Origin of the sequence: Polynucleobacter sp. MWH-S4W17, from assembly GCF_018687535.1 — a bacterium.
In the GTDB taxonomy this organism is placed as follows: Bacteria; Pseudomonadota; Gammaproteobacteria; order Burkholderiales; family Burkholderiaceae; genus Polynucleobacter.
On the sequence record NZ_CP061295.1, the window covers coordinates 1488729 to 1950101 of the forward strand.

Annotated in this window: 476 protein-coding genes, 2 tRNA genes, 2 other RNA genes, 1 pseudogene and 1 riboswitch (2 of these 482 running past the window's edge); of the genes and pseudogenes, 190 read left to right on the plus strand and 291 right to left on the minus strand. The window is 45.9% G+C overall.

Features of this window, described 5'->3' with window-relative positions:
- Together C2755_RS07370 and C2755_RS07375 are read right to left on the minus strand one after the other, a co-directional pair.
- Positions 1–694 carry the 5' end (the start) of a cryptochrome/photolyase family protein gene (locus C2755_RS07370; protein ID WP_215320504.1) on the minus strand. Its footprint begins 878 nt before the window's first position, so 694 of the gene's 1572 nt are visible here — the first part of the coding sequence; its start codon is at positions 692–694; its stop codon lies off the left edge, out of view.
- Entirely contained in the window at positions 691–960 is a 270-nt protein-coding gene (locus C2755_RS07375) for a TIGR03643 family protein (protein ID WP_215320506.1), read from the minus strand. Before C2755_RS07375 ends, C2755_RS07370 begins: the two co-directional genes overlap by 4 nt.
- A gap of 41 nt (positions 961–1001) precedes the next feature.
- On the opposite strand from C2755_RS07375, the gene C2755_RS07380 reads away from it, so the two are divergent.
- On the plus strand, positions 1002–1352 hold the full coding sequence (locus tag C2755_RS07380; RefSeq protein WP_215320508.1) for an HNH endonuclease: 351 nt from the start codon (positions 1002–1004) through the stop codon (positions 1350–1352).
- Between the two features lie 178 nt (positions 1353–1530).
- Positions 1531–1749 (plus strand): hypothetical protein, encoded by a 219-nt coding sequence (locus tag C2755_RS07385; protein ID WP_072583635.1) that lies wholly within the window; start codon positions 1531–1533, stop codon positions 1747–1749.
- Between the two features lie 9 nt (positions 1750–1758).
- Here the strand turns inward: C2755_RS07385 and C2755_RS07390 are convergent, their stop codons facing one another.
- From C2755_RS07390 to C2755_RS07400, 3 genes are all read right to left on the minus strand, one after another.
- Positions 1759–2136, minus strand: coding sequence for a hypothetical protein (locus C2755_RS07390; protein ID WP_215320510.1), 378 nt, complete (start codon positions 2134–2136; stop codon positions 1759–1761).
- Positions 2136–2363 carry a hypothetical protein gene (locus C2755_RS07395; protein ID WP_215320511.1) on the minus strand — a complete coding sequence of 76 codons (228 nt, stop codon included), beginning with the start codon at positions 2361–2363 and terminating at the stop codon, positions 2136–2138. The genes C2755_RS07390 and C2755_RS07395 overlap by 1 nt, the downstream gene beginning before the upstream one ends.
- A gap of 81 nt (positions 2364–2444) precedes the next feature.
- The gene (locus C2755_RS07400; RefSeq protein WP_215320513.1) at positions 2445–3674 is read right to left on the minus strand and encodes a dicarboxylate/amino acid:cation symporter; all 1230 of its coding nucleotides are present in this window, start codon (positions 3672–3674) and stop codon (positions 2445–2447) included.
- Positions 3675–3803: 129 nt separating this feature from the next.
- On the opposite strand from C2755_RS07400, the gene C2755_RS07405 reads away from it, so the two are divergent.
- Entirely contained in the window at positions 3804–4469 is a 666-nt protein-coding gene (locus tag C2755_RS07405) for an alpha/beta hydrolase (RefSeq protein WP_215320515.1), read from the plus strand.
- Positions 4470–4628: 159 nt separating this feature from the next.
- Here C2755_RS07405 and C2755_RS07410 read toward each other — a convergent pair whose 3' ends face one another.
- From C2755_RS07410 to pmbA, 4 genes are all read right to left on the minus strand, one after another.
- Positions 4629–5246 carry a sulfite exporter TauE/SafE family protein gene (locus C2755_RS07410; protein ID WP_215320517.1) on the minus strand — a complete coding sequence of 206 codons (618 nt, stop codon included), beginning with the start codon at positions 5244–5246 and terminating at the stop codon, positions 4629–4631.
- Between the two features lie 9 nt (positions 5247–5255).
- Positions 5256–6533 carry an NRAMP family divalent metal transporter gene (locus tag C2755_RS07415; protein WP_215320519.1) on the minus strand — a complete coding sequence of 426 codons (1278 nt, stop codon included), beginning with the start codon at positions 6531–6533 and terminating at the stop codon, positions 5256–5258.
- 58 nt (positions 6534–6591) lie between these two features.
- Positions 6592–7674: a TRAP transporter substrate-binding protein gene (locus tag C2755_RS07420; protein WP_215320521.1), complete on the minus strand. Its 1083-nt coding sequence runs from the start codon at positions 7672–7674 to the stop codon at positions 6592–6594.
- A gap of 75 nt (positions 7675–7749) precedes the next feature.
- Positions 7750–9096 carry a metalloprotease PmbA gene (gene pmbA, locus C2755_RS07425; protein WP_215320522.1) on the minus strand — a complete coding sequence of 449 codons (1347 nt, stop codon included), beginning with the start codon at positions 9094–9096 and terminating at the stop codon, positions 7750–7752.
- A gap of 26 nt (positions 9097–9122) precedes the next feature.
- Here pmbA and mog point away from each other — a divergent pair, with 26 nt between their 5' ends.
- Positions 9123–9749 (plus strand): molybdopterin adenylyltransferase, encoded by a 627-nt coding sequence (gene mog, locus C2755_RS07430; protein WP_215320524.1) that lies wholly within the window; start codon positions 9123–9125, stop codon positions 9747–9749.
- Between the two features lie 71 nt (positions 9750–9820).
- Here mog and orn read toward each other — a convergent pair whose 3' ends face one another.
- Positions 9821–10417 carry an oligoribonuclease gene (gene orn, locus C2755_RS07435; protein WP_215320526.1) on the minus strand — a complete coding sequence of 199 codons (597 nt, stop codon included), beginning with the start codon at positions 10415–10417 and terminating at the stop codon, positions 9821–9823.
- Positions 10418–10432: 15 nt separating this feature from the next.
- Between orn and C2755_RS07440 the strand changes: the two genes are divergently transcribed.
- Complete coding sequence (locus C2755_RS07440) at positions 10433–11686, plus strand: M48 family metallopeptidase (protein ID WP_215320528.1); 1254 nt, start codon at positions 10433–10435, stop codon at positions 11684–11686.
- A 2-nt stretch (positions 11687–11688) separates the two neighbouring features.
- Entirely contained in the window at positions 11689–12702 is a 1014-nt protein-coding gene (gene rsgA / locus C2755_RS07445) for a ribosome small subunit-dependent GTPase A (RefSeq protein WP_215320530.1), read from the plus strand.
- On the opposite strand, the gene C2755_RS07450 is transcribed toward rsgA, so the two are convergent.
- The 6 genes from C2755_RS07450 to rpsP all read right to left on the minus strand — a co-directional run bounded on the left by C2755_RS07450 (position 12647) and on the right by rpsP (position 16623).
- The gene (locus tag C2755_RS07450) at positions 12647–13606 is read right to left on the minus strand and encodes a CobD/CbiB family protein (RefSeq protein WP_215320532.1); all 960 of its coding nucleotides are present in this window, start codon (positions 13604–13606) and stop codon (positions 12647–12649) included. The genes rsgA and C2755_RS07450 overlap by 56 nt on opposite strands.
- On the minus strand, positions 13603–14340 hold the full coding sequence (locus C2755_RS07455) for a CoA pyrophosphatase (RefSeq protein ID WP_215320534.1): 738 nt from the start codon (positions 14338–14340) through the stop codon (positions 13603–13605). Before C2755_RS07455 ends, C2755_RS07450 begins: the two co-directional genes overlap by 4 nt.
- Positions 14341–14404: 64 nt before the next feature.
- Positions 14405–14797, minus strand: a complete 393-nt coding sequence (gene rplS, locus C2755_RS07460) for a 50S ribosomal protein L19 (RefSeq protein ID WP_072583649.1) — start codon at positions 14795–14797, stop codon at positions 14405–14407.
- A 137-nt stretch (positions 14798–14934) separates the two neighbouring features.
- On the minus strand, positions 14935–15681 hold the full coding sequence (gene trmD / locus C2755_RS07465; RefSeq protein WP_215320536.1) for a tRNA (guanosine(37)-N1)-methyltransferase TrmD: 747 nt from the start codon (positions 15679–15681) through the stop codon (positions 14935–14937).
- A gap of 35 nt (positions 15682–15716) precedes the next feature.
- The gene (rimM, locus tag C2755_RS07470) at positions 15717–16283 is read right to left on the minus strand and encodes a ribosome maturation factor RimM (protein WP_215320537.1); all 567 of its coding nucleotides are present in this window, start codon (positions 16281–16283) and stop codon (positions 15717–15719) included.
- 94 nt (positions 16284–16377) lie between these two features.
- Positions 16378–16623, minus strand: coding sequence for a 30S ribosomal protein S16 (rpsP, locus tag C2755_RS07475; RefSeq protein ID WP_011902362.1), 246 nt, complete (start codon positions 16621–16623; stop codon positions 16378–16380).
- A 281-nt stretch (positions 16624–16904) separates the two neighbouring features.
- On the opposite strand from rpsP, the gene C2755_RS07480 reads away from it, so the two are divergent.
- Together C2755_RS07480 and C2755_RS07485 are read left to right on the plus strand one after the other, a co-directional pair.
- The gene (locus C2755_RS07480; protein WP_215320539.1) at positions 16905–17378 is read left to right on the plus strand and encodes an META domain-containing protein; all 474 of its coding nucleotides are present in this window, start codon (positions 16905–16907) and stop codon (positions 17376–17378) included.
- Positions 17379–17416: 38 nt separating this feature from the next.
- A complete protein-coding gene (locus tag C2755_RS07485; protein WP_215320541.1) occupies positions 17417–17863 on the plus strand; it encodes a hypothetical protein in 447 nt (148 codons plus the stop codon).
- A 68-nt stretch (positions 17864–17931) separates the two neighbouring features.
- On the opposite strand, the gene C2755_RS07490 is transcribed toward C2755_RS07485, so the two are convergent.
- From C2755_RS07490 to C2755_RS07510, 5 genes are all read right to left on the minus strand, one after another.
- A complete protein-coding gene (locus C2755_RS07490) occupies positions 17932–19719 on the minus strand; it encodes an acyl-CoA dehydrogenase (protein WP_215320543.1) in 1788 nt (595 codons plus the stop codon).
- 44 nt (positions 19720–19763) lie between these two features.
- Positions 19764–20699 (minus strand): electron transfer flavoprotein subunit alpha/FixB family protein, encoded by a 936-nt coding sequence (locus tag C2755_RS07495; protein WP_215320545.1) that lies wholly within the window; start codon positions 20697–20699, stop codon positions 19764–19766.
- A complete protein-coding gene (locus C2755_RS07500) occupies positions 20700–21449 on the minus strand; it encodes an electron transfer flavoprotein subunit beta/FixA family protein (protein WP_215320547.1) in 750 nt (249 codons plus the stop codon). It abuts the gene before it with no gap.
- A gap of 84 nt (positions 21450–21533) precedes the next feature.
- Positions 21534–23186 (minus strand): acyl-CoA synthetase, encoded by a 1653-nt coding sequence (locus C2755_RS07505; RefSeq protein ID WP_215320549.1) that lies wholly within the window; start codon positions 23184–23186, stop codon positions 21534–21536.
- 36 nt (positions 23187–23222) lie between these two features.
- Complete coding sequence (locus C2755_RS07510) at positions 23223–24143, minus strand: histone deacetylase family protein (protein WP_215320551.1); 921 nt, start codon at positions 24141–24143, stop codon at positions 23223–23225.
- Positions 24144–24226: 83 nt separating this feature from the next.
- Here C2755_RS07510 and C2755_RS07515 point away from each other — a divergent pair, with 83 nt between their 5' ends.
- Positions 24227–25477 carry a lytic transglycosylase domain-containing protein gene (locus tag C2755_RS07515; RefSeq protein ID WP_215320553.1) on the plus strand — a complete coding sequence of 417 codons (1251 nt, stop codon included), beginning with the start codon at positions 24227–24229 and terminating at the stop codon, positions 25475–25477.
- Here C2755_RS07515 and cysM read toward each other — a convergent pair.
- From cysM to gyrA, 15 genes and pseudogenes are all read right to left on the minus strand, one after another.
- A complete protein-coding gene (cysM, locus tag C2755_RS07520; RefSeq protein ID WP_215320555.1) occupies positions 25474–26385 on the minus strand; it encodes a cysteine synthase CysM in 912 nt (303 codons plus the stop codon). The two genes, C2755_RS07515 and cysM, sit on opposite strands and share 4 nt — an antisense overlap.
- 41 nt (positions 26386–26426) lie before the next feature.
- Entirely contained in the window at positions 26427–26855 is a 429-nt protein-coding gene (locus tag C2755_RS07525) for a helix-hairpin-helix domain-containing protein (RefSeq protein WP_251368451.1), read from the minus strand.
- 89 nt (positions 26856–26944) lie between these two features.
- The gene (gene rfaD / locus C2755_RS07530) at positions 26945–27964 is read right to left on the minus strand and encodes an ADP-glyceromanno-heptose 6-epimerase (RefSeq protein ID WP_215320557.1); all 1020 of its coding nucleotides are present in this window, start codon (positions 27962–27964) and stop codon (positions 26945–26947) included.
- The gene (gene rfaE1 / locus C2755_RS07535) at positions 27961–28890 is read right to left on the minus strand and encodes a D-glycero-beta-D-manno-heptose-7-phosphate kinase (protein WP_215320559.1); all 930 of its coding nucleotides are present in this window, start codon (positions 28888–28890) and stop codon (positions 27961–27963) included. Before rfaE1 ends, rfaD begins: the two co-directional genes overlap by 4 nt.
- A gap of 11 nt (positions 28891–28901) precedes the next feature.
- Complete coding sequence (locus C2755_RS07540) at positions 28902–30266, minus strand: UDP-glucose/GDP-mannose dehydrogenase family protein (RefSeq protein ID WP_215320561.1); 1365 nt, start codon at positions 30264–30266, stop codon at positions 28902–28904.
- Positions 30267–30281: 15 nt separating this feature from the next.
- Entirely contained in the window at positions 30282–31493 is a 1212-nt protein-coding gene (gene lapB / locus C2755_RS07545) for a lipopolysaccharide assembly protein LapB (protein WP_215320563.1), read from the minus strand.
- Positions 31494–31559: 66 nt separating this feature from the next.
- Positions 31560–31898: pseudogene (locus tag C2755_RS07550) on the minus strand (integration host factor subunit beta); the annotation flags it as partial.
- 52 nt (positions 31899–31950) lie between these two features.
- Entirely contained in the window at positions 31951–33624 is a 1674-nt protein-coding gene (rpsA, locus tag C2755_RS07555) for a 30S ribosomal protein S1 (protein ID WP_068324328.1), read from the minus strand.
- A 135-nt stretch (positions 33625–33759) separates the two neighbouring features.
- Positions 33760–34422, minus strand: coding sequence for a (d)CMP kinase (gene cmk, locus C2755_RS07560; protein WP_215320565.1), 663 nt, complete (start codon positions 34420–34422; stop codon positions 33760–33762).
- Between the two features lie 14 nt (positions 34423–34436).
- Complete coding sequence (gene aroA / locus C2755_RS07565; protein ID WP_215320566.1) at positions 34437–35765, minus strand: 3-phosphoshikimate 1-carboxyvinyltransferase; 1329 nt, start codon at positions 35763–35765, stop codon at positions 34437–34439.
- Complete coding sequence (locus C2755_RS07570) at positions 35765–36646, minus strand: prephenate dehydrogenase/arogenate dehydrogenase family protein (RefSeq protein ID WP_215320568.1); 882 nt, start codon at positions 36644–36646, stop codon at positions 35765–35767. Before C2755_RS07570 ends, aroA begins: the two co-directional genes overlap by 1 nt.
- On the minus strand, positions 36646–37764 hold the full coding sequence (gene hisC, locus C2755_RS07575) for a histidinol-phosphate transaminase (RefSeq protein ID WP_215320570.1): 1119 nt from the start codon (positions 37762–37764) through the stop codon (positions 36646–36648). The genes C2755_RS07570 and hisC overlap by 1 nt, the downstream gene beginning before the upstream one ends.
- Before the next feature lie 55 nt (positions 37765–37819).
- A complete protein-coding gene (gene pheA / locus C2755_RS07580) occupies positions 37820–38899 on the minus strand; it encodes a prephenate dehydratase (protein WP_215320572.1) in 1080 nt (359 codons plus the stop codon).
- Complete coding sequence (gene serC, locus C2755_RS07585; protein WP_215320574.1) at positions 38899–39996, minus strand: 3-phosphoserine/phosphohydroxythreonine transaminase; 1098 nt, start codon at positions 39994–39996, stop codon at positions 38899–38901. The genes pheA and serC overlap by 1 nt, the downstream gene beginning before the upstream one ends.
- Before the next feature lie 25 nt (positions 39997–40021).
- Complete coding sequence (gyrA, locus tag C2755_RS07590; protein WP_215320576.1) at positions 40022–42736, minus strand: DNA gyrase subunit A; 2715 nt, start codon at positions 42734–42736, stop codon at positions 40022–40024.
- A 159-nt stretch (positions 42737–42895) separates the two neighbouring features.
- On the opposite strand from gyrA, the gene ompA reads away from it, so the two are divergent.
- The 4 genes from ompA to ssrA all read left to right on the plus strand — a co-directional run bounded on the left by ompA (position 42896) and on the right by ssrA (position 45356).
- Positions 42896–43462 carry an outer membrane protein OmpA gene (ompA, locus tag C2755_RS07595; RefSeq protein WP_215320577.1) on the plus strand — a complete coding sequence of 189 codons (567 nt, stop codon included), beginning with the start codon at positions 42896–42898 and terminating at the stop codon, positions 43460–43462.
- 96 nt (positions 43463–43558) lie between these two features.
- The gene (gene ubiG, locus C2755_RS07600) at positions 43559–44248 is read left to right on the plus strand and encodes a bifunctional 2-polyprenyl-6-hydroxyphenol methylase/3-demethylubiquinol 3-O-methyltransferase UbiG (RefSeq protein ID WP_215320579.1); all 690 of its coding nucleotides are present in this window, start codon (positions 43559–43561) and stop codon (positions 44246–44248) included.
- Between the two features lie 8 nt (positions 44249–44256).
- On the plus strand, positions 44257–44937 hold the full coding sequence (locus C2755_RS07605) for an HAD family hydrolase (protein WP_215320581.1): 681 nt from the start codon (positions 44257–44259) through the stop codon (positions 44935–44937).
- 60 nt (positions 44938–44997) lie between these two features.
- Positions 44998–45356: a transfer-messenger RNA gene (ssrA, locus tag C2755_RS07610) on the plus strand.
- 71 nt (positions 45357–45427) lie between these two features.
- Here the strand turns inward: ssrA and C2755_RS07615 are convergent.
- The 7 genes from C2755_RS07615 to C2755_RS07645 all read right to left on the minus strand — a co-directional run bounded on the left by C2755_RS07615 (position 45428) and on the right by C2755_RS07645 (position 52168).
- Positions 45428–47506, minus strand: coding sequence for a TonB-dependent receptor domain-containing protein (locus C2755_RS07615; RefSeq protein ID WP_215320583.1), 2079 nt, complete (start codon positions 47504–47506; stop codon positions 45428–45430).
- An 84-nt stretch (positions 47507–47590) separates the two neighbouring features.
- A complete protein-coding gene (gene hemP / locus C2755_RS10460) occupies positions 47591–47770 on the minus strand; it encodes a hemin uptake protein HemP (protein WP_215320585.1) in 180 nt (59 codons plus the stop codon).
- 3 nt (positions 47771–47773) lie between these two features.
- Positions 47774–48184: an energy transducer TonB gene (locus C2755_RS07625; RefSeq protein WP_215320587.1), complete on the minus strand. Its 411-nt coding sequence runs from the start codon at positions 48182–48184 to the stop codon at positions 47774–47776.
- Positions 48185–48498: 314 nt separating this feature from the next.
- Positions 48499–49671, minus strand: a complete 1173-nt coding sequence (locus C2755_RS07630) for a class I SAM-dependent methyltransferase (protein ID WP_215320589.1) — start codon at positions 49669–49671, stop codon at positions 48499–48501.
- Positions 49672–50526 carry a pirin family protein gene (locus C2755_RS07635; RefSeq protein ID WP_215320591.1) on the minus strand — a complete coding sequence of 285 codons (855 nt, stop codon included), beginning with the start codon at positions 50524–50526 and terminating at the stop codon, positions 49672–49674.
- A 41-nt stretch (positions 50527–50567) separates the two neighbouring features.
- Positions 50568–51119 (minus strand): carboxymuconolactone decarboxylase family protein, encoded by a 552-nt coding sequence (locus C2755_RS07640; protein WP_215320593.1) that lies wholly within the window; start codon positions 51117–51119, stop codon positions 50568–50570.
- A gap of 35 nt (positions 51120–51154) precedes the next feature.
- Positions 51155–52168 carry a tripartite tricarboxylate transporter substrate binding protein gene (locus C2755_RS07645; protein WP_215320595.1) on the minus strand — a complete coding sequence of 338 codons (1014 nt, stop codon included), beginning with the start codon at positions 52166–52168 and terminating at the stop codon, positions 51155–51157.
- 89 nt (positions 52169–52257) lie between these two features.
- Here C2755_RS07645 and C2755_RS07650 point away from each other — a divergent pair, with 89 nt between their 5' ends.
- From C2755_RS07650 to C2755_RS07680, 7 genes are all read left to right on the plus strand, one after another.
- Positions 52258–53034 carry a sulfurtransferase gene (locus tag C2755_RS07650; protein ID WP_215320597.1) on the plus strand — a complete coding sequence of 259 codons (777 nt, stop codon included), beginning with the start codon at positions 52258–52260 and terminating at the stop codon, positions 53032–53034.
- Positions 53035–53110: 76 nt separating this feature from the next.
- Positions 53111–54115, plus strand: a complete 1005-nt coding sequence (locus C2755_RS07655) for a tripartite tricarboxylate transporter substrate binding protein (protein WP_251368452.1) — start codon at positions 53111–53113, stop codon at positions 54113–54115.
- A gap of 55 nt (positions 54116–54170) precedes the next feature.
- Entirely contained in the window at positions 54171–55544 is a 1374-nt protein-coding gene (locus C2755_RS07660) for an MmgE/PrpD family protein (protein WP_215320599.1), read from the plus strand.
- Between the two features lie 23 nt (positions 55545–55567).
- Complete coding sequence (locus C2755_RS07665; RefSeq protein ID WP_215320601.1) at positions 55568–56545, plus strand: D-2-hydroxyacid dehydrogenase family protein; 978 nt, start codon at positions 55568–55570, stop codon at positions 56543–56545.
- Positions 56546–56568: 23 nt separating this feature from the next.
- A complete protein-coding gene (locus tag C2755_RS07670; protein ID WP_215320603.1) occupies positions 56569–57108 on the plus strand; it encodes a chromate transporter in 540 nt (179 codons plus the stop codon).
- Entirely contained in the window at positions 57105–57626 is a 522-nt protein-coding gene (locus C2755_RS07675; RefSeq protein ID WP_215320605.1) for a chromate transporter, read from the plus strand. Before C2755_RS07670 ends, C2755_RS07675 begins: the two co-directional genes overlap by 4 nt.
- 21 nt (positions 57627–57647) lie before the next feature.
- A complete protein-coding gene (locus tag C2755_RS07680; RefSeq protein ID WP_215320607.1) occupies positions 57648–58625 on the plus strand; it encodes a tripartite tricarboxylate transporter substrate binding protein in 978 nt (325 codons plus the stop codon).
- A 44-nt stretch (positions 58626–58669) separates the two neighbouring features.
- Here the strand turns inward: C2755_RS07680 and crcB are convergent, their stop codons facing one another.
- From crcB to C2755_RS07700, 4 genes are read right to left on the minus strand one after another with little or no spacing between them, the layout of a single operon-like run.
- Positions 58670–59047 (minus strand): fluoride efflux transporter CrcB, encoded by a 378-nt coding sequence (crcB, locus tag C2755_RS07685; RefSeq protein ID WP_215320609.1) that lies wholly within the window; start codon positions 59045–59047, stop codon positions 58670–58672.
- A 12-nt stretch (positions 59048–59059) separates the two neighbouring features.
- A complete protein-coding gene (gene ygiD, locus C2755_RS07690) occupies positions 59060–59839 on the minus strand; it encodes a 4,5-DOPA dioxygenase extradiol (RefSeq protein ID WP_215320611.1) in 780 nt (259 codons plus the stop codon).
- A 9-nt stretch (positions 59840–59848) separates the two neighbouring features.
- A complete protein-coding gene (locus C2755_RS07695) occupies positions 59849–59986 on the minus strand; it encodes a hypothetical protein (protein WP_169709848.1) in 138 nt (45 codons plus the stop codon).
- A 44-nt stretch (positions 59987–60030) separates the two neighbouring features.
- A complete protein-coding gene (locus tag C2755_RS07700; RefSeq protein WP_158009059.1) occupies positions 60031–60198 on the minus strand; it encodes a hypothetical protein in 168 nt (55 codons plus the stop codon).
- 28 nt (positions 60199–60226) lie between these two features.
- Between C2755_RS07700 and C2755_RS07705 the strand changes: the two genes are divergently transcribed.
- A complete protein-coding gene (locus tag C2755_RS07705) occupies positions 60227–60889 on the plus strand; it encodes a site-2 protease family protein (RefSeq protein ID WP_215320613.1) in 663 nt (220 codons plus the stop codon).
- Between the two features lie 68 nt (positions 60890–60957).
- On the plus strand, positions 60958–61410 hold the full coding sequence (locus C2755_RS07710; RefSeq protein WP_215320615.1) for a cytochrome c: 453 nt from the start codon (positions 60958–60960) through the stop codon (positions 61408–61410).
- 16 nt (positions 61411–61426) lie between these two features.
- Here the strand turns inward: C2755_RS07710 and C2755_RS07715 are convergent, their stop codons facing one another.
- Entirely contained in the window at positions 61427–62107 is a 681-nt protein-coding gene (locus C2755_RS07715) for a cytochrome b/b6 domain-containing protein (RefSeq protein ID WP_215320617.1), read from the minus strand.
- 43 nt (positions 62108–62150) lie between these two features.
- Between C2755_RS07715 and C2755_RS07720 the strand changes: the two genes are divergently transcribed.
- The gene (locus C2755_RS07720; RefSeq protein ID WP_215320619.1) at positions 62151–63356 is read left to right on the plus strand and encodes an MFS transporter; all 1206 of its coding nucleotides are present in this window, start codon (positions 62151–62153) and stop codon (positions 63354–63356) included.
- Positions 63357–63378: 22 nt separating this feature from the next.
- On the opposite strand, the gene C2755_RS07725 is transcribed toward C2755_RS07720, so the two are convergent.
- Entirely contained in the window at positions 63379–64320 is a 942-nt protein-coding gene (locus C2755_RS07725; RefSeq protein WP_215320621.1) for a 3-hydroxyacyl-CoA dehydrogenase family protein, read from the minus strand.
- Positions 64321–64405: 85 nt separating this feature from the next.
- On the opposite strand from C2755_RS07725, the gene C2755_RS07730 reads away from it, so the two are divergent.
- From C2755_RS07730 to C2755_RS07745, 4 genes are all read left to right on the plus strand, one after another.
- Complete coding sequence (locus tag C2755_RS07730) at positions 64406–65335, plus strand: 2-hydroxyacid dehydrogenase (RefSeq protein ID WP_215320624.1); 930 nt, start codon at positions 64406–64408, stop codon at positions 65333–65335.
- 12 nt (positions 65336–65347) lie between these two features.
- On the plus strand, positions 65348–66274 hold the full coding sequence (locus tag C2755_RS07735) for a dihydrodipicolinate synthase family protein (RefSeq protein WP_215320625.1): 927 nt from the start codon (positions 65348–65350) through the stop codon (positions 66272–66274).
- A gap of 34 nt (positions 66275–66308) precedes the next feature.
- Positions 66309–67259 carry a TAXI family TRAP transporter solute-binding subunit gene (locus C2755_RS07740; RefSeq protein WP_215320627.1) on the plus strand — a complete coding sequence of 317 codons (951 nt, stop codon included), beginning with the start codon at positions 66309–66311 and terminating at the stop codon, positions 67257–67259.
- Positions 67260–67358: 99 nt separating this feature from the next.
- Complete coding sequence (locus C2755_RS07745) at positions 67359–69371, plus strand: TRAP transporter fused permease subunit (protein WP_215320629.1); 2013 nt, start codon at positions 67359–67361, stop codon at positions 69369–69371.
- Between the two features lie 86 nt (positions 69372–69457).
- On the opposite strand, the gene C2755_RS07750 is transcribed toward C2755_RS07745, so the two are convergent.
- Entirely contained in the window at positions 69458–70591 is a 1134-nt protein-coding gene (locus C2755_RS07750) for a mandelate racemase/muconate lactonizing enzyme family protein (protein ID WP_215320631.1), read from the minus strand.
- A 161-nt stretch (positions 70592–70752) separates the two neighbouring features.
- Between C2755_RS07750 and C2755_RS07755 the strand changes: the two genes are divergently transcribed.
- Together C2755_RS07755 and C2755_RS07760 are read left to right on the plus strand one after the other, a co-directional pair.
- The gene (locus tag C2755_RS07755; RefSeq protein WP_215320633.1) at positions 70753–70950 is read left to right on the plus strand and encodes a hypothetical protein; all 198 of its coding nucleotides are present in this window, start codon (positions 70753–70755) and stop codon (positions 70948–70950) included.
- A 65-nt stretch (positions 70951–71015) separates the two neighbouring features.
- Entirely contained in the window at positions 71016–72467 is a 1452-nt protein-coding gene (locus tag C2755_RS07760) for a M23 family metallopeptidase (RefSeq protein ID WP_251368453.1), read from the plus strand.
- Between the two features lie 69 nt (positions 72468–72536).
- Here C2755_RS07760 and C2755_RS07765 read toward each other — a convergent pair whose 3' ends face one another.
- Positions 72537–72977 carry a universal stress protein gene (locus C2755_RS07765; RefSeq protein WP_215320635.1) on the minus strand — a complete coding sequence of 147 codons (441 nt, stop codon included), beginning with the start codon at positions 72975–72977 and terminating at the stop codon, positions 72537–72539.
- An 86-nt stretch (positions 72978–73063) separates the two neighbouring features.
- On the opposite strand from C2755_RS07765, the gene C2755_RS07770 reads away from it, so the two are divergent.
- Positions 73064–73465, plus strand: coding sequence for a DUF2177 family protein (locus tag C2755_RS07770; RefSeq protein WP_215320637.1), 402 nt, complete (start codon positions 73064–73066; stop codon positions 73463–73465).
- Positions 73466–73485: 20 nt separating this feature from the next.
- Complete coding sequence (locus C2755_RS07775; protein ID WP_215320639.1) at positions 73486–75111, plus strand: SulP family inorganic anion transporter; 1626 nt, start codon at positions 73486–73488, stop codon at positions 75109–75111.
- Between the two features lie 7 nt (positions 75112–75118).
- Here the strand turns inward: C2755_RS07775 and C2755_RS07780 are convergent, their stop codons facing one another.
- Complete coding sequence (locus tag C2755_RS07780) at positions 75119–75838, minus strand: sulfite exporter TauE/SafE family protein (protein WP_215320641.1); 720 nt, start codon at positions 75836–75838, stop codon at positions 75119–75121.
- A 76-nt stretch (positions 75839–75914) separates the two neighbouring features.
- Here C2755_RS07780 and fnr point away from each other — a divergent pair, with 76 nt between their 5' ends.
- Positions 75915–76685 (plus strand): fumarate/nitrate reduction transcriptional regulator Fnr, encoded by a 771-nt coding sequence (gene fnr, locus C2755_RS07785; RefSeq protein ID WP_215320643.1) that lies wholly within the window; start codon positions 75915–75917, stop codon positions 76683–76685.
- On the opposite strand, the gene C2755_RS07790 is transcribed toward fnr, so the two are convergent.
- The 10 genes from C2755_RS07790 to C2755_RS07835 all read right to left on the minus strand — a co-directional run bounded on the left by C2755_RS07790 (position 76682) and on the right by C2755_RS07835 (position 85911).
- Positions 76682–76942 (minus strand): hypothetical protein, encoded by a 261-nt coding sequence (locus tag C2755_RS07790; RefSeq protein WP_215320646.1) that lies wholly within the window; start codon positions 76940–76942, stop codon positions 76682–76684. The two genes, fnr and C2755_RS07790, sit on opposite strands and share 4 nt — an antisense overlap.
- A complete protein-coding gene (locus tag C2755_RS07795; protein WP_215320648.1) occupies positions 76939–77142 on the minus strand; it encodes a FixH family protein in 204 nt (67 codons plus the stop codon). The genes C2755_RS07790 and C2755_RS07795 overlap by 4 nt, the downstream gene beginning before the upstream one ends.
- A 26-nt stretch (positions 77143–77168) precedes the next feature.
- Positions 77169–78626 (minus strand): cytochrome c oxidase accessory protein CcoG, encoded by a 1458-nt coding sequence (gene ccoG, locus C2755_RS07800; protein ID WP_251368454.1) that lies wholly within the window; start codon positions 78624–78626, stop codon positions 77169–77171.
- Between the two features lie 12 nt (positions 78627–78638).
- Entirely contained in the window at positions 78639–79565 is a 927-nt protein-coding gene (gene ccoP / locus C2755_RS07805) for a cytochrome-c oxidase, cbb3-type subunit III (RefSeq protein WP_215320650.1), read from the minus strand.
- Entirely contained in the window at positions 79562–79729 is a 168-nt protein-coding gene (locus C2755_RS07810) for a cbb3-type cytochrome c oxidase subunit 3 (RefSeq protein ID WP_216860878.1), read from the minus strand. The genes ccoP and C2755_RS07810 overlap by 4 nt, the downstream gene beginning before the upstream one ends.
- Before the next feature lie 35 nt (positions 79730–79764).
- Positions 79765–80415, minus strand: coding sequence for a cytochrome-c oxidase, cbb3-type subunit II (gene ccoO / locus C2755_RS07815; RefSeq protein ID WP_215320652.1), 651 nt, complete (start codon positions 80413–80415; stop codon positions 79765–79767).
- Between the two features lie 12 nt (positions 80416–80427).
- Positions 80428–81867 (minus strand): cytochrome-c oxidase, cbb3-type subunit I, encoded by a 1440-nt coding sequence (ccoN, locus tag C2755_RS07820; protein ID WP_215320654.1) that lies wholly within the window; start codon positions 81865–81867, stop codon positions 80428–80430.
- A gap of 190 nt (positions 81868–82057) precedes the next feature.
- Positions 82058–82213 (minus strand): cbb3-type cytochrome oxidase assembly protein CcoS, encoded by a 156-nt coding sequence (gene ccoS / locus C2755_RS07825; protein WP_215320656.1) that lies wholly within the window; start codon positions 82211–82213, stop codon positions 82058–82060.
- 9 nt (positions 82214–82222) lie between these two features.
- Positions 82223–84679, minus strand: a complete 2457-nt coding sequence (locus C2755_RS07830; RefSeq protein WP_251368455.1) for a heavy metal translocating P-type ATPase — start codon at positions 84677–84679, stop codon at positions 82223–82225.
- The gene (locus tag C2755_RS07835) at positions 84676–85911 is read right to left on the minus strand and encodes an MFS transporter (RefSeq protein ID WP_215320658.1); all 1236 of its coding nucleotides are present in this window, start codon (positions 85909–85911) and stop codon (positions 84676–84678) included. Before C2755_RS07835 ends, C2755_RS07830 begins: the two co-directional genes overlap by 4 nt.
- Before the next feature lie 85 nt (positions 85912–85996).
- Here C2755_RS07835 and C2755_RS07840 point away from each other — a divergent pair, with 85 nt between their 5' ends.
- A complete protein-coding gene (locus tag C2755_RS07840) occupies positions 85997–86980 on the plus strand; it encodes a tripartite tricarboxylate transporter substrate binding protein (protein WP_215320660.1) in 984 nt (327 codons plus the stop codon).
- Positions 86981–86991: 11 nt separating this feature from the next.
- Here the strand turns inward: C2755_RS07840 and C2755_RS07845 are convergent, their stop codons facing one another.
- Both C2755_RS07845 and C2755_RS07850 read right to left on the minus strand, forming a co-directional pair.
- A complete protein-coding gene (locus C2755_RS07845; protein WP_215320662.1) occupies positions 86992–87747 on the minus strand; it encodes a 2OG-Fe dioxygenase family protein in 756 nt (251 codons plus the stop codon).
- A 27-nt stretch (positions 87748–87774) separates the two neighbouring features.
- Complete coding sequence (locus C2755_RS07850) at positions 87775–89076, minus strand: TAXI family TRAP transporter solute-binding subunit (RefSeq protein WP_215320664.1); 1302 nt, start codon at positions 89074–89076, stop codon at positions 87775–87777.
- 114 nt (positions 89077–89190) lie between these two features.
- Here C2755_RS07850 and C2755_RS07855 point away from each other — a divergent pair, with 114 nt between their 5' ends.
- A complete protein-coding gene (locus C2755_RS07855; RefSeq protein WP_370623808.1) occupies positions 89191–89952 on the plus strand; it encodes an SDR family oxidoreductase in 762 nt (253 codons plus the stop codon).
- Positions 89953–89956: 4 nt separating this feature from the next.
- Here the strand turns inward: C2755_RS07855 and ccmI are convergent, their stop codons facing one another.
- The 22 genes from ccmI to C2755_RS07965 form a co-directional block, all read right to left on the minus strand.
- Positions 89957–91147 (minus strand): c-type cytochrome biogenesis protein CcmI, encoded by a 1191-nt coding sequence (ccmI, locus tag C2755_RS07860; RefSeq protein ID WP_215320669.1) that lies wholly within the window; start codon positions 91145–91147, stop codon positions 89957–89959.
- Between the two features lie 5 nt (positions 91148–91152).
- Positions 91153–91623, minus strand: coding sequence for a cytochrome c-type biogenesis protein (locus tag C2755_RS07865; RefSeq protein ID WP_215320671.1), 471 nt, complete (start codon positions 91621–91623; stop codon positions 91153–91155).
- Positions 91620–92150, minus strand: a complete 531-nt coding sequence (locus C2755_RS07870) for a DsbE family thiol:disulfide interchange protein (protein WP_215320673.1) — start codon at positions 92148–92150, stop codon at positions 91620–91622. The genes C2755_RS07865 and C2755_RS07870 overlap by 4 nt, the downstream gene beginning before the upstream one ends.
- The gene (locus C2755_RS07875) at positions 92147–94066 is read right to left on the minus strand and encodes a heme lyase CcmF/NrfE family subunit (protein WP_215320675.1); all 1920 of its coding nucleotides are present in this window, start codon (positions 94064–94066) and stop codon (positions 92147–92149) included. The genes C2755_RS07870 and C2755_RS07875 overlap by 4 nt, the downstream gene beginning before the upstream one ends.
- On the minus strand, positions 94063–94497 hold the full coding sequence (ccmE, locus tag C2755_RS07880; protein WP_215320677.1) for a cytochrome c maturation protein CcmE: 435 nt from the start codon (positions 94495–94497) through the stop codon (positions 94063–94065). Before ccmE ends, C2755_RS07875 begins: the two co-directional genes overlap by 4 nt.
- Complete coding sequence (ccmD, locus tag C2755_RS07885; RefSeq protein WP_215320680.1) at positions 94494–94682, minus strand: heme exporter protein CcmD; 189 nt, start codon at positions 94680–94682, stop codon at positions 94494–94496. The genes ccmE and ccmD overlap by 4 nt, the downstream gene beginning before the upstream one ends.
- Entirely contained in the window at positions 94682–95452 is a 771-nt protein-coding gene (ccmC, locus tag C2755_RS07890) for a heme ABC transporter permease CcmC (protein WP_215320682.1), read from the minus strand. The genes ccmD and ccmC overlap by 1 nt, the downstream gene beginning before the upstream one ends.
- Positions 95449–96114, minus strand: a complete 666-nt coding sequence (gene ccmB / locus C2755_RS07895; RefSeq protein ID WP_215320684.1) for a heme exporter protein CcmB — start codon at positions 96112–96114, stop codon at positions 95449–95451. Before ccmB ends, ccmC begins: the two co-directional genes overlap by 4 nt.
- Positions 96111–96758: a cytochrome c biogenesis heme-transporting ATPase CcmA gene (gene ccmA / locus C2755_RS07900; RefSeq protein WP_251368456.1), complete on the minus strand. Its 648-nt coding sequence runs from the start codon at positions 96756–96758 to the stop codon at positions 96111–96113. The genes ccmB and ccmA overlap by 4 nt, the downstream gene beginning before the upstream one ends.
- A 192-nt stretch (positions 96759–96950) precedes the next feature.
- A complete protein-coding gene (locus C2755_RS07905; RefSeq protein WP_215320686.1) occupies positions 96951–97523 on the minus strand; it encodes a YceI family protein in 573 nt (190 codons plus the stop codon).
- A gap of 70 nt (positions 97524–97593) precedes the next feature.
- Positions 97594–98181 carry a YceI family protein gene (locus tag C2755_RS07910; RefSeq protein ID WP_215320687.1) on the minus strand — a complete coding sequence of 196 codons (588 nt, stop codon included), beginning with the start codon at positions 98179–98181 and terminating at the stop codon, positions 97594–97596.
- Positions 98171–98719 carry a cytochrome b gene (locus C2755_RS07915; RefSeq protein WP_215320689.1) on the minus strand — a complete coding sequence of 183 codons (549 nt, stop codon included), beginning with the start codon at positions 98717–98719 and terminating at the stop codon, positions 98171–98173. The genes C2755_RS07910 and C2755_RS07915 overlap by 11 nt, the downstream gene beginning before the upstream one ends.
- A complete protein-coding gene (locus C2755_RS07920) occupies positions 98719–99273 on the minus strand; it encodes a flavodoxin family protein (protein WP_215320691.1) in 555 nt (184 codons plus the stop codon). The genes C2755_RS07915 and C2755_RS07920 overlap by 1 nt, the downstream gene beginning before the upstream one ends.
- 28 nt (positions 99274–99301) lie before the next feature.
- On the minus strand, positions 99302–99715 hold the full coding sequence (locus tag C2755_RS07925; RefSeq protein ID WP_215320693.1) for a MarR family winged helix-turn-helix transcriptional regulator: 414 nt from the start codon (positions 99713–99715) through the stop codon (positions 99302–99304).
- Between the two features lie 118 nt (positions 99716–99833).
- On the minus strand, positions 99834–100688 hold the full coding sequence (locus C2755_RS07930) for a metal-dependent hydrolase (protein WP_215320695.1): 855 nt from the start codon (positions 100686–100688) through the stop codon (positions 99834–99836).
- Between the two features lie 91 nt (positions 100689–100779).
- Positions 100780–101190 (minus strand): carboxypeptidase regulatory-like domain-containing protein, encoded by a 411-nt coding sequence (locus C2755_RS07935; protein WP_215320697.1) that lies wholly within the window; start codon positions 101188–101190, stop codon positions 100780–100782.
- A gap of 77 nt (positions 101191–101267) precedes the next feature.
- On the minus strand, positions 101268–102248 hold the full coding sequence (locus C2755_RS07940) for a quinone oxidoreductase (RefSeq protein WP_215320699.1): 981 nt from the start codon (positions 102246–102248) through the stop codon (positions 101268–101270).
- A gap of 34 nt (positions 102249–102282) precedes the next feature.
- A complete protein-coding gene (locus C2755_RS07945; RefSeq protein WP_215320700.1) occupies positions 102283–102726 on the minus strand; it encodes a DUF2452 domain-containing protein in 444 nt (147 codons plus the stop codon).
- A gap of 39 nt (positions 102727–102765) precedes the next feature.
- Entirely contained in the window at positions 102766–103299 is a 534-nt protein-coding gene (locus C2755_RS07950) for a superoxide dismutase family protein (RefSeq protein WP_251368457.1), read from the minus strand.
- Between the two features lie 70 nt (positions 103300–103369).
- Complete coding sequence (locus tag C2755_RS07955) at positions 103370–103918, minus strand: DUF3833 domain-containing protein (RefSeq protein ID WP_215320702.1); 549 nt, start codon at positions 103916–103918, stop codon at positions 103370–103372.
- A gap of 3 nt (positions 103919–103921) precedes the next feature.
- Positions 103922–104470, minus strand: a complete 549-nt coding sequence (locus C2755_RS07960) for a chalcone isomerase family protein (protein WP_215320704.1) — start codon at positions 104468–104470, stop codon at positions 103922–103924.
- Positions 104467–104877: a thiol-disulfide oxidoreductase DCC family protein gene (locus C2755_RS07965; protein ID WP_215320706.1), complete on the minus strand. Its 411-nt coding sequence runs from the start codon at positions 104875–104877 to the stop codon at positions 104467–104469. The genes C2755_RS07960 and C2755_RS07965 overlap by 4 nt, the downstream gene beginning before the upstream one ends.
- A gap of 61 nt (positions 104878–104938) precedes the next feature.
- Here C2755_RS07965 and C2755_RS07970 point away from each other — a divergent pair, with 61 nt between their 5' ends.
- Together C2755_RS07970 and C2755_RS07975 are read left to right on the plus strand one after the other, a co-directional pair.
- Complete coding sequence (locus tag C2755_RS07970; RefSeq protein WP_215322345.1) at positions 104939–105313, plus strand: DUF2237 family protein; 375 nt, start codon at positions 104939–104941, stop codon at positions 105311–105313.
- A gap of 4 nt (positions 105314–105317) precedes the next feature.
- Positions 105318–106217 carry a histone deacetylase gene (locus tag C2755_RS07975; RefSeq protein ID WP_215320708.1) on the plus strand — a complete coding sequence of 300 codons (900 nt, stop codon included), beginning with the start codon at positions 105318–105320 and terminating at the stop codon, positions 106215–106217.
- A gap of 4 nt (positions 106218–106221) precedes the next feature.
- On the opposite strand, the gene C2755_RS07980 is transcribed toward C2755_RS07975, so the two are convergent.
- From C2755_RS07980 to C2755_RS08020, 9 genes are all read right to left on the minus strand, one after another.
- The gene (locus tag C2755_RS07980; RefSeq protein ID WP_216863873.1) at positions 106222–106773 is read right to left on the minus strand and encodes a phasin family protein; all 552 of its coding nucleotides are present in this window, start codon (positions 106771–106773) and stop codon (positions 106222–106224) included.
- Positions 106774–106935: 162 nt separating this feature from the next.
- Complete coding sequence (locus C2755_RS07985; protein ID WP_215320711.1) at positions 106936–107586, minus strand: hypothetical protein; 651 nt, start codon at positions 107584–107586, stop codon at positions 106936–106938.
- Between the two features lie 47 nt (positions 107587–107633).
- Positions 107634–109427 (minus strand): amidohydrolase, encoded by a 1794-nt coding sequence (locus tag C2755_RS07990; RefSeq protein ID WP_215320713.1) that lies wholly within the window; start codon positions 109425–109427, stop codon positions 107634–107636.
- A gap of 128 nt (positions 109428–109555) precedes the next feature.
- A complete protein-coding gene (locus tag C2755_RS07995; RefSeq protein WP_143143941.1) occupies positions 109556–110665 on the minus strand; it encodes a linear amide C-N hydrolase in 1110 nt (369 codons plus the stop codon).
- A gap of 43 nt (positions 110666–110708) precedes the next feature.
- On the minus strand, positions 110709–111590 hold the full coding sequence (locus C2755_RS08000; RefSeq protein ID WP_215320715.1) for a hypothetical protein: 882 nt from the start codon (positions 111588–111590) through the stop codon (positions 110709–110711).
- 24 nt (positions 111591–111614) lie between these two features.
- Complete coding sequence (locus tag C2755_RS08005; RefSeq protein WP_215320717.1) at positions 111615–112433, minus strand: hypothetical protein; 819 nt, start codon at positions 112431–112433, stop codon at positions 111615–111617.
- Between the two features lie 97 nt (positions 112434–112530).
- The gene (locus C2755_RS08010) at positions 112531–113334 is read right to left on the minus strand and encodes a hypothetical protein (RefSeq protein ID WP_215320719.1); all 804 of its coding nucleotides are present in this window, start codon (positions 113332–113334) and stop codon (positions 112531–112533) included.
- A gap of 59 nt (positions 113335–113393) precedes the next feature.
- Positions 113394–113789, minus strand: a complete 396-nt coding sequence (locus C2755_RS08015; RefSeq protein WP_072584057.1) for a hypothetical protein — start codon at positions 113787–113789, stop codon at positions 113394–113396.
- A 25-nt stretch (positions 113790–113814) separates the two neighbouring features.
- Positions 113815–114354 (minus strand): OmpA family protein, encoded by a 540-nt coding sequence (locus tag C2755_RS08020; protein WP_072584056.1) that lies wholly within the window; start codon positions 114352–114354, stop codon positions 113815–113817.
- 284 nt (positions 114355–114638) lie between these two features.
- On the opposite strand from C2755_RS08020, the gene ahpC reads away from it, so the two are divergent.
- Together ahpC and ahpF are read left to right on the plus strand one after the other, a co-directional pair.
- Positions 114639–115202 (plus strand): alkyl hydroperoxide reductase subunit C, encoded by a 564-nt coding sequence (gene ahpC / locus C2755_RS08025; RefSeq protein ID WP_072584055.1) that lies wholly within the window; start codon positions 114639–114641, stop codon positions 115200–115202.
- Between the two features lie 100 nt (positions 115203–115302).
- The gene (gene ahpF, locus C2755_RS08030; RefSeq protein WP_215320721.1) at positions 115303–116880 is read left to right on the plus strand and encodes an alkyl hydroperoxide reductase subunit F; all 1578 of its coding nucleotides are present in this window, start codon (positions 115303–115305) and stop codon (positions 116878–116880) included.
- Positions 116881–116950: 70 nt separating this feature from the next.
- Here the strand turns inward: ahpF and C2755_RS08035 are convergent, their stop codons facing one another.
- A complete protein-coding gene (locus C2755_RS08035; RefSeq protein WP_215320723.1) occupies positions 116951–117307 on the minus strand; it encodes a DUF1622 domain-containing protein in 357 nt (118 codons plus the stop codon).
- A 108-nt stretch (positions 117308–117415) separates the two neighbouring features.
- Between C2755_RS08035 and C2755_RS08040 the strand changes: the two genes are divergently transcribed.
- The gene (locus C2755_RS08040; protein WP_215320725.1) at positions 117416–118051 is read left to right on the plus strand and encodes an NAD(P)H-dependent oxidoreductase; all 636 of its coding nucleotides are present in this window, start codon (positions 117416–117418) and stop codon (positions 118049–118051) included.
- Positions 118052–118125: 74 nt separating this feature from the next.
- Here C2755_RS08040 and C2755_RS08045 read toward each other — a convergent pair whose 3' ends face one another.
- From C2755_RS08045 to C2755_RS08070, 6 genes are all read right to left on the minus strand, one after another.
- Positions 118126–118698: a phasin family protein gene (locus C2755_RS08045; protein WP_215320727.1), complete on the minus strand. Its 573-nt coding sequence runs from the start codon at positions 118696–118698 to the stop codon at positions 118126–118128.
- 232 nt (positions 118699–118930) lie between these two features.
- A complete protein-coding gene (locus tag C2755_RS08050) occupies positions 118931–119626 on the minus strand; it encodes a nitroreductase (protein WP_215320729.1) in 696 nt (231 codons plus the stop codon).
- A gap of 15 nt (positions 119627–119641) precedes the next feature.
- Complete coding sequence (locus C2755_RS08055) at positions 119642–121843, minus strand: OsmC domain/YcaO domain-containing protein (protein ID WP_215320731.1); 2202 nt, start codon at positions 121841–121843, stop codon at positions 119642–119644.
- A gap of 80 nt (positions 121844–121923) precedes the next feature.
- Positions 121924–123177 carry a DASH family cryptochrome gene (locus C2755_RS08060; protein ID WP_215320733.1) on the minus strand — a complete coding sequence of 418 codons (1254 nt, stop codon included), beginning with the start codon at positions 123175–123177 and terminating at the stop codon, positions 121924–121926.
- Complete coding sequence (locus tag C2755_RS08065; protein WP_215320735.1) at positions 123174–124577, minus strand: exonuclease domain-containing protein; 1404 nt, start codon at positions 124575–124577, stop codon at positions 123174–123176. The genes C2755_RS08060 and C2755_RS08065 overlap by 4 nt, the downstream gene beginning before the upstream one ends.
- A gap of 20 nt (positions 124578–124597) precedes the next feature.
- On the minus strand, positions 124598–125185 hold the full coding sequence (locus tag C2755_RS08070) for an Rrf2 family transcriptional regulator (RefSeq protein ID WP_215320737.1): 588 nt from the start codon (positions 125183–125185) through the stop codon (positions 124598–124600).
- Positions 125186–125274: 89 nt separating this feature from the next.
- Between C2755_RS08070 and C2755_RS08075 the strand changes: the two genes are divergently transcribed.
- Complete coding sequence (locus tag C2755_RS08075; protein ID WP_215320738.1) at positions 125275–125766, plus strand: DUF4149 domain-containing protein; 492 nt, start codon at positions 125275–125277, stop codon at positions 125764–125766.
- Here the strand turns inward: C2755_RS08075 and C2755_RS08080 are convergent.
- A complete protein-coding gene (locus C2755_RS08080; RefSeq protein ID WP_215320740.1) occupies positions 125758–126186 on the minus strand; it encodes a DUF2244 domain-containing protein in 429 nt (142 codons plus the stop codon). The two genes, C2755_RS08075 and C2755_RS08080, sit on opposite strands and share 9 nt — an antisense overlap.
- A 33-nt stretch (positions 126187–126219) precedes the next feature.
- The gene (locus tag C2755_RS08085; RefSeq protein ID WP_215320741.1) at positions 126220–126369 is read right to left on the minus strand and encodes a hypothetical protein; all 150 of its coding nucleotides are present in this window, start codon (positions 126367–126369) and stop codon (positions 126220–126222) included.
- Between the two features lie 133 nt (positions 126370–126502).
- On the opposite strand from C2755_RS08085, the gene C2755_RS08090 reads away from it, so the two are divergent.
- From C2755_RS08090 to C2755_RS08100, 3 genes are read left to right on the plus strand one after another with little or no spacing between them, the layout of a single operon-like run.
- Positions 126503–127144 (plus strand): LON peptidase substrate-binding domain-containing protein, encoded by a 642-nt coding sequence (locus C2755_RS08090; protein ID WP_215320743.1) that lies wholly within the window; start codon positions 126503–126505, stop codon positions 127142–127144.
- 4 nt (positions 127145–127148) lie between these two features.
- A complete protein-coding gene (locus C2755_RS08095; protein WP_215320744.1) occupies positions 127149–128009 on the plus strand; it encodes an oxygenase MpaB family protein in 861 nt (286 codons plus the stop codon).
- Between the two features lie 18 nt (positions 128010–128027).
- Positions 128028–128405 carry a DUF4149 domain-containing protein gene (locus C2755_RS08100; RefSeq protein WP_215320746.1) on the plus strand — a complete coding sequence of 126 codons (378 nt, stop codon included), beginning with the start codon at positions 128028–128030 and terminating at the stop codon, positions 128403–128405.
- Positions 128406–128417: 12 nt separating this feature from the next.
- On the opposite strand, the gene C2755_RS08105 is transcribed toward C2755_RS08100, so the two are convergent.
- Positions 128418–128597 carry a hypothetical protein gene (locus C2755_RS08105; protein ID WP_215320747.1) on the minus strand — a complete coding sequence of 60 codons (180 nt, stop codon included), beginning with the start codon at positions 128595–128597 and terminating at the stop codon, positions 128418–128420.
- 80 nt (positions 128598–128677) lie between these two features.
- Here C2755_RS08105 and C2755_RS08110 point away from each other — a divergent pair, with 80 nt between their 5' ends.
- From C2755_RS08110 to C2755_RS08120, 3 genes are read left to right on the plus strand one after another with little or no spacing between them, the layout of a single operon-like run.
- The gene (locus C2755_RS08110; RefSeq protein ID WP_215320749.1) at positions 128678–129307 is read left to right on the plus strand and encodes an alpha-ketoglutarate-dependent dioxygenase AlkB; all 630 of its coding nucleotides are present in this window, start codon (positions 128678–128680) and stop codon (positions 129305–129307) included.
- Complete coding sequence (locus tag C2755_RS08115; protein WP_215320750.1) at positions 129297–130307, plus strand: NAD(P)/FAD-dependent oxidoreductase; 1011 nt, start codon at positions 129297–129299, stop codon at positions 130305–130307. The genes C2755_RS08110 and C2755_RS08115 overlap by 11 nt, the downstream gene beginning before the upstream one ends.
- A 10-nt stretch (positions 130308–130317) precedes the next feature.
- Entirely contained in the window at positions 130318–130704 is a 387-nt protein-coding gene (locus C2755_RS08120; protein ID WP_215320752.1) for a dihydroneopterin aldolase, read from the plus strand.
- 36 nt (positions 130705–130740) lie between these two features.
- Here C2755_RS08120 and C2755_RS08125 read toward each other — a convergent pair whose 3' ends face one another.
- Positions 130741–131436 carry a cupin domain-containing protein gene (locus tag C2755_RS08125; protein WP_215320753.1) on the minus strand — a complete coding sequence of 232 codons (696 nt, stop codon included), beginning with the start codon at positions 131434–131436 and terminating at the stop codon, positions 130741–130743.
- A gap of 141 nt (positions 131437–131577) precedes the next feature.
- Here C2755_RS08125 and C2755_RS08130 point away from each other — a divergent pair, with 141 nt between their 5' ends.
- The 3 genes from C2755_RS08130 (at position 131578) to senB (ending at position 134096) form a co-directional block, all read left to right on the plus strand.
- A complete protein-coding gene (locus C2755_RS08130) occupies positions 131578–132273 on the plus strand; it encodes an SDR family NAD(P)-dependent oxidoreductase (protein ID WP_215320755.1) in 696 nt (231 codons plus the stop codon).
- Positions 132274–132304: 31 nt separating this feature from the next.
- Complete coding sequence (locus tag C2755_RS08135; RefSeq protein WP_215320756.1) at positions 132305–132976, plus strand: DsbA family oxidoreductase; 672 nt, start codon at positions 132305–132307, stop codon at positions 132974–132976.
- Positions 132977–133139: 163 nt separating this feature from the next.
- Positions 133140–134096, plus strand: a complete 957-nt coding sequence (senB, locus tag C2755_RS08140) for a selenoneine biosynthesis selenosugar synthase SenB (RefSeq protein WP_215320758.1) — start codon at positions 133140–133142, stop codon at positions 134094–134096.
- Positions 134097–134107: 11 nt separating this feature from the next.
- Here the strand turns inward: senB and egtD are convergent, their stop codons facing one another.
- Genes egtD through C2755_RS08175 form a run of 7 tightly spaced genes read right to left on the minus strand, consistent with a single transcriptional unit; the run spans position 134108 to position 140633 of the window.
- Entirely contained in the window at positions 134108–135040 is a 933-nt protein-coding gene (gene egtD / locus C2755_RS08145; protein ID WP_251368458.1) for an L-histidine N(alpha)-methyltransferase, read from the minus strand.
- Between the two features lie 29 nt (positions 135041–135069).
- Positions 135070–135864: a phosphonate ABC transporter, permease protein PhnE gene (phnE, locus tag C2755_RS08150; RefSeq protein ID WP_215320760.1), complete on the minus strand. Its 795-nt coding sequence runs from the start codon at positions 135862–135864 to the stop codon at positions 135070–135072.
- The gene (locus C2755_RS08155) at positions 135861–136688 is read right to left on the minus strand and encodes an ABC transporter permease (protein WP_215320762.1); all 828 of its coding nucleotides are present in this window, start codon (positions 136686–136688) and stop codon (positions 135861–135863) included. Before C2755_RS08155 ends, phnE begins: the two co-directional genes overlap by 4 nt.
- 2 nt (positions 136689–136690) lie before the next feature.
- A complete protein-coding gene (locus tag C2755_RS08160) occupies positions 136691–137476 on the minus strand; it encodes a phosphonate ABC transporter ATP-binding protein (RefSeq protein WP_251368459.1) in 786 nt (261 codons plus the stop codon).
- The gene (locus tag C2755_RS08165) at positions 137473–138345 is read right to left on the minus strand and encodes a putative selenate ABC transporter substrate-binding protein (RefSeq protein ID WP_215320764.1); all 873 of its coding nucleotides are present in this window, start codon (positions 138343–138345) and stop codon (positions 137473–137475) included. Before C2755_RS08165 ends, C2755_RS08160 begins: the two co-directional genes overlap by 4 nt.
- A 39-nt stretch (positions 138346–138384) precedes the next feature.
- Positions 138385–139425 carry a selenide, water dikinase SelD gene (selD, locus tag C2755_RS08170; protein ID WP_215320766.1) on the minus strand — a complete coding sequence of 347 codons (1041 nt, stop codon included), beginning with the start codon at positions 139423–139425 and terminating at the stop codon, positions 138385–138387.
- A 59-nt stretch (positions 139426–139484) separates the two neighbouring features.
- Positions 139485–140633 carry an SUMF1/EgtB/PvdO family nonheme iron enzyme gene (locus C2755_RS08175; protein ID WP_215320768.1) on the minus strand — a complete coding sequence of 383 codons (1149 nt, stop codon included), beginning with the start codon at positions 140631–140633 and terminating at the stop codon, positions 139485–139487.
- Between the two features lie 445 nt (positions 140634–141078).
- Between C2755_RS08175 and C2755_RS08180 the strand changes: the two genes are divergently transcribed.
- Complete coding sequence (locus tag C2755_RS08180) at positions 141079–141645, plus strand: YceI family protein (protein WP_215320770.1); 567 nt, start codon at positions 141079–141081, stop codon at positions 141643–141645.
- A gap of 187 nt (positions 141646–141832) precedes the next feature.
- Here the strand turns inward: C2755_RS08180 and C2755_RS08185 are convergent, their stop codons facing one another.
- The 5 genes from C2755_RS08185 to C2755_RS08205 form a co-directional block, all read right to left on the minus strand.
- Positions 141833–142435, minus strand: a complete 603-nt coding sequence (locus C2755_RS08185; protein WP_215320772.1) for a nitroreductase family protein — start codon at positions 142433–142435, stop codon at positions 141833–141835.
- A 210-nt stretch (positions 142436–142645) separates the two neighbouring features.
- Complete coding sequence (locus C2755_RS08190; RefSeq protein WP_215320774.1) at positions 142646–143686, minus strand: STAS-like domain-containing protein; 1041 nt, start codon at positions 143684–143686, stop codon at positions 142646–142648.
- Between the two features lie 230 nt (positions 143687–143916).
- Positions 143917–144222 carry a hypothetical protein gene (locus tag C2755_RS08195; protein ID WP_215320776.1) on the minus strand — a complete coding sequence of 102 codons (306 nt, stop codon included), beginning with the start codon at positions 144220–144222 and terminating at the stop codon, positions 143917–143919.
- Entirely contained in the window at positions 144209–144781 is a 573-nt protein-coding gene (locus C2755_RS08200; RefSeq protein ID WP_215271791.1) for an RNA polymerase sigma factor, read from the minus strand. Before C2755_RS08200 ends, C2755_RS08195 begins: the two co-directional genes overlap by 14 nt.
- An 8-nt stretch (positions 144782–144789) precedes the next feature.
- Complete coding sequence (locus C2755_RS08205) at positions 144790–145230, minus strand: DUF3106 domain-containing protein (RefSeq protein ID WP_215320778.1); 441 nt, start codon at positions 145228–145230, stop codon at positions 144790–144792.
- 144 nt (positions 145231–145374) lie between these two features.
- Between C2755_RS08205 and C2755_RS08210 the strand changes: the two genes are divergently transcribed.
- Positions 145375–146040: a Spy/CpxP family protein refolding chaperone gene (locus C2755_RS08210; RefSeq protein WP_215271794.1), complete on the plus strand. Its 666-nt coding sequence runs from the start codon at positions 145375–145377 to the stop codon at positions 146038–146040.
- Positions 146041–146343 (plus strand): hypothetical protein, encoded by a 303-nt coding sequence (locus C2755_RS08215; RefSeq protein ID WP_215320781.1) that lies wholly within the window; start codon positions 146041–146043, stop codon positions 146341–146343.
- 470 nt (positions 146344–146813) lie between these two features.
- Here C2755_RS08215 and C2755_RS08220 read toward each other — a convergent pair whose 3' ends face one another.
- From C2755_RS08220 to C2755_RS08230, 3 genes are all read right to left on the minus strand, one after another.
- The gene (locus C2755_RS08220) at positions 146814–148073 is read right to left on the minus strand and encodes a D-amino acid dehydrogenase (RefSeq protein ID WP_215320783.1); all 1260 of its coding nucleotides are present in this window, start codon (positions 148071–148073) and stop codon (positions 146814–146816) included.
- Between the two features lie 149 nt (positions 148074–148222).
- A riboswitch (glycine riboswitch) is annotated at positions 148223–148311 on the minus strand.
- Positions 148312–148340: 29 nt separating this feature from the next.
- The gene (locus C2755_RS08225; protein ID WP_215320786.1) at positions 148341–149510 is read right to left on the minus strand and encodes a M20 aminoacylase family protein; all 1170 of its coding nucleotides are present in this window, start codon (positions 149508–149510) and stop codon (positions 148341–148343) included.
- Between the two features lie 12 nt (positions 149511–149522).
- Entirely contained in the window at positions 149523–150509 is a 987-nt protein-coding gene (locus tag C2755_RS08230) for a tripartite tricarboxylate transporter substrate binding protein (RefSeq protein ID WP_215320788.1), read from the minus strand.
- Positions 150510–150621: 112 nt separating this feature from the next.
- On the opposite strand from C2755_RS08230, the gene C2755_RS08235 reads away from it, so the two are divergent.
- Positions 150622–151533 carry a LysR family transcriptional regulator gene (locus C2755_RS08235; protein WP_215320790.1) on the plus strand — a complete coding sequence of 304 codons (912 nt, stop codon included), beginning with the start codon at positions 150622–150624 and terminating at the stop codon, positions 151531–151533.
- Between the two features lie 51 nt (positions 151534–151584).
- On the opposite strand, the gene C2755_RS08240 is transcribed toward C2755_RS08235, so the two are convergent.
- The 15 genes from C2755_RS08240 to C2755_RS08310 all read right to left on the minus strand — a co-directional run bounded on the left by C2755_RS08240 (position 151585) and on the right by C2755_RS08310 (position 165988).
- A complete protein-coding gene (locus tag C2755_RS08240) occupies positions 151585–152826 on the minus strand; it encodes a porin (protein ID WP_215320792.1) in 1242 nt (413 codons plus the stop codon).
- A gap of 180 nt (positions 152827–153006) precedes the next feature.
- Positions 153007–153993: a tripartite tricarboxylate transporter substrate binding protein gene (locus C2755_RS08245; protein ID WP_215322349.1), complete on the minus strand. Its 987-nt coding sequence runs from the start codon at positions 153991–153993 to the stop codon at positions 153007–153009.
- Complete coding sequence (locus C2755_RS08250) at positions 153983–155293, minus strand: aromatic acid/H+ symport family MFS transporter (RefSeq protein WP_215320794.1); 1311 nt, start codon at positions 155291–155293, stop codon at positions 153983–153985. Before C2755_RS08250 ends, C2755_RS08245 begins: the two co-directional genes overlap by 11 nt.
- Positions 155294–155295: 2 nt before the next feature.
- The gene (pcaD, locus tag C2755_RS08255) at positions 155296–156099 is read right to left on the minus strand and encodes a 3-oxoadipate enol-lactonase (RefSeq protein ID WP_215320796.1); all 804 of its coding nucleotides are present in this window, start codon (positions 156097–156099) and stop codon (positions 155296–155298) included.
- Between the two features lie 8 nt (positions 156100–156107).
- The gene (gene pcaF, locus C2755_RS08260) at positions 156108–157316 is read right to left on the minus strand and encodes a 3-oxoadipyl-CoA thiolase (protein WP_215320798.1); all 1209 of its coding nucleotides are present in this window, start codon (positions 157314–157316) and stop codon (positions 156108–156110) included.
- Positions 157316–157963 carry a 3-oxoacid CoA-transferase subunit B gene (locus C2755_RS08265; protein WP_215320799.1) on the minus strand — a complete coding sequence of 216 codons (648 nt, stop codon included), beginning with the start codon at positions 157961–157963 and terminating at the stop codon, positions 157316–157318. The genes pcaF and C2755_RS08265 overlap by 1 nt, the downstream gene beginning before the upstream one ends.
- A 2-nt stretch (positions 157964–157965) precedes the next feature.
- Positions 157966–158634, minus strand: a complete 669-nt coding sequence (locus tag C2755_RS08270) for a 3-oxoacid CoA-transferase subunit A (protein ID WP_215320801.1) — start codon at positions 158632–158634, stop codon at positions 157966–157968.
- Positions 158627–159826, minus strand: coding sequence for a benzoate/H(+) symporter BenE family transporter (locus C2755_RS08275; RefSeq protein ID WP_215320803.1), 1200 nt, complete (start codon positions 159824–159826; stop codon positions 158627–158629). Before C2755_RS08275 ends, C2755_RS08270 begins: the two co-directional genes overlap by 8 nt.
- Complete coding sequence (locus C2755_RS08280) at positions 159826–160611, minus strand: 1,6-dihydroxycyclohexa-2,4-diene-1-carboxylate dehydrogenase (RefSeq protein WP_215322350.1); 786 nt, start codon at positions 160609–160611, stop codon at positions 159826–159828. Before C2755_RS08280 ends, C2755_RS08275 begins: the two co-directional genes overlap by 1 nt.
- Positions 160611–161633, minus strand: a complete 1023-nt coding sequence (gene benC, locus C2755_RS08285; protein ID WP_215320805.1) for a benzoate 1,2-dioxygenase electron transfer component BenC — start codon at positions 161631–161633, stop codon at positions 160611–160613. Before benC ends, C2755_RS08280 begins: the two co-directional genes overlap by 1 nt.
- A 17-nt stretch (positions 161634–161650) precedes the next feature.
- Positions 161651–162142 carry a benzoate 1,2-dioxygenase small subunit gene (benB, locus tag C2755_RS08290; protein WP_215320807.1) on the minus strand — a complete coding sequence of 164 codons (492 nt, stop codon included), beginning with the start codon at positions 162140–162142 and terminating at the stop codon, positions 161651–161653.
- On the minus strand, positions 162139–163509 hold the full coding sequence (benA, locus tag C2755_RS08295; RefSeq protein WP_215320809.1) for a benzoate 1,2-dioxygenase large subunit: 1371 nt from the start codon (positions 163507–163509) through the stop codon (positions 162139–162141). The genes benB and benA overlap by 4 nt, the downstream gene beginning before the upstream one ends.
- Before the next feature lie 43 nt (positions 163510–163552).
- Complete coding sequence (gene catA, locus C2755_RS08300; protein ID WP_072582873.1) at positions 163553–164473, minus strand: catechol 1,2-dioxygenase; 921 nt, start codon at positions 164471–164473, stop codon at positions 163553–163555.
- A gap of 66 nt (positions 164474–164539) precedes the next feature.
- Positions 164540–164830, minus strand: coding sequence for a muconolactone Delta-isomerase (catC, locus tag C2755_RS08305; protein ID WP_215320811.1), 291 nt, complete (start codon positions 164828–164830; stop codon positions 164540–164542).
- 12 nt (positions 164831–164842) lie between these two features.
- The gene (locus C2755_RS08310; protein ID WP_215320813.1) at positions 164843–165988 is read right to left on the minus strand and encodes a muconate/chloromuconate family cycloisomerase; all 1146 of its coding nucleotides are present in this window, start codon (positions 165986–165988) and stop codon (positions 164843–164845) included.
- A gap of 100 nt (positions 165989–166088) precedes the next feature.
- Between C2755_RS08310 and C2755_RS08315 the strand changes: the two genes are divergently transcribed.
- The 3 genes from C2755_RS08315 to C2755_RS08325 all read left to right on the plus strand — a co-directional run bounded on the left by C2755_RS08315 (position 166089) and on the right by C2755_RS08325 (position 168322).
- Positions 166089–167003: a LysR family transcriptional regulator gene (locus C2755_RS08315; RefSeq protein ID WP_215320815.1), complete on the plus strand. Its 915-nt coding sequence runs from the start codon at positions 166089–166091 to the stop codon at positions 167001–167003.
- A 694-nt stretch (positions 167004–167697) separates the two neighbouring features.
- Positions 167698–167928 carry an AbrB/MazE/SpoVT family DNA-binding domain-containing protein gene (locus tag C2755_RS08320; protein WP_072582921.1) on the plus strand — a complete coding sequence of 77 codons (231 nt, stop codon included), beginning with the start codon at positions 167698–167700 and terminating at the stop codon, positions 167926–167928.
- A complete protein-coding gene (locus tag C2755_RS08325) occupies positions 167918–168322 on the plus strand; it encodes a PIN domain-containing protein (RefSeq protein WP_072582870.1) in 405 nt (134 codons plus the stop codon). The genes C2755_RS08320 and C2755_RS08325 overlap by 11 nt, the downstream gene beginning before the upstream one ends.
- A 29-nt stretch (positions 168323–168351) precedes the next feature.
- On the opposite strand, the gene rpoD is transcribed toward C2755_RS08325, so the two are convergent.
- The 4 genes from rpoD to rpsU all read right to left on the minus strand — a co-directional run bounded on the left by rpoD (position 168352) and on the right by rpsU (position 173967).
- Complete coding sequence (rpoD, locus tag C2755_RS08330) at positions 168352–170919, minus strand: RNA polymerase sigma factor RpoD (protein WP_215320817.1); 2568 nt, start codon at positions 170917–170919, stop codon at positions 168352–168354.
- Between the two features lie 234 nt (positions 170920–171153).
- A complete protein-coding gene (dnaG, locus tag C2755_RS08335) occupies positions 171154–173130 on the minus strand; it encodes a DNA primase (protein ID WP_215320819.1) in 1977 nt (658 codons plus the stop codon).
- Between the two features lie 49 nt (positions 173131–173179).
- Entirely contained in the window at positions 173180–173626 is a 447-nt protein-coding gene (locus tag C2755_RS08340) for a GatB/YqeY domain-containing protein (RefSeq protein WP_215320821.1), read from the minus strand.
- Positions 173627–173754: 128 nt separating this feature from the next.
- Entirely contained in the window at positions 173755–173967 is a 213-nt protein-coding gene (gene rpsU, locus C2755_RS08345; RefSeq protein WP_011903537.1) for a 30S ribosomal protein S21, read from the minus strand.
- A 77-nt stretch (positions 173968–174044) separates the two neighbouring features.
- Between rpsU and tsaD the strand changes: the two genes are divergently transcribed.
- A complete protein-coding gene (gene tsaD / locus C2755_RS08350) occupies positions 174045–175118 on the plus strand; it encodes a tRNA (adenosine(37)-N6)-threonylcarbamoyltransferase complex transferase subunit TsaD (RefSeq protein ID WP_215320823.1) in 1074 nt (357 codons plus the stop codon).
- 12 nt (positions 175119–175130) lie between these two features.
- On the opposite strand, the gene folE2 is transcribed toward tsaD, so the two are convergent.
- From folE2 to xseB, 4 genes are all read right to left on the minus strand, one after another.
- A complete protein-coding gene (gene folE2 / locus C2755_RS08355) occupies positions 175131–175958 on the minus strand; it encodes a GTP cyclohydrolase FolE2 (RefSeq protein ID WP_215320825.1) in 828 nt (275 codons plus the stop codon).
- Between the two features lie 25 nt (positions 175959–175983).
- Positions 175984–177885: a 1-deoxy-D-xylulose-5-phosphate synthase gene (gene dxs / locus C2755_RS08360; RefSeq protein WP_215320827.1), complete on the minus strand. Its 1902-nt coding sequence runs from the start codon at positions 177883–177885 to the stop codon at positions 175984–175986.
- Between the two features lie 62 nt (positions 177886–177947).
- A complete protein-coding gene (locus C2755_RS08365) occupies positions 177948–178844 on the minus strand; it encodes a polyprenyl synthetase family protein (RefSeq protein ID WP_215320830.1) in 897 nt (298 codons plus the stop codon).
- The gene (gene xseB / locus C2755_RS08370; protein ID WP_215320832.1) at positions 178845–179078 is read right to left on the minus strand and encodes an exodeoxyribonuclease VII small subunit; all 234 of its coding nucleotides are present in this window, start codon (positions 179076–179078) and stop codon (positions 178845–178847) included.
- 162 nt (positions 179079–179240) lie between these two features.
- Between xseB and C2755_RS08375 the strand changes: the two genes are divergently transcribed.
- A complete protein-coding gene (locus C2755_RS08375) occupies positions 179241–180347 on the plus strand; it encodes an SRPBCC family protein (RefSeq protein ID WP_215320834.1) in 1107 nt (368 codons plus the stop codon).
- 70 nt (positions 180348–180417) lie between these two features.
- Positions 180418–181248, plus strand: a complete 831-nt coding sequence (locus C2755_RS08380) for a sulfurtransferase (RefSeq protein WP_215320836.1) — start codon at positions 180418–180420, stop codon at positions 181246–181248.
- Positions 181249–181254: 6 nt separating this feature from the next.
- Here the strand turns inward: C2755_RS08380 and C2755_RS08385 are convergent, their stop codons facing one another.
- Genes C2755_RS08385 through polA form a run of 3 tightly spaced genes read right to left on the minus strand, consistent with a single transcriptional unit; the run spans position 181255 to position 185771 of the window.
- Complete coding sequence (locus C2755_RS08385) at positions 181255–182037, minus strand: ZIP family metal transporter (protein ID WP_370624667.1); 783 nt, start codon at positions 182035–182037, stop codon at positions 181255–181257.
- Positions 182034–182909, minus strand: coding sequence for a dienelactone hydrolase family protein (locus tag C2755_RS08390; RefSeq protein ID WP_215320839.1), 876 nt, complete (start codon positions 182907–182909; stop codon positions 182034–182036). Before C2755_RS08390 ends, C2755_RS08385 begins: the two co-directional genes overlap by 4 nt.
- A gap of 36 nt (positions 182910–182945) precedes the next feature.
- Positions 182946–185771, minus strand: a complete 2826-nt coding sequence (polA, locus tag C2755_RS08395; RefSeq protein ID WP_215320840.1) for a DNA polymerase I — start codon at positions 185769–185771, stop codon at positions 182946–182948.
- Between the two features lie 137 nt (positions 185772–185908).
- Between polA and C2755_RS08400 the strand changes: the two genes are divergently transcribed.
- The 3 genes from C2755_RS08400 to C2755_RS08410 are packed head-to-tail and all read left to right on the plus strand — an operon-like array spanning position 185909 to position 188032.
- Positions 185909–186259: a hypothetical protein gene (locus C2755_RS08400; protein ID WP_251368460.1), complete on the plus strand. Its 351-nt coding sequence runs from the start codon at positions 185909–185911 to the stop codon at positions 186257–186259.
- Positions 186260–186281: 22 nt separating this feature from the next.
- Positions 186282–187256 (plus strand): homoserine kinase, encoded by a 975-nt coding sequence (locus C2755_RS08405; protein ID WP_215320843.1) that lies wholly within the window; start codon positions 186282–186284, stop codon positions 187254–187256.
- Positions 187253–188032, plus strand: a complete 780-nt coding sequence (locus tag C2755_RS08410; protein WP_215320845.1) for a BPSS1780 family membrane protein — start codon at positions 187253–187255, stop codon at positions 188030–188032. The genes C2755_RS08405 and C2755_RS08410 overlap by 4 nt, the downstream gene beginning before the upstream one ends.
- Before the next feature lie 8 nt (positions 188033–188040).
- Here the strand turns inward: C2755_RS08410 and C2755_RS08415 are convergent, their stop codons facing one another.
- On the minus strand, positions 188041–190407 hold the full coding sequence (locus C2755_RS08415; protein WP_215320847.1) for a UvrD-helicase domain-containing protein: 2367 nt from the start codon (positions 190405–190407) through the stop codon (positions 188041–188043).
- Between the two features lie 24 nt (positions 190408–190431).
- Here C2755_RS08415 and C2755_RS08420 point away from each other — a divergent pair, with 24 nt between their 5' ends.
- Both C2755_RS08420 and galU read left to right on the plus strand, forming a co-directional pair.
- Complete coding sequence (locus C2755_RS08420; RefSeq protein WP_215320849.1) at positions 190432–193323, plus strand: valine--tRNA ligase; 2892 nt, start codon at positions 190432–190434, stop codon at positions 193321–193323.
- 22 nt (positions 193324–193345) lie between these two features.
- Positions 193346–194236, plus strand: coding sequence for a UTP--glucose-1-phosphate uridylyltransferase GalU (gene galU / locus C2755_RS08425; protein WP_215320851.1), 891 nt, complete (start codon positions 193346–193348; stop codon positions 194234–194236).
- A gap of 90 nt (positions 194237–194326) precedes the next feature.
- Here the strand turns inward: galU and C2755_RS08430 are convergent, their stop codons facing one another.
- On the minus strand, positions 194327–194572 hold the full coding sequence (locus C2755_RS08430; protein WP_216860890.1) for a sulfurtransferase TusA family protein: 246 nt from the start codon (positions 194570–194572) through the stop codon (positions 194327–194329).
- Complete coding sequence (gene alaS, locus C2755_RS08435) at positions 194569–197193, minus strand: alanine--tRNA ligase (protein WP_215320853.1); 2625 nt, start codon at positions 197191–197193, stop codon at positions 194569–194571. The genes C2755_RS08430 and alaS overlap by 4 nt, the downstream gene beginning before the upstream one ends.
- 121 nt (positions 197194–197314) lie before the next feature.
- Between alaS and C2755_RS08440 the strand changes: the two genes are divergently transcribed.
- The 3 genes from C2755_RS08440 (at position 197315) to C2755_RS08450 (ending at position 201151) form a co-directional block, all read left to right on the plus strand.
- The gene (locus C2755_RS08440; RefSeq protein ID WP_215320855.1) at positions 197315–197773 is read left to right on the plus strand and encodes a tripartite tricarboxylate transporter TctB family protein; all 459 of its coding nucleotides are present in this window, start codon (positions 197315–197317) and stop codon (positions 197771–197773) included.
- Between the two features lie 18 nt (positions 197774–197791).
- The gene (locus C2755_RS08445; RefSeq protein ID WP_215320857.1) at positions 197792–199294 is read left to right on the plus strand and encodes a tripartite tricarboxylate transporter permease; all 1503 of its coding nucleotides are present in this window, start codon (positions 197792–197794) and stop codon (positions 199292–199294) included.
- A gap of 84 nt (positions 199295–199378) precedes the next feature.
- The gene (locus C2755_RS08450) at positions 199379–201151 is read left to right on the plus strand and encodes a glutamine--tRNA ligase/YqeY domain fusion protein (protein ID WP_215320859.1); all 1773 of its coding nucleotides are present in this window, start codon (positions 199379–199381) and stop codon (positions 201149–201151) included.
- On the opposite strand, the gene C2755_RS08455 is transcribed toward C2755_RS08450, so the two are convergent.
- Entirely contained in the window at positions 201132–202019 is an 888-nt protein-coding gene (locus C2755_RS08455; RefSeq protein ID WP_215322351.1) for an SDR family oxidoreductase, read from the minus strand. The genes C2755_RS08450 and C2755_RS08455 overlap by 20 nt on opposite strands.
- A 36-nt stretch (positions 202020–202055) precedes the next feature.
- On the opposite strand from C2755_RS08455, the gene C2755_RS08460 reads away from it, so the two are divergent.
- Positions 202056–203096 carry a CDP-6-deoxy-delta-3,4-glucoseen reductase gene (locus C2755_RS08460; protein WP_215320860.1) on the plus strand — a complete coding sequence of 347 codons (1041 nt, stop codon included), beginning with the start codon at positions 202056–202058 and terminating at the stop codon, positions 203094–203096.
- A gap of 77 nt (positions 203097–203173) precedes the next feature.
- Complete coding sequence (locus C2755_RS08465) at positions 203174–204367, plus strand: acetylornithine transaminase (protein WP_215320862.1); 1194 nt, start codon at positions 203174–203176, stop codon at positions 204365–204367.
- 3 nt (positions 204368–204370) lie between these two features.
- Here the strand turns inward: C2755_RS08465 and ispH are convergent, their stop codons facing one another.
- Together ispH and C2755_RS08475 are read right to left on the minus strand one after the other, a co-directional pair.
- A complete protein-coding gene (gene ispH / locus C2755_RS08470; protein WP_215320864.1) occupies positions 204371–205312 on the minus strand; it encodes a 4-hydroxy-3-methylbut-2-enyl diphosphate reductase in 942 nt (313 codons plus the stop codon).
- A gap of 3 nt (positions 205313–205315) precedes the next feature.
- A complete protein-coding gene (locus C2755_RS08475; RefSeq protein ID WP_215320866.1) occupies positions 205316–205762 on the minus strand; it encodes a peptidylprolyl isomerase in 447 nt (148 codons plus the stop codon).
- Positions 205763–205765: 3 nt separating this feature from the next.
- Here C2755_RS08475 and radC point away from each other — a divergent pair, with 3 nt between their 5' ends.
- The 3 genes from radC to rpmG all read left to right on the plus strand — a co-directional run bounded on the left by radC (position 205766) and on the right by rpmG (position 207045).
- A complete protein-coding gene (gene radC, locus C2755_RS08480; protein WP_215320869.1) occupies positions 205766–206488 on the plus strand; it encodes a DNA repair protein RadC in 723 nt (240 codons plus the stop codon).
- Positions 206489–206632: 144 nt separating this feature from the next.
- Positions 206633–206866, plus strand: coding sequence for a 50S ribosomal protein L28 (gene rpmB, locus C2755_RS08485; protein WP_011903570.1), 234 nt, complete (start codon positions 206633–206635; stop codon positions 206864–206866).
- Between the two features lie 11 nt (positions 206867–206877).
- Positions 206878–207045 carry a 50S ribosomal protein L33 gene (gene rpmG / locus C2755_RS08490; RefSeq protein ID WP_015421876.1) on the plus strand — a complete coding sequence of 56 codons (168 nt, stop codon included), beginning with the start codon at positions 206878–206880 and terminating at the stop codon, positions 207043–207045.
- Between the two features lie 89 nt (positions 207046–207134).
- Here rpmG and C2755_RS08495 read toward each other — a convergent pair whose 3' ends face one another.
- The 3 genes from C2755_RS08495 to purN are packed head-to-tail and all read right to left on the minus strand — an operon-like array spanning position 207135 to position 210542.
- On the minus strand, positions 207135–208328 hold the full coding sequence (locus C2755_RS08495) for an acyl-CoA desaturase (RefSeq protein ID WP_215320871.1): 1194 nt from the start codon (positions 208326–208328) through the stop codon (positions 207135–207137).
- Between the two features lie 28 nt (positions 208329–208356).
- Positions 208357–209916, minus strand: a complete 1560-nt coding sequence (locus C2755_RS08500; protein WP_215320873.1) for an RsmB/NOP family class I SAM-dependent RNA methyltransferase — start codon at positions 209914–209916, stop codon at positions 208357–208359.
- Positions 209913–210542 carry a phosphoribosylglycinamide formyltransferase gene (purN, locus tag C2755_RS08505; protein ID WP_215320875.1) on the minus strand — a complete coding sequence of 210 codons (630 nt, stop codon included), beginning with the start codon at positions 210540–210542 and terminating at the stop codon, positions 209913–209915. The genes C2755_RS08500 and purN overlap by 4 nt, the downstream gene beginning before the upstream one ends.
- A 39-nt stretch (positions 210543–210581) precedes the next feature.
- Here purN and C2755_RS08510 point away from each other — a divergent pair, with 39 nt between their 5' ends.
- From C2755_RS08510 to dut, 5 genes are read left to right on the plus strand one after another with little or no spacing between them, the layout of a single operon-like run.
- On the plus strand, positions 210582–211532 hold the full coding sequence (locus C2755_RS08510; protein ID WP_215320877.1) for a bifunctional riboflavin kinase/FAD synthetase: 951 nt from the start codon (positions 210582–210584) through the stop codon (positions 211530–211532).
- Entirely contained in the window at positions 211507–214386 is a 2880-nt protein-coding gene (gene ileS, locus C2755_RS08515; protein WP_371816850.1) for an isoleucine--tRNA ligase, read from the plus strand. The genes C2755_RS08510 and ileS overlap by 26 nt, the downstream gene beginning before the upstream one ends.
- 11 nt (positions 214387–214397) lie before the next feature.
- Positions 214398–214889 carry a signal peptidase II gene (gene lspA, locus C2755_RS08520; protein WP_215320881.1) on the plus strand — a complete coding sequence of 164 codons (492 nt, stop codon included), beginning with the start codon at positions 214398–214400 and terminating at the stop codon, positions 214887–214889.
- A gap of 9 nt (positions 214890–214898) precedes the next feature.
- Positions 214899–216110, plus strand: coding sequence for a bifunctional phosphopantothenoylcysteine decarboxylase/phosphopantothenate--cysteine ligase CoaBC (coaBC, locus tag C2755_RS08525; protein WP_215320883.1), 1212 nt, complete (start codon positions 214899–214901; stop codon positions 216108–216110).
- A 20-nt stretch (positions 216111–216130) separates the two neighbouring features.
- Entirely contained in the window at positions 216131–216580 is a 450-nt protein-coding gene (gene dut, locus C2755_RS08530) for a dUTP diphosphatase (RefSeq protein ID WP_215320885.1), read from the plus strand.
- A gap of 10 nt (positions 216581–216590) precedes the next feature.
- Here dut and C2755_RS08535 read toward each other — a convergent pair whose 3' ends face one another.
- The 4 genes from C2755_RS08535 to clpS form a co-directional block, all read right to left on the minus strand.
- The gene (locus C2755_RS08535; RefSeq protein ID WP_251368461.1) at positions 216591–217970 is read right to left on the minus strand and encodes an APC family permease; all 1380 of its coding nucleotides are present in this window, start codon (positions 217968–217970) and stop codon (positions 216591–216593) included.
- 137 nt (positions 217971–218107) lie between these two features.
- The gene (locus tag C2755_RS08540; RefSeq protein WP_072582836.1) at positions 218108–218341 is read right to left on the minus strand and encodes a hypothetical protein; all 234 of its coding nucleotides are present in this window, start codon (positions 218339–218341) and stop codon (positions 218108–218110) included.
- Between the two features lie 42 nt (positions 218342–218383).
- Entirely contained in the window at positions 218384–220690 is a 2307-nt protein-coding gene (clpA, locus tag C2755_RS08545) for an ATP-dependent Clp protease ATP-binding subunit ClpA (RefSeq protein ID WP_215320888.1), read from the minus strand.
- On the minus strand, positions 220687–221043 hold the full coding sequence (gene clpS / locus C2755_RS08550; protein WP_072582834.1) for an ATP-dependent Clp protease adapter ClpS: 357 nt from the start codon (positions 221041–221043) through the stop codon (positions 220687–220689). The genes clpA and clpS overlap by 4 nt, the downstream gene beginning before the upstream one ends.
- Positions 221044–221319: 276 nt before the next feature.
- Here clpS and C2755_RS08555 point away from each other — a divergent pair, with 276 nt between their 5' ends.
- Together C2755_RS08555 and C2755_RS08560 are read left to right on the plus strand one after the other, a co-directional pair.
- On the plus strand, positions 221320–221523 hold the full coding sequence (locus C2755_RS08555; protein ID WP_011903586.1) for a cold-shock protein: 204 nt from the start codon (positions 221320–221322) through the stop codon (positions 221521–221523).
- A gap of 84 nt (positions 221524–221607) precedes the next feature.
- Positions 221608–222072, plus strand: coding sequence for a DUF192 domain-containing protein (locus C2755_RS08560; RefSeq protein ID WP_215320890.1), 465 nt, complete (start codon positions 221608–221610; stop codon positions 222070–222072).
- Positions 222073–222154: 82 nt separating this feature from the next.
- Here C2755_RS08560 and C2755_RS08565 read toward each other — a convergent pair whose 3' ends face one another.
- The 4 genes from C2755_RS08565 to C2755_RS08580 form a co-directional block, all read right to left on the minus strand.
- On the minus strand, positions 222155–222460 hold the full coding sequence (locus tag C2755_RS08565; protein ID WP_215320892.1) for a pyrimidine/purine nucleoside phosphorylase: 306 nt from the start codon (positions 222458–222460) through the stop codon (positions 222155–222157).
- Between the two features lie 53 nt (positions 222461–222513).
- Positions 222514–223746, minus strand: coding sequence for an argininosuccinate synthase (locus C2755_RS08570; protein WP_215320894.1), 1233 nt, complete (start codon positions 223744–223746; stop codon positions 222514–222516).
- Between the two features lie 79 nt (positions 223747–223825).
- Positions 223826–224773 carry an ornithine carbamoyltransferase gene (argF, locus tag C2755_RS08575; RefSeq protein ID WP_215322353.1) on the minus strand — a complete coding sequence of 316 codons (948 nt, stop codon included), beginning with the start codon at positions 224771–224773 and terminating at the stop codon, positions 223826–223828.
- Positions 224774–224814: 41 nt separating this feature from the next.
- A complete protein-coding gene (locus C2755_RS08580; protein ID WP_215322380.1) occupies positions 224815–224952 on the minus strand; it encodes a hypothetical protein in 138 nt (45 codons plus the stop codon).
- Here C2755_RS08580 and C2755_RS08585 point away from each other — a divergent pair.
- Entirely contained in the window at positions 224926–225240 is a 315-nt protein-coding gene (locus C2755_RS08585) for a DUF3579 domain-containing protein (protein ID WP_215320896.1), read from the plus strand. The two genes, C2755_RS08580 and C2755_RS08585, sit on opposite strands and share 27 nt — an antisense overlap.
- Positions 225241–225313: 73 nt before the next feature.
- On the opposite strand, the gene rpsT is transcribed toward C2755_RS08585, so the two are convergent.
- On the minus strand, positions 225314–225580 hold the full coding sequence (gene rpsT, locus C2755_RS08590; protein WP_071466054.1) for a 30S ribosomal protein S20: 267 nt from the start codon (positions 225578–225580) through the stop codon (positions 225314–225316).
- A gap of 151 nt (positions 225581–225731) precedes the next feature.
- On the opposite strand from rpsT, the gene murJ reads away from it, so the two are divergent.
- Together murJ and C2755_RS08600 are read left to right on the plus strand one after the other, a co-directional pair.
- Positions 225732–227285, plus strand: coding sequence for a murein biosynthesis integral membrane protein MurJ (gene murJ / locus C2755_RS08595; protein WP_215320897.1), 1554 nt, complete (start codon positions 225732–225734; stop codon positions 227283–227285).
- 5 nt (positions 227286–227290) lie between these two features.
- The gene (locus tag C2755_RS08600) at positions 227291–228133 is read left to right on the plus strand and encodes a SirB1 family protein (protein WP_215320899.1); all 843 of its coding nucleotides are present in this window, start codon (positions 227291–227293) and stop codon (positions 228131–228133) included.
- A 45-nt stretch (positions 228134–228178) separates the two neighbouring features.
- Here the strand turns inward: C2755_RS08600 and C2755_RS08605 are convergent, their stop codons facing one another.
- A complete protein-coding gene (locus C2755_RS08605; protein WP_215320901.1) occupies positions 228179–228823 on the minus strand; it encodes a VTT domain-containing protein in 645 nt (214 codons plus the stop codon).
- 58 nt (positions 228824–228881) lie between these two features.
- On the opposite strand from C2755_RS08605, the gene miaA reads away from it, so the two are divergent.
- Positions 228882–229889: a tRNA (adenosine(37)-N6)-dimethylallyltransferase MiaA gene (gene miaA / locus C2755_RS08610; RefSeq protein WP_215320902.1), complete on the plus strand. Its 1008-nt coding sequence runs from the start codon at positions 228882–228884 to the stop codon at positions 229887–229889.
- A gap of 11 nt (positions 229890–229900) precedes the next feature.
- On the opposite strand, the gene purM is transcribed toward miaA, so the two are convergent.
- Positions 229901–230953: a phosphoribosylformylglycinamidine cyclo-ligase gene (gene purM, locus C2755_RS08615; RefSeq protein ID WP_215320904.1), complete on the minus strand. Its 1053-nt coding sequence runs from the start codon at positions 230951–230953 to the stop codon at positions 229901–229903.
- Positions 230954–231025: 72 nt separating this feature from the next.
- On the opposite strand from purM, the gene C2755_RS08620 reads away from it, so the two are divergent.
- The 6 genes from C2755_RS08620 to panB are packed head-to-tail and all read left to right on the plus strand — an operon-like array spanning position 231026 to position 236291.
- Positions 231026–232015, plus strand: a complete 990-nt coding sequence (locus tag C2755_RS08620; RefSeq protein ID WP_215320906.1) for an AI-2E family transporter — start codon at positions 231026–231028, stop codon at positions 232013–232015.
- Positions 232016–232026: 11 nt separating this feature from the next.
- Entirely contained in the window at positions 232027–232782 is a 756-nt protein-coding gene (hda, locus tag C2755_RS08625) for a DnaA regulatory inactivator Hda (RefSeq protein WP_215320908.1), read from the plus strand.
- 18 nt (positions 232783–232800) lie between these two features.
- Positions 232801–233481 (plus strand): HAD family phosphatase, encoded by a 681-nt coding sequence (locus C2755_RS08630; protein WP_215320910.1) that lies wholly within the window; start codon positions 232801–232803, stop codon positions 233479–233481.
- Positions 233478–234878 (plus strand): polynucleotide adenylyltransferase PcnB, encoded by a 1401-nt coding sequence (gene pcnB, locus C2755_RS08635; RefSeq protein ID WP_215320912.1) that lies wholly within the window; start codon positions 233478–233480, stop codon positions 234876–234878. The genes C2755_RS08630 and pcnB overlap by 4 nt, the downstream gene beginning before the upstream one ends.
- A 52-nt stretch (positions 234879–234930) precedes the next feature.
- The gene (gene folK, locus C2755_RS08640; RefSeq protein WP_215320914.1) at positions 234931–235458 is read left to right on the plus strand and encodes a 2-amino-4-hydroxy-6-hydroxymethyldihydropteridine diphosphokinase; all 528 of its coding nucleotides are present in this window, start codon (positions 234931–234933) and stop codon (positions 235456–235458) included.
- A gap of 17 nt (positions 235459–235475) precedes the next feature.
- Positions 235476–236291 carry a 3-methyl-2-oxobutanoate hydroxymethyltransferase gene (gene panB, locus C2755_RS08645; RefSeq protein ID WP_215320916.1) on the plus strand — a complete coding sequence of 272 codons (816 nt, stop codon included), beginning with the start codon at positions 235476–235478 and terminating at the stop codon, positions 236289–236291.
- 26 nt (positions 236292–236317) lie between these two features.
- Here panB and dnaJ read toward each other — a convergent pair whose 3' ends face one another.
- The 5 genes from dnaJ to hrcA form a co-directional block, all read right to left on the minus strand.
- Positions 236318–237454 (minus strand): molecular chaperone DnaJ, encoded by a 1137-nt coding sequence (dnaJ, locus tag C2755_RS08650; RefSeq protein ID WP_215320918.1) that lies wholly within the window; start codon positions 237452–237454, stop codon positions 236318–236320.
- A 100-nt stretch (positions 237455–237554) separates the two neighbouring features.
- Positions 237555–239492, minus strand: a complete 1938-nt coding sequence (gene dnaK / locus C2755_RS08655; protein WP_215320920.1) for a molecular chaperone DnaK — start codon at positions 239490–239492, stop codon at positions 237555–237557.
- A 165-nt stretch (positions 239493–239657) separates the two neighbouring features.
- Positions 239658–240206, minus strand: coding sequence for a nucleotide exchange factor GrpE (gene grpE, locus C2755_RS08660; protein WP_215320922.1), 549 nt, complete (start codon positions 240204–240206; stop codon positions 239658–239660).
- Positions 240207–240272: 66 nt separating this feature from the next.
- Positions 240273–241367 carry a ferrochelatase gene (gene hemH / locus C2755_RS08665; RefSeq protein WP_215320924.1) on the minus strand — a complete coding sequence of 365 codons (1095 nt, stop codon included), beginning with the start codon at positions 241365–241367 and terminating at the stop codon, positions 240273–240275.
- A 51-nt stretch (positions 241368–241418) separates the two neighbouring features.
- Positions 241419–242429 carry a heat-inducible transcriptional repressor HrcA gene (gene hrcA, locus C2755_RS08670; RefSeq protein WP_215320926.1) on the minus strand — a complete coding sequence of 337 codons (1011 nt, stop codon included), beginning with the start codon at positions 242427–242429 and terminating at the stop codon, positions 241419–241421.
- A gap of 37 nt (positions 242430–242466) precedes the next feature.
- Here hrcA and C2755_RS08675 point away from each other — a divergent pair, with 37 nt between their 5' ends.
- Both C2755_RS08675 and recN read left to right on the plus strand, forming a co-directional pair.
- Positions 242467–243372 carry an NAD kinase gene (locus C2755_RS08675; protein WP_215320928.1) on the plus strand — a complete coding sequence of 302 codons (906 nt, stop codon included), beginning with the start codon at positions 242467–242469 and terminating at the stop codon, positions 243370–243372.
- 26 nt (positions 243373–243398) lie between these two features.
- The gene (gene recN, locus C2755_RS08680; protein WP_215320929.1) at positions 243399–245069 is read left to right on the plus strand and encodes a DNA repair protein RecN; all 1671 of its coding nucleotides are present in this window, start codon (positions 243399–243401) and stop codon (positions 245067–245069) included.
- A gap of 13 nt (positions 245070–245082) precedes the next feature.
- On the opposite strand, the gene glnE is transcribed toward recN, so the two are convergent.
- Positions 245083–247896 (minus strand): bifunctional [glutamate--ammonia ligase]-adenylyl-L-tyrosine phosphorylase/[glutamate--ammonia-ligase] adenylyltransferase, encoded by a 2814-nt coding sequence (gene glnE / locus C2755_RS08685; RefSeq protein ID WP_215320931.1) that lies wholly within the window; start codon positions 247894–247896, stop codon positions 245083–245085.
- A gap of 77 nt (positions 247897–247973) precedes the next feature.
- Here glnE and C2755_RS08690 point away from each other — a divergent pair, with 77 nt between their 5' ends.
- From C2755_RS08690 to C2755_RS08705, 4 genes are read left to right on the plus strand one after another with little or no spacing between them, the layout of a single operon-like run.
- Positions 247974–252125, plus strand: coding sequence for a YhdP family protein (locus C2755_RS08690; protein ID WP_216863868.1), 4152 nt, complete (start codon positions 247974–247976; stop codon positions 252123–252125).
- Positions 252126–252131: 6 nt separating this feature from the next.
- Positions 252132–252965 carry a carbon-nitrogen hydrolase family protein gene (locus C2755_RS08695; RefSeq protein WP_215320933.1) on the plus strand — a complete coding sequence of 278 codons (834 nt, stop codon included), beginning with the start codon at positions 252132–252134 and terminating at the stop codon, positions 252963–252965.
- A 20-nt stretch (positions 252966–252985) separates the two neighbouring features.
- Entirely contained in the window at positions 252986–254476 is a 1491-nt protein-coding gene (gene tldD, locus C2755_RS08700) for a metalloprotease TldD (RefSeq protein WP_251368462.1), read from the plus strand.
- Between the two features lie 30 nt (positions 254477–254506).
- Entirely contained in the window at positions 254507–255631 is a 1125-nt protein-coding gene (locus tag C2755_RS08705; protein WP_215320935.1) for a 3-deoxy-7-phosphoheptulonate synthase, read from the plus strand.
- Positions 255632–255673: 42 nt separating this feature from the next.
- On the opposite strand, the gene C2755_RS08710 is transcribed toward C2755_RS08705, so the two are convergent.
- Entirely contained in the window at positions 255674–256243 is a 570-nt protein-coding gene (locus C2755_RS08710; protein WP_215320937.1) for a cob(I)yrinic acid a,c-diamide adenosyltransferase, read from the minus strand.
- Positions 256244–256285: 42 nt separating this feature from the next.
- Between C2755_RS08710 and C2755_RS08715 the strand changes: the two genes are divergently transcribed.
- The 5 genes from C2755_RS08715 to proC are packed head-to-tail and all read left to right on the plus strand — an operon-like array spanning position 256286 to position 261795.
- Complete coding sequence (locus tag C2755_RS08715; protein ID WP_215322356.1) at positions 256286–257776, plus strand: FAD-linked oxidase C-terminal domain-containing protein; 1491 nt, start codon at positions 256286–256288, stop codon at positions 257774–257776.
- Entirely contained in the window at positions 257776–258921 is a 1146-nt protein-coding gene (gene glcE / locus C2755_RS08720; protein WP_215320939.1) for a glycolate oxidase subunit GlcE, read from the plus strand. Before C2755_RS08715 ends, glcE begins: the two co-directional genes overlap by 1 nt.
- Before the next feature lie 8 nt (positions 258922–258929).
- Positions 258930–260207, plus strand: coding sequence for a glycolate oxidase subunit GlcF (glcF, locus tag C2755_RS08725; RefSeq protein ID WP_215320941.1), 1278 nt, complete (start codon positions 258930–258932; stop codon positions 260205–260207).
- Positions 260204–260929, plus strand: coding sequence for a YggS family pyridoxal phosphate-dependent enzyme (locus tag C2755_RS08730; protein WP_215320943.1), 726 nt, complete (start codon positions 260204–260206; stop codon positions 260927–260929). Before glcF ends, C2755_RS08730 begins: the two co-directional genes overlap by 4 nt.
- Positions 260926–261795 carry a pyrroline-5-carboxylate reductase gene (gene proC / locus C2755_RS08735; protein ID WP_215320945.1) on the plus strand — a complete coding sequence of 290 codons (870 nt, stop codon included), beginning with the start codon at positions 260926–260928 and terminating at the stop codon, positions 261793–261795. Before C2755_RS08730 ends, proC begins: the two co-directional genes overlap by 4 nt.
- Here the strand turns inward: proC and ubiA are convergent.
- The gene (gene ubiA, locus C2755_RS08740) at positions 261792–262655 is read right to left on the minus strand and encodes a 4-hydroxybenzoate octaprenyltransferase (protein WP_215320947.1); all 864 of its coding nucleotides are present in this window, start codon (positions 262653–262655) and stop codon (positions 261792–261794) included. The genes proC and ubiA overlap by 4 nt on opposite strands.
- 10 nt (positions 262656–262665) lie before the next feature.
- Entirely contained in the window at positions 262666–264753 is a 2088-nt protein-coding gene (gene recG, locus C2755_RS08745; protein WP_215320949.1) for an ATP-dependent DNA helicase RecG, read from the minus strand.
- Positions 264754–264783: 30 nt separating this feature from the next.
- Here recG and queA point away from each other — a divergent pair, with 30 nt between their 5' ends.
- The 5 genes from queA (at position 264784) to secF (ending at position 270308) form a co-directional block, all read left to right on the plus strand.
- On the plus strand, positions 264784–265830 hold the full coding sequence (gene queA / locus C2755_RS08750; RefSeq protein ID WP_215320951.1) for a tRNA preQ1(34) S-adenosylmethionine ribosyltransferase-isomerase QueA: 1047 nt from the start codon (positions 264784–264786) through the stop codon (positions 265828–265830).
- The gene (gene tgt / locus C2755_RS08755; RefSeq protein WP_215320953.1) at positions 265827–266984 is read left to right on the plus strand and encodes a tRNA guanosine(34) transglycosylase Tgt; all 1158 of its coding nucleotides are present in this window, start codon (positions 265827–265829) and stop codon (positions 266982–266984) included. The genes queA and tgt overlap by 4 nt, the downstream gene beginning before the upstream one ends.
- Before the next feature lie 134 nt (positions 266985–267118).
- The gene (yajC, locus tag C2755_RS08760; protein WP_215320955.1) at positions 267119–267445 is read left to right on the plus strand and encodes a preprotein translocase subunit YajC; all 327 of its coding nucleotides are present in this window, start codon (positions 267119–267121) and stop codon (positions 267443–267445) included.
- 25 nt (positions 267446–267470) lie between these two features.
- Positions 267471–269330, plus strand: coding sequence for a protein translocase subunit SecD (secD, locus tag C2755_RS08765; RefSeq protein WP_215320957.1), 1860 nt, complete (start codon positions 267471–267473; stop codon positions 269328–269330).
- A 3-nt stretch (positions 269331–269333) separates the two neighbouring features.
- Positions 269334–270308, plus strand: a complete 975-nt coding sequence (gene secF, locus C2755_RS08770; RefSeq protein WP_072582798.1) for a protein translocase subunit SecF — start codon at positions 269334–269336, stop codon at positions 270306–270308.
- A gap of 15 nt (positions 270309–270323) precedes the next feature.
- Here secF and C2755_RS08775 read toward each other — a convergent pair whose 3' ends face one another.
- Positions 270324–271679: a 3-deoxy-D-manno-octulosonic acid transferase gene (locus tag C2755_RS08775; RefSeq protein ID WP_215320959.1), complete on the minus strand. Its 1356-nt coding sequence runs from the start codon at positions 271677–271679 to the stop codon at positions 270324–270326.
- Complete coding sequence (gene purB, locus C2755_RS08780) at positions 271676–273055, minus strand: adenylosuccinate lyase (protein ID WP_215320961.1); 1380 nt, start codon at positions 273053–273055, stop codon at positions 271676–271678. The genes C2755_RS08775 and purB overlap by 4 nt, the downstream gene beginning before the upstream one ends.
- A gap of 95 nt (positions 273056–273150) precedes the next feature.
- Between purB and C2755_RS08785 the strand changes: the two genes are divergently transcribed.
- Positions 273151–273765 (plus strand): glutathione S-transferase, encoded by a 615-nt coding sequence (locus C2755_RS08785; RefSeq protein WP_215320963.1) that lies wholly within the window; start codon positions 273151–273153, stop codon positions 273763–273765.
- Positions 273766–273840: 75 nt separating this feature from the next.
- Here the strand turns inward: C2755_RS08785 and mnmA are convergent, their stop codons facing one another.
- Positions 273841–274953: a tRNA 2-thiouridine(34) synthase MnmA gene (gene mnmA / locus C2755_RS08790; RefSeq protein WP_215320965.1), complete on the minus strand. Its 1113-nt coding sequence runs from the start codon at positions 274951–274953 to the stop codon at positions 273841–273843.
- 177 nt (positions 274954–275130) lie between these two features.
- Here mnmA and C2755_RS08795 point away from each other — a divergent pair, with 177 nt between their 5' ends.
- The 4 genes from C2755_RS08795 to C2755_RS08810 all read left to right on the plus strand — a co-directional run bounded on the left by C2755_RS08795 (position 275131) and on the right by C2755_RS08810 (position 278920).
- A complete protein-coding gene (locus tag C2755_RS08795; protein WP_215320967.1) occupies positions 275131–276261 on the plus strand; it encodes a Re/Si-specific NAD(P)(+) transhydrogenase subunit alpha in 1131 nt (376 codons plus the stop codon).
- Positions 276262–276286: 25 nt separating this feature from the next.
- Positions 276287–276625 carry a proton-translocating transhydrogenase family protein gene (locus C2755_RS08800; protein ID WP_011903634.1) on the plus strand — a complete coding sequence of 113 codons (339 nt, stop codon included), beginning with the start codon at positions 276287–276289 and terminating at the stop codon, positions 276623–276625.
- A gap of 33 nt (positions 276626–276658) precedes the next feature.
- On the plus strand, positions 276659–278026 hold the full coding sequence (locus C2755_RS08805; protein WP_215320968.1) for an NAD(P)(+) transhydrogenase (Re/Si-specific) subunit beta: 1368 nt from the start codon (positions 276659–276661) through the stop codon (positions 278024–278026).
- Between the two features lie 102 nt (positions 278027–278128).
- A complete protein-coding gene (locus tag C2755_RS08810) occupies positions 278129–278920 on the plus strand; it encodes a hypothetical protein (protein WP_215320970.1) in 792 nt (263 codons plus the stop codon).
- A 10-nt stretch (positions 278921–278930) separates the two neighbouring features.
- Here C2755_RS08810 and C2755_RS08815 read toward each other — a convergent pair whose 3' ends face one another.
- From C2755_RS08815 to C2755_RS08825, 3 genes are all read right to left on the minus strand, one after another.
- Positions 278931–279665 (minus strand): hypothetical protein, encoded by a 735-nt coding sequence (locus C2755_RS08815; RefSeq protein ID WP_215320972.1) that lies wholly within the window; start codon positions 279663–279665, stop codon positions 278931–278933.
- 121 nt (positions 279666–279786) lie between these two features.
- Positions 279787–281436, minus strand: coding sequence for a chaperonin GroEL (gene groL / locus C2755_RS08820; protein ID WP_215320974.1), 1650 nt, complete (start codon positions 281434–281436; stop codon positions 279787–279789).
- A gap of 28 nt (positions 281437–281464) precedes the next feature.
- Positions 281465–281755, minus strand: a complete 291-nt coding sequence (locus C2755_RS08825; protein ID WP_072582790.1) for a co-chaperone GroES — start codon at positions 281753–281755, stop codon at positions 281465–281467.
- A gap of 316 nt (positions 281756–282071) precedes the next feature.
- Here C2755_RS08825 and C2755_RS08830 point away from each other — a divergent pair, with 316 nt between their 5' ends.
- The 4 genes from C2755_RS08830 to dacB are packed head-to-tail and all read left to right on the plus strand — an operon-like array spanning position 282072 to position 287531.
- Complete coding sequence (locus C2755_RS08830; RefSeq protein ID WP_215320976.1) at positions 282072–282914, plus strand: diguanylate phosphodiesterase; 843 nt, start codon at positions 282072–282074, stop codon at positions 282912–282914.
- Positions 282914–283537: a response regulator transcription factor gene (locus tag C2755_RS08835; RefSeq protein ID WP_072582788.1), complete on the plus strand. Its 624-nt coding sequence runs from the start codon at positions 282914–282916 to the stop codon at positions 283535–283537. Before C2755_RS08830 ends, C2755_RS08835 begins: the two co-directional genes overlap by 1 nt.
- A 6-nt stretch (positions 283538–283543) precedes the next feature.
- Complete coding sequence (locus C2755_RS08840; RefSeq protein WP_215320977.1) at positions 283544–285970, plus strand: ATP-binding protein; 2427 nt, start codon at positions 283544–283546, stop codon at positions 285968–285970.
- A gap of 31 nt (positions 285971–286001) precedes the next feature.
- On the plus strand, positions 286002–287531 hold the full coding sequence (dacB, locus tag C2755_RS08845; RefSeq protein WP_215320979.1) for a D-alanyl-D-alanine carboxypeptidase/D-alanyl-D-alanine-endopeptidase: 1530 nt from the start codon (positions 286002–286004) through the stop codon (positions 287529–287531).
- Here the strand turns inward: dacB and C2755_RS08850 are convergent.
- From C2755_RS08850 to C2755_RS08880, 7 genes are all read right to left on the minus strand, one after another.
- Positions 287477–288583, minus strand: a complete 1107-nt coding sequence (locus tag C2755_RS08850; protein ID WP_215320981.1) for an L-threonylcarbamoyladenylate synthase — start codon at positions 288581–288583, stop codon at positions 287477–287479. The genes dacB and C2755_RS08850 overlap by 55 nt on opposite strands.
- 2 nt (positions 288584–288585) lie before the next feature.
- Positions 288586–289770: a 5-(carboxyamino)imidazole ribonucleotide synthase gene (locus C2755_RS08855; protein ID WP_215320983.1), complete on the minus strand. Its 1185-nt coding sequence runs from the start codon at positions 289768–289770 to the stop codon at positions 288586–288588.
- Positions 289771–289774: 4 nt separating this feature from the next.
- Positions 289775–290269, minus strand: coding sequence for a 5-(carboxyamino)imidazole ribonucleotide mutase (gene purE, locus C2755_RS08860; protein WP_215320985.1), 495 nt, complete (start codon positions 290267–290269; stop codon positions 289775–289777).
- Between the two features lie 49 nt (positions 290270–290318).
- A complete protein-coding gene (locus tag C2755_RS08865; RefSeq protein WP_215320987.1) occupies positions 290319–291218 on the minus strand; it encodes a phosphoribosylaminoimidazolesuccinocarboxamide synthase in 900 nt (299 codons plus the stop codon).
- Between the two features lie 7 nt (positions 291219–291225).
- Positions 291226–292290 (minus strand): class II fructose-bisphosphate aldolase, encoded by a 1065-nt coding sequence (fba, locus tag C2755_RS08870; RefSeq protein WP_215320989.1) that lies wholly within the window; start codon positions 292288–292290, stop codon positions 291226–291228.
- 66 nt (positions 292291–292356) lie between these two features.
- Complete coding sequence (pyk, locus tag C2755_RS08875; RefSeq protein WP_215320990.1) at positions 292357–293793, minus strand: pyruvate kinase; 1437 nt, start codon at positions 293791–293793, stop codon at positions 292357–292359.
- 2 nt (positions 293794–293795) lie between these two features.
- On the minus strand, positions 293796–295007 hold the full coding sequence (locus C2755_RS08880; protein ID WP_215320992.1) for a phosphoglycerate kinase: 1212 nt from the start codon (positions 295005–295007) through the stop codon (positions 293796–293798).
- A gap of 209 nt (positions 295008–295216) precedes the next feature.
- On the opposite strand from C2755_RS08880, the gene C2755_RS08885 reads away from it, so the two are divergent.
- From C2755_RS08885 to C2755_RS08905, 5 genes are read left to right on the plus strand one after another with little or no spacing between them, the layout of a single operon-like run.
- Complete coding sequence (locus C2755_RS08885; protein ID WP_215320994.1) at positions 295217–296140, plus strand: branched-chain amino acid transaminase; 924 nt, start codon at positions 295217–295219, stop codon at positions 296138–296140.
- Between the two features lie 23 nt (positions 296141–296163).
- Positions 296164–296352, plus strand: a complete 189-nt coding sequence (locus tag C2755_RS08890) for a zinc-finger domain-containing protein (RefSeq protein WP_072582777.1) — start codon at positions 296164–296166, stop codon at positions 296350–296352.
- A 46-nt stretch (positions 296353–296398) separates the two neighbouring features.
- Positions 296399–297439 (plus strand): lipopolysaccharide heptosyltransferase II, encoded by a 1041-nt coding sequence (gene waaF, locus C2755_RS08895; protein WP_215320996.1) that lies wholly within the window; start codon positions 296399–296401, stop codon positions 297437–297439.
- Between the two features lie 17 nt (positions 297440–297456).
- The gene (locus C2755_RS08900; RefSeq protein WP_215320998.1) at positions 297457–297891 is read left to right on the plus strand and encodes a nuclear transport factor 2 family protein; all 435 of its coding nucleotides are present in this window, start codon (positions 297457–297459) and stop codon (positions 297889–297891) included.
- 5 nt (positions 297892–297896) lie between these two features.
- On the plus strand, positions 297897–298523 hold the full coding sequence (locus C2755_RS08905; protein ID WP_215321000.1) for a DUF2946 family protein: 627 nt from the start codon (positions 297897–297899) through the stop codon (positions 298521–298523).
- Here C2755_RS08905 and C2755_RS08910 read toward each other — a convergent pair.
- Positions 298520–300211 carry a M48 family metalloprotease gene (locus C2755_RS08910; protein WP_251368463.1) on the minus strand — a complete coding sequence of 564 codons (1692 nt, stop codon included), beginning with the start codon at positions 300209–300211 and terminating at the stop codon, positions 298520–298522. The genes C2755_RS08905 and C2755_RS08910 overlap by 4 nt on opposite strands.
- A gap of 32 nt (positions 300212–300243) precedes the next feature.
- On the opposite strand from C2755_RS08910, the gene moaC reads away from it, so the two are divergent.
- Complete coding sequence (moaC, locus tag C2755_RS08915; RefSeq protein WP_215321003.1) at positions 300244–300720, plus strand: cyclic pyranopterin monophosphate synthase MoaC; 477 nt, start codon at positions 300244–300246, stop codon at positions 300718–300720.
- Between the two features lie 55 nt (positions 300721–300775).
- On the opposite strand, the gene C2755_RS08920 is transcribed toward moaC, so the two are convergent.
- The 9 genes from C2755_RS08920 to C2755_RS08960 form a co-directional block, all read right to left on the minus strand.
- A complete protein-coding gene (locus C2755_RS08920; protein WP_215321005.1) occupies positions 300776–301288 on the minus strand; it encodes a pilin in 513 nt (170 codons plus the stop codon).
- 127 nt (positions 301289–301415) lie between these two features.
- Complete coding sequence (locus tag C2755_RS08925; protein WP_215321007.1) at positions 301416–302117, minus strand: TerC family protein; 702 nt, start codon at positions 302115–302117, stop codon at positions 301416–301418.
- An 89-nt stretch (positions 302118–302206) separates the two neighbouring features.
- Positions 302207–303100 (minus strand): succinate--CoA ligase subunit alpha, encoded by an 894-nt coding sequence (gene sucD / locus C2755_RS08930; RefSeq protein WP_072582760.1) that lies wholly within the window; start codon positions 303098–303100, stop codon positions 302207–302209.
- A 15-nt stretch (positions 303101–303115) separates the two neighbouring features.
- Positions 303116–304285 carry an ADP-forming succinate--CoA ligase subunit beta gene (sucC, locus tag C2755_RS08935; protein ID WP_011903667.1) on the minus strand — a complete coding sequence of 390 codons (1170 nt, stop codon included), beginning with the start codon at positions 304283–304285 and terminating at the stop codon, positions 303116–303118.
- 188 nt (positions 304286–304473) lie between these two features.
- On the minus strand, positions 304474–304995 hold the full coding sequence (gene recX / locus C2755_RS08940; RefSeq protein ID WP_215321009.1) for a recombination regulator RecX: 522 nt from the start codon (positions 304993–304995) through the stop codon (positions 304474–304476).
- Between the two features lie 4 nt (positions 304996–304999).
- A complete protein-coding gene (gene recA / locus C2755_RS08945; protein WP_370623815.1) occupies positions 305000–306085 on the minus strand; it encodes a recombinase RecA in 1086 nt (361 codons plus the stop codon).
- A gap of 114 nt (positions 306086–306199) precedes the next feature.
- Positions 306200–306742, minus strand: a complete 543-nt coding sequence (locus tag C2755_RS08950; RefSeq protein WP_215321011.1) for a DUF2878 domain-containing protein — start codon at positions 306740–306742, stop codon at positions 306200–306202.
- Between the two features lie 54 nt (positions 306743–306796).
- Positions 306797–306873: transfer RNA gene (locus C2755_RS08955), tRNA-Met, on the minus strand.
- Positions 306874–306951: 78 nt separating this feature from the next.
- Positions 306952–307383 carry a hypothetical protein gene (locus tag C2755_RS08960; protein ID WP_215321012.1) on the minus strand — a complete coding sequence of 144 codons (432 nt, stop codon included), beginning with the start codon at positions 307381–307383 and terminating at the stop codon, positions 306952–306954.
- Between the two features lie 60 nt (positions 307384–307443).
- On the opposite strand from C2755_RS08960, the gene C2755_RS08965 reads away from it, so the two are divergent.
- Positions 307444–307764 (plus strand): DUF6150 family protein, encoded by a 321-nt coding sequence (locus tag C2755_RS08965; protein ID WP_215321013.1) that lies wholly within the window; start codon positions 307444–307446, stop codon positions 307762–307764.
- Between the two features lie 29 nt (positions 307765–307793).
- A complete protein-coding gene (locus C2755_RS08970; RefSeq protein WP_215321014.1) occupies positions 307794–308405 on the plus strand; it encodes an MOSC domain-containing protein in 612 nt (203 codons plus the stop codon).
- Between the two features lie 53 nt (positions 308406–308458).
- Here C2755_RS08970 and C2755_RS08975 read toward each other — a convergent pair whose 3' ends face one another.
- Positions 308459–310129 (minus strand): MFS transporter, encoded by a 1671-nt coding sequence (locus C2755_RS08975; RefSeq protein ID WP_215321015.1) that lies wholly within the window; start codon positions 310127–310129, stop codon positions 308459–308461.
- 176 nt (positions 310130–310305) lie between these two features.
- Positions 310306–310935: a trimeric intracellular cation channel family protein gene (locus tag C2755_RS08980; protein ID WP_215321016.1), complete on the minus strand. Its 630-nt coding sequence runs from the start codon at positions 310933–310935 to the stop codon at positions 310306–310308.
- 90 nt (positions 310936–311025) lie between these two features.
- On the opposite strand from C2755_RS08980, the gene maiA reads away from it, so the two are divergent.
- Entirely contained in the window at positions 311026–311706 is a 681-nt protein-coding gene (gene maiA, locus C2755_RS08985) for a maleylacetoacetate isomerase (RefSeq protein WP_215321017.1), read from the plus strand.
- On the opposite strand, the gene C2755_RS08990 is transcribed toward maiA, so the two are convergent.
- Entirely contained in the window at positions 311677–312606 is a 930-nt protein-coding gene (locus C2755_RS08990) for an AEC family transporter (RefSeq protein ID WP_215321018.1), read from the minus strand. The two genes, maiA and C2755_RS08990, sit on opposite strands and share 30 nt — an antisense overlap.
- Before the next feature lie 27 nt (positions 312607–312633).
- A complete protein-coding gene (locus tag C2755_RS08995) occupies positions 312634–313158 on the minus strand; it encodes a gamma carbonic anhydrase family protein (RefSeq protein ID WP_215321019.1) in 525 nt (174 codons plus the stop codon).
- A 136-nt stretch (positions 313159–313294) separates the two neighbouring features.
- Here C2755_RS08995 and C2755_RS09000 point away from each other — a divergent pair, with 136 nt between their 5' ends.
- Both C2755_RS09000 and C2755_RS09005 read left to right on the plus strand, forming a co-directional pair.
- Positions 313295–313657, plus strand: coding sequence for a Rap1a/Tai family immunity protein (locus C2755_RS09000; protein ID WP_215321020.1), 363 nt, complete (start codon positions 313295–313297; stop codon positions 313655–313657).
- A 47-nt stretch (positions 313658–313704) separates the two neighbouring features.
- Entirely contained in the window at positions 313705–313992 is a 288-nt protein-coding gene (locus C2755_RS09005) for a glycine zipper domain-containing protein (protein ID WP_216190564.1), read from the plus strand.
- A gap of 68 nt (positions 313993–314060) precedes the next feature.
- Here the strand turns inward: C2755_RS09005 and C2755_RS09010 are convergent, their stop codons facing one another.
- Together C2755_RS09010 and C2755_RS09015 are read right to left on the minus strand one after the other, a co-directional pair.
- Positions 314061–314450, minus strand: coding sequence for an OsmC family protein (locus C2755_RS09010; protein WP_215321021.1), 390 nt, complete (start codon positions 314448–314450; stop codon positions 314061–314063).
- A 47-nt stretch (positions 314451–314497) separates the two neighbouring features.
- The gene (locus C2755_RS09015) at positions 314498–314908 is read right to left on the minus strand and encodes a rhodanese-like domain-containing protein (RefSeq protein WP_215321022.1); all 411 of its coding nucleotides are present in this window, start codon (positions 314906–314908) and stop codon (positions 314498–314500) included.
- Positions 314909–314966: 58 nt separating this feature from the next.
- Between C2755_RS09015 and C2755_RS09020 the strand changes: the two genes are divergently transcribed.
- From C2755_RS09020 to C2755_RS09060, 9 genes are all read left to right on the plus strand, one after another.
- The gene (locus C2755_RS09020) at positions 314967–316229 is read left to right on the plus strand and encodes a putative Na+/H+ antiporter (protein WP_215321023.1); all 1263 of its coding nucleotides are present in this window, start codon (positions 314967–314969) and stop codon (positions 316227–316229) included.
- A 66-nt stretch (positions 316230–316295) separates the two neighbouring features.
- A complete protein-coding gene (miaB, locus tag C2755_RS09025; RefSeq protein ID WP_215321024.1) occupies positions 316296–317645 on the plus strand; it encodes a tRNA (N6-isopentenyl adenosine(37)-C2)-methylthiotransferase MiaB in 1350 nt (449 codons plus the stop codon).
- Positions 317632–318105: an rRNA maturation RNase YbeY gene (gene ybeY / locus C2755_RS09030; RefSeq protein ID WP_215321025.1), complete on the plus strand. Its 474-nt coding sequence runs from the start codon at positions 317632–317634 to the stop codon at positions 318103–318105. Before miaB ends, ybeY begins: the two co-directional genes overlap by 14 nt.
- Positions 318106–318135: 30 nt before the next feature.
- A complete protein-coding gene (locus C2755_RS09035; RefSeq protein ID WP_215321026.1) occupies positions 318136–318975 on the plus strand; it encodes an HlyC/CorC family transporter in 840 nt (279 codons plus the stop codon).
- 8 nt (positions 318976–318983) lie between these two features.
- Positions 318984–320513, plus strand: coding sequence for an apolipoprotein N-acyltransferase (gene lnt / locus C2755_RS09040; protein WP_251368464.1), 1530 nt, complete (start codon positions 318984–318986; stop codon positions 320511–320513).
- 59 nt (positions 320514–320572) lie between these two features.
- The gene (glyQ, locus tag C2755_RS09045) at positions 320573–321463 is read left to right on the plus strand and encodes a glycine--tRNA ligase subunit alpha (RefSeq protein ID WP_068319536.1); all 891 of its coding nucleotides are present in this window, start codon (positions 320573–320575) and stop codon (positions 321461–321463) included.
- Between the two features lie 27 nt (positions 321464–321490).
- A complete protein-coding gene (glyS, locus tag C2755_RS09050) occupies positions 321491–323629 on the plus strand; it encodes a glycine--tRNA ligase subunit beta (RefSeq protein WP_215321027.1) in 2139 nt (712 codons plus the stop codon).
- Complete coding sequence (gmhB, locus tag C2755_RS09055) at positions 323626–324198, plus strand: D-glycero-beta-D-manno-heptose 1,7-bisphosphate 7-phosphatase (protein ID WP_215321028.1); 573 nt, start codon at positions 323626–323628, stop codon at positions 324196–324198. The genes glyS and gmhB overlap by 4 nt, the downstream gene beginning before the upstream one ends.
- A gap of 7 nt (positions 324199–324205) precedes the next feature.
- Entirely contained in the window at positions 324206–324940 is a 735-nt protein-coding gene (locus tag C2755_RS09060) for a 1-acyl-sn-glycerol-3-phosphate acyltransferase (RefSeq protein ID WP_215321029.1), read from the plus strand.
- A 48-nt stretch (positions 324941–324988) separates the two neighbouring features.
- Here the strand turns inward: C2755_RS09060 and rsmA are convergent, their stop codons facing one another.
- Genes rsmA through C2755_RS09080 form a run of 4 tightly spaced genes read right to left on the minus strand, consistent with a single transcriptional unit; the run spans position 324989 to position 330739 of the window.
- Entirely contained in the window at positions 324989–325765 is a 777-nt protein-coding gene (gene rsmA / locus C2755_RS09065) for a 16S rRNA (adenine(1518)-N(6)/adenine(1519)-N(6))-dimethyltransferase RsmA (RefSeq protein WP_215321030.1), read from the minus strand.
- A 3-nt stretch (positions 325766–325768) separates the two neighbouring features.
- Entirely contained in the window at positions 325769–326776 is a 1008-nt protein-coding gene (pdxA, locus tag C2755_RS09070; RefSeq protein WP_215321031.1) for a 4-hydroxythreonine-4-phosphate dehydrogenase PdxA, read from the minus strand.
- Positions 326751–328196, minus strand: coding sequence for a peptidylprolyl isomerase (locus C2755_RS09075; protein WP_251368465.1), 1446 nt, complete (start codon positions 328194–328196; stop codon positions 326751–326753). Before C2755_RS09075 ends, pdxA begins: the two co-directional genes overlap by 26 nt.
- 8 nt (positions 328197–328204) lie before the next feature.
- Positions 328205–330739 carry an LPS-assembly protein LptD gene (locus tag C2755_RS09080; protein WP_215321033.1) on the minus strand — a complete coding sequence of 845 codons (2535 nt, stop codon included), beginning with the start codon at positions 330737–330739 and terminating at the stop codon, positions 328205–328207.
- Positions 330740–330772: 33 nt separating this feature from the next.
- Between C2755_RS09080 and C2755_RS09085 the strand changes: the two genes are divergently transcribed.
- From C2755_RS09085 to ruvB, 10 genes are all read left to right on the plus strand, one after another.
- Positions 330773–331774: an aminoglycoside phosphotransferase family protein gene (locus tag C2755_RS09085; RefSeq protein WP_215321034.1), complete on the plus strand. Its 1002-nt coding sequence runs from the start codon at positions 330773–330775 to the stop codon at positions 331772–331774.
- A 10-nt stretch (positions 331775–331784) separates the two neighbouring features.
- Positions 331785–332501 carry an N-acetylmuramate alpha-1-phosphate uridylyltransferase MurU gene (gene murU, locus C2755_RS09090; RefSeq protein WP_215321035.1) on the plus strand — a complete coding sequence of 239 codons (717 nt, stop codon included), beginning with the start codon at positions 331785–331787 and terminating at the stop codon, positions 332499–332501.
- A complete protein-coding gene (locus C2755_RS09095) occupies positions 332494–333861 on the plus strand; it encodes an aminopeptidase P N-terminal domain-containing protein (RefSeq protein WP_251368466.1) in 1368 nt (455 codons plus the stop codon). Before murU ends, C2755_RS09095 begins: the two co-directional genes overlap by 8 nt.
- Before the next feature lie 16 nt (positions 333862–333877).
- Positions 333878–335035 carry an FAD-dependent monooxygenase gene (locus C2755_RS09100; protein WP_215321037.1) on the plus strand — a complete coding sequence of 386 codons (1158 nt, stop codon included), beginning with the start codon at positions 333878–333880 and terminating at the stop codon, positions 335033–335035.
- A gap of 128 nt (positions 335036–335163) precedes the next feature.
- Positions 335164–336180 (plus strand): tRNA dihydrouridine synthase DusB, encoded by a 1017-nt coding sequence (dusB, locus tag C2755_RS09105; protein WP_215321038.1) that lies wholly within the window; start codon positions 335164–335166, stop codon positions 336178–336180.
- A 53-nt stretch (positions 336181–336233) separates the two neighbouring features.
- On the plus strand, positions 336234–336473 hold the full coding sequence (locus C2755_RS09110; RefSeq protein ID WP_072582732.1) for a helix-turn-helix domain-containing protein: 240 nt from the start codon (positions 336234–336236) through the stop codon (positions 336471–336473).
- Between the two features lie 52 nt (positions 336474–336525).
- Positions 336526–338106, plus strand: coding sequence for a bifunctional phosphoribosylaminoimidazolecarboxamide formyltransferase/IMP cyclohydrolase (purH, locus tag C2755_RS09115; RefSeq protein WP_215321039.1), 1581 nt, complete (start codon positions 336526–336528; stop codon positions 338104–338106).
- A 25-nt stretch (positions 338107–338131) separates the two neighbouring features.
- Entirely contained in the window at positions 338132–338650 is a 519-nt protein-coding gene (ruvC, locus tag C2755_RS09120; protein ID WP_215321040.1) for a crossover junction endodeoxyribonuclease RuvC, read from the plus strand.
- A 29-nt stretch (positions 338651–338679) separates the two neighbouring features.
- Positions 338680–339261 (plus strand): Holliday junction branch migration protein RuvA, encoded by a 582-nt coding sequence (gene ruvA, locus C2755_RS09125; protein WP_215321041.1) that lies wholly within the window; start codon positions 338680–338682, stop codon positions 339259–339261.
- 26 nt (positions 339262–339287) lie between these two features.
- A complete protein-coding gene (ruvB, locus tag C2755_RS09130; RefSeq protein WP_215321042.1) occupies positions 339288–340358 on the plus strand; it encodes a Holliday junction branch migration DNA helicase RuvB in 1071 nt (356 codons plus the stop codon).
- A gap of 24 nt (positions 340359–340382) precedes the next feature.
- Here ruvB and C2755_RS09135 read toward each other — a convergent pair whose 3' ends face one another.
- The gene (locus C2755_RS09135) at positions 340383–342746 is read right to left on the minus strand and encodes an autotransporter domain-containing protein (RefSeq protein WP_215321043.1); all 2364 of its coding nucleotides are present in this window, start codon (positions 342744–342746) and stop codon (positions 340383–340385) included.
- Positions 342746–342997 carry a hypothetical protein gene (locus tag C2755_RS09140; RefSeq protein ID WP_215321044.1) on the minus strand — a complete coding sequence of 84 codons (252 nt, stop codon included), beginning with the start codon at positions 342995–342997 and terminating at the stop codon, positions 342746–342748. The genes C2755_RS09135 and C2755_RS09140 overlap by 1 nt, the downstream gene beginning before the upstream one ends.
- Before the next feature lie 197 nt (positions 342998–343194).
- Here C2755_RS09140 and C2755_RS09145 point away from each other — a divergent pair, with 197 nt between their 5' ends.
- The gene (locus C2755_RS09145) at positions 343195–343488 is read left to right on the plus strand and encodes a hypothetical protein (protein ID WP_215321045.1); all 294 of its coding nucleotides are present in this window, start codon (positions 343195–343197) and stop codon (positions 343486–343488) included.
- Here the strand turns inward: C2755_RS09145 and tyrS are convergent.
- A complete protein-coding gene (gene tyrS, locus C2755_RS09150) occupies positions 343485–344717 on the minus strand; it encodes a tyrosine--tRNA ligase (protein WP_215321046.1) in 1233 nt (410 codons plus the stop codon). The genes C2755_RS09145 and tyrS overlap by 4 nt on opposite strands.
- Positions 344718–344793: 76 nt before the next feature.
- Here tyrS and C2755_RS09155 point away from each other — a divergent pair, with 76 nt between their 5' ends.
- Positions 344794–345921, plus strand: a complete 1128-nt coding sequence (locus tag C2755_RS09155; RefSeq protein WP_215321047.1) for an anhydro-N-acetylmuramic acid kinase — start codon at positions 344794–344796, stop codon at positions 345919–345921.
- A gap of 27 nt (positions 345922–345948) precedes the next feature.
- Here C2755_RS09155 and erpA read toward each other — a convergent pair whose 3' ends face one another.
- The 4 genes from erpA to rplM all read right to left on the minus strand — a co-directional run bounded on the left by erpA (position 345949) and on the right by rplM (position 348410).
- Positions 345949–346323 carry an iron-sulfur cluster insertion protein ErpA gene (erpA, locus tag C2755_RS09160; protein ID WP_088526457.1) on the minus strand — a complete coding sequence of 125 codons (375 nt, stop codon included), beginning with the start codon at positions 346321–346323 and terminating at the stop codon, positions 345949–345951.
- A gap of 68 nt (positions 346324–346391) precedes the next feature.
- Complete coding sequence (gene argC / locus C2755_RS09165; protein WP_215322359.1) at positions 346392–347450, minus strand: N-acetyl-gamma-glutamyl-phosphate reductase; 1059 nt, start codon at positions 347448–347450, stop codon at positions 346392–346394.
- Between the two features lie 120 nt (positions 347451–347570).
- The gene (gene rpsI, locus C2755_RS09170; protein WP_072582726.1) at positions 347571–347972 is read right to left on the minus strand and encodes a 30S ribosomal protein S9; all 402 of its coding nucleotides are present in this window, start codon (positions 347970–347972) and stop codon (positions 347571–347573) included.
- Between the two features lie 9 nt (positions 347973–347981).
- Positions 347982–348410, minus strand: a complete 429-nt coding sequence (rplM, locus tag C2755_RS09175; RefSeq protein WP_072582725.1) for a 50S ribosomal protein L13 — start codon at positions 348408–348410, stop codon at positions 347982–347984.
- A 409-nt stretch (positions 348411–348819) separates the two neighbouring features.
- Here rplM and C2755_RS09180 point away from each other — a divergent pair, with 409 nt between their 5' ends.
- Entirely contained in the window at positions 348820–349242 is a 423-nt protein-coding gene (locus C2755_RS09180; protein ID WP_215321048.1) for an OsmC family protein, read from the plus strand.
- Here C2755_RS09180 and rnpB read toward each other — a convergent pair.
- From rnpB to C2755_RS09245, 13 genes are all read right to left on the minus strand, one after another.
- Positions 349243–349549: RNase P RNA component class A (rnpB, locus tag C2755_RS09185), an RNA gene on the minus strand.
- 59 nt (positions 349550–349608) lie between these two features.
- Positions 349609–350667, minus strand: coding sequence for a dihydroorotase (gene pyrC, locus C2755_RS09190; protein ID WP_251368467.1), 1059 nt, complete (start codon positions 350665–350667; stop codon positions 349609–349611).
- Entirely contained in the window at positions 350660–352021 is a 1362-nt protein-coding gene (locus C2755_RS09195) for a glycerate kinase (RefSeq protein WP_215321049.1), read from the minus strand. Before C2755_RS09195 ends, pyrC begins: the two co-directional genes overlap by 8 nt.
- 9 nt (positions 352022–352030) lie before the next feature.
- Positions 352031–353854, minus strand: coding sequence for an ABC transporter ATP-binding protein/permease (locus C2755_RS09200; RefSeq protein ID WP_215321050.1), 1824 nt, complete (start codon positions 353852–353854; stop codon positions 352031–352033).
- A 37-nt stretch (positions 353855–353891) separates the two neighbouring features.
- Positions 353892–354335 carry a dihydroneopterin triphosphate diphosphatase gene (nudB, locus tag C2755_RS09205; RefSeq protein WP_215321051.1) on the minus strand — a complete coding sequence of 148 codons (444 nt, stop codon included), beginning with the start codon at positions 354333–354335 and terminating at the stop codon, positions 353892–353894.
- 22 nt (positions 354336–354357) lie between these two features.
- Complete coding sequence (gene aspS / locus C2755_RS09210; RefSeq protein ID WP_215321052.1) at positions 354358–356157, minus strand: aspartate--tRNA ligase; 1800 nt, start codon at positions 356155–356157, stop codon at positions 354358–354360.
- A 16-nt stretch (positions 356158–356173) separates the two neighbouring features.
- Positions 356174–356827 carry a DUF502 domain-containing protein gene (locus C2755_RS09215; RefSeq protein ID WP_215321053.1) on the minus strand — a complete coding sequence of 218 codons (654 nt, stop codon included), beginning with the start codon at positions 356825–356827 and terminating at the stop codon, positions 356174–356176.
- 52 nt (positions 356828–356879) lie between these two features.
- Positions 356880–358466 (minus strand): ubiquinone biosynthesis regulatory protein kinase UbiB, encoded by a 1587-nt coding sequence (gene ubiB, locus C2755_RS09220; RefSeq protein WP_215321054.1) that lies wholly within the window; start codon positions 358464–358466, stop codon positions 356880–356882.
- A 3-nt stretch (positions 358467–358469) separates the two neighbouring features.
- The gene (locus tag C2755_RS09225; RefSeq protein WP_215321055.1) at positions 358470–359090 is read right to left on the minus strand and encodes an SCP2 domain-containing protein; all 621 of its coding nucleotides are present in this window, start codon (positions 359088–359090) and stop codon (positions 358470–358472) included.
- Positions 359091–359143: 53 nt separating this feature from the next.
- Entirely contained in the window at positions 359144–360052 is a 909-nt protein-coding gene (locus tag C2755_RS09230) for a Tim44 domain-containing protein (RefSeq protein ID WP_215321056.1), read from the minus strand.
- 70 nt (positions 360053–360122) lie between these two features.
- Positions 360123–360866: a bifunctional demethylmenaquinone methyltransferase/2-methoxy-6-polyprenyl-1,4-benzoquinol methylase UbiE gene (gene ubiE, locus C2755_RS09235; RefSeq protein WP_072582714.1), complete on the minus strand. Its 744-nt coding sequence runs from the start codon at positions 360864–360866 to the stop codon at positions 360123–360125.
- Positions 360866–361264: a gamma-butyrobetaine hydroxylase-like domain-containing protein gene (locus C2755_RS09240; protein ID WP_215321057.1), complete on the minus strand. Its 399-nt coding sequence runs from the start codon at positions 361262–361264 to the stop codon at positions 360866–360868. Before C2755_RS09240 ends, ubiE begins: the two co-directional genes overlap by 1 nt.
- Complete coding sequence (locus C2755_RS09245) at positions 361264–365103, minus strand: FAD/FMN-binding oxidoreductase (protein WP_215321058.1); 3840 nt, start codon at positions 365101–365103, stop codon at positions 361264–361266. Before C2755_RS09245 ends, C2755_RS09240 begins: the two co-directional genes overlap by 1 nt.
- 134 nt (positions 365104–365237) lie before the next feature.
- On the opposite strand from C2755_RS09245, the gene ilvA reads away from it, so the two are divergent.
- Genes ilvA through queF form a run of 3 tightly spaced genes read left to right on the plus strand, consistent with a single transcriptional unit; the run spans position 365238 to position 368520 of the window.
- Positions 365238–366758: a threonine ammonia-lyase, biosynthetic gene (ilvA, locus tag C2755_RS09250; RefSeq protein ID WP_215321059.1), complete on the plus strand. Its 1521-nt coding sequence runs from the start codon at positions 365238–365240 to the stop codon at positions 366756–366758.
- A gap of 12 nt (positions 366759–366770) precedes the next feature.
- The gene (locus C2755_RS09255) at positions 366771–367679 is read left to right on the plus strand and encodes a 5'-nucleotidase (protein ID WP_072582710.1); all 909 of its coding nucleotides are present in this window, start codon (positions 366771–366773) and stop codon (positions 367677–367679) included.
- 13 nt (positions 367680–367692) lie between these two features.
- Positions 367693–368520 carry an NADPH-dependent 7-cyano-7-deazaguanine reductase QueF gene (gene queF / locus C2755_RS09260; RefSeq protein ID WP_215321060.1) on the plus strand — a complete coding sequence of 276 codons (828 nt, stop codon included), beginning with the start codon at positions 367693–367695 and terminating at the stop codon, positions 368518–368520.
- Between the two features lie 8 nt (positions 368521–368528).
- Here queF and C2755_RS09265 read toward each other — a convergent pair whose 3' ends face one another.
- The 3 genes from C2755_RS09265 to C2755_RS09275 all read right to left on the minus strand — a co-directional run bounded on the left by C2755_RS09265 (position 368529) and on the right by C2755_RS09275 (position 371624).
- Positions 368529–369764 (minus strand): hypothetical protein, encoded by a 1236-nt coding sequence (locus C2755_RS09265; protein ID WP_215321061.1) that lies wholly within the window; start codon positions 369762–369764, stop codon positions 368529–368531.
- Positions 369765–369902: 138 nt separating this feature from the next.
- Positions 369903–370358 (minus strand): single-stranded DNA-binding protein, encoded by a 456-nt coding sequence (ssb, locus tag C2755_RS09270; protein WP_215321062.1) that lies wholly within the window; start codon positions 370356–370358, stop codon positions 369903–369905.
- A gap of 81 nt (positions 370359–370439) precedes the next feature.
- Entirely contained in the window at positions 370440–371624 is a 1185-nt protein-coding gene (locus tag C2755_RS09275; protein ID WP_215321063.1) for an MFS transporter, read from the minus strand.
- Between the two features lie 37 nt (positions 371625–371661).
- On the opposite strand from C2755_RS09275, the gene uvrA reads away from it, so the two are divergent.
- Positions 371662–374562, plus strand: a complete 2901-nt coding sequence (uvrA, locus tag C2755_RS09280) for an excinuclease ABC subunit UvrA (protein WP_215321064.1) — start codon at positions 371662–371664, stop codon at positions 374560–374562.
- A 34-nt stretch (positions 374563–374596) separates the two neighbouring features.
- On the opposite strand, the gene C2755_RS09285 is transcribed toward uvrA, so the two are convergent.
- Complete coding sequence (locus C2755_RS09285; RefSeq protein ID WP_215321065.1) at positions 374597–376579, minus strand: monovalent cation:proton antiporter family protein; 1983 nt, start codon at positions 376577–376579, stop codon at positions 374597–374599.
- A gap of 11 nt (positions 376580–376590) precedes the next feature.
- On the opposite strand from C2755_RS09285, the gene C2755_RS09290 reads away from it, so the two are divergent.
- The 9 genes from C2755_RS09290 to rapZ all read left to right on the plus strand — a co-directional run bounded on the left by C2755_RS09290 (position 376591) and on the right by rapZ (position 383046).
- Positions 376591–377583 carry an SIS domain-containing protein gene (locus tag C2755_RS09290; protein ID WP_215321066.1) on the plus strand — a complete coding sequence of 331 codons (993 nt, stop codon included), beginning with the start codon at positions 376591–376593 and terminating at the stop codon, positions 377581–377583.
- Between the two features lie 28 nt (positions 377584–377611).
- Entirely contained in the window at positions 377612–378184 is a 573-nt protein-coding gene (locus tag C2755_RS09295) for an HAD family hydrolase (protein ID WP_215321067.1), read from the plus strand.
- Positions 378185–378187: 3 nt separating this feature from the next.
- Positions 378188–378829 (plus strand): LPS export ABC transporter periplasmic protein LptC, encoded by a 642-nt coding sequence (gene lptC / locus C2755_RS09300; protein WP_215321068.1) that lies wholly within the window; start codon positions 378188–378190, stop codon positions 378827–378829.
- A gap of 10 nt (positions 378830–378839) precedes the next feature.
- Positions 378840–379394 carry a lipopolysaccharide transport periplasmic protein LptA gene (gene lptA, locus C2755_RS09305; RefSeq protein ID WP_251368468.1) on the plus strand — a complete coding sequence of 185 codons (555 nt, stop codon included), beginning with the start codon at positions 378840–378842 and terminating at the stop codon, positions 379392–379394.
- Positions 379391–380158: an LPS export ABC transporter ATP-binding protein gene (gene lptB, locus C2755_RS09310; protein WP_072582701.1), complete on the plus strand. Its 768-nt coding sequence runs from the start codon at positions 379391–379393 to the stop codon at positions 380156–380158. The genes lptA and lptB overlap by 4 nt, the downstream gene beginning before the upstream one ends.
- A 192-nt stretch (positions 380159–380350) precedes the next feature.
- The gene (gene hpf / locus C2755_RS09315) at positions 380351–380674 is read left to right on the plus strand and encodes a ribosome hibernation-promoting factor, HPF/YfiA family (protein WP_012358449.1); all 324 of its coding nucleotides are present in this window, start codon (positions 380351–380353) and stop codon (positions 380672–380674) included.
- Positions 380675–380707: 33 nt separating this feature from the next.
- The gene (locus tag C2755_RS09320; RefSeq protein ID WP_215321070.1) at positions 380708–381169 is read left to right on the plus strand and encodes a PTS sugar transporter subunit IIA; all 462 of its coding nucleotides are present in this window, start codon (positions 380708–380710) and stop codon (positions 381167–381169) included.
- A complete protein-coding gene (gene hprK, locus C2755_RS09325; protein WP_215321071.1) occupies positions 381166–382152 on the plus strand; it encodes an HPr(Ser) kinase/phosphatase in 987 nt (328 codons plus the stop codon). The genes C2755_RS09320 and hprK overlap by 4 nt, the downstream gene beginning before the upstream one ends.
- A 3-nt stretch (positions 382153–382155) precedes the next feature.
- Positions 382156–383046 (plus strand): RNase adapter RapZ, encoded by an 891-nt coding sequence (gene rapZ, locus C2755_RS09330; RefSeq protein WP_215321072.1) that lies wholly within the window; start codon positions 382156–382158, stop codon positions 383044–383046.
- On the opposite strand, the gene mutY is transcribed toward rapZ, so the two are convergent.
- Together mutY and mutM are read right to left on the minus strand one after the other, a co-directional pair.
- A complete protein-coding gene (gene mutY, locus C2755_RS09335; protein WP_215321073.1) occupies positions 382991–384136 on the minus strand; it encodes an A/G-specific adenine glycosylase in 1146 nt (381 codons plus the stop codon). The genes rapZ and mutY overlap by 56 nt on opposite strands.
- Positions 384121–384957, minus strand: a complete 837-nt coding sequence (gene mutM, locus C2755_RS09340) for a bifunctional DNA-formamidopyrimidine glycosylase/DNA-(apurinic or apyrimidinic site) lyase (RefSeq protein WP_215321074.1) — start codon at positions 384955–384957, stop codon at positions 384121–384123. The genes mutY and mutM overlap by 16 nt, the downstream gene beginning before the upstream one ends.
- Before the next feature lie 35 nt (positions 384958–384992).
- On the opposite strand from mutM, the gene C2755_RS09345 reads away from it, so the two are divergent.
- The 6 genes from C2755_RS09345 to pth all read left to right on the plus strand — a co-directional run bounded on the left by C2755_RS09345 (position 384993) and on the right by pth (position 389955).
- A complete protein-coding gene (locus C2755_RS09345; protein WP_215321075.1) occupies positions 384993–386480 on the plus strand; it encodes an outer membrane lipoprotein LolB in 1488 nt (495 codons plus the stop codon).
- Between the two features lie 11 nt (positions 386481–386491).
- The gene (gene ispE / locus C2755_RS09350; RefSeq protein WP_215321076.1) at positions 386492–387370 is read left to right on the plus strand and encodes a 4-(cytidine 5'-diphospho)-2-C-methyl-D-erythritol kinase; all 879 of its coding nucleotides are present in this window, start codon (positions 386492–386494) and stop codon (positions 387368–387370) included.
- A gap of 5 nt (positions 387371–387375) precedes the next feature.
- Positions 387376–387452: transfer RNA gene (locus C2755_RS09355), tRNA-Gln, on the plus strand.
- A 54-nt stretch (positions 387453–387506) separates the two neighbouring features.
- Positions 387507–388472, plus strand: coding sequence for a ribose-phosphate pyrophosphokinase (locus tag C2755_RS09360; RefSeq protein ID WP_215321077.1), 966 nt, complete (start codon positions 387507–387509; stop codon positions 388470–388472).
- A 136-nt stretch (positions 388473–388608) separates the two neighbouring features.
- Positions 388609–389253, plus strand: a complete 645-nt coding sequence (locus C2755_RS09365; protein WP_215321078.1) for a 50S ribosomal protein L25/general stress protein Ctc — start codon at positions 388609–388611, stop codon at positions 389251–389253.
- A 111-nt stretch (positions 389254–389364) separates the two neighbouring features.
- Positions 389365–389955 carry an aminoacyl-tRNA hydrolase gene (gene pth / locus C2755_RS09370; protein WP_215321079.1) on the plus strand — a complete coding sequence of 197 codons (591 nt, stop codon included), beginning with the start codon at positions 389365–389367 and terminating at the stop codon, positions 389953–389955.
- Positions 389956–389976: 21 nt separating this feature from the next.
- On the opposite strand, the gene C2755_RS09375 is transcribed toward pth, so the two are convergent.
- The 5 genes from C2755_RS09375 to C2755_RS09395 are packed head-to-tail and all read right to left on the minus strand — an operon-like array spanning position 389977 to position 394123.
- Positions 389977–390243, minus strand: coding sequence for a YfhL family 4Fe-4S dicluster ferredoxin (locus C2755_RS09375; protein WP_215321080.1), 267 nt, complete (start codon positions 390241–390243; stop codon positions 389977–389979).
- Between the two features lie 25 nt (positions 390244–390268).
- On the minus strand, positions 390269–390766 hold the full coding sequence (coaD, locus tag C2755_RS09380; RefSeq protein WP_072582688.1) for a pantetheine-phosphate adenylyltransferase: 498 nt from the start codon (positions 390764–390766) through the stop codon (positions 390269–390271).
- Positions 390767–390802: 36 nt separating this feature from the next.
- Positions 390803–391375, minus strand: coding sequence for a 16S rRNA (guanine(966)-N(2))-methyltransferase RsmD (gene rsmD / locus C2755_RS09385; protein ID WP_251368469.1), 573 nt, complete (start codon positions 391373–391375; stop codon positions 390803–390805).
- A gap of 46 nt (positions 391376–391421) precedes the next feature.
- The gene (locus C2755_RS09390) at positions 391422–392759 is read right to left on the minus strand and encodes a pitrilysin family protein (RefSeq protein WP_215321081.1); all 1338 of its coding nucleotides are present in this window, start codon (positions 392757–392759) and stop codon (positions 391422–391424) included.
- On the minus strand, positions 392759–394123 hold the full coding sequence (locus C2755_RS09395) for a pitrilysin family protein (protein ID WP_215321082.1): 1365 nt from the start codon (positions 394121–394123) through the stop codon (positions 392759–392761). Before C2755_RS09395 ends, C2755_RS09390 begins: the two co-directional genes overlap by 1 nt.
- A 63-nt stretch (positions 394124–394186) precedes the next feature.
- On the opposite strand from C2755_RS09395, the gene ftsY reads away from it, so the two are divergent.
- Positions 394187–395077, plus strand: coding sequence for a signal recognition particle-docking protein FtsY (gene ftsY / locus C2755_RS09400; protein WP_215321083.1), 891 nt, complete (start codon positions 394187–394189; stop codon positions 395075–395077).
- Between the two features lie 93 nt (positions 395078–395170).
- Entirely contained in the window at positions 395171–396094 is a 924-nt protein-coding gene (gene rpoH, locus C2755_RS09405) for an RNA polymerase sigma factor RpoH (protein WP_215321084.1), read from the plus strand.
- Positions 396095–396135: 41 nt separating this feature from the next.
- Here the strand turns inward: rpoH and C2755_RS09410 are convergent, their stop codons facing one another.
- From C2755_RS09410 to C2755_RS09430, 5 genes are read right to left on the minus strand one after another with little or no spacing between them, the layout of a single operon-like run.
- Entirely contained in the window at positions 396136–396720 is a 585-nt protein-coding gene (locus C2755_RS09410; protein ID WP_215321085.1) for an SCO family protein, read from the minus strand.
- Positions 396721–396727: 7 nt separating this feature from the next.
- Positions 396728–397621, minus strand: a complete 894-nt coding sequence (gene cyoE, locus C2755_RS09415; RefSeq protein ID WP_215321086.1) for a heme o synthase — start codon at positions 397619–397621, stop codon at positions 396728–396730.
- A 2-nt stretch (positions 397622–397623) separates the two neighbouring features.
- On the minus strand, positions 397624–398745 hold the full coding sequence (locus C2755_RS09420) for a heme A synthase (RefSeq protein WP_215321087.1): 1122 nt from the start codon (positions 398743–398745) through the stop codon (positions 397624–397626).
- A complete protein-coding gene (locus C2755_RS09425) occupies positions 398745–399401 on the minus strand; it encodes a hypothetical protein (RefSeq protein WP_215321088.1) in 657 nt (218 codons plus the stop codon). Before C2755_RS09425 ends, C2755_RS09420 begins: the two co-directional genes overlap by 1 nt.
- Complete coding sequence (locus tag C2755_RS09430) at positions 399398–400186, minus strand: SURF1 family protein (RefSeq protein WP_251368470.1); 789 nt, start codon at positions 400184–400186, stop codon at positions 399398–399400. The genes C2755_RS09425 and C2755_RS09430 overlap by 4 nt, the downstream gene beginning before the upstream one ends.
- Positions 400187–400200: 14 nt before the next feature.
- Here C2755_RS09430 and C2755_RS09435 point away from each other — a divergent pair, with 14 nt between their 5' ends.
- Entirely contained in the window at positions 400201–400413 is a 213-nt protein-coding gene (locus C2755_RS09435) for a twin transmembrane helix small protein (protein ID WP_072582679.1), read from the plus strand.
- A gap of 67 nt (positions 400414–400480) precedes the next feature.
- On the opposite strand, the gene C2755_RS09440 is transcribed toward C2755_RS09435, so the two are convergent.
- From C2755_RS09440 to C2755_RS09470, 7 genes are all read right to left on the minus strand, one after another.
- Positions 400481–401335, minus strand: a complete 855-nt coding sequence (locus C2755_RS09440; RefSeq protein WP_215321089.1) for a cytochrome c oxidase subunit 3 — start codon at positions 401333–401335, stop codon at positions 400481–400483.
- A gap of 29 nt (positions 401336–401364) precedes the next feature.
- A complete protein-coding gene (locus tag C2755_RS09445) occupies positions 401365–401538 on the minus strand; it encodes a DUF2970 domain-containing protein (RefSeq protein ID WP_083564235.1) in 174 nt (57 codons plus the stop codon).
- 17 nt (positions 401539–401555) lie between these two features.
- The gene (locus C2755_RS09450; protein ID WP_215322363.1) at positions 401556–402140 is read right to left on the minus strand and encodes a cytochrome c oxidase assembly protein; all 585 of its coding nucleotides are present in this window, start codon (positions 402138–402140) and stop codon (positions 401556–401558) included.
- Between the two features lie 13 nt (positions 402141–402153).
- Positions 402154–402369, minus strand: a complete 216-nt coding sequence (locus C2755_RS10465) for a cytochrome oxidase small assembly protein (RefSeq protein WP_370624631.1) — start codon at positions 402367–402369, stop codon at positions 402154–402156.
- Positions 402269–403888, minus strand: a complete 1620-nt coding sequence (gene ctaD / locus C2755_RS09460; RefSeq protein WP_215321091.1) for a cytochrome c oxidase subunit I — start codon at positions 403886–403888, stop codon at positions 402269–402271. Before ctaD ends, C2755_RS10465 begins: the two co-directional genes overlap by 101 nt.
- Before the next feature lie 40 nt (positions 403889–403928).
- Positions 403929–405086: a cytochrome c oxidase subunit II gene (gene coxB / locus C2755_RS09465; protein WP_215321092.1), complete on the minus strand. Its 1158-nt coding sequence runs from the start codon at positions 405084–405086 to the stop codon at positions 403929–403931.
- 179 nt (positions 405087–405265) lie between these two features.
- Entirely contained in the window at positions 405266–406063 is a 798-nt protein-coding gene (locus tag C2755_RS09470; protein ID WP_251368471.1) for a methyltransferase domain-containing protein, read from the minus strand.
- On the opposite strand from C2755_RS09470, the gene C2755_RS09475 reads away from it, so the two are divergent.
- Both C2755_RS09475 and trmL read left to right on the plus strand, forming a co-directional pair.
- On the plus strand, positions 406063–406830 hold the full coding sequence (locus C2755_RS09475) for a ComF family protein (protein ID WP_251368472.1): 768 nt from the start codon (positions 406063–406065) through the stop codon (positions 406828–406830). The two genes, C2755_RS09470 and C2755_RS09475, sit on opposite strands and share 1 nt — an antisense overlap.
- Before the next feature lie 10 nt (positions 406831–406840).
- Entirely contained in the window at positions 406841–407311 is a 471-nt protein-coding gene (gene trmL / locus C2755_RS09480; RefSeq protein ID WP_215321095.1) for a tRNA (uridine(34)/cytosine(34)/5-carboxymethylaminomethyluridine(34)-2'-O)-methyltransferase TrmL, read from the plus strand.
- 22 nt (positions 407312–407333) lie between these two features.
- On the opposite strand, the gene C2755_RS09485 is transcribed toward trmL, so the two are convergent.
- The 4 genes from C2755_RS09485 to C2755_RS09500 are packed head-to-tail and all read right to left on the minus strand — an operon-like array spanning position 407334 to position 409600.
- Positions 407334–408356, minus strand: a complete 1023-nt coding sequence (locus C2755_RS09485) for an NAD(P)H-dependent glycerol-3-phosphate dehydrogenase (RefSeq protein WP_215321096.1) — start codon at positions 408354–408356, stop codon at positions 407334–407336.
- A 24-nt stretch (positions 408357–408380) separates the two neighbouring features.
- Positions 408381–408893, minus strand: a complete 513-nt coding sequence (gene secB / locus C2755_RS09490) for a protein-export chaperone SecB (protein WP_215321097.1) — start codon at positions 408891–408893, stop codon at positions 408381–408383.
- A 28-nt stretch (positions 408894–408921) separates the two neighbouring features.
- Positions 408922–409176 carry a glutaredoxin 3 gene (gene grxC, locus C2755_RS09495; RefSeq protein ID WP_215321098.1) on the minus strand — a complete coding sequence of 85 codons (255 nt, stop codon included), beginning with the start codon at positions 409174–409176 and terminating at the stop codon, positions 408922–408924.
- A 10-nt stretch (positions 409177–409186) separates the two neighbouring features.
- Positions 409187–409600 carry a rhodanese-like domain-containing protein gene (locus C2755_RS09500; protein WP_215321099.1) on the minus strand — a complete coding sequence of 138 codons (414 nt, stop codon included), beginning with the start codon at positions 409598–409600 and terminating at the stop codon, positions 409187–409189.
- A gap of 22 nt (positions 409601–409622) precedes the next feature.
- On the opposite strand from C2755_RS09500, the gene gpmA reads away from it, so the two are divergent.
- From gpmA to C2755_RS09515, 3 genes are read left to right on the plus strand one after another with little or no spacing between them, the layout of a single operon-like run.
- On the plus strand, positions 409623–410312 hold the full coding sequence (gpmA, locus tag C2755_RS09505; protein ID WP_215321100.1) for a 2,3-diphosphoglycerate-dependent phosphoglycerate mutase: 690 nt from the start codon (positions 409623–409625) through the stop codon (positions 410310–410312).
- 12 nt (positions 410313–410324) lie between these two features.
- Positions 410325–411758 carry a S41 family peptidase gene (locus C2755_RS09510; RefSeq protein WP_215321101.1) on the plus strand — a complete coding sequence of 478 codons (1434 nt, stop codon included), beginning with the start codon at positions 410325–410327 and terminating at the stop codon, positions 411756–411758.
- A gap of 24 nt (positions 411759–411782) precedes the next feature.
- The gene (locus C2755_RS09515; RefSeq protein WP_215321102.1) at positions 411783–412535 is read left to right on the plus strand and encodes a HesA/MoeB/ThiF family protein; all 753 of its coding nucleotides are present in this window, start codon (positions 411783–411785) and stop codon (positions 412533–412535) included.
- A gap of 16 nt (positions 412536–412551) precedes the next feature.
- On the opposite strand, the gene ptsP is transcribed toward C2755_RS09515, so the two are convergent.
- The 8 genes from ptsP to C2755_RS09555 form a co-directional block, all read right to left on the minus strand.
- Positions 412552–414303: a phosphoenolpyruvate--protein phosphotransferase gene (gene ptsP, locus C2755_RS09520; protein ID WP_215321103.1), complete on the minus strand. Its 1752-nt coding sequence runs from the start codon at positions 414301–414303 to the stop codon at positions 412552–412554.
- Positions 414304–414308: 5 nt separating this feature from the next.
- Positions 414309–414578, minus strand: coding sequence for an HPr family phosphocarrier protein (locus C2755_RS09525; RefSeq protein ID WP_215321104.1), 270 nt, complete (start codon positions 414576–414578; stop codon positions 414309–414311).
- A 17-nt stretch (positions 414579–414595) separates the two neighbouring features.
- Positions 414596–415018, minus strand: coding sequence for a PTS sugar transporter subunit IIA (locus C2755_RS09530; RefSeq protein WP_215321105.1), 423 nt, complete (start codon positions 415016–415018; stop codon positions 414596–414598).
- Positions 415019–415020: 2 nt separating this feature from the next.
- Positions 415021–415962 (minus strand): glutathione synthase, encoded by a 942-nt coding sequence (gshB, locus tag C2755_RS09535; protein WP_215321106.1) that lies wholly within the window; start codon positions 415960–415962, stop codon positions 415021–415023.
- Between the two features lie 28 nt (positions 415963–415990).
- Entirely contained in the window at positions 415991–417289 is a 1299-nt protein-coding gene (gene gshA / locus C2755_RS09540) for a glutamate--cysteine ligase (RefSeq protein ID WP_215321107.1), read from the minus strand.
- A 104-nt stretch (positions 417290–417393) separates the two neighbouring features.
- The gene (locus C2755_RS09545; protein ID WP_215321108.1) at positions 417394–418878 is read right to left on the minus strand and encodes an ammonium transporter; all 1485 of its coding nucleotides are present in this window, start codon (positions 418876–418878) and stop codon (positions 417394–417396) included.
- Positions 418879–418891: 13 nt separating this feature from the next.
- Entirely contained in the window at positions 418892–419230 is a 339-nt protein-coding gene (locus C2755_RS09550; RefSeq protein ID WP_011903792.1) for a P-II family nitrogen regulator, read from the minus strand.
- 24 nt (positions 419231–419254) lie between these two features.
- Positions 419255–420076, minus strand: a complete 822-nt coding sequence (locus C2755_RS09555) for a TorF family putative porin (RefSeq protein ID WP_215321109.1) — start codon at positions 420074–420076, stop codon at positions 419255–419257.
- A 263-nt stretch (positions 420077–420339) separates the two neighbouring features.
- Between C2755_RS09555 and C2755_RS09560 the strand changes: the two genes are divergently transcribed.
- Positions 420340–420594: an accessory factor UbiK family protein gene (locus C2755_RS09560; protein ID WP_215321110.1), complete on the plus strand. Its 255-nt coding sequence runs from the start codon at positions 420340–420342 to the stop codon at positions 420592–420594.
- Between the two features lie 21 nt (positions 420595–420615).
- Here the strand turns inward: C2755_RS09560 and C2755_RS09565 are convergent, their stop codons facing one another.
- Genes C2755_RS09565 through C2755_RS09595 form a run of 7 tightly spaced genes read right to left on the minus strand, consistent with a single transcriptional unit; the run spans position 420616 to position 425297 of the window.
- Positions 420616–421200: a hypothetical protein gene (locus tag C2755_RS09565; protein ID WP_251368473.1), complete on the minus strand. Its 585-nt coding sequence runs from the start codon at positions 421198–421200 to the stop codon at positions 420616–420618.
- Entirely contained in the window at positions 421193–422203 is a 1011-nt protein-coding gene (gene lipA, locus C2755_RS09570; RefSeq protein WP_215321111.1) for a lipoyl synthase, read from the minus strand. The genes C2755_RS09565 and lipA overlap by 8 nt, the downstream gene beginning before the upstream one ends.
- Entirely contained in the window at positions 422200–422844 is a 645-nt protein-coding gene (gene lipB, locus C2755_RS09575; RefSeq protein ID WP_215321112.1) for a lipoyl(octanoyl) transferase LipB, read from the minus strand. Before lipB ends, lipA begins: the two co-directional genes overlap by 4 nt.
- Before the next feature lie 7 nt (positions 422845–422851).
- Positions 422852–423118, minus strand: a complete 267-nt coding sequence (locus C2755_RS09580) for a DUF493 family protein (RefSeq protein WP_072582654.1) — start codon at positions 423116–423118, stop codon at positions 422852–422854.
- Between the two features lie 19 nt (positions 423119–423137).
- On the minus strand, positions 423138–423851 hold the full coding sequence (locus C2755_RS09585) for an alpha/beta hydrolase (protein ID WP_215321113.1): 714 nt from the start codon (positions 423849–423851) through the stop codon (positions 423138–423140).
- A gap of 26 nt (positions 423852–423877) precedes the next feature.
- A complete protein-coding gene (locus C2755_RS09590) occupies positions 423878–424186 on the minus strand; it encodes a ferredoxin (RefSeq protein ID WP_215321114.1) in 309 nt (102 codons plus the stop codon).
- Between the two features lie 16 nt (positions 424187–424202).
- Positions 424203–425297 (minus strand): VanZ family protein, encoded by a 1095-nt coding sequence (locus tag C2755_RS09595; protein WP_215321115.1) that lies wholly within the window; start codon positions 425295–425297, stop codon positions 424203–424205.
- A gap of 37 nt (positions 425298–425334) precedes the next feature.
- Between C2755_RS09595 and C2755_RS09600 the strand changes: the two genes are divergently transcribed.
- Positions 425335–426120: a biotin--[acetyl-CoA-carboxylase] ligase gene (locus tag C2755_RS09600; RefSeq protein ID WP_215321116.1), complete on the plus strand. Its 786-nt coding sequence runs from the start codon at positions 425335–425337 to the stop codon at positions 426118–426120.
- Complete coding sequence (locus tag C2755_RS09605; RefSeq protein ID WP_215321117.1) at positions 426117–426926, plus strand: type III pantothenate kinase; 810 nt, start codon at positions 426117–426119, stop codon at positions 426924–426926. Before C2755_RS09600 ends, C2755_RS09605 begins: the two co-directional genes overlap by 4 nt.
- Here the strand turns inward: C2755_RS09605 and rfaE2 are convergent.
- Entirely contained in the window at positions 426923–427411 is a 489-nt protein-coding gene (gene rfaE2 / locus C2755_RS09610; RefSeq protein WP_215321118.1) for a D-glycero-beta-D-manno-heptose 1-phosphate adenylyltransferase, read from the minus strand. The genes C2755_RS09605 and rfaE2 overlap by 4 nt on opposite strands.
- A gap of 107 nt (positions 427412–427518) precedes the next feature.
- On the opposite strand from rfaE2, the gene C2755_RS09615 reads away from it, so the two are divergent.
- Genes C2755_RS09615 through C2755_RS09635 form a run of 5 tightly spaced genes read left to right on the plus strand, consistent with a single transcriptional unit; the run spans position 427519 to position 432300 of the window.
- Positions 427519–428073: a glutathione peroxidase gene (locus C2755_RS09615; RefSeq protein ID WP_371816851.1), complete on the plus strand. Its 555-nt coding sequence runs from the start codon at positions 427519–427521 to the stop codon at positions 428071–428073.
- Positions 428070–429446, plus strand: coding sequence for an NAD(P)/FAD-dependent oxidoreductase (locus C2755_RS09620; RefSeq protein WP_215321120.1), 1377 nt, complete (start codon positions 428070–428072; stop codon positions 429444–429446). The genes C2755_RS09615 and C2755_RS09620 overlap by 4 nt, the downstream gene beginning before the upstream one ends.
- 3 nt (positions 429447–429449) lie before the next feature.
- The gene (locus C2755_RS09625) at positions 429450–430235 is read left to right on the plus strand and encodes a DUF1365 domain-containing protein (RefSeq protein WP_215321121.1); all 786 of its coding nucleotides are present in this window, start codon (positions 429450–429452) and stop codon (positions 430233–430235) included.
- Complete coding sequence (locus C2755_RS09630) at positions 430232–431527, plus strand: cyclopropane-fatty-acyl-phospholipid synthase family protein (RefSeq protein WP_215321122.1); 1296 nt, start codon at positions 430232–430234, stop codon at positions 431525–431527. The genes C2755_RS09625 and C2755_RS09630 overlap by 4 nt, the downstream gene beginning before the upstream one ends.
- Complete coding sequence (locus C2755_RS09635; protein ID WP_215321123.1) at positions 431524–432300, plus strand: SDR family oxidoreductase; 777 nt, start codon at positions 431524–431526, stop codon at positions 432298–432300. The genes C2755_RS09630 and C2755_RS09635 overlap by 4 nt, the downstream gene beginning before the upstream one ends.
- 40 nt (positions 432301–432340) lie before the next feature.
- Here the strand turns inward: C2755_RS09635 and C2755_RS09640 are convergent, their stop codons facing one another.
- Genes C2755_RS09640 through argS form a run of 3 tightly spaced genes read right to left on the minus strand, consistent with a single transcriptional unit; the run spans position 432341 to position 435332 of the window.
- Positions 432341–432985 carry a thiol:disulfide interchange protein DsbA/DsbL gene (locus C2755_RS09640; RefSeq protein WP_215321124.1) on the minus strand — a complete coding sequence of 215 codons (645 nt, stop codon included), beginning with the start codon at positions 432983–432985 and terminating at the stop codon, positions 432341–432343.
- A complete protein-coding gene (locus C2755_RS09645) occupies positions 432982–433569 on the minus strand; it encodes an SPOR domain-containing protein (RefSeq protein ID WP_215321125.1) in 588 nt (195 codons plus the stop codon). Before C2755_RS09645 ends, C2755_RS09640 begins: the two co-directional genes overlap by 4 nt.
- A gap of 35 nt (positions 433570–433604) precedes the next feature.
- Entirely contained in the window at positions 433605–435332 is a 1728-nt protein-coding gene (gene argS / locus C2755_RS09650; RefSeq protein ID WP_215321126.1) for an arginine--tRNA ligase, read from the minus strand.
- Between the two features lie 35 nt (positions 435333–435367).
- On the opposite strand from argS, the gene C2755_RS09655 reads away from it, so the two are divergent.
- Positions 435368–435685 carry a DUF1840 domain-containing protein gene (locus C2755_RS09655; RefSeq protein WP_215321127.1) on the plus strand — a complete coding sequence of 106 codons (318 nt, stop codon included), beginning with the start codon at positions 435368–435370 and terminating at the stop codon, positions 435683–435685.
- Here C2755_RS09655 and metH read toward each other — a convergent pair.
- Together metH and C2755_RS09665 are read right to left on the minus strand one after the other, a co-directional pair.
- The gene (metH, locus tag C2755_RS09660; RefSeq protein ID WP_215321128.1) at positions 435682–438432 is read right to left on the minus strand and encodes a methionine synthase; all 2751 of its coding nucleotides are present in this window, start codon (positions 438430–438432) and stop codon (positions 435682–435684) included. The genes C2755_RS09655 and metH overlap by 4 nt on opposite strands.
- Positions 438429–439493: a homocysteine S-methyltransferase family protein gene (locus C2755_RS09665; protein ID WP_215321129.1), complete on the minus strand. Its 1065-nt coding sequence runs from the start codon at positions 439491–439493 to the stop codon at positions 438429–438431. Before C2755_RS09665 ends, metH begins: the two co-directional genes overlap by 4 nt.
- 74 nt (positions 439494–439567) lie before the next feature.
- Here C2755_RS09665 and C2755_RS09670 point away from each other — a divergent pair, with 74 nt between their 5' ends.
- Complete coding sequence (locus C2755_RS09670; RefSeq protein ID WP_215321130.1) at positions 439568–440026, plus strand: PhaM family polyhydroxyalkanoate granule multifunctional regulatory protein; 459 nt, start codon at positions 439568–439570, stop codon at positions 440024–440026.
- Here C2755_RS09670 and C2755_RS09675 read toward each other — a convergent pair.
- A complete protein-coding gene (locus tag C2755_RS09675) occupies positions 439938–441023 on the minus strand; it encodes an MBL fold metallo-hydrolase (RefSeq protein WP_215321131.1) in 1086 nt (361 codons plus the stop codon). The genes C2755_RS09670 and C2755_RS09675 overlap by 89 nt on opposite strands.
- 41 nt (positions 441024–441064) lie before the next feature.
- On the opposite strand from C2755_RS09675, the gene C2755_RS09680 reads away from it, so the two are divergent.
- The gene (locus C2755_RS09680; RefSeq protein WP_215321132.1) at positions 441065–441241 is read left to right on the plus strand and encodes a DUF1289 domain-containing protein; all 177 of its coding nucleotides are present in this window, start codon (positions 441065–441067) and stop codon (positions 441239–441241) included.
- 31 nt (positions 441242–441272) lie between these two features.
- Here C2755_RS09680 and C2755_RS09685 read toward each other — a convergent pair whose 3' ends face one another.
- Positions 441273–442256 (minus strand): MDR family oxidoreductase, encoded by a 984-nt coding sequence (locus tag C2755_RS09685; RefSeq protein ID WP_215321133.1) that lies wholly within the window; start codon positions 442254–442256, stop codon positions 441273–441275.
- 87 nt (positions 442257–442343) lie between these two features.
- Between C2755_RS09685 and C2755_RS09690 the strand changes: the two genes are divergently transcribed.
- Genes C2755_RS09690 through C2755_RS09700 form a run of 3 tightly spaced genes read left to right on the plus strand, consistent with a single transcriptional unit; the run spans position 442344 to position 443842 of the window.
- Entirely contained in the window at positions 442344–442640 is a 297-nt protein-coding gene (locus C2755_RS09690) for a hypothetical protein (protein ID WP_215321134.1), read from the plus strand.
- Between the two features lie 10 nt (positions 442641–442650).
- On the plus strand, positions 442651–443151 hold the full coding sequence (locus C2755_RS09695) for a flavin reductase family protein (RefSeq protein WP_215321135.1): 501 nt from the start codon (positions 442651–442653) through the stop codon (positions 443149–443151).
- A gap of 28 nt (positions 443152–443179) precedes the next feature.
- The gene (locus C2755_RS09700) at positions 443180–443842 is read left to right on the plus strand and encodes a glutathione S-transferase family protein (protein ID WP_215321136.1); all 663 of its coding nucleotides are present in this window, start codon (positions 443180–443182) and stop codon (positions 443840–443842) included.
- An 18-nt stretch (positions 443843–443860) separates the two neighbouring features.
- On the opposite strand, the gene C2755_RS09705 is transcribed toward C2755_RS09700, so the two are convergent.
- The 8 genes from C2755_RS09705 to C2755_RS09740 all read right to left on the minus strand — a co-directional run bounded on the left by C2755_RS09705 (position 443861) and on the right by C2755_RS09740 (position 455403).
- Positions 443861–446896 carry an efflux RND transporter permease subunit gene (locus C2755_RS09705; protein WP_215321137.1) on the minus strand — a complete coding sequence of 1012 codons (3036 nt, stop codon included), beginning with the start codon at positions 446894–446896 and terminating at the stop codon, positions 443861–443863.
- Between the two features lie 7 nt (positions 446897–446903).
- Entirely contained in the window at positions 446904–448043 is a 1140-nt protein-coding gene (locus C2755_RS09710; protein ID WP_215322365.1) for an efflux RND transporter periplasmic adaptor subunit, read from the minus strand.
- Between the two features lie 169 nt (positions 448044–448212).
- Entirely contained in the window at positions 448213–449715 is a 1503-nt protein-coding gene (locus C2755_RS09715; RefSeq protein ID WP_251368474.1) for an efflux transporter outer membrane subunit, read from the minus strand.
- 164 nt (positions 449716–449879) lie between these two features.
- Positions 449880–451712 carry a glutamine--fructose-6-phosphate transaminase (isomerizing) gene (glmS, locus tag C2755_RS09720; RefSeq protein ID WP_215321139.1) on the minus strand — a complete coding sequence of 611 codons (1833 nt, stop codon included), beginning with the start codon at positions 451710–451712 and terminating at the stop codon, positions 449880–449882.
- Positions 451712–453235 (minus strand): bifunctional UDP-N-acetylglucosamine diphosphorylase/glucosamine-1-phosphate N-acetyltransferase GlmU, encoded by a 1524-nt coding sequence (glmU, locus tag C2755_RS09725; protein WP_215321140.1) that lies wholly within the window; start codon positions 453233–453235, stop codon positions 451712–451714. The genes glmS and glmU overlap by 1 nt, the downstream gene beginning before the upstream one ends.
- On the minus strand, positions 453232–454140 hold the full coding sequence (gene ttcA, locus C2755_RS09730; protein WP_215321141.1) for a tRNA 2-thiocytidine(32) synthetase TtcA: 909 nt from the start codon (positions 454138–454140) through the stop codon (positions 453232–453234). The genes glmU and ttcA overlap by 4 nt, the downstream gene beginning before the upstream one ends.
- 23 nt (positions 454141–454163) lie before the next feature.
- A complete protein-coding gene (locus C2755_RS09735; RefSeq protein ID WP_215321142.1) occupies positions 454164–454559 on the minus strand; it encodes a dihydroneopterin aldolase in 396 nt (131 codons plus the stop codon).
- Between the two features lie 22 nt (positions 454560–454581).
- The gene (locus C2755_RS09740; protein ID WP_215321143.1) at positions 454582–455403 is read right to left on the minus strand and encodes an SDR family oxidoreductase; all 822 of its coding nucleotides are present in this window, start codon (positions 455401–455403) and stop codon (positions 454582–454584) included.
- A 25-nt stretch (positions 455404–455428) separates the two neighbouring features.
- Here C2755_RS09740 and C2755_RS09745 point away from each other — a divergent pair, with 25 nt between their 5' ends.
- Entirely contained in the window at positions 455429–456616 is a 1188-nt protein-coding gene (locus tag C2755_RS09745) for a class I SAM-dependent methyltransferase (protein ID WP_215321144.1), read from the plus strand.
- A gap of 9 nt (positions 456617–456625) precedes the next feature.
- Here the strand turns inward: C2755_RS09745 and C2755_RS09750 are convergent, their stop codons facing one another.
- From C2755_RS09750 to C2755_RS09760, 3 genes are read right to left on the minus strand one after another with little or no spacing between them, the layout of a single operon-like run.
- Entirely contained in the window at positions 456626–457756 is a 1131-nt protein-coding gene (locus C2755_RS09750) for a polynucleotide adenylyltransferase (protein ID WP_215321145.1), read from the minus strand.
- Positions 457756–458664: a complex I NDUFA9 subunit family protein gene (locus tag C2755_RS09755; protein ID WP_215321146.1), complete on the minus strand. Its 909-nt coding sequence runs from the start codon at positions 458662–458664 to the stop codon at positions 457756–457758. Before C2755_RS09755 ends, C2755_RS09750 begins: the two co-directional genes overlap by 1 nt.
- Positions 458665–458700: 36 nt before the next feature.
- A complete protein-coding gene (locus C2755_RS09760) occupies positions 458701–460659 on the minus strand; it encodes a transglycosylase SLT domain-containing protein (RefSeq protein WP_215321147.1) in 1959 nt (652 codons plus the stop codon).
- A 93-nt stretch (positions 460660–460752) separates the two neighbouring features.
- On the opposite strand from C2755_RS09760, the gene C2755_RS09765 reads away from it, so the two are divergent.
- Positions 460753–461370, plus strand: coding sequence for a 5-formyltetrahydrofolate cyclo-ligase (locus C2755_RS09765; RefSeq protein ID WP_251368475.1), 618 nt, complete (start codon positions 460753–460755; stop codon positions 461368–461370).
- Between the two features lies 1 nt (position 461371).
- Here C2755_RS09765 and metF read toward each other — a convergent pair whose 3' ends face one another.
- On the minus strand, positions 461372–461373 hold a 2-nt sliver of the coding sequence (gene metF / locus C2755_RS09770) for a methylenetetrahydrofolate reductase [NAD(P)H] (protein WP_215321149.1). 829 nt of this gene lie beyond the right edge of the window; a 2-nt sliver of its 831-nt coding sequence is all that appears in the window; its start codon lies beyond the right edge, outside the window; the stop codon is cut by the window's right edge — 2 of its three bases fall inside, at positions 461372–461373.

Below are 461373 nucleotides of genomic sequence, written 5' to 3' on the forward strand. Positions count from 1 at the left end.
GATCTGGGTAAGTCTTTGCAACGAATGCCAATACTTCTTTGGTAATCGCATCCACTTCAAACGCCGCAGGAGCATCGATGATGCCAGGCCCCTTTTTCGGATAGGGCTTGCGATTATCTTGATCGAAGTTCCACTGACCACCCTCGGGGTTACCATCAGCATCTATCAACACATGGTGCTTCTTACGCATTAGGCGGTAAAAGTACTCCAGCCTGAGTTCTTTTTTGCCTGCAGTCCACTCCACAAACTCTTGGCGCGAGCAATAGAAATGCTCATCCTCAAGCATCTCTAGCTCAATATTGAGCTCTTTTGCTAATGCCTCAATCGCCTGCTTGAGACGCCATTCACCAGGCTCAATACAAACTAAATGCTTTACCTTCTTTTGCAGAATATGCTCTTTGAGAACCTCGACAATAGGCAGATGCGAACCTTGAACGTAGGTCAGTGGATATTCCAGCTTTTTAAGCTCTACTGCAAAGTGGCGCATTGCCGAAAGAAATAAAGCAATTTTGGCTTTATGCGACCAAACATACTGAGCCTCATTAGCCGATTCAATCATGATGATTTCATCGGCTTGAGGATCAAAGCTTCGTAATGCGGCGCTCTGCAAATCAAGTTGATCCCCTAAAATCAGAACTAAGCGCTCAGACTCCGTGGTTTGCTGCTTGATTTTCTGCTTGATTTGCTGCTTCATTTATTTTTGTATTGAGTGGGGCAATAGGCTCGAGTCACATCTTCACTACGTAAAGCGCTATGTTTTGTTGCTCGTCCAGTTACCCGCTTGCGCCAAAGTTCAAAGGAGCTGCGTTTTAGCTCTTTGCGCATAATGGCAATCACCTGAGGCTCACCTAGACCAAAGGTCTTCTCAATCGCATCAAATGGCGTGCGATCCTCCCAAGCCATTTCAATGAGGCGAGATAAATCGGGTTCTGCGAGAGTCTTGGGGGCTAGTTTTGGCACCCTGCAAGTTTAAGACTTATTCAATAAACTAGCTTGAGACTATGATTGGAAAAATTCGTCAAAAACTGATTTCTCAAGAGGTCCCAGCAATACAAAAGCCGGCGGTAATCATTTGCCCTATCTGTGATCGGCCCATCCCAGATTCACAGAAAGATGCACACCATCTCATCCCCAAATCTAAGGGTGGAAAAACCACTGAATACCTTCACCGTATTTGCCATAAGCAAATACATGCCTTGTTTACCGAATCTGAGTTAGCCCAGCAATATCATCATGCCCAGATCCTAAGAGAACATCCGGAGATGAAGAAATTTATTCAATGGGTAAAAGGCAAGCCCAATTCTTTTTATGAAAAAACCCGCAAGAGCACGCGCTTGAAAGGCTCTAGTTAAGTATTTACCTTGCCCTATTTAAGTGCATTAAAGAGTCTAATAGACTTATTAGCGACTCAAGAACCTTTTCTTAAAAGGCTGTCGAAGAGATTTCAATAAAAACCCCTCTTTGGTGCATGAGTTTTTGAACTTGTGCAAACCTAAATATCGTTCTAATTATTAAAACCTAAGATACGTTATGCGTATAAAAATTACAAAAAGCCTGGTATTACCGGCCCAAATACTCGAGACCGAAAGCATTCCTGAGGCACTGTTTCCTGAGGGAGATTACCTTGCCAACCTCACCCCCGATGGGAAGATTGAGGTGATTAATACGCGGAAAATAAAAGCCCTTTTTTCCTTCTCGCAATTTAGAGAAAGAATCTCGCTAGGTGAATTTATTGTGATGGAGGCTTGAGATCGGATTTCAGCGAGATAAATCCAGGCTTACTACTACCGCCGTCATTGCAGAAACAGATTCAAAAGCTTTTGAATTAACACCGCTGGTATCAATATCCTCCCAGTTGAACTCCAAGGAGAAATGGGCAGACTCGACGATGAGCTCATAACTAGTCGATACCTTATTGCTCTCACCTCCCTTTAGCTCGTCACTTACAGGAACGCGTAAGGACTCGATGGTAGCAATTAATGTGCTCACTTCATTACCGGTTAACTCTCGGGTTCGCAGTACATCATCCGTACGCTTAATAGAAATCTTGGAGACCTCGTCAATCGTTACCTCGTATTGATTAAGCCCCAGATCTTCCCAAATTGTTAATTCCAGAGCAATTGGATATGTTTTCATCAATCTACCTCGTCAACATGGGGTTCGTCAAAATGCGTCTTGTGAGGCCTGAGCTTAACTGCCAGCTGAGTCCATTTACTTTGATGAATTCGGTAGTCGCAATGTTCAGCGTGATTCTCTAGTAAGCCAAAAATGATGGTAGTTGGAATTTTGCAATGAAGGCACCGATAGGCATGCTGATGTTCTTCAATCTTTTCTTGGGGATAGTCGATATAAAACGGTTTCATTACCAACCCCTCTATCTAGATCAGGCCAATAAGACGATATTACACCTGGGTATTAACAAAAGGGGAAACATTTAAGGAATGCTAGCCCTCGAGTTCACCCTCCCACTTGGAGATAACGGCCGTTGCCAGGCCATTCCCCAATACATTGGTTGCTGAACGCGCCATATCCAAGAAGTGATCTACCCCAAGGATCAATAGGACACCTGCTTCAGGCAAATTAAATTGGGACAGGGTTGCGGCAATGACCACCAAGGAGGCTCGCGGCACACCTGCTATCCCCTTTGAAGTAATCATTAACACTAGTAACATCAATAGCTGCTGGCTGAGCTCCATCTCAATGCCGTAGACCTGCGCAATAAAGATCGCAGCAAATGTGCAATACATCATTGAGCCATCTAAGTTAAATGAATACCCCACCGGCAAAACGAAGGAAGCAATTTTGTTTTTACAGCCAAAGCGCTCCACTCTTTCTAAAGTCATTGGATAGGCCGCCTCTGAACTCGCAGTGGTAAATGCAAGTAAGGCGGGTTCTCGCAACATCTTCACTAAAGTCCAAGTACGATTTTTTAATACCAAGGAGCTAATCAGAATGATGACGATCCATAAGGTGAAAATAGCAGCATAAAAACTCAGCATGAATTTTCCATAGGTCATTAATATGCTGACACCATTCTCAGCAATGACAGAGGAAACCGCCGAGAAGACTGCGATAGGGGCCATTTTCATAACTGCGGTCGTAATCTTTAACATGATGTGAGAGAGCATATCCAGATTACGAATGAACTCATCCGCTCGGGAACCCATGCCTGCTGCGCCAACCCCAAAGAAAACAGCAAAAACTACGATCTGTAAGATCTCGTTTTTAGCCATCGCATCAAAGATGCTGACCGGGAAAATATGTCTCACAAAATCTGGGAAATTTAAGCTAGCTTTATTTAGCCCCGTATTCGCTGCGATCTCTGGCAGGGTTAAGTCCACACCAATACCTGGCTTCAGAATATTGACCATGACCAAGCCAAGCAGTAAAGAAACTAGCGACATGGAAATAAACCAAGAGAAGGTTTTCAGACCCACTCTACCGATAGTTGAGGCATCACCCATTTTGGCTATACCAACAACCAAGGTGGCAAATACCAAGGGAGCAATGATCATCTTAATCAAACGCAAAAAGACATCTGTCAAGATTGAGATGTAAAGGACGTACTGATCGGGGAAAGAAGTTCCTGCGCCGTACAAGTTGACAAGATAGCCAACCAAGACACCTAAGACCATCGCCCCTAGAATAAAGTTGGTTAGCTTTTTAGAGTTCATGGATGACCTAATAAATGGGGGAACAGGGAGATTCTACCCATCTTTAGACCCCTCAGGGTATCAACTTAGAATGCAGAAACCTGTATCCGTCGATAATCATCAACTAAACATACTTTAGAGAAAATTAATATGCTCCCTTGTATTGAGTTGGAAACCAGCCCGAATCCTACAGCCGCCGTTATCTGGTTACACGGCCTTGGAGCAGACGGCAATGATTTTGTACCCATCATTCCCGAATTAAAGCTAGCTGCATGCCCTGGCATTCGCTTTGTATTTCCTAGCGCCCCAAGCATGCCCGTCACCGTTAATGGTGGCTACGTCATGCCAGCTTGGTATGACATCATTGGCAGGAATCTGACGGATCAGGAAGATGCCGCAGGCATTCAAAAATCGGCAGCGGCGATTGTTCGGCTAATAGAAAAAGAGGCTGAGCGCGGGATTGCCTATGACAAGATTGTTTTGGCTGGTTTTTCGCAAGGGTGTGCAATGGCCTTGCATATTGGCTTACGTTTTCCACACAGACTTGCCGGCATTATTGCCCTATCAGGCTACCTACCCTTAGCGATGACTGCCAATATTGAGAAGCATGCAGCCAATGCTAAGGCACTGGTCTTTATGGCACATGGCACTTATGATCCAGTGGTGACTCTTGATCGCGCCCAAGCATCGCATGCCTTACTAGAGAAAATGGGTTATCAAGTAGATTGGAATGAATACCCCATGGAACACTCCGTTAATCATGAAGAGCTCATGGATATCTCGCGCTTCTTACAAGAAGTATTAGCGGCTAAATAAGCCCGTCCGAAATTAACTTGACACTGGCAATCAGCAAAAAGAATCTCACTGATCGGTAATACCATTTCATTGAGATTCTTTTGGCTAGATAAAAGCCGAAGTAGACCCCTACCGGTACGCAAGGCAATAAGATGATTGAGGTTGCCAGCTGCCGGTAATTTAGCAGGTCCAAATAGGCATAGGGCCTAGCTTCCCAAAGTTAATAATTGTAAAAAAGACCCCCAGTGTCGAGGTGTAAACCATCGGCATGAGTTTCTCTCTGAGCATATACACCGTAATCGGTGGGCCGCCAATATGCGCAACAAAAGAAGTGAAGCCAGACGTTAGACCCATTAGACGCCCAAGCCAAGGGTAAGACTTTGTCTCTTTCAGATCCATTTTCGACATGGCGAGATTCTGAATCAGAAAGAGCAATGTAAAAATACCAATTGATAGAGTTAATACCTTAGGCGTGATAGTGGTGAAGAAAAACATTCCCAATAAAAGGCCCGCTATCGCTGGTGGAATAATGATCTTGAGAATACGCCAATTGGCATTACGAATAAATCGACCTAAGCCAACCAAATCAATCGCAATCAATAGCGGCAACAAGATTGCAAGAGCTTCGTTAATACTAGATTGACTGGCCATTAAGGGCAAAGAGAGAATGCCAAGCCCAGCTCCGAAGCCGCTTTTAGATATACCGACAATGATGACGCTAATTACCGCGCACACAAAAAATATCAAAGAATGTGCGTGAAAAGATTGCGTCAAAGATGTCAAGAGTAAATCAAGCATCCAGCGATCTTACCAAGCTATGAATAAGTAGACGGCAGCTACGGCCATAAAGCCTGTAGCTAGCCATCCGAGAATCCTCATGCTCAAAGAGGCGACATGAACCCCCATCACCGACTGTTTTGATGACAAAAACATAATAGCCACCATGAGTGGTACAGCGACAATCCCATTGATTACCGCACTCCAAAACAAGGCTTTCATCGGACTAATGGGTGAGTATTGAATCGCTAGGGCAACCAACAGGCTCAAGGCAATGATGGCGTAAAACTTGCTTGCTTGAGCAGCGCTATCTTCCAGGCTAGAGCGCCAGCCAAACACTTCTGACAAAGCATAGGCAGCCGAGCCAGCAAGAACCGGTACACCCATCAGCCCGACGCCCAAGATCCCCAGCGCAAAAAGCAGAAAGGTAAACTCGCCGGCAAGTGGTCTTAATGCCGATGCAGCCTCGGCCGCGGTATTGATGTCACGTACACCGGCAGCATAGAGGGTCACTGCCGTAGCGAGAATAATGCAGTACGCAGCCACATTGGAGTACAACATGCCGCTCCAAGTATCCCAACGAATTCTTCTGAGCTCCGCTGTCACCACCTCAGGATTTTTCTGTTCAAGCAGACTGGGCTGACCACGCAAGTTCATATCCTCCACTTCCTGAGAGGATTGCCAAAAAAATAAATAAGGACTAATGGTAGTGCCAAAGATCCCGACCACTACTGCAGCCGAATCCGCACTCCAGGTCAACTGAGGAAAGAAGGTACTCCAGATCACATCACCCCAAGAAATATGAACCGTAAAAAGCACGGCACCATACGCTAGCAGGGACAGGGATAACCACTTCAAAAAGAAAACATAGTGGCGATAAGGAATCAGTATTTGCAATGCTAGGGTCAACAATACAAAGATGCCGGTCATGATATGCCAATTAATGCCCGTAACCAATTGTGCAACCTCACCCATTGCAGCAATATCTGCAGCGATATTCAACACATTTGCAATCAACAGCAAAAAAACTAGAGTTACCAATACAGCCGGCGGAAAAGCCAATTTCATATTGGCAGATAAACCACGGCCAGTCACCCTGCCGATACGAGCGCATAAGACTTGAATGGTCGACATCAAAGGATATGCAAAGGGCATTGTCCAAAGCATATTTAGGCCAAATTGCGCACCCGCTTGAGAATAAGTGACGATCCCACTAGGATCATCATCCGCCACACCCGTAACCAATCCCGGACCTACCCGAGATAAAGGATGTTGCTTAATGCGGACCCAGATTTCAGAGAGATTCATATGGGTTGCAGTGAAAGGAGCATCCTTTGAGTGTAGCCTTTACCAGATAGTTTAAGTTTCAGAGTTTCTTGCTAAAACTATATTGAGCAAACGCTTGCTCAGCCACATTAAACCACTGCGCTTCCATGTTTCTAAATGCGCGGTAGTCCTCAAAAATCTTTTTGAATTGCGGATTCTTCGCAGACTCCTCGGCATAGGTTTCTTGGCTTGCTTTAAAACACGCATCCAGGATAGAAGTATTAAACTTGCGGAGTACAGCACCATTTTGCAAAAGACGTTGCAATGCAGGTGGATTCAACGCATCGTACTTTGCGCACATATCAGTATGCGCTTCGAAACAAGCCGCCTCCCATGCTGCCTGATAGGCAGGCGGTAAAGAATCCCACTGCTTTTTATTGACCAAGAAAGAAAGTCCAGCGGCACCCTCCCAGAAGGCGGGGTAGTAGTAATTCTTGGCTACCTTTGCTAGACCTAACTTTTCATCGTCATAGGGTCCAACAAATTCAGCAGCATCAATTGTGCCTTTTTCCAGAGCCGAATAAATCTCACCGGCCGGAAGCTGTTGTGGCACTACACCAAGCTTTGCAAGCACCTGCCCTGCAAATCCGGCGATACGGAATTTCAGGCCCTTGAGGTCTTCTGGTGATTTAATTTCTTTTCGAAACCATCCACCCATTTGCGTGCCAGTTTGGCCGCCCAAGAAATTCACAATGTTGTAACTGGCATAGAGTTCGCGCATTAATTTCATACCATTACCATGCAGCATCCAAGCAGATTGTTGGCGAGCAGTTAAACCAAATGGTGCAGCAGTATCGAAGATAAAAGCACTATTTTTACCAAGGTAGTAATAGCTCGCAGTGTGCCCGCACTCTACAGTGCCATTTTGTACAGCATCCAATACCTGAAGCGCTGGAACTACTTCACCAGCTGCAAATACCTTGACGTTAAATTTTCCGTCAGTAGCCTTACGCAAAGCGTTAGCGAATACCTCAGGAGTACCAAATAAAGTATCTAATGATTTAGGGAAGCTTGAAACCAGACGCCAATTTAGAGTTGGTAAACTTTGTGCAATCGACGGTGCAGCTAAGGCTGCAGCTCCGGCACCAATAGTGGCTTTCTTTAAAAATGAACGTCTTTGCATTTCCGTCACCCCTTTAAAAAATAATAAATTTTTTATATCAAGACTATTTTTTGAGTCTGTATTGATTGTCTTGCTTTATTTTCCACCAACGGTCATTGAGCCCAGCAAAATCGATCCCGTTTCTTTAGTGCCACGAATAAGAGTATCACTGCCAATTAGCTGGATATCCATCAGCATATCGCGTAGATTACCAGCGATGGTAACCTCTTCAACAGGGTATTGAATGACTCCATTCTCAACCCAGTAACCAAATGCGCCTCGTGAATAATCACCTGTCACGTAATTGACCCCCTGCCCCATTAATTCTGTAACCAATAAACCGGTGCCCATTTCTTTTAATAGTGCAGGTAAGCCGCCCTTAGGCGTTTTCTTACTTTGTAAAGTCAGGTGATGTGACCCACCAGCATTACCGGTGGTTTTCATGCCTAACTTGCGAGCAGAATAAGTCGATAAAAAATAACCTTCGAGTATTCCTTTGTTCACCACTGTTCTGGCAGAAGTTTTCACACCCTCCTCATCAAATGGTGCACTACCAGTCATTGACTTTAGATGCGGATCTTCAAACAAGCTGATATGTTTGGGCAATACTTGCTTACCCAAGCTATCGAGTAGAAAGCTGGAGCGGCGATAAAGAGCGCCGCCTGAAACAGCTTGCACTAGGCCGCCCAATAAACCCGCAGCGAGGGGCGCTTCAAAGATCACCGGGCAACGTCGAGTTGTTAGAGATCTGGCCTTGAGACGTGACAAGGCTCGCTGAGCTGCATACGTTCCGATTGCAGCAGGATCGGCCAATTCCTCGGGAATGCGAGAGCTGGAATACCAATCGTCACGTTGCATATGAGCCTTCTTGCCACCTTCGCTAGCGATTGGCGCACAAGAAATATAGTGACGAGAAAAAGGATAGCCACCCATAAATCCATGCGATGTTCCCATCATGAAATGCGCATGATGCGCGGATACCGATGCGCCATCACTATTCTGAATTTGTTTGCTCACTGAAAATGCAGCGCCCTCAGCACTACGTGCGATTTCTACTGCACCGGCTGCATCAATATTCCATGGATGAAACAAATCTAAATCCAGCGGATTTTTTTCTAAGAGATCCTTCTCAGCCGGGCCAGCACACAAATCTTCTGCAGTATGTTGTGCAATGTGATAGGCGGCATCTACCGTTGCCTTTAATGATGCTTTAGAGAAATCGCTAGTGCTGGCGTTACCGCGGTGATGACCCAAAAATACGGTGACCCCCACTTGCTTATCCAGACTTTGCTCGATCGTCTCAACCTCACCCTTACGAACGGTAACGGAGAGGCCTTGACCCTCTGAAACCTCCGCTACGGCATCTGAGGCACCCCTTCTTTTGGCCTCTTTAAGCATGAAATCGATGATTTCTTGAAACTGGTTGGATGTGTATGTAAACATACCCTAATAATAGCTAGAATAGAAACATGAAGCATACAGAAGCCCTGAAACGAAACAGCCCTAACGAGGTCAAAATTGGCCTCATTTCCATCTCAGATCGCGCCAGCAAAGGCGTCTATCAGGATGAAGGCATTCCTGCCCTACAAACCTGGCTTTTGAAGGCCATTAGTAATCCCTGTGTTTTTCATGAACGCCTCATTGCCGATGAGTCCGAAGCCATTACCGAGTCGATCGTTGAGCTTGTGGATGAACTAGGTTGCGACCTCGTTCTAACTACAGGGGGTACTGGCCCCTCCAGAAGAGATGTCACCCCTGAGGCCACCCGTGAAGCCGGCACTCGTGAGATGCCTGGTTTTGGCGAACAAATGCGTCAGATTAGCCTAAGTTTTGTGCCGACTGCGATTCTATCTAGACAGACGGCTGTCCTCAGAGAAATTGAGGGTCATGCCGCCCTGGTCATTAACCTGCCCGGACAACCTAAGGCAATTGCAGAGACGCTTGAAGGCCTGAAAGACGAGAACGGTAAATCGATTGTTCCCGGCATCTTTGCAGCAGTGCCTTACTGCATTGATTTAATTGGCGGCCCATATATCGAAACTGATGAAACCGTCATTAAAGTCTTCAGACCGAAGAGTGCTCTTAAGAAAACTTGATCTCAACTGCTTGGAGAAGATACACAAAAGGTCCGCAATGCAGACCTTTATCTTTTGATGCGCCCATAAGATTACTGAGGTAAGGGTACGATAAATTTCTCGCGGTAGTACTTCAGCTCTTCGATGGACTCTTCAATATCTGCCAAAGCAGTATGGGCCTGATTCTTGGTGAAGCCTTTCACCAACTCAGGATGCCAACGCTTGCAGAGCTCTTTCAAAGTAGATACATCAATATTTCGATAGTGAAAGTAAGCCTCTAACTTTGGCATATATTTCGCCATAAAGCGTCTATCTTGACCAATCGTATTACCGCACATTGGAGCAATACCAGCCTTAATATATTTTTTCAAGAAGGCAATGCATTCTGCCTCCGCCGTTGCCTCATCTAAAGTGGATGCCTTCACTTTATCGATCAAACCAGATCGCCCATGCGTACCTTTATTCCAGGCATCCATAGCATCTAAAACAGCATCTTCCTGATGCACTACCCAGACCGGTGCTGTGGCGATGGTATTGAGGTGGGCGTCCGTCACAATGATGGCAATTTCCAGAATCCGTTCGGTTTCCGGGTTTAGACCTGACATCTCCATATCTACCCAAATCAGGTGCTCATTCGCTGGCGCTGCCTTGGATGCTGGTGTGGCTGTAGTGTTAGTTTGCTCGCTCATATCTATAATGATCTCATGACATTCACAATTGTTTTTCTAATTGCCTTTATTGCTAGCTTTGGCTTACGCCATTGGCTCTCCCAACGTCAAATTCGCTATGTGGCGCAGCATCGTAATGCTGTCCCCGCAGATTTTGCCGAAAAAGTGACTTTAGCCGAACATCAAAAAGCAGCTGACTACACTATCGCTAAATTACGTCTTGGCATTTTAGAGAATGGAGTCAGCGCTATTATTTTAATTGGCTTCACCTTATTAGGTGGCCTACAAATTCTGAACATAGCATTACTGCAATTTTTGGGTGAAGGTATTACTCAACAAATTGCCCTGCTGGTTTCAGTCGTGATCATTTCTGGCGTGATTGACATGCCCTTCTCCTGGTACAAGCAGTTCCATTTAGAGGAACGCTTTGGGTTTAACCGTATGGGGAAAAAACTATTCTTCACGGATATGTTTAAAGGAATGGCAGTGGGCGGCGCGATTGGCATTCCACTACTGTGGGTCATTCTGACTTTAATGTCTAAGGCTGGTGAGTTATGGTGGCTTTGGGCGTGGGCAGTGTTGACAGCATTTAGCTTGCTCATGCAGTGGATCTTCCCAACTTTTATCGCACCACTCTTCAATAAGTTTCAAGCCTTAGAAGATGGTCCTTTAAAAACACAGATTGAAGCGCTACTAAAACGCTGTGACTTTGCGAGTCAAGGCCTGTTTGTGATGGATGGCAGTAAACGTAGCGCTCACGGCAATGCATTCTTTGCCGGTATGGGTAAAGCTAAGCGCATTGTATTTTTTGACACCTTGATTGAGAAACTTAATCCAGGCGAAGTCGAGGCGGTGCTCGCCCATGAACTTGGTCATTTCAAGTGTAAACATATTCGTAAACGCCTCCTGGTCTCATTCGCCCTCAGTTTTGCGATGTTTGCTCTATTGGGTTGGATCAGCACCAAGGTCTGGTTCTACACAGACTTAGGCGTAATGCCTAACCTCAATGGTTATAACGGTGGCCTCGCATTGGCACTCTTTATGCTGGTCTCACCTGTATTTAGTTTTTTCTTCACACCACTTTCTAGCCTAGCCTCTCGTAAGCATGAGTACGAGGCAGATGGGTTTGCCGCTGAGAAATCTTCCGCAAAAGATTTAATTGCGGCACTAGTGAAGCTATATCAAGATAATGCCTCGACCCTCACGCCCGATCCGATCTATACCGCTTTTTATAGCTCACATCCGCCTGCGCCCTTGCGCATTGCTAACTTACAGCGGTTTAGCTCATAACGATGGAGCAATTTCATGCGCTATTGATTGCCTCCTACGGAAGGCATTATTTAGCGCAGCGTTTAATTGCAGATGCTGCTGATCAAGAATCACCTGATGGTCCATTAATACAAGTCAGCACTCCAGCTAAGCAACATATTGGCGCTGTGGGTGACCGTATGTTGCTTGAGATGACTTCGGCCGATCAAGCCCGCATTATTCAAATTGAACCCCGAGAAAATCTTCTCTATCGCTCAGATGCGTTTAAGAGCAAGCTAATTGCCTCAAATGTGGATCAAATCTTGGTGGTACTTGCCACTCAGCCTGCCTTCTCACCCGATCTTTTGGGTAGAGCAGTGGTGGCTGCTGAAGCTAATCAAATTGGTCTACATATTTTGCTCAACAAGTGTGACCTTACAGATAATTTAGAACACGCACGTAAAATTATCGCGCCCTATGCTCGCATGGGATATCAAGTCAGCGAAGTCTCTGCCAAATTTGATCCAGCCTCAATCGATTCATTACAGTCTGCCCTGCAGGGCAAGGTCTCTGTCTTTGTAGGCCAATCAGGCATGGGCAAGTCCAGTCTATTAAATGCCTGGATACCGAATGCTGCCGCACTGACCCAAGAATATTCAGTTCGCTTAGATACCGGCAAACACACTACTACTGCATGCCGTTATTTTGAATTGCCTGAGGCTTGGGGCAGAGATGCGACAGGCAAGCTTGGCGCCCTCATTGATTCACCAGGCTTTCAGGAGTTTGGTTTGGCGCACATGTCTGTTAGTGAATTGCAGCATGCCTTTAGGGAATTTAAAGACTTGCTAGGTAAGTGCCGCTTTCATAACTGCGCGCATTTGACTGAGCCAGATTGTGCAGTAAGAGAAGCAGTAGATAGAAATGAAATAGCGCCAGAAAGACTGGCGCTATTTAGACAGCTGCACTCGGATTCAAAAACAGCTGATGTACAAATTCAGGGAATTAGCCAAGCCAAAGAGCGATGGTCAGCATTATCAACAAAGCCATCCAAGCGATAACGAGACGCCACACCAATCCGACTGCAGAGCGCATGGTTCGTTCAGTAGGCTCAAGACCTACTTCATAAATAACTGGTTCACCTGCTTCGGCCATGCGTAAGGCTTCATCACTATCAGGCTCACTCATTGGCTCACCAAGGCGGACGCCCAATGCACCACTACCTGCTGCCAAAATTACTGCAGACAAAGAGTCTGACCATTTTTGGGTGAGATAGCGCCAGCCATATACAGCACCCTCGAAGTTACCCACAATGGCAAAGCCCATTGCGGTAATGCGCGCAGGAACCCAATCCAAAACGTAGAAGAAATGACGAGCGGATTCGCTGAGATTAAGGTCGCCACGCTCTGACCAACGTTGAGAGGCAATATCAGCCAAGCGGTAAAGCACAACACCTGCTGGACCCATTGGCATCATGAACCAGAACAGTACGCCAAACACGTGATGGTGTGAACCAATAATGGCGCGCTCTAGCGCCAAAGAAATCACTTCTGTCTCTGAGAGATTGGAGGTATCCAATTCTGAGCCATACCATTCACCCAAAGCAGCACGAGCTGCAGGTAAATCATGCGCTTCAATTGCTTCATGCACTGCAGTAAAAGAATGGCTGAACTGACGGAAGCCAAAAAACAAATAAGCGATGACGATGTTCCAAAGAAAACCTAAGATTGGATAAGTCACCATGCAAGTGACATACACAATGAAGACTAAGAAAGTAGGTAGTATGAAGGCTACTAAGCAAGCCATGCGAGCACCGATAGGGCTTGCACCGTCTTCAGTCTTGCCACCGAACTCGGCGGCGACCCAGTCTAACCAGCGAGCACATACACGTGCAATCCAATGGCTTGAAGTCACTGGGCGGTATTGCTCAGCAATAAGGGCGAAGAGAATAGAAAAGAAAGTCATACTTTTAATAAATGATAAAGGTTACGCAACATCCCCGCAGTGGCACCCCAAATAAAGCGGTTCTCATAAGGCATTGAATAAAAACGTCGTCCACCCTGCTCACTTTGCCACAATCTGACCTGATGATTGGCGGGATCCAACAAAAAACTCAGCGGCACCTCAAATACATCAGCCACCTCAAACTCATCTAAGACATATTCTGCCTGAGCTTGGACCAATCCTACTACTGGGGTGACGCTATAGCCAGAAACCGTTAAATACTGTGGCAAATGACCAATAATCTCCACTCGCCCAGGATCCAACCCGATTTCTTCTTTGCTCTCACGCAAGGCGGTGTCATTAGGGCTTTGATCCTCAGGATCCATACGACCCCCTGGAAAACTAATTTGGCCTGCATGATCGCGCAAATGATTGGTTCTTTGCGTTAGCAATACGGATAGGCCATCTTCCTTTAACAGCAGAGGAATCAGCACTGCTGCTTTGGTCACTTTTCCTACGGCTTGCCGCTTAGCAATAATGTCAGCAGCAATCACATGACGGTTTTCATCGGTAATCTCTGGCTCCCATTGAGGGGGTGAGCTCAGCCTAGCCCTTAAACCAGCTGGCTCCAAAAATTCTGGTGCTACCTTTTTTTCAGCCGAGCACACTGCATGAATCGGAATTGCTTGCGCATCAAATCCTGGAGGTGCAGCAACGTTGATTGCATTATCTTCAGGTGTTGAGTTCTTGGGCATATTCATATTCTAAGGCAACAAAAAAGGCGACCGAGGCCGCCTTTTTAAATCAAGCCAGCATTAATTATGCGGCTGGAGTTGCTACTGCTACTTTACGTGCAGGAAGCTTCTCTTTAATACGTGCAGACTTACCTGAACGATCGCGCAAGTAGTACAACTTAGCACGACGTACATCACCGCGACGCTTCACTTCAATGCTAGCGATCAATGGTGAGTAAGTTTGGAATGTACGCTCTACACCTTCGCCAGATGAAATCTTACGAACGATAAAGCTGGAATTGAGTCCGCGATTGCGCTTTGCAATCACAACACCTTCAAACGCCTGTGTACGCTTACGCGCACCTTCAACAACGTTCACACCAACAACTACTGTATCGCCAGGAGCAAAGCTAGGCAAAACCTTGTTAGCACTTAAGCGAGCAATTTCTTCTTGCTCAATTTTTTCAATTAAATTCATTTTCAATCCTTAAACATCGTATTAGCGTTTAATCCCGAGATCTAAATCAACGGACCTAACAGAGGATGCAGTTAAAACAATTTCACTAAACCAAAAAACTAAACCACCTATTCACCACTGCACACTACTGAAAGTATTTACAGAGAGCGAAGAAATTGTTCATCTTCTCGGGTTAGCAACCCTTTGGCTCTGGCCGATTCAATTAAGTCCGGCCTTAACCTGAACGTCAGCTCTAAAGACTTCTGCCGACGCCAATCCGCTATTTTAGCGTGATGTCCGCCCAAAAGCACGTCCGGGACGGATAAATTTTCATATATTTCAGGGCGGGTGTAGTGCGGATAGTCCAAAAGACCGTTCATAAAGCTATCCTGAGTGGCAGATTCGCCATCCCCAAGCGCCCCTGGGATCAATCGAATGACCGCATCCATCATGGCCATAGCGGGGATTTCGCCCCCAGAAAGCACAAAATCACCGATAGAAAGCTGTAAATCAACGTTTCGGTCAACAAAACGTTGGTCAATAGCCTCATATCGACCACAAATAAAGCTCAAATTGCCGTAACCCAGGATATCTGCCGCGATCTTCTGAGAAAAACGCTCACCCTGGGGTGCCAATAAGCAAATTGGGCCTGATTTGATGTTTGCCGCCTGATGGGCTGCCGTAATTCCGGCGACCGTATCTTCTAAGGGCTTGGCCATCATCACCATGCCAGGTCCGCCGCCATAAGCACGGTCGTCTACGGTTTTACGAGGATCAGAGCAAAAGTTACGAGGATTCCAAAGATGAACGCTGGCCAATGATTGTTCACATGCGCGACCAGTAATGCCCCACTGCGTTAAGGCAGAGAACATTTCAGGGAACAAGGTAACAACATCAAAGCGCATATCGGTAATTATTTTTGAAATTAATCTTTGCGTTCTTATTGCCAGTCAGACTGCCAATCAAGCGTAATCGTTTTATTGGGTAGGTCTACGTTTTGCACCACTTCCTTTACAAAGGGCACTAAGTACTTGATCGTCTTCGTTGATGCATCACCAATAGTAATAACACCATGAGCGCCATTCTCGGTAACATCAATCACTTCACCAAGCACTTCGCCTTGCAAATTTACTGCATTGCAGCCAATCAGATCAACCCAATAATAGGAATCACTTTCCGCTTTTGGAAAAGCGTCGCGCGCCACTAGGATGCGAGAACCTTTTAACGCGAGCGCCTGATCACGATCAGTTACCCCATCCAGAGTAAGCACCACATTACCACTATGCATCTTGGCGCTTTTCACTTTGTATTGAGTCAAAGACGCTTGCTCTGTATATACAGAAACGCCTGCATCCCGACGAGGGATAAGAGATAGCCAAACGGACTTAGAAGAGAGAAGTGCTACAGGTTCTGGTGAGTGAGGCCTAACCTTCACTTGTCCCTGCAAACCTTGCGCCTCAGAGATGGCGCCAAGTTCAATCAATTCATCTAGGGAAGGCGTACTCATTTGCAATGACACCTTATTTTCCCAAAATAAAAACTACTAGAAATTCTGTCACTAAAAGCTTCATCACATCGATGAAGCTTTTAGCAATCGAATATTAAACAGCTGGATTGTTTTTGATCAAACGAACTACTGTTGGGGAAATCTGCGCGCCAACACCAGTCCAGTAAGTCAAACGGTCTTGAGCAATACGCATTGCTTGCTCAGTTGCCGCTGCTTGTGGGTTGAAGTAACCGATACGCTCGATAAAGTTCGAGTCACGACGGTTGCGTTTATCAGTAGCAACAATGCTGTAAAAAGGGCGCTTCTTAGAACCGCCGCGTGCCAGTCGAATGACGACCATACTTATTCCTTAAAATCTAAAATGAAAACAGGTTGATTACAACCCAATGAAATTTCTACAAAAAACCTTGGGCTCCAGCTCACCAAATAAAGATAAGGTAGAGCGGAAAACCTCATATTCTAGACGAAAACCCCTACTTCTTCCACCTATTTAAGCATCTAAGACAGTAGAATAGAGTGTGTACTTAGATAAAATATACATTAAAAACAATAACTTAGGTAAATATGGTCCTTAAATCCAGACTTTTAGACTTCCTCAGAAGACCTTCAAAAGGGTTCTTTATGACACTTTCTTGCCTGAGTCTTGGACTTTTAAGCGGCTGCGCAAACGTCATCCCTCCATGTGGAGCCAAAATAAGCCCGCCAAGCAGCGAACTCAAAAATACCAAATGGGAGCTGACCCGCTGGAACTTACCCCCCAATAGCAATGGAGAGGTGCGTACCCGTCAAATTCCGCAAGGCGATGCCAGCAACCCGATTCAAATCATTTTTGATGCTAGCGGACAACGGCTGAGCGGCTCGACAGGATGCAATCGGTTTACTGCAACCCTTGATGAAGACGCCCGCGGTTTTTCTCTCAAGCAAATCGCTAGCACCAAGATGGCTTGCAGCCCACAGCGCATGGAATTGGAAAATGATTTCCTCTACGAATTAAATGACTATCGCAGCATTGTGCGCAATGGCGATCAATTACTAATGATCGGCACCGATCGTGAAGTACTCAGCTTTACTCAAAAACCAAACAACAATAAATAAGCTTCACATTATTCATTAGCAATATCATTGAAAGATTCATGAAAAAATCCAAACTTCTTTTTTGCGCACTCGGATTACTCATTCCCGGCAGCGGCCTCAATTGTTTGTATCTACAAGGGCTTAAATCTTTTTGGGCATGGGTTCAGCTATTTGCCTTGATAGGTGGCGCAGTAGGCTGGGTCATTCTCAAGGACACCCACTTTCATTCCGCGCCAGGATGGGTGCTCGTTACTTTTGGTTTTATGGCCATCGAAGCAAGCTGGTTAACCACTATAACCTTTGGTCTTCGCTTGGATGAGAAGTGGGATGCCCAATTTAATCCCGGCATTGAAGAACAACGACGCAGCCGCTCTGGCTGGCTCGAGATACTGACCGTGATTTTCTCTTTGGTATTGGGAGCTGGTGTGATGATGACTTTTTTAGCAGTCTCATTTGAGCAATTCTTCATCTCTCAAATCTATGAAGCAAAAAAGCTATCCCAGTAATTGCAGATAGCTTTCATTTTGCAAAAGCCGCTCTTAAGAGCGGTTTTTTTATTCTCTTTTGCGTCCCTTTAGAACTGCTCTACTTCTAGGGCATTAGTAGAGTGACCGCTTTCAACAATTGACGTTGCTAGAGCTTGCGCTTGAGGCATGAGATTCTCAGCAAAAAAACGGGCTGTAGCAATCTTTGCATCATAGAATTTTGGATCGCCATCGCGCAGACGCTCGGAAGCTAGGAGCGCCCTTGCCATTTGCCAGCCGCCCAATACCAAGCCAGATAAGCGCAAGTAAGCACAGCTACCAGCATAGACAGCTTTGATATCTGTCTTTGCATTCGTAACGATGTATGCGACGGCCTGCTCGAAGGCGGCGTGCGCTGAGGTGAGTTGCTTGAGCACCGCTTTAGCATCAGGGCTTCCACTGGCAGCTAAATCTTTTTCAGTAGCGGCAATTCTTTGTGAAAGCTCTTTGACAATCGCCCCACCATCACGCACTGTTTTTCTACCAACCAAGTCATTCGCCTGAATTGCAGTAGTGCCTTCATAAATCGTCAAGATGCGGGCATCACGGTAATACTGCGCTGCGCCAGTTTCTTCGATAAAGCCCATGCCACCATGCACTTGAACTCCTAGACTAGCCACTTCAATCGACATTTCTGTTGAGAAACCTTTGACAATCGGCACTAGGAATTCATAGATAGCTTGATTGACTTTACGCACTGCCTCATCTGGAGCAGCATGCTGAGCGTCATAAGCAGAAGCAGCGTAGTAGGCTAATGCACGTGAGGCTTCTGTGTAGGCGCGCATAGTCATGAGCATACGCTTTACATCCGGCTGATGAATAATTGCAACTGGGCCTGGTGAGCCAGCTAAGTCACGACTCTGTACACGATCTTTTGCATATTGAACTGCCTTTTGATAGGCACGCTCCGCCACCGCTACACCTTGCATACCTACTGCAAAGCGAGCTGCATTCATCATCACGAACATATATTCAAGACCGCGATTTTCCTCGCCAACTAAGTAGCCGATTGCGCCACCATGATCACCAAATTGCAGAACGGCAGTCGGGCTCGCTTTAATGCCTAACTTATGCTCAATCGAAACACAATGTACATCATTACGCTCACCTAATGAACCATCTTTATTCACCATAAACTTCGGCACTACAAATAATGAAATACCCTTTACGCCCTCTGGCGCATCAGGTGTTCTGGCTAACACCAAATGGATAATATTCTTAGCCATATCGTGCTCACCATAGGTGATATAGATTTTGGTACCAAAAATCTTGTACGTACCATCGCCCTCTGGAACAGCGCGTGAGCGAACCATCGCAAGATCAGAGCCAGCTTGCGGCTCAGTCAAATTCATTGTTCCAGTCCACTCACCAGAAATCATCTTTGGAACATATTGCTCCTGAAGTTCTGGGCTAGCAGCAGTTAAGAGAGCTTCAATAGCACCATCGGTAAGTAATGGGCAGAGTGCAAAAGAAAGATTGGCTGCATTCACCATCTCCAAACAAGCAGTGGAGATCAATTTTGGCAAGCCTTGACCGCCAAACTCTGCCGGATGAATGACGCCTTGCCAGCCAGCAGCGGCGTATTGCTCAAAAGCCTGTTTGAAACCAGGGGTGGTTGTCACTACACCATCTCTTAAGGAACTTGGGTTTTGATCACCAGCCCAGTTAAGGGGCGCCACTACATCTTGATTAAATTTGGCCGACTCTTCCAAGATCGCAGGGGCTAAATCTACATCTGCACCCGCATCAGCATAAGCAGGATAGGCAACGACATCCGAAAGCCCAGCTAATTCATTCATTACAAACAGCATGTCTTTCACTGGGGCTACGTATGACATTACAACTCCTCTTTATTCAGTTTGTTACTTAACTAATCTACGATTCAACCAAGTGCTTTTGTTAATTCAGGCACGGCAGTATTCAAATCCGCAACCAAGCCATAATCAGCAACACCAAATATTGGCGCCTCTGGATCTTTATTGATTGCGACGATCACTTTGGAATCTTTCATGCCAGCCAAATGCTGAATGGCCCCTGAGATACCTACAGCAATGTAAAGCTGAGGAGCAACAATCTTGCCGGTCTGGCCCACTTGGTAATCATTGGGAACGTAACCAGCATCCACCGCTGCACGGGATGCGCCCAAAGCAGCACCGAGCTTGTCAGCCAAAGGTGCAATGAGCTCCTGATACTTTTCACCGGAACCTAAACCGCGACCACCAGAAACAATAATCTTGGCGGCGGTCAATTCTGGGCGATCCGATTTAGTCAACTCACGGCCAACAAAGGAAGATTTGCCAGCAGATTCAGCGGCAGCTTGTTTCTCAACTGCTGCAGAACCGCCAGTGGCAGTTACTGGATCAAAACCCGTTGTACGGACAGTAATGACTTTTACAGGATCAGCAGATTGCACGGTAGCAATTGCATTGCCTGCGTAGATCGGACGCTCAAAAGTATCTGCAGAGATGACTTTAGTAATGTCGGACAATTGAGCCATATCTAACTTAGCAGCAACGCGTGGCAATACATTCTTACCATTAGCAGTTGCAGGAGCGAGGATATGACTGTAGCCATTTGCAATGGAGAGGATCTGCGCAGCCAAAGGTTCAGCCAATTGATCAGCCAAATTAGCGGCATCAATTTGAATGACTTTGCGTACACCAGCAATTTGAGCTGCGGCAGCTGCGGCAGCATCAGCACTGCTACCAGCAACGAGAACGTCCACCTCAGGAGAGCACTGCAAAGCAGCTGCAACGGCATTTAAGGTTGCCGCTTTTAATGATTGATTGTCGTGTTCAGCAATAACAAGTGCGGCCATTTAGATCACCTTCGCTTCATTTTTGAGTTTTTCTACAAGGGCTGCTACATCAGCAACCATTACGCCAGCAGAACGCTTTGGCGGCTCCTCTACTTTAAGTGTTTTCAGACGTGGGGCAATATCGACACCCAATTCTTCAGGCCTCACGATATCAATCGTTTTCTTCTTGGCCTTCATGATGTTCGGCAAAGTGACATAGCGTGGTTCATTCAAGCGCAGGTCAGTGGTAATCACTGCCGGCAAAGTTAGTGCAATCGTTTCTAAGCCGCCATCGACTTCGCGAGTCACAGTGGCCTTGCCGTCTGCAACCACTACTTTGGAGGCAAAGGTAGCTTGAGGAATATCCAACAAGCTTGCCAGCATCTGACCGGTTTGATTGCTGTCATCGTCAATTGCTTGCTTACCGAGAATGATGATTTGCGCTTGCTCTTTATCAGAGAGCGCCTTGAGAATCTTCGCTACTGCTAAAGGTTGTAGCTCTGCATCTGTCTCAACCAGGATGGCGCGATCCGCGCCAATTGCTAATGCAGTGCGGAGAGTTTCTTGACACTGGGTTGCACCAGCACTAACCACTACCACCTCACTGGCCACACCTGCCTCTTTCAAGCGTACTGCCTCCTCTACTGCGATTTCATCAAAGGGATTCATACTCATTTTGACGTTTGCTAAATCAACCCCAGAGTTGTCTGATTTCACCCGAATTTTGACGTTGTAATCAACAACGCGTTTTACAGCTACTAAGACTTTCATCCCTCAAACCTCTCTAATATATAAATCGAGGATAAACCCTCTAAAAAAGCACGATCGTTTTATTTTACCTGAATATTTGCCAAATTAAACATCAATTGCGGTGGCTGAACCCGCCTGCTTCCGAAGCTCAAACTTCTGAATCTTGCCAGTCGAGGTCTTCGGCAGCTCACAAAACACAATGGCTCTAGGAACCTTAAAGCCTGCTAAATGCTGCTTACAGTGAGCAATAATCTCCTCGGCAGTCACTTCTGAGCCAGGTTTAATTTCCAAAAAGGCACAAGGCGTTTCACCCCACTTAGGATCAGGCTTAGCAACCACTGCAGCAGCGTTAATAGCTGGGTGTCGATAGAGTACATCCTCAACCTCTACAGATGAAATATTTTCACCTCCAGAAATAATGATGTCTTTGCTGCGGTCCTTCATCTTCACATAGCCATCTGGATTCATTACTGCTAAGTCACCTGAGTGGAACCAGCCGCCTTCAAAAGCTTCTTGAGTTGCCTTTTCGTTTTTTAGGTAGCCCTTCATCGCGATATTGCCCTTGAACATAATTTCGCCCATGGTCTCACCATCCGCTGGGACGGGCTTCATTGTTTCTGGATCAAGAACAGCGATTGCTTGTTGCATGTGATAACGCACACCTTGACGCGCATTTAAGCGAGCACGTTCACCGATATCCACAGCATTCCACTCATCTTGTTTGACGCACACAGCTGCCGGTCCATAGGTTTCAGTCAATCCATAGACATGAGTTAAATCAAATCCTAACTTTTCCATGCCCTCAATAATGGATGCAGGTGGTGCGGCGCCCGCGATCAAGCCTTTGACGCCTGTGGGCACTCCCACCTTCAACTCATCAGGCGCGTTGACTAATAGGTTATGCACAATGGGTGCTGCGCAGTAGTGCGTCACACCATGTTCTTTAATGGCCGCAAAAATATTTTGCGCATCAACCCGACGCAAGCAGACATTAATGCCAGCGCGAGCGGCAATCGTCCATGGAAAGCACCAACCATTGCAATGGAACATTGGCAAAGTCCAGAGATAGATGGGATGCTTATTAATATCCCAGTCCAGCACATTGGAAACGGCATTAATTGCAGCGCCACGGTGGTGATACACCACGCCCTTAGGATTACCAGTGGTACCAGATGTATAGTTCAAACAAATCGCTTGCCACTCATCTGCAGGAACCTGCCATGCAAAGTTGGGATCGCCTTCAGAAAGCAATTTCTCATAAGTGAGCGCCCCCAATTTCTCGCCCGGCACATCAAATTCTTTTTCTTCGACATCCACCACCAAGAAATCACGACCAGAATCTTTCTTAGCAATCTCAAGCGCTTTTTTCATCACCCCTGAAAATTCAGGATCAACAATGACTACCTTTGCCTCACCATGGTTCAGCATAAAGGCCACAGTCTCTGCATCCAAACGCGTATTTAGGGCATTTAAAACCGCGCCCGCCATCGGAATACCAAAGTGGGCCTCTACCATTGGAGGGGTGTTAGGCAACATCACTGCCACCGTATCGCCCAAGCCAATACCGTGTTTTTGCAAAGCACTAGCCAAGCGACGGCAACGCTCATAAGTTTGCCCCCAAGTCTGACGCAACTTCCCATGAATAACGGCAGTTTTATTGGGGTAAATTTCTGCGGAGCGCTCTAAAAATAAGAGCGGAGTAATTGGGGTGTGGTTAGCTGGATTACGAGCCAAACCTTGTTCATAAATATTTGCCATCTTCAGCTTTCTATTTCTGTTTTACTAAATTCTTCATTAAATATCTGCAAGCGCCTTGATGTGAGCCACTACGCTGCGGCCTAATGCCGAGAGGTTATAACCACCCTCTAAGCAACTAACAATGCGTCCTTGCGCATAGTCGCTAGCAATTTCTTTTAAACGTTTGGTAATCCAGACATAGTCATCCTCTACCAAGCCCATCTGACCCAAATCATCCTCGCGATGAGCATCAAACCCTGCTGAAATCATAATGAGCTCAGGCTCAAAATTACGCAAAGCTGGCAACCATTGCTCTTCCACAATGGAGCGCACCACATCACCCCGAGTCGCAGCGGGCAAAGGCACATTCACCATATTGTTAGCATGATCAAGGCCGCTGTATGGATAAAAAGGGTGCTGGAAGAAGCTACACATCAAGACATTAGGGTCATTGAAAAAAGCAGCTTCAGTACCGTTGCCATGATGGACATCAAAATCAATGATGGCGACACGCTCAATGCCGTATGTTTCCATTGCATATCGCGCAGCAATCGCCACGTTATCAAATAAACAAAAACCCATAGAACGCGTTGGCTCCGCATGATGTCCTGGCGGTCTTACGGCACAAAATACGTTCTCAACCTCACCCTTCATCACAGCATCTACGCCTGCAATAGCAGCGCCTGCCGCCCTGAGTGATGCTCTATAAGTATGAGGATTCATGATGGTGTCACCATCGAGCATGAAATACCCACTCTCTGGGGCACGATCCCGAACAAAAGATACGTGGTCAGGACTATGGACCAATTCCAATTGGTCTTCGGTTGCCAATGGCGCATCTAAATGATGCAAAAATTGATCAACACCGCTGCGAATCAGCTGATCATTAATCGCCTGAATTCTCTCTGGACACTCTGGATGATGGCTTCCCATCTCATGTTTCAGAAAGTCTGGATGAGTTATGTATCCTGTTGTCATTACTCGAAATCCTCAATAGCAAATTTGTAATTTTTATAATCTAATTAAACGTGCTCAACATTCGAAAATCCAATACTTACTGCATGAACTTTCATGTCTCCTACTTACTGCTTGCTCTTGCGTTAGCAGGGTGCTCTAGCACCCCCACACAGCCAACCCAATCGCAACAGCCCATCGTAAACCAGACTGACGATGCCGCTACCGAGGCGCGTTTTAGCCAGAACCTCAACGAACTCCTTAACCAGGTCTCACAAAACCAAGAAATCCCACTCCCAGCCCTAGAAATGGGCTTCCTAGATGCTAAAACGGTTCCCTCAATTCGGAAATTGGTATTACCCCCATCGGGTACATTTAAGAAAAACTGGCTGGCTTATCGTAAACGCTTTATTGAGCCTGTACGCCTTAAGGCTGGCAGGGTCTTTTGGGATCAAAATCAAGCCTTTTTGAGTCAAGTTGAACAAGAGTCAGGGGTGCCAGCTGAGATTATTGTGGCCATTATTGGCATCGAAACCATCTATGGGCGCCAAACGGGCAATTTCAGAGTGAAAGACGTTCTGTCCACTCTCGCCTTTAGTTACCCAGATACCCCTAACAAACCTGCACGCGAACAGCTCTTCAAGGATCAACTCAAAGAACTCATCCTAATGTGCTGGACTGGGGCGGGTGGCAAGTTACCCTCCAAGAACAGCAGTCAAGGCATCAATAGCGCACGCTTTAATGCCTGTCTAAATCAGAATAGCTCTTATGCTGGCGCCATCGGCCTACCCCAGTTCATGCCCAGCAGTATTCGCAGCTTTGCAGTCGATGGTGACGGCGATGGCCAAATTGATTTAAAGCAAAGCCCTAAGGACGCTATTGCGAGTGTTGCCAACTTCATGAAAAAACATGGCTGGCAACCCGGTATGCCGATTTCATTTCCAGCTCAAGCTAATGGTATTGGTCAGGCGAAAGCATTGGCTGATGGTGAGCCGCAGCTGAAATATACGGTTCAAGAGCTCATTGAAAAAGGAATCTTGACTCAACAACAAGGCGATCTTCAAAGTGGTGGTGTAGAGCCACAAAGCAAAGCTTTCATCGTTGACCTACCGTATCCAGATAAAGATGGTGTAGACCAAGTGCAATATTTTGTTGGCTTAAATAATTTTCTGACGATAGTGCAATACAACCGCAGTTATTTCTATGCGCAAAGTGTTGCTGAGTTTGCCCAAGCCCTAGGATATAAAAACCAAAGTGTTGTGCCAGTAGAAAACCCAAGCAAAGCCAGTGGGCCAAAAGCAACTACTGAAAAGTCTAAATCCAAGAAATCCAACCCCAAGAAAAAAGCAAAGTCTTAGGCCGGAAAAACGCCGGTAGATAGGTAGCGGTCACCACGGTCGCAGACAATAAAGACGATCGTGGCATTTTCAACTTGACGGGCTATACGTAAAGCCACTACCAAAGCACCTCCAGCAGAAATGCCGCAGAAAATACCCTCTTGTGCTGCCAAGCGACGCGCCATCTCCTCTGCATCTGCTTGCGAAACATACTCAATTAAATCAACGCGATCACCTTGATAAATCTTAGGCAGATATGCCGGCGCCCACTTCCGAATGCCGGGAATTTGAGAGCCCTCTTCTGGTTGTGCGCCAATAATCTGAATCGCAGGATTCATGGACTTCAGATAAGTGGAGACTCCCGTGATGGTTCCAGTTGTTCCCATGGCGGATATAAAATGGGTAATCTGCCCATCAGTGTCTCGCCAAATTTCTGGCCCAGTAGTCTCTATATGTGCTCTAGGATTGTCAGGATTGGCAAATTGATCGAGCAATCTACCGCGTCCTTCTCTTTGTAGCTGCAAGGCGTAATCTCTGGCAAATTCCATACCGCCAGAGGCTGCAGTCAATATCAATTCGGCACCATAAGCCGCCATACTTTGACGACGTTCAATGCTTTGGTTTTCCGGCATGACTAAAATCATTTTGTAACCGAGCATGGCTGCGGTCATTGCTAAAGCAATACCTGTATTACCGCTAGTTGCCTCAATTAATGTATCGCCAGGTTTAATCTCACCGCGTTCTTGTGCGCGTGAAATCATCGACAGCGCAGGTCGGTCCTTCACCGACCCGGCTGGATTATTTCCTTCCAACTTACCCAAGATCACATTATTACGGTTGTCGTTTTCTAAACCAGGAATACGCTGCAAACGAACTAAGGGAGTATTGCCCACAGTCTGTGAAATAGTAAGGTAGGAAGGTTTGCTCATGAAGCCATTTTAGCCATAAGCCGCCTTACACACGGAAGGGTTTAATTTCTGCGACTTGCTCCCATACGCTCCTGCTGATTACGAGGACTAGCTTGATTACGCGAATGGCGTCGGCTAGAGGCCCCACCCTCTTTCTTGGTTCGACCATTCGGCTCCCGAAAAGAGCTGGGGGCTTCAATCGTTAAGCCGTTATCCACCATTTTTTCTACCGATTTCATGCCAATGCCACGAACCCGCTTCTGTAGGTCATTGGCATCTTGAAAATGGCCGCCATCCAAACGCTCAGCAATAATTGTTTTTGCTTTAGCTGGACCAATTCCCTTGATGCTCTCAAGCTCCGTTTGAGTGGCAGTATTGACATTAATGGGCGAGGCATATACCAACCCAGTATTTGAAGCCAATAAGGTGAAAGTTGCAGCCGCAGCTCGAACTAAATTCCAAAATTTATCTACATTTAAATTTCTTGTCATCTTCTCTCCGGTAGTGAATAAAAAAATCCACGAACACAAAGTGTGCGTGGATCGTTTACAACGAAGAGAAACTACTTCTGTTGACTGACTTACAAAGGGTTAGCCAAGAAACCAGAATTGGCTTCCAACCACTCAATATATCTTCCTACGCCCTGCTCAACATTTAAGAAGGGTTCCGTATAGCCAGCTGCTCTGAGCTTGGTGAGATCGGCTTGAGTAAAGCACTGGTACTTTCCTCTAAGCGCATCCGGAAATGGAATGTACTCAATGGCTTTTTCTTTAACTAATTCTTGAAGGGTTGCAGGCGCTGCTTTATCCAGCTTACGCATGGAGTTAGCGACCGCATGGGCTACATCATTAAACGGTTGCGCACGACCACTACCTAAGTTGAAGATGCCACTGATTTCTGGATGATCTAAGAAGAATAGATTTACTTTGACTACATCTTCAACTGATACAAAATCACGGCTTTGTTCACCAGGACCATAGCCACCGTACTCACCAAACAATTTCACATGACCCTTGGCTTTGTATTGGTGGTACTGATGAAAGGCAACCGAAGCCATACGGCCCTTATGTGACTCACGCGGACCATAGACATTGAAGTAACGAAAGCCAACAACCTGTGCTGTATTTGCCTTTTCTGCAAAACGCTTTCGCATCACTTGATCGAATAAAAACTTGGAGTAGCCATAAATATTAAGCGGCTTCTCGTGCTCACGGCTCTCTACAAATACATCTGAGCCACCATAGGTAGCCGCAGAAGAGGCATAAAGCAATTGAACCTTTTGCTCAGTACAAATATCTAACAGGTCCATGGTGTAGCGATAGTTGTTCGCCATCATGAAAATACCATCTGTTTCCATGGTGTCGGAGCAAGCTCCTTCATGAAACACGGCCCTCACCTTACCAAAACGACCACTTCTGAATACCTCTAGAAACTCGTCTTTATCAAGGTAATCAATAATGTCTAAATCAGCAAGATTGCGATACTTGTCTGCAGGACGAAGATCATCTACTGCAATGATATTTTTCTCGCCACGCACATTGAGCGCTTGAACAATATTGGCACCAATAAATCCAGCTGCTCCGGTTACGATAATAGTCACTGTAATTCCTCTGAAGTAACGGTTGCAGTTCCCAGCTTACCAACAACGATTCCACCTGCACGGTTTGCAAGCGCCATGGCTTTTTCTAAAGGCCACTTCGCAGCTAATGCCACAGCCAATGTTGCGATTACAGTATCACCAGCACCAGAAACATCAAACACCTCACGAGCTTGCGCTTTAACGTGACTCACACCGGATTCGGTATATAAGCTCATCCCATCCTCAGAGCGTGTTAGCAGCAAGGCTTGTAAGTCAAGGGACTTTCTAAGGTCCTGGGCTTTCTTAGTCAAGTCTTCTTCGCTCATCCACTGACCAACCACTTGACGCAATTCACTGCGGTTAGGCGTTAAAACAGTAGCGCCACGATACTTCTCATAATCCTCGCCCTTAGGGTCAACCAAGATCATTTTATTTTGTGCTCTAGCCTGTTCAATCATATGAGCCACTTGGCCCAATGCGCCTTTGCCGTAATCCGATAGTATTACTACGTCAGCAGCACCAACAAGTTTTTCAAAACGCTCTAATTTATGTGCAAGTGCTTTTTGACTAGGGGTTTCTTCGAAGTCCAGGCGAATTAACTGCTGCTGACGCGCAATGACGCGTAACTTCACAATCGTTGGAACATTGGTATCAATTTCTAGTTGACTATCGACACCGCCCGCTTTTAACAACTCAACCACACGTTTACCAGGCTCATCGTTACCAACGATACCCAAAATAGTTGCTTTGGCGTCGAGCGCAGCTACATTACGAGCTACGTTGGCAGCACCGCCTAGACGCTCATCAATCTTGCCTACCTGTACCACCGGCACAGGAGCTTCAGGAGAAATACGATTGGTGTCACCAAACCAGTAGCGATCTAACATGACATCGCCCACCACTAATAAGCGGGCTTTAGAGAACTGTTCTCGGTTTGCTTTTTCCATTTGCATCTACTTTAATTATGTCTACCAATACCGTGGTACTCAATACCTAATTCTTGCATAGAAGCTGGCTCATAGAGGTTACGGCCATCAAAGATGATGGCTCGCTTGAGTTTTTGCATCACTTGCTCAAAATCTGGGCTTCTAAAGGCCTTCCATTCCGTCACAATCACTAGAGCGTCAGCACCATCTAGAGCGCTCATGGGGTCATCGGTCATCGATACTTGGGCAAGGCCTGTTGGGTTGCCCTGAAAGTCTACATCCAGGCAATGCTTAGCTTCTGGCATGGATACGGGATCATGAGCTACTATGGTAGCCCCGCGTTTAACGAGTTCTTGAATAATCACACGACTAGGCGCTTCGCGCATATCGTCAGTATTGGGTTTAAAGGCTAAACCCCAGAGTGCAAACTTCATACCATTGAGGTCACTACCAAAGCGCTTTTCGATCTTTTCGACCAAGATGTACTTTTGCAGTTCATTGACGGCCTCTACGGCATCGAGGATCTTGAGATCTCGCCCATGCTCTTTAGCGGTTTTGGATAAGGCAGACACGTCCTTAGGGAAGCAGGAGCCGCCATAGCCGGTACCTGAATACAAAAAGCCATAACCAATACGAGAGTCCGAACCAATACCTTGGCGCACTGCTTCAATATCAGCGCCTACTAAGTCAGCCAAGTTGGCCAGCTCGTTCATAAAGGAAATGCGGGTAGCCAACATGGCATTAGCTGCGTATTTAGTGAGCTCAGCACTTTTAACATCCATGTAGTAGGTACGCTCATGGTGACGATTAAAGGGGGCGTAGAGCTTACGCATCTGTTCTTTGGCGTGCAATCCAGCTGGGGTATTTTCAGTACCGATCACAATGCGGTCGGGACGCATAAAGTCTTCTACTGCAGCACCTTCTTTGAGGAACTCAGGATTGGAGACTACAGAGCATAACTCAGGAGATAAATTTCTTTTTTCTAATTCTTCGGTAATCGCTGCACTTACTTTATCGGCAGTACCGACTGGCACAGTCGATTTATCGACAATCACTTTAGGGGTAGTCATGTGACGACCAATATTGCGCGCTGCTGCTACGACATATTGAAGATCAGCTGAGCCATCTTCATCTGGAGGTGTACCTACTGCGATAAATTGAATTTCACCATGAGCAACTGAGGCAGCAATATCAGTAGAGAACTGTAAACGACCTGCAGCGCGATTGCGCTCAATCATCTCTTTAAGACCAGGCTCATAAATAGGAACGCCGCCAGAGTTGAGAATCTCGATCTTTTTGGAATCGACATCGACACAAAAGACGTTATTACCCTGCTCAGCTAGGCATGCGCCAGTAACAAGGCCTACGTAACCACTACCGATGATGGTGACTTTCAATTTCTCTCCAAATCTTTACATGGAAGGGCCGCTAGGTGCCGCACCCTCACTCCGTCTCGGGGAGTATGCCTCCCAATGATTACAGCCAGGACATTGCCAATAAAATCTTCTCGCTCTAAATCCGCAATTACCACAAGTGTAGCGAGCTAGGCTGGTGGTGCGCTGACGCAAAAGATTCAGAATAGACTGTAATTCCAAGAGTCTTTCTGGGCTGGCACTACCCTCCTCCAATGCAAGGCGAGTTTCAGCCATCTTAGACAAAGCAATCAAAGTCGGCGAATGCTGCATGACATCAGATAACATCGCACTTGCTGTCTGTGGACCCCGAATTTTCATGAGGTGCTTATGCACAATATCGAGCAACTCACCAGTGGCTTGAGTTTTTAACAATTCACAGAGGCGATCTAAGCCCTCGCTCTCTTTATTAACCGCTGCGTGAGCAACCATCCAACGATCAGCCAACAAATGCATATAAGCAGGGTGAGAGCTGGCAATCAGACTCCAAGCCTCAATCGCTTGAGCAGGGCGATCCATTGCCATCAAATAATCGCCTTGCAAGATCAAAGCGCGTGCATGATTTGGGACAGCCTGTAGAGCACGGTGGATTGATTGCTCCGCCTCAACCAAGTCTTTGCGACGTAAAGCCTCTTGACCAAGCTCACAGTGAAATTGAGCAATTTCAGTATGATGCGATTTACCTTGCAGTCCTTCAAGTTCACTTGCAGCAATGATGGCTTTTTTCCAATCATGCTCAATTTGATACATCTCCAACAAGCTTTCTTTTGCAGGCTCGGCATACTTGCCATCACCTACGCGATTTAACGAGGCTTCGGCACGGTCAAGCAAACCTGCGCGCAAAAAGTCCCTACCTAACTCATAGGCAGCATGATCACGATCACGTGGTTTTAAATCATCGCGATTGGCTAAGTGTTGATGAATGCGAATAGCTCGCTCTGTTTCACCACGACGGCGAAATAAATTACCTAATGAGAAATGCAACTCAATAGTCTCTGGATCTAACTGGGCAATTTTGACCAAGGTTTCAATCGCTTGATCAGGTTGCTCATTGAGCAAAAGACTCAAACCTTTAAAGGTAGATCGCTGCTGACGCATGCGCTCACGCTCATCCATGCGGTTTTCAAGACGCAAGTCCCAGCGGGCCGCTAACCAACCGATGCCAAACATGACTGGCAGCAGCAATAACCAGGGAGTAGCTATCTGAATCATAGCGTGCAGAATTTAAATAAAAAAATGGCCCGAATGGACCACTGAGGTTGAGCCTGAATCTTAGGCACCAGAACCCTCTTTGGGGCCCGCCTGCTTCAACGGCTTGTAATCTACTCGCTCACGCAATTCTTTGCCAGGCTTAAAGTGCGGAACGCGTTTTTCTGGGATCAATACTTTCTCACCAGACTTTGGATTGCGGCCAGTGCGTGCAGGACGATGGTGAAGTACAAAACTTCCCACGCCGCGCAACTCGATACGCTTGCCCTCAGCCAAAGCATGAGTCATTGTGTCCAACAAAGTTTTTACCGCTAACTCCACGTCCCTAGGCAAAAGCTGCGGAAACTGTTCCGCGAGGCTCTCCACTAGTTCGGAGCGGGTGATTGCTTGTTGCTCTTGATCTGTCATGATCTATCAATAAAAAATCGCCGCCTTCCTAGTGGAAAGCGGCGATATTGATTTAGCCTTGATTGTCCAATTTTGCTTTTAACAAAGCGCCCAAATTGGTTGTGCCAGACTGCGCATCACCTTGGAGCTTGCTCATTGCATCTTGTTGATCAGAGCTGTCTTTTGCCTTAATTGAAAGATTGATAACACGTGACTTGCGATCAATATTAATGATCATTGCAGTAACGCTGTCGCCTTCTTTCAATACATTGCGTGCATCTTCAACGCGATCGGTTGAGATCTCAGAAGCACGTAAGTAAGCTTCAACTTCATCAGCCAAGTGAATTGTTGCACCCTTAGCATCAACAGCCTTCACAGTACCAGTAACGAGGCTACCCTTGTCGCTGACAGATGTGTAGTTGTTGAATGGGTCGCCAGACAATTGCTTAATACCGAGAGAGATACGCTCTTTCTCAACATCAATTGCCAATACAGTGGCTTCAACTTCATCACCTTTTTTGTATTTCTTAACAGCTTCTTCACCTGGCTCATTCCATGAAAGGTCTGAAAGGTGAACTAAACCGTCGATGCCGCCAGGCAAGCCAATGAACACACCAAAGTCAGTAATAGACTTGATTGCGCCAGTTAACTTATCGCCTTTTTGTTGGGCACGTGAGAACTCTTCCCATGGATTAGCTTTGCACTGCTTGATGCCCAAGCTGATACGACGCTTGTCTTCATCAATGTCCAGAACCATTACTTCAACTTCAGTTCCTAATGCAGTAGCTTTGCTTGGAGCAACGTTCTTGTTAGTCCAGTCCATTTCAGAAACGTGTACCAAACCTTCAATACCAGATTCGATTTCAACGAATGCGCCGTAATCAGTCAAGTTAGTTACTTTGCCGAATAAACGGGTGTTTGGTGGGTAACGACGAGCGATACCAACCCATGGATCATCACCAAGCTGTTTCACGCCGAGTGAAACACGGTTCTTTTCTTGATCAAACTTCAAAATCTTCGCGGTAACTTCTTGACCAACAGTCAACATCTCACTTGGGTGACGCACACGACGCCATGCCAAGTCAGTGATGTGCAAGAGGCCATCGATACCGCCCAGGTCAACGAACGCACCGTAATCGGTGATGTTCTTAACGAGGCCAGTAACTACTGCGCCTTCTTTAAGATTAGACATCAACTTAGCACGCTCTTCACCTTGGCTAGCTTCAACCACTGCACGACGTGACAACACTACGTTGTTACGCTTACGGTCAAGCTTGATAACCTTGAACTCCATCGTCTTACCTTCGTAAGGGCTGGTGTCTTTGATTGGACGTGTATCAACGAGTGATCCAGGCAAGAATGCGCGGATACCGTTAACCATTACAGTCAAGCCGCCTTTAACCTTACCAGTAACAGTACCGGTAACGATCTCCGCTTGCTCAAGCGCTTTTTCCAAGTTCATCCATGATGCCAAGCGTTTCGCTTTATCACGGGAAAGGATGGTGTCGCCATAGCCGTTCTCAAGAGCGTCAATAGCAACAGAAACGAAATCGCCAGGAGCTACTTCAATCTCGCCAGCGTCGTTATGGAATTCTTCAACAGGAATAAACGCTTCAGACTTTAAGCCAGCGTTAACAACGACGAAGTTATGGTCGATGCGAAGAACTTCAGCCGAAATAACTTGGCCGGTCTTCATATTCGATCGGGTTAATGATTCTTCAAATAATTCTGCAAATGATTCAGACATGTGTATTCACTTTGTGCCGCCAGAAGGCCTGACGGGTTAGGTTAAAAAAGTCTTCAAGAAACACGCTAATGAAAAGTCGCGTTGTGGAGTTTCTTAAGACACCAAAACTACTGCTTACAGCCAACTACATACGAACTAGGCGATTGTTGATTGATACCAATCCAAAACCGTCTTAACTGCTTGATCTATAGATAAATCTGATGTTTCAAGCACTTTCGCACCATCTGCAACTAACAAGGGTGCGGTACCTCGACTACTATCTCTGGCATCGCGCTCCTGCAAATCTTGCAGCAAGTCCTCAAGTTTAGCAGAAATTCCCTTAGCTATCAATTGCTTATAGCGACGTTCGGCTCTGGCAGCTGCCGTTGCAGTCAAGAAAACCTTCAAAACAGCGTCTGGGAATATGACACTTGCCATATCCCTGCCATCGGCTACCAGCCCAGGAGATTGGCGAAAACCGCGCTGCAGGCCCACTAAAGCAGATCTCACCTCAGGGTGGACGGCTAAAGCGGAGGCCCTTAATCCTATATTTTCAGTGCGAATAGCATCTGTGACATCCTCGCCATTCAGAAAAATCTGCCCATTTTTGAATGAAATCAATAATTTAGGGACTAAAAGTCCAAGTTCTGAGCCATTTTTAACGTCAATTCTCTGTTTTTCGCTGGCTAAAGCCACTAAGCGGTAGAGCGCGCCACTATCCAAATAATGAAAGCCCAGCTTTTCTGCAACGAGTGAGGCAATAGTACCTTTACCAGAGGCGGTAGGTCCGTCAATTGCGATGACTGGTGAAGGACTCATAAATAGGATTTGGTTTAGCTAACTACTTTCGCAAATTCTGCGAAATAGGTCGGGAAGGTTTTTGCTACGCAATTAGGATCATTGATCTTGAGCGCATTTGGGCCAAATGCAGCAAGTGAGAAACACATGGCCATACGATGGTCATCATAGGTATCAATACCTTCAATCGGAGACTTCCAGTCACTGGGTAATGCAGGAGCTTGCACAACAATGTAGTCAACACCTTCTTCAACGATTGCACCAACTTTTTTCAATTCTTTCGCCATTGCCGCAATGCGATCTGTTTCTTTAACGCGCCAGCTAGCAATATTATTTAAACGTGTTGGGCCTTCTGCAAACAATGCAGCCACAGCCAAGGTCATCGCTGCATCCGGAATTTCAGTGCAATCAATCGTGATGCCGTTGAGTTTGCCATTGGCATTTTTCACGCCAGACACTTCAATCCAATCTTCGCCTGCATTAATTTTTGCACCCATCAGCGCAAGCGCATCGGCAAATGCCACATCGCCTTGAATACTATCTTTGCCAACCCCTAATACCTTAACTGGGCCACCACCTATGGCGCCTAGAGCCAAAAAGTAGGAGGCAGAAGAAGCATCACCCTCTACGGATAACTGACCTGGACTTTTGTAAACCACATCAGAATGTTTTGCAGGAATAATGAATGACTGCTTATCAGGACAAGCAACCGTTACGCCAAAGCGCGCCATCAACTTCAAAGTGATATCGATATACGGGCGTGAGATGAGCTCACCAATCACTTCAATACGCACCGGCTCTATCGCAACCAGAGGCAAAGCCATGAGTAATGCAGTTAAGAATTGACTTGATACATCGCCGCGCACTTTAACGACATCTTTAATCTGAATCGCTGCTGCTGATATTTTGATCGGTGGATAACCTTCCGCTAATTCATAGTCGATCTTTGCGCCCACTTGACGTAAACCATCCACCAAATCCCGAATGGGTCTCTCATGCATACGCGCAACACCAGATAAGCGGTAATTGCCACCCTGCATTGCAAGTGCAGCAGTTAAAGGACGAATCGCAGTGCCAGCATTACCCATAAAGAGGTCTGCGTCCTGTACTGGAAACTTGCCACCACAACCCTCAACGACACATACCTTGTCGTCTTTGTCCGTCACAGATAAGCCGAGCTGACGCAAAGCATTACGCATTACCTGGGTATCGTCGGCATCCAATAAATTCTTAAGCGTAGTTGTGCCGGAAGAAAGGGCTGCAAGCAATAGCGCACGATTAGAGATGCTTTTGGAACCAGGCAACACAATCGAGCCTTGCGCTAGCTGAAATGGCCCAATACTAATATCTGGTAAACCGCTCATTAAAGGACGTCCAAGTCTTGACGTGCTTTGCTCGCCTTGTTGAATAATTTTTCCAAACCTGCGCCATCACCTTCAGCAACGAGTTTGCGCATGTGGTTGACGATCAATAGATATTGATCTAATTCCTTTAGGATGGCGGTGCGATTACCCAAGCAAATATCGCGCCACATCTCTGGGCTGGATGAAGCAATGCGTGTGAAATCTTTAAAACCAGCACCAACATGGCTCAACTTTTGCTCAGCATCTTCTGAGTTCACCACGCTAGCCATTAAGGCATATGACAGTAGATGTGGGAGATGAGAAACAGCAGCGTAAATCGCATCGTGCTGCACGACACCAATCTTTTTCACCTCAGAACCAACAGATTCCCAAAAGCCAGTGATCAAGGCGGTATCTTCAGGTGAGTTTTCCTGCAAAGGACAAATAATGGCTTGCTTGCCTTGAAATAAATCCGCTTTAGCAGCCGCAGCGCCATGCTGTGCACCTCCTGCAATCGGATGTGCTGGCACAAATTGACAAGCCTTCTTGCCCAATACTTCTTTAGCAGCCAGGATGACGTCACCCTTAGTGCTACCAGCATCAGTAATCATGGTGCGAGGCTCAAGATGCGGCTCCATCTCCTCAAAGGCAGCGCGCATTTGAGCTACCGGTACGCAAAGCACAATCACATCAGATTGTTTTGCTGCCTCAACCAAATCCACCACACCATCAATCGCACCCATCTTTTGCGCTTGCTCTAAATTTTCTTTACTGCGACCAACGCCTAAAACCTGAGTTACTACGCCAGCCCGCTTTAGCGCTAAACCCAAAGAGGCGCCAATCAAACCAACTCCAACGATGGTGACGGTACCGTAATTGCTTGCTGGATTAATGATGGTCATTAGGAAAGTATTTGTTTTAAAGCATCAATGAATGCTGCATTTTCTTCTGGCAAACCAATCGAGATGCGTAACCACTGTGGCAAACCATAGTTACCCACTGGACGAACGATGATGCCGCGCTTAAGTAATTCCAAATTAATACGAGTACCAGCTTGGTCATCATCACCCACTTTGACAAGAACAAAGTTGCCTGCAGAGGGCAGATAGCGTAAACCTAGTTCATCGAAAGCTTTGGTGAGCTGGGTATAGCCAGCGCGATTGAGCTCAAAACCTTGCTGCAAAAATTCTTTGTCCTGAAAGGCTGCAATAGCAGCAGCCTGAGCCAAACTATTTACATTAAACGGCTGACGAATTCGATTCAGAAGATCAGTTAAGTGGGGTTGTGCAACGCCATAACCAATGCGCAGACCGGCCAAGCCATAAGCCTTGGAGAAGCTGCGCGACAAAATCATATTAGGGAAGCGCTTTACCCAAGCAATTGCATCGTAGCGTTGCTCAGGCGTGAGGTACTCGTTATAGGCTTCATCAAGTACAACAACTACATTAGACGGAACTGCAACTAAAAAGTCTTCAATCTCTTTAGCCGTCAAATAGCTACCAGTAGGATTATTGGGGTTAGCCACAAACACCAACTTCGCCTTGTCGCCAGATGCTTTGATTGCCGCCAACATGGCTGGTAGGTCGTGGCCATAAATATCAGTAGCAGCCACTTCAATTGCCTTGGCGCCAACAGCCTGGGTAGCCAAAGGATAAACAGCAAAAGCGTGCCTTGAGAAGATCACCTCATCGCCTGCTTGTGCTACTGCACGTGCAGCCAATTCTAAAATATCGTTACTGCCATTACCCAAGGTGATCCAATCAGTTGGCACACCCAATCGATCAGCCAAAACATTCTTCAATTCAAAACCATTGGAATCTGGGTAGCGACCTAAATCACTCGCAGCCTTAAGCATGGCATCTTGGGCAGACTTAGGCATGCCCAATGGATTTTCATTAGAAGCCAGCTTCACAATTTTTCTTTCATCCAAACCATACTCGCGCGCAACTTCACTAATAGGTCGCCCACCAACATAAGGGGCAATTGCGTGAATATGTTTTAAGCCAATCTTGGGTGTCATGCGAGCTTTACTAATTTATTTACTAATGTCGTAGTTATTTACAGTTAATCTTGGATTAAGTAGAGTGAGGATAAGAGCCAAGGTTCTTATAGAACGCTGCAACCCCTTTTAACTCTTCAAGCGCCTTCACTACTTTCGCATCATCTGCATGGCCAGCTATATCAATATAGAAGTGATACTCCCAAGTACCTTTGCGTGCAGGACGAGATTCGAAGCGATTCATAGAGACGCCATGCCTTGCCAAAGGCGCCAATAAACGATGGACGGCACCAGGCTGGTTATCAACAGAGAGCACTAAAGAGGTCTGATCTTTACCGGTTGGCTGGCAGGCGTAGTTACCGACCACAACAAAACGGGTACGATTGTGTGGATCATCCTGAATCTGTGCAGCCACTGCTTGCAAGCCATAAGCTTCTTGAGCAGGATCGCCAGCAATTGCAGCCAGAGTAGGATCACTTGCCGCCATGCGAGCAGCCTCCGCATTACTACTCACTGCTTGACGCTTTAATTGTGGAGCATGCACACTTAACCATTGCTGGCACTGAGCCAATGCTTGAGCATGAGCGCAAACGGTCGTTACACCATCAAGCTTGCCACTCTTAGTCAATAAGTGATGACGAATTGGCAATACGACTTCGCCGCTAATACGCATAGAAGAGTCAAGCAATAAATCCAACGTGCGAGAAATCGCACCTTCACTAGAGTTCTCAACAGGCACTACGCCAAATTGTGCCGCGCCCTTTTCTACCGCTTTAAAAACTTCATCCAAACTGGCGCAAGGTAAGCCAGCGATGGAATGACCAAAATAGGTTTGTGCTGCTTGCTCAGAAAATGTTCCTACTGGACCAAGGTAAGCAATGGTTTGGCGAGCTTCCAAAGCTCTACATGCAGACATCACTTCGCGCCAGATAGCAGCAATACCATCTGAAAGTAATGGGCCATTATTAATCTCTTGAAGGCGTGCTACAACTTGGCGCTCACGCTCAGGACGAAATACTGGTGATGAGAATCCGCCTTTAACATGGCCTACTTCTTGCGCAGCTTGTGCACGCTGGGTGAGTAAATCCAAGATCTGCGCATCGAGCGTGTCAATTTTTTCCCGCAAGGGCGCTAAGCGCTGTTCTTCAGTACTCATTAAGCCCGCCTTTCAAAGTCGCGCATAAATTCAACTAAGGCTTTTACACCCTCAATTGGCATTGCGTTATAGATGCTGGCACGCATACCGCCTGCAGCTTTATGGCCACGCAAGGCAACCAAGCCAGCTGCGTTTGATTGCGCCAAAAACTCTGCATTCTGGTTCTCATCTTTTAAGAAGAAAGTCACGTTCATGCGTGAGCGATATTCTTTGGTGACACGATTCTCATACAAGCTACTTTGATCTAAGAAGTTATAGAGTAAATCCGCTTTTTCTTGATTGCGCTTTTCAATGGCCTTCACTCCGCCTTGCTTAAGCAGCCACTTAAAGCCTAGGCCAGCCATATAGATCGAAAATGTCGGCGGCGTATTGATCATCGACTGTGTACTGGCCTGCACAGCCCAATCCCAAATCGTGGGAGTAATGCCCATGCTATGACCAATTAAATCCTTACGCACAATCACAATCGTCACGCCAGAAGGGCCGATATTCTTTTGCGCACCACCAAACCAAACGGCGCACTTGCTTACATTCATCTCTTTAGAAAGGATATTGCTAGAGATATCCGCAACTAGTGGAACATCACCAACATCCGGCACGTCTGGGAACTCAACACCACCAATCGTTTCATTGGCACAGTAGAGAACATAAGCAGCATCACCAGATAACTTCCAAGTTGATCTTGCCGGAATGGTATTGAATTTTTCTGCGGCTGAAGAGGCGGCTAAATTTGCAGCGCCATACTTCTGCGCTTCTTTATAGGATTTGTCTGACCACACGCCAGTAACGATGTAATCCGCCCTCGGTCCGTTCTTGGCCAAAGGCATCAGGTTCATGGGGATGGCTGCATTTTGTCCAAGACCACCGCCTTGTAAGAGCAAAATTTCATAATTATCAGGAATATTCATGAGGGTGCGCAAATCTTGCACCACCTCTTCATACACTTCCATGAACTCTTTACTGCGGTGACTGATCTCCATCACGCTCGTACCGAGCCCACGCCAATTGAGCATTTCATCGGCAGCCTGCTTCAGCACCTCTTCAGGCAAAGTAGCGGGCCCCGCAGCGAAATTGAAAATGCGGCGGTCAAAAGTCATGATGTGTCTAGTCTAAAGGTGACGCTTAAGCGTCACCTGCCGTATCGTCATTAGAGTCGGTTGTTGGATCAGCAGATACATCACCTTCTTCTGCGCCATCAGCATCAACCTCTTCGTCCGAATCGCTCTCAGCAATACGCTGTAAGCCTGATAAGCGAGTGCCTTCATCAACGTTGATCAAGGTAACGCCTTGAGTGGCCCGTCCCATTTCGCGGATTTCAGAAACACGAGTACGTACCAAGATGCCGCCAGTAGTGATCAACATAATTTGATCCTCTGGAGATACCAAGGCAGCAGCAACCACCTTACCGTTACGCTCTGAAGTCTGAATGGCAATCATGCCCTTCGTACCGCGACCATGACGCGTATATTCAGCGATTGGCGTACGCTTACCGTAACCATTCTCTGTAGCCGTCAATACGCTACTTGGAATTGCAATGCCGTTTGCATCCACCACAGCCTCTTCAACGCCTTCTGCTGCTTCTGCGGGAGCAACCAACATAGCGATCACTTGATGACCTTCGCCTAAGTTCATGCCACGCACACCGCGTGCGGTACGACCCATTGGGCGAACATCATTCTCATCAAAGCGCACTGCTTTACCGGCGTCAGAGAACAACATGACGTCGTGCTGACCATCAGTAATCGCCGCACCAACTAAGAAGTCGTTTTCATTCAAGTCAACCGCAATAATGCCGGCCTTACGTGGATTTGAGAAATCCGACAAGCGAGTCTTCTTCACAGTGCCCAGGCTAGTAGCCATAAAGACGTAATGATCATCTTGATAGCCCTTAATTGGCAGAATCACAGTGATCTTCTCGCCTTCAATTAACGGGAACATATTGACGATTGGCTTGCCACGAGAGGTGCGACTACCTTGCGGCACTTCCCAAACTTTGAGCCAATACATCCGACCGCGATCGGAGAAGCACAAAATAATGTCATGGGTGTTCGCAACGAAAAGTGTATCAATCCAATCTTCATTCTTAGTGGCTGCAGCTTGCTTGCCGCGACCACCACGTTTTTGTGCGCGGTATTCACTCAGTGGCTGACTCTTCATGTAACCAGTATTTGAAAGCGTCACCACCATGTCTTGCGGTGTAATCAAATCTTCTGTGAAGAGTTCAGTGGCATTCATCTCAATGAATGAGCGACGACCTGTGTCGCCACCAGCAATACCAAACTCCGCTTGAACTTCTTTCAACTCGGATTCGATCACTTGAGTGACACGCTCTGGCTTTGCTAACAAATCAAGTAAGTCAGAAATCTCTGACATCACTTCTTTGTATTCGTTAACAATCTTGTCTTGCTCAAGACCAGTCAAGCGTTGCAAGCGCATCTGCAAAATTTCTTGCGCCTGACTATCGGAGAGACGATATAAGCCAGTAGTTTGCATACCATACTCAGGCAACAATCCTTCTGGGCGATAGGCGTTACGGCCGCCTGGCGTATCTGTCTCAGCACGTGCCAACATCTCACGCACCATCGATGAATCCCAAGCTTTGCCCATCAATTCTTGCTTAGCAATCACAGGGTTCGCAGCAGCTTTAATAAGCGCAATGAACTCATCGATGTTTGCCAATGCAACAGCCAAGCCTTCTAAGACATGGCCACGATCACGTGCTTTACGCAATTCAAAAATCGTACGACGTGTCACTACTTCACGACGATGCTGCAAGAAGTACTCAAGCATCTGCTTCAAGTTCAACAAGCGTGGTTGGTTATCTACCAATGCCACCATGTTCATACCGAAGTTATCTTGGAGCTGTGTACTCTTATATAAATTATTGAGAACAACTTCAGGCACTTCACCGCGCTTCAATTCGATAACAACGCGCATACCGGATTTATCTGATTCATCACGTAAATCAGAAATGCCTTCTACTTTTTTCTCATTCACTAACTCAGCGATGCGCTCGAGCAAGTTCTTTTTATTTACCTGGTACGGCAACTCATCAACAATGATGGCTTGACGCGCGCCCTTATCCAAATCTTCAAAGTGAGTCTTAGCGCGCATAACCACACGGCCGCGGCCAGTGCGATAACCCTCGCGAACCCCTTGAACGCCATAAATGATGCCGGCGGTTGGGAAATCCGGGGCTGGGATGATCTCAATGAGCTCATCAATTGTGCATTCAGGGTTGTGCAGCACGTGCAAACAGGCTGTAACCACCTCATCGAGGTTATGAGGGGGGATATTGGTCGCCATACCTACAGCAATGCCAGAACTGCCATTTATGAGCAAATTAGGCACTTTGGCAGGCAGAATCAAGGGTTCTTTCTCGCTACCGTCGTAATTCGGCCCAAAATCGACAGTTTCCTTGTCCAAATCGGCCAAAAGCTCATGAGCTATCTTGCGGAGACGGATCTCGGTATAGCGCATTGCAGCAGCGTTATCGCCATCTACGGAGCCAAAGTTACCCTGCCCATCAACCAGCATATAGCGCAGAGAGAAGTCCTGGGCCATCCGAACGATCGTGTCATACACCGCAGAATCACCGTGCGGATGGTATTTACCGATTACATCGCCAACTATGCGGGCAGATTTTTTGTAAGCTCGGTTCCAATCGTTGTTTAATTCATACATTGCGAATAAGACCCGGCGGTGAACCGGCTTGAGGCCGTCACGCACGTCTGGCAGGGCTCTGCCGACGATGACGCTCATTGCGTAGTCCAAATAGGACCGCCGCATTTCGTCTTCGAGGGATATTGGTAGTGTTTCTTTAGCGGCTTGTTCCATCTAGAAATAATATCATTTTGATGACAGGTAGGCCCTATGCTAAGATTCTGTCAGTTTGTACGAAATTGAGATGTGTCGCTTTGCAGTTTTTGCATCAAGGTAGGGCGAATTACATTTAAGTTTGACTTTAATTAAAAAAGAGATTTTTGAGGACTAAAAATGAACAAAACCCTAAGAGTGTTGCTCGCTTCTGTTATTACTGTTTCTGCTACTGCAGCGATGGCTTCTGATAACTGGCAAAACGGCGATGGCGCCCTAAACTGGAAAAACGGCGATGGCACATTGTGCTGGCGCGATAACAACTGGACACCTGCTACTGCAGCTAAAGGTTGTGACGGTGCGTTGACTGCTGCTGCTGCTGGCGTTAGCCAAAGCAAAATCACTTTGCAAGCTGACACACTTTATGACTTCAATAAGTCTGACTTGAAACCAGAAGGTAAAGCTACATTGGACAAGATCGCTGCTGACTTGAAGAAAATTAAGTTAGAAGTAATCATCGCTGTAGGTAACACTGACAGCGTTGGTACAGATGCATACAACATGGCCCTCGGTCAGCGTCGTGCTCAGTCAGTTAAGACTTACCTGACAAGCAAAGGTGTTGACGGTAGCCGCATCTACACAGAATCAAAAGGCAAGAGCAATCCAGTTGCATCAAATGCAACTGCTGAAGGCCGCGCTAAGAACCGCCGTACTGACATCGAAGTTGTTGGTACAGCAGCTAAGTAATTCACTTTACTTGTAAAAAAGCCCGCTTCTAGCGGGCTTTTTTATTTCCGCTATATTCATAAACTTCTCCTATAGCCTTACAGATAAGCAATTCATATGAACGTCGACCAGTCAGAAATCGCCAAATTTAGCGCTCTAGCCCATCGTTGGTGGGACCCTAATAGTGAATTCAAACCCCTGCATGCCATCAACCCACTGCGCTTGAACTGGATTAAGTCCTTTGTTAGCCTGGAAGGCAAGAAGGTTGTTGATATTGGTTGCGGCGGCGGCATCTTGGCGGAATCCATTTCTCAATCAGGCGCAGACACAACCGGTATTGATTTATCAGAAAAAGCACTTAAGGTTGCTGAATTGCACGCATTAGAAGTGGGCGCAAACCTCACCTATCGCTCTATCTCGGCCGAAGCGTTGGCTGATGAGCAGCCCGAACAATACGATGTAGTGACTTGCATGGAGATGCTTGAACATGTACCGGACCCAGCTTCAGTGGTGCGCGCTTGCGCCAAACTTTGTAAGCCTGGTGGCACGTTATTTTTTAGCACCCTCAACCGCAGCCCTAAGTCCTACTTATTTGCCATTATTGGCGCTGAATACATTCTGAAATTACTACCCAGAGGTACTCACGAATACGCTAAATTCATCAAACCCTCTGAACTCGTTGCTTTTACACGTCATGCAGGCTTAGAAATGCTCGGCATGAAGGGTATGAGCTACAACCCACTCACTCAGGTCTATAGCCTGAATGATGATGTCGATGTGAACTATATGATTGCCGTTCGTAAATAATTCAATACATGAGAAATCTTTTAAGCCCATACGCCGGAATCTTTTTTGATTTAGATGGCACGTTAGCTGATACCGCACCTGATTTAGTAGCGGCAACCAATCAATTGCTGGTTGCACGTAATCTTAAGCCCAAGCCTTATGAATTTCTGCGCCCCTATGCATCGGCTGGTGCTCGCGGATTACTCGAAGGCGCCTTTGGCATTAGCCCCGATCATGCGGATTTCACTCTATTGCGCGATGAATTTTTCAGTAATTATGAAAAAGCATTGCTGGTAGAGAGTAAATTATTCGATGACATGAGCCATTTACTCGATCAAATGGATCAAGCCAAGCTCCCCTGGGGCATTGTTACAAATAAAAGTGAGCGCTTCACCAACCCTCTTACTGAATTAATGGGTTTGCGCCAACGAGCTATTTCCACCGTTTCTGGCGATACAACACCGTATTCAAAACCCCATCCTGAACCTATCTTGCACGCCGCCAGAATGGCCAAGGTTGATCCTACAAAATCGCTTTATGTGGGCGATGACATTAGAGATGTTCTAGCAGGCAAAGCGGCAGGAATGAAGACTGTCGCAGCCGCATATGGCTACTGTGGCTGTAAAGAGCCTCCAGAGGCTTGGGGAGCCGATTACATCGTCAATAAGCCTCTCGAGCTACTGCAAATCATCTTTCCCAATAGGGAATAAAAGATATTCAACAATTTAAAGCTGGCGGCTTTAAAATAGAGCTTCCTAAGCATGCAATCTGGGACCGACATGGTTTCGACGTGGGTTACAAAGCATCAAGGGCATACCGAGGACCCGTTATCTCGTAAATCAATGGGAATGTTTTAACTGCAAACGACGAACGTTTCGCACTAGCCGCTTAATTGCGGTTGCCCCTGAACTGATTCTCTCTTGGGTCAGCTAGCGCAAGCTAGATCAGGGTCATTTACAAGAGATAAGATCATTTCATGTCACGGGGAATGATTCGAAAACTTAGTGAATCGTCAGCGTGGAACGTGTCAATCCGTGCCTAGCTGGCTAAATTAAATGATATGACTAAGTATGTAGAACTTGTTGTGGAGGATTTGCGGACGCGGGTTCGATTCCCGCCGGTTCCACCATTTTGAAGTAACAGTCAAACGCCACCCATCGAGGTGGCGTTTTTCTTTAATTCAGAAATCGCCTATTCTTATCAATTAAATTGATAACTCATACCAGCTTGGAAATTGAGAGGTGCTCCCGCAAAGATTCCATCTGGACTCCTGCTAGATATATACCGCCTATCAAATACATTATTAATCACCCCAAACACTTTCCAATCTTTGTTAATAGCGTAGTTAGCGCTCCAATTCACTGTTGCAAAGGCTGGGACCTCGCCTAAAGTTCCAATAGCATTTTGCGCAACTGTATTTGCTGAATCCGCATATTGAGCAGAAAGATAATTCAGATTGACTAAAGTATTGAAGCCATTCTTTTCGTAGCTAACACCCAAATTTGAAGTTAATTTAGGCGTGTACGTAATGCGATTACCATCTCGCCCCAAAGAGCTCGTGCCAACAAACTTAGCCACCGGGATGTAAGTAGCATTACCATTAATGCCCCATCCTCCTCCTAGCGCATAAGCCAAGGACATCTCAGCACCTTGATGCAAACTTTTACCGCCATTGGCTTTAGAAATTCCGGCAGCTAAGCTCTGATTCACAATTTGATTACTGAAGTTCATGCTAAAAATAGCTGAATCATAAGTAAAGGCGCCAGAGCGACCACGCAGACCGAGCTCCGTATTGGTTGAGCGTTCTGGGGCTAACTGCTGATCAACTCCTTTGTCATCAATTGCGGTGGCTAACTGTGCTGGCGCAAAACCTTTATAAACACTACCGTACGCCTGCACTTGGGGAACAAGCTGCCAGGTAGCACCAATTTGTGGAATAGTTTCTACATTCTTGGCGCTACCAGCTTTTCCAGTAGCAGCATTTGAACGGGTCTGGTTATAACTTTCCACTCGTACCCCAGGAATAAGGGCAAAGTCTTTGCTCAGCAAGAAACGGTTTTGCGCATAGACCGCAACTGAATTAGCCTTGTTATCTTCCTGCGAAGTGAGTCGACCAGAATAGGTGAGAGTTTTGGAACTCAATACTTGATTGATTTGAGATTCGGTATGCAAGCGCAATCCAAACTCTGCTTCATTGGAAATCCCCAGAGCCTTATAGGCATGGCTAACCCGAGAATCGATGCCTAACATTTGAAACTCTCGATTTCGCCCAATCAGGCAATCAGCACCAACGTTGCAAGCTCTAAAGACTGTCGATTCCTGCGTGCGTTTAACAATACTTTGCCGCCAATAATCTCTAGATAACCTACTCCAATACATCAAGGTATTGATTTTGGTCTCTGGACTAATTTCGATAGCATGATTGAGATCTACACCATTTCTTTGAGTAATGAAGCGGTCATTTGGCGCTGGATTATCTTTTGATTGATTGCTGTACTGATTTGGGCGTAGACCCACATATGAGGTATTGATATTGTTATCGTAATGTGTGTATTTCACACTTAACCACTGATTCTGCGAAATCTCCATTCCCCCTTTCACCAAGATGTCATACATCTTGAAACCATTACCTTGGTATCCATTGGACTCAGATTGAATCAGATTTATTCCTCCAATGGCGCCATTCGATGATGATTTTCCCCCTGCCTCAAGCTCTGCTAAACGATATCCGTAGTTGCCCACTTTGCCGGTTAACTTAAATCCTGGAGCAGGTGTTTTACTAAGGTAATTTACTACGCCACCAATATTGGATGGGCCATATTTCAGGCCCGATGCGCCCTTTAAAACTTCAATCCCGTCGATTTGCTCTACAGGTGGGCTGTAATAGGAGGCATTGGAAATGAAGAGGCTTGGTTGAATTGGAGCTCCATCCTCCAGGAGCAATACTTTTGTGCTCCGACCTGGGCCTAAGCCACGAATACCAATATTCGGAATGGCTCCTAAGCCGCCTTCATCACCACGAATATTGACGCCAGGAATCGTCTTTAAGACGTCCTGCAAGGATTGAGGTTGCAACTCCTCCATCTTCTTTTGGTCAATAACATCAACCGTTCCTGGAATTTTATAAAGGGCCTTTTCCTCTCGCCCAACAATATCAATCCTAGGTAACTCAATATCTTGAGCATTAGCCCAAACTGAAAAAGATCCTCCATATAACAATACAAACGATGAAAACCAGGCCAACCGATTTCGAGGACGAAAAACTTCTTGATGCTTCATATACCATCTCCAGTGATAAAAACAAAAAATCGCTGGCTATATGCATATGAAAATGCTCTTGCTGGCTAGTAAGTTAATTCATATTTACTTCGTCAAAATGAGCTTCCCTAATTTAGTGATGCGCAATTGATATGAATGCCCATCATGCAAGATGAAGATCTGCTTTGTGTGACCCAATAAGGTTTCGCTTAGAATGCATCTAGGCAAAAGTTGGCTTGATCGAATACATTTTGAATCAAGATCTAAGGTATTTTTCTCGTTCAAGCACTAACCTTCCAAGGTAAATTGAATAGGTGTCTGAAAGCATTGCAAAGAAACCTGAGCAGGGGCTATTGCAATTGGCGCAAATCTCCACCGAGTCAAAGCCTTGATGGCTGAGCGATCCAAACCCTGAAAGCCTGAGCTTTGGGTGATACCAACCTCTTGCACAAGGCCTTGCTCACTTACACATAATCTTGCAATGACCAAACCCTGTTCCTTAAGCTGTCTGCTGGCTAAGGGGTAATGGGGTTTGGGGCTGTATATAGCCTGTCTAGCCGTGCCTACTGCCAGACGTCCAGCCTCCTTACTATCACTATGCGCATGGGACTCATTTACAGCACTGGAACTATCGCTCTCACTGCTAGAAGATGTATTGATTTGGGGTGCGGCCAGGGATTTTTTCTGCTGAGATGACAAGGTACTTTTGCCTACTAGATTTACCATCAAAAAATCTGGAGCGGATGATTTTGACCCCGCAAATGGTCCCGATAAAAGTATCAATAGTGCTAATACATGAGAGAAAGTTACCCCCGAAATTAGCAATATGTTTCTAGACAATGCACCAGAAAGCAAATGGCACCCTTAAAAAATGAATGAGAGAAACTATATTTAACTTACCGAAAAATGTGTAGTAAGTTAACTACTACTCTCAATGATTTTAAGGATGATGTAGTGGATTAACAACCATGATCCCAATGGGGGCGGTGCTTGTAGGGCTATTTAATGTGGTACTACTTTTGGGTTAATCGCCACAGTGAAGTGACTTCTTTAGATCTCGCTGCATACAATGCATCCGCTCTATCAAATGCCTTGTTGTGCGTTGGCTTGGTATCTAAATGCGCAATCACCTTCAAGCCCGCTTGATCAATCCAATTCAGAAACTCTTCTCTTGCTCTCAAGCCTAAGTGCTCTGCTAAGTCAGAAAGAATGAGCCAACCCTCACCATTTGGTAGCAAATGATCTTTCAACCCACTCAAGAAACCCTTCAGCATCTGACTCTCAGGGTCATACACCGCATGCTCTAGCGAGGAGCTTGGTCTGGCTGGAAGCCAGGGTGGATTACAAACAATAAGCGCAGCTTTTGGTTCGGGGAAAAGATTGGTTTGATGAATTTCAATTTGAGAATTCAAGCCTAAGTGGTCAATATTTTCTTTCGCGCAAGCAATCGCTCGATCACTTAGATCGGTCGCAATAATCCTCTGAACATCTCGCAGAGCCAAAATAATCGCCAACACTCCAGTACCCGTCCCAATATCAAAAGCAATGGAGCTATTTTTTATTGCTTCTGGTAAGGGGGCTTTCAACACCAAGTCAATATATTCACTGCGCACTGGAGAGAAAACACCGTAGTGCGGATGAATGCGAACCTCTTCATCATCCCTAGTCAGAACTTGAACACCTGTCTTGCGCCACTCATGAGCGCTAATAACGCCAAGCAACTCACGCAAAGAAATTACATAGGAAGTTTCTTGTGTTCCATAAGCCTCATGGCAAGCCTGCGCTATATCTCGGGCGCGTCTCAAAGGTATCGTATGGTCAGCATTCACATGGATGAGAACCATACCCAAAATACGTGCGCGCTGAGATTGGGTGAGACGATGTAGATTAAATGTATCCAAGGGACTTTTGATTTTCTCTTTGGAAACTCTGTCAGCTCTAGTGGACTTCTTGGAGGGCTTATCTACCCTTCTTACCAAAGCCTGTAAGAGTTGCCGCGCATTCTGAAAATCGCCCTTGTAAAGCATCGCAGTGCCTTCACAAGCCAAGCGATAAGCAATGTCAGCGGTCAGCGTGTCATCAGCGATCTGAATCTTTTTATGCGGCGCAATGCCATTTTCAGAATGCCAATGAGCGGAACAGATTTGTCCGCCCTCTTCCCATTGAAGGGTTGCTGATTGAGTCACCTAGGAAACCACAAACCGATTGTTTTGATAATCATCTATGGCCTGTTCAATTTCAGCACGAGTATTCATCACAAAAGGGCCGTACTGAACGATGGGTTCATGTATGGGTATAGCTGCCAGAACAATAAATTGCGCGCCTACAGATCCTGTTCTCGCTTTGAAAAGATCTCCGTCACCAAGAACAATAGCCGCCTGCTTTGGGGCAGGCATCATTGGCCCACCTAATTCAAGCTCACCTACATATACATAAATAAATGCATTGAGTTCTTTTGGAATGCGTTGCTCAAACTCTGCGTTGGGTGGTAAATGCACATCTAAAAATAGAGGTGCAGTAGTAATTCCCTGAATCGGACCTTGAACTGCTTTACCACCATCTTCATATGCGCCCGCAATGACCTTTACTGAGCCGCTATTTGCCAAAGCGATCTTCGGAATATCCGCAACCTGAATATCTTTATAGCCAGCCGGCTTCATCTTTTCTTTGGCGGGCAAGTTAATCCGCAACTGAAAGCCGCGCATGGCGCCACTCACTTGCTGCGGCATCTCTGAATGAATAATGCCGCGCCCTGCCGTCATCCACTGTACGCCACCAGTTTTCAGGTATCCCTGATTTCCTAAATGATCTTCATGCAACATGTGGCCCTCTAGCATATAGGTCACCGTCTCAAAACCCCGATGGGGATGGGCTGGAAAGCCTGCCACATAATCATTTGGATCATTGGAGGAAAACTCATCGAGCATCAAGAAAGGGTCTAACCTGACTTGATTTTGACCGCCCAGACTACGGCGCAATTTCACACCCGCACCATCAGAGGTAGCAATGCCAGGAATAATGGTTTGGATGTTGCGGATCATATTGATGAATGCTTCGACTTGGCTTTGGCTAAGTTTTAACTTTAAGCCGGAGGATGATCTTCAGGATTAACGTCGAGCGCTATCAGGAAGCGGGAGACCATGTTGTAAGCGGCGATTACCGTGACTAATTCCACGGTATCCGTACTTCCCAGAGCCCTTTGTAAGCGCTTCATTAATTCAGGATCCACTTTGATATTGCGCGTCATCTGAAAAGTGAGTTCAGCGGCATCGTTTTCCACCGGGGAGTACAGATCTTTTGGGAAATTCGGCTGTCCAATAAGTCGTAAGCCTTGGACCTGCTCCTCTGTCCCGCCCGCCTTCTTAAAAGGTGGCGCATGGTGAAAGAATTCATATTCAGCACCATTCAAGACGGCTACGCCACACATGGCCAACTCACGCAATTTCGGATCCAAAGAGAGGTTATTCCGAATCTCACCAATAAAGTGATTCCAGCCCTCTGCAATTGGAATGCTATGCAAGAGCATGCGATCTAAATTAATAAACTGACCGCCTCGTCTTTTGCGAATTGCAGCAACCAACTCTGCTGGCTCCGCTAAATCCATTGGCTGATACGGAATTAAACGTTCTGACATACTTACCTTTTATTAATACTGCTTATCAACAACTCTTACTGAGCAGTTTCTTTAATATTGTTTTCAATGACAAACTTGCCCCAAATACCCATTTGCTTGCCGATAAAGTCTTGTGCAGCAACAGGGGTGCCCCCAATAATTTGGATGCCTTGCATTTTGAACTTCTCAGCAACTGCAGGCGTCTTTAAGGCTTTATTTAATGCCTTGTTCATTGCATCGATCACTGCCGGAGATGTTTTACCAGGGGCCAATACCGCCCACCAAGCTGGCGCACTAAAGCCTGGGAACCCGCTCTCAGAAATCGTCGGCACATTAGGCAAGGATGTTGAACGCTTGGCAGTTGTAATCACTAGCGGAATAACTCCACCGTTATCAATATGAGGCTTCACTAAAAATTCTGAGCCAACAGCTAACTCTACTTGACCACCCAAAGCATCTTGCATTAAAGGACCACCACCACGATAAGGGATGTGATTCCAATCAAAGCCCGCTTGTTTTGCAAGACGTGCCATTGCTAGATGACCCAAGCTACCAATCCCAATTGAACCGTAACTAAATTGCTTACCTGTCTTGGAAAGATCTACCAATTGTTTAAAGCTAGTGATGCCAGATTTTTTGCTTGCAACTAACACCATGGGAGATGTGCCAACCAAAATCACGGGAGCAATATCTTTAATCGTGTCATAGGGGAGTTTGTCTTTGAGGCTAGGGTTAACGCCGTGGGTATCAAATACCACTGCAAAGGTGTAGCCATCCGGATCGGACCGAGTCATTGCGGAGGTACCAATTACACCAGAGGCGCCACCAACGTTTTCCACAATCACGTTTTGCTTCAACTCTGCTTGCAAAGCAGGTGCCAATATACGTGCAACCTGGTCAACTGAGCCACCTGGCGGAAAGACCGCAATTAAACGAATTGGCTTTTGGGTGGGCCATGTGCCAACACCCGCATTTTGTGCCAAAGCAACACCGCTTACTCCTAAGGCCATCAAAGTGCCTAAGAGGCTGTTTTTAAAGGCTTTTTTAGCCATTTTTGCTAATTTCAGCATGGATTTTGTCTCCTTTGAATAAGACCTCAAGATTAACACCCCCTTAGCCTATTTGCTCGATAATGCTGTTGTAGCCCAGTGAGAGAAAAATGAAGTCGATTCTAAATATTGCCGCCTATTTATTTGTCAGCCTAGACGGCTTGCCAGAGCTGCGCGCCAAAATGCTGGATGAATGCAATGCCCGCCAACTGAAGGGGACCATTCTATTGACTGGTGAAGGCATCAACATGTTCCTTGCCGGCAAAACGGATGAGTTACGTGGTTTTCTGGATTGGCTCCGCACCGATCCCCGCTTTGCCCCACTTCAAGCAAAAGAAAGCTGGTCTGAGGATCAGCCCTTTAAGAAGATGTTGATCAAGCTCAAAAATGAAATTATTCGCATGAATCACCCAGCGATTCGTCCTGAGGAAGGTCGTGCTAATTTCATTAGCCCCAAAAAACTACAGGAGTGGTTAGATCGCGGTACTGACGATCTAGGTCGCCCTGTAGTGATGGTTGATACCCGCAACGCCTTTGAGGTCGACTACGGCACTTTTGAGAATGCACTGCATTTCAATATTGAAAAGTTTACTGAGTTTCCAGCAGCAATTTCTGCACATAAAGATGATTTAGCCAATAAGACGCTGGTCAGCTTTTGTACGGGCGGTATTCGCTGTGAAAAATCTGGCTTATATATGCGGGAAATTGGCATGGAGCACAGCTACCAGCTAGAAGGCGGTATTTTGAAATATTTCGAGGAGGTGGGCTCCGCTCATTACCAAGGCAGCTGCTTTGTCTTTGATGAACGTGAGGCGCTGGAGCCAAACCTAGACTCCATTCCCGTAGAGCACTCAATTCGAAAGAAACTCAAAGCCAGCCAAGCCTGAGCAGGGCTAACACTACCAATAGTAAAATAACTTGGCTGTACAAAATTAACTTATAACAATAATTCGGACTCGAGACATGTCTAATACGATCAATCGGCAAAAGCCGATTTTTTTGTCATCCCTTCTCTTTGCTTTTTTGGGATTGGCATTCCATTTCAATGCGCAGGCGCAAAGTGCAGCAACAGCCTACCCCACTAAACCTATCAAACTGATTGCACCAGTAGCTGCCGGTGGTGGACTAGACAATATTGCGCGCGCAGTTGCGGAAAAACTATCTCGATCCATTGGTCAAACAGTGGTTGTAGAAAATATGGGGGGTGGTGGCGGATCCATTGCCTCACAAGCAACCGCTAAAGCACCAGCTGATGGCTACACGCTGATGATTGCTTATGTAGGAACACACGGCACTAACCCTGCTGTCCGCAAACTACCTTACGACGCCATTAAAGATTTCACACCGATTGGCATGATTGGTGCAACACCTAACGTACTCATTATCAATCCTGATCTACCAATCAAGAATTTCAAAGAGTTTGTAGATTACGCCAAGAAGAATCCTGCCAAGTTAAGTTATGGATCTGCTGGTCCAGGCACTCTGACACATCTCGGCATGGAGCAACTAAAGCTAGCAGCTGGAATATTTATGGTGCATGTGCCTTATCGTGGCGTAGGTCCTGCTTACACGGATCTACTTGCCGGACAGACCCAGGCAATGTTCCCAACCTTATTTGCCGCCCTCCCTTATATCAACACCAATCGTGTTCGTGGTCTTGCTGTGACTGGTGCTAAACGCAGTACTGCAGCCCCCAATATCCCAACCTTTAAAGAATTGGGATTTAACGGCTTTGATGGTCAACAGTGGTACGGACTGGTGGGCCCAGCTAATCTGCCACCGGCCATTGTTGCCAAGCTCAATACCGAACTCAATAAAGTATTGGCGCTACCAGACTTCTCAGAAAAAATGACGAGTGAGGCGATGACTTTAATGCCCATGACGCCCCCTCAATTTACCAATTACATCAAAGAAGATATTGCACGCTGGGCTAAGGTTGCCAAAGACCGCAATATTGAAATCGATTGATTTTTCAACCTTCCCTTCTTTAAAAAATATTCATACTTATTCATAGGAAATTGATATGTCTCACGCTATTGCTGCAGCAGCCGATCTCAATGCACCACCAGTCACCAAAATTTTGGCAGAGTTTGTTAATACTCACCCAAGCCAAGGATGGACTCCAGAGGTTGAGCACGAAGCGCATCGTACATTCTTAAACTGGCTTGGTTGTGCGATTGGCGCAGCCAATCATGAGAGCGTTGAATCGTCTTTAGCCGCTATTCGTGAATTTCAGCCAGCCCCACAAGCCAGCATTCTCGGTCGCAAAGATAAAGTAGATATGGGTGGAGCGGCTTTGATTAATGGTATTAGCTCACATACTTTTGACTTTGACGATACCCACCTCAAAACCGTGATTCATCCAGCTGGCCCAGTGGCTTCTGCAATCCTAGCCTTAGGCGAACACATTGGTGCCAATGGTCGCCAAATGATTGACTCTCTTGTTCTAGGCATTGATGTTGCCTGTCGAGTCGGTAATGCAATGTATCCAGATCACTACCATCGTGGCTGGCATATCACTGGCTCCACAGGGATGTTGGGTTCTGCTGCTGCATGTTCACGCTTAATGAGTCTTGATCTGCAAAAAACAACTATGGCTCTGGGTATTGCTGCCTCACAACCGGTTGGTATGCGCGAGCAATTTGGCACGATGACCAAACCCTTTCATCCGGGTGGCGCTGCACGTGCAGGTCAACTTTCTGCGTTGTTGGCAAAACATGGTTTTACTGCAAGCTCTAAAGCGCTTGAAGCGGGTCGTGGCTATATGCAAACCGTTTCTACTAAGTGTGACTGGTCAGAAATTGATCGTGCCCTTGGAAAATCTTTTGAGATTTCCCTAAATACCTATAAACCTTTTGCTTGCGGAATTGTGATTCACCCAGCCATTGATGCTTGCGCCCAATTACGCGCCCAAGGTGTCAAGGCAGAAGAGGTTGAACGCATTGAGTTGCGTGTTCACCCACTGGTACTGGAATTAACTGGCAAGAAAACACCTAAGGATGGACTGGAAGGCAAGTTCAGTGTGTATCACGGCTGTGCTGTAGGCTTGATGTTTGGTCAAGCAGGTGAAGGTGAATATGCAGATGACATCGTTAACCGTCCTGACGTTGTAGCTTTGCGCGCTAAGGTGAATGCGACTACCGATACTTCTATTAGTGAAGCATCTGTGGACGTTAAAGCCTTCCTTAAGGATGGCAAAGAAGTGCATATTTTCGTAAAGAATGCGATTGGTTCAGTAGAAAACCCAATGAGCGATGCAAACTTGGAGCAAAAATTTACAAGCTTGGCCGAGCCAGTGATTGGAAATGAGAAAACCCGTCAACTGATTTCCGCACTCTGGAAGTTAGGACAAGCGCCAGACCTCAAGCAAATCTTAAGCCTTTGCACTCCAGACTAATTTCAACTGAAAGTTTTTTATCCATGGCTTCATTACCGAACATCGTTATTCTTGGGGATTATGAGCGCGCTCTACGTCGCTTCTCTAACTGGGATAAGTTAGATCAACAAGCTAAGCTCACCATCTACCATGAGCCTTTGCGTGATGAAGCCTTATATGAAGCAGTAAAAGATGCCGACGCAATTGCTATCGTAAGAGATCGCTCGCCCTTCAATGAGGCGATGATCGCGCGCTTACCAAAGCTCAAGTTTTTAATGTTTACTGGCGAACGCAATGGCACTCTTGAGGCGCCGGCCTTGGTTTCAAGAAACATTCCCATGGCTTGCACACCCGGTGGACCCTCCAAAGAAACTACCGCTGAGCTTACTTGGGCTTTGATTCTGGGTGCATCTAAGCGTCTGGTTGAAGAAAATAAACTGATTGCCTCTGGTGGCTGGCGCGATGCATTCTCTCTCCTGCCAATGCTTTCTGGCGAACGCTTAGGCATCATGGGTTTAGGCGCTATTGGCAGTCGTGTGGCGCGCGTTGGCGCCGCCTTTGGTATGGAGGTTGTAGCCTGGAGCCCGCGCATGACCCCAGAACGTGCAGCCGCTGAAAATGCAAAAGCCGTTAGCTTGGATGAGTTACTCAAAACCTCCAAAGTGGTATCCATGCATTTAGTAGCAGGTCCCGGAACTAAAGGATTGATTAGCGCCGATCAATTAGCACTCATGCGCGTAGATTCGATTCTGATCAATACCTCACGTGCTGCGCTCATTAATATGCCCGACCTCCAAAAGGCACTTTCCGTGGGTAGACCAGGACAAGCAGCAGTGGATGTATTTGATGTTGAACCCCTTCCTGAAAAAGATGCACTACGCAATACTCCCAATCTTTTGGTGACGCCTCATTTAGGCTTTATTGCTAAACCAATTTTTGAGGCTTTCTCAAAAGGCATTACAGAAACTCTCGAAGCATGGTTAGAAAACAAGCCTGTACCGCACCCCTTTAAGCCTCAATAATTTATTTATAAAAAGCGACCTCGATGAGTAGCCTAACGCCGTCACAGCTATTTATTAGTTTTAGCAAAATTGGTATGTCAGGCTTTGGTGGTGTGCTCCCTTGGGCTAGACGAACCCTAGTGGAGCGGGACAAAATTCTGACTTCCGAGGAATTTAGTGCCATCCTTGGTATTTGCCAGATCGTTCCAGGCCCCAATATTGTTAACCTCGCTGTTTGCGTTGGCTCTCGATTTGCGGGAGCAAGAGGGGCAGCAGCTGCAGTTCTTGGTCTGACCCTCGGACCAATTGCCATTGTGCTGTTACTCGCCATACTCTATCAACACTACAGCTATTTGGATACAGTAAAAGGACTATTGCGGGGCATCTCTGCAGTAGGCGTAGGTCTCATCGCTTCAACTGGTTTCAAGATGCTACGCGATGAGTTTCGCTTTCCTCTGATGCTGCTAGTAGTGGTCATCACCATCTGTGCAGTTACCTACTTTCATGTCGGTCTGGGTTGGGTTGTGCTTGCTGTTTTACCGCTGGCACTGTTCTTGGCACGTAAGAAAGCGCTTAGTTCATGAGTATGCTTTTTAGTGTCTTTCTGAAACTATCCGCCTTCTCGCTTGTTGCGTTTGGCGGCGTGAATGCATTGCTACCAGAGTTGTTGAACTTAGCTGTCTATCAAGAGCATTGGATTGATCTGCAAACTTTTTCAGATTACTTTGCTATAGCGCAAGCAGCACCAGGCCCTAACTTTATGACTGTCACGCTATTAGGCTGGCATATTTATGGTGTACTGGGTGCATTTATTGCCACACTGGCAATTGCATGGCCCTCATCCATCCTGATTTATTTTTTGCAACGCTTTATTATGGGTATTCAAGATCCCATCAAGAAGAAATCTATTCAATACGCAGCGGCAGCACTAGCTATTGGGCTGGTTCTTTCTTCTGCATGGCAAATTGCTATTCAAATTAACCATAGCGCGGCAGCCTACGCCTTGACTCTTGCGACTATCGGCTTTACATTATTCACACGCTGGCACCCACTTTATCTCATTGCAATTGGCGGCGCTTTAGGAATTCTGGGTTTTATTTAAATCACTTTTCTTAGGATAAATATGCGACTCATTCAGAACTTTTCAGTCTGTTTAATAAGTCTAATTACCTTATTTTCTGCCGCTGCTTTTGCGCAAAATAACTACCCCAGCAAACCCATTAATTTCATTGTTCCTTATGGTGCCGGTGGTGGCGCAGACTCACGCAGTCGTCAGATTGCCCAAAAAATGAGTGTCATTCTCAAGCAACCCATCATCGTTGATAACAAACCGGGGGCTGGCGGCAACATTGGTACAGAATTCATTTCTAGAGCCGCTCCAGATGGCTACACCATTGGGATGGGCAACTTCGCGCCCATGGCTGTTAATAAAACGCTCTTTGGCAACTTGCGTTACGACCCAGAAGCAGATCTTACGCCTATCATTTTGATTGAAAAAGGGCCTCTGGTGCTGGTGGTCAATCCAAGCTCACCATATAAAACAGTACAAGAAATTGTTGCGGCCGCTAAAGCTAAGCCGGGTACTCTCACTTTCTCATCGGGCGGCATTGGAGGTAGCCATCAATTATCCGGTGAGCTCTTTAAACAAAGCGCTAGCATCGATATGATTCACGTACCGTATAAGAGTGGATCTGCTGGTTTAACCGATCTAATGGCCGGAAACGTCACCATGATGTTTGATCAAATGTATTCAGCGATGCCAAGCATCAAAGCCGATAAGTTACGCCCCATTGCTATTACTAGCAAGAAGCGCTCCCCTCTTCTACCGAACATACCTACTTTTGCTGAAGCTGGCTATCCCAAGGTTGAGGTTCTCAATTGGCAAGGCTTGATTGCGCCTAAGGGGACGCCAAAGGCTATCATCGATAAATTAAATGCCGCTGCAAATGAAGCGCTTAGAGATCCACAACTACGCGAACTCATACTCTCTCAAGGGAATGAGATTGGCGGAGGGAGTCCAGCTGAATTTGCCAGCCTGATTAAAGCTGAAAGTGCCAAATGGAGTGCTGTTGTAAAAACAGCTAATATCAAGCCGGAGTAAGGAATTCAATTTTGAATGGCATTGGGGGCTTAGTGCCCCCAATTTTATTTAAAAGCCTGGTAGGTCAAGATCCCCAAAAAGGTGAGCGCAAGTGAGCCAACTAGATTAAGTAGGGCTGTGCCCAAAGCCCAGGTAAATTCCCCGCGCTGCATAAAGCCAACCACCTCAGCAGAAAAGCTTGAGAAGGTAGTCAAACCTCCTAAGAAACCAGTGACCACTAAAAGCTTCCACTCTGGAGAAAGGCTTGGATTGTTACCGAAGAAGGCAACTGCAATCCCAATTAAGTATCCGCCAACCATATTCGATATAAAAGTACCCAATGGCAGCGCAGAAGCCATCCCTACGGTGGCGTAATTAAAGCCAGCTCTTAATAAAGCGCCGAAGCCCGCTCCAAAAAAGATTGCAAAGATAGGAAGCCACATAATCTGCTCTTGTTATTGAATTGAAAAACCCAGCATGCTAATTGAACTCATCTCAATTCCATTTGTATAGATTTTGGCCTGCTCTCCCGCTTCCTGCAAGGCCAGGGTATACAAGGCTGGCCAATAATGTTCTGCGGTCGGAATAGATAGGTGTGCTGCATCACCAAAATGCTCCCAGTCAATCAATGCCTCATGATGATTGGCGCGCATTTCTGAAGCAAAAAAATCATTGAATTCTTTTGCCCATGGGTAAGGCTCAGCACCCTCTTGCCAATGAATGGTGCGCAAGTTGTGCACCACATTACCACTAGATAAAATCAAAATATTTTCATCGCGCAGGGGGCGTAATTCCTTAGCAAGCTCATAGTGCTCACGTGCTGACATCGCACCATCGAGACTCAACTGCACTATAGGCACATCTGCATTGGGGTACATGTATTTCAGAACCGACCAAGCGCCATGATCAATACCCCATTCATTCTCTTCAAGTACGACAGGGACGCTCAATAATTCTTGCACACGATCAGCTAATGCAGGGCTACCTGGAGCTGGATATTGAACATCAAACAGTGCTTGCGGAAAGCCACCGAAATCATGAATTGTTTTTGGCTTAGCCATTGCAGTAACCCAAACTCCTCGGGTTACCCAATGCGCTGAAATCACCAATATCGCGTCAGGACGCTTTAATGATTTTCCAAGAGCTGACCATGCCGCTGTATAGAAGTTGGGCTCTATGGCATACATCGGACTGCCATGGCCAGCAAATATTGCAGGTTGGCGATGGCTAGTCATTAATACTGATTAACCGAATACGTAACCTGTATGAGCCGCAACCAAGGCAAACAAAATAGCCAAGCTAGTAGCAGCGGCCAACATCACGACCAATGTAATGATCTTTTTGTTGATCTCTTCTTTAGATTCGTTATGCCATTCGTTCATGCTAAATCCTCTATAAACTCATTAATGAATAGGGTAATTATCCACTATCGACCGCGACCAGCCTTGCGCATCATGCCTTTTCCCCCACCAAAGCCTGCCTGAGGCCTTCCAGCTGGGCCAGAGGGTCCTTTGGGTACGGGTGGACGTGCTGGCGGCTTCGCCGCTAGCGCTTTTGCTGGGGTTTTTGAATCGGGTTTCTTTTCGTCAGTCACTTTGAGCTCCTATGGATATCATATTGCCATGATTACTGACTATTCTATCCAAGCTGTCGCAATTAATGCGATTCCCCTAATTTTTGCCATCACTATCCATGAGGCAGCCCATGGCTACGCAGCCCGCAGGTTCGGCGACAACACCGCCTACATGCTGGGACGGGTGAGCCTCAATCCCGCTAAACACATAGACCCTGTGGGTACCATATTGATTCCACTCGTCTTAATTCTGACGGGGTCTCCTTTTTTGGTGGGGTATGCCAAGCCGGTACCGGTCAATTTTGGGCGACTCAGAAACCCCAGAATTGACTCGATTTGGGTTGCCTTAGCGGGACCGGGATCGAATTTCATACAGGCAATCATTTGGGCGGTCTTTTGGGTCCTGGTTCAGGGCTTTGGAATTGATGAGCCCTTCCTGACTTCAATGGCAAAAGCAGGTGTAATGTGGAATATCGGTTTACTAGTATTTAATCTGTTTCCACTACCACCCCTGGATGGTGGAAGAATTTTGGCTGGCCTTTTGCCAGCACGCCAATCCATCGCCCTGGGCAGATTAGAGCCATGGGGATTCTTTATTGTGCTCGGTCTAGTCTTTACTGGAATTATTGGCACCCTGTGGATGGAGCCCCTCAGCAGCTTTTTCCTGGGCATCATTAATCTCCTAATGACTCCCCTCAGAATGATTTTTTAAGTGGGCAAAAACTACTATTCTGGGATATGCTAAAAATAAGCAGTCCAATTGATCAAGGGAGAGCAAACATGAAACTACAGAAATTTGTTTTAGCAGGTACTGCAACTGCTTTAGCGATTAGCGCAGGCGCTGCATTTGCTCAATTTCAAAATGCAGATAAAGCAATTGAATATCGTCAAAGCATCATGACAGTCATTGGAACTCATTTCGGAAGAATTGGTGCTGTTGTTAAAGGTGCGGCACCCTATAACAAAGACGATGTGAGCAAAAATGCGGAGATCGTAGCAATGATGTCTACATTGCCTTGGCAAGCTTTTGGTCCTGGCACTGAAGGCGGCAAAGCAAAACCTGAGGTGTGGTCAGACAATGCGAAGTTCAAAGCTGCTGCAGAAAAAATGCAATTGGCTGTTGTTGATCTCAATAAAGCCGCTCAGTCAGGCGACTTAGAAAGTATTAAAAAATCTTTTGGTGCAGTAGGAGCAACCTGCAAAGGCTGCCATGATGACTTCAAAAAGAAATAAGTAATTTTTTTGATCGTTATTTCGTAATCAAATAACCCACTACTACCGCGATCACACTTAAAACCAATAAAGCGAAACCGCGCTGTAGCATTCCATCCTTGGAGGCCCGACTCAAGTCAGTAGGCAAGTACTTAGCCTCTTCACTTGAGTCGATTTCTTTGTCGCCACTAATCATTGGCTTAATCAGATTTTCACCTTTAAATTTTTTGTAATACCAAATCGCTGCAATATGAATTGCAATCAGGGTATAAATCACCACTTGATTACCTTCGTGAATCTCCGATAAAAATGAAGAAATCGAACCAGACACATACTTTGCTAGTGGCCCTTGAAAGGAGACCTCATCATCAACAAATAAGCCAGTCAGCACTTGAACGCATAAAACAAAAATCAGTGCAAATACAGAAATTGCACCAATGGGGTTGTGTCCAAGAACGCGGGGCGAACTTCCACTTAAGTAATCAAAAATCGCTTTTTTAGTCGGCAAGAAAGAGGCGAAGCGCGCATGGGTAGACCCAACAAAACCCCAGACAATCCTGAAGATCAACAAGGTCAAAATGCTGTAACCGAAATAAGCATGCCATTGAATGAATTCATCACCTAGATTGATTGTCACAAAGCTACCGACTATACAAACCACCAGCAACCAATGAAATAAGCGGATTGGTAGATCCCAGACTCGAATAATTTTCTTCATCCTTTAAGAATAATCCTCTTCTCCTCTAAAATAGAGGGAATTCATGAATCCCGGCAAAGCCTTTAGAACCCTACTGCTGTACCGCGTTGGCGCAACCCTAAGCTACCAAATTACAATGGTAGCGGTAGGTTGGCATCTTTACGAAATCACCAATAGCGTAGTTTCACTCGGGCTGATTGGTCTTGCAGAGCTTGTTCCCTACTTTGCGCTGGCTCTATATTCAGGTCATGCGGTTGATCACCACTCCCGTAAGTGGATTGCTGCAATTGCCTGCCTCATTCATATTGCGGTTGGGTTATTTTTAACCGTCATCGCATTGGGATGGCTTAGCCCACCGATTCCATTGATCTACACCGCAGTGGCATTTATTGGTATTGGGCGCGCTTTATTAAGGCCCTCCTATCAGGCGCTTTTCGGACAAATCATTCCGAGAGATCAACTGCCTCGTTATACAGCGTATGCATCTTCAGCGTTTCAGATCTGCGTAGTAGCGGGCCCAGGATTAGGCGGACTGATGATTGGCTTTGCTGGTCTTGAATGGACGTATCTGCTCGCCGCATTCTGTGGAGCAGTTGGTTTATACGGAATTACTTTCATTACTGCCGTCCAAGAAAAATCGAGCGGCTTATCTAAACACTTTCTAAAAAGCTTTTTGGAAGGGTTTCATTACGTCAGAAAACATGAACTTATTTTGAGCATCATGGCGCTCGATATGTTTGCTGTTCTCTTCGGTGGTGCGGTGTCTATTCTTCCAGCCTTTGTGAAGGAGGTACTCAATGCGGGCCCAGAAACCCTAGGGATATTGCGTGCTGCGCCCGCGGCTGGGGCAGTGATTACCGGAATCTACCTTGCTCGGCGTCCCGTGCTAAACGACTCAGGAAAATATCTTCTGATATCAGTGGCAGGATTTGGTGCAGCGATTATTGCCTTTGGCATCTCCAGCAATTTATGGCTCTGCGCATTCTTTCTATTTATCTCTGGATGCTTTGACTCAATATCAGTGGTGATTCGCGGCAGCATCATGCAGCTCACCACACCAGATCATATGCGCGGAAGAATTAGCGCCATTAATGGCATATTCATTGGCTCATCTAATGAATTGGGTGCGCTTGAGTCTGGCATTGCTGCCAGCATGATCGGTTTAGTGCCATCCATCGTATTTGGTGGGGTCGCAACAATTGCCATAGTCCTCATTACTTATCGACTCGCCCCGCACCTAAGCAAACTCCATCTGAAAGATATTTCTTAGTAAGAAACTAAACAACTAGTTGCTATTTAATTTCAGGAAGATCTTTCTGAATAATCTTTAGGCCAGCACGCAACGCTTCTTGATAGCGTTCACGTTCAGCCTTAATCGTTTCAGCAGTCCAGGTGAAGAAACCTTCGCCAGTTTTCATGCCAAACTTGCCGCTAGCAATGCGGTCACTCAAGCACTTCGCTATCGTTGGTGAATTGTTTAAGGTTGGATAGATGGTTGCACCTCCAGCACCGTGCACCTCAAGGCCAGCATGATCTCGCTGCATGGCTGGGCCTGCTGCGATGTAGCGAAAGCCAAAGCCAAAACGAACGGCTTTATCAATATCTTCTGGTGTACAAATGCCTTCATCAACCATTGAAAAAGCCTCACGCGATAAAGCATGCTGCAAACGATTAGCCAAAAATCCTGGTAGATCTTTTTTCACAGTAACGGGCACCATGCCACAAGCAGTCATCAAACGTGAGAGGCTTTCACCCACCATTGGAGAAGTCTTTGCACCATATACCACTTCCACACAAGGTACTAAATGTGCAGGCATAAAGAAATGCAAACCAATCATACGAGCAGATGTTTTTAGGCCGCTGGCAATTTGACTAATTGGAAAGCTCGTACTATTGCTCGCCAATACCGCCTCAGGCTTTGCATATTTTTCCAACTTAGTAAATAGCTCTCGCTTGATATCTAAACGCTCAGGCACGCACTCAATCACTAAATCAATATCAGACCAATCAACCTCTTCAAGCGAACCCGCAACAGACAGTAAATGAATACGATGCTCATAACCAAGATCCGACATGGTGCTTGCAAAGTAATCCGGCAGGAGGGCTCGTCGCTCTGTAGTTGGCTCCACCACCTGGACTGCACAGCCACCACGTGCACAAACGGCCGCAACGTCTGCACCCATAGTGCCACCACCGACGATAATTACCTTGGTTTCAGCTGGGGTAAATAACATGAATACTCTCCTAAAAGGGGAAGGACTTTTTCTGAAAAATCCTCTTACAATGGGGTCATTATTTCAATAAAAAAGTAAGTGAGACATGATCCCCGTCAATTCAGTGCTACAGGTCGGCCATTTCCCTGAAATTATGCAGGCAGAAATAGATCGGCGTTTTACCCCTTTCCACCATCCCGATCCTCAAGCGCCCGCTCCCGCCGGAAACTTTCAGGCGATTTTGATTCGCTCCAATACCAAGTTGCCGGAGGCTCTGGTTAAACAGATCCCCAGTATTCGGATGGTTGCTACTTGTGGGGTTGGCTATGACAACCTTCCTTTGGCTTATCTTAAAGAGCAAGGAATTAAAGCAAGCAACACTCCTGGCGTCCTAAACGATGCCGTATGCGAACTGGCCATTGGCATGATGCTCGCCCTACTGCGCCAACTGCCCGAGGCGCAGGAATACGTCAAAAGCACCGCTTGGTCAAAAGAACCCTTCAGACTCACCACTACTTTGGCTGGTAAACGAGTGGGTATCGCTGGCATGGGTCGCATTGGGCAAGACCTGGCTAAAAGATTAGAGTCATTCAAAGTTGAGATAGCGTATTCGGGGCCTAATAAAAAAACTTTGCCCTACACCTACTATCCAGATGTTCAAGAATTAGCCAAGGCCTGCGACATCTTATTATTAGCTTGTCCAGCAACCCCCGATACAGCCAATATGATTAACGCCAAGGTTCTAGAGACCTTGGGTCCATCGGGATATTTAATCAATATTGCCCGCGGAAGTGTAGTTGATGAGGGAGCGCTTTTATATGCACTGCAACATAAAAAGATTGCTGGTGCAGCTTTAGATGTTTTTGAGAACGAACCTAACCCAAGTCATGAATTTTTAACGCTTGGTAATGTATTGTTAACACCGCACATTGGGAGTGCTACCTCAGAAACACGGATAGCCATGACCAACTTAGCCGTAGATAATTTAGAAGCCTTCTTTAACCAACAAACACTTCCTTCTGAAGTTAATAACTAAAACGGAGCCAGCATGACGATTTCTCTGCATCCTTCCACCTTGCCAGCGGTGTTATCCCCTGTCATCACCCCATTTAAGGGGGACGGCAGTCCAGATGCTCCTAAGTTATTAAAACAATGCCAATGGCTAGAAGCTAATGGTGTTGGGCAGGCTATCTTTGGCACAAATTCAGAAGCAAACTCGATGTCTGCTCCGCAGAAGATGAGCACCTTAACAGCATTAGTAGAGGGCGGATTAAATCCTGAGCATTTAATGCCGGGTACCGGCGCAACCTCTATTGATGCCACAGTGAATATGACACGTCACGCAGTCAACCATAAGTGCGCAGGCGTGTTAATGTTGCCGCCCTTCTATTACAAAGACGTAACTGATGATGGTCTGTTCGCTTATTTTTCCGAAGTGATTCAAAAGGTAGGAAGTGCAGCTCTACAGATTTATATCTACAACATTCCACCGGTTACCAAAGTGAACTTAAGTCTCTCTTTGCTTGAGCGGCTAGCGAAAGAATATCCAAAGACTGTTGTAGGCATGAAAGACAGCTCTGGCGATTGGTCTTATACAGAATCAGTCATTAAATTATTAGCTCCTTCAGGCTTCCGCGTCTATGCAGGTAGCGAAGTATTCCTCATGCGTGCCTTGCGCGCTGGCGGTGTTGGCTGCATCTCCGCTACCGCTAACGTCAACCCAAAAGCCATTGCCGATTTAGCAGCACACTGGAGAGAATCAAACGCTGATGCTCTTCAAGCAAACCTGGATCAAGTACGTGGAATTTTTGCCAAGTACCAAATGATTGCTGGTATGAAGACTGCCGTAGCCCATTACACCAAAGATTCTGAGTGGCTCAGAGTGCGCCCACCATTGATGCAGTTAAGCCCTGAGCAACAAGCGCAACTTCTCAGCGAGCTCAAAGCAATTAACTTCAGCATGCCAGGTTTGTAATTTCAAAATATAAAAAATTAATTAGGAGACAACAATGAAGTTACTCAAAATCATTGCCTTATCACTTAGCCTTCTTTGCGCGAGTGTTAGCGCCCAAAACATTTCCATCGCAACTGGCGGTACAGGTGGCGTGTACTACCCCATGGGTGGTGGTCTTGCATCTGTTCTGTCAAGCAAAGTTCCTGGTATGTCTGCTACTGCAGAGGTGACCGGGGGCTCGGTAGATAACCTAAACCTCATTGGCACTGGTAAGCCATACGTTGGTTTCTCCATGGCTGATGCCGCTAAAGATGCTCAGATTGGCGAAGGTAAGTTTGCTGGCAAAAAAGTGGACTTACGCACTCTAGTAGTTCTTTATCCAAACCTCATGCACGTAGTAACAGTGGACTCTACTGGTATCAAGTCCATGAAAGACCTCAAAGGTAAGCGCATTAGCACTGGCGCTCCTGGTAGCGCAACGGAAGTCATGGCATTTCGCCTACTAGAAGCTGCGGGGATTGATAAAGACAAGGATGTTAAGCGTGAGCGATTGAGTGTTGCCGAATCCGTTAACGCCATTAAAGACCGCAAAATTGATGCATTCTTCTGGGTGGGTGGATTACCAACAGCAGCCGTAACCGACTTAGCCAATACGCCAGGAACCAAGATTGTGATGGTCGACACTGGCGAAGAGGTGGCGGCCATGAATAAAAAATATGGCAACCTTTACTTTGTAACTACCATTCCAAAGGCTACTTATAGCGGCATGGCTAGAGACAATAAAGTCGCAGCAGTCGCCAATATTTTGGTAGTCAATGCCAATATGCCTGACGATCAGGCATATAAGATTGTTAAGGCGATCTTTGATAACAAATTGGAATTAGTGCGCACTCATCAAGAATTTATGAGCGTCAGCCTAGAAAACCAGAAAACAAAATCAACCCCTGTTGATTTTCATCCAGGGGCACTTAAGTACTTTAAAGAAAAGAACGTCAAACTCAATTAAGTTAATGTTTTTATCGGAGGTGAGTCAATCTCACCCCTTTCGTTTTACGGTAGTGAAAAAATAAAGTAGTACATAAAAATAATTACAGAGGTTGAGAACATGAATCAAAACGTTATTGACAACGAAACCCAAGAAAAACTAGATGCCTTTATCAAGCAAGAGGAAGGGGACTCCAATGACTACAAGGGACTATTGGCGAAGTTCATCACCCTAGTAGCAGTAGGCATGTCACTCTTTCATTTATATGCCGCGTATTCAATCGTTCCAACACAAGAGTTGCGGGTCATTCACGTTGCTCTGGTTTTATTTCTCGTATTTCTAAGTTTCCCCATTGCGGCTCGCTTTAAAAACAGGCTCATGCCTTGGGATATTGTCTGCGCACTTATCTCGGTAGCCATCGCGTATTACATTCTGAGTGGTGGCGATGACTTTATGGACCGCAATACTGCGCCTAACTCTACCGATGTCATGGTGGGCATTGCATTAATTGCCCTCATCTTAGAAAGTGTTCGAAGAACCAATGGCATGATCTTGGTTACAGTAACTATCCTGTTTCTACTCTATGCATTGTTTGGCAACTACTTGCCAGCCCCTTGGACTCATAAAGGTTATGATCTTGATCGTCTAGTAGGCTACATGTATATGACTCTAGAAGGCATCTATGGCACTGCCGTTGATGTTTCTGCAACCCTCATTATTCTCTTCACCATCTTCGGCGCTTTCTTGCAATTTACTGGCGCAGGAAAGTTCTTTATTGATTTCTCATTCGCAGCAATGGGCGGAAAATCTTCTGGGGTTGGCAGAACTATCGTAATGTCCTCCTTCTTGCTCGGAGGACCCTCTGGATCGGGCGTTGCTACCACTGTTACGGTTGGCTCAGTTGCAGCCCCCATGCTGGACAAAGTGGGTTACGAGAAAAATGCTGCTGGCGGCCTTTTGGCAGCAGGCGGTCTTGGCGCCATTATCTCGCCTCCGGTACTGGGCGCAGCTGCATTCTTGATTGCAGATTTTCTCAAAATCTCCTATTTAGATGTATTGCTGATGGCAACCATTCCAACTATCCTTTTTTATCTTGGCTTATTTGTGATGGTCGAAATTGATGTACGCAAATATGGCATGAAAAATATTCATTTTGAGTCTGCTGAAACAGCCTGGCAACTCACCAAGAAATACTGGTTTCACTTCTTCTCGCTCATCTCGATTGTGGTGTTTATGTTGATGGGCTTCTCTCCCGTGATGTCCGTTTTCTGGGCGACAATAGTTTCGGCTTTATCAAGCATGTTGCGTGAAGATACCGCCATCATTCCATGGGCATGGTTTAAAGGCAAAGAACCCATTCTCTCTGGCCTGTACAACTCCAATCTGACCAAGGCGCTTGCAACTGGTTCAACTGGTGTCTTAGCTATCGCTGCCACCTGTGCTGGTGCCGGTCTCATTGTGGGTACTGTTACCTTAACCGGTCTTGGCCTGAAATTTAGCTCGATTGTGATTCAGTATGCAGGTGGCTCGCTCTTGCTGACAACTATTTTTACCGCTCTCGTGGTTTGGGTGGTTGGCCTTGCTGTTCCAGTAACAGCCTCTTACATTATTTGTGCGGTAATCGCAGCGCCTGCTTTGATTAATTTAGGCGTGCCTGCTTTTGCAGCCCACATGTTTATCTTCTATTACGCTGTACTTTCGGAAGTATCGCCACCGACTGCACTCTCGCCATTTGCTGCAGCTGCGATTTGCAAAGGTAATCCCTACAAGACCACTTTGCAAACTTGGAAGTATGTTGCTCCAGCCATTCTGGTTCCATTTATGTTTGTATTAGATAAGTCAGGCGTTAGCTTGTTATTAATGGGATCAATCAGCGCTCTAGAGCAGGCGGACTGGATGCAAATTGCTTGGGTCTCTTTCACGGCCGTTGTTGGAATCATCTGCCTAGCCGGTGGACTACAAGGTTGGTTTATTGAGAAAACCAAGATCTTTGAGCGAATCATCATGGTGATCTCTGGGGTTGCTCTTGCCTACCCTTCCACAGAGGCGGACTTAGTTGGCTTTGTTGGATTTGGCTTGGTACTGGTAACTCAAACGATTACCCATTTCAAACTTAATCCTAGATCTTCTTAAGGTACACCTGATAGGCGGACGGATCACATCCTCAAAATAATAAGGCCCGCTTGAGCGGGCCTTATTATTTTGAGTAGTTGCTTATTTTAAGAGATCTTGGTCCAGGCAGCTTTACCTGCATATTTCTTGACAGCAGCTTCATCGAACTCGAAACCCAGGCCAGAGGTTTTATGCAAAATCAAGTCCCCATTCTTAAATGTCAGCTGCTTATTGATCAATCTTCGGAAGTTCAGCACCTGATCATCTAAGAAGAATTCGACAAATCGTGCATTAGGCGTAGATGCCACCAATGGTGCATGCAAATCATGCATCCAGTGCGGGCAAACTATGACACCCTTCAAATCAGCGTATGCAGAAATTCTTCTCCACTCGGTAATACCTCCGCAGACAGCCGCATCAGATTGCAGAATGGCAGCTCCACCAGCATCAATCAACTCTCTAAAACGCCAGCGTCCCGCCTCCATCTCACCGGTAGCAACGTTGATTTTGGTTTGGCGCGCCAAGGCAGCATGTAAATCAATCGCATCTGGAGAAAAAGGTTCTTCAATCCAATACGGGTTGTATGCTTCAAAGCGACGCACATACTCGAGAGCCGTAGGTAGATCGCGCCAGGCATTATTCGCATCAAGAGTGAGCAATACATTGTCACCTACCGCTTGGCGAGCCGCCTTTACACGCGCCTCCTCTTCCGATGGTGATAAACGCCCCACCTTCATCTTGACTGCCTTAAAGCCCTGCTTTACGTAAGACTCCATTTCTTTGCCTAACTTGGCAGGCGTTTTACCTTCAAGATAGTAACCACCACTAGCATAAGCTGGCACCCGATCATCAACCACTGAACCCAAGTATTGATGTAAAGGCAAACCAACTGAGCGTGCATTTAAATCCCACAAAGCCGTATCCAAAATCGAGATGCCGCGCATTACTGCACCTGCACGACCTTGGAGAATAGATTCGTTATACATCTCCATCCAGAGACCTTCACTGCGGTGACTATTTTGGCCAATGAGTTTTGGCGCTAGCAATTGCTCAACGGCAAGTTTGGCAATATCTCCGCCGGCACTACCGACATAACAAAAGCCGATACCCTCATTACCATCCATGCCACGAACTTTTACCAGGCAATAGTGACGCTCGGAAACAGTACGAGTCGAAAATGAAGTAACTTTATCCAAAGGCACTGCAACAGAGGCAACTTGGATAGATTCAATAATCGGCATCTAAACTCCTTAATAAAAATTGATTGTATCGAGAATTTAATTTGCTAGTAGGGGCACGAACAATGATTAATTAGCCCGCTCCACTACAAATACACATGGCGAAAATGAGCCGAGTTGTTGATATCCGAACAGGTATCTTGTGAATTAGATTTGCTGCAAAGTTGATATATTCACTCTCCAACATTCTCAAACCGCCAAGTTGTGCAACAAATTTAGTTAAAAGTGGCAAAACTGACATTGCTAAAGGTGCTGGTTTTAGAACTTGGCCAGCCGATGAGGCGGCCCTTGTAAAGAAAAATTATGAGCAAAGACTGAAAGTAGCCCTTGAAGTTCTCAAAACAGCCCCAGATCAAGATTAAATCTGATTTGCTGCAGCACAGCATATTTATTCAGAGATGCTCTCACATTATTAGATAATTGAGGGGTGAATAAAAAAGCATCTCTTGGGTCCCTGTTTACTAAGGGGGTAATCATTTTGTCTGGCTGCGCCTTTCTTAGCTCAACTCCGGGCTTGGCTTATGCAGCTCAAGCCCAAAGTAGCCAAACCCAAAGCACAACCCAAGCGCGCAAGAAAATTATCGTTCAAACCAGCAGGCAGGTTGGCTTCAAAGATAAATCAGCGGGTACCGGCTCAAAAACCAATAGCATGAGCCTAAACCCATCGCTATTTCAGCGAAAAGCCCCAGATGAATTGATGCTCGATAGCGATGCAAACCTTGACTATCGAGTAGCCCAAGGATGTCTAAGACGTAATTTTAATGAAGATAGCCTGCCGGCTAGCGTAGGCATTGATAATCAGCAGTTCGCTGAATTCTTCAAAAATCAGACTAAAACATTTTTTGATCACATGCGTGGAGATTGCATCCCTTACGCGGTTGCCTTTGGAAGTCGTAATCGTTTCGACTCATTGAGCATCATGAATGGCCCAATCCAAGATAGTAAAACTGAAGTATGGACATTTACACCATCAGCTGTTGGTGGGTTTTTAATTCAGCAAGACTATCTCAAAGATGAGTCCAAGCGTTTAACCGAGATTCGCATTCCTTTAAGGGATGTTCTGTATGACACTCGAAAAGTAAGCGATCAATTGCCAGTTGAGCTGGTTTGGGAATTAAATTCCCTGATCAAGCAAATCTATCCTGAGGAAAATAATTCTCTCGAAAATACAAACAGCATTGTGCGCTTGATTGTTGACTTTGGCGATCGAGAAAGATGGGCGCAAATTTGGGCTGCTGAAATTATTGACCCCACCACCAAAGACGTTTATGCGAATGCTTTTTGGATGGAGCGCAATGATATTCCTGGAGGCTTCTTTACCGGAACCGGAGAATCACTAGAGCGCTCCTTCTGGACTAACCCATTAAGCTATCGCCGTATTTCTCGGGGAGTTGGCATGGTAAGAGCATCTTCGAGTAAGCGTAGTAAGAATCCTGCGTCAACAGTCCCAACCCAGGCGTCAGCAACAAAGCAACGCTATCGCGCCCACATGGGGATTGACTATGCTGCCCCAATCGGCACCCCCATTTTTAGTGTTGCCAATGGCAAAGTAGTGCACATAGGCTTTAGCGGTGCATTTGGAAACTTAATTGTTTTAGAGCATCCAGGCAATTACCATACCTACTATGCACACTTGAGTGGTTACAACGTAGAGCTTGAGTTGGGTAACGAAGTGCGGCGCGGCTTGGAAATTGGCTACGTAGGAACAACCGGGAGATCAACGGGGCCACACCTTCATTTTGAATTAAGAAAAAATGGGGTTTATGTAGATCCTTATGGCTCCAAAACACAACTTGATTTATGGTCTATGCGTGATAACGAAAGCGGGCAACTGACTAGAGAGATGCTTCTACTAGGTAGCCCTATTAAGCGCAACTAAATACATTCAAGAATGCTGCTGCAATAAAAAAGGGTCCAATTGGACCCTTTTAACTTGAGGCTAAGCAAATTAACCCAGAACTAATACTGGCAATGTGGAATGCACAATGACTTCATGAGTCTCGCTACCTAACAGGATCCCTTTGATGCCTGTACGCTTATGAGACGCCATCACAATCACATCCACTTTCGCTTTTTTTGCGCCAGCCAAAATACCTTCAGATAGGTTGCTATTTTCAATGTGAAGACTTTTCACCTTAGCGCCAGCTCCCAGTGCGGTTGTCGACCTCTTAAACACATCCTGCGCATAAGCTGCACAAGCTTCTGTGTGCTGTTTCTTCGAAATTCCATAACCCATGGTGCTATCTGAATAAACCATCGGAGGCGTAGGATCAGAAACATATACCAACGTAATTGCAGCGCCATCTGCCTTAGCAAGTGCGGCGACTTTCTTTAAAGATTTTTTGCTGACATCTGAACCGTCTACTGGCACCAATAAATGCTTAAACATGTTGACTCCCTTTAAATTGAACTACTCATTTGCTCTTTCCATCATAATACTTATTATTAGTCCATAAAAGAATAAAGGTAACTTAATTGCTCAAGAATTTTGCCATTTACCTCTCATTTTTAATTGCCCTTATTGCAATCGATTTGGTATGGCTTTTGGGTATCGCAAAGAATCTCTATCGCAATGAGATGGGTGACTTAATGGCCAGCGAACCCAAGCTTATAGCTGGGCTTGCGTTCTACCTGCTTTATGCATTAGGCGTCTGCATTTTTGTAATTGTTCCGGCGCTATCAAAACAGTCCTGGATATATGCACTGCAATATGGCGCTTTGTTTGGTCTATTTTGTTATATGACCTACGACCTCACCAATCTGGCGGTGGTTAGAAACTTTCCAACACAATTGGCTTTCATTGATATTGCATGGGGCAGTTTTGTTACCGCCTTGTGTGCGAGTTTTGCTTACTGGGTTGGCAACCGTATCTCTTAGGCCATTGAAACATTCATCTTATGTTTTTTCGCCCCCGACTTTTTGACTCATTTTCTGGCTATAGCCGCGCCCTTTTCACTAAGGATGTTTTTGCTGGATTAACAGTTGGGATTGTTGCACTCCCATTGGCCATGGCTTTTGCAATTGCCAGCGGACTTAAACCCCAAGCAGGCATTTTCACTGCCATTATTGCTGGCGGGCTCATCTCTTTACTTGGAGGTAGCCGCGTACAAATTGGCGGACCGGCCGGAGCCTTCATCGTCATTGTTTACGGCATTGTGGAGCGCTATGGCATTCCCAATTTATTACTAGCAACCGCCATGTCAGGAGTATTTTTATTTTTGATGGGAGTATTTCGTCTTGGAACGCTAGTGCGCTTTATTCCGATTGCAGTCATTGTGGGCTTTACCAATGGCATTGCCTTTTTGATTGGACTATCGCAAGTCAAAGATTTCTTCGGACTTCAAATCGAAAAAATGCCGGCTCAATTTTTTCAATCAGTGCATGCGCTCTACTTAGCAGCGGACACCTTTAACCCCATTGCGCTTGGTTTAGCTTGTGGGAGTCTTGCCTTACTCATTTTATGGAAGATATTTCAGGATCGCTTAGGATGGCTCTCCCACCTTCCTGGCACAGTGGTAGCAATGGTAGTGGCAACGATCGTTACCAGTATTTTTAATTTACCAGTAGATACGATTGGTAGTCGCTTTGGCGGCATCCCTTCAGGGCTCCCCGCTTTTGAATGGATTCCGATAAGCTGGGATAGCGCTCAATACATGGTGGCACCAGCCTTAACACTTGCCCTATTGGGTGCTATTGAATCCTTGCTATGCGCGCGCATTTCCGATGGCCTCATTCATGATCGCCATGAGTCAAATCAAGAGCTAGTAGCTCAGGGCATTGCTAATTTCACTATTCCATTTTTTGGTGGCATGCCAGCGACCGGTACGATTGCCCGCACAGTAACCAACATAGAGAGTGGCGGCTCTACGCCTATCGCCGGAATCGTACATGCGACAACTTTACTAATCATCGTTTTGTTTGCAGCGCCCCTTGCCAAGAACATTCCCCTAGCTAGTCTTGCGGCAATCTTGATGTATGTGGCCTGGAATATGGGGGATTGGCAGAAGTTTATTGATCTCAAGCAATTCCGCTTACCGTATCGAATCACCATCTTAAGTGTCTTTATTCTCACTGTTGTACTGGATCTCACGATTGCTGTAGAGGTAGGTTTGCTGCTCGCCTTTATAACCTTCATTTACCGAATCTCCAGCCTATCGCGTTGCGAGCCTGCTCTAGCTAGTGATTACCCAGGATTGAATAATCAACAAGGTCGAATCGATGCTTATCGAATTCATGGTGCCATCTTTTTTGGGGCAGTAAAACTCCTCGAAAAGATTGAGGCGAATTTACCCTCACAAACCCTCTTGTTAGATCTAAAGAACGTCATCTACATTGATACTTCAGGCATGGATACGATTATGGAGCTGGCACATCTGTGCAAGATTCGTAATATTCGATTAATTATTTGCGGCTTAGCGCATCAACCATTAGAGATGGCAGAGCGCAGTGAATTTCTATCGACGCTACCGCAAGCTTCTTTCTATCCAGATCTGAGCGCCGGCATAGAAGCAGCAACAGCTTAAGAGCAACTTAAGAAATACAGAAGCCACCTTTTAATAAGGCTTCTGGCAATACCCAGGCACGATACATACCAAAGCCGCCTGCAATCAATAGAAGTGCAGCAGCCAAATACCTCACCCATAGATATTGCCCAAACTGAGTCAGTACCGCTGAAAATTTAGAGATCAGTAATAGGTTAGGCAATGTACCCAAACCAAATGCCAACATCAGTGCGGCACCAGTTGCTATATCACCAGATAAAAAGGCGAGTGGTAAAACGCTATAGACCAATCCACAGGGCACCAAACCCCATAGCATGCCGCTAAACCAACGCGAAGGGCCGCTAGCCATAGCACCCAAGTATTTAGCCCAATAAGCTGCAATTTTTGCGCTTAACCATTTGCCGCCAAGTAGACCTTCTGACTTGCTTATTCTGAGTAGACGTATACCCATCAGAATTAAGATCAGGGAGGTTAAAGCAAATAAGGGGCGCTGGATTGGAATGAGGTTTTGCTGCCAAACAACCACCCCTACTGACGCGGCAAGAGCGCCCAATAAGACATAAGTTGTGACGCGCCCCAAATGCATGATTAATTGGAGGTAAAAAAGCTCAGATTTTGGTCTTAGAGGGGTCTCCAGGGCTTTGGGCCGCTCTATGGCAGCTGCTATCCCACCGCACATCAGAGCACAGTGCCAGCCACTCACAAGAGCGCCCAGAAAGACCGCAACGAGTAAGCTAGTTGTCAGCATGAAATCAACAGAAAATAGGTAAAAGCCATAATCTTCATGCTTATAGAATAAACTGATCCCATAGATCAGCCCTAATATGAACTACAAACCTACCGATAGCCCAACCAGCAAATGCTCTGTATGCGTACTGGGTCAGTTTTGCCTTCCGGTTGGATTAAATAGTAACGAAGTTTCCCAGATCGATACCTTAGTTAAAGAGCGTGTTCATCTTCAAAAAGGTGAAAGCCTTTATCGTCACGGCGACCCACTCAGTTCTGTATATAGCGTGCGCTTTGGCACTCTTAAAACAGAGTTCTGCCTGCAAGACGGTCGACAACAAGTGATTGGCTTTCATCTGCCCGGTGAAATTCTAGGTCTTGATGGCATTGGTGAAGGACATTATCAGTCTGATGCGATTGCACTTGAAGAAAGTGAAGTCTGCATTATTCGTTACGATGCTTTTGAAGATTTGGCTCGGCAGATCCCTGTATTGCAAAATCAGTTCCACAAAATAATGAGTCGTGAGCTGACTCAAGATCAGCGTCACCTACTGTCACTTGGCACGATGCGTGCAGAAGAAAGATTGGCAGCCTTTTTATTGAGCCTCTCGCAACGTCTTGCTGCACGCGGCTATTTAAATAATGAATTTGACTTACGTATGAGCCGCAATGATATTGGCAGCTATCTTGGGATTCAGATTGAAACCGTTAGTCGCATGCTTTCACGCTTTGCAGAGTCGGGCCTCATTCAAATTAAACAACGCCACATCAAACTCATCGATATGAATGGGCTTTACGAACTAGCAGGAATTCCAAACCCAGATCGCCACGGCTGCGCAAGCCCTGAAATTCCAATCAAACAGGCTTAAATTAAGCCGCGGTCGATTTCCTTGCTATCGGGTGACTCAATCCCGGGCAGAATATAAGCAGTCAACGCGCTGGACGCCGCACAGAAGGTCCAGATCACAAAAAATCCAATGGTATAGATGCCCTCATCAGAAATATCTGGGTGATAACCAAAAAATAAAAGGTCTTGTGGGTGGATCACAGTAAATAACAAGCCCTCTGCCATACCGGCCACCAAAAATGAGGGCCACAAAATCCAGATTAGTAGGCGGTACTTCATTTTGTTGCCTGCGTATCTTTAATCTGTTCAACTTTTAAGCCCTGTTTCACAACGCCATCACGCAATGGCTTATCTGCATATAGATTTACAGCTAAGTAAATAGTAATAGCGCAGCCAATCATGGCGACAGCTGGTCCGCTAATTAAAAGCCATGGCCATAGTTGCTTGAACCAGGGTTTAGTAGTTTGTTGCTCTGTCATATCCATCCTCTCCATTGCCTTCTAGCTTAACGGGGAATAATAAAAGTAGATTTCTCTTCGCGAGTTCTCGTAATTAACTCGTCACCTGACATCTCATGGGCAACTACATCAAAATGAATTGGGTAGTTACCAGCCTCATTCGCTCCAACATCGGCGCTCACCTTGATCGGCATCAGAAGATTGCTAGCTGGCCCAACCTCAATCTCGGTAACAATCTGCCCTTGTGAATTAAGCACTTTTAACCCATCCAAACCAAGCGCCTTCACCTGCACATTCATATTATTTTCTGATGCATTCATGATTTGAATGCGATAAATATTTTCAATCCTTACACCCTCGACCTCGCGCGCCAACGCTCCACGATCACGCATCACATCAACCCTTAATGGGTTTCGGGTGGCGAGAGAAACTAGAAAAGCGGCTGTAAGCACAGTAATAAAAGCGGTGTAGATCAATACGCGCGGACGCAAAATATGACGAATCGCACTTTGATTGGACTCTTTATCCTCAATGGCACGCTCAGTCGTATAGCGAATGAGTCCTTTTGGATAATCTACCTTCTCCATCACTTGATCGCATGCATCAATACAGGCACCGCAACCAATACACATATATTGCAAGCCATCACGAATATCAATACCAGTAGGGCAAACTTGAACACAAATACTGCAGTCAACACAATCACCTAAACCTAGAGAAGCTTGATCTGCAGATTTACTGCGGCTACCCCTGGGTTCACCACGCACTTTGTCGTATGTAACCAAGAATGTATCTTTATCCACCATCACACTTTGGAAGCGTGCATATGGGCACATATATTTACAAACCTGCTCACGCATAAACCCTGCATTACCCCAGGTTGCAAAGCTATAGAAGCACAACCAGAAAGTCTGCCATGGGCCCAAAGACAGGTGAATTAATGCAGAACCTAAGGTGCTAATTGGGGTGAAATACCCAATAAAAGTAAAGCCTGTCCAGAATGCAATCAATAACCAGAGGAAATGCTTCGTAATCTTTAAGCGCCATTTACGGAAACCCCAAGGCCACTCTTCGCCATCTAATCGAATCCGCGCAAAACGGTCTCCCTCAACCTTGCGCTCGATCCACATAAAGATTTCGGTATAGACAGTCTGCGGACAGGCGTATCCACAAAAAAGACGCCCGGCAACTGCAGTAAACAGAAATAAAGCGAGCGCGGAAAGAATCAATAACAGGGTAAGATAAATCACGTCTTGTGGCCATAACACGAGGCCAAAGATGTAAAACTTACGCTGAATTAAATCAAAAAGAACTGCTTGACGGCCATTCCAACTAACCCATGGCAAGCCATAAAAGAGCAGCTGAGTAGCAAATACCAGAATGAGGCGCCAGCGGGCAAAGAGCCCAGACACTGAACGCGGATAAATCTTTCGCCGGACCTCGTAAAGAGACTCCTCAATAACTTCTATCGGAACAGGTTTCCCACCCGGCGGAATATATGGCACTAATTACTAATCTTATTTAGCTGTTGCCGGTTGTTTACTGTTAGATAAACCCCAGACATAAGCTGTTAACACCTGGATCTTCTCAGGACTCAATACCTTGTCTTGAGCAGGCATCATTGCCATACGTCCCTTAGTTACCGTTTCAATAATCGTCGCTTCTGAACCGCCATATAACCAAGTTTTATCAGTTAAATTTGGTGCGCCAATAGCAATATTTCCTTTGGCATCAGGACCATGACAGGCTACGCAGTTTGCAGCGAATACTTGTGCGCCACGAGCTGCTTTAGCATCCTCTGCAGACAGACCAGAAAGGCTACGTACATAGTTAGCAACATCCACAATTTGATTGCTATCCAACTGTGGGAATGGAGGCATTACACCGCCACGACCATAGGTAATGGATGCTTTGATATTTTCTGGTGAACCCCCATAGAGCCAGTCACCATCAGTCAAATTAGGGAAGCCTTTTGCACCACCAGCATCAGAGCCATGGCACTGTGCACAAGAATTTAAGAAGAGGCGTTGACCCATTTCACGGGCTTTAGGATCGGCCGCTACTTGCTCAATGTCCATCTTGACGTATTTCGCATAAACAGGCCTAAGCTCATCATTAGCATTAGTCATAGATTGCATTAGCGATCCATCAGTGCTATAGCCCAACACTCCAGGAAACGATCCAAGACCGGGGAATAAAACCAAATAAACCAATCCGAAGATACAAGAGAGCAAGAACATCCACATCCACCAACGTGGCAATGGATTGTTTAACTCACGCAGATCGCCATCCCATACGTGACCCGTATCAGCAACCGCACCATCGGCCGTATGCACAACCTTAGCTTTCCTTTGGGAGAACAAAAGCCAGATACACCAGAAAATTCCAACTAATGCAACTAAGGCGATGTAAGCACTCCAACCACTGCTAAAAAAGTCACTCATGATTTGTCCTTACTAAATTCATCCGGAAGATCAAATGGAAGCTCTGCTGATTCCCGATTTGCTTTTTTGCGACCGGGAGACCAAGCCCACAAAACAATTCCTACAAAAAAGACAAGGCCTATTACCGTAGAAAATGCCGAGAGGTAGGGAGTGATCTGTTCCATTTGATTTAAGTAGTTTTAATTAATAACCTTGTTGATTACTTCGCCACAACTTCTTCAACAGTAATATAGCGACGCGTAATACCTAATCCTTGCAGGTATGCAACTAATGCATCCAACTCCGTCTTACCCTCTAACTCTGCAGGTGCATTTGCAATCATTTCATCAGTGTATGGAACGCCTAAACGACGCATGGCAACCATATGTGACTGAATAGAGCTTGCATCTGCCGCATTTTTTCCGAGCCATGGATAAGCAGGCATATTTGACTCAGGCACCACATCGCGTGGGTTATTTAAGTGGATCTGATGCCAAGCATCTGAATAGCGTCCACCTACACGAGCTAAATCTGGGCCTGTACGCTTACTGCCCCATAGAAATGGATGGTCATATACAGACTCGCCAGCCAAAGAGTAAGGGCCGTAGCGCTCGACTTCAGAACGCAAAGTCCGTATCTGTTGTGAATGGCAACCAACACAACCTTCACGTTGATAGATATCGCGGCCAGCTAAACGTAAAGCTGTGTATGGAACAACGCCAGGGCTAGGCTCAGTCGTAGTGTGCTGGAAAAAGAGTGGAACAATTTGCACCAACCCTGCAATCGATACCACCACGATCGTTGCAATAATTAACCAACCAACGTTTTTCTCAAGCGTTCCGTGGGAAAAGAATTTATTTTCGCTAGACATTTTCTTCTCCTTTTAGTGTTCAGCAACGGCCATTGGAATAGGCGCATTTACAAAAGTTTTACCCTGCACTGTTTTGAAGACGTTGTACGCCATCAAGAACATGCCGCTTAGATAGCACAAGCCGCCCATCAAACGAATGACATAGAAAGGGAAAGTCGCTTTAACAGACTCGACAAAGCTGTATGTCAACGTGCCATCTGGTTCAAATGCTCTCCACATCAAACCTTGCATAACACCGGCAATCCACATTGCAGCGATATAAAGAACAACACCAATAGTGGCAATCCAGAAATGCAACTCAATCCACTTGGTGTTGTACATTTCTTTTTGCCCAACCAAGCGTGGAATTAGATAGTAGAGAGAACCAATAGTAATCATGGCTACCCAACCTAAAGCTCCAGAGTGCACGTGTCCAATAGTCCAGTCTGTGTAGTGAGACAAACTGTTCACTGTCTTGATGGACATCATGGAGCCTTCAAAAGTAGACATACCGTAGAAGGACAATGCTACTACCAAGAATTTTAAGATTGGATCACGACGTAATTTATACCAAGCGCCAGACAATGTCATGATGCCGTTGATCATGCCGCCCCAAGAAGGAGCTAGTAAAATTAAAGAGAACACAGTACCGAGCGACTGAGTCCAGTCGGGCAAAGAAGTGTGTTGCAAGTGGTGAGGGCCTGCCCACATATACGTAAAGTTCAAAGCCCAGAAGTGAACAATCGACAAACGATATGAATAGATTGGACGCTCAGCCTGCTTTGGAATGAAGTAATACATCATGCCCAAGAAGCTAGTAGTCAAGAAGAAGCCTACTGCGTTGTGACCATACCACCACTGAACCATCGCGTCTTGTACCCCAGCATATGCGGAATAGGACTTCCATAATGTTGCAGGCATCTCTAAGTTATTAAAGATATGCAGAATGGCAATAGTCAGAATATATGCACCGAAGAACCAGTTCGAAACGTAAATATGTTTCGTTTTGCGCTTCATGATGGTGCCAAAGAAAACAACTGCGTAAGCTACCCAAACTACAGTGATCAAAATATCAATCGGCCACTCAAGCTCAGCGTATTCTTTTGAGGTTGATATGCCCAATGGCAATGTCACTGCAGCCAGCACAATAACTGCCTGCCAACCCCAGAAGGTAAAGGCTGCTAGCTTGTCACAAAACAAACGCGCCTGACATGTACGCTGAACGATGTAATAGGATGTTGCGAATAAAGCTGATCCACCAAAAGCAAAAATCACTGCATTAGTGTGCAAAGGACGCAAGCGACCATAGCTCAGCCAAGGAATATTAAAAGTGATTTCAGGCCAGATCAACTGGGCTGCGAGGATAACTCCCACAAGCATGCCAACAATTCCCCAAAGCACAGTAACGATGGCAAATTGGCTGACAACCTTGTAATTGAAGGTATCTTGATTACTCCCCACGGTAAGTCCCATGGTTTCTCCTTTTTTGTGACCAAACAGCGACATAATCCAAATAGACTGGATTGATTATCAAAGTAGAGCTCTAAGGGGGATTTGATCTATATCAAAAAGGGTGGGACAAATTCAGATTGAACCTCAAAGGGAAACCCTAGATTTCTTGAGCTATTTAGATATATAGCTATTTTTGAGAGTGTTTACTAACTTATTTGGATTTTGGGGTGTCATCATCCATCAAAATCGCCTCACCGGGACCGTCTAAATCGTCAAATTGACCATTTTTTATGGACCAGTTCAAAATCCAGACCAAAAGGCCAATTAAAACCAAAGAAACGGGAATGAGAAGAAATAGGCTTTCCATCTCTATAGTCTAAGCCTTTCGTAAACGCCAGGCATTTAAAGTCACGGCTAACGAAGAAAGTGACATTCCGATCCCGGCAACCCAGGGATTTACCAAACCCATCATTGCAGCAGGTATAGCGAGCAAGTTGTAAGCTAAGGCCCACCATAAATTTTCTTTAATGATCATGTGAGTTTTATCAGCTAGCAACAAAGTTTTTGCTAATGACTCCAAAGAGCTGGCCGTCAGAATTGCATCGGCTCCAGCAGCAGCTAATGGTGCGCCAGCACCAACCGCAATAGAGATATCTGCACGGGCAAGCAAAGGCGCATCGTTCACACCATCCCCAATAGCCCATACAAAACAACCTTCTTTTTGTAATCTTTCGATGTAGTCATACTTATCTTCAGGCGTACAGCCGCCTTGATAGTGCTCGATACCAACATGCTGAGCCCACCATGCAACCGTGGCGCGATCATCACCAGACACTAAATGCACTGCAATCTTTCTAGACTTCACTACTTTTAGGAATTGCTCTAACCCTGCTCTAGGCGTGTCCAAAAATACAAAGCTAGCTATCAATCCTTGCGCATCCGCTAAATGAACCTGACCGTATTGCCCTAATTGCGCACTCTGCTCTAACCCCAGCCACAATGGACTTCCCAAGCGATACTCGCCCGAACTTAAACCTTTTCCCAGTTGATTAATCACTGGCTCACTCAATATAGGTAAAGATAGATTTTCAGAGGTGCTAGCACGTATCAAAGAAAGCGCCAACGGATGTCTTTGCCCCGCCTCTAATGCCGTAGCTAAGGCTAACGCATCTTCACGTCGATAGCCCGTACGCAAATTAGTGATCTCTTGCAACTCTGGCTGACCCATCGTTAGCGTGCCGGTTTTATCTAACACTAAGTCAGTTGCTTTTACTAAACCTTCCATTACATGGCCACGCACAATTAGCAAACCCAATTTAGTTACGGCGCCCTGAGCTGCTGCCATAGCAGTTGGCACTGCTAGCGATAAAGCACAGGGACAACTGGCTACTAGAACGGAAACTAAAACCGTCCATGCACGACTAGGGTCGAAGTAAAGCCAGATAGCCGACGAAGCAAACGCACCAAATAGTAGGAAGGCAACAAAATAAGCAGTCCACTTTTCAGCCAGACTCACCATGACTGGTTTAGCTAGCAATGCTTGATCCAGTAAGGAAGCAATACCTGCTATGCGGGTTGATTGCCCCACTGCCTCAATTCGCATGAGCAATGGATTGAGAATATTATGAGTGCCAGCGTACACACGGTCACCAATCTTTTTCTCAACTGGCTTAGATTCGCCTGTGAGCAAAGACTCGTCTAAGGCGCTCACATTTTCAATCAAGACACCGTCAGCAGGCACCACCTCCCCCGGGGAAACTCGTAATACTTCTCCAGGATTGCAATTAACCACGGGAACCACTTCAATTTCTTGTGATGCCGGGTAGCTCAATGCCCGTTCACATGTTGCAGGTAGTTGTTTAGCTAAGGCCTCTGCTCCACCTTGCGCATCTTGTCTTGCTAATAGCTCCACATATCTGGCCGCCAAGATAAATGCTACAAACATGGTGATGGAATCAAAATATGTGTGCCCAACACCGGCAACTAAATTAATGGTGCCCGCAGTAAATGCCAAAGCCAAAGCCAAAGCGATAGGAACATCCATTCCCAACATATGCGTTTGCTTAAACGACTGAACACTTCGCCAAGCAGACTGGAATATAGGTCCTGCTGAGTAGACCATCACAGGGACAGTCAATAACCAGCTAGTCCAACCTAAAAGAATCTCAAATTCCGGAGTGATGTCAGCGCCGACATACGTAGGCCAGGCATACATCATGACTTGCATCATGCCCAGCATTGCTACACCTAGTCGCAAAAGCAGGTGGCGTCTTTCCTTTTTAGCACGATCTAATGATTGGGAGGGCTCAAATGGCCAAGCCTCATAACCAATGCGCTCAATTTCAAAAAGTAATCTTGCTAAGCTGGTTTTATCTGGGGAAAAACGCACCATTACCTTTTGAGTAACATAATTGATTTGCACATCCTTAACGCCTGCATTACGACGCAAATGTTGCTCGCACAGCCAAACACAAGCTGCACATCGAATTTTTTCTAAGCGCAGAGTGGTTTCAAGATCACCCTCCCCTCCAGATGTGCGGGTGAAACGACCTCGTAACGAAGGATCATCATAAGGTTTGAGTTTTTCTGGAATCTCATTGCTTACAAGATAAGCCGCCGGCTTATCACCCGACTGAGAACGTCTGGCATAAAAAACCTCTAAGCCTTCTCCATGAATTGTTTGCGCGATTGCCATGCAACCTGGACAACAGAATGGACGCGTCTCACCACCCAGTTCCGCCTCAGTTAATTCCCCTGGGAGAATCTGGCTTGAACAGTGATAGCAAACTAAAGCATTCTTTTTGTTCATCTGCTCATTTATTTGATTACTCATGCGTGCACTGAGCCGCCCCAGCCTCTACGTCGTTCGTAAATCACAAACAGAACGCCCCACATGACTACGGCAACGTATGCCCATATCCAGGCAACTTGTGAAGTACGAGAACCAGAAATATCCAAGATGAAACCAAAAATAGCGGGGCCCAATAGGCCACCACCAAAACCCATCAATGAGTGCAGGCCCATTGCAGCGCCCTTGATATTTTCTTGTGCACTAATTACCAAGCCCGCAGTGAGCGTTGAGGAATCTGCCATGATGAATATGGCATGCCCAATAGCCAGAGCAACAATCAACCACCACGACTGACCAGTTGAGCAAGCAAATGCAATACCGAATACAGCGCTAGTCAGCATCACAATACAAACCCACTTTTGACGCCCGACTCGCAGAGCAATTTCATTACCCAATATGGACGATGGCACACCAAAGAAATTAATCACCCCAGCTAAAGTAGTAGCCGTTAGGAAAAAATCTTCGCCAGAAGCAACTGCACAAAAAGCAAAGAAGGCAACAATCCAGCTTCTCGATGCAAAGAGCTCTAGAGTGTGAGCGGTGTAACCGAAAATAAATCCTGCAGCATTTTTGTCCTGCAAAACCAACTTCCATTTATCCACCGGAAAGATATCGTGCAGACGAATATTGATTGGTCCTTGCCATTTCTCATGCTGAAGCGCTGGAATAAGCAACAAGACAATCAGGAAAGCGCTGAACGGGCCCAAAGCAATCAAACCAAATACATAGCGCCAGCCAAGCCCACTTAGAATCCAGCCAGAACACAAATACGAAAATCCAGTGCCAATGCCAAAGAAAGCGGTATAGAACGCGATGTGCCGCGTTAACTCACCAGACTGGATGCGATCAGACAAAATTTTCAGGCCAGGCATATAGGTACCAGCAAGACCAGCGCCATTTAGAGCCATAAAAAGTAGAGCCGTCCAAAAGTTATAAGCGAACAAACCCATGCCTAAAAGACCACAGCTTGCTGTGAGACCGCCTATTAAATAGACCTTACGCGCGTCCACCCGATCTGTTAAAGCCGTTGCTAAAGGAACGGCAAGCATGTAACCAAAGAAGAAAGCACTCGCAATCAGGCCCGACTGCAAATTACTGAGATGCCACTCCTCTTGCAAAGTCGTTAACACGACAGCGTAGCAAGCAAAACCTAATAAAGCACAGGTTTGCGCTAGAAGCATAAGAGGGGTATAGCCAGCTGAACGAAAGCGCATAGTTAGTCAGTAGAAACGTGAACTCATTCTACTCGCCCAGAACCAAATAGACCCGCTACACTACAGAAAACAAGATGGAGACAGCATGAATAGCAAATCTTTAATAGTTCGTTTATTGCAGATCGGGGCCGGCCTCATCATTGGCTCAGCAAGCCCCCTGGCATCAGCGGAAAACTACCCCTCAAAACCTATTAAAGCGATTGTTCCTTTTGCCCCTGGTAGCACAACCGATCAAATTGGACGTGCTTTTGCTGCAAAAATGTCTGAGTCATTAGGCCAGCCCGTAGTTGTTGAAAATCGCCCTGGCGCAAATGGCCTGATTGGCGCAGATTTTGTGGCCAAGGCCCCCGCAGACGGCTATACGATTCTGTTCGGAACCAATAGCACCAACGCCGCCCTGAAGAGCTTGGTCAAAAATTTACCCTATAACCAAGACACCGCCTTTACTCCCATTGGATTTTTTGGATCTGCTCCACTCATTATTGCCATCAATAATGATGTGCCCGCTAAATCACTGAATGGCTTTGTATCTCTAGCAAAAGCTAATCCAGGAAAAGTGACATTTGCTTATGCAAGCACATCACAGCGCGTTTCATCAGAAATGCTGGCAAGCTTTGCTGATATCAAAATGATTGGGGTCTCATACAAGAGCGGCCCCAATGCTATGACTGATTTAATTGGCGGTCAGGTGAATATGTTCACATCCGACTTTGGAGTTTCATTACCTCAGGTACAAGCAGGCAAAATCCGTGGCTTAGCTGTCACCTCCCTGAAGCGCTCGCCGGCTATTCCAGAGCTACCTACAGTAAATGAAGCATTGGGTATCAGAGGCTATGAACTTATCGCCTTCTTTGCGGCATTTGGTCCAGCGGGCATGCCGAAAGATGCCATCCTCAAACTCAATCAAGCCATCAACAGTGCAGCCAAATCAAAAGATCTAGTTGAGCGACTTTCAGCAAATGGTTTTGAAACTCAGCCAGGAACGCCTGAAGCCCTTGGTCAAAAAATCAAACTAGAAACTGCTAAGTGGGCCAAAGCGATTAAAGAAGCTGGCATGGAGCCAGAGTAAATCCAGTAGCCTTATTGCTGACTTCGATTTGGAGAGTCTTGAAAACCATTAGAGCGGTAAGTGAGAACTAAGGTATCTCGATACCCATATTTTCCTAATGGCTGAATTGGGGTTGATTCATGAATCATGCGCTGATCATTCATTAACAACAAAGACCAAGGTTGCGTGAGTGTAAAGCGCAATCCTGCAGAGCCAGAGGTATCAAATATTCTGGTCTCGCCACCCTTAATGCCTTCTCGATCTAACAAGAAGACTGCTACAAAATCAACGCCATCGCGATGGGCGCCTTCAGGTGTTGGGCGTCCGATGCCATCAGTAGTATCAATCCGAAATTGATGCGCTTCAACAAACCAAGTATTCACAGCCTTGAGGCCGTTGAGGATATGCGCAAGTCCCAGCAAGACGGATTGCCAAGCAGAACTACCTAACAACTCACCTTGAATGGGCTCAAACCAGCGCTCAATTCCACCATGTAACGCGTTGTAATCCAGCGATTGCCAGTGCGCACGATGTGGAACCATTGTGAGTTTATCGCCTTTAATCTCATAGCTGGCATGTCGACGAAAGCGATAGCGCCCACCATCTTTTAAATAAGGGTCGCGGGGCAAGTTTTCCCAATACTTCGTGAGATCTTGAAGCTTGGACAGATCTACATTACTAAATTCAGAGACCGTCTCAGCAGAAACCACAGCAAAGCCGTCATCACGCAACGCTTGATCGATCTGCTTGAGGGGGGTCAGCGTTGGCGCAAGGTCAGTCATTGTCATGGGTCTATTTTATGGCAGATGATGAAATTAGCTCACCAAACTCAAACGGTGACGCACTTCACCCACATGTCCTTTGAGGTCATATAACTCTTTCGCATCCAACATGGATACCTTGATATTTCCAACGCGCCTCTCGATATCTTCAAGGTCCTTAAAGTTCTTTTCTTTTAACGCTGGATTTTGGGCATTCTTCTCAATCACCTTGAGCTCTTCATATACCTGCGCCAACTTCAATCGCAATAAGAAATTTTTGGTAGTGGGGATATAGGTAAACAATGGAATCAAAATGACTAGCAATGGAATAACAATTTTGACAAAACGTCCTGCCCATACCGCAGTCCAAAACGGCAAGTGACGATGTAAGAATGAAGGGCCATCCTTTAGATAAATCTCCGCATCCGCATGCAATGGGAAATCCAATCCAGCGCTAGAGGGAAACTCGCCTACCTTTTGTAATCGAGAATAGGACTTCAAAATATCGTAAGAAGCACTCAGTAAGAGTGAGACCATAGCTGGACTTACATTGTCATGGGCTACCAAGGTGGCAGTAGCGGCCATCACCTGAATGTCTTGACGAGGTTGATCATGCTCAATACTCAATAAACCTCTGGGTACGGTGACCTTGGATAAATAGCTAAGATTTCTGGTGTATGCATCTGCCTGGTCAAAATCCATCAAGCGAATGCCAGGGATAGCGTAAAACTTTTTCAGGATGGGCGCCTCTGCAGCTGCCACAATAAATACTGCATCTAATTCGCCATTATTTAACTTAACGATTGCTTCATCAGGGTTTAATTTCTGCGCGCCAATTTCTTTATCTGTAATGCCGCTAGTCTGCAACAAATTCTGAGTGAGTGCTAAAGTGCCACTCCCATCATTACCAATAGAGACGCGCTTACCTTTTAGCTGACTTAAAATCTTGAGTTGGCCGCCATCATTTTTAAATGCGCCCTCACGATACCAAACCCAAATTGGCTCGTAAAACATTCCGGCTATCGAAACCAAATTTGGATATTCGGCAACATTAGCAACACCACCCTGCACCATTGCAAAATCAACCCCAGAATTAGGGTCATTCAAAAGAGCTAAGTTATCTAAAGTTCCGCCCGTGGATCGAATATTTAGATCAACACCCTCTTTGGCTATTTCTGTTTTAAGGCGTTCGCCAAAATGGTAATACAGGCCAGTAGGAAAACCTGTAGCCATCTCGATTGACTTTGGTGGTGGCGGGACTAAAACCCACAATACGCCAAAAAGGATGGTTAACAGGACAAAAAAGACTGCTGTTAGGGCCAAGGGGTTATAAATTTGTCTTTTGATGAAATTCATGGAAATCTCTTTGTTTTTTGCATTATGCCCCGAGCAAAGCAATAGGCAAAGGTTTCAAATCAAGCCTAATAAATCACGATAAGATGATACTTTTAAGCAGCCCCAAAGAACATGATGAATTCAGCAAAAACCAAGGTAGCCCTAGTCACCGGTGCAGGAACTGGTATTGGGCGGGCAGCTGCCAAAGCCCTCCTCAAGGGAGGCTATCAAGTGGTCCTTACTGGACGCAATCTAGATAAATTAGAAAAGGCTATTACTGATATTGGTGGTAATCAAAGTAACTGTATAGCGGTTGCTTGCGATGTCGGCAAACCCGATGAAGTCAAAAAGCTATTTACAGCACTTAGCAATAAATTTGGTCGCATTGATGTGCTCTTCAATAACGCTGGTATGGGAGCCCCTGCCATACCAATGGAGGACCTGAGTTATGAGCAATGGATGAATGTAGTGAATGCCAACCTCTGTGGTGCGTTCTTGTGTTCACAGGAAGCGATTCGTATGATGAAAGCGCAATCTCCACAAGGTGGCAGAATTATTAATAACGGTTCGATCTCTGCACATGCACCTCGTCCAATGTCAGCACCCTACACGGCAACTAAACATGCCATCAGCGGCTTAACCAAAACCATTGCATTAGATGGACGCCCTTTTAATATCGCATGCGGTCAAATCGATATCGGCAATGCCGCCACAGAAATGACTGAGCGTATGGCTGCTGGAATCATGCAGGCAGATCAATCCATTAAGGTAGAGCCACGTATGGATGTTAATCATGTTGGCGAGGCAGTGCTGCACATGGCTCAACTGCCACTAGAAAGTAATATTCTATCGATGACGATTATGGCAACCAATATGCCATTTGTGGGTAGAGGCTAAAACGTTACTGGCGAACTTGGTCGACTAGTAGGCGAACATTAGTTGTGCCGATTTTAATTGTCTGCACTGAAGAAATTAAATCCCCCACTTCCGGTTTTGCCATCCCAGTCTTAGAAATACGCGCCTCGATACTCGCCTCAGATAATTGAGAGAGAGGCGCACTGGGATTCATGGCTAATGAATCATTCAATATAAAGCTCATTGGAAAGTCAGTTGCAGGCACCTTCAAGACAGCAACAGGCATGCGCTCACCAGGTTTACGTGCAATTACCATCACAATGTCGCCAGGCTTAATCTTAGATTTCAGGTCAGCAGATAATTCGATCTTGCCGCCAATGCCTTTTCCGGTTGGAGCAACCGGCGCTGAAGTAGTCAGACCACCTTTAGAGCGCGCCTCAGCAATCGATCCCTGAATGGCACGCACCTCATCAGTATTGGGCGGAAGTTGTTGCGCAAGCTTCTCCCAGGACTGCACCGCTGCCTTGTAATTTTTAGCGTTATAAGATGCGGTTCCAGAAAGCCAAAGTGCCATCATGTTATTGGGGTCCAGCTTTAAGGCTTGATTAATCAACTGCGAAGGCTTCCCAACAAAACTCCCATTTGCATTGCTTGCCAATACATCTGCATAGTCGGCTAACAATTGCGGATCAGAATCAATAAAGCTACCAGCACGTGCGTATGCCTTGGCAGCATCCTCATCATGGCCCAAGATTCGATAGGAGCGAGCTAACATCGCCCAGCCTTTTAAGTTGCCAGGATCTTTTTCCATTTTGATGGCAAATTCAGCCACCATTTTTTCGATACCTTCCTGGGTGACTGGTTTTTCAGAATTGTTATGGGCTACTCGAACAACATCCCCCAAGGAGAAATACAGCGCCGAGGAGAGCAAAACAATAAAGATACACAGCCCAATTGCAGTCTTCTTTGAAGAGCCCGCAACCTCTCGGTCGTCTTCTTCAATGGTGTCTTGAAAAAGTCTCTGACGCATTTCTGCATGCGCAATTTCATAATCAGTAGAAGTAATTACGCCAGCTGTATGTTCGGCCTCTAATTTATCCAACTCTTCTCGGTATATGGTGGCATTCATCTGACGACGCGATGTCGCAGAGCTCTTTGCGGGGAAGATGAAGGGGCGCAGTAATAGCACTAACACCAGAACCAAGAGTAAAAAAGCAGGGATCAAAAAGCTAGTCACTTATTTCATCCCTCTTTCTTATCGATTGCATTTAAAAGTGCATCAATTTTTTGATTGTCAGTATCAGTCAGCGTGATATCAGGCAGACTACTATTTCTACGTCTTAAATAGATTAATAAACCAGCAATACCCAGACCCAAAATAACAAATGGGCCAATCCATAGCAACCAGGTCACTGGCTTCACTGGCGGGCGATACAGTACAAAATCGCCATAGCGCTCAACCATAAACGAGCGGATTTGATCATCGCTCTTACCTTCTTTGATCAATATCCGAATTTCACGACGCAAATCATTTGCTAAATCAGAACGTGAGCCAGCCAAAGACTCGTTCTGACAAACTAGGCAGCGCATTTCTTCTGAAATACTAATGAGGCGCTGCTCTGTTACAGGATCATCCGCGAGTGGTGCAGCATCTTTGGCAAACGCGTTGCCTAAACTAAATACGCAAACGGCGATTAATAAAATTCGCCTCATGATTTCTTTAACTCACTCAACATAGGATAAATTTTTTGATTCAATAAATCCACTGTTAATGGGCCAATGTGTTTAAAGCGAATCACTCCTGCCTTATCGATGATGTAAGTCTCAGGCACCCCATAGACACCATAATCAATACCAACACGTCCATTGCCATCAAAGGCGGAGAGTGTGTAAGGGTTACCTTGTTTTGCCAGCATCGCTACAGCATCTTCACGATTATCTTTGTAGTCCAAACCAATCACTGGCGCTATTTGGGACTTGGAAAGCTCAACCAACACCGGATGTTCTTCACGACAAGCTACACACCAGGATGCCCAAACATTCAGAATCCATACCTGACCCTTCATACTTGCCGGTGAAAATGTTTTATTAGCATCGGCTAATTGAGGCACTTCAAACGCAGGAGCGGCCTTATTAATTAAAGGCGATGGGACCTCATGTGGATCACGATTTAAGCCAATAGCCAAAAAGACTACCAAGCCTACAAACAAGATCAGGGGGATTAAAAATTTTGCTTTCATGCGAACTTGCTCTTTAACTTCAGTCGATAGCGCTTATCCGACATAGCCAACACGCCACCTAATGCCATCAACAGGCAACCACCCCAAATCCAATCCACAAAAGGCTTATAGTAAACACGTACTGCCCAGGATTGGTCATTCAGCTCCTCGCCTAGCGATACATAGATATCGCGGGTGAGCCCAGCATCAATCGCTGCCTCAGTCATCGGCATCGTCGATGAAAAGTAGCTTCTCTTTTCTGGATAAAGACTGATCTGTTCGCTGCCATTTTTAGATAGCAGGAATGTGCCACGTATTGCCTGGTAATTCGGACCGCGAGCAGCGCTAACACCCTGAAGCTGGATTTGATACCCGCCAACTCTTACTGTATCGCCAGCGGACATGCGCACATCTTTTTCTTCCTGATAAGCGCCGACCATTGTGACGCCAATAACAAAAACGGCAATACCTAGATGCGCTACTTGCATGCCAATAAAGGAACGGGTTGGTTTTCCTGCTTTAGCTTGGCGAGCGATTTGCATGCAGCCCGAAGCCATGACCCAAAAAGCTAACATGAAGCCCATGCCTGCAAGCCAAGTAAATTGCCCCATGATTAAGGGAATTCCAACGCCTGCAATCAGAGCAACTGCGCCTGCAATCCATAAACGCTTAATGATGCCAATTAAATTACTCTGCTTCCAGCTTGCCCATGGGCCGATACCCATCAATACCAGCAATGGCACCATGATGGGAACGAATACGCTATTGAAATAAGGAGGACCTACAGAAATCTTACCTAGATGCAAAGCATCAATCAGCAATGGATATAGGGTGCCTAGCAAAACAGATCCGGCAGAAACCACTAAAAAGACATTACCAAGCAAAATCAATGTTTCTCTGGAGCTCAAACTAAATTTGCCGCCCATCGAACTCTTAGGCGCACGCCATGCGTACAGTATCAGGGACGAACCAACTACGAGTGATAAGAAGATCAGAATAAAGATGCCGCGCCTTGGATCGGTTGCAAATGCATGAACTGAGGTCAGAACGCCTGAACGTACCAAGAAGGTTCCTAGTAGCGATAAAGAGAAGGCGGTAATCGCCAAGAGCACAGTCCAACTCTTAAAGCCACCGCGCTTTTCAGTAACTGCTAAAGAATGTAATAAGGCAGTACCCACGAGCCAAGGAATAAACGAAGCATTCTCAACAGGGTCCCAAAACCACCACCCGCCCCAACCCAGTTCGTAATAAGCCCACCATGAACCCAAAGCAATACCGAGGGTCAGGAAAACCCAGGCAGCGGTTGTCCAAGGACGTGACCAACGAGCCCAAGCTGCATCCAATCTTCCGGACAATAAGGAGGCAATCGCAAATGCAAAAGCCACTGAAAAACCGACGTAACCCATGTACAACATTGGCGGATGAAATACTAAGCCCGGATCTTGCAAGAGTGGATTTAATGAGCGGCCATCTTGAGCGGCTGGCAATAAACGCTCAAACGGATTTGAGGTTGTTAAAACAAACAGGAGTAAGCCACTAGTGACCAGCCCCAAAACACCAATTACTCGCGCCACCATAAAGTCATCTAATGCTTTAGAAAGCTGAGCAACCAAAATGGTCCAGGTAGCCAGCAAGAAAATCCACAACAAGAGCGATCCTTCATGTCCACCCCATACTGCGCCGAATCGATAAATCACCGGCAGCTGTGAATTAGAGTGCTCAGCAACATAAAGCACAGAAAAATCATTGGCGTAAAAACTCCAAGCCAAGATTCCAAAAGCAATCGCCAATAATAAGAAGACCGTTTGCGCAGCAGGTCTTGCCAGCACCAACCAGTCGCGTCGGCCATAGTGCGCGCCCAGCAAGGGCAAAACCCCTTGAATGAGAGCAATGCAAAGCGCCAGAACTAGTGCGTAATGCCCAAACTCAGGAATCATTTATTCGTTCCGTTTTTTTGAGCTTGCTCTAAGGCATGCTTGGCTTCAGGAGGCATGTAGTTCTCATCATGTTTAGCCAGTACTTCGCTAGCAATAAATTCACCATTGGCATTCATGCGACCTTGGATCACGGCACCTTTACCTTCTTTAAACAAATCAGGAAGGATGCCTGTATATGCTACTGGAATATCTTTCACCAGATCAGTAATCACAAAGTGCACGGTTAGACCATCGCGCTTTAAAGAGCCGTCTTTCACCATGCCACCAATTCGAAAAGCCTGGCTTTGAGGCGCCTTGCCTGCTGACACTTCACTTGGAGTGACATATAAAGCAATATTGCTATTAAGTGCATTCAAAATTAAGAGTGCAGCTACACCAATTACGATCAGCGCTGCAATAATCATTAATGCACGTTTATATCTAGGCTTCACTTACTAATCTCTTTATCAAACTGCTTGGCTAATTGCTCTTGCTTCAACCGACGTACGATTGCTCTAAAGCGAGCACGCACCATGAGGGGCTCCAATATCAATATCAGCACACAAACACCAAAACTACTCCACACATACAGTGCGTAGCCGCCCATGGCAAAAAACTCAGAAGGGCTATTCCACATCAGATTTTCACCTCAATTGATTGTCTCACCCAATCAGCATGGGCTTCACGTTCCAAAATGATTGCCCTCACTCGCATTAAGGTGACTGCAACGGTGTACATCCAAAGACATAAAGCCATCAACAACATACCCCAGAGCATAGTTTGTGCCATCGCCGGGGCTTTTGTGAGTGAAACGGAGGCACCTTGATGCAAGGTATTCCACCATTTCACCGAGAAATAAATGATCGGCACGTTTACAACGCCTACCAAAGCCAAAATTGCGCTCGCCTTATCGGCACGGCGAGGGTCATCAATAGAAGCTCGCAATGCAATAAAGCCCAAATACAGAAAAAGAAGAATTAATTCTGAAGTAAGCCGAGCATCCCAAACCCACCAGGCACCCCACATGGGCTTACCCCAAAATGCCCCGGTCCACAAAGATAAAAATGCCATCCAAGCACCTATAGGGGCAAGAGCCTGCGCCATCATGGCAGACAAACGCGTATTAAAGACCAGTCCCAGTCCTGCCCATGTGGCCATGACTAAATAAATAAACATCGACATCCAGGATGCGGGCACATGAATAAAAATGATGCGGTAGCCCTGCCCTTGCACAGCGTCTACCGGCGCAATAAAGAAACTAACCCACAGACCAGCAGTGCCAAATAGAAAAGCTAAGACCCAGAAAAATGGGATGAGCTTACCTGCCACCGGATAAAAAGTGCTGGGGCTAGATAACTTAAACCAGTTAACTAAGCGGTGATTAGAAAAAGTATTTATCGGATTCATTCAATTGCAATCTTTACAGCAGCACTACTTACCCAAGGAACAAATGCTAAAGCCAAAATCAATAACGCGCCCAGCAATGAAAAATGGCCTGAGGCATCCAAGCCCACACTATTGGCATATACGGCGCCAGCACCAAAAATAAGAACTGGGATATATAACGGCAGTATCAATAAACTTAATAACACGCTGCCACCTCTGACACCCAAGGTCAACGCTGCACCTATGGAGCCTAGCAAGGATAGCACTGGGGTACCTAATAATAGAGTTCCCATCAGTACATACAAAGAACTGGCATCCAGATCAAACTGAATGCCAATAATCGGGGCCAAGAGCACGAGTGGTAGTCCACTCACAATCCAATGGGCAATAATTTTTCCAGTTACTAACAAGACCATAGGCTGCGGCGACAAGGCAAGCTGCTCTAAAGCGCCGTCTTGGTAGTCTGCGGCAAACATGCGCTGCAACCCCAATAGTGTGGATAGCAGGGCTGCAACCCAAAGAACGCCTGGAGCAATCTTACGCAGCAAAGCAGAATCCGCACCAATACCCAATGGAAACAAACTAGTCACCACAACAAAAAAGAAGAGAGCCGTAAGTACCTCACTTTTGCGGCGCATGACCAAGAGCAAATCACGGCGAATGATTGCGAGCAGAGCATTCATAGATCTAGCGCCCTCACACGCGGAAGATCCACCGCTTGATGGCTAGTCAGCACGACTAAACCACCTTGCTCCACATGCTCCGCTATTAATCCTTGTAAATCTTGTACGGCATGAATATCAAGCGCATTAAATGGCTCATCTAAGATCCACAACTTGGCTTGACGTGTCAACATGCGAGCCATTAAGACCCGACGCTTTTGTCCAGCAGATAAAAAACTGACCGGCAAGCTCTCACGCCCACGCAAATCAAAACGCCAGAGCGCTGCTAGGGCCTTATCGTGTGGCAATTGAATATCATCAAGCACTGCATACAACTGCAGATTTTCCAATGCAGTGAGATCTTCTTTAAGAGCATCACGATGCCCCAGGAATAAAAGTTCACGATGATATGTAGAGGGATCTTTGGCGATTGACTGATGATTCCAAAGAACTTCTCCCACATCTGGTTTAGAGAGTCCCGTCAGGAGTCTCAGTAGGCTGGTTTTCCCAACCCCGTTCTCGCCGCGCACATGCAGGCACTCTCCAGCCGTTACCATGAGATTCAGATTCTGAAATAATTGTCGCTCCCCACGAATACAAGTCAGCCTACGAGCTTCGAGCATCAAATGCGGTGTATTGGAGGAGGAATGAGTATCGACTGTCATGAGGGCTTGGGGCTTGAATCAACCACCCATGGCATTGTCCAAGAGCCCCTAAGAGCTGTCAAACCAGCAAAAGTGGAGTTAAAGGAATAATCCCATTTAATTCAATTACTTATGTAATTATAAGCCGAGTCAACCAAGAAAAAAAACCACCCGTAGGTGGTTTTTCAGAGGACATCAGCCCAACAAAAGGAATTACTCCTTTTTAGAGCCCTCAATAGCAATCATGATGGTTACATCGTCACCTACGTTCGGCGCGTATTTACCCATATTGAATTCTGTGCGCTTAACTTTTGTTTCGGCATTGGCACCGCAATAATCAACGCCAGACATTGGATGTTTTTTGCACTCAAAATTAGTGATATTTAGAGTAACTGGCCTACTTACACCCTTCAATGTCAACACACCTTTTAAAGCCACGGGTTTGTCGCCCTTAAAAATCATATCGTTTGATTGAAAGCTAGCAGTAGGAAATTGAGTGGTAGATAAAAAGTCTTCGCTTTGAATATGGCTATTAAACAAAGTAGATCCTGTATCAACAGATTTCGTATCAATAGTGATATCTGCACTGCCTTTTTTCGCGGCTTGATCAATTGTTACAGTTCCAGCAACTGCATTAAAGCGGCTAGTCTGCTTAGAGAATCCTAAATGGTTATATTCAAACTGAGCAAAGGTATGGTTAGCATCAGTAGCATAAGTTACTGGCGCAGCAAAAGCAGAGCTAAGACCAATTGTTGCAAATAAAGCGATAAGTAATTTTGATTTCATGTAATTCTCCTGATTAAAAATTGAATAACTAAGTTAGTAAAAATGAGTTTAGATAAGTTAATTTGTAAAACTATTTTTGATTTAAGACTAAGTGAACATTGACTGGCACCTCATTGGCAACCGCGGAAGTATCTGCCCAATTTCCAGCACCTAAGCCAAAATCTAACCTCAGTACCTGAAAGCTGGCATCAAAGACCATCTGCTTGCCTTGCGGCTGATACTTGACAGAAATCAACAGTGGTACTGCTTTACCCTTAATGATTAGGGTTCCATGGGCATCCAAACTATTAGGGCCTGTGGACTTAACAGAGTCAGTAACATAGCTTGCAGTTGGGAAGAGCTTTGTACTAAACCAGTCTTTTCCTTTTGCTTCTTCTTGTAACTCTTCTCCACCAGCGTTAAAGCTAGAGATCTCAATGATGAGATTGGCCTTCGCTTTTTCTGGCTCGTCCGGGTTAAATACAACCTTCCCTGAAAATTTTCCAAAACTTCCAGAGATCTTTGAGCCCATCAATTTACTTGTAAAAGTAATTTTGCTTTTCGCGGCATCAATAGATGAATACTCCACCGCATAAGCTGAGCTTGCAGCGCCAATAAATAGCATAGCTAATAAAGCTTGTGCCAATATCTCAAAACGTAATGAGAATTTACTTTTCATGGGTAGAGCCTCCAAAGGTCATGCGACTTATTAAGCCATCTTTATCGATAAATTGATGCTTTAGTGCAGCCAAAATATGAAGCCCAACCAAAGCCATTAAGCCGTTAGCCAGAAACTCATGGATCTCTTTCAGCTGATGGCCAAGTGCCTTATCTTTATCTACCAAATCCGGCAATTCAAATAAGCCAAAGTAGTTGACGGTATAGCCCTTAGCGGAACTCATTAACCAGCCCACAATCGGAATCAGAAGCATTAGTAAGTACAGTGCAAGATGGGTTAGCTTCATTGCACGCTCTTGCCATGCTGGCATTGCGATGTTTAATGCAGGAGCAGGTTGAATTGCACGCCACAACAAACGTAGCACCACCAAAAAGAATATGGTGACACCAAGCCATTTGTGCCAGCTGATTCCTGTAATTCTGACTGGGCTTAATGGCATATCAGCCACAGCAATTGCAATTGACCATGTTGCAAATATCAAAAGCGCCATCACCCAATGTAAGATGATGGCAATTGAGGTGTATCTGACTTTATTCATTAGCCGCGCAACTGCTTGGTAATTTTTGCAATGCGCTCACCGTACAGCCTTGCAGTCTCTAAATCACCCGCATTCACTTCATCAGCACTTGCATCCGATGGTGTTTGCATCATTGCACCTGCAGATGAGCCTACGTAGTTAATGTCATCACGCTTAGCCGCTTTCGAATTCGAAGGCATCAATCCAGTACCAACCCAAAGGCCAGAATGCTGCATGGCCAAAGTAAAGAAGTAATGCAAGGTTGAATGCTTATCCCCATTCATCGTTGCTGAATTCGTAAAACCACCGAAGACTTTGTCTTTCCACTGCTGTGAAAACCATGGCTTAGAACTAGCATCAGCAAACTTCTTAAATTGCCAGCTAACCGAACCCATATAGGTTGGAGAGCCAAATACAATCGCGTCAGCATCATTAATTGTCGCCCATTGTTCATCAGTAATATTGCCCTCAGCGTCAATGGCAATCAATGTTCCATTAGCGCCTTTAGCAATAGCCTCAGCCTGCTTTACGGTGTGTCCATATCCACTATGAAATACGACAGCTACTTTAGTCATTACATTCTCCTTCAAATTTTCAACTTGATTAAAAGATGTCTTTCAACAACTTGAGTGATTCTTCGAGCTGCTTTAATTCATCTGACGATAATTTTTTAAATGCTTTACTTAGATACTCTAAATGCTCCGGAAATACTTTTTCAAATACAGACTGACCTTCTAGTGTTAATCCAATGAGTTGACTACGGGCATCTTCAGAATTTGTCTCTCGAAGAATAAGACCTTTGGCCCCCAATCGCTCTAAGACACCAGTTAGAGTGCCCTTAGTAACCAATGTTTTTTCTCCCAACTCTTTACAGGTCATTGGCAATTGATTTCCCAATGTGGCAATCACATCAAACTGGGTCATTGTTAAACCCATTGCCGCTATATGCGGAGCTGAATAACGCTCAAATGCTTGATATGAAGAAACGAGGTTTCTCAGGGCGGGTAAAAAGTTCATAAATCCTATTTAAAGTACTAGTTAGAACTAGTTTAGTACTAATACGAACTAAATACAAGTAAATCCAATAAAAAACCCCACAAATTCTGTGGGGTTTAGGCTCATTCTTCGATATTCCTCAGAATTGAACTGTTTCACCCTCAGTCATCGGAATAATTTTGATATTGCTACCCTTCATAGCCTCCTGAAACTCGGCTAACGTACCTTTAGTCATCGGGTTAGAGTTGTAGTGCATTGGGATCACCATCTTTGGCTTAATCCATGTGCGTAATGCAAAGGCAGCATCATCAGGAGCCATTGTGAAATTTCCTCCAATCGGAACCATCACTAGATCAGGCTTGTAGTGTTCACCAATAAATTTCATGTCACTAAACAAGCCGGTATCGCCCATGTGCCAAATCTTAAAACCGTTCTCAAGCTCAATAATAAAGCCCATAGGCTCGCCGGCGGGATGTGACTCCATTTTGTCTGTAGCCGGATTTTTCCAAACCAATAAAGAAGAGTGCTCTGCTTGAACTGCAGTAACCTTGATTCCAGGCGCAGGTGTTACGCGACCCGTTTTATTAAAGCGATAACCCAAGTCTGCTGGCAGAATTCCCAAAGTAGTTAGTGGCGTCACCATATCAGCCGGACCATATAACTTGATGTTATTCATCTTAGCAATAGCTGGCGCATCACCAAGATGGTCAACGTGAGCATGCGTGACTAGCAATACGTCAATCGGACCAATTGCTGCCAAATCATTCTTATAGATCGGCGGCGTCTTGGGTCCGCCAGTAATCCAGGGATCAATCAGAATCATTTTTCCCTGAGGAGATTTAATCCGGAAACCTGCCTGTCCAAGCCATAGCGCCTCAGCCTTACCCTGAGCACCGACCGCTGGAGAATTCTGCGCATTACTGAGTGAGGCTGTTGAAACTAATATTGCTGAAAGTAATACACCCAAACCGCTTTTAGTTGAAAAGCATTTCATTCATTCATCTCCTGATGATTGTAGTAATCAAGAAACTATAGACCAAGTTGAATGTTTAGGCTTATGACGCAATGCGTCAATTTTCAAGGCATTATTTCCAGAAAAGGGAAACTTTTTGTGGTGAGTCGGATTTAATAGAAAGCACTCTCTTTTGAACCACCCCTTGATAAGTTGCCTCGATCACATAGTCACCAGGCTCAAGATTAATCAGCATATAAGGTCCATCTGCTTGGGCATCAAAAATGAACTTTTTTTGAGAACTCATGATTTTGATACTTGCTCCGAAGATCCAGACTCCTCTGCCATTTTCTATTTGAGACATTTCTAATAGCAATGGCCATTGCTTTGCATCAGCCAAAATCGCAACCATCTCACTCTCACCTACGCCACCAGTGATGTAAGAAATTCCCTGTGAATGCTGTGTCTCAGGAATTTGTGCGAAGGACAAAGAACTCAATAAAATTAGTTGAGTAGCGATCAGTATTTTTAAAAGTGATTTCATACTGCTATCTTACGTCTGATTGATGCATAAAAAAAGCCCCGCATAAACGGGGCCTATGTACATAGGAACACTTAAGCTTATGGCATCATCACAATGGCGCCTGAAACTTTTCGTCCCTCAGCAGCACGGTGCGCGTCAGCGGCTTGCTCCAAAGAAAACTTAGCGCCGATTTGTACTTTGACATGCCCTTTGGCAATGGCATCAAATACTGCTTTAGCGTTTTCTTTTAACAAAGCTGCAGTAGCGTTGTGTGGAAATACAGAAGGTCTAGTTAAAAACAGACAGCCCTTCTTATTTAAGATCTCTGGCTGAATTTCTGGAGCTGGGCCTGAAGCAGCGCCAAACAAAGCGACTGTTCCAAAAGGAGCAGCACAATCTAAAGAGCCTAAGAAAGTAGTTTTAGCAACAGAGTCATAAACTACATTGGCTTTTTTTCCACCAGTGGCTTTAAGCACTTCTTCAACCCAATTTGCTTGAGAGTAATCAACAACAGCATCACAACCCGCTTCCTTAGCAGCAGAAAACTTTGCTGGCGAACCCACAGTGCCAACAACAAATGCACCCAATGCTTTTGCCCAACCAGCCAAAATTTGACCAACGCCGCCAGCAGCTGCATGCACCAGCACTACATCACCCGCTTTTACTTGATAGGTTTTCTGTACAAGATATTGCGCAGTCATTGCTTTAAAGAAAACGGCTGCGGCTACTTCATCAGAAATAGTGCTGGGCAGAACAACCAATTTGTCGGCCGCTACATTACGTGCGCTTGCATAAGCGCCAATCCCGGCATTCATATAAACGACGCGATCACCCACTTTTAGATCAGTGACGCCTTCGCCCAAAGCCTCAACTACACCTGTAGCCTCATGCCCAAGGCCCGTAGGCATCTCTAATGGATAAATGCCTGAGCGCTGATATACGTCAATGAAATTAAATCCGATGGCAGTTTGACGGAGCTGCACTTCACCTTTTGCAGGTGGTGGCAATTCTTTATCAATCACTTTGATTACGTCTGCACTACCTAGTTCAGTAAGACTAACGACTCGAGCTTTTGTCACAGATCACCCAATTATTTTTATATAGAGAAAAACATCATACAGTAAGGGCGCCAACAGAATCCTCTTCAATTACCGCCCAAGTACTGTCACCCAACTTCTTTACTGCCATCGAATAAGTCCAACCGTCTGGAATTCCGCAACTCCATTCTTTTGGACCATTCTGAATCAATACATTAGTGTTATTTCGACCGTCAAAGTAGAGATGGTAAATTTTTCCGTGAATAGGATTAAAGCCAAATTTAGCGCTATGCACCATCTCCGTAGCGTCTAGTCTTGCTTGTAATGCTTTGGCCTGCTTCATCAAGACTTCAGCCTGCTCCATAATGCGATCGTACTCAAGCTTGGCATTTTGGCGAGCTACGTTAACAGCCTTATCTTTTTCCTCAGTAACTTTAATGGGCGCAAATACTGGAGCACCCACCTCCATTGGATATTCAATCCCTGCATGTCGCGCTGGATCGGTATCTTCGATTCTCATGAAATGCCCTGTATAAACTAATTTAATGAATAGATGCGATTACTTAATCAAGCCACACGCAATACGTGGGCCAGAATTTCCTGCAGGCTGAGATTTGTAATCATCCGGGTCTCTGTGCACAACCACAGAGCGACCAACAATTCCAGTTGAGCCTGTATTTACAGCAAATCCATGTAACTTAGCAGTGTAAGTTGCGTTGCCATTGGCATCGGACTTAATGTTGGGCAGATCTCCTGCATGATTCATGCCGCTATTTGGCATGCCATGAGATTTTGTTTCAGGATTGAAGTGACCACCTGCGCTGGTTGCATCCGGAGCAGAGCAATCGCCTTTTTCATGAACATGAAAGCCTTGCTCTGAGTTTGGCTTTAATCCAGAAAACTTACCATTGATGAGAACATCATCTCCTTGCCAAATGAATACCACTTCACCCTTGGCTTGTGAGCCTGACCTTGAATCAAGGCTAGCGCTGGCTTTTTGCCCGGCGCCTTGCTCCATCGATTGGCATGCCACTAATGACAACATTCCCACAGCGGATAAAGCAATTGAAATTTGCTTGATTTTATGATTCATCTGGATCTCCTTGGATGAGGCGCCCAAAGACGACTTCCAAGAAAGTGTGACACAAATCCGGTGCTTTTGCTTAGCGCTTGTAGAAGCTCAAAGTCACCTCACCCAAATCAATCCCAAACTTACTCATCTTGGCCTTATTGAGCATTACCTTGGGGGTAATTAAGTACATCCAATCATTAAATTGCACGTTATATATAGCGCCATCCACCGGCAAAGCAAGGGTATAGGTCCAGTTAAGCGCATTTCCGGCAAGCTGACCTTGCGCATCACCCACCACATCATCAGCCCTACCAATGTAATTACCCGGAGATTGCTCAGTTAGCGTCCAGATGCGCGTTTGCTTTGTGCCATCAGAGTATTCAAAACGTTCGTCCAAAGTTCCGACTTTTTTACCTTCAACTATCGTCCAATTTGCTTTGATCAGCACAGTAAAGCGCTTTTTAACTTCGCCACTTCGATCAGTAAAGATGCCATAGGCATCAATCGCTCCAGAAAAGTATTCACTCAGGTCTAAAGCCGGTTTCTCAGCCGCATATTGAGAAACCTGAGGCGAAGAGCATGATACTAAAAGCGCTCCACAAAATATTATGAACATCAAGCGTGTAAAAAGGGATTTCATGACTTAACAAGCCTCATTAAAAAGTGGTGGCGGACAGGTCTGTCCTAATAGTTCTGTTCTAAGTTTAGGAGCGCTAGTTTTAGGATCTAACCAAATTCCAAAAAATGCTTTTGAAAACTCTGCCCCAGGTATTTGCGCAATTTGCTTATCGTCATGATAAAAAATGGTTCCTTGCCTAGGAGAATAGATAGCAGTCAAAGTTTGCCCTGACTCCACATTGGGTAAGAATGATGCTAACTCCTTACCCCAAAGGGCGGCTTGTTCATCAGGTACGCCAGTGCGCTTCATTTCCTCTGCGCTCCGATTGGCAATCGATTTACCGGAGAAGGATTTTTGATAGCGCATATCCAATGCAAACTCAGATGAGGATAGTGAGCCCACCCTATAAAAAGAAGCATCGTATATATGTAGGCCCCACCAAGTCAGTCGACCGCTTCCTTGTAGTTTTGCAGTGCTTAAATATGGTGGCACTTCCAAGGGATCGCGAGCAAAGCTGAGTGGCACCAAGAAACTCAGCAGAGTGGCGATGAGAAGAAGATGGATTTTCTTCATTGCTGTACAGATCTTGAACGAGCCTTCGCCAATCGTAAAGCTACTGGCCCAAAGAGATTAGATATCACATGCCGATTCTTAGCAAAAAAGAGATATGCCAATTTCAAGAATGGTTGAAGTGGCTTTCTTGAAAAGAGCCAGGCCATACGAGGTAAGTTTGCACGACGATAGGCCTCAGGAAAAACTGAGACGCCTTGGATCAATTTGCCGCTAGCAAACTGGCCATACATCGCTGCCAATGCAGCCTCACAGGATACCCCCACCTTTTGAGGTTCATACTGTTCTGAGTTAATGTCGACAAAGCCCAATAGATTGTGCTGATTGCGTCCCGATAAAAAGAGAATCTCCGCCTGGCACAACGGGCAAGCGCCATCGTAAAACAAGGTGAGCTTTTCTAATTGGGTCATTGTTCAGCAAGTTTACGGCTTATTCAATAAACTGGCTGACACGGATATTTTTAAGGTTGCTATGCAAAAAGAAGTTGCGCTGAATGTTTTCGGTGAACCCCTCATTCCTTGCTCTTTCGATCCCCTAACAGGGTTTTTTAGGGATGGATGCTGCAAAACTAATGAAGAGGATGTGGGTAGTCACTTAGTTTGTGCCATTGTGACAAATGAATTTTTACAATTTAGCCTGCAAAAAGGAAATGACCTCATCACCCCAAGACCAGAGTATCAATTTTCAGGGTTAGTGGCTGGTGACCAATGGTGCCTATGTATCAATCGCTGGGTAGAGGCATTCAATGCCCAATGCGCGCCATCCATCAAACTTGAAAGCACTCACATCAAAGCCCTAGAGACTGTACCCTTGAATATCCTGAAAGAATATTCAAGGGAAATGTAAAAGCGTGAAGGCATTTTATACCGACCATTTTGTATTGCCACTTCCAGAGGGGCATCGCTTTCCGATGGAAAAGTATTCTCGATTACGTGATTTGGTGAGTGGAGAAAAAAATATTGAGCTTGTAGAAGCACCGCCCGCAACAGATACCCAAATCCTATTCGCTCACGATCCAAGCTATCTCATTAAAGTCATTGAAGGAAGACTCTCTCCGCAAGAGCAAAGAGAGATTGGATTTCCATGGAGTGAGCAGATGGTGGAACGTTCACGTCGTTCAGCAGGCGCCACGGTTGCGGCAGCCAAAACTGCTTTACGAGAAGGTATTGCCGCCAATCTTGCGGGCGGCACCCATCATGCATATCGAGATTCTGGTAGTGGGTTTTGTGTTTTTAATGATTCCGCTATTGCAGCCCGCACTTTACAAAAAGAGATTAGCTCATCCCTGAAGATTGCAGTGATTGATTTAGATGTGCACCAAGGAAATGGCACTGCATCGATACTGCAAAATGATGATTCTATTTTCACCCTCTCTATTCATGGGGAAAATAACTTTCCTTTTAAAAAAGAAGAGAGCGATCTTGATTGGGGTCTGACCGATGGTTGTGATGATGCCGCCTACTTAGATGCTCTGGGCCAGTCCCTAGATCAAATGGATTCACGCTTCAAGCCAGACTGCCTCATTTTCTTAGCTGGTGCAGACCCCCATGAAAGTGATCGTCTAGGAAGGCTGAATGTCAGTACAGCAGGAATGCGCTTACGGGATGAGGCGGTATTTCAGTATGCCTTGGATAGACAACTACCCATCGCGTTTTCAATGGCGGGCGGCTACGGAAAGGAAATGACATCTACAGTAGATATTCACTTTCAGACCATTAAGACCGCCCTGCAATTTCAGAAGCAATATTAAATCTCTAGCCCTTCTTTTTTGAGGTGCTTTTTGGGCTGGCGAGATTGCCAACATTCTCGACGCTCTTCTCAAAATTTGTAAATGAGTCCGCCATTGCAGCGCGAATCAGTTCAAAATTTTGCAATGCGTTGTTAAATGAGGTTTTGAATACAGAGACATAAGCCTCGCTACCAAGCGGCGCATTATCCGTTGCATCATTTACAAAGTGAATTAAATCTGCCTTAGATTCTTGAATCATGGTTTCTGCAATATCAGCGAGCTCTTGATTACCGCTTTTAAGCACCTGAAGTAATTGGTTGTGATACTGAGAGATCTCTTTAGCAGCATCCTGCAGCACTTCGGCATGAACAAATTCAAATGCAGATCGAGGGTTCTGAGTTTTCATTAGCTCAGCTACCCTCTTCTGAATCATGCCGGCTAATTCCTGTGTCGCCTGCTGATTAATCTGTGCGATTGCCTGAGCACTTTCAATCGCCACGCGCCCAGCTGCCTTAGTCGCATCAATAGCTCTTTGTTGTCCTGGCATTGCATTCATATCAAGTGATTTCTTGCTCATATCAACCTTTCAGATGGGTAATCCCAGATACCAATCTACTCTGGTTCAGGCGGGTTTCTATAGAGAAAAACCAGTAGATCTACCAGATACAGGCAAAAGAAAAGCCCCGGCTATTACTAGCTGGGGCTCCATCAGCATTTAGAGATCAATACACTCTATTTCTTACTTTGAGTCGGGCTTCTTCTTTGGAAGACTGTCTAGAGTAGCCGCACTATTAATCTGTTGATCTACTAAATAGAGCGTGCCGCCATAGTTAGCTTGTAAATCGTATCCTGAGAGTCCCACTGTATAGAAGGTAATTTCGGGATTAAAGGAGCGAATCGTACCACCAGAACCAGCAGAAAAATTTGCATCTACATCGATGCCACCACGACGACCATCAATCGAAGTCAACAAAAACTGATCGATAGCACCCGGGGTCTTAAAGATCGCCACTTGGTACTGGTCTTGATAGCCAGCCCCCAAACCTTCACCTGTTTTGAGCGCTTGCATAAAAATAGGTTCTTTGCGACGCTTATCAAACAGGACACCCTCGCCACGGGCTACTACCAGCAAGACAATATTGACATTGGTAGTCGTAAAGACTGCATATCCAGCCGCCTGATCAATTTCTTTTTGAACATCCGGTTTTTGCTTGATCAATGCATCAAGACCCGTCTTTGACATCTTTAATGTAGCGTCACGCTTTTGGATAATCTCTGCAGTAGTGAGTGGCTTGCCATTTTGACCGGTCGATTGGCAGCCAGCTAGAAAGCATGCCGCTAGCAAAGTTAAGGCAAAGCATTTCAAAAAAGAATGATGTGTATTGGTCATATTTAGGTGATTGATAAGGTTTAAATAGTCAGTCTCAATTGAGGGTATTAATCTAAGGGTCTGGGCTTCTTGGTTTCTGATACGGGGATGACTTTACCGCCTAAGACTGTCGCATACACTCCAACATCCTTAATTTTAATTGCGGGAATAGCTTGCGGATCGGCATCCAAAATTGCAAAGTCCGCGAACTTACCGGCCTCAATACTTCCGACCTTATCTTCTACACCCAATGTGTAAGCAGCATTAATGGTAATCATCTTCATCGCATCAGAGACGGTTACCGCCTCCGCTGGAGCCCACACCTTGCCATCGCTATACACATCCTTACGAGTTACTGCAGTCCATGCCTCTTTTAATGGCACAGGGGCAGATACAGGCGCGTCCGAATGAATGGAAGTAACAATACCATTACGAACTAAGGTACCTAGTCGAGTCGCATAAGACACACGATCCATACCTAAGGCTGGATACTCCAATTTAGCGCGCTCGGAAATATAAGAAATATTGGCACTGACTACTGCGCCAAGAGCCTTAATCTTCATTACCATTGCAGTCGATGGAATGCCAAAGTGGTTAATTGTGTAACGATGATCAAATCTCGGCTTGGCATCGATCATTAACTGCAAAGCATTAATCGAATTTTGATTACCAATATCGCCATTACTGTGAATGTGAATGTGATAGCCAGCATCCCACCAAGGCCTCATTGCAGCAGCAAAGTCTTGAGCTGACTTGTAGTTTGATGATCCTAGGCTGCCATCGGTATAACCTGGATGTTGCATGCGCATGGTCTCTGGCAAATAACCGCCATCACTATAAAACTTTACGCCTTGGAATATCAAACGGTCGTTATCTTGCTGTTGTAGGGCCTGTGCTTCTGCAATCGCCTTATCACCATACTTCTGAATAAAAGGCTCCGCGTAAACGACCGGAACAATTCGTAAAGCACCTGCCGAGGATTGACTAAAAGCCTTAGCAATCTTGAGCTCCATATCAATATTCAATGTTCCAAAAGCTAAGTCGCCAGAAGTGGTGATTCCGCCTTGCTGCATGAGATCGCTCATATACAAATAGTCAGTCGGAATCTCACTCGGATTGAGAATATCTTTTCCAGCAATACCCAAAACATAAGTTACCGCAGGAATTTCCAAAAACTGACCGTTCAATTGACCATCTTTATCAATACCTATGCCTTTCACATTCTTGACTTTGTCAGGTGTGATGCCATAGAACTTGATGAAAGCGCTATTGACGTACATATCGTGACCAGAAGCGTCCCAAACAACAATTGGCCTGGTACTAGAAGCCTGATCTAAAAGTTGGCGGTCAGGCATCTTTCCCATAGCAACCACATCAAAGCCCCATGCCAACAGAGTCTTGTTCGGATCCTTGATGTCATCAGAGTATTTTTTGAGCTGTGTCATTGCTGACTGTAAATTAGCAACCCCAGGAAATGCTGCCCCCCATGGATTTGGCATTGGCGATGGTGTCAGCAATGGTTTGTTGAACAAAATACCGCCCAACAAAGGATGTGCATGTGGCTCAATGAATCCCGGGTACATCACTTTATTAGCAAAATCCCGATTAATTTGCGTAGGGTACTTGCTTGTCCAAGGCTTCATATCTTCCAAAGAGCCTACGGACAAAATACGCCCATCCGCAACAGCAACAGCGGTTGCATTCGGAATCGCCGGATCCATCGTGACAATTTTTTTAGCCACAAACACAGTGATATCAGTGACCTTAGGTGTTGATGGTGGATCAAGCAACTGAACCGCTGAAGCTAGACTTGAGAAAAGACCTAATACACCGGCATAAATAATTTTAGACTTTAGGTTCACTGGGGGCCTCTATCAAACCTTCATTTATAGAATACTAACCATACTTCAATTGCAATCATCAATCTAATTAAATAAGAAGCTCGACAAGCGAGCCTCTTATTAATATCAGATAGCCGAATTTAAATCCATTAATTAACCGGGACTACAATTTTTGGCTGAGCTAATTTAACGTACTTCATTTCCTTAGCATTCACATCCATTTTTTTCAAATCAAATGCATACGTATTATTGTTTTCAAACATCTTGACGTTGTAAACCATGGTTTTATTGTTGGCCACAATGCTCCATTCAGTTACCTCATAACCGCCAGTGCCGCCACCATAAGGATTACTAGCCGGCAAGGTCACTGATCCAGGAGGAATATCAAAGCTTCCTAGAATGTGCCAAGCAGCACCGTCCATTTGGGCGTTGGTAAAGTTTGTTGGCACTGAGTTTGATAAAAATAGTGCGCGAATAAAACGGCTTGGGCTCAAGAAATCTCCAGGAAGGCCATGCAATCCATTACCAGAACTCGGTGCTGCGTAAGTGGCTCCATTAATGACTAGTGGTGGCTTCTCTACCTTAGAGAGATTGGCATAGTTTCCAATGCTATTGAGGTGATCTTGAAACGGAGGGTCATTTGTCAATACAGTCGTTGGGTTGTCAATGATAGATAGTCCATTTTTGGAGTACTCAACTACGATACTTTTACCATTGGCATCGTGCAATGTATAGTGCACTGGTGGTGTCTGATTCCCATAAACAGCCAACTTCGCGCCATTGACTTTAATCTTTGGTAGACCAGCCTTCACCTCATCAACAGTAGCAAAATTTGTCAGCACGTAAGTGAGCACCTGAACTGAATTGATGCTTGTTGCTGAGTCAGCTTGGGTAACTACCTGGTAAGCAGCACTATTTGGGTAGTTAAGTACACCTCCGATGAGACCCTTTTCATTCATGCCATCTACCAACTCAGGCAAGCCAAGTGCATTCATGCCGGCTACTGCATATTTAGAATTCCAATTCAAGCCTGAGCCGTACTTACCATCAACACCAATTCCTTGATGGGCATAAGCTCTTGGAATGGTAGTTAACTGAGAATTCAAAGGCAAACCGAATTCCATTGTGCGGCCATAAACATAGCCACCATCACTACCTTTGAGCAAGAAGCTAGTACAGGCTTCACTCACCAATGGAGCAAATGCCAAGGTAACTGAAACCGAAGTGGCTAGTAATTTATTAAACATCCGTTTTTTCATGATTAACTTCCTATCTTTTATAAGTGGGAAACTCTGCAGCAAATTACTTAAGAACAACTAGTGTGGCCGTAGCACGCGCACCCCAACCAGATGGCCCACCGGGTGTATTGCTGACGTAATACATAGGACCAGCACCAAAGGAGAAAGGCACGCCATCAATCACCACCAATTTGGAAACGCCTACATATAGAGGGTTTGATGTGCGATGCGAATCGTAGTTATATTGCGCTTCCATATTGGCTGTATATGTCCAAGCCTGTTTATCGGTGTAAGCAACAAAAGGCTGTCCATACAAATTATTTTGTGTGCCAAAAGTTGGATTGCCGCCTACGTTCCAGGATTGGTAACCAAGCAAGCCATAAGTCCATGGACCTTCGCGATTCAAGACAACAGCAGTCACGCCGGCACCAGTTTGTTGTGAGCCAAACTTACCGCTATTACCGGATGGTGATTGCGCATACGGGCCAATACCCCAAATCCAAGAGGAGTTGGTATTGGGTGCATAAAAAGACTCAAGAGTTACGCTAGCAATACCGTATCCAGAAAATGATTGGCCAGGCGCAGTTTGCACACTAGTTTCTCTAACACCCGCAACAATAGGGCGAACGATGAATGTGTCACCGCCGCCTAAATTGAATGGCATGACTGGCTGAAATAATAAAGTTTGCTCGGAGCCGCCCTGATTTAGGCCTACACCGCGGCTAAATTGGTATTGCAGCGGCACTGAAATCATATTGGCGATTGGATTTGCTAATTTCTTAGCAATGTCAACGCTGTCCACGGCCGGCTTGGCAGAAACAGTTACAGCACCTGATTTCTCAGCAGCAACCATACCCGCACGGGCAGGAATTTCTTGGGCAAAAGTTGGGGATGCAAAAACACCTACTGCCGCTAAGGTAGCTGTTATTTTTAGAGTGAGGTTCATGTTTTATTTCTAATGAATTGAGGATTAGAAGTGAAATGTTGCTGATAATTGTGGGCCTTGAAAGGTCGTCTTTTGTAGTAAACCTGCACCGTTTGTCTTTGAGCTGCTCATGTCATAGTAGAGGCCGCGATAAACCAAGGAGACATCAACCCATTTTTCAATAGTCTTGCCGACGCCTGCCATTGCCTGCCAAGTAACATTAGTAGTTCCACCTCCGCTGCCGATATCAGCATAAAAAGGAATGTACCAAGTGGAATCTGCGATGCGATAGCGCCCTTTAAAGCCAATAATCGGATCAACGGTACTTACAGTCTTTGAGTCGCTCAATGAATAATTTGTTCCGTCAAGCGCGAGGTTCAACGTGGCGGTCATACTAATCCAACGTACTCCCAACAAACCATCAACATTAGCGTCTTTATTGTTTATAAGGTTATATGTAGCCGCGCCAGTCAACATGGTTTGCTGAAGGGTAGGTTTCATCGCCACCCTAAAGTTGTAACCAGGCGCCGGAGTAACTGATGTAGTACCGCTCTTTTGCAAGGTAGCGCTGACTACATCAGCCATCATTCCCCAACTACCATAATGCGCCTCTCCAGAAATCATTGCCCCAGACTTCAGATTGCTAATAATGTTATTCATGTTCGCATCAGCAGTATTTAGGTATTGACCTTTGTAGTTGAGTGTTGAACTAACATTAGGGAGCCAGACATAAGGCGTTACATCAACAGTCCACTGATTAGAAATCTTAGGAATTGGCGTAAGCTCCTCATCCGCATAAGCCAAACCCATCGAAGTAAATAATGTAGACACTGATAAGAATGCTAGGAGAATTTTCTTATTCATAAAAGGACCGATGTAATATAAGATTGGTGAGGAAATAGTTAATACAAGTTTTGGAACTAATTATAGTCTGTAGGCCTAACACTTAAAGGCTTGCGCTCTAGAAGTTATAGGAGACCTTCGCGTAGGTAGACCAGTCGTACTGGTGATAACTTTGAACCACTTGCTTGCTAGCCCCCACTGCAAATACCCAGTTCCTTGCGAAACGATGTGTCACCATGGCATCCATTGGCACAAACCAGCCTCCACCAGCAGAGTTATAGACTGCGCCGTTTTCATCCCAAAAACGCAACATCGTGTTTGGGGATAGCTGGAAGCCAATAGTTGGGAACACCTGGAGATTCCTTACCAACGCTGGTTGGCTAGGATTAATGACTTGGCTATTATTTTTGGTGTCAAAACCATACATATAGCGCAATAAGGGCGAGAAATCAGTCACATGTAAAAGGCTGTCCACCTCAGGCAAAAAAGACCACCCTAACTGAGGCCCCACTGCCCACTGACCGTTATTGCCAAATGGAAATACAACGCGACCACCAACTAAAGCCCCCAAGGGCTTCAGAAAAGTTTGATCTTGACCCCATATGGTCGCCATGGTGTTGCCCGCACTGTACTGCCCTGAATTATTAGCCGATGAAATAGAGTTGTAATTTGAGGCGTAAGAAGTATCCAGACGTATACGTCCACGCCACTCGCCGGCTGCTAAAGGGTTGTAATAGCGAAGCTTAAGAATATTTTGATAATTATCATTGCCGTCGTAATTGTGATAACCCCAAAATTCCAACACCTTGCTATTGGTTAGCCGCTGAGAGTCGTTGTCAAATTTTGAAACGGGGACCAATAAGTCCTCAGCATAGCTTGCTGACACAAAAAAGCTAATAAGAAGTGATAAAAGTATTTTCATGAAAGGCAATGCCACCCTAGGGTGGCATTTATTACATATATCTATTTAAAAACGAAAGACTATGGCGTTACAACATGCCATACATTATTGACGTTATCACCAGTCTTATCGCCAGGATTTTTGTCCTTAACAAAGAAGTACAGTGGCTTACCTTTGTAAGTTAGCTGCTTTTGACCATCGTTACGGGCGATAGAAGAAAAATCTCCTGAGAGCATGATGCCTGGCTCTACATAAACTGGGGGCCAATTATTCGCACAAGTTGACACACATTCGGATTTTCCTGAACCAGCCTGGTCTTTATCAAAGGTGTAAATGGTCTTGCCATAACTGCTTGTCAAAATACCGTTGTTCACCTTTATAAAATCTGCTGAGGATGTTTTGATATCGGGCGTACCGCATGCTGTCAACGCCATAGCAACAATTGCTGCTGCGCTAAGCTTTAATAAATGTTTCATTCTCTATCCTTATATGGGCTATGAATTAATTACCTGGTCCAACCAAGGTAATTTCAATACGACGATTCTGTGCACGACCTTCTGGAGTTGCATTAGAAGCAACTGGATTAGATTCACCCATGCCTTGCGCAGAAATCAAGCTTTGGCTAACGCCCTTACGAATAAGATAGTCAACTACATTATCCGCACGCTTTGAAGAGAGGTCCAAGTTTGTAGCAATTCCTTGATTACGTAGCTCGGCTCCGATCGATACATTATCTGTATAGCCACGAACAACCACTTTTGTATTTTTAAATCCAGAAAGTGTTGGCGCCATTTTTGCTAAAACCTGCTCAGCTTTTGCATTTAAGCGATAGCCACCCTCTGGAAACAAAATTTTGTCGCGAATAGTAATGCGCAATTCGCCCTGTAATTGACGAATTTCCACCTCATCACCCTGGTAGGCCTGTTGAAGCTGGCTATACGCCTGGTCCAATTGATTGTATTTGCCATCAGTAACGCAGGCACTTAAGAGCGCAAGTGCTGTAATAGATAAGGCTATTAATCCATGTTTCGTCAAACTCATGTCATTTCTCCAAAATCAGTAAAAAATATGCTTTTAATGGCATTAAGGCCACTATAGCCCAAAGGCTCACCCGAGCCTTTCAAATACCCATAAAAATGGTTATTTTCTTCAAGAGTCTTGAAATAACTTGTTTTAAGCAGGCTGGAGACCCTAGAATCAATTATCTATAAATTCGATCATAAATATCAAATTTATTCATTAGACAAATAAACAACTGAGGTTCAAAATTGCTCTAGTTGTAGTAGTTACTAAAGAAATTGATTAACCAACACTAGGAGCACAGTATGTCCATTATTAATACCGCAGTTCAACCATTCAAAACCGAAGCTTTCCATAATGGTAAGTTTGTAACGGTTACTGACGAATCCCTCAAGGGCCACTGGTCAGTTCTGATTTTTATGCCAGCAGCATTTACTTTTAACTGCCCAACAGAAATTGAAGATGCAGCTGAGAACTATGCTGAATTCCAAAAAATGGGTGCTGAGGTTTATATCGTAACAACCGATACTCATTTCTCACACAAAGTTTGGCACGAGACTTCTCCTGCTGTTGGTAAAGCAAAGTTTCCGCTCGTTGGCGACCCAACACACACCTTGACAAACGCATTCGGTGTTCATATTCCTGAAGCCGGTTTGGCATTGCGTGGCACATTCATCATCAACCCAGAAGGCATCATCAAGACAGCAGAGATTCATTCAAATGAAATCGCTCGTGACGTTTCTGAAACTTTACGTAAGTTGAAAGCCGCTCAGTACACAGCAGCACACCCAGGCGAAGTATGCCCAGCTAAGTGGAAAGAAGGCGCAGCAACATTGACTCCATCTTTGGATCTCGTAGGCAAGATCTAAGTTAAATTAGTAATCAATAGACTCTCTTTAAGAGAGTCTATTGGAGAGGACCAGATCCTGCCCAATAGACTCACCTAAAAAAATACCCAAGGAAATCATCATGCTCGATACCAATATCAAATCTCAGTTAAAGGTATATTTTGAAAAGATTGTTAGCCCGATCGTTCTCGTAGCCAGCCTAGATGACAGCGACAGCTCTAAGCAGATGCTTGAGCTCTTAAATGAAGTAGCTGAGCAGTCTGACAAGATCAGCTTAAAAACTGACGGTAAGAGTGAGCATATTCCTAGCTTTACCGTTAGCAAGACTGATCAAGAAGCACGCATTACCTTTGCCGGCCTACCAATGGGTCACGAGATGACCTCTTTCATTTTGGCTATTTTGCAGGCCAGTGGCTATCCCGCCAAAGTAGAGCAAGAGGTGATTGATCGCATTACTAGATTGGATGACAAGCTTAGCTTTCAGACCTTCATCTCCTTGTCATGCCACAACTGTCCTGACGTTGTCCAGGCCCTGAACTTAATGGCAGCCCTCAATCCAAACGTTACCCATGAAATGGTTGACGGCGCCCTTTATCAAGGCTTGGTAGATCAATACCAAATCATGGCTGTACCAACTGTGATTCTCAATGGTGAAGTATTTGGTCAAGGCCGTATGAGCGTTGAAGAGATTGTTGCCAAGCTAGATACTTCAACACCCAAAGAAGAGGCTGCAAAGCTTTCTGCCAAAGAATCCTTTGATGTTTTAGTCATTGGCGGTGGGCCTGCCGGTGCTGCTGCTGCTATCTACGCGGCACGCAAAGGTATTCGCACCGGCATTGTGGCTGAACGTTTTGGCGGACAGGTCATGGACACTATGGGTATTGAAAACTTCATTTCTGTAAAAGAAACGGAAGGACCTAAATTAGTGCAAGCGCTCGAGCAACACGTGAAGAGCTATGAAGTCGACATCATGAACTTACAGCGCGCCAATGCTTTGCGCAAAACGAATCATGGTCTTGAAGTGGAATTAGCCAACGGTGCAGTTCTGAATAGCAAATCTGTGATCATCAGTACTGGTGCCCGCTGGAGAGAAATGAATGTTCCTGGCGAACAAGAATACCGCGGCAAAGGGGTTGCTTACTGCCCTCACTGTGATGGCCCTTTATTTAAAGGTAAGCGTGTAGCGGTGATTGGCGGCGGTAATTCCGGTGTTGAGGCTGCCATTGATTTAGCGGGTATCGTTAGTCACGTGACCTTAATTGAATTCGATAGTAAGTTGCGGGCTGATGCAGTATTGCAAAAGAAGATGGCTAGCATGCCAAACGTTACTGTCATTATGAGCGCACTCACCAAAGAAGTATTGGGTGCCAATGGCAAGGTCAATGGCTTGCGCTACCAAGATCGCACCAACAGCACTGAGAACAATATTGAACTGGAAGGTATCTTTGTACAAATCGGCTTGTTACCAAACACTGATTGGCTCAAAGGCACTATTGATCTTTCTAAGCACGGGGAAATTATCATCGACGCAAAAGGTGAAACTTCTTTGCCCGGAGTATTTGCAGCTGGAGACTGCACCACTGTTCCATACAAGCAAATCATTATTGCAATGGGCGAAGGTGCTAAAGCTTCTCTAGGAGCATTTGATTACCTCATTCGCTCATCGGTTACCGAGCCAGAAGAAGCGGTTGCTGCATAACTAATAATCAATTTGCAGCAAAACAAAGGGAGTCTTTCGACTCCCTTTCTCTTATTGAAGTAAATACCTCTTACTCTGATTGACCTGGTCTAGGTGTTTGCCATGGCCAGCGACCATCGATTTCTAATGTGAGTGACCAACTCAAAAAGCAACGAATTAAAACAATGGCGCCCAATACTGCCACACTTGTCAAGGTTGGGCTGATGGCTACAGTACGGATCACATCCCCCGCAACCAAGACTTCAAGACCAAGGATCAAAGAGCGAACGATCTGAATACGAAAAGTTTTATAGGCGATATCGGCCGTCTGCGTAATCAGGCCTTTTGCAAAACAGAAGAGGCCCCATAAAACACCGATGGATACTACGGCGACTCCAAGGGCATCCATCACATCACTGACATCGCGAATAATTTCAATTTGATTCATATTGCAGTCTTTTGAGATTGAATGCCTACATATTAGCTCGTTTAGCACTAGCACTCGTTATAAATTACACTGTCTCACTATTGCTAGATTAAATCCAAGGAAATCAGAATGAGCTTGATTGACAAATTACAGTGGCGCTATGCCACCAAGAAAATGGACTCCACAAAATCCGTCCCCCAGGAAAAAGTTGAGTTAATACTGGAGGCCATTCGTTTAACTGCCAGCTCTAGTGGATTGCAGCCGTATGAAGTATTTGTAATCACCAATAAAGCCATTCGCGAGAAGATTAATGCCATTTCATGGGACCAATCCCAAGTAGTGGATTCTTCTCACTTACTCGTTTTTGCCGCTTGGGATACCTATACGGCAGATCGAATCAATCAATCATTTGATATGACTGAGAAGCTGCGCAATTTCAAAAGCGAGGCTGGTGACATCTACCGCCAGAAGCTGCTTAGTGGTTACACCGCAAGAGATGCTGAAACTAATTACACCCATGCTGCAAAGCAAGCTTATATTGGACTTGGTACCGCCCTCATTGCGGCAGCGTACGAGCAGGTAGATTCGACACCAATGGAAGGCTTTGATGCTGCATCCCTCGATGAAATTCTCAATCTCAAAGCAAAAGGTTTGCGCAGTGTTGTCATGCTGCCGCTAGGCTATAGAAAGGCTGATGAGGACTGGTTACTTAACTTGAAAAAAGTCAGAAAGCCTAAGGAAGACTTTGTTACTTGGATTGAGTAATAAGTAGAAGGATAGAAAAAGTAAAAGCCACCCGAGGGTGGCTTTTTTCACAGCAAAATCAATTGAACAGTTAATTAAGCAGCTTTACGGCTTTTAGCAGCTGGCTTAGCAACAGCGTATTGACCTTGAATGTTTGCCAAAGCAGCATCAACACTCTTCTCAAAGTTAGCAAATGCGTCAGTTGCAGATGCGCGAACTTGGTCAAACTGTTGGAGTGAAGAATCAAATGCAGTTTTGAATGCAGAAACAAAAGCCTCGGAACCAGCAGGAGCTGTCTTAGTAGCCTCTTTAACAAACTTAACCAAATCAGCACGTGCGTCATTGATAGAAGCGTCAACTACTTGTGCAACCTCTTTGTTACCGTTACGAACTACTTGGTTTACTTTAGCTTGGTAAGCAGCAGCATATTTAGCGGCTTCTTGAGCAGCTTCTGGCTGAGCTAATTTAGCTAATTGCTGTGGATCCTTGATTGCCAACAATTGTGAGCTTGTATCTTGAGCAGCAACTAAAGCATCTTTAGCAGCAGCTTGGTTGATTTCAGCTAATTCTTGAGCGCTTTCAACAGCAACTTGTGCCAAATGTTTAGCAGTTTCGATTGCTTTAGCTTGTGCAGAAGCGAGTTGGTCGTTTAATTGAGTTTGGAACATGATTAATCCTTTATTTATTAAATGGGTTTTTTATTGCGATGCACCATTTTAAAATCGGTCTTTTGGAATTGCAAGATCTTTTTGTTGCAAAGCAACATTTATTTTAAAAACCTTCAATTTCAGGCTTTAAATGAGGTTTTTCAAGGACTTAACTCAGCCCTGAAATAGGGGAAAAGGCTAAAAATTAGGCCAAATCCCTCTAAAAATGACTGAAATTACCCGCCATTGAAAGCTACTTTACCCAGGTCGTAAAGTCCTCAGCACTTACCCTAGGGGTAATAAAGGTATTCACAATCTCGCTTTTATCGGCATAACCTAGTGCCATACCGCACACAAGCATCTCATTCTCTTGCGCACCAATACGAGGCAGGATGATCTTGGCATAGTCATTCCAAGCAGCTTGAGGGCAGGTATCCAAACCCTCACCTCTGGCAGCAACCATCATATTTTGCAGGAACATTCCATAGTCAAGCATCGAACCTCTGCCAAGCTCCTTGTCGATAGTGAAGAAGATGCAAACGGGAGCGCCAAATGCCTCAAAGTTTTTTCGATGCTGAGCATGCATCTTATCTTTATCGCCTTTAGTAATCCCTAATAAACCATACAAGCCCCAACCGTTTTCACGACGCCTGTCTATATAAGGACTAAGCCATTTAGTGGGGTAATAGTCATAAGCGGATTGATATTCTTTTGCCAAATCGGGATTGAGTGCAATGTCATCATAAGCAGTGCATACTTTTTTGCATAATTCATCAAGCGCCTTACCCTCTACAACATAGGCCTTCCAAGGTTGTGTATTAGTACCCGAGGGTGCACGCGCAGAAATATTGAGTAACTTGAGCACGGCCTCTTTGGAGACGGCATCTTTTGTAAACGCCCTTACCGACATACGCGAGGTAATTGCCTCGGCAGCAGTTAATGTCTTCATAAAGATTCCTTAGCTTTATTTAGGTTTAGCGCTACTAGCTCTTGCCTTATGTAGCTTCCGATAACTATCGATCAAACGATGATGCCTATCTAACCCCTCTAACCTCATGCTCGTTGGCGTTAAACCGTAGAAACGCACGCTACCATCGATTGAACCTAAAACGGCATCCATCCTAGCATCACCATACATACGACGGAAGTTCGATTCATAGTCTGACATCTCTAATTCATCATCTAGGTAAACTTCAAGGGCAGCATCTAGAGCTTGGTAAAACAATTTACGTTCTACTGTATTGTCGTTGTATTGAAGAAAGGTGCCCACTAACTCATGTGCTTCCTCAAATTGCTTTAGCGCAAGATGAATCAATAGCTTTAACTCCAAAACAGTAAGTTGGCCCCAAACGGTATTCTCATCAAACTCAATGCCAATTAATGTGGCGATGTCGCCATACTCATCTAGCTCGTTATTTTCCAAACGATCCAGAAGTGCAATTAAGCTAGCATCGTCTAGTTGGGATAAATTGAGAATATCCTTGCGGAACAGTAAAGACTTATTAGTGTTATCCCAAATCAAATCTTCAATTGGGTAGATCTCAGAGTAGCCGGGCACTAAGATTCGACAAGCTGTTGCGCCCAGCTGATCATAGACAGCTACATAAGCCTCCTTGCCAATCTGTTTCAGAATACCGAACAAAGTTTGGGCTTCTTTAATATTCGAATCCTCACCCTTGCTAGAGAAATCCCACTCTACAAATTCATAATCTGATTTGGCGCTGAAGAAACGCCAGGATACAATGCCGCTGGAATCAATAAAGTGTTCAACAAAGTTATTGGGCTCAGTCACCGCCTCGCTGGCAAAGGTAGGTGGGGGCAAATCATTCAGACCTTCTAAGCTGCGACCTTGCAATAACTCAGTCAAGCTTCTTTCTAGTGCAACCTCAAGGCTTGGATGTGCGCCAAATGAGGCAAAGACGCCACCTGTTCTTGGGTTCATTAAGGTAACGCACATCACTGGATAGATGCCACCCAGAGATGCATCTTTAACTAATACTGGGAAGCCCTGCTCCTCCAGGCTCTGAATGCCAGCCAGAATGCCGGGATACTTCGCGAGTACTTCTTGCGGTACATCCGGCAATGCAATTTCGCTTTCTAGAATTTCACGCTTTACTGCTCGCTCAAAAATCTCTGACAAGCACTGCACCTGGGCTTCGGCTAAGGTATTGCCAGCGCTCATCCCATTGCTGACGAATAGATTCTCAATCAGATTGGATGGAAAATACACAGTCTCGCCATCAGATTGCCGTATATAGGGCAATGAGCAGATACCACGCTCTACATTACCGGAATTGGTATCCACTAGATGCGAAGCCTTTAGCTCTCCATCTGGGTTATAAATGTTTTGAGAGTATTCATCCAAAATTTCAGTGGGCAATGCATCTTTCTTGCCAGGTTTAAACCAACGCTCATTGGGGTAATGCACAAACTCTGCATTAGCAATATCCTCACCCCAGTAAGCGCCGGCATAGAAATGGTTATTACTCAAGCGCTCGATATATTCGCCCAAAGCAGAAGCTAAAGCACTTTCTTTGGTTGCGCCCTTACCATTGGTAAAGCACATCGGGGAGTGCGCATCACGTATATGCAATGACCATACATTCGGAATCAGGTTGCGCCATGAAGCGATTTCGATCTTAATTCCTAGATTTGCCAAAAGACTCGACATATTGGCAATGGTTTGCTCCAGGGGTAGATCTTTACCCAGAATATGAGTACTAGTGCTAACGTCAGGCCTTAAGGTCAATAGACTTTGGGCATCAGCGTCAAGATTGGCAACTTGCTCGATAACAAAATCGGGGCCTTCCTGAACCACCTTCTTAACCGTACAACGCTCAATTGAGCGCAGAATACCTTGTCGATCAGTTGCTGAAATATCGGTCGGCAACTCAACTTGAATTTTAAAGATTTGTTTGTAGCGATTCTCTGGATCAACAATATTGTTTTGTGAGAGGCGAATATTCTCAGTAGAAATATTACGGGTTTCACAGTACAGCTTTACAAAGTAAGCTGCGCATAAAGCAGATGAGGCTAAGAAGTAATCAAAAGGTCCTGGTGCAGAACCATCACCCTTATATCGAATAGGCTGGTCAGCAATTACTGTGAAGTCATCGAACTTTGCTTCTAAACGAAGCTTATCGAGAAAGTTGACTTTAATTTCCATGGGGATGATTCCAAAATAGCGAAAAAAATGTTGTGAACACCATTATCCATCCCAACGCCATCTGCAGAATGTCTTAAAAGCTAAGTCAGCCACATTTGGCGATATATGCCATCCCGATCATGATCTTGGGTTTGCTTGGCAACATTAAAAGGTCTGCCTCCCCTGGGATCCGTGCCTTTGCCAGCAATATATAACCAGTTGCCTTGATTGCTATAAACATCATAGTCAATCAATTGATATTCAAACCAGGCACAACCCGCCTGCCAATCACCCCTCATGTCATAAATCCAATAGCTCGCCACAATTTGACGCATACGATTGGATAGATAGCCCGTTTTTTTCAATTCACGCATGCCAGCATCTATCAGTGATTCCCCAGTAGTACCAGATGACCATTTGATGAATTTTTCACTATCGAACTGGTTGCCAGGTAATTTACTTAAACCTTTGGAGTGATAGAGTCTTTTGTCATACTTGAAATGCAAAAACCGGAAGTAGTCTCTCCAGAGTAATTCAAACCAAAACCAGTAAGTTCCATCATTTGCTCCATGGCAAGATTCATAATCCGCTAATTGCTTTGCAATAGAACCCGCAGAGCAACAACCTTGCGCTAGCCATAGAGAGAATTTGCTGGAGTAATCTATACCAATCAGCTCATTACGTGTTTGCCTGTAGGTATCAGGAAGACGTCGCTCAAAATACTGCTGGATATGGGTATGAGCACTCCGCTCCCCGCCTCGAAACTTACTGCCACTAAATGTAGTGTTACTGTCAAATGCATTAATAGGGGGTATTTCGATAGCAGGTAATGAAGGAATGCTCTTGGGAGAATCAACAGGGGCAGAAAATCTTAAACCTCTCTTTTCAACTTGCTGACGAAATTGAGTAAAGACATCTGGCATCTCTTGCAATGGAAATGGTAAGGATTGAGCATCCAACATACTAGATTGCCATACTGGATTCACCCTAAAACCAGCACCACTTAATAGCGCCACTTGCTCCAACTCTTCAGGCGCTTGAATTTGCTCACAATAAATACCATCTGCTTGAGTCTGAGCTTTTAATTTCTCAAATACATGCAAGACATCACCGGTGACCTCATATAGGTCCGATCCCAGTTCTCGTAGCTGACTGCGCAATTCCTGAAGAGATTGATCCAAAAATACCCGACGATGCTCCCCTACCCTCGGAAATCCCCATGCAGTATCTTGCTCTAAGTTGGGCTGATGAATATAGACTGGTAGCAGATGATCTGCTGACTTACACGCCTGTAAAAATGATGGGTTATCCGCCAGGCGGAGATCATTTCTAAACCAATAGATTGCAGTTGTCATTTATCTACACCAATCCGAATCACTTGATTTCTATAGGCACCCGATAGCGCCTTTTTGACTATCTTATAGATGTCGAGATCAAACTCCACTTCACCCGACTGTGCCAACTCATAAAGCTCATCCTGATTAATGGCAGTGCCCAAATAGCACCATTTATCGACCACAATCATCTCGCCACCCTCTTTAATGGCAATGGCTCCAGAATATGGCCAAACCTGAACCTTAAAGAGGTCCATGGCTGTTTTTAACTGTAAATTATGTAAGGCGATAGGGGTAATGTTGATGCAGGTTCCACTGCATTGCTTTACTTGATAGCCAAAGCAAGATTTACCCTCAATACGCTTCTCCAAGCCAAGCAAGGCTTCGCATAAATGGTGTTTTTTTGCCAATGCCTTTAAATAAGCATGCGCCTCTCGCTTGCTATAGAACAAGCCGTATAAATTATCTTGCAAACCAGGAGCCAAATGATGATGAGTTACTAAAGAAGGTGTCAGAACACCACTAACATCCTCCTCTAAGCTCCAGGCACAAAGATCCTTTGATCTACGTAGCTTAATATTCAGAGAAGGCATACGCTCTTTTATCAATCTCGACTCAAGAATTAAAGCGCCTAACTCTCCACTCGTCTCGATCCAATCAATATCGCGAACCTGCAAAGAAAGTTTCATTTCTTTACGTTGCGTTAAAGCACCCTGAAAATGCCCCATCACCCTGCTCCGCAAGGAAATACTTTTGCCAACATAAAGAGGGGTCTTATTTTCTCCATAAAAGATATAGCAACCTGGGCCATCGGGTATGGAGTCAATTACACCCTGGTCTATGTTAGGGGGAAGACTAGCATTGCCAATGAGTTGGTTTATCGCCTCATTTAACTTTTCTTGCCCAAACTTTGACTCACACACACGCCAAAATTGAAGCAATAAATCAGCATCCCCTAGTGCACGATGTCTAGCACTTACCTTCAGTCCATGCGTACTAATGATGGTGTCGAGGTTATGACGTGGCTGATCTGGGAAAAGTAATCGAGATAGCTTTACGGTACATAAAACTTTAGGCTTAAAGTCAATGCCAACCCTCTTAAAAGAGGCCTTGATAAAACCATAATCAAAGCGAGCGTTATGAGCGACAAATATTTTTCCCTCAAGCTCTTTTTTTAAATCTTCAGCCAACTCAGGAAAACAAGGCCGCCCTTGGACCATTGATGGAGAAATGCCAGTCAGTCTTTGAATATTTTGTGGGATATAGGTTTGAGGATCAATCAACTTTTCCCACATCTGAACCTGATTACCCGCCAGGGTTTTAATTCCAATTTCAGTAATGCGGTCACGATCGAAATGAGACCCTGTGGTTTCAATATCTACAAAAGCTAAATCTGGGTAAGGGCTACGCTGACTGTTCACGCTATAAATGTTAATTCCATTTAGCTTGCAGATGAACCTCTATTCAGATAGTCAGCAAAACTAAAAATAGAGTTTGGCCCGCGAGGCACATCCTCAATTTTTTTAAAGCTTGTTTTAACAACCTTTTGAGTTTCGCCTTTTTTCTTTTTTTCGTAACTAGGGTTGGCTTGCTTTTCTATTAGCAAGTATGGCTTTCGCTCCGGCGCAGTTTGAACCTCACTAAAGCGTGGAATGTAATCTTTGATAGCGGAGGCTAGCGTCACATTAGAGATGCAGCTCATCATGTAGGTTTCAAGTGATTGATAGAGCTCTTTAGCAATATCCGATACCTCTACTTTTTTCTTCTTAATTAGGTTCATTGCTAGAACGATATCCTTGATGGTAATAATTCTAGGATCCTTTGAAAGCTGATACCCGCCTGCCCGACCTCTAACTGCAGTCACAAGACCCGACTCCCTTAGTGGACGCAGCAAAAGTTCGATACGACTGACTGATATATGCTGTCTTTTTGCTATCTCTGGAGCAGGGACAAGCTGCCCATTAGATGAATGGCTTGCAATATCTACGAGGGTATTTAGAGCTACCCTGACTGCTTTGGTGACTTCCATGGGAGTTTCTGCATAAAAGTTAGATTGAGGCTAGTATGAAACTGATCCGAAAAGTGTGCTGCAGCGCATTAATTAACCCTATCTAACTTATGGTTGAAATAACTAGACCCCAGCATCCCCTTACCCATCGGCTACTTCGCTTTCTAGCCTGCATTCTGGCCGGCGGATTCATTTCTCAAGCCATAAGCTGCCTAGCGGCTTATTTATCAATTAGTGATTCACAAGCTGCGGGTATGGTGGCGCACATAGTAGTTCAGCAACTTTCCTACTACTTTTTAGGATGTGCGTTCGCAATCTTAAGCATTGCCAACATTCTCATTAAAAGGGGTTCGTCTCCACTTAAGAATATCCGCCTACCTTTACTAATACTGATGATGGCAGTTGCAGTGGTAAGCTTTCTTCTCATACCGCGCATGGATTACTTGAGGGAAACAGCGCTAATGGATGGCATGCCGGTCATGCTCTCGCCGTTTGCCAACTACTTTCAGATATTGAATATCTTAGTGCTGATGCTGCTGTTAACGCAGATCATTGCCGGCATCCTGGTGGCATGGCGCCTGACTAAATCAGAATCAACCTAGATGCGCTCGAATCACAGCAATCAAGGGTATCTGCTGCTCTGGTCTTAGAAACTGACCCAGCTCTATACGTAAGCTTGATTGGCTTATGTGAAAGACCTTTGACCCTTCCGAGGGCATTTCAATTTTGGCCCACTGCGTATTCAGTTCATACACAGTCTCTTTGTAGCCAATGAATTTTTTGACCAAAAGACGTTTGCCATCAATCTCAATCGTTTCACAATCTAACGCATGTCTACAGTAGATTAGAAATCCGACTGTTACTGCAAAAAGCTCTAAGGCTGTAAAAATGGGAATGACCCATACTCCCGCTAAGAAGAACCCAGTTGCGACTGTCAGCGAGAGACAAACTAGAACAATATAGAATTTGAGGAGCTGCTTAGGAGTCAGCGCGCAGTTTCTGCGCATTTGCCAGCGCTTCATATTGATGTAGTTCTGGAAATAACTAGTGAGAGCCTATTGGCCTTTACTACGCTCTTGAGATTTAGCTAACTGGTCGGCGCTTCTTTGTTGAAAATCCACCATGGAGTGATACCCCATTTGATAACAAGGGCAATGCTTACCCAGAATCCAGCGAGCGAGTTTGATGCGTAGTTTTTGGACCATTTTTTACCTCTGATTGGTGAACATCAAATGTAAACGGAAAACGCATTTATTGCTGAGCGCAGATTAAAACTGGGGGGGATTTACCGCGAGATTCGCATCAGCAAAAATTATTCAAATCCATTAAATTGATTAGATGACTAATTTAGACTCCACCACTCGAAAAATACCGCTATTCCCACTAGGAACCGTACTGTTTCCAGACGGCGTAATTGCCCTCAAGATCTTTGAGGCACGCTACCTCGACATGATTAAGACATGCTTGCGTGAAAAAACAGAGTTTGGCGTTGTTAGCATCATGAAAGACCAGGACTCCAAAGGAGATTCGCCTCTTGTTTTTTCCCAAATCGGAACTCTAGCCCTAATTGAAGATTTTGACCCCATTCAACCCGCCTTATATATGACTAGGTCATCAGGAACGCAGCGCTTTAGACTTCTTCATAGCCAACAAGAATCTAATGGCCTGTGGATTGGTGAAGTTGAGCTTCTAGCGAATGATCCCGTTACCCCCATCCCTGAAGAACATCAAAAGGTCGTGAAATTATTGAATGAAATTATTTCAGTGATTCAGAGTGAAGATTTATTAGAGGAGTCCCCATTTAAGAAGCCCTTCAAGACCGATGACTGCGGCTGGGTATCAAATCGCCTTGCAGAACTGTTACCCATCTCCCTGGCCCAAAAGAACCATTTGCTAGCCCAAACCAACCCCAGAATCAGACTTGATCTGGTTACGGAAATTATCGAAGATGATGGCTTAAGCAATCTCATGCTGCACTAAATCCATGCTTGATGAGCTTATTCGTAAAACGATTCGTGAAATGGTGGGGGGCGGTGGACCACCGATTGCTTTTCTAACGCCAGCAGGCGATCGCGGCCTCTTTGGCCCGGAATCCATTGCCTGGAAAGTACATGCGGACTTTATTTCAATGATGATTGGCGGCATTAGCTCACTAATCATGCAAGCACTTCATCCTCAGGCCTTAGCAGGAGTTTGGGATCACTCCAGTTTTAGAGAGGATCTTAAAGGTAGGCTTGGTAGAACGGCTTTCTTCATTGCTGCCACTACTTATGGATCAACAGAGATGGCAGACAACATCATTAATAAGGTTAATCAGATTCATGCAAAGATTAATGGCTTTGATGAATTTGGAAAACCGTATTCGGCTACTGACCCGCATCTACTGGCTTGGGTTCATCTCACAGAAACACATAGCTTTATGCAGGCCTTCGAAGATTATCGAAAAGAGAAATTGAGTTCACAAGACAAAGATCAATACTTTGTTGAAATGAAATCGCTTGGCGAAAGAATGGGCGCTCATAATTTACCCATCACTTACGCCAAAACAGATATTGCGATTCAAAACTATATTCCTGAACTTTACTTTGGGGAGCGTGCAAAAAGTATCCTTGCTTTGCTCGAGAACTTTCCTGGCAAGCTTGCTGCAAAGCCGTTTATCAAACTGATGACTCGCGCTGGCTATCTGAATCTTCCGGATTGGGTCTACCCCTTTATCAAGAGGCCTACCCCTAGCCTGATTGAGCGTTTAGCAGTGAAAAAGAGTATCGATTTAATTGCAGTGCCCATTCGTGAGGCCCTTAAAGATGGGGTGGCTGCCCACTCACTCCGCAGAGTTTATGGATAATTTATTTAGAGAGACATCATGATCACTAATTACCTAATATCAGGCATGGTTGGCATCATGCTTTTCTTTACTGTCGTAGTAGCTCCGACTGTATTTAAGGTGCTCCCCGTTGAATGGTCCAGCAAGTACGTTCGGAACTTTTTTCCCAAGTACTATGCCTGCCTTGGCTTAATTACAACCGCCTGTATCTTCACGGCGCCCGACAGCGTCAGCAAGGCCTTACTAGCGATCTGCGCCCTACTCTTTGCCTTTACTTTGCTCTATTTGACTGGAAAGATTAACGAAGCCAAAGATCAAGGGCAAAGTCGTCGCTTTCATGTATTGCACGGCGCCAGCGTTGTCATCAACTTATTTCAGCTGATTACTTTTATTTATCTGTTAGTCCAACCATCATAAATAGATGGGGGCCTAAGATCCAGGCTTAAGCTTTTTTGGATCTGACTCTTCAGCCTTATCTTGCTTGATAGACCAATTCAAACTGGGGGCAGACATTTTTTCGCCATCCCAAACTTGCCCACACCAACATTCACCTGCATCATTAATGATGCATACGCCTGAGCCACAGCAACGCTTGTCTGGGGTCTTCATACATTAGCCTAATCAAGAAATTGAAATAAAGACTATTCTAGGGTTTTTATGAAAATAGCGCTTGATCTTGCAAGCAGTAAATGATGCAAAACCCTTTATTTGAAACCTCCCTCAGCGACCATGCCGTGAATATTTTGCCAAAGGATGGGGGTGCTCACTACCATCCCAAAGTCTTTACCGAACAGGATTGCATGGCATTAATGAGACAGCTTCAAGCCTCCCTTAAATGGGAGCCTGAACAACTCATGATGTTTGGAAAGCTGGTGACCACTCGGCGTAAAGTTGCTTGGGTTGCTGATCCTCTGTGCAGCTATACCTATTCTGGGGTAAAAAAGATTCCACAAGCCTGGACATCTGAGCTCGCCCTAATTAAAGAGAAGCTAGAGAAAGCATCACAAGCTAAGTTTAATTCTTGCCTACTGAATCTCTACCATGATGGAAATGATGGTATGGGCTGGCATAGTGACGATGAAAAAGAGCTTGACCCCTTATCACCCATTGCATCGCTAAGTCTTGGGGCGCAGCGCAAGTTTGCCTTTCGCCATAAAAAGGACAAAGAGACTATTTCTCTTTATTTAGAGAATGGTAGCGCCCTCATCATGCATCCACCAATTCAAGAGCATTGGCAGCACGCTTTACTGAAAACCAAAACTGCGTCAGATATTCGCATAAATTTAACGTTTAGAAAAATTAATCTTCATGCCACATGAGTCCAGACCCAAAGTCACGGTAGCTATTATTGGCGCAGGTATGGCAGGCCTTAGTTGCGCTGACAGATTGCAAACGCTAGGCTTTCAAGTCCAGGTTTATGAAAAGAGTCGCGGGCCAAGCGGTCGGATGAGCACTCGTCATGGTGAGGGTTGGTCAGCAGATCATGGGGCCCAATATTTCACAGCAAGAGATCCTGTGTTTATTGAGGCACTCAATACATGGATAAAGGCAGGTGTAGCTGCTGACTGGAATCCACGCTTATTTGTATATGAGGGTGAGCAATGGCGAGAGAGCCATTCCAGTGAGCGACGTTATGTGGGCGCTCCTGCCATGAACTCACCCGGTCAATATCAAGCTAAAACCATCTCACTTGAGATTAATCAGACTATCGATCAGATTTACCAGCAAGACGGTAAATGGTTTCTCCGTAGCCTAGAGAATGGCGATATTACCAAATCCTTTGATTGCTTGGTATTAGCAATTCCTGCGCCTCAGAGCTACGCTCTTACCAAATTAGTAGACCACTCCATTGAAACAATTTACTCTAGCGTAAATATGCAAGGCTGCTGGACGGTGATGGCACGGTTCTCAGAAAAAGTGGATATGCCATTTGATGCCGCCTTCATTAATGGTGAAATCATTAGCTGGATCTCTCGAAATAATTCCAAACCTGGACGTACTGGCCACGAGACCTGGACAATACATGCAAACCCCCAATGGAGTCAGCAATGGATTGAGCTAGATAAAGAGGAGGCTAGAAAGCTCATTCTAGAGTCCGCAAAAAAGCTTGGACTCAATTGCCAGAATGCTGAAATTTCTATCCATCGCTGGCGTTACGCAAGCGGAGCAATCAATACAGAAATGGGATTTATTCTGAATGAAACTAACAAGCTTAGCCTATGTGGCGATTGGCTTAATGGTGGCAGAGTTGAGGGAGCGTGGTTAAGTGGTTACAAATTAGCAAATGCAATGAATAATTTCGCAGAAACGAACCTATAAGGATCACACTATGTCGCGTAAGGCATCCATCGAATTACGAGATCTAAAACTACAAACTCAGATTGGCACATATAAAACTGGTGACATCATCCCTGATAATCATTTATTGGATCTCACGCTTTGGATTGACCCGAATCTCGTGTTGATTTCTGAGGATAAGATGAGCAAGGTCTTTGATTACGACCCTCTCGTACTTGAGATTACGAGGCTAGCTAGTGATGGTCATTATGAAACCCAGGAAAGACTGATGAGTAGAATCACTGAAGCCTGTGCTAGCTATTCACAAATTCAATCACTAGACATCAGCCTCAGAAAATCTCCCGTTCATAATAATTCGGGCTCGCTTGGCGTTAGACTAAGTCTTGATCAGGGAGCTTTATTACAATTAAGAAGCTAAATCTTATTTATTGATAAATTACCGTTGCAGTATTTATCAGCGATAGTAGGCGCCCTGCTTGCCATCATCACCATCCAAAAGATGCCCAGTTTTCACAAAGATAGTGCAGCCCTCTTTACTAAAAGGTTGATGCAAGCTCATATGAGGACTTCTGATCCATGAACCGGCGGGATATCGTCCATGCTCATCTTCAAATACCCCATCCACTACAAAGATTTCCTCACCACCGTAATGCTTATGGGGATTGAAATAGGTTTGCGGTGCCCAACGAACCAAAGTTGAACCACTACCTTGCTGCATCAGCGGCATCACATTTAACCCTGGCACCATACCTTGATACCAAGGGGCAGTTTTAGTGTCAATTACCTCTCTCGCGACCTGATCTGGGCCGAGATGTCGCAATTTCACAAAAAGCGTACAGCCAGTTTTACTGAAAGGCGCATGAGAAGACCCTGGGGGATTCATCAGATAAGTGCCAGCAGGATAGTCACCAGTCTCATCGCTAAACACCCCATCTAAAACCAAGATCTCCTCACCGAATTCATGAGTGTGGGTTTTAAATTGCGTTCCAGGTTGATAGCGCACAATAGAGGTTGCTTTTGCCACCTCATCCCCTATGCGGTCAAGCATGCGCCGCTCAACTCCTGGCTCAGGACTGGAGACCCAAGGCAAATCATGGTGGTTAATGACGACTCGTTGGCTGTAATCAGAATTGATATTCACTTGGTACATCTCGCATGTTCAAACATACCGAAGCATAACAAGCAAATAGAGTATCTGCTTAAGAAACTAAGGCAGGAGCGTACGCTCAGAACCATTCTGAGATAAAGTCTTTGATAGACTAAATTGATTTAACGCCCTTAAAAAAACTGTATGAGCCTACTTCCCAATCTATTTAATGCCCTCATCATTGGGGCCTCGGGCACTATTGGATCGCATTTTGTGAGACTCCTAGAAAGCAATCCATCTTGCTCCAAAGTGATCGGTATACATCGTAATTCTCCCAATGCTATTGACTACCATCATCCAGAGACTATTGAGGCTTGTGCAAACAGTCTGGCTGAGTCAGGACCATTTCAATTAATCATCAATACAATTGGAGCGCTGCACTCGGAACAATGGATGCCAGAAAAGAAATTGGATGATTTGAATCCGGCCCAATTAACGGAAATGTTCAACACCAACACTATTGGTCCAGCATTAACAATTAAGTACTTCTCTAAACTCTTGGACCCAAAACATAGCGTGATGGCGACACTATCTGCCAAGGTTGGCAGTATTGAAGATAATCGACTAGGTGGTTGGTATAGCTACAGAGCCTCAAAAGCCGCACTCAATATGATTATCAAAACAGCATCAATCGAGTTCACAAGAACTAAGCCCAATACTGCGTTGATTGCCCTTCATCCTGGCACCGTCAAATCTGGACTGTCACAACCTTTTCGTGGTCAGCAAATCGGCAAGGATCCTCTAGAGGCTGTAACTGATATGTTCAATGTCCTTGCGAACGTAAATAAGGAAGATTCAGGGAGCTTTCTAACATACTCAGGTGAAAAGCTGCCTTGGTAAAAAATATATAGGCTTACGTGGAATAAACCTTATGAAAAAAAAGATCAAAATAGATTATGTATCGGATGTTGCTTGCCCATGGTGTGCTGTAGGCCTAGGAAATCTCAATCAGGCAATCTCGCAATTAAGCGATAAAGTGAATTTTGAAGTGCACTTTCAACCCTTTGAACTCAATCCAAATATGCCCTTAGGTGGTCAAGATGCGATTGAACATCTTACTGAAAAGTATGGTTTAACTGCTGCACAGGTCAAAGCCAACCAATCCAACATTCGAATCAAAGCCTCAGAAGCTGGATTTGAGTTTCATCCGGAAGGTCGCAAGCGGGTTTACAACACATTTGATGCGCATCGTCTTTTGCATTGGGCGGGCATAGAGTTTGGGCTTGAGAAGCAAACGATTCTAAAAACAGAATTGTTAAACACTTACTTTTGCTTAGCAGTTAATTTGGATGATCAGAAAAATTTATTAGATGCAGTAAGTCGATCTGGTCTCGATATATATAGAGCTCAAGAGATGCTCAAAAACGGTGAATTTACTAAAGAAGTTCGTGAGGCAGAGGCTTTTTATATAAATGCCGGCATAAGCTCCGTGCCCTCAATCATTCTTAACGATCAATATCTTTTGCAAGGGGCCCTACCTTCCGAGTCCTTCATAAATGCATTTGAACAGTTAATCACCAAAGCAGCTTTAGCAAAAACATAATTGATGTTCATCTATATCTCTAATCGGGTTAGCGAACCTCCAGATTCTTATACCCACAGGCATAAATCATGGCAATGGATTCGCTTCATACGCATCTTTACTATCTACCCTAGAATCACCTAGTACATTACATTTAAACCTAGGCAAACTCGGATTTATTGACTTGAAATTACGTATTGAAATCGTAACGCCCGCACCCCCTGGCACCCTTCACGGAAACCGTATTACTGCTTTACGGTGGCATCAATTCTTGTCGCACCTCAATTACCAAAGCGCTATTACAGAGCAATGGTCTAAAAAGCCATGTGATGTTCTGATTGCACTACATGGACTACGAAGTCATGACTCTATTCAAAGGTATAAAAAAGCCTATCCCAATTATCCAGTCATATTAATCATGACTGGAACGGACATCTACCGAGACCTAAAAAACTCCACTAAAGTTATCAAGTCAATGGAGATGGCTGATGCGATTGTGGTTCTTCAACCAGATGCCATTCAATCCTTACCTAAGAAATTTCATCATAAAGTCCAAGTGATTTACCAGTCAGTAAAAGGCATCACTAGAAAGCCGCCACCAAAACGTCATTTTTTAGCCAGCATCATTGGCCATCTGCGGTCTGAAAAAGATCCCTTTTGTGCTGCGCAATGTCTGTCCCACTTGCCTTCAAACAGCAAGATTCAGCTAGTGCAACTCGGTAAGGCAATGAGTCCGGAATTTAAAAAGCAAGCACTCTCTACTGAAAAAAACGTTATGCGTTATCGATGGTTAGGTCAACTGAGTCACTCTAAAACACTGCAGTGGCTCTCTCGCTCACACGTGATGATCATCTCCAGCATTATGGAAGGTGGCGCCCATGTGGTGTCTGAAGCTATTGCTATTGGCATCCCAGTAATTGCATCAGACATTCCAGGTAATCGAGGCTTACTGGGAGATGCCTACCCCGCCTACTATCCAGTAGGCGATAAAGTTGCTTTAAGCAAACTACTAACCAAGGCTGAAACCAATCCAGCCTTTTATGAAAAATTGTGCAGGGCGATTGCCTTGCGACAGAAGATCACCAAATCAGAATTAGAGCAAAAATCGATTCAAAAGCTCATTAAAAGCCTGATTAAATAATCAATCAGGCCCTATGCTGTCGCATAAGCTACCAAAAAGTAGCAATTTGGATCAGTCCAGGAGTGTACGGCTTTAAAACCGGCGCTCATTAAAAGAGATTCAAATTTTTCTTGCGTGTACTTATAGCTATTTTCAGTATGAATAAGCACACCGCTATCAAAACGCCTTTCGCCACCGGGGAACGAAACCAATTGATCCCGAGTAGATCGAAGATACATTTCGATTCGAGTAAGTTGCTCATTAAAAATTGCGTAGTGCTCCCAATTTTCTAAATTGAAATCCGTTTCAACCAGCCGGTTCAGGTGTAAAAGGATGTTTTTATTAAAAGCCGCAGTAATTCCAAGGGCATCGTTATAAGCTCGAGATAGAACTTCGCGATCCTTAACCAAATCAACCCCGATCAATAAACCCCCATCACCTTGGCAAACTTTCACAATATTTTTGAATAGTCCCAGCGCAGCATCTGGGTCAAAATTTCCAATGGAAGAGCCTGGATAAAAAAAGGTTTTCTTTCGACCCACCAAATCAGGAAACGCCATTTCTTCCTGTAAATCACAGGTTTGTGCCTGCATCTGAATTCGTGGAAATTCTTTTTGCAAGCCTGAGATAGCCCGCTCTAAAAATTCTTTTGAGATATCTAGCGCCCGATATTCTTTGGGTAATAGGGTGTCAAATAATGCGCTACCCTTTTCACAATTACCAGCCCCTAAGTCCAACAAAACATCGCACTTTCCAATCGTCAAAGCCATTGCTTCGCCGTATTGCACCATGATTTGTTTTTCAGTTCGGGTTGGGTAATACTCCTCCAAAAAAGTAATTGCCTCAAATAAGTGCGAACCAATTTCATCATAGAAAAACTTTGGAGATATCGATGACTGCTCTCGTGAAAGACCAGCAATAATTTCATCAGTTAATTTTTGATCAGGTAAATTGTCTTGACTCACTTCAATATTCCTTTTTCATGTTACCTAATTTAGCCAAGACTGTGCATTTGCACTCTACGAAGCTTGTTGCTAATCATGTCTACAGCTATAACTAAGATAAGCATCGCTATGATCACTGTTGAGGCTTGCTGCTCATGTAATAAAGAGAGTTCGTAGTACAGAATTTGTCCAAGACCCCCTGCACCAACAAATCCTAATATCGTGGCCATACGTATATTCATTTCCCAACGATAAAGACTATAAGAGAGCAGTTGAGAATAGATCCCTGGTAAAGCCCCATAAATAAATGCTTGAGCATTACTTGCCCCAGCCAACCTCAGAGCTTGCGTTGCATTGGGAGAGTGATTTTCCAGGGTCTCGCCAAATAAACGCCCCAGCACTCCTGTGGTGTGCAAGGCGAGCGCTAGGGTTCCAGCAAATGGTCCTAAACCTACTGCCAGTACCATTAATACCGCCCAAACAAGCTCTGGCACCGAGCGCAAAAAATTTAAGAAAAAACGGGTTGCTACTTTTGCGCTACGACCAAACTGTCCAGCTGCTGGTAGCGCCAGAAAAAGGCTCGCAATTGCCGCTAATAAAGTGGCCAAGGCAGAAATGGCCAAGGTCTGCAATACACCACTCCACACCTTCTGTAAAAAAGATGGTGAGAGATCTGGTGGAAAAAAGCGTCCTGTATAAATAACAACATCACTCATAGCTTGTTTAGTAAACAAAGCCAGAGGATTGAATGAAAGATAAACAAAGCTCACCACAATAAAAAGCGCAATCAGCACAAGCGTAATGAGACACTTTAGACAAAATTCGCGAGCAGGATAGTGGTTCATGCGAGTTGCCGACGAATGATGAGACTGATGTAGTCAGCGAGTAAAACAAGCAGCAAAAATACGATGAGAATGGTAGATACTTCACCACCGTTGAGCATCTTCATTGACTGGTCCATAAGCTGTCCTAAGCCACCAGCACCTACAAAGCCCATGACAACCGAGGCCCTAACCGCGCATTCCCAGCGATAGATTGTGTAAGAGGCTAGCTCTTGTGAGGCGCCTGGCAATAACCCATATAAAAATGCATTGATACGGCCGCTACCTAACATTATTAGCGCTTTAGCAGGTAGGGTGTTTTCAGTCTCTAAGATTTCGGAATACACTTTTGCGAGCATGCCACCATAGGTAATAGCAATTGCTAGCACGCCTGCGATTGGGCCCAAACCAAACACTCTCACCAACAGCAAGGCCCATACAATTTCTGGAATACCTCTGAGTAATAACATCAGCATTCGGGCAAGATATCTACCGAGTTTCGCAATGCGATGACCAGAAGCAGGACCAATACGTGAAATCGATAGGCTATAAGTGATGATGAGGCCCAGTGGAATTGCCATCAGCATTGCCAGAGCAATGCCTGCAGTTGCCATGGCTAAAGTCTCTAAAGTGGCCTTAAACACTAGCGCTAAAAATGATGCCTGAAGATTGGGTGGGAAAAACTGAATTAAGAAGTTAGTAAAAACTTTGAGGTTGCTAGCTTCAAATAATGCAAATACATCAAACTGTGCCAATTGCATCATTGGCCATAAGATCGTTAATGCAATACACGTCACCACAAAACGCCTGAGCGCATCTGGATCCCTAAAATAGACCACTCTTTTCATGGTTATGGATTCGGACTGCCTTGTTTTGGCAGAATACCGCGTTCAGATGCATATAACTGTTGAAGCAAGCTCTCACTCACATCGGATGCTGGCAAGTCAAAAAAGATCTCCCCATCCTTCAGCCCAACAACTCTTGGGAACCACCGTAAAGCAATGTCTACTGCATGAAGGCTGGCCACAAAGCAAGCATCCCTGGTGCGAGCATTCTCTAAAAGGCGCTGAATCGTTAAATCAGAAAGAACAGGGTCCATTGCAGATACTGGCTCATCAGCCAGCAATAAATAAGGCTTCTGGTACAGCACGCGCGCGACACCCACTCTTTGCAATTGACCTCCAGACAGGCGGTCACAACGATCAAAGAGGCGGTCGGCGAGATCGAGTTTTTGCAGACATAACTGCGGACCCGCGATATCTACCGGATAGATTAATGACAGAAGAGATTTCCAGAGTGGCCACTGACCAAGACGACCAGCTAAGACGGTGGTAATCACTCTTTGTCTTGGTGGGATCGGAGCTGCTTGATGAACTAAGCCTATTTGAGAGCGTAAACGGCGTAATTGCCCTTTTGAAATCGCCCATGGATCAATGCCCAATACCGATATCGATCCAATACTAGGGCGCAGTGAAGTCGCTATCAAATTAAGCAAGCTCGTTTTGCCAGAGCCAGATGATCCAATAATCGCAATTGATTCACCAGCTGAGGCGCTAATGTTGATATTTTTTAGCGCCTCTTTGCCATTGCTATGACTAAAACTAACTTGCTTAAATGCAAATGCTATTTTTTTCACTTAATCAAACCAGCACCAATTGCAGCCTTTTCAATTTCATCGTAGTTGGATGATTTAGTAGGAATATATTTGCTAGCCCTCTGAAGATCCATTAATTCTTTTTGAGCAGGATCATTGGCATTCAGCTTTAAAAAAGCATCGCTAATTTTTTTAGTTACCGCTGCATCCAAACCACCTCGTACGGTCCAGTTGTAATCATGGTACGGAGGCGTTGTATACAGAACTTTTACTTTTTCGGTATTAGGATTTTTAGCATCAGACAATTTATCCCAAACAGATGCATTTAAAGCGCCAGCATCTGCTTTACCGCTAGCAACAAATGCGACTGTTGCGTCATGGGCTCCAGAAAAAGCAATACTCTTAAAGTCTTTATCTGGGTTAATGCCTGCCTTCATTAGGTAAAAACGCGGCATTAAATGGCCTGAAGTAGATGATGGTGAACCAAAAGCAAAGGTCTTGCCCTTTAAATCTGTCAAAGTCTTTGCCGAGCTAGCCTCAGGAATAATAAATTTACTCGTAAATTTTTCATCTTCAAGACGCTGAATGATCGGCTTGACGGCGCCATTCGTACGAATTTTTGCTTGAATATAAGTAAAACCGCCTAACCATGCCATATCGATTTTATTTGTTGCCAGCGCCTCAACAACTGCAGCGTAGTCTGTCACGGGCGTAAATTCGACTTTCATGCCCGTCTCTTTAGAAAGATATTCGCCTAAAGGAAGAAATTTTCTTTGTAACTCAGTTGGTGATTCATCCGGAATCGCGGAGACACGTAAGACGGCTTGCGCCTGAGCTGGAAGCGTGAACATGCTAAAGCAAAGCGTTGCTAAAACAAGGCCGAGTGACACTTTCAAAGTGTTTAGTTTCATATTGTTTGGATACTTTCTATTGAATTAAAGAAGTAGAGCTTAGGCTACAGAAACGCCTGAGCCCTGTACAAATTGACCTATTTTTTGAGCTTGGCTAAATCCATCTGCTCTGAGTATTTCTAATACCTGCTCGGTTGCTTCTGGACTGCAAGAGATTAATAAACCGCCACTTGTTTGAGGATCAGACAAGAGGTTTTGCTGCCACTCATTCAAATGAGAGGCCATCTGTATTTCATGACCATAACCCAGCCAGTTACGTGGTGATGCGCCAGTAAAGATACCTTCTTTTACCAGCTTGACCGCCTCAGAAACTACTGGAATAGAGTCCCACTGAATCTGAGCTGAAAGCTTTGCTCCACGGCACAGTTCCAATAAGTGCCCTGCTAAGCCAAACCCTGTCACATCCGTAAGCGCATGCACGCTATCGAGTTGGGATAGCGCGACGCCAGGTTTATTCAGCTTAGTCGTTAAGGCAATCATCTCCTGATAGGCAGAGTCAGAAAGCTGCTCTTTTTTCAGCGCAGCAGAAAGAATGCCTACACCCAAGGGCTTGCTAAGGATGATGCTATCCCCTAACTTTGCACCACTATTACGCTTTAGTTTTTTAGGGTCTACTACGCCAATGGCAACCAAGCCATAAATCGGCTCTACAGTATCAATCGAGTGACCACCGGCAATCATAATCCCAGCCTCTGCACACACCGACTCACCGCCAGCAGTGATTTGCTGAATGACCTCCAAAGGAAGGACATTGATTGGCATGCCCAATAGCGCTAGGGCAAAAAGAGGTTGGGCACCCATAGCGTAAATATCTGAAATAGCATTCGTAGCTGCAATTCGCCCAAACTGATAGGGGTCATCGACAATCGGCATAAAGAAATCTGTGGTCGCCACGATCGCTTGATGTTCGTTGATTTGATAAACAGCGGCATCTTCATTGTTATCAGAGCCTGCCAGCAGTGCAGCAGGCATCTGGCGAATAGGGGAAGATTTCAGAATATCGCTCAAAACACCTGGAGCAATTTTGCAACCACAGCCCCCGCCGTGAGAGAGGGAGGTAAGACGACCGTTATATGTCATGTTGAAGAACTCAATTTAAAAGTAAGAGGATGGCAGCTAAGTATGTGAGCTTACCTAATTTATGCCAAACAGGTACGAAAGCCGCAAAAAAAATCACTGCGGGAAGGTAGGTAAAAATTACGAAATTGGGGGCGACGCAGATAGTCAGGAGTAAATACACTCCAACCCTTCAAAACCCGATGCCTACTGTCAAACCATGGGGCTGAATAATCTTGATAAGGATCAGAGCTAAAGCCCTCAAAAGGCTTAAAAGTACTGCTAGTCCACTCCCATAAGCTGGATGGTTGCCATGGCTCACGCGCTGATGTCATTAAGACGCTAAGCTCATTTTCAGTAGGGAGTCGAACACCCTTCCATAAACAATACTGCTCAGCAGTATGGGCAGAGATATGTCTCACTGGAGCATTGAGATCCAGCTCTCGCCACCGATCAAAAAATCGCTCAAACCAGGCATCACCCTCTTTTTTCCAATATGCAGGTTGATGCTTAAAGCTTATTCCTGCATCATTTAGAGATCTTAAAAACTCTAAATATTCACCGTTACTAACTGCATGGCTTGAAATTGAAAAATCATGAGTCAATACTTCATGCTGCCATTTCTCATTATCAAAAATAAAGCCCGTGCTTGGTGCTGACCCAAGCTGAAATTGGCACTGAGGAATATGGATATATCTTGACTCAAAATCATTGTGTTGGTCTTGACTAGCACCAAGATCTTGCTCAAGAGGCCAGGCGTAACCTAAAGATTGCCACATATAAGCAAACGCTTCATTGTGCATATCTTCATGATAGAGAGCTAACTGAATAAAGTAAGCCTGCTCAGGACTCAAGGTTCCAGATCTGAGGATGATAAATGTACGCTCCATCACATCCGAAAAGTAATTCATCAAGATATCGATAGAGGGTATTTGTACCTGCCAGCGATCATCATGAATCATTTCAGAAGAATTAAATAAAGCATCTGCATGGGCTAAAAAGGAAGGATTAGATGCTACCCCTTTGCGATGAACCCAAAATTCATGAAACCAAATCAGATGACCAAACTCCCAATGCGGGGGGTTTAATCCGGGCAATAAGGCGACTTTTTCCTGACCGTGATCAAGCTTACCAATAATGGTTTGTGTCACGTGAGTCGAGCGCCCCAAATCTATTAGAAGCTTATTGGGTAATGGCCAAGGCTCGTAGCGCAGATAGTCAAACTGTGTCATTTAGATTTAGAAAATGAAGCTCATCAATATTGCTGCACTAGTTAGGCAAGATCTCAAGTAATTCTTCAAGGGTTTTATACCCCATAATGGGCATGAAACTTCGCGGTGAAAAATTCTTCTCACTAATGAGCGTTGACCCCTGCATTTATCAGAAACAATATTGCTTAATTGACTAAGATCATCTAAATCTCGCATCTGACTTGGTGAGTTTCGGGGAAGCATTGCTACTGGCTTTTGATTTAGTAATATTAGTATTGGGCGTGATACGGTTGTTAATTAAATGAATTAACTTATATAAATGAATTTTATGCTCATTCTTACTTACCTTTTACAGTCTCAATTGATGCCTTAACTGTCGGAAATACTAAAAACAAGGTATTTAGGCCCCTATTGAGGATAGGGGCGCTGATTCAGCACATTCTCATATCAACACCTAAAATATCTAATGAACTTTTTTTATATAAGCGCCTTGCTCCTGACCTTGGTGACCTCCTCGGTACAAGCGGCAGAAATTTATATTACTGACCCTGATCACACCTTTGTTAGCTTTAGCTACAAACATTTAGCTTACTCGATTCAAACTAGTCGTTTTGATAAGGTGAATGGAACTATTACACTCAATGATCAAATGGATGGCGGCACTATAGATATTGACATTGAGACTGGCTCAATTAGCACAGGCTCCGATACCTTTAATAAGTTACTTAGAAGTGAAGATTACTTTAATTCTGAAAAATTTCCCGTAGCCAAATTCATCTCCGATAACGTTATATTTAATGATCAGGTCATTACGTCACTCTCAGGCGAGCTCACCATCAAAGGCATTACTAAGCCCGTTAATGTGGAAGTGACTAACTTTTCTTGCAGTCGTAACTTGATTACTTTGAAATATATGTGTGGCGCTAACGCAAGCGCGAAGTTGAGTCGCTCAGAGTTTAATCTAGGAAAATATGTGCCATTTGTTGGCGATGAGATCAGCTTAAATATAGTGATTGAAGCGTCAAGAGAATAGCCTTAATTACACTGGTATTGCCAATAGAGTCTGCAAGCAATAAGGTTTCATTTGAGCGCCAAACCTAACGGAGCCATATAAAAATTAAAGCCCTCACCATTTCTGATGAGGGCTTTAATCAGCCTAATAGGGCCTGGGCTTAGGCTGAATTTCTCATGCCGTTCAAACCCGCCCAGAAAATATCAGCTTAAAAATGGTTTTCAATCAACATTTCTGACTTAGGGATAAATCCAGGCTTAGGCCATGCTGGTTTAATGCCCTTACCAACGACCAACATTGCAGCAATGGCATAGTCTTTAGGCAAATGAATCAATTCGGCGACCTTATCAAAATCAAAGCCAACCATTGGGCATGAGTCATAACCCATCGCTTTGGCTGAGAGCATCATCGTTTGCAGCATGATGCCAGCTGAACGCATTGCTTCATCTCTTTGTAATTGCTCTTTTCCAGCATAAAAAGGATGAATCCAAGGAACTAAGATATCTTGAGCTTCTTTGGGTGCATTTACCCAATATCGAGCAGGATCTTTTTCCCAAGCCTTGATATCCACAGTTACTACAAATAATAGGGATCCATCAGTAACTTGAGCCTGATCATGAGCAGCTTCTCGTAATTTTGCCCTTAAAGCCTTGTCTGTAACATTCACTAAACGCCAATGTTGGATATTGAATGAGGATGGCGCCTGAATAGCAAGGTCAAGCAACTGCTCTGTCTCTTGCTTAGTAAATTCATGGCTTGGGTCAAAATATTTGACTGCTCTACGTTCGCGGATTGCATCAAATGTATTCATTAACTTCCTCAGTGAGATTCAAACCCTGATAATGCGGCAACATTCAAAAGACAAAACCCTCGCCATTGCTGATGAGGGTTTGCTTTTCTGGTGGGCCCACCAGGACTTGAACCTGGGACCAAAGGATTCCGGTTTGTGTAGCTTTCACTACTCCCTGGACTATGCCTTCATAATATCGATTGCTCGACTTAGATGGGTGCCGCCTAGTCTCTATCCCAAATTACTTTGGGCAGCTTTAATCATTTTTTTCACCTCAAGACTCTCATTAATAGAGTGAATGGTAATTTGCGGATTTTGTTTAACAAAAACGCGAAACACTTCGTCTGCAAATGCCTGACCAATTGATTCAACACCCTTAAAATCCAACAGCACAGTCTTAAAACGATCAACACGATTTAAAATTCGCTTTGCCTGAGAGCGCGAAATAAGCTGGCCACCTTCGTATAGAGCTAGCTTCACCGGAACAACGGTTTTATTAAACGCGTAATCTTCGTCTTCTGTACCACTAAAACTATCAAATACCGTACGCAATGTTCTTTCTGAATTGAGCGCTATTTTCATGACAACCCTCGTTCCTTGATGACTCTTTTCATTATGAAGTAAAAAGTCCATTCCCGAACCGTCAGCATGTGTAAAGACCAAATCACCAGAAAAAATAAAGAATTCATCAAAAGCACGGGATGAAAAAAAGATTCCCTGCCCAGTATGATTACTTGGATCAGTAGTAAGCTTTCCTTTACTCAACTCCAAAATCGACTCACGTGGATCGTGCAGCTTTAATAATCTAGCAATATGGTTAAATATTCCCTCGCCATTATCAATAATTGATATTGAAACAAAATCGGGTGTTCTTTCTACATTGATGTAGACCTCGGTACCCTCCGAATGGTCAATGGCGTTGTTTAGCATCTCAGTAAAGCCGTAATGACAAATATTGGCAATTTCCTTAGGCAATCCATTAAATATTTCACCAAAATCACGTGAATAGATCTCAGACTCCTCTAACCCCTTTAATTTAAATAGGCCATCATGAAATCGTTTTACGCCTAACTGATATACACGCGCCTTCGTGCTGCCGCTGGAAGCTAAAAATCCATCCTTAACTAACGCTGCAAAATGAGCATGGATAGCCTGTCTAGTAAGACCAAACCTTTCCATTGCGACATGAGCTAAATCGTGTTGATTGGCTTTAACGCCATCTACCAAGAACTGACGTACTTCTTGGGAGCGCTTTGTATTGGCAAATTTCATATCTATTTTTGTAAAGTTTTATGAAATTATTGTAAAGTTTTATGAAATTATTGTAAAGTTTTTGGTCAAGTATCGACAAGACACCCTGAATAAATAGTACTTATATGCGCTCTGAGGCCCTTTTAACCTTATTTACCGCCAAGTCTAGCTGGGTTTCTTTGGTAGTAGCCCGTAGCAAAGTTGCAGCTTCTAATATTAGAGACCCCAGGGGCAAGGGAAAACACTGTAGATTAAATAGTTGAGAGGCTTAATTCGGATAAAGCATCAATACGATGCAACTCTTCGTCCTGATTTGTCAGGAGATGCTGACCTAGTAATACGGAGCCTGTGATAACCACCATCGCAATCAATGTGGCAAGCCTAGGGTGTAATCTAGCGAGCGCCAAAACTTCAGTGAATCGATGAGTGGGTCGATCCACCTTAAGAACCACTCTTTGCCAATCTTGATAAATGCGTTGCTCAAAATGGGTAGATGGTTCTTGCACTTCGATTTGATCTAACACTTTCTTTAAATGTTTTTTATCATTCGCTCGCATGGGATTCACCTTTTTCTAACTCCATCTTAAGCTTCAACTTAGCCCTATATAACAATTGATCGACGCTATTCTTATTCATACCCATTGCCAGACCAACTTCTTCTGCCGTCATATCTTGATATGCCCACATCAACATCGCCATTCTTTGTTTGCTACTTAAAACATCCATTGCCTTTTTAATGCTTTCTAGGCTGACACCCTCTGAGATACTCCACTCAATCTCTTTCATGGGTTGATGCTCAATCTCATCAAACTCCTCAAAGAACCCCTTGTTAATACTTTTGATCCTATCCAAACAAAGATTGCTCACAATCACGTAAAAGTAAGTAAAAAGTCCCGACTTTCCTGAAAATGCATCCGCACTTTTCCATAAGCGAATAAAGGCCTCTTGCACGACATCTTCTGCATCTTCTTTGTTGCCAAGCATCTTCCAAGCTAAGGAGTAAGCGGGGGAGCTCAATAGGCGAATGACTTCTTTTGATGCCTTAGAATCCCCCGCTACCGCACTTTTTAATAAAGCCTGTTCGATGCGGTGTTGCTTACTAGTAAATAAAGTCAAACTGATCCTTAATTGCTCATTGGCTTATTCCAATGTTCTTTTTCATTGGGATGCGCCTTCATCCACTCTTCACGTTCCTTTTTCATCTCAAGGCGCTCTTCCGGTGTCATTGCGGCAATCATGGCTTTGCGGTTATCACGCAGCTCTTTCTTTTGCTCTGGAGTTAACGCCTTCCATTGGGCATGCATCTTCTCGCGAAGTGCTTTACGCTCTTCAGGACTTAAGGCTTTGAATTTGGCATGCAGTTTTTGGCGATACTCACGGCGCTCTTCTGGTGTGGCTTGCTTAAACTGCTCTCGTAGATCCTTAGACATCTGAAGACGCTGCTCATAGCTCATATTAGCCACCACTTGAGGATCCTGTGGCTCAGGCAAAGCTGCGCTTGCAATACCAATCGCTCCAACCATCAAAATACTTGCCATCATTAAACCTTGCATTGCTCTTTTCATCTATTTCTCCTTATTTGTTAATTCTTAGACGCGGGCACCTATAGAAAACTTACGACCAAGACAAAATAATTATTTTCTTTTTAGAGTAAGTATTTTTCAAAATTACTGTCTAACAAGGGTTAGGAGCATCCAGTTGAGAGAAAAATGAATCAAACCATGCCAGTGCGCTCGATTATCTTGAGTTTTCTAGTTTTAGTAGCAATTTTGCCCGTTAAAGAGTCTTTTGCTCAATGGGGCGGATCTCAAGGCCCTGGGGTCCCAGGAATGCCTGGAATGCGAAGGGGTGCAGGGCGCAATGCGTCTAATCCTGACTCTTCCAGTACATCAGCAAATACGCATATCTCAATGCCTGCTCCAGGTTCACATCTGCTTACATATGAGCAAATCGAAACTGGCTTATCTCGCCTTGAGGAAAATCTTAAGCTAACACCCGCACAAAGTAAAGCTTGGGATAATTTTGCAATCAAGGTGAGGCTCTATGCAAGCGATGTTGCCAAAGAAAGAGCTAAATTGAATAACGATAGTTCCGCTACTATTGATGGACTGAAATATCTGAATCAATCTACTGAAGATGCAAAAAATCGATATGCGAGCTTAAAAGAGGTTGATGAGTCCGCCAAACCGCTTTACAAATTATTGACTGCAGAGCAAAAGGCATCTTTTGATAGCAAAGTACATACTTTTATTAATGCAACTCAAAAAAGACTGGCACCAAGCCAACCAAACTACAACTTGCCAGAACTCAGTGGATCACCGTCGCCCAATCAAAACTCTGGATCAGGTACTTTGCCAGGTTACATTCACCAGTAAATGCGTAACCCCAACAATCTAAGTGGTCATATTCTGCCGACTTCGGGTGCAATGCTCGGGGTATGCATGACCGTTATCAGCATTGTGAAGCTAACCCAATCAAATCGGGGAATGGCTTACTGGGTTGATGATCTTTTAGCTTTAGACGCCCTGATCTTTCTAGCAAGCTCTATCTTTTCATACCTATCCATTCGAAGCAATTCAAGAAAGGTTTATTTTGAAGATATTGCGGACAAGTTCTTTATGCTCGCATTGCTCTGCATGGGTGCCGCCGTCTTACTGCTGACATATGAAATTGTGTAGGCGGTGCGATGGTTGCACCTGGCCGTAAGCAGGCCTTAAATATTGGATACAACAATCTACAAGTAGTTCATTGTTTCAACGGCAGACCTATATGTTTATTGGGGGTTGCTATGGAAGATGTGTGAAGATTGCTTACACACTTTGTTGCACAGAAAGAAAAACGACTTAGGAATTTCTCCCTAAGTCGTTGATTTCATTGGTGGGCCCACCAGGACTTGAACCTGGGACCAAAGGATTATGAGAGCAGAAGCCCATGATAGAACCATATAAACAGGGGCTCTGCGGGTGGTCAGTGTCGGTGTGTAAGCAAATGTGTAAGCAAATTCATGGATTTAAAAGAAGTGGTCTATCGGTCTTTGGTTTTAGAAACCAAAGGAATTTTGGAACAACCATCTAGCACTTCGTTGCTCCAAAGTTATTTTTTGAAGATTGATAAGCGTTACTTTAAGTAACGCTTATCAATTACTTACTCAAGAAAACTTTAGGCTTGCTGGCGAACTAACCTTTTTAGTGGTTTCGCCATACTGGATCACATCACCAATCATTTCAGCAGTACAGGCAGATAAGGTCCAACCTAAATGGCCATGACCAGTGTTGTAATACACATTAGGTTTACTACCCAAGCCTACTTTTGGCATCATTGTTGGCATCATTGGACGTAATCCAGCCCAAGGCACTACCGAGCGAGTGCTAACTTCAGGGAAGCATTGGTTAACCCAATCAATCAAAGGCTTAATACGATCCGCGCGGATATCTCGATTGATACCGTTAAATTCTGCAGTCCCTGCAACGCGGAATCGATCTACCCCAAGACGACTAGTAACAAGCTTAGTTTCATCATCAAGCAGGCTCACATTCGGGGCACCCTCTTGGCTAGCTTTATCAGTCAAATTCACCGTTATTGAATAGCCCTTAACCGGATAGACATTGACGCGATCACCTAACTGCGAAGCAAGATCACGACTTCCAACCCCAGCACACACAACGACATTATCAAAAACAAGCTGACTCGCTTGCCCATCTTTGCTCAGGGTTAAGTTCACACGATTGCCATCGGACTGAACAGAAAGCACTTCATGCTCATAAATGGTTTTAACACCCAAGTTTGCAGCAGCCTCTGACAACCCATGAGTGAACTTATGAATATCACCTGTGGAATCGCTTTCGGTGTAATAACCACCATAATATTTACCGGCTAGCGTAGGCTCAATTTCTTTCATCTCTTGGGGTGTAACGGCAGTACGCCCTAGCCCGCCCTCAGCAAGCATCTTAGAGACTTTGCCTGCATGCTCAAAGCCAGCCTGATCACGATAGATATGCAAGATACCTTCGCGCTTTAAATCAAAATCAATACCCTCTTGCTTTGCCCAAGCAAATAGATGCTTTCTGGCTTCAATCGCCATATGTGCGGTCTGAACGGTATTGCTCTTGTAATTCGGAATCGAGGCAATGAACTCTGCGAACCATGAAATCTTATGCCAGTCAGGCTTTAAGTTAATTAATAGTGGGGCATCTCTTTTAAATACCCACTTCATGCCCTTCATGATCGTTGACCAGTGGTTCCAGACCTCTGCATTAGATGCAGAAAGTTGGCCGCCATTGGCAAAGGATGTTTCCATGCCAGCATAACGATGGCGCTCAATTAAAGTGACATCGTAGCCACGCTTTGCTAAAACATAAGCGGTTGTAACGCCTGTGATACCGCCACCAATAATTACAAATGATTTCATTTTTAGATCCTTCAAACGTCAGGGTTACCCATTGCAGATGCTCAAGGGGCCCCCTCTGTTCTGGACCTGAGAGATTCGCAAATATTCAATATTTGCTTGCTCCTTCGGTGTTATTGGATGACGAATACCCAATATCTCTTCAGAGTTTAAAGATCATTTCGGTTCTTTTGCCTGAGAGTTTCCGGGGCGGTTGCTCCTTCGGCGTTGCTGTAAAAGCAATCTCTCCCGAGAATGATTTAAATACTTTTAATACTATACCTTCAAATACTAAGTCTTCAAATATTGCTTCACCAGCTCAGACCAAAATGTTGCGCCAATAGCAATATTTCCATCATTAAAGTCGTAGGCAGGGTTATGCACCATACAAGTTCCTGGTGTATCCCCATTGCCAATAAAAAGATAGGAGCCAGGGATCTTCTCCAGCATAAATGCAAAATCTTCGCTACCAGATAATGCGGGGCCTTGCCTTGTAACTGCGGCTTCCCCAAAAAAGTCAACCGCAACATTTCTGGCAAATTCAGTTTCTGCAGATGAATTTACTAATACTGCATATCCCTTTTTCCAAATAATATTTGCGGTTAAACCAAAGCTTTCAGCCTGGGCATGAACGAGAGATTTTATTCGCGCCTCAATATCAATTCTTACTTGCGGATCTAAAGCGCGAATACTCAACTCTAATTTTGCATGAGCTGGGATAACATTATTGGCATGGCCCGCATTAAAGGCACCCACTGTAATTACGGCCGATTGCTGTGGATCAACATTTCGAGAAACAATGGTCTGTAGCGCCATGACTATGGAAGATGCTGCAACTATTGGATCCGATGCCTTATGTGGCATACCACCATGCCCACCTACGCCGTTAATCTCAATGGTTACATAATCGCTAGATGACATTGCTGGTCCATCTCGAAATATCAGATGACCTACCGGATAGCCTGGCATATTGTGTATAGCAAATATTGAATCACATGAAAAGCGTTCAAATAAACCATCTGCCATCATTCGCAATGCGCCACCGCCACCCTCTTCTGCCGGCTGGAATATTAAATTCACCGTTCCCGAAAAGTCTTTTTTAGCAGCCAACTCTTTTGCTGCTGCAAGTAACATGGCCGTGTGTCCATCATGGCCGCAGGCATGCATAACTCCATGATTGCAGCTCGACCACTCCGCTCCGGTTTGCTCATGGATTGGCAGGGCATCCATATCTGCACGCAAACCGATAGACATCTCGCCATTGCCATTTTTTAAAACGCCAACAACACCGGTACCGCCAATGCCTTCGTGCACCTCATAACCCCAAGACTTCAGTTTTTGTGCAACTAAAGTAGCGGTTCTATGTTCTTCGAAGGCCAGCTCTGGATGCTGATGAATATCTCTCCGCAGAGAAATAAACTCTTCAACCTCAATAGAAGCCAATTCATGTGCTTGGTTCATTAGATAAGTTGCTTATTGTGGCTGCAGATTAATAGATTTTGCGATAGCCCTAAATTGCGCTGTGCCGTCACCATAAACCTTATTTAACTCATTCAATGTTAATGGTTTGGCGATCAATAGACTGTTAGCGTCCAGACCAGACTTCACAGCTGGATCTTCGAGCACTTCACCCAAAGCTTTATTTAAAGTCTGGACGATTGGCTCAGGCGTATCTTTCTTAACAAAGTAACCTGTCCAGATTGAATACGTAAACCCTTTTAATCCTTTGCTCTCGGTGATCGCCGGATAATCCTTAACGCTATCTAGACGTTTAGCATTGAGCATCGCAAGCAACTTAATTCTGCCTTGCTTAGCAAGTTCATCATGAGACTTTCCGTAGGGCGCCAAGAAGAAATCAATCTGACCGCCAATTAAGTCTTGCAATGCTGGGCCAGCACCCTTGTAAGGGACATGGGTCATTGGGATCTTGGTCTCTTTTGAGAGCTGCTCACCTAACAAATGATAGAAAGAGCCGGGGCCAACACTTGCGTAAGATAAAGGCTTGCCTTCTTGAGCGGATTTTTTTGCATACGCTAAAAATGAATCCACATCTTTCACCGGCATATCACCTCTAACTAAGAATGCAATTTGTGCGGAACCAATCATCTGTACCAGGCGAAAGTCTTCACTCTTAAACTTAATTGCTGAATTTGCCAGCGGCCCCAAGATTAATTCATTAGGAGAACCCTGCATCACCAAATAACCGTCTGGTGGGCTATTGAGTACTTTCTGAGCAGCGATACCACCGCTTGCTCCGCCAATGTTTTCAACAATGACTGCTTCGCCTAATTTTTTAGAAAGCGCAGGGCTCACAATGCGTGCGATGACATCGGATACACCGCCGGCCGGATAAGGCACAACCAAACTCACTGGTTTACTAGGGTAAGTTTGAGCCCCCGCCCCAGAGGCAATCGTCAAAGTACATAAAACTGAGGATAAAAACCTGGTCAATTTCATCATGAAGCCCTTCTTCTTTAATGTAGAGCCTATTCTAGGTACCCCAAATTGGAATGTCTAATGCATTCTGATACGATTTAATATAACTTAATGTAATGGCAAATTGGGAGGCAATATGACGCTGACACAACTAAGGCATATGAGTGAGCTAGCAAAAACAGGCTCATTTATAAAATCATCTGAAAACCTCTTTGTAACGCAGCCCGCACTCAGCAGAAGCATCAAATCTCTTGAGGACGAACTTGGGGCAAAACTATTTGACCGCCAAGGTAGACAAACTACACTCACTGCATTCGGCGAAGAAATACTACGACGCTCACAAATATTGCTTGACCTAGCAAAAGATATAAAAGAAACCAATCGAAATTTCAAAAATGGCTTGAGCGGCCAAATTAGAATTGGTATGGGGTCTGGGCCAGGCGCCTTACTGATGACTCGGCTACTAAAGCACATTGCCGTTCACTACCCCCATCTTCATATCGAAATTGCCAGAGGCAAAACAGGCATGCTGATTGAATCATTAAGAGCAAGAAAATTAGATGCGCTAATTATCAATGCTCGATCCATGAAGCCATCTCAAGATTTAAAGATGGAAATTATTCATGAGACGCCAGGTGCATTTATGGTTCGCAAAGGCCATCCACTAAGGAAGATGAAGAAGATCGCCATGGATGATCTTAGGAAGTATCCGATTGCATCTACTGCTTTAAGTGAAGCAACAGAAAAAACTATTATTGACCGGTATGGCAAGGATGCAAACCTTGAGAACCTTGTAAACATCAAGTGCAGCGAGATATCTAGCTTAGTTGAAGTGGCAGAGCAAAGCAATACAGTACTACTAGCCATTCGAAATTCAGCACTAGATCTGGAAGAGATTATCCTTACGCCACCATTAAATGCCACTGCTCGATTTGGATTTGTCACCATTGAGAACAGAACTGAGTCACCCCTCATGCGTCACGTAAGAGACTTTATTGAAAAGGACTTAAGCGAACGACCAAATCAGATGACAATTCAAAAAGAATAAAAAAACCCGCCTCTAGAGGCGGGTCAAACTTTTAATAATGGAGATTTAAGTTTAAAAGGTGTGGCGCATACCAATTGCATAATTATTAATACTGGCACTTGCTGTTACTCCAGACGCTGTTGTTGCATTTGATACTACTGTCTGTCCATACATAGCATAAAGATTGGTACGCTTACTAAACCAATAGTTTGAACCAACCTGCCAGCCATTGAAATTTGCTGTTGGTGAGTTCAAGCCCATAGCCGTGTAACGACCTAGCCCTGCAGAACCCCATGCTTCAATATTTGAAGTGACATATCCACGAACACCAAGTTGCTCAGCGGAGCGGCCGAGATAATAGTTAGGGGTAATAGTTGATGTTGCTTTACGCGTCAAATATTGGGCATAGGTCTTTACAATCCCAAAATCATAGGTTGCACCAGCATAAAACTGGTTATCCTGCACATTTAAGGCGTTACCGCCAGGAAGCGCAGATGCCGTAGTTCCACCATTTGCTTGGGCATTTGTCCACTCATGAGAATTTGTAGTAGAAGGAGTTAATAGAGAATCTGCTGTTGTAAATTGCTTTAACGCTTGATAAGCGGCTGCAATATAAAACTTATTGTAGGTGTAATCTAAACCAAGACCCCAGCCACTAGCATTGGTATTTCCGCCAGAAATCGTGCTGCCTGTTTGGCTTTGAGACTCATTCTTATTGTTCAAAGTGTAAATACCGCTTGCTGTAACCCCAGCAAACGAAGCCGTCTTAAATGAGAGAGTGTTGGCAGTACGGGCTGTAAATCCAATATATGTTTGACCAGCACTGACACTAGCAATGCCTTTGGTGCTTGCGTATATCACGTTACCCGCTAGGTTATTAAAAGCACCTGGATCAGTAGCAAGACCTGCATTAAAAATAGGAGTGTATTGCAGCCCAACCGCCGCTTGACCTAAATCATTCTTCTTCAAGCCAACAAAAGCCTGCCGATTAAAAAGTCCGTTATTAGAATTACCAGAAAGTGTTTGATCTTGTGGCTCTAATTGAAACTCGGTTGTAAAAAATGCTGTCATACCGCCACCCAAGTCCTCAAATCCTTTAAGACCAATACGACTTGAACTCTCTGCATTGCTACCAAATTGATTAACAGTAGTCTTTGTTTGACCGCCGTTAGTTGTAATGGCTGAAGAACTAATCCTAGAATTCCCGCCAACATATCCAGCATCAATAATTCCGTAAACAATAACGCTTGATTGCGCCTGTGCTGCACCTGCGCATGCAGCCACTAAGCCAACCGCTGTCATAACTTTTTTCATTCTTAACTCCCTTTTCCCTTATGTAAGGTTCAATTTATTTTGTTCACCCGAATGTAATTACTGCAGTCGGACTCAGTCTATGTAAACTACTTAATGATGTCTAATGCATTCTTATGCGATTTAACATAATTAAAAGTAATGGTTTTAAATAACGCCATCCCAAGCATGAAATTCCAACCTTTAATCAGATTTAATATTGTTGGTAGTGATCACCTTGCCCCAGCGATCAATTTCTTTATTGAGATAAATTGCGAGCTCTTCTGGACTAGAGCCTATTGGCTCAGCACCAATGGCCTCAAACTTTTCCCTAATTTCTGGACTAGCCATACTAGAAAGTAAGGCGGCATTGAGTTTTTTGACGGTGGCCTTTGGGGTCTTGGCGGGCACAAAAACAGCAAACCATGGTGTGACGTCATACCCAGGCAACCCAGACTCGGCAATAGTAGGAATGCCCGGCAAAGATTTAGAGCGCTTAGTTGTTGTAAGGCCTATAGCTCGCAGTTTCCCTGATGCAATATGGGGCTTAGCTGATGTGATGCTATCAAACATGTAATTAACCTGCCCACCCAGTAGATCTGTTAGTGCGGGTCCGCTTCCTTTATAGGGAATGTGTTGCATATCAATTTTGGCCATTGAGGTAAATACCTCTCCCGCCAAATGAATCGACGTACCATTACCCGCAGAAGCATAGGTGAGCTTTCCTGGTTGAGCTTTTGCATTGGCAATAACATCAGTTACCGTTTTTACGTTTGGCTGAGTAGCATTGGCAACCAATACATTAGGCACAATAGCAACCAAACTAACGGGTGAAAAATCTTTTACGGGGTCATAGGGTAGCTTTGGATAGAGATATTTATTAGTCGCCATACCAATTGATGTAATCAACATGGTGTATCCATCAGCATCAGAGCGTGCCACAAGCTCTGATCCAATATTTCCTCCTGCGCCAGGCTTGTTTTCCACAATAATCGCCTGACCCAATGTCTTTGAAGACCTATCAGCTAAGGCGCGCGCGATGACATCCATCGCACCGCCAGGAGGAAATGGCACAATCCAACGAATTGACTTTGCAGGCCACTCTTGAGCGAATGCAGGCTCGCAATGAATCAATACTGCACCCAAGCCAATTATGAAGAATGCAAAAAGGCGCATCACTTTATTTCGCATCATGACCAGATCTACCAGCCAAGGAAATAGCCACACATGCAATTGCACCAGGAATTGCAAATGCATAGAAGTTAAATTCCAGTGGCAGGCCTAAGCTTAACAAAGTACCCCCTAGCACTGGGCCCAAGATTGCGCCGACACGACCGACACCAGAAGCCCAACCAATGCCAGTGGAACGTATTTTTAGTGGGTAATATTGAGCGACATAGGCATATAGCAAGATTTGAGAACCAATTGTCGTTGCACCTGCAATAGCAACCAATAAGTTCAGCACTAAAAATGGACTCTTAACACCTAAGAGACTGATTGAAGCTGCCGCACAAATGAAGAAAATGGTAAGCACCTTACGTGGGTGGAACTTATCAGCCAACCAACCACCACCAACCGCTCCAAAGATAGCGCCAATATTTAGAACCATCAAGAACATTAGGCTTGAACCCATTTCATACCCAGCTTTGTTCATGAGCTTTGGTAACCAAGATCCTAATGCGTACACCATCAAGAGGCACATAAAGAATGAAGTCCAGAACATTAAAGTACTAAAAAAGCGACCATCCTTAAATAGTGATACCAAAGGCACAGAACTAGAGGCATTCCCAAGCGGATATACATACTCACTTGAGCTTACAGATGCATATTCAGGGGCAATTTTCTTTAAAACTTTGGCCGCATCTGCATTGCGATTAGATTTAATGAGAAATCCTGGAGACTCTGGCAAGAAATAAAGAATGATCGGTAGCAGTAGCAACGGAATGATGGCGACGAAGAAAACTGATGACCAGCCATAAATTGGAATCAAAAAGATTCCGACGCCAGCGGATAACATTCCCCCTACTGAGTAGCCGCTAAACATAATAGTGACCAAGAGACTGCGAATTTTCTTGGGTGAGTATTCAGTCATCAAGGCAACAACATTTGGCATCACCCCGCCAATACCCAGGCCCGCTATAAATCGGCAGATGCCAAATTGGGTGAGGCTCTCTGCAAACCCGTTGATAAATGTAAAGAAGCTAAACAATGTAACGCACATTGCAATGGTTTTCTTTCTGCCAATCTTGTCTGATAGGGGGCCAAAGAACATGGCACCAAACATCATGCCAAATAGTGCATAACTTCCTAAAGTACCGGCCTGCATTGGTGAAAGCTGCCACTCAGTCATCAATTTTGGAAGTACTACACCATAGATAACCAGGTCGTAACCATCAAAAATAATGACCAGACCACACCAAAACAGGAGGCCCCAGTGGAACTTACTAAACTTCGCCTCGTCTATTAACTTATGTACATCAATTTGACTCATGATTACGTCTCCAATTCTTGTTTTACTTGGCTTGCAAAAAAATGCTTTATTGCCTGATTAAATTCAACTTCTGCTTCAATGTTTGAAATATGTGATGCTGGTATTGCTAAGATTGTGGAGCCCTTAATTTGTGCTTGGATATGTTGAGCATCATCAAGAGTGGTAACTGGATCTTTATCCCCGCCAATAATCAATGTAGGAATCCCAATTTTTGAAATACTCCCTCTCAGATCCTCGCTAGCCAGGGCATCGCAACAACTTGCATAGCCTTCAGGGTTCATATTTTTTAAGTTAATCAGTAATTCGTTAACTGCTTTAGGGCTTGAACCATAAAACTCTGGTGTAAACCATCTTGAAGGAGCGGATTCTGCAATAGTATTGAGTCCTTCTTTTCTAACGAGCGCTGCACGCTCTTTCCATGCCTGTTCCGTACCAATCTTTGGCGCAGTATTAGCAATCACCAAGGCTTCAATTCTTTCTGGCGCATTAACTGCTAGCCATTGACCAATAAGCCCGCCCATCGAAATTCCACAGAAGAAAGCCTTATCAATACTGAGGTAATCAAGAAGACCTAAAACATCATTTGCTAGCTGTGCAATGGTGTACGGACCCTTTGGAGAATGAGTTAATCCATGACCTCTAGTGTCGTATCTGATTAAGTAGAAATCTCTTCTTAATATTTCAAGCTGACCATCCCACATGGAATGATCTGTTCCAAGGGAATTAGAAAAAATAATCGCTGGTTTGTGAGGGTCTCCATCTGTAAGATAAAAAACGTCAATACCGTTAATGTGCGCAATACTCATTACTACTCCTAAACTCGTTCAATAATCATGGCTATACCCTGCCCAACGCCAATACACATAGTGCACAGTGCATACCTGCCTTTGGTACGTATGAGTTGGTACATTGCCGTTGTGACCAGTCTTGCGCCTGATGCGCCCAAGGGATGCCCCAGAGAAATAGCGCCACCATTTGGATTAACGTGCGCCGTATTGTCTGGAAGACCAAGATCACGAGTGACCGCCAAGGCTTGAGAAGCAAAGGCCTCATTTAACTCAATCACATCCATTTGGCTTAGCTTTAAACCCGACTTCTCTAATACTTTCTTGACTGCGGGTGATGGACCAAATCCCATAATTCGTGGAGCAACACCTGCTGCAGCAACTGCAACTACACGCGCTTTTGGAGCTAGAGAATGCTGCTTAATACCCACATCTGATGCCATGAGCAAAGCGCAAGCGCCATCATTAACGCCTGAAGCGTTTCCGGCCGTAACAGTACCGCCCTGCTTCACAATACTTTTCAAAGAGGCTAGCGTTTCTAATGTTGTTAAACGTGGATGCTCATCTTTTGCAAATACAACGGGGTCACCCTTTTTCTGAGGGATATTGACGGGGATGATTTCATCATCAAAAATTCCCGCTTCTTGCGCTTTAGCGGTACGTTGCTGACTGGTGAACGCAAACAGATCTTGATCAGCACGGGAAATCCTAAAATCTTCAGCTACATTTTCAGCCGTCTCTGGCATTGAATCCACGCCATGATGTGCTTTCATGAGCGGGTTAATAAAGCGCCAACCAATGGTTGTATCTTCAATCCTTGCAGTACGCGAGTATGCGGAATCAGCCTTACCCATCACGAATGGAGCACGCGACATACTTTCTACGCCACCAGCGATCATCAAGTGATTGCCGCCCCCTTTAATAGCATTTGCAGCAATACCAATTGCATCAAGGCTAGATCCACATAACCTATTAACGGTAGAACCAGGAACTTCGACAGGCAGACGAGCTAACAATGCAGCCATTCTTGCGACGTTGCGGTTATCTTCACCAGCTTGGTTCGCACAACCCAGAATGACATCGTCTAGCGCAGACCAATCCACAATATTGCGCATCATCAATGCTTGAATTGGGAGGGCAGCTAGATCATCTGCCCTTAAAGTAGCCAGTGAGCCACCATATCTACCAAAAGGGGTTCTGATAGCGTCACAAATATATGCGTTTACAGTATTTTTCATTATTCAGCCATTGATAAAGGTGCGTCGGTGAGCTTCTGCAACTCATCCAAGGTAAGTCCAGGAACCATTTCACTCACAATCAAACCGTTTGGCGTTACATCAATAACGGCAAGATCTGTGTAGATACGGTTTACACAAGCCATCCCAGTGAGCGGATAAGAACATTGCTCCACAATCTTAGCTTCACCATTCTTAGTTACGTGCTCCATAGTGACAAACACGTTTCTAGCGCCAATTGCCAAATCCATTGCTCCACCTACGGCTGGAATGGCGTCTGGTGAACCTGTATGCCAATTTGCTAAATCGCCATTTTGAGCAACTTGGAATGCTCCCAACACACAAATATCAATATGCCCACCCCGCATCATCGTGAACGAATCGCCATGATGGAAATAGGAGCCGCCCTTTAATAGGGTGATAAATTCTTTCCCTGCGTTGATCAAATCAGAATCTTCATCCCCCTTAGCTGGAGCTGGACCCATGCCAAGAACACCATTCTCGCTTTGTAAAAATATTTCTTTATCGGCATCAAGGTAATTAGCAATCTTGGTAGGCAACCCAATACCTAAATTAACGTAAGAGCCCTCCGGAATATCTTGGGCCACTCTTTGTACAATTTGCTCTCTAGTTAAACGTTGGTATGCCATTTTTATTTCCCTTTCACAGCAACAACGTGCTTCACAAAAATGCCTGGTGTAATAACATGCTCGGGATCAATATCCCCCAATGGCACCACTTCATTTACCTGCGCGATGGTGCATTTAGCTGCGGTCGCCATAATGGGACCGAAATTTCTAGCACTCATTCGATAAGTAAGATTGCCCCAACGATCACCTTTGAAAGCTTTAATAAGAGCGAAATCAGCATGAATCGGATACTCAAGAACATAGCCTTTGCCATTAATCACTTTGCTTTCTTTGCCTTCAGCCAAGAGGGTGCCAAATCCTGTTGGGGTATAGATAGCACCAAGACCAGCTCCTGCCGCTTGAACGCGGGCTGCTAAGTTACCTTGCGGGACTAATTCGAGTTCAATTTTTTTGGCGTAGTACAACTTATCAAACTCATAAGAGTCAGATTGCCTTGGAAATGAACAGATAATCTTCTTTACTTGCCCCGCTTTTAATAAGGCAGCTAAGCCAAGATCACCATTTCCAGCATTGTTATTTACTACTGTTAGCCCTTTGGCTCCATGCTCAATCAAAGCATCAATTAACTGCGCAGGCTGACCAGCCGTCCCAAAGCCCCCAATCATGACGGTTGAGCCATCTTTGATTTGTTTTATAGCTTCATATATTGAAGCCGATGTTTTATCAATCATTCTTTTCTTTACTCTTTAAATTCAATAAATCTTTATCAAAAACAACATATGCAATAGATCCAATCACAATTCCCCAGAATGCTGATCCGAGACCTAAAAAAGTCATGCCAGATGCAGTTGCTAAAAATGTAATTGCGGCAGCCTCACGATGATCAGGCTCCTCTAAAGTGCTCATGAGGCTAGTGACGATTGCGCCAAGTAAAGCCAAGCCAGCCAAAAGCGCGATAAGCTCTTTTGGAAGACTGGTAAAAATGAGAACGATTGAACCTGCTAAGGAACCGCCAATTAAAAAGAAAACGCCGCTGAAAATGCCTGCAACATATCGCTTGTTTGGATCTTCGTTAGCTTCTTTGCCTGTACATAGGGTTGCCGTAATCGCTGCAGTCGTAGTAGTAATGCCACCAAAGAATGCGGTTACCAGTGACATGAAGCTTGTAAAAGTAATAATGGGCTTAGCGGGCACGTGATAGTTCGATAACTTGAGGATTGCCATTCCCGGCAAGTATTGACCAGTCAAACTTACTAGAACTAACGGTATTGCAAAGCTGAATGTGGATTCCCATGTCCACACAGGAGCTATGAATGTTGGATGCGCCAAAGCTAGCCTGAAATTATCTGGATTAACATCACCAATGAGATATGCCAGCCCGATTCCTGAAAATAAAACAACTAAGATCGCGAATTTTGGTATCAGCCTTTTGAATATCAGATAAATTCCAATCATCGATAAAGCCAAGGCAGGCATGGTTGATACAGATTTAAATATATTGATACCAAACTGAAACAGAATGCCCGCCATCATTCCAGCTGCTATTCCCTTGGGTATATGCTTTATTAGCTTGTCAAAGGTACCCGTAATGCCAATCAATAGAATGATCATTGCGGCAGTGATATAAGAAGAAATTGCCTCATTGACCGACATATGCGGAAATAAGGTGATTAAGAGAGCAGCGCCAGGAGCGGACCAAGCAGTAATGATCGGCATCTTATATTTCCAACTGAGATAAATCCCGGAAATGCCACCACCAAACGATACCGCCCATACCCAAGAAGATAGAACTTCATTAGATACCTGAGCTAGAGATGCGGCCTGAAAAAATATCAGCATCGGCCCAGCATATGAAATCAATACAACTAGAAATCCAGCCGTAATTGAAGAGGGTGAAATATCTTCGAAAAAGGCGCGCTTCATTAGCCCAAATCTCCGCCACCAACCGGTAATACTGTGCCAGTGATATAAGATGACTCATCAGAAGCCAGGAACAAAATCGCCCTTACCTGCTCCTCAATTGTTCCATACCGATGCATCAAACTGGAATCAATCGTTTGGTCAATGATCCCTTGATACCAAACCTCTTCTTGCTTGGATAATTTATTCTTGTTTCGGGGAATTTTTCTCGGAGGAGCTTCAGTTCCACCAGTGGCGACGGCATTAAAGCGAATACCATCTTTAGCATGCTCAAATGCTAAGCTAGCAGTCATCGCATTTACTCCGCCTTTTGCTGCGGCATATGGAATGCGGTGAATACTGCGAGTGGCAATAGAAGAAATATTTACGACAACGCCATGCTGTTGCTTAATCATCACTGGTAATACAGCCCTACAACACCATAAGGTTGGAAACAAGGAGCGACGAATCTCTGCTTCTATTTGATCTTCATCATAGTTCTCGTAAGGCTTTGCCCAAATAGTGCCACCGACGTTATTAACAATAATGTCGATCTTTTTAAATGCCTTTACTGCCTCGGAAACTAGTTTGGTAGCACCAGCATAGGTCTCTAAATCAACTTTAACCGTCAAAGACTTTGCTTTTAGCTTACCTAGCTTCTTTGCCACCTCATCAACTAGATCAGAGCGGTCAGCCAAAACAACCTTTGCACCCTCTTTGGCTAAGGCAATTGCTACACCTTCGCCAATCCCCTGAGCAGCACCCGTGACAATAGCAACTTTATTCTTAAATCTTAGCGCCTGAGTCATCATGCACCTACAGCACTTGGAGAGAATTTCTCAAACAGGAAATTTGCTGGGGTAACACCCGCTCCAGCCAACCAATTTCTTACAGCATCCACCATGGCTACAGGACCACATAAGTAGACATCCACGTCGCCCTGATTTAGCCATTCGCTTTCAATATGCTCTGTGACATAGCCCTTGCGATCATGAGCACTTTCAGGAGAAGCTACTACTGTTCGGTACTCAAAACCAGGCAGCTTTGTTTTCATGGCTTCGAGCTGATCTAGGGCTACCAAGTCCATATCATTTGTCACACCGAATACCATCTTGATTGGATGCGCAGATCCCGATGCAGCCAAAGAGTCCAGCATCGATAAAAATGGTGCAATACCTGTTCCACCAGCGAGAAATAACACCGGACGCTTAACTTCGCGCAGATAGAAACTACCATTTGGTCCGGCAAATGAAATCGCATCGCCTGACTTACCAATGTCTGCTAGATACTGACTCATACGACCATCAGGGACATTACGCACTACAAAAGATGCAATGGATGCGCCTGGCGGAGAGCTAAAAGAATAGGCCCGCGTTAAGTCTGTTCCTGGAATTTGCACATTGACATATTGGCCAGGTAGGAACGTTAAAGAAGCAGGATCATCAAGCTCAATTGAGAACCCAATTGTTGAGTTCGATAGTTTTTCAATCTGTGCAATCTTGCCTGGGAATGATGAAGATCCAGTCTTACATGCGGCAGATGATGCGGGAATCTTCACCACACAATCCGACTTGGGCTTCATCTGACAAGCCAGGATCTGACGCTGAGCAGCTTCTTCCGGAGTAAGTGCATCCTCTATATAACTAGACTCAGGTAGATCGTAATCACCAGATTCACATAAACCACGGCAGGTACCACAAGCCCCATCCCTGCAATCAAGCGGAATATTCACTTTCTGACGATATGCAGCATCAGAAAGTTTTTCGCCTTCGTTGCAGGAGATAAAGCGAGTTACCCCGTCTTCAAACTGTAGTGCGATGTTATAGCTCATAGCATTCCGCCGATGTATTAAATGTGATAGATATCAATGACTTGACTGATGTAATCATTTTTAAGAACGATGTATTTGTTCAAAATGATTGGCTTATCGCCAGAGAAGTCGATTACATAACGAGACATACCAAAGTAGCTGTAGTTGGTTTTGTATCGATGACTTAGGGTGTGCCAATTAAAGCGAATCGTACAAATATCACCATCACGCTTCTCTAACTCAACATTAGTAATGTTGTGACAGGTTCTGGTATCAGGCATGGTTGCGCTTGAGCGTTCAGTCTTAATACGGAATACACGATCCTCAAGGCCTTGACGATTTGGGTAATAAATCAAAGAAATTTCTTCTTGTGGATTTGTTACCAACTCATCGTTATCGTCCCAGGAAGGCATCCAAAATTCAGCGTCTGGGCTATAGCAATTAAGCCACTCATCCCACTGCTCATCGTCCAATAGGCGACTCTCGTAATACAAAAATGCATTGATATCTAATATGGAGATCGTTTTCATGCGCTCACCTGCTCTTGCTCAACTGCTTTTTTCATTGTTTCAAGCCAATAGCGATGCTGAACTGTGTACAGGCCCTCATCTTCAGTTTTTAGACCGCTCAATACGGGCTTTAGTCCAATTTCTTTAGCCGCATCGTCAGCGCCGTCAATCCAATGCTCTGAACCACGACACATATCGTTCCACTCGATCGTCTTTGCAGCAAAGCCTTCCTGGCAAGCTCTAAACTCTTCTAAGTCATCTGGAGTAGCCATACCGCTCACGTTAAAGAAGTCTTCGTATTGACGGATTCTTCTAGAGCGTGCTTCTGCTGATTCGCCTTTAGGAGCAATACAGTAGATAGTGACTTCAGTTTTATCAACAGCCAATGGGCGCAGCACGCGAATTTGGGAGCCAAACTGATCCATTAGGTACACGTTTGGATATAAACAAAGATTTCTAGAGCGTTCAATCATCCAGTCAGCAATTGGTTTGCCAAACTTATCGGAAAATTCCTGGTGCCTCGGGAAATTTGGCCGGTCCTGTGGATTAGCCCACTTTGTCCAGAGGAGCATATGGCCGTGATCAAATGAATAGAAGCCACCACCCTGCTTACCCCACTTACCAGCATCCATCGCCTTGATGTTGTCCTCGCGAATTGCTTCTTGCTCTTTACGATGGTTGGTAGTTGCAGCGTAATTCCAATGAACAGCAGATACGTGATAACCATCAGCACCGTTTTCTGCCTGAAGCTTCCAATTACCGTTAAAGGTATAAGTTGAAGCGCCCTTCAATACTTCGAGTCCATCAGCAGATTGATCCACAATCATGTCAATGATCTTGGCGGCTTCACCCAAAAAGTCCTTTAAAGGGGCAACATCATCATTCAAGCTACCAAATAAGAAGCCGCGATAGCTTTCAAACTTAGGCACCTTCTTGAGATCGTGTGAGCCTTCCTTGTTAAAGCACTCTGGGTAGCCGGCCTCCTCTGGATCTTTTACCTTCAAGAGCTTTCCGCTGTTATTAAATGTCCAGCCGTGGAATGGGCAAGTGAAAGTAGCCTTGTTGCCGCGCTTATGACGACACAACTGAGCGCCACGATGGCTACAAGCATTCATCATGGCGTTCAGTTCACCCTGACGATTACGAGAAATGAAGATTGGCTGACTACCAATATAGGTAGAGTAGTAATCATTGATGTTTGGGATTTGACTTTCGTGCGCCAAATAAATCCAATTACCCTCAAAGATGTGCTTCATCTCTAATTCAAACAAATCTTTATCGGTAAAAGCACTACGGTGAAGACGATAGTCGCCCTTCTCCTTATCCTCAATTAAGAATTCATCAAGGCTTTTGAGTTTTGGACTGTTATCTACATGAATTGGGATCATTTTTTATCCTTTATGAAGGGGGTGCAAGCACCCCAAATTCAAATTACGCAGCGAAGTGGGCTCTATCAACAATTCCTGAAGCAGCTCCAGGCTTCTCAACCACTAAATGAAGATCAAAATCAATGGATACATAAGGCTTACTCACACCTTTTGCCTTCATTTCAGCTGGATCACTTACACGAACTAGTGGCGGTACCAAACCTTCACGACTAGCAAAAGCGAAGTCATCCCAGAGGTACTTGTCACCATCAATATTGATTTGAGTAGTTAACTTTCTATGACCAGGTGCCGTCACAAAATAGTGCACGTGCGCCGGACGCTGGCCATGGCGACCCAATAGATTCAATAATGCTTGGGTAGACCCATCCGGAGGGCATCCGTAACCATTTGGCACGATGCTTTGCATGGCATAACGACCATTCTCATCAGTGATGATCGTGCGACGTAAGTTATACGCAGGCTGAGTCTTGTCAAAGAATGAATAGCCACCCAATGTATTGGCATGCCACATTTCCACCTTTGCATTAGCTAATGGCTTACCATCCGCGCCAAAAACTGTGCCCTGCATAAACAGTGGATCAGCTTTATCCACTTCAGAGCCATCATCCATTCGAGCAAAACCTTTAGACTCTGGAGCGCCGGCAACATACAAAGGGCCTTCAATTGTGCGGGGAGTTCCGCCTGCCAGGCCAGCCTTCTCATCAGCCTCATCGGAACGTATATCTAAGAAGCGCTCTAGACCAATACCGGGGGCTAAAAGACCCAATTCATTACGGGCACCGGCTTCTGAGAAATACTCTAAACCTTTCCAAAACTCTGTTGGGGTGATATCTAAGTCTTCAATCGCTTTGCATAAATCAGTCACCAGGCGAAGAGTAATTGCCTGAACTCGCGGATTGGCAGGAGAATCCGCTGCATCTACGATCCATTCTTTTGCTAATTTTTCAATTTCTGTATGTTTCATTTTGTATCCTTAATAATTAATTTGATTTACTAAATTTCAATGTTGTTGAGTTGAGTTTTCAATGGATTAACTGTCATCTCCTCTTATAGAAGATGGATGTCTACATAAAGGCATTACTTCAATTTGCATATATGGGAAGAGTGGCAGTGTGGAAATTGCTGTATGCAACTCATCTACGCTCTCAACATCAAAAATGCTGATATTTGCGTACTGACCTGCAATACGCCATAAGTGACGCCACTTGCCAGATGATTGCAAGCCTTGTGCAATCTCTTTTTCTTTTGTCTTTAAGGCTGTCGCTTCTGCTACCGGCATGTCCGGTGGCAAATTTACATTCATACGTACGTGAAATAACATGCTGTCTCCTATTTAGGCAGTTATCAAATCAACTTGATCGGAATGACCTTGTTGACGCTTTAAATAATTTATTTTTTCTATATCGAGCTGGATACCAAGGCCTGGGCCAGTTGGTACTTGCAAGCTGAAATCCTTGTAGACCAGTGGCTCAACCAAGATTTCCTCAGTAAGCAATAAGGGTCCAAATAACTCTGTGCCGAAGGCAAGGTCATTGAATGTTGAAAATACGTGGGCAGAGGCAGCAGTTCCTACTGCACCCTCAAGCATGGTTCCACCATACAAGCTGATACCAGACAGCTCAGCAATAGTTGCTACTTGAAGCGCTGGAAACAAGCCGCCGGATTGATTAATCTTCACAGCGAATACATCTGCTGCATATTTATTGGCAAGCTCTAATGCATCACTAGGACCATGCAATGCCTCATCGGCCATGATGGCAACATCAAATTGATTGGTCAGGCGAGCCATGCTGGCTTTATGAATTGCTTTAACTGGCTGTTCAATTAAATCAATGCCGCCAGCTTGCAGTGCTGCAATACCTTTAACTGCATTTAACTCGCTCCAAGCCTGGTTTACGTCTACACGAACACTAATATCTGGGCCCAGTGCTTTTTTGATTGCCAAGACATGCTCTACGTCAGCTTGGACTGAACGTAAGCCAATCTTTAATTTGAAGATATTGTGACGGCGCAGTGCAATCATCTTCTCCGCTTCAGCGATATCTTTATCAGTACTACCGCTTGCTAGAGTCCAAGCTACAGGCAACTGATCAAGAACTCGACCGCCAAGCAATTCACTAACTGGAATGCCTAAACGCTTGCCTTGTGCATCCAATAACGCAGTTTCAATTGCGCATTTTGCAAAACGGTTACCTTGAATAGTGGTACGCAACTTATGCATGACCTTAGCAACCTGGTCAGCCTTCATCCCAATAATGAGCGGAGCAAAATAGGTATCAATGTTTATCTTGATACTCTCAGGACTTTCTTCACCGTAGTTCAAGCCACCAATAGTGGTAGCCTCACCCCATCCCTCAATACCGTCATTACAAAGAATGCGCACCAAAACAAGAGCCTGGGCATTCATCGTGGCCACAGATAACCTGTGTGGGCGGATAGTCGGCACATCAACTATTAGGGTTTCTACTGATTTGATCATATCTATTTCGTATAGTTTTTCGATAAATGAACTCTAAACAGGTCTTTTTGACGAGTCCAAGACTGATTTGGTATCCTTTTGATACTTAAAAGGTATACATATGGAATTAAGACACCTACGCTACTTTGTTGCTGTTGCAGAAGAAAAGAACTTCACTAGAGCTTCTGAAAAACTGTTCATTGCACAGCCGCCCTTGAGCAGACAGATCCAACAACTCGAAGAAGAGTTGGGCGTAACTCTGTTTGTTAGGAACTCTCGACCCCTCAAGCTGACAGACGCGGGCAACTTTTTCTATGAGCATGCCAAACAGGTTTTAGCTAGAACTGGCGAGCTCAAGGCCATGACTCAACGGGTTGGCAATATCAACCGAATTCTGAATGTCGGTTTTGTTGCATCAACGCTCTACGGAAAACTTCCGAAAATTATTAGAAAATATCGAGCCAAATTTAATTCCATTGAATTGCGGATGTATGAAATGACAACAATGGAACAGCTCAAAGCTTTGAAAGATGGAAAGATTGATATTGGCTTTGGAAGAGTACGTCATGAAGACGCCAATATCAGACGGATTGTATTGAGGGAGGAAAAACTCATTGCTGCAGTTCCTTATGAGCACTCACTATCAAAATCAAACAAGCCCATCAACTTAAAAGACCTAGCCGATGAAAATCTCATTGTCTTTCCAAAAAATCCCCGTCCTAGTTACGCAGACCAAGTATTAAATGGTTTCAAAGAAAGGGATGTTCATCCCAAAAAGATTATTGAAGTTCGAGAATTACAAATAGCCATTGGCCTTGTTGCTGCAGGCGAAGGTGTATCCATTGTTCCATTTAGCTTGCAGGGCATGAAACGTGATGACGTTGTATATCTAGAATTAAATGAAAAGCATGCCTACTCCCCCATCATCATGAGCACTAGATCAATGGATAAGTCTGAAGAAATTAAGGCAATGCTTGATTTAATTTATTGCATCTACGATGAAGAAGGCATCCCATACACCAGAGAAGAACTTTAAAAACTCTAAAAGACAAAACCCTCACCATTGCTGATGAGGGCCTGCTTTTCTGGTGGGCCCACCAGGACTTGAACCTGGGACCAAAGGATTCCGGTTTGTATTAGTTTCCTAACTCCCTGGACTATGCCTTCATCATATCGATTGCTCAACTTAGATGGGTGCCGTCTAGTCTCTACACCTTCAACAGCACTTTCACGCTGAAGCTTGGCTCGGCGTTAGCTTGTGCAGCTTTTGGCTACATTTAGCTTTCTCCGAATTTGACACCATCCCTTATGCAGTTTCCACGCATAAGGCACAACTTTCGCTATGAGTCCTCTGCTCTAACCAACTGAGCTATGGGCCCTAAATCGATACGTTTACTACACACCTTACTGCTGGTGCTTACCACTGCAAAACCACACTAAAACCGCATTTACTACACACCTCGGTTTTTGCTTCGGTGTGTAAGTGGTGTGTAGTGAATTTTAACCACCAAATTCACCACTAACCTCTTGAATCTATTGAGGTCTTAACTTCAAGACCCCTAGGGCTTCTTTCTTATGAGTCCTCTGCTCTAACCAACTGAGCTATGGGCCCTAACCACTCATTGTAATTGAAGGGGCTCTTCAAATGATTGATTGGTATGCACTTACTGAAATGTTGGTTTTTATTTAGATATACATTATTATATGTATATCTAAAGGAGATGAAAATCATGGTCGTATCAAAATGGGGGAACAGCCTTGCCATTCGTCTACCAGCTCAAGTGGTCGAATTTTTAGAGCTAAAAGAAGGGGATGACATTGAGGTCCATGTTGCGGATAAAAAGCATTTCCAAGTTAAGAAGAAACCTTCCCTGCAGGATAGGCTTCAAAGTTTGAGAAAATTTCGTGGTCGCATGCCCGCTGATTTTCACTTTGATAGATCTGAATTGAATGAACGCTAAGAAGATATTTTTTGATACCAATACCCTACTTTATTTACTGTCATCAGATACCAAAAAAGCAGACTGGGTTACTAAAAATTTACAGCAATCGAACGTAATAAGCGTTCAAGTGCTTAATGAATTTACTTCTGCTAGCATTAGAAAAATAAAAATATCTAATAGTGAGCTGGATGAATTCTTAGATTTATTTACGTCTACATTCAACGTAAGATCGCTTGACATAGATACTTTTGAAACTGGATTGATGGTGTCCAGGCGATATGGATACCATCACTATGATTCAATGATTATTGCTGCGGCTTTGCAAGCAGGATGCGAAAAACTGTACTCAGAAGATATGCAGCACCGGCAAGTAATTGATAAGAGACTGCAGATCGTGAATCCTTTTTTATAAAGGACTCACGATATCGAAGTGCTAGACAATCAATCTTCCTCGAGGAAGGTCTTGAGTTTATCGCTACGGCTTGGGTGACGCATTTTTCTCAGGGCCTTAGCTTCGATCTGACGGATACGCTCACGAGTCACGTCAAACTGCTTGCCGACTTCTTCGAGAGTGTGGTCAGTGCTCATCTCAACACCAAAGCGCATACGCAATACTTTTGCTTCGCGTGGTGTCAATGAATCGAGAACGTCTTTCACCACATCACGCATAGAGTCATGCAATGCTGCTTCTGCTGGAGCCAAGGTATTGCCGTCTTCAATGAAGTCGCCCAAATGAGAATCTTCATCGTCACCAATTGGTGTCTCCATAGAGATAGGCTCTTTAGCAATCTTCATGATCTTGCGAATCTTGTCTTCAGGAATCTCCATCTTCAGCGCCAAAGTTGCTGCATCTGGCTCATGACCAGTTTCTTGCAAGATCTGACGGCTGATACGGTTCATCTTGTTGATCGTCTCGATCATGTGAACAGGGATACGGATCGTACGTGCCTGGTCAGCGATAGAGCGAGTAATCGCCTGACGAATCCACCATGTTGCATAGGTGGAGAACTTATAGCCACGACGGTATTCAAACTTATCTACCGCTTTCATCAAGCCGATGTTGCCTTCTTGAATCAAGTCCAAGAACTGCAGGCCACGGTTGGTGTATTTCTTAGCGATGGAGATTACCAAGCGTAAGTTGGCTACTGTCATCTCACGTTTCGCTTCACGGGCACGCTTCTCGCCAGCGATCATCTGCTTGTTTACTTCTTTTAATTCTGGAAGTGGAATAACGACATTCTTCTGAATATCAATCAACTTCTGTTGCAATTCTTGAATTGCAGGGACGTTACGCTCCAAGAGCGCGCTGTAAGGCTTGTTCTCTTTAAGCAACTTCTCAGTCCAAGTCAAATTCATAGACATCTTAGGGAAGTCTTTTAATACTTCGCTACGATTAACGCCGACTTTGTCCACCAACAGGCTAACGATGCCACGCTCAAGTTTCCATACCTGGTCCACTTGGGAACGCATGGTGTCGCATAACTTCTCAACACTCTTCGCCGTCAAACGGAAACCAAGCAACTCAGCGCGAATTGCTTCTTGTGCCTTCAGATACGCAGGACAGTTATAACCATCCTTATCAAACGCACGGCGCATCTTGTCAGCTTGTGTACGAACGATGGCAAACTTCTCTAAAGAAATCTGCTTTAACTCTTCTAATTGCTTGGCATTCGCTGTTGCAGCACCGCCACCACCGCCGCCGCCTTCGTCTTCGCCGCCCTCTTCATCGCCTTCTTCAGCATCCGGATCAATTTCTGGCTCTTCAGGTCCAAGCTTAATATCTTCTGCATTTGGATCAACCAAGCCATCAACAAACTGGTCAATCTCCATCTCGCCACTAGCAATCTTGTCAACGTTGCTCAGAATCTCCGCAATCGTTACAGGGCAAGCAGCCAAAGCCATCACCATATCTTTGAGACCGGCTTCAATCTTCTTCGCAATGACGATCTCGCCTTCGCGAGTTAGCAAATCGACTGTACCCATCTCACGCATATACATACGTACTGGATCGGTAGTGCGTCCGAATTCTGAATCAACTGTAGATAAAGCAGCTTCAGCCTTTTCTTCAGCCTCTTCTTCGGAAGCTGCAGCTTCTGTGTTGTCAGACAGGATTAAGGTTTCGGCATCGGGCGCTTGTTCGTAAACAGTAATACCGATGTCATTGAGCAGGCTGATTAAAGTCTCTAATGCATCCGCATCAGACAACTCGTCAGACATTACATCATTCATCTCACCATGGGTTAAGTAGCCCTTGGACATACCCATCTTGATCAAAGTCTTCAAACGAGCACGACGTAACTCTTGCTGCTCTTCAGTACCCAATTGCTGTGCTGCGAATTCCTTTAAAAGCGCCTTCTCTTTAGCCTTACGCTCACGCGCTTTTTGACGATCCGTTAATACTGGCTCTGCATTTTCTGCAGGGGCATCCGCCTTGGCTTTACGGCCACGCTTCTTCTCTTCCTCAACTGCTGGCACCTCAACTTCAGCAACCTGGGCTTTTTTACCTTTGGCTTCTTTAGTTTCCTTTACCGCTTTAGTTGGTTCAGCTTTGGGTGCAGGTGCAGGCGTAACCTTATCTTTTTTTACTGACTCAACTTTGACTTCTGCTTTTGCTGCTTTCACAGGAGCTTTGGCAATCGGCTTTGCAGGTACTTTTGCCACTGGCTTTACAACTGCTTTTATTGGTTTTGCTGGTGCCTTAGCTGGGGCTTTAGGAGCTGGCTTTGCAGCAGCTTTTACTGGTTTAGCTGGTGCCTTAGCTTTTGGAGCTGGCTTAGCAGGTGCCTTAGCTTTAGGCGCTGGTTTTGCAGCTGCTTTTACTGGTTTAGCAGGAGCTTTCGCTTTTGGAGCAGGCTTGGCTGGTGCTTTAGCTTTAGAAACTGGTTTTGCGGCAGCCTTTACTGGCTTAGCTGGGGTTTTTGCTTTGGCCACAGGTTTTGCAGCGGCTTTTATTGGTTTAGCTGGAGCTTTCGCTTTTGGAGCTGGTTTTTTGGTCTTGGTATTCGGCATTTATTAGCACTTACTCACATTACTGTTATTGATATCGACTGATGAAACACAGCCCCGTAGTAATTCACTTACCCACTTACCCCAAATTTCATCAAAATAAAGCGCAAGTGGCTGAATTAAATCGGTTTTTTCTTGGGAACAGAGGATTATAGTCGATTGCAACTTTTTTACCCCCGTAACACTTAAAAATATGGGGTAATTTCAGTGGATTTCTAGAGGTGCTTAGGGAAATTCTTAGGAGAATTTCAGCTTTTCGCCCAATTCTCGATAACGGGCTTTGTCTTGCTCAGAAGCAGTGCTTCCGGAGATCTTTTGGGCGATTTCGGTCATTTCTTGCTTGAGATGGGTTAATTCCAGTTTTTTGAATGCCCCCTCAAGATCTGCAGCTGCACCCTCTAACTCCAAATCAGAGCCCATTACGCGGTTTCTCAAGACTTCATACAAAGGAGCCAACTCGCTACGAGAGAGTTGATCTTGGAACATCGCAAATGCACCGGCACCTGCGATCGCTGGTTTATTACCTTCACCTGGAATGAGCTCAATCAAATCACACTGCGATAAAAGATCTTGCATCAATGCATGGGCTTTTGCTGATCTTTGCTCTGCTGCCTTCAATGCAAGCGCGCGCTTGTTTGGATCCAAAGCTTTCCCTAAATGCGGAAACTGAATAATGACTCGCAACATTTGCTCGGCTAAATCGGTTGGCGCTTTAGGTGGTTCAATATTTTGAGCAGCTACTCTTTTTGCAGAACCTTTAGATGCTTGCCAAGGGGCGCCCTGACGATTGCCATTATTAGAAAAATTATTTTGGCTATTTGGGTTGCTTTGATTACCTTGTCCACCTTGATAGCGCGCCTGTACTGGCTGATACGTAGTTTGACGAACCGGTGCAGGCGCTACTGTTAAACCACAAAATGCTTCTAGTTCCGCAGGGGTGGTATTGGTACGAATAGCAAGCTCACGCAAAATTTGCGTACGTAAGGCAATGGGGGGCATCGACAGTAAAAGCGGCTTAGCAGCATGATGCGTATGGGCTCGACCTTCTGGGGTAGTTTGCTCGTGACCTTCACTAACAACCTTAAAGAAGAAGCTAGAGATAGACATGGCTTCTTTAATGACCCTTTCAAATGCAGGCGCGCCATAAGCACGAACATAGCTATCAGGGTCATGCTCTGTCGGCAAGAATAAGAAACGAATTTCTTTATCGTCAGACATGAGGGGCAAACATGCTTCAAGTGCACGTTGCGCAGCACGTTGACCAGCGGAGTCACCATCAAATGAGAAAACCACTTTATCGGTTTGTCTGAGTAGCATGCGCACATGGTTTGCAGTACAAGCTGTACCTAAAGTAGCAACCGCATTAGGGAATCCCAATTGCGCTAAAGCAACGACATCCATATAACCTTCGCACACCAAAACATATTCTTGCGCACGAATCGCTTGTCTGGCCTCAAACAAGCCATAGAGCGTATTGCCTTTAGAAAACAATGGCGTCTCAGGAGAATTTAAATACTTTGGTTCACCTTGATCCAGAATGCGCCCACCAAAGCCAATGGTTTGACCTTTGGGATTACGAATAGGAAACATAATGCGGTCACGGAAACGGTCGTAACGCTTTACATTCGCGCCTTCGGACTGCTCACCCTGAATAAGCAAGCCGCCTTCCACCAAGGTCTTCGCTATCTCATCGCTGGAGTAAGCGCCAAACACCGCCTCAAGACCCTGCCAGCCGTCAGGCGCGTAACCCAAGGCATAACGCTTAGCAATCTCACCGGTAAGTCCGCGACCTTTTAAATACTCAACTGCCCTAGTGTTGCCCTTCAGCTGTTGGCGATACCAATCGGCAGCAGCGCTCATCACCTCACTCAATGCCATTGCTTGCTGCTGTCTTGCTACATCATTTGCAGTGCGCTCTTCGCGAGGCACATCCAAGCCTGCGGAACGCGCAAGATCTTCAATAGCATCCACATATCCAAGCCCGGAATATTCCATTAAGAAACTAATGGCAGAGCCATGAGCGCCACAACCAAAGCAGTGATAAAACTGTTTAGTAGGCGATACCGAAAAGGAGGGGGATTTCTCTGAATGAAAGGGGCACAAACCCTGAAAGTTCGCGCCCGCTTTTTTTAACTTAACGTGCTGCCCAACCACATCAACGATATCAACCCGATTTAAAAGATCGGCAATGAAGGATTGTGGAATGAGCGCCATGTAGCCAGTATGAAAGGATTTTGCTTTCTTGACTAGCTACTGAGTTTACTTACTTCGCCAATGCGGCTTTTACCAAGCCAGATACTTTTCCCATATCTGCTTTGCCAGCCAATTGACCTTTGAGTACGCCAATGACCTTACCCATATCCTGTGGGCCTACAGCGCCAGTCGAAGCAACGGCAGCAGCTATTGCAGCCTCTACTTCAGCATCGGATAACTGCGCAGGCAAGTAGGTTTGCAAAATCACCATCTCAGCAGTTTCAATCGCAACCAAATCGTCGCGATTGGCTTTTTCAAACTGAGAGATCGAATCTTTGCGTTGCTTAATCATTTTTTCGACAGTCGCAATCACACCAGCATCGTCAACCACAATGCGCTCATCGACTTCGCGTTGCTTAATCGCCGCCAACAAAAGACGAATCGCTCCTAGGCGCTCAACTTCTTTAGCGCGCATAGCATTTTTCATATCTTCGGTGATTTGATCTTTTAGACTCATGGCTTTATTCCTGGTGTTGAATATAAAACGTCGAACATTTAATAATGGTGATTAAAAAGCAAAAACCCGCTGCGTTTCACCGTCAGCGGGTTTCAAAGCCTCTCGGTGAGGAGAGCTTTTAAATTCTATTAGTAAAGCTTTTTAGGCAACATTTGGCTGCGAATACGCTTGTAATGGCGTTTAGCAGCTGCAGCTTTCTTGCGCTTACGTTCAGCCGTTGGCTTCTCGTAGAACTCGCGTGCTCGCAAGTCTGTCAAAAGGCCATTCTTTTCAATGGTGCGCTTAAAACGGCGCAATGCCACTTCAAATGGTTCGTTTTCGCGGAGGCGGACTGTAGTCATACTTATTTAACTCGTATATGCTCGATAGATATCGAAAAATTAACTGAATTGCGATTCTAGCACGGCTAAGTAAAAAAATGATTGTTTTAGGAATAGAAACTTCTTGTGATGAGACCGGGGTGGCTTTATACAACACCACGCCTTGGGAAGAGGGTAAACCGGCCTTCCAGGGCATATTAGGCCAGGGCTTGCACTCTCAGATCGCCATGCACCGGGACTATGGGGGTGTTGTCCCCGAATTAGCCTCCCGCGACCATATTCGTCGTGTTTTACCCCTCTTAGACCAATCCTTAGCCCAATCTGGTCTCAAATTGGCCGATATTGACGCCGTGGCATTCACTCAGGGCCCCGGATTGGCTGGCGCCCTCCTAGTAGGAAGCGCTTTTGCTAAATCCCTAGCCCAAGGCCTCAATTTACCGTCTATAGGGGTACATCACCTCGAAGGACACCTACTTTCCCCGCTTTTGGGCCAAACCGCCCCTCAATTTCCCTTTATTGCCCTACTGGTATCTGGTGGCCACACGCAACTCATGAAAGTCTCCGGAATTGGTCAATACGAGCTCCTTGGCGAAACCTTGGATGATGCGGCGGGAGAAGCCTTTGATAAGACGGCCAAATTACTAGGCCTGGATTACCCCGGTGGCGCAGCTATTTCTAAATTGGCAGAGGAAGGTCGCCCAGGTATTTTTGATTTACCTAAACCCATGCTGCACTCTGGTGATTTAGATTTTTCTTTCTCGGGATTAAAGACGGCCGTCCTCAATCAAGTGAAAAAGTTTGCAGAAAAAAATATTGCGAATCCTTCAGAGGTCGCACAATTTCATGCGGATCTTGCGAGAAGTTTTGTTGACTCCATCGTGGCAGTTCTTGTCAGCAAGTCCGAGAAAGCGCTCAAGCAAACGGGTTGTAAACATTTAGTGCTCGCAGGTGGCGTTGGCGCTAATTTGCAACTACGCGCCGCACTCAATGACAAAGCGAAACGCAATGGTTTTGAGGTGCATTACCCACCGCTTGAGCTATGCACCGATAACGGCGTGATGATTGCTTTTGCTGGGGCACTGCGGATGATCGAAAAAAATAATGGCTCCACAACTTCTGGAGCCTTTGACATCAAACCCCGCTGGGATTTACAAAGCAACAATCTGAAATAGATTTATTGCTTGTTATTTCTGATGGCTGATTCTGGCAAATGCACTGTGGTTGTGAATAGATTCAAAATTCTCAGCCTCCACTACGAAAGAGCGAATACGCTGATCAGCCTTGAGATTGCCGGCCACATCACGCACTAAGTCTTCTACGAACTTCGGGTTGCTATAAGAATGCTCAGTAACCCATTTCTCATCAGGACGCTTCAGCAATCCCCACAATTCGCTAGATGCTTCACTCTCAGCAGCGGCAACTAAATCCTCCACCGTCATCTGCGTTCTGGAATCCAATGCCACAGTCATGGTGACGTGCGAACGTTGATTATGGGCGCCGAACTCAGAAATCTCTTTTGAGCAAGGGCACAAACTCATTACTGGAACTTGTGCACGCAAACCCAATTCAACATCAGAACCGCCTGTTGCATTTTGCTTGGCTGTTGCCATCCAAGTGACTTCGTAATCCATCAAGCTTTCTACGCCAGAGACCGGTGCCGCTTTTTTAACGAAGTGCGTATAAGTAAATTGCACGTGACCTTCTTTAGCGTCGAGCAAAGGCAACATATCGCGTACCAAGGCAACAATGGTCGTGCTATCCACAGCCGCATCTTGTTTTTGGAGAAGCGCCATGAATCGTGACATGTGCGTACCCTTTATATGCGCGGGTAATGCCACATCCATCTCAAAAGTTCCAACCGATGGAAAGCTACCTGTCTTGCTACGAATGGTCAGTGGATGACGTACGCCACGAATGCCAACTTGCTCAATAGGTAGTGCGCGCTCATCCAAGGTGGATTGCACGTCAGGCATTGCGCTGGCTTTCAGAAATGCGGGATTCAAGTCATTCATAGCTCTATTTTCAGGCAAAACCGGCTTATTTGCCTACCAGCGCAGAATTTACGGTCAATATTGCTGGAAAACGTTGTTTGATAGAGTTGGCAATACCCTCAACGTCCAAGCCACACTTGGTCATTAGCAGACTGTAGTCACCATGCTCGATAAATTGATCAGGAAGACCTAATTGCAAGAGGGGTTTCTGAATACCAAGGTTCGAGAGCGCTTCTAAACAAGCACTGCCAGCACCGCCAGCAATAGCCCCATCCTCAATCGTCACAAAATAATCATGATCGGCTGCTAACGATTGGATGAGATCCATATCGAGCGGCTTCACAAATCGCATATTGGCTACCGTTGCATTAACCCCTTCGGCCACTTCAAGCACTGGGTAGAGCAAAGTGCCAAACGCCAATATCGCCACACGTTGACCAGCAGGCGCAGTGGATTTACGACGAATCTCACCCTTACCAAATGGCAGAGTGCGTAATTCTTTAGACGGGATAGTGCCAACACCTGCACCACGCGGATAGCGCACCGCGCTTGGATGTGGCTGATGAAAGGCAGTGGTCAACAAGTCGCGGCATTCCGATTCATCTGCCGGCGTCATCACCAGCATATTTGGAATACAACGTAAGAATGGAATGTCATAAGCGCCAGCATGAGTAGCACCATCAGCACCAACGAGACCAGCGCGATCCAATGCAAACAACACCGGCAAATCCTGTATCGCCACATCATGAATCAATTGGTCATACGCGCGCTGCAAGAAAGTAGAGTAAATCGCCACCACTGGCTTCATACCTTCGCATGCCATACCGGCTGCAAAAGTGACCGCGTGCTGCTCGGCAATACCGACGTCGTAATAACGCCTAGGGAAGCTCTTCTCAAACTCAACCAAGCCGGAACCCTCTCGCATTGCTGGAGTAATGCCAACCAATAAAGGATCTGCATGCGCCATATCGCATAACCACTCACCAAATACTTGAGTAAACGTTTTTTTGCTGGCAGCTGATTTTTTAACGCCCTCTTCAGGATTAAATTTACTAGGACCGTGATACAGCACAGGATCGGCCTCAGCTAACTCATAGCCCTGACCTTTTTTAGTAACTACATGCAAGAACTGCGGACCACGACCTTCTAAAGCTAAGCGACGCACGTTCTGCAGCATCGGGATCAAGGCGTCTAAATCATGGCCATCAATCGGGCCGAAATAATTAAAGCCAAACTCTTGGAAGATTGTTGATGGAGAAACCATCCCCTTGGCATGATCCTCAAGGCGTTTTGCAAATTCACGCAAAGGGGGTGCAATTGATAAAACACTATCAATGCCTTTTTTAGTCGCCGAATAAATATTGCCACTAAGTAATCTAGCCAGATGGCGATTGAGGGCGCCCACGGCAGGGGAAATCGACATGTCGTTGTCATTCAGAATCACTACGAGCGGTAAGTCGTCATACACACCAGCATTGTTCATGGCTTCGAAAGCCATACCACCGGTCATGGCACTATCGCCAATCACTGCTACAGCCACATGTCGTTCACCCTTGGTTTGAAACGCACGCGCCATACCCATGGCCGCAGAAATACTAGTGGATGAATGGCCGGTACCAAAAGCATCAAACTCACTTTCAGAGCGATGCGGAAAGCCTGATAAGCCCTTGTGCTGACGCAAGCTACCCATACGTTCACGACGTCCAGTCAGAATCTTATGTGGGTAACTTTGATGTCCAACATCCCAAACGATACGATCGTGCGGGGTATCAAATACGTAGTGCAAGGCAATAGAGAGCTCTACCGTTCCCAAGTTGGACGACAGATGTCCGCCCGTCTTGGATACAGAATCCAAGACAAACTCGCGCAACTCATCCGCTAAAGCCGGTAGCTCTTCGCGGGAGAGTTTTTTGAGATCGTCGGGGGAGTTAATGGAATGTAAAGTCATTGAACCTAAATAATCTGTACTGATGAATTTCTCTTATTTCTCTTATTTCTCTTATTGCTCTCTTACTTGCCGCGATTGACAACCAAGAGAGCCAAATCTTTTAATGCTTGTGCAGATGCACCAAAGCTATCTAAGCTAGCGATTGCGGTTTCTTGTAACTCTTTAGCCTGCTTCTGTGCATAGTCTAAACCCATCAAGGTCACGTAGGTCGGCTTATTGGCAGCGGCATCCTTGCCAGCTGTCTTACCCAAGGTGTGACTATCCGCAGTGGCGTCCAGCACGTCATCCACAATCTGAAACGCCAATCCCAGGGACTTTGAGTAATTTCCCAAATGCGCCATTTGCGTTGGCTTTAGGCGGGCAGCAATACCGCCTAATTCCACGGCGCATGACAACAAAGCGCCTGTTTTCATAGCATGCATTTGGTTTAGACCATTCAAGTCTAATTTCTTGCCAACACTTTCTAAATCAATTGCCTGACCGCCGGCCATGCCGCGGGAGCCTGAGGCAGCCGCTAATGCAGAAATCATGTTGAGGCGAACTTGCGCATCATAATTTGCATTAGCCAAAATTTCAAAAGCGCGCGTTTGTAATGCATCCCCAACGAGTAATGCTGTTGCTTCATCAAAAGCTTTGTGCACTGTCGGACGACCGCGACGCAACTCATCATCATCCATGCATGGCAAATCATCGTGTACCAATGAATAAGCATGTATACATTCAATTGCGACAGCCGCAGCATCCAATGATTCGGTACTTTCGGCGTTATTGCCAAGTTGTCCTGCGGCATAAACCAATAAGGGGCGAATACGCTTGCCGCCACCTTGCGCTGCGTAACGCATAGCCTCATGTAAACGATGTGGCGTAGTTTGGGCGGAATCGAGCAAGCGATCTAACGCCAACTCAGCTCGCTCGGAGTGAGAAGTAATCCACTCCTGAAATTGAAAAGCAGTGCCCAATTAAGCCTCGAACACTCGAACCTGTTGCTCAACCAGGGCCAACATCCCCTGACAGTGCTTTAGCAAGGCTGCGCCGCGTTGATAGGCTAACAGGGTTTCTTCTAGGGAAAATTTGCCAGATTCCATATCGGAAATGAGCTTTTCAAGCTCTTTAACGGCTTGCTCATAGCGCAAATCGGGGTCAATTAGGACCTCAAGACCGGGTTTTTGACTCTCTGACTTCTTGGCTGGCATAAGCTGGATTCCTTCGTATTTCCCACACGGATAGCCCTATATATTAAAGCGAGAAGCCGTTTGGATGGGTATAATCCACCCCTTCCTTTCCAATATCGATCCGTCGATGGTTGGATTGGTTATTCCGCTTAGCTTCGGCTGACGTTTTCGGGGGTGGGGAGAATGACTAATCTGGCTACCGCGCAGAAGCTTGCGCCGTCCAATTTGCAATTGCCGGTTTCGGCATATTTTGACGCTGACCTGTATCAGCGGGAAATTGAACTGCTTTTTAAGCAGGGCCCCGGCTATGTTGGTCACGAATTGATGGTTCCTGAAATGGGCTCCTATCAAACTTTAAGCGCAGAAAACGAAGGTCGCATACTTGTTCGCAATGAGTCTGGAGTAGAACTGCTTTCCAATGTTTGTCGCCATCGTCAAGCATTGATGCTCAATGGTCGCGGTAAAGCTGACAATATTGTTTGTCCATTACATCGCTGGACCTATGACTTAGGCGGCAATTTATTAGGCGCCCCTCACTTTGAGGATAAGCCCTGTTTAAATCTTGGTAAGTCCCCGCTACAAAATTGGCAAGGCTTGTTATTCGAAGGTCCTCGCGATGTGCGCACCGATCTTGCCAAGCTGGGTGTTGCCGATAACCTCAAGTTTGAAGGTTATGTTCTTGACCATGTTGAAGTACATGAATGCAACTACAACTGGAAAACATTCATCGAGGTCTATCTCGAGGACTATCACGTTGTGCCATTTCATCCGGGTCTTGGAAAGTTTGTTTCTTGCGAAGATCTGCACTGGGAGTTCGGCGATTGGCATAGCGTTCAAACCGTGGGCATTCACAAAGATTTACAAATTCCAGGCTCACTAACCTATCGCAACTGGCATGAAGCTGTACTTCGTCAGTTTGACGGCAAAACCCCACGCCATGGTGCCATTTGGCTTACTTACTATCCCAATGTCATGGTGGAATGGTACCCAGGCGTTCTGTGTGTATCAACACTGCACCCAATGGGTCCCGGTAAAACGCGCAATATTGTTGAGTTCTACTATCCAGAAGAAATCGCTTTGTTTGAGCGTGAATTCGTGGAAGCAGAACGTGCTGCCTATATGGAGACTTGCATCGAAGATGATGAAATTGCTGAGCGCATGGATCAAGGGCGTGCAGCACTACTAGCTCGCGGCATTAATGAGGTCGGCCCCTATCAAAGTCCAATGGAAGATGGTATGCAACATTTTCATGAGTGGTATCGCCGAGTCATGAACTTCGAAGGTGCATAATTAAAATAAGCTTCACGGTTACATTAATACCCTTTATTAATAACCCTCATCACCAAAAATAGGAAGCATCATGACTCCTCTAATCTCAGCTAACCAGTTAGAAGAAATCATTAATAGTGGTGAAAATGTATTGCTCTGTGACTGTCGCTTTGATTTAGTCGACCCACTGATCGGCAAAAAATCCTACGAAGAAAGTCATATTCCTGGTGCCATTTATGTAGACCTCGATAAAGATCTCTCAGGAAGCAAGACTGGCACGAATGGCAGACATCCCCTGCCTAGTCCAGAGGCCTGGGCTCAAACTAAAACGCGTTTGGGCATCAACCCCAATACCTTAGTGGTTGCCTATGACAAACAAGGCTCCGTCTATGCCAGTCGTTTGTGGTGGATGCTCAAGGCAACAGGGCACGCTAATGTTCGGGTACTAGATGGCGGCTTAGATTCTTGGAATGGCCCCATGGGTTCTATTCCAAGAGCGCCCACCCCTTGCACTGAAGCCATTGGAGTGATGCCTTATGCGGGGCTAGTTCTAGTTGATGATGTAGTGGCTGATCTAGAGACAAAGAAAAACAAAATCATCGATGCACGCACTGAAGATCGCTTTCATGGTCAAAATGAAACGCTTGATCCAGTTGGTGGCCATATTCCGGGAGCGATGAATCGCTTCTTTAAAAAAAATCTCAATGCGACTGCATTCAAAACTCCTGAGCAATTATTCAAAGAATTTTCAGAATTCCTCGGGACCACTAAAGCCTCTGCAGTGATTCATCAATGTGGATCTGGCGTCACCGCTTGTCATAATCTTCTAGCGATGGAGCTTGCTGGCTTTAAAGGCTCGCGCCTGTATGCAGGTAGCTGGAGCGAATGGTGCGCAGACCCCAAAAGGCCTGTTGAGCTTTAAAGCTTGTTAGTGCAATAAGGACAATAGGATCACAAACCCTACGCCACAAGCAATCAAGACCGTCTGACGTAAAGACTCGACCCAGTGAGGGCGACGGTGCATTTGCGGGATGAGATCACTCACTGCAATATAAATAAAACTACTAGAAGCAATCACTAATAAATATGGCATCGCTGCATGCGCTTTTTCTAAGAAGAAATAAGCCAATACGCCACCCACTACTGCTGATAAACCGCAGATAAGGTTGTACAACAAGGCTCGTGCACGGGAAAAGCCAGCATTTAACATGACAATGAAATCACCGATCTCTTGCGGGATTTCATGGGCAATGATCGCAATGGCCGTAAAAATACCCACTTGATGGTCGGCCATAAAGGCTGCAGCAATCAAGATGCCATCTACGAAGTTATGAATACCATCGCCAACCAAAATCATCCAGCCACTACGCCCAGCATTTTCTGCATCATGGCCATGGTGATGGTGGTGCCCATCACCTTCGTGATGGTGGTCGTGTCGCAATAATGCGATCTTCTCAAGCAAGAAGAAACCCAATAACCCAGCAAGCAAAGTTGCGAATAAGAACTGAGGTTTTGCACCTTCCATGCTAAATGCTTCAGGCAAGGAGTGGAGTAAAGCAGTTGCTAGCAATATGCCGACCGATAGGCTCACCATATTGTTGACCATCTTGGAGAGCATGGCCAAAGAACAGCTTGCGGCCACCAAGACGCTAGCAGTTCCCGCTAACGCAGTCACCAGGAGAATACTTTGTAAAACAGTCATCGAGCTTATGCCACTCCGTTTTTCTGAAACCAGGCTAGGCACTTTTCCCAACCATCTTTCGCAGGACCTTCACGATAGCTTGCGCGGTAATCAGCATGGAATGCATGGGGGGTATCTGGATAAACTACAAATTCACAAGCCTTGGCGACAGGATTCTTGGGGGCGGCCTCTGCCAAAGCTGCGCGCATTTGATCAATACTCTCCAAAGAAATTCCGGTATCAGCGGCGCCATACAAGCCGAGCACTGGCGCCTTTAAATCAGCAGCAATATCTATAGGATGGTGAGGATTGCCCTCAGTCTTCTCGCCGATCAGGCGACCGTACCAAGCTACACCGGCACGCACCTGCGGCAAGGTTGCGGACAACCAAGTAATACGACCACCCCAACAGAAGCCAGTAACACCGACGCGCTTTAAGTCACCGCCATTTTTGCCAGCCCACACTAAAGCAGCTTGTAGATCATTTAAAACCTGAGCATCAGGAGTCTTGGCCACAATATTAGTCATAATTTCAGCAATAGTGCCGTAAGTATTAGGGTCGCCTGCGCGCGTAAAAAACTCTGGGGCAATCGCAAGATATCCCAACTTTGCAAAACGTCTGGTGACATCAGCAATGTATTCGTGCACACCAAAAATCTCGCTCGCCACAATAATGATGGGCAAAGAGCCTTTCGCTTTTTCAGGTCGAGAGACATACGCTGGTAACTGAAAGCTACCAACGGGGATCATCTGCTCACCAGCTTTAATGCCTTTGAAATCCGTTTCAATAGCCGCAGCCATGACAGGCTCGGATGCCCCTACAAATCCAACCCCAATAGCAGTCGCGCCAATTGCAGATGTTTTCATAAAATTGCGTCGACTATTTTGAATGTCTTTACTCATTACCTTATCTCCTGGCCTGCATTTCTCATTGAATACTTAGTGCGCCTCTTCCCAATTATCGCCAATCCCAATACTAACCACCAAAGGCACCTTTAACTGAGCGACATTGCACATCAAACCGGGTAATTTGGCCTGTACTACTTCAAGCTCATCAAAAGGCACATCTAGGACCAACTCATCATGAACCTGTAGTAGTAGCTTGGTTTTGAGCTGCTCTTTTTCGAGCCAATCCTCAACTGCGATCATGGCCAATTTGATTAAGTCAGCTGCGGTGCCTTGCATAGGGGCATTAATTGCTGCCCGCTCAGCACCTTGGCGTCGCGGACCATTGGAGCCCTTGATCTCTGGCAACCAAAGACGTCGCCCAAAGACCGTCTCTACATAACCATTCTCTCTTGCTTCGAGACGTGTACGCTCCATATATTGAGCCACCCCTGGATAACGATCGAAGTATTTGGCTATATAGTTTTGCGCAGCAGAACGCTCAATACCTAAGTTGCCAGCTAACCCAAAAGCGCTCATACCGTAAATCAGGCCAAAGTTAATTACCTTGGCGTAACGACGTTGCTCAGAGTTGACATCATCCAATGGAACACCAAAAATCTCTGCTGCAGTGGCTTGGTGAACGTCCTTACCCTCTTTAAATGCCGTTAAGAGATTTTCATCTTCGGCGATATGTGCCATGATGCGCAACTCAATTTGGGAATAATCTGCCGACAACAATTTACATCCGTCTGCTGGAACAAAGGCCTCACGAATACGACGCCCCTCTTCTGTTCGCACTGGAATATTTTGCAAGTTTGGATCGCTTGATGCTAGGCGACCTGTGACTGCAGTAGCTTGAGAAAAGTTCGTATGAACGCGGCCCGTCTTGGGATCAGCCATGCGAGGAAGCTTCTCAATATAGGTGGACATTAGCTTTGCTAAGCTGCGGTAATCCAAAATGCGCGCAGGCAAGGGATAGTCTTCCGCTAACTTCTGCAACACTTCTTCATCGGTAGAGGGTGCGCCTGAAGGCGTCTTTTTAATTACCGGAAGCTCAAGTTGTCCAAATAAAATTTCTGCGATCTGCTTAGGTGACTGAATATTAAAAGGCTGACCTGCTAGCTTGTGAATTTCGCCTTCTAACTCAAGCAAACGTTTGCCCACCTGCTGGCCTTGTTTGGCCAATAATCCTGAATCAATCCGAATGCCGTTACGCTCCATGATGCCGAGCACACGCATAGCGGGCATCTCTACCTTTTCATAGATATAGAGCAGGCCTGAGTTTTCCTGAATCTGCGGCCATAATTCCAAATGCAGGCGCAAAGTTATGTCAGCATCTTCTGCCGCATAGTCTGTTGCTATTTGGAGATCGACTTGATCAAAACCAATTTGGTGAACACCTTTGCCGCACACCTCTTCATAGCGAATGGTTTTCATGCCCAGATGGCGTTCAGCCAAGCTGTCCATATTGTGGGGCATGTGCGACTCAAGCACATAAGACTCCAGCAAGGTGTCAAATGCAACACCCTTTAGGGTAATGCCATAGTTTGCAAAGATATGGGCGTCGTACTTTAAATTTTGGCCTACTTTTAAACTCGTTGTGCTTTCCAACCAGGGCTTCATACGCGCAAGCACTAGGTCACGATCAAGCTGTACTTCACCGTTGCGGTGAGCAACTGGAATGTAACAAGCTTCACCCGGCTTTACTGATAAAGAAATTCCAACAAGTTCTGCCGCAAGCGCATCAAGACTAGTAGTTTCCGTATCAACTGCTGTTAATTCAGATGCCTCAATCTTCGTTAGCCACCTCTCTAAACTCGCTTCATCCACCACGCATTCGTAGTGACGCTCAACTGCATCTTGCGAGTCTCGAGTTGCTTGTGATAAATCCTTGGTCGGCGAGCTGGCAATCACGCGGGTCTTTTTTTCCTCATCAGTACCTGTGCCAGAAGAAGAAATTGGACTGCCTGCTAAATCAAATTCGGCCATCTCACCTTTATTCTCTGGGCTTGTAAGCTTCTTTTCAACGTCACGCAACCAAGTCTTAAATGCATAGCGCTCAAATAATTCACGTAATAAAGGAGCATCTTCAGACTTAGCATGCAAGTCATCTAAGCTTGGTAAATGGGGTGATAAATCACAATCGGTTTTTACCGTAATGAGTTGACGAGCTTGCGGCAACCAAGGAAGCGTTACGCGTAAGTTTTCACCAACTACGCCTTTAACTTGATCTGCATTTGCCATCAAGTTATCGAGATTACCAAATTCCGCTAGCCATTTATTGGCTGTCTTTGGTCCCGCCTTTGGAACACCTGGCACGTTATCAACGGTATCGCCGATGATGGATAAATAATCCACAATCAATTCTGGTGGTACACCAAACTTTTCTTTGACACCTTCAATATCGAGCTTCTCATTTGTCATCGTATTAATAAGGGTGACCGAAGGATTTACCAATTGCGCTAAATCTTTATCACCAGTAGAAATAATGGTTTCCCAACCTGCTTGGGTGGCTTGGCAAGCCAAAGTCCCAATCACATCGTCAGCCTCTACACCAGATACCATCAATACCGGCCAACCCAAGGCCTTCACCATGGCATGAATTGGTTCAATCTGTTTAACCAAATCCTCAGGCATGGGGGAGCGATGTGCCTTGTATTCTGAGTACATTTCGTCGCGGAAGGTCTTCCCCTTAGCATCAAAAACACAGGCAATATGGTCGGCCTTAAGCTCAGACCGAGCCCGGCGCATCATATTCACCATGCCATAAATAGCCCCAGTGGGCTCTCCAGCCCCATTTCTGAGGTCTGGCATGGCGTGGAAGGCGCGATAGAGGTAGCTAGAACCGTCTACCAACAAGAGTCTATGTTTAGTCATAACGCAATCGTACAATCTAGTTGTGAATTGCCTACAGGTCTGGTTAAGGAACCGTCCGAGAGTAGGCTTAAAAAGGTGAAAAAATGCATTATTTAACGAACTTAATTAGCCACTCAATAAGCCAAAGCCTAACCCTAATGAGTTTTTTGGTGGTTTTTGGACTTTTTGGCACGACTGCAGCCCACGCTCAGAATAACAGCCAGGCACTGACCCCATCGGAATTAAACCGTATCAATAGTCAGCCACTCGCACCTGCGGTGAGCGCAAGTGGCGCGACATCCAACCCTGAGCAACGCAAGCCAAACTATCAATACCGAGATAAAAACGGCACCACTGTAACCGAATACAAAGATGTCAATTCTCCAACGCAGGTAGATGTAAAAACGCCCTATACCAGTTATGAAATGGCGCCGCCTACAACAGTAATGCCAGGACCCCCAAAAGATACTGATCTGATCAGCGTTCCTAGCGTCAGCATTCCCTTTTAACTTAAAAAGCATTTACTGATTTATGGCTGTATTTACCCCGATCGAGCTTGAGGATATTTCTCAATGGATTGCTCAAGACTTTGATATCGGCCAAGCCACTGAAATTCGTGGCATTCATGGTGGTATTGAAAACTCTAATTTTTTCTTAGATACCACTAAAGATGGCAAGAAGCAGGAATATGTTTTAACAATCTTTGAAAGATTATCTGCGGAACAACTTCCTTTCTACTTAGAGTTAATGCGCCACCTAGCAAACAAAGGTGTGCCTGTACCCAAGCCGATCGAGAATAAACAGGGCAACATTCTTTTTGCCCTCAAAGGCAAGCCGGCAGCCATTGTTACCAAGCTACCAGGCCTTTCCAGACTCCAACCAGAAGCCAATCATTGCGCTCTTGTTGGCGAGATGCTAGCGAAGATGCATTTGGCTGGAAAAGATTTTCCAAAGTCCCAAGAGAATCTTCGTAGCCTTGCTTGGTGGCAGAAAACAATACCTTCGGTATTACCAAACTTAAGCACGCCCCAGAAAGAGCTCATTACTCATGAGTTACAAACTCAAGAGGAATTTTTTGCCTCAGGCACCTATGATGGATTGCCGCAAGGGGCGAGTCATTGTGATCTCTTTCGCGACAATGTTTTATTTGATCCCAAAGGATCTGATATCTCTCAAGATCATTTGGGTGGCTTCTTTGATTTTTACTTTGCTGGCACTGATAAATGGCTATTTGATATCGCCGTCACTGCCAATGATTGGTGTCTTGCAGATAACAAGCAAGATTTAGATCCTGCTCGCTTAGACGCGTTCATGAAAGCCTATCAGTCGGTTCGCCCTCTCACCAAAGAAGAGCAAGCTAGCTGGCCACTCATGTTGCGTGCAGCAGCTTTACGCTTCTGGGTTTCAAGACTCTGGGACTTCTATTTGCCGCGTGATGCGCAGATGCTAACCCCGCATGACCCTACGCACTTTGAACGCATTCTTTTAAGTCGCCGCTCACTATGAAACTGAATTCCGTAGCACCCAAAGAAGGCTACACCTGGATTAGACAAGGCATTTGGCTCTTTAAACAAAATCCCTTGGGCTTTTTAATGCTGGTCTTTATGTACGTCTTTGCAGCGCAACTAGCAGTCGTCATTCCAGTGATTGGCGTCTTTGCAGTTCTTCTGCTCACGCCAACTCTTTCTGTTGGATTCATGACCGCTTGCCGCCAAGGCATTCAAAAGGAGCGCATTAGGCCGATGGTCTATTTGATCGCCCTGCGGTCAAGTCTTATTGTGCGAAAGAGAATTCTGCAATTAGGCCTGGTATATGCCGGCATGATTTTGTTGCTCAGTTTTATCTTGAGTCTCTTGGTTGACTTTGAATTACTCTTGCCATTAATGACTAGCGATAAACCCATCACACCCGAGGCTTTACGTCAGGTTTACTTGGTGCTTTTATTTGGCGCCATACTGTACATACCAGTAGCAATGTTGATGTGGTTTTCACCAGTCTTAGTTGCATGGGCCGATATGTCTGTGCCACAAGCACTCTTCTCTAGCGCATTAGCGTGCTGGGCCAATAAAGCCGCGTTCTTTCTGTATTTAGCTATTTGGAGCGCCATTCTGATTGCCATTCCGCTAACAGTGGGAATGATTTTTGATGCGCTTGATCTGGGGCAGGCAGCCTCGTTCATCATCGCCCCGATTTCTATGGCGGGCTTGACGATAATGCACTGCTCTTTTTATGCGACTTGGAAAGCTTGCTTCACAGAAGATGAAGTGGTGTTGCCTGTTTAATTGATTTATCAGTCAATCGCAGCAAGCTTTGCAATACTCAGCTGTAACCACTTGATGCCATGACGCTTGAAATTAACCTGCGCCCTTGCATCGGCATCCACACCCTCTAAACCAGTCACGCGTCCTTCACCGAACTTCGTATGAAACACATTCTGCCCAATGGTGAACGGGTAATTTCCGCGAGGCGGAGAGGCCAGTCTTTTCACTTCCATCGAAGCTGAACCAACTCGCTTCGCCGGTCTTTGACGTTCAGAACCTGAATCAAAAAAATCATTCGACTCATATTCGCGTTGACGGGTATAGCCATCTTGCCACGTGGATCCCGATCTTGAGCTGCCACCACCCCAGCGAGCATCTCTTGCTTTAGGGGTGAGCCATTTCAATGAATCGGATGGAAGCTCTTCTAGGAAGCGGGAAGGCATGTTGTAGCGTACCTGGCCATGCAACATCCGTGATTGAGTGTGTGAGAGATACAGACGCTCCTTGGCACGTGTAATCGCCACATACATCAAACGTCGTTCTTCCTCCAAGCCGTTTTGCTCATTCACACTGTTCTCATGGGGAAATAAACCCTCTTCAAGACCGGTAATGAACACTGAAGTGAACTCTAAACCCTTGGCTGAGTGCACCGTCATTAACTGCACAGCATCTTGTCCGGCTTGGGCTTGATTATCGCCAGCCTCTAATGAGGCGTGGGATAGGAAAGCGGCCAAAGGTGAAACCTCGATAACGCCGGGAGCATTTTCCTCCGGCAACATTGCGGCGGCTGCATCTTGACCGTAACCTTCCTCAGCAATAAAGGCAGTAGCAGCGTTAATCAATTCCTGCAAGTTCTCGACGCGATCTTGTCCTTCACGCTCAGAGAGGTAGTGCTGAATCAAGCCACTATGCTGAATTACAAATTCGACTGTTTCTGGCAAAGTGTTGTGACGGGTGGCTTCACGCATGTGGTCTACTAAACGCACAAATCCACTTAGCGCAGCACCGGCTTTACCTTCTAAAGTAGAGGCAGCTAGGTATAAAGAACATTGTTGTGCCCTGGCAGCATCTTGCAAGGCTTCAATTGATCTCGCCCCAATTCCGCGGGTTGGAAAATTCACGACTCGAGAGAATGAAGTGTCGTCATTCGGATTTTCGAGCAAGCGTAAGTATGCGAGTGCATGTTTAATTTCAGCACGTTCGAAGAAGCGCAAACCGCCATACACACGATACGGAATACCCGCAGAAAATAATGCGTGCTCAATAATGCGTGACTGGGCATTACTACGATAGAGCAAAGCTACTTCAGTACGCTTGATACCACTATTGACTAAAGCCTTGATTTCGTCCACCAGCCAAGCGGCTTCGGCATGATCGCTCGGTGCTTCATAGATACGGACTGGCTCGCCATGACCAGCATCCGTTCGCAGGTTTTTACCCAGGCGCTCAGAGTTATTCGCAATCAGGTGATTTGCCGTATCTAAAATATGGCCGTGTGAGCGATAGTTCTGCTCTAACTTCACCATCAATGGGTGATATTGCTTTTCATAGAGACGCATATTTTCAACGTCGGCGCCACGGAATGCATAAATACTTTGATCATCATCCCCCACCGCAAAAACGGAACTACTACCCATGCCACTGACATTGATGCGACTTGCGTCATGACCCGATAACAATTTAAGCCATGCATATTGCAAAGCATTGGTATCTTGAAACTCATCAATCAAAATATGACGAAAGCGCTCTTGATAGTGAGTCCGAATCGCCTCGCTATGTTTGAGTAATTCATAACTGCGCAATAAGAGTTCAGCAAAATCCACCACACCTTCGCGCTGACATTGTTCATCGTAAGCCGCATACAGTTGCGCCATCTTGGCTTGGAAGTCATCGCCAAGCGCTAAATCTTTTGCGCGTTGACCGCGCTCCTTGGCGTGGGCAATAAAGTATTGCAACTGCTTTGCAGGATATTTTTCATCATCGACTTTTAAACCCTTCAACAGGCGCTTAATTGCCGATAGTTGATCTTGGGTATCTAAGATTTGGAAAGTCGACGGTAAACCCGCTTCCTTGTGATGAGCGCGCAATAAACGATTACAAAGACCATGAAAGGTACCAATCCACATCCCCCGCGTATTGATTGGCAGCATGGCACTGAGACGAAGCATCATCTCTTTGGCAGCCTTATTGGTGAAGGTCACCGCTAGGACGCCAATAGGGGATACCTGGCCGGTCTGAATCAACCAGGCTATACGGGTGGTGAGGACGCGGGTCTTGCCGCTCCCTGCCCCAGCCAAAATCAAGGCTGATTGGGCTTGGCCATTTTCGTGGACGGGCGGGAGGGTCACTGCCTCGCGCTGTTCTGGATTGAGGTTCGCGAGCAAGTCTGAGTACATCAGCCCAATTATAATTTGCCTCTTATGCCAAATGCCTCAAATACCCCTAATTCACCAGCGGCCAGCTCAGCGGACGAGCTCGCCAAATCCTATGAACCCGCCCCGATAGAGGCCTACTGGGGTCCAGAGTGGGAACGTCGAGGTATCGCCGACTCCACCATGGATGAGGGCAAGGGGGACTTTTCTATTCAGCTGCCACCGCCTAATGTAACCGGCACCCTGCATATGGGTCATGCTTTCAATCAAACCATCATGGATGGCTTGGTACGTCATGCGCGAATGTCAGGCAAAAATACATTATGGGTACCGGGCACCGATCATGCCGGTATTGCGACTCAAATTGTTGTGGAGCGTCAACTCGATGCGCAAAAAGTGTCTCGCCACGATTTGGGCCGTGACAAGTTTTTAGAAAAAGTATGGGAGTGGAAAGAAACTTCCGGCAACACAATTACCCGCCAAATTCGTCGCCTAGGTGCTTCGATCGATTGGGGCAAAGAATATTTCACGATGGACAGCAAGATGTCCAAGGCAGTTGTCGAAGTCTTTGTCCGCCTACATGAACAAGGTTTGATTTACCGCGGCAAGCGCTTGGTGAACTGGGATCCTGTTTTAGGTACGGCAGTTTCTGATTTAGAAGTAGTGAGCGAAGAAGAAGATGGATCAATGTGGCATATCCGCTATCCATTGACCGATGGCTCTGGCCACCTCACTGTTGCCACTACCCGCCCAGAAACACTATTGGGTGACGTTGCCGTCATGGTGAACCCAGAAGACGAGCGCTATAAACATCTCATCGGCAAGTCAGTGGGTTTGCCTTTGTGCGATCGCCAAATCCCCGTGATTGTTGATGACTATGTGGATTTGAATTTTGGTACTGGCGTTGTAAAAGTCACTCCTGCGCATGACTTTAATGACTATGCAGTAGGTCAACGCCATCAGTTACCAATGATCAACATCCTCACTTTGGATGCCAAGATCAATGAGAATGCTCCGGCTGCGTATCAAGGTATGGAAAGATTCGCAGCACGCAAGCAAGTCGTTTCTGATTTAGAGGCTGCTGGCTTATTGGAAAAAGTTCAGCCCCATAAATTAATGGTGCCACGCGGTGATCGCACCCAAACCATTATTGAACCCATGCTCACTGACCAATGGTTTGTGGCGATGTCCAAACCTAGTCCCGATAACAAGTATCAACCCGGCTCCTCGATTGCTGGCGCCGCCTTAGATGCAGTAACCAAGGGCGATATCAAGCTGGTTCCAGAAAACTGGATTAACACCTATACCCAGTGGTTAGAGAATATTCAAGACTGGTGCATCTCCCGTCAACTCTGGTGGGGCCATCAAATCCCCGCTTGGTATGGCGATGATGGGCAAATTTTTGTGGGGCGCTCCGAGGAAGAGGCTAAAGCGAAAGCTGCTGCGGCTGGTTACACCGGCAAACTCAACCGTGACCCTGACGTTCTGGATACTTGGTTCAGCTCTGCGCTCGTACCATTTAGCTCTTTAGGTTGGCCAGAAGAAACGCCTGCCTTAAATCACTTCTTGCCTTCATCTGTTTTGGTGACTGGCTTTGACATCATCTTTTTCTGGGTAGCACGCATGGTCATGATGACCTGCCACTTCACCGGAAAAGTACCTTTTCATACCGTCTATGTTCATGGCCTGGTTCGGGATGCTGAGGGTCAGAAGATGAGCAAATCTAAAGGTAACACTTTGGACCCAATTGATTTGATTGACGGCATCAAGATTGAAGAACTAATAGGCAAGAGAACTACTGGCCTCATGAATCCAAAACAAGCCGAGAGTATTAGCAAGAAAACAAAGAAAGAGTTTCCGGATGGTATTCCTGCGTTTGGAACTGATGCACTGCGCTTTACTTTTGCCTCTTTAGCTTCGCTGGGTCGCAATATTAACTTTGATCAAAAGCGTTGTGAAGGCTATCGTAATTTCTGCAACAAGCTTTGGAATGCCACTCGCTTTGTGCTCATGAATTGCTCTGGTGGCGATGAAGACAATGGCTTTGCGCCTTGTGATCATCAGTGCGGCCCTGATGGCTATTTGGATTTTTCGCCGGCTGATCGTTGGATAGTTTCTCAACTACAAAGGGCTGAAGCCGAGGTAGCTAAAGGCTTTGAAGCTTATCGCTTTGACAATATTGCCAGCAGCATTTACCAATTTGTTTGGGATGAGTATTGCGATTGGTATCTAGAGCTTGCTAAGGTGCAATTACAGACCGGTACACCAGCACAGCAACGTGCCACTCGCCGTACCCTCTTGCGTGTCCTGGAAACCATTTTACGCATGGCACATCCTTTAATTCCATTCATTACCGAAACACTTTGGCAGACTGTTGGCCCTAAATCTGGAAAAGTTTTAGCACAGCAAGAAAAACAAACCATTGCGCTCCAACCTTATCCTGTTGCTCAGCCTGAAAAGATTGATGAGAAGAGTGAAGCCTGGGTTGCGCAGATCAAAGCAATCGTGGATGCCTGCAGAAATCTTCGTGGCGAGATGCAGGTTCCTCCCGGTCAAAAGGTGCCGCTCTGGATCTGCGGTCCAAAAGAGTTTCTGGAAAAAGCGACCCCTTATCTCATGGCGCTTGCTAAATTAACTGAGGTCAAAATCTACAGCGATGAATCTGCTTTAGAAAAAGATGCTCCAGGCGCGCCAATTGCCTTGGTGGGCGATATCAAGCTCTTACTCAAGATTGAAGTGGATGTTGGCGCCGAAAGAATCCGTCTAGGCAAGGAAATTGAGCGCTTAGCCATTGAAATCAATAAAGCCAAGGGCAAATTGACCAATGAAAGCTTCTTGGCTCGCGCGCCAGCTGATGTTGTTGCTCAAGAAAAACAACGTCTTGCTGGCTTTGAGCAAAATCATGAGAAGCTTGTTGCACAATTAGAGCGTCTTAAATAAAAACGGTAAGAACGGACCACCCATGTCAATCCATTTCGGCTCCAAAAAAGTAACTAAGGCTGTATTTCCTGTTGCGGGATTTGGTACGCGCTTTTTGCCCGCCACTAAAGCCAGCCCAAAAGAAATGCTCAATGTGGTGGACAAGCCGCTGATTCAGTACGCGGTAGATGAGGCTGTTGCGGCCGGTATTACAGAGCTCATTTTCGTGACGGGCCGTAGCAAACGCGCGATTGAAGATCACTTTGATAAAGCCTACGAGCTAGAGGCAGCGCTAGAAGCGAAGAACAAACAGGACCTCCTCCAACTTGTTCGCAGTGTTAAACCCGACAATGTGGACTGCATCTACATTAGACAAGCCGAACCATTGGGATTAGGTCATGCAGTTCTCTGCGCCGCCCGGGTAGTGGGTGACGAGCCGTTTGCAGTGATCTTAGCTGATGACCTTTTGGATGGTCAGCCACCAGTACTTTCACAAATGCTCAAAGTATATGAAGAGCAAGAAGGATCGGTATTGGCAGTAGAAAAAATCGACCCCGCCAAAAGTAGCTCATATGGAATTGTCTCGGGGGATGAGGTTAGCAAAGGTATTTATCGCCTCAATGGCATTGTCGAGAAACCGAAGCCAATAGATGCGCCTTCTGACCTCGCGGTAGTTGGGCGCTATGTGCTCTCAGCAAAGATTTTTGATCACATTCGTAATGTGAAGCCTGGCGCCGGCGGAGAAATTCAACTCACCGATGCCATTGCTGCATTACTAAAAGAAGAGCCTGTATTCGCTTACGAATATGATGGCGTTCGCTATGACTGCGGTAGTAAGTTGGGCTACCTCAAAGCTTCTGTAGATTTTGCTCTACGGCACAAAGAAGTTGGCGAAGAATTCGCTGAGTATTTAAGAGGCTGGTCTTTAAAGTAACCCTCCGAGGCTAGATATGCAAAAGGCAGAGATGAGTCTCTGCCTTTTTGTTTAGTCCCCTACCAAGAAGTATGAACGCCAGACTATTTCTTACCTACGCTTCATAAAGAAAACCAGTACATCACCTTCCGTAGTGCTTGCAAGCAACTCATTTCCAGTTTGCTTAGCAAATGCAGGGAAGTCATGAGCGGCGCCCGCATCGGTTGCCTTAATCTTTAAGACTTCACCTGACTGCATCGTTGCCAATGCTTTTTTAGTACGCAAGATAGGCAATGGGCAGTTCATACCAATCGCATCTACCTCTGCATTAAAAGCAATATTCACTGGTTCACTCATTTGCTTGCTATCCAGTCTTTAACGCCACTTAAGGCCACACCCAACTTGCTAGGATCAGTTCCGCCGGCCATTGCCATTTCCGGTTTGCCGCCACCTTTACCGCCCACTTGTTGGGCAACAAAGTTCACGAGATCGCCTGCCTTTACTTTGCCAATCGAATCAGCAGTCACACCAGCAATCAAACTCACCTTGTCGCCCTGGACCGAAGCCAACACAATAGCAGCGGTTTTCAGCTTTGCCTTAAGAGCATCCATTGTTTCGCGCAATACCCCTGCATCGGCGCCATCAAGTCGTGCAGCAAGGACTTTGATGCCATTCACATCAATGGCTTGACCCGCCAACTCATCTCCCTGGCTTGCCGCTAACTTAGAGTTCACTTTTTCTAATTCGCGCTCCGCTTGACGCAGGCTTTCTTGAAGTTGCGTAACGCGATTAACCAAATCACCAGGATGGGTTTTGAGAATCGCCGCAGCTTCATTAATTTTGTCTTCTAAACCTTGCAAGAAATGCAGCGCGTTATTACCAGTAACAGCCTCAACACGGCGGATGCCGGCTGCAACACCGCCCTCCGAAACAATCTTCAAGCTGCCGATATCACCAGTACGTCCTACGTGAGTACCGCCACAAAGTTCTTTAGAAGAACCTATCTCCAGTACTCGCACTTCTTCGCCGTACTTCTCGCCAAACAACATCATGGCTCCAGTCTTTTGCGCATCATCCAAAGACATGACTTTGCCTGAAGTGGCTGTGTTTTCCAGAATCTCTTGGTTTACGATATCTTCAATACGGCGAATTTGCTCAGCAGTAATAGGCGCATTGTGCGTAAAGTCAAAACGGGTCTTAGTGGCATCTACCAGTGACCCTTTTTGTTGCACATGATCTCCCAGTACTTCACGCAAGGCTTTGTGCAAGATATGAGTAGCACTATGGTTGCGCATCGTATCGGTTCTTTGCTGGGTATCTACTAGAGCATTGATCGTATCACCTACTTTGAGCTCACCCTCAAGCACTTCACCCTGGTGACCAAATACATCAGCCTGAATCTTGAAGGTATCTTCCACTGCAAAACGAATACTTTCGTTGCGCAGCTCACCTTTGTCCCCTACTTGGCCACCAGATTCAGCATAAAAAGGGGTGTTATCCAAAACAATCACGGCCGCATCGCCCGCCTTCACTGACGGAACGGCAGAACCATCCACATAAAGCGCAGTCACTTTGGCGCCATCATGCTTTAAGGTGTCATAACCATGAAACTGCGTAGGTTGGCCCTTGTAATCTAGGCCCTGAGCCACCTTGAATTTGCCTGCGGCTCTTGCTTGATCGCGTTGCTTCTGCATCGCTATTTCAAAGCCATCTGCATCAACAGTGACACCACGTTCACGACAAACGTCAGCCGTTAAATCCAACGGGAATCCAAAAGTGTCATGTAAACGGAAAGCAGTTTCTCCGTCGACTACTTTTGCGCCGCCAGCTAAAGCACCATCCAAAATTTCCATGCCATTGGCAATCGTTTGGAAGAAGCGCTCTTCTTCTTGCTTAATAACTTCGCTGACTTTATCTTGTGCGGTGCGCAACTCCGGATAGGCTTCGCCCATCTCTTTAACGAGCGCAGGAACCAACTGATAGAAGAATGGTTTACGTGCACCCAGCTTATAACCATGACGAATCGCGCGACGTGCAATGCGGCGTAATACATAACCACGACCAGCATTACCTGGAATGACACCATCAACGACAATAAAGCTACATGCGCGAATATGATCTGCAATCACTTTGAGTGATGGGCTTTGTGCGTCACAATTCTCGCCACCAGCAGCATCTACAGCCCCCTTGGAAGCTTTGAGGAGATTGACAAAGAGGTCAATTTCATAATTGGAGTGAACATGCTGCAAGACTGCTGCAATACGCTCAAGACCCATGCCTGTATCAACACTAGGCTTAGGTAGCGGATGCATTACACCGGCCTCGTCACGGTTGTACTGCATGAAGACGTTATTCCAAATTTCGATGAAGCGGTCACCATCTTCATTAGGACTTCCAGGAGGACCTCCAGGAATATGTTCGCCGTGATCGTAGAATATTTCAGTGCAAGGTCCGCAAGGACCTGTATCACCCATCATCCAAAAATTATCAGATGCGTAACGCGCGCCCTTGTTATCTCCAATGCGAATAATGCGATCGGCGGGCACACCAATTTGCTTATTCCAAATGTCATAAGCCTCGTCATCTTCAGCATAGACAGTGACTAGGAGTTTTTCTTTTGGCAACTTGAAAACTAGGGTCAATAAATCCCAGGCAAATTGAATAGCGTCCTTCTTGAAATAATCTCCAAAAGAGAAATTTCCTAACATTTCAAAAAAGGTATGGTGACGCGCGGTATATCCGACGTTATCCAAGTCATTGTGTTTTCCACCGGCCCGGATGCACTTCTGGGCAGTCGTCGCGCGGTTATATGGGCGCTTATCGAAGCCCAAAAACACATCTTTAAATTGATTCATGCCTGCATTAGTAAATAGCAGGGTTGGGTCATCCCCCGGCACTACTGGGCTGGAAGGGACGATTTGGTGACCTTTTTGGGCAAAGAAGTCCAGATAGGCTTGGCGAATTTGGGAGACTTTCATGGCAATAATTATCGCATTGGCACCTCTCTAGGGCAAACCCTAGACAAGATCCCCATATCCTGCCTTACAATCGCTCAACATCAATAAATCGACAAATAAGTCGGTAATTAAGGAGCGCAACTTGGAAATCCGCAATCAAAAAGATTTTGGGGCTGGCCTAATGTATATGGTCATTGGCCTTTTTTTTACCATCATGGCTACCCAGTACCCAATGGGAACTGCCGCCAAAATGGGGCCTGGATACTTTCCCTTCTGGCTAGGCCTAGTAATGACAGCCTTGGGTTTACTTATCTTAGTGAAGTCACTCAGCGCTAAAGCAGCGATTGAAAAAATCCCTCCTTTCAATTGGAAGGTCATTGGGCTCATTACAGGATCTGTCATTGCATACGGCGTCCTTTTGCCAACGATGGGTTTTATCGTAGCCGTGTTCGTTTTGGTGTTTATGTCAGCCAGCGCAAGTCATGAATTTCATTGGAAAGGCACTTTAATCAATGCCACATTTCTAATTGTTTTCACTTATTCGGTATTCGTTTTGGGTCTGAAATTACAGTTCCCATTACTGCCTTTCTTTCTTCAATAACGTACCGGGATACTGAAAATGGACTTATTTGCTAATTTAGCTCTCGGTTTCGATACCGCGTTTACATTACAAAATCTTCTTTACTGCCTGATCGGCTGCGTATTGGGAACCCTGATTGGTGTACTGCCAGGCTTGGGTCCAATCGCCACGATTGCAATGCTGTTGCCAGCTACTTATGCCTTGCCTCCAATCGCAGCATTGATTATGTTGGCTGGTATTTACTACGGCTCACAGTACGGCGGCTCTACAACAGCAATTCTGTTGAACATCCCAGGAGAAACATCCTCGGTGGTGACGGCGATTGATGGCTACCAAATGGCCAGAAATGGTCGAGCTGGTGTTGCATTGTTCACCGCCGGCATGGGCTCATTCTTTGCTGGTTGCGTTGCAACTTTGGTATTGGCTGCATTTGCTGCACCACTCTCACAGCTGGCATTTAAGTTTGGTCCAGCAGAATACTTCTCCCTCATGGTTCTCGGTTTGATCGGCGCAGTTGTGTTGGCATCAGGATCCTTGATCAAAGCGATTGGCATGATTGTCTTAGGTCTCTTAATGGGCCTAATCGGCACTGACGTTAACTCTGGTGTTTCGCGTTATGCGTTTGATATTCCTGAATTAAGTGACGGTATTGGTTTCGTTGCTGTTGCTATGGGCGTATTCGGTTTCGCAGAAATCATGGGCAACCTTGAGAAGACGGATGAGGATGAAGGTTTCCTCAATAAGATGACCACCATGATTCCTACCAAGGAAGACGTCAAGCGCATGATTCCTTCCATCCTGCGCGGCACAACGATTGGTTCGATTCTTGGAATCTTGCCAGGCGGCGGCGCAGCACTTGCCGCATTTGGCGCTTACTCTGTTGAGAAAAAATCATCCAAGTACAGCCATGAGTTTGGTAAAGGCGCTATTGAGGGTGTTGCTGGTCCTGAATCAGCCAATAACGCTGCTGCTCAAACCTCATTTATTCCATTGTTGACTTTGGGTATTCCACCAAATGCAGTGATGGCCTTGATGGTTGGTGCGATGACTATTCACAATATTCAACCAGGTCCTCAGGTAATGACCAGCAACCCAGCTTTGTTCTGGGGTCTGATCGCCTCCATGTGGATTGGTAACGTCATGTTGATTCTCTTGAACTTGCCCTTGATTGGTATCTGGGTAAAGTTACTGAAGATTCCTTATCGCTTCATGTACCCAGCCATTCTGGTTTTCTGCTGTATCGGCGTCTATACCGTAAACAACACCGTGTTTGATGTATACGTGACCGCTGCCTTCGGCATCATTGGTTACCTCTTCTTCAAACTGGGTTGCGAACCGCCTCCATTGCTTTTGGGCTTCGTACTTGGACCAATGATGGAAGAGAACTTCCGCCGCGCTCTATTGCTATCTCGTGGTGATTTCACCACCTTCCTGACTCGTCCACTTTCCTTGGGATTACTGATTGCATCAGCACTCTTGGTGGTCATGGTTACCTTGCCGGCAGTCAAGAAGACTCGCGAAGAAGCATTTGTCGAAGACTGATAGTTTTACACCTCACAGAAATGAGCCCGCAGCTGTTTGCGGGCTTTTTCTTTATGGGCTGAGGGTTTTCTCTACAATGTGGCAATGTCCCAAGATAGCAAACCTTCCAAAGCAAATACCGGCGCTGTAGCCGAACCGTCTAATTTCTTGCGCCAGATCATCGATCATGATTTGGCAAGCGGGGCTCTTGCACAGCGCACTAACTTAGCTGGGGAGCCCATCCCATCGATCATCACCCGCTTTCCGCCTGAACCTAATGGCTACCTGCATATTGGTCACGCTAAAAGTATTTGCCTCAATTTTGGTTTAGCAGCTGATTACAACAATCAAGCTGGGGGTGCGCGCTGCAATATGCGCCTAGACGACACCAACCCAGTTAAAGAGGATGTGGAATACGCCGACAGCATTTTGGATGCAGTGAAATGGCTAGGTTTTGATTGGGGAACCCACCTTTATCACGCAAGCGACTACTTTGACAAACTATATGAGTTTGCTGAAATTTTGATTCAGAATGGCAAAGCGTATGTCGATAGCCAAAGTGCTGATGATATTCATACCAATCGCGGTAACTTTGGCCAAGCCGGAAAAAATAGCCCTTATCGCGATCGCAGCCCAGAAGAAAATCTCTCCTTATTTCGTGAAATGCGTGCCGGGAAGTTCAGGGATGGCGAGCATGTATTGCGACTGAAAATTGACATGGCGCATCCCAACATCGTGATGCGTGATCCCGTGGTTTACCGTATCCGCCATACCGATCACCACCGCACGGGCAGCAAATGGTGTATTTACCCTTTATATGACTTCACACATTGCATCTCAGACGCATTGGAGAATGTCTCTCACTCTATCTGCACGCTAGAGTTCGAGAACAACCGTCCCTTGTACGATTGGATTGTGAACTCATTAAAAGAATTGGGTGTCTTTAAAGACCCAGTGCCACATCAATATGAGTTCGCACGCCTCAACCTGACTTACACCATCACCAGTAAACGTAAGTTACTGCAGCTTGTAGAAGAAAAGCATGTTGAGGGTTGGGATGATCCTCGAATGCCAACCATCGTCGGCATCCGTCGCCGCGGCTATACGCCAGAAAGTATTCGTCTGTTCTGCGAGCGCATTGGTGTCTCTAAAGCTGATAGCTGGATTGATATGAGCACCCTTGATCAAGCATTACGTGATGATCTAGAAGTCAGAGCTCCACGCGCTACTGCAGTACTCAAGCCACTCAAGCTCGTAGTGGAAAACTTTGATGCCTTAGCAAAAGAGGCTTGTTCTGCGCCGCGTCATCCCAATCACCCAGAGTGGGGTAATCGTGAATTTCATTTCACGCGCGATCTATGGATTGAAGCGGATGACTTTATGAAGGAACCCATCAAGGGATTCTTCAGACTATATCCACCGATTGGAGATCAGCCAGGTAGCCGTGTTCGCTTACGCCATGGCTTTGTAGTGGAATGCACTGGTTTTGAAACCGATGCACAAGGAAATGTCACCCAAGTCAACGTGACACACTTTCCCGATAGCAAGAGCGGTACTGCTGGCTCCAATAACTACAAGGTCAAGGGCAATATTCACTGGATCAGCGCGGCTGAAGCGATTCCTGCAGAAGTGCGTCTATATGATCACCTGTTTAGCGACCCCCACCCAGATAGTGGTGACAAGAATTTCTTAGAAGCAATCAATCCCCACTCTAAGCAAACGATTTCTGCCTACTTAGAGCCCAGCATGAAAGATGCCACAGCGGAAGATTGTTTCCAGTTTGAACGTCACGGCTACTTTGTTGCCGACAAGAATGACTCCAAACCTGGCAAGCCAGTATTTAACCGTACGGTTGGCCTCAAGGATTCTTGGAAATAGTTTTTAGAAAATGTCCTACGCTGGGATAGCGTAGTGGTGTTTTTAATTCCGGCAAGCGCTGATTGGTCACTCTGCGTGACTCACGCATAAAGGACCAAAGCATCGGACTGACGATTTTTTGTAACTCGTTACCAGGCAATCGAGCCGGTCTTTCTAGCCCAAAGGCATCGGCCACTTCATCAAAGTAATCACCCATTTTGGTCTCACCGCCATCACAGGCATTAATGATGCGCTGAGGCTTGCCATAGTAGACCGCTGCGCAGACTAGCCTCGCTAAGTCATCGCTGTGAATATGATTCGAATAAGCGTCTTCTTCTGGCAGTAATGCGGGTGTTTGCGCCTGAAGCCTCTCAATCGGTAAGCGGTCGGCTGCATAAATTCCCGGGACGCGCAAAATTGTCAAAGCTACTCCATGGGCGGGCGCCCATAAACGGAGAATTCTCTCGGCATCAACCCTTCTTTGGGCTCGCTCGCTTTGGGGGCTTACTGGGGTAGCCTCACTCACCTTTCCACCCCTATGATCACCGTAAACACCGGTAGTGCTGATATAGATCAGGCGCCTGACGGCATTGGAGCCTTGGGCTAAAATTCGGAGAAGGTTGCGGGTTCGGCAATCACGATTTCCACCATTTTGAGGTGGCGCTAGATGAATGACGGTTTGAGCTAAACCGCTAAGGCGCCATAAAGACTCTGGATGATCCAGATTACCCAAAACAGGAATCGCGCCAACCGCCCTCAACTCCTGAAAGCGATTTTGTTGAGAAGTGAGCGCAAAGACACGGTGGCTTCGCGACATTTGTTTAGCTACCCGAAGACCGATGTCTCCGCAGCCAATAATCAGGATTGAAGGCTTACCAAAAGATTGCATAAGTAACATCGTAACGATTTATTGAAAGGAATGAGAGTGTCTTATCAGGTCACGCTCAAAACGAGCGGCAAACAATTCACCGTCAATCCAGATGAGAATCTCCTGGAGGCTGCTCTTCGTCAAGCCATCAACCTGCCCTATGGCTGCAAAAATGGTGCTTGCGGCTCCTGCAAAGGTAAAGTTCTAGAAGGTCAAGTCACCCATGGTCAGCATAGTGAAAGCGCCCTGAGCAAGGCCGATGAGACTGCGGGTGGCATTCTATTTTGCTGCTCCCATCCCCAATCAGACCTGCTGATTGAAGCTCGTGAAGTCCAAGGGGCGGGTGATATTGCGATTCGCAAAGTGCCATGCCGAGTCAACGCGATTACCAAACCTAGTGATGATGTCGCCATTCTCAAGCTGCAACTACCCGCTGCAGAGCGCTTTCAATTCTTGGCTGGGCAGTATTTGGAGTTTCTCCTTAAGGATGGCCAACGCCGCGCTTACTCAATCGCCAACGTGCCCGAGCAAGAAGGTCCGCTGGAGTTGCACATTCGTCATTTGCCAGGCGGCCTGTTTACTGACTTTGTATTTGGCGCCGTCACACCCGCATTAAAAGAAAAAGACATTCTTCGTTTTGAAGGCCCCTTGGGGAGCTTTTTCTTGAGAGAAGATTCCAAAAAACCAATTATCTTTGTTGCCGCTGGCACAGGTTTTGCTCCAATCAAATCGATCATTGAGCAAATGCAAGCAAAGAAGATAGAAAGACCCATTCACCTCTATTGGGGTGGACGTCGCCCTAGTGACTTGTATTTAGATGACTTGTGCAAAGCCTGGGAAAAAGAAATTGCCGACTTTAAATACATCCCAGTGATTTCGGACGCCTTGGCTGAAGACGCCTGGCAAGGTCGCACTGGCTTTGTGCATCAAGCTGTTATGGCGGACCATCCTGATATGAAAGGTTTCCAGATCTATGCCTGTGGCGCCCCAGTCATGGTCAATGCTGCCAGAAATGACTTCTTAGCCAAGTGTCAACTGCCAGAGGAAGAGTTCTTTGCTGACTCCTTCACCAGCGCTGCTGATTTAGCCACCGCATAAGTCCTGTGCCATAAAACCTATTCGGTTAGATAATAGAAACTTCATTTCACCCTGTCACCCTCACCCCTTAAATCAGCATGAATAAGACAACCCAGACGATCGATACCCACTCAGTCATGTTTATTACACCGCGCCCTGATGTGATCATGGTCGAAGGTAAGGGTTCATGGCTCACTGATAACAATGGGAAACGCTATTTGGATTTCTTGCAAGGCTGGGCCGTGAATTGCTTAGGTCACTGCAACCCAGGAATGATTGAGGCGCTCAATAAGCAAGCAAAGACACTCATTAACCCTAGTCCGGCATTTTTTAACGAGCCGATGATTGGCTTATCGAATCTACTGACTGAAAACAGCTGTTTTGACAAAGTCTTCTTTGCCAATAGCGGAGCTGAAGCGAATGAAGGCGCCATTAAGTTAGCGCGCAAATGGGGTCAACTCAATAAATCTGGCGCATTTGAGATCATCACGTTTGATCACAGCTTTCATGGCCGCACACTAGCAACGATGAGTGCTTCCGGAAAGCCAAACTGGGACACGATGTTTGCCCCACAAGTGGCGGGCTTTCCGAAGGCGGATTTGAATGATTTGGAATCCGTTAAAAAACTCGTAACCGACAAAACCGTTGCAGTCATGCTTGAACCTGTTCAAGGTGAAGGTGGCGTGATTCCAGCGACTCAAGAATTTATGCGTGGGCTACGTAAATTCACCAAAGAAAATAATATTCTGTTAATTGCCGATGAAGTGCAGGCTGGTTGCGGACGTACCGGTACGCTCTTTGCTTACCAAAACTATGGCATTGAGCCAGACATCATGACCTTGGGCAAAGGGATTGGTGGAGGCGTTCCTTTGGCAGCCCTATTAGCAACTGATGCGGTAGCTTGCTTTGTACCTGGCGATCAAGGTGGGACCTATAACGGCAACCCACTCATGACTGCTGTAGGTATTAGCGTCATTGAGCAACTACTAGCTCCAGGATTTTTGGACAGCGTTAAAGCCAAAGGTGCATTACTCAAGTCTGAATTACTCAAGCTTTGCGCAGAATTTAATCTTGAAGGTGAGCGTGGCGAAGGATTGCTACGCGCATTGATGCTTGGAAAAGATATTGGCCCAAAACTGGTTGATCTTGCCAGGGATCGCAGTCCTGAAGGCTTGTTGATTAATTCACCAAGACGAAACTTGTTACGCTTTATGCCTGCTTTAAATGTATCGGACGATGAAATTCGTGAGATGTGCAATATGCTGCGTGAGCTGCTAAAGCAAGTTGGCTAAGCTCTACCCAATTAGGTTTTTAGGTAGAGAGAAAGTCACTTCCTCTATTACTCCATCAAGCGCCCTTACCTGTCTAGGGCCAAACTCCTGAATTTGGCTAACAATCGATTGCGCCAAGCTCTCCGGCGCTGATGCGCCCGCAGTTAAACCAACCCGTTTTTTACCAGCAAACCATTCTGGCTTGAGCTGTTCCGGAGCGTCCACCATGTAAGACGGAACGCCAAGCTTTTCAGAAAGCTCACGCAGGCGATTGGAGTTCGAGCTTGTCGCACTTCCCACCACAATAACGACCTCAACCTGAGGCGCCATGAATTTCACAGCATCTTGACGATTCTGAGTGGCATAACAAATATCTTGTTTGCGGGGCTGAACAATATTGGGAAACTTCATCGTTAGCGCATCGACAATTTCTTTTGTCTCATCTACTGAGAGTGTTGTCTGGGTAACAAATGCAATCTTTTCATCTGCCGGGAAAGGCAAAGAGCCCACATCGCCAACTTTTTCGATTAAGAAAACGCCTTCTTTCACCTGCCCCATCGTTCCTTCAACTTCAGGATGTCCAGCATGACCAATCATCAATACCGTGAAGCCATCTTTACACATCTTGACAACCTCAAGGTGAACCTTGGTAACCAGCGGGCATGTAGCGTCATACACCTGCAAACCTCGCGCTTCAGCATCCCTACGAACTTCCTGAGAAACGCCATGAGCACTAAATACAACAATGCCCCCTTTGGGAACATCATGCAATTCATCTACGAATACCGCACCCTTCTCGCGCAACTCATTGACTACATAAGCGTTGTGCACAATTTCATGGCGCACATATATTGGTGCACCAAAACGAATGAGTGCCTCGTTGACGATATTGATAGCACGATCTACGCCCGCGCAAAAACCACGCGGCTGAGCCATCAAAATTTCTGGGTTATTAAAGTCGCTCATGGTTTACAAAATCGCCACAATCTCTGCTTCAAAAGTTACCGGTCTGCCTGCCAATGGGTGATTAAAGTCAAACCAAGCGCCCTCTTCATTGATCGATTGCAGCACGCCTGCATATTGAGCGCCACCAGGCGCGTTGAACTCAATCACATCCCCCGGATTAAATTCCACGTCGTCATCGCGACCTTCTTTAAGCGCCTTCAAAGATACCCATTGCACTAAATCCTCTTTGCGCTCACCAAAACTTTCTTCCGGCGCTAGCAATGCACTTTTTTTCTCACCAATACCCAAGCCCAACAATACATTCTCAAAGCAAGGAGCAAATTGTCCAGACCCCATCAAAACCGTCGCAGGACGATCGACAAAAGTGTTGATGTAATCCTCCCCACTGGGCAAAGTGAGCCGATAGTTGAGGGTCAGATAGGAATTAGGCAAAACAGTAAGCTTAGTCATAAGGTGATTGTATCTAGGCCTGCGCTGGCTGTGCATTCCCCCATTACGGGCTGGCCAAAAAATGAGCAGCCTCGAGAAAAACTGCGCTTAAATGGCGCAGCGTCACTTTCTGATGCAGAACTACTTGCCATCTTTTTGCGGGTTGGGGTTAAGGGTAAAAGTGCTGTTGCACTAGCTAAAGATCTACTGCATCACTTTGGGAGCCTCCCTCGACTATTGGCCAGCACCCCCGAAGAATTCACACGCCTCCATGGCATGGGGCTTTCCAAATGGTCTCAAATTCAGGCGGCATATGAGCTAGTTAAGAGAAGTCTAGAGGATGGCTTGACCCATGACCCTATCTTTTCATCGCCCAACCATGTCAGGGAGTTCTTGCAGGCCAAAATTGGCCGTCTCCCCCATGAGGTCTTTCTGTGTCTCTACTTAGACTCCCGGCTTCACCTGATTGAGTGTGATGAGCTTTTTAGGGGGTCTATTACCCAAACAGCCATCTACCCCCGTGAAATCCTAAAAGAAGCCCTTGCTAAAAATGCTAGCGCCCTCATCGTGGCCCACAACCACCCCAGTGGCAATCCATTACCGAGCGAAGCAGATCAAAAACTCACCAAAGTATTAGCAAATGCCTTGCAACTGGTAGATATTCAGCTCTTGGATCACTGTATTGTGAGTGGCAGCGGTTTTTTCTCTTTTTCTGACTCTGGGCTTATGGATATTGGTCTTAAATGATAGTAAATGCTAACTTGATAGGTAATTTTCTACCTAGATACCCCCTTTATACTGAATTCCCCCCAAACAAAGCCATTTAGGGCTAGCCGAAAATAGGCTGAGACTGATACAATCTTCTTTTTTCGCAATTAATGGAGTTATGTCATGGCAAAAGTTTGCCAAGTCACTGGGAAGAAGCCGATGGTTGGCAACAATGTATCCCATGCAAACAATAAAACGAAGCGTCGCTTTTTGCCGAATTTGCAAAATCGTCGTTTCTGGGTTGAATCTGAAAACCGTTGGATTAGCTTGCGCTTAACCAATGCTGGTTTGCGCGTTATCGACAAGAACGGCATCGATGCTGTGTTGTCTGATCTTCGTGCACGTGGCGAAATTTAAGGAGCGCACAAATGGCTAAAGGCGGCAGAGAAAAAATCAAGTTAGAGTCATCAGCAGGTACTGGTCACTTCTATACAACTTCAAAAAACAAGCGTACAAAGCCTGAGAAAATGGAGATCATGAAATTCGATCCAACCATTCGCAAGCACGTTGCTTACAAAGAAACAAAGCTGAAGTAATTTTTACTTCAAGCAATAAAAAACCCGCTGAAGTAGCGGGTTTTTTATTGCCTAGAAATTCTTCCAAGCGCTTGGTTTGCAATTTATCTTTAGGCGTAACGACGCAATCTCAAAGAGAACTCACGCAGACTTGTTAAGCCACTGTCTTCAGCGCGCTGACACCAAGCATGCAGCTGAGAAAGTAATTGCTCTTTAGTGCTGTTGGAGCGACCCCAGATAGCCTGTAGCTCACGACGCATCTCAATCATTTTGCGTAGCTGAGCATTACTCGCCATGAGCTCTTCAAGCTTTGCTTTCTCTTGCTCAGTTAAACGAGATTCATCCTTAGCTAGCCAAGTACGCGCATCACTTAAATGCGTTGCCAAGACTTGCATGTGCTGCACTTCATTGCCAAAGAAGTTACGCAATGTCTTGCTATAACGAGCCATGATTTCATAACGGTTTGCAATGATAGCCTCTAGGGTGCTTTGATCAGCAGGACGCAAATCGCTTAGTACCGGCTTAGGCGGCGTCTTCTTCACAGTAGCCAAGCCAACTGCGCTCATGATCTGAATATACATCCAACCAATATCGAACTCATACCACTTGTTCGACAGCTTCGCACTCGTTGCAAAGGTGTGATGATTATTGTGCAGCTCTTCGCCACCAATCAAAATACCCCAAGGCACAATGTTTCGGGAAGCATCTTCGCAATCAAAATTACGATAGCCCCAGAAGTGACCAACACCATTAATGATGCCGGCTGCGGTAATTGGAATCCAGAGCATTTGCACTGCCCAAACTGTTAGGCCAACCGCGCCAAACAAAAACACATCGATGATGAGCATGATGGCAACGCCCTGCCAAGAAAACTTAGAGTAGATGTTGTGCTCGATCCAGTCATCTGGAGTACCGTGACCAAATTTATTCAAGGTCTCTTGATTGGCCGCTTCTTTTTTATAGAGCTCAGCGCCACGAGAGAGCACTGTATTGATACCCAAAACCTGTGGGCTATGAGGATCATCAACTGTTTCACATTTAGCGTGATGTTTGCGATGGATGGCCGCCCACTCTTTGGTAACCATGCCGGTTGTTAGCCAAAGCCACAAACGGAAGAAGTGAGAAACAATGGGATGCAGATCCAAAGCCCGGTGGGCTTGGCAGCGGTGCAAGAAAATCGTTACCGCAGCAATCGTGATGTGCGTAACGATTAAGGTGAAAACAACTATCTTCCACCAAGACCAATCCAAATATCCATTAGCAAGCCAATGGAGGAACAAATCAAAACCTGAAGCTGTATTCAAAAGGGAATCCCTAAAGAGGTCTAAAACTTTATTTTAGTTCTTTAGGGGCCTTCTTGTTTTTGACCTTAGTCTCTTTTTGAGGGTCTTTTTCTGACTCGGCAACTGGGGCAGCAGCTTTTTTCTGGAATACAGCCCCAAAAAAGCCATCGGTTCCATGAATATGGGGCCATAACTGCCACCAAGGATTATCCGAGCTACAACCTACTGGTAATTTATCCTTAGGAAACAATGGCTTAAGAGCTTCAGCTGCCGGAACAGCCTCAAATTGAGGATGTTTTGCCAGAAAATCTTCGGCAATAGCTTGATTCTCCTGGGGTAACAGGCTGCAGGTGGCATAAACCAAGCGTCCGCCTGGTTTTAGCAAGCGCGCAGCAGAGGCCAAGATATTCATCTGCTTCTGATTGAGCTCCAAGACTCCAGCGGGGGTCTGGCGCCATTTCAGGTCGGGATTGCGGCGCAAGGTACCCATGCCACTACAAGGGGCATCCACTAGGACACGATCAATCTTGCCGGCCAAGCGTTTGATCTTGGCGTCATTCTCACTATCAATCCACACTGGATGCACATTAGAAAGGCCACTACGGGCCTGCCTTGGCTTCAAATTCGCTAAACGACGCTCTGATGTATCTAAAGCATACAAACGCCCTGTAGAGCGCATGATCGCCCCAATCGCCAAAGTCTTGCCGCCAGCTCCAGCGCAAAAGTCAACAACCATCTCACCACGTTTAGGTGCAAGTAAGTAAGCCAAAAGCTGACTACCCTCATCTTGAACTTCAAACATACCGGCTTTAAAACCAGCAGTATTTTGCAGAGCAGGTTTGCCCATAATGCGCACGCCATCAGGCGCGTAAGGAGTTGGAATTGCTTGATAGCGACCGCCCAATGCATTCATCTGCACAAGCAGTTCTTCGCGATTGGTTTTCATGGTGTTCGCACGTAAATCTAACAGTGCTGGATGCATTAATGACTTAGCCAACTCTTCACGAGTCTCTTCACCGGGATATTTTCCAAATGCATCCCATAACCACTCTGGCAAATTGTTGCGCACGAGAGGATTTAATGCCGAAGGATCAACCGTTGCAAAACGTTGCAGCCACTCATATTCACCAGGCTTTAGAACGTGTGCCAAGTCGGCGATAGCGCTCTCTGCACGATTAGCAGAACCCAATCCACCCTCCGACAGAGCAGATAGCAAACCCAATAGGGCTAAGCGTCTAGGCTGAGAGCCTTCGCCGCTCGAAGCAAATTGAGAGAACTCATTTTTACGACGCAAAATGGCGAACGCACTCTCAGCAATCAAAGCACGATCGCGATTTCCTAGTTGTTTTTCTTCTCTGAAATAACGACTGACTACTCGGTCAGCTGGCTGTTCAAAACTCAGCAATTCGGGAAGTAAGCGCTCAAGATGAATTGCATGCTGCGGCAATGCTTTTGCATTGGAAAAATTCTTTTGGCCTTCTGGCGCAATTAAATTACCACTGGCATTGCGACGCTCAGGACGACGCAGCGGATCTTTCGATTTCGTTGCATAACTTTTATGGGGGGCTAGTCTGCTGCCAGATCTGCGGGGTGGACGTTCTGCACTCATAATTTAAAAAATTGCGACTCCGGGGGTTGTAACTTCACTTGATTACCTTCTATGCGCAATCGTCCATCGAGGAACCATTTTACGGCCCGCGGGTAAATTTGATGCTCAGCAGCTAAAACACGAGCGGCCAAGGTGTCTGCATCGTCACTTTCCAGCACTGGAACTGAGGCCTGACAAATTATCGGACCCTCATCCACACCCTCATTCACGAAGTGCACGGTGGCACCATGCTCCTTCACGCCAGCCTCTAGAGCCCGCTCGTGGGTATGTAAACCGGGGAAGGCGGGCAACAAGGCTGGATGGATATTGATCAAGCGACCCTCAAAATGGCGAATAAAGCCTGGAGTCAAAATTCTCATAAAGCCTGCAAGAACCACCAAATCAGCCCCTAAGGCATCAATCTGCGCAATTAAGGCAGCATCAAAGGATTCACGGGTCGCGTGCTCTTTATGCTCAATGGTAAAGGCCGGAATACCCTGCGAGCGAGCAAAATCAAGGCCCTTAGCCGCCGAGTGATTCGCTATAACCCCAGCAAAAGTGACTGGCCATTGCTCTTTTTGAGCTATTTTGACGATGGCCTCGAAATTAGATCCGCGGCCGGAGATTAAGGTGACGATAGAAGGCATGCCCACAATATAATTGATGGCTACCCTGAAAGCGATTTTGTGAACGTATTCCGTGGCCCCACCCAGTTTTCTGCAGGACCTGCTTGTGCCCTAACCATCGGTAATTTCGATGGCGTGCACAGGGGTCATCGCGCCCTGCTCAAGGAGTTGGTTGATGGCGCCAAGGATCAAGGTCTGGTTAGTTGCGTAATGACCTTTGAGCCACATCCAAAAGAATTCTTTTCACCCGAACAAGCCCCTCCCCGCATTCTGAATTTGCGAGACAAATTAGCCGCACTTGCCGAACTTGGTATAGATCGTGTTGTTGTAGAGCACTTCAACTCTGCTTTTGCCAAACTGTCGCCCGAAGAATTTGTTTCAGAAATTATTGTCAAACGACTGAACGCTAAATGGATTTTGATTGGTGATGATTTTTGCTATGGCGCAAAACGTGCAGGGAACTTTGCCAGCTTGAAAGCTGCTGGTGAAAAATATGGCTTTAAAGTCTCTAGCATCCAAACCATTCAAGAAAATGGTGAGCGTATTTCTAGTTCTGCACTACGCACTGCGCTAGCTTGTGGTGATATGCAGTTAGCGGAAAAATTGTTAGGTCGTCCTTATGGAATTTCTGGCCACGTGATTCATGGTCAACAGCTTGGACGTCAGCTTGGATTCCCCACTTTGAATTTAGCAGTTGCCAATCATCTCCACCATCGCAAGCCAGCAACCACTGGGATATTTACTGCACAGGTTTTAGGTCTAACCGATAACCCCCTTCCAGCAGTGGCTAGCCTGGGCGTCAGACCAACAGTAGAAGATGAAGGCAGAGTGTTGCTGGAAACTCACATCTTTGATTACAACGCGGATGTTTACGGAAAAATTATCACCGTAGAGCTATTAGAAAAAATCCGTGATGAGGCGAAGTACCCAGACCTCGAAACCCTTACACAAGCGATTGCAGCAGATGCAGCGCATGCCAGAAATTATTTCCAGAAAAAAGCTTATGTCTGAAAAAGAAAACTCTTATCCCGTTAATCTTCTAGATACCTCCTTCCCAATGCGAGGAGATTTAGCTAAGCGCGAACCACAATGGGTCGCTGGCTGGCAAAAGAATAAGCTCTACGAAAAGATTCGTGCGGCCCATGTCAATCAACCAAAGTTCATCTTACATGATGGCCCTCCTTATGCAAATGGCGATATTCATATCGGACACGCAGTAAACAAGATTTTGAAAGACATGATTGTCAAATCACGCTGGCTCATGGGTTTTGACTCTGTTTATGTACCCGGCTGGGATTGTCATGGCATGCCGATTGAAATTCAGATTGAAAAAGAGTTTGGTAAAAATTTACCAACTGCTGAAGTGCAAGCTAAAGCGCGTGCCTATGCTCATGTTCAAGTTGAAAAACAGAAGAAAGATTTTGAACGCTTAGGTGTATTAGGTGATTGGAATAACCCCTACCTCACTATGAACTTCCGCAATGAGGCTGATGAAATTCGCGCCCTTGGGAAAATCTGGGAAAAAGGATATGTCTTCCGTGGCTTGAAACCAGTGAACTGGTGCTTTGATTGTGGCTCCGCACTAGCTGAAGCCGAAGTAGAGTACCAAGATAAAACCGATCCCACGGTGGATGTAGGTTTTGCCTTTGATGATGCGCAGCGCCCACAGCTGGCAAAAGTATTTGGACTTGCTGAGCTACCAAACAAACCAGGCCAAATTGTCATTTGGACAACAACCCCTTGGACCATTCCTGCTAACCAGGCAATGAATGTCCATCCAGAGCTCACTTACGCATTAGTTGATGTTGGTGACAAGTTACTGATTCTGGCAAAAGACCGCGTTGAAATCTGTTTGCAAGACTATGCCCTAGAAGGCAAAGTCATTGCCACCTGTACTGGCAGCCAGCTTGCAAATATCTCCTTCTGGCATCCATTAGCCCCATTGCACGAAGGCTATAAGCGTCTCTCCCCAATTTATCCTGCTGAGTACGTTACTTTGGATACTGGTACTGGCATCGTTCACTCCGCTCCTGCATATGGCGAGGAAGACTTTAAATCTTGCAAAGCCAATAAGCTTGCTGATAAGGACATTCTGAATCCAGTCATGGGCAATGGAGTGTACGCATCATGGTTGCCGCTATTCGCCAATGAATACATCTGGAAAGCAAACCCGAAGATTGTTGAAGCAATGCGCGAAGCAGGCAGCCTTCTGCGTGATAAAACGTATACCCACTCTTATATGCATTGCTGGCGTCATAAATCCCCAATTATTTATCGCGCAACCTCACAATGGTTTGCAAGCATGGATAAGAAGCCGTCTGATGGCAAAGCCAGTTTGCGCGAGACTGCATTAGCAGGGATCGATAGCACTGAGTTCTTCCCAGCATGGGGCAAACAACGCTTAAGCAGCATGATTGCCAATCGCCCTGATTGGACTTTGTCACGTCAGCGCCAATGGGGCGTGCCAATGGTGTTCTTTGTACACAAGGAAAGTGGTGAGCCACATCCACGCACTGTTGAACTGCTCGAAGAAATCGCTAAGCGCGTGGAAAAAGAAGGTATTGAAGCCTGGCAAAAATTGGAAGTTGCCGAGCTTCTGGGCGAAGAAGCTGCACAGTATGAAAAGAACCGTGACACCCTAGATGTCTGGTTTGATTCTGGAACAACCCATTGGCATGTCATTCGTGGATCGCACCGTGATGAGTTATTAACCGCTGACGCAGAAACACCCAACGGTCGCTTGGCTGATTTATATCTCGAGGGTTCAGACCAACATCGCGGCTGGTTCCACTCCTCCTTGTTAACGGGCGCCATGCTCGATGGCAAACCACCATATAAAGCACTCCTTACGCATGGCTTTACCGTCGATGGTCAAGGCCGTAAGATGAGTAAATCGGTGGGTAATGTCATTGCGCCCCAACAAGTTGCCGACAAGCTTGGTGCTGAGATTATTCGCCTCTGGGTTGCCTCTACAGACTACTCTGGCGAAATGACGATCTCAGACGAGATTCTCAAACGCGTTACCGAGAGCTATCGTCGTATTCGCAATACTTTGCGCTTCTTATTGGCTAACCTATCAGATTTTGATCCTAGCAAGCACACGATGCCTTCTGGGCAGTGGCTTGAGATTGATCGCTACGCAGTTGCTCTTGCCAATCAATTGCAGAGCGATACTGAAGCGCATTACAAAGCATATGAATTCCAACCAGCAGTAGCTCGCATACTATCCTTCTGCTCCGAGGATTTGGGCGGCTTCTATTTGGATATTCTGAAGGACCGCCTCTACACGAACGCACCCGACTCTCCTGACCGCCGCGCTGCTCAGAACGCCCTATTCCATATCACCCGCAATCTCTTAAAATGGCTATCACCATTCCTCTCCTTCACCGCAGAGGAAGCCTGGAAAGACTTCCCCCATGGTTCAGGCAGCAAGCCTGCAGAATCAATCTTTATGGAAGAGTTTGGCAAGTTCCCTGAGATTGCTCATGCTGAGGAATTGCTTGCCAAGTGGAATCGTATACGTGAAATTCGCTCCGAAGTGACTAAGGCAATTGAGCTTGAGCGCGAAGCAGGTAATGTAGGCTCATCATTGCAAGCTGAACTCACGATCAAAGTCAGTGATGTTGATTTCGCTATCCTGCACTCATTAGAGGATGATTTACGCTTTGTAACCATCACCTCTGGCGCCAATATAGAACTAAATAATGAGGGGTTAGAAGTTTTGGTACGTGGTAGCCAATATAAAAAATGTGGACGCTGCTGGCATCACACCAAAGAAGTAGGAAGCAATGCCGATCACCCAGAATTATGTGGTCGCTGCATTAGCAACTTGTTTGGTGATGGCAATCATCGCCTCTTCGCTTGAGTAGTAACTATATGAAAAGTCTTGCACTACCTCGTTATCTAGCAATTGCTGTCATCATGCTATTGCTAGATCAACTTAGCAAGTGGTCGGCGCTCATTAATTTGCAAATGGGCACTCCTGAACCGGTTCTTCCTTTTCTAAACTGGTTGCTTCTCTTTAATCCTGGCGCAGCATTTTCATTTCTGGCGCAAGGCTCTGGTTGGCAGCGCTGGTTCTTCACCATTCTTGGGCTAGCGGCATCCGTTTACATTATTTGGATGCTATATAAAAACCAAAGCGATAAGCTACTCTGCATAGCCTTAAGCTTCATTCTGGGTGGCGCACTTGGTAATGTCTTAGATCGCGTGATGTATGGTGCTGTAGTCGACTTTATTGACTTACATTATGGCAATTGGCATTGGCCCGCATTTAATGTGGCCGATAGCGCCATCTGTATCGGTGCAACCCTCATTATTTGGGGTGAATTACGCAAGTCATTTGGCAAATCTGCCCAATCCCATTAAGCTGGCGCCATGCAATCACTTATTAATAAGAAGATCGTTCTCGGAATCTCTGGTGGGATAGCGGCCTATAAAGCCCCTGAGCTTGCACGTCAACTCATGCAAGAAGGCGCATCCGTACAAGTAGTGATGACCGAGGCTGCACAGCAATTTGTGACCCCTGTAACTATGCAAGCCCTCACAGGTAATCCGGTTTACTTGAGTCAATGGGATAGCACCATTCCAAACAATATGGCGCACATTGAGTTATCACGTTCTGCAGATGCCATTCTGATTGCCCCTGCAAGCGCTGATCTCATGGCCAAGCTTTCTCTGGGCTTAGCTGATGACTTATTGACCTCCTTATGCCTTGCAAGAGATTGCTCTCTATTGCTCACGCCGGCCATGAACAAGCAGATGTGGGAGCATGCGGCCACCCAAAGAAGCGTCAAACGACTTGCAGACGATGGCGTTATCCTTCTTGGGCCTGCCAGCGGCTTCCAAGCTTGTGGCGAAGTGGGCATGGGCAGAATGCTTGAGCCTACAGAAATCACTGAGCAAGTCATTGCCTTCTTTCAGAAAAAAGTATTGGCCGGTAAAAAAGTATTAATTACTGCAGGCCCCACATTTGAAGCAATTGATCCAGTGCGCGGCATTACCAATCACAGCTCGGGCAAGATGGGTTTTGCTATTGCAAGAGCTGCTGTTGAGGCTGGTGCCCAAGTCCATTTAATTGCTGGACCGTGTGACATCAATACTCCGCTTGAAGCTACTGGAAAAATTACTCGTACCAATGTCGTTAGCGCCAAAGAAATGCATGCAGCCACTCTGAACGCAGCTGACTGCGATATTTTCTTTGCAGTCGCCGCCGTCGCTGACTGGGGTATTGCCAAGCCTGCCAAAGAAAAGATGAAACGCCAAGGTAACCAAGCACCTCATTTAGAGTTTTCAGCTAACCCAGACATTCTGCTTGATGTTGCTAAGACAGTGAAAACTAAAGGTGGTAAGCCATACCCCTATTGCGTAGGCTTTGCAGCAGAGTCAACGGATCTAGAAAAGCATGCCGATGAGAAGCGCCAGCGCAAAGGTATCCCAATGATTGTTGGCAACATTGGTCCCGATACATTCGGCAGCGACCTCAATCAATTGCTCGTGATTGACACCAGCGGCAGCAAAAAAATTGCTAAAGCAGAAAAGCTTCAGCTTGCACGTCAACTCATTGCGCTAGTTGCTAAGAAAATTTAAATCCCCGTTTTAGGAACATCATGCAATCTCTCCAAGTCAAAATTCTCGATGAACGTATGCGCGATCAGTTGCCAAGCTATGGCACCCCTGGCAGCGCTGGATTAGATCTGCGCGCCTGTATTGATGAAGCAATCGAGATTGCCCCCGGTCAAACGGTGCTCGTGCCTACCGGATTAGCAATCTATGTTGAAGATCCACGCTATGCGGCCTTTATTCTGCCGCGCTCTGGCTTAGGCCATAAGCACGGCATTGTGCTCGGTAACTTAGTGGGTTTAATTGACTCAGATTATCAAGGCCAGCTAATGGTGAGCACTTGGAATCGCGGCTCCACCACATTCAAGCTCGAGCCGATGGAGCGTTTGGCTCAGTTGGTTGTCATGCCAGTACAACAAGTAGAGCTCAAGGTAGTTGAAGAGTTCACCGAGAGCAGTCGTGGCGCCGGTGGCTTTGGTAGCACAGGACGCGCCTAATTAAAATACTCTAACGAGTAGTAGCGGGCGCTCTTTTGCGACTAAGCACTAAGGGCAGAAAACCCAGAAGCAAACCTCCAACTCCCATCATGATAGTAAATGCATCAAAAGTGGGGATGCTGTAAATTCCAACGAATACCATGAATGCGCCTGAGAACCCAGGCCATAAAACATATGCCATCGCTGACCCGAAGCCAGCGTTGAGTTTTTTCCTGTAATGCCAAGCACAAGCAAAACCAGTCAAACTCATATAAAAACAAATCTGAAATCCAATTGCCAAAATAGAGCTGGTTAAGATTGCTTTCACTGAAGGCATAAAGGATGAGGAAAAAAGCAACACCACCCCTAAAAACCAAATAACAAAAGTAGCTACCCAAGGGGTCTTATATTGGTCATGCACTTTTGCGTAGACGGGATGCAACATACCATCTCGCGCCATTGCAAACATGCTGCGACTGAACTGCAAAATTTGAGTCTCTATCGTTCCGACCGTGCTAAATATGGTGCAAAAGACTGCAAGATAACTCCAGGGTGCCGGGAATAATTTATTGGCAATTGCAAAAAGAACATTGGTACCAGAGTTGGCAATTTCACGATCAGTTAAGACCATTAAAACCACAACCATCATCAGCACAAAGAAAAGCATCATATTCAGTACCGACCAAAATGCCCCCTTACCTGCAGCCCCATCTGTGTTTTTTTGTCCACCCTTACTCTCCTCGCTTAAGTTCATAGTGACATCCCAGCCCCAGAAGAAAAAGATGGCCGTAAGCGCACCCGTAGCAAATAGTTGCGGAGAAAATGAGAGCGGAGAAATCCATACAAAAGAAGGTGGGTGTGCCGGATTTGACCAGTAACTCATCAGTCCACCAGCAATCAGGATGAATAAAATAACTGACTCAAAAAGAGTGAGCGCGATTTGCATAAAACTGGAATGCTTTATGCCCCGCCCAACAATTAATGAAACCACCGTCAACCAGACGGCAGCTATTGCGGAAATGAGTTGGGTGTTTTCAGCTTGATCGGGAGCGATGAGCAGCAAGGTCGAACTGGCCGCAGGAATGGTTGCTGAAACCATGAAAAAAATAGAGGCAATCAATAAACCCCAGCCAGCAAAGAATCCCCAAGCAGGTCCAAAAACATGGCCCACCCAAGCATAGGCAGCACCAGCATTAGGCTGAATCTTGCTCAAATGAATGAAAGCTAGGGTGATCCCAAACATGATGAGACCGCAATACAAAATGCTCCCTACAGATAAAACACCGACCGAGGCAACAATAGCGGCGCTAGTTACGGCAACACTAAAGGCAGGTGCAGTCCCCGCAATACCCATAATGATTGACTCAAATACGCCTAGTGAATTTTTTGCCAAACCATCGGATGAGCTCATATATAGAAATATTGCTTAAATTGCCTAAAGAAGAGATTCTATTCTTAAATAACCTGAGCGACGAACTTCAGCACATTGCTTGCAAACGAGCAGTAAAAAAGCCACCCGAAGGTGGCTCTTCTTAGATTACAAATTACTTACTTGCGAATATGGGCCTTACGAGCCGCATCTTGTGACATGCCTGCACCAGCGCCTTCACGAGATTCTTTTTCAGCAGTAATTTCTTTACGGCGCTCTTTGCAAGAACCAGCAATCTCCTGCAAAGCCTTACGAGCACGTGCTGCAGAAGCTTTAATACCTTTGCCTTGAAACTTTTCATTCTCAGCTTTGTAGTTTTCAAAAGCTTCTAGTAATTTATCGTGATGAGACATATCTTCCTTTTTTGGGTGGTTTTTATTTAAAAAATTAGCGAATTAAATTTCTTCAGCAGGCGCTACATCAGCTTTAGAACGTTTTCCTGGCAATACTGGAGCATCAAAGTTCAATAGGACTTTGCCATCAGCATCAATATCAACATCCACATGACCGCCTTGAGCTAACTTACCAAACAGTAGCTCATCAGCAAGTGCTTTACGCACAGTGTCTTGAATGATGCGCTGCATCGGGCGAGCGCCCATTAAAGGATCGAAGCCATGCTTGGCCAAATGAGCTCGCAAGGCAGGGCTAAAGGTTGCATCCACTTTCTTCTCATGGAGTTGCTCCTCTAACTGCATCAAGAACTTATCAACCACGCGCATGATGATCGACTCATCAAGAGCTTTGAAGGAAACAATGGCATCCAAGCGATTGCGGAACTCTGGCGTAAAGAACTTCTTGATATCAGCCATCTCATCACCAGACTCACGCGCATTGGTAAAGCCAATGGTTGATTTCTGCATTGCCTCAGCGCCGGCATTAGTAGTCATGATGATGATCACGTTACGGAAATCAGTCTTACGGCCATTGTTATCCGTCAAAGTGCCATGATCCATCACCTGCAAGAGAATATTGAAAATATCTGGGTGAGCTTTTTCAATTTCATCAAGCAAGAGCACGCAATGTGGTTTCTTATTTACGGCCTCAGTGAGTAAACCGCCCTGATCAAATCCTACATAACCTGGAGGCGCGCCAATCAAACGACTCACTGCATGACGCTCCATGTACTCGGACATATCAAAACGGAGCAACTCAATACCCAAAATATAGGCAAGCTGTTTAGCAACCTCAGTCTTACCAACACCAGTTGGTCCGGAGAACAAGAATGAACCAATAGGACGATCGATCTTGCCTAGACCAGCACGAGTCATTTTGATAGCACTAGCCAAGGCCTCGATTGCAGGATCTTGACCAAAGACCACACTCTTAATGTCACGATCCAGAGTTTGCAACTTACTACGGTCATCGACTGTGACTGATTGTGGCGGTATGCGCGCAATCTTTGCCACAATTTCCTCAATCTCTGGGCGACCAATAGTTTTCTTCTGCTTGGACTTGGGCAAAATACGTTGAGCGGCACCGGCTTCATCGATGACGTCAATCGCCTTATCTGGCAAATGACGATCATTGATATAGCGAGCAGAAAGTTCTGCAGCAGCGACTAGAGCGCCAGCCGCATACTTCACGCTGTGATGCTCTTCAAAGCGAGACTTTAAGCCGCGTAAGATTTGTACTGTTTGATCTACGGTTGGCTCTACAACATCTACCTTCTGGAAACGACGTGATAAAGCTGCATCCTTTTCAAAGATGCCACGGTATTCCGTAAAGGTGGTTGCACCAATACATTTCAGCTGGCCATTAGACAAAGCAGGCTTCAATAAATTGCTTGCATCCAATGTGCCACCAGAAGCCGCGCCTGCTCCAATCAGCGTATGAATCTCATCAATAAATAAAACACCATGAGTGTGATCTTTGAGTGACTTGAGAACACTCTTCAAGCGTTGCTCAAAATCACCACGGTATTTAGTGCCCGCTAAAAGAGCACCCATGTCTAAAGAGTAAACAGTCGCGTTAGCCAAAATATCCGGCACGTCGCCCTTCACAATTCTCCAGGCTAAGCCCTCAGCAATTGCTGTCTTACCTACGCCAGCCTCGCCCACCAATAGCGGATTATTTTTGCGACGACGGCAGAGCACTTGAATCACGCGCTCTACCTCGCTCTCGCGCCCAATTAATGGGTCAATCTTGCCTTGACGGGCCATCACATTGAGGTTCTGGGTGTATTGCTCAAGAGGGCTTTCTTTACCAGAAGATGCAGATTCCTCAGTCTCCTGCGAAGGCTCAACGGGCTTTACATGCTCTGACTGATCTTTACGCACACCATGACTGATGAAGTTCACGACATCTAAACGGGTAACGCCCTGCTGTTGCAAGAAATAAACCGCATGCGAATCCTTTTCACCGAAGATAGCAACTAGCACATTTGCGCCGGTCACCTCTTTCTTGCCATTTGATGTTGACTGCACGTGCATGATGGCGCGTTGAATCACACGCTGAAATCCCAGCGTGGGCTGCGTATCAACCTCATCATTCCCTGGTACTACAGGTGTGTTGTCGTTAATAAAGTTTTTGAGTTGAGCGCGTAGCTCCGCGATATTGACTGCGCATGCCTTTAAGACCTCTACCGCAGTAGCGTTATCTAACAAGGCCGCAAGCAAATGCTCGACCGTAATGAACTCATGTCGCGATGCCCTTGCGTCAACAAACGCCATGTGCAAACTCACTTCTAATTCTTGGGCAATCATGCTTCCTCCATAGTGCACTGTAGTGGGTGACCCGCTTCACGGGAGAGTTCGATAACTTGATGCACTTTCGTAGCGGCAACATCGCGGGTAAATACTCCGCAAACACCCTTGCCAACTAAATGTACTTGCAACATGATGCGTGTAGCTGTTTCATGATCCTTATTAAAATACTCCTGAATCACCATCACCACAAATTCCATTGGCGTGTAATCGTCATTCATTAATAAAACTTTATACATCGAAGGCGCCTTAACTTGCTCAATTTGCTTTTCGAGCAGAAGGGTATCTTCAACGTACGGATTGCTGGGGTTGCCAGTGGTGGGATTTTTGGGAGCGCGACTCATGAGAAACATTCTAAACACAGATATCCAAACTTTAATTTACAGGGGTCATGTTGCGAAAAACACGCAAAAACCCCTCTTAAACCCATATTGGGGCATTTTTCGATAAAAAAAGGGGTAATTACTAGGGGGTAGGGGCATATAACTCCTTGACACCCCTCCAAAAAGGGCAAACAATCGGGGGGTAGGCTTCAAGAGAGGTTCTATTTAGGCGTGTTGTGGATTGAGACTGATTAAAAAGTATTTACCCTCATCACGGTTGTTTTAAGTTTATGTAATGGAGTTCGCATGGCGACCGGAATTGTTAAGTGGTTCAATGATGCAAAAGGTTTTGGCTTTATCAAACCTGATGATGGTGAAGAAGAGTTGTTCGCGCATTTCAGCGCAATTACTATGCCTGGGTTCAAAACCCTCAAGGAAAACCAAAAGGTAACGTTTGACATTACCCAAGGCCCTAAAGGCAAGCAAGCTACCAATATCCAAGCGGCTTAATAGTCCTTAGATCATTATTAAAAACCCAGGATTCGTTCCTGGGTTTTTTTTCGTCTGCAATTTGTCTCACTTAAAATACAAAGCATGTCTATATCAATCTCCAGTACCTCACAATCATTGCGCCAAGTATTTTCTACTGCGCTCTTTCTTTACTCCACCCTAACGCTCGCCCAGGTTAACGTCGGTCTACCCACCATTGAATTAAAGACGGGCATCTACCGTATTCAGGCTGAGCTTGCCGATACACCAAAGGCTAGAGAGGTTGGTCTCATGAACCGCACCAGCATGCCAAGCAATTCTGGAATGTTATTTATATTCGAACAAAAAGCTGGTCACTGCTTTTGGATGAATAACACTAAGATTCCACTCTCGATTGCGTTCATTGCGGATGATGGCAAGATTGTGAACATTGAAGAGATGCAGGCTGAAACCACCAATAACCACTGCCCTAAAGCAGCCGTGCGTTATGCGTTGGAGATGAATAAGCAGTGGTTCTCTGAGCGTGTGATCGTCCCAGGGACAGTTGTTACGGGTTTGCCGAGAAATTAATTCAACAACACTCAAATCCATTGATGTTGGGCCAAAAAAAACGCAGACCGAGGTCTGCGTTTTGCTTGTGGGCACCTTTGATTTATTCAAAATGGCAAACGTAGTGCACTGGTTGCTCAGCACGAATAATGAAATAACCACCCTTTTCCACTTCCCAGCTTTGACCGGCCTTGAACTCTTGCTCAGGGGCACCATTGATGCTGACGAAAGCATTGCCATCAACCACTTCCATAATCTCGCTAGTGCTTAAGTCAAAACGCAAGGTGCTTGGCAGTACCACACCGACTGACTTACGCACGCCATTAGGCAAGGTCACAGTATGAGAAACACACTTGCCATCAAAAAATATATTGGCCTTCTTGCCTACGGAAACTTGATCAAATTGCATGCTGATTCTTTCTATTCTGTTAGGTTCTAATAGTTTGCTTGTTTTATTGTTTTTTATTTCTTGGCGCGCTTACGTCTAGCTGTTTCGGCAATACGCATACGTAATGCATTGAGCTTAATGAAGCCGCCAGCATCCGCTTGGTTGTATGCGCCACCATCATCATCAAAGGTTGCAATATTTTGATCAAACAAAGTATTGGCAGAGTCACGTGAAATCACAGAGACGGAACCTTTGTAGAGTTTGAGGCGAACAACGCCGTTAACAGCCTGCTGCGTATGGTCAATCAAGGTTTGGAGTGCGAGACGCTCTGGCGCCCACCACAAACCGTTGTAGATCAAGCTTGCATAACGAGGCATCAAATCATCCTTTAAGTGGGCTACTTCACGGTCCAAGGTGATACTTTCGATACCACGATGAGCCTTTAGAAGAATGGTGCCGCCAGGCGTTTCATAACAGCCACGGCTCTTCATGCCAACAAAGCGGTTTTCCACTAAGTCGAGGCGACCAATGCCATGTTTGCCACCAAGACGATTTAATTCAGCTAACAACTCGTGTGGCTTATAGGCTTTGCCATCAATTGCTACTGGGTCGCCAGCCTTGAATTCGATTTCGATAATTTCTGGGGCATCTGGGGCCTTTTCAGGAGAAACGGTCCAACGCCACATAGACTCTTCTGCCTCTGCGTTTGGATTCTCAAGGTGACGACCTTCATAGCTAATGTGCAAGAGGTTCGCGTCCATTGAGTACGGTGAACCGCCTTGCTTATGCTTCATCTCAACCGGAATGCCATGCTTTTCTGCGTAAGCCATCAACTTCTCACGTGAAAGAAGATCCCATTCACGCCAAGGAGCAATTACCTTGATTCCCGGTTCAAGGGCGTAGTAACCTAATTCAAAGCGAACTTGGTCATTCCCTTTGCCGGTCGCGCCATGCGATACAGAGTCAGCACCAGTTAAGCGAGCAATTTCAATTTGGCGCTTAGCGATTAATGGCCGCGCAATAGAGGTGCCCAATAAATACTCGCCCTCATAAATCGTATTCGCACGGAACATTGGGAACACAAAGTCACGAACAAACTCTTCGCGCAAGTCATCAATAAAAATGTTTTCAGGCTTGATGCCAAATTGCAAAGCCTTAGCACGTGCTGGTTCCAGCTCTTCGCCCTGACCTAAGTCAGCGGTAAAAGTCACGATCTCGCAGCCATAAGTATCTTGCAGCCACTTCAAGATCACGCTGGTATCTAGACCGCCGGAATATGCTAAGACTACTTTTTTAATATCGGACATATTTTTCTTATTTAATCAAAATTAATGAAAACGAATTACTTATTCTTTGCTAACTATTTTATTGCTGAAGTTTTATTACTTAATCTAAACGACCACAGAGTAAATACTCCATTAGGGCTTTTTGGACATGCAAACGGTTTTCGGCCTCTTCCCAAACAATACTTTGAGGCCCATCAATCACTCCTGCTGAAACTTCTTCACCGCGATGTGCTGGCAAGCAGTGCATAAATAGTGCGTCAGGCTTAGCCAAGGACATCAGCTCTTCATCCACCATCCAGTCTTGGAAAGCATTCATACGTAAAGTATTTTCGTCTTCATAACCCATACTGGTCCAGACGTCGGTACTCACTAGGTCAGCACCTTTGCAGGCTTCTTTAGGATCGGCACAAATCGTCAAATGCTTTACAGCTTGCGGCGATAAACGCGTTGCTTCTAACTGATAACCTTCTGGCGCAGAGAAGCGTAACTGAAAATCTAAACATTCAGCTGCTTGTATCCAGGTGTAGGCCATATTATTGGCATCACCTACCCAAGCTACCGTCTTTCCTTGAATCGGGCCACGGGCCTCTACAAACGTGAAGATATCGGCCAATACTTGGCAAGGGTGAAATTCGTTAGTCAGGCCATTAATTACCGGCACTCGTGAATTAGCAGCAAAGCGCTCAATAATGTCTTGGCCAAAGGTGCGAATCATGATGATGTCCGTCATACGTGAAATAACCTGAGCAGCGTCCTCTACAGGCTCGCCACGACCCAACTGAGTATCTCGGGTGTTCAGGTATACCGCATGACCACCAAGCTGATGGATGCCTGCCTCGAAGGAGAGGCGAGTCCGGGTGGAATGCTTCTCAAAAATCATGGCCAAAGTGCGGTCATGCAGTGGATGCCAGGTTTCATAGCTCTTGAATTTGGCCTTAAGCCACGCCGAACGCTTGAGTAAATAGTCGTACTCCTCACGAGTCAGATCAGAAAACTGCAGGTAGTGCTTTACCTTACCGGGCACTTGAGGCTTTGCCAGCGATGTCATAGTTGAGCTTTCTACTAAAGTTTTGGCTTGCATTTTTTTCTTCAAACATTCGGCTGCACGAAAATAGACCCTAAAGCCATCTTACGGCCAACTTGGGCTGTTAAGCTAGAGGACTTAGTAATTCCATTTCTTACAACCATCATTACGCGAACTTGAACCACAAAAAGCTTTTCATTCAAGGCATTACCACTTCTGGCAAACCATTTCGGCCCAGCGATTGGGCGGAGCGTCTGTGCGGGGTGATGGCTACTTTTCGCCCCCCGGGTGACTCCGGAGACCCTCGCTTCACTTATTCGCCCTATGTCAGACCAGTGCTTATTGCAAAAGTGAAATGCGTTGTTATTGATACTCGACTGAGGGACCTAGATCCTCGAGCGCTAGACTTTGTCATGAACTTTGCCAAAGACAATAGCCTACCAATCGAAGAGGCGTGTGAGTTCAACCCAACAACCCCAACCCAGCCTTAAAAACAAAAACCCGCTCTGATGAGGAGCGGGCTTAGGTCGAAACTACTTCGACCAGCCTAAAACTAAAACTGTATTACGCTGCCATCGCCTTGATAGCTGCAGACAAACGTGACTTCTGACGAGCTGCAGTGTTTTTGTGAGCAATCTTTTTGTCAGCAATCTTGTCGATTGTTGCTTGGGTTGCCGCGAAAACTTTCGCAGCAGAAGCTTTGTCACCAGTTTCAATCGCTTTACGAACTGCCTTAATGGAAGTGCGGAGCTTTGAACGCAAACTGGAGTTATGTTCGTTTTGTTTTACTGCTTGGCGTGCACGCTTGCGCGCTTGTGCTGTATTGGCCATCTTTAAACCTTGCCTCTATAAAATGCAAAATGCGATTAGTTAAAAATCTTGCGGACTTGCCAAAATCATAAGCAAGCTCGCCAAAACCCAAGATTTTACCTTAAAGGGGCAAAAAAGCCCAGCCGACCGATAAATAGGTGAAAATCGCCTCATGAATCTGCTTTCTGCCGCTGCCAAGGTCAGCTCCCTAACCATGCTGTCCCGTATTACGGGCCTGCTCCGGGAGACCCTCATTGCCCGTAGTTTTGGGGCCTCCGAGTGGACAGATGCCTTTAATGTTGCTTTTAGGCTACCCAATTTGCTACGTCGGCTATTTGCCGAAGGAGCCTTTTCTCAAGCTTTTGTGCCGATTTTGGGCGAAATTGCCACAAACGAAGATCAAACTAAGGCCAAAATCCTCATAAATGCGGTCGCCACGCTCTTATTTTGGGCTTTGCTGCTCACGGTACTGCTAGGAGTCATTGGTGCCCCAGTACTCATTCTGGTGATTGCTACCGGGTTTAAAGGTGGTCCAGCCTATGACGCCAGCGTCGTTATGACCCAAATCATGTTCCCCTATATTGGACTGATTTCTATGGTCTCTCTCTCAGCAGGGATCTTGAACACTTATCACCGCTTTGCAATTCCGGCATTTACGCCTGTCTTGCTCAATCTTGCCTTAATTGGTAGCGCCATCTTTTTGGCACCCCACTTAGAGCAACCAATTTATGCCTTAAGTATTGGTGTTTTACTTGGCGGAATACTGCAACTTGCCCTTCAAGTTCCAACGCTTGCTCGACTCGGCCTATTGCCTCGTATTGGTTTGTTACCTGGCGCCATTAAATCAGCCGTCACCAACCCGGAAGCTAGGCGCGTCATGAAATTAATGGGCCCAGCAGTTTTTGCAGTCTCTGTTGCGCAAATCTCTCTGATCATTAATACGAATATTGCTTCGCGTCTGCAGGCAGGAAGTGTGTCATGGTTATCTTACGCAGATCGCTTGATGGAATTTCCAACTGCACTACTGGGTGTTGCCTTGGGAACCGTTCTTTTACCAAGTCTCAGTAAGGCCAACGCCAAAAATGATTTAGTACATGCTGGTGAGTTACTCATCTGGGGATTGCAGCTCACCTTCCTGCTAGCTGCACCTTGCGCAATTGCACTCTTTATCTTTGGCGAGCCTTTAGCGGCGGTCTTGTATCACTACGGCAAATTCAGTGCGCTTGATGTCTTGATGACGCAACGTGCATTAGCGGCTTATGGGGTTGGCCTCATTGGTTTGATTCTGGTGAAAATTTTGGCGCCTGGATTTTATTCACGTCAAGATATCCGCACACCCGTGAAGATTGGGCTACTCGTTTTAGTAGCCACTCAGTTAGCCAATCTAGTATTCGTACCTTGGCTTGGTCATGCTGGCCTTGCCCTTTCAGTTGGCACTGGTGCTTGTCTGAATGCCGCCTTGCTCTGGGTTGGACTGCATCGACGCGGAGCCCTGCCGAATTCAGGCTGGCTGAAGTACCTCGGTCAGCTATTGTTAGCCCTCATCCCCTTCGCAGCAGTGCTTTTTTATGCTGCTGGCACACACAATTGGATTGCCCTCCAAGCTGAGCCATGGCTACGTATTGGCTTGGTGGGAACATGGCTAGGTCTTGCCGCCATTGTTTACTTCGCATCCCTGGGCTTGGTTGGAATTCGCTGGCAAAAATTCTTGCGTCATGCAAAATAGCCAGTATGCCAACACAACAACTCGACTATTTCACCTCCCTAGTTGCTGAAGACGAACATCTGCCACTAACGGAAGCAGCAATTGCTGTCGCACAGCACGCCTATCCTGATCTTGATGTTCAAGGGGTACTCGATCAAATTGATGAGATGGGTAACAAACTCAAAACTCGCATCACGCCGGATACCTCACCCGTTCAGCGCTTACAAATTTTGAAGCATTTCTTTTATACCGAGTTGGGTTTTGGCCCAAATCCAAATGATTTTTATGCTCCCGAGAATTCGTACTTGCATTACATTCTCGAAAATCGCAGAGGGATCCCCATCTCATTAGCGATTTTGATGATGGAATTAGGCAATCAAATTGGTTTGAAAATTCGGGGGGTTTCATTTCCAAATCACTTCATGATGCGCATCTCTTTGCAGCAGGGTGAAGTCATCATGGATCCCTTGACTGGTGAATCGTTATCAAAGACTCAGTTACAAGAAATGCTCGATCCCTACTTAGACGCTAAAGGCTATCGGGGTGACTTGAGTCTGCCGCTCAATATATTCCTGCGCGCCTCTAGCTCGAGAGAGATTCTGTCGCGCTTTCTGAGAAACCTCAAAATGATTTACTCAGAACATGAGCGCTGGGAGCGTTTACTAGGCATTCAAGAGCGTTTGGTGATCCTGTTACCAGACTCTATTGAAGAGATTCGGGACCGGGGTTTGATTTTTGCGCAACTTGAGTACTTACGTCCCGCATTGGCGGATATGCATCGCTATCTCAGCGAAGTTCCAGAAGCTGAGGATGCTGGCGACATCCGCGAGCACATTGCCACACTTGAAAGTCAAACCAAGCTGCACTAAGGCCGAGTGGGCATTAGTGTTAGTACTTTGGTTTTTAAACTTCTGTTAGCTTTTCTTACGCTGAAAAATTTTATAGCCTGCTGCAAATAACACTGGCACAGCAGCTGCACCCACGCCAACCAGCACGATCACATTGAGGTTCTGACGGATAACGGGAATATTGCCAAAGAAATAGCCAGCAACTACCAACCCAAAGACCCACAACGCCGCACCAGTGATATTGAATAACTGGAAGCGTGAGAAGTTCATCTCGGATACGCCGGCAATAAAAGGTGCAAAGGTACGAATAATTGGCAAGAAGCGGGCAAGGATGATTGTTTTGCCACCATGCTTTTCATAAAACGCGTGGGTTTTTAATAAAGCGCCTTGATCAATCCAGCGCGATTGACTACTGAACACCCTTTTACCAATCCAACGACCAATGAAGTAGTTCACCGTATTACCCGCGACTGCAGCAATCAATAAACCCATACACAAGGTCCAGATATTGAAATGCTCGGTAGCGCAATAGGCACCTGCAATGAATAAGAGTGAGTCTCCAGGCAAGAAAGGTGCAACCACTAAGCCTGTTTCTGCAAAAACAATAGTAAATAGGAGGCCATAGGCCCAAGGACCGTATTGCTGAATCACCACATCTAGATGTTTATCAATATGCAGCAATAAATCACTGATTTGCAAAAGGGTATCCATCAACTCGCTCTCTAACTTATGGGTTGTTGCGGATATTAACAGGCTCTTATAATCAGGTATGCCAACTGAACCCTACATTCAGCCTATGCATGCTCCTGATGAAGTCTCAACGCTTTGTATTGTTGGGCCCACTGGAGCAGGCAAAACCCATCTCGCCATGTCTTTGGCTGCGTATGCTAAATCCATTGGCCTAACGATTGAACTTATCAGTATGGATTCTGCTTTGGTCTATCGGGGTCTAGATATCGGGAGTGCCAAACCAACTAAGTCAGAGCAAGCTGCGGTTATTCATCATCTGATTGACATCATTGATCCGACTGAAGTGTATTCAGCGGCACGTTTTGCTAATGATGCAAAACGTCTTTGCACCGAGATTCGCGCGCGAGGCAATATTCCAGTGGTGGTTGGCGGAACGATGTTGTATTGGCGGGCGTGGGCGCATGGCCTCTCCTCGCTCCCTCCAGCAAATCCTGAAATTCGTGCTCGCTTGGATGAAGAGGGTAAAGCCATTGGCTGGCCAGCAATGCACGACAAGCTTGCCAAGATTGATCCTGAAACTGCAGCACGCTTAAAGCCAAATGATTCTCAGCGAGTGCAGCGCGCTCTAGAAGTTTATGAAATTACTGGCAAACCGATGTCTATATTACTGGCCGACTCACCCAGTGAAGATGGCAGAGAAGGCTCAGCGATTCCGTCATGGATTAAGTTAGTTTCACTTGAACCAAGCGATCGTAAGCGATTACATCTGAACTTAGAAAGGCGTTTTGATGAAATGCTTGCCGCTGGATTTATGGATGAAGTCAAAACTCTGCGTACCAATACTGGATTGCATGCGGATCTTCCAGCGATACGTTCGGTTGGTTATCGCCAAGCTTGGGAGTTTCTCAATGGTGAAATTGATGCTGAAGAAATGCGCTACAAAGCATTGGCAGCCACGCGCCAACTTGGTAAGCGTCAACTGACTTGGCTGCGTGCAATAGATGGAAGAAGCACATTTGACCCCTTCAACCCGGAAGAACTGAAGGCGGCATTAGATTACTGCAAAAGCAATCTCATCCAAAAATAAAAATAGATCGTTTAGATAACGATGGTTTGTGGCGCATCTTTTGGACGCTCCACCACCTCACCAACTGTCCAAGCCTTAAGACCTTGCGCAGTTAATGATTTGATTGCTGTATCTACTTGATCAGGCGCAACAATCACAACCATACCGATGCCGCAGTTAAATACGCGCACCATTTCTGCATCAGCAACGCCGCCCTTCATTTGCAACCAGCGGAAAAGGTCTGGCATTTGCCAGCTATCGCGATGTAAAACAGCTTGAGTATTTTCTGGAAGTACACGTGGCACGTTATCCACCAAACCACCGCCAGTGATATGCGCCATTCCTTTTACATTAATTTCAGCAATCAATTTGAGAAGTGGCTTCACATAAATCTCAGTTGGCGCCATCACGACATCACCCAATGGACGACCACCTAAATCATCCGTTGGCTTTGCACCAGCACGCTCAATAATCTTACGGACTAATGAGTAGCCATTTGAATGCGCGCCACTAGAGCCAATTGCTAATACCGCATCACCAGGAACAATGGTTGCGCCAGTAATGATTTTGGATTTTTCAACTGCACCCACTGCAAATCCAGCTAAGTCATATTCACCTGGAGGGTACATGCCTGGCATTTCTGCAGTTTCGCCACCGATTAATGCGCAGCCAGATAATTCACAACCCTTGGCAATACCACCAACAACCGTAGCCGCTGTATCGACAGTCAACTTGCCGCACGCAAAGTAGTCCAAGAAGAAAAGGGGCTCTGCACCCTGAACTAGGATGTCATTCACACTCATAGCGACCAAGTCTTGACCAATGGTTTCATGACGATTCCACTCAAAAGCAAGCCTTAGCTTGGTACCAACGCCATCGGTACCAGATACCAAAACTGGCTCTTTAAAGCGCTTAGGCACCTCAAAAAGGGCTCCAAAGCCACCAATTCCAGCCAAAACACCCTCGCGCATGGTTTTCTTGGCAAGCGGCTTAATGCGGTCAACCAGGGCATCGCCAGCATCAATATCGACACCAGCGTCACGGTAGGAAAGGCCTTTTGAGGAAGAATTAGTAGATGAGGTCATGTCAGCGCTGGAATATTAGTAAAAAATGCTACTAGGTCAGTAGAATCATTGAATTCTAGAGGATTACTCGTCATGGCTGAAATTTTTACCCCTTTTCTGGCTGCATTCATCCTTGCCTACATCCTGAGGCCTGCTTTTCTATGGCTGGAAAGAAGACGCTTAGCCGCATCTTTGGCCGCAGCCCTCACCGTAGTACTGGGTCTGACAGTCGTAATTGCGATTGTGAGCCTATTTATTGGCCTCCTCAAAACAGAAATTCCCCTAATAAAAGCCCAGCTACCAACATGGATAGCAAATACGCAAGCATGGCTAGGCCCAAAATTAGCTGATTTTCATATTGATGTTGATTGGGGCAGCCTAAAAAGCACCGCCTCTCAAAAAATTTCGGAACACATTAGCGACAATGCTGACTCTCTGATGAGTACTACGATAGATACCGTACTCATGTCGGGTAGCTCAGTAATTACTGGCTTTGTAAATTCCGTATTAATTCTATTTGTGATGTTTTATTTATTGATCGATTGGAATCAATTTTTTCAGTACGTCAAAAATTTAGTGCCTAAGCGCGCCCAAGAAACCGTACATCATCTTGCAATGCATACCGATGGACTGCTCTCGCAGTATCTCAATGGCATGGTGATTGTTGTCTCCATCATGTCCGCTTTTTATAGTATTAGCTTAAGTTTAATCGGCATTAGAGGTGCCGTTGCCTTGGGTGTATTTACAGCATTAATGATTGTGATTCCCTATATTGGTATCGCACTAGGATTCACGCTTGCTATAGTTTCGGCCCTTCTTCAATTTGGTCCGGGCTCAGAAATCATCGGTGTTCTAGTCATCTATGGAATTGGGCAATTCTTAGAAGGCTTCTTCTTAACGCCACGCCTAGTGGGCGAGCGCATTGGCCTGCATCCCGTTGCCGTTCTGTTTGCCTTGCTTTTTTTTGGCAAGCTATTTGGCTTCTTTGGTGTATTACTCGCCCTACCAATTAGTGCGGTCAGCTTAGTCTTAGTCCAGTACTTATGGTCTATTTATACGCAAAGCTCTTGGTATCAAAAATAAGTTTGGTAGCAATGAATACACCCTCGCTTCCAAAACAATTTGCGCTAGACATTAGTCACTCACCCATAGCTAGTTTAGAAAACTATCTTCCCGGGAAAGATCTTGCCTTAATTTCTGCTCTGCAAAATATTGAAAAATCTTGGGGCAAGGTCAGCCCTCAAAGCTCTGATAACCCACTCAATCAACGTTGGATTTATTGGTGGGGGCCAGAGGGTTCAGGTCGCACCCACCTACTCAACGCCATTGAAAATGCAGCCAAGCGTGCTGGTTTGTTATACATTACCCTCTCTCCCCTCGAGCCTACTGCTTGGGTTCGCTTAGAAGAAAAGATGAATGTAATGACTGAAAGTGATACCCCCTCAGTCATTACCGTTGATGATGTTGACCAGCTAGATGATCGTCTTGTTGGCTCCCTATTTCGGATCCTGAATGGCGTACAAGCAAGCAAAGCGATTCATATTTTTATGGCCGGAAACGCGGCTCCAGCCAATCTCAAGCTTCGAGAAGACCTGCGAACCCGTCTGGGCTGGGGCTTGATCTTTCAAACGCAGCTTTTGGATGATGATGAGAAAATACAAGCTCTAGAGGAAGCAGCCAAAGAGCGAGGGCTTGTTTTATCCCCCGATGTGTTGCCTTGGCTGTTAAGTCGTTTTTATCGAGATATGCCCAGCCTGATGGCATTGATGGATGCTTTAGACGCTTACTCCCTTGAAACAAAACGTGCTGTAACCTTACCCCTTGTTCGCGAGCTCTTGCAGCCCAAATAATTTATTAAATATCAATTCGTGACTCAGCTAGCCCTTTTCGATTTAGACCACACCCTTTTGCCTTGCGACAGCGATTACGAATGGGGCCAATTTTTGGCTCGCATTGGTGCTGTAGACAGCGAATACTATGCACGACAAAACGAACGCTTTTATCAAGACTACAAAGAAGGCAAGCTAGATATTCATGAGTTTTTGCGTTTTGCCCTTAAGCCACTCTCAGAACATTCTCGCGCGCAACTCAAAGAGTGGCACGACGCGTTTATGAAAGAAGTTATTAACGGTCAACTCCGACAACAAGCAATCGATCTAGTAAAACGCCACCAGGATGCTGGCGACCTTTGCTGCGTGATTACTGCCACTAACAGCTTTGTGACACGCCCTATCGTCGAAAGCTTTGGCATCGAGCATCTGATTGCTACGGAGCCTGCTACTGCAGATAATCATCCATTGGCTAACTACACTGGTGAAGTCAAAGGCATTCCCAATTTCCGCGAAGGCAAAATTCAAAATCTACACGACTGGTTAGCATCGCAAAAACTGTCTTTAGATACTTTGCCTTATAGTTATTTTTATTCCGACTCGATGAACGATCTTCCTTTACTCGAAAAAGTCAGTCATCCAGTTGCCACCAATCCAGATGATCGTCTTCGCAACGAAGCTAAGCAGCGCAACTGGCCCATTCTTGAATTGTTTGCATGATCACTAAATTTATTAAACGTATTTTGCGGCGTGACCCGATGGTCAAGCATACACAGGCCAACAATACCGGCGCCCCAAAGCGTATCCCTAAAAAAGCACATCGAATTGATCCGCATTTGCTTTCTAAGAACGCAGTTAAGGTAACGCACACATTACAACAAGCAGGTTATGAGGCATTTATTGTCGGCGGCGCAGTCAGAGATCTTGCTCTCGGTATCAGCCCAAAAGATTTTGACGTGGCAACCAATGCAACACCAGATCAAGTACAAAGACTCTTTCGCAAAGCGCGCCTAATTGGTCGCCGCTTTCAAATAGTGCACGTAACTTTTTTTGGTAAAGGCCATCCTGAAATCATCGAGGTATCAACCTTCAGAGCCTTATTAGATAACGCCGGAGATCACGTAGCTGAAAGCGGCCGAATTCTGCGCGATAACGTATGGGGTTCGCAAGGTGAGGATGCTGCAAGACGTGACTTCACAATCAATGCGATGTATTACGACCCTTCATCAGAAACTGTGCTCGATTATCACGGCGGGATGGCCGACATGCAAAAGAAAACTTTGCGCATGATTGGTGACCCAGCAAAGCGCTATCGCGAAGATCCGGTCCGCATGCTCCGCGCAGTTCGCTTCGCAGCCAAGACTGGCTTTACATTAGATGGTGCTACACGCGCGCCCATAGCTAAGCTAGGCAAATTATTAAACGACGTCCCCTCTGCGAGACTTTTTGATGAAATTTTGAAGCTCTTGATGTCTGGCTATTCCTGGGCAGCAATTCAAGGCCTCAAAGATGCGGGATTGCATCATGGCCTGCTCCCGCTCCTAGACCATATTCTGGATACAGGCGCAGACTCTAAGGGGGCCAATGATTTTGTAAAGCTAGCTTTGGCCAATACTGACGAACGCATTCAATCCGGTAAAAGTGTTTCTGCTGGATTTTTATTTGCCACCCTGCTCTGGCCTGATCTACTAAAGAATTGGAAAGCCAACTCTGCTAAAGGGATGGCTAATATTCCTGCCTTGCATGATGCGATGGACGACACCATTGCCACTCAAAGTAGCGGTATGACGATTCAACGACGCTTCGAAAGCGATATGCGCGAAATTTGGTCGATGCAGCCTCGCTTTGAGAGACGCGTGGGGCGCTACCCTTATCGCCTCATCGAATCCCCACGTTTTAGAGCGGGTTATGACTTTATGTTGCTCCGCTGCGCTACAGGCGAATTAAACCCAGCAATCGGGCAATGGTGGACAGACTTCATTGCAACCGACGTCACAGGGCAAGATGAGCTAATGGCTAGCGTCAAAAATGAATCCGGCAACAGTCCAAGCCCTGCCAAAAGACGACGCCGCAGAAGGCCAAAAGCGGCAGTGCCCCCAGAGAGTGCAGCAAGCTAAGCAGACTTAGAGAAATTTCAGTAAAGTAGTTTCATCTCTAGTTTGGAAACCTATGGCACGGGCATATATCGGATTTGGCGGCAACATCGGTGACACGCGTCAGCTTATTACTGATGCCATTGTTTGCCTGGCATTGCGGTCCGAACTGCAAATCTTGGCAAAAAGCTGTTTTTATCAAAGCGCGCCTGTTGAGGCTACAGGCGGTGACTACATTAATGCCGTCATTGAAGTCGAAACCGAGTTAAGCCCCTACGGCTTATTACATGTTTGCCAAACCATTGAACAAGAGTTTGGTCGTGAGCGCCCCTATGCAAATGCCCCTCGCACTCTTGACCTAGACATCCTTTCTTTTGAAGGGGTTACTCAAAGCGAAACAGAATTGATGCTGCCGCACCCTAGAATTATCGAGCGCTCATTTGTGCTCTTACCCCTTCTAGAAATCGCTCCCGATATCTTTTTACCCAACTGGGGTGAGCTGAAGACCTACTTGCCCAATGTGGCACACCAAAGAATTGAAAAACTACCCTGCAGGAACTGTAATTGCGGGGAAAAAGACGTTTATAGCCAAACAGCGCATTAATTCATTAAACTCTCGCCATGGGTTACTTACAAGGCGATAAGCCAATCACAATTACTAAGCTCCTCGCAATGCATGCTGAGGGTGAAAAAATTGCCATGCTCACAGCATACGACTCAACTATGTCAGCCCTTCTCAATCGCTGCGCTGTTGAAACGATCTTGATTGGTGACTCTCTTGGGAATGTCGTTCAAGGACACTCCAGCACTACGCCAGTGACCATTAAACAAATGGCGTATCACACCGAATGTGTAGCCCGTGCTAATACCCATGCATTTATCATTGCCGATTTACCCTTTGCTAGTTATGGCGATCCTATCCAGGCTTTAGATTCAGCGGCAACACTCATGCGTGTAGGTGCCGATATGGTGAAGTTGGAAGGCGGCGATTGGCAAGTAGACATCATTCGATATTTGGTTGAACGCAGTGTTCCTGTTTGTGCTCACTTAGGATTGCTACCTCAATCAGTTCATGTCTTGGGCGGCTACAAAGTGCAGGGCAAATCTAAAGATGCGGCCAGCGTCATGCTTGAGCAAGCACTTGCCTGCCAAGAAGCTGGGGCGCAAATGGTAGTGTTGGAAGCAATTCCCTCTTCATTGGGTAAAAAGATTACTGCCGAGCTTCATATTCCCACTATCGGAATTGGTGCTGGTCCAGATTGCTCCGGTCAGGTATTGGTTCTACAGGATATGTTGGGCATCAGCCCAGGTAAGCCACCGAAGTTTGTCAAAAACTTTATGGATGGTCATCACTCCGTTGAAGCCGCCATCAAGGCTTATGTGCGCGAAGTGAAGTCCGGGAAGTTCCCCGGACCCGAGCATGGCTTCGCTGGCTAATTGCCAGCTTGCCTACCCACTAGTTACTAGCTAAAGAAACTCTTTACACCATCAAACCAACCCTTTTGTTGGGGGCTATGTTTGTCGCCAGCAGATTTGAGACTGTCATCAAACTGCTGCAACAATTTCTTTTGCTCATCAGTGAGCTTCACCGGCGTCTCTACCAGAACGTGAACAAAAAGATCGCCCACCATGGTTGAGCGCAATCCTTTGATGCCTTTATTACGCAAGCGGAAAGTCTTACCAGTCTGAGTTCCCTCAGGAATTGGAAACTCGACGCGCCCAGAGAGTGTTGGCACTTCGATTTCACCACCGATTGTGGCTGTCGCAAAAGAGATTGGCATTTGCACGTGCAAATCACTACCATCACGCTCAAAGACTTTATGCGGCTTAACACGTACCTCTACATAAAGATCGCCGGATGGCCCACCATTGACACCTGGTTCACCGTTACCCACTGAGCGGACGCGCATTCCATCGTCAATGCCTGCCGGTATTTTGATCTCAAGTGTTTTTTGTTCTTTGTGTTTTCCACTGCCGTGGCAAGTTTTGCATGGCTTAGGAATGTACTCGCCAGTGCCGCGGCACTTAGGGCAAGTTTGCTGCATGGAGAAGAAACCTTGTTGTACGCGTACCTGACCATGACCATTACAGGTTGTGCATGTCTCAGCCTTGGATCCCGGCTCTGCGCCGGTGCCATGACAGGGTTTGCAATTACTCCAACTAGGTACACGAATTTGAGTTGTATAACCTTCGGCAGCCTGCTCAAGCGTAATGTCCATGTTGTAGCGTAAATCTGCGCCTTTATAGACTTGAGGGCCAGAATGACGGCCGCCGCCTTGACCGAAGATATCCCCAAAGATATCCCCAAACGCATCAGAAAATCCACCGCCGCCGAAACCGCCGCCGCCAAATCCGCCACCCATAGATGGATCTACGCCAGCATGACCATATTGGTCGTAAGCTGCGCGCTTATTGGGGTCAGTTAAGGTTTCGTAAGCTTCTTTAACTTCTTTAAATTGGGCTTCAGCCGTTTTGCTATCGGGATTGCGATCAGGGTGATGTTTCATCGCCATCTTGCGATAAGCCTTTTTCAGCTCATCGTCACTGGCACCTTTAGCTACACCAAGCACTTCATAAAAATCGCGTTTACTTTTAGGCACGGCCTATTCCTCTCAACAACCTGAATGACACAAGTCGGCACGAGGCCGACTTGTTATTTAAGTACATCAAAACTACGTTAATGAATGTCTGATTACAGAATTACTTCTTGTCATCAACCTCTTTAAAGTCAGCGTCAACAACATCTGCATCAGGGGCAGCGCCAGGGGCTGCGCCACCAGGAGCTGCGCCAGGTGCGGCACCACCAGCTTTAGCTTGCTCAGCCGCCATAACTTTTTCGCCTAACTTCTGACTTGCTTTACCTAAAGCCTCAGTTTTAGCTTCAATAACCTCTTTGTCGCTACCTTTAATAGCTTCGTCCAAGTCTTTTAAGGCTGCTTCAATCGCTTCTTTTTCGGAAGCCTCTAAGCTAGCACCATGCTCCTCCAAAGCCTTCTTGGTTGAGTGAGCCAAGGCATCTGCAGTATTGCGAGCAGTTACCAACTCAAGCGCTTTCTTATCTTCAGCAGCATTGGCTTCAGCATCCTTCACCATGCGTTGAATTTCTTCTTCAGTCAAACCAGAGTTTGCCTTGATGGTGATCTTGTTCTCTTTGCCAGTGGTCTTGTCTTTTGCTGTTACATGCAAAATACCGTTAGCATCGATGTCAAAAGTCACTTCAATTTGTGGCATACCGCGTTGCGCAGGAGCAATACCCTCAAGGTTAAATTCCCCTAGCAACTTGTTTGCAGCAGCCATCTCGCGCTCACCTTGGAAGCACTTAATGGTTACAGCAGGCTGATTGTCTTCTGCAGTGGAGTAAACCTGTGAATGCTTGGTAGGGATCGTGGTGTTCTTAGGAATCATCTTGGTCATGACGCCACCAAGAGTTTCGATACCCAATGACAATGGGGTAACGTCCAAGAGCAATACGTCCTTACGATCGCCAGACAATACAGAACCCTGAATAGCGGCGCCAACAGCAACGGCTTCATCTGGGTTAACGTCTTTGCGGGGTTCTTTACCAAAGATTTCTTTTACTTTGTCTTGAACCGCAGGCATACGGGTTTGACCGCCGACTAAAATCACGTCGTCAATGTCAGCCACGTTTACACCAGCGTCTTTAATGGCAGTTAAGCAAGGACCAGCTGTACGGCTGATCAACTCTTCAACCAAAGACTCCAACTTGGCACGAGTCAACTTCAAGTTCAAGTGCTTAGGACCGCTAGCGTCAGCTGTTACGTATGGCAAATTGATTTCAGTTTGCTGTGCAGATGACAATTCGATCTTGGCTTTTTCAGCGGCGTCTTTCAAGCGTTGCAATGCCAATACGTCTTTGCTCAAATCAACGCCTTGTTCTTTCTTGAACTCAGCAATGATCCAATCAATGATGCGTTGGTCAAAGTCTTCGCCACCCAAGAAGGTGTCGCCGTTAGTGGAGAGCACTTCAAACTGCTTCTCACCGTCAACGTTAGCAATCTCAATAATGGATACGTCGAATGTACCGCCGCCCAAGTCATACACAGCGATCTTGCGATCCACTTTATCTTGCTTGTCCAAGCCAAATGCTAATGCAGCAGCAGTTGGCTCGTTAATGATGCGCTTCACATCTAAACCAGCAATACGGCCAGCATCTTTAGTTGCCTGACGTTGACTATCATTAAAGTAAGCAGGAACAGTAATCACCGCTTCAGTCACTTCTTCACCGAGGTAGTCTTCTGCAGTTTTCTTCATCTTGCGCAAGATTTCAGCAGACACTTGTTGTGGCGCCATTTTCTTGTCGCGTGCTGATACCCAGGCATCGCCGTTATCAGCGGCAATAATTGAATAAGGCATCAAGCCGATGTCTTTTTGCACTTCAGGATCGGTAAATTTACGGCCCATCAAACGCTTCACTGCGTAGATGGTATTTTTAGGATTTGTCACTGACTGACGTTTTGCTGGTGCACCAACCAATACTTCGCCATCTTCAACGTAAGCGATGATGGATGGAGTTGTGCGACCGCCTTCAGCGTTCTCGACAACTTTAGGTGCATTGTTTTCAACGACTGAAACGCATGAATTCGTGGTTCCTAAGTCGATTCCGATAATCTTTCCCATAATTGCTCCAAAAAATTAAATTGTTTGTTGTACTGATAAATATTTCGATACCCAGTAAATGGGGTCTAAAAAAGGGATTTCAAGGGGATAAAGAGCAAAAAAGGCAGAAATCTGCCTTTTTCTACCTTTTTTATGCCTTTTTTAGGGTTTTAGCCCTTATTTAGCTTATTTTGGGGCGCTGACCATCACTAAAGCAGGTCTGAGAACCCTATCAGCAACGGTATAGCCCCGTTGCAATACAGAAACCACCGTATTGGACTCCTGCTCGGAGGGTACCGAAGCAATTGCCTGATGGTGATGCGGGTCAAACTTGTCCCCAACCGCAGGATTAATTTCTGTCATGCGGCCTTTTTCAAAGGCAGATAGTAGCTGCTTAAGAGTAATTTCCAACCCCTCTTTGAAGGCTTTGGCATCACCAGCATCAGTACCTAATGCAGCATAAAGACTGTCAGTCACGGGCACCAAATGCTCTGCAAAACTTTCAATCGCAAATTTATGTGCCTTCGCAATATCTTCCACAGCACGACGACGAATATTTTCTCCTTCCGCCTTAGCGCGCAAGAAGTTGTCTTGCAACTCACTAATCTTTTGATTGAGTTCGGCAATTTCCTGTTCAGGCGTTTTTACAGACGGAATTTCAGCTGCAGTTTCGCTAACTGGCTCTGTTGCAGGATTCTCTTGCTCTGGGGATGGGTGTTGGTTTTCTTGTGTCATGGACGCTATTTTACTTTTCTATAGAGATGGTTCTTACTTTGCAATATGGGGCTGATTGTTGCAATTTCAAGACTTCATTCTTTCAGCCAGCTCAGCCCTTTCATTGCGCTTCGCTAATTCAGCATCAGACTCCACGCCTAAAGACCAGCCTTGAAGATGATGATGGGCAATATCGCTCAGAGCCTCTATCCACTTGGGGCTACTGTTCAGACAGGGAATGTAGCGATAGTCTTTACCGCCATGCTCTAGGAAGATTTCGCGGGCTTCCATGGCGATCTCTTCTAGTGTTTCTAGGCAATCTGCCGGAAATCCAGGGCAAAAAATATCGATGCGCTGACAACCTTCTTTAGCCAACTTTTCAATTGTTGGGGCTGTATAGGGCTTTAACCATTCCGCCTTACCAAAGCGCGACTGGAAGGTCACAATATATTGTCCAGACTCTAAACCCAGAGACTCGCCCAGCAAGCGACCTGTTTTCAGACACTCGCAATGATAGGGGTCACCCTTCATTAAATTACGCTTTGGCAAACCATGGAAAGACATTACAAAACGATCGCCTTTTGCAAAATCTGGACGGCCATCTTTATCCCAGCTCGATAACACTTGATCACGCAATGCGGCAATATAAGCAGGGTTGTCGTGATAGTGCTTTACTGAACGCAGCTCAGGTTGATCGCGCCAAGTACTCAGAACACGAAAGACTTCATCAAAGCTAGACGCCGTGGTTGTAGCGGAGTATTGAGGGTACAAAGGCAATAACAATAAACGCTCCATACCTTGTGCCTTCAGGCTCTCCAGGACGACCTGTGTAGAGGGCTGGCCATAGCGCATTGCCAAATCCACTAAAACTGCATGGCCCTCATTGGCAAATTTCTCGCCCAATTCTTTCGCCTGCAAGCGTGAGTAATGCATTAAGGGAGAGCCTAACTTTGGCAACCAAATAGAGGCATATTTTTTCGCAGAAGCACTACTGCGAATTGGCAAAATAATGCCATTCAAAATGCACCACCAAATAATGCGCGGAATTTCTACTACGCGTGGATCGGAAAGAAATTCTTTTAAATAGGCGCGCACTGCTTTAGATGTTGGGGCGGATGGTGTCCCCAAGTTCAAAAGCAACACTGCGGTTTTGGAAGCACGTAGATGCGGATTCGGATTCAAGATGTTCTGTCTCTGGTAATGAGTTTTAAAAATAAAAAGTTAGGCCTGCACTCAGGAGCTTAAGGCGCCTGATAGTAATTTTGAGGTGATATCCACAATCGGAATCACTCGGTCATATGCCATCCGTGTTGGTCCAATCACCCCCAGCGTTCCCACTATTTGACCGTCTACGCTATATGGGGCACTGATCACAGCGAGGTCCTCATAAGGCAATAGATCACTTTCACCGCCAATAAATATTTGAATACCGTCCGCATGACTTGATACGTCGAGCAATTGCATGAGTACCGATTTTTGCTCCAACATGTCAAACATCTTGCGTAATTTATCGAGGTTGGAACTTAAATCCCCAACATTCAGTAAGCGACGCTCACCAGACAAAACCATGTCGCCTCGCCCCATGTCGTAATCAGCAACACCGGTTTGCAAGGCCAAAGCCATTAACCCAGCAATATCTGTACGTAAATTATCTAAGTCGGATTTCAGATGCATCCGCACCTGATCAAAACTTTTGCCGGCAAACTGGGCGTTAATAAAGTTACCCGCTTCAATAAGTTGGCTCGGCGTGTAATCCTGAGTAGTTGGCAATATGCGATTTTGCACATCTCCCTCTGGCGTAACCATGATAAGTAATATCTTGCCTTCACCCAAGCGCAAGAACTCAATATGTTTAAAAACCTGGGCTCGCTTGGGCGTCATGACCACCCCAGCAAAATGAGTCAAATTCGACAAAATCTGCGCTGCTGAGTTCAGGATCCTTTGTGGAGAATCCGGTAGAAGGCCTTTTTCAACCTCTCTAGCAGCCATCGCCTCCAAAGGGCGCACCGTCACCATGGTGTCTACAAACAGGCGATAACCCCGGGGGGTTGGAATGCGGCCAGCTGAAGTATGGGGGCTGGTAACAAGCCCCATTTCCTCTAAATCCGCCATCACGTTACGAATAGTGGCAGCAGAGAGGTCCAAACCCGAAAATCTAGACAGTGTGCGCGAGCCAATAGGCTGTCCCTCCTCGATATAGCGCTCGATGAGAGTTTTTAGTAAGGCGCGGGAACGTTCATCCATGGTGGAAGGGATTTTATGCCTATGGTTTAATCGTTATATGTTAAGCCCATCCCCAAATTCCAGCAAAAAGGCATTTAGCCGGGTTGCGCTTGTCGGCAAATTTCATGCTGATGGCATTGAAGAGCACCTAAAAGACCTAGCCAAAGTGGTCTCAGGATTGGGTTGTGAGGTCTTTATTGAGTCTGAGACAGCCAATCACCTTGGCTTGAAAAGCTACCCCACAAAAACTGCGCAAGCCTTTGCAGGAGCAATTGACCTTGTTGTCGTTTTGGGAGGCGATGGCACCATGCTGGGCATTGCACGTCAATTAGCGGGCAGCAATGTTCCGCTCGTTGGAATCAATATGGGTCGTCTTGGTTATATGACTGATATTCCAATTCAGTCGGTTCAGACAACGCTACCCAAAATTATTTCCGGGGAATACGAAGCCGATACGCGCACATTGCTCGATGCCGTAGTTCTTCGTAATGGCAAAGAAATTAATCGCGCATTAGCGCTCAATGATGTTGTCGTGAATCGCTCTGGCATTTCAGGAATGGTCGAATTGGCAGTTCACGTCAATGGCTCATTTATGTATAACCAACGATCTGATGGCTTGATCGTATCGACCCCTACCGGCTCAACTGCATATGCGCTCTCAGCCGGCGGACCTATTTTGCATCCACATGTGGCGGGTATATTGCTTGTCCCGATTGCGCCACACTCACTTTCTAATAGGCCAATTGTTTTGCCACAAGATAGTGTCACGGTGATTGAGGTGGTCAATGGACTTGAAGTCATTGTCAATTTCGACATGCAATCACAAACCAATCTACAAAGCGGCGACAAGATTGAAGTGCGTCAGTCTGATAAAACTATTGATCTATTACACCCCAGCAATCACAGCGACTACAAGACTTTGCGTGAGAAATTGCACTGGAATGAATACCCATCGACTTTCTGATGTCGAGTTTTTTGCTACGCTAATACATGCTTCAAACCATCTCACTCCGTGACTTTGTCATCGTTGATCAGCTAGAGCTAGATTTCTCAAGCGGGTTTACTGTGCTCACCGGCGAGACCGGTGCAGGCAAATCAATACTGCTAGACGCCCTTGGCTTAGTGCTGGGTGAGCGTGCTGATAGCAGCCAAATACGTGAAGGCAGTAACCGCGCAGAAATCTCATCCCTCTTTCGGATTGAGCCAGAGTTAGTGCAATCGTTTAGTCAGTGGCTTGATGAGCAAGGATTCCCCATTGAGGATGAGGGCCAAAGCTTATTACTCAAAAGAACCGTAGAAAGTAATGGCCGCAGTCGTGCCTTTATTAATGGCAGCGTTGCGACGCTAGCGCAATTGCGTGAAGCCGGTGATCAGCTAGTGGACATTCACGGGCAACATGCCCACCAACTCTTATTAAAGGGTGGCGCTCAACGCGAACTTCTCGATCGCCACGCTGGCTTGCTGCCACTCTCTGCAGAGGTAGCCCAAAGCTTCAAAACACTGGCTAATTCTCGTCGCCGTCTTGAGCAAGCAGAAAATGCAGGTCAAGACGTTGAACGCGAGCGTGAGCGTCTTGAGTGGCAACTGGAAGAACTCACCGAACTCTCCCCGCACGAAGGTGAATGGGTCAATATTCAAAGTGAGCACGCCCGCTTAGCAAATGGTGCAAAGTTAATTTGTGGTTGCCAAGAAGCAATTGAAGTATTGAGTGATGCCGATAATTCTCTGGAATCCACCTTGTCGAAGGTATGCGCCAATGTAGGCGCCCTCGCGGAGCATGACCCAGCCTTAGGCGAGATCAATCAAGCACTAGAGTCAGCCAGCATTCAGCTAGATGAAGCCATTCATGGTCTCAATCGTTACCTGCAAAAGATTGATTTAGATCCCGCTCGACTTTCCGAAGTTGAGGAACGCATGCAGGCATTGCATAGTACGGCTCGCAAATACCGCGCAGAGGTTGACGAACTACCAAAACTTCTTTTGGAGACATCAGAGCGACTTGATGCCTTAACCGCATCCCAAAATATTGAAGCACTCCGAGAGCAAGTTCAACAAGAAGAAGTTGTTTACTTAAAGCTCGCAAAACAGCTTTCACAAAAACGCAGCAAGGCCGCCAAAGAGCTAGGCGATTTAGTGACTAATGCCATGCAAGATTTATCAATGGCAGGAGGGCGCCTAGAGATCGCCTTGGCACCCCTTAGCGAAGGCGGATCCCATGGTCTTGAGCAAATTGAATTTTTAGTAGCCGGTCATGCTGGTAGCACTCCCCGCTCACTTGCTAAGGTAGCCTCAGGTGGAGAGCTGGCCCGAATTAGCCTAGCAATTAGCGTTATTACAAGTAAAGCTTCATTCACCCCCACACTCATCTTTGATGAGGTAGATGCAGGTATTGGTGGCGCAGTTGCTGAAACAGTAGGCAAACTATTGCACCAATTGGGTCAATCTCACCAGATCTTATGTGTAACCCATTTGCCACAGGTAGCAGCTCAAGGCAATCATCACCTCAAAGTCAGCAAATCTCAAAACAGCGAGAAGACGGTATCGCAAGTACAGATTTTGGGTAGGGCTGAACGGGTTGAAGAAGTGGCCCGCATGCTTGGTGGCGCTACTATTACCGATACCACTCGCCGTCATGCCCGTGAGTTGCTAGAGCTAAACTAAAGCTGTATTGCCTCTAGCCAATACTTGAAGGTGCTTTGAATATCTCCAGCCAAAGTGCTTGAACTGCATCTCTTGCCGCAATGAGCTCAAGCTCATTTTCTAAATTAATGCGGATTTTCTCAACACCATCCAAACGCAAGCGATGTTGACGGGCTCGCAACAATCGATACGCATCGCCCACAGTGAGTGCAGCCTCTTGGGTAATTAAGCCCACATCACCAACAATGCGCAACAAAGCAATGTTACCTAGATTACCAATGAGTTGAGCATGCTGATGGGCATAAGCCAAGACCAAGAACTGCACAATAAATTCAATATCCACCATACCGCCAGAATCATGCTTTAAGTCAAAATCGGCCTTGGTATTGGGATGACCTGCGTGAACCTTGCGGCGCATTTCTAAAATTTCTGTCCTGAGCTGCTCAATATTTCGTTTCTGACTTAACACCTCGGAACGAACTGAGTCAAAAAATTTGCCCACGCCCGGATTACCAGCCGAACAACGAGCTCGCGTAAGGGCCTGATGCTCCCACACCCAAGCCGCATTATCACCTTCTCGAAGTTGGTATTTTTTAAAGGCATCCACGTTCGTTACTAAGAATCCAGCAGAGCCATTAGGACGAAGACGCGTATCGATTTCAAATAAGCTACCAGTAGAAGTAAATGCAGTTAACCAATTAATCATGCGCTTTGCTAGCAAGGCATAAATTTCTTGAGCCGCATAGTCTGAGTCTTCAGCTTGATACAAAAAAATAATGTCTAAATCAGAGGCATAGCCTAATTCTTTGCCACCCAATTTGCCATAAGAAATAATTGCAAATGGAGGGCTAGCCTCAAGAGGTAAATCAAACTTTTGAGCCACACTAGGCCAAACCCGCTCAAATGTCGTCTGCAAAATTAAATCCGCTAAAGCAGATAGGTGGTCACTAACCCGCTCCACCGGCAGCGCTTGTTGCACGCCAATACCTAGATCAGTCAATAGCGTGATGAAGGTTTCGTTGTGATGGGTGACTCGCAGGATATCCATCGCCTGCTCAGAGCCATCACCATCGACCATAACATCATCGAGCCGCATATTGAGATTGGCTCGCACCTCGCTCCAATATCTTTCTGGATCCTCGATTAAAGCCCTCTCGGTTTGTGAGTTCAATAAGTGATCCAGCAAATGTGGGTGACGCGTTAGATATTGCGCACCCCATTGCGACGCCTTGAGCAAGTCAAGCACATTAGATAATGCCCTAGGATACTCAGCCAAAATAGAAAGATAGGCACTACGCCTTGCAATTGCCTCAAGCAAATCGAACAAACGCAACAGTGTTTGGTCGGCATGTGCCGAGGTGGCAGCTTCAATCTGCAAACTCTCGGCCGCCTTGCACATCAAGTTATCGAAAATTAAACGACTTTTTTTCGGTAATAATTTTTGTTTTGGGCTATCAATCCACGACTGCCAACGAATATAGGAATCAGGGAAAAATATTGGGTCAGGCGCCCAGTCCTGGGCTAAGGGCGCAATCTCAAGACGCGAGCCATCATCCAGTAAAAATGCTTTTTCAAAAAGCTGGGCAACCTTATTTTGATGCCGCTCCAGTTCAGCCATAAAAGCGCTTACTTCTGCTTCTTGACCTTGCATTGAAATCGCCAAACGTGACCGTACTTCAGCATCATCAGGCAGATAGTGGGTTTGCTGGTCATCCCATACCTGAATACGATGCTCCAAGCGTCTCAAGAAAACATAGGCCGCCTGTAACGCATCTACCTCATCGGCGGGGAGGATGCCGCATTGTTTAATGAGATCTAAGGCCTCCAAGCTTGGGCGGAGTCTAAAGCGAGGATCTGTACCGCCCCGCATGAGTTGAAACATTTGCGCTAAAAACTCAATCTCTCGAATACCGCCGCGCCCCAACTTAATATCGCGTGAACGCCCTTGATGACCCGAAGAGCGCTTTTCTGCTTCTGCCTGAATTTGTGCATGCAAATCCCGAATGGAGGCAATCACACCGTAATCCAAATGTCGACGATATACAAAGGGCCGAATCAGCTGGTCAAGCTCTCTTTGGCAGCGAGAGAAATCAGGGGTTCCTGGTAGAGGCGCAATTAACCTACCTTTAATCCAGGCGTAGCGCTCCCACTCTCGCCCCTGAACCAATAGATATTCTTCTAACATATCCAAACTACACACCAGAGGTCCTGAGTCTCCATTGGGACGAAGACGCATGTCTACCCTAAAAACAAACCCATTGGCGTCGTGCTCAGCAAGCAGCTTAATTAAGCGTTTGCCCAATCTCGTGAACCATTCCTGGTTGGATAAATTCTTAGGCCCACCAGTAGTTTCACCCTCATGCTCATAGAGAAAAATCAAATCGATATCTGATGACAGATTGAGTTCAAGGCCGCCCAATTTACCCATGCCGACAACCATGAGCGGCATCTCTGATTGCGTTGCATTACTCCAAGGCAAGCCGAAACGGGCTTTGAGGTCCTCCCTAATAAAGGCAATCGATGCGGAAACTGCTAATTCAGCAAAATGGCTCAGCGCCTGAGTCACTTCTTGCAAGGCGGCCATGCCATTTAAATCTCGAAATGCAACCCAGAGCATCAAACGCTGCCTGGCCAAGCGCAAATTGGTCATCCATAGGGCCTCGTCTTGCGCATCAGCCCGCTCATCGACACCACAGTCTTTTAGCAAGGCCTTGATGCTCTGTATATCGACTTTTTTCTGCCCTTGAATACGGAGCCACTCAAGCCATTCAGGGTGAGCACTTAGCCAACGTCGCGCATAAGTCGAGTGTTGCTCTAAAAAATCGATTTGCCGGGAAAAATCATCCATTCCCCCATCTTAATCCGACCCCAAGGCCCAAGCCAGAAGCTTGTCGATCAGGCTGGGGCTGAAGGATAATGGAGCTCATGCTGCAAAACATCATCCCGCCTCGCCTCAAGAGCGTGCTTGCTAAACGTCCTCAAGGTTCGAACGGGGCTTGGCGTAAGCGTGCCCTCATCTTAACGGGCGTTGTTTTAGCTCTTTGTGTACTGGTGCATGTGGGCGTGCGGTTTGTTCTGTGGCCGCAAATTGAGAAATCTAAAGCCTCGGTTGAGAGGCTCATTAGCGCTCGCATTGGTGCAGATGTATCTATGGACTCTCTACAAGTTTCATGGACGGGCATGAGACCTAATTTTGAAATTGAAGGTTTGCGCTTCAACGCGCCCGATAAAGCGAAACCGCTCTTATTCATTCAGAAAATTGATGGGCAACTCAGTTGGGCAACTTTTTATCACCTAGCCCCATTCTTTCATGAGCTCAATATCGAGGGTGCTGAAATTTATGGGCAACGTAATGGCAAAGGCGTCATTACAGTTGCCGGCATCCCCATAGACGGAAAATCCAATGATTACTCCGCTGAGAATTGGCTCTTTGCTCAAAATGAGATTCGTGTCAGCGATGTCAAATTATTTTGGGATGATCAACTCAAAAAGAAAGCCATTACTTCAATAGATATTCAAAACCTTTCTCTTAGCAACGGCATTCGTAGCCATCAAGGCTCGCTGAGCGTCATTACCCCCTGGACCAAAGGACCAGTCTCGCTTGATATTGATCTTGTGCACCATATCGGTGGCCAAGCGGGCAATTGGCGCGATTGGATCGGGACTATCTCTTGGAATTTAAATGAACTCCAGCTCACTCAAATAGCAAATGAATTTGCCCTCCCTCTAAATACGCTTGAGGGAGTGGTGAACTCCAATGGAAAATTAAAAATTGACAACGGCAAACCTGATGGTGGAGAAATTTATCTTGCCGCCGATCGTTTAACTATTCAACTATCTAAAGGTGAAGATGCCATTGCTCTTGGAAGGCTAGAAACCAACCTGGTTCAAGAAACTGATAATGGCTTGATATCCGTTACTACCAAGACATTTTCCTGGCGAGATATTGAGAGTCCAGCATCTACCCCCCTCGAGAATTTAAGCCCAATGACTTTCCGCTGGAGACCACCAGCGGGAGACGGGGAAATTAAAGAATTTGGTTTTTCATCGCCAAAGATTTCGGTTGAGGATGTTGCCTTATTTGCCCTCAACCTGCCTTTATCTAAAAAAGTTCATCAGTGGATTAAAGCCTCACAAGCTGATGGTGAGTTACAAGATCTCGATATCAATTGGTCTGAAAGTAAATCACCCTTATCTGCCCTCAATATTCCTGGCGGATGGTTTAAGTCGAACAAAGTAGACTTTACTGTGAGTGGAAAACTGATCGACCTCAGCTTTGTTGGCATCAATAAAGCGATGCCTTCAGTATCCAAACTGTCTGGCTTCCTTTCTGCCGACCAAAACAAGGGCAGCCTCTCGATTAAATCAAGCGATCTAGAGCTTGAGGTTAACGATCTATTGGTTGATCCAAAAATCAAGCTTGATCAAGCCAATGGTCAAATTTCTTGGGCAAAACAAAAAGGGAATTGGGTCATTAATGCAAAGCAGTTAGCACTTAGTAATTCTGAGATTTCAACCACGCTCAATCTCAATTACATCATTGGTGAAGGTAAAAATCCTGACTTTATGAACCTGGACATAAATTTTGCTCAGGCTGATCTCAAAACCGCCTATCGTTATTTGCCTGTTGGCATGGGTAGCGATGCCAAATCCTATCTAAGCAAAGCCTTTGACGCAGGCATCATCAAAAATGGTAGCTTGCATATCAAAGGTGATCCCAATGAAGTACCCTTCCCTAAAGTAGGCTCAGGAGAATTCACACTCAAGCTACCGATTAATGGCGCCACTTTCAGCCCAGTGCCAAGCTCATCAATCGCACAAGGTGTTTGGCCCCCATTTAATAGGGTAAACGGCTTGATCAATATGCAGAATGCTAACTTCACGGTAGATATTGATCAAGCAAGCTACAAACAAGTTGCACTGAGTAAATTTCACGCAGAAATTCCTAGTGTGAGCGCAAAGCTATTACTTCTGACGGTGAATGGTGAGGCTGAAGGTGATGCCCCACAACTACTCGAATATCTATTTGCCTCACCTGTTGGTAAAAAGCAAATTGCACTTGAGCGCAATCTAAAGGTTACAGGACCAACCAAGCTCAGCTTGGCCCTTAGCGTTCCCCTATCCGGTAACGGGGACACCAAAACTGACATTCAACTCAATTTTCCTGGCAACAGGGTCCAGTGGGACGACTTGCCGCCTCTGGATAACCTCAAAGGAAAGATTCGTATAACTGAGATCAATCCTGAATTCGAAGATATCACCGCTAATTTCCTTGGTGGCGCTATTAAGATTTCAAGTAAAACGCCAAATCAAGGGGGCCCGAGCTACAACATCTCAGGCGATATTAGCGCTAGCTTTATTAAAAACTACTTTGCAAAAGATTCATCGGTTCAGGTACTTCCGATTTTGCAAGCAATAAGCGGCGTTGCGAGATATGAGGGCGCCATTCATTTCAATAAAGGCAATAGCGAAACCAATCTCAAGATCGATATGCGTGATTGGGCTAGTTCAGCACCAGCCCCCGCGAAAAAGCAGATGGGGACACCCATGTCAGGCCAATTAACCCTGAAATCCTTTGCGAAATCACCCTCCACATCCAGTCGATTTACATGGGATGGAAAAATTGGTGACACCTACTTTATTCAAGGTGAGCTTGGCAGTGATGACGCTCTTCGTCATGCGGTAGGAATCGGCACTGGCGCAGCACTCCCGAACCAAGGCTTTCAGCTTAATCTTGCCACTTCAGAGCTGAATCTCGATGTATGGCAAGATTTTTTAGAAAGCCAAAAGAAGAAAGGTTCTTCTAAAGCGGAAGAAAATAATCCAAGCAATATTCAAATTGCTGCCCAAGTAAAAAAAGTCATTTTGTTTGAGCGCAATTGGCAGGATATGAATTTTTCAGCAAGCAATAAAAATGCCGCTTGGCAAATGCGCATTAATTCACCCTCCATCGCCGGTCAACTGCAATATACAGAACCCAATAAGTCACAACTAAGCGGTTTGATTAGTGGGCGCTTAGCGCGACTCAAGTTTCCCGAGAAAGTCAGCACTCCAATTGAGGTCAAAAAGCCAGCCTCAAAAAATCTTCCTGCCAAAACTGCGATTAATCCTGACTCCATTCCTAGTATTGATTTAGCTATTGATGACTTCAGCTGGGGTAAGGCTCAGCTTGGTCAGATGAAAATTAAAACCAGGACAAATAACAACGTCCTCAATGTGGATTCCATCCAATTTAATAATCCCCAAGGCAGCTCTGCTTTAACTGGGCGCTGGGTTGGCGCCACCCAGAATCAAGCTGAACACACAACGGTGAATGTTGATTTAGACATTAAGGATGCTGGTCAAATTATTGGGCATTGGACCAGCCAAAAATCAGTGGAAGGCGGCCAAGGCAAATTGACCAGTAACGTGGAGTGGGATGGCACTCCTTTCGTACCTCAATTCGATACCCTAGCCGGTAAGGTAACCTTGAATCTTGAAAAAGGTCGATTGTTAGAGGTGAATACCAGCGGCGCCAAGCTGCTTGACGTACTCAGCCTACAAAGTTTATTTAGATTTGCTACTCTGGACCTCCAGGGAAGCTTGGGCAATATTGTGACCAAGGGAACGCCATTTAATTCCATTGATGCTTCTTTTGATATTAGCTCCGGAGTTGCTCAAACGAAGCAATTCACAATGGGTTTAGACCAAGCACGGGTTGCCATGAATGGGCAAATCAATATCCCCAAACAAACGCAAGATTTACGTGTCACCATATTTCCAACAATTGATGCAACAGCCGGCTCATTGGCTGCCTTCGCCATTAATCCTATCGTAGGTCTGGGCGCATTGGTTGGGCAGTATTTAATTACCAGTCAAATCAATCGTAATCTCCAATCAGACTATCTGGTCCAAGGCTCTTGGGATGATCCAGAAGTGATCCCCCTTGACCAAAAGGGTCAGCCAATTGACTCGAAAACTTTAGATACTATTCGCAGTAAAGAGTTGTTGAAAGAGCAAAGCAAGCCGAATAATAGTAACTCTGGGCCACAAAGCACTCCGAGTAATTTAGGTAGCCCCAATAAAATTGCTAACTAAATCATCATGAACTCATCAGTAAATAGCGCAGACCTCAAGATTGCCTCCATTCAGATGGTCTCCACACCTGATTTGCGGGAGAACTTATCTACAGCAAGCAGACTCGTCGTCGCAGCTGCAGCCGAAGGCGCACAACTTGCTGTCTTACCAGAGTATTTTTGCTTAATGGGCCTCAAGGACACCGATAAAGTTCGGGCCCGCGAAAGCATTGGTAGTGGGCCCATCCAAGAGCAACTTTCGGATATTGCACAACAAAATAATATTTACCTAGTGGCAGGTACTATTCCACTGGAAGCAAAAGATTCTAATAAAGTACTTAATACAAGCCTTGTTTTTAATCCTGCTGGCGAGCAAATTTCTCGTTACGACAAAATTCATTTATTTGGTTTTCAAACAGCAACTGAGCGTTATCAAGAATCCGAAACAATTGAGGCTGGCAATGCGCCGGGCCTCTTAAAAATTTCAATTGGCGGAAATGATTGGACCTTTGGTTTGAGTATTTGCTATGACCTGCGCTTCCCAGAGCTCTATCGCGCCCTTGGACAGGTAGATTGCCATATCATCCCAGCCGCCTTTACCTATACAACTGGCAAGGATCATTGGGAAATTCTCTTACGCGCTCGCGCTATCGAAAACCAATGTTACGTGTTAGCCTCCGCCCAAGGCGGCATTCATCAAAATCAACGACGTACTTGGGGCAATAGTATGTTGATTGATCCTTGGGGCAGCATCTTGGCCAACCTCCCCGAGGGTGAAGGCTTTATTTCTGGGGTTTTGTGCAAAGATAAATTAAACGAGGTACGCTCTAAGTTACCCGCACTTGCGCATCGCAAGCTTTAAAGAAAGATTTGCTGAATCACATGAATGCACCAGAAGCACTATTCCCTGCCAATTGGACGAAAGCCAAAAAGCAAGCAGACCTTATCAAGTTAGCCAAATCTATTTTGCTCGAACCAACCGGCTTATCCGAGCAAGACTTACATGGTACCTTTGGCAATCTATTTGCCCATCGCCTTGATGATGCAGATCTCTACTTCCAACATACTCGGAGTGAGAGCTGGAGTCTTGAAGAAGGCATTGTTAAGTCCGGCAGCTTTAATATTGATCAAGGCGTTGGTGTGCGCGCTATTTATGGCGATAAGACAGCTTTCGCTTATTCAGATGAAATTAATTTAGAAGCTTTAAATAAAGCAGCTAAAGCTACTCGAGTGATTGGGCCCGAGGGTGGTAAGCAGGCGGTTGCCAGCAAACTTTTTAATCCCATATCCAATAAGCTCTACTCGGATGTCAATCCTTTAGATTCTCTTCAGCCCAAAGAAAAAATTGCCCTTCTGGAAAGCATAGAACGTCGCGCTAAAGCACGTGACCCACGGATCATCCAGGTTATGGCCAGTCTGGCCGGGGAGTTTGATGTTGTATTGGTTGTGCGTGCGGATGGCTTGTTGGCGGCAGATGTACGCCCGTTAGTGCGCGTTTCGGTACACGTTATTGCAGAACAGAATGGTCGGCGTGAATCAGGCTCCTCTGGCGGCGGCGCACGTCATGACTACCTCTACTTCAATACTGATTTGATTAATCGCTATGTTGATGAAGCTGTTGACGGAGCCCTATTAAATCTCGAATCGCGCCCAGCACCTGCTGGCCCAATGACAGTGGTCATGGGGCCGGGCTGGCCAGGCGTTCTATTACATGAGGCAGTTGGTCATGGTCTCGAGGGCGACTTTAATCGCAAAGGATCCTCTGCTTTTGCTGGTCGTATTGGACAGCGCGTTGCAGCTAAAGGTGTCACCGTTGTGGATGATGGAACCTTATCTGGACGTAGAGGCTCTTTAAATATTGATGACGAAGGAACTCCCACTCAATGCACCACCTTAATTGAAGACGGCATTTTGAAGGGCTATATTCAGGATAGCCTGAATGCCCGACTCATGAATATGCCCCTCACTGGCAATGGTCGGCGTGAAAGTTTTGCCTCACTACCAATGCCGCGCATGACAAATACCTACATGTTGGCCGGTAAAGATGATCCTCAAGAAATTGTCGCCAGCATCAAGCGCGGTTTATACGCAGTGAACTTTGGCGGCGGTCAGGTTGACATCACTAGCGGCAAATTTGTATTTTCTGCTTCAGAGGCCTATTGGGTTGAGAACGGCAAAATTCAATATCCCGTCAAAGGCGCGACCATTATTGGTAGCGGGCCAGAATCCCTAAAACAGGTTTCTATGATCGGAAATGACCTAAAACTAGACGGTGGGGTTGGGGTTTGTGGCAAGGAAGGGCAAAGTGTTCCAGTCGGGGTTGGGCAGCCTACCCTGAGGATTGATAGCCTGACTGTGGGTGGGACTGCCTAATATTGGCTAATTACGGCTTAAAATAGCCAGATGAGCCAACAAAATACGAATCCCGCTAATTGGTACTCTGCTGTCGACAAGACCTCAGATACTGACGATCAACGCATTGACAACATTTCTGTTCTGCCTCCGCCAGAGCATTTAATTCGCTTCTTTCCGATTTCTGGAACGCCTACTGAAGCGTTGATCAGCAACACTCGCAAAAAGATCCGCGACATTATTCATGGCAAGAATGACCGCTTACTCGTGATCATCGGACCATGCTCCATTCATGACCCAAAAGCAGCGTTGGAATATTGCCAACGCCTCTTAGTTGAGCGCGAGCGTTTTGCTGGTGAATTAGAAATTGTGATGCGCGTATATTTTGAAAAGCCACGCACTACTGTTGGCTGGAAGGGTTTGATTAACGACCCGTATCTGGATGAAAGCTATCGCATCGAAGAAGGTCTACGCCTTGCGCGCCAAGTACTGATGGAAATCAATCGCCTTGGCATGCCAGCTGGTAGCGAATTCTTGGATGTGATTTCTCCGCAATATATTGCGGATCTGATTTCATGGGGTGCTATTGGTGCGCGTACTACTGAAAGCCAAGTTCACCGCGAACTTGCATCTGGCTTGTCTGCACCTATCGGATTTAAGAACGGTACTGATGGCAACATCAAAATTGCTACCGATGCGATTCAAGCAGCAGGTCGCCCACATCATTTCTTATCCGTTCATAAAAATGGTCAAGTATCGGTTGTGGAAACTAAAGGCAATAAAGATTGCCATGTGATTTTGCGTGGCGGCAAAGAGCCAAATTACGAGGCTCAATTTGTGCAAGCAGCCTGCTCTGAGCTTGAAGCGGCCAAGCTTCCAGCCAGTTTGATGGTTGATTTATCCCATGCCAATTCAAGCAAAAAGCATGAGCGTCAGATTGTGGTTGCCGACGATGTAGCTCAGCAAATTGAGTCTGGCTCACACCAGATTTTTGGCGTGATGGTTGAGAGTCATTTAAATGATGGCGCCCAGAAATTTACACCCGGAAAAGATGACCCAAGTAAATTGGAATACGGCAAGAGTATTACTGATGCCTGCATCAACTGGGATGACTCTGTGAAGGTACTAGAGCGTCTAGCTACAGCCGTTAAGAAACGCAGAAGCAAGAAGAAGTAATACTGCAGTATTTTTTAAGCGCTGGTGATAAAAGAGACTAATTTATTTAGTCTCTTTTTTTTCATGCTTCCACAATACATCTGCGCCACCAGCCGCACGATTCAAAATACGCGCAAGCACAAAGAGTAAATCAGATAGGCGGTTGACATATTGACGAGGGGAGTCATATAAAGGCTCTTCCCAACCCAAGCGAACAATCGAACGTTCGGCCCTGCGACATACAGTGCGACAAACATGGGCTTGCGCAGCAGCGCGAGTACCACCCGGCAAAATGAATTCAGTCAAAGGGGGTAATTGTTTGTTGTATTTTTCGAGCCAAACATCTAGCTGCACTACATGCTCAGGATTGAGTAGTTTGTAATTAGGGATGCAAAGTTCACCCCCTAAATCGAATAAATCATGCTGCACCTGCAGAAAAAGCTCCTGTAATTCAGCAGAAATGCTTGCTGGGATGTCCTCGGTCATTAAAACCCCGATTTCAGAGTTCAACTCATCGATATCGCCCATGGCGCAGACCCGTAGGTGGTCCTTCTCTACGCGACTTCCGTCACCCAAGCCCGTCATTCCTGCGTCACCGGTTCTAGTGGCGATTTTTGATAGTCGATTTCCCATAAGCTTAATTATAGGTAAATGGCTAAAATGATTCTTATGAATATGGTGACCCCACCCCCCGAATTAGCCGCTATTAGCGCCCTTCAGTCCAAATTGGTTGCGGCCTTGCGCCCAATCCTGCCGGAACATGCCCTTCTATGGGAGCCAGAAGACACTATTCCCTATGAATGTGATGGTCTGGCCGCCTACCGTCGGATGCCTTTGGCAGTAGCTCTGCCAGAAACAGAAGAGCAAGTTGCCCAAATTCTGAAGATTTGCTACGCGATGCAAATCCCCGTAGTGCCTCGCGGATCAGGAACCGGCCTCTCGGGTGGCGCAATGCCTCTTTCTCAGGGATTGGTGCTGTCCCTAGCCAAGCTCAAGAAAATTATTAGCATCGATCCATTTACCCGCACTGCAGTCGTTCAGCCTGGTGTTCGCAATCTTGCTATTTCTGAAGCAGTTGCCCACCTCGGTTTGTATTACGCTCCGGACCCCTCCTCTCAGATTGCCTGTTCGATTGGCGGCAACGTCAACGAAAACTCTGGTGGCGTGCACTGTCTTAAATACGGCCTCACTCTGCACAACGTTCTGCGTGTGCGCGGAATACTCATGAATGGTGAGATCATTGAATTTGGCGGCTTAGCACCAGATGCACCTGGACTCGATCTTCTCGCCATCATGATGGGTAGCGAAGGCATGCTCGCAGTGGTTACTGAAGTTACAGTCAAGTTAGTGGCGAAACCAAAATTGGCTCGCGTGATTATGGCAAGTTTTGATGATATTGAAAAAGGTGGTAACGCAGTTGCTGCCATCATTGCAGCTGGCATTATTCCTGCTGGTTTGGAGATGATGGATAAAGCTACCACTCGCGCTGTAGAAGAATTTGTGCACGCAGGCTATGACTTAGACGCTGCAGCTATTTTGCTCTGCGAGTCTGATGGCACTCCAGAAGAAGTTGCCGAAGAAATTGAGCGCATGACCAAAGTACTTGAAGAAGCTGGTGCAAGCGGAATACAGATTTCTAAAGATGAAGGTGAACGCTTGAAGTTTTGGAGTGGTCGTAAGAACGCTTTCCCAGCTGCGGGTCGCTTGGCCCCAGACTACTATTGCATGGATGGTACTATCCCTCGTCGCCATATTGCTACGCTCCTCAAGCGCATTCAGGGCATGGAAGAAAAGTATGGTCTTGGCTGCCTAAACGTTTTCCATGCGGGTGATGGCAATATGCATCCCCTGATTTTATTTAATGGTGCCGACCAAGAAGAATGGCATCGTGCAGAAGAGTTCGGCACTGAAATATTAGAAGCCTGCGTAGAACTCGGTGGCACGATCACTGGTGAGCATGGTGTTGGTATCGAAAAAATTAATTCGATGTGTGTTCAGTTTGGTGAAGGTGAGCGCGAATCTTTCTGGGGTGTGAAAAGCGCCTTTGATCCAGAAAAATTACTCAACCCAGATAAAGCCATCCCAACTTTAAGTCGCTGCGCAGAATATGGTCGTATGCGCATTAGCGGCGGTCAATTGCCTCACCCAGAATTGGAGCGCTTCTAATGAGCCACTCCCATCCGCAAATCAATGCATTCCGCGAGCAAATTCTCAATGCAGCTAAAAATAAAACCCCGCTCTCGTTTGAAGGCGGTGGCACCAAATCTTGGTACGGCAATCCGAATAGCTATACCAAACTAGATACACGTACTTACTCCGGTATTTTGGAGTACCAGCCAGAAGAATTAGTCATCACCGCTTGTGCTGGCACTCCACTAAAAGAAATTGAAGCAGCTCTCAAAGAAAAGAATCAGGTGCTTGCTTTTGAACCACCACACTTTGGTGAGAATGCAACTTTTGGTGGCGCTATTGCTGCTGGGCTTGCTGGTCCAGGGCGTATTACCGTTGGTAACTTTCGTGACTTTGTATTAGGCGCTCGCATTATCGATGGCAAAGGCCAAGATCTTTCCTTTGGCGGGAAGGTAATGAAGAACGTAGCGGGATATGACGTCTCTCGTTTGCTGCCTGGCTCTTTAGGAACGCTTGCTCTTTTGTTAGAAGCCTCAGTCAAGGTCTTACCTAAACCTGCGGCGACCGCAACCTTACGTTGCCAAATCTCCCAAGAGAAAGCGCTCAAAATATTGAATGAATGGGCTGGACAGCCACTACCTTTATCTGCAAGCTGCTGGATTGGTTCCACTACGGGTGGTGATGGAGAGCTAACTTTCCGTCTCGCTGGTGCGGCAGCGGCTGTAAAGGCTGCAATTCCTCTCATGAGCTCTTTGGTTATGGCCACTGAGGTTAATCCTGAAACTGCAGAACATTTCTGGAATGATTTACGTGAGCAATATCTTTCTGCATTTGCTAATCTAGGTGCTGATCAAACACTTTATCGTTTAGCGCTACCTGCAGCCTGTGGGCCACTTACTATCACTGGCGCCTCAGATGAAATTGTTCTGGAGTGGCACGGTCAACAACGTTGGATTACAGCGCCTGGCGATGAAGCTACCTTTAAAGCCATCAAGGCCATTGCCAATTCCCATGGCGGACATGCAACTCGCTTTAGACAAGGTGCCAATGTAGACCCTAGCAATCAGCGCTTTACTTTGTTATCAGAGCAAGCCCACTCCTTTGCCCTTGAGGCAGTGCAAGAACGCCTGAGATCAGCTTTTGATCCCGCAGGTGTTTTCGCCACTAAACGTCTTCCATAAGTCTTTCTATGCAAACTCAACTCGCCCCTCAATTTGTCAACACGCCGGAAGGAATCGAGGCAGCCCGCATTCTGGGTAAATGTGTTCACTGCGGCTTTTGTACAGCCACCTGCCCTACCTATCAAATACTGGGTGATGAGTTAGATGGTCCTCGCGGACGTATCTATCTCATTAAGCAGATCGCCGAAGGTCAAGCGCCCACCGAAAAGACTCGCCTGCATTTGGATCGCTGCTTAACTTGTCGTAATTGTGAGAGCACCTGTCCGAGTGGTGTGCAATACGGCAACCTAATAGACATTGGTCGCAAGTGGGCAGAAGAAAATACGCCTGAGCGCCCAATCGGCCAACGCCTGACTCGTTGGGCCCTAAAAGAAGGTTTAACTAAGCCCGCTTTATTTAATACAGCAATGACTCTGGGTCGTTTAATTCGCCCATTGATGCCAAGCGGTATCAAACGCAAGATTCCACTGACTGTAAATAAGGCATTGGCCAATACCACTAATGCTTATGCAAGACCTACTGCAGCTCATCAGCGCAAAATGGTTTTGCTAGAGGGTTGCGTACAACCTGGAATGCTCCCAAATATCAATTCAGCAACAGCGCGCGTTCTTAATGCGTTAAAGATACAAATGATTAGCGCGCCCAATGCCACTTGTTGCGGAGCGCTACGCTATCACCTCAATGATCAAGCTGGAGGCTTGGGTAATGCCAAGCAAAATATTGATGCGTGGTGGCCTTTAGTTGAAAGTGGCGTGGAAGCTATTGTCATGACCGCATCTGGTTGCGGTGTGATGGTGAAGGACTATGGCCACCTGTTTGCCAATGATCCTGTCTATGCAACCAAAGCGAAGAAGATTTCAGATCTGACTAAAGATATCTCTGAAATACTACCTTCCCTACAAAATGAGCTGATGCAGCTGGTAGGCACCGATCCAAAGCCAGGCGTCGTATATCACCCACCTTGCACCTTGCAACACGGCCAACAAATTCGTGGCAAGGTTGAGGGATTGCTTTCTAGTATTGGTATTGGTGTGCGTTTATGTGCCGACAGCCATCTTTGCTGCGGCTCTGCAGGCACTTACTCCGTTACTCAACCAGAACTCTCTGAGCAACTTCGTAAAAACAAGTTAACTCACCTAAATACTGCCTGCGAGGAATCAGGCGCAGAGGTCATTGTGTCTGGAAACATTGGCTGCATTACCCACCTGCAGCAAGAAGACACTCCAGTAGTGCATTGGATTGAAATCGTAGACCAATTACTTAGCAAATCTTCTAAGGTCTCATGAACTCCATTGTTGTCAATTTGATGCAAGTCAGAACAAGAATTGAGCTTGCTGCCCTAGCAGCAAAGCGTGAGCCCGAAGAAATCGAGCTTCTGGCAGTGAGCAAGACTTTTCCTGCTGCTGCCGTTGAAGAAGCTATGCATGCTGGACAATCAGCTTTTGGTGAAAACTATGTGCAAGAGGCCGTTGAAAAAATTGAGAAGTTAGCCAAACTACGCCCTTGGTTGACCTGGCATTTTATTGGCCCTTTACAGAGCAATAAAACCAGAGAAGTAGCGCAACACTTCGATTGGGTTCACAGTGTGGACCGCCTCAAAATTGCAGAACGCCTATCCGCTCAACGCGGCGAGTTTCCAGATTTACCGCCATTGATGGTTTGCGTACAAATCAATGTTAGCGAGGAGGAGAGCAAAAGCGGCATTTCTCTGGTTGAAGTTGAAGAACTCTGTAACGCTATTACCTCTTTACCAAACTTAGTTCTGCGGGGCTTGATGGCAATTCCCGCACCTAATCCAGACCCTGTCTTGCAACGCCAGGCTTTTGCAGCCGTACAAGATTGTTTCAAGCGCATACAAGCCAGCCATTTCACTGAACTTGGTTACCAGTTCTTTGACACCCTTTCGATGGGCATGTCCGATGATTTAGAGGCCGCCATCGCTGAAGGCAGCACTTTAGTTCGCGTTGGTACAGCCATTTTCGGGAAGCGCGATAAGATTAGCAAATGAGCACAAACAAAATCGCACAAAATAATAGCAACGCGCACATCACCTTTGTTGGCGGTGGCAATATGGGGCGTGCCCTTATCAGCGGCCTTCTTGCTAGTGGATTCGAACCTAATCAAATCTCTGTTGTAGAAGCAAATGCTGCAACTGCCCTAAAGTTACATGAAGATTTTGGTGTTCAGGGCATTGGCGCTCTGGAGCACATCGCTTTTGATTTCTCTAGAAATAATGTGCTTGTCATGGCGATCAAACCACAAGACTTTAATGTCGTTGCCAAAGGTTTAGCGTCTAAGTTAAAGCATGCGAGCGAGCCCGGTCCACTCATTCTGAGTATCGCTGCGGGTATTCGCCTAAAAGATATGAGTCGCTGGCTTGATCACACACGCTGTGTACGCGCTATGCCAAATACTCCAGCCTTAATTGGTAAAGGGATTACCGGTCTTTTTGCAGATACCGCTGTAGATCAATCTGATCGTGCCTTAGCTGAAACCATTTGTAATGCGGTAGGTCAAACCGTTTGGGTAAAAGAAGAAAAATTGATGGATGCAGTAACTGCTGTTTCTGGTAGTGGTCCAGCCTATGTCTTTGCATTTTTAGAGGCAATGCAATCTGCTGGAGAGAAGCTCGGTCTTGATTCAGAGACAGCGCGCAAGCTGGCTTATGCCACTCTTGAGGGCGCTACACAGCTTGCCCATGACTCTGATGAACACGCTGGCGTTCTCCGCGCGAGAGTCACTTCAAAGGGTGGAACCACTGCTGCTGCTCTAGATGTCATGAAACAACAAGGTTGGCATGAAATTTTAGAAAAAGCGATTGATGCAGCCAGTCAGCGCGGTAAAACAATGGGCGATGAACTCGGCCAGAGTTAGTTAATACCTATACCCAGCACAATTCCCAGAAATAAAAATCCGCCTAACCAGTTGTTATGGCGGAATGCTTTAAAACAATTTTCTCTATTGCGTGTTGAAACCAACTTTAAGTGATATATCGCACAAGCCAATGCTGCGAACCAACCCACTAAAAAATAATTGCTTAAGTTAGCCAATTGCGCCACCCATAACTGACTCAGAAAAAGCATCCCATAGCTTATTGCTATAGCGACGACATCGTACTGACCAAAAGTAATGGCCGATGTTCTCAACCCTAGGCGCAGATCATCATCGCGATCAACCATGGCATAGGCTGTGTCATAAGCGATCGCCCAAAAAATGTTTCCAATAAATAAGAACCAGGCCTCTAGGGGGATAGAATCCAAAATAGCCGCATACGCCATCGGAATGCCAAAGCCAAAGGCAATGCCTAAGACAGCTTGGGGCATGGCAAAAAAGCGTTTGGTAAAGGGATAGAGGAAGGCTACTAGCAAAGCAAGCACGGATAGTTGTTTTGTAAATACATTCAGGGGCTGAATGAATAAAAACGCAATCAAGGCCAATACTCCAGCCACAGCTATGGCCTCTTTGCCCGAGATTTTTCCACTTGTGACTGGGCGATCTTGGGTACGGTTAACATGACGATCAAAATCACGATCAGCATAGTCGTTGATTGCACAACCCGCACTACGCATTAAAAATGTGCCGACAGTAAAGATCAACAAAATAGATAAATCAGGCACACCACTGCTTGCCAACCAAAGAGCCCAGAGCGTAGGCCATAACAGTAATAGCGTACCAATCGGCTTATCTAGCCTGATTAGATGGCCATAAGAAATAAAACGATCTTTTACATTCATAAGGTAATTATCAAGCCTTTAGAAATTCCGCTCGAGATCCGAGCCAGCGCTCTAAATGACGCTCCACCAGATCTGCATGCTCAGCGAGCAAGCGCTCGGCCGCCTGTTGGGCTAACTCAATTAACCAGGCATCGCGTTGCAAATCGACAAAGCGCAACATAGCATCTCCTGATTGCTTCGCGCCTAGCAATTCACCCGGACCACGCAGTGATAAATCTCGCTCAGCAATCACAAAACCATCTGAGGTCTCACGTAAAGTTTGTAGACGTTCCTTGGCAGCCATTGAAAGCGGCTCGGCGTACATCAAAATACAGACCGAATCCGCAGAACCCCTGCCCACGCGCCCGCGCAATTGATGGATCTGGGCATAACCAAAGCGCTCAGCATGCTCAATCACCATTAACGCCGCATTAGGTACGTCTACCCCAACCTCAATTACCGTAGTCGCAACTAAAAGCTGAACCTCATTTGCCTTAAAGGCGGCCATGACTGCTGCTTTTTCTTCTGCTTTTAATCTGCCATGCACTAAGCCAACCTTAAAGTCAGGTAAAGCCTGAGTCAGTTGCTCGAAGCTCTCAACTGCTGTTTGCAATTGCAGTACTTCAGATTCTTCAATCAGAGGGCAAACCCAGTACGCTTGCAAGTCCTTGGATAACCAACTTTGCAAACCACCGATCACCTCATCACGGCGGCCGGCTTTAACTACCTTGGTAGCAATCGGTTTTCGACCAGGAGGCAATTCATCGATGACAGAGACATCTAAGTCAGCATAGTAGGTCATCGCTAAAGTGCGTGGTATTGGTGTCGCAGACATCATTAATTGATGGCAGTAAAACAATTCCGACCCAACGCGCTGCTGAATCTCTAAACGCTGCCTCACTCCGAAGCGATGTTGCTCATCAATCACTGCGAGGCCAAGTTTGGCAAAGCTCACGTTTTCTTGAATAAGAGCATGCGTACCAATAATGAGTTGGGCTTGCCCATTTTCGATTACCTCTTGTGCCAATCTTTTTTCTTTGGCTTTCAGACTCCCTGACAGCCAAGCGATTCGTACCCCTAAAGGCTCAAACCATTCCTTCATTTTGAGATAGTGTTGCTCAGCCAATATTTCCGTAGGCGCCATGATGGCAGCTTGATAGCCATGATCCATTGCCCGCGCTGCAGCCAAGGCCGCTACTACAGTCTTGCCGCTACCTACGTCCCCTTGTAAAAGGCGATTCATCGGGAATGATTGAGAAAGGTCATGACTCATTTCAGACCAAACACGATCTTGAGCATTAGTTAATTTAAAAGGCAATACTTTCAGCAAGCCCGCTTCAAAGCTTTGCCGCTCTTTCTTGCCCTTACTCTCATCTTTATTTTTTACAAAACTAGGTGCATGCCGCTCCCGACGAATCGCATGCGCACGCTTTAACGAAATTTGCTGAGCAAGGAGTTCCTCAAACTGCACTCGACGCCAAGCAGGATGAGTACGCTCTAGCAATGCCTGAGTATTGGCATCGGCAGGCGGTTGATGTAAATAGATAATCGCCTCTTGCAAGTTTGGCCAATCATGACTAGGCAGTAGCTCTGCCATCAGCTCTTTGGGCAAGAACTCAGCCAGACTATCTTGCAGGCTTGGGTCACGTAAGGCTTGTGACACTGCTTTACGAATAATGGTTTGCGAGACTCCAACACTTGCTGGATAAACTGGAGTCAAACTAGCAGGTAAAGGTGTATCTGGAGCGACAGCTCTCACCGTAGGGTGCACCATCTCTGGACCCTGAAAACCTTCACGCACTTCACCGCGGACTCGAATATTGACCCCGACAGCCATTTGTTTTTGCTGGCTAGGGTAGAAGTTCAGGAAGCGTAGATTTAAGGTTTCAGTCTCATCCTCGATGGTCACCACCATCTGCCTTCTGGGCCTAAATAAGACCTGATTGCGAATAACTACACCCTGGGTCTGGGCTGAGTTAAATCTACCCTGATGTATGGCCTCCTCGATCGTGAGCAGCTCGGTCTCATCCTCATAACGGGATGGCAAGTGCAAAGCAAGGGCCATAGGGCTGTCTAAACCCATCTTTTGGAGTGTACTTGGCGCTTGTTTAGTAGTCATCGTTAAAATCTAATACCTGATGGTAATGCTATGCAACTCTCCGACTTTAATTACGAACTCCCACCCGAACTAATCGCCCAACATCCTTTGGCGAATAGAACCGATAGCCGCCTCTTAGAGGTCAAGGCTGATGGGCCAAATCACGTCCAATTGGTAGATCGACAGTTTAAGGACATTCTGAGCATTGTTCAGCCCGGGGACTTATTAGTCTTTAATGACACCAAGGTTATTCCTGCGCGCTTACACGGCAAAAAGGAGACTGGCGGGAACGTGGAGCTGCTCATTGAACGCATTAGCGGCGAAAAGCAGGCCTGGGTTCAAATTAGAGCCTCCAAGGTACCTAAGACTGGAACCACTGTTCATATTCACAATCAGGCTGGCGAAACCTTTCCTGTAGAGATGATTGGATATGACGGACGTTTTTATGAGGTTCGCTTTCCGGAAAATGTATTTTCCTTGCTTGAACGTTTTGGTGAGCTCCCATTACCGCCCTACATTGAGCATCAACCTGATGGAGAAGACGCGCAGCGTTATCAAACAGTCGTCGCCAAAAATCCAGGGGCGGTAGCTGCCCCAACAGCAGGCCTACATTTTGATGAATCTATCTTGCAAGAACTTAAGAAATTAGGCATTCAACAAGCAGCTGTCACACTACATGTGGGGGCAGGAACATTTACGCCCGTGCGCGAAGAAGATCTTTCAAAACATAAGATGCACTACGAATGGTTCTCCATTCCCAATGAGACATTAGAAGCTATTGAGGCCACCAAGAAAAATGGTGGCAGAGTTGTTGCGGTAGGCACTACCAGTCTGCGCGCACTCGAGAGCCAGGCTGCTAGCGGGCAAAGTAGCGGCGAGACCAATCTCTTTATTACCCCAGGCTACCAATTTAAAACTGTAGATTGTTTGCTTACCAACTTTCATCTGCCAAAATCTACCTTATTAATGTTGGTCAGTGCTTTTGCGGGAATGGAAAACATTCGCGCCGCTTATCAACATGCCATTCATCAGAAGTATCGTTTCTTCAGCTATGGAGATGCGATGTTTCTTTGTCGACTCGAGAATCCACAGTTATGACCAAACCTGTTCACTTCAACATATTGGCGCGCGACTCGCAAAGCCCAGCTCGTCTTGGTCAACTCGACCTTCCGCATGGTAGCGTGCAAACGCCCATCTTTATGCCTGTGGGAACGTATGGCACCGTCAAAGCAATGACGCCGCGTGACTTGAATGAGGCCAAAGCCCAAATTATTTTAGGTAACACTTTTCATCTCTGGTTAAGGCCAGGATTAGATGTCATTAAAAAACATGGTGGCTTGCATCGTTTTATGGGTTGGGACAAACCGATCCTCACTGACTCTGGCGGCTTTCAGGTATTTAGTTTGGGCGCGCTGCGCAAGATCTCTGAAGAGGGCGTGACCTTTGCATCTCCAATCAATGGCGACAAATTATTTATGTCTCCAGAAGTGTCAATGGAAATTCAGGCGGTGCTCAATAGCGATATCGCGATGCAGTTTGATGAATGCACTCCTTATGAAATCAAAGGTCAACCTACCTCGGAAAAAACAGCCCGTGCATCGCTAGAAATGTCTTTGCGCTGGGGTGATCGCTCCATTAAGCGTTTTCGCGAACTAAATACAGGCAACGGACTCTTTGGCATCGTTCAAGGCGGCATGTTCGAGAATCTTCGTGAATTTTCTTTGGATGCCGTAAGTCAGCAAGGTTTTGATGGGATTGCTATTGGCGGCTTATCAGTGGGAGAGCCTAAACCCGAGTTTGAGCGGATTCTGAATTTCACTGCACCTAAATTGCCAGAACATATGCCTCATTACCTAATGGGCGTTGGTACTCCAGAAGATCTAATGTTGGGCGTTAGCCTAGGTATTGATATGTTTGATTGCGTGATGCCAACCCGTAACGCCCGCAATGGCTGGCTTTTCACTCGCTTTGGCGACCTTAAACTACGAAATTCTGGGTATAAGGACGATGATCGCCCAGTAGACCCAACCTGTGCCTGCTATACCTGCCAAAACTTCACTAGATCCTACTTAAATCACCTTCAAAAGGCGAATGAGATCCTAGGGTCTCAGCTAAACACCATCCATAACCTGTCCTACTACCTCCAGCTGATGACAGAGGTCCGTGAGGCTCTCAGCAAAGACCGCTTTAGCGCATATCGTGAGGAATTTCATAGCAATCGCCAGCGTGGTGTTGAGCCTGGACAGGACTAATAGCCCTACAGGGGGCAAAACCCCCTGTAAATCACCTCCAAAGCCCCACACAGTTTAGAATTGCGGGTTACGGCCACCGGTTTAAAGGTCGAAAAATATCGCAGTTTTTAATTGGTAATTAACGGAGGTTTTGTATGTGGATTAGTAACGCTTTTGCCCAAGCTCCTGCAGCGGGCGCAGATTCCAGTGGCTTGATGAGCTTTCTCCCTTTAATTTTGATGTTTGCAGTTTTGTACTTCATCATGATTCGCCCACAAATGAAGCGTCAAAAAGAAACTAAGGCAATGCTCGAGTCATTAGGCGTTGGTGATGAGGTTGTTACTGTTGGCGGCATCATGGGCAAAGTAACAGCATTGAAAGACCAAGTGGTTACCGTTGAAATTTCTGCTGGTACTGAAGTGCACATGCAAAAAGGTGCTATCACTACAGTATTGCCAAAAGGCACCCTAAAGTCTGCTTAATTTATTTGTTTAAAAGTATCTCAATATGAATCGCTACCCTCTCTGGAAATATCTAGTCATTGCCGTTGCATTACTAATCGGCGGACTATATTCATTACCCAATTTCTATGGTGAGGCTCCAGCGGTTCAAGTCTCGTCTGCCAAGCCAACCATCAAGGTTGACTTGGCAACGCAGGCTCGTGTCGAAAAAATTCTGACGGAAGCCAACATTAGTAATACCGGTCTCTTCTTCGAAGTCGCTGGCAATGTAGGCTCTATCAAAGTTCGCTTCAATAACACTGACATTCAGTTGCGCGCACGTGATCTCTTGCAACAGAAATTAAATGTTGATCAAAATGATCCCAACTACACCGTTGCCTTAAACCTGCTATCCAATACACCGGGCTGGTTAAGTGCAATCAACGCATTACCAATGCCACTAGGTCTTGATTTGCGTGGCGGCGTCTATTTCCTCTTGCAAGTGGATATGAAGGGCGCAGTCCAGAAAAAAGTGACTTCCTTGGCAGGCGATATTCGCAGTCAATTACGTGACAAGAGCATTCGCCATCAAGGTATTGAGCGTGGCGCTGATTCCATATCGATCAATTTCGCCAATGTCGAAGATGCTGAACAAGCACGCTCATTGCTAACAACGGCACAACCTGAACTAATTTGGCTTATTAAATCAAATGGCTCGTTACCTAAGCTAGTAGGTGAATTTAAACCATCCGCCCTTAAAGCCATTCAAGATAACGCCGTTAAGCAAAATATCATTACCCTGAATAAGCGTGTGAACGAATTGGCGGTTAAAGAACCAGTGATTCAACAACAAGGTGCTGAGCGCATTGTGGTGCAGTTACCTGGCGTACAGGATACCGCTCGTGCCAAAGACATCATCGGTCGTACAGCAACTCTAGAGTCTCGCTTAGCTGACCCCTTGGCGTCTACCATCGGCTTAGGCGAAACTCCTCCTCCAGGCATGGATACTTTCCGCTTTGGTGAAAATCGCTTGGGTGTATTTAAAAAATCAGTGATCTTCAGTGGAGATCGCATTACGGATGCTAGCGCTGGCTTTGACCAAAACCAACGTCCTGCTGTAAACATCTCCCTAGATGCTGCTGGTGGTCGCGTTATGCAGGAAGTGACTCGCGAAAATATCGGTAAGCCGATGGGCATGATCTTGTTTGAAAAAGGTAAAGGTGAAGTACTCACAATCGCTACCATTCAAAGTGAGTTTGGCTCTAAGTTCCAAATCACTGGTCAACCAACTACCGAGAGCGCTAATGACTTAGCGCTGCTCTTGCGCGCTGGATCATTAGCAGCACCAATGGAAATCATTGAAGAACGTACTATTGGACCAAGCCTTGGAGCAGAAAATATTGAGAAGGGCTTTAAGTCGCTCTTGATCGGGTTTACTGCGATCGCGATTTTTATGATGGTCTACTACTTACTGTTTGGCACTTTCTCCGTTGTCGCTTTAGCGGTGAACTTGTTCTTACTCATCTCAGTGCTATCGATGCTGCAAGCCACACTCACTTTGCCGGGCATCGCTGCAATGGCCTTAGCTCTGGGTATGGCGATTGACTCCAACGTGTTAATTAACGAGCGTATTCGTGAAGAATTACGTAACGGAGCTTCACCACAAACAGCCATTTCTGTCGGCTTCGACAAAGCCTGGGCAACGATTCTGGACTCTAACGTAACGACTTTGATTGCTGGTCTAGCCTTATTGGCATTTGGATCAGGCCCCATCAAAGGCTTCGCAGTAGTTCACTGTTTAGGTATTCTGACTTCAATGTTCTCGGCTGTCTTCTTCTCACGTGGCCTTGTTAACCTCTGGTATGGCAGACATAAGAAGATTCAAAAACTCGCTATTGGCCAAGTTTGGCGTCCACAGGAGAAATAAGCCATGGAATTTTTCCGAATCAAAAAAGATATTCCCTTTATGCGCCATGCATTGGTGCTTAATGCGATTTCTTTAGTTACTTTTTTAGCTGCAGTCTTTTTCCTCTGGCATAACGGCCTGCATCTCTCCATCGAATTTACTGGTGGAACGGTGATGGAAGTCAGCTATCCACAAACTGCACCCTTGGACTCTATTCGTACCAAGGTTGAGAAGTTGGGCTATGCAGATACTCAAATTCAGAACTTTGGTAGCTCACGCGATGTCATGATTCGCCTACCATTACAAAAAGATGCTGAAGGCAAATTGATTTCTTCTGCTGATCAGAGCACGGCAGTAATGCAAGCGCTTGAACCAGCAACGACTGGCGTGAAATTGCAGCGCGTTGAGTTTGTTGGCCCACAGGTGGGTCAAGAGTTGGCTATTGACGGCTTAAAAGCACTCATCTTTGTAATCATTGGCATCGTGGTGTATCTATCCTTCCGTTTTGAGTGGAAGTTTGCGCTTGCCGGCATCATTGCAAACTTGCATGACGTTGTCATCATCTTGGGTTTCTTTGCCTTCTTCCAGTGGGAGTTCTCCCTCTCAGTATTGGCAGCCGTTCTTGCGGTTCTTGGCTATTCAGTAAACGAATCCGTCGTGATCTTTGACCGTATTCGCGAGAACTTCCGCAAATATCGCAAGATGAATACCCGTGAAATCATTGATAACGCGATTACGAGCACCATTAGCCGTACTGTTATTACCCACGGCAGTACTGAGATGATGGTCCTGGCAATGCTGGTCTTTGGAGGCCCAACACTCTTCTACTTTGCATTAGCACTGACCATTGGTATTTTGTTTGGTATCTACTCTTCAGTCTTCGTGGCTGCAGCATTAGCCATGTGGCTCGGTGTTACACGTGAAGATTTGGTGAAGGGCGATAAAAAGCCAGATGATGATGCCCGCAAAGATGATCCGAACTACGGAGCGCGGGTCTAACTCAGTCTTTTTAGTTCAGCGACAGTTTTGTTGATCAAGGGCAGCTAAAATTCTGTTAGTTGCACCTTGGTGTTCAGTTGAATAAGCCTGAGCAGCGGCACCCATCTGTGCCAATTCATGAGTATTTAGAAGCAATTCTTTCAAAGATTCCATTAAGGCAATTGGCTCCGTTAAAAGCAATTCGCCATGAATGCGTTTAGCTGCACCACTATCAATCGCATCTAAGGCAGCTTGATGAAAGTTATAGGTATGTTCACCCAAGAGAACAGGGCAGCCAGCTGCACAAGCCTCAATCAAGTTTTGACCTCCAAAAGGCAGCAAGCTTCCACCCATTAGTACTAAGTCAGAGGCGCTGTAATACATCGGCATCTCGCCCATGGAGTCGCCCAGAACAACATCTAATCCAGCACACTCGCTCGGAATCCCGGCCCACTCGCTACGACGGCGAAACTTGAAGCTAGCATTGCTAATTTGATCCGCTACTTCTGCGAAGCGCTCGGGATGGCGCGGTACTAAACAAAGCAATGGAGGTGTTGCAAATGCATTGCTTAAGAGCAAATCTTTCCAAGCCTTCAGAATAATGGCCTCTTCTCCATCGCGAGTGCTCGCTGCACACACCATCAAGCGATTTCCGGCATGCAGTTCCATCTGCCATTCTTTGCCCTCAGCAAGCAATTGCGGGTTGAGTGGAACATCAAATTTCAGATTGCCGGTAATGACAACATTTTTAACGCCTAGGCTACGGTAACGCCCTGCATCAAATTCAGTCTGCGCCAGAATCCCCGCAAAGGCTTGAAATAATGCGCGCCCTGCTTTACCAAATCGATCGATGCGACGGGCACTTCGCTCAGATAAACGGGCATTGACTAAAAATAGAGGTAAGCCAATTTCTTTGCAACGAAAGACTACTGTCGGCCAAGCTTCGGTCTCCATAAATAGGCCAAACTTTGGTTTAAATGTCTTTAAGAAATGCTCTACAGACCAGCAGAGATCGTAGGGTAAATAGACTTGTCGAATTTGCCCAGCCGCAATCTCTTTGGCAAATAACTGCTTGCCAGTACGGCGGCCATTCAAAGTCATGTGGGTGAGCAAAACGGACTCACCCTTAGCAAGATAAGCTTCAATCAATGGTTGAGCCGCACGTGTCTCGCCTACCGATACTGCATGAATCCAAATAGATCCTTGAGCAATAGGCTTACTGTAGCCAAAGCCTAATCGCTCAGGAATGTGATGAAGATAAGAGAAGGCGTGACGTGCACGCCAAGCTAGACGTATAAATGCTAATGGCAATAAGAGATGCCATAGCAATTGGTAAGCAGCAAACCAGATCCGGGGACGCGCCCCGTATTCTGAATTGGGAGTCAAGCTCACTTTTTGAGACGTTCGGTCAACTCGACCGCCTTACCTAAGTAAGAAGATGGTGTCATCTCCAACAAACGTGCTTTTGCATCCTCAGGAATCTTCAAACCCCGAATAAAGGTTTGCAGGTCTGCTTGATTAATCCCTTTGCCACGAGTCAATTCTTTTAACTGCTCGTAGGGATTCTCGATGCCGTAACGACGCATCACAGTTTGCACTGGCTCAGCCAATACTTCCCAGCATGCGTCTAAATCAGCAGCGATTGCAGCATGATTTACCTCTAACTTACCAAGCCCACGCAAGGCGCTGTCATAAGCCAATACGCTATGGCCAAATGCAGGGCCTAGATTGCGCAATACTGTTGAGTCAGTCAAGTCACGCTGCCAACGAGAGATTGGTAATTTTTCTGCAAGGTGGCGCAGCAATGCATTAGCAACACCCAAGTTACCTTCAGAGTTTTCAAAATCAATCGGGTTCACTTTATGCGGCATCGTCGATGAACCGATCTCGCCTGCTTTAGTGCGCTGCTTAAAGTAACCAACAGAGATGTAGGCCCAGAAGTCGCGATCCATATCCAAAAGAATCGTATTAGCGCGAGCAATCGCATCAAAGAGCTGAGCCATACCATCGTGTGGCTCAATTTGAATGGTGTAAGGATTGAACGTTAAACCTAGACGTTTCTCAACCACACTCTTGGAAAAATTTTCCCAATCAAAATCAGGATACGCTGACATGTGAGCGTTGTAGTTACCCACTGCGCCATTCATCTTGCCTAGTAAAGGGGCTGCAGCGATAGATTCGATCGCACGCTCTAAACGCTTGGCAATATTGGCGATCTCTTTACCCAAAGTACTTGGTGAGGCTGGCTGGCCATGCGTGCGAGAGAGCAAAGGCACTTTAGCGTTCTCAATTGCGAGATCGGTCAGTACTGAGAGTACTTTTCTGAGTTGAGGCAAGAGTACCTCATCACGTGCACCGCGCAACATTAAACCGTGAGAAGTGTTGTTGATGTCTTCTGATGTGCAGGCGAAGTGAATGAACTCACTTGCTTTCAGCAAATCTGGTCGCCCTGCAACTTTTTCTTTTAAGAAGTATTCAACCGCTTTTACGTCGTGATTCGTTACTGCTTCGATATCTTTGATGCGCTGAGCATCTGCATCTGAAAAGTTTTCTGGGAGCGAAAGCAAAAAGGCTTCATCAGCAGCATTAATTTTTGGGACATCAGGCAAGCCGGCAGCAGCCAAAGCCAAGAGCCAATGAATTTCCACAAAAACACGTTGGCGCATAAATGCAGCTTCGGAAAGCCAGGGGCGTAAGGCATCCAGCTTTCCGGCATAACGGCCATCTAGGGGTGAAAGGGCATTGAGGGTTGAAAGCGGCTGACTCACGAATATTGCCTTTGCATTGAATATGTCAATAAAAGCTGATTTTAATGCGTTCTGGAGTACAGCAAAGCCCAATCAGGATGGCTATACTTGAGCCCATGAAACTTATCGGATCCCTAACCAGCCCCTATGTACGTAAAGTACGCATTGTTTTTAACGAGAAAAAGGTCGATGTTGACCTCGAATTAGAGAATGTTTGGGCTGCAGACACCAAAATAGCCCTTACCAACCCCCTGGGGAAGGTTCCCTGCCTCATGGCTGACGATGGAGAGGCTATTTATGACTCCCGCGTTATCGCCGAGTACGCTGATGGCCTAAGCCCAGTCAGCAAGCTCATTCCGGCTGATAACCGTGAGCGCGCTGCCGTGAAAACCTGGGAGGCACTGGCAGACGGAGTGATGGATGCCGGCATTTTGGCCCGTTTAGAGCGCACCTTACGCCCAGCAGAACAACAAAGCCAAGCTTGGTATGACCGCCAGATGGGCAAGATTAATGACGCCCTACGTCAAATGTCTGAACAGCTGGGTGGTAATGCTTGGTGTCACGGCAATCAAATCACCTTGGCAGATATCGCCGTAGGTTGCGCAATCGGATATTTATTATTTCGCTTTCCAGAAGTGAAATGGCAAACCCAATACCCAAATTTAGATCGTCTGTATCAAAAATTATTACAGCGACCTTCCTTTATTGAAACTGAACCACCGGCCGCCTAATTCACTTACCGCTTAATTAAAAAATGCCAATCAAAACTGATTGGCATTTTTGTATCCGCTGCTTGCTGATTAAAATTATGAAGAAATAATTCCACCACCTAAACAAACGTCTCCGTCATAAAGAACAGCGGATTGTCCAGGTGTAACAGCCCACTGCGCTTCTGGAAAACTCAAGTCAAAACTCAGCGCTTCATTACCAGAACTCAATATACAAGCAGAATCTGCTTGCCGATAACGAGTCTTAGCAGAATAACTTCCAGGTGTTGGTACCACACCAGAAACCCAACTGGCATCCATGGCAGCAAGCTGATTAGCCAATAGCCACGGGTGTTCGTGGCCTTGGGCCACATACAAAGTGTTATTAGGAACGTCCTTGCGCGCCACATACCAAGCATCACCATTGCCGTCTTGACTGCCACCCAAACCAATGCCCTTGCGCTGACCTAAGGTAAAGAAGGCTAAGCCCATATGCTCACCAACCGTCTTACCTTCGGGAGTTTTAATCGGGCCAGGTACGCGCGGTAAATAACGATTTAAGAATTCTCTAAAAGGACGTTCACCAATAAAGCAAATACCGGTGGAGTCTTTCTTTTTAGCGTTGTGCAAACCAATTTGCTCTGCAATTTTTCTGACTTCCGTTTTGGGAATTTCTCCAAGCGGGAACATCACGTTTGCTAATTGTTGCTGCGTTAAACGATGCAAGAAATAACTTTGATCTTTACTGGCATCGACAGCTTTTAACAACTGCACCCTGCCACCTTCATGCCGCACGCGCGCATAGTGGCCAGTAGCAATCGCATCCGCACCCAAACTCATGGCGTGATCTAAAAAAGCCTTGAACTTAATTTCGGCGTTACATAAAACATCGGGATTGGGTGTTCGCCCTGCGGCGTACTCACGCAAGAAATCAGCAAATACACGCTCACGGTATTCGGCAGCAAAATTGACTGCTTCGACGTCTATTCCGATCATATCGGCGACCGAGACCACATCGAGCCAGTCTTGACGAGCAGAACAGTACTCGTCGTTATCGTCATCTTCCCAATTTTTCATAAAAAGGCCAATAACTTCAAAGCCTTGCTCTTTTAGCATCCAGGCAGCAACTGACGAATCTACCCCTCCAGACATGCCAATAACGACTTTCTTGGGCTGTGAGGGCGGGATTGAGGAAGAATTGAGCGGGATCATCAAAAAATGCGAGAATTCAATATAAGCTTACAGACCATATTGTAGAAGTCTTAGCCTGATTCCACAGAATTTCGGGCAAAAACCAAGCAAAAGGACTTAGGGGTGAGTAAATAGGCGCAACAAGCCCTATTTAACTAAAATAGATTTTTTATAAATTTTTGCTTTTGGAGACATGCCATGCGCATAGGAGTGCCACTGGAAACAAGGCCCGGGGAAACTCGAGTAGCCGCCACACCAGAAACCGTTAAAAAATTAATTGGTCAAGGTCATACCGTCGTGATTCAAAAAGACGCCGGGGTAAAAGCCAGTCAACCTGACTCTGCATTCGAGGCTGTCGGCGCAACCATTGGCAGCGCTGCAGATGCATTCGGTGCTGAGATTGTGCTCAAAGTACGTGCGCCTGAGGCGGCTGAACTCAAGCAAATTAAATCCGGTGCCGTGCTCTTAGGCATGCTCGATCCGTTTGATAACGACATGATTGCAGCCATGGCAGCGCAAGGCGTTACTGCATTCTCTTTAGAGGCTGCACCACGCACAACGCGCGCACAAAGCATGGACGTTTTATCTTCACAGGCAAATATTGCTGGTTACAAAGCAGTATTGGTTGCCGCAAATGAATATCAACGCTTCATGCCAATGCTGATGACTGCTGCGGGAACTGTTAAAGCGGCTCGCATACTAATCCTGGGTGCTGGTGTTGCAGGCTTACAAGCAATCGCTACAGCAAAACGTCTTGGCGCTGTGATTGAAGCATCTGATGTTCGTCCAGCCGCTAAAGAACAAATTGAATCATTGGGCGCCAAGTTTGTTGACGTTCCTTACGAAACTGATGAAGAGCGTGAAATTGCAAAAGGCGTTGGTGGCTATGCCCGCCCAATGCCTGAGGCCTGGATGAAGCGTCAAGCGGCCTTGGTTGCAGAGCGTGCGCAACAAGCTGACATCGTGATCACAACCGCATTGATTCCTGGACGTAAACCTCCAGTCCTATTACATAGCGACACTGTTGCCAATATGAAGCCAGGCTCGATCGTGATTGATTTGGCCGCTGGCAAAGGTGATAACGGTTCAGGTAACTGCCCGTTAACGCAAGCAGACAAAGTAATTGATGTAAATGGCGTGAAAATTGTTGGCTACACCAACTTAGCTAGCATGGTTGCCGCAGATGCTTCTGCACTGTACTCACGTAACTTGCTCGATTTCATGAAACTCATTGTGGATAAAGAAGCCAATTTAGTTATCCCAAGTGATGATGACATCGTTACTGCTTGCTTAATGTGTCGTGATGGCCAAGCCGTCCGCAAAAACTAATAGTAAAAAATACTAAGGAAATACTATGGATCTCGCTGCCTTTCAAAGCATCCTCACCGTTCAAAACATTACCGTGTTTGTATTGGCCATCTTTGTTGGCTATCACGTCGTTTGGAATGTTACGCCAGCATTGCATACGCCTTTAATGGCGGTGACCAATGCCATCTCCGGCATCATCATTGTTGGCGCATTGCTCCAAACTGAAGTTATCGGTGGCGATGAAATCACCCTCACCAGCATTATTGGTGCAGTAGCGGTATTCCTCGCGTCTATCAATATTTTTGGTGGCTTTATGGTCACCCGTCGCATGCTTGAAATGTTCAAGAAAAAAGCTCCCAAAGCTGATGCGGCTGGAACCAAATAAACCTAGAACAAGACCTATATAGAGACCAAAACTATGTCAAACATAACCGCTATTTCTTATCTCATTTCATCGGTGTTGTTCATCCTCGCTTTGCGTGGCTTGTCTTCACCAACCACTTCACGTCAAGGCAACACCTTCGGCATGATTGGTATGTTGTTAGCAGTCATCACCACTTTCTTCATTCCTGATTTCAAACCAGTCATCTCTTTGATCGGCGTTGCCATTGTTGGTGGCGCGATTATTGGAACCATTGCCGCTAAGCGCGTGCAAATGACTAAGATGCCTGAGTTGGTTGCTTTGATGCACTCCTTCGTAGGTTTGTCAGCTGTGTTAATTGCGATCGCTGCTGTATTTAATCCAGCGCATGACCATACTGGTGCACAGAAGATTGAGCTCTTCATCGGCGCATTCATTGGTGCTATTACCTTCACTGCATCCGTGATTGCATTCGGCAAGCTATCTGGCAAGGTCAGTGGTAAGCCAGTGACTTTTGCTGGTCAACATTTGCTGAACTTGATTTTGGCTATTTCGATGGTTGGTGCCGGCGTTGCTTATTACATGGGTGACAGCCACGCAGCCTTCTTGGCAATGTGTGCCATTGCCTTGATATTGGGCGTAACCTTAATCATCCCTATCGGCGGTGCTGATATGCCGGTGGTTGTATCCATGCTGAACAGCTATTCAGGTTGGGCAGCGGCCGGTATTGGCTTCACCTTAAACAACCCAGTATTGATTATTGCGGGTGCTTGCGTAGGCTCATCTGGTGCGATTCTGTCTTACATCATGTGTAAGGCGATGAACCGCTCCATCCTGGCTGTATTGCTTGGCGGCTTTGGTGCTGAAGCTGCTGCAGGCGGTGGCGATGATGGCGGCCCTAAGAACTACAAAACAGGATCGCCTGAAGATGCGGCTTTCCTCATGGAAAATGCTGACACTGTGATCATTGTTCCAGGTTATGGCTTGGCAGTGGCTCGCGCTCAACATGCATTGAAAGAATTGACTGAAAAGTTGACTCATCATGGTGTGACAGTGAAGTATGCGATTCACCCAGTAGCAGGTCGTATGCCTGGTCATATGAATGTACTCTTGGCCGAAGCTGAAGTTCCATACGACCAAGTATTTGAGATGGAAGATATCAATAGCGACTTTGGTCAGGCTGATGTTGTATTGGTGCTTGGTGCAAATGACGTGGTAAACCCTGCTGCACGTACGCCAGGTAGCCCAATTTTTGGTATGCCAATCTTGGAAGCATTTAAAGCTAAAACCATCATCGTGAACAAACGTTCGATGGCGGCTGGATATGCCGGCCTAGATAATGAACTCTTCTACATGGATAAAACCATGATGGTCTTCGGTGATGCGAAGAAGGTAGTTGAAGAGATGGTTAAGGCTGTTGAGTAAGTCAACCCTTCAGGTCATTAAATAATTAACCGCCTTCGGGCGGTTTTTTATTACACTAAACAAACTTATCAATATAGCCACACCACCTTACGAGAGCTTGGTATGAATTATTTTCTTGGGAATCACCTCGGCATTGTTAAATATGCGCCCCTCATATTTTTTTCATCCATCCTGACATTCTTATTGATAGGTTGGCTATATGGCAGATATCGGGCTCGCACTTCCGAACATGTTGTTGTCCGCGATTCATTGGCAACAGCAATTTTTGGGCTTTCAGCGTTAGTGCTTGGCTTTACTTTCTCAAATGCTGCCGATCACTTTGATACTCGAATGCGTGTCATACGTGATCAGGCAAATAGTGCGAAGCAAGTCTATCAATCTAGCAGTTACCTAAACCCTAAAGATCAGGCTATTGTTAAAGATACATTACAGCAAATGATTACCTTGAGAATTTCTGTATATGAAGACATCAAAACATTTGATGATCTCGACGGCAAGCTCGATGCCATGGGAAAACTATTAAACAAGTTAAATAAAGAAATTAATGAGTCAATACCTCGCGCACCAGCTAGTACCAAGGATTTAGCCAATACCGTTTTAAGACCCCAGCTCACTCACCTTTTAGACATTTACCAAGAGGGGATACTCAATGCAAAACACCATCCCCCTGCAATTATTGAACGCTTTTTATTTGCTCTACTCTCAATAGGGGCCTTGCTAAGCGGCTACTCGATGGCAGTTAAGAAAGAGGAGGACTGGTTCCTGACGGCCCTGTACTTAGGTTTAATGGGATTTGCACTGTACGTGATTTTTTCTTTGGAATTTCCACATCAACTACAGAGCTCGGAATACATTAATGCCGACTTTTTGAGACTTCAAAAGGCTTGGCAGTAACATCACAACACTACCTTCTCTTGTAGCTATTGGATAAATTGTCCTGCAGTACATAGGCAATGCCATTGGCTACCAAAGAAAGCTCTTGATCGAGTACTCGGCTGCGGTAAGTCCAACCAGCAGGTAATTTCAACTGCTCGCCCAATACTGGAAGATCTTTCATATTGAGAGCAGGATTAACGATTTGTGAATAAGATTGCATCACATACACGTCACCTCCAGGGGAGGTGAGTTCATAGACAGCGCTACCAACTCTATAAATGAAATTAGTAGTACGAGAAATTTCATTGGGGGTGTATTGTTTGCTACCCATCAATTGCTTGAGCAAGCTCAACTGGATAGTTGCCCGTAAATTCATCTCTATACCATCAAAGGATTCTTTGACGTCATTGACAGTGCTGCCTGCCGCCTGTATTTCATCCATCGTCCAATAACGAGGACCATTTAACAGGACAAAGGACGCATCAAATTTTTTAGAAATAGAGTCTTTAGTTAACTCTTTCCACTGGGCTTCAGGGCAAAGATTAAGTCCTTGCGTATTAAATACCTTTACTTCCAAATTAAGCCAAGCTCGCTTGCCCACCAGAACTTCGCAATAACGCTGATTACGCAGATTTGAGACACTTTTCTGAAATACCAGCTGAGAGTCAGCGGATTGAGCAATTGCACCCCCACAAAGAAGGATAGAACTCAGAAAGAGTGAGCCCATTGAAATGAGGAGACTTGCTTGAGTGCGACCGGTCATCTTGAAGCCCGTTCCAGTGGTAATGTTGGGTACAGCTTACTCCTATAAAGAAAAAGCGCCTGGTCTTTTGAACCAGGCGCTCTTATTTCTACAGCCAGATAGCTGTGGAAAGTAACGGCTATTACATCATGCCGCCCATTCCACCCATTCCACCCATGCCACCCATATCAGGCATACCACCAGCAGATTCATCTTTTGGTGCTTCGGAGATTGCGCAATCAGTTGTCAACAACAAGCCAGCAACAGAAGCAGCATTTACTAATGCAGTTTTTGTTACCTTAGTTGGGTCGATAACACCTTGTGCAACGAGGTCGCCGTATTCACCAGTAGCTGCGTTGTAGCCGTTATTGCCTGTACTTGCTTGTACTGCATTAACAACCACACCAGCATCTTCACCAGCATTGCTAACGATCGTACGCAATGGCTCTTGCATAGCGCGCAATACAATGCTGATACCAGCGTCTTGATCAGCGTTATCGCCTTTCAAGCCCTTAATACCTTGCATTGCACGAATCAACGCTACGCCACCGCCAGGAACAATGCCTTCTTCAACTGCTGCACGAGTTGCGTGCAATGCGTCGTCAACACGAGCCTTCTTCTCTTTCATTTCCACTTCAGTAGCAGCACCAACACGAATCACCGCAACACCGCCAGCCAATTTGGCTACGCGCTCTTGCAATTTCTCTTTGTCGTAGTCGCTAGTTGCTTCTTCGATCTGAACACGAATATTCTTCACACGAGCTTCAATCGCTTTAGCATCGCCAGCGCCATCGATGATGATGGTGTTCTCTTTGCCTACTTCGATACGCTTTGCTTGACCTAAGTGCTCAAGAGTTGTTTTCTCGAGTGTAAGGCCGATTTCTTCAGCGATTACTGTGCCGCCAGTCAAAATCGCGATGTCTTCCAACATGGCTTTACGACGGTCACCGAAACCAGGAGCCTTAACAGCGCAAGTCTTGATGATGCCGCGGATGTTGTTCACCACCAAAGTTGCCAAGGCCTCGCCTTCAACATCCTCTGCAATGATCAACAATGGACGGCCAGACTTTGCTACTTGCTCGAGTACTGGGAGCAAATCACGGATGTTAGCGATCTTCTTGTCAAACAAGAGTACGTATGGGCTTTCCAATACAGCAACTTGTTTTTCAGGTTGATTGATGAAGTATGGGGAGAGGTAACCGCGGTCAAACTGCATACCTTCAACAACTTCAAGCTCGTCTTCCAAAGACTTACCATCTTCAACAGTAATAACGCCTTCTTTACCTACTTTTTCCATGGCTTCTGCAATGCGCTGACCAATGCTGTGGTCGCTGTTTGCAGAAATAGAGCCTACTTGAGCGATTTCTTTAGTAGTGGTGCAAGGCTTGCTGATTTTTGCGAGTTCTTGAATAGCAGCTGCAACAGCCTTATCAATACCACGCTTCAGGTCCATTGGGTTATGGCCCGAAACAACATACTTCATGCCTTCGCGAACGATAGACTGCGCCAATACAGTAGCGGTAGTTGTACCGTCACCAGCGATGTCAGCAGTTTTGGAAGCAACTTCCTTAACCATCTGCGCGCCCATGTTCTGGAGCTTGTCTTTGAGTTCGATTTCTTTTGCTACGGATACACCATCTTTAGTGATCGTTGGTCCACCGAATGAACGCTCGATTACTACATTGCGACCTTTTGGTCCCAAAGTTGTTTTCACTGCATTAGCAAGAATGTTGACGCCTTCGACCATCTTGGTGCGGGCGTTATCTCCAAATACAACGTCTTTTGCTGCCATGATTAAATTCCTCTCTTAAATACCGAAATTACTTCTGTACAACAGCCATGATGTCGTCTTCACGCATCACGATGAGTTCTTCGCTGTCAACTTTTACTGTTTGACCTGCATATTTGCCAAACAACACGCGATCGCCTACTTTGACGTCAGGTGCGTTTAATTTGCCGCTGTCATCGCGCTTGCCCGGTCCTACTGCCAAAACTTCACCTTGATCAGGCTTTTCTGCAGCAGCGTCAGGAATAATGATTCCGGAAGCAGTTTTTGATTCTTGATCTAAACGCTTGATGATTACGCGATCATGTAAGGGACGCAAATTCATCTCTTCTCCTATGTTAGTAAGTGTTAACTATTTAAATAAACTATATAAATCAATGCTTTGTAATCTCTCACACGCAAACTAAGGCTGATTTATCTAAAAACCAGCTGTTTTAGCACTCGCGTGTAGGGAGTGCTGATTATATAGGTCTCATTCCTGGGATTTCAAGGGCGGATCACCATAAATTCTTTAAGGATTTAGCCTATTTTTATAATGGGGACAGGCTGGTAGGCCGATTCCTACAGATAAATCAGCCTAAAGCCCTTACCGCTCCAATCCGTCCTGCCTAGACTGGATAGCCACCGACTGGAGAATGCTGATGAGCCCGAAATCCCGGCTGTACACGCTTGTAAAGGCATGGAAGAACAAACCCTTCCAAGAAGTACGAGACGCCTGTGGCGACCCCTGGCTTGGACTTAGTAACCAAGCCCTTGAAGAACACCAATCCTGGTCTAAACGACAAGCGATTAGTTATGAACCCATTTTTAACTGCAAGGGAACCAAACTGACAGGATCTTTATTTAGACCATTACTGACTGCCTCTGACATGCAATTGCTGCGCCTTTTTATGGAAGGCTTAGACACCATCGCATATTGGTATCGCAGTGGTCGCTTTATTCCTGGCATTTTGCCAATACCAACACATGCCATAGCCTCAAGCCGCTACGTGGATGCAATGAGTGAACTCATTCTGAACTCACGCCTACCAGTGGGCTTGGTAAGTATTGGCATTCAAACAATTCCTGAGCCTGACATCGCCGATGCTTGTAAAGAAGGGTTGCTGCGTTTACGACGGCTTGGCATCTTGCTACATTTTCTGAAATTCACCGGAAGCATTGAAGAGTTGCAGTGGATCACGGAAATGCAATTAGAGGGCGTTCATATCGATATGAGTCAAATACGTGAACGCGAGCTGGCAAGCAATGTGCTTTCTCAACTCAGACAATCGCCCTACTCACCAACACAATTTTATGCCGGCAATATTGGGTTAGTAAAGGATTTAGAAAACGCTTCCACTCTGATTGCCGACCATTCCTATGGTGGTCTCATGATGTCGCCTGTAAGTCGCCATCAGATGCTGCAGATTAACGATAGTCGTATCGCTAAAGCCATTTTTTCGCTGCACCCTCATCCACACCCAAACCAAAACGGAGACAAGTAATGAGAAAACGCGTGATGTTGGTAGATGACCATCCGGCAATGCTGATGGCTCTTAAAAGTATGTTGCAGGACCAGTTGCTTTTTGAGATCGCAGGGCAAGCCCAGAATGGTGAGGAGTGCCTTAGGTCCATGAAGGAGGTGAACCCCAATATGGTGATCCTGGATCTCGATATGCCCAAGACGGATGGCTTTGATGTCATACGCCGTATCGGATTAATGTATCCCGAGGTTCGAATGCTTGTTCTTTCCAGCATGGACGAGGCTGTTTATGGCGGGAGAGTACGCTCATTAGGCGGGCATGGTTTTGTAAACAAAACTGCAGGTGCAGATGTCATCCTAGCTGCTTGCGTTGCCATATCCCAAGGCTATAACTTTTTCACTCATGGCAAAAATGGCAATAGCTCATTAAGTGACAACGATAAGCTTGCGTTAATTTCTGATCGTGAGTTACAGGTTATGAAATATCTGGGCAAAGGTAACTCCAATCAGCAGATCTCTGAAATGCTGCATATCAGCAATAAGACAGTAGCTACTTATAAGACCAGAGTCTTTGACAAACTAGGCATTAACAATATTGCAGACTTGATTTTGTTCTGTCGCATGAACAATATTATCGAAAGCTAATTGAGCATGCGTCGGTCCATCACCCGTATTGCCCTTTTTATCCTATTAAATGGGATATTAAACAATACCTATGCGAACTTACTGAATTCAGCAGAGCAAAGATGGATCGATGCTCATCCCATAGTACGTTTTAGTATTCATGAAAAATATGCGCCTTACTTAGATGTGAATGGAAAGGGTGAGTCTGGAGTTTTTCATAGCCTTCTAAAAAAGCTCAGCGAATTTACCCAACAGGAGTTTTTACCGACGTGGCGAAAGAGTGATCAGGAGGGGCTTGAGCAACTAGCCAATGGAGAGGTAGATTTCATCATTGATCCGCCCGCTATAGATAATGAGTATCTGATGTTTGGGTCCTTATCAGAAGCAATCTTTTGGGGGCATGACGCTATTCTGACTAAACGGTCAAAAAACGATACGCCTATTGAGCCAATTAATATTGCCTACTTTGACCGTGGCTTTGAAAACCCGCCAATACCCAATCACCCCCAAGCTAGCGTATCCGGTCATGCAGAAAAATTAGTATTTGATCTTCTCAAAAATGATATTGAGGCGCTTGTCATACCGCTTCGTCTTGCGCAACAACTGATTCAGAAATTTAACGTAGATAAGTTACAAATTGATGGGCTTTACAGAAGAGAGCCCTTCAAATACCGTTGGCTTATCTCCAATCAAGATGAAGCTTTGCATGGAGTGCTTGAGCATTTTCTCAATAATCTAGATCCAATCGCATCACGAGGTCTTTTTAACATCAACGCATCTACTTTTGAAAGAGTCCACCCATCTGCACCCAACCATTTACCTTGGCTCTCCACTTTGGCAATCCTAGTGATAGGCTCTACCTTGCTTTGGCGCATGCATCAGAAACAATCACTTCAAAAGGAAGAGGCTCAAGAACTCATTTCATCGAAAGAGCAGGCAGAAAATGCAAACGCCGCAAAGTCTGCCTTCCTTGCCACCATGAGCCATGAAATTCGCACGCCCATGAATGCCATTTTAGGGGTGCAGGAGTTATTGCTTAGCAGCCCCCTACCTACAAATGAAAAAACTTTACTCAAGAGCGCGCACTCTTCAGCAGAATCTCTTCTAGGAATCCTAAACCAGGTTTTGGATCTATCAAAGATAGAGGCAGGCAAGCTTACGCTCAATATTGAGCCCTGCAATCTCAATGCTTTGATTGATGACATCGGTTCGGCATTCTCGACCGTGGCCCATAGACAGAGTCTCAAGCTACATACCTCAAAAGATCCACGCATTGCAGAAGTCTTGTTGTTAGATTCTTTACGTCTACGCCAAATACTGCAGAACCTGATTAGTAATGCCATTAAGTTCACCGATCATGGCGAAATCTACTTCTCTATCAGCGTGCTTGCAGATGATCATGCGGGGCAACTGATTGAATTCAGAGTCATTGATACCGGTGTTGGCATGTGTACAGAAGAAATTACCCTAGCACTGCAAGCTTTTGAGCAAATTCCGGGTAATAACGAACAAGTGAATGGCACTGGGCTTGGCCTAACCATTACCAATCACTTAGTTACCTCCATGAACAGCCAACTCTACTTTGAGAGCGCGCCTGGCTTTGGTAGCAATATTCATTTTTGCGTTGCGTTCCCACGTACCAGCATTGCTGCAACCAGAGCCTCTAGACCTGAACATTGCAATATATCCAGAAAGCTTGTCTCCAAGTGTGCTCAAAATAATGAGCGTCCATTACAAGCATTAGTTGTTGAAGATCATGCCGCAAGCCGCCAAATTATCTTTCTTCAACTTCAGGCGCTGGGTATTGAAGTATCAGTTTGCGATAACGCTACCACAGCTCTGGATCTCATCAGTCAAAAGTATTTTGATCTTCTGCTAACCGATCAGTCTATTCCAGGCATGCAGGGTTCAGAGCTTGCCAAACACATACGCAATACAGGCAATCAAGATCTCATCATCATCGGCATTACGGCAGATATCTATGCACTAGATTCGCGTCATCAATTCTTGGAGGCTGGCATGAATGGTGTTCTGATCAAACCATTAAGCCTCATGACTTTAGAGAATGAGCTTACTCGCTATTTCCAAGTCGAAGAATTAACTGGACCTCCAACTCAAACCAGAGGTCTGGAGGAGTATTCATTTGACGCCTTCGGAAATCTCCTCAGAAATAGCCCAGAGTACATTCTGGTCATTCTGGAAGAAATTAAAAAGGTGCATGATGAGACCCTTCTTTCACTGAGAAATGAAGCCGTAGATGAAGACGCCTTCAGAAGTATGATTCATAAAGTCAAAGGAGGGGCACAGCTCCTCAATGCCGAATACTTTACTAGAGCATGCGAAGCCCTAGAGCAAGAGAAGAATTTAGATACTCGAATTACCACCTTCATTCAATTACTGGAGGACCAAAATCTAATTATTACTAGGTATCAATCTCAATATGCAAAGCTTTAATCTTTGATGCGGTGGGTTTATCCTATGGGGGATGCGTTTTTCTCTTCTTCGCCCATCCGCTTTTATCGCAATCCTCCTTTGGACGGCTAGTTCTTTAGCCTTTGCCGGCGAGACTGCATCCCCAGTAATTCCACCATCCGTAGCGAGTAGCCTCGAGCGCAATCAAATACCTCTTGATGCCGTAAGCATTTCAGTTGTCGAGATCGAGCCTGCTCGCCCCGGAAAGAATGTAGCTAAGAAAGTTTTAGATTGGCGCGGTGGCGATCCAATGAACCCCGCTTCAACGATGAAGTTATTAACAACGCTTTCTGGTTTAGATGTCCTGGGTCCGCAATATCGTTGGCGCACTAATGTCTATACAGATGGAGTGATTCGTCAGGGGGTATTGAAAGGCAATCTCTATTTACAAGGTACGGGTGATCCAAAACTCGTTCCGGAAGAGCTAGCCAAGATGATGAAAGACCTTCAGGGTCTTGGTATTCAGAAGATTGATGGCAATCTATTCTTTGATCGTAGTGCTTATGCAGCTAGTGTCATGGAGCACAACACTATTGATGGCGAAGCTCTACGTGCATACAACGTTCCGCCAGATCCTCTGCTCTATGCATTTAGAACCCTGTCGTTTCAACTAGGTAAGTCACGCACCGCGGATTTTATTGACATTAGTTACACCCCTCCCCTCTCCCAGCTAAAGGTATCTAACCAAATGCAGTTGGTTGATCGCTCATGCGATAACTGGAAAAGCAATATCCGCTTTAATTTAGATCCGGAAGGTGTCACCAATACTGATCAGCCTTTAACTGCACAGTTCTCTGGGGCGTTCCCAAGCTCCTGTAAGGGAGTGAACTTTAACGTTGTTGCGCTTGATGCCAACACCTTTCTAACGCAAGGATTTGCTGCTGCCTGGGAATTAGCTGGTGGCAGCTGGGCACAAGCTCCTATCGGCAAAGATGGCTCAGTTCCTTTAGCCGCTCGACTTCTATTGCAATTTGAAGGCAGCAAACTTGCCGATGATGTTGTAGACATCAACAAGTACTCCAATAACGTCATGGCTCGCCAAGTTCTTTTGACTATGGCTCTAGATAAGATGGGCAAACCTGCAACCACTGCCAATGGTGAGTTAGTCATTCAGAGCTGGCTCAAACAAAATGGTTTGGACTTTGAGGGCCTGGTGATCGAGAATGGTTCTGGCTTATCTCGCAATGAAGCAATCTCTGCAAGTCAGATGAATCAGCTCTTGCTCACTGCTCGCAATTTACCGGTAGGTGATATTTTTTATAGCAGTTTACCAATTGCTGGAACTGATGGCACGATGCGCAATCGACTGATGGTTCAACTGCGCAAGTTTTTACATCTCAAGAAAAAACCAGAAGCCAGAATTAAAACGGGCTCTCTTGCAGATGTGCGAGCGATCTCAGGCTATGTAATGAGTAAATCCGGAAAGATGTATGCAGTGACTTCATTCATCAACCACCCCAATGCCTGGAGGGGTCTAGAGGCGCACGATCAGTTGCTGTCGTGGCTGCTTGAAGATGGGCCAGAACCAAAGCATGCGCGCTGAAGACGATCTCTAACACCATCCCACTCCTCGCCCGCTGGCGGCTCAGGGAACAAAATCAAATCCCAGCCTTGCTGATCTAAATCACGCAAGGTGCGATATAGCTTACTAGCAAATGCGGTTGGATCGCTAGACACAATCACCTCTTCAACATCTGTTGAAGGATGGTCCTCTAAAACCAAAGAAGACTCAGAATCCCATACCGCTACAGCGACGCGCGATTTAATATCCGGATATTCACTCAAGGCATCCAAGACACGACCTGGTGCATATAGGCGCAAAGGGGTAGTTGGTGCGTAATGGGCTTTGAGACTTCCAGATACCCTTGGTACATCTGCCACCGCTTCATTGGCTGCTTCATTCCCTTTTACTTCTCCAGGCTGATAAACCTTCACACCTGTCTTAGCAAAGATTTCACTTGGAGTGATCGCGCCGGGTCTGAGTAGCACAGCCTTATCGCCAGATGACAAATCAATAATGGTTGACTCGATCCCGACTTCACAATCGCCACCATCTAGGACCATTAAATCCAACATACCCTCGAACTCATTACGGACGTCTGCAGCACTCGTAGGAGACACCTTACCAAAGCGGTTGGCTGATGGCGCAACAACTCCGCCTTTAAATTTACGCAATAACTCTTGAGCAACAGGATGAGAAGGAGCCCGAATCGCTACCGTATCTTGGCCGCCAGTCAGCTCATTTAAAACACTTTTATCTTTCTTGAAGACCAAGGTTAATGGTCCCGGCCAAAAAACATTAATGAGCTTTAAAGATTCCTCGGATAAATCTCTTACCCACGGCGCCAAGAGCGCAACCCAGTCAACTTGAGTTTGATCAAATTTATCTGGCGCAGCTACGTGAACAATTAAAGGGTGATTTGATGGACGACCCTTAGCGGTAAAGATTTTCTTAATCGCTTCAGGATTTTTAGCATCCGCGCCCAAGCCATAAACAGTCTCAGTAGGAAAGGCAACCAACCCACCGTCACGCAAGCTTTGTACTGCCTCATTAATCACTACAGTAGATTGCAAGTGGTTACTGTCTGCGGACATTTCTAGGGCTCGATCCCTAATTCAGTAGCAACAGCTGCGCAATTTTGGCGAGCTTCATTGAGGGCTTCACCTAAGCAGTTAATGTGACCCATTTTTCTACCAATGCGTGGCGCAGACTTGCCATATAGATGCAGCTTTGCATCGGGGTGAGCGAGTACTTTATTCCAAGCAGGCTCTTTTGGTTGGTCTTCACTACCTTCAAACCAAAGATCGCCCAATAAGTTCAACATGGATACGGGCGCTAACTGACGGGTATCACCCAATGGCAGCCTAGCCATGGCTCTCACCTGCTGCTCAAACTGGCTGCTCACACAAGCATCCATGGTGTAGTGGCCTGAGTTATGTGGGCGTGGCGCGATTTCATTAGCGACGATGTCGCCGTTCTTCAGTACAAAGAATTCCACACAAAGAACACCAACGTAATCGATCTTCCGAATGAGCGCCTTTGCTGCATCAATGATTTTCTTTTCTTGAGCAGGCTTCAGTGAAGGGGCTGGCACAGTCGAGGTATGCAAAATACCATCGCGATGGATGTTTTGGGCTACCGGATAAGCCACCACAGCATCATCATAACCACGCACTACCAAAGCCGACACTTCAAAATCCAATTCCATGCGCTTTTCTAAAACGCAAGGTACGCGCCCGAACGCATTCCATGCAGTAGTTAACTCTTCTGCGCTATACACAGTCGCCTGACCTTTACCGTCATAGCCCATGCGCGCAGTCTTTAAGATTCCGGGAAAGAGCTCCTTTGGAGTATGGGCAATATCAGCCTCATGCTCAATCACAAAGTTAGGAGCCGGACCAATATTGGTTTCTGACTTCCAAGTGGCTAAGAAATTTTTCTCAGCAATGCGATTTTGGGCAAGAGAAACACAGCTACTGCGTGGCGCCACAAATACACCCAAGGATTCCAACTCATCCAAGGCTTGTGCTGGAACATTTTCAAATTCAGTGCTCACTGATGAACACAATGCAGCCATCTCTTTTAAAGCGGCGCTGTCAGTGTATTGCGCTTGAATAAATTTTTCGGCAATGGAGCCTGCGGGACTATCAGAACCAGGGTCGAGCACGCAAACCTTGTAGCCCATTGCTTGAGCGGCCTGAGTAAACATCCGCCCCAATTGACCGCCACCTAAAATTCCTAAATACGAACCCGGCAAAATGGGTTCCATACGATCTGCCATGTAATTAATATCCCGGCAAATTCATTGAACGCGCGGTATCAGACTGCTTGGCACGGAAATCTTCTAAGCGCTTTGCTAAATCAGCATCATGCAAAGCTAAACCAGCAATCACATGCAAGGCAGCATTCGCTGCACCAGCTTCACCAATCGCAAAAGTAGCAACCGGAATACCTTTAGGCATCTGCACAATAGAGAAGAGAGAATCTTCACCACGCAAATATTTACTGGCAACAGGTACGCCATAAACAGGAACAATCGTTTTTGATGCGAGCATGCCTGGTAAATGGGCCGCACCACCTGCTCCAGCAATGATTGCCTGCAAGCCATTAGCTTGGGCTTTTTCTGCATACTGAAACATATCATCTGGCATGCGATGTGCGGAGAGTACTTTTGCCTCGTGCGCAATACCAAATAGCTCAAGCATTTGAGCAGCGTGCTGCATGGTGTCCCAATCTGAATTGGATCCCATCACTATTCCGACGATTGGCTTCTTGCTCATTTACCTCTCCAAATGCCTTATAACCATTAAGGGCTCTATTATCCCTGACTCAAGAAGTCTCAGTAAGACGGGTAAGCGCTTCACGATACTTCTGGGCAGTCTTTTCAATCACATCCGCTGGCAATTGCGGCGCAGGAGCGGTTTTAGGCCATAACTTACCATTCACCATAGCAGTTTCAAGCCAATCGCGCACAAACTGCTTGTCATAAGAAGGTGGGTTTGAACCTACATAGTAGGTCTCCGCAGGCCAAAAACGTGAAGAGTCAGCCGTCAGGATCTCATCCATCAATACCAATTGTCCATTGGCATCAAGTCCAAATTCAAACTTGGTATCGGCAATGATGATTCCACGAGTAGCAGCGTACTCAGAAGCCTCTTTGTACAAACGAATACTGACTTCACGAATTTGATTGGCTAACTTTTCACCAATGAGTTCGATGACTTTTTCAAATGAGATATTTTCATCATGCTGACCAAACTCCGCTTTAGCTGCAGGAGTAAAAATAGGCTCAGGTAATTTCTGGGCATTCTCCATGCCTTCCGGCAAAGCAATACCGCAGACCTTGCCAGTTTCTTTGTAGTCTTTCCAGCCACTACCAGCTAAATAACCACGAACTACTGCCTCAACCAAAATTGGCTTTAAGCGTTTAGCAACTACCGCACGACCTTTGACTTGGCTAATCTCATCCACTGCCACTACAGTAGCTGGATCAATACCAGTTAAATGATTGGGAATCACAGCAGCCAATTTATCGAACCAAAAATTAGCCATTTGATTGAGAACTACGCCCTTCTCTGGAATGGGCTCGCCCATCACCACATCAAACGCAGAAAGACGGTCAGTAGTAATCATCAGCAACTTGTCGTCATCTAATGCATAAACATCGCGCACTTTGCCTTTAGACAACAAAGGCAATGACTTAATAGAGGTAGCGTACAAAGCGGACATATTTAAATCACTTCACAATTTGAGTTAATTTGCCGCTCTTATATAGCTCAGCCATCTTCTCTAAAGAAATCGGTTTAATTTTGGAGGCTTGACCAGCAGAACCAAAAGCCTGGAAACGCGCAATACAGACCTTCTTAGCGGCTTCACGGGCTGGCTTCAAATAATCGCGTGGGTCAAACTTGCTTGGATTTTCAATCAAATAACGACGAATTGCACCAGTCATTGCTAAGCGGATATCCGTATCGATATTGATCTTGCGCACTCCATTCTTGATGCCCTCTTGAATCTCTTCAACAGGTACGCCATAGGTCTCTTTCATATCACCACCAAATTCACGGATCTCAGCGAGCAACTCTTGCGGAACACTAGAAGAACCATGCATTACCAAATGTGTATTGGGAATACGCGCATGAATTTCTTTAATGCGATCGATTGCCAAAATATCGCCTGTTGGCTTTTTGGTGAACTTGTATGCCCCATGGCTAGTACCAATCGCAATAGCTAAAGCATCGCACTGAGTGGCCTTCACAAAATCAGCAGCCTGCTCAACGTCAGTCAGTAATTGCTCACGAGTCATCTTGCCGTCAGCGCCATGACCGTCTTCTTTGTCACCTTGCATAGTCTCTAGCGAGCCCAATACACCTAATTCAGCCTCAACCGTAACTCCAATAGAGTGAGAGAACTTCACCACTTCTTTGGATACGTCGACGTTGTACTCGTAGCTAGCAACACTTTTACCATCGGCCTCTAAGGAACCATCCATCATCACACTGGTAAAGCCACTCTTAATCGCAGCCATACACACTGCCGGGCTTTGGCCATGGTCTTGATGCATTACAACCGGAATATGCGGGTACGCCTCAACCGCAGCAGAAATCAGGTGGCGCAAGAACGCCTCACCAGCATATTTACGTGCGCCTGCTGAAGCTTGCATGATGACTGGGGAGTCTGCTTCATTTGCTGCTTCCATAATCGCCGTTACTTGCTCTAAGTTGTTCACGTTAAATGCTGGTAGGCCGTAACCGTTTTCAGCAGCATGATCCAAGAGTTGTCTTAAAGATACTAAAGCCATGATGTTCTCTTAATAAATAGTAATGAAGTTAAAAATAAATCTGTTTTGAATCTTTTTCAATGTGAATTACTTCACATGAATAATTTTGAGCGTATTGGTACCACCGGGCTCACCCATGGGCTCACCTGAAGTGAGCACAACGGTATCGCCCTTTTTGACTGCGCCCGATTTTTGCAAGCAGGCCTCGACCTCTTGCAAAGCAGTGTCACGATCCTTGGTGTAATCCAAACCGATCGGAGTGACGTTGCGATAAGTGCTTAACGCCCTCTGTGTGGCGATCTTGGAGGTCAATGCAAAAATCGGGACGTGAATATTGTGACGACTCATCCAAATGGCTGTTGAACCAGAGTCAGTTAAAGCTGCGATAGCATCGGCATTTAAATGATGGGCAGTAAACAGGGCTCCCAGGGCAATCGTTTGATCGATGCGAGTAAAGGTCTGATCCAAGAAGTCGGTGTCGAGTTTCACGCGATCTGACTTTTCTGCTTCAACACAGATCTCTGCCATCGCTTTAATAGTTTGCACTGGATACATGCCAGCAGCAGACTCAGCAGACAACATGACTGCATCAGTGCCGTCCAATACTGCATTAGCAACGTCGCTAACTTCAGCACGTGTTGGTACTGGCGCATTAATCATCGACTCCATCATTTGCGTAGCGGTAATCGTAAATTTGTCCGCCTCACGCGCCCAAGCAATCATGCGCTTTTGTAATGCAGGCACTGCTGCATTACCCACTTCAATAGCGAGATCCCCACGAGCAACCATGATGCCGTCACTCTCAGCAATAATGCTTTTAAGGGCTTCAGGCTCAATCGCTTCAGCGCGCTCTACCTTGGCAATGGTTCTGACTTTACCAACACCATACTTAGCGCTAGCGGCATCAGCCAACTTACGAGCATAGGCCATATCAGCGCCATCCTTAGGAAAGCTGATTGCTAAGAAATCTACGCCCATTGAAATTGCGGCATCTAAGTCAGCAATATCTTTTTCGGTAAGCGCAGGTGCAGTCAAACCACCACCAGCACGATTAATACCTTTGTTATTGGAGAGTGGTCCACCCTGCTCAACGAGAGTAAATATCTCACCACCCTTAACGCTCTCAACTGTCAGCACCACTAAACCATCATTTAACAAAAGACGGTCGCCCGGCTTTACATCGCCTGGTAACTCCTTGTAGTCAAGACCAACGCACCCTTGGCTACCCATCTCGCAATTAACATCGAGAGTAAATTTGTCCCCTTCTTTCAGAAGGATTTTGCTATCCGCAAATTTACCCACACGAATTTTGGGGCCCTGTAAGTCGGCCATGATGCCAACCTCTTTGCCCACTTCAGCGGAGATAGCTCGCACCAAGTCATGACGAGCTTTATGGTCAGCAACAGTACCGTGAGAGAAATTCATGCGCACTACATCTACACCCGCACGAATCATGTCACGCAACACTTCAGGCCTTTCAGAAGCAGGTCCTAAGGTTGCAATAATCTTGGTTGCTCTCAACATATTTAGTCTTTCGCTCTTTCGGCAAGTACTGCAAAGGCTGGCAAAGTTTTACCTTCCAAGAATTCTAAGAAGGCGCCGCCACCAGTGGAGATGTAATCCACTTGATTCTCGATACCGTACTTCGCAATTGCCGCCAAAGTATCGCCGCCACCAGCAATCGAAAATGCAGGTGAGTGCGCAATCGCAGCAGCTAACATCTTGGTGCCACCGCCAAATTGATCAATTTCAAATACACCCAATGGGCCATTCCAAACAATCGTGCCAGCATGAGCGAGCATGATGGATAAACGTGCAGCTGTCTTTGGGCCAATGTCCAAGATCATGTCATCTTCTGCAACCTGATCCGCAGGTACGCGGTTTGCACGGGCTAACGGAGACAATTCATTTGCAACCACAACATCCTCCGGAATCGGCACATGAGCGCCACGCTTTTCCATGATCTCCATAATCTCTCTCGCTTCATCAACTAAATCAGGCTCAGCGAGGGATTTACCAATAGGCAAACCTTTGGCCAGCATGAAGGTGTTCGCAATGCCGCCACCAACGATGAGCTCATCCACTTTCTCAGACAAGGCCTTCAAAATAGTAAGCTTGGATGAAACTTTAGACCCAGCAACAATGGCAACTAGAGGACGTTTTGGGCTGGCTAATGCGCGACTCAGCGCATCTAATTCGGCAGCCATCAAAGGGCCGGCACACGCTACTGGCGCAAACTTTGCTACACCGTAGGTAGTAGCCTCAGCACGATGTGCAGTACCAAATGCATCGTTGACATACACATCACACAATGCAGCAATTTTTTTGGCCAGCTCGTCACTATTTTTTTTCTCACCGACATTCAATCGGCAGTTTTCCAGTAGGACTACCTCGCCTGGATTGACTTCAAAGCCACCATTTACCCAATCACTAATTAATGGAACTTTGCGATTCAGCAAAGCGGCAATACGATCGGCCACAGGCGCCAAACTATCTTCGGGTTTAAATTCTCCTTCGGTTGGACGACCTAAATGCGAAGTCACCATCACTGCCGCTCCAGCATCCAAACACATCTGCACAGCAGGCATCGATGCCCGAATACGCGTGTCTTCTGTAATGTTGCCTGCCTCATCTTGCGGAACGTTCAAATCGGCACGGATAAATACCCGCTTACCCTTTAATTGACCTGATTGGGCTAATTCACTTAAACGCTTAACTTTAAATAAGGATTCCGGCATGAGTTTTGGTAAATAAGTGGTTTATGGGGAATGTTCCATTCTAAAGGCTGTGGCCCATCCACACCCGAGGATCCAAGCCGACAGACTCCCCTGCCTGCTCTACAATAAGGACTTAAATGCATTCTGGGCCGGAAGACCAAAAACTGCCAGCCTAGTGCTCTGCTTAAACCGCTTTTACAGATACTTAATAGACACAAAAGGTAAAGAAAATGTCGATGTCCGACCGCGATGGCTTTATTTGGACTGATGGGAAGCTAATTCCTTGGCGCGAGGCCAATATTCACGTGTTAACCCATAGCCTGCACTATGGAATGGGCGTATTTGAGGGTATTCGAGCCTATAAAACCCCCCAGGGAACTGCGATTTTCCGCCTCCCAGAGCATGTAAAGCGCCTTTTTAACGGCACTAAGATCTTCCAAATGAACATGCCTTATAGCCCAGAAGAGATCACCAAGGGCATTATTGACGTGGTCAACAGCAATAAGCTCGAAGCCTGCTATATCCGCCCAATTATCTTTATCGGCTCCCAAAAACTGGGAATCTCCCCTAAAGGCAACAGCATCCACACCTCAATCGCCGCTTGGGAATGGGGTGCCTATTTGGGTGAAGATGGCCTAAATAAGGGTATTCGGGTTAAAACCTCCTCATTTACACGTCATTTCGTCAATTCTTCACTAGTTCGTGCCAAGGCATCGGGCTACTACATCAACTCCATTTTGGCCAACCAAGAGGTGACAGCCAATGGATATGACGAGGCTTTATTGCTTGATACCGAAGGTTACGTATCTGAAGGCTCCGGTGAAAACCTCTTTATGGTTCGCAACGGAGTTGTTTACACACCAGATTTAGCCTCATGCTTAGATGGCATCACACGTGACTCCGTTATCCAGATCGCCAAAGATCTTGGCTATGAAATTCGTGAAAAACGTCTGACTCGCGACGAAGTCTATTCTGCTGATGAGGCTTTCTTCACTGGTACTGCTGCTGAAGTAACTCCTATTCGCGAATTAGACGACCGCACCATTGGTGATGGCAAGCGTGGTCCTATCACTGAGAAAATTCAGAAGACGTATTTCGATGCGGTGTACGGCAGAAATGACCAATACAAATCTTGGCTCACTTACGTTAAATAATTTCAGCAATTAGGAAACAGCACATGACTCAAGCTCAAGTGGTTATGGTGGATGGCAAAGATTTACCTTTACATTGCCCCACCAATAAAACCCCAGCATGGAACTCACATCCACGCGTTTTTCTAGATATCACTGAGACCGGTGAAGCCAAGTGCCCATACTGTGGCACTGAGTACAAGCTCATCCCCGGCACTGAGCCGCACGGTCACTAAGCCTTATCAGCACCTCTTCTTGAGGTGCTGAGTCGGGATACATCACATGCACGGTATTCTGATCATTGCCCCAAACTGGATTGGGGATGCTGTGATGACTCAGCCATTATTGGCATCCCTCAAAGAACAATATCCAGAAGCCAACATTGATGTACTAGCCAGCACTTGGGTTGCTCCAATTTATCGTGCCTGCTCTGAAGTACATGAAGTTATCGAAGCTAAGTTTGAACACAAACAGCTACAGTGGAACTTACGCAAACAACTAGCAAAAGAGTTAGCGACAAGAAAATATCAAGCCTGCTTTGTTTTACCTAATAGCCTTAAGTCAGCACTCATCCCCTGGCTTGCTAATATTCCTTTTCGGGTTGGCTATCGCGGTGAATTACGCTTTGGCTTAATTAATTTATCACTAGATAACCCAAGCAAGGTAAATCGCCCACCTATGGTGGAGCACTATCTTGCATTAAGCCAACTTCTCAATGAAGGGCAGATTGCATCAACAGTCAGCAATTTTGTACCCAAGTTAAATGTATCCGCTACCGCCGATCAATCGGTACAGACCAAATTGCTCAATGCCAAAGTTGATCCAACTAACCTCTACGTGATGTGCCCAGGCGCTGAATACGGCCCAACTAAACGCTGGCCCACAAGTCACTTTGCACAATTGGCGCAAAAACTCATTGCAAGCAATCCCCGTAGTCAAATCATTCTTTTGGGTAGCAAAGGTGACCACGCACTTGCCCAAGAAATTCAGTACGAGACAAAGCAAGATAGTCACATTCATAACTGGTGCGGGGATACTTCGCTTGATGAGGCGATTGCCCTGATTGGCATGAGTAAGGCGATTATCAGTAATGACTCCGGCTTAATGCATATTGCGGCAGCCCTCAGAACCCCTCAAGTTGCCATTTTTGGATCAAGCGACCCAGCCCATACCCCACCCTTGTCAGACAAAGCTAAGGTAATTTGGTTAAACCTCCCTTGTAGTCCCTGCCATAAAAGAGAATGTCCACTGGGTCACTTAAAGTGTCTAAACGACATCTTGCCGGAACAAGTATTCGCTACACTCAATACATCGCAGCAATAACTCAGGAACAGTAAGCCATGACCAAACTTGCCAGACTCTTTCATAGTGCGGATGATGTTGTTGAGGCATGGCGAGATGCCTTACGTCATCGTGATATTCAAGGTGCTTTGGATATTTGGTTGGATGATGACTCCATTACCTGTGTTCTACCGGAAGGTCATCGCCTAACAGGTCATACAGAAATTCGTGAAGGCCTAGAGAGACTATTAGCCAAGCAACCTTTATTCTTAGAGCCTATTGCCTGTATTAGCCATTCCGTTTTAGGTGCTGCGGTATACGACACTACTGAAGCAGTTCATCTGAGAGCTGATCAAGTGGAAGCAGAATTTTTTCTGAATATCACTCTCGTGCTTTTACAAGACAGTCAAGGCTGGCGTATCGCGCATTTACATGCCAGTCACTCCACAGAAGATACCTTTGACGCGCCGTCTACACCACACGGTTTGCATTAAACATCATGGATGATCAAGTGCTTCGGTCACTCATAAAGTGGCCTAATGTACCTGATTGCTATGGTTGGCTTGCTTTAGATCGCCGCGGTCAATGGCGCATGCGGGATGAGTTCACGCAACAAAATTATCTTCCTGGGCAAGTGATTCAACATGCTAGCCTCAATGAATTCATTATTCGAAACTATGCTTGCGATGAGATTGGCAGATACTTCTTCCAGAATGGCCCGCAACGCGTTTTTATTACCCTAGATGCAACCCCTTGGATAGCTCGAATCACCCCAAGTGAAACCGGTCAGCATCTGATAAATCAATGCCATCAAACCATGGAGCCTGCTGCTGCACTAAGCGATGAAAAAGGCAATATTTATATTGTTGGCACAGTAGATCAAACGATTTATGGCAACAATAAAAGCATTAGCAATAACAATCAATTTATTAGAAGAGATAGCCAAACGGTCGCCTTATTGCATGACCATGATTTAGAGCATTTTTCTGAGCTAGCTAAGTTACGCGAAGAGGCTTGTAGCTTTGGCGGCTCTTGGAATTGGCAAGGAAAACAACTGCCTCTAGACCCCATTCATTCTGATGAACTCGCCTCTCGCTTTAACTATATAGCGCAGCCACGGCCTTAGCCAGGCATCTGCTTGCCTTGCTCCTTGAGCTCATCTTGATACTGGCGCTGCATTTCTCGTAAACGGGCATCAATGCTCGAGCCTTGATAAAAATCGGCGCCACCTGCTGATCTAGCAATACGGAGTTGTTCAATTGCCGAAGGCCAAGCGCCCTCAAGAGCGTATTTTTCTCCGAGCGCGTAATGACGCATGGGAATATTGCCGGCTTGATCATAGGATTGAGATAGTAGATTCCACCACACTACTTCGTTAGGCTGAGCTCTCGTGCGCGCCTTTAACCAAGTAATCGCATCATTGGTGCGGCCGAGTTTTAAATCCGCATTAATCATGGCGGCACCAGCAGCGTATGACTGGGGGTAAGCACGCAAAGTCGCTTGGGCTATTTGCAATGCCTCCTCCCCTTTGCCTTTTGCCAGGGCAAGCTCAGAGGCAGTGATATCCAGAGATAGACTCTGTCTTTGAATAGGTGATCCTGGTGCACTTGCCTTCTGAGCTAGATTGCGGGCTTGCTGCAAATCAGCCTCTGCTTGGTCTATTTTTCCTTGGCGCTGCGCTATCAAGGCTAGTCCATAAAAACCCTCTAACTGCTTACCAATCGGCTGCTGTTTACTCAAACTCTCAAAGGTATTTTTTAAGTCGTACATTCCACTAGATGTTCCAGCCTGCTCCATGCGCGCACGAGCCTTAATGAAATAGAACTCGACCGACGTAGGCACATTACGCGTTGCAACAGTGCGCGCCCTATCTTGCATATCTGCAATACGGTCGGTTGTTAAAGGATGGGTGCGCACGTAAGTAGGCACCCCCTTATCCATAATGCCGGTGGCTTTTTGTAAGCGTTGAAAAAATCCTGGCGCGCCATTGACATCATATCCACTGGCATCTAATATCTGAAAGCCAACACGATCAGCCTCGCGCTCGGCGTCTCTCGAATAAGAGAGTTGATTATTCACTGCCACTGCTTGCCCACCTTGCATCAAGCCAGCTCCGGCCTGCGGGTTGCGAGACATTGCCAATGCACCGAGCACCATACCGGCAATGGCAATCATGGTATTGGTTGTTTGCTTATCCATCTGACGTGCCAAATGGCGCTGCAAAACGTGGCCAGTTTCATGACCCATTACAGAGGCAACTTCAGAATCCGATTCGGCACTCACAATCAAACCCGTATGAAATCCAATAAATCCACCAGGTAATGCAAACGCATTTATGCTGCTGTCTTTAACAGCAAATACCTCAAAGTTATAGGCGCCACTTCCCTGCTCATTAGCGCCACCAAGTTGTAACTTTTTAGCGGCTTGTAATAAGCGACGCTCCATCTGATTTAAAAAATCGTAGAGCGGCAAATCATTTGAATAATCGGGATCTGGACGAATCTGGCGCATGATCATCTCGCCATACTTACGCTCGTCCACTCGACTTAAGGCATCGCCACCTGGATCACCCATATCTGGCAAAACAATAGTGGGCTGACTTTGAATCGTGCTACGCGTCAGCGCATTAGTAGGGCGAGCGTCTGGTGATTGCATTGCCCTACCGATATTCTGAATAGCGGCTGAATTACCCTCTACTGACACATCACCAGCAGGGGTAGCTGCATATGCAGGGAACCCAGAGCAAGCCAATCCCAGCATCAGCTGAATAGCCAAAGCGCGGTACAAAAAAGAGGTTTTTGGAACTGACTTCATGTCTTGCATCTCTATATGGTAAAACTTATCCCATGAACAAACTAACTCATTTTGATGCCAGCGGGCAAGCCCACATGGTAAACGTTGGCGATAAACCGAATACCCACCGCATAGCCATTGCCACCGGCAAGATCACCATGTTTCCCGAAACCTTCAAGATGGTAGAGGCTGGCACCCACAAAAAGGGTGATGTTTTAGGAATCGCCAGAATTGCAGGTATTCAGGCATCCAAGAGAACATCAGACCTCATTCCTTTATGCCATCCGCTTGCGCTAACTCACGTTAGCCTGGAGTTCCAAACCAATCCAAGTGAAAACAGCATCAGCTGCCAAGTCAGAACAGAAACCACCGGGCCAACCGGCGTAGAAATGGAAGCGCTCACTGCAGTCCAAGTCGCCCTTCTCACAATCTACGATATGTGCAAAGCAGTAGACCGAGGGATGGTCATGGGTGATGTCAAACTACTTGAGAAAAGTGGCGGCAAGAGCGGGGAATGGAAGGCCGCTTGAATTCTCCAATTCAACAATAAAAAGCCGCTCATGAAGCGGCTCTTTATTTAGTTCCTTATTTACTTATTCTGCATTCTGAAGGCAGTAACTGCGGTATCAGATTAGTCTCCGAAGACCTACATGACCAACCACCCGCCCAAGTTGCTCCCTCTGGCCTGGACAAATCAATGGGCTTAGGCGAATTTGCATCCGGCTCGTTAGTTGGCACTAAATGAAGTGTATTTTTACCCTCAGGCGCCACGCTGACTTGATAGTCAATCGCAATCGCACCCGAGGGTGTGATCTCAATTAACTTAACGCTGCGTGTTGGCGTAAAAGTAAAACCGCCATTCGTTGCATCATCCATCGGAACAGTGCCGCGACTTGCAAAAGCTTCTGTCACCGCAAGCTTAGCGCTTGAGGATAAATTCATACCTTCTACAACCCTACTTCGAGCAATGTAGTCTTGATACTGAGGAACGGCTACCGCAACCAAAATGCCAATGATGGCCACAACCACCATTACCTCAATCAAGGTAAATCCAACTTCTTCACTGTTTTCTAGTTTTTGAATATCTTGAATCTGCATATTTTCTAGCTCCCGGGGTCAAATGCCTCATCATCGAGTCTAAACCTTTAATTCTCAAGATATTCAGTCGTAAAAAAAGCCAGCTTTTATCGCTGGCTTTTCTGATTCGGGAGAAGGCTGAAGAATCTTATGCTTTAGCGCGATTCTTTTTCTTCAAATAGGTACCAAGCAAGATCACAATAGCAACTCCAATGCCCTCAAAAATCATGTGAGCATCTTCCATTGCGCCTTGAATAGAATCTTTGATTGCCGGGTCTTCCACCAACATACCGCCAGCCAATAGACCTAATAAACCAGCCCCCAAAGTAATGATGACAGGGAAGCGATCCATCACCTTTAAAAGCATAGTGCTACCAAAGATGATCAACGGGATAGAAAGACCAAGACCAATGATTAAAAGGGCTAAACGAGTTTCTTCAGGACCCTTTTGAGCAGCGGCAGCTACAGCAATAACGTTGTCCAAACTCATCACTAAGTCAGCTACCAATATTGTGCGTATCGCGCCCCAGATATTAGAGTGGCCATCCATCTCAGCTTCATCATCGCTATCAGCTAATAATTGCACGCCAATGTAGACCAGCAAAATAGCGCCAACGATTTTTAGATAAGGAAGACTGAGGAGTTGTACCGCAGTGATTGTCAAAATCACACGTAAAATAATGGCTGCTGCACTACCCCAAAAAATTGCTTTCTTTTGTTGATTTGCTGGCAGATTGCGTGATGCCAATGCAATCACTACTGCGTTATCACCAGATAACAAAATGTTGGCAACAATGATTGACAAAAGTGCAGCCCAAAATGCAGGGCCTGAAAATACTGAAAAATCCATGAGTCGTCTCCCTACGTTATTTTTATGTTTTAACTGCTGACACTACAAAAAGGATGCTGTTTTATCAGCACCCTTTTCCTTATTACTAATTACAACATTGCCTTTAGTAAAGCAGCCATCTCTGAAGGGTTCTTCGTTACTTTGAAGCCACACTCTTCCATTACAGCAAGCTTGGCATCCGCAGTATCCGCACCACCAGAAATCAAGGCACCTGCGTGACCCATACGCTTGCCTGGAGGGGCTGTTACACCGGCGATAAAGCCAACTACCGGCTTCTTCATATTGTCTTTGCACCAGCGAGCAGCTTCCGCCTCGTCTGGACCGCCGATTTCGCCAATCATGATCACAGCATCTGTTTCTGGATCTTCATTGAACATTCTCATGATGTCGATGTGCTTTAAGCCGTTAATTGGGTCGCCACCAATACCAACTGCTGTGGACTGACCTAAGCCAATAGCTGTCAACTGACCAACTGCTTCATAAGTCAATGTACCGGAACGGCTAACAACACCAATGCGGCCTTTCTTATGAATATGGCCAGGCATGATGCCGATCTTGAGTTCGTCTGGAGTGATGATGCCTGGGCAGTTAGGGCCCAGTAATAAAGTCTTCTTACCTCCAGCAGCTTCCTTAGCATGCATCTTGTTACGCACTTCAAGCATGTCGCGTACTGGAATGCCCTCAGTGATACAGATCACAAAGTCGAGGTCAGCTTCAACAGCTTCCCAAATCGCAGCAGCAGCACCAGGAGGCGGAACATAGATAACGGAAGTCGTTGCACCAGTTTGCTGAGCAGCTTCTTTAACAGTCCCATAAATAGGAATATTAAAAATAGACTCACCCGCTTTTTTAGGATTTACACCTGCAACAAAACAATTTTTACCGTTTGCGTATTCCTGACATTTTTCAGTATGGAACTGACCGGTCTTACCAGTAATACCTTGTGTAATGACTTTGGTGTTTTTATTGATCAAAATAGACATATTGAAATTCCTGGATTATTTGTTTTTGGCAACAGCAGCAACTACCTTGGTAGCAGCTTCAGCCATTGAATCGGCGCTAATAATTGGCAAACCAGAGTCTGCAAGAATTTTCTTGCCTAGCTCTTCATTTGTACCTTTCATACGCACAACCAAAGGTACTGTTAGGTTGACTGCTTTACATGCAGTCACAACGCCGTCAGCAATCACGTCGCAACGCATAATGCCGCCGAAGATGTTGACCAAAATTGCCTCAACACTCTTGTTCTTCAACATGATCTTGAATGCTTCAGTTACTTTTTCTGCTGTAGCACCGCCACCAACGTCCAAGAAGTTCGCTGGCTCGCCACCGAACAACTTAATGGTGTCCATTGTCGCCATCGCCAAGCCTGCACCGTTCACTAAACAGCCGATATTGCCGTCTAATGAGATGTAAGCGAGGTCAAATTTAGATGCTTCAATTTCAGCAGCATCTTCTTCATCAATGTCGCGGTACGCAACGATTTCTGGATGACGGAACAATGCGTTTGGATCAAAGTTGAACTTCGCGTCCAAAGCCTTGATCTTGCCGTTACCCTCAAGAATCAATGGGTTGATTTCAACCAGTGAAGCATCGGTATCCCAGTAAGTCTTGTACAAGTTCTTAAATACATCGCGAGCCATTGGGATGGATGCCTCGGGCACGCCAATACCTTTAGCAACGATATCGCAATCCGCATCTGTCAAGCCAACCATTGGATCAACAAATACTTTAATAATTTTTTCTGGATGAGATTCGGCAACTTCCTCAATATCCATACCACCTTCGCTAGAAGCCATGATCACATTCTTCTGTGTTCCGCGGTCTGTAACGATGCTGAAGTAATACTCTTTTTTAATGTCAGCGCCATCCTCAATGAGGAGACGATTTACTTTTTGACCTTCTGGTCCAGTTTGATGCGTCTTGAGTTGCATGCCCAAAATTTCAGAAGCGTATTTTTTCACTTCATCCATGCTTCTTGCTAACTTCACGCCGCCACCTTTACCGCGACCACCAGCATGAATCTGGGCCTTCACAACCCATACTGGGCCACCCAGTTTTTCAGCAGCCTTCACCGCCTCATCAACACTGAATGCAGGGATGCCATTAGGAACTGGCACATTAAATTGGCGAAGAAGTTCTTTGCCTTGGTACTCGTGAATTTTCATAATTACTCCGAAACGGTATCTTTTTTAGCAAGCGATGAGGATTAGTTAAACCGATGTTGCCTTGCTCCCATACTTACTCTAGAAATAGCTAAATTAGCCAAATTTGAATAAATGCGAACGGCTTGACCGACTTCATAAGTCTAGCATGCTGCAATGCCGCAAATTGCCTCTACGGATCCGTAATTGCCCTAATCTGGGCTTTGACCGCCAATCACTTTTGCCACCACTTCCGAGCCAAAACCCTTCGATGCCAAGAAGCGGTACTGCCTAGCCCTCTCCTTTTGGTCCTGAGCGCGTATGCCGTATTTCCTGGTCCAGAGATCAAAGGCGCGCTGAAACTCGGTCTCTTTTAAGGCCCCAAGGAGTACAGCTGACTTTTTGGCATCCACCCCAGCCCTATCGAGTTCATCGGCAATCTTTCTCATCCCGTAGCGCTCGCTACGGCGGCGAACCAGCGCTTCAGCAAAACGCTCGTCAGACAACCAGCCTCTTGCCTCAAAGTCGTCCAAAACCGCTTCAATCTGAGAATCTCTGGATTCAGGCGTTTGCTCAGCCTGCTCACCGCCTAACTTACCCCATCTTGCTTCTGATTCTGCCAACTTTGCGGCTAAGCCTTTGCGACTGTATTCTCGCTGCGACAAAAGGCGCAAAGCCCGAGCTTTGAGACTCGGGCTTTGTTTAACCTTCTGATTACTACTTAACTCTTGCATCGAATTATTCGACTTCCTCTTCCTCGCTCAGCACATCCGTTACTACTGCTGAACCGGATTTAACGCCTAATTTCTCGCGAATTCTTGCTTCGATATCTTTAGCAATGGCTGGGTTCTCTTTTAAGAACTCGCGCACATTGTCTTTACCTTGACCAATGCGATCACCGTTATAGCTATACCAAGAGCCTGACTTTTCAACGAGGTCAGCTTCTACACCCATATCAATAATTTCACCCTCTCTAGAGATGCCAGCACCGTACATAATGTCAAAAATTGCTTCGCGGAATGGAGGGGAAACTTTATTCTTCACAACCTTCACACGGGTTTCATTACCAACAACCTCATCGCCTTTTTTGATGCTACCAATACGACGGATGTCTAAACGCATAGAGGCGTAGAATTTCAGCGCATTACCACCAGTAGTAGTTTCTGGGGATCCGAACATCACACCAATCTTCATACGAATCTGGTTAATGAAGATCACAGTAGTGTTGGTACGCTTGATAGCACCAGTTAACTTACGCAAGGCCTGACTCATCAAACGGGCTTGTAAGCCTGGTAAAGAATCGCCCATATCGCCTTCGATCTCAGCCCTTGGAACCAAAGCAGCAACAGAGTCAATGACGATTAAATCAATAGAACCTGAGCGAACTAATGCATCTGCAATTTCTAATGCCTGTTCGCCAGTATCCGGTTGAGAGATCAACAAATTATTTACATCCACGCCGAGACGAGATGCGTACTGCACATCTAATGCGTGCTCTGCGTCAATAAACGCGCAAGTGCCGCCAAGCTTTTGCATTTCTGCAATCGCATGCAATGTCAAGGTGGTTTTGCCAGAAGATTCTGGGCCGTAGATTTCAATCACGCGACCGCGCGCAAGACCACCAACTCCAAGAGCGATATCTAATCCGAGTGAACCGCTAGACACCACCTGAATGTCTTGGCTAATTTCGGCATCGCCCAATCTCATGATTGAGCCTTTACCAAACTGTTTCTCAATTTGTGCCAGTGCTGCAGTTAATGCTTTTTGCTTGTCTCCGCTCATTCCTTCAAATTCTGAAGAGGCTGATTGCTTTTTGTTATCCAAGGCCATTTTTTATTCCCTTTTCGCTATGTACTGGGCTTTTTCCCGAAGTTTTATCTACTGTGTAACAACTTAGGAGTTACTGTATATAAAAACAGTGGTCTTTGCAAGCGTCTTTTAAACTGAATTTACGGATTTTTGACTAGGTTGCACTTGATTGACTCGATCCCAATAGAAAAAGAGGGGTATAGCAACAGCCCAGACCACCCCTACTAGGATAAATCCAGTGATTTCGCCACCAGGAACCCAGGATCCGGCGCCCATCCGAATACCAGCCTCATAGGACATCGGACCAGCAATACCTCCTAAAACAGCCCCTAAAACAGGTCTGCCGCGCAACCAAGTCAAGGAGCCATTAATGGTGGTTGCCACCAAAACCCACAAGACCCACATCCAGAGAGGCGACAAGTACGGTGACGGCCAATCATTCCGAAAATCCAGGTAGCCCAGATGCATGATGAGAGTATCGGCCACCAAACCAAAGACAAAGGCTTTAAATAAAAGGCTGATTTCTGTTTTGGGAGAAGGTGAGCGCCAGGCGTGGAAAGCAATGTAGGCTAGGGTAGCAACTACCGCCCAAAGCACATCTTTATTGGCTGCGCCCAATACACAGGCAAACCAACCAAGCTGGAAAATAACAAAGTTCCAAAATTTAGCCATATACCTAGCAACCTAAGAAAAAGGCCACTGCCGAGGGGCAATGGCCTTTAGATTTGGTGGCGAATCAGGGATTTGAACCCCGGACCTGCGGATTATGATTCCGTCGCTCTAACCAGCTGAGCTAATTCGCCGAACTCGTTATTGTAAATGATCGGCATGCATCTGTCTAAACGAATCAAGCCTTTTTGCCTTCAGGGGCGTCTAAGCGCCTATTTGATCTGAAAGGTGCTGACAGCCTCATCTCGGCCATAAAGGACATTAAATTCGATTTTCTTGGCTAAAAAGAGCTTTTTCAGGACCCCATCCTTGTTCTCAAACACAATCGCGGTTTGATCAGGGTAATGCGAAAAAGGGTCGCTATTAACGTCTACTGCCACCCCATCAATCTTGATTTGCTTGATTGAGCGTTTATAAAACTTATCGGGACGTATAAAAATGAGGCGCTTTACATACTTATCTAAAACGAGCTTTTGACCCTGGTCGTTGGTCTTGAAGTAATAGACCAACTCCTCTTTGCCATTGGTAGTCATGTCGCGCTCTTCATCCCACTTAGCGTAAATACTTGAACTCGCTATGGCACAAATAAATATCAAGGCCAATTGGCTCAATACAAAAACAGATTTCTTTTGAGAGGAATTCATCCCGTGATCATATCAGCCAGATGAACACCTAAAAAGTAGAAAGCGTAATATTCTCAAATAATGAATTCATTTCTCTTGCGCCTTCTCAGTTTCCTGCTCTTGAGTAACTGCATCCCTATCGCCGCTTCTGCAGCCCAAATCTTCATCACCAATTACCCATCAGAGGCCAATGCCAAAGTCTTTGTCACAAAGTACCAATCCGAAGCAAACTGCATTGTGTATGACACCCAATACTCCAGTGATAACGATCCGGGTGTTTGGTTCTATACAAAATACAAGGGCGATGCCCGTGCCGTGATTTATTACACCCAATATAAGTCTGAAGCTGATCTCATTGTGTATTTCACTAAGTACAAAAGTGAAGCTCGCTGCCGTTACTAATAAATATCTCTTAAGCCCCCATTCATCTCATGAGACTTCTTTCTATATCCACCGGCAAAGTAGCTCCTTTATTTGGCAATCACCACCCTAATTACAAATCAGTTGCTTCAGCCATTCGCAAGAAGGTGGTCAGTGATTTAGAAAATCCTGTTCTAGTTGAAATTACTCCACTGGGCATTAAAGGTGATGAGCAAGCTGACCTATCAGTACACGGCGGAATTGAAAAAGCCATTTATGTTTATCCAGCAGAGCATTACATTTTCTGGAATCAACTACTCACCAGAGAAACTAAGCAGCCAGTTGGTTTGCAATATGGTGCCATCGGTGAGAACTTCACGATCGAAGGCCTGCTAGAAACAGAAGTGTTTGTTGGGGATAAATTGGTTGTTGGCGAGCTTGAATTTGCTGTAGTCAAACTACGTGAGCCTTGCTTCAAATTCAACGCTGCCGTTGGTTATAAGGGTGCAAGCAAAGCCATGCTGCAGTCTGGCTTTAGTGGTTGGTATTTGCGGGTACTCAAAACTGGAGCTCTCACTGCTGGAGCTGAAATTACTTTAATTCCAGGTTCAAGAGAAATCTCTATTGCCCAGCAAAATCAAAAGCTTTTAAACGGTCGCAATCAAAAAGATTTGTGGGAATAAAAAAACCCGACCATTTCTGATCGGGTTTCTTATTTGATGCAGACTAAAACTGCTTAGTCACGTGCGTAGATATCTACGTCTTTAGTTTCACGTACAAACAGTGTACCGATTACCAATGTCATCGCAGCGATGATGATTGGGTACCAGAGACCGTAGTAAATGTTACCGTTTTGCGCTACCAAGGCGAAGGAGATCGTTGGCAACAAGCCACCGAACCAACCGTTACCAATGTGGTATGGCAAGGACATAGAGGTATAACGAATACGAGTTGGGAACATCTCAACTAACATCGCAGCGATTGGGCCATAAACCATGGTTACCAAGAGCACTAAGTACACCAATAAGCACAACACAGCAAAGTAGTTAATCTGTGCTGGATCAGCCTTAACAGGATAGCCTTCCTTGTTCAAAGCCTCACGAATTGCCTTCTTAAACTCAGCATCTTTCGCTTTTGCTTCAGCAGGATCAATGCCCTTAGATGTATATCCAGGGATTTCGATATCGCCAATTTTCACAACAGCAGTGGCACCAGCTGGAGCCGCAACAGTTGTATAGCTAGCAGAGTTCGAGGCCATCACTTGTTTTGCAATATCGCAAGAGCTTGTGAACTTCGCTGTACCAGTTGGGTTGAACTGGAATGTACATTCAGCTGGGTCAGCAGTAATAGTTGCTGGCGCTGTTGCCATTGCCTTTTCCAACGCTGGGTTAGCAAAGTGTGTCAAAGCATTAAACACGGAAACAGGGGTGTTAGGGATGTAAGTAATTACAGCCAATAACAAACCGCCCATGATGATCACTTTACGACCGATCTTGTCAGACAAGCTACCAAAGACCACAAAAAATGGTGTGCCGATTACTAATGAACCAGCAATCAACAAGTTCGCTGTCTTAGCATCTACTTTCAACACTTGTGTGAGGTAGAACAAAGCGTAAAACTGACCTGTGTACCAAACCACCGCTTGACCTGCAACCAGACCAAACAATGCCAAGATCACAATCTTCAAGTTCTTCCATTGACCGAATGACTCTGTCAAAGGCGCTTTAGACAATTTGCCTTCTTCTTTCATCTTCTTGAAAGCTGGAGATTCATTCATGGACAAACGAATCCATACAGAAACTGCCAACAACCCAATAGAAACGATGAAAGGAACGCGCCAGCCCCAAACGTCAAAGTCTGGACCAGTGAATTCACGTGTGAACAAAATCACGAGCAAGGAGAGGAACAAGCCTAAGGTAGCTGTTGTCTGAATCCAAGCTGTGTATGCACCACGACGACCATGAGGAGCGTGTTCTGCAACGTAAGTAGCAGCACCACCGTACTCACCGCCCAAAGCCAAACCTTGAAGCATACGCAATGCGATCAAGATCACTGGAGCAGCAACGCCGATGGTTGCATAGTTAGGCAGAATACCCACGATGAAAGTTGCGCCGCCCATCAATAAGATGGTTACCAAGAAGGTGTATTTACGGCCAATCAAATCGCCGAGACGACCAAACACCAACGCGCCAAATGGACGCACGATGAAACCAGCAGCAAACGCTAACAAAGCAAAAATGAAGGCAGAGCCAGCATCTAGGCCAGAGAAGAATTGCTTAGCAATAATTGCCGCAAGTGAACCGTAAAGATAAAAGTCGTACCACTCAAAAACCGTACCTAAAGATGATGCAAAGATAACTTTGCGTTCTTCAGCGGTCATTGGGGCTGCTTTAGTTGATGTTGACATCAGTAGCTCCTAACTATTTTTATTAAATAAATAACAACGGGTCGATTATGCTTTGAAAAAATTCAAAGAAATCCACTAGTTAGGGTAATTCCCCATCAAATAGGATCGGGGTTTTCCCGAGATATTTGGGAATTAGAGGTAGCTACGCAACACCTATGAGCCCAGCGTTGATGCAATTAACGCGTTTTAGTAATAAACATTTTGGGTACGTGCAGATCCCAATAAATAGCAGCTGCGCGCAGTCCAAAAATTCCGAGCATACAGATCACGGAGCCCTCAACAACATACTGAGGCAAGAAGTTCAGCACCAGAACATAGACGCAACAACCCAAAGTCACCGGAATGGCATAAAGCTCATGCGACATGATGAGCGTTTTTCTGCCAGCCAAGACATCGCGCAATAAGCCACCGCCAATGGCAGTAATCACACCCAAAATGACTGGCGCAATAGGCAGACCATAACCCATGCCCCATGCCTTATCAGCACCCTGAATCGCAAAGAGAGCAGCACCAAATCCGTCGATATACAGCATCCACCGATAAATTTGCGGTTGGGTAAAGAAAGATTCTGCAAAGAAGGTGAGGATGCTAGCGCCGAGTGCAAGCCACACATACATTTGGTTCTCAGACCAGAAAATGGGTGCTTCTAAAATAATGTCGCGAATAGTGCCGCCGCCAATGGCGGTAATTAAACCCAGTACCAAGACGCCAAAGAGGTCTACGCCACGATCTGCAATAGCTAAGACACCCGTTACCGCAAAGGCCATGGTTGCAATGATGCCAATCCAGAAATTAATGTCTTCCATAACATTGAGTCTAATGCACTTTGTCTGAGCACAGACTTGAATGACCATCCTCAATATACTGTCAGCTATGTGTGCAAATAAGGTGTTGATATGACCTCCAAGCTGTATAGCTTTTGGCGCAGCTCCGCCGCTTTTCGGGTTCGCATTGCCCTCAATCTCAAGGGTATGGATTATCAAATCATTCCCGTACATCTCGGTAAAAATGGTGGAGATCAATTGGGCGAGGAGTATGGCAAGAAAAATCCCAGTCGCCTAGTGCCTCTTCTAGAAGATGGCAAAAAAAGTATTCATCAATCCTTAGCCATTATTGAGTACCTCGAAGAGATTCAATCTGAGCCAGCACTTCTACCAACACTAGCGATTGATCGCGCATGGGTGCGTGCTATTGCAATGGATATTGCGAGCGATATTCACCCAATCAATAATTTACGGGTGTTGCGTTATCTGATCAAGAAACTCGGCATCAGCAGTGAGGCGAAGGATGAATGGTATGGGCACTGGATCAAGGTTGGACTCGAAAGTGTAGAGATGCAATTAAGTCTTGATCCACGGGTTGGGAGATTTGCCTATGGCGATCAACCTGGCTTGATTGATGTCTGCTTAGTGCCCCAACTCTTTAATGCACTAAGCGCAAGAGTAGATGTAAAGCCTTACCCCACTCTCATGCGAATCTTTCATGAATGCATGACATTGCCCGCCTTTAACGATGCCTCTTGGGAAAAACAAATGGATGCTGAGGGACTAAATCCCGTTGCTCCACCACAAAAATAAAGAGAGCGTCAGCAAAGAACTCACGGTAGTAATTAGTACCACTCTAGAAATCACACTACCGTCAGCCTTGTAGTACTGCGCCAACATAAAGGGGCCCGTACCAGTGGGTAGCGCGCTGAGTATGACGATGGCACTTACCCACAATGCTGGCAACTCCAAGATGGGGCCCGCAATGACCCAAGCAATCAAGGGTTGAAGAATCAACTTTGCCAAACTGATACCCCAAGCCCGAGCAGGAGCGGCAGTACTTTTTTGCATCAGAAATAAACCGATGGAAACGAGAGCGCAAGGTGTTGATGCGGCAGCTAAGAACGCAATTACTTGTGCAATCGGATCATACAAAGTTAAATCACTCGAGGCCCACAATAGACCCGCAACTGGAGCTATTAACAAGGGATTAGTGCAAAGCGATTTAATGACGCTTAAACCAATCTCATGCGGCTTCTTATGCGACAAGATGCCGATCTCAATCAAGACCGTCGCCAGGGCAAACATGACAAACACAATGAAGGTGGAAATAATCGCAGGGGCTAAACCATCTTGGCCAAGGGCAAGTGCGCACAAAGGAATCCCCATATACCCAGTATTTGAATAAGAGGCGCTGAGGCTATCAAAACTGGCTGCCGCTAAATCGCGATGACATACCCAGCTTACCAAGAGCACCAGTAGAAAAACAATTAAACAACTTAGAAAAAAAGCAGTGATGAAACCAGGTTGCCAAAGCGTTTGCCATCCACTATTGGCGGCAAAGTTAAATAGTTGCGCAGGCAATGCCAACCAAACAACAAAACGATTGAGCTCAACTGAAGCATTAATGCCTAACTTACCAGTACGCCCACCAACATACCCAATCAATATGAGTAGGAATACTGGGAGAACTACATTAAATACGTAGAGCAAAATATTTAACGAGTGATAGTTAAGAGATTAGGAAATTTTCTTCAGCGTCTTCATATAACGCTGCGCATTTTTGACATATCGACCAGCGATATCGTGGATGCCAGCAATCTGCTCCGGGGTCAACTCTTTTACCGCCTTAGCGGGAGTCCCCAAAATCATGGAGCCATCCGGAAATTCTTTTCCTTCGGTAACAAGCGCGCCCGCACCTACGAGACAGTTTTTTCCAATCTTTGCGCCATTCAAAATCACCGCGCCAATGCCAATCAAACTACCGTCTCCGATGTAGCAACCATGCAGCATCACTTGATGACCAACAGTGACCTGCTTACCAATGATGAGTGGATAGCCTGGATCGGTGTGCAAAACAGAAGCATCTTGCACATTGCTGCCTGCGCCGATTTGAATGAGGTCGTTATCGCCGCGGATAACGACTTTAGGCCAGATACTCGCATCTTGATGAAGTTCAACCTTGCCGATCACTTCTGCGCTGTCGGCAACCCAAGCACCCTCAGCTAGATGAGGGGCATTTCCGTCTAGTTCAAATATAGCCATTACTTATTATAGGTATCATTCAGGGCATGGATAAACGTTGTAGCCATAAAGCAGTATTACTAGTTTAGTTGGCGCCCTGTTGTATAAGAATTTTTTTGGTTTATCATCGTTTTTACATACATCTAAGGGAGAACCCATGAAAAAAATCCTCATCGCATTGGCCGCTTTAGCCGCATTTTCCGGTCTTACTCAAGCACAAGAAACCATCAAGGTATTAAGCACGCAAGAGCTCGCGAATGTTTGCAAACTTCCTGCAAGCCCAGAATCCCTTAGCTTCTGTATTGGTTTTACTACTTCTGTTTATGAAACTTATTTAGCAACTCGTCACCCACAACGTGCGAAGCCATTTATTTGCGTTAAGCAACCTGCTCCAGCACGTGATGAAGTCATTGGTGATTTTGTGAAGTTTGCCAATAGCACTCCACAAGTTGCAGACAAACCAGCAGCAGGTGTTTTCTTGGGCTTCTTAGCTTCACGCTTCCCTTGCGCCAGAAAATAATCTAAGTAACTTAGACAAACGAATACCCATTTAAAGGATCAGCTGAGATGAAAAAAATTATCGCAATTACCGCAGCAACTTTAGCAATCGCTGGTTGCTCAAACATGAGCAACACCGAGCAACGTACACTCTCAGGCGCAGGCATTGGCGCAGCAGCTGGTGCTGTTGGCACGGCAATCTTCCACGGCAATCCTATCTGGGGCGCAGTTGGTGGTGCAGCAGTGGGTGCAGCATCTGGCTATGTCTATGATGCTTACAAGAAAAATGAAGCCTCTAATTACAATGCTGGCTACAACGCTGGAAAAAAGAATCAGCCAGCTCAGGCACCTAATTAATAAGCCTAGCTAAGCAGAATACCCAGGCCTATTGAGGCCCGAGTTCAGCAATACCAACCCAGCTCGTATTAATTTACCAGCTGGGTTTTTATTTGAATCTGCCCTGCCAATGCTTTATGGATTGGACATTTATCTGCAATCTCAAGTAAGCGCTCTTTTTCTTCAGCACTCAAGTTGCCTTGCAACTGAATCTCGCGGGAGAATGTTTCAACATCATCATTCCGTTCGATATCCACAGTTACGATAGCATTGTCTAATTTCATTTCTTTGCGCCCAGCGTACATCTTTAAAGTCATTGAGGTACAGGCTGCCAAAGCAGCACCAAGATATTCGTGAGGACTTGGGCCGGTATCAGAGCCTCCTTTAGAAACTTCAGCATCAGACAAAAAATGTAAATCACCAGCAGTTAATTTCTGCTGAAGGGGGCCTTGGCCAAACTGCGAAACTACTTTTCTCATAAGAATCCTAAAAAATTATTAATGCAAAAAAATCATCAAGACCGACTTTAACTGGAATGGGATTTGCTTGCTTTTGCTACGATGGGTAATTGCGCCTTCTTCCAAGCACTAAAGCCACCCTCTAAGTGGCATATATTAGGGACACCCATTCTCTGGAGGGTTTGTGTTGCTAGGGCCGAACGCCAAGCTGAGGCGCAATACAACACGATCCTCTTGCCTTCCCCAAAGATTGGTTTGTAATAAGGGCTGTCAGGGTCAACCCAAAACTCCAACATTCCCCTGGGGGCATGCAGCGCATTTGGAATCATGCCCTCTCGCTCTAATTCACGAACATCCCGTATATCCACAAACACCACATTTGTATCTACCAATAAATCTGACGCCATTTCCATGGAGAGCGTCTCAATTTCAGCCATTGCCTCCTGAATGAGCTCTTGATACCCAATCTTTAATTTCACCAAAATCTCCTAAATTAACAATGTCTGAGCCTCACCAAGCACCTGCTACCATTCTGCTATGAACTTTACCCCCACAGAACTTGGTGCGAGCATTATTTTTGCAATTGCTGTTTTGCATACCTTTTGCACAGGCTATTTTGAAACGATTGCTAAAAAATCGCCTCGACATGCTGGTCTTTGGCATCTCCTTGGTGAAGTAGAAATTGTTTTTGGTTTTTGGGCTGCCATACTGGTTATTTTTATTTCCTTATATGACGACTTAGGGACTGCTAAGAACTTTCTGAATAAACGCAATTTCACAGAACCACTCTTTGTCTTTGCCATCATGATTGTGGCTGGCACAAAACCCATTCTGTATTTTTCTACTCAAATTTTGCATGTGCTGGCCAATGGCCTGCAATATCTTTTGCGTATCAGAAGCGCTCCTGCTTTATATTTTTTAACTCTAGGGGCCACACCACTCCTTGGCTCTTTGATCACCGAGCCTGCAGCGATGACTCTGGCTGCTTTTTTATTGCGCGATCTTGTCTATCGTCACCAATGTTCTAAAGCGCTTCTATTTGGCACCCTTGGCGTGCTCTTTGTGAATATCTCCATTGGAGGCACACTCACCAATTTTGCTGCTCCGCCTGTTCTGATGGTGGCCTCTACCTGGGGATGGAGTTCAGCATTTATGTTTAGCAACTTTGGTCTAGAGTCTTGCATTGCGATCTTCATCAATGCTCTGGCAGCAACGCTTTTATTTCATCACCAATTGATTGAACCTAATGCCGATAAAGGGGAAGTAAAAATTCCTTTCGCAGTCATTTTGACGCACCTAGTTTTCTTATTTGGTGTGGTTTACTTTGCGCATGATCCGATTATTTTCACGTGGACTCTGCTCTTCTTTATTGGTTACACCACGGCATATCCAAAACATCAAAGTCCTCTCATCCTGAAAGAAGCACTTTTAGTGGGATTCTTCCTGGGTGGCTTAGTAGTATTGGGTTCATTGCAAGGATGGTGGCTGCAACCCATTCTCGAAATGATGAGCCCTACCGCAGTCTTTTATGGCAGTCTTGGTTTAACTGCTTTCACTGACAATGCGGCACTCACCTATTTAGGATCATTGGTTACGGGAACCTCACCGGAGTTCAAGCTGGCATTAGTGGGTGGAGCGGTTGCCGGTGGTGGCCTCACCGTTATTGCTAATGCCCCCAACCCAGCGGGTATTGCGATCTTGCGTGGCCACTTTCCTGGGCATACGGTTTCAGCGCTGTATTTATTGATTGCGGCCATTCCGCCCACCATCGTGGCAATTCTGGCTTACAGACTCATATAAGAACAACTTGGGTCTTAGGCGGTAAAATCTGAGCTTCGCCCCCAGCTATACACCTGAGAACGGCATATGAAAAAGCTCTACATCAAAACCTTTGGCTGTCAAATGAACGAGTACGACTCGGGAAAAATGGCAGACCTCCTGCATGCGGATGAAGGCATGGTCATGACGGATCGCCCTGAAGATGCCGACGTGGTTCTTCTCAACACCTGCTCTATCCGCGAAAAAGCGGAAGATAAAGTCTTTTCAGATTTAGGACGGCTGCGTGAACTCAAAAAAACGAAGCCTGACTTACTGATTGGTGTTGGTGGCTGCGTTGCCAGCCAAGAAGGTCAACAAATTGTTAGCCGCGCTCCTTACGTAGATGTTGTGTTTGGACCTCAAACACTCCATCGCTTATCCGACCTCATTGCACAGCGTCGCAAAACAGGCATCTCACAAGTGGATATTTCTTTTCCTGAAATCGAAAAGTTTGATCATCTTCCCGCATCTCGCCAAACTCGTGGCTCTGCATACGTCTCCATCATGGAAGGTTGCTCTAAGTATTGCAGCTACTGTGTTGTGCCATATACGCGTGGTGAAGAAGTCTCAAGACCATTTGATGATGTGCTGACAGAAGTCGCTGGCCTAGCAAGTAAAGGCGTTAAAGAAATTGTTCTGCTTGGTCAAAACGTAAACGCCTATCTTGGCAAGATGGGTGATACCGAAGAAATCGCTGACTTTGCTCTATTGATTGAATACATCGCTGAAATTCCTGGGGTTGAACGAATTCGCTTTACCACCAGCCATCCTAAAGAATTTACACAACGCCTCATCGACGTCTACGCCAAAGTACCTAAGCTTGTCAGTCACCTGCATCTGCCCGTACAACATGGGTCGGATTCTATGCTCTCAGCGATGAAACGTGGCTATACGGCACTGGAGTTCAAGAGCATTATTCGCAAGATGCGCGCTGTTCGTCCCGACCTGACACTGTCGAGTGATTTCATTGTGGGTTTCCCAGGAGAAACTGAGGCTGACTTTGAAAAACTATTGAAGATGGTGAAAGATCTGAACTTTGATAACAGCTTTTGTTTTATCTTTAGCCCACGTCCAGGAACTCCAGCAGCGAATCTTCACGATGACACACCATACGAAGTCAAACTCAAGCGTCTCCAAACTTTATTGGCATTGGTTGAGGGACAGGCAAACCAAATTAGCCAAAAAATGCTGGGTAATATTGAAAGAGTATTGATTGAAGGTCTTGCCAAAGATGGCATCAACTTACAAGGTCGCGCTGAAAATAATCGTGTCATTCATTTCACAGCACCCGTTCAAGATATTGAGAGCCTGATTGGTCAATTCGTAGACATTCGTATTACGGAAGTTCTGAACTACACCCTCAGAGGCGATTTGGTAGAAGCACATGTCAGCCAATAAAAAAAGTACTTCTCCCAAGCTAGCGATTGAGTTGCAATACGCTAGCCCGGCGATTGAGTCCGCCGTAAATAAAGTGGCTTCCTCAACCCTAATTAAAAAATGGGTCAAAAGCTCTACGGCACTTGGTGGCTTAATTACCCTACGCTTTGTAAATGCTGCGGAAGGTAAAAAGTTGAACTTGGCTTTTCGTCAAAAAGATTACGCCACCAATGTTTTAACTTTTTCTTACGAGCTTTCAAAAGAAGCTGTAGTAGCAGATATTATTTTTTGCCTACCGGTTCTGCAAAAAGAAGCTAAAGAGCAAAGTAAATTACTAAAAGCCCATTTGGCCCATTTAATTGTGCACGGCTGCCTTCATGCTCAAGGCCATGATCACGAGATAGGCCGGGATGCTAAAAAAATGGAGTCCCTGGAAATCCAGAGTCTCCAAAAATTGGGCTTTGCTAACCCCTATTCTTGATTTGCCATATTTCTACGCTATTCTTGCTATATGCCTGACCCCAATAAATCCCTTTTAGATCGCTTGGCTGATTTTTTAACTCCGCAGCCAACGGAACCCAGTGAGCGCCGTCAAGAACTGATTGATACCCTTCGAGAAGCTCAAGCTGAGGGATTAATTGATGCGGATGCCCTCTCCATGATTGAGGGCGTGTTTCAAGTAGGGCAGTTATGCGCTCGTGACATACTTGTGCCTCGCGCCCAAATTGATTGGATTGATATTGGCCAACCTCTCTCTGAAATCATTAAGAGTGTCATTGAAGCAGCTCACTCACGGTTTCCTGTATTCGAAGGTAGTCGAGATAATGTCATTGGCATTTTGTTAGCAAAAGATTTATTACGTCACGCTACCGAGAAAGATTTTCAGGTGCGGGATTGGTTACGCCCAGCGGTATTTATTCCAGAATCCAAACGTCTTAGCGTCTTATTGCGAGACTTCAAAGACAACCGCAATCATTTAGCTATCGTAGTTGACGAATATAGCGGTGTTGCCGGCATCATTACCATTGAAGATGTACTCGAGCAGATCGTTGGCGATATTGAGGATGAGCATGATGTCGATGAAGAAGCGGACAACCTCATCGCTTTAGATAATGGCGACATCCGCGTTAAAGGTATTACCGAGCTTGAGCAATTTAATGAAAGACTTGGAACTCATTTTGAAGTGGAAGATATTGAGACTGTGGCGGGCTTGGTGATTCAGCATTTAGGCCGCGTCCCTAAAATGGGTGAGCTCATTGAAATAGGTGGCATTGAATTTGAAGTACAGCGCGCCGACCCAAGACAAATTCATATTCTGCTTGCACGACAATCCAATAAAAAATCAGACTGAGATTTACATTGCTTGATCAGCACTCTAATCATTCGGGTATGGGCATCAAAATCTTTTCGGTTTGCATTCTGTTTGCATTGGGAGCGGCCCTGGCTGCCGTTGCTGAGTTGCCTTATGGTGGCTGGATTCAGATCCCCGTTCTCAGCCTTCTGTGGTGGCGTCTTGATCAGAAGTCCGCGTCCTTAAAAAAACAATTTGTCTTAGGCCTCTCATTCGGCATTGCTTATTTTGTTGTGGGCCTATGGTGGCTTTACATCAGCCTGCATGATGTTGGTGGGATGAGTGCGCCACTCGCCTGCATGGGTGTATTTCTGCTCTCTGCTTATGTGGCTCTCTATTTCTCATTGGCAACACTTGCTATTCCACTGTTTAAAGAGAGTCGCTTATTTGGCCTGCTACTGGCAGCGAGTTGGGTTCTTGCGGAATTTCTACGGGGCTATATCTTTACTGGATTTCCTTGGATGGGCTTTGCTGAAACCCAGTTCAATGGACCTTTCGCACCAGTCGCCCCCTTCTTTGGCGGACTAGCGTGTACCTTTTTAGCAATCTGGACTTCCTGGGAAATTTACCAAGCTCGCAAGCATGTCGTTTCCAGCATGCTCCTCATCTTGACGGTTATTGGGATTTCTCAATGCGCTGGTTTATTTACTTTCACCAAGCCAGTTGGAGAGCCGATTAGTGTTCGATTGATACAGGGTAACTTTGAACAAAGCCTGAAATTTAATCCTCAATCTATTGGCAAGCAAATTGATTTCTATGTCGGGGAAATTACTAAAGAGGCAGCTAACCTCATCATCATTCCTGAGACAGCGTTTCCATGGCCACTTCCTAATTTACCCATTGGCCTATTGGATTACTTGCAAAACTTTTCTAATAAAAGTAGTAGCAATATTCTGCTTGGCTTGATCGGCGAAGTGCCTGGAGAAGGCGGTATGCAGTATTCGAATCGCGCTGCTGGACTGTCGCCAAATGCATTGCCATATCAATACGATAAAGCCCACCTCGTTCCCTTTGGAGAATTTATTCCTCTAGGTTTTCAGTGGTTCGTTAAAGCCTTTCATGTACCCATGAGCGACTTTGCAAGAGGAAAGCTGGATCAACCTCTCTTTGCGATTGCGCGCAAGGATCAAGATGATCTTCATGCGGCAATTACGATTTGCTATGAAGACGTCTTTGGTGGTGAACTTGCCTCCCGTATTCAACACAGCGATCAGCCAGTCAACCTACTCATCAATATGACCAATCTAGCCTGGTTTGGTGATTCTCAAGCGTCTACCCAACAACTCAGGCTTTCACAATTGCGCTCCCTGGAAACTGGGCTTCCCGCCTTGCGTGCCACCAATACTGGGATTACTGCGGTTCTTGGTCCTGATGGCAGAGTGCTGAAAGCGCTCCCGGAATTTACCCAAACAACCCTCAGTACCCAGGTTCAGGCCTACTCTGGAAAAACGCCTTATGTCATTTGGGGTAATTTACCGATTTTGGGTATTTCTTGCCTGCTCTTGCTTTGGGGTCTGATTCGTCAGAGACGTTTTTAAGTATTTTTAACTCCAGAGTGCTCTAGCCATGTAAAATCAAAGGCTTAGCCAGGTTAATCATGCTTACTTTTCAGCAAATCATTCTCAAACTTCAAGATTATTGGGACCAACAAGGTTGTGCCCTACTACAACCTATCGACCTCGAGGTTGGTGCTGGTACATCCCATACCGCCACCTTCCTACGCGCCATTGGTCCTGAGCCTTGGAAAGCGGCTTACGTTCAGCCATCCCGCCGACCTAAAGATGGTCGCTATGGCGAGAACCCAAACCGCTTACAACACTACTATCAATATCAAGTAGTCCTCAAGCCGGCACCTGAAAATATTCTCGATCTTTACCTAGGATCTCTTGCCGCTTTAGGCTTAGACCTTAAAGAGAATGATGTTCGTTTTGTAGAGGACGATTGGGAAAACCCAACGCTGGGTGCATGGGGTCTTGGCTGGGAAGTTTGGCTCAATGGCATGGAGGTGACACAGTTCACTTACTTCCAACAAGTAGGCGGCTTAGATTGCAAACCTGTTCTTGGTGAGATTACCTATGGCATCGAACGTTTGGCAATGTATATCCAAAACTGCTCTAACGTCTACGACTTAGTATGGGCCGATGGCATCTCCTATGGCGATGTGTATCACCAAAATGAAGTGGAGCAATCTTGCTACAACTTTGAACACTCTAATACTGATTTACTCTTTGCCAACTTCACAAACTATGAAAGTGAAGCAAAGCGTTTGATGGAAGTTCCACTGGCACTACCTGCTTACGAGATGGTTCTGAAAGCTGCGCACACATTTAATTTACTGGATGCGCGTGGCGCTATCTCGGTTACTGAGCGCGCAGCCTACATAGGTCGCATTCGCAATCTTTCTCGCGCAGTGGCTCAAGCTTACTTTGAGTCTAGAGAAAAACTGGGCTTCCCAATGTGTCAACGTCAAGCTAAAGCTCAGGCTTAAGCGCATCGAGATTTCTGCATTCCACTTATGAGCACATCTAATTTAAAACCTCAATCAGCGACTTTATTGATCGAGGTATTTACCGAAGAACTGCCACCTAAGACTCTGCGTCGCTTAGGTGATGCATTTAGCGAAGGCATCTTTGCAGGACTCAAAACAGCCGGCCTTGCATCAGAATCATCGAGGATGACCGGCTTTGCAACCCCGCGCCGTTTAGCCGTTCAAGTCACTAACGTTCTTGATCAAGCGCCCGACTACCCTGTGCGGGAAAAATTATTACCTACTAGCATTGCATTTGACGCTGAAGGCAAGGCAACCCCACCACTACTCAAAAAATTAGGCGCTCTTGGGTATGGGGATGTTGATCTTGCCACTTTAGAAAAAGCAGGCGAGGGTAAGAATGAAGCCCTGTACCTTAATGTCATTGCTAAAGGTGCTGCGCTTGAGAAAACTGCACAGGCTGCGCTTGAGCAAACATTGAGCAAGCTGCCCATTGCAAAAATGATGCACTACCAAGTGCTGCAAAAGGATGGTCAATTGGCCGACGTGCAATTTGCTCGTCCTGCCCACCGCATCATTGCACTACACGGCGACAGTACTTTAAAAATCAGTGCTTTGGGTATCGATGCGGCCAATCAAACCGAAGGGCATCGTTTCCTGGCTCCTGGTCTCATCACTATTACGAATGCAGACCAATACGAGACCACTTTGCAGTCCAACGCGAAGATTATTCCTAGCTTTAATCAGCGTCGGGCGCAAATTGAAGCGGCCCTATTAAAAGCGGCTGGCGATGATTTGGTATTGATGCCGGATAGCCTTCTAGATGAAGTAACAGCCCTTGTTGAGTGGCCGGCCATCTATGAATGCCATTTTGATCAAGAGTTCTTAGAAGTGCCTCAAGAATGCTTGATTTTGACCATGCAAACCAATCAAAAGTACTTTGCATTAACAGACAAGCAAGGCAAATTACGTAATCGCTTCTTGATTGCTTCTAATATTGAAACAGGTAAGCCTGATGCCATCATTTCAGGCAATGAGCGCGTTGTACGCCCACGCTTGTCCGATGCTCGCTTCTTCTTCCAACAAGATCAAAAGCGCCCTTTGGCTTCTCGTGTGGCAGATCTTGGTAAGGTGGTTTATCACAACCAGTTAGGCAATCAGCTAGATCGCACAAAGCGCGTTCAAGGGTTAGCTGTAGGTATCGCCAAAAAACTGGGTGCCGATGAAAAGCTAGCATCACGCGCTGCAGAAATTGCTAAAACAGACTTACTAACCGATATGGTTGGCGAGTTTCCGGAGTTGCAAGGAATCATGGGGCGCTATTACGCTACTCATGATGGCGAGAATGCTGATGTTGCTAGTGCTTGCAGCGAACACTATATGCCGCGCTTTGCCGGCGATGCTTTGCCACAAACCCAAACTGGCACGATCTTAGCCATTGCCGACAAACTAGAAACATTGGTTGGCATTTGGGGTGTTGGACTTGCCCCTACAGGCGATAAAGACCCGTATGCTCTACGTCGTCATGCCTTAGGTATTTGCCGCTTGCTCTTGGAAAAGAATCTTTCACTCAATTTGCCTGAATTAATTGAATTAGCTCGTGCGCAGTTTCCCCAAGCGGATGTACAAGAAAAAGCAAAGGCTGCCGATATCTATGCCTTCATCATTGATCGCTTACGTGCCTATTTGCGAGACCAATCAGTTGCTGGTAAAGCATTTACTAGCGCCGAGATTGATGCTGTCCTGAGTCAAGACCCAGCGCAAATTAATGATTTAATCGAGCGCTTGACTGCCTTGCGTGAATTTAATGCTCTGGCAGAAGCGGCTCAGCTCGCTGCTGCCAATAAGCGCATTAGCAATATTCTGAAGAAAACCACTACCGCTATTCCTGTAGCGTGTTCAGCCAAATTACTGCAAATTCCTGCAGAGGCAACACTACACAAGGCATTGGAAGCGGTGACTCCTGCACTCAATACCGCTTATGAGAAGCGTCAATTTGTTGAACTCTTAAGAGCGCTGGTCGCCTTGAGCGGACCAATTGATCAATTCTTTGCGGATGTGATGGTCATGGATCCTAATCCTGAGCTACGTGATAACCGCTTAGCCCTCCTGCAACAACTTCACCAGAAAATGAATCTCGTTGCCGATCTCGGCAAATTAGCATGAGCTCCAGCTCTTCTAAATTAGTCATTCTTGATCGCGATGGCGTGATCAATGAAGATCGCGATGATTATGTAAAGTCAGTGGACGAATGGCTTCCCCTTCCAGGAAGCTTAGAGGCGATAGCCTTACTCAATCAAGCGGGCTATCAAATTGCCTTGGCAACCAATCAGTCAGGTCTTTCCAGGGGCTACTTCACAGTTAATGATCTACATGCCATGCATAGCAAAATGGAGGCTTTGCTAAAGCCATTAGGTGGTCATATCGACAGCATCTTCTTTTGCCCCCATCAAGATTCACATCAATGTGATTGCCGTAAACCGGCCCCAGGAATGATGAAAGAAATTGCATTGCGCTACAAGAGGATAGATAGCATCAAACCACTGACAGGCGTTCCTATAGTGGGGGATTCTTTACGGGATCTCCAGGCTGGCGTAGCCTTGGGAGCTTCACCCCACCTAGTGCTCACCGGCAAGGGTGAAAAAACGCTTACAAAAGGTGATCTACCTGAAGGCACGCAAATTCATGCTGATCTACTGGCTTTTGCAAATGCACTTTTAGAAAATAAGGTTTAGACCCATCGTGAAATTGATTCGCTCCATCCTCTTTGCCTTATTTTTAGTTATATTCACGCCCATTTGGTCAGTGCTATGCATGTTGGCCTTTCCATTCCTAAGCCCAGAAAACCGTTACACATTTATTGGGCTCTGGAACAAAATCGTTATCGCCCTATTAAAGCCATTGTGCGGCATTCATTATGAAATCCGCGGCATAGAGAATATGCAGGCCGTACTCAATGAACGCGTCATCATCTTAAGTAAGCACCAGTCCGCTTATGAAACCATTGCGTATATCGCACTACTGCCAAAACAACTTTGCTTTGTCTTTAAGCGCGAACTACTTTGGATCCCATTTTTTGGTTGGGCACTCGCCTTACTAAAGATGATCCACATTAATCGTTCTAATAAGCAGACAGCAGCCCATTCTGTAGCGACTCAAGGTCGTAAACGCTTAAGTGAAGGTAAATGGATCATGCTCTTTCCAGAAGGCACTAGAACTCCTATTGGATCAACGAAGCCTTACCGCAAAGGTGGGGCACGCCTTGCGAATGCTACAGATGCACTAGTGATTCCGATTGCACACAACGCTGGTCGTTGCTGGCCGAAAAATAGCTTTGTCAAGGAACCGGGCACAGTCATCTTTTCAATTGGTCCAGCAATTAGCTCAACCAATAAATCAGCAGAAGAGCTCCAACGGGAAGTAGAAGGCTGGATTGAAGCTGAAATGCGCGTGATTGACCCCAGCGCTTATAAATAATTCACTAGAAGGCAGTAATTCAGTGCTGAGTCAGGACTGAATATTGATTTATGAGGCTAGAACTTTAGCCCACTCGATATAGCGGTCAACGGAAATATCCTGGGCTCTCGCCTTAAGCTCTATCTCCGTCAAACTCAATCTGCCTGAAAAAGCACTCAAATTAGTCCGCAACATTTTTCTTCTTTGGGAGAAGGCGGCGGCAACTACTTTTTCCAATGAATTCCATTGAGCATCAGTCAATGTGAAGTCCCTTCTTGGGATCATCCGCACTACAGCTGAGTTCACTTTGGGCTGAGGATCAAAAGCTTCAGGAGGCACCTCTAGCACTAGCTCCATGTCGTAACGGGCTTGTAGCATGACCGACAAACGACTGAAATCAGAACTTCCGGCCTTTGCAACCATTCTTTCCACCACCTCAGCTTGCAACATAAATACCTGCTCATCAATTGAGGCCGCAGCAGAAACCAAATGGAACAATAAAGGCGAAGAAATATTGTATGGAAGATTACCAACCACTTTACATAAACCTTGCTTGGTCGATCTATTTTGAGCCCATGTCAAAAAGTCAAACTTGAGCGCATCACCCTCAATCACTGTGAGGCTTTTGAGATTTTTCTCATTCCAAAAAGCCACCAAATCACGGTCAATCTCCAAAAGATCTAGGTGATCAAGATTGCTCAGTAAAGGAAGGGTTAGCGCACCCAGGCCAGGACCAATCTCAATGACATGCATGTCCGCACCAGGATTGATAAGCGCAACAATAGAATAAATAATTCCATTGTCCTGCAAAAAGTTTTGGCCAAATCGTTTGCGAGCGCGATGCATGTTTTAGACTTGCTTTCGTTTATTCAGAGCCAACTTATATGCCAAACGCAAAGCCTCAAGCATGCTCTTAGAGTCCGCCACACCTTTACCGGCGATATCCAAAGCGGTTCCGTGATCTACAGAAGTGCGAATAATGGGCAATCCTAAAGTGACATTAACGCCATTACCAAAGGTCACAAACTTAAACGGCGCGAGTCCTTGATCGTGATACATCGCAATAAAAGCATCTACTTGTGCAACAGATTCTGGATCAAACATTGTGTCGCCAGGATAAGGGCCAGAAACATGGATTCCCATCTTCTTGGCTGCTTCAATTGACGGTGAGATGGCATCAATCTCCTCTCGGCCCAAATAACCTGACTCTCCTGCATGTGGATTTAAACCCGCCATTCGAATGATGGGCTTAGCGATTCCGAATTTCTGCTGTAAATCTTGATTGACGATTTGAATCGTTTCCAATATCAAGTCATAACTCACCGCTGGCGCAACTTCCTTTAAAGGAAGATGAGTTGTGACGAGAGCAACACGTAAATCCCTGGGTACCTTGAGCCCCAAAAATCCAATGGGCAATGGTGCGCACAACATCATCACCACATGAGAAACCTTGCAGCGCTGTGCTAGGTATTCCGTATGCCCTGTAAATGGCGTACCAGCCTCATTAATAATGCTTTTTTGAAGAGGCGCAGTCACCATGGCGTCAAAGAGCCCTTGCTGACAACCATCAATCGCCTGATCTAAAAGATTCACCACATACTGAGCGTTTTGCGAATTCAAACTCCCCAAAACAACAGGGGCTCCCAGGGGAAAGGATTGGATTTGTAATCGACTAGATAACTCTGAGCTAAGCCCCTTAGATAATGTCAATAACTGGTCGTTACCCAATAAAGTGATGCGAGCATCTGCATGTTCACGTAGAAACTCCAGCGAAGCAGCTAAAGAAACTTCTGGCCCGACGCCGGCTGGTTCACCTGTAGTTATAACGAGATTAACGAGGTGCGCTGCTTGCTGCATCTTCCACGTTCAGAATTTTTACAGTTGCGTTATCACGCAGCTCACGCATCCACTCTTGATAAGCTTGCTCAAACTTTCTCTCACGGATTGCTGCTTTTGCAAATTGACGCTGCTTTTCAACGGTCAGCTGGCCTTCGCGACGCTCTAATACCTGAATTAAGTGCCAACCAAACTCGGTTTTTACAGGGTTACTAACTTCGCCAATCTGTAAGCGATTCATAGCTTGCTCAAATTCAGGAACCAAATCTCCAGGACTCATCCAACCTAACTCACCGCCATTTGCCGCAGATCCATCTTCAGAATATTTCTTTGCAAGTTCCGCAAAGTCCGCAGTCTTTGCCCGCACCTGATCACGGTAGCCCTGCAAGCGCCTCTCTGCATCTTGATCACTTAAACCAGGACGACTTCTTAACAAGATGTGGCGAGATAAAGTTTGGGTAATGGGAATATTTTGCGGGGTAGGTGAACCGGCATCAGATGCTGTAGCTTGTTGTTGAGGAGTGCTAGCGCCTGCTGCACGGCGATCTAGAACTTTGAGCACATGGTACCCAGCAGGACTTTTAACAACTGTATTAGCAACCTGGCCACCACCAGTATTACGAATAGCCTCATAAAACAATTGCGGCAAACGATCAGGAGTACGGTAGCCCAACTCTTGAAACTTAATCTTTGGATTATCTTTTGCAGCCATTGCACCTAGCTGCAGAAAATCGACATCCCCACGAGCATCCTTTAATAGAGCGTCCGCTTTCTTTTTTGCTTCAGCCTGAGCCCCCGCACCGGCACCGGTATCAACCGGGATAAAGATTTGCGCTACATCAATTTCCTCCGGCTCGCCGTTAGCTGCTGGAGTTGACCGTGGCGCACCGCCTGATGTCATGGCACGAGTACGCTCGGCAATGAAGTTATCTATCTCAGCATCTGATATTTTGAGCTTACCCTCAACTTCGCGCTCTCGATAGCGGGTAACGATGACATCATCGCGCAAGGTCTCCTTATAACGCTCAAACGTAGTCCCAGTAGCGATTACCTTAGCTTTAAATTCTGCATAACTTAGCTTGTTCTTGGCGGCAATGTCACCAATAATTCTGTCCAACTCCTTATTGGTAACCTTAACCCCTTCTTGATCAGCATTTTGCAGTTGGATTTTTTCTAAAATGAGTCGATCTAAAATTACCTTACGCAGTGAACCATCTTCAGGTAATTTCACACCTTGTTTTTTAAGTGCAGCAATTCGGTCATCAATCTCTTTACGGGTTACATAACCCGTGTTGACAACTGCAGCTACGCCATCAATATTACGAATTTTGCTTTCGGCAATAGTATTCGTCTTTGCCGAATCCTGGGCAAAAGCAATATTCACAAATAATCCAATGCCAATTAAAATGGCATGAATACTAATTTGCTTAAAACGTTTCATACAAAGCATTATTGATAGTTCTCGTATGTTGAAGGTGGTATAGGCTTGGAAGTAGGCATATATCCGGGAACATTTAGCTTCATGATATCAACAGGATTGCCTCCAGCGCTACCAAAGCCCTTAAATTCAACCTGAAAGAGCACCTGAGTGGTGGTTATTTGCGAAGTATTTAAGACTTGGGAGTAAGCCCCACGGAAAGTCCAGCAGTCCCTGCTCCACTCCAAGGCCACTAAGGAGTTCAAAGTCTTAGTAGTCAAGGCATCATATCCCCAACGTCCTAAAACAGAAATTTCCCGTGTAATAGGCCATTGCCCAGAAATATTGTATTGATCCGTTGTCGTTTGAGCCAGGGTTGCTGGAGTTGGACCAAAAGCCTGCGTGGGAGGAGACCAAACATTCCGGTATCCGAAATTTAAACTCCTGCCTTGTGTTGGGCGCCAACTACCACCAACCGTAGTTTGTACAAATTTATTTAACTGGGTGTTGTATTGACCAAATAAATCCGCACTAAAGTTTCCAAGCAGGCGAAGTGAAGCAGAACCTAAAGTATCAGAATACGTAGTTGGATTCAGAATCGTTCCATTCAGACCAACCTTTTGTCCAGTGAACTGCTGCTTTTGAGCAAGTGTTACGTTCGCACGTTCCGCTCCAGTATTAGCCTCAATCATGCGACTGGTTAAACCAAGGGTGGTGGCATTACTATCTGCAATACGATCATTACCAACAAAAGTATTTTCACTGAAAATTTGGGAAACACCAAAACCAGCATCAGCCGTATCAAACAGGGGTGTCTGCGATTGATTTTGATAGGGCGTATAAACATAGAAAGCGCGCGGCTCCATTGTCAGCAACATATCACGGCCAAAGAAGCCCTTTAATTCAGCAGCATCCCTTTCAAACGCCAGGCCCGAATCCAGACTAAATGTTGGGATCGTAAAGCCTTGCGGTGGGGGTGCAGCGCCTAGAGGATTGGCGCTAGTAACTGCAGCAGTAGCAGCATAAGTATTAGACTGAAAACTGACCTTTGGAGTGATGTAGTAGCCCGGAGTAATCTGCGGTAGAGCCATTGCACCCTTAATAACAGTTCGATCCGCTTGACTATATAAGTATCCAGCCGGGGCATAAGCTAAATTACTATTTACGTTATACGCAAAACGGGTGTAATCCGTAGAAAAGGTGGTGGCAGGGCCTGTTGGCAACGTCACATACTTACCACTGACATCTGCCACCGCTGGAGTAAGTCGATTGTTGTAGGACGCATTAATATTCGGCAATACATTGTAGGGAGATTGCACTGGGGCAGTTAGGTCAGGCTGCAAGGTCTGGAAGGTGATTGCTTTTGCTGAAACATTCCAATTACTTAAACTTCCCGTTAGCCCTTTCGTGGTCCCAACCTCTTGGCGAAACTGACTTGTAACGGCTCCTGCAATACTTTGCGAGAAATCCGTTGGATATAAATTGTCAGAAACACGGGACATATTTGCATAACCTGACCATGCGCCTGGCATCGGAATGCCGCCAGGACCTACACTCCCACTAAATACTTGTCGTTGTTGCCAGTCATACTTCCAGCGACTGGTGCCGGTTTTTTTGTCGTATGACATATATTCACCCATCGCAGTTCCGGAGTACTGAGTATCTAAGAAGCGATATTGCGCGCCGAGCATTGCACCGCGATGATTCATATAGCGGGGCAATAAAAGCAAGTCACGATTAGGGGCGATATTGACGTAGTAAGGCTGGGTAATATCAAGGCCGTTATTAGAACTGTAGCCAGCGACCGGAGCAAGTAAACCAGTGCGACGTTGTCCTCCAGTAGGCGCAGTGAAATAAGGGACATAGGCAATAGGCACATCAAAGAAACGCATCACACCATGGGTCCCTACCATCTCCTTTTGCTCATTATCGATTTCTAGAGTGCTGGCAGAAAAATACCAATCCATGTTTTGCGGTGTACAGGTGGTGTACGTTGCTTTATCAAAAACAAAGATATCGGTATTTTCAATCGTTAATTTTTTAACCTGGCCATTACCGCCGTTATCCCTCAATTCATATTCGGCTGTCTCCATAGAGCCCTCGCGCGCATCAACCTTGAAAGTTCCTTTGGGCCCTTTAAAAGTTACATTCCCCTTAGAGAGCTCCACATTCCCTAATAAATCGGCAACGTCGGTGTCGGGGTTATAAGTAATTTCATCCGCTTTAACGACCCCACCATTGCGGCGAATTTGGGCTCGTCCTTGTAAATGCATATCACGATCAACAACTCCATTTACTGAATCGCTTGAAGTAAAGGTTAAAGCCTCTCCATCATTAATGGGCTTACCGACCCGCAGCTGATCATCCAACTTTAAAACAGTGACATTGCCGCGATCTGGCAATAAAACGGTATTGGTATTAGCTTGTGCATTTGCAGGCAAAGGAGCAGGTGCTTGAGCACGTCCGCAGAGGGCAAATTGAAGCAATGCCACCCCCATCAATACGCGCAGGGTTACATGCAAAAAAAGAGGGGCGCAAAGGCCGGCGCGACGGCGATAATGACTCATAGATCCAGACCCGCCTTATTATACGAATCGACCATGACTGACTCACGCTTAAACACCCTCCGTAACTGGCTAAAAGCCCTAGAAGCTAGCTGGCAATTAGATCTCGACTCTTTGGTGCCAGCCTCGGCTGACGCCAGCTTTCGACGCTATTTTCGAATTGAGTCCAAAAAGCCCAATTTTGGGACTTTGATCGTAATGGACGCCCCGCCCCAACATGAGCCTTTGGATGCCTTTATAAAGGTCGATTTATTACTCGCTGAGGCTGGTCTAAATGTGCCAAAAATCCTAGAGCAAAATCTTGCTGAAGGCTTCTTGCTCTTAAACGATTTAGGCACTAAAACCTACTTAGCCGAGCTCAACAATGAAACGGCTGATTATCTTTACAAAGATGCAACTCACGCTCTAGTGCTCATGCAATCAGCAAGCAAACCAGGGGTTTTGCCAAACTATGATGAAGCGCTATTACAACGAGAATTAGATTTATTTCCAGAGTGGTATCTAAAAAAGCATCTCAATATCAATCTGAGCGAACAACAAACAGAACAGCTCAAGAAATCTTTTGAGTTCATTATTGAAAATAATTTAGCTCAAGCTAAAGTGTATGTTCATCGTGATTACCATTCTCGCAACTTAATGGTGACTGAAAAACGTAATCCTGGAGTAATTGACTTTCAGGATGCAGTTTACGGACCTATTACTTATGATGCTTCTTCACTGTGGCGTGATGCCTATATTGCATGGCCCGAAGAATGTGTGATTGATTGGGTTATTAAATTTTGGGAGGATGGTCGTAAAGCAGGATTGCCAATGCCAAATGATTTTGGACAGTTCTATCGTGACTTTGAATGGATGGGCTTACAGCGCCACCTTAAAGTTTTGGGCATTTTTGCAAGACTCCTTCATCGTGACGGCAAGGATGGGTACATTAAAGATATTCCACTTGTGTTGGAATACGCTATTGCAACAGCGAACCGTTATATTGAACTAAAACCATTAGCCCGGATTCTGGAATCTACTCGCATAAATCAAGCGTAATTCATAAACCATGAGTCAGCTCAATCCCATACCTTGTTTTTTACTAGCGGCTGGACGCGGCGAGCGTATGCGCCCCCTTACAGATGATTTACCCAAGCCTTTACTCGCTATTCAAAAAAAATCTTTGCTGGAGTGGCATTTGGAAGCGCTGGCAAAGGCAAAGATTCAGGATGTCGTGATTAACCATGCTTGGTTGGGTGAAAAAATTGAGGCAGCCCTAGGTAATGGAGATCAATTTGGTCTTCACATTAAATACTCTCCGGAAGGCAGGGCCCTTGAAACCGCTGGGGGTATTTGCAAGGCGCTCCCCATCATTGCACCCAAAGACTACTTCTTAGTCATTAATGGGGATGTATTTAGCCCGAAGCTACCAATTACCCAGCTTTTGGAAGCAACCTCCAAAATGCGAATGGACGAAAGCAAGCCTTTGGCCCACCTATTAATGGTCCCCAACCCAATCCAGCATCCTGAAGGAGATTTTTACCTCCAAGGTTCGGTGGTTGGAAACACCCAATCACTTGGAGCAGAAAAGCTCACCTTCTCTGGAATTGGGATTTATCACAAAGACCTCTTCCAAGACTTGGAATTCGGTACCCCAGCTAAGCTCGCGCCCCTATTAAGAACTGCCATGGAGCAAAATAAAGTGTCTGGTGAAAAATATCTCGGTCCATGGCACGATGTAGGCACACCACAACGCTTGCAAGAGCTTAATGCAGCATATGAATAAAACTAACATTTATCAGCTTCGTAGAAACCAATTAGCAGAACAAATCTTTGCCAAGACTGGCGGAGGTATTGTTGTCATCTCAACTGCTCCTGAACTTTCTCGCAACCGTGACAGTGAATTTCCTTATCGTCACGACAGCGACTTTTATTATCTGACGGGTTTCGAGGAGCCGGGCGCAACACTCGTCATGAAGGTTGGTAGCTATGGAAAAAACTTCCAACTGCAATCCCACTTATTTTGTAGACCCAAAGATTCTGAGCGAGAAATTTGGGATGGCATTCGCCTTGGGCCTGAAGCAGCACCGGACGCTTTGGGTATTGACTACGCATATAGCAACCAAGAGTTAGATCAAAAACTCGGTGACTTACTGGCTGATCAAGATGCGGTATATATTCGCCTTGCTGAGAGCGCCGAAGCCGATAGACGCCTACGTCACTGGATGAAACAGGTGCGTGGACAAGCACGTTCTGGTGTAAATCCACCATCAGAATTTCATGATGTTGAAACGCTGATTCATGAAATGCGTTTATTTAAAGATGTAGATGAAATTGATATCATGCGCCGAGCTGCAGAGATCTCCGCTCGTGCGCATATCCGCGCTATGCAAGTCTGTAAGCCTGGCCTACGTGAATATCAACTTGAAGCTGAATTACTACATGAGTTCCGCAATAGCGGTTCGCAAAGTGTTGCCTACAACAGCATTGTTGCCGGTGGTGCAAACTCTTGCATTCTTCACTATCGCGCAGGCTCAACTGAATTACGTAGTGGCGAGCTTTGTCTGATTGATGCGGGTTGTGAACTCGATGGTTATGCATCAGACATTACACGTACCTTTCCAGTCAATGGGAAATTTACGGGGCCGCAACGAGCTTTGTATGACATCACATTAGCCGCGCAAGAAGCTGCGATTGCGATGACCAGGCCTGGCAATACATTTATGCAGCCACATGAAGCGGCACTTAAAGTGCTGACCCAAGGTCTGCTGGATGAAAAGCTTCTCAAACTTTCAGAGTTGGGTTCTTTAGAAAACGCCATTGAGACTGGCGCCTACCGTCGTTTCTACATGCACCGCACGTCCCACTGGCTGGGCATGGATGTCCACGATGTAGGCTCTTATCGTGAAACCGCCCAAAACCTATCAAGCGAAGAAAAGCCTTGGCGCATCCTAAAAAGCGGCATGGTGATTACGGTGGAACCAGGCCTCTATATCAGACCTACTGATGATGTTGATCAGGCCTTTTGGAATATTGGTATTCGTATTGAAGATGACGCTGTCATCAATGATTTTGGGTGTGAGTTGATTTCTCGAGGCGTACCTGTCACAGCCGATGAAATCGAAGCACTCATGAAGAATGCTTAAGACCGCCATAATAAAAATGAATTCATCTCATTGCGATATCTTGATTCAAGGCGGCGGGCCAGTTGGGCTTGCTTGTGCTGCCTGGACCCTGCAGAAATTCCCCGAAGCAAAGATTATTTTGCTTGATCGCAACCCCGTAAATGACAACGATCTTGCAAGTGCCGACAGCCGAGGCATTGCCCTATCGCACGGCAGCAAACTCTTGCTCGATACGATTAATGCATGGCCAAAAGAGTTTGCAGAAATTCATCGAGTGCATGTTTCGCAAGCGGGTCGCTTTGGCCGCGCACTGATGACGCGTGAAGAGCTCAAGCAAGATGCGCTAGGGCACATTATTCGTTATCGCGACATTCATATGGCTCTGCGTCACTCCTTACGGGCTATTCAAGCAAAGAGCCCTAACTTCGTTTGGAAGCACATCAATCCGGATGTCGAGGAAAAAAGCATCTACGCTCAATGCATCGTGCATGCTGAGGGTGGTTTATTTAAGACGCAAGACTGGGTTGAATCTGGACGCGACTATGGGCAGTCAGCCCTCGTAGGTTTAGTTGAGGTTGAGAATGCGGAACCTCATCAAGCTTGGGAACGTTTTACTGCTGAAGGTCCGTTAGCCGTTTTACCAAGTCACTACGGACATCATATTTTGAATCTGGTTTGGTGCGGCTCGCCAGAATCGTCGCAGCATCGCTTGCAACTGAGTGACACAGATTTCTTAGTTGAACTACAAAAAGAATTTGGTTCACGGATTGGACGTTTTCTGAAAATTCAAGATCGTCGTTTATATGAACTTGGCCTGAACTATCGCAAAGCGATTACTCATGACAATGAGGTTTGGGTTGGCAATGCCGCTCAAACTTTGCACCCAGTAGCGGGTCAAGGCCTGAATTTAGGATTACGAGATGCCTTCTTACTGTCGGAGAAGTTAGTTGAGGTATTTTCTGGGGCTGCCGAGAATCAATCTCCAGCAGACATCCAAAATGCACTCCAGAGTTACGCTCAAAGTCGCAAAGCTGATAGAACAACAACCATCGGACTGACAGACTTTATGGCTAGAGTATTTACATCCAATTTAGCCCCAGTTGTTGTAGCCCGTGGATTGGCTTTAAGCGCCCTGCAGTGGCTTCCGCCGTTCAAGACAGCCTTAGCTCGCCAGATGATGTTTGGTAGGCGCTAAAGCCCTTAAATCACCCTCAAAATATAAGCATTCTCTGTTTGATCTGTAGCAAGCAATCTGCCTAAAAATTAGGCAGATTTGAGCCTGACTGTGCTAAAGTGTCATGCTTTCCGCCCAAGCCCTTTCAGATGAACATTGGTCCTCACCTCCTCGCAAATAGATTATTTGTAGCCCCTATGGCTGGGGTAACGGACCGCCCATTTAGGCAGCTTTGCAAGAAATTGGGCGCCGGATATGCCGTATCCGAAATGGTGGCCTCAAATGCCCTTCTTTGGAAGAGTGAAAAGACTCAACGCCGCGCCAACCATGTTGGTGAATTCAAGCCGATTGCCGTTCAAATTGCCGGGGCTGACCCCGCGATGATGGCGGCAGCTGCAAAAATAAACGTTGATCATGGCGCTCAGATTATTGACATCAACATGGGTTGCCCGGCCAAAAAAGTTTGCAATGTTGCAGCTGGTTCCGCCCTATTGCGAGATGAGCCTCTGGTGCAGCAAATTCTAGAAGCGGTTGTAAATGCCGTTGGTGTCGGTCCAGATGCGGTACCAGTTACTTTGAAAATTCGTACAGGCTGGGATCGTGAACATAAGAATGCCATTGAGATAGCGCGTCTCGCAGAAAAATCTGGCATCTCCATGCTGACGGTCCATGGCCGCACGAGAGCAGACCTGTATCACGGTGAAGCAGAGTATGAAACGATTACGGCAGTCAAAAATAGTGTGAAGATTCCGGTAGTGGCTAATGGTGATATCACCAGCCCAGAAAAGGCAGAGCAGGTTATAAAGCTCACTGGTGCTGATGCCATCATGATTGGTCGAGCTGCTCAAGGTCGCCCTTGGATCTTCCGTGAAATCAACCACTATCTTGAAACCGGTGGCAAGCTGCCAACCCCGGAGATCAATGAGATTCAGGGCATCATGAATGCCCACCTCTTAGACCACTATGAGTTTTATGGTGAGCATATTGGCCTGCGAACTGCACGTAAACATATTGGTTGGTACTGCAAAGGGCTGCGTGACTCCCACGCATTTCGCCAGCGCATGAATACTGCCGACGACTGTAAAACTCAACTGCAAATGGTCAATGATTATTTTGACGAAATGAAATCCCATTCTGACCGCTTGTTATTTTTGGAAGCGGCATAGTTTTAGCTTAAATTAATTTCTTTATTTTTTTGTTTTTGTATTGATAGATTGTTATGACCAATAAGCACCCAATTACCGAATGTATTGAAACCCAATTGCAGGGTTACCTGAATGACCTCAAAGGAACTGCACCAACTGATATCTATGACATGGTATTGGCCGTTGTTGAAAAACCGATGCTGGAATTAGTGATGCAACATGCCAAGCAGAATCAATCACTGGCAGCGCAATATCTAGGCATTAATCGCAACACCCTGCACAAGAAGTTGGTTGAACATCAACTTCTGAAGTAACCGCAAACTTTACTAATAACAAAGCCATTTTTTAAATTAAGCTCCGAAAACCATGATCCATACAGCCCTACTCTCCGTCTCCGATAAAAATGGCATCGTGCCTTTTGCTAAAGCCCTCCATGAGCAAGGCATTAAGCTTATTTCTACAGGCGGCACAGCAAAACTCTTGACCGAAAACAATCTGCCTGTTGTTGAAGTTTCTTCTTTAACGAAATTTCCGGAGATGCTGGATGGTCGTGTAAAAACCCTTCACCCGATGGTCCATGGTGGCCTATTAGCTCGCAGAGATTTCCCGGAACATATGGCAGCCCTGAAAGAGCATGGCATCGACACCATTGATATGCTCGTCATCAATCTTTACCCCTTCAATGAGACTGTTGCTAAGGAAAGCTGCTCATTCGAAGATGCCGTTGAAAACATTGATATCGGTGGCCCAGCAATGCTTCGTGCAGCAGCCAAAAATCACCAAGATGTCACTGTGCTGATCTCACCAGAAGATTACGCTCCTGTCTTAGCAGAAATGAAGGCTAACAAGAATGTTGTTTCTTACAAAACCAATTTGGCTTTAGCGAAAAAAGTATTTGCACATACCGCGCAATACGATGGTGCGATTGCCAACTATCTCTCAGCATTAGGTGATGATCTTGATCACAAAGCCCGTTCTGCCTACCCAGAAACTTTGCACTTTGCCTTTGAAAAAGTACAAGAGATGCGTTACGGTGAGAATCCACACCAGTCTGCAGCATTCTACAAAGATATTTACCCAGTCGATGGCGCGCTAGCCAATTACAAGCAGTTGCAAGGGAAAGAACTTTCTTACAATAATATTGCCGATGCAGATTCTGCCTGGGAATGCGTCAAGAGCTTTACTGGCAATGCAGGTGGTGCCGCAGCTTGCGTCATCATCAAGCACGCCAACCCTTGTGGCGTAGCGGTTGGCGCTTCAGCGCTTGAAGCCTATCAAAAAGCCTTCAAGACTGATCCAAGCTCTGCTTTTGGCGGCATCATCGCCTTTAACGTCCCCTGCAATGGCGCTGCAGCTGAAGCCATCTCCAAGCAATTCGTGGAGGTATTGATTGCTCCTAGCTTTAGTGATGAAGCTAAAGCGATCTTTGCTGCGAAACAAAATGTACGCCTTCTAGAAATTCCATTGGGAACTACATTTAATACTTTTGATTTCAAACGTGTTGGTGGTGGTTTGCTCGTTCAATCCCCTGATGCCAAGAACGTTCTCGAAAGTGAAATGCGCGTTGTCAGTAAGCGTCTGCCAACCCCAAGCGAAATGCACGACATGATGTTTGCATGGCGCGTAGCCAAGTTTGTGAAATCCAATGCCATTGTGTATTGCGCTAATGGGATGACTCTTGGTATCGGCGCCGGTCAAATGAGCCGCGTAGACTCTGCGCGCATGGCTAGCATCAAGGCTGAGAATGCTGGCTTAAGTCTTAAAGGTTCTGCAGTAGCAAGCGATGCCTTCTTCCCATTCCGTGACGGCTTAGATGTGGTTGTTAATGGTGGTGCCAGCTGCGCAATTCAGCCTGGTGGCAGCATGCGTGATGATGAAATCATTGCGGCAGCAAATGAGCATGGCATTGCCATGATCTTTACTGGCACCCGTCACTTCCGTCACTAAGAAAACAAGAAGTTATAAAAAACTCATGCGCTGGATTGGAATCGACCCAGGTTTGCGGACTACCGGCTTTGGAGTCATCGATGTCGATGGCCAAAAGCTGACTTACGTAGCCTCTGGGACGATTGAGAGTGGCGACCCAGCCAATGGTTTACCTGAGCGCTTAGGCGCCCTCTATGCCGGTGTCAAAGAAGTTTTAGAGACCTATCACCCAGAATCTGCCGCGATCGAAGAGGTTTTCTTAAACGTTAATCCCCGCTCTACGCTGATGTTGGGCCAAGCTCGGGGTGCAATCATTGCCGCCCTTGTTTCTGAAAAACTCCCTGTAGCTGAGTACAGCGCCTTAAGAGTCAAGCAGTCCATTGTTGGCAGTGGTAGAGCAGCCAAGCCTCAGGTCCAAGAAATGGTAAAGCGCCTCCTGAAACTCAATCGCGCCCCTGGTACTGACGCCTCTGATGCACTAGGTGTTGCCATTTGTGCTGCTCATCATGCACAAATACCAAAAGCAATTAGTGCTGCCTTGGCTCCCAAGAAACGTAGCAAGTAAAAATACACATCACAGGTTAAGATCTCTACATGATTGGTCGCATTCAAGGTACTCTCGTTTCGGTTCACCCTCCTCGCCTCTTGGTCGACTGCCAAGGGATTGGTTATGAGGTTGATGTGCCTATGAGCACGTTGTATCAATTGCCTCAAGCTGGTCAAAAAATCACTCTTCTAACGCACTTCCAAGTTCGCGAAGATGCGCAGCAACTTTTTGGTTTTGCAACTGAGACTGAGCGTGAAGCATTTAGACAGCTGATCAAAATTAGTGGTGTTGGCTCCCGTACGGCACTAGCCGTTCTCTCAGGCATGAGTGTTAATGAACTGGCGCAAGCTATTGCGCTTCAGGAGGCTGGACGTCTCACACAAGTGCCTGGCATCGGCAAGAAAACCGCTGAACGTCTCTGCCTAGAACTCAAAGGTAAACTAGCTCCAGACTTAGGCATTACTGGCGACAAACCTCAGGCGATTGAAACTAGCAGCGAAGTATTGCAAGCGCTCTTGGCGCTAGGTTATTCAGAAAAAGAAGCACTGTTAGCACTTAAGCAAATTCCACCCGATACCAGTATTTCAGATGGCATCCGTATGGGATTGAAGTATCTATCTAAAGCCTAATAGCCAAACGGTACTAAACTCTCAGCATGGCAATACATACAGACGACCTCAGCTCCATTCCTGAAGATTTACCAGAAGGTAATGCCCGCATTGTGAGCGGTGCAGCGGGCAATACTGAAGCCGTCTTTGAAAGAGCGCTACGCCCTAAACAACTCGATGAGTATGTTGGCCAAACTAAGGCCAGAGCGCAATTAGAGATTTTTATTAGTGCTACGAGAGCGCGCAAGGAAGCCCTGGATCACGTTCTGTTATTTGGGCCTCCTGGACTAGGTAAAACGACTCTTGCTCACATTATTGCGAGAGAGCTAGGCGTGAACTTACGTCAAACGAGTGGCCCTGTTCTAGACAGGCCGGGCGATCTTGCTGCCTTACTTACCAATTTAGAAGAAAACGATGTTCTCTTTATTGATGAGATTCATCGTCTGTCTCCAGTTGTGGAAGAAATTCTGTATCCCGCACTAGAGGATTACAGCCTAGACATCATGATTGGCGAAGGTCCTGCAGCCCGTAGCGTGAAAATTGATCTCAAACCATTTACCTTGATCGGTGCAACTACTCGCGCCGGCATGCTAACTAACCCACTGCGCGATCGCTTTGGTATTGTGGCTAGGCTCGAGTTCTACACCACCGAAGAACTCACTAAAATTATTAATCGCTCAGCTAGCTTGCTTAAGGCTGATATTGATCCAGAAGGCTCAATAGAAATTGCTAAACGTGCCCGTGGCACTCCTCGTATTGCCAACCGCCTATTACGCCGCGTTCGTGACTATGCAGAAGTAAAAGGCACTGGCACGATCACTAAAGCTATGGCAGATGCTGCACTGAAGATGCTGGATGTGGATCCAAGCGGCTTTGATGTGATGGACAGAAAACTCTTAGAGGCAATCTTGCACAAGTTTGATGGGGGCCCTGTAGGTATCGATAACTTGGCAGCTGCTATTGGCGAAGAGCGCGATACGATTGAAGATGTTCTTGAGCCCTATCTCATTCAACAAGGCTATCTACAAAGAACCTCGCGCGGCCGAGTAGCAACTCGCCAAGCCTATGAACACTTTGGGTTAACACCACCCAGCGGAAGTGCTAACCAGGATTTGTAATTCAGCAAGTCTGTTTTTTAAGCGTTAGAACTTTAATCTAAGCTCTGCACCGCCACCGTATTCATGACCATACGTATTGTATGAGGCGACTGCACCAATACGAGCAGATACGTCTTTCGTAATTCCACCTTGAATACCCAAACCAACCATATTGGATACGGGACCCATATTGGCGCCAACCTGTGCAAATGATTGAGTACTTCCACTGAAAGAAGTGGTTGCTGTAACTGTATGGGCTGAAGCACTATTGGCATACCAGTCATAACCGAACTTATAGAAACCAATTAATGACAATGGATCATTGGTTCCTTTAAGCATTGGATAAATAAAATCTGCACCCGCAAATGTCACAGCAGTGTAAGCAGTTGCCGAGTTAATACCGTAATTAAATGTATTACCGCCCTGCTCACTAGCCCCACCCATCCAGAGTTGAGAATATGAAGCGCCCACGAATGGTGAAACGGTGAAATTTTCCGCTTGATACGCTTTAGCTAGCTTGGCAGCCGCATATACGCCATTGGACTTAAATGAGCTAGTTGCATTTCCACCAACCAAATCTCCCACATTGGGGGCGCTTCTATTGGCATTGGTGTTGCCATACATATAACCCAGCGCGCCAGAAAGTTTGACCTGCTCAGCAAAGTTACGCGCTCCATACAAACCAGTATAGAAGTTGGTGGTGTTGAAGTTTTGGGTTACTTGCTGACTCTCAGTCATCGAGGTGGTGCCAGTCCCAGCAAATACACCAAAACCCCCGTCTTTAGATCGCCTAATGTCCCCACCAATAATGATGTCGTAGAGGCTATAACCGAAGCCAGCCAGATTGTTGTAATTATTGACAGTACCTCGCACTGCTGCAGCATCTGCCCATAAATAACGACCTTCATCATCTTGATAAACCTTGGTAGAAGGTGAGGCACTCATTGGTGCATGAATACGATCCATGACTGTATTGGTAATGTGCGCCATCTGCTCAAGGCCAATGGTCATGTTAGAGGAGTAGCCTTCAGCGTGAACATTTTGTAATTGATTGACCTGGGCTGGCGCCAATCCGCTAACCGCCGCACCAATGGTCACTCCATTTGATTGAATACTGGTATTGGCTGATTGACCAGCAAATACATAGGCTAAGTTTGTACCAGCTGCACTTCCAGCAACCACCGGAGTGGCAGCGACTGTTTTGGTTGTTTGTAAATTCCAAGTATTCCCAGATGAATTATTCAAAATCCATGAAGTAGTAACTAGACCACCAACAAAACTACCAGTTGTACTCAATAAATTACCACTTGTTAAACCATTTAGCACGGAACTGTAGTTTGAAACACCCGTAGGCAATGTGGAGCGAGTTATATCAATACCAAAATTAGTTTGTGTACCTGTAGTTAAAGAAGAAGCAATCAATCCTCCATAACTAGTTGTGCTGTTAATAATAATGTTGTAATTACTAGGTAAATTTCCAGAATAGGTCAAAGCGCTTTGAAGGTTGTTCAGCGTACTAATTGTTCCCGTTGTGCTGTTGATAATCCCATATCCACTGTTACTGGTATTACCGCTTGTTAGATTGCCCAAGTTAGTAATTGTGCCGATGCTGCCCCCATTATTTTCAATAGCGGCATAGCAGGTTCCTCCACTACAAACGCTGTGATCAATAGTTCCCGTATTGATAATGGTGCCAATTGAGTTAGCCGCCCCAAGAACGATTGCGCTAGCGAAAGTAGAGGAGCCCGTGCCATTAATACCACCCTGAATAGTTCCTGAATTTATTAAGGTATCGATTCTGGAGCTAAAGGCTGGTTGGAAGTAAATTGCATTGTTCTGCGCAGAAATAGTGCCCGAATTATTCAACGTACCAATATGGCCGTTTTGTTGTATGGCGTAAGCTCCGTTACCCCCTATGCCGACTGTAGCTGAAATGGTGCCAGAGTTATTTAGTGTGCCAATTTGATTGTTATTAGCTATGGCGCCATAGCTATTGCCGCTTGCACCAGAATTGATGGTGCCGGTATTGGTTAATGTTCCTATATTTCCACTGTTAATCAACCCACTTCGAGAACTACTAGTAATGGCTCCTTGGTTCTGAAGTGTGTTAATCACACCGTTATTTACCAAACCATTCCAGTAAATTCCGTTGCTAATCGTCCCCAAGTTAAGAAATGTATTGGTTACATTACCTGGGGTTCCAATATTGACTGCATCAGTAGCAAAGAACGAACTCACAGTGACACCTGAGGCGATCGTTACACCAGAGACCGTATTATTAATACTCAAGTCTTCGCAACTACTAGTGATGTTGATTGGGTCTCCAGTATTGCTGCACGCGCCAAATACCTGATTAAAAGCCAGCAATGCTGCAACCAACGAAAAAGCCTTTAGGCATTTATTTTTCATTATTCATTCTTATAAACATTAACTGTGCCACCACAAGCAGCAAAACACTGTCTATAGGATTCGTCGCAGTTCCAGTAATTTGGATTTACTGAACAGTACTGCGGATTGGGATTGCATTTCTTCACATCATCGTGGCTTTGCGCACGATTAACGCAGGCTTGATAGCTATAACTATTCTGCTGATGACAAGCATTCACATTGTTCTGCGCTTGAGCCTGTGCGCCGTTGTAACAAACATTCTTAGTGCTCATGCAATGAACAGCGCATGTTTTGCCGCCTTCAGTGGGCGGGGCAATATATTCATATCGGTATGTGGTGCAAGAGCTGATACAAAGAATTGCAAAACAAGACAGGATAAGTGACTTAAAATTCATATAGAAAATCATTATTGGAATTATTAATATTTTATATGTTCAGAGCTCTTATCACCCTATTAATATGCCTTTCTATGCCGGTCAGCGCTATAGAGAAGCCAGAGGGTGTTGTTTATTGCCATGGCAAGACCGTTATTGAATATCGCCTAGTCAATCCTGAGGTGAATGGAACCGCCTCGGATGTTGATTTAACTGTGAATGGCAAGACTATCCGGGTAATGACAGCCTATTCTTGGTTTGGCTCAAACCAAGCCACTCCAAAAGCATTTAAGTTCGCTATTCTGGGAGAAAAGCAGTTCAACCCGCTACTGGTATTTGATAGCTATCTTGAGGATGCCAAGAAACGCAAATACACTCAGTGCAATTAAGCTAGCGTCACTTTCGCAAACTTACGCTTACCTACCTGCACCACATACGTTCCAGCTTCAACCTTTAATTGCTTATCAGCAACGGTTACACCATCAATCTTTACGCCATTTTGCTCTATATTGCGCATCGCTTCAGATGTCGAAGGGGCAAGACCTGCGGCCTTCAAAAGATTAGCGATTGCCATAGGCGCACCAGAGAGACTTACTTCTGGAATATCGTCAGGCACACCACCTTTAGCACGGTGATTAAAGTCCTCTAAGGCTTTTTCTGCTGCGGCTTGCGAGTGGAAGCGTGCCACGATTTCTTGTGCGAGAAGTACTTTGCAATCCTTTGGATTGCGACCTGCAGAAACTTCTTGCTTCATCAGATCTATTTCTGCCATTGGTCGGAATGACAGCAATGTGAAGTAGTCCCACATTAAATCATCGGAAATACTGAGGAGCTTGCCAAACATATCGCCAGCAGGCTCACTAATGCCAATATAGTTACCCTTGGACTTACTCATCTTCTCTACGCCATCAAGACCAACTAGTAATGGCATCGTCAAAATACATTGAGGCTCTTGACCATACTCACGTTGGAGTTCACGGCCAACTAGAAGATTGAACTTCTGATCTGTACCACCCAACTCTAAATCACTCTTCAGCGCAACAGAGTCATAGCCCTGCATGAGTGGATATAAAAACTCATGAATTGAAATGGGTACACCATTGCGATAACGCTTAGTAAAGTCATCACGTTCCAACATACGAGCAACAGTATGTTTAGCGGCCAACTGAATCATCCCGCGCGCGCCCAAAGGATCACACCACTCACTGTTGTAACGAACTTCCGTCTTAGAAGGATCGAGCACCATACTTGCTTGACGATAGTAAGTCTCAGCATTGGCAGCGATTTCTTCTGCAGTCAACGGTGGGCGAGTTGCATTACGACCCGATGGATCACCGATCATGCTCGTAAAGTCACCGATCAAGAAAATAACGGTGTGACCTAAATCCTGCAACTGGCGCAGCTTATTTAAAACAACGGTATGACCCAGATGAATATCAGGTGCCGTAGGATCTAAACCTAATTTAATCCTGAGTGGCGTCTTAGTAGCTTGGCTACGAGCAAGTTTCTGAACCCAGTCCGCCTCAACCAATAGCTCATCGCAGCCACGTTTGGTGACTTCGAGCGCCGCAAAGACTTCGGGGGTCAAAGGATATTTTTGTTCTGGTTTAGCCGTCATGCTGATTCGGATTGCTGATTCAGTTAAATTAGTAGTTAAATTGCTAAATCATAATTGTCGCATTCCTGAGAGCTCCATGAACAAACCCCATTCCCTCTATATCGGCCTAATGTCTGGCACCAGCCTGGATGGGATAGATGCTGTTCTAGCGAAGATAGGGGCTAATGGGGAAGCTAGTGCGCTAGACGCCATTAGCGCCCCTTTCTCAGCGGAGCTCCGTAAGACCCTATCTGAGCTTCAAAGCCCCGGCCCAAATGAGCTCCACCGAGAAAAACAAGCAGGAAATGCCCTAGCCATGGCCTATGCAGAAGCAGTTAGCCAGTTGCTCAAAAAAACAAATCTACAGCCTTCTGATATCGCTGCCATCGGCGCTCACGGTCAGACCATTCGCCACCAACCTCATCTAGGTGATTGGGCATACACACATCAAACCCTGAATCCCGCTCTCTTGGCAGAAAAAACGGGTATTGATGTCATTGCTGACTTTAGGAGTCGGGATGTAGCTGCTGGAGGTCATGGAGCACCTTTGGTTCCAGCGTTTCATGCGCAACAGTTTGTAGAAGATCAAAATTTAGCTATTCTCAATATTGGCGGCATCGCAAATCTCACATTACTTCCTAAGAATGGTGAAGTCACTGGCTTTGATTGCGGGCCAGGAAATATATTGATGGATGTCTGGATTCAAGAGCATCAAGGCAACGCATTTGATGAGAATGGCAACTGGGCGTTACAAGGAAAAGTTCATGAAGCACTACTTACAAAAATGTTGTCTGATTCTTTCTTTACAAAAGTTCCGCCCAAGAGTACTGGTAGAGACGACTTTCATCTTGCTTGGTTACAAGAAAAATTGAATGGTGAAAATCATCTTTGTGAAGATGTACAGGCCACTTTATTGCACCTCACTGCTCACTCAGCCCTCGAAGCTTTAGCCCGTCATGCCCCGCAAACCCAGAAGCTGATTATCTGTGGAGGTGGTGCCAGAAACAGTGCCTTGATGAATTTATTCAAAGTGAAGTCGCAGCATTTCTTCAAAAAGCCATTAGAAATTACTACAAGTGAGTCGGCAGGAATTGATCCACAGCTAGTAGAGGGCCTTGCCTTTGCATGGCTTGCATGGGCCCACAAAGAAAAACGGCCAGCAAATTTGCCAGCCGTTACGGGAGCGAAGGGTCCTAGAATTCTAGGCGCTTGCTATCCTGCTTAATTAAATATTAATTAAGCTCGTTTTTATTTAAGCAGAGAAAGAAGATCCGCAGCCACAAGTAGTTTGGGCATTTGGGTTCTTAATCACAAACTGTGAGCCGTTGATGTCTTCTTTGTAATCAATCTCAGCGCCAACTAAATATTGGAAACTCATTGAGTCCACCAACAAAGTAACGCCATTCTTTTCAAAGAGTGTGTCATCTTCATTTACAGCATCATCAAATGTGAAGCCATACTGAAATCCTGAGCAACCGCCACCTTGTACGAATACGCGCAATTTCAACTCTGGATTACCTTCTTCAGCAATCAAGTCCGCCACTTTCGCAGCAGCGCTATCCGTGAACACCAATGGGGTTGGCGGCTCGGCTAAATCTTGTGCAGTTTGTGTAGCTAATTCGGTCATGATTTACTCCCAATTCAAAAGGCAATGTCTTATTTTAGGCTTTTAATGCCCAGTTTGCTGAAGGGTCATTATGGGGAAACGGCGATCTGGGTAAGACCCATGGTCTCTGGCAACCCAAACATCAAGTTCATACACTGCACGCCCTGCCCTGAAGCACCTTTCACCAAATTGTCTTCAACCACCAAAATAACTAAAGTGTCACCGCCGCCCGGACGATGGATCGCAATCCGAATACCGTTGCTACCCCGCACAGAACGCGTCTCTGGATGACTGCCTGCTGGCATGACATCGACAAATGGCTCATCCTTATAGAAGTTCTCATATAGCTTTTGGTAATCAACCTCTTTACCTGCGTCAGTCAAACGCACATACAAGGTCGAATGAATACCTCTAATCATGGGCGTTAAATGCGGCACAAAGGTCAAACCGATCTGATCATGGCCAGCAATGGCTTTTAAACCCTGCTCGATTTCCGGTAAATGGCGATGCCCCTTCACGCTATAAGCCTTGAAGTTATCACTTGCTTCAGACAATAGTGTGCCGATCTCTGCTTTCCGGCCAGCGCCAGAAGTACCCGACTTTGAATCAGAAATAATATGCGAGCCATCAATCAGGTGCTTGCCGCCAGTCGATTTAGGTGACAGCAAAGGCGCTAGACCTAGCTGCACCGATGTTGGATAGCAACCTGCCAAACCAACTACGCGAGCTTTCTTAATGGCCTCACGATTAATTTCCGCCAAACCATAAACCGCTTCAGCCAAAATTTCTGGGCAGGTGTGCTCCATGCCATACCACTTTGCAAATTCTTTGACATCCTTCAAACGAAAGTCTGCAGCAAGGTCCAAAATCTTCACATTGTTAGCGAGTAATTCTTTTGCTTGTGCCATCGCAACACCATGTGGAGTTGCAAAGAACACCACATCACATTCATTCAGCTTGGCTTCATCAGGTGTTGTAAATTTCAGAGCAACACGGCCACGCAAAGATGGAAACATCTCAGCCACTGGCATGCCAGCTTCTGTGCGAGAAGTAATTGCAGTGAGCTCTACCTCAGGATGCTGCGCCAATAAACGCAACAATTCCACTCCGGTATATCCAGTGCCGCCTACGATGCCAACTTTAATCATGCCATTCTCCAAAATACCGATCATGAGAAGTTTCTTTTAAAACTTCTGAATACCTCAATTGTAGAAACAAAAAGGGCCGCTTGCGCGACCCTTTCGATAAAACTTGAGCGACTGAAAGAATTAGCGCTTGCTGAACTGCTTACGACGACGCGCGCCATGCAGACCAACTTTTTTACGCTCAACTTCACGAGCATCGCGAGTCACCAAGCCTGCTTTAGACAGGGCTGGCTTCAAGGCGTTGTCGTAGTCGATCAATGCACGAGTAACACCGTGACGAACTGCACCAGCTTGGCCAGTTTCACCGCCACCAGAAACGTTTACTTTGATATCAAAGGTCGTTAAGTGGGCTGTGAGAGCCAAAGGCTGACGAGCGATCATGCGTGATGTTTCACGAGCAAAATAGGCATCGATAGGCTTACCATTAACAATGATTTCGCCTTTGCCAGATTTAATGAATACACGCGCCACAGAACTCTTGCGACGACCAGTACCGTAATTCCAATTTCCGTAATTAATAGCCATTTGGGTTCCTTAAATCTCTAACGCTTTAGGCTGTTGAGCCGTATGCGGATGATTAGCGTCGCCATAAACTTTCAATTTCTTGATCATGGCATAGCCTAGTGGGCCTTTTGGCAACATACCCTTCACAGCCTTCTCCAAAGCGCGACCTGGGAAACGGTCTTGCATCTTGTCGAAGTTAGTCGAGCTAATACCACCTGGGTATCCGCTGTGACGGTAATAAATTTTGTTCAAGCCTTTTGTGCCTGTGACACGGAGCTTAGATGAATTGATGACAACGATAAAATCGCCAGTATCAACGTGTGGGGTGTATTCAGGCTTGTGCTTGCCGCGTAGACGGAGTGCCACTTCACTGGCGACACGACCGAGGACTTTGTCCGTAGCGTCAATCACGAACCATTCATGCACTACCTCATGGGATTTTGCAGAAAAAGTTTTCATGATTTCTCAAATTGTTATGGTCAAAAAAATTACCCCAACCAAACTACGTCCACCTTGGCCCTGCTTATATTTGCAAGCTCGCAGATTCTGCAATTCAACTGGTACAACAAATTACCGCTGACCGGCTCGGTAATTCAGTAAAGCCTTGAATTGTAACCTAAAAAAAACCCAGGAACGAGTCCTGGGTTGGAATCCACCTATGTTTGGGTGGAGGAGACACTGGGAGGTAAGTCGCAGTCTTATACAAGACTGACTACCAATGTGGTTATTGTATCCATATGCATGGTGCGATGCAAGAATATTGACCAAAATCAATATTTTTATGTTGCTATGCAGCAACTTGATTTCCCATAAAATAGGTAAACTATTGATAATATTGATTAATTTAGTAAGTTAGGGGTCACTAATAATGGAATGTCGAGTAAGTTGGTTGGGTAATGGCGGCATGGCTTTTTCTGCAGAAACCGGCAGCGGCCACCTGGTAAATATGGATGGTGCCCCTGAAGCAGGTGGCAAAAACCTCGCTCCAAGGCCAATGGAGCTGCTTTTAGCGGGTGCCGGCGGTTGCTCTGCATTTGATGTGGTTTTAATCCTACAAAGGGCCCGTCAGGCCATTAGTGGCTGTGAAGTAGTCCTCAAGGCTGAGCGAGCTACAGAAGACCCTAAAGTCTTCACTAAGATCAATTTGCACTTTACGGTCAAAGGAAAAGATTTGGATCAGGCAAAGGTAGATCGCGCAGTAAAGCTCTCACATGAAAAATATTGCTCAGCTACGACTATGTTGGCTAAAACTGCAGAACTGACTTACAGCGTCGAAATCATTGCGGAATAAGTGCAGAGTCAATCGATAAGCCGGATTCTGTCGCCTAGATTTGCATCTAGGGGCAATCATTCCTCTAGGCCGGCAGTTACCTGACGGCTCAAGCTCCCTACCCGCAGACTCAGCGGGACGCCTCATCGCCTGCTTACTTGGGATTGCTCCAGGTGGAGGTTACCGCGTTTCACCGTAACTAAATACGCTCGTCTCTGTGGCCCTATTCCTCACGTCGCCGTGGATGGCCGTTAGCCATCACCCTTCCCTATGGAGTCCGGACTTTCCTCCCCCTCAATAAAGAGGCGGCGATTGCCCAATTGACTCTGCGCCTGCAGTCTAACGCAGTCGGGCCAATTTGGCTAAGAAAGTAATGATTTGTGTTTTTTAAACGAGTGACCAGGCGATGGTTTCGCCAGCACGGAGCGGAACGATAGTGGTATCACCCAATGGCAATTCAACAGGGATACTTTGCGCCTGCTTTACCAGAGTAATTTTTTTGCTGTTGCGTGGCAGAGAATAAAAATCCGGGCCAAAGAAACTAGCAAAGCCTTCTAACTTATCCAGTTTGCCAACACCCTCAAATGCTTCGGCATATAAACCAAAAGCATTAAAGGCGCTATAACAACCCGCACAACCACAAGCCGCCTCCTTAGCGCCCTTAGCATGAGGTGCACTATCGGTGCCTAAGAAGAAACGAGCATTTCCACTAGTTGCAGCTTCCAATAAAGCAACGCGATGTTCTTCACGTTTGAGCACAGGCAAACAATAATTATGTGGACGAATGCCGCCTGCAAAAATAGCATTGCGATTCATGAGCAGGTGCTGCGGTGTAATCGTGGCTGCAATCGTATTCTTTCCACCGGTTGCAGCATCACGCACATAGTGAGCGGCCTGCTTGGTGGTGATATGTTCAAAGACGATTTTGAGCTCAGGAAATTTTTTACGCAAAGGCTCTAGCACCGTATCAATAAAGACCGCCTCACGATCAAAGATGTCAATTTCAGAGCTGGTTACTTCACCATGCACTAAGAGTGGCATACCTACAGCCTGCATCGCTTCTAATGCCCCATGGCAATGTTTAAGATCACTGACACCAGCATCACTATTCGTCGTTGCACCTGCGGGGTATAGCTTAAATGCTGCGATGCCTGCAGTTTTAGCCTTACGAACTTCATCTGCAGAAGTATTGTCAGTGAGATATAAAGTCATTAAAGGCGTGAAGTCACTGACACCCAGAGACCTTAAATTCGATTCAATGCGAGATTGATAAGCCTTAGCCAAATCCACAGTAGTCACTGGTGGCTTGAGATTAGGCATGATGATAGCGCGCGCAAATTGACGCGCAGTATCTGCCAACACATCCTTCATCACTTCACCATCACGAATGTGCAAATGCCAATCATCCGGCTGAATCAGTTGAATTTGTGTAGGACTATTAGACATAATATTTATCGAGCAAGATGATGCGGAAATCATTCACATTGGTAAGTGTAGGGCCAGTTTCCACTAAAGCGCCTAATTCTGCAAAGAAGCCATAGCAATCATGCGCTGATAAGAATTTCTCTGGAACCAGACCTGCCGTATGGCTAGATTGACGAACAGTGCCATCAAACCAAGCTCCAGCATTCTTTTCGCTACCATCAATTCCATCGGTATCAGCAGCCAAAGCAGCCATTCTTGGCAAATCAGAGCTAGCAGCCAAAAGTGAGAGCAGGTATTCACTGCAACGACCACCACGGCCTTTAACGCCTGCTGGAATAGTAACGGTACATTCACCACCTGAAATGAAGGCAAGCGGCTTAGTATTTCCCTTGGCCATGTATTCACGAGCTAACGCAGCCTGCTCCATACCCACTTCTTGCGCCTCACCAGTAATAGTGTCCCCTAAAACAATAGGCTCATAACCCTGCGTGCGGACATACTCAGCGGCAGCCTCCAAACTCTTATAGGCAGTTGCAATCACATGATTGGCCACTTGAGCGGAGATTAAATCAGAATCTTTCAGAGTCTCTGGCTTTTCACCAGCCAAACCTTGTTTGAGATGATTCAATACTGATGCGGGAATAACCGAATCATCCAAATCATATTTTTGCAAAATATTGAGCGCATCTAAATACGTTGAGTAGTCTGCGGCACATGGACCGCTAGCAATATCGGCTGGTGAGTCGCCTGTGACATCAGAAATTAATAAAGCCTCGACTCGTGCGCCACGGGCGATAGCTACTCTAGCTAAATTGCCACCCAAGATTGCAGATAAATGTTTACGCACCACGTTCATCTCTTCGATAGGTGCGCCGCTACGCAAAAGCGCTTCCGTGGTCTTGCGCATGTCATCAATCGAGATACCCTCTTGCGGCAGGGTAAGAAGGCTTGATCCACCACCAGAGACTAAGGCGATCAATACGTCGTCTTTTTCCAATTGATTGGTTAAGGCAAAAATTTCTTTAGCTCCATCCATACCAGCCTGATCGGGCACTGGATGGCCAGCTTCTACGATCTTGATGAAGGAAGTTGGTGAGCTGTGACCATAACGCGTCAGCACAACGCCCTCTAATTTCACCTGTGGCCAATGAGATTTGGCATAAGCTTCCAATGCACTAGCCATCGAAGCACTAGCTTTACCTGCACCCACTACCAAACATTTACCCTTAGGCTCCTGCCCGACCGGAAATATCTTTGCTAAGTACTGGGGAACAATGACCTGTGGATCAGCCACTGCAACTGCAGCAGCAAAAGCATTTTTAAGAATTGCTTCTTTACTTGCTGCCATAGAGGGAGAAGAACTGTTTTGAGTCATCCAGCTATTCTAATCAACAGTGGCACGCTCTTGCATCTGCCACATCTCCGCGTATCTTCCTTGAGCTGCAAGCAACGCTTCGTGAGTTCCTCGCTCCACAATCTGACCCCGGTCCATCACTAAAATTTGATCGGCATGAATAATGGTTGAAAGACGATGGGCAATAATGAGGGTCGTCCGGTTCTTGGCCAAACTGAGCAGCTCCTCCTGAAATGCGCGTTCTGTTTTGGAATCTAAAGCTGAAGTCGCTTCATCAAAAATCAACATGGCTGGTTTCTTGAGGAGCGTTCTCGCAATCGCCACGCGCTGTTTCTCACCTCCAGATAGCTTTAAGCCTCTCTCGCCGACCTGAGTGTCATAGCCGTCTGGCAAGCGCTTAATAAAGCCATCAATTTGAGCAGCCCTAGCCGCCTCTTGGACCTCTTCAATCGTCGCCGAAGGATCGCCATAGGCAATGTTGTAACCAATCGTGTCATTAAATAAAACGGTGTCTTGCGGAACGATGCCGATTGCTTTACGCAAGCTAGCCTGCGTCACATCTTGAATATTCTGTCCAGCGATCAGAATTTCTCCTGACTGCACATCATAAAAACGGAATAACAATCTGGCGAGAGTACTTTTACCTGCGCCACTTTGACCTACTACTGCAGTAATGGTTCCAGCAGGAATGTTGAAACTGACATCACGCAGAATTTCACGCTTGGCATCATAGTGAAACGAGACATGCTCAAATCTAACATCTGGGCCATGTCCCTGGTCGTGAACTTGCAGTGGCCTTGCATCTGGAGAATCAGCAATCTCTTTATCGGTATTCAGCAAAGAAAACATCCGATCCATATCAGTCAATGACTGCTTAATTTCTCGATATATCACCCCCAAGAAATTGAGTGGGATATAGAGTTGAATCATCAAGGTATTTACCAGCACCAGATCGCCCAAAGTCATCGTGCCATTGACAACGCCGACAGTAGCGCGCCACAGAATCAACATTAAGCCGGTAGCAATAATGATCTGCTGGCCAAGATTTAATACGGCTAAGGTCTTTTGTGACTTCACTGCTGCAGATTGATAGCGCAGCAAGTTTTCATCGTAACGCCTGGCTTCAAAGGCCTCGTTACCAAAATACTTCACTGTTTCAAAATTCAAGAGCGAATCAATGGCCTTTTGATTGGCTTTTGAATCCATATCATTCATGGTGCGGCGGTAATGGGTACGCCACTCAGTAACTACAACCGTAAAGACAATATAGAGAACTAAGGCTATGAATGTAATTGCGGCAAACCAAATATCGTATGAATAGGCAAGGTAGCCCAGCACCAAACAAAACTCAATTACTGTTGGCAGGATGCTGTAGAGCGAGTAAGAAATCAGTGACTGAATACCACGGGTACCACGCTCGATATCTCGACTCACACCACCCGTCTGACGAGCTAGATGAAAGCTCAGCGCTAGTGAGTGCAAATGCTCAAATACCTGAAGAGCCACTTTGCGGACGGCATTCTGGGTAACCTTGGCAAATAAAGCTTCACGCAACTCTGTAAACAAGGATGCGGAAATTCTTAATAAGCCATAGGCCAAAATAATCCCCAAGGGAACAACCAAAAGGGCTTGGGGAGAACTTGCTTTGATGTCCAAAGAGTCAATTAACTCTTTCATCACAATTGGAATGCCGAGATTAACGACCTTGGCAGCTATTAAACAGCTCAGGGCAATAATTACCCGAAAGCGATACTCCAGAAGATAAGGGAGGAGATCACGAATGACGCGCCAATCACCGCGCCCTGGTGTTTTTGAATCTGCGCTACCGTGATGATGTCCTGATGAATGTCTCATCGCTCTATCTTATTCCTAATTCACTATTTGACTTGCCTTAGTTCGCAGCGAACAATTTCAGAATAGCCTCGCCATTGCTGCGAGAAAAACATTTCTTAGCAGCCTCTTCATAAGGTAGCCACTCATATGCAACATGCTCTCTAGGAGCCAGTGTAATTGGGGTGTTATCTGGAACTTCTAACGCAAACCAATGCTCGATATTTCGGGTAACCCCTGGGGCATAACGAAAGCGCCACTCAGGATAGATTTCATACTCGATTTGATGATGCATGTTTTGTAATGCGCCTTTGGGTAGGTAATCTACTGCAATCCCAGTCTCTTCAAAAACTTCTCGGGCGGCCGCAAAAGCCAGGTCTTCATCGAGAGCATCAAGACTGCCGGTGACAGACTGCCAAAAGTCAGAGCGATCAGCGCGCTCTATTAATAAAACATCCCTATTCGATTTGTAGATAACGACTAAAACCGAGATAGGGATTTTCAAAGTGGGAACTAATTAAATTACTTTAAGCGGCAGGGGTCGCTTGACGCAAACGAATATGCAACTCACGCAGCTGACGCTCGTCTACTGGGCTTGGAGCTTGAGTTAACAAGCACTGCGCACGTTGTGTTTTAGGGAAAGCAATCACATCACGAATGGATTCTGCACCAGTCATCATGGTTACGATGCGATCCAGACCGAACGCGATACCGCCGTGAGGAGGGGCGCCATACTGAAGTGCATCTAACAAGAAACCAAACTTCGCTTGCGCTTCTTCTGCATCAATTTTCAATGCACGGAATACCTGGCTTTGAACTGCTTCTTGGTGAATACGGACTGAGCCGCCACCAATTTCACTACCGTTCAACACCATGTCATACGCTTTAGCTAAACACTTACCTGGATCAGACTCCAAATACTTCATGTGCTCATCTTTAGGGCTAGTAAACGGATGATGACAAGCAACCCAACGGGCTTCGCCTTCATCGTAGTCAAACATTGGGAAATCTACTACCCACAATGGCTTCCAACCCTCTGTAAAGAGGCCATGGGCTTTACCCCAAGCGGACTGGCCAATACGCAAACGTAAATTACCAATTGCATCGTTTACTACTTTTTCTTTATCGGCACCAAAGAAAATAATGTCGCCATCTTTTGCACCAGTGCGCTTCAAAATGCCTTCAATCGCTGCATCATGCAAATTCTTCACGATTGGTGACTGCAAGCCATTACGGCCCTCAGCAACAGAATTGACCTTGATCCAAGCCAAGCCTTTAGCGCCATAAATACTGACGAACTGAGTGTAGTCATCGATTTCGCTACGGCTAATTTCAGCGCCGCCAGGAACGCACAAGCCCACAACACGGCCACCAACCTGATTCGCTGCACCTGAGAACACCTTGAAATCAACATCTTTCATTAAATCGGTCAATTCGGTGAATTCGAAGTTCACACGCAAATCTGGCTTATCAGAGCCAAAACGCGCCATACCTTCAGAATAAGGCATGGTTGGGAATGGATTAGGAAGCTCCACATTCATGGTCTTCTTGAAAATATGACGAATCATGTTTTCAAACAAATCACGAATTTCCAACTCACTTAAAAAAGCAGTTTCACAGTCGATCTGAGTAAATTCAGGTTGACGATCTGCGCGCAAATCTTCGTCACGGAAACACTTGGTAATTTGATAGTAGCGATCAAAGCCAGCGACCATTAACAACTGCTTGAATAACTGTGGAGACTGTGGCAGCGCAAAGAACTGGCCATCATGCACACGGGAAGGCACCAAGTAATCACGCGCGCCTTCTGGGGTGCTCTTAGTCAACATCGGTGTTTCGATATCGATAAAGCCAGCATCATCTAAATAACGACGACACTCCATCGCCACGTTGTAACGCAAACGTAAATTCTTTTGCATTTGTGGGCGACGCAAATCTAATACGCGATGAGTCAATCGAGTAGTCTCTGACAAATTCTCATCATCAATTTGGAATGGTGGAGTTACAGAAGCATTCAGAATCACCAAGCTATGGCAGAGGATCTCTACTTTTCCGCTAACCAAATCCTTGTTCTCAGTGCCGGCAGGACGTGCGCGTACAAGACCTTTAATCTGGATACAGAACTCGCTACGAACTTGCTCAGCAAGAGCAAACATTTCTGGGCGATCAGGATCGCAAACAACCTGCACAAAACCTTCGCGGTCACGTAAGTCAATAAAGATTACGCCTCCGTGGTCACGACGGCGATTAACCCATCCAGCAAGAGTAACTTCTTGACCAATCAGTGAATCGGTTACCTGGCCGCAGGTATGGCTTCGCATTGACATAACAATTTCCTATAAATCAAAAATGGTGTGGCAACTGGGATGCAGTTAAACCACTAGAACTATTGGGGGGAACAGAGCCCATTGAAACAATATGTTTCAGAGCCTCTTCAACACTCATCTCTAATTCAATAGTTTGTGCACGTGGCACGATCATGAAAAAACCAGAGGTTGGATTTGGGGTTGTAGGCAAAAATACGTTGACGTAATCTTCACCCAATTTGGCAGTTACTTCTCTTGCGGGAATGCCAGTTTGAAAAGCAATCGCCCAAGAATCCGCATGGGGATATCGAATCAGCAAGGCTTTGCTAAAAGCTTGCCCACTTCCAGAAAATAAAGTGGATGAGACTTGCTGAACGCTGGAATAAATGGAACGAACAATCGGTATGCGATTAACAAATTTATCCCAAACTTTTAACCACCACTGTCCGGCAAAATTAATCGCAGTCAATCCAGTGAGCAGGATGACCACAATCACAATCAATATGCCAACGCCTGGGAGATCGCGGAAATGCTGTAAATCTCTCGCAGCATCTTCAGGGAGAACCACAATAATGGCGTGCATTACAGAACCAAAAACACCATCGAGCAGGCCCAAGCCCCAAGCAATCACCCAAATGGTGATCGACAATGGTGCCCAAACGAGGATGCCAGCAATAAAGTATTTTTTCATGTGTTCTGCCTAACCCGATATTTTAGCGGGTTAGCAGCCAATCAGCGAGAGACTAATAAATGCCTAGGCTGATGATCAAAATTCCAGCCAAAAACCCACCGGCAAAGAGTAAAGCGCCCGCCAACAGGCGATGTGTACGTCTTTCTTGTAATAAAAGAGCCTTTAAGACCTCTAATTCCCCATTTTGGTCTTTGATGGGGGAACGGACCTGGGCTAGGCTATCGGCAATCAAACGGGGCAATGTCGGCAGAATTTTGGCCCAAGTAGGGGCCTCTTCCTTGATGCCATCAATAAGACCACGCCACCCTAACTGCTTGCTTACCCATTTTTCCAGAATCGGTTTGGCTGTTTTCCAAAGGTCCAGATCAGGATCCAATTGACGGGCCAGCCCCTCGACATTCAAGAGGGTTTTTTGTAGCAAAGTGAGTTGCGGCTGAATTTCTACCTTAAAGCGACGTGAAGTTTGGAACAGGCGCATGAGCACGATGCCCAAGGAAATTTCTTTCAGAGGGCGATCGAAATACGGTTCGCAAACTGAACGTACTGCACCCTCTAATTCTTCAACGCGGGTATTCGCCGGAACCCAACCCGATTCAATATGTAACTCAGCAACTCGGCGGTAATCGCGATTAAAGAATGCCAGAAAATTCAAGGCTAAATAATTTTTGTCAGATTCGCTTAATGCACCAACAATTCCAAAATCTAGAGAAATGAAACGGCCAAATGTTTCTGGCTCTAAGCTAATCATAATGTTGCCGGGATGCATATCTGCATGGAAGAAACCATATTCAAATACTTGGGTAAAGAATATTTCTACACCATCCGAAGCTAATTTCTTAAAATCAACACCCGCCTCTCTGAGCGCTACAGTTTTACCAATCGAGATGCCATACATTCTTTCCATGACAATCACATTGGTATGGCATAAATCCCAATACATCTCCGGAATCATTAACTTATTCGAATCCGCAAACTGCCTACGAAGCTGGCTCGCATTAGCGGCTTCGCGCATGAGATCAAGCTCATCATGTAAATAGGTATCAAACTCCGAAACGTTCTCACGCGGCTTTAAACGGCGGCCATCTTCGGAGCTTTTTTCAATCACTTTGGCTAAGTCGTACATCAAAGCCAAATCACCCTCAATCACTGGCAGAATGCCGGGGCGCAAGACCTTAATGGCTACTGAACGACCCTCCCATTCAGGATGCTTATCTGTACCACGCAAGACTCCGAAGTGCACCTGCGCAACTGAAGCACTGGCAACAGGTGTTGCGTCAAAGCTAATAAACACTTCCTCAATTGGCTGACCTAGATCGGCTTCAATCAAACGACGCGATTCTTCGTTTGAGAATGGTGGAACTTGATCTTGTAATTTAGCCAATTCATTAGCAATATCTTCTGGCAATAAATCGCGACGCGTAGACAGTACCTGACCGAACTTCACAAAGATAGGGCCTAGTGCCTCGAGCGTTAATCGAATACGCTCGCCTCTAGGCAAATGACTGCCCGGAGAGATCCAGCAAAGCATCGTCAAGAATCCGCGACGAATGCCCGGCTTTAGAAGATCACGCAGAAGTGGCAATAAACCATAACGCCATGCGGTAAAGAAAATGAAAAAGAGACGAGCAATTCGACGCACGATTTATTTAGCCTTTTGCTCTAGAAGTTGAATACGTTTTTCCATACGATCTACAGACTCACGTAAATCACTTAATTCGGATTTACGAACCATAAAGTCTCGTTTATTTAAAAGCACTTTCTTTTCTTCGCTGACATACTCCACTACATTGTCCAGTAAATCACTTGCGGCAGAACGGGTAGCAGATACAAACTTCTTACCCTGCCTCACAGCAAAGTTTGCAGGTGCATCTCCCACTAGGCGAGCTAAATCTTCCTCGTATTCCCAGCGCAACTGCCCCGCGAGACGACCCAATAATTGGGCTAAGTCTGCATCACCTGTAATTTTGACTGCTTTAAAAGCTTGCTCTCGCAAAGAACCTGTACTACCTACCAAGTCGCTCAATGCCTTGGCAGAAATCTCCAAAGTGAGCGATGGCGCCTCAATCTCTTTTAAGCTAGCCAATAAACCATCTGGCTTGATCTCAAAACACAGATTACCTAGCGGAAGTTGTAACAATATTGTTTTGTTGGCATGGCGAGCCAATTCAGCAGACGCCCAAGGCTCGCTACCCAACACGTGATTAATCCCCCGGCAGGCTGCGCCAGAAGCAATCGTATGGGTAGTCGAAAAATGTCTGTTCATGAGTGTAAAAAACCCGCACTAGTGCGGGTTTTCCGACGGAAAGTACCTAAAGCTTAAACCAACTGGGAAATACCCGCCAGTACCCAGCCACCAGGACCTTCCACAGGCTTGCTCAAATTCCAGATTTCGGAGAATTCACTCGCTGGAGCACCCTGCTGCTCACGAATCATGCCGCTGAACTGAACGCTACAGAAATAATGGGCATCTGCCGTCTCAACCCCTAATAGCTGAGCATTAATGGTCACGACATCTGTTTGATTACTGCCATCAGTTCTACCAGCTAAATCTTGCTGAATCGTGGCAAACATATCAGGAGTTGTAAATTCACGTAAGGATGCAAGATCACCTTGGTCCCAAGCTTTTTGCAAAGTTACAAAATATTGTTTTGCATTTTCCAAAAATGTTTGCTGATCGAAACCCGGGGGCAAGGTTGACTGAAATACCTCAGGCTCTGCACTCACCCCACCGAATGCATTTGCAGCAGGAGTGAAGGCAGGTTCTTGTCTTGGCATCTCAACGCTATTGCGCTGTATGCCTTGAGATGGCGCATTTGAGTTTTGACCAGCACCAGACATCGCTGGCAATAATCTACGAATCACAAACATAATGACAAAGCCAGCCAACATTGCGATCAGCAAACCAGTAATCAATGAAGAAGCTGCTTCACCTAAACCAAAATGCGATAAGAGGTAACCAATTCCCAGACCCGCAGCTAAGCCACCCAAAATACCACCCATGCCACCAAAACGACTAGGCGCAGGTGCTTGAGGAGCTGGGGCGGGAGCAGTCGGTTGTGCTTGCTGAACTGGCTTTTGCATAGGAGTAGCCTGACGTTGCATTGGTGCACTTGGCGCGCGTCCAAAACTTCTTCCACCGCCTAAGCGAGCAGCATCAACCTGACCAACCATTGCAATAATCAAAGTAAAACTCAAGAGAACTGCTTTAAAAAAATGTTTATTCATTTTTATATTTACCCCTTCTTTTAACTACTGAACTTCTTTAGTTTTTAAGAGCTTAAAAACTATACAACCATCAGTATTTAATACCAATATGTAAGGCAACGATACCCCCAGTCATCCTGTGGGTTTCCACTTCATCAAAACCAACCCCCAACATCATTTCTTTAAGGGTTTCCGCATCGGGATGCATGCGGATAGATTCCGCTAAATAGCGATAACTTTCTGAATCTTGCGCAATCTTCTCGCCCAGCCATGGCAAAACCTTAAATGAATAAGTGTCATATACGGGTTGTAAAAAGGCATCAGGCTTGGAAAACTCCAGCACCAAAACGCGGCCACCTGGTTTGATCACACGGCACATTTCACCTAAAGCAATCTCTTTATGCGTCATGTTACGTAAACCAAAAGCAACGGTCACCACGTCAAAATGATTATTCGGAAAAGGTATTTTTTCAGCATCAAACTGTACGCAGGGCAAAGCCATACCGCGATCCAATAGACGGTCACGCCCAACACCCAACATAGAAGCGTTGATATCACTTAACCAAACTTGAGCATCTGGGTTGCGCCCCCAATCGGCAGCTTTTGCAAAAGCCGCGGCTAGATCACCAGTGCCACCAGCAATATCCAAGATCTTTTGACCAGGACGAACATTTGCACGAGCAATCGTCACTTTTTTCCAAACACGATGTAGCCCGAATGACATCAGGTCATTCATGACGTCGTACTTGCTAGCTACCGAATGAAATACTTCAGCAACCTTGCCGGCTTTTTCAGCTTCATCAACACTTTGATACCCGAAGTGCGTTTTACTCATTAATGACTTCCACAAGAATGGCCTGATGCACCGCCTGGCTGATTCATCGGTGTATCGCGATCTAAACCGGCAGCAGCCAATTTATCTAAATGCTCTTTCCATAATTGCTCTTGGTTCTCACACAGAAACAATAGGTAGTCCCACGTAAACAGGCCCGAATCATGCCCATCAGAAAAGCTAGGCTTGAGTGCATAGTGCCCAACAGGTTCAATGTTGGCAATCAAAACATCGCGCTTACCAGTCTGCAATGTTTCCTGCCCTGGCCCATGGCCCTGAACTTCAGCAGAAGGAGATAAAACCCTTAACAACTCAAAAGGCAAACGATAGGTATTGTTATTCTCATATGAGAGCTCCAGGACCTTGGATTGCTGATGCACAACGATATTGCTTGGAATCATTAAACGAGGACCCTCTCAATGCCACCTTGGTTAGCCTTGGCTACATAGTCCTGCATCCAGTCTTTACCAAGTAGCTTCTGAGCCATTTCAACAACGATGTAATCGGCTGTAGTGTCGCTATCTGCATCAAAACGTGTCAGGCCTTGTAAGCATGATGGGCAGCTGGTTAATACTTTGACTTCGCCAGTGAAATCATCTTTGCGCAATTCAGTCGCCGCTTTTTCCATCTCAATCTGCTTACGGAAACGCACTTGAGTAGAAATATCAGGACGTGTGACGGCTAATGTGCCAGATTCACCGCAGCAACGATCATTCTTCGCAATCGCTTTGCCATCTTCGAGTTGAATTAACTCATTCACCGTCTTCAGAGGGTCTTGTAACTTCATTGGGGAGTGGCAAGGGTCGTGATACATATACTTCACGCCCGTTACGCCAGAGAGCTTAACGCCCTTCTCTGCCAAGAACTCATGAATATCAATAATGCGGCAGCCAGGGAAAATCTGTTCAAACTGGTAACCCGCTAACTGGTCATAGCAAGTGCCACAAGAAACAACTACGGTCTTGATATCTAAGTAATTGAGAGTATTAGCTACGCGATGGAATAACACACGGTTATCTGTGATCATCTTCTCTGCTTTATCAAAGTCGCCATTACCACGCTGCGGGTAGCCGCAACAGAGATAGCCCGGTGGCAGAACCGTTTGAACGCCTACATTCCACAACATCGCTTGAGTAGCTAAACCAACTTGCGAGAACAAGCGCTCAGATCCGCAACCCGGGAAGTAGAACACCGCCTCGGTATCTGCAGAAGTTGTCTTAGGATCACGAATGATCGGAACATAGTTCGCATCTTCAATATCCAGCAAAGCACGCGCTGTTTTCTTGGGTAGATTGCCAGGCATCTTCTTATTTACAAAGAAAATCACTTGCTCTTTGACGCTCGGCTTTCCTACTGTTGAAGGCGGATGGGCAGTTTGTTTTTTCGCAAACTTCCGTAAGACATCATTACCCAAGCGTTGCAACTTATAACCCCAGCCAATCATCGTCTTGCGAGCGAGATTAATGGATTCTGGACTAGTGGCATTTAAGAAAAACATGGATGCTGCTGTACCAGGATTAAAGCGCTGCTGACCCATCTTGCGCAAGAGATTGCGCATATTCATGGTCACATCACCAAAGTCAATATTGACCGGGCATGGAGTTAAGCACTTATGGCATACGGTGCAATGTGCAGCGACATCATCAAACATTTCCCAGTGACGAATCGAAACACCACGTCGAGTTTGCTCCTCATATAAGAAGGCTTCAATCAATAGTGATGTTGCGAGGATTTTGTCGCGCGGGCTGTAAAGCAAGTTTGCACGCGGTACATGGGTTGAGCAAACAGGCTTGCATTTACCACAACGCAAGCAATCTTTTACACTATCAGCAATCGCACCAATATCGCTTTGCTGCATGATGATCGATTCATGGCCCATCAAACCAAAGCTTGGCGTGTAGGCCATGCTCAGGTCAGCATGTGGCATCAACTTACCTTTATTAAAGCGACCTTCTGGATCCACGCGATTCTTATAGTTGCGGAAATCTTTGAGTTCAGCTTCTGTTAAATACTCTAATTTAGTAATACCAATACCATGCTCACCAGAAATCACACCATCTAATGAGCGGGCTAATTTCATGATCCGATCTACGGCGCGATGCGCATCCTGCAACATCTCGTAGTCATCCGAGTTCACAGGGATATTGGTGTGCACGTTGCCATCGCCAGCATGCATGTGCAAGGCCACGAATACACGCTTACGCAAAATGTTTTTGTGGATTGCTTCTAACTCTGCCAGAATCGGCTCAAACGCCAAACCACCAAAGATGATGCGCAACTCTGAGCGCACTTCCTCTTTCCATGAAGCGCGCAGACTGTAATCCTGCAGACGCGGGAAATAAGAGTCCATCTCAGTGAGCCACTCAGCCCAGCGTCCACGAACCTTGGCAATGAGCTCTAAGGCTTGCTGAACACGATCACCCAAGATTTCTGCTGTTGGAATTTCATACTCAGCATCACTCTTACCTAGCGGTAATGCGCTCTTTTTCAAGAAAGCCTCAAGACCATCAAGTACTTGCAACTTGTTCTTGAGAGAGAGTTCAATATTGATGCGATCAATACCGTCGGTGTACTCGCCCATACGCGGCAAAGGAATCACAACGTCTTCATTGATCTTAAAAGCATTGGTATGACGGGCAATCGCCGCTGTGCGGGCACGATCGAGCCAGAATTTCTTACGAGCTTCAGTGCTGACTGCAACAAAGCCTTCGCCAACACGTAAATTTGCCATGCGTACTACTTCACTAGTAGCAGCAGCAACAGCTTCCTCATCATCGCCAGCAATATCGCCAATCAATACCATCTTCGGCAAGCTATTGCGCTTCGATTTAGTTGAATAACCCACCGCTCTTAAATAGCGATCATCCAAGTGCTCCAGACCAGCCAAAATTGGACCACCTTGCTTGCTTAAACCATCTAAGTAAGCTTTGATTTCCACAATACTCGGAATTGCCTCTCGCGCTTGACCAAAAAACTCCAAGCAAACCGTGCGCATGAATTTAGGCATGCGATGCAATACCCAAGTTGCGCTAGTAATCAAACCATCGCAACCTTCTTTTTGCACACCAGGTAAACCTGATAAAAATTTATCAGTAACGTCTTTACCTAAACCTTCTTTGCGGAAACGTCTGCCTTCAACTTCCAATAATTCTGTTTTTAGAATACGCTGACCCGGCTCGCTATTGCCATCAGACCAAGTGAGCTGAAAGCGGACAGTTGCCACATCATGGATCTTGCCCATATTGTGTTCAAGACGCTCGATATCCAACCAATTGCCTTGCGGATCCACCATGCGCCAGCTAGCCAGATTATCTAAAGCAGTTCCCCAAAGAACCGCTTTCTTACCACCCGCATTCATGGCAATATTGCCGCCAATGCAGCTTGCATCGGCAGAAGTAGGATCAACTGCAAACACAAGACCAGCATGCTCTGCAGCATCAGATACGCGACGGGTCACAACGCCTGCGCCAGTGAAGATGGTAGATACTTCGCGATCTAAGCCTGGCAGTTTTTTAGCTTTTACACCACCAATATCTTGCAACTTCTCAGTGTTAATCACTGCCGACATTGCATACAGCGGAATAGCGCCACCGGTATAACCAGTACCGCCTCCACGAGGAATGATCGTGAGACCTAATTCAATACAAGCTTTAACTAGGCCGGGAATTTCAGATTCGTAATCCGGCTTTAGAACAACGAGTGGAAACTCCACGCGCCAGTCTGTTGCATCGGTAACGTGAGCGGCACGAGACACGCCATCAAAGCAAATATTGTCTGCAGCAGTATGACGACCTAACTCCTTACGAGCACGCTTACGAATGACTTCAACTTCTTTAAATCCGTTTTCGAAATTTTCGATTGCACGATAAGCAGCGCTTAATAAAATTTCTACTTGGTCAGCAGAATCGCCACTATTGCGCTTCTTGACTTCGCCCAAGCGATGCCAGAGTGCATCGATTAATTGTTTGCGGCGATTGGGACTATCCAGCAAATCATCTTGCAAGAAAGGGTTGCGCTGCACCACCCAAATATCACCCAGAATTTCAAACAGCATGCGAGCGGAACGACCTGTACGGCGAACGCCACGCAAGTTGTTGAGAACATGCCATGACTCCTCGCCCAATAGGCGAATCACAATCTCTCGATCAGAAAAGGAGGTGTAGTTGTAGGGAATTTCGCGAAGACGGGGGGAGCCCGCCTCAGCATCTAGCAACTGGTTCAAAGCTAATGGTGCGTTCATAGCGACATATTTGATAAATAAGCATTTTAATTGAGTGAACCTGATAGTGGCAGGATTCCGAGAAAGTTGCTCCCCAAAGGGATAAACCCTTGCAAATCTAAGGGCTTAGGAGCCATCCGTGGTACGCTCATCGGATGGCAACGAACTATTTAAAGAAAATTTTATCGGCTCGCGTCTATGACGTAGCCAGAGAAACCGAACTTCAGCTCGCCCCAGAACTGACTAAGCGTTTGGGCAACCAGGTCTTACTCAAAAGAGAAGATAACCAGCCGGTTTTCTCCTTCAAACTCCGTGGCGCCTACAACAAAATGGCCCATTTACCCCCAGAAGCCTTAAAACGCGGGGTTATTACAGCTTCCGCAGGCAATCATGCTCAGGGTGTAGCCCTATCGGCAGCCAAAATGAAGTGCAAAGCCGTCATCGTGATGCCGGTTACGACCCCTAGCGTCAAAATTGACGCAGTCAAGGCCAGAGGCGGATCCTGGGTGGAAATCATCCTTCATGGTGAATCCTATAGCGATGCCTTTAAACATTCTGAGATTCTCGGCAAAAAACGAGGCTTAACTTTTGTCCACCCTTTTGATGATCCCGATGTCATCGCAGGTCAAGGAACGATTGCCCACGAAATTTTTACCCAATACGAAAAACCCATCGATGCAATATTTGTAGCTATTGGTGGTGGTGGTTTGATTTCCGGCATTGGCGAATACATCAAAGCTGTTAGCCCTAAAACAAAAGTCATCGGCGTTCAAGCTTCTGACTCAGATGCTATGAATCAGTCACTCAAAGCAAATAAACGTATTGAGATGAAAGACGTCGGTTTGTTCTCTGATGGCACTGCTGTGAAATTGGTTGGCAAAGAAACATTCCGTATCTGCAAGAAAGTAGTAGACGAGATTGTCACTGTCGATACAGATGAAATCTGTGCAGCTATTAATGATGTGTTTACTGACACCCGCAGTATTCTTGAGCCCGCTGGCGCACTCGCTATTGCAGGCATGAAGAGGTATGTCGAGAAAAAGCGCATCAAGAAGAAAACCTTAGTGGCTGTGGCTTGCGGTGCCAACATGAACTTTAGCCGTCTCCGCTTTGTGGCTGAGAGAGCAGATGTTGGTGAGTTCCGCGAAGCCGTGTTTGCAGTCACTATTCCGGAAGAACGTGGCTCCTTTAAACGCTTCTGCGAATTACTCGGCAAACGTAACGTCACCGAATTTAACTATCGTATTGGCGATCAAAGTGAAGCCCATATTTTTGTTGGTATCAGCACACAAAAATCCGGTGATAGCGAAGCGATTGCAAAGCATTTCCGAAAAGCCAAGTTTGCAACCATTGATCTCACGCATGATGAGCTAGCAAAATCACATTTACGCCATATGGTTGGAGGGCACTCAGCGCTGGCTAAAGATGAATTGCTCTATCGCTTTGAGTTCCCAGAGCGACCAGGCGCTTTGATGAAGTTTTTAACCAGCATGGCTCCTAACTGGAATATCAGCTTGTTCCACTATCGCAATCATGGAGCTGACTATGGCCGCATTCTGATTGGTATTCAGGTGCCTAAGAATGAGCAGAAGAAATTTCAGAGTTTCTTGGCAACCTTAGGCTATCCACATTGGGATGAAACCAATAACCCTGCCTATCGCCTATTCCTGAAATAAGCCCAATCTCAAATGTCATACACACTCACTGGAAAACTCGTCGTCGCGATCTCTTCGCGCGCCCTGTTTGATTTCGAAGAAGAAAATCGCATCTTCGAATCGACCGATGACAGCGCTTATATGAAGTTGCAGTTAGAGCGCCTCAGTGAGGCCGCTCAAAAAGGGGTGGCATTCCCCTTGGTCAAGAAACTCCTCGCTTTTAATGATGAAGGTGAGCAACGTGTCGAAGTAGTCATTCTTTCTCGCAACGATCCAGTCAGTGGTCTGCGTGTATTCCGCTCTGCCGAACATCATGGCCTCCATCTTGAGCGTGGCGTATTTACCAGAGGTAGACCTCCGTATCATTATTTGCGCTCTCTACATGCCAATCTCTTCTTGTCTGCAAATGAAGATGATGTGCGAGCAACGATTGATGCAGGCTTTCCTGCCGCTCGTGTGTATCCAGAGTCCAGCAAAACCGCTGAGTCTCATCCTAATGAAATCCGTATTGCATTTGACGGAGACGCCGTCCTTTTTTCTGATGAAGCCGAACAAGTCTTCCAAAAAAAAGGTCTTGAAGCCTTTGTTGACCACGAAAGCAAGAAGGTCGATATTCCCTTGCCTCCCGGCCCATTCAAGCCCTTACTAGAGGCCTTACATAGACTGCAACGCTCCACTAGTGAAAACGGTATGCGCATTCGTACCGCATTAGTTACAGCACGCTCTGCACCCGCCCATGAACGAGCCATTCGCACACTGATGGCTTGGGGTATTGATGTAGATGAAGCAATGTTCTTAGGCGGCCTCTCGAAGAGCGAGTTTTTGCGAGAATTCGAACCAGACTTTTTCTTTGATGATCAAACCGGTCACTGCCAGTCAGCTGCGTCTGTAGCACCAACGGGCCACGTGGTATCTGGCGTATCAAATAAACCTAAGAAGTAAGTGAAATACTGTAATGGCAACCTTACCCCTCGGACAATCAACGCAATACCCAGATCAATATGATCCGAGTGTGCTGTTTCCCATCCCCAGATCTGAGAACAGAAAGAAGTTGGGCCTTAAAGAAGATCAAGCCCTACCCTTTGTTGGTGTTGATCTATGGAACGCCTTTGAGCTGAGCTGGCTTAATCAAAAAGGTAAACCGCAGATTGCTTTGGCGGAGTTTCAGATTCCTGCAGACTCACCGAACATGATTGAGTCTAAATCTTTCAAGCTTTATCTCAACAGCCTTAACAGCGCACGCTTTGAAGATGAGAATGAAGTTAAAGAGCGCCTCATTACAGATTTATCTGCAGTTGCTGGCAGCAAGATCACCACCCGCATTAACCCAACAGAAGTGGTCTCTAAAAAGGGAATGCGAGAAATGGGTGGCATTTTGATGGATCGGCTCGATATTGAGATTGATCCAAACCTACCAGCAGACCCAAGCCTACTGGGTGTTAATGAATCCTTTGGCCCTATTGAACAATGCTTGGTTTCGCATCTATTGAAATCCAACTGTCCCGTTACTGGCCAGCCAGACTGGGCGAGCGTACAGATTCGTTATCAAGGACGTCCAATTTTGGAAGAGGGTTTATTACGCTACCTCATTGGCTTTAGGCAGTTGGGTGAGTTCCACGAGCATTGCGTGGAAACCATCTTTACTGATATCAAGCATCAGTGCAAACCAGAGAAACTTTCTGTCTATGCGCGCTACACAAGACGCGGCGGTTTAGATATCAATCCATTCCGTACTGACTACAACTCCCCTTGGCCAGAAAATATTCGACACGCACGTCAATAAGTCAAAACTTAAGGCGTCGTAGTCTGGATGCTTACTTGTGCGGGCTTGCCATATATCTTTTCCAGATTTGTATGAATACTTGGGGCCTGAGAAAAGCAGCTATTTACTAAAGCTGGGTTCAAGTACCAGCCTACATAGCCTTTTGCCTCATCAATAAATGACTTCATCACAATTGCACTGTCAACGTCATCAAGACCTGCTGACTTCAATTTCGATAAGGCAATGGAGCAGGCGCGAGTGAGATCGGCCCCCTCCACTTTTGTCACTTGCTGCAAAAGACTTGGCGCTGAACTATTTAAGAGTTGCATAAAGTTTTGACTAGAACCAGGCACCTGGAAATTTAAAATATAGTCTGAAGACAGGTTTTCACGGCTAGCCAAATCCTCAATGTTTGCCACTGTTGGATAGAAGATACTTCTAAAGTATTGAACTTCTAACTTTACTGTGAACATTAATTGCTTATCTGCTTTAGGATCTTTTTGTAGTTGCTGAATTTGTTTATCCGTCAGACTACTTACGCTTTGATCAACCTTATATACAGGGATTTGCACTGCGCTAATTCCTCGACGCAACTCTGACCAGCTAAATGTCACGGGCACTTTTGCATCAATCATTCCCTGCAAAAGGCTATTGGCTTTCTTCTGGGTATCGCTCATCACTGAATTACCAATGGTTGCTGAAATACCCCCAATCGCCGCTGCTGATCCACCTGTGGCAACCATTGCTGCGGCGCCAAGAAGTAATTTTGCAGAACCTACAAAGTCTTGATTTGAATCATTCGAGCTTCTGACATTCAGGACCAAAGATAGATTTCCTGGATTAAATACTGAGTAAGCACCAAGACTGGTGATTGGCACTATCTGCAATGGTGTAGTGCTCAGAGAAGAGCACTCAGAGCCGCTATCCCTGCCATCAAAAGTCCCAATTGGAATGTCTACTTTATCAAGCTTGCTCTTAAACCCATAGGTAACAACCGATAGAACAAGCTGAGTTTTATCCGATCCCCAGAAACTACGACTAGCCATCTGCGTGCATGTATTAACTGGAATCACTTCAGAAGTAATTGTTAGGTAGCCGTCATTGCCCCGTCCTTCTTGCAACCATTCGGGAGAGTCTCCTTTAACAAAGGAAGGGTTCATATCCGGAAAGAAGAAGGGTGCACCATAAGACAAGCTAGGTATGATGGCCGCAAGCACTACCGCGCATAGTAAAAAGACTAACTGCCTTATTCCTCTGATATTCATATGGGCATTTTAAGGTCAATAGTGAATGTCAGATTTACATACACCCAAGAATCCCGATCACATAAAAGAAAACCCCAATAACTAATTGGGGTTTTCCTGGTTTTTAGTAAAAACTACTTACTAGGCATTCCGAAGTTATTAAAACGGAATATCGTCGTCCATTGCGCCTAATGATGCAGCGTTTGATGCTGCTGGGGCAGACTGCTCAGCCGGCTTTGAGCGGCTATAGCTCTCGCCACCATCACCACTTCCACCTACTGGCTTGCCACCAAGCATTTGCATTGTTTCTGCAACGATCTCTGTGGAATACTTTTCTTGGCCACTAGCGTCAGTCCATTTGCGTGTGCGCAAACGACCTTCAACATAAACCTGCGAACCTTTTTTGAGGTACTGACCAGCGATTTCTGCAAGCTTGCCAAAGAATGCAACACGGTGCCATTCTGTGGTTTCTTTCATTTCGTTAGTTTGTTTGTCTTTGTAGCGATCAGATGTTGCTACTGAGATGTTTGTAACTGCGTCGCCACTTGGCATATAACGCGTCTCTGGATCACGTCCTACGTTACCTACGATGATGACCTTATTTACCGAAGCCATGTTGTCTCCCGAAGAAAAATACTACTGTTATTACTGCTAAAAAATAAACTGCTCGCTTTAATATAATCAATGAAGCTGCGGTTATGTCGTTGTGCTTACATCCTTGGAACCTGATGCTCTCGTTGGCATTTCACCCATCGACCAAGCAATTATAAGCCAGCAAACGAGGAGTGCTGCACCCATGGCAAAGACCGATAAATCACCGTGGCTATCCATCAAATAACCCCCAATGACCGCCCCTGAAAACAAGCCAATGGATTGCGTAGTGTTGTAAACACCTAATGCAGTGCCCTTGGATTCTTTAGCAAAACGAGACACCAAAGAAGGTTGTAAGGCCTCGAGTAGATTGAAGCCTACAAAATACACTAGTAGCGCAATTGCAATCGTCATGACTGAATTGGCTTGCGTAAAAATCAATTCTGCAACCAGCAATAAAACAATCGCAACTAACAAAATGGTTCTTAACTTCTGCTTCTTTTCACCATAGATAATGGCGGGTGCCATGAAGACAAATGACAGTAGTACTACAGGAAGATAAATTTCCCAGTGTGAAGAAAGTGGCAATCCCGCCTGCACCAAGAGTCTAGGAACCACCAAGAACATCGCAACTTGAGTTGCATGTAATACAAATACACCGAGATTCAAGCGCATCAAGTCCGGACGAAAGAAAACTTCTTTCAATGAAGCTTGTTGCACTTTCGCTTCAGGCTTACTCGTTGGCAAAACGTAATAAGTCACAAACATCGCAATCACACCCAACACTGCCAGAACGATAAAAATTCCGCTCAGACTAATCGCTCGATAAATCGGGGCGGCAATCACTAAAGACAAAGCAAACGAGAGGGCAATACTGCCACCTACCAATGCCATAGCTCGAGTGCGAACCTGCTCGCGAGTCAAATCCGCTACCCATGCAGAAATCGCCGCTGAGACGGCCCCAGCCCCCATAATCCCGCGGCCAATCGCAATCCAAAGCAAATCATCTTTGGCGGCACAAATTAAAGCTCCAGCCACAAACAGGGATAGACCCCATAAAACAACGGGTTTACGCCCAATTCGGTCCGATAAACGGCCTAAAGGGATGTAAAAACAGGCCTGAACAATATTAAAGATTCCGAGAGTCAAGCCGACCCAAAGTGCGTGCTCACCACCCGGCAAGCCACGCGCATGGAGGCTAAAGATGGGCAGTAGCAAGAATAGGCCCAGCATACGGAGGCCAAATATGCCTGCTAAGGCCAGAGTGGAGCGAAGTTCAGAAGGATTCATGGGAAAGAGCTATATTAACAAGTTACGCTAAAAAATCATGAATAACGAAATCAAGATCCGCGGTGCCCGCACCCACAACCTCAAAAACATCAATCTAGACATCCCTAGAGAGAAACTCGTCGTCCTTACTGGCTTATCTGGCTCAGGCAAAAGCTCATTGGCTTTTGACACGCTGTATGCAGAAGGTCAACGCCGCTACGTGGAATCTCTCTCAGCTTATGCCCGCCAGTTTTTGCAACTCATGGAAAAGCCAGATGTCGATACGATTGAAGGGCTTTCACCAGCGATTTCGATTGAACAAAAAGCCACCAGCCATAACCCTCGCTCCACCGTGGGTACCGTTACTGAAATTCATGATTACTTGCGTTTGTTATTTGCCCGCGCAGGCACGCCCCATTGTCCAGACCACGATCTACCTTTAGAAGCACAAAGCGTTTCTCAAATGGTCGATACCGTACTCTCAATGCCTGAAGATACGAAGTTGATGATTTTGGCTCCAGTAGTGAGCGAACGCAAAGGTGAATTCGTTGACCTCTTTCAAGACCTGCAGGCACAAGGCTTTGTGCGCTTTCGTGTGCGCTCTGGTGGTGGTACAGCAAACGTAGCAAAAGCCGAGATTTTTGAAGTGGATCAATTACCAGCGCTCAAAAAGAATGATAAGCATTCGATTGAAGTAGTGGTTGACCGCATCAAGGTACGTCCCGATATTCAGCAACGTTTGGCAGAATCTTTTGAGACAGCCCTACGTTTGGCGGATGGCAAAGCCATGATCGTCGATATGGATACTGGCAAAGAGATGATTTTCTCCAGCAAGTTTGCTTGCCCAGTTTGCTCATACTCTTTACAAGAATTAGAGCCGCGTCTCTTCTCTTTTAATAACCCGATGGGCGCCTGCCCTTCCTGTGATGGCCTGGGTCACCAGTCTTTCTTTGACCCAAAGCGCATCGTTGCGCATCCTGATTTGTCACTCGCCTCTGGTGCCATTAAGGGGTGGGATCGCCGCAATCAGTTCTACTTCAAACTACTTCAAACCCTAGCTAAGCATGGCGGCTTTGATGTGGAGAAGCCATTTGAGACGCTGAACAAAAAGCAGCAAGATCTGATTCTCTTGGGCTCTGGCGATGTCACTATTCCTTTCGAATACATCAACGAGCGTGGCAAGAACAGCATTCGTGAACATGCCTTCGAAGGCATTGTTGCCAACTTTGAAAGACGCTATCGCGAAACCGATTCCATGACAGTTCGTGAAGAACTATCGCGCTATCAAAATGTTCAAACTTGTCCTGAATGTAATGGCAGCCGTTTACGCAAAGAAGCTCGCTTTGTCAAAGTGGGTGAGAAGAAACAATCTCGTGCGATATACGAGATCAGCGCCCTACCACTAAAAGAAGCAAAAGAATATTTCGAGACCCTTGAGCTCAAGGGTGCCAAACGAGAAATCGCTGACAAGATTGTTAAAGAGATTGGCGCACGTCTACGCTTCTTAAATGATGTAGGCCTAGACTACCTTTCACTCGAGCGTAGTGCCGACACTCTTTCTGGCGGTGAAGCCCAACGTATTCGCCTAGCAAGCCAGATTGGCTCTGGCTTAACGGGGGTGATGTATGTATTGGACGAACCTTCAATTGGCCTGCATCAACGCGATAACGATCGCCTGATTGGCACCCTGAAGCACCTGCGAGATTTAGGTAATAGCGTTTTAGTCGTTGAACATGATGAGGATATGATTCGCGCCTCTGACTGGGTTATTGATATCGGTCCTGGTGCTGGTGTTCATGGTGGCGAAGTGGTCGCTCAAGGCACGCCAGCAGAAGTTGAAGCCAACCCAAATTCCTTAACTGGTGCTTACCTTGCCGGCCGTGAAGCAATCGCGGTTCCAGAAAAACGGATTCCGGTAAATGATCGCTTTTTAGAAATCATTGGTGCGCGCGGCAATAACTTGCAATCTGTTCATGCAAAAATTCCCGTTGGCTTGTTAACTTGCGTTACTGGTGTATCAGGCTCTGGTAAATCCACCTTAATTAACGACACCTTGCATCATGCAGTTGCTCAGCACCTCTATGGTTCTAATGCAGAGCCTGCGGCGCACGATGCAATTAAGGGTTTAGAACATTTTGATAAAGTCATTAGCGTTGACCAATCTCCTATTGGTAGAACTCCGCGCTCCAACCCCGCCACCTACACGGGACTATTTACCCCAATTAGAGAACTCTTCGCAGGCGTTCCTGCATCACGTGAACGGGGCTATGAAGCGGGTCGCTTCTCCTTTAACGTTAAAGGTGGGCGCTGTGATTCTTGTGAAGGCGATGGCGTTCTTAAAGTAGAGATGCACTTCTTGCCTGACGTGTATGTTCCCTGCGATGTTTGTCATGGAAAGCGTTACAACCGTGAAACTTTAGATATTCGCTACAAGAGCAAGAATATTCATGAAGTGCTCTCGATGACTATCGAACAGGCCCATGAGTTTTTTGAAGCGGTGCCCGTTGTTAAGCGCAAACTCAAAACATTGCTAGACGTAGGTCTGGGCTACGTGAAGCTTGGACAAAGCGCAACCACCTTATCTGGCGGTGAAGCACAACGCGTAAAACTTTCTCTTGAACTCTCCAAGCGTGACACCGGCAGAACCTTATATATTTTGGACGAGCCAACTACTGGTTTGCATTTCCACGATATTCAATTATTGCTAACTGTGATTCAAACACTGAAGAAGCAAGGCAACACGATTGTCATCATTGAGCACAACCTTGATGTGATTAAGACTGCGGATTGGATTATTGACTTAGGGCCTAAGGGCGGCGCCGGTGGCGGGCAAATCATTGCCACCGGGACACCAGAAGACGTAGCTAAAAATGAATTGAGTTTTACAGGTCACTACTTAGCGCCATTGCTAACTCGTAAAGCGCCTACTCCTGTAGCCGGTAAAAAGAAAAGTAAGTAAAGCAATAATAGTGCGCAGCGCTATTAGATTGATCTCAGAGTAATTTAGCTTCAGCCAAATCGGTTGCCTCTGAATTGCCTGAGATCACCAAAATGTCATTAGCCTCAAGCTTGAGATCGGGAGTAGGATCCAACTTCACATAATCTGCGTTTCGACCTTTGCGACGCACTGCCTGAATATTGACGCCCTCTTTCTCCAGATCAAGCTCGCCTAAAGTTTTACTAATCGCTTTTGAATTGGGTAACAGGGTAATGGCATGTAAACGCCAAGATTCATTGGAGCCAAAGTCATCGTCCGCAGAGCCGCGGAAGTAGCCCCTCAACAAACTATAACGCTCTTCCCTTGCTGTTGTGATGCGTCGCACTACCTTACGCATTGGCACACCCATGATCAATAGAACATGGGAGGCAATCATTAAGCTACCCTCAATTAACTCGGGTACCACTTCGGTAGCACCCGCAGCCTGCAACTTGGCGATATCCGCATCATCTCTAGTGCGCACCAATACCGTCATACCAGGACGTAAGCGCTCTACCTGACGCAACACTCGCATACTTGCTGCTGTATCGGCATAAGTAATGACAACTGCTTTTGCTCTTGCAAGACCTGCGGCTACTAAATAGTTTTCACGACTTGCATCGCCATAAACTACATTGTCGCCAGCAGCCGCAGCTTCTTTAACGCGATCAGGATCTAAATCCAAGGCAATGTATGGAATTTTTTCTTGATCAAGCATGCGCGCCAAACTTTGGCCTGAGCGACCAAAACCACAAATGACCACGTGGTTTTCATTACGAACACTTTTAGAGGCGACACGAGTTAATGCAAGCGATTGCAACAACCATTCGTTACTGGAGAAACGCATCGCAATGCGATCGCTATATTCAATGAGGAACGGCGCACAGAACATGGAGATCAGCATCGCTGCCAATACTGCTTGGCTCAAAATGGGATCAATTAAATCTAAGCCATCAATTTGATTCAACAACACAAAGCCGAATTCACCCGCCTGAGCTAAGCACAGTCCGGTTCTAATCGAGATTCCAGGACTAGAGCCAAAGCCCCGTGATAACAAAGCAATAAGAGCAAACTTGAAGATGAGCGGACCAACCAGTAAAACCAAAACCAACAACCACTGCTCACGAATCACGTTGAAATCCAGCAACATGCCAATCGTCACAAAGAAGAGGCCGAGTAAAACATCGCGAAACGGCTTGATATCCTCTTCCACTTGATGGCGATAAGGCGTTTCAGAAATCAACATGCCAGCCAAGAACGCACCAAGCGCCAGCGACAAGCCAAAGTGCTCAGTAAGCGCTGCCATACCCAAAACAATCAACAACAGATTGAGCATGAACAACTCTTGTGAGCGCAACTTAGCAACCAACTTAAACCAATGACTCATCAAGCTTTGGCCAATAAAGAAAATTAACACCAAAGCAACGGTAATTTTGATTGAGGCCGCAGTGAGCGCAACAAATAAATCCGATGGATTTTTTCCAAGTGATGGCAATAAGATCAACAGGAAGACCACGGCCAAATCCTGGAATAACAAAATACCCACGACATTGCGACCATGCTCTGTCTCTAATTCAGCGCGATCAGAAATCAATTTGGTCACAATTGCGGTGGATGACATTGCCAGCGCACCACCCAAAGCGATCGCAGCATGCCATGAGATGGGATAAATCCAATTCATTAGCAAACTGGCGGGGATTGCTAAAAGCATTGTCAAAATGACTTGGCTGCCACCAAGACCAAATACGATCGATCGCATTGCCCTTAATTTATGCAGGTTAAATTCCAAACCAATCGAGAACATCAAGAAAACCACGCCAAATTCAGCCAAATACTTCACTGTGGCTGAATCATTCGCCAAGCCCAAGGCATTAGGCCCAATCAGCACGCCAATGGCCAAATAGCCCAAAATGGGGGGTAAGCCAAAATAGCGGAAAATAACCACTCCGGCCACACCCGAGGCCAGGAGAATGAGGGTTAATTGAAGGACTGACGGCATATACTTACTCGATGATAGCTAAGACTCGTGAACGTACACTAAAGCTTGCGCGCGACACCCTCACTATTGAGGCTGCTGCACTGCAAACTATGCGTGATCGCCTTGAGGGCGCCAATGCTGATGCCCTCGTCCTGGCGGTTGAACTTTTACATGACTGCAAAGGCAGAATCGTCGTTTCTGGAATCGGCAAATCGGGCCATATTGCTCGCAAAATTGCCGCTACTTTTGCTTCCACAGGCTCCCCTGCATTTTTTGTTCACCCCGCTGAAGCCAGCCATGGTGACTTAGGCATGGTTACTAGAGATGATGTTTTTGTCGCACTTTCTAATTCCGGCGAGACCGATGAGCTTTTGACTATCGTGCCAATCGTGAAACGCACTGGCGCAAAACTCATTGCCCTCACTGGCGCTCCAAATTCCTCCCTTGCCAAATTGGCAGACGCGCATTTAGATACCAGTGTTGAAAAAGAGGCTTGCCCTTTAAATCTAGCGCCCACTACCAGCACTACTGCAGCACTAGCCATGGGCGATGCACTTGCTGTCGCCTTACTAGATGCACGCGGCTTTGAAGCTGAAGACTTTATTCGCTCACATCCCGGCGGCAGACTAGGTCGTAAGCAATTGATGCATGTCAGTGAAGTAATGCGCAGCCTTGCAGACACACCAAAAATCTCCATTGATGCATCACTACAAGATGCCTTGTTAGAGATGACCTCAAAGCGTATGGGTATGGTGGTAATCCTAGATGCCAACAAAAAAGTATTTGGCATATTGACTGATGGCGACTTGCGTCGCCTTCTAGAAAAAACTACTGACCTGAGCGGCATCAAACTCGAGAGTGCAACCACTGCCGATCCTCGCACCATTCCAGCAGAGTTACTTGCTGAAGAAGCGATCGAGATGATGGAGAAACATCGCATCAATCATTTAGTGGTAACAGATAACCAAGGCCATTTATTAGGCGCATTAAATCTACATGATTTATTTGCAGCCAAAGTCATTTAACCTCCATTAGTAATCGAGTTTCCCTTTCATGCCCAGCGCTTTCAATACTCACAAGACCAACCCTCTAACTCAATATCCACAAGCATGGGAGCGTGCAGGCAAAGTGAAGCTTTTGGTATTGGATGTTGATGGCGTATTAACAAATGGGCAAGTATGGATTGGCGCCGATGGAAAAGAATCGTTAAAAGCCTTTGATATTCAAGATGGTTTAGGCATCAAATTATTAGAGCAATGCGGTATTCCGACTGCCATCATTACCGGCAGAAACTCCAAAATGGTTTTGGCGCGCTGCGAAGAGCTTGGCATTAAACATGTTCACATGGGTGTTGAAAACAAAGCTATTGCCCTGAAAGAAGTTCTTCAATCTCTGGGGCTGACTGCGGCTGACTGCGCTGTTATGGGTGACGATTGGCCAGACATGCAAATGATGAAAAATGCAGGCTTTCGTATTTGCCCAGCACAAGGTCACGAAGCTGTTCAAGAATTTTCCCACTTGGTGACGACACGCAATGGCGGTAATAGTGCAGTGCGTGAAGTATGTGACCTGATTCTCAAAGCCCAGAATCGCTACGAAGAATTACTTCTTAAGGCTCGTAGCTAAGCAATGCAGTTAAAGCCTCAGCAAATTAAGGTCGGCATCGGGCGCGCTTTGTTGCGCCTACTACCCTTGATATTAATGGGAGTACTCACGCTGGCAACTTTTTGGCTGGTCCAAAAAAATACTCCACCAGAAAAATCCCCCCTAGAACGCGTGCGTCTGCATGAGCCTGACTACACCATCAAAGAAGGTGCACTATCTGCCCTAAATGAATTAGGCAATACCAAATACCGAGTGTTGGGCGTTAAAGTCACTCACTATGATGACGATGCTTCTATCGATATTCTGACGCCGCGCATGCGCCTATTCCAAGCTGAGAAAGCGCCTGTAACTGTAAAGTCGGATACAGGACATCTCGACGGCGACCTCACCATCCTAGATTTATACGATAACGCTAGCATCTTTCGCCCAGCTCAAGAGGCGACTGCATCACAGCCAGCTACCTTAAGAATGTTGGCTAGCTCAAGCTATTTCAAAGTGCTTATTAACGATGACATTATTGAAACCGATCGTCCAATTACCCTTGAGCAAGGAATGTCGATCCTGAACTCCACTGAAGGTGGTGTGTTTAACAACATCGAACAAAGTATGGTGCTCAGCGGCCAAGTTAAAGGACGTATTGAGCGCGCCCCACGGAACCACCAATAAAATGATGTCGATGAAAATATTATTGGTTCGGCTTGTGCTCCTGAGCTTTGGGCTCTCCCTTGCATCTTTGTCGTTCGCAGAAAAAGCAGACCAAGATAAACCCGTCATTCTGGAAGCGGAAAAAGTTTCTGTAAACGACGTTAAGCAAATCTATGACCTCAACGGTCAGGTGCTACTGATCAAAGGCAGCATTATTGTTACTGGTGAGGATGGCCACATTGAAGTCGATCCCCAGGGTTATGAGTTTGTCGATGTCGTGGGTACTCCAGAAGCGGTTGCGAGCTTTAGACAACGTCGCGAAGGCCTTGCAGATGAATTCATGCAAGGACGCGGCGCCCAGGTTACCTATGACGCCAAGACAGAATTTCTGACGTTGACAGGCGATGCCAGCTTGAAGCGCTTGCTCAATATGCAAATGCTCGATCAATTAAAGGGCTGGAAAATTGAGTACGATGATGTAAAGCAGTACTATCATGTCACGCCCCCTAAAGATGCAAAACCGGATGATCTGCCCTTAGCAAGAGCCATCCTTTCACCAAGACGAAAAGCAACCCTAGAGAAATGACAGCGGATTTAGCCCACATCGATAATGCGCCCACACTAAGCGCCCATAATCTACAAAAACGGTATGGCTCAAGAACCGTGGTTCGTGATGTATCCGTACAAGTCAGATGCGGTGAAGTGGTAGGACTACTAGGCCCAAATGGAGCAGGCAAAACAACTTCGTTCTACATGATTGTTGGACTAGTCCCACTCGATGGTGGAAATATCGTTTTAGATGGCGCAGATATTACGCATTTACCGATTCATGAACGTGCTCGAATGGGTCTCTCCTATCTACCACAAGAAGCCTCTGTATTTAGAAAGCTCAACGTAGCTGAAAATATTCAGGCAGTCTTAGAGCTTCAAGCTCAAGGTGGCAAACCCCTGACTAAGGCTGAAATTGCCAACCGCCTAGATGAGCTCTTGGGTGAACTCCAAATTAGTCATCTGCGCAATAACCCAGCCCTCTCTCTATCGGGTGGTGAACGTAGACGGGTAGAAATTGCGAGAGCACTAGCTTCCCAGCCAAAATTTATCTTGCTAGATGAACCCTTTGCCGGTGTTGACCCTATCGCCGTTGGGGAAATCCAGCGCATTGTTCGCTTCCTACGGGACCGCCAAATTGGGGTACTAATTACCGACCACAACGTCCGCGAAACCCTAGGTATCTGTGACCACGCCTACATCATCAGCGAAGGTAGCGTATTGGCAGAAGGCAAGCCTGATCAGATTATTCAGAACGATGCCGTCCGCAGAGTCTATCTGGGCGAAAACTTCCGGATGTAGGCCAGACGAGGCTTCCCGCTTTTAAAGCAATAATAATTTCACTTCCCTCTTGGTTTTCAGCAAATTCGCTGATACGCTGGAGGCTCATGGTTTATCTTCCAAAAAAACAGCACAAAAAATTTCAGGGGCTTGCTGCGCACCCCGGGCATGACTATGCGCACGCATCTATAGCATCTATAAAAGGAGTCGCTAATGAATTTGAAAATTAATAGCCGTCACGTGGAAGTTACCCCTGCCATGCGCTCTCATCTTGAGGCGGGTCTAGCCAAAATTCGTAAGCACTTCGATCACGTCATTGATGCGTCTGCCTTCCTGGTAGTAGATAAAGCCAAAGAGAAGGACCTACGTCAAAGCGCCGAGATCACCATTCACCTTAAGGGGAAAGATCTGTTCGCTGAAGCACACAATGCCGACCTCTACCACGCCATGGATGCAGTGGTTGATAAGTTAGAGCGCCAAGTTGTTAAACACAAAGAAAAGATTCAAGATCATCACCACGAAAAGCATTTTGAGTGATCTAGTGCGTCAGGACACCTATAATCAATTCACATGAATGCCCTGACCAATCTTTTTACTCCCGACTGCATTGCATTAGATATCCCCGCCACAAGCAGGGCTGATGCATTTGCAGCCGCTGGAGAACTGTTTTCTAAACAAACAGGAATAACAGCCAACTCCGTTATAGAGTTCCTCAATGCTCGTGAAGATTTAGGCTCCACCGCCCTCGGTGCTGGTGTGGCCATCCCTCACGGTCGTGTGAAAGGCTTAAAGCAGCCGAGCGCAGCTTTTATGAGACTGCAGAACCCAATTGAGTTTGCAGCTCCGGATGGTGAAGCGGTTTCCATCTTGATTTTCTTATTGGTGCCCGAAAAAGCCACCCAACAACATTTAGAGATTTTGTCTTCGATTGCACAGCTGCTATCGGATGCCGATGCTCGCGAGTCCTTATCGTCTACTGCAGACCCCTTAAAAGTTTGCGAACTCTTACAACACTGGGGTACAGCAAAATGACTCAGCCATTACTCCTAGAGGGAGTAACTGCTCAGCAGATTTTTGATGACAATGTTTCAGAATTAAAACTGTCTTGGATTGGCGGTCTTGAAGGTGCCGACCGCACCTTCCCGCCAGAAGCTGTAAAAATAGCTGCAGCCAGCTCCGACTTAGTAGGACACTTAAACCTTATTCACCCAAGTCGCATTCAAATCTTCGGCGAGCAAGAGGTTGAATATCACGCTGCTCTGGAGCCAAAACAAAGGCAAGAGCAAATTGCCAGCTTAATCTCCAAGATGCCTCCTTGTGTCATTGTGGCCGATGGTAAGAGTGCGGATCCAGACTTACAACTATTCTGCCAGCGCTCCTCAACACCACTATTCACCACTGCTATTTCTGCTGCGGAAGTGATTGATCATTTGCGCATTTATTTAACTAAAATTGGAGCGCCTCAGATCACCATGCATGGTGTCTTCATGGACATTCTGGGCTTGGGTGTACTCCTTACTGGCGAATCCGGCCTAGGTAAAAGTGAATTAGGCCTCGAACTCATTTCTCGTGGGCATGGATTGGTAGCCGATGATGCGGTTGACTTTGCTCGACTTGGACCAGATTACATTGAGGGTCGCTGCCCTGTCATCTTGCGTAACTTGCTTGAGGTACGCGGATTGGGATTACTCGATATTCGGACAATCTTTGGTGAAACCGCAGTACGTCGTAAATTAAAACTACGCCTCATTGTTCAGCTCGTTCGCAGAAATGATGGCGAATTTGAACGTCTACCCCTTGAGGCCCAGCATATCGATGTTCTAGGAGTGCCAATTCGCACCGTCAAGATTCAGGTGGCTGCAGGTCGCAACTTAGCCGTACTTGTTGAAGCTGCTGTACGCAATACCATTTTGCAATTGCGCGGTATCGATACCTTAAAAGAATTTATCGAGCGTCAGCGCATTCAGATGAATGCTGAGTCAGAATCCTCAAAGTCCCAAGGACGCCTACTCTAAGCCATGCAAATCAATCTGATTACCGGAATCTCAGGCTCAGGTAAATCAGTAGCCCTGAGGGCTTTTGAAGACGCAGGCTATGACTGCGTTGACAATCTTCCTGTCTCGCTTCTAGAAAACCTCATCTCCACTCTTGAAAAAGAAAAGTGCGAGCAAGTTGCGGTCGCCATAGATGCTCGTCGCGGACAATCTATTGCAAACTTGCCGTCCATTCTCGAGAACCTACGTAAAAATCATCAGGTCAGAGTGGTATTTCTAAATGCCGATACCAATACTTTGGTGCAACGCTTCTCGGAAACCCGTCGTCGCCATCCCTTATCTACTAATGGCAAACAATCTCAATCGGCAACCCTGATTGAGGCAATTGATAAAGAGCGTAATTTGCTGGAGCCCTTACGTGCCCAGGCGCACAGCATCGATACCAGCAACCTACCTGCTCATGCACTGCGTTCCTGGATTCAAGATCTTCTCAAAGACAAACCGGTAGGTCTCACAGTAGTTTTTGAATCATTTGGTTTTAAAAAGGGTGTGCCCAGCGAAGCGGACTTAGTTTTTGATGTGCGCTGTCTACCAAATCCTCACTATGACAAAGTACTGAGGCCCCTTACTGGCAACGACAAGCCCGTGCAAGAATTTCTGGAAAAAATTCCAGAGGTGATGAGCATGGAATCTGACATCACCCAATTCATTAACAAGTGGTTGCCCCATTACATTGCTGATGGTCGCAGTTATTTAACGGTTGCTATTGGTTGTACTGGCGGCCAACATCGCTCTGTCTATCTCGTAGGCCGCCTGAGCGAACACTTCCGCGCCCAAAAGGACCTCATGGACTTGCAGCTTAATTTTTTAGATCGTCACCGCGAACTAGATTCAATCCCTGCAGCAAAAGCTTAATCGGCTGCGGCAGGCCATGGCGTCCTAGCTGAGCCAAGGGCACCCACTTCAGATCTGGATTTAAAAAGACTAACTCTTTTGGAGCACTTACTTGCCATATCTGCATCCACAATCGTCTGTGCGTAAAGACATGCTTAATTTCTTCGGCTCGCTTTAATGATTTAAAAGCTTTTGTAAGTGCTGCTAATTTTTCTTCGGGCAATGTAGCTGCAAATAATTCCTGCGGGCTTATTTCAATAACTTTTTCACGAGCTATCCTAGGGGTCCACGGCCCTTCAGGCAAAGACCACAGACCACCCCAAATGGCTTTACTTGGGCGCTTTTGCAAGAGGATGGAATTACCCGAACGCATCAACAACATATTGCAATCAAATTCTGGAGATTTCGTCTTCTTGGTTTTTTGTGGAAGCAAAAGGACCTGATTGCTTAAATTAGCTTGGCAGTCTTTTGTGAATGGGCATTTTTTTTCAGACCCTAAGCATACTGGTTTGCGTGACATACACCAAGTAGCGCCAAAGTCCATCAGCGCCTGGGTATAGACTGGCATATCTGTAGGCTTAGTTGGTAGTAAATCAATTGCTAAATCCCATAGTCGATCATTGATTTTCTTATCCTGCATCGCACCTTCAATCGCAAATAAACGCGCCAGAATGCGCTTCACATTCGCATCCAAAATAGGTGCTCGTTCATGAAAAGCAAATGCAGCGATTGCGCCAGCTGTAGATCGCCCAATGCCTTTTAATTGCTCAAGCAAAATGGGGTCACTTGGAAACTGGCCGCCGAACTCTGTCATGACTTGCTTTGCGCAAGCGTGTAGATTTCTAGCGCGCGAGTAATAACCTAATCCCGCCCACTCAGCCAATACTTCATCGATATCAGCGCAAGCTAATTTTTTAACTGTAGGAAAGCGCTCCATAAAACGTGGGTAGCGCTCAAGGACAGTAGCCACTTGAGTTTGTTGCAACATGATTTCTGAGACCCACACCGCATAAGGGTCTCGATTACCTTGCCAAGGCAAGCCTGAGCGCCCACTGATCGCATGCCAAGCAACTAGCTTTGATGCAAATGTGTTGATCAGCGTTTTTGACATTGAGTACAAAAATAAGTGGAACGTTGGCCCTGCACTATTTGACTAATAGGCGTCCCACATACCTTACACGGAAGTCCTTTGCGGTCATAGGCCTTGGTTTGGACCATAAAGTGTCCAGGATCACCATCGCTATTTACAAAATCTTTCAAACTACTGCCGCCAGCTGCAATCGCTTTTTTCAAAATCAATCTCACCGCTTCAGCCAAACGAGAACATTGCGGACGTGTGAGCTTTCCTGCAGCTTTAGCTGGATGAATACCCGCCTCAAATAAACTTTCAGAACAATAAATATTGCCGACCCCGACAACCGCTTGCCCCGCCAAAAGAAACTGCTTCACAGCAACACTACGTTTGCGGGATTTTTGATACAAAATATCTGCGCCCAGCTCACCCGCAAACTCTGGAGAAAACGGCTCCACTCCTAGCTTTTGCAAAAGCGCAAATGTTTCAATGGGACCTTTTGATTTAGGATGCCATAAGACGGCGCCGAATTTTCGTGGATCATGTAAACGCAAACTGAACTTACCGAACTCTAGCGTCACGCGATCATGAATCTTAAGGGGGTCCGAGCTTGGGAGTACACGCAAAGTTCCCGTCATCCCCAAATGAATCAGTAAGTAGCCCGTATCCATTTCTAATAAAAGATACTTCCCACGCCTTTCAATAGCATGCACTTTTTGCCCAGGCAAGCTTTTAGAGAGGTTGGCGGGCACTGGCCAACGCAAGCGTCCATCAATAATATTGACGGCGCTGACCTTGCGCCCCTCAAGATGGGGGGCGATTCCTAATCGGGTGACTTCTACTTCTGGAAGTTCTGGCATAAATGGATTGTAGATTCGCGGATTAGAATGTGCTTATGAGTAAATTCACACTGAAACCTCTTTTAAAGGGTTTATTCCTGGCAGCCCTCACTGGTGGAGTCATTTCATCAGCTCATGCCCAAACCCAGGCAAATGGATTACAAACTGGCGAAGCGGTCTTTGAGGTGCTCGCCTCTGAAATCGCCCTTCAGCGGGGTGAGGCTGGCTTGGCTTACAACACCTACCTGGAGATGGCGCGTCAATACCAGGACCCCAGGCTTGCTCAAAGAGCTATGGAAATTGCGATTGCTGGAGGTTCCCCAGATTTAGCCATGCAAGCAGCGAAAGCTTGGGATGAACTCTCTCCAGCTTCGGATACCAAACCTAAAGAAGTCCTGGTAACGCTATTGATCTTAAGTAATCGCTGGTCTGATGCTGTCAAGCCAGCAATTACTCTATTGCGCCAACAAACTCCCGCCGAACAGGAGAATACTCTTTTGCAATTACAAGTATTGCTTGCTAAAGCGAAAGATGAGTCGGATGCTTTACGCGCTTTTTATGAAATCGCATCTACTGTCAAGATTCCACCCAAAGATCCGGGCCTGCTTTATACCTATGCCATGTCTGCTGAAAAAGTAGGTCACATGGATGTAATGGAAAAAACACTGCGTGACATTTTGCGCAAGTACCCAAACGATGTAAATTCTCTTAATGCCCTTGGCTATTCTCTAGCTGACCGTAATTTGAAGTTACCTGAGGCATATGCGCTCATTAGTAAAGCACATCAACTGTCTCCAAAAGATAGTTTTATTTTGGACAGCTTGGGTTGGGTCAATTTTCGTCTAGGTAAAAATACCCTCGCATTAGAACAATTACAACAAGCATTTGCTATGAAACCAGAAGCTGATATTGCGGCTCATACTGGTGAAGTGTTGTGGGCCATGAATCGCCGTGCGGAAGCTGAAGAGATGTGGCGCCAGGGACAAAAAATAGACGCCAATAATCCAACCCTGAAAGAAACCTTACAACGTCTAAAGCCAGACTGGGAAAGGGGTGACCAAGCATCTAAGGGCTCATGGGATGGGCGCTTTGCCGTCAAAGTCATTGGCTTAACTGAGTCACAAAACCAAGGTGGCTCTGGTGGCTTTACCTTGACCCAAGAAGCATTAAAGGATGTTTTAGAAATACGCAATCCCATGGGTGGCTCGATTGCAAAAATTACTATTACGCCAGGTGAAGCCACACTCGAAAGTGATGGCAAAGTAGTTACTGCAGTTGATGCAGATACCTTATTGCAAAACACATTAGGCCTACCACTACCAGCTCGCGGATTATCAAACTGGTTAAGAGGCGAAGTGCGTCCTGGAAGCGAGGCAAGTGTTGATAGAAATGCAAATGGTCAAGTAAGTAAAATTAGTCAGGATGGCTGGGACTTGGTATACACCTGGAGCAATACCAATCGCCTCGAAAAACTCACCATGACGCGTAGCTCGAATATCGGATCGATTGATATACGCCTCGTGTTTGACCGCCCGAATGACTAAGCAAAAGAACAATGGCGAAACCCGATTCTTTATCTCTTCGTTCGCCGGCTAAGCTCAATCTTTTTTTACACATCGTCGGACGTAGAGCAGATGGTTATCACCTACTTCAGTCTGTTTTTCAACTAATTGACTGGTGTGACACCATCCACCTAAAAAGCATTTCTGAAAATGAAGTGCGCCGCATCAATCCCATTCCCGGAGTTCCGCCAGAACAAGATTTGGTGGTTCGCGCAGCTAAGCTACTAAAAGATTTTTGCAAGATTGAGGCTGGCGTTGAAATCCATCTTCATAAAGAAATTCCGATGGGGGCGGGTATGGGGGGCGGGTCCTCTGACGCAGCAACTACATTGATTGGTCTTAACGCCCTTTGGAATCTCAATCTCTCTAAAGAAATGCTTTGCACCCTTGGGCTTAAGCTCGGTGCCGATGTCCCCTTCTTCATTTTTGGTCAAAATGCCCTTGTTGAAGGCATTGGGGAGAAAATTCAAGAAATTTCCCTCCAAACCCCTGATTTTTTGGTGATATTTCCCAATCAAGGCATCTCAACAGCAAGCATTTTTCTAGACCCGGAATTGACCCGAGATCACGCTCAGATTACAATTGATGGCTTTCTTGCATCGCCATTGTCATATCAATCGAATGATTGTCAGGCTGTAGCGATGCGGATTTGCCCAGAAGTGAAGCAAGCTTTGGATTGGATTACCCAGGCAGTACCGGGCTCACAGCCCCGAATGTCTGGTTCTGGTAGTAGCGTTTTCGCAGTCTTAGACCCTAAGACCGACACCGCAAAACTAGAAAATCTTCTGCAAAATCTTCCTGAAGGGTGGGTAGGTCGGGTTGTTCGGGGGCTAAATAAAAATCCCGCTTACAATTTGATTTCTTCAGATTGACCTGTAGGGGAATCGCCAAGCTGGTTAAGGCACTGGATTTTGATTCCAGCATGCGAAGGTTCGAATCCTTCTTCCCCTGCCAAGTACTGTAGAAACGATAAAGATAACCTTTTGACCCCACAAAACCCATAAGACTATGTCCTCCACAAACGCAGATTTATTGACTCTTTTCACAGGCAACGCAAATCCCGTTTTGGCTGAGGCTGTAGCCAAAGAACTCAAACTCCCAATGGGAAAAGCCTTTGTTGGCCGATTCTCTGATGGCGAGATTCAAGTAGAAATTCAAGAGAACGTCCGCGGCAAGAATGTCGTGGTGATCCAATCAACCTGCGCACCTACAAATGACAGCTTAATGGAGCTCATGATCATGATTGATGCTCTGAAACGAGCATCTGCAAGTCGCATAACCGCAGTGATTCCTTACTTCGGTTATGCCCGTCAAGACCGCCGCCCTCGTTCTGCCCGCGTAGCTATTTCCGCTCGGATTGTGGCTAACATGCTTCAGTCAGTAGCTGGCATTGAGCGTGTTTTGACTATGGATCTGCATGCTGACCAAATTCAGGGCTTCTTTGATATTCCGGTAGACAACATCTATGCTTCCCCAGTCCTTTTGGCTGACTTGGAGGCACAGAAAACTAAAAAAGACTTGATCATTGTGTCTCCAGACATTGGCGGCGTGGTTCGAGCCCGTGCAATGGCTAAGCAATTAGGCACTGATTTGGCGATTATTGATAAACGCCGTCCTAAAGCAAACGTATCCGAAGTGATGCACCTCATTGGCGAAGTAGAAGGCCGCCATTGCGTCATCATGGATGACATCATCGATACCGGTGGAACCCTCTGTAAAGCCGCTGAAGCGCTTAAAGAGCGCGGTGCTAAGGGCGTTACCGCCTACTGTACTCACGCCGTGCTCTCAGGCGGTGCTGTAGCCCGTATTGCAGCCTCTGAATTGGATGAGTTGGTTGTTACCGACACCATTCCCCTGACTGCAGAGGCCATGAAAGTATCCAAAATTCGCCAATTGAGCGTTGCTCCGATCCTCGCTGAAACCCTTTCCCGCATCAGCAAAGGTGATTCAGTGATGTCGATGTTTGCTGAATAAGTCAAAAATCACCGTTTTACCCCGGTTTTTGGCAGTTTTAAGCCTTTTGTAGGCAAAAACACTCTTTCCCACGATATAATTGAAGGCTTTTCTGTTTGGTCGCGAACGGAAATTAACCTTAATTAGGAAAATCATCATGAAAGTAGTTGCCTTTGAAAGAAGCGTACAGGGAACGGGTGCGAGCCGCCGTCTGCGCAATTCCGGAAAAACTCCGGGAATCGTTTACGGTAGTAAAGATCCAGCCTTGGTCATCGAGTTAGACCACAACGCGTTGTTCCATGCTCTCCGCAAGGAAGCATTCCACTCATCCATTTTGGATTTGGAAATTAGCGGTAAGACACAAAAAGTGTTGTTGCGCGATTACCAAATGCATCCATTCAAGCCATTGGTATTGCATATTGACTTCCAGCGCGTATCTGCGACTGAGAAAGTTCATATGCGCGTTCCATTGCACTTCGCTAATGCTGACACTTCAGCTGCTGTGAAATTGCAAGGCGCTGTTATTAGCCATATCCTCACTGAACTCGAAGTTTCTTGCTTACCAGCAGACTTGCCAGAGTTCATTGAAGTGGACTTGGCGAAGATTGAAGTTGGTCACGGTATTCACGCTAAAGACATCGCATTGCCAAAAGGCGTTACCTTGGTATTGCATGTTGAGCAAGAGAATCCAGTACTTGCTAACGCACGTATCCCAGCAGTTAAAGGTGCTGAGCCTACAGACGCGCCTGCTGCACCAGCAGCCGCAGCCTCTGCAGCTGAGGCGCCAAAAGATAAAGCTTAATTATTTAGCTCAATCGCTTGTACAAGAAGGCCTGCGCAAGCGGGCCTTTTTTATTGCCCTAAGTTTTCACTCTTTTTTGGCGAAATACTTTTATATCTTTAAACTCTCAACATGACTAAATTAATTGTTGGCCTAGGCAATCCTGGAGATGAGCATAAAGAAGATCGGCACAATGCTGGCTTCTGGTTTGTTGACGTCTTGGCAAAACAACTAAGCACTCGTTTTGAATCTGAAAAACGCTTTCATGGCAAAGTAGCTAAAGCTAAATGGGAAGGCGAAGATCTTTACTTACTCAAGCCAAGCACTTACATGAACCTGAGTGGGCAATCGGTTGGCGCGCTATGCCGCTTTCACAAAATCACTCCTGCGGATATTTTGATAGTCCAAGATGAACTGGATTTGAAGCCTGGTACTGCACGACTGAAGTTAGGTGGCGGCACTGGCGGTCACAATGGCTTGAAAGATATCCAAGCGCATTTAAGTACCCCAGATTATTGGCGCTTACGCTTAGGCATTGGCCACCCCAGAGATTTAGCTGGTGATGGACGCCCGATGGATGTTGCAGATTATGTATTGCGTAGACCTCAATTGGACGAGCAAAAACTTATTGATATCAGCATTGAAAATAGCCTGCAAATTTTGCCGCTCTTTTTAAAAGGCGATACTCAAAACGCTATGATGGAGTTGCACTCCAAGGGCTAATTACTGAACTAAGCTGCTCAGTTAAGCTGTATTGGCTTTTTTGGCAGCAGTTAAACGCGTGAACTTCACCATTAACTGCTCTTGAGTTTCTGTGTGCTCAGGATTAAATGGGATGCAGTCGACTGGACAGACCTGGCGACATTGGGGGGCATCATAGTGACCTATGCATTCGGTACATTTATCGGGATTGATTTCATAAATCTCCAGACCCATGTAAATAGCATCATTTGGACACTCCGGCTCGCAGACATCGCAGTTAATGCATTCGTCCGTGATCATTAATGCCATGATTTACTCGCCAAATTTCATTTGGTCACTCTTTATTCTGAGTGCCTGAAGCAATTTTTCTGACGAGCCATTTTTCCACTGATGGAAAAACAAACTTACTCACATCACCACCCATTGAAGCTATCTCACGCACGAAAGTGCCTGAGATAAATTGATACTGATCGGATGGGGTTAAGAATAAAGTTTCAACGTCAGGAAGCAGGTAACGATTCATGCCTGCCATTTGGAACTCATACTCAAAATCAGATACAGCACGTAACCCCCGCACGATCACGCGCGCTTGATGCTCGCGTGCAAAATCTTTTAATAAGCCAGTAAAGCCAACGACTTTTACATTCGGATAGTGGCCAAGTACTTCCTTGGCGATAGCAATGCGCTCTTCTAAATTGAAGAATGGACGTTTGCTGCGACTGTCGGCAACACCCACAATCAACTCCGTAAAAATGCTCGATGCGCGGCGGACCAAGTCCTCGTGACCACGAGTAAATGGATCAAATGTTCCAGGGTATACGGCAACTGTCATAACGTTCCTAAGGCTTTATCGGCTACAGGCAAGAGTTTAGCCTCTTCCACCCCGAAATAGACAGGCTTTTACCTGTCCAGCCTCTAAGTATTTTCCACAATGCCAGTCCGGTAGTAGGGCCTCCACCTCCTCGCGTGGTCGACTAGAGGGAAATTCCACATAAATACCACCGCCTGCCGAGTCATCACAAACCCTAGCTGCCTGGATAACGGCGCGATCTAATAAACCCGAATCCTGGAATGGTGGATCAATAAAAATTAAATTGCTAGAACGATCTGCCTGCTGCTTCAGAAACTCAAGGCTATCTCGCTGCAAAATTTCTACAAGGCCAGCAGCTGGTGAAGACTGCAATAAAGCAAAATTGGCTGTTAAATTTGTGTAAGCCTTTTTTTCTTTCTCCAGCAACACAACCAATGCAGCGCCTCTTGATGCGGCCTCAAAACCCAAAGCACCGGTACCCGCAAAAAGATCTAGGCATCGTAAACCTGTTAAATCTTGTCCCAACCAATTAAAGAGCGTTTCCCGAATGCGATCAGTTGTAGGGCGTAGGCCAGGCAGGTCCAAAACCGTTAGCAAACGACTTCTCCAATTACCACCAATAATCCGCACCTTCTTCGGCGGCTCAGTCTTTAAAGGCTTGCTTACTTTATTGGGCTTATTTATTTTTTGCTCCTAATACAACAATCTTCATACGATCCATTGCAAGATATTTTTTGAATGCAGCATTTACCTGCTCCAAAGTTACCGCCTCAACTTGCTTAGTCCATATATCCATCGTATCGAGCGGCAAGCCATTCCATGCAATTGAAGAGAGGTTGTCCAACAACTTGCGATTGTTATCAATCCGCAATGGGTAACCATTCACTAGGTTTGCTTTAGCAGCCAAAAGCTCAGATGGAGTGGGTCCATCAGCAATAAATTGAGCAGTGGTAGAACTCATCACCTCTAAAGCCAGCGCAGCCTGATCACTCTTGGTTTGTAGGCCCGCTTGAAAAATGCCATTCTCTTTTCCAGGAATAAAATAGCTAAACACGCTGTACGCAAGACCGCGCTTCTCGCGCACCTCAGCCATCAAACGAGAAACAAAACCGCCGCCGCCCAAAACATAGTTACCAACCAGCAATGGGAAGTAATCAGGGTTGTTGCGAGCAACCGCCGTCATCCCCATGGCAATGTGGGCCTGCTGAGAGTCAAAAGGAATTTGAATTTCTCGTTGCGCCAGAGGCTCTACAGGAGAGCGCTCGAGTTCGGGCAACTTTGCGATGGGCTGACCCGAAGCAGGAATCTGCTTTAACAAAGCTTTAACGATTTCTTCTGCTTGAGCACGGTCAACATCGCCAACAATACTCACAATCATGCGATCACCGCGATAAAACTGCTTATGAAATTGCACTAAGTCATTTACGCTTACAGCAGCAACTGATTTTATTGTTGGCGAATCAGCTAGAGGATAGTTTTCATACACTGACTTTTTAAAACGACGCTCTAGAACAAACTCGGGTTTAGTTTCTGCCTCAAGCAAACTCGTTATCGTTCTTTGTTTCTCACGCTCAACAATTTTAGAGTCGTAAGTCGGTGCGCTCAACATAGCAGCAGCTAGTTGTACTGCTCTATCGCGCAAGTCTTTTCGACTCAAACTGCGAATGCGCAAGATTGCTCGCTCGCCGCTCACAGATAGGCCAATATTAGCTCCAAGATCAGCGATTTCATCAGCTATTTGAGCTTCAGTGAGAACCCCTTTTTCGCTCTTAACCCCATAATTCATCAGGCCTGCAACCATATCGGCTAGGCCACTTTTGCCAGCAGGGTCATAGCGATCGCCTGCATCAATACTGACCTCAATGTCTACCATCGGCAGCGCTTTGGTTTGCACTAAATATGCCTTGGCGCCCTTATAGGAATCTAACTTCTCGATCGGTAAGATGGCGTGCGCGTTACCAAACAAGCCAAAAGTAAGGAGGCAAACTGAAATACCTTTAACGAAGAGATTCATCACTTGCCCCCCTTACCCGCGGCTTGACGCGCCTGAGGATCTAATACCGCAATCGTGAGACCTTCATCAACTAGGTATTTCTTAGCAACAGCTTGAACTTGTGCGGGAGTAATGGATTGCATTTTTTCTAACATGTAATCGATGTCCTTCCAAGAAAATCCTGCCATCTCTGTGCTGCCAATTTCCATTGCTTGACCAAAGATAGAGTCGCGTTTATAGATTTGCTCAGACAGAATTCGTACCTTAATTCTCTTGAGCTCAGACTCCAGAATCCCTTTTTGCTTTAATTCTTCAAGCGCCTTGCGGATGCTTGTCTGAGCCTGATCGACTGTTTTTCCTTTAGCCATCGTGGCGCTAATTAAAAATAGTTCTGGCCCACGAGAAATCATGTCGTAGCCAACACCCACATCATTCACTACTTTTTCCTGCTTAACGAGCGTGCGATTTAAGCGGGCATTGTCATAGCCATCCAGCACTGCTGTCAGAAGCTCTAAGGCATATGGCTCGGGGTCATCCAGCTTGCCAGGCTCGAGACGGGGCACCTTCCAAGCCATGGCTAATTGAGCGCTATCAGCTGGCGCCTTTACCTGAACCTGCTTAATCCCTTTTTGAGGCGGCTCAATTTGTGGCTTACGCACTGGCAACTCATGAGCAGCGGCAGCGCCGTAATACTTCTCCGCCATATTCAACACTTTTTTAGCATCCACATCACCGCTGATGACTACGGTTGCATTGTTTGGCTTATACCAACTACGATACCAATCTCGCGCATCGGACGCTTTCATATTCTCTAAGTCATTCATCCAACCAATGACCGGATGGCGATATGGAGAGCTCATATAAGCGGTTGCCATTAATGATTCGCTGAGTAAACTACTAGGATTGTCTTCTGTTCGTAAGCGACGCTCCTCCATGATGACCTGAATTTCTTTCAAGAATTCTGCATCATCAAAATTGAGGTTAGACATACGATCTGCTTCAAGCTTGATCACGTCTTCTAATTTTGATTTTTCAACTTGCTGAAAGTAAGCCGTGTAATCGCGCGAGGTAAATGCATTCTCGCGCCCACCGACCGCGGCTACCAAGCGAGAAAATTCACCCGCCTTCACTTTATCGGTACCCTTAAACATCATGTGTTCAAGCACGTGGGCAACGCCCGTCTTCCCATTGACCTCATCCATGGATCCGGCGCGATACCAAGCCATATGAGCTACTGTTGGCGCACGATGGTCTTCCCTGATAATCAATTTGAGGCCATTGCTCAATCGATACTCATGCGTATCCCCTGAATCAGGACCAGCAGCCCAAGTATGCTGGCTAAAGACAAAGAATAAAAAGGAAATTCGGAGTAAATTGGAAAGCATCTGCTAAATCACCATATCCCTAGAATTAAATTGATAAGATGCAAGTTTTAAATTGTATCGATTATGTTCGGCTTACGTAAAACCCTCGGATCCCTTTTCAAATCAAGCAAGGTTGATGAATCTTGGTTTGAAACCTTAGAAGAATCACTCATTCAAAGTGATGTGGGTCTACCTACGACTGAACAACTCATCACCAAACTACGAAAAGCAGCAAAGTCTGAAAAGGCCTCTAGTCCAGAGGAGTTGCAAACTCTTCTCATTCAAGAAGTCAGCGCACTATTGACTGCTATTGAACCTTCACCAAACCCACTATTTACAAGTGATAAGCCTAACACTCCAGAGGTGTGGTTGGTTGTAGGGGTAAATGGAGCCGGCAAGACTACGACCATTGGCAAACTTTGCCGACTCTTTCAGTCTCAGGGAAAATCAGTTCTCTTGGCTGCCGGCGATACTTTTAGAGCTGCGGCACGTAACCAGCTTCAGGAGTGGGGTGGACGCAACCAGGTTGACGTTATTACTCAAGAAGGTGGTGATGCAGCAGCCGTTGCACACGATGCCATTCATGCTGCCATCTCTCGCAAGAACGATATTCTCATCATTGACACTGCAGGCCGTCTCGCCACCCAGGACAACCTCATGGAAGAGCTCAAGAAAGTAAAACGTGTCATTGGTAAAGCACTTCCTGGGGCGCCTCACCACACCCTGCTTGTTTTAGATGGCAATACTGGGCAGAACGGCTTGAGCCAAGTAAAGGCATTCCATGCCGCTCTTGGCCTGACTGGAATCATCGTTACCAAGCTTGATGGCACCGCTAAGGGCGGCGTGATCTGTGCCTTAGCCCACACCCTACAGGATGGCCCAAAACCCGCTGTTCTAGCCCTAGGCAAGGGCGAAGGGATTGAGGATTTAGCCCCCTTCACCGCAGGGCAATATTCATCTGAATTATTCAATTAAATCAATAGCTTACAGTTCATTAAAACCATTAGCACTCTCTTGACAAGAGTGCTAAAATAGATCTCTATTAACACCTCATCTTTATAAGAAAAAATGGTTCAAAAGAAATCCGACAACCCGAATTTGCAAACGCTGCCAGTCGCGCAGACTGCGTCGGCGTCTGCATTTCAGATGTTGCCAACTCTTGGGGTTGGCACTCTCGATTCATACATTTCGTATGTTAATCGAGTGCCGATGCTTAGTGCTGCGGAAGAGTTACATCTTGCGCAGGAATTTCGTCGTACTGAAAATGTCGATGCCGCCAAAACTTTAGTGCTCTCTCATTTACGCTTAGTCGTTTCTGTTGCTCGCCAATATCTTGGCTATGGAATCCCGCATGCTGACTTAATTCAAGAAGGCAATATTGGCTTGATGAAAGCTGTTAAACGCTATGACCCAGACAATGGCGCACGTTTAGTGTCATATGCAATACATTGGATCAAAGCAGAGATTCATGAGTACATTCTCAAGAATTGGCGCCTAGTAAAAACTGCAACCACCAAAGCACAACGCAAATTATTCTTTAACTTACGCAGCAACAAGCCTACCTTGAGTGCGCTTACACCTAGTGAGGTTGACGCCTTGGCTAAAGCACTTGATGTCAAAGGTTCTGATGTTAAAGAAATGGAAATGCGCCTTGCTGGTGGCGATGTCGCTCTAGAGGGCGATGACAGCGATGATGAATCTGCTTACGCCCCTATTCAATGGCTAGCGGATAACTCACATGAGCCTACTGCTCGCATTGCCAGCGCTGAAGCAGATGCCTTGCAAGGTCCCAAACTAGACCAGGCACTCATGGCTTTAGATGAGCGTAGTCGCAATATTGTGCAATCTCGTTGGCTGGCTATGGATGCCGAAGGCAATGGTACTAAGACGTTACATGATCTTGCTAGCGAATATGGCATCTCCGCAGAACGCGTTCGTCAAATTGAAACCGCTGCTCTAAAAAAGATGCGCGGCCTGTTGCAAGCAGCTTAATCAATCAAGAAGTTTGCAGGTAGCAAACTTCTTTAATTCCCTTACTTTAACAGTTCTTTTAAATCATGCGCCAAGGTCTCTGGACCTTGAGCGTGCTTGATATACAAACGTAGATGACCCTCAGGATCAAATGCATAGCTACCCGCTGTGTGATCCATGGTGTAAGAGCCCGGCTTAGATCCCGGAACCTTCTTGTAATAAATCTTGAAGTCTTTGGTCACCTTCTCCAAGGCTGCCTCATCTGCGGGACGCAAACCCAAGAAACGAGGATCAAACGCAGGGACGTACTGCTTGAGAATCTCTGCGGTATCGCGCTCAGGATCTACGGTGACAAAAAGTACTTGCACCTTATCGGACTGGGGCCCCAAGAGAGTCATGACTTGCTGCATTTCAGTTAAGGTGGTTGGGCAAATATCAGGGCACTGGGTGTAACCAAAAAACATTACCACCACTTTGCCCTTAAAGTCCGCCAAGGTTCTGACCTTGCCGTCGGGATCCACCAAACTAAAGTCTTTTCCGAAAGCGGTGCTGCCAGTGATATCGATATTTTTAAACTCTGGCTTTGGACTGCAAGCAGCTAGTACAAAGCAAAGAATTGCTAAAAAGCAAAAGCGTAAAAAATTCATATGAATCTCAGAGGAAATAATGGTCTATCAAAAGCGCCGCAAAGAGTAGCGAAAGATAGGTAATAGAAAAGCGGAAGGTCTTTTTGGCTAAAGCATCGCTATAGGAAATAAACAAGGCAATGACATAGGCCAGGAACATTAAGCCCAAGATGATTGCTGAAACTAAATAGACCATACCGCTCATGCCATAGATATAAGGCAGCATCGTAGCTGCAATTAATATAAGGGTATAGAGAACGATATTCAGCAGTGTGAAACGCTCGCCATGAGTCACTGGCAGCATTGGTAAACCCGATTGAACGTAGTCATCACGACGATACAAAGCAAGTGCCCAGAAATGTGGAGGGGTCCACACAAAAATAATCAGAACCAAAAGCCAGGCTTCTGCAGAAAGGGTATTGGTCACTGCAGCCCAGCCCAAGGCTGGTGGCATCGCACCAGATAAACCGCCAATCACAATATTCTGTGGCGTGGCAGGCTTTAGTAACCAGGTATAAATCACTGCATAACCAACGAAGGTAGCAAGTGTTAACCACATCGTTAATGGGTTACAAAAATTCCACAAAATAATCATTCCGAGCGAACCCAGAACAATTGAGAAAATAATGATGTGAAAAGGCGTCACTTCGCCGGTGGCTGATGGACGCCAAGCAGTGCGCTTCATCTTGGCATCAACGGCTTGCTCAATCAAACAGTTCACTGCAAATGCAGCGCCAGCTAAAAGCCAGATCCCAACAATGCCACCAAAGAGCACTGGATACGGAACCATGCCAGGCGTTGCCAAGAACATACCAATCACTGCACAAAAAACGGCGAGCTGAGTCACTCTGGGTTTAGTTAAAACCCAATATTGACGCCAACGTGGCATAGCCACTGGTGCGCTTGTTTTAGAGTCGCTCATATTTACGCCATCTTCTTTTGAATGAAAGGCTTCCAAGAAGCCCAATAACTCATTCTGACCAAACAGAATACCAAAGCCGCAGAGCCGGCAGTGTGCAATAAAGCCGCCAATAACGGCCACTGAAACACCACATTAGAAATACCAGTGATGACTTGCAATAAAAGCACTCCTAGCAATAGCTTAGCCACTTGACCAAGGCTTGATAGAACTGGGGTTGCCAGCGCAAGAGCACTCCAGCCCAGAGTACCAAGCACGACCAATACCAGCATGGCAAAAAGGCGATGCGCCCAGTGGATTGTTTGCAAGGCCGCAGGAGAGATGAATTCTCCTTGCGCATTCAGGCCTAACTGACGCCAAAGAGTAAAACCCTCACTCCAATTGGTCTCAGGCCAAGCACCTCCTAAACACATCGGGAAATCAGGGCACGCTAATACAGCGTAATTAGTACTCACCCACGCACCTAGAAAAATTTGGATGAATAAAACCATAAAAGAAAGGGTGAGGAGTTGCGCAGAAAGCGGCCGTACCCGAATGGTGCGAATTGCAGAGGACCTACCCTCCCATGACTGCTGCGCATACGCCGTTAAGCAAGCCAACAAGACTAAGGCCAACATCAGGTGTGTTGTAACAATGATCGGTTGCAATTTCAGGGTGACAGTCCAAGCACCAAAGGCGCCTTGAATGCAGACCAATAAAAGCAAGCCCAAGCTGCCGAGCAAAGGATTTTTTCCCAAGGACTTTAGTTTAGAAAATGCAATAGCCACTTGTACCAAAATCAATGTACCTACTGTCATGGCTAAATAGCGATGAATCATCTCAATCCAGGCTTTAATAATTGTGACCGGCCCAGTAGGCCAAGCAATCTGTGCCTGTTGTATATTGGTTAGCGCATGAAAAGGATTGGAAGTACCGTAGCATCCAGGCCAATCAGGGCAGCCCAGCCCTGAGTCAGTGAGGCGTGTAAATGCGCCAAATACAATTAGATCAAAGGTCATGAAGACCAAGACCCAATTGAGTTTTTGCAACAAGCTATAGCCAGGCTTTTTCCAAATGAAGAAGAGTGGTAGGCCAGCAAAAATAATAGCGATGGCTGCCAGTTCCAGAAATAAAAGGAAACTGGGCATTACAAATTCTCGCCTTTGTGATTTAACTTCAGAAGCTTTTCCAAGTCTTTCTTCATACTAGAAAATTCTTTAGGTGAATTGGTCACTGGGAAATACATCATCTTTGCCGGGCTTGGATCAATCAACTGAATTTGCTGTCCTACGCCCTCTTTATTTAACCAAGCCTCAAAATCCGCCTTCTGCTTTGGGTCTGAAGGCAACGTAAGCACCTTAAGCCCTGCCGTCTTTTCGTCATAAATCTTGAGGACTTGAGGGTCAACAGGCTTACCATCTGTATTAACCCAGATTAACTGCAAGCGTTCGCTTTCTCTACCCATGGCAACTTTGGTTTGGCGCATCAGAAATAAAGCTTCAATACATTTCTCATCTTTGATGTGGCATTCACCAGCTGGACGAGCAACCAAGAGAGTCCATTTACCCTGGAGGGGGGCGTCAAGCCACGCCGCATTGAACTCTTGGGCTGGATATACGAGTGTTCCGAAATTGGTTTTTCCACCCTCAGGTTTAATTACGTAATAAGCAAAGTAAGAAGCGAGAACTGGTGAGGCACAGGCAAGCAATAACAACAACATCTGAATACGGCCACGACGCGTACGCGCATTAATCGCAGATGCATCCACCTGTGAAGCTGGAATTAATAACTCTTTATCACTCACTTTTGATCCCCATTCACTAATCCCTGTCGTTTGTATTGCCGCAGGCCACTTAGCAACCAAAATAAAAATCCAGCAAAAGCCAAAGCAAACCACTGGAATGCATAAGCATAATGGCGATCGACCCCACTTGTCAGAGGCGCCCAATCGCGGATTAAGCCATCCTCTATGCCAATCTCAATCTCACGCAAGATAAAGGGCGCTTGACTCCAGCCATGTAACTTGCCTTCAGTTGTTAAATCAAAATTTTGCTCAATTCTTGGTTTGTTTATATCAGCAGAAATCTTGCTGCTCCCAAGCTCATAGACTTTTCCGGGATGAGCAAATACAACGCCTTCAATATTGACTACTGTATTTGGGGTTTGCACGGGTGGAAGGGTTTCGCGATTTTCATTGTTGCGCGGCGCCCAACCCCGATTCACCCAAAGAACCTCGTCTTTCCCCTCAAGCCTCAATGGCATCATCAGGTAAAAGCCGGACTGTGCAGTGGCGCTACCAACAGGAGGAATGGGTCTTGGCCTGTTATCCAGCCAAATTGCTGCCTCAGGAACATATCGCCCACGAGCAATCATACGGCGCTCACTAGCCTCTTCCAAAGTCCATGGTGTTGCATTGGCACTTAAGATGGGCATTTGTTGGCGAGCCTGTAAATTCGCTGCCAAGGCAATTTTGGTATCAGCCCTGCTTAATTGCCAGACCCCAGCACCACAGCCGATCCCAATCACCAGCAAGGCTGATAAAGTAGCGACTATGCGCTTGGCAACGAGGGCAAAAAACAGCTTATTCAATTGAGGGATTTGAAATGAAGTGGATTATTCCTATTGTCCTACTAATGATTGTTTTTAGCTTAGGATCAGCTTTGTATTACATGATGAAAGATAGGGGGAATAGCTCCCGTATGGTTCATTCACTGATGCTACGCATTGGGTTATCCGTCGCGCTATTTTTAGGAATTTTGCTAGCCCACTACTTTGGTCTCATTGAAGCTACCGGCATCAGGGTGGGAACAAACTAGTCGCTAGCGAACAACACAAGAGCGCTAAAACAAATCGGGGCTTTAAAGCCCCGATTTTTTATTCAAACTACATCCAGTAAACAGCGATGTACAGACCAAGCCAGACTACGTCAACGAAGTGCCAGTACCAAGCAGCGCCTTCAAAAGCAAAGTGGTGTTTAGCAGTAAAGTCGCCACGAATCATACGGCGCAATACGATGGCCAGCATAGTGCCGCCAAGGAATACGTGGAAACCATGGAATCCAGTCAACATAAAGAATGTAGAGCCGTAGATACCTGATGTGAGCTTCAAATTGAGCTCATGGTAAGCGTGGTAGTACTCAAAAACCTGGAAGCACAAGAAGATAAAACCCAGGCCAACAGTTGCAGCCAAGCCAATAATGGCCTTCTTCATGTGGTTCGCTACCAATGCATGGTGAGCAATAGTAATCGTCACGCCAGAGCTCAATAACAATAATGTGTTGATAGTTGGAATCGGCCATGGGCCCATGGTGGTGAACTTCTCAACCAATCCAGCAGGACCATCATTTGGCCAGACAGCCTGGAAATTAGGCCAAAGTAATTTGCTCGTAACGTCACCCATCCAAGGCATTGCAATATTGCGTGCGTAAAAGAGGGCCGCAAAGAATGCGCCGAAGAACATGATTTCTGAGAAGATGAACCAAGCCATTGACCAGCGATAAGAAATATCAACGTTGATACCATTCTTACCAGCATTGGACTCAGCAATCGTATCGCCGAACCAGTGATAGAGCACAAATAGAACCCATGCCACACCAACCAAACTTAGGGCACCGCCCCAAGAAGTGTGATTTACCCAGCCAGACATACCAGCGCCAAATGCAATTAAGCCGGCGGCGGCCATGGCAGGATGCCTAGATAGTCCAGGAACGAAATAGTATGGGGTTGAATTGGATGACATCTTATTCTCTCTATTCAATCAAAAAATAATCAATGGGAAACAACTGCTTTCACTATCAACAGGAGAACGCCCATAAAAATCAAGGCGCCAACAACACCTGCAATGATAATGTGAACAAAACTAAGTGAAGCGACATCTTCCTGCAAACCTGATTGTTTACGCACCCCCAAGAAACCCCACATCACGGCTTTCATAGACTGCATAAAACTACTTTTTTTCTTCATGACACCACCCTTGACTTTGGCGCAGGTGGTGTGCCACCCATGCCCAGCTCAAAGAAGGTGTACGACAAAGTAATGGTTTTCACATCGTCCGGTAAACCCGCATCGATCACAAAAACTACTGGCATCTTCTTTGTTTCATTTGCCGCTAGTGTCTGCTCCTGAAAACAAAAACACTCTAACTTTGTAAAAAATTCTGTTGCGCTTTTAGGCGCATAACTTGGTATTGCCTGTGCTCGTACTTGGCGATTCTGATTATTAGTGACCTCATAAACAATCTCGGTCATTTCACCAGGATGCACTTCTAAAAAATTCTTTACCGGCTTAAAAGTAAACGGGCCTCGGCTATTAGAGTCAAACTCAATCGTCACCGTACGTGCATAGTTAACTTGGGTATTGCCAACCCTATTTGGGCTGAAAGCTCTAACGCCATAGTCATTTTTGCTCGTTACAACATTAATCCCAGTAGCTTCACACAAGGCTTTATACATTGGGACTAGTGCATAACCAAATCCAAACATCATTACCGCTGCAATTAAGAGCTTTAATAAAATCTGGCGATTCAGTGATTGAGTTGAAACCATCGTCATTGCGGGATTAACCCAACATACTCCGTTTAATCACAATACCAATAAAAAATACCAATACAACACTCAAAAGAATGAAGCCCATCCTACGATTATTCGCAGCAAGGGCTTGTTTCTCTGAAGAATTAAATTCCTGCTTCATGCATTTGCTCAGCACTAGGCGGAGTTTCAAAAGTGTGGTGTGGTGCTGGAGAAGGAATAGTCCACTCCAAACCTTTAGCTCCATCCCATGGCTTCATTGGTGCTTTTTCACCTTGACCACGGTATGCAGGAAGCACAACGAAGAACAAGAAATAGACCTGCGACAAGCCAAAGCCCAATGCGCCGATTGAAGCAACCATATTGAAATCAGCAAACTGCGTTGGGTAGTCAGCGTAACGACGTGGCATACCTGCCAAGCCTAAGAAGTGCATTGGGAAGAAGGTCACGTTAAAGAAAATCATGGAGGTCCAGAAGTGGATCTTGCCGCGAGTTTCATTAGCCATGCGACCAGTCCACTTAGGGCACCAGTAGTAGAAGCCAGCGAACATTGCAAACAATGAGCCCGCTACCAATACATAGTGGAAGTGAGCAACAACGTAGTAAGTATCCTGAACACCAATATCAATTGGTGCCATTGCCAGAATCAAACCAGTAAAGCCGCCCATGGTGAAAACGAAGATAAAGCCGATGGCCCACAACATTGGAGTTTCAAAGGTCATTGAACCTTTCCACATGGTTGCAACCCAGTTAAAAATCTTCACGCCAGTTGGAACAGCGATCAACATGGTTGCGTACATGAAGAACAGCTGACCAGTGACAGGCATACCAGTTGCAAACATGTGGTGAGCCCAGACGATGAATGACAAGATCGCAATAGATGCGGTTGCATAAACCATTGAGCTGTAACCAAACAATGTTTTTCTGGAGAATGTTGGAATAATTTCACTGACGATTCCGAATGCAGGAAGAATCATGATGTAAACCTCTGGGTGACCAAAGAACCAGAAAATATGTTGGAACATGATTGGATCGCCACCGCCAACTGCGGAGAAGAATGAGGTACCGAAATGACGGTCAGTCAGAACCATGGTGATTGCACCAGCCAATACAGGCATCACGGCAATCAATAAATAAGCAGTAATCAACCAAGTCCAGCAGAACATTGGCATCTTCATCAAAGTCATGCCAGGAGCGCGCATATTCAAGATGGTCACGATGATGTTGATCGAACCCATAATGGAAGAAGCACCCAATAAGTGGAGGGCAAAAATTGCCATGTCCATGCCAGGACCCATTTGCGAGGTCAATGGGGCATAGATAGTCCAGCCACCTGATGGAGCGCCACCAGGAACTAAGAATGAGCTGAATAACAATGTTGCAGCTACTGGAAGAATCCAGAAACTAAAATTATTCATACGAGCAAACGCCATATCAGATGCGCCAATTTGCAAAGGCACCATCCAGTTCGCGAAGCCAACGAATGCCGGCATGATTGCACCGAATACCATTACCAAGCCATGCATGGTTGTTAGCTGATTAAAGAACTCAGGGCGGAAGAATTGCAAACCAGGCTGGAACAATTCCAGACGAATTCCCAACGCCATCGTGCCGCCAGCCAACAAGCTAACAAACGAGAAGATCAAATACATCGTACCGATGTCTTTGTGGTTGGTTGCAAATAACCAACGACGCCATCCGTGTGGCGTGTGATCATCATGCGCGTGATCGTGTGCGTGGTCGTGGGTAGTAGAGACTGTGCTCATGGATTACTCCGGTTTAGTTTTATCTGTATTAGTTAATGAATTAGTTGCCGCCATGTGCGGTAATAATTTCCTGGGTCTGAATCACTTCGCCCGTTTTATTACCCCATGAATTACGGGTATAGGTAATCACGGCTGCGATATCTCCGTCGGAAAGGACGCCGCCCCACTTCGGCATTGCATTTTTACCGTTCAACAAAATATTAAATTGACCCGCTTTAGGTCCATTAACCACCTTGCTACCATCCAATGCAGGGAATGCACCAGCACCTTTGCCATTCGGCTGGTGGCAAGCGGCACAGTTCGCTGCGTAAACTTTAGCGCCGCGCTCTTTTTGCTCATCCAAGGTGTAAACCTTTGATGGATCGTCACCGCCAGCACCCATTGCTTTTTTCTTCTCAGCAACCCAAGCGCTGTAATCCTCTTGTGAAACTACCTTCACTACGATAGGCATGAAGGCATGCTCTGCACCGCAGAGCTCAGAACACTGACCGCGGAATGTGCCAATTTTGTCAGCCCTAAACCAGGTGTCACGAACAAAGCCTGGGATCGCATCTTGCTTTACGCCAAACGCTGGGATAGTCCAAGCATGAATAACGTCGTTAGCAGTAGTGATCAAACGAATTTTTTTGCCAACAGGCACAACCATTTCATTGTCCACTTCCATCAAATAGGTATTTGATTTGGGTGCCAAGTTGTTAATTGCTTCACGTGATGTAGATAAGGTAGACAAGAAGCTAATGCCTTCGCCTTCGCCCTTGATGTAGTCGTAACCCCACTTCCACTGATAACCAGTGGTCTTAATAGTGATGTCAGAGTTAGTGGTGTCTTTCATCGCCACAACAGTTTTTGTTGCTGGCAATGCCATGCCGATCACAATCAACAGCGGAATGACTGTCCAAATGATTTCAACAGTTGTGCTCTCGTGAAAAGAAGCTGATTTGTGACCCAATGATTTGCGATGCTTCAAGATGGAATAGAACATCACTCCGAAAACACCAATAAAAATCACTGCGCAAATGACCAACATCATCCAATGTAACCAATGGATTTCTTGCATGATTTTGGTAGCAGGAGGCGCAAAATTCAGCTGATTAACAGCTGGCCCACCAGGCATATTCTCTGCTGCATGAGCAAATGCAGTACCAAAAGCTACTGCGAAATAGAGCGAAGCCCTAGTGACTTTTCCAAATAAATTCATCTTATTCTCTGTTTATTGTCGTGAGCAAAGCAGCAAAAATGCCACAAAATGCCCAAAAAACGGTCTTAAGCTAATACTTACAGCCGTGATTATAGGGTGAATTAAGCGCAAGAACAAACCGGGTTAACCCAGCTTGAACCAATCTTGGTCGAGGTTTAAATGATAGTAAGCACTTACACTTAGGCAGAATCTGGCCTAGTCTTGTGCCCAATTTGATTTAGATCAATGTAGGCGACGTTGTCCTTTGCCTTTGCGAGGTGCTTTCCGAGTGCCCATGCATGCCCATAAACCACCTCTAAGGTGATTTTTTGCGGCAAAACCTCTTTTTCAGTGACTTCAGGAGGGGTGGAATGCACCAATTTCAGCGCACTCATATCGGCCAGCAATAAAGCAGGCTTCTCGTAATCCAAAGTGAGGTACTCCATGTCCATTACAGGATCAGAAAACCGCTCGCCAAGCAAAGCATCTCCCATATCGTGCATATCCCAAGGACTTAATAAATTCTTCAGCTTTACGTCCGAAAGCTCTAAGGCGCGCAACTCTTTTCCGGTATCAGGCCCTAAATAGCTAAATGTGATTAAGCCGCCCTCGCGCAGAACGCGCCAACACTCCTGCAAAAAATGCTTCGGATCAGGCAAATCGTGCAGCAAAAGATCGCTGAACACTAAATCAACAGAATTATCGGGAATATCGAATCTTCCAGACGAGGCATAGCTTGTCAAGGAGCTAGTGTTACTCGCAAATAAAGAACGCCAATTACTCAGCGCTTTAGCGCGCCACATTTGAAATCCTGAAACACCTTTTTCGGTGATGCTAAAAATGCGCGCCTTTGGATAGCGCTGAGCGAGCGTATCTAAATGCTTACCAGCAAAATCGGGCACCACTAAGATGTCTTTTACATCAAGCTTAACAATGTCTAATTTCTGCAGCATGCGAGCTGCAATTTCGTCTTGTAACCATCTAAGGGGCTGGGTCATTGACTCAGTATACTCAGCGCCCCATGCGATTTCCAGAGAACATTTTTCAAGCCATTTGTGAACAGCTTTTGCCGACAGCTTGTATTGCTTGTCAGGGGTTCCAAAAATCATCCCTATGCGATCGCTGTCTCAATCAATTACGCGATGAAGGTTTATTGAACTATCAATGTTGCTACCAATGTGGCATAACACTTCAGGTTTCAGAAATTGCAGAGCAACGTTGTGTGCAATGCCAAATCTCTCGACCATACTTTGATGCAACCCATTGCTTGGATCGCTATGATGGATTGCTACAAACTCCACTGCATGAATTGAAGTATCAAAAACGCATTGCATTTGCTAATGCCCTTGGCAGAACATGGAACTTACTTTTTAGTCAGGAATTTGAAGATATCTCTGCTGATTATTTACTGCCAGTGCCGCTTAGTATTGAGAAGTTAGCGCAGCGTGGTTTCAATCAAAGTTGGGAAATTGCTAAACGGATTCAGTGTGGAGTGCATATTCAAAAATCACCTTATGTGCTGCAGCGCCATCATTATGCAGAGCGACAGGCCGGAAGCACCTTAAGCAATCGCCACCTAGCCATTCAGGGAATGTTTTACCTTGAAGAGCGTTATATTGATCAGCTCGCAAACAAGACTGTGATTGTGTTTGATGATGTGATGACAAGTGGCGCAACTCTTAATGAAATTGCGCGCGTTCTGAAGGACAATGGTGTATCTCGCGTCATTAATTGGGTAGTACTTCGAGCTGCGCGATCAATCTAAAGAGTGCCGTATGTTTAATATTGTTTTATTCGAACCCGAGATTCCACCTAACACTGGAAACATTATTCGTTTGTGTGCAAACACTGGCGCCAAGCTGCATTTAATTGAGCCGCTTGGGTTTCCGATGGAAGATGCTAAGTTGCGTAGAGCGGGCCTGGACTACCACGAGTTTGCACGAGTCAAAGTACATAAAAATTGGGCACAGTTTTTAAAGGATGAGCAACCCGATCCTCAGCATCTCTTTGCATTGACTACCAAGGGCTCGGGCAAGTTTCATGAAGGCAAATACGGGCCCGATGATTACTTTGTATTTGGCTCTGAAACCAAAGGTATTGCGGATGAAGTCAGAGACTCGATTCCGAATGAGAATCGCATGCGTCTGGCAATGCAAGATAGTAGTCGCAGTCTGAACCTATCAAATACTGTAGCAATCGTAGTTTATGAAGCATGGCGCCAGAATGGCCTTGCTGGCGGTCAATAAGAAATTGACCCAGATGCTGTAATTACGATTCGATTTTAGGATCACGCCCCATAAGTTTTTTAACGGCAACATGTGGCTTCAATTTTCCAGAGAGCACTTCACCCATCATCGTAGTGATCGGCATGTCAACCCCTAAGCGTTTTGCCAAGTCGCCAACCGCCTCTGCACAAAGCACACCCTCAGCAACGTGACCAAGACTGGCAAGAACCTCAGGCAGCGACTTACCAGCAGCAAGCTCAAGACCAACGCGCCGATTACGCGATAGATCTCCAGTGGCGGTCAAGATCAAGTCCCCAACCCCAGTAAGACCCATGCAAGTTTCGGATTTACCGCCTGCGGCTTTCACAATTCGCATCATCTCTGCTAAACCGCGTGTGAGAACAGCAGCGCGTGCGTTCAAGCCCAAATCTAAGCCATCACCAATACCTGCAGCAATCGCCAAGACATTCTTAATAGCGCCGCCTAACTCCACACCAATCAAATCATCACTTGAATACACACGCATATTGCCGTGATGGAAAGCGGTTTGCACTGCTTCACATAACTTAGGAGATTTGCTAGCAACAGTTAAAGCGCAAGGCATACCCGCACCAACCTCACGTGCAAAGCTCGGGCCGGATAGGGCACCATACGAATGCGTTATTCCATGAGAATGCATCTTGCTCTCACGCTCTACTACCTGGTGGGGCAATAGGGCGGTATTCGGCTCAAGCCCTTTGCAGAGCCAAATAATATTAAGTGGGTGCTCAGCAATCTTTAAAGCTTGGGCGATTGTTTCTGAAAGCCCTGACATTGGTGTAGCAATGACCAATAAATCATTGCTCGAAAGTCGCTTGATGGCAGCAGAAAAGTTGCTCTCAAACTTAAGGCTTGCAGGCAACTGAATGCCTGAAAGATAAGCGCGATTTTCAGCGCTCTCTTCAATTTCTTTTAGCTGTTGTTTGCTACGAGACCATAAAACAACATCACCTTCTTGGAGAAAGCGAGCTGCTTGTGCAGCCATCGCCGTTCCCCAGGCACCAGCACCAAGCAGCGTCACCTTCATGATCTGTGGGCTCGCTCGTTGAGCTTAGTGAGGCTTGCTCTCAGCGGCTGCGCCATCCTTGGCAGCAGCTTCTTGTTGAGCTTGCATCAAACGATGTTCGTACATGCCGTGGAAATTAATCTCATTCAAATGAATTGGCTGGAAGCCTGCGCGACTAATAATATCGGCAATATTTGAACGTAAATACGGATACAAAATTGTTGGGCAAGCAATGCCAAGCATAGGATCAATTTGCTCAACCGGAATGTTGCTAAATTCAAAGATGCCGGCTTGTTTTGCTTCTACCAAGAATAGTACTTTGGTATCGACTTTAGCAGTCACAGTGGAGCTTAGAGCTACCTCAAAGATACCTTCACTTAAGGGTGCAACGGAGATATCAATCTCAACCTGGACTTGTGGCTCAGACGCAACCAACAAAATTTGCGGAGCATTTGGTTGCTCAAGAGATACATCTTTTAAGTAAATTCGCTGAATACGAAATCCAGGTTCTTTAGCTTGATCGGTGCCTGCCTGAGGTGCTGGGGTTTGTTCAGTCATTGCTAACTTTCTTTGAATGTTAAATCTATTAAGCTAATAAAGGATCAAGCTTTCCAGCGCGATCTAATGCCACTAAGTCGTCGTAACCACCAACATGCGTATCACCAATATAGATTTGTGGAACAGTGCGGCGGCCAGTGCGTGTCATCATAACTTCGCGTTGGGCCGGATCACGATCAATCAAAATCTTTTCGAGATTAGCAACGCCTTTTTTAGCCAGCAACTTTTCCGCCATGACGCAGTAAGGGCAAACTTGGGTGCTATACATTGTTACTGGAGGCATCGATTTATCCTTATTTCACTAATGGCAGAGCTGCTGCTTTCCAAGCCTGCACACCGCCATCTAAGGCGCCTACTTCGGCAAAGCCCAACTTTTGAGCTTCGGCCACGAGTTTGCGTGACTGAGATCCGGTTTCACAAACCAGGACTACTGGGTGCTTACGGTCAAGCTTGAGCCTTTCAATCGCTGCCGTTAAACCAGCAGCATTAGCGAATTTGGCGCCAGGTAAATGCCCCGATTTAAAGGCCTCTTCCGAGCGCAGATCCAAGACATAGGCTTTGCGTCGATTAATCCAAATCGTCGCTTCGGTAGGCGACAAGCCTTTTCCGCCAATAAGCGTAGATAATGAGGGTAGGAAAAGCGCTATGCCTGAAACCAACAACAGGGCAATAAGCGCTAAATTATCAATTTGCGTGAGAAAGTTCATCACCGGATTATAGAATGGCTCTATGAAACAACTTGTCCTTATTCGTCATGGCGAATCCGCCTGGAACCTTGAAAACCGCTTTACTGGCTGGGCGGACGTTGACTTAACCCCTAAAGGCGCAGAACAAGCCATCGCAGCAGGTGAAAACCTCAAAAATGCAGGTTATGAATTTGATATCGCCTATACCTCTGTTTTAAGGCGTGCCATTCGCACTCTTTGGCACGTTCAAGATGCCATGGATTTGATGTGGCTCCCTGTTGTTCATAGCTGGCGCTTAAATGAACGTCACTATGGCGCACTCACCGGATTGAATAAAGCTGAAACGGCAACTAAATATGGCGATGAACAAGTTCATATTTGGCGTCGCTCCTATGATGTACGTCCACCGCTACTTGAGCATGATGATGAGCGTCACCCCAAAAATGATCCCCGTTACTCAAAGCTCAATCCTTCCGATATTCCTTTGGGCGAATGCCTGAAAGATAATGTTGAGCGAGTATTACCCTTGTGGAATGAATCTATTGCACCCGCACTCAAAGCTGGCAAACGCGTTTTATTAGTGGCGCACGGCAACAGTATTCGCTCACTCATTAAGTATTTAGATCAAATGTCTGATGAAGCCATCATGGAAGTGAATGTACCTAATGGTGTGCCACTTGTTTATGAGTTAGACGACAACCTCAAACCCATTCAACACTTTTATTTGGATTAAAGCAAAAGAGATATGCGCCAATTTCTAAAGAATTTCGCCCTGATAGCCGTTGGCCTTATCGCCGGCGTAGCAGCCACGATCCAGCTCTCCGCGACCGCCCAGCAAAGCCCTCAGCTACCGCTGGATGAGCTCCGCACGCTCTCCAATGTCTTTGCCCAAATTAAGCGTGAATATGTTGAGCCCATAGAAGATAAGCAACTACTAACAGATGCCGTTAAAGGAATGGTCAGTAGTCTTGATCCTCATTCCACTTTCTTAGATAAAAAAGATTTTGCAGAAATGCAAGAGATGACCTCTGGAAAGTTTGCTGGACTTGGCATTGAAATCACTTCTGAAGATGGTGTAGTGAAAGTACTCAATCCAATTGAAGATAGTCCTGCTGCTCGCGCAGGCCTTCAAGCTGGAGACCTCATTACACGCCTTGATGACAAACCTGTTCGTGGTATGTCTCTAGACAAAGCTGTGCGGACTATGCGCGGCGAACCTGGAACCAAAATTACTTTGACGGTATTTCGTAAGAGTGAGGAGCGTAGCTTTCCGGTCACAATCACTCGCGCAGAGATTAAAGTTCAATCAGTCAAAACAAAAATTCTGGATAACGATATTGCTTGGGTACGCATCACAAGCTTTCAAGAGCGCACCGTTCCCGATCTTGCCAAGAAACTAACTGATATTGCCAATCAAGATCCAAAACTCAAAGGTATCATTCTTGATCTTCGTAACAATGGCGGCGGTCTATTACAAGGAGCTGTGGGTGTGGCTGCAGCATTCTTGCCTGCTGACGCAGTCATTGTCTCCACTAAAGGCCAGTCCCCAGATTCAAAACAGGTATTTAATGCAACGCCAGCGATGTATCGCCTAAATGAGTCTGGCGACCCTTTGGCGGGTGTTCCAGCGATATTTAAGAAATTGCCTATGGTGGTCTTGGTAAACGCTTATTCCGCCTCAGCCTCCGAGATTGTGGCTGGCGCACTCCAGGACTATAAACGCGCAACCATTATTGGAAAAACGACCTTTGGTAAGGGCTCTGTCCAAACCGTTCGCCCCCTGACCAATGATTCAGCACTGAAGATTACTACCGCTTATTACTACACCCCAAGTGGCAAGTCGATTCAGGCTTTTGGTGTGAAACCAGATATCCCAGTAGATCAAAACAAAGATGGTGATCCAGATGATGTATTAATCACTCGTGAGATTGATAGCGAAAAACATCTCCGCAATAAGCAGTCTGCCGAAGATAAGTTGATTAAAGATCGGGAACAACGTCGTATCGAAGAGTTGCAGCGCATTGAAGAAAAAAATGCCAAGAAGACTCCTGAAGAAAAAGAGAAAGATAAAAATAAGAAGCCTACAGAACTAGGTAGTGCGGATGACTTCATGCTTTCTCAAGCGTTGGCCTTTATTAATGGCCAGCCTGTGAAGCGCTCTTCATCCAAACTCGAATAACCTTTTAATCTCTGCGGCTGGCACATGAATGACGAGCAGTTACTTCGATACTCCAGGCACTTACTGCTTGACGAGATTGATGTTGCTGGCCAAGAGAAGCTTCTCCAATCACATGCTTTAGTCATCGGTGCCGGCGGCTTAGGTAGTGCTGCCGCCCCCTATTTAGCTGCTGCCGGAGTTGGACTCATCACCTTAGTAGATCATGATGATGTAGAGCTCACCAATTTGCAGCGCCAAATCATGCATGCCGAAAGTAGCGTTGGCAAAAGTAAAGTTGTCTCAGGAAAAGAATTTTTACAACGTCTTAACTCCAGCATTCAGATTGAAACCATTCAGGCTAAAGCCACAGCTTCGCTATTAGATGAAATATTGCCAAGCGTTGATGTTGTTCTCGATTGCACGGATAACTTTACAACTCGGCACCTCATTAATGCCGCCTGCGTTAAACATCAAATTCCTCTAGTTTCTGGATCAGCACTCAAGTTTGATGGTCAAGTGAGTGTCTTTGATCTACGAAATCCAAACTCACCATGCTATGCCTGCATCTTTTCTCCCGATGAAGTATTTGAAGAAGTCAGTTGCTCCAGCATGGGTATCTTCTCGCCTCTAGTAGGGATCATTGGAGCCATGCAAGCCGCTCAAGCCCTGCAGGTATTAATTGGTTTTGGAGAGCCCTTGGTGGGCCGCATGTTACTTTGGAATGGGCGTACGACCCAAATCGATGCAATCCGTATTAGCCGTAATTCCGAGTGCTCGGTATGCGGCTCAGCCCACTAAGCAACTCGCTAAGTAGTTAAGACAGCAGTCGCTCTAGAGCCTTTTCCTGCTCTTCGGGCTCATACGCCTTCAAGACCCTATTAACGCGAGCTTTTAATAAACCGACATTGGCCTGAAGAATTTCTCGCTTGACCAGTAATAACTGGCTGAAGTGCATTGAGAAATCCGTTAAGCCCAAGGCAAGCAATAACTTTGTTAATGCAGGATCGCCAGCCATCTCACCACAAACAGCCACAGGCACATTGGCACGTTTAGCTTGCTCAATGATATTGGCTAATAAATTCAATATGGCTGGATGTAATGGGTCATATAAATGGGCAACTGCATGATCTGCGCGATCAATCGCCAGTGTGTACTGAATTAAATCATTCGTTCCAATAGAGAGAAAATCGAATCGGTTAATAAACAAAGGCAAGACTAAAGCAGCAGCCGGAATCTCAATCATCGCGCCAATCTGAATATTCGGATTAAATGCTTTGCCACGCTGATGCAACTGTTGTTTGGCTTTTTCAATCAGCCTAAAAGTTTCATCGATCTCTTTAGCATGCGCCAACATAGGAATCATGATGCGCGCTTGACCATGGGCTGATGCGCGCAAGATTGCTCTGAGCTGCGTTAAAAAGATTTCAGGCTCCGTTAAAGACCAGCGGATTGCCCGCAATCCCAGTGGTGAAGTTCCTGTTTGAGAAATATCGCCACCGCCGCCCAATGCTTTATCTGCACCAACATCAATGGTTCTAATGTTGACAGGTAAGCCATGCATTAAATCGACTACGCGACGGTATTCTTGATATTGCTGCTCTTCATCTGGCAAAGCCTGTTTACGGTCCATGAATAAAAATTCAGAACGGAATAAACCAACCCCTACAGCCCCTAGCTTTACCGCCTGAATAGCATCTTCTGGTAATTCAATATTGGCAAACAACTCAATCTCAACACGGTCAGCTGTTTCTGTTTTTGCATGCTTTAACTGCTGGAGCTTACGAGCTTCTTTCAGAACCTGCGTTTGTAGTTTGCGATATTCGGCTAGCAGTTGCTCATCTGGGGAAACTACTACAACTCCTCGATCGCCATCTAGTACCAACCAATCGCCATGGCGAATCATTTCGCTCGCGTGACGTACGCCAACTACTGCGGGTATTTCCATGCTGCGCGCCACGATAGCAGTATGGGAGGTCTTGCCGCCAAGATCCGTTACAAATCCGGTAAACGCATGCTCTTTAAAACGCAGCATGTCGTGCGGAGCAATATCGTGAGCAACAATAATTGACTCAATACCAATATCGCTTGTTGGCAAAAAATCAGAATCATTTAATGGATCTTTTTTCTGGGAATTTAATGCCTTAATGACTCGTTCAGCAACCTGCCGAATATCGTTAGCACGCTCCTTTAAATAAGCGTCCTCAATATCTGCAAATTGCTCTAGAAGATCATTGAGCTCAGTGGTTAAAGCCCATGCTGCATTTAATCGTTGCGTACGAATGAGTTTAATGGGCTTCTCAGCCAATGCTGGATCCGCCAATATCATACCGTGGACGTCTAAGAATGCAGCCATCTCTTGTGGGGCATCTTTTGGCAACCCTTGGCGCAATTGTTCAAGCTCTAGGCGAACCTGATCAAATGCGTCTAATAGCTTTTGTGCTTCAGCCTCTTCTTTACCAGCTTCAATCAGGTGATGACTCACTTCTAATGCTGCACGAGAAATCAGTACCGCCTTGCCAATGGCAATGCCTTTCGATACTGGAATTCCGTGCAATGCAAAAGTCATGCTATTTACTCACCCTCACCAAATCGGTCATTAATTAAGGCAGTGAGTGCCTGCATAGCTTCATCCGCTTTTTCGCCCACAGTCTCAAGGGTCACAGTGCTGCCGATACCGGCCGCCAACATCATCACACCCATAATGCTCTTCGCATTAATTTGACGCCCATTACGTGACAACAATATTTCACAAGGAAACTGAGCCGCTAATTGAGACAGTTTGGCAGATGCGCGCGCATGCAAGCCTAATTTATTGATGATTTCGATTTCTGCCGAAGGCATAGTGTGCTGGACCTTATCTATTCTTGATTTACTTTTGTACCTAAGCGTAAGATGCCATTCTGCCCACCGGCAAGGGCTTTTTGCGCTAACTCTTCTAGATTCTCACCGCGATGAGAAATGCAACGCATCAGCATAGGAAGGTTTAATCCCGCTAAGACGATGACAGGAGCATTTAAGCCTGATAAAGGCCCTAAGGCCTCAAGCTTAGAGGCCACATTAGCAGGGGTTGCGCCCATAACATCTGTCAGGATCAGGACGCCATTGCCTGTGTTCACACCATAAGCCGCCTTCATTACGCGATCAAAGCTTGCCTTGGTATCTTCATGAGGAGGGATATCCACTGCTCGAACACGCTCAGGCAATACACCAAAAGTATGCTCAGCAAACCCCAGCATTGCGCTGGCAACCGGTGTGTGAGCAACGATGACAATTCCAACCATATTTATGCCAATGCTTTCTCTAGCGCTGCTAACCAAAATTGCGCAACATTAAAGTTGCTTTGGTCAGTAATTTCTACAAAACAAGTAGGGCTCGTCACATTAATTTCAGTGAGATAACCACCAATTAAATCCAGCCCAACTAAGAATAATCCACGCTGATTTAAAACAGGTGCTAATTTTTCAGCAATCCTTTTTTCAGTCTCGGTTAAAGGCATTGCTACGCCTTTGCCGCCGGCAGCCAAATTACCCCGAATTTCGCTACCCTGCGGAATGCGGGCTAGCGCAAATGGCACCACCTCTCCACCAATTAAAAGTACCCGTTTATCACCCTGGGCAATTTCTGGAAGAAAGCGTTGAACCATCAGGGTTCTTGCGCCATTCTCACCAAGGGTTTCTACAATGCTCGCAAGGTTAAGGCCATCAGCCCCAACTCTAAATACACCCATGCCGCCCATGCCGTCTAACGGTTTAATCACGATATCGCGATGTTCTTGATGAAAAAGCTCTACTGCAGCTAATTCACGCGTGACTAAGGTAGGCGGAATCAGCTCTGGAAACTCTGTGATGGATAGTTTTTCTGAATGATCTCGAACAGCGCTTGGCTCATTAAATACTTTCGCGCCCTGACGTGCTGCGGCCGATAACAACCAAGTGGTATTGAGATATTCAATATCAAAAGGAGGATCTGTGCGCATAAGCACAACAGAAAAAGACTTGAGTGTTCGAGACTCAATATCACCTAACTCAAACCAGTGAGTGGAGCTGGGCTTAATCACTAAAGATTGGCAATCAGCCACTACGAAATCATCTCTCCACAACACATTGCGACTTTGACAAAACCACAAATGGTGGCCTGCCTCTTGCGCTGCTCGCATCATTGCGAGTGTGGAATCTTTTTGAATCTTAAAAGATTCAAGGGGATCTGCAATAAAAAGAAGGTTCATTATTTCTATTGAGAGATTAGTGATTTATTTATGCGGCTTCAGCATTGGGATCAGTTCGCTCTAGCTCCAATGATGCAGCAAGCAGCGCTAAGCGAGCAACCACACCATATAGATAGAAGCGATTTGGAGCGGCACTACCCGGCTTAGCTCCGAGATCAGGCATCGAGTTTTGCTCGAAGGCTAGAGGCACAAAATGCATACCTGGAGCATTCAGGTTCTCATCTGGTCCACGGTCAGTATGAACGCGATAGAAGCCGCCAATGACATAACGATCGATCATGTACACCACCGGTTCAGCAACCGCTTCATTGACCTTCTCAAAGGTATAAACACCCTCCTGAATCAGTACATCACTGACTTCAAGACCTTCCTTGACCACACTCATCTTATTGCGGTCTTTACGATTCAAGCCCTTTAACTGCGAGGGATCATTCACTACCATCACGCCCATGCCGTAAGTACCGGCATCAGCTTTTACGACAACATAAGGCTTCTCTTTAATACCGTATTCACGATACTTCTTAGCGGTCTTTTTTAAAACTTGCTCTACAGCAGTTTGAAGTTCGTCTTCACCCTTACGCTCGTGGAAATTAATATTGGAGCAACTAGTAAAGTAAGGATTAATCATCCATGGATCGATATCCACTACTTTGGCAAATTTCTTTGCCACCTCTTCATATGCGGCAAAGTGATTAGATTTACGACGCACATGCCAACCAGCGTGCAAGCCTGGCAGCAAGTACTGCTCATAGATATTTTCCAAAATCGGAGGGATGCCTGCGGATAAGTCGTTATTTAATAGGATCGAGCAAGGATCAAAATCTTTTAGGCCTAAGCGTTGCTTCTTGAGACCCAATCGAGAAAGCGGCTCCATCAACAAGCGATTGCCATCAGGCAAGTCAATCCAGGTTGGCTTTTTAATTTCTTCGGAGAAGGTACCTAGTCGAACATTCAATCCAGCTTGACGCAAAATCGAAGACAAGCGCGCAATATTCTGCAAATAGAAAGTATTGCGTGTATGTCGTTCTGGTATCAGCAATAAGTTTTTAGCCTCAGGACAAATCTTCTCAATGGCAGCCATGGCAGCTTGAACAGCAAGCGGCAACATCTGTGGTGAAAGGTTATTAAACCCTCCAGGGAAAAGATTGGTGTCAACTGGGGCTAACTTAAAACCAGAATTGCGTAAATCGACAGAACAGTAGAAAGGCGGGGTATGTTCTTGCCACTCCAGCCTGAACCAACGCTCAATGGTTGGGGTCGCTTCTAGAACCTTTGACTCTAATTCGAGCAAAGGGCCGGTGAGTGCAGTAATGAGATGTGGAACCATTCCACCATTGTAAGATTATTAAAAGAAAGACGCGGGATCCGAGGATCCCGCGCTTAAAACTAGGCAGCCAACCAGGGCCACCCAGTGAGGGGTAAATCTACTGATTAAGACTCGTAAGCAGTCTCACCGTGTGAGCTGATATCCAAGCCTTCGCGCTCTTCTTCTTCCTTAACGCGCAAACCAATCACGATATCGATCAATTTGAAGGCTACGAAAGAAACTACGCCAGACCAAATTACAGTGGTAATCACGCCTTGAGCCTGGATCCACAATTGGCTAGCAATTGAGTAATCAGGAGCAACAGCGTTAGCCACATAATCCCAAATACCAGATCCGCCTAATGCTGGGTCAGCAAATACACCGGTCAACAATGCACCAGTAATACCGCCTACGCCGTGAACACCAAATACGTCTAAGCTGTCGTCTGAGCCCAAAATCTTCTTGAGACCAGTAACACCCCAGAGGCAAACTACACCAGCAACTAAGCCAATGATGATTGAACCCATTGGGCCAGCAAATCCAGCCGCAGGAGTAATTGCAACCAAACCAGCTACGCAACCAGATGCAGCACCTAACATTGATGGCTTACCTTTGAGAACCCACTCAGCAACTGACCAACCCAATACAGCAGCAGCAGTAGCTAAATAAGTATTCACGAATGCCAAGGCAGCACTACCGTTTGCTTCAAGAGCTGAACCGGCATTGAAACCAAACCAGCCGAACCATAAGAGAGCAGCGCCAGCCATTACATAAACTAAGTTATGTGGCTTCATTGCTTCTTTGCCGTAGCCCAAACGCTTGCCGATAACAAAGGAGCCAACCAAACCAGCGATCGCAGCATTGATATGCACAACAGTTCCGCCAGCAAAGTCGAGAACACCTTTTTGCCACAACCAACCAGCACGAGCAGTAATTGCTTCGAGTGATGCAGCATCTTTGATGTCATCTGGACCAGGCCAGAACCAAACCATGTGAGCGATTGGTAAGTAGCTGAAAGTAAACCAAATCACCATAAACACTAAGATTGCAGAAAACTTAGCGCGTTCAGCAAAAGAACCAATGATCAAGCAGCAAGTGATTGTTGCGAACACTGCTTGGAAAGCCATAAATACATACTCAGGAATCACAACACCCTTACTAAAGGTTGCCGCTACTGAGTCTGGATTCATGCCGCCCAAGAAGAGGCGATCTAATCCACCGATGAATGCCCCGCCTTCCGTGAATGCAAAGCTATAGCCATAAATCGCCCATAGCACTGAAATCAAAGAGAAGACCATGAAACATTGCATGCAGATAGACAAGATGTTCTTGCTACGTGTTAAGCCGCCGTAGAACAACGCCAAGCCAGGAAGTGTCATCAACAGCACTAGTGCTGTACAAACCATCATCCAAGCAGTGTCACCTTTATTGCACTTTTCAGAGCAAAGAACAGGAGCAGGTTCTGCAGCAGCAGGAGTAGCAGCAGGAGCTGTTACAGCTGGTTTTTTTACTTCATCAGCATGCGCTGGCGAAGTAACCATTACACCAGTAGCGCCAATAGCCAAGGCCATAGCACCACCAGCAACGAGTCGTTTCATCCAAGTTAACATTTTGAACCTCTCTTTAAAGTGCTGACGCGCCGGTTTCACCGGTACGAATACGAATGACGTGCTCAACTGGTGAGACAAAAATCTTGCCATCACCAATCTTGCCAGTACGTGCTGATTTTTCAATTGCTTCAATCGCACGCTCCAAGATGCCATCTTCAACAGCAGCTTCAATTTTTACTTTAGGTAAAAAGTCGACAACATACTCAGCACCGCGATACAACTCAGTGTGACCTTTTTGACGACCAAAGCCTTTAACTTCAGTGACGGTAATGCCCGAAACTCCCACTTCCGAGAGAGCTTCGCGCACTTCGTCAAGCTTGAAGGGCTTGATGATTGCGGTAATTAATTTCATGTGTTTCTCCGTTCAGAGTGGAAATTAGAAAGTTTTTGTGAGTGAAACAATGCCTGTTTGACCGCCAAGGTTACGTCCAGTTGGTGAAGGATAAGCATATGAACCGCCGCTACCTTGTTTAACGTTTGTACCAACATAAGCTGCTGAAGCAGACAAGCCGCCTCCGAAGTCTTTAGTAAGTCCCAGCTTCCAATCAGTGTAGCTAGCAGTAGCTTGTTGAGCTGTATAGTACTGGCCAGCAATTCTTTGCATACCTACGTGTGCATTGGCAGTAATACCCCAAATACCAGTATCGTAATTGCCTGTTAAATCAAGGTAGCTTGATCCAGTACTGCTTACAAAGCCGAAAGTGTTGCTTAATGCATAAGAGAATTTCAAGAAACCAGTAACTGGTCCAAATGTTGCATTTTGAGCAGCGTAAATTTCTGTTGTATTTGGATTCACTGAACCGGCAATAATTCCACTAGTTGGGTAGTAGTACTGCAAGATACCGAAATCAGATGCAAAACCTTCTGCAATCAACTCCTTCTTAAAGCCACCGTAGAAGTCCATTTCGATAGGGGCACTCTTAGCTGCGCCAGCATCAGACACCCAACTAATTGATGAGTTCCAGTTGCCAATGTAGAAACCACTTTCGTGGGCATAATCAAAGCCGCCTTGAATGGCTGGCTTGTAGTTTGATTGTGAGATACCACGATAGATGTAGTTATTTGTTACGGTAACGTTAGCTGTAACTGGGCTTACCTCTGGTGCCGCTGGCTCATCAGCCGCGAATGCTACAGTCGAAAGACCTGCCAACAAAGCTACTGCTGCTGCAGAGATTGCTGTCTTTTGCAAAGTTTTCATGAACTACTCCTTACTGGTTGTAATAAAAAATGGGTTGAATGCTTATTGCATGGGGTGATATTGAATCCCCAGGGGTTCATAGCTTTGCCACAAATCCCCCAAATAAGGCAAATGCCCTTTTTTGGTGCTAAATAATGCACCTCAAAGGTGAATATGGGGCATTTATCGGGTTTTAACCCCTTTTTGGGCAGTTTTACGCATACAACTTAAAATACGAATGTGTATCTTTTCTGCAACTCTCAATAGAACTGCGATCTCTCATCATGCAAAAACCAGGCGAAATCCTCGAACAAATCCAACGTATCGCTAACGATATGCAGAACAAAGTTGGTGATGCGATCCGCAATTCGCCAGCTCAAGAAATTGAAAAGAATGTACGCGCCATGATGAACCAAGGATTTCAGAAAATGGACTTGGTTACACGCGAAGAGTTTGAGCTACAAACTAAAGTGCTCGCCAAGACACGTGAAAAGCTAGAAGCGCTTGAAGCTAAAGTTGCTGCACTAGAAAAACAATAATTAAATGATCTTCTCTTCAGACTACTCTGGAGAAAAATCACTAAAGAAGTTTTCATACTCTTCTTTAGACAACAAAGTTTTTGCATTCTCCGTGCCTGCATTCATATGCAGCACTGATATTTGATAAACCCAGATATCACCATTCGGCGCAACTCGATTGATCCAACGAACGCGCATGAGTTGCTGTGATTTACCGCTGGATTTCAAATCCAGAAAATAATCTTTGATCGGCAAACGCTGTCGGTCTGCTATTTTATAAAAAGCATCCTCAACAGTGACAACGCCACCAGATGCTTTTGCCCTGTCAATTAAGTTAGCCTGTAATTGCGAAAGTAACTTACTTAGTGAGGCACTTTGATTGGCCGGCAACTGGATAGTGCTAACCGAGTAAATATCATCATCAATTTTTACCGCCTCAAGTGTCTGTAAGAGTTCTTGATCAAGATAAGGAATGCGGCGCTCTAATTTATCTGGCTTGCCAGGAAATAAAGCGGTATATCTTTCTTGCGGCGCTTGGACTGTACGCCAATCTAATTTAGGACTACATGCAATGAGAAAAATGAAAGCCGCTAGTACGGTGGCGGCCTTAGAAAGCAGTCTAAACAACCCCAGCTCCGTGCGCCTGTTGATCTGCGTGATAGCTTGAGCGCACCATAGCGCCTACAGCCGCATGAGAGAAGCCCATTTCATACGCCTTTTCCTCAAACATCTTAAAGACGTCGGGATGAACGTAACGCGTAACAGGTAGATGATGTCCTGACGGGGCCAGATACTGACCAATAGTGAGCATGTCGATATTGTGCTCACGCATATCGCGCATCACTTCTAAGATTTCTTCATCTGTTTCACCAAGGCCAACCATCAAACCGCTTTTAGTAGGGACATGTGGGAAACGCTCTTTAAAGTCTTTCAAGAGCTTCAACGAATGCAAGTAATCTGCACCCGGTCTAGCCTGTTTGTATAAACGAGGCACCGTTTCGAGGTTGTGATTCATCACATCAGGCAAACCACTAGGTGCATGCTCAGCAAAAATATCTAACGCTTTATCTAGGCGGCCACGAAAATCTGGGACCAATACTTCAATACGAGTATTCGGGGAGAGTTCACGTGATTGAGAAATGCAATCAACATAGTGCATTGCACCGCCATCACGCAGATCATCACGATCTACGCTCGTAATCACCACATAGTTCAGTTTGAGCGCAGCAATAGTACGCGCTAAATTAGCAGGCTCTTTTGTATCAAGAGGATCTGGTCTGCCATGGCCTACGTCACAGAAAGGGCAGCGACGCGTGCACTTGTCACCCATAATCATGAATGTAGCAGTTCCTTTACCAAAGCATTCACCAATATTGGGACAGCTGGCTTCTTCGCAAACGGTTACCAACTCGTTCTCGCGCAAAATCTTTTTGATTTCAGAAAAGCGGGAGTTATTTGAGGCCGCCTTCACCCGAATCCAATCAGGCTTTTTCAATACCTCTGTTAAAGGAATGATTTTGATCGGAATGCGCGCAGTCTTCTCGCTCGATTTTTGTTTACGTGATGCGTCGTAATTGAGGTCTTGGCGCGCCTCGATGGGTGTCTTGGTGTCAGGCTTATTTGTGGTCATGATGGCATCAGTTGCTTTTGTAAATGCTGCAAAAGCCTTTGGCTAATAGTGTCTACATTGTCCTTGATCCCAAGAGTTTGCATGTCGACTGTCTTTAAACCCTCATACCCACAGGGGTGGATACGCTGAAAGGCCTCTAAATCGGTAGCGACATTCAGGGCTAGACCATGATAGGAGCAGCTTTTGGAGACTTTGAGGCCCAAGGCCGCCACCTTAGCGCCAATCCATTCTGAGGGTACTCCTGGCTGCTGAGAGACGTAAATTCCTGGAGCCCCCTGATGCCTTTCAGCCTTAATCCCAAAATCTGCGAGCGTATCTATCAGCGCTTGCTCTATACGAGAGACCAATTCTTTTACGAAAATCCCCAAACGCTTTAGATCTAGCAAAAGATAAACCACGATTTGGCCTGGCCCGTGATAGGTGATCTCTCCACCCCGATCTACTTGCACGAGTGGAATTTGATTGCTGGGTGAATGCAAGTTACCCGCATCACCCGCCAAACCTAAAGTGAAAACAGGAGGATGCTCTAGGACCCAAATTTCATCGGGCGTTTCGTTAGTGCGCTCTTTAGTAAAGAGTTTCATCGCCTCATACGTAGAGGCGTAATCTGCTAAACCCAATTGTTTTACTAAAGCTGCCATGAATTAATTACAGAACAACACTAACCAATGGATGGGTAGACAAGGTTCTGTACAGCTCATCTAACTGTTCACGACTAGTAGCAGTAATTGGCAAAGTAATGCCGAGGTAATTTCCATCCTTAGAAGGGCGCTGCTCAACCTTACTCTCATCAAACGTAGGATCAAATTGTTTGGCAATATGCACTATCGCTGGAAGATATTCTGGGTTTGCTTTACCCATGACCTTGATGGGAAATAAGGATGGGTACTCGATTAATGATTTTTCTTCGGCCATATTGTCTTTCTATTTCTAATTACTTACGATGATCTGGCATGCCCAACCACGCGCCAGTAATGATGTTGCGAATGCAATGCAAGCGGCGATGGAAAAAGTGATCTGCGCCAGGCACTACTTGCACAGTCAACTCTTGCGGACGCGCCCAATCTAAAACATCAATCAAAGGAATGGTTTCATCCAACTCCCCATGAATCAAAATCGTATCCGCGGGTACTGGCGCCAGAGTCCATTTGCCTGCGGCGCTACCCACCATTACCAGGCGCTCAGCTGGACGGCCTAATTCTGAAAGCCTTTGCACTAAGTGACTACCAACAAAGCTTCCAAAAGAAAAACCTGAAACTACTAGCGGCAGAGTATTCGCCCCTCCTATCCAGGATTGATTCGCAGTTGCTTCAAATTGACTCCAGCTTGATGGTGTTCGCATCCAATCGGTTACATGAAGCAAGTCCTCTAACTCACCAACGCCATCGTCATGAACGCCTTCGGTTCCGCCTACACCACGAAAGTTTGGGCGCACGCTCACGTAACCCAACTGGTTAAAAGCACGTGCCATGGTTTGCGCTACCTTGTTATCCATCGTTCCACCCATCAATGGATGGGGATGTGCAACAAGTGCTAAGCCACGAACGGCAAATGCAGGATCATTTTTTAATTCATCTGGCAGATCAATAGACATTTCCATTGATCCAACAATGCCTTCAATCTGAATTACTTTTGTACGGCTATTCATAAAAAACTTTCAACTCTCTGTAATGGCTAGACTAATTGCAAGCGCTCTACTGGACGCCCTGCGATTAAATGAGACTGGATGATTTCTTCAACATCATCCACATCAACCATGGTGTACCAGACGCCGTCTGGGTAGACGACCATGACAGGACCGTCAGCACAGCGATCTAGGCAACCCGCCTTATTCACGCGTATTTTCCCTGGGCCCGCAAGACCAAGCTCTTTCACTCTTTTCTTGGCGTAGTCAAATAAGGCAAAAGCATTGTGCTGATCACAACAATCCTCACCATTGGCGCGCTGATTGAGACAAAAAAATAGGTGGTGTGAAAAACTCATAGAAAAATTATATTCATCAATGTTTCGGTTTAAATTCAACGGCACTTCGAACCATCCAAATCAGCGCCAAAGGTAACCATACTACGGAAACCCATTGCATCAACTCATTAAAGTGCAATAGGCGTCCTTGATACCAGTGTCTGAGCGTCAGAATGAAATATGGATTGTCTGGCAAAACATTGACCGCTATTGTGGTTCCCAGCAAGCAAATCAAAGCCAGCCAAAACTTAGTTGCTTGCTTAAATCGCAAGGCCCATCTTAATAAGATGCTACCTATTACCATTCCCCAGAGCGCGCCGGCTGTAAACCAGATCAAACTAAACTCAGTGCCAAATTGAAGGGCGGTAAATAAAGTCTTTACCATCACTGTTAGGCCAAGCAGTCCATTGAGAATGCGCCACTGGGGGGCTTTGGTGCGCAAACCCAGAGAGAGCAACAAGGCCACTCCAAGCCAGCTTAGCGAGGTAATTGCCGCCTCTTGAATGACCTGATTAATCACCACAGTACCCCAATCAACGGAGCCAAAGATGGCATGCCCCCATACGCCCGTACCAAGCCAAGAGCTTTGTGGATAAATTTGTGACCAGGGAAATAATAAGAACAGGGCACATGCTGCCCAATTAAGGCCAAACCATTGATCAAAGCGCCGACGAATTGCGCTTCCAGAAAGCCATTGTGGTCCTAGCGGAATCGCTAATAAGCCACCTAACAACCCTCCTAATATATTGGCCCACCAGTCCATCTGACTCGGTATGCGAGTAGGCAGCCAAGACTGCAAAGTTTCTACACCTAGCGCCAGGCCAGCACTCAAGCTAAGGGCAATTCCAAGAGCTACGTAGTTACGCCAACGGGGATAGGCAGCAAACATCACCAAAAATCCGAATGGAATGTAAGCCAAGATATTGACCGATACATCAAATAAAGTCATAAAACGAGGCAAAGGAGCATCCAACCATGCCCAAGCAAAGATCCCATTCTGAAAATCAAAGTCAAAGGGGTTCAGGCTTACGTAGATGATCAAAAGCGCGTAGCTTAAGCTCATAGCCCTCGCTAAGGGCATAGCCTGTAGTGGCCATACCAGCTTCCGAGGTCGTTGATCTTTTTGATCCATCCCACAATTCTAGGTCAGACCTTTCTACAATGGCGGAATGACTGCAAATTGCATACTTGAGCGCGTTACTGAGACTAAATCCACCAATGATGATCTTATGAGTCGCTGGCGTGCAGGGGAACTCATTGATCCAGTGGCTCGGATTGCCCACAAACAAACTGCGGGCAAGGGCCGGGCAGGCCGAGCATGGCTAGCCAACCCCGAGGACTCACTTTGCTTCTCTCTCGCATTTCCATTTAAAAGAACTCCGGCCGAACTCAGCGGACTGAGTTTATTGGTTGGTCTTGCAGTGATAGACGGTATTGCACAAGCTTGCAACCTGAGCGAGGAAGAGCTTCAACAGGCCGGCCTGCAACTGAAATGGCCCAATGACTTATTGCTGAACAAGCATAAACTCGGCGGCATCCTTATTGAAGGCGGCCAAGCAAAATCGGGTGATCTTACTTGGATGGTTATTGGGGTTGGTATTAACTTGCGCAATCCAGAAACAATTGAAGCAAATCTAGATACTGGACTGAAAGTGGGCTCACTTGCTCAGCTGACAAAATTACTTCCTGATACAGAATATCTCTGGCTCAAACTAATCGCCTCACTCGAACATAGTCTTGCAGAATTTGACCTGCATGGATTTAAGTTCTACAAAGAACGTTGGATGAGCTGGGATGCTTATCGAGATCAGGCCGTGTACATTTCGGGCGCTGGTAAAGAGGCTATTTATGGCATTGCAAAAGGTGTGGATGAGACAGGGGCATTACTATTGCAACAAGAAAAAAAAATCATCGCCATTCATGCGGGTGATGTTTCTTTGCGGATTCAATCATGAGCCTTTATTTATTTTTTGATGTTGGTAATACGCGCCTGAAGTGGGCGGCTGTGGAGTCAACACAAAATCCTAGCGCTCAACAAAAAAAATTGTGGGCATACTCGGGCTCCATTAGTAGCAAGTCTTTGCAATCAGCAGAACATCGAGCTGAGTTGGCTGACTATATTGCTAAAACCTTACCGAAACCTACAGCTATTGGTTTTGCCTGCGTTGCTGGCCAAGCAGCCATGGCCAATCTCAAATCACTATTTCCGCAATGGAGTGATTTGGATTGGAGGCAGCTCAAAGGGGATAGCGCTTATGCTGGGATGCGTAGCCTGTATCAAGATCCCAGAAAGCTCGGCGCTGACCGCTGGGCCGCGCTGATTGGGGCACGCGTCTTATCGAATAAAAACACCTTGCTTGTGAATACCGGTACTGCTACTACCATTGATTTACTCGGTTCTAACGGCGTACATTACGGTGGATGGATTTTGCCTGGTCTTGGATTAATGCAAGAAAGTTTGGCAAACAATACTGCGCAGCTAGGCTTGGCTACACGCGCAGAACATCATGGGTTTGGACTCTCCACTAACGACGCAATCATTGGAGGTTGCGATGCAGCGCAAATTGGTGCAATTCTGTATGGCATACAACATGCAAAAGAGTTAAATTTTCCCATCGAAAAAATTTGGCTTGATGGCGGTAATGCCAAGGTCCTAGCGCAAGAAATTACAAAAAATAATTTACCAATCAAGCGGGCCGTAGAAGTAACCGAAGGATTAGTACTTCGAGGTATTTGGGCGTGGTTACTGCAAAACCTTTAAGAGCGGATCTTACCCAATAAGCTTGTAGTTGAGCGCTCGTATAGGAAAGGGATCGCAACTGCTTTACCACCCCAACTTTTTACCAGATGGGTTTCTGCCAAAGTATCGATATCGTAATCACCACCCTTGACGTAAATATCAGGACGAATTTTTTCAATCAAATTGACTGGTGTTTGTTCAGTAAACAACATCGTCATATCCACGCTTTCCAATGCAGCCAATAATGCCTGGCGATCAGCCTCTGAATTAATAGGCCTGTCGTCGCCTTTACCCAACATTTTCACTGAGGCATCAGAATTCACACCCACGACCAAGCTAGCCCCCAAGGCGCGGGCCTGGGCCAAATAGCTGGCATGGCCACGGTGCAGGATATCGAAGACTCCATTAGTAAATACCAATGGTCTAGGAAGATTTTCCAGGCGAGCAGCAAGCTGTTCTGGTGAGCAGACTTTTGCTTCAAAAGAGGGGGGTGGCAAATGACTCATAACCCAATATTAATGGCAATCTTGCGAGGCCAGCGATATTACCCAGAATGTCTTAGACTTGGCTTCTCACTCGTGAATAAAAAAGGTGCAATATGCCTCGTTTTGTAATGAACTGCCTATTTGGGCTATTTGCATTCTTGTCTGGATTTCAGCTTGCCAATGCTGCGCCCACTTGCAGCCCCCTGCTCTCCCATACCTTTCCTCGCCTGCAGGATGAAGCGCCGCAAAACCTTTGTCAATACCAAGGGAAAGTCATATTGGTAGTAAATACAGCCAGCTTTTGCGGCTTTACAAGCCAATATGAAGGTCTTGAGAAGATTTACGCCAAATACAAAGAGCAAGGCTTTGTCATTCTGGGCTTTCCTTCTAATGACTTCGGGCAACAGGAGCCTGGCAGCAATAAAGAGATAGCCGATTTCTGCAAGAACACCTATGACGTGAAATTTCCGATGTTTGCTAAGAGTGGGGTTTCCGGCAGCAACCCAAATCCATTATTTAAGATGTTGATAGCTAAAACTGGCACAACTCCAAAATGGAATTTTTATAAGTATTTAATCGATCGAAATGGTAATGTGGTTGATTCGTTTGGAAGCGTTACCAAACCCACCAGTAGCAGCATGACAAATGAAGTTGAAAAGCTTTTAGGAGAAAAAGCTCGGTGAGTAAAAAAAGAATTGCCATTATTGGCGCAGGCATCTCTGGATTAGGCTGTGCCTACGCCTTAAGACAACATCCTGAATTTGAAATTACCTTATATGAAGCTGGCGATCACATTGGTGGCCACAGCAATACTGTCGATATCACTTGCAACATCGGTGGCAAAGACATCACACATGGCGTAGACACTGGTTTCCTGGTATTTAACCGCAAAACTTATCCACGTCTCGTTCGTTTATTCGAAGAAATTCAAGCGCCAGTAGCCCCCTCAGAAATGTCGTTTTCCGTATCGATTGATACAGCCAACAAATCTGGGACGGGGAAAAAGATTGAATGGGCTGGTAATGACATCAATTCTTTTTTTGGACAAAGATCCAATCTCCTGTCTCCATCATTTTGGAGGATGGCTTATGACATCATGCGTTTTAATCGTTTGGCCACTCAGTTAGCGCATGATCAAATTGAAGCTGGTCATCAATATAAAGAGCCTGATGAAAAAATTGCCGATTTTTTAAAACGTCATCGCTTCAGCCAAAGCTTTAAAGAAAATTACTTTTTACCCATGATCGGTGCCATCTGGTCTTGTTCAATCGAACAGATGCTAGAGTTCCCCATTCAAACCATGGTGCGCTTCTGCCATAACCACGGCCTTTTGCAAATCCAAAATCGTCCGCAATGGTTGACCATCAAGGGCGGTTCACGAGAATATGTAAAGCGCCTTGTGACAGCACTAGAAAAGCATGGGGTTGCCATTAAAAGGGAATGTGTCCTGAGAGTAAATACAGGTCATGATGGCGGGCCAGTTGAGGTTATCAGTCAGGCTGGCTCGGCTCACTTCGATGAAGTCATCATGGCTTGTCATAGCGACCAAACACTAGATTTAGTTCATGGCATTGACCAACAATCAAGAAATATCCTGGCATCAGTTCCATACCAAAAGAATCGAGCAATATTACATACCGATATTCGCTTCTTGCCAGACGCAAAACGTTGTTGGGCTGCCTGGAATTACACCGCCAAATCTGGTGCCAAACCAGACACAAAGCAACATGTCAGCGTTAACTACTTAATTAATCGTCTACAACCTCTGCCAGCTCAACTTCAAGATACCCAAATTATTGTGAGCTTAAATCCCTCGGAAGAGCCAGATCCAAAGCTTGTGTATCAAGAGATTCACTATTCACACCCTGTCTTTGATATGAGTGCGATACAAGCTCAGAAGGAACTACCCTTAATTCAGGGCACAGCATCGATTTGGTATTGCGGCGCCTGGACGGGGTTTGGGTTTCATGAAGATGGTTTACGCTCCGGAGAATTAGTGGCAGAAGCTTTAATTGAAAGCATTCATCAGCCGATCAAAACCAAACAAGATGTGTAGTTGATGTCAGATGCCAAAATTAACTTTGGGGTAGTAAAACACCAGCGCTTGAGGCCGGCTAAGAATGCCTTTGGTTATGGGGTTTTCACCATCTCCATCCCTATGCGTACTCGCAATGCTAACCCGAATTTACTGAGTCAGAACGGCTTAAGCGATAACCGTTGGGGCCTCTGTGCATTTTTTGATAAGGACCATGGCTTAGGAGAATCCAATAGCCTTGCTTGGATCGAAAAGATTCTGGCAGATAATCATGTACAGCATATCGATGGAGAAATTTGGCTTCAGACTTTTCCAAGGGTATTGGGTTACGTCTTTAATCCCGTGAGCTTTTGGATCTGCACGCGCGCTGACGGCAAAGTACAAGCGGTACTGGCTGAGGTTAACAATACCTTTGGTGAGCGTCATTGCTATTTACTACACAAAGATTCGGGTAAGGCATTGCACTCTGGCGAAACACTTAGTAGTGAAAAGGTATTTCACGTTTCACCATTTTGCGCGGTACGTGGTGATTACCATTTCCGCTTCTTATTTCCGCAAGATAGTAGTAGCGGCAAGAATAATGTCTGTCGCATTGAGCTTCATGAGGACGGCCAACCCCTCATCAACACCAGCATTAGTGGCATCAGCCACCCACTTAGTCGCGCCAATATCATTCTGGCCTTACTTCGCTACCCTTTAATGAGCGTGGGCGTCATTTTTCGAATACATTGGCAAGCATTGAAATTGTGGGTAAAAGGTGTACCCTTTCACTCAAAGCCTAAACCACCAGAACTTGAAGTTAGCAGATGAATCGTCCAGGACAATCCCTTCTCTCCAGACTCAACTTTTCTCGTCCGCAAGGGCGGGATAGCGCTTCGCCACAACACCAAATTAAAGCTAAGGCACTCTTAACTCTTTTGACGAAGCTAAGCAGTGGCCATTTAAAGCTTACCCTTCCCAATGGCGAAAAGCGCGAGTTTGGCATTCAAAGTGATCAATTACATGCGGAAATTCATATCTTGGAGTGGTCTGTATTTAAAGAGATCATGTCCCACGGAGATATTGGATTTGCCGAGAGCTACATTCAGGGCAAATGGAATACCCCCGACCTTAAGGCGCTCCTTGAGCTAGCCATACGCAACCGAACCATTTTAGAAAAAGCCATCTATGGCAATTGGTATGGCTCGATTTTTTATCGACTAAAGCATTGGTTGCGTGATAACAGCAAAGCGGGAAGTCGCAAGAATATTCATGCGCACTATGACCTAGGCAATGCTTTTTATACGCTGTGGCTTGATCCCACGATGAGCTACTCGAGCGCCTGGTTTTCTGAAGGCGCTCAGCAAGTCTTAGCTGATGCGCAGCGTGCGAAGATTGGGCGCATTCTAGATTCCTTAAAGACTACGCCAGGGGAGCACATACTTGAAATTGGTTGTGGCTGGGGCGGCGTTATGGAGGAGTCTCTTCGTAACAAGAGAGCCATTACCGGCCTAACTCTATCTACAGAGCAAAAAGTATTTGCAGAGGAACGTTTGCTAGAAGTGCAAAGTCAAATTGCTAACCCTCCTAGATTTGAAGTGCGCCTTCAGGACTATCGTGATTGCCAAGAAAAATTTGATGGCATTGCTTCCGTCGAAATGTTTGAGGCAGTTGGTGAAAAACATTGGCCGGAGTATTTTGAAACGATTGCTCATTGCCTAAAAGCGGGTGGCAAAGCTTGCATTCAGACGATTGTGATTGCCGAGGATCTTTTTGATCGCTACAGACGCAACACTGACTTTATTCAACAGTATGTATTTCCTGGTGGCATGCTACCCTCTAGGGCAAGTTTTAAAGCGAGCGCTGCTAAAGCTGGATTACGAATTGATAACGAGTTCGCCTTTGGCGGAGATTACGCAAGAACTCTTTGCTTGTGGCGTGATAGCTTTAATCAAAAACTGCAAGAGGTACGCCAACTTGGCTTTGATGAAGCATTTATACGTCTTTGGAACTTCTATCTCATGTATTGTGCCGCTGGCTTTACTGAGCGTAATATCGATGTAGTGCAATTCACATTGAGCCATCAATCTTCACCAGCATCTTCTGATACATTAAGCGCATGAAACAAAGCGGAATAGCTCACTTCTCAGGCAAAAGAGTCTGGGTCATAGGCGCATCCAGCGGTATTGGTGAAGCTTGTGCGAAAACCCTTCTTCTCAAGGGCGCTAAAGTAGCGCTTTCCAGCCGAAGAGCTGAACGATTAAATGAAATTGCCAGTACTGCAGAGGTTGATCAATCACTCGTTATTCCATTGGATGTCACAGATGATGCTCAACTGCAAGATGGCTATAAAACCATTATGAAGGCCTGGGATGGGGTTGATCTGCTCCTTTTTGTATCGGGCATGTATGTACCACTACGCGCAGATAATTTTGATATCAAGGTTGCCGAGAAGATCATTGATGCAAACCTTTTAGGACCAATGAGAGCGGTTGCTCTAGTGGTACCGGAAATGCTCAAAGCTCACTCAGGACATATTGCTATTGTTGGCAGTGTTGCAGGTTATAGCGGTCTGCCAAAAGCTTTGGCTTATGGCCCAAGTAAAGCTGCCATCATTAATTTTTGTGAGAATTTATATTACGACTTGCTGCCGACAGGAGTCAGTGTGCACATGATCTCGCCAGGATTTGTAGCTACTGAGGCTACCGCAAAAAATGACTTTGAAATGCCAGCCTTAATTAGTGCCGAGGAAGCAGCCAGTGAGATATTGGCCGGCATTCAGAAGGGAGAGTTTGATATTCACTTCCCTAAGCGATTCACAAGATTCTTAAAGTTTCTGAGAATCTTGCCTTACCCAATCTACTTTTGGATTGTGCACCGCTTCGTCAAAATTTAAGCGGCGCTAAAGTGTTACGTAGCAAGCTGTTTCGAATTTACTACTTGTACTTATCTTTACGAATTTTCTCTTCTAGATAACCCATTACTGCGATTGCTTTAGCCTTAGATCCAGCAATGGATGGTGATGTTACGTACTTGCCTTGCATCACAACGGTTGGCACTCCATCAATACGATAGGCTTCCGTCAATTGCTTGGCAGCACGTGCTTTAGAAACTACTGCAAAAGAGCGATAGGTCGCCAAGAAGGTATTGCGATCAATGCCTTGAGACGCAACCCAATCTGCGATCTCCGTCTCCGTGAGGAGATGTTTATTTTCTTTGTGTATTGCGTACATGACTTTTTCATTTAGAGCATCAGCTTTGCCCATCGACTCTAGAGCGTAGTACATCTGACTATGCGGCAAAAAGTCATCGCGAAAGGCTACAGGGACTCTTTTGAAAACAACGTCTTTAGGTTGACGCTTTACCCAGCTACTGAGCTCAGGCTCAAAGTCATAGCAATGTGGGCAACCATACCAAAAGAATTCAATAACTTCTACTTTTCCCTTGGTTTCGACCGGCTGCGCAACAGGCAATATACGGTAATCAAAACCTTCTTCGATTTTTTGAGCTTGTGCGCTAGCGAAACTACTTAAAGAAAGCAGTGCTAATAAAGTAATGAATCTTTTGCTGAATGAAATCATGATTTACTGGATTTGATTAAGGTTGGTTTAATGCCAATGCCACTCAATTTATCTCGCACTGAGTTGCTCTCATCAACACTGTTGTAAGGACCTACACGTACGCGCCAAAGAGTATTCCCGTCACTTGTGACTTCACTTAGCTGGGCTTGAATTCCCTGAATAGCTAAATTCGCTTTTTGCGCATCTGCATCAGCACGCTTTGTAAACGCACCCACTTGCAAGAAATACATGGCGTCTGATTTGCTTGCAGGGGATGCGTCCGCTGGCTTGTCAGCAGTTTTCTTGCCATTTACCAAATCTCCAATCGGATCGGGTGACGCAGGGGCGGGTGATTTACCCTGGAGCGGCTTATTCAAATCTACAGGCTCAGCAGGGGCGCCCGCTTCACCCTCCGCAGGTGCTGTAGAAGGCTTAATCATCAAAGGCAGACTTGGGGCACGCATCCCCGGTCTTTCTTGAGGGGTATTTTTAGAAAGATAAAAGGCAATGACAAAGGCGATTCCAAGGCCGACGCCCAAACCCAAAATAAAGCCGAGAATAGTGCCGCCGTATTGGGAGTTTTGTTGATTCGGTGTTTTCATCATTTCCTCATCTTACATCTTCACTTCATACCTCGCTATTACATCTTTATTGGCGCAGATACCCCGAGTACTTTTAAGCCATTTTGTAGAACTTGTCGGGTTGCTAGCAGCAATGCAAGACGCGCTTGCTTTAAGTTTTGATCGTCAACCAAGACACGATCCGCGTTATAGAAGGCATGGAAATCACCAGCCAAGTCACGCAGGTAAAAAGCCAATGCATGGGGCGCTAATTCTTCGGCAGCGGCCGTCAGAACCTCTGGGTATTCTGCCAAACGACGCAGCAAATGATCCGATGCTTTACTTTGTAAGAGCGATAAATCAGCCGTAGCCAAATCCGATACTTGGCCACCCCACTGTTGCAAGATTGAATTAATTCGCGCATGCGCATACTGAACATAGAACACTGGGTTCTCATCGTTTTGCTGCAAGGCTAAATCAATATCAAAAACGAACTCGGTATCTGCTTTACGCGAAATCAAGAAAAAGCGCACGGCATCGCGACCGCGCTGCAAAGCCAATTCCCTCTCTTCTGGCGTCATCTCTGGAGTAACGCCGCCTGACCATTCAACCAAATCACGCACAGTGACATATGAGCCCGCACGCTTAGAAATTTTGACTTCTTCACCATGGCGCATAACCGTAACCATCTTATGCAGCACATACTCTGGATACGTTTTAGGAATATCCCAGCCGCGGTTCTGCGCTACACCTTGCAGGCCCGAGCGTACACGGGCAATCGTGCCATGGTGATCGCTACCCTGCACATTAATCACTTTCTGAAAGCCGCGATTCCACTTGCTGGTGTGATACGCCACATCAGGCACAAAGTAGGTAAAGCTACCATCAGACTTACGCATCACGCGATCTTTATCGTCACCATCATCCGTACTCTTCAACCAGAGCGCACCTTCGGATTCATAGGTCTTGCCAATGCTTTGTAAGTCGCCAACAATTTGTGCAACACTACCGTCGGTATATAGAGAGGACTCTAAGTAATAGCAATCAAATTTCACGCCAAAAGTTTTTAAATCAATGTCTTGTTCATTACGCAAATAAGCAACCGCAAATTGGCGAATAGCTTCAAGATCATCTTTAAATTCTGGAGAAGATTTAAATGCGCTAGCAATCTCCGCAATATATTCACCGTTATACGCCTGCTCAGGCCACTTGGCATCACCTGGCTTCAAACCCTGTAAGCGAGCTTGAACAGACAAGGCTAAATTCGCAATCTGCACACCGGCATCGTTGTAATAAAACTCACGATGAACTTTGATTCCCTGGGTGGCTAATAAATTAGCTAAGGCATCACCCAGCGCTGCTTGTCTACCGTGGCCAACATGCAATGGTCCAGTTGGATTGGCAGAGACAAACTCAATCATGGCGTTTGGAACAGACTCGCCGACTTGCACAGACTCACCAAAATGAGTCCCTGCAGCAAGTATCTCCTGAACTACGGTAGTCTTAGCTGCATTACTAAGGCGAAAATTAATAAAGCCAGGACCAGCGATGTCACAGGATGCAATCAGCTCATTGAATCCCGCTTGCTGCTGCAAGCGCTCTACCAAAGCCTGTGCCAGCTCACGCGGGTTCAGCTTCCAAGCCTTTGCTAGCTGAAGGGCGATATTACAAGCGACATCACCATGGTCAACAGCCTTGGGACGCTCCAAACGGGGGGTAGGAGCCTCTCCTAGGTCGCGCTCCTGAGCCAAGCCTGCAAGCGCAGCACTCAGCATTTGAATTAAACGATTTTTATTGGTTAACAACATAGATTAGTGAGTTTATCAGGTGGTAAGCTATCGAAATGATCTATCAATTTCGCTCAAAGGCTGGTCCAGATGTCATCATGCTGGCGGATCTGACTAAACGAATTTTTGATATTTTGGGGCGCCCCCTGGAGCCTCGCGGAATTTTGACCGTTGAGCAACTTCCTGACCTCATCACTGCCCTAGAAACTGCCATCCTCAAAGATCTTGAGGAGCGGGCTAAAGTAAATGACGAGTCCGAGAAGGGTGCTGAGAAGCCTAAGCTGGCCGATCGCCTTGGACAGCGAGCCTACCCATTCCTGGAGTTGATGAAGCAATCCAAAGCCACAGACGAACCCGTCATGTGGGGCGTCTAATCTAGCAAGCTCGCCAGCTGGCGACGGGTGTCTTCAATACTTTGACCGCGGCGTTTAGCCAAGTCTTCAACCTGATCATCCGATAGCTTACCCACATTGAAGTAGCGTGCTTCCGGGTGAGCCAAATAGAAACCACTCACGCTAGAAGCTGGATTCATGGCCATAGACTCGGTCAGAGTCATACAAATATCTTCAGAGCCAATGACTCGCAACAAATCCTCTTTAACCTCATGCGCAGGACAGGCTGGGTAACCAGGTGCAGGACGAATACCGCGGTACTCTTCATTGATCATTTGATCGTTTGTCAAAATCTCATCCGTTGCATAGCCCCATAAGTCTGTACGCACGCGATGGTGCATCAGCTCAGCAAAAGCTTCCGCTAACCGGTCAGCCAAGGCCTTCAACATAATGGCGCTGTAGTCATCGTGCTTTGCCTGAAACTCAGCCACTTTCTTTTCAACACCATGACCAGTCGTCACTGCAAAACAACCCAGGTAATCAGCAACGCCGGAGTCCTTTGGCGCAACATAGTCAGCTAAACAGCGGTTGGGTCTGCGTACACCCTCTACAACAGGGCGTTCGGATTGTTGACGCAAGTTATGCCAAACAAATAAAGGGTGCTCTCGAGCTTCGTCGCCATACAAAACAATATCGTCGCCAATGGTATTGGCAGGATAGAAAGCCACCACAGCATCAGCTTGTAGCCATTGGCCTTTAATCAACTTATCAAGTAATGCTTGAGCATCTGCAAATACCTTGCGAGCTTCTACACCAACAACCTCATCATCCAGGATTGCAGGAAACTTTCCTGCTAAATCCCAGGTCTGAAAGAACGGTGTCCAGTCTATATATTTAGCAATATCGCTCAGTGCAAAGTTTTTAAATACACGACGACCAATGAACTTCGGCTTCTCTGGAACATAGGCAGACCAGTCAATCATCTCGCGATTCTTGCGCGCTGCCTCTAAGGAAATGGTTGGCGCCGCTTTCTTATTGGCGTGCTGTTCACGAATGCGTACATAGTCATCGCGCAAATCTTGAATAAACTTCTTAGCACTTTCATCAGACAGTAAGCTGGAGGCCACTGATACTGAGCGGGATGCGTCAGGCACATACACCACTGGGCCATCGTAGTGCGGGGCAATCTTTACCGCAGTATGAACGCGCGAAGTTGTTGCGCCACCAATCATCAACGGAATTTGACGTTCACGGAACCAATCATCACGTTGCATCTCTTGCGCAACATAAGTCATTTCTTCTAGTGAAGGTGTAATCAGGCCAGATAAACCAACAATATCCGCATTCTCTTCTTTGGCACGTTTAAGGATATCTGCACAAGGAACCATTACACCCATGTTAGCTACTTCAAAGTTATTACATTGCAGAACAACAGTCACAATATTTTTACCGATATCGTGCACGTCGCCCTTCACGGTTGCCATGACAATCTTGCCCTTAGCTTTGGCTTCGCCGCCTGCTGCAATATGTTGGCGCTTTTCTTCTTCGATGTACGGAATCAAAATGGCAACTGCTTGTTTCATCACGCGGGCGCTTTTGACTACCTGAGGCAAGAACATCTTGCCCGCACCAAACAAGTCGCCCACGACATTCATGCCATCCATCAGAGGGCCTTCAATGACCTCAATAGGTCTGCCGCCAGCGCCCATGATTTCAGCGCGCAACTCTTCGGTGTCTTCTTCGATAAAGGTGGTGATGCCATGCACTAGGGCATGCGTTAGACGCTCACGTACAGGCGCTTCACGCCACACTAGGTTCTCGACCTGCTTAGCGCCACCACCCTTAAATTGGTCAGCAATATCGAGCAAACGCTCGGTAGGTGTTTTGCCATCTTTTTCTTTAAAGCGATTGAGAACAACGTCCTCAACACGCTCACGCAACTCTGGATCTAAATCAGCGTACACACCTAATTGACCAGCATTCACAATGCCCATATCCATACCAGCTTGGACAGCGTGATACAAGAACACTGTATGAATTGCTTCACGAACACGGTCATTACCGCGGAACGAGAAGCTCACATTGGAAACGCCGCCACTAACCTTAGCACCCGGTAGGTTTTCTTTAATCCAGCGAGTGGCATTAATAAAGTCGACCGCATAGTTGTCGTGCTCTTCAATGCCAGTAGCGATTGCAAAAATATTCGGATCAAAAATAATGTCTTCCGCTGGAAAGCCAATCTCGTTTACCAAGATCTCATAGCAGCGCTGACAGATCTCAGTCTTACGCTTAAATGTATCGGCTTGTCCTACCTCGTCAAAAGCCATCACTACAGAGGCGGCACCATAACGGCGAATTAAACGCGCTTGCTTTCTGAAGGACTCCTCACCCTCTTTTAAGGAGATCGAGTTCACAATTGGCTTACCTTGAATACACTTCAGACCCGCTTCAATCACGCTCCACTTGGAGGAGTCGATCATGATGGGAACACGAGCAATATCAGGCTCAGAAGCGATTAAGTTGAGGAAGCGAGTCATCGCCGCCTCAGAATCTAACATCGCCTCATCCATATTGATGTCGATAACCTGTGCGCCATTCTCAACCTGCTGACGCGCCACTACGAGCGCTTCATCAAACTGATTATTCAAAATCATGCGAGAGAATGCTTTGGAGCCTGTGACATTGGTACGCTCACCAATATTGACGAAGCCAACATCTGCTGTAACGTTAAATGGCTCAAGACCAGAAAGCTTCATCGCTGGCATCGCTTTTTTCTCCGTCGTGCTCATGCTGATACCTCCGCATTCTCACGATAGAAAGCGCGTGGCTTCCGTTTGGCAACCGCATTAGCAATTGCGCGAATGTGATCGGGTGTCGTGCCGCAGCAGCCGCCTACTAAATTAACTAAGCCATCTTTAGCAAAACCATCTACTAGGCTAGAAGTGATTTCTGGGGTCTCATCAAAGCCCGTATCACTCATCGGATTAGGCAAGCCCGCATTGGGGTAGCAAGACACTGCCGCATCGCAAATTCTTGCTAGCTCTGCAATATAGGGGCGCATTAAAGCAGCCCCTAATGCACAGTTCAAACCAAAGGTGAGTGGCTTGATGTGACGCAAACTATTCCAAAACGCCTCAACTGTTTGACCAGACAAAATACGGCCAGATGCATCTGTCACCGTTCCAGAAATCATTACCGGCAAACGCTCACCGGTCTCTTCAAAAAATTCATCGAGGGCAAAGAGTGCCGCTTTGGCATTGAGCGTATCGAAAATAGTTTCAACCAAAAATAAGTCAACGCCACCCGCAAATAATCCTTCAATCTGCTCACGATACGAAGCACGTAATACATCAAAGGTCACATTGCGTGCGCCCGGGTCATTAACATCCGGTGAAATACTCGCTGTCTTTGGTGTAGGGCCAATTGCGCCAGCAGCAAAACGAGGTCTTTCTGGGGTGCTGTATTTTTCACAAGCTGCGCGCGCTAATTTGGCGGAGACTTCATTCATCTCACGAGCCAAGCCAGCCATTTTGTAGTCCTCTTGCGCCACTGAGGTTGCACCAAAAGTATTGGTTTCAATAATGTCAGCGCCAGCTTCCAAATACTGCTCATGGATCTTGCTAATAATTTGTGGTTGCGTCAGAACTAGCAGCTCGTTATTGCCTTTGATGTCGCCGGGATGATCGGCAAATCGGGTATTTCCCGGCAAACCACGATAGTCGGCCTCGGTCAACTTATATTGCTGAATCATGGTGCCCATGGCGCCATCCAAAATGAGGATGCGCTGCTTCAAAAGCTCGGGAAGCTTTTGACCACGGGTATAAGGCTGGGACAAACCATTAGATTGCATTGTTAAACCGGGATTAATCTCTAGAATCCCTTATTCTATTGGAAAAGCCACTTTTCATTCACCCCGGAGCCCTTATGTTTGGAACCATTCCAGAATTCAATCAAAGCCTAGATATGTTTAAAACCATGTGGGGACAAGGCGCTGCAGGTCAGGCCGGACAGTTCCCCTTCACGGCAGACGCCTCTAAGGCTGCTGGCGGCTTTGCATCGGCTTTTCCTGGCTTGGATGTAGATGAGCTTGAAAAGCGCATCAAGGACCTGAAAAGCGTTGAAAACTGGCTCAATTTGAACCTCAACATCCTCAAATCAACTATTCAGGGTCTTGAAGTTCAGCATGCCACCATGATGGCGCTCAAATCCTTTGGTGATGCCGTCTCAGCGGCTGGCGCTGCAGCCAGCTCAACAAGCGCCCCAAAGGAAGAATCCAAGACTAAAACGACTAGCGCTAAACCACGGAAAACCGCAACACGCCGTCCTCGCAAAGCTGGCGACGCAACTTTCCTCGACGAAGTAGGTAATTCAGATGAGCAATAGCCTCACCCATTGCAAATGTGAGCTGATGAATATCTAATTCACGTTTAAACAAGACCGGCACAATCTCCCTAGCATGTGCCGGTTTTTTACATGCGGCCAAAGTATCCGCCAAGCGATCATCATGATGCGCTTTGAGTTGCGCAACACGCGGCCTAATTCCAGTAAATGGTTTGCCATGTGAAGGAAGCACTAACGTATCCTCAGGCAACACTAAATATTTTTCAATAGAGTCCAGATACAAGCCTAGCGGATCTGCATCTGGGTCAGCATCATAGACGCTCACATTAGTAGAAATACGGGGTAACAACATATCTCCAGAGATTAATACTCCAAGCTCTTCACAAAAGAGAGAGGCGTGCTCTGGAGCATGCCCATAACCCATGATGACTTGCCACGCATGACCACCAATCAAAATAGACTCGCCATCAATAATGCGGCGGTATTGACGCGGCACACCAGGAACCATATTGCTGTAGTAATTGGAGCGCCCTCGAATTTTTTCTAAATCGTCTGAGCCCGTTAAACCATGTCTTTGAAAGTGATCTGCGGAACCGCCGCTGCCAGCACGCGAACCAACTGCGGCGCCACCCTCTTTGCAACTTAACCATTGGGCAGTTAAATAATCTGTCATGGAAATCCACATGGGGACATGCCATTTTTCACAGAGCCATTGCGATAGACCCACATGGTCAGGATGCATATGCGTCACGATGACGCGCAAGACTGGCATGCCTTCAAGCTGAGTAGCAAACACTTGTTCCCAAGAGTTTCTTGTCTCTTCATTATCAATACCGCAGTCCACAATCGTCCAACCCGCAAGACCATCAATTTCGTCGCGCAGCAGCCAAAGATTGATGTGATCTAAAGCAAAGGGCAGACGCATTCTGATCCAGCGAACACCTGGCGCAACCTCTATGCTGCTACCCACTTCCGGAAGGACGTCTCCTAAGGGATAATGAACTGCAGCTTCAGCGCTTGCTTTGTTTTGAGTATTCATGGCTTAGTGTTATTGATTGATTTTTTACTTCTAGGTTTGCTTTGACAACAGTTCCATCGCCTTGCATTAATTGGTGTGACATTAATCCTGAAAATGGTTACTGTCGCGGCTGCTATCGCACCCTGACCGAAATTGCTGATTGGTCCGAGCTGACTAATCCTGAGAAGCTTGAGGTTTGGTCAAAACTACCTAGTCGCAAACCCCAAGCACCCCAGTAAAGCTAATCTTTAGTTGCTTGTTATTTCTTTTTTATTTATTGACGTCGACAATCAAGCGCCCGCGTACATTTCCTGCCATTAATTCTTGCGCGTATTTTATTGACTCCTCAAGCGTAATCTCATGAGAGATTTCATCTAAGGTTTTCAGATCCACTAACTTACTCAACTGCTCATAGGCAGCAATGCGTTTTGCACGTGGCACAGTCACACTATTAATGCCGTACAAAGTCACGCCGCGTAAAATAAATGGTGCAACACTTGAAGGAAAATCCATGCCCTGAGCCAAGCCACAAGCAGCTACTGCGCCATCGCTCTTGGTCTGCGCACACGCATTAGCCAGGGTATGACTGCCCACACTATCAACTACTGCAGCCCAACGCTCTTTTGCCAATGGCTTGCCAGGAGCAGATAAGATGGCGCGATCAATCACTTCAGTTGCACCCAATTTCTTCAGGTACTCTGCTTCGGCCATACGGCCTGTACTCGCGACAACAGTAAAACCTAGCTTGCTGAGAAGCGTGATGGCAAAACTGCCAACACCGCCTGCAGCACCAGTGACCAAAACCTCACCATCGCTTGGCTTAAGCCCATGCTTTTGTAGCGCCATGACGCAGAGCATGGCGGTATAGCCTGCAGTGCCAATGGCTAATGCTTGTTTAGCAGTAAACCCCTTGGGCAGCGGAATCAACCAATCGGCCTTCACACGAGCCTGCTGACCTAAGCCACCCCAATGCCCTTCCCCAACTCCCCAGCCGTTGAGAAGCACCATGTCGCCAGTCTTGAAGTCGGGGTTGGTGCTCTCCATCACTTCACCGGCAAAATCGATGCCCGGCACCATTGGGAAGCTGCGAACCACCGGACCTTTGCCCGTGATAGCCAGGCCATCCTTGTAATTGAGGGTGGAATACAGGACCTTTACGCGAACATCTCCCTCTGGGAGGTTAGCCTCATCGACCTGGGCTAATTCTGCGCGATACCCTTGGTCATCCTTATTTACCAATATTGCTTTAAACATGTCTCTTCCTTTTAGAGCGAGGTATTTCCCCGCAGCAATTGCTTAATAGGTTTATCCTAACGAGCATTGCTGATTATGGAGGTTTCCATGAAAAAAATTCTACTATTAACTACGATTTCTGGCTTGGCGCTGTCTGGCTGCTATTCCACCCAAATTAATATGTCCATGGGCAATATGCGTCTGATCACCTCTAGCGCTGCACCGCAGGATGTCATGGATTTCGCCACTAAGACCTGTAAAGATGATTTTTATGAAGGCGCCAGCTTTCTGTCCAAGGCAGGCAAAGAATATCGCTTCAAGTGCGTAAAAGCTGAAGAGAATGAAGTTTTAAATCCCATTCCCGGCACAACACTGACCGCTACAGCAAAAGCTGAAGCTAAATAAGTAAAGATTAATGACCCCATTTACTTCACAAGAGCTACGCAAAGGTTTCGCATCATTTGCAACTGGGGTCACTGTTATCACCTGCCTGGATGAGGAAAGCAATTCTCACGGCATTACGATTAGCTCCTTCAACACTGTCTCACTCGAGCCACCACTCATTCTTTGGAGTCTCAAGAAGCATTCACGTCTAATGCCTTGGGTTGAGCTTGGCAAGAAACATCTGATTCATGTGCTAGAGCGCTCGCAAGAGAATCTGGCAATGCATTTCGCTACCGTGAAGACAGATCAATTCAAGGGAATTGATCACAAGCCAGCAGCTAGTGGACTAACGCAAATAGATCGTTGCGTTGCTTACTATGAATGTGAAACTGTTTGTGTTCACATTGGTGGTGATCACAACATCATTGTTGCCAAAGTAATTAACTTAAAAAATCATCCTGAACGAGAGCCGCTCATTTTTGCGCGCAGTCAGTTTGTTGGTCTCGATTTCACAGAAACTAAAGCTAGCTAATACCAATTCTTCTTTGTAAGGAAATGCCATGATGCGTTTATGGGGTCGCAAAAGTTCTATTAACGTTCAAAAAGTATTGTGGTGTCTTGCTGAGCTTGGACTAAAAGAAGGCAAAGACTTTGAGCGCATCGATGCTGGCCTACAATTTGGAATCAATAACACTCCAGAGTTTTTAAAACTCAATCCCAATGGCTTAGTACCGACGCTACAAGACGGTGCAATTGTGCTGTGGGAATCCAATACCATCATGCGCTACTTAAGCCATCAGCATGATCAAGCTGGGCGCTTTACAGCAGATATTAAGACTCATTACGAATCCGAGAAATGGATGGATTGGCAGTTGGGCACAATGTGGCCAGCGCTGCGCATAGCATTTCTGGGTCTTACTAGAACACCCGAGGTAGAACGTCAATACGAATCGATTCTCAAGGGATATCAAGAAACTAATCGGCTGCTTGGATTGCTAGATCAAACATTGTCTAAGCAAAGCTATTGCGCGGGCAATCAATTTCAGCCTGGAGATATTGTTTTAGCCCTTTGTGTCAGCCGTTGGATTCTTCTGAATCAAGCCTTCCCGCAGCAAACTGGCGAGCGTGCGCCTCTTAAGAATATCGATGCCTGGTTGCAGCGGCTAGAAATAGAAACCTACTTTAACGATATTGTTGAAAAAGAACTCAATATCGTTAAATAGTTTTTCTGTCTTTCATTTTTACTGCTGCTTAAATTTCTTGGCGTGGTGATCGGCACCAATAAATAAGTACATTGCCGGCACTACAAAGAGTGTGAACAGCGTACCAATTGATAGGCCAGTGAAAATCACAATGCCCATAGATTTTCGTCCTGCGGCACCCGCGCCAGAAGCAATCACCAAAGGCAATACGCCTAAAACCATTGCTGCAGTTGTCATCAAAATCGGGCGCAAACGAACGCTACTTGCTTCAACGATGGCATCGAGCTTACTGCGCCCTGCTTCCTGAAGTTCATTCGCAAACTCCACGATCAAAATACCGTGCTTACTAATCAAGCCCATGAGTGTGACTAGGCCAACTTGGGTATAGACGTTTAAGGTCGTGAACCCCAAATTAATAAATATCAAGGCGCCAAATAAGGCTAGCGGCACAGAAACCAAAATTACAATGGGATCGCGGAAACTTTCAAACTGTGCTGCAAGCACCAAGAACACAATCAGAATCGCAAAGAACATGGTAACTAAGAAGCCGCCAGATTCAGCCATAAATTGGCGTGACGGACCTGCGTAGTCCATGGTGTAACCATTAGGCGCAACCTCTTTCAGAGTCTGACGCATGTACTCCAATAAATCTGCTTGCGAAATAAATGGTGTGCTTACACCCGAGATCGTTGCTGAATTTAATTGCTGGAAGTGATTAATAGACTGCGGCACCACCCTTTGTTTAATCGTTGCGATAGTGCGCGCTTGAACCATCGCGCCACTTGGTGTACGTATGTAGTAATCCAATATTTGATCTGGATTGAGACGATCCACTTGCTTTACTTGTGGAATCACACGATAAGAGCGTCCGGCCACCGAGAAGTAATTCACATATCCACCTCCTAAAGCAGCAGATAAGGCTGAACCGACTTGTTGCTGAGTCATGCCTAGGGCAGCAACTTTTTCTCGATCAATCTCTAAAACATCTTGTGGCTTATCAATCTTGAGGTCAGAATCTACGAAGAAGAAATTGCCACTGCGGCGCGCTTTATCAAGTACTGCTTGTGAGACTTCATTTAACGCTGCATAAGACTCCGTTGTATTAATAACAACCTGTACAGGCAAGCCTTGAGCGCCAGGTAAGGCTGGAAACTGGAACGCAGCAACGCGCGCGCCTGCAATAGAGTTCCACTTTTGCTGCATATCTTCTTGGAACTTGGTTGCGTTACGACTGCGCTCACCCCAGTCTTTCAGCAAGATACCACCAAAGCTCGAAGTTGGGCTCGTGATCTGGAAAGCCTGTTCATATTCTGGTTCTGCAGCTGCAATTGCGTAAATTTGATCTGCATAAGTCTGCATTTGCGTCACCGTACTATTAGGGGGTCCTGATGCTTGCATCAAAACAATGCCCTGGTCTTCGGTTGGCGCTAATTCAGCACGCGCAGTTGAATATAAATAAGCTACGCCCCCCAGCAAGATGACTCCCATTACGATAATGACCTGCCAAGTGCTGAGCAAATCACGTAAAGTAGTTTGATAGCTGTGATGCACCTTCTCAAATATGCGATCAATCTTCTGCACAAAAGGTGACGCCTCTTGCTCCTCTGTGAAGATGCGAGAACACATCATGGGCGAGAGTGTTAAGGCAATTAATCCTGAAACAGCTACGGCACTAGCCAAAGTAAAGGCAAACTCAGTAAATAGCGCACCCGTCAAGCCACCCTGAAAGCCAATCGGGATATACACCGCAATCAGTACCACTGTCATTGCCAAAATAGGTCCGCCTAATTCGCGGGCAGCAATTAAAGATGCCTCTAGCGGTGACTTACCTTCTTTCATGTGGCGGTCAACGTTTTCCACCACGATGATGGCGTCGTCCACCACTAATCCAATTGCCAACACTAAAGCCAATAGGGTAAGCAAATTAATCGAGTAGCCCAGCACTTGCATGAGGAAGAAAGTACCAATGAGCGATAAAGGCATTGCAATCACTGGAACAGCAACCGCACGAGCACTACCCAAGAAGAGGTAGATCACCACAGTCACAATCACCAAGGCCTCTATTAAGGTGGACACTACCTCATCAATAGAGCTGGTAATAAATTTAGTAGAGTCGTAAACAATCTTGCCTGTCATGCCAATGGGTAATTGCTTCTGAATATCTGGTACGACATCGCGGACCCTTTGTGCCACGTCTAACAGGTTGGCCTGCGGCGCAACCTTAATAGCAATAAACACTGACCTCTTACCGCTAAAGGCAACGTTCGTGTTGTAGTCCTCAGACCCCATGGTGACATTAGCCACCTGGTCTAAATACACAATATTCACGCCATCTTTTTTAATGACTAACTTGCGAAACTCATCCAGAGTATGTAAGTCGGTACCGGCAACCAAGTCAACCGAGACCATCTCGCCTTTAGTGCTTCCAACTGCTGATAAATAGTTGTTGGCTGACATGGCGTTATACACATCATCGGCGCCCACACCAAGACCGGCCATCTTCTCTCGATCCAACCAGGCGCGTAAGGCGAATTTACGTCCGCCAGTGATCTCTGCATTCTGAACCCCTTCAACAGAATCCAGCTTTGGCTTTACAACTCGCAGTAGATAGTCGGTGATAGCATTGTTGGGGATGTCATCGCTATAGAAACCCATGTACATTGCGGCAGTAGATTGCCCTACCTGCACTGTCAAAATAGGTTGTTGCGCCTGTGGTGGCAACTGATTCTTTACCGCACTAATTTGAGTCTGTATCTGCGTTAATGCCGCGTTTGAGTCATAGTTCAGTTTGAGCGTTGCAGTAATGGTGGAGACTCCACTCACGCTGGCAGAAGATAAGTAATCAATCCCTTGCGCCTGAGCTATAGATGCCTCAAGAGGCTGAGTAATAAAGCCTGCAATCGTTTCAGGATCGGCACCATAGTAGGCCGTAGTGATGGTCACAATCGCATTTTGCGTTTGCGGATATTGATTTACAGGTAAAGAGCCAATTGCCTTCAAACCAAAAATCAATACAAGAGCGCTCACCACCATGGAGAGCACTGGCCTACGGATGAATATGTCAGTCCAATTCATCTGCTATTTATTCCTGCGGCTTTGGATCGGGTGAGTTAGCTGGCTGCACTTTGTTGTTAATAATCAACGGCGTGCCATTCTTGAGTTTGAGCTGGCCACTAGTAACCACCGTTGCGCCTTCATCAACACCCTTCAAAATAGCCACTTGATCACCACGAGTTAATCCAGTCGTTACAAATACCTGTTGTGCCTCAAGGGCTGGATTGCCTTGCTTATCTTTCTTGCCGGTAGGTTTAGCAATAAAGATGGTCGAGCCATATGGGTTATAAGTAACTGCTGTCTGAGGCATGGTCAGGTATTTCACTTGATCACCTAGCTTGATATTCACATTAGCAAACATGCCCGGCAAAATTTTCTTATCCGGATTAGCGAGTTGCGCCTCCACTTGAATATTGCGTGTATTGGTATCGACCTTTGGACTAACAGCAGTAATCTTGCCTGTGAAGCTTGCATCCTTAAATGCATCGGTAGTCACCTCAACCTCTTGGCCAACCTGAATGAGTTCGGCATTGTTTTGCGGTAAGTTGAAATCTACAAAAATAGGATCCAAGGTTTGTAGCGTTAGTAACTTATCGCCAGGGTTTACATACTGCCCTGGATTGATAGAAACAATACCTACACGACCACTAAATGGCGCTTTGAGGTTTTTCTTGGCTACTAAAGCAGTTTGTTGCTCAACCTGCGCTTGTTTTGATTTGGAATCAGCAGCGCTCGTATCAAATACGTTCTTACTAATTGCCTGAATTGCTAACTGCTGTCTATCTCGCTCATTAATGACTTTAGCTAGATCAGCCATTGCTTTTAAAGAATTCAGCTGAGCTACATCAGATGCATCGTTTAATTTAATGAGGAGTTCCCCCTCTTTAACGTCTTGACCTGACTTAATGGGTACAGTCTGCACTAAGCCGCCAATCTCAGTGCTGAGCTCAACACCCCTAAATGCACGGACATTACCTACGCTGGTTAATTTAGGCTGCCATTCTGCATTTGTAATCACCAGGGTGGATACCGTTGCAGGAGGCAATCCCATGCCCGCAATGAAATGCTTAATCATGAAAGTCTTCAGCTGATTGAAAGCGAAGATCAGGCCCAATAATAAAAATACACCGCAAAGCATGATGGTCATACGACGTTGCAAGGGCTCCATTGCCATGAGCTTTTCATGAGCCTTGGTACCGCGCCATTTTTGACCCATGCTCGCCCAAAAGGCCCTGGTCTTTTCCCACAGAGCAATTGCTCTCTCACGTAATTTCCATTCAATTACTTTACGTTGCGTCCATGCCCACAAGGCAAGAACCAAAGCAACGAGCTTGTTCTTAATTTGTTCCAGAAGTTTCATTTTGATCTTTGTTCGCTATGTCTTTTGGTTTAAAAGCAGGGCCTTCACGATTCCACCAGCCGCCACCTAATGCTGCAAATAAAGCTGCCGTATCTGAGAAGCGAGTTGCTTGTGCTGCAACAGATTTCACTTTTGCTTGCTGATACTGATTTTGGTAATAGAGCACTGCTAAATAACTGGCTGTACCGAGTTTGTACTGTTGCTGCACTAAGTCCAGAGTTTCGTAGGCATAACGCTCTGCATCTGAAGCTGCCTTGAGTGCCTGTGCACCAGTCTCTAGTGCGCGTAATGCATTGGCTACTTCTTGGAATGCATTTAAGACGGTTGCTTGATATTGAAATGCTGCTAGCTCGTAGTTCGCAATCGCGCCACGACGTTGCGCCAGCAAAGCACCACCCTGAAATAAAGGCTGCAAGATGCCGCCACCCAAACTCCATAAGGCAGAGTTCGGCCCAAACAGCCCACTAGATGTCAGCGCGGCCGCACCAATAGATCCCGTGATATTAAATTGCGGCAATAAATTGGCAGTTGCAACACCCACGAAAGCATTCTGCGCTTTTAACTGGGCTTCGGCTGCCCGCACATCAGGGCGCTGACGCACTAAGCTAGATGGGACCGATAGAGGCAGCTTCTCTGGCAAATGCAAATTAGCCAAATCAAACTTTGCAATATTGGCGTTGCTCGGAATCTCTCCCACTAATACTGCCAATTGATTGCGTGCAAATGCGAGATTTCTTTCGTAGTTAAAGAGATCCACTTGAGAGTTCGATACCAAGGTACGCTGTGAAGTGACGTCTACTCTAGAAACCGTACCAATGATTAACTGCTTTTCAGTGACTTCAGCAAGATTCGTTTGAGCCTTCAGAATTTCTTCTGTGGCCTGCATTTGTGCACGAAGCGCAGCCTCTTTAACGGCGCTTGTTACTACGTTAGCCGTTAACGAAAGATAAGCGCCCTCTAATTGAAACTGTGCAACTTCTGCTTGCGCGCGCGCACCTTCAACCGCTCTCCGAGCTCCGCCAAACACATCTAACTTGTAAGTCACATTAACTGTGGCGTTGTAGAGGTTATAAGTATCAGAACCGTAGTTCATGCCATATACGGCTGAAGGTTGTTTCTGTCTTATGGCATTTGCACCAACACCAATCGCTGGAAAGTATTGGCCGCCAATCTGTGCGTTGACATTTTCTTGTGCAGCACGCAATGCTGCGTCTGCTGCACCTAAATTTGGATTTTGCTCAAGCGCTCTTTTAATCAGCGCATCAAGTTCAGGAGATTTATAAAGCTCCCACCATTGCGCCCCTATATCTGCACCTTCAACAAACTCTTGATCTGTACCACCTGGCACACCAGGCGCAGTAGCGAGCTTCTTAGCTAGAGGGGTTTCAGTATAGGAAGATGTGTTGGGCGCCTCGGGTTGCTTAAAGTCTGGACCGACCGCGCATGCAGAGAGAGCTAGCGCACAAATTAGCGGAAGCAATTTCAAACCTGAAAGATGGGGTATCGACAGAAACATAAGTTACAACAAATATCCTCTTTTACAAGGGTTATTTGACCACAGAAATGCAATCAGAGCTTCGTAAAGCCCTGATTTATCTACTGAATTTTGTTCACAACTTTGGATGAATGTCAAACAATCGAAAATTATTCGACCGTAACACTCTTCGCCAGATTTCTGGGTTTATCAACATCAGTGCCGCGTGCGCAGGCTGTGTGATAAGCCAATAGCTGTAGGGTAACTACATGCAATATTGGTGAGAGGTTGCCATAGTGCTCAGGCAGCTTGATGACATTGATGCCTTCGCTACTTGAGATGCGAGTATCTTGATCAGCAAAAACATAAAGTTTGCCACCACGTGCTTTGACTTCTTGCATATTGGATTTGAGTTTCTCCAATAAGGCGTCATTAGGCGCAACAGTAACAACCGGCATCTTGTCTGTAACTAAAGCAAGCGGTCCATGCTTTAACTCGCCAGCTGGATAAGCTTCAGCATGGATATAAGAAATTTCTTTGAGCTTTAATGCACCCTCAAGTGCAATTGGGTAATGCATTCCACGGCCTAGGAATAGGGCATTTTCACATTTAGCAAAAGCATCGCTCCAGGCTATGATTTGTGGCTCAAGCGCTAGTACTGCATGTAGCGCTTTTGGTAAATGGCGCAAGTCACGCAGGAGCTCCTTCTCTTTTTCTGGAGAAATTCTGCCATCGCGTTTAGCAATCGAAACCGCTAAGAGATAAAGCGCTAAAAGCTGCGTAGTAAATGCCTTTGTTGAGGCCACTCCAATTTCAGCACCAGCCTTGGTCAAGAAATGCCAATCGGTTTCACGGACCATGGCGCTACTGGCAACGTTACAAATAGCCAATGTAAAGCGGTGACCCAAACTCTTGGCATGACGCAATGCTGCCAAGGTATCTGCTGTCTCACCAGATTGTGAAACCACCACAATGAGTGTTTTTGGATTAGGTACGGTTGTGCGATAGCGATACTCACTAGCAATTTCTACTTGTGTTGGAATACCAGCTATATCTTCTAGCCAATATTTAGCAACACATGCGGAGTAATAACTTGTGCCACATGCCAATATTAAAATCTGCTCAAAAGCTTTCCAATCTTCTGGCTTTGCTTCAAATAGCCCAGGACCAAAGTCAGCGATATTGGCAAGCGTGTCGCCAATTGCTCTAGGCTGCTCAAAGATTTCTTTTTGCATGTAATGCTGATAAGGGCCGAGATCAACTGAGTCAGCTTGAGCAGGCATAGGCTTCAGCTCTCTTTGGGCGACCTTACCAGCTTGATCAATTACCTCAACGGAATCTGCCTTAAGCACGGCGACATCACCCTCTTCCAGATACATCATGGAATGAGCACGTCCTGCTAAAGCCAAAGCATCAGAGGCTAAGAAGTGCTCATGGTCGCCAATAGCAACCACTAGAGGGGATCCAACGCGAGCGCCTACTAAAGTGCTTGGATTATCTTGTGCGATCACACCAATAGCGTATGCACCATGCAACTGAGGAAGCACTGCTCTTACTGATGCCGCAATATCCTTTTGGCCACTAGCAACATATTGCTGGTGAATTAAATGGGCGATAACTTCGGTATCTGTTTCAGAGGTAAACACATATCCAGCAGCCTTTAAATCTGAACGCAGAACTTCATAGTTCTCAATAATGCCGTTGTGTACAACCGCAATTAAGTCGTTTGAAGTATGTGGGTGTGCATTTTGGGTATCTGGCTTGCCATGGGTAGCCCAACGTGTGTGTGCAATACCCAGGGTGCCGAAAAAATCTTTACCTTGCTCACCTAATTCAGAAACACGTGCGGTAGTTCGAGCTCTTTCGATGGGGTGCTTGGCATCCTCGCCATTAATGACCGCAAAACCACAAGAGTCATAACCGCGGTACTCTAGGCGACGTAAACCCTCAACCAAAACATCCACAATATTTTTACGGGAGGCCGCGCCAACAATGCCGCACATTATTTTTTACCCTTTGCAGTTTTTTTAACCGTCTTCTTGACGGGCTTATCCACAGCCGTCTTTACTGCTGATTTTTTAGGGGTTGCTTTCTTGATGGCAACTTTTTTCACTGGTTTCTTTTCTTGCTTTACAGGGCGTTGCCACTGTAAGGAAATTTGTTTTGCTCTGGATACTGTAAGCTGATTGGCAGGCGCATCTTTAGTCAAGGTTGTTCCTGCGCCCAATGTGGCACCACGGCCAACACGCACTGGTGCAACCAACTGAGTATCAGAGCCAATGAAGACATCATCTTCAATAATGGTCTGGTGTTTGTTAACGCCATCGTAGTTACAAGTAATGGTGCCAGCACCAATATTGACTCGTGAACCAACAATGGAGTCACCAACATAAGCTAAATGATTAGCCTTGCTATTGGCTGCAATTTTGCTGTTCTTCACTTCCACAAAATTACCAATATGCACATCATTTGATAAATCTGCGCCAGGACGCAAACGAGCATAGGGGCCAATCAATGATTGATTGCCGACTCTTGCGCCGTCCACATGGCTATATGCATGAATAGCTACACCTTTGCCGATCACGCTATTGCGAATAACGCAATATGGCCCCACCTTCGTACCAGTATCTAGAGTGACACAACCTTCAAATACGCACCCCACGTCAATTGATACATCAGTGCCGCACTCTAAGGTACCGCGCACATCAATACGTGCAGGGTCAGCAAGCGATACGCCAGCATCCATTAATTGATGGGCAATATTGAGTTGATGCACACGCTCTAATGCGGCGAGTTGATCACGACTATTGACACCAATCGTTTCAAACTCATCATTAGCTTGCGTTGTGCGAATCGGCACGCCATCTTTAACAGCCATGGCAATCACGTCAGTCAAGTAGTACTCGCCCTGTGCATTGCTGGCGCGTAAAGACTTGAGCCACTTCTTTAATGAGTTCGTTGGCAATACCATGATGCCGGTATTAATTTCTTGAATCGATTTTTGTGCAGGCGTCGCATCCTTCTCTTCGATGATCTCTTTCACAGAACCATCTGCATCACGAACAATCCGGCCGTATCCAGTTGGATTGGCAAGGTTTTGAGTTAGGAGCGCGAGTGCACTGTCTTGACCGCGAACACCATCAGCTAACTTCGCTAATTTGGCTAGTGTCTTTTTTGTAGTGAGGGGAACATCGCCATATAAAACTAAAGTGGGCTCTTGAACATCTAATTTAGGCAAGGCTTGCAATAGCGCATGACCCGTTCCTTTTTGTTCAGCTTGCAGCGCAGTGCTTACTTTGTCAAAGCTTGGGTCTTCCTTGCTTGTGTTTAGCAAGAATGTTTTTACATCTGCTGCGCCATGACCAATCACTACAACGGGGCCAGATTTAGACTTCTTGTCTTGTAGTGAAAGCGCGGTATTGAGAACGTGTTGGAGCAGGGGCTTGCCTGCGAGAATTTGCAGGACCTTGGGCAGCGCGGATTTCATCCGCTTTCCTTGCCCAGCAGCCAAAATGACGATATTCATAAAGGGGGATTATAAGTCCCCTGAATCATGGTTCCACAGGCTAATTCATCCAATTCGGCCTCATCAATTGCCCTGTCGCCAGAAGATCTAGCAGCAATACCCGCTAACTCGGTGGAAATCTCCAGATTTTTGAAATCAAAAGCTTCGCCATCCATCAAATGGGAGGGGACAATGTGATGCATAGAGCGAAATAAGTTCTCTACCCGTCCTGGATGCTTTTTTTCCCAATCGCGCAGCATTTCTTTCATGACCTGACGCTGCAAATTAGGCTGACTTCCACATAAATCACACGGAATAATCGGGAAGTTCATGTCTGCCGCATAACGTTCAAGCAGTTTCTCGGGGACATATGCCAAGGGGCGAATCACTATATGTTTGCCATCATCTGAGCGCAACTTGGGCGGCATCCCTTTTAGCTTGCCCGCATAAAACATATTGAGCATCAAAGTTTCTAGAATGTCATCACGATGATGACCTAAAGCAATCTTCGTTGCGCCCAACTCATCCGCCACACGATACAAAATGCCACGACGCAAGCGTGAGCACAATCCACAAGTGGTTTTACCCTCTGGAATAACGCGCTTCACAATGCTGTAAGTATCTTGTTCTTCAATGTGATACTGAACACCTAAACTCTTCAAATAATTGGGCAAGATTTCAGCGGGGAAATTAGGCTGCTTCTGATCTAAGTTCACTGCAATAATTTCAAAATTGATCGGTGCGCGCTCTCGCAACTTCATCAGGATATCGAGCATGGCATAGCTATCTTTGCCACCCGATACACACACCATCACTTTGTCGCCCTCTTCAATCATGCCAAAGTCGCCAATGGCCTGACCTACCAAGCGACAGAGTTTTTTCTCTAGCTTATTTTCTTCGAAGACCACTTTACGAATATCGCCCATAAGAGTTCTTTTCTAAATTCTATTTAAGAAGTCTTGATACGAAATACTTCAACACCCACAGAGTGGCAATCAGGATAGACATCCGGCTTAGCAGTGCTCACACGCGCAGCCAACACCTTTGGGTGTAACAACATTGCCGTCACGATGTCATCGCAAAAGGTTTCCTGTAAATGAATATGCCCCTGAAAGGCCCGAGCCTTAATAGTTTCACGCATGAAGTCGTAATCGACCACCTCATCCAACTGATCATTGGTTGGCGTATTCATTTCAAGGGGAATATATAAGTCCACATTGAGTATGACGCGCTGCTCTGCTTTTTTCTCAAAGTCATGAACTCCGATGTTGATATAAATCTCATAGTCCCGGAGAAATAAACGGCGACAGTCGACAAGGGCGGGATGAGAAAGAATAGCGTGCATGTATATTTGCTTTTTAAAATACTTAATTAGTTTTGAACATCACATCACGTGATGATGGCAATAAATGTTGCCCGCCGTCTACATATAAGGTAGTTCCGGTGATGGCACTAGAGTCAGCCAAAAATACGGCTGCCTTTGCAATATCTGCAGGCGATGAGGATCTACCTAGCGGCGTCATTTGATGGGTCTTGGAAAAACCATCCATTGTTTGATCACCTGATGGCAAAGAGATTCCGGGCGCTAATCCAACGACTCTTAGATGAGGCGCAAAATCCATTGCCAATAATTCAACGGAAGAAAGTAACGCTGCTTTAGACAATGTGTAAGACAAATAATCTGGATTAGGGTTAATCAACTTTTGATCTAGCAATTGAATTACTACTGGAATCAATGCTGAGATCGTATCGGATGTATTTGGCTTACTTTTTTGAAACTCAAACATCATCTGAGACAACAAAATTGGTGTAGTCAAATTGACTTGCATATGGTCTTGCAAACTTTTCCCACTTAACGGGGTGCTGGAGTTGGCGCGGTCATATTCAAAGATAGACGCGCTATTTACTAAGCAGACCAAATTAGGGAATGTCTTGCTAATAGCTAAAAAAAGATTTTTAGTGGCGACCTCATCAGCCAAGTCCGCCTGGAAAGCTTGGGCTTTCACACCCATCATTTCGATTTCTCTGACAGTTTCTTGGGCCTCCTGCTCAGATCGCCCATAATGAACGGCAACATCCCAGCCCTGACGGGCAAACTGCAAGGCAATTTCGCGACCTAGACGCTTTGCGGCGCCAGTCACTAAAACTGCTTTTCCTTGCTGGGATAGGGGCTTTGAACTAGGGTTCAATTAAATTCTCTTAGACTAGCGAGCTATGGATATTACCTTGACCAGCCTTGAAACGGAGCATAGTGCTCTTCTAAAGGGCAAAATAGCCTCTCAAATCGCCCTAAAGGGCGGCTGGCTGCCATTCTCTCGCTATATGGAGATGGCTTTATATGAGCCCGGAATGGGTTATTACAGCGCTGGCGCTCACAAACTAGGTGCCGGCGGCGATTTCACTACTGCCCCGGAATTAAGCCCCCTCTTTGGCGCAGCTATTTGCTCTACTCTCTTGCCAGTGCTCGAGGGGTTAAGGGGAAAAGGTCTTCCCACTCAACTCCTAGAGTTTGGCGCCGGGACGGGCAAGCTCGCCACTTCAATACTCACTCGTCTTAATGATCTCGGCTTTCATTTGGATCGCTACGACATTATCGAAATTTCACCTGACTTAGCCCAGAGACAACAAGAAAGAATTGGAGGCTCCGTTGGGCTACTCAATCTTAAGACGCAATGCAATTGGTTAACGGAGTTGCCTGAAAATTTCAAAGGCATCATTCTGGCCAATGAAGTGATCGATGCCATTCCTTGTGATGCCATCATTTATCAAAATGGATTTTGGTATTGGTACGGTGTTGCATTTGAAAACGATAAGCTCATTTGGAGGGCAGGCTTGCCAGTCGAGCAACAACTACTTCCTAAAGGCCTTCTCAGCGGCAACTTCTCAGAAGGCTATATCACTGAACTACACGCGCCAGCAAATGCATGGATGCAACAGGTTGCAAAACATTTAGATGCCGGCCTATTCCTCACGTTTGACTATGGCTTTCCAGAAAGCGAGTATTACCACCAGCAAAGACTTGAAGGCACCTTAATGGCCCACCATCGCCATCATGCAATTCAAGATCCATTTCATCTACCTGGTCTTTGCGATTTAACAACGCACGTTGAATGGTCCCAAATTGCTCGTAGCGCGTTGGCTGAAAATGTGGATGATGTATACCTTACCAACCAGGCTGCGTATCTATTAGATGCTGGCATTGGTGACATTGCTTTAGAAATTGGCGACCCAAGTGATCCAGAAACCTTCCTGCCGATCTCCAATTCTTTGCAAAAATTATTGTCTGAAGCAGAGATGGGCGAACTCTTTAAAGCTTTTGCATTTTCAAAGAAATTAGAAAGTTTGCTACCGGGATATGTACTCGAAGATCTGCCGGGCCTACGCGGCAGAAATAGGCTGTAGGCGCTCGTTTTAAGAAGCTAGAGCCATAGTAATTGCAGACAACCTGGCAGATTCAAATGCGCTGCCAATCCGCTCGCCGTTGGATCGATCTTCTGCAGCTACGCCAGCAATAATTTCGGCGGTATTGATGGCTTGAGTAGTACGCATTGCATTGGTCAAAGGGGAAACAGGCATTCCCAATTTGTCCGCAAGATTCAAAAGTGCTTGGGCTCGATCTGGCTTACGCCAAACATCTGCACGGTTGAACCAAGCTAAAACATCTACTGCCTGATAAGCAGTATCGGAATATTTCTTGACCAAGACCCTCAGATCGCTGAATATTTCACTGAAATCTCGCACATCAATTGGCATGCGTACACATTCAGCCCATGAACGAATTTCATTTGCAGGTAAATTCATTAAGACAATTGCGCAGCGCTCTTCAATACTATTTCCAGCTAAGGAAAAACAGACGATGAGCTCTTCGCGAAACGATTCCTCAGACAGCTCGGCAGTCAATCTAGGCGCCAATACTGTTTTGGCTGCGTCAGCATCTAATAAGACTTGAAACAAGCGCATCGGCCTAGAGGCAACCAAGCCTCTAGCCAGCTCCTGCCAAATACGCTCTGCGGATAAAGCATTTAACTCACCTGATTGAGCGATCGCTTTTAAAGCACTGAGCGTTTCAGCAGCAACACTAAATTCGGGGAAGCGCGCAGCAAAGCGAGCAATACGCAAGAGACGCAATGGATCTTCTGCAAATGCATCTGACACGTGACGAAATACTTTGGCAGCTAAATCTTCTTGGCCGTTATAAGGATCAATAATCGGCCCAAATGGCTTTCCATCAGCACCTACTTCTTGCGCCATCGCATTGATTGTTAAATCACGACGCTCTAAGTCTTGTTCCAGAGTGACGGAAGGATCGGCATGGAAGTTAAAGCCTTTATAGCCCTTACCAGTCTTGCGCTCAGTGCGCGCCAGTGCATATTCAGCCTGCGTCTCTGGATGCAAAAACACTGGGAAATCTTTGCCCACCGGACGAAAGCCCTTAGCAATCATCTCTTCTACGCTGGAGCCCACCACAACATAATCAATGTCGTGCACAGGCAAACCCATGAGGGTGTCCCTAATGGCTCCGCCTACTGCGTAGATTTTCATTACTGCATACCCTCTAGGCTGCGACGACTCATTTTGAATACTTCCAGCAACGCATCAACGCCATTCACTGGCAAAGTATTGGGCACTTGCATAGAGGCAATATTGTCACGCGACATCAATGTAGGGCCGGGCAAATATTCAAATGCCAATGCTTGCAGATAACCCACAAAAGCTGGTACAGGAATAATGAGGCACGAGGTTTTAGCCTTACTTGCAGCAAACTCAACAATCTCTTTCATGGTGTAAACCGTTGGGCCAACTAAGTCATAGGAATGACGAATTGTTTGAGGCATCGATAAGGATTTAACAAATGCACTTGCAACATCATCTACGCTCACCGGTTGAAACTGCGCCTGGGAATTGGCTAAAGGCATGGCCGGAAATAACTTAGTCAACTTAGAAAACAAATTAATAAATTGATCTTGGGCGCCAAAGATGACAGAAGGTCTAAAGATGGTCCAATCTAAATTGCTGGCCTTCACTGCAGCCTCGCCATCACCTTTGCTGCGCTGATACATCGATGGGCCATGAGAATCGGCACCCAATGCACTCATATGTAAGTAGCGTTTTAAGCCATGCAACTGCATTGCGGTAATAATATTTTTAGGAAGCTCCACATGGGCAGCCTTAAATACTTTTCCATAAGGCTTGGCAGGCTTATCGTGTAGCACGCCGACCAAATTGATCACAGCACCATTTTGCTTAATGCGCCCACAAAGGCTCTGCAGCTCATCAAACTCATGAACATCAGCCTCTTCGACGTGTACCTGGGGCAACATACGCAATTCACGTGCAGCACCCAAATGACCCGTTGGAACCAGCGCGGAATAACCAGCTAGCTGAAGCTGTGCAGCAATTACACGCCCCACAAATCCATTGCCCCCGATTAAAAGGATGTCATATTTCATAAGAAGCTTTCTTTGCTTAGCTAGGTGATTGATTGTTTAAGGAAGCTCAGATTGAGTAGCAGCCTTCGGTGTAATGACACCCAAGCGCTGCTTTAAAGATTGCGGCTGACCACTCATCACCGATGAATAGTAATTTGCATTAGAGAGTACGTTCTTCACGTATACACGTGTCTCAGTAAATGGAATAGTTTCAGCAAAAATAGCCCCCTCTGTTGGGCCAGATAATTTTTCCCGCCAAGCCTTTGAACGCGAAGGGCCTGCGTTATAGGCTGCGGAAGCCAAAACCCAAGATCCATCTAAATCGATCAAAACCATATTGAGGTAATTACTACCTAAAGTTAAATTGGTATTCGTATCGCTCAATTTGTCATTGGTGTAATTGGCCATCCCAATTTTCTTGGCTACGTACTTTGCAGTATTCGGCATCACCTGCATTAAGCCAGAAGCACCCACAGAAGAGGCAGCATTCATAATGAAGCGCGACTCTTGACGGATCAAGCCATAAGCCCATGCAAGATTGAGATCAATTTGGCGCGCAATCGGAGATAGCTCCTCTTTGTACGGAGTTGGGTAGCGCAAGCTAAAGTCGTGCTCTTGCTTGGTACGATCGGCAGTGTTGACGACGCGGTCATATAAATTGATTCGCTTTGCATACTCGGCAGCGGCCAACAATTGCTTGTCAGTCATATTGCGTAATTCCCAATTCCACTCACGATTACCCTCAAATCGAAGATTCATGGCATATAAGCGTTCGCCCCGAATAAAGCCTTTGCGGCTGGCCATCGCATCTATCTCCTGCTCAGTCACTTTCGTTTTAGCAGGCGCATTATTGGATTTTCCTAATTCTTCGCGCGCAAGCTGGCCATAAAAATTGTATTGGTCAGCAATCATTTCAAAACTGTCTTTAGCCTTTGCATCTTGGCCTTCGGCCTTTAATGCACGACCATACCAATAGGTCCATGCGGGATCTTTAGCACGCACTGCCAGGTTCATGCCATCAATCGCATTTTTAATTAAGGTCCAATCTTTAGCACGCAAGCCTGCGCGCACTTTCCACTCTTGTGACTCGACTGAAAGAAGCTCGTTATAGCCTAGCTCTTGTTGCAAGCGGTAGGCATCATCCGCATTAGGATCTAATTTCTTGGCTAAAAATTGTCCAATCACGCCCCAAGCAACGGCCTGGTTTTCTTTGCTATAGCGTGAAGCGTTTTGAGAAAAGTCGCGATAGGCCTTTGCTGGATCAGCCTTTGCAGCTTTAACAATATCGGCTATCGGATCTTCACCACCAAGACGTCGTGCCATGGTGTCGTAGCCTTTCTCACTCGCCGCACGCCCAATAGCTTTGGCCTCACTTGGGGATATACCACCTGCAGCAACTAAAGATGGAACCAATTCTTGGCATGCTTGTCCAAAATAGCTTGGGTCCAATAACACTGCTCGTGCATCAATGGCTAATTTAGCTGGGTTTTCGCCTTGAGATAATTTAGATAACAAGGAATAGCACTTCACTTGTGTATCGTCATCCAATACAAACTTAGCGTACTCCACATCAAAGCGTGCCCAGTCTCTACGCTTACCCAAAACCAATAACCAATCATTACGCATACGGTCAGCCAATGCTGTACCTTGATATTGATTTAAGAATGCGACTACTTGAGCATCTGCGCCATAGTCATTACGTGCACCGCCAGCACCATCAAATAATTGCGGCTTGATTCGGAAGTAGGCTACATAGTCATCAAATGGGTAATTAGCCAAATTAGATGAAAGTTGCTGCGTACGAAATACATCATTCTTTTTTGCAGCTTCGCGCAAATCGATAAATATCCGATCGGTATCGGTAATTTCAGCAGGGGCTACCTTGCTTTCATAAGACTTAGGCAAGCTTGGCTTCTTCAGCTTTTCGGCATAGGAATTGAACGCGCCTAGGGCTAGGCCCAAAACCAGAATTTTGGCCCATCCAAGGTATTTGCTGTTTACTGTTACAAACTTCATTCTTCCAATCCAACCCTATCTCTATTTGCAAGGCTAGAGGCCTGGCAGCACTTGATTACTATATTCTTTAATTTTCGCCTGATAATGGTCGATATGCACGGTAATTCACCAAAAACTCTTCGCCAGGATTTATTAAAACAACGCAAAGAATTTACTTCTGGGAATAGCTACGCCTATGCAAAAGCAGGTCTAATTGCAGGTCTCAATCATTTTTTAGTCGATGAGGGCAAATCCATTCACTCAATCGCCCTTTATTGGCCCATTCAAGATGAAATTGATTTACGCCCAACTTTATTAAGCTGGATGAAGAATACCCCACAGCGTCGCTTAGCACTGCCCTATGCGCGTCCAGATAAGCATCTTGATTTCTACGAGTGGCAAGAGGGGGATGCATTAATTCCAAGCGCGCACGGCGTGCCTGAGCCCAGTCCAGAAAACACCGCCAGGCCACAACTTATTCCTGACTGCATCCTAATTCCGTGCGTAGGCTGGTCTAGCTCTGTTGTGAGCGGAAAAGCAAACTACTGGCGACTAGGCTATGGCGGCGGGTATTTTGATCGAACCCTAGCCCAACTACGAAAAGATAATCCAAGCCTCATTTGCATGGGGATTGGATTTGATTGGCAAAAATTAGATGATTCTCAATGGGCCGCTCAAACACATGACGAGCCCTTGGATATGCTATTGACGGAGTCTGGCTTACTTAGTTGATTT

Bases quoted from the DNA above. Each gene is read 5' to 3' on its own strand.
- C2755_RS07380 (WP_215320508.1), top strand. From the start codon at position 1,002: ATGATTGGAAAAATTCGTCAAAAACTGATTTCTCAAGAGGTCCCAGCA.
- C2755_RS07385 (WP_072583635.1), top strand. From the start codon at position 1,531: ATGCGTATAAAAATTACAAAAAGCCTGGTATTACCGGCCCAAATACTC.
- C2755_RS07390 (WP_215320510.1), bottom strand. From the start codon at position 2,136: ATGAAAACATATCCAATTGCTCTGGAATTAACAATTTGGGAAGATCTG.
- C2755_RS07395 (WP_215320511.1), bottom strand. From the start codon at position 2,363: ATGAAACCGTTTTATATCGACTATCCCCAAGAAAAGATTGAAGAACAT.
- C2755_RS07400 (WP_215320513.1), bottom strand. From the start codon at position 3,674: ATGAACTCTAAAAAGCTAACCAACTTTATTCTAGGGGCGATGGTCTTA.
- C2755_RS07405 (WP_215320515.1), top strand. From the start codon at position 3,804: ATGCTCCCTTGTATTGAGTTGGAAACCAGCCCGAATCCTACAGCCGCC.
- C2755_RS07410 (WP_215320517.1), bottom strand. From the start codon at position 5,246: ATGCTTGATTTACTCTTGACATCTTTGACGCAATCTTTTCACGCACAT.
- C2755_RS07415 (WP_215320519.1), bottom strand. From the start codon at position 6,533: ATGAATCTCTCTGAAATCTGGGTCCGCATTAAGCAACATCCTTTATCT.
- C2755_RS07420 (WP_215320521.1), bottom strand. From the start codon at position 7,674: ATGCAAAGACGTTCATTTTTAAAGAAAGCCACTATTGGTGCCGGAGCT.
- pmbA (WP_215320522.1), bottom strand. From the start codon at position 9,096: ATGTTTACATACACATCCAACCAGTTTCAAGAAATCATCGATTTCATG.
- mog (WP_215320524.1), top strand. From the start codon at position 9,123: ATGAAGCATACAGAAGCCCTGAAACGAAACAGCCCTAACGAGGTCAAA.
- orn (WP_215320526.1), bottom strand. From the start codon at position 10,417: ATGAGCGAGCAAACTAACACTACAGCCACACCAGCATCCAAGGCAGCG.
- C2755_RS07440 (WP_215320528.1), top strand. From the start codon at position 10,433: ATGACATTCACAATTGTTTTTCTAATTGCCTTTATTGCTAGCTTTGGC.
- rsgA (WP_215320530.1), top strand. From the start codon at position 11,689: ATGGAGCAATTTCATGCGCTATTGATTGCCTCCTACGGAAGGCATTAT.
- C2755_RS07450 (WP_215320532.1), bottom strand. From the start codon at position 13,606: ATGACTTTCTTTTCTATTCTCTTCGCCCTTATTGCTGAGCAATACCGC.
- C2755_RS07455 (WP_215320534.1), bottom strand. From the start codon at position 14,340: ATGCCCAAGAACTCAACACCTGAAGATAATGCAATCAACGTTGCTGCA.
- rplS (WP_072583649.1), bottom strand. From the start codon at position 14,797: ATGAATTTAATTGAAAAAATTGAGCAAGAAGAAATTGCTCGCTTAAGT.
- trmD (WP_215320536.1), bottom strand. From the start codon at position 15,681: ATGCGCTTTGATGTTGTTACCTTGTTCCCTGAAATGTTCTCTGCCTTA.
- rimM (WP_215320537.1), bottom strand. From the start codon at position 16,283: ATGAGTACGCCTTCCCTAGATGAATTGATTGAACTTGGCGCCATCTCT.
- rpsP (WP_011902362.1), bottom strand. From the start codon at position 16,623: ATGGTCGTCATTCGACTGGCACGCGGCGGTTCTAAGAAGCGCCCTTTT.
- C2755_RS07480 (WP_215320539.1), top strand. From the start codon at position 16,905: ATGACACTTTCTTGCCTGAGTCTTGGACTTTTAAGCGGCTGCGCAAAC.
- C2755_RS07485 (WP_215320541.1), top strand. From the start codon at position 17,417: ATGAAAAAATCCAAACTTCTTTTTTGCGCACTCGGATTACTCATTCCC.
- C2755_RS07490 (WP_215320543.1), bottom strand. From the start codon at position 19,719: ATGTCATACGTAGCCCCAGTGAAAGACATGCTGTTTGTAATGAATGAA.
- C2755_RS07495 (WP_215320545.1), bottom strand. From the start codon at position 20,699: ATGGCCGCACTTGTTATTGCTGAACACGACAATCAATCATTAAAAGCG.
- C2755_RS07500 (WP_215320547.1), bottom strand. From the start codon at position 21,449: ATGAAAGTCTTAGTAGCTGTAAAACGCGTTGTTGATTACAACGTCAAA.
- C2755_RS07505 (WP_215320549.1), bottom strand. From the start codon at position 23,186: ATGGCAAATATTTATGAACAAGGTTTGGCTCGTAATCCAGCTAACCAC.
- C2755_RS07510 (WP_215320551.1), bottom strand. From the start codon at position 24,143: ATGACAACAGGATACATAACTCATCCAGACTTTCTGAAACATGAGATG.
- C2755_RS07515 (WP_215320553.1), top strand. From the start codon at position 24,227: ATGAACTTTCATGTCTCCTACTTACTGCTTGCTCTTGCGTTAGCAGGG.
- cysM (WP_215320555.1), bottom strand. From the start codon at position 26,385: ATGAGCAAACCTTCCTACCTTACTATTTCACAGACTGTGGGCAATACT.
- C2755_RS07525 (WP_251368451.1), bottom strand. From the start codon at position 26,855: ATGACAAGAAATTTAAATGTAGATAAATTTTGGAATTTAGTTCGAGCT.
- rfaE1 (WP_215320559.1), bottom strand. From the start codon at position 28,890: ATGGAAAAAGCAAACCGAGAACAGTTCTCTAAAGCCCGCTTATTAGTG.
- lapB (WP_215320563.1), bottom strand. From the start codon at position 31,493: ATGATTCAGATAGCTACTCCCTGGTTATTGCTGCTGCCAGTCATGTTT.
- rpsA (WP_068324328.1), bottom strand. From the start codon at position 33,624: ATGTCTGAATCATTTGCAGAATTATTTGAAGAATCATTAACCCGATCG.
- cmk (WP_215320565.1), bottom strand. From the start codon at position 34,422: ATGAGTCCTTCACCAGTCATCGCAATTGACGGACCTACCGCCTCTGGT.
- aroA (WP_215320566.1), bottom strand. From the start codon at position 35,765: ATGAGCGGTTTACCAGATATTAGTATTGGGCCATTTCAGCTAGCGCAA.
- C2755_RS07570 (WP_215320568.1), bottom strand. From the start codon at position 36,646: ATGACCATCATTAATCCAGCAAGCAATTACGGTACCGTCACCATCGTT.
- hisC (WP_215320570.1), bottom strand. From the start codon at position 37,764: ATGACACCCAAGATTGGCTTAAAACATATTCACGCAATTGCCCCTTAT.
- pheA (WP_215320572.1), bottom strand. From the start codon at position 38,899: ATGAGTACTGAAGAACAGCGCTTAGCGCCCTTGCGGGAAAAAATTGAC.
- serC (WP_215320574.1), bottom strand. From the start codon at position 39,996: ATGACTTTTGACCGCCGCATTTTCAATTTCGCTGCGGGGCCCGCTACT.
- gyrA (WP_215320576.1), bottom strand. From the start codon at position 42,736: ATGGAACAAGCCGCTAAAGAAACACTACCAATATCCCTCGAAGACGAA.
- ompA (WP_215320577.1), top strand. From the start codon at position 42,896: ATGAACAAAACCCTAAGAGTGTTGCTCGCTTCTGTTATTACTGTTTCT.
- ubiG (WP_215320579.1), top strand. From the start codon at position 43,559: ATGAACGTCGACCAGTCAGAAATCGCCAAATTTAGCGCTCTAGCCCAT.
- C2755_RS07605 (WP_215320581.1), top strand. From the start codon at position 44,257: ATGAGAAATCTTTTAAGCCCATACGCCGGAATCTTTTTTGATTTAGAT.
- C2755_RS07615 (WP_215320583.1), bottom strand. From the start codon at position 47,506: ATGAAGCATCAAGAAGTTTTTCGTCCTCGAAATCGGTTGGCCTGGTTT.
- C2755_RS07635 (WP_215320591.1), bottom strand. From the start codon at position 50,526: ATGATCCGCAACATCCAAACCATTATTCCTGGCATTGCTACCTCTGAT.
- C2755_RS07640 (WP_215320593.1), bottom strand. From the start codon at position 51,119: ATGTCAGAACGTTTAATTCCGTATCAGCCAATGGATTTAGCGGAGCCA.
- C2755_RS07645 (WP_215320595.1), bottom strand. From the start codon at position 52,168: ATGCTGAAATTAGCAAAAATGGCTAAAAAAGCCTTTAAAAACAGCCTC.
- C2755_RS07650 (WP_215320597.1), top strand. From the start codon at position 52,258: ATGAAGTCGATTCTAAATATTGCCGCCTATTTATTTGTCAGCCTAGAC.
- C2755_RS07655 (WP_251368452.1), top strand. From the start codon at position 53,111: ATGTCTAATACGATCAATCGGCAAAAGCCGATTTTTTTGTCATCCCTT.
- C2755_RS07660 (WP_215320599.1), top strand. From the start codon at position 54,171: ATGTCTCACGCTATTGCTGCAGCAGCCGATCTCAATGCACCACCAGTC.
- C2755_RS07665 (WP_215320601.1), top strand. From the start codon at position 55,568: ATGGCTTCATTACCGAACATCGTTATTCTTGGGGATTATGAGCGCGCT.
- C2755_RS07670 (WP_215320603.1), top strand. From the start codon at position 56,569: ATGAGTAGCCTAACGCCGTCACAGCTATTTATTAGTTTTAGCAAAATT.
- C2755_RS07675 (WP_215320605.1), top strand. From the start codon at position 57,105: ATGAGTATGCTTTTTAGTGTCTTTCTGAAACTATCCGCCTTCTCGCTT.
- C2755_RS07680 (WP_215320607.1), top strand. From the start codon at position 57,648: ATGCGACTCATTCAGAACTTTTCAGTCTGTTTAATAAGTCTAATTACC.
- crcB (WP_215320609.1), bottom strand. From the start codon at position 59,047: ATGTGGCTTCCTATCTTTGCAATCTTTTTTGGAGCGGGCTTCGGCGCT.
- ygiD (WP_215320611.1), bottom strand. From the start codon at position 59,839: ATGACTAGCCATCGCCAACCTGCAATATTTGCTGGCCATGGCAGTCCG.
- C2755_RS07695 (WP_169709848.1), bottom strand. From the start codon at position 59,986: ATGAACGAATGGCATAACGAATCTAAAGAAGAGATCAACAAAAAGATC.
- C2755_RS07705 (WP_215320613.1), top strand. From the start codon at position 60,227: ATGATTACTGACTATTCTATCCAAGCTGTCGCAATTAATGCGATTCCC.
- C2755_RS07710 (WP_215320615.1), top strand. From the start codon at position 60,958: ATGAAACTACAGAAATTTGTTTTAGCAGGTACTGCAACTGCTTTAGCG.
- C2755_RS07715 (WP_215320617.1), bottom strand. From the start codon at position 62,107: ATGAAGAAAATTATTCGAGTCTGGGATCTACCAATCCGCTTATTTCAT.
- C2755_RS07720 (WP_215320619.1), top strand. From the start codon at position 62,151: ATGAATCCCGGCAAAGCCTTTAGAACCCTACTGCTGTACCGCGTTGGC.
- C2755_RS07725 (WP_215320621.1), bottom strand. From the start codon at position 64,320: ATGTTATTTACCCCAGCTGAAACCAAGGTAATTATCGTCGGTGGTGGC.
- C2755_RS07730 (WP_215320624.1), top strand. From the start codon at position 64,406: ATGATCCCCGTCAATTCAGTGCTACAGGTCGGCCATTTCCCTGAAATT.
- C2755_RS07735 (WP_215320625.1), top strand. From the start codon at position 65,348: ATGACGATTTCTCTGCATCCTTCCACCTTGCCAGCGGTGTTATCCCCT.
- C2755_RS07740 (WP_215320627.1), top strand. From the start codon at position 66,309: ATGAAGTTACTCAAAATCATTGCCTTATCACTTAGCCTTCTTTGCGCG.
- C2755_RS07745 (WP_215320629.1), top strand. From the start codon at position 67,359: ATGAATCAAAACGTTATTGACAACGAAACCCAAGAAAAACTAGATGCC.
- C2755_RS07750 (WP_215320631.1), bottom strand. From the start codon at position 70,591: ATGCCGATTATTGAATCTATCCAAGTTGCCTCTGTTGCAGTGCCTTTG.
- C2755_RS07765 (WP_215320635.1), bottom strand. From the start codon at position 72,977: ATGTTTAAGCATTTATTGGTGCCAGTAGACGGTTCAGATGTCAGCAAA.
- C2755_RS07775 (WP_215320639.1), top strand. From the start codon at position 73,486: ATGTTTTTTCGCCCCCGACTTTTTGACTCATTTTCTGGCTATAGCCGC.
- C2755_RS07780 (WP_215320641.1), bottom strand. From the start codon at position 75,838: ATGCTGACAACTAGCTTACTCGTTGCGGTCTTTCTGGGCGCTCTTGTG.
- fnr (WP_215320643.1), top strand. From the start codon at position 75,915: ATGAACTACAAACCTACCGATAGCCCAACCAGCAAATGCTCTGTATGC.
- C2755_RS07790 (WP_215320646.1), bottom strand. From the start codon at position 76,942: ATGAAGTACCGCCTACTAATCTGGATTTTGTGGCCCTCATTTTTGGTG.
- C2755_RS07795 (WP_215320648.1), bottom strand. From the start codon at position 77,142: ATGACAGAGCAACAAACTACTAAACCCTGGTTCAAGCAACTATGGCCA.
- ccoP (WP_215320650.1), bottom strand. From the start codon at position 79,565: ATGAGTGACTTTTTTAGCAGTGGTTGGAGTGCTTACATCGCCTTAGTT.
- C2755_RS07810 (WP_216860878.1), bottom strand. From the start codon at position 79,729: ATGGAACAGATCACTCCCTACCTCTCGGCATTTTCTACGGTAATAGGC.
- ccoO (WP_215320652.1), bottom strand. From the start codon at position 80,415: ATGTCTAGCGAAAATAAATTCTTTTCCCACGGAACGCTTGAGAAAAAC.
- ccoN (WP_215320654.1), bottom strand. From the start codon at position 81,867: ATGGGACTTACCGTGGGGAGTAATCAAGATACCTTCAATTACAAGGTT.
- ccoS (WP_215320656.1), bottom strand. From the start codon at position 82,213: ATGGAAAGCCTATTTCTTCTCATTCCCGTTTCTTTGGTTTTAATTGGC.
- C2755_RS07830 (WP_251368455.1), bottom strand. From the start codon at position 84,679: ATGAGTAATCAAATAAATGAGCAGATGAACAAAAAGAATGCTTTAGTT.
- C2755_RS07835 (WP_215320658.1), bottom strand. From the start codon at position 85,911: ATGCGCTTTCGTTCAGCTGGCTATACCCCTCTTATGCTTCTAGCGCAA.
- C2755_RS07840 (WP_215320660.1), top strand. From the start codon at position 85,997: ATGAATAGCAAATCTTTAATAGTTCGTTTATTGCAGATCGGGGCCGGC.
- C2755_RS07845 (WP_215320662.1), bottom strand. From the start codon at position 87,747: ATGACAATGACTGACCTTGCGCCAACGCTGACCCCCCTCAAGCAGATC.
- C2755_RS07850 (WP_215320664.1), bottom strand. From the start codon at position 89,076: ATGAATTTCATCAAAAGACAAATTTATAACCCCTTGGCCCTAACAGCA.
- C2755_RS07855 (WP_370623808.1), top strand. From the start codon at position 89,191: ATGAATTCAGCAAAAACCAAGGTAGCCCTAGTCACCGGTGCAGGAACT.
- C2755_RS07865 (WP_215320671.1), bottom strand. From the start codon at position 91,623: ATGAGGCGAATTTTATTAATCGCCGTTTGCGTATTTAGTTTAGGCAAC.
- C2755_RS07870 (WP_215320673.1), bottom strand. From the start codon at position 92,150: ATGAAAGCAAAATTTTTAATCCCCCTGATCTTGTTTGTAGGCTTGGTA.
- C2755_RS07875 (WP_215320675.1), bottom strand. From the start codon at position 94,066: ATGATTCCTGAGTTTGGGCATTACGCACTAGTTCTGGCGCTTTGCATT.
- ccmD (WP_215320680.1), bottom strand. From the start codon at position 94,682: ATGTGGAATAGCCCTTCTGAGTTTTTTGCCATGGGCGGCTACGCACTG.
- ccmC (WP_215320682.1), bottom strand. From the start codon at position 95,452: ATGAATCCGATAAATACTTTTTCTAATCACCGCTTAGTTAACTGGTTT.
- ccmB (WP_215320684.1), bottom strand. From the start codon at position 96,114: ATGAATGCTCTGCTCGCAATCATTCGCCGTGATTTGCTCTTGGTCATG.
- ccmA (WP_251368456.1), bottom strand. From the start codon at position 96,758: ATGACAGTCGATACTCATTCCTCCTCCAATACACCGCATTTGATGCTC.
- C2755_RS07905 (WP_215320686.1), bottom strand. From the start codon at position 97,523: ATGAAATCAAAATTACTTATCGCTTTATTTGCAACAATTGGTCTTAGC.
- C2755_RS07910 (WP_215320687.1), bottom strand. From the start codon at position 98,181: ATGAAAAGTAAATTCTCATTACGTTTTGAGATATTGGCACAAGCTTTA.
- C2755_RS07915 (WP_215320689.1), bottom strand. From the start codon at position 98,719: ATGAATAAAGTCAGATACACCTCAATTGCCATCATCTTACATTGGGTG.
- C2755_RS07920 (WP_215320691.1), bottom strand. From the start codon at position 99,273: ATGACTAAAGTAGCTGTCGTATTTCATAGTGGATATGGACACACCGTA.
- C2755_RS07925 (WP_215320693.1), bottom strand. From the start codon at position 99,715: ATGAACTTTTTACCCGCCCTGAGAAACCTCGTTTCTTCATATCAAGCA.
- C2755_RS07930 (WP_215320695.1), bottom strand. From the start codon at position 100,688: ATGAAATGCTTTTCAACTAAAAGCGGTTTGGGTGTATTACTTTCAGCA.
- C2755_RS07935 (WP_215320697.1), bottom strand. From the start codon at position 101,190: ATGAAATCACTTTTAAAAATACTGATCGCTACTCAACTAATTTTATTG.
- C2755_RS07945 (WP_215320700.1), bottom strand. From the start codon at position 102,726: ATGAGAATCGAAGATACCGATCCAGCGCGACATGCAGGGATTGAATAT.
- C2755_RS07950 (WP_251368457.1), bottom strand. From the start codon at position 103,299: ATGAATCATAAAATCAAGCAAATTTCAATTGCTTTATCCGCTGTGGGA.
- C2755_RS07955 (WP_215320702.1), bottom strand. From the start codon at position 103,918: ATGAAATCCCTTTTTACACGCTTGATGTTCATAATATTTTGTGGAGCG.
- C2755_RS07960 (WP_215320704.1), bottom strand. From the start codon at position 104,470: ATGAAGAAAATCCATCTTCTTCTCATCGCCACTCTGCTGAGTTTCTTG.
- C2755_RS07965 (WP_215320706.1), bottom strand. From the start codon at position 104,877: ATGACCCAATTAGAAAAGCTCACCTTGTTTTACGATGGCGCTTGCCCG.
- C2755_RS07970 (WP_215322345.1), top strand. From the start codon at position 104,939: ATGCAAAAAGAAGTTGCGCTGAATGTTTTCGGTGAACCCCTCATTCCT.
- C2755_RS07980 (WP_216863873.1), bottom strand. From the start codon at position 106,773: ATGAGCAAGAAATCACTTGATATGAATGCAATGCCAGGACAACAAAGA.
- C2755_RS07985 (WP_215320711.1), bottom strand. From the start codon at position 107,586: ATGACCAATACACATCATTCTTTTTTGAAATGCTTTGCCTTAACTTTG.
- C2755_RS07995 (WP_143143941.1), bottom strand. From the start codon at position 110,665: ATGAAAAAACGGATGTTTAATAAATTACTAGCCACTTCGGTTTCAGTT.
- C2755_RS08000 (WP_215320715.1), bottom strand. From the start codon at position 111,590: ATGAACCTCACTCTAAAAATAACAGCTACCTTAGCGGCAGTAGGTGTT.
- C2755_RS08005 (WP_215320717.1), bottom strand. From the start codon at position 112,433: ATGAATAAGAAAATTCTCCTAGCATTCTTATCAGTGTCTACATTATTT.
- C2755_RS08010 (WP_215320719.1), bottom strand. From the start codon at position 113,334: ATGAAAATACTTTTATCACTTCTTATTAGCTTTTTTGTGTCAGCAAGC.
- C2755_RS08015 (WP_072584057.1), bottom strand. From the start codon at position 113,789: ATGAAACATTTATTAAAGCTTAGCGCAGCAGCAATTGTTGCTATGGCG.
- C2755_RS08020 (WP_072584056.1), bottom strand. From the start codon at position 114,354: ATGAGTTTGACGAAACATGGATTAATAGCCTTATCTATTACAGCACTT.
- ahpC (WP_072584055.1), top strand. From the start codon at position 114,639: ATGTCCATTATTAATACCGCAGTTCAACCATTCAAAACCGAAGCTTTC.
- ahpF (WP_215320721.1), top strand. From the start codon at position 115,303: ATGCTCGATACCAATATCAAATCTCAGTTAAAGGTATATTTTGAAAAG.
- C2755_RS08035 (WP_215320723.1), bottom strand. From the start codon at position 117,307: ATGAATCAAATTGAAATTATTCGCGATGTCAGTGATGTGATGGATGCC.
- C2755_RS08040 (WP_215320725.1), top strand. From the start codon at position 117,416: ATGAGCTTGATTGACAAATTACAGTGGCGCTATGCCACCAAGAAAATG.
- C2755_RS08045 (WP_215320727.1), bottom strand. From the start codon at position 118,698: ATGTTCCAAACTCAATTAAACGACCAACTCGCTTCTGCACAAGCTAAA.
- C2755_RS08050 (WP_215320729.1), bottom strand. From the start codon at position 119,626: ATGAAGACATTAACTGCTGCCGAGGCAATTACCTCGCGTATGTCGGTA.
- C2755_RS08055 (WP_215320731.1), bottom strand. From the start codon at position 121,843: ATGGAAATTAAAGTCAACTTTCTCGATAAGCTTCGTTTAGAAGCAAAG.
- C2755_RS08060 (WP_215320733.1), bottom strand. From the start codon at position 123,177: ATGACAACTGCAATCTATTGGTTTAGAAATGATCTCCGCCTGGCGGAT.
- C2755_RS08070 (WP_215320737.1), bottom strand. From the start codon at position 125,185: ATGGAAGTCACCAAAGCAGTCAGGGTAGCTCTAAATACCCTCGTAGAT.
- C2755_RS08075 (WP_215320738.1), top strand. From the start codon at position 125,275: ATGGTTGAAATAACTAGACCCCAGCATCCCCTTACCCATCGGCTACTT.
- C2755_RS08080 (WP_215320740.1), bottom strand. From the start codon at position 126,186: ATGAAGCGCTGGCAAATGCGCAGAAACTGCGCGCTGACTCCTAAGCAG.
- C2755_RS08085 (WP_215320741.1), bottom strand. From the start codon at position 126,369: ATGGTCCAAAAACTACGCATCAAACTCGCTCGCTGGATTCTGGGTAAG.
- C2755_RS08090 (WP_215320743.1), top strand. From the start codon at position 126,503: ATGACTAATTTAGACTCCACCACTCGAAAAATACCGCTATTCCCACTA.
- C2755_RS08095 (WP_215320744.1), top strand. From the start codon at position 127,149: ATGCTTGATGAGCTTATTCGTAAAACGATTCGTGAAATGGTGGGGGGC.
- C2755_RS08100 (WP_215320746.1), top strand. From the start codon at position 128,028: ATGATCACTAATTACCTAATATCAGGCATGGTTGGCATCATGCTTTTC.
- C2755_RS08105 (WP_215320747.1), bottom strand. From the start codon at position 128,597: ATGAAGACCCCAGACAAGCGTTGCTGTGGCTCAGGCGTATGCATCATT.
- C2755_RS08110 (WP_215320749.1), top strand. From the start codon at position 128,678: ATGATGCAAAACCCTTTATTTGAAACCTCCCTCAGCGACCATGCCGTG.
- C2755_RS08115 (WP_215320750.1), top strand. From the start codon at position 129,297: ATGCCACATGAGTCCAGACCCAAAGTCACGGTAGCTATTATTGGCGCA.
- C2755_RS08120 (WP_215320752.1), top strand. From the start codon at position 130,318: ATGTCGCGTAAGGCATCCATCGAATTACGAGATCTAAAACTACAAACT.
- C2755_RS08125 (WP_215320753.1), bottom strand. From the start codon at position 131,436: ATGTACCAAGTGAATATCAATTCTGATTACAGCCAACGAGTCGTCATT.
- C2755_RS08130 (WP_215320755.1), top strand. From the start codon at position 131,578: ATGAGCCTACTTCCCAATCTATTTAATGCCCTCATCATTGGGGCCTCG.
- C2755_RS08135 (WP_215320756.1), top strand. From the start codon at position 132,305: ATGAAAAAAAAGATCAAAATAGATTATGTATCGGATGTTGCTTGCCCA.
- phnE (WP_215320760.1), bottom strand. From the start codon at position 135,864: ATGAACCACTATCCTGCTCGCGAATTTTGTCTAAAGTGTCTCATTACG.
- C2755_RS08155 (WP_215320762.1), bottom strand. From the start codon at position 136,688: ATGAAAAGAGTGGTCTATTTTAGGGATCCAGATGCGCTCAGGCGTTTT.
- C2755_RS08165 (WP_215320764.1), bottom strand. From the start codon at position 138,345: ATGAAACTAAACACTTTGAAAGTGTCACTCGGCCTTGTTTTAGCAACG.
- selD (WP_215320766.1), bottom strand. From the start codon at position 139,425: ATGACATATAACGGTCGTCTTACCTCCCTCTCTCACGGCGGGGGCTGT.
- C2755_RS08175 (WP_215320768.1), bottom strand. From the start codon at position 140,633: ATGACACAGTTTGACTATCTGCGCTACGAGCCTTGGCCATTACCCAAT.
- C2755_RS08180 (WP_215320770.1), top strand. From the start codon at position 141,079: ATGAACTTTTTTTATATAAGCGCCTTGCTCCTGACCTTGGTGACCTCC.
- C2755_RS08185 (WP_215320772.1), bottom strand. From the start codon at position 142,435: ATGAATACATTTGATGCAATCCGCGAACGTAGAGCAGTCAAATATTTT.
- C2755_RS08190 (WP_215320774.1), bottom strand. From the start codon at position 143,686: ATGAAATTTGCCAATACAAAGCGCTCCCAAGAAGTACGTCAGTTCTTG.
- C2755_RS08195 (WP_215320776.1), bottom strand. From the start codon at position 144,222: ATGCGAGCGAATGATAAAAAACATTTAAAGAAAGTGTTAGATCAAATC.
- C2755_RS08205 (WP_215320778.1), bottom strand. From the start codon at position 145,230: ATGAAAAGAGCAATGCAAGGTTTAATGATGGCAAGTATTTTGATGGTT.
- C2755_RS08210 (WP_215271794.1), top strand. From the start codon at position 145,375: ATGAATCAAACCATGCCAGTGCGCTCGATTATCTTGAGTTTTCTAGTT.
- C2755_RS08215 (WP_215320781.1), top strand. From the start codon at position 146,041: ATGCGTAACCCCAACAATCTAAGTGGTCATATTCTGCCGACTTCGGGT.
- C2755_RS08220 (WP_215320783.1), bottom strand. From the start codon at position 148,073: ATGAAATCATTTGTAATTATTGGTGGCGGTATCACAGGCGTTACAACC.
- C2755_RS08225 (WP_215320786.1), bottom strand. From the start codon at position 149,510: ATGAACCAAGCACATGAATTGGCTTCTATTGAGGTTGAAGAGTTTATT.
- C2755_RS08230 (WP_215320788.1), bottom strand. From the start codon at position 150,509: ATGATGAAATTGACCAGGTTTTTATCCTCAGTTTTATGTACTTTGACG.
- C2755_RS08235 (WP_215320790.1), top strand. From the start codon at position 150,622: ATGACGCTGACACAACTAAGGCATATGAGTGAGCTAGCAAAAACAGGC.
- C2755_RS08240 (WP_215320792.1), bottom strand. From the start codon at position 152,826: ATGAAAAAAGTTATGACAGCGGTTGGCTTAGTGGCTGCATGCGCAGGT.
- C2755_RS08245 (WP_215322349.1), bottom strand. From the start codon at position 153,993: ATGCGAAATAAAGTGATGCGCCTTTTTGCATTCTTCATAATTGGCTTG.
- C2755_RS08250 (WP_215320794.1), bottom strand. From the start codon at position 155,293: ATGAGTCAAATTGATGTACATAAGTTAATAGACGAGGCGAAGTTTAGT.
- pcaD (WP_215320796.1), bottom strand. From the start codon at position 156,099: ATGAGTATTGCGCACATTAACGGTATTGACGTTTTTTATCTTACAGAT.
- pcaF (WP_215320798.1), bottom strand. From the start codon at position 157,316: ATGAAAAATACTGTAAACGCATATATTTGTGACGCTATCAGAACCCCT.
- C2755_RS08265 (WP_215320799.1), bottom strand. From the start codon at position 157,963: ATGGCATACCAACGTTTAACTAGAGAGCAAATTGTACAAAGAGTGGCC.
- C2755_RS08270 (WP_215320801.1), bottom strand. From the start codon at position 158,634: ATGATTGATAAAACATCGGCTTCAATATATGAAGCTATAAAACAAATC.
- C2755_RS08275 (WP_215320803.1), bottom strand. From the start codon at position 159,826: ATGAAGCGCGCCTTTTTCGAAGATATTTCACCCTCTTCAATTACGGCT.
- C2755_RS08280 (WP_215322350.1), bottom strand. From the start codon at position 160,611: ATGACTCAGGCGCTAAGATTTAAGAATAAAGTTGCTATTGTCACGGGT.
- benC (WP_215320805.1), bottom strand. From the start codon at position 161,633: ATGAGCTATAACATCGCACTACAGTTTGAAGACGGGGTAACTCGCTTT.
- benB (WP_215320807.1), bottom strand. From the start codon at position 162,142: ATGAAAACGATCTCCATATTAGATATCAATGCATTTTTGTATTACGAG.
- benA (WP_215320809.1), bottom strand. From the start codon at position 163,509: ATGATCCCAATTCATGTAGATAACAGTCCAAAACTCAAAAGCCTTGAT.
- catA (WP_072582873.1), bottom strand. From the start codon at position 164,473: ATGAAACATACAGAAATTGAAAAATTAGCAAAAGAATGGATCGTAGAT.
- catC (WP_215320811.1), bottom strand. From the start codon at position 164,830: ATGTTATTTCACGTACGTATGAATGTAAATTTGCCACCGGACATGCCG.
- C2755_RS08310 (WP_215320813.1), bottom strand. From the start codon at position 165,988: ATGATCAAATCAGTAGAAACCCTAATAGTTGATGTGCCGACTATCCGC.
- C2755_RS08315 (WP_215320815.1), top strand. From the start codon at position 166,089: ATGGAATTAAGACACCTACGCTACTTTGTTGCTGTTGCAGAAGAAAAG.
- C2755_RS08320 (WP_072582921.1), top strand. From the start codon at position 167,698: ATGGTCGTATCAAAATGGGGGAACAGCCTTGCCATTCGTCTACCAGCT.
- C2755_RS08325 (WP_072582870.1), top strand. From the start codon at position 167,918: ATGAACGCTAAGAAGATATTTTTTGATACCAATACCCTACTTTATTTA.
- rpoD (WP_215320817.1), bottom strand. From the start codon at position 170,919: ATGCCGAATACCAAGACCAAAAAACCAGCTCCAAAAGCGAAAGCTCCA.
- dnaG (WP_215320819.1), bottom strand. From the start codon at position 173,130: ATGGCGCTCATTCCACAATCCTTCATTGCCGATCTTTTAAATCGGGTT.
- C2755_RS08340 (WP_215320821.1), bottom strand. From the start codon at position 173,626: ATGAGTCTAAAAGATCAAATCACCGAAGATATGAAAAATGCTATGCGC.
- rpsU (WP_011903537.1), bottom strand. From the start codon at position 173,967: ATGACTACAGTCCGCCTCCGCGAAAACGAACCATTTGAAGTGGCATTG.
- tsaD (WP_215320823.1), top strand. From the start codon at position 174,045: ATGATTGTTTTAGGAATAGAAACTTCTTGTGATGAGACCGGGGTGGCT.
- folE2 (WP_215320825.1), bottom strand. From the start codon at position 175,958: ATGAATGACTTGAATCCCGCATTTCTGAAAGCCAGCGCAATGCCTGAC.
- dxs (WP_215320827.1), bottom strand. From the start codon at position 177,885: ATGACTTTACATTCCATTAACTCCCCCGACGATCTCAAAAAACTCTCC.
- xseB (WP_215320832.1), bottom strand. From the start codon at position 179,078: ATGCCAGCCAAGAAGTCAGAGAGTCAAAAACCCGGTCTTGAGGTCCTA.
- C2755_RS08375 (WP_215320834.1), top strand. From the start codon at position 179,241: ATGACTAATCTGGCTACCGCGCAGAAGCTTGCGCCGTCCAATTTGCAA.
- C2755_RS08380 (WP_215320836.1), top strand. From the start codon at position 180,418: ATGACTCCTCTAATCTCAGCTAACCAGTTAGAAGAAATCATTAATAGT.
- C2755_RS08390 (WP_215320839.1), bottom strand. From the start codon at position 182,909: ATGAGTAAAGACATTCAAAATAGTCGACGCAATTTTATGAAAACATCT.
- polA (WP_215320840.1), bottom strand. From the start codon at position 185,771: ATGACTAAACATAGACTCTTGTTGGTAGACGGTTCTAGCTACCTCTAT.
- C2755_RS08400 (WP_251368460.1), top strand. From the start codon at position 185,909: ATGAGTTTTTTGGTGGTTTTTGGACTTTTTGGCACGACTGCAGCCCAC.
- C2755_RS08405 (WP_215320843.1), top strand. From the start codon at position 186,282: ATGGCTGTATTTACCCCGATCGAGCTTGAGGATATTTCTCAATGGATT.
- C2755_RS08410 (WP_215320845.1), top strand. From the start codon at position 187,253: ATGAAACTGAATTCCGTAGCACCCAAAGAAGGCTACACCTGGATTAGA.
- C2755_RS08415 (WP_215320847.1), bottom strand. From the start codon at position 190,407: ATGTACTCAGACTTGCTCGCGAACCTCAATCCAGAACAGCGCGAGGCA.
- C2755_RS08420 (WP_215320849.1), top strand. From the start codon at position 190,432: ATGCCAAATGCCTCAAATACCCCTAATTCACCAGCGGCCAGCTCAGCG.
- galU (WP_215320851.1), top strand. From the start codon at position 193,346: ATGTCAATCCATTTCGGCTCCAAAAAAGTAACTAAGGCTGTATTTCCT.
- C2755_RS08430 (WP_216860890.1), bottom strand. From the start codon at position 194,572: ATGAGTGAACCAGTGAATATTGCTTTTAATGCAGAGGTAGATGCGATT.
- alaS (WP_215320853.1), bottom strand. From the start codon at position 197,193: ATGAAAGTCTCCCAAATTCGCCAAGCCTATCTGGACTTCTTTGCCCAA.
- C2755_RS08445 (WP_215320857.1), top strand. From the start codon at position 197,792: ATGGACTTATTTGCTAATTTAGCTCTCGGTTTCGATACCGCGTTTACA.
- C2755_RS08450 (WP_215320859.1), top strand. From the start codon at position 199,379: ATGTCCCAAGATAGCAAACCTTCCAAAGCAAATACCGGCGCTGTAGCC.
- C2755_RS08455 (WP_215322351.1), bottom strand. From the start codon at position 202,019: ATGCAATCTTTTGGTAAGCCTTCAATCCTGATTATTGGCTGCGGAGAC.
- C2755_RS08465 (WP_215320862.1), top strand. From the start codon at position 203,174: ATGAATAAGACAACCCAGACGATCGATACCCACTCAGTCATGTTTATT.
- ispH (WP_215320864.1), bottom strand. From the start codon at position 205,312: ATGAGCGACTTTAATAACCCAGAAATTTTGATGGCTCAGCCGCGTGGT.
- C2755_RS08475 (WP_215320866.1), bottom strand. From the start codon at position 205,762: ATGACTAAGCTTACTGTTTTGCCTAATTCCTATCTGACCCTCAACTAT.
- rpmB (WP_011903570.1), top strand. From the start codon at position 206,633: ATGGCAAAAGTTTGCCAAGTCACTGGGAAGAAGCCGATGGTTGGCAAC.
- rpmG (WP_015421876.1), top strand. From the start codon at position 206,878: ATGGCTAAAGGCGGCAGAGAAAAAATCAAGTTAGAGTCATCAGCAGGT.
- C2755_RS08500 (WP_215320873.1), bottom strand. From the start codon at position 209,916: ATGAGTGCAGAACGTCCACCCCGCAGATCTGGCAGCAGACTAGCCCCC.
- purN (WP_215320875.1), bottom strand. From the start codon at position 210,542: ATGCCTTCTATCGTCACCTTAATCTCCGGCCGCGGATCTAATTTCGAG.
- lspA (WP_215320881.1), top strand. From the start codon at position 214,398: ATGAAAAGTCTTGCACTACCTCGTTATCTAGCAATTGCTGTCATCATG.
- coaBC (WP_215320883.1), top strand. From the start codon at position 214,899: ATGCAATCACTTATTAATAAGAAGATCGTTCTCGGAATCTCTGGTGGG.
- dut (WP_215320885.1), top strand. From the start codon at position 216,131: ATGCAATCTCTCCAAGTCAAAATTCTCGATGAACGTATGCGCGATCAG.
- C2755_RS08535 (WP_251368461.1), bottom strand. From the start codon at position 217,970: ATGAGCTCATCCGATGGTTTGGCAAAAAATTCACTAGGCGTATTTGAG.
- C2755_RS08540 (WP_072582836.1), bottom strand. From the start codon at position 218,341: ATGTCTCATCACGATAAATTACTAGAAGCTTTTGAAAACTACAAAGCT.
- clpA (WP_215320888.1), bottom strand. From the start codon at position 220,690: ATGATTGCCCAAGAATTAGAAGTGAGTTTGCACATGGCGTTTGTTGAC.
- clpS (WP_072582834.1), bottom strand. From the start codon at position 221,043: ATGTTTCTCATGAGTCGCGCTCCCAAAAATCCCACCACTGGCAACCCC.
- C2755_RS08555 (WP_011903586.1), top strand. From the start codon at position 221,320: ATGGCGACCGGAATTGTTAAGTGGTTCAATGATGCAAAAGGTTTTGGC.
- C2755_RS08560 (WP_215320890.1), top strand. From the start codon at position 221,608: ATGTCTATATCAATCTCCAGTACCTCACAATCATTGCGCCAAGTATTT.
- C2755_RS08565 (WP_215320892.1), bottom strand. From the start codon at position 222,460: ATGCAATTTGATCAAGTTTCCGTAGGCAAGAAGGCCAATATATTTTTT.
- C2755_RS08570 (WP_215320894.1), bottom strand. From the start codon at position 223,746: ATGTCCGATATTAAAAAAGTAGTCTTAGCATATTCCGGCGGTCTAGAT.
- argF (WP_215322353.1), bottom strand. From the start codon at position 224,773: ATGACATCGCTGGCAAAGCCTCAAGTGCCCGGTAAGGTAAAGCACTAC.
- rpsT (WP_071466054.1), bottom strand. From the start codon at position 225,580: ATGGCCAATACAGCACAAGCGCGCAAGCGTGCACGCCAAGCAGTAAAA.
- murJ (WP_215320897.1), top strand. From the start codon at position 225,732: ATGAATCTGCTTTCTGCCGCTGCCAAGGTCAGCTCCCTAACCATGCTG.
- C2755_RS08600 (WP_215320899.1), top strand. From the start codon at position 227,291: ATGCCAACACAACAACTCGACTATTTCACCTCCCTAGTTGCTGAAGAC.
- C2755_RS08605 (WP_215320901.1), bottom strand. From the start codon at position 228,823: ATGGATACCCTTTTGCAAATCAGTGATTTATTGCTGCATATTGATAAA.
- miaA (WP_215320902.1), top strand. From the start codon at position 228,882: ATGCCAACTGAACCCTACATTCAGCCTATGCATGCTCCTGATGAAGTC.
- purM (WP_215320904.1), bottom strand. From the start codon at position 230,953: ATGACCTCATCTACTAATTCTTCCTCAAAAGGCCTTTCCTACCGTGAC.
- C2755_RS08620 (WP_215320906.1), top strand. From the start codon at position 231,026: ATGGCTGAAATTTTTACCCCTTTTCTGGCTGCATTCATCCTTGCCTAC.
- hda (WP_215320908.1), top strand. From the start codon at position 232,027: ATGAATACACCCTCGCTTCCAAAACAATTTGCGCTAGACATTAGTCAC.
- pcnB (WP_215320912.1), top strand. From the start codon at position 233,478: ATGATCACTAAATTTATTAAACGTATTTTGCGGCGTGACCCGATGGTC.
- folK (WP_215320914.1), top strand. From the start codon at position 234,931: ATGGCACGGGCATATATCGGATTTGGCGGCAACATCGGTGACACGCGT.
- panB (WP_215320916.1), top strand. From the start codon at position 235,476: ATGGGTTACTTACAAGGCGATAAGCCAATCACAATTACTAAGCTCCTC.
- dnaK (WP_215320920.1), bottom strand. From the start codon at position 239,492: ATGGGAAAGATTATCGGAATCGACTTAGGAACCACGAATTCATGCGTT.
- grpE (WP_215320922.1), bottom strand. From the start codon at position 240,206: ATGACACAAGAAAACCAACACCCATCCCCAGAGCAAGAGAATCCTGCA.
- hrcA (WP_215320926.1), bottom strand. From the start codon at position 242,429: ATGGATGAACGTTCCCGCGCCTTACTAAAAACTCTCATCGAGCGCTAT.
- C2755_RS08675 (WP_215320928.1), top strand. From the start codon at position 242,467: ATGTTAAGCCCATCCCCAAATTCCAGCAAAAAGGCATTTAGCCGGGTT.
- recN (WP_215320929.1), top strand. From the start codon at position 243,399: ATGCTTCAAACCATCTCACTCCGTGACTTTGTCATCGTTGATCAGCTA.
- glnE (WP_215320931.1), bottom strand. From the start codon at position 247,896: ATGGATGATTTTTCCCGGCAAATCGATTTTTTAGAGCAACACTCGACT.
- C2755_RS08690 (WP_216863868.1), top strand. From the start codon at position 247,974: ATGCTGCAAAACATCATCCCGCCTCGCCTCAAGAGCGTGCTTGCTAAA.
- C2755_RS08695 (WP_215320933.1), top strand. From the start codon at position 252,132: ATGAACTCATCAGTAAATAGCGCAGACCTCAAGATTGCCTCCATTCAG.
- tldD (WP_251368462.1), top strand. From the start codon at position 252,986: ATGAATGCACCAGAAGCACTATTCCCTGCCAATTGGACGAAAGCCAAA.
- C2755_RS08705 (WP_215320935.1), top strand. From the start codon at position 254,507: ATGAGCCAACAAAATACGAATCCCGCTAATTGGTACTCTGCTGTCGAC.
- C2755_RS08710 (WP_215320937.1), bottom strand. From the start codon at position 256,243: ATGGGAAATCGACTATCAAAAATCGCCACTAGAACCGGTGACGCAGGA.
- C2755_RS08715 (WP_215322356.1), top strand. From the start codon at position 256,286: ATGGTGACCCCACCCCCCGAATTAGCCGCTATTAGCGCCCTTCAGTCC.
- glcE (WP_215320939.1), top strand. From the start codon at position 257,776: ATGAGCCACTCCCATCCGCAAATCAATGCATTCCGCGAGCAAATTCTC.
- glcF (WP_215320941.1), top strand. From the start codon at position 258,930: ATGCAAACTCAACTCGCCCCTCAATTTGTCAACACGCCGGAAGGAATC.
- C2755_RS08730 (WP_215320943.1), top strand. From the start codon at position 260,204: ATGAACTCCATTGTTGTCAATTTGATGCAAGTCAGAACAAGAATTGAG.
- proC (WP_215320945.1), top strand. From the start codon at position 260,926: ATGAGCACAAACAAAATCGCACAAAATAATAGCAACGCGCACATCACC.
- ubiA (WP_215320947.1), bottom strand. From the start codon at position 262,655: ATGAATGTAAAAGATCGTTTTATTTCTTATGGCCATCTAATCAGGCTA.
- recG (WP_215320949.1), bottom strand. From the start codon at position 264,753: ATGACTACTAAACAAGCGCCAAGTACACTCCAAAAGATGGGTTTAGAC.
- queA (WP_215320951.1), top strand. From the start codon at position 264,784: ATGCAACTCTCCGACTTTAATTACGAACTCCCACCCGAACTAATCGCC.
- tgt (WP_215320953.1), top strand. From the start codon at position 265,827: ATGACCAAACCTGTTCACTTCAACATATTGGCGCGCGACTCGCAAAGC.
- yajC (WP_215320955.1), top strand. From the start codon at position 267,119: ATGTGGATTAGTAACGCTTTTGCCCAAGCTCCTGCAGCGGGCGCAGAT.
- secD (WP_215320957.1), top strand. From the start codon at position 267,471: ATGAATCGCTACCCTCTCTGGAAATATCTAGTCATTGCCGTTGCATTA.
- secF (WP_072582798.1), top strand. From the start codon at position 269,334: ATGGAATTTTTCCGAATCAAAAAAGATATTCCCTTTATGCGCCATGCA.
- C2755_RS08785 (WP_215320963.1), top strand. From the start codon at position 273,151: ATGAAACTTATCGGATCCCTAACCAGCCCCTATGTACGTAAAGTACGC.
- mnmA (WP_215320965.1), bottom strand. From the start codon at position 274,953: ATGATCCCGCTCAATTCTTCCTCAATCCCGCCCTCACAGCCCAAGAAA.
- C2755_RS08795 (WP_215320967.1), top strand. From the start codon at position 275,131: ATGCGCATAGGAGTGCCACTGGAAACAAGGCCCGGGGAAACTCGAGTA.
- C2755_RS08800 (WP_011903634.1), top strand. From the start codon at position 276,287: ATGGATCTCGCTGCCTTTCAAAGCATCCTCACCGTTCAAAACATTACC.
- C2755_RS08805 (WP_215320968.1), top strand. From the start codon at position 276,659: ATGTCAAACATAACCGCTATTTCTTATCTCATTTCATCGGTGTTGTTC.
- C2755_RS08810 (WP_215320970.1), top strand. From the start codon at position 278,129: ATGAATTATTTTCTTGGGAATCACCTCGGCATTGTTAAATATGCGCCC.
- C2755_RS08815 (WP_215320972.1), bottom strand. From the start codon at position 279,665: ATGACCGGTCGCACTCAAGCAAGTCTCCTCATTTCAATGGGCTCACTC.
- groL (WP_215320974.1), bottom strand. From the start codon at position 281,436: ATGGCAGCAAAAGACGTTGTATTTGGAGATAACGCCCGCACCAAGATG.
- C2755_RS08825 (WP_072582790.1), bottom strand. From the start codon at position 281,755: ATGAATTTGCGTCCCTTACATGATCGCGTAATCATCAAGCGTTTAGAT.
- C2755_RS08830 (WP_215320976.1), top strand. From the start codon at position 282,072: ATGAGCCCGAAATCCCGGCTGTACACGCTTGTAAAGGCATGGAAGAAC.
- C2755_RS08835 (WP_072582788.1), top strand. From the start codon at position 282,914: ATGAGAAAACGCGTGATGTTGGTAGATGACCATCCGGCAATGCTGATG.
- C2755_RS08840 (WP_215320977.1), top strand. From the start codon at position 283,544: ATGCGTCGGTCCATCACCCGTATTGCCCTTTTTATCCTATTAAATGGG.
- dacB (WP_215320979.1), top strand. From the start codon at position 286,002: ATGCGTTTTTCTCTTCTTCGCCCATCCGCTTTTATCGCAATCCTCCTT.
- C2755_RS08850 (WP_215320981.1), bottom strand. From the start codon at position 288,583: ATGTCCGCAGACAGTAACCACTTGCAATCTACTGTAGTGATTAATGAG.
- C2755_RS08855 (WP_215320983.1), bottom strand. From the start codon at position 289,770: ATGGCAGATCGTATGGAACCCATTTTGCCGGGTTCGTATTTAGGAATT.
- purE (WP_215320985.1), bottom strand. From the start codon at position 290,269: ATGAGCAAGAAGCCAATCGTCGGAATAGTGATGGGATCCAATTCAGAT.
- C2755_RS08865 (WP_215320987.1), bottom strand. From the start codon at position 291,218: ATGTCCGCTTTGTACGCTACCTCTATTAAGTCATTGCCTTTGTTGTCT.
- fba (WP_215320989.1), bottom strand. From the start codon at position 292,290: ATGGCTTTAGTATCTTTAAGACAACTCTTGGATCATGCTGCTGAAAAC.
- pyk (WP_215320990.1), bottom strand. From the start codon at position 293,793: ATGTTGAGAGCAACCAAGATTATTGCAACCTTAGGACCTGCTTCTGAA.
- C2755_RS08880 (WP_215320992.1), bottom strand. From the start codon at position 295,007: ATGCCGGAATCCTTATTTAAAGTTAAGCGTTTAAGTGAATTAGCCCAA.
- C2755_RS08885 (WP_215320994.1), top strand. From the start codon at position 295,217: ATGTCGATGTCCGACCGCGATGGCTTTATTTGGACTGATGGGAAGCTA.
- C2755_RS08890 (WP_072582777.1), top strand. From the start codon at position 296,164: ATGACTCAAGCTCAAGTGGTTATGGTGGATGGCAAAGATTTACCTTTA.
- waaF (WP_215320996.1), top strand. From the start codon at position 296,399: ATGCACGGTATTCTGATCATTGCCCCAAACTGGATTGGGGATGCTGTG.
- C2755_RS08900 (WP_215320998.1), top strand. From the start codon at position 297,457: ATGACCAAACTTGCCAGACTCTTTCATAGTGCGGATGATGTTGTTGAG.
- C2755_RS08905 (WP_215321000.1), top strand. From the start codon at position 297,897: ATGGATGATCAAGTGCTTCGGTCACTCATAAAGTGGCCTAATGTACCT.
- C2755_RS08910 (WP_251368463.1), bottom strand. From the start codon at position 300,211: ATGAAGTCAGTTCCAAAAACCTCTTTTTTGTACCGCGCTTTGGCTATT.
- moaC (WP_215321003.1), top strand. From the start codon at position 300,244: ATGAACAAACTAACTCATTTTGATGCCAGCGGGCAAGCCCACATGGTA.
- C2755_RS08920 (WP_215321005.1), bottom strand. From the start codon at position 301,288: ATGCAGATTCAAGATATTCAAAAACTAGAAAACAGTGAAGAAGTTGGA.
- C2755_RS08925 (WP_215321007.1), bottom strand. From the start codon at position 302,117: ATGGATTTTTCAGTATTTTCAGGCCCTGCATTTTGGGCTGCACTTTTG.
- sucD (WP_072582760.1), bottom strand. From the start codon at position 303,100: ATGTCTATTTTGATCAATAAAAACACCAAAGTCATTACACAAGGTATT.
- sucC (WP_011903667.1), bottom strand. From the start codon at position 304,285: ATGAAAATTCACGAGTACCAAGGCAAAGAACTTCTTCGCCAATTTAAT.
- recX (WP_215321009.1), bottom strand. From the start codon at position 304,995: ATGCAAGAGTTAAGTAGTAATCAGAAGGTTAAACAAAGCCCGAGTCTC.
- C2755_RS08950 (WP_215321011.1), bottom strand. From the start codon at position 306,742: ATGGCTAAATTTTGGAACTTTGTTATTTTCCAGCTTGGTTGGTTTGCC.
- C2755_RS08960 (WP_215321012.1), bottom strand. From the start codon at position 307,383: ATGAATTCCTCTCAAAAGAAATCTGTTTTTGTATTGAGCCAATTGGCC.
- C2755_RS08965 (WP_215321013.1), top strand. From the start codon at position 307,444: ATGAATTCATTTCTCTTGCGCCTTCTCAGTTTCCTGCTCTTGAGTAAC.
- C2755_RS08970 (WP_215321014.1), top strand. From the start codon at position 307,794: ATGAGACTTCTTTCTATATCCACCGGCAAAGTAGCTCCTTTATTTGGC.
- C2755_RS08975 (WP_215321015.1), bottom strand. From the start codon at position 310,129: ATGTCAACATCAACTAAAGCAGCCCCAATGACCGCTGAAGAACGCAAA.
- C2755_RS08980 (WP_215321016.1), bottom strand. From the start codon at position 310,935: ATGGAAGACATTAATTTCTGGATTGGCATCATTGCAACCATGGCCTTT.
- maiA (WP_215321017.1), top strand. From the start codon at position 311,026: ATGACCTCCAAGCTGTATAGCTTTTGGCGCAGCTCCGCCGCTTTTCGG.
- C2755_RS08995 (WP_215321019.1), bottom strand. From the start codon at position 313,158: ATGGCTATATTTGAACTAGACGGAAATGCCCCTCATCTAGCTGAGGGT.
- C2755_RS09000 (WP_215321020.1), top strand. From the start codon at position 313,295: ATGAAAAAAATCCTCATCGCATTGGCCGCTTTAGCCGCATTTTCCGGT.
- C2755_RS09005 (WP_216190564.1), top strand. From the start codon at position 313,705: ATGAAAAAAATTATCGCAATTACCGCAGCAACTTTAGCAATCGCTGGT.
- C2755_RS09010 (WP_215321021.1), bottom strand. From the start codon at position 314,450: ATGAGAAAAGTAGTTTCGCAGTTTGGCCAAGGCCCCCTTCAGCAGAAA.
- C2755_RS09020 (WP_215321023.1), top strand. From the start codon at position 314,967: ATGAACTTTACCCCCACAGAACTTGGTGCGAGCATTATTTTTGCAATT.
- miaB (WP_215321024.1), top strand. From the start codon at position 316,296: ATGAAAAAGCTCTACATCAAAACCTTTGGCTGTCAAATGAACGAGTAC.
- ybeY (WP_215321025.1), top strand. From the start codon at position 317,632: ATGTCAGCCAATAAAAAAAGTACTTCTCCCAAGCTAGCGATTGAGTTG.
- C2755_RS09035 (WP_215321026.1), top strand. From the start codon at position 318,136: ATGCCTGACCCCAATAAATCCCTTTTAGATCGCTTGGCTGATTTTTTA.
- glyQ (WP_068319536.1), top strand. From the start codon at position 320,573: ATGCTTACTTTTCAGCAAATCATTCTCAAACTTCAAGATTATTGGGAC.
- glyS (WP_215321027.1), top strand. From the start codon at position 321,491: ATGAGCACATCTAATTTAAAACCTCAATCAGCGACTTTATTGATCGAG.
- gmhB (WP_215321028.1), top strand. From the start codon at position 323,626: ATGAGCTCCAGCTCTTCTAAATTAGTCATTCTTGATCGCGATGGCGTG.
- rsmA (WP_215321030.1), bottom strand. From the start codon at position 325,765: ATGCATCGCGCTCGCAAACGATTTGGCCAAAACTTTTTGCAGGACAAT.
- pdxA (WP_215321031.1), bottom strand. From the start codon at position 326,776: ATGCAGCAAGCAGCGCACCTCGTTAATCTCGTTATAACTACAGGTGAA.
- C2755_RS09075 (WP_251368465.1), bottom strand. From the start codon at position 328,196: ATGAAACGTTTTAAGCAAATTAGTATTCATGCCATTTTAATTGGCATT.
- C2755_RS09080 (WP_215321033.1), bottom strand. From the start codon at position 330,739: ATGAGTCATTATCGCCGTCGCGCCGGCCTTTGCGCCCCTCTTTTTTTG.
- C2755_RS09085 (WP_215321034.1), top strand. From the start codon at position 330,773: ATGACTGACTCACGCTTAAACACCCTCCGTAACTGGCTAAAAGCCCTA.
- murU (WP_215321035.1), top strand. From the start codon at position 331,785: ATGAGTCAGCTCAATCCCATACCTTGTTTTTTACTAGCGGCTGGACGC.
- C2755_RS09095 (WP_251368466.1), top strand. From the start codon at position 332,494: ATGAATAAAACTAACATTTATCAGCTTCGTAGAAACCAATTAGCAGAA.
- C2755_RS09100 (WP_215321037.1), top strand. From the start codon at position 333,878: ATGAATTCATCTCATTGCGATATCTTGATTCAAGGCGGCGGGCCAGTT.
- dusB (WP_215321038.1), top strand. From the start codon at position 335,164: ATGAACATTGGTCCTCACCTCCTCGCAAATAGATTATTTGTAGCCCCT.
- C2755_RS09110 (WP_072582732.1), top strand. From the start codon at position 336,234: ATGACCAATAAGCACCCAATTACCGAATGTATTGAAACCCAATTGCAG.
- purH (WP_215321039.1), top strand. From the start codon at position 336,526: ATGATCCATACAGCCCTACTCTCCGTCTCCGATAAAAATGGCATCGTG.
- ruvC (WP_215321040.1), top strand. From the start codon at position 338,132: ATGCGCTGGATTGGAATCGACCCAGGTTTGCGGACTACCGGCTTTGGA.
- ruvA (WP_215321041.1), top strand. From the start codon at position 338,680: ATGATTGGTCGCATTCAAGGTACTCTCGTTTCGGTTCACCCTCCTCGC.
- ruvB (WP_215321042.1), top strand. From the start codon at position 339,288: ATGGCAATACATACAGACGACCTCAGCTCCATTCCTGAAGATTTACCA.
- C2755_RS09135 (WP_215321043.1), bottom strand. From the start codon at position 342,746: ATGAAAAATAAATGCCTAAAGGCTTTTTCGTTGGTTGCAGCATTGCTG.
- C2755_RS09140 (WP_215321044.1), bottom strand. From the start codon at position 342,997: ATGAGCACTAAGAATGTTTGTTACAACGGCGCACAGGCTCAAGCGCAG.
- C2755_RS09145 (WP_215321045.1), top strand. From the start codon at position 343,195: ATGCCGGTCAGCGCTATAGAGAAGCCAGAGGGTGTTGTTTATTGCCAT.
- tyrS (WP_215321046.1), bottom strand. From the start codon at position 344,717: ATGACGGCTAAACCAGAACAAAAATATCCTTTGACCCCCGAAGTCTTT.
- C2755_RS09155 (WP_215321047.1), top strand. From the start codon at position 344,794: ATGAACAAACCCCATTCCCTCTATATCGGCCTAATGTCTGGCACCAGC.
- erpA (WP_088526457.1), bottom strand. From the start codon at position 346,323: ATGACCGAATTAGCTACACAAACTGCACAAGATTTAGCCGAGCCGCCA.
- argC (WP_215322359.1), bottom strand. From the start codon at position 347,450: ATGATTAAAGTTGGCATCGTAGGCGGCACTGGATATACCGGAGTGGAA.
- rpsI (WP_072582726.1), bottom strand. From the start codon at position 347,972: ATGGCTATTAATTACGGAAATTGGAATTACGGTACTGGTCGTCGCAAG.
- rplM (WP_072582725.1), bottom strand. From the start codon at position 348,410: ATGAAAACTTTTTCTGCAAAATCCCATGAGGTAGTGCATGAATGGTTC.
- C2755_RS09180 (WP_215321048.1), top strand. From the start codon at position 348,820: ATGGAATGTCGAGTAAGTTGGTTGGGTAATGGCGGCATGGCTTTTTCT.
- pyrC (WP_251368467.1), bottom strand. From the start codon at position 350,667: ATGTCTAATAGTCCTACACAAATTCAACTGATTCAGCCGGATGATTGG.
- C2755_RS09195 (WP_215321049.1), bottom strand. From the start codon at position 352,021: ATGACTCAAAACAGTTCTTCTCCCTCTATGGCAGCAAGTAAAGAAGCA.
- C2755_RS09200 (WP_215321050.1), bottom strand. From the start codon at position 353,854: ATGAGACATTCATCAGGACATCATCACGGTAGCGCAGATTCAAAAACA.
- aspS (WP_215321052.1), bottom strand. From the start codon at position 356,157: ATGTCAATGCGAAGCCATACCTGCGGCCAGGTAACCGATTCACTGATT.
- C2755_RS09215 (WP_215321053.1), bottom strand. From the start codon at position 356,827: ATGAAAAAATACTTTATTGCTGGCATCCTCGTTTGGGCACCATTGTCG.
- C2755_RS09225 (WP_215321055.1), bottom strand. From the start codon at position 359,090: ATGAACAGACATTTTTCGACTACCCATACGATTGCTTCTGGCGCAGCC.
- C2755_RS09230 (WP_215321056.1), bottom strand. From the start codon at position 360,052: ATGAATAAACATTTTTTTAAAGCAGTTCTCTTGAGTTTTACTTTGATT.
- ubiE (WP_072582714.1), bottom strand. From the start codon at position 360,866: ATGAGTAAAACGCACTTCGGGTATCAAAGTGTTGATGAAGCTGAAAAA.
- C2755_RS09240 (WP_215321057.1), bottom strand. From the start codon at position 361,264: ATGATTCCAAGCAATATCGTTGTGCATCAGCAATCCAAGGTCCTGGAG.
- C2755_RS09245 (WP_215321058.1), bottom strand. From the start codon at position 365,103: ATGAACGCACCATTAGCTTTGAACCAGTTGCTAGATGCTGAGGCGGGC.
- ilvA (WP_215321059.1), top strand. From the start codon at position 365,238: ATGGCAACGAACTATTTAAAGAAAATTTTATCGGCTCGCGTCTATGAC.
- C2755_RS09255 (WP_072582710.1), top strand. From the start codon at position 366,771: ATGTCATACACACTCACTGGAAAACTCGTCGTCGCGATCTCTTCGCGC.
- queF (WP_215321060.1), top strand. From the start codon at position 367,693: ATGGCAACCTTACCCCTCGGACAATCAACGCAATACCCAGATCAATAT.
- C2755_RS09265 (WP_215321061.1), bottom strand. From the start codon at position 369,764: ATGAATATCAGAGGAATAAGGCAGTTAGTCTTTTTACTATGCGCGGTA.
- ssb (WP_215321062.1), bottom strand. From the start codon at position 370,358: ATGGCTTCGGTAAATAAGGTCATCATCGTAGGTAACGTAGGACGTGAT.
- C2755_RS09275 (WP_215321063.1), bottom strand. From the start codon at position 371,624: ATGAATCCTTCTGAACTTCGCTCCACTCTGGCCTTAGCAGGCATATTT.
- uvrA (WP_215321064.1), top strand. From the start codon at position 371,662: ATGAATAACGAAATCAAGATCCGCGGTGCCCGCACCCACAACCTCAAA.
- C2755_RS09285 (WP_215321065.1), bottom strand. From the start codon at position 376,579: ATGCCGTCAGTCCTTCAATTAACCCTCATTCTCCTGGCCTCGGGTGTG.
- C2755_RS09290 (WP_215321066.1), top strand. From the start codon at position 376,591: ATGATAGCTAAGACTCGTGAACGTACACTAAAGCTTGCGCGCGACACC.
- C2755_RS09295 (WP_215321067.1), top strand. From the start codon at position 377,612: ATGCCCAGCGCTTTCAATACTCACAAGACCAACCCTCTAACTCAATAT.
- lptC (WP_215321068.1), top strand. From the start codon at position 378,188: ATGCAGTTAAAGCCTCAGCAAATTAAGGTCGGCATCGGGCGCGCTTTG.
- lptA (WP_251368468.1), top strand. From the start codon at position 378,840: ATGAAAATATTATTGGTTCGGCTTGTGCTCCTGAGCTTTGGGCTCTCC.
- lptB (WP_072582701.1), top strand. From the start codon at position 379,391: ATGACAGCGGATTTAGCCCACATCGATAATGCGCCCACACTAAGCGCC.
- hpf (WP_012358449.1), top strand. From the start codon at position 380,351: ATGAATTTGAAAATTAATAGCCGTCACGTGGAAGTTACCCCTGCCATG.
- C2755_RS09320 (WP_215321070.1), top strand. From the start codon at position 380,708: ATGAATGCCCTGACCAATCTTTTTACTCCCGACTGCATTGCATTAGAT.
- hprK (WP_215321071.1), top strand. From the start codon at position 381,166: ATGACTCAGCCATTACTCCTAGAGGGAGTAACTGCTCAGCAGATTTTT.
- rapZ (WP_215321072.1), top strand. From the start codon at position 382,156: ATGCAAATCAATCTGATTACCGGAATCTCAGGCTCAGGTAAATCAGTA.
- mutY (WP_215321073.1), bottom strand. From the start codon at position 384,136: ATGTCAAAAACGCTGATCAACACATTTGCATCAAAGCTAGTTGCTTGG.
- mutM (WP_215321074.1), bottom strand. From the start codon at position 384,957: ATGCCAGAACTTCCAGAAGTAGAAGTCACCCGATTAGGAATCGCCCCC.
- C2755_RS09345 (WP_215321075.1), top strand. From the start codon at position 384,993: ATGAGTAAATTCACACTGAAACCTCTTTTAAAGGGTTTATTCCTGGCA.
- ispE (WP_215321076.1), top strand. From the start codon at position 386,492: ATGGCGAAACCCGATTCTTTATCTCTTCGTTCGCCGGCTAAGCTCAAT.
- C2755_RS09360 (WP_215321077.1), top strand. From the start codon at position 387,507: ATGTCCTCCACAAACGCAGATTTATTGACTCTTTTCACAGGCAACGCA.
- C2755_RS09365 (WP_215321078.1), top strand. From the start codon at position 388,609: ATGAAAGTAGTTGCCTTTGAAAGAAGCGTACAGGGAACGGGTGCGAGC.
- pth (WP_215321079.1), top strand. From the start codon at position 389,365: ATGACTAAATTAATTGTTGGCCTAGGCAATCCTGGAGATGAGCATAAA.
- C2755_RS09375 (WP_215321080.1), bottom strand. From the start codon at position 390,243: ATGGCATTAATGATCACGGACGAATGCATTAACTGCGATGTCTGCGAG.
- coaD (WP_072582688.1), bottom strand. From the start codon at position 390,766: ATGACAGTTGCCGTATACCCTGGAACATTTGATCCATTTACTCGTGGT.
- C2755_RS09390 (WP_215321081.1), bottom strand. From the start codon at position 392,759: ATGAATCTCTTCGTTAAAGGTATTTCAGTTTGCCTCCTTACTTTTGGC.
- C2755_RS09395 (WP_215321082.1), bottom strand. From the start codon at position 394,123: ATGCTTTCCAATTTACTCCGAATTTCCTTTTTATTCTTTGTCTTTAGC.
- ftsY (WP_215321083.1), top strand. From the start codon at position 394,187: ATGTTCGGCTTACGTAAAACCCTCGGATCCCTTTTCAAATCAAGCAAG.
- rpoH (WP_215321084.1), top strand. From the start codon at position 395,171: ATGGTTCAAAAGAAATCCGACAACCCGAATTTGCAAACGCTGCCAGTC.
- C2755_RS09410 (WP_215321085.1), bottom strand. From the start codon at position 396,720: ATGAATTTTTTACGCTTTTGCTTTTTAGCAATTCTTTGCTTTGTACTA.
- cyoE (WP_215321086.1), bottom strand. From the start codon at position 397,621: ATGAGCGACTCTAAAACAAGCGCACCAGTGGCTATGCCACGTTGGCGT.
- C2755_RS09420 (WP_215321087.1), bottom strand. From the start codon at position 398,745: ATGCCCAGTTTCCTTTTATTTCTGGAACTGGCAGCCATCGCTATTATT.
- C2755_RS09435 (WP_072582679.1), top strand. From the start codon at position 400,201: ATGAAGTGGATTATTCCTATTGTCCTACTAATGATTGTTTTTAGCTTA.
- C2755_RS09440 (WP_215321089.1), bottom strand. From the start codon at position 401,335: ATGTCATCCAATTCAACCCCATACTATTTCGTTCCTGGACTATCTAGG.
- C2755_RS09445 (WP_083564235.1), bottom strand. From the start codon at position 401,538: ATGCAGTCTATGAAAGCCGTGATGTGGGGTTTCTTGGGGGTGCGTAAA.
- C2755_RS09450 (WP_215322363.1), bottom strand. From the start codon at position 402,140: ATGGTTTCAACTCAATCACTGAATCGCCAGATTTTATTAAAGCTCTTA.
- C2755_RS10465 (WP_370624631.1), bottom strand. From the start codon at position 402,369: ATGGAGCTAAAGGTTTGGAGTGGACTATTCCTTCTCCAGCACCACACC.
- ctaD (WP_215321091.1), bottom strand. From the start codon at position 403,888: ATGAGCACAGTCTCTACTACCCACGACCACGCACACGATCACGCGCAT.
- coxB (WP_215321092.1), bottom strand. From the start codon at position 405,086: ATGAATTTATTTGGAAAAGTCACTAGGGCTTCGCTCTATTTCGCAGTA.
- C2755_RS09470 (WP_251368471.1), bottom strand. From the start codon at position 406,063: ATGACCCAGCCCCTTAGATGGTTACAAGACGAAATTGCAGCTCGCATG.
- trmL (WP_215321095.1), top strand. From the start codon at position 406,841: ATGTTTAATATTGTTTTATTCGAACCCGAGATTCCACCTAACACTGGA.
- C2755_RS09485 (WP_215321096.1), bottom strand. From the start codon at position 408,356: ATGAAGGTGACGCTGCTTGGTGCTGGTGCCTGGGGAACGGCGATGGCT.
- secB (WP_215321097.1), bottom strand. From the start codon at position 408,893: ATGACTGAACAAACCCCAGCACCTCAGGCAGGCACCGATCAAGCTAAA.
- grxC (WP_215321098.1), bottom strand. From the start codon at position 409,176: ATGCCTCCAGTAACAATGTATAGCACCCAAGTTTGCCCTTACTGCGTC.
- C2755_RS09500 (WP_215321099.1), bottom strand. From the start codon at position 409,600: ATGAACTTTCTCACGCAAATTGATAATTTAGCGCTTATTGCCCTGTTG.
- gpmA (WP_215321100.1), top strand. From the start codon at position 409,623: ATGAAACAACTTGTCCTTATTCGTCATGGCGAATCCGCCTGGAACCTT.
- C2755_RS09510 (WP_215321101.1), top strand. From the start codon at position 410,325: ATGCGCCAATTTCTAAAGAATTTCGCCCTGATAGCCGTTGGCCTTATC.
- C2755_RS09515 (WP_215321102.1), top strand. From the start codon at position 411,783: ATGAATGACGAGCAGTTACTTCGATACTCCAGGCACTTACTGCTTGAC.
- ptsP (WP_215321103.1), bottom strand. From the start codon at position 414,303: ATGACTTTTGCATTGCACGGAATTCCAGTATCGAAAGGCATTGCCATT.
- C2755_RS09525 (WP_215321104.1), bottom strand. From the start codon at position 414,578: ATGCCTTCGGCAGAAATCGAAATCATCAATAAATTAGGCTTGCATGCG.
- C2755_RS09530 (WP_215321105.1), bottom strand. From the start codon at position 415,018: ATGGTTGGAATTGTCATCGTTGCTCACACACCGGTTGCCAGCGCAATG.
- gshB (WP_215321106.1), bottom strand. From the start codon at position 415,962: ATGAACCTTCTTTTTATTGCAGATCCCCTTGAATCTTTTAAGATTCAA.
- gshA (WP_215321107.1), bottom strand. From the start codon at position 417,289: ATGGTTCCACATCTCATTACTGCACTCACCGGCCCTTTGCTCGAATTA.
- C2755_RS09545 (WP_215321108.1), bottom strand. From the start codon at position 418,878: ATGTTAACTTGGATGAAACGACTCGTTGCTGGTGGTGCTATGGCCTTG.
- C2755_RS09550 (WP_011903792.1), bottom strand. From the start codon at position 419,230: ATGAAATTAATTACCGCAATCATCAAGCCCTTCAAGCTTGACGAAGTG.
- C2755_RS09555 (WP_215321109.1), bottom strand. From the start codon at position 420,076: ATGAAAACTTTGCAAAAGACAGCAATCTCTGCAGCAGCAGTAGCTTTG.
- C2755_RS09560 (WP_215321110.1), top strand. From the start codon at position 420,340: ATGCAAAAACCAGGCGAAATCCTCGAACAAATCCAACGTATCGCTAAC.
- lipA (WP_215321111.1), bottom strand. From the start codon at position 422,203: ATGACCACAAATAAGCCTGACACCAAGACACCCATCGAGGCGCGCCAA.
- lipB (WP_215321112.1), bottom strand. From the start codon at position 422,844: ATGGCAGCTTTAGTAAAACAATTGGGTTTAGCAGATTACGCCTCTACG.
- C2755_RS09580 (WP_072582654.1), bottom strand. From the start codon at position 423,118: ATGGCCGAAGAAAAATCATTAATCGAGTACCCATCCTTATTTCCCATC.
- C2755_RS09585 (WP_215321113.1), bottom strand. From the start codon at position 423,851: ATGAATAGCCGTACAAAAGTAATTCAGATTGAAGGCATTGTTGGATCA.
- C2755_RS09590 (WP_215321114.1), bottom strand. From the start codon at position 424,186: ATGAGTTTTTCACACCACCTATTTTTTTGTCTCAATCAGCGCGCCAAT.
- C2755_RS09595 (WP_215321115.1), bottom strand. From the start codon at position 425,297: ATGGATCAAAAAGATCAACGACCTCGGAAGCTGGTATGGCCACTACAG.
- C2755_RS09600 (WP_215321116.1), top strand. From the start codon at position 425,335: ATGACTGCAAATTGCATACTTGAGCGCGTTACTGAGACTAAATCCACC.
- C2755_RS09605 (WP_215321117.1), top strand. From the start codon at position 426,117: ATGAGCCTTTATTTATTTTTTGATGTTGGTAATACGCGCCTGAAGTGG.
- rfaE2 (WP_215321118.1), bottom strand. From the start codon at position 427,411: ATGAGTCATTTGCCACCCCCCTCTTTTGAAGCAAAAGTCTGCTCACCA.
- C2755_RS09615 (WP_371816851.1), top strand. From the start codon at position 427,519: ATGAACTGCCTATTTGGGCTATTTGCATTCTTGTCTGGATTTCAGCTT.
- C2755_RS09625 (WP_215321121.1), top strand. From the start codon at position 429,450: ATGTCAGATGCCAAAATTAACTTTGGGGTAGTAAAACACCAGCGCTTG.
- C2755_RS09630 (WP_215321122.1), top strand. From the start codon at position 430,232: ATGAATCGTCCAGGACAATCCCTTCTCTCCAGACTCAACTTTTCTCGT.
- C2755_RS09635 (WP_215321123.1), top strand. From the start codon at position 431,524: ATGAAACAAAGCGGAATAGCTCACTTCTCAGGCAAAAGAGTCTGGGTC.
- C2755_RS09640 (WP_215321124.1), bottom strand. From the start codon at position 432,985: ATGATTTCATTCAGCAAAAGATTCATTACTTTATTAGCACTGCTTTCT.
- C2755_RS09645 (WP_215321125.1), bottom strand. From the start codon at position 433,569: ATGATGAAAACACCGAATCAACAAAACTCCCAATACGGCGGCACTATT.
- argS (WP_215321126.1), bottom strand. From the start codon at position 435,332: ATGTTGTTAACCAATAAAAATCGTTTAATTCAAATGCTGAGTGCTGCG.
- C2755_RS09655 (WP_215321127.1), top strand. From the start codon at position 435,368: ATGATCTATCAATTTCGCTCAAAGGCTGGTCCAGATGTCATCATGCTG.
- metH (WP_215321128.1), bottom strand. From the start codon at position 438,432: ATGAGCACGACGGAGAAAAAAGCGATGCCAGCGATGAAGCTTTCTGGT.
- C2755_RS09665 (WP_215321129.1), bottom strand. From the start codon at position 439,493: ATGCAATCTAATGGTTTGTCCCAGCCTTATACCCGTGGTCAAAAGCTT.
- C2755_RS09670 (WP_215321130.1), top strand. From the start codon at position 439,568: ATGTTTGGAACCATTCCAGAATTCAATCAAAGCCTAGATATGTTTAAA.
- C2755_RS09675 (WP_215321131.1), bottom strand. From the start codon at position 441,023: ATGAATACTCAAAACAAAGCAAGCGCTGAAGCTGCAGTTCATTATCCC.
- C2755_RS09685 (WP_215321133.1), bottom strand. From the start codon at position 442,256: ATGTTTAAAGCAATATTGGTAAATAAGGATGACCAAGGGTATCGCGCA.
- C2755_RS09690 (WP_215321134.1), top strand. From the start codon at position 442,344: ATGAAAAAAATTCTACTATTAACTACGATTTCTGGCTTGGCGCTGTCT.
- C2755_RS09695 (WP_215321135.1), top strand. From the start codon at position 442,651: ATGACCCCATTTACTTCACAAGAGCTACGCAAAGGTTTCGCATCATTT.
- C2755_RS09700 (WP_215321136.1), top strand. From the start codon at position 443,180: ATGATGCGTTTATGGGGTCGCAAAAGTTCTATTAACGTTCAAAAAGTA.
- C2755_RS09705 (WP_215321137.1), bottom strand. From the start codon at position 446,896: ATGAATTGGACTGACATATTCATCCGTAGGCCAGTGCTCTCCATGGTG.
- C2755_RS09710 (WP_215322365.1), bottom strand. From the start codon at position 448,043: ATGGAGCCCTTGCAACGTCGTATGACCATCATGCTTTGCGGTGTATTT.
- glmS (WP_215321139.1), bottom strand. From the start codon at position 451,712: ATGTGCGGCATTGTTGGCGCGGCCTCCCGTAAAAATATTGTGGATGTT.
- glmU (WP_215321140.1), bottom strand. From the start codon at position 453,235: ATGAATATCGTCATTTTGGCTGCTGGGCAAGGAAAGCGGATGAAATCC.
- ttcA (WP_215321141.1), bottom strand. From the start codon at position 454,140: ATGGGCGATATTCGTAAAGTGGTCTTCGAAGAAAATAAGCTAGAGAAA.
- C2755_RS09735 (WP_215321142.1), bottom strand. From the start codon at position 454,559: ATGCACGCTATTCTTTCTCATCCCGCCCTTGTCGACTGTCGCCGTTTA.
- C2755_RS09745 (WP_215321144.1), top strand. From the start codon at position 455,429: ATGGATATTACCTTGACCAGCCTTGAAACGGAGCATAGTGCTCTTCTA.
- C2755_RS09750 (WP_215321145.1), bottom strand. From the start codon at position 457,756: ATGAAAATCTACGCAGTAGGCGGAGCCATTAGGGACACCCTCATGGGT.
- C2755_RS09755 (WP_215321146.1), bottom strand. From the start codon at position 458,664: ATGAAATATGACATCCTTTTAATCGGGGGCAATGGATTTGTGGGGCGT.
- C2755_RS09760 (WP_215321147.1), bottom strand. From the start codon at position 460,659: ATGAAGTTTGTAACAGTAAACAGCAAATACCTTGGATGGGCCAAAATT.
- C2755_RS09765 (WP_251368475.1), top strand. From the start codon at position 460,753: ATGCACGGTAATTCACCAAAAACTCTTCGCCAGGATTTATTAAAACAA.